Annotated in this window: 308 protein-coding genes, 1 tRNA gene, 1 other RNA gene, 6 pseudogenes and 1 riboswitch (1 of these 317 cut by a window edge); of the genes and pseudogenes, 158 read left to right on the top strand and 158 right to left on the bottom strand. The window is 63.5% G+C overall.

All coding sequences use genetic code 11. The features are described 5' to 3' along the window. On the top strand, window positions 1–505 hold a 505-nt coding region (locus IVB48_RS32365; RefSeq protein ID WP_247396326.1), incomplete at its 5' end, for a transposase. 1,065 nt (window positions 506–1,570) lie between these two features. Here IVB48_RS32365 and IVB48_RS32360 read toward each other — a convergent pair. Next, entirely contained in the window at window positions 1,571–1,912 is a 342-nt protein-coding gene (locus tag IVB48_RS32360) for a DUF6876 family protein (protein WP_247406451.1), read from the bottom strand. A 541-nt stretch (window positions 1,913–2,453) separates the two neighbouring features. Here IVB48_RS32360 and IVB48_RS32355 point away from each other — a divergent pair. Further along, window positions 2,454–4,271, top strand: coding sequence for a hypothetical protein (locus IVB48_RS32355; protein WP_247406449.1), 1,818 nt, complete (start codon window positions 2,454–2,456; stop codon window positions 4,269–4,271). A gap of 187 nt (window positions 4,272–4,458) precedes the next feature. On the opposite strand, the gene IVB48_RS32350 is transcribed toward IVB48_RS32355, so the two are convergent. Beyond that, complete coding sequence (locus IVB48_RS32350) at window positions 4,459–5,193, bottom strand: DUF4238 domain-containing protein (protein ID WP_247406446.1); 735 nt, start codon at window positions 5,191–5,193, stop codon at window positions 4,459–4,461. Window positions 5,194–5,510: 317 nt separating this feature from the next. Between IVB48_RS32350 and IVB48_RS32345 the strand changes: the two genes are divergently transcribed. The 3 genes from IVB48_RS32345 to IVB48_RS32335 all read left to right on the top strand — a co-directional run bounded on the left by IVB48_RS32345 (window position 5,511) and on the right by IVB48_RS32335 (window position 9,189). Continuing rightward, on the top strand, window positions 5,511–7,019 hold the full coding sequence (locus tag IVB48_RS32345; protein ID WP_247406444.1) for a hypothetical protein: 1,509 nt from the start codon (window positions 5,511–5,513) through the stop codon (window positions 7,017–7,019). 103 nt (window positions 7,020–7,122) lie between these two features. Next, entirely contained in the window at window positions 7,123–7,701 is a 579-nt protein-coding gene (locus IVB48_RS32340; RefSeq protein ID WP_247406440.1) for a hypothetical protein, read from the top strand. A 144-nt stretch (window positions 7,702–7,845) separates the two neighbouring features. Next, a complete protein-coding gene (locus IVB48_RS32335) occupies window positions 7,846–9,189 on the top strand; it encodes an IS5 family transposase (protein ID WP_247406438.1) in 1,344 nt (447 codons plus the stop codon). 83 nt (window positions 9,190–9,272) lie between these two features. Here the strand turns inward: IVB48_RS32335 and IVB48_RS32330 are convergent. Continuing rightward, a pseudogene (locus IVB48_RS32330) lies at window positions 9,273–9,458 on the bottom strand (ISL3 family transposase); the annotation flags it as partial. Here IVB48_RS32330 and IVB48_RS32325 point away from each other — a divergent pair. Further along, a pseudogene (locus IVB48_RS32325) lies at window positions 9,453–9,764 on the top strand (zinc-binding dehydrogenase); the annotation flags it as partial. The pseudogenes IVB48_RS32330 and IVB48_RS32325 sit on opposite strands and share 6 nt — an antisense overlap. 267 nt (window positions 9,765–10,031) lie before the next feature. Here IVB48_RS32325 and IVB48_RS32320 read toward each other — a convergent pair. The 6 genes from IVB48_RS32320 to IVB48_RS32295 are packed head-to-tail and all read right to left on the bottom strand — an operon-like array spanning window position 10,032 to window position 13,255. Then, entirely contained in the window at window positions 10,032–10,580 is a 549-nt protein-coding gene (locus IVB48_RS32320) for a hypothetical protein (protein WP_247406435.1), read from the bottom strand. Between the two features lie 3 nt (window positions 10,581–10,583). Then, window positions 10,584–10,940 (bottom strand): DUF6527 family protein, encoded by a 357-nt coding sequence (locus tag IVB48_RS32315; RefSeq protein ID WP_247406433.1) that lies wholly within the window; start codon window positions 10,938–10,940, stop codon window positions 10,584–10,586. Then, a complete protein-coding gene (locus IVB48_RS32310) occupies window positions 10,937–12,316 on the bottom strand; it encodes a ThiF family adenylyltransferase (RefSeq protein WP_247406431.1) in 1,380 nt (459 codons plus the stop codon). The genes IVB48_RS32315 and IVB48_RS32310 overlap by 4 nt, the downstream gene beginning before the upstream one ends. After that, window positions 12,316–12,711 carry an E2/UBC family protein gene (locus IVB48_RS32305; RefSeq protein WP_247406430.1) on the bottom strand — a complete coding sequence of 132 codons (396 nt, stop codon included), beginning with the start codon at window positions 12,709–12,711 and terminating at the stop codon, window positions 12,316–12,318. Before IVB48_RS32305 ends, IVB48_RS32310 begins: the two co-directional genes overlap by 1 nt. Then, window positions 12,698–12,994: a hypothetical protein gene (locus tag IVB48_RS32300; RefSeq protein WP_247406427.1), complete on the bottom strand. Its 297-nt coding sequence runs from the start codon at window positions 12,992–12,994 to the stop codon at window positions 12,698–12,700. The genes IVB48_RS32305 and IVB48_RS32300 overlap by 14 nt, the downstream gene beginning before the upstream one ends. 18 nt (window positions 12,995–13,012) lie before the next feature. Beyond that, window positions 13,013–13,255, bottom strand: a complete 243-nt coding sequence (locus IVB48_RS32295; protein WP_247406424.1) for a DUF2188 domain-containing protein — start codon at window positions 13,253–13,255, stop codon at window positions 13,013–13,015. Between IVB48_RS32295 and IVB48_RS32290 the strand changes: the two genes are divergently transcribed. Both IVB48_RS32290 and IVB48_RS32285 read left to right on the top strand, forming a co-directional pair. Then, complete coding sequence (locus IVB48_RS32290) at window positions 13,248–13,724, top strand: helix-turn-helix transcriptional regulator (protein WP_247406420.1); 477 nt, start codon at window positions 13,248–13,250, stop codon at window positions 13,722–13,724. The genes IVB48_RS32295 and IVB48_RS32290 overlap by 8 nt on opposite strands. After that, on the top strand, window positions 13,721–14,614 hold the full coding sequence (locus tag IVB48_RS32285; protein WP_247406417.1) for an ImmA/IrrE family metallo-endopeptidase: 894 nt from the start codon (window positions 13,721–13,723) through the stop codon (window positions 14,612–14,614). Before IVB48_RS32290 ends, IVB48_RS32285 begins: the two co-directional genes overlap by 4 nt. Window positions 14,615–15,136: 522 nt before the next feature. Here IVB48_RS32285 and IVB48_RS41440 read toward each other — a convergent pair. The 4 genes and pseudogenes from IVB48_RS41440 to IVB48_RS41220 all read right to left on the bottom strand — a co-directional run. Further along, window positions 15,137–16,036, bottom strand: a pseudogene (locus tag IVB48_RS41440) (DUF6538 domain-containing protein); the annotation flags it as partial. 398 nt (window positions 16,037–16,434) lie between these two features. After that, window positions 16,435–16,563, bottom strand: coding sequence for a hypothetical protein (locus IVB48_RS41225; RefSeq protein ID WP_256464700.1), 129 nt, complete (start codon window positions 16,561–16,563; stop codon window positions 16,435–16,437). Between the two features lie 383 nt (window positions 16,564–16,946). Next, the gene (metE, locus tag IVB48_RS32275; protein ID WP_247406413.1) at window positions 16,947–19,262 is read right to left on the bottom strand and encodes a 5-methyltetrahydropteroyltriglutamate--homocysteine S-methyltransferase; all 2,316 of its coding nucleotides are present in this window, start codon (window positions 19,260–19,262) and stop codon (window positions 16,947–16,949) included. Window positions 19,263–19,361: 99 nt separating this feature from the next. Further along, window positions 19,362–19,561: riboswitch (cobalamin riboswitch) on the bottom strand. A gap of 333 nt (window positions 19,562–19,894) precedes the next feature. Then, complete coding sequence (locus IVB48_RS41220; protein WP_256374377.1) at window positions 19,895–20,020, bottom strand: hypothetical protein; 126 nt, start codon at window positions 20,018–20,020, stop codon at window positions 19,895–19,897. Window positions 20,021–20,377: 357 nt separating this feature from the next. Here IVB48_RS41220 and IVB48_RS32270 point away from each other — a divergent pair, with 357 nt between their 5' ends. Continuing rightward, on the top strand, window positions 20,378–20,644 hold the full coding sequence (locus IVB48_RS32270; protein ID WP_247347493.1) for a hypothetical protein: 267 nt from the start codon (window positions 20,378–20,380) through the stop codon (window positions 20,642–20,644). A gap of 21 nt (window positions 20,645–20,665) precedes the next feature. On the opposite strand, the gene IVB48_RS32265 is transcribed toward IVB48_RS32270, so the two are convergent. Both IVB48_RS32265 and IVB48_RS32260 read right to left on the bottom strand, forming a co-directional pair. Then, window positions 20,666–20,869 carry a 4Fe-4S binding protein gene (locus IVB48_RS32265; protein ID WP_083926370.1) on the bottom strand — a complete coding sequence of 68 codons (204 nt, stop codon included), beginning with the start codon at window positions 20,867–20,869 and terminating at the stop codon, window positions 20,666–20,668. Window positions 20,870–21,489: 620 nt separating this feature from the next. After that, window positions 21,490–22,704 carry an EAL domain-containing response regulator gene (locus tag IVB48_RS32260; RefSeq protein WP_247406410.1) on the bottom strand — a complete coding sequence of 405 codons (1,215 nt, stop codon included), beginning with the start codon at window positions 22,702–22,704 and terminating at the stop codon, window positions 21,490–21,492. Window positions 22,705–23,304: 600 nt separating this feature from the next. Between IVB48_RS32260 and IVB48_RS32255 the strand changes: the two genes are divergently transcribed. Continuing rightward, entirely contained in the window at window positions 23,305–23,820 is a 516-nt protein-coding gene (locus tag IVB48_RS32255) for a GNAT family N-acetyltransferase (RefSeq protein ID WP_247347488.1), read from the top strand. Between the two features lie 577 nt (window positions 23,821–24,397). Here IVB48_RS32255 and IVB48_RS32250 read toward each other — a convergent pair. From IVB48_RS32250 to IVB48_RS32225, 6 genes and pseudogenes are all read right to left on the bottom strand, one after another. Then, window positions 24,398–25,278, bottom strand: a pseudogene (locus tag IVB48_RS32250) (SMP-30/gluconolactonase/LRE family protein); the annotation flags it as partial. Further along, entirely contained in the window at window positions 25,275–26,102 is an 828-nt protein-coding gene (locus IVB48_RS32245; RefSeq protein ID WP_018454574.1) for a citryl-CoA lyase, read from the bottom strand. The pseudogene IVB48_RS32250 and the gene IVB48_RS32245, both read right to left, overlap by 4 nt. A 55-nt stretch (window positions 26,103–26,157) precedes the next feature. Continuing rightward, complete coding sequence (locus IVB48_RS32240) at window positions 26,158–27,423, bottom strand: CoA transferase (RefSeq protein WP_018454575.1); 1,266 nt, start codon at window positions 27,421–27,423, stop codon at window positions 26,158–26,160. A 54-nt stretch (window positions 27,424–27,477) separates the two neighbouring features. Then, a complete protein-coding gene (locus IVB48_RS32235; RefSeq protein WP_247406405.1) occupies window positions 27,478–28,500 on the bottom strand; it encodes an ABC transporter substrate-binding protein in 1,023 nt (340 codons plus the stop codon). Window positions 28,501–28,533: 33 nt separating this feature from the next. Next, window positions 28,534–29,307: an ABC transporter permease gene (locus tag IVB48_RS32230; RefSeq protein ID WP_247283999.1), complete on the bottom strand. Its 774-nt coding sequence runs from the start codon at window positions 29,305–29,307 to the stop codon at window positions 28,534–28,536. Beyond that, on the bottom strand, window positions 29,291–30,079 hold the full coding sequence (locus IVB48_RS32225; RefSeq protein ID WP_247299133.1) for an ABC transporter ATP-binding protein: 789 nt from the start codon (window positions 30,077–30,079) through the stop codon (window positions 29,291–29,293). The genes IVB48_RS32230 and IVB48_RS32225 overlap by 17 nt, the downstream gene beginning before the upstream one ends. Window positions 30,080–30,243: 164 nt before the next feature. Here IVB48_RS32225 and IVB48_RS32220 point away from each other — a divergent pair, with 164 nt between their 5' ends. Continuing rightward, window positions 30,244–30,933 carry an IclR family transcriptional regulator gene (locus IVB48_RS32220; protein WP_249804631.1) on the top strand — a complete coding sequence of 230 codons (690 nt, stop codon included), beginning with the start codon at window positions 30,244–30,246 and terminating at the stop codon, window positions 30,931–30,933. A 293-nt stretch (window positions 30,934–31,226) separates the two neighbouring features. Here IVB48_RS32220 and IVB48_RS32215 read toward each other — a convergent pair whose 3' ends face one another. After that, the gene (locus IVB48_RS32215) at window positions 31,227–31,409 is read right to left on the bottom strand and encodes a hypothetical protein (protein ID WP_247406402.1); all 183 of its coding nucleotides are present in this window, start codon (window positions 31,407–31,409) and stop codon (window positions 31,227–31,229) included. Between the two features lie 1,309 nt (window positions 31,410–32,718). On the opposite strand from IVB48_RS32215, the gene IVB48_RS32210 reads away from it, so the two are divergent. Further along, the gene (locus tag IVB48_RS32210; protein ID WP_247347479.1) at window positions 32,719–34,425 is read left to right on the top strand and encodes an outer membrane beta-barrel protein; all 1,707 of its coding nucleotides are present in this window, start codon (window positions 32,719–32,721) and stop codon (window positions 34,423–34,425) included. Window positions 34,426–35,281: 856 nt separating this feature from the next. Here the strand turns inward: IVB48_RS32210 and IVB48_RS32205 are convergent. Both IVB48_RS32205 and IVB48_RS32200 read right to left on the bottom strand, forming a co-directional pair. Beyond that, window positions 35,282–35,533 carry a hypothetical protein gene (locus tag IVB48_RS32205; protein ID WP_245288394.1) on the bottom strand — a complete coding sequence of 84 codons (252 nt, stop codon included), beginning with the start codon at window positions 35,531–35,533 and terminating at the stop codon, window positions 35,282–35,284. A gap of 626 nt (window positions 35,534–36,159) precedes the next feature. Beyond that, complete coding sequence (locus tag IVB48_RS32200) at window positions 36,160–37,587, bottom strand: MATE family efflux transporter (RefSeq protein WP_247341737.1); 1,428 nt, start codon at window positions 37,585–37,587, stop codon at window positions 36,160–36,162. Window positions 37,588–38,371: 784 nt separating this feature from the next. On the opposite strand from IVB48_RS32200, the gene queD reads away from it, so the two are divergent. The 3 genes from queD to IVB48_RS32185 all read left to right on the top strand — a co-directional run bounded on the left by queD (window position 38,372) and on the right by IVB48_RS32185 (window position 42,240). Beyond that, window positions 38,372–38,734 carry a 6-carboxytetrahydropterin synthase QueD gene (queD, locus tag IVB48_RS32195; protein ID WP_018454585.1) on the top strand — a complete coding sequence of 121 codons (363 nt, stop codon included), beginning with the start codon at window positions 38,372–38,374 and terminating at the stop codon, window positions 38,732–38,734. Window positions 38,735–39,219: 485 nt separating this feature from the next. Continuing rightward, the gene (locus tag IVB48_RS32190; protein WP_247406398.1) at window positions 39,220–39,363 is read left to right on the top strand and encodes a hypothetical protein; all 144 of its coding nucleotides are present in this window, start codon (window positions 39,220–39,222) and stop codon (window positions 39,361–39,363) included. A 1,173-nt stretch (window positions 39,364–40,536) separates the two neighbouring features. Next, window positions 40,537–42,240, top strand: coding sequence for a recombinase family protein (locus IVB48_RS32185; protein WP_018454587.1), 1,704 nt, complete (start codon window positions 40,537–40,539; stop codon window positions 42,238–42,240). A 130-nt stretch (window positions 42,241–42,370) separates the two neighbouring features. On the opposite strand, the pseudogene IVB48_RS32180 reads toward IVB48_RS32185, so the two are convergent. The 5 genes and pseudogenes from IVB48_RS32180 to IVB48_RS32160 all read right to left on the bottom strand — a co-directional run bounded on the left by IVB48_RS32180 (window position 42,371) and on the right by IVB48_RS32160 (window position 46,565). Then, window positions 42,371–43,286 (bottom strand): annotated as a pseudogene (locus tag IVB48_RS32180) (metallophosphoesterase). A gap of 129 nt (window positions 43,287–43,415) precedes the next feature. Then, window positions 43,416–44,450, bottom strand: coding sequence for a Holliday junction branch migration DNA helicase RuvB (ruvB, locus tag IVB48_RS32175; RefSeq protein WP_197031222.1), 1,035 nt, complete (start codon window positions 44,448–44,450; stop codon window positions 43,416–43,418). A gap of 155 nt (window positions 44,451–44,605) precedes the next feature. Further along, a complete protein-coding gene (ruvA, locus tag IVB48_RS32170) occupies window positions 44,606–45,223 on the bottom strand; it encodes a Holliday junction branch migration protein RuvA (RefSeq protein ID WP_027570280.1) in 618 nt (205 codons plus the stop codon). Next, on the bottom strand, window positions 45,220–45,747 hold the full coding sequence (ruvC, locus tag IVB48_RS32165; protein ID WP_007599969.1) for a crossover junction endodeoxyribonuclease RuvC: 528 nt from the start codon (window positions 45,745–45,747) through the stop codon (window positions 45,220–45,222). Before ruvC ends, ruvA begins: the two co-directional genes overlap by 4 nt. 71 nt (window positions 45,748–45,818) lie before the next feature. Continuing rightward, window positions 45,819–46,565 carry a YebC/PmpR family DNA-binding transcriptional regulator gene (locus IVB48_RS32160; RefSeq protein ID WP_027570279.1) on the bottom strand — a complete coding sequence of 249 codons (747 nt, stop codon included), beginning with the start codon at window positions 46,563–46,565 and terminating at the stop codon, window positions 45,819–45,821. Window positions 46,566–46,771: 206 nt separating this feature from the next. Here IVB48_RS32160 and IVB48_RS32155 point away from each other — a divergent pair, with 206 nt between their 5' ends. Together IVB48_RS32155 and IVB48_RS32150 are read left to right on the top strand one after the other, a co-directional pair. Beyond that, complete coding sequence (locus tag IVB48_RS32155) at window positions 46,772–48,520, top strand: methyl-accepting chemotaxis protein (RefSeq protein ID WP_247406396.1); 1,749 nt, start codon at window positions 46,772–46,774, stop codon at window positions 48,518–48,520. 109 nt (window positions 48,521–48,629) lie between these two features. Then, a complete protein-coding gene (locus tag IVB48_RS32150; RefSeq protein WP_247406393.1) occupies window positions 48,630–50,054 on the top strand; it encodes a methyl-accepting chemotaxis protein in 1,425 nt (474 codons plus the stop codon). A gap of 278 nt (window positions 50,055–50,332) precedes the next feature. Here the strand turns inward: IVB48_RS32150 and IVB48_RS32145 are convergent, their stop codons facing one another. Beyond that, window positions 50,333–50,596, bottom strand: a complete 264-nt coding sequence (locus IVB48_RS32145; protein WP_007599963.1) for a hypothetical protein — start codon at window positions 50,594–50,596, stop codon at window positions 50,333–50,335. 178 nt (window positions 50,597–50,774) lie between these two features. On the opposite strand from IVB48_RS32145, the gene IVB48_RS32140 reads away from it, so the two are divergent. The 4 genes from IVB48_RS32140 (at window position 50,775) to IVB48_RS32125 (ending at window position 55,752) form a co-directional block, all read left to right on the top strand. After that, window positions 50,775–51,095 (top strand): hypothetical protein, encoded by a 321-nt coding sequence (locus tag IVB48_RS32140; protein WP_247359558.1) that lies wholly within the window; start codon window positions 50,775–50,777, stop codon window positions 51,093–51,095. Window positions 51,096–51,761: 666 nt separating this feature from the next. Beyond that, window positions 51,762–52,226 carry a (2Fe-2S)-binding protein gene (locus tag IVB48_RS32135; protein WP_247406390.1) on the top strand — a complete coding sequence of 155 codons (465 nt, stop codon included), beginning with the start codon at window positions 51,762–51,764 and terminating at the stop codon, window positions 52,224–52,226. Window positions 52,227–52,234: 8 nt separating this feature from the next. After that, a complete protein-coding gene (locus IVB48_RS32130) occupies window positions 52,235–54,412 on the top strand; it encodes a xanthine dehydrogenase family protein molybdopterin-binding subunit (protein WP_247406387.1) in 2,178 nt (725 codons plus the stop codon). After that, on the top strand, window positions 54,409–55,752 hold the full coding sequence (locus tag IVB48_RS32125; protein ID WP_247406384.1) for a cytochrome c: 1,344 nt from the start codon (window positions 54,409–54,411) through the stop codon (window positions 55,750–55,752). Before IVB48_RS32130 ends, IVB48_RS32125 begins: the two co-directional genes overlap by 4 nt. Before the next feature lie 171 nt (window positions 55,753–55,923). Here the strand turns inward: IVB48_RS32125 and IVB48_RS32120 are convergent, their stop codons facing one another. From IVB48_RS32120 to IVB48_RS32100, 5 genes are all read right to left on the bottom strand, one after another. Then, window positions 55,924–56,748 carry a TIGR00282 family metallophosphoesterase gene (locus IVB48_RS32120; RefSeq protein WP_247406381.1) on the bottom strand — a complete coding sequence of 275 codons (825 nt, stop codon included), beginning with the start codon at window positions 56,746–56,748 and terminating at the stop codon, window positions 55,924–55,926. After that, window positions 56,726–57,322 (bottom strand): 5-formyltetrahydrofolate cyclo-ligase, encoded by a 597-nt coding sequence (locus tag IVB48_RS32115; protein WP_247406379.1) that lies wholly within the window; start codon window positions 57,320–57,322, stop codon window positions 56,726–56,728. Before IVB48_RS32115 ends, IVB48_RS32120 begins: the two co-directional genes overlap by 23 nt. 210 nt (window positions 57,323–57,532) lie before the next feature. Beyond that, window positions 57,533–57,692, bottom strand: a non-coding RNA gene (ssrS, locus tag IVB48_RS32110) — 6S RNA. Window positions 57,693–57,740: 48 nt separating this feature from the next. Further along, window positions 57,741–58,124 carry a cell division protein ZapA gene (locus IVB48_RS32105; RefSeq protein WP_007599950.1) on the bottom strand — a complete coding sequence of 128 codons (384 nt, stop codon included), beginning with the start codon at window positions 58,122–58,124 and terminating at the stop codon, window positions 57,741–57,743. Continuing rightward, window positions 58,121–58,411 carry a DUF4164 domain-containing protein gene (locus IVB48_RS32100; RefSeq protein WP_007599949.1) on the bottom strand — a complete coding sequence of 97 codons (291 nt, stop codon included), beginning with the start codon at window positions 58,409–58,411 and terminating at the stop codon, window positions 58,121–58,123. Before IVB48_RS32100 ends, IVB48_RS32105 begins: the two co-directional genes overlap by 4 nt. Before the next feature lie 453 nt (window positions 58,412–58,864). On the opposite strand from IVB48_RS32100, the gene tkt reads away from it, so the two are divergent. The 9 genes from tkt (at window position 58,865) to IVB48_RS32055 (ending at window position 68,410) form a co-directional block, all read left to right on the top strand. Beyond that, window positions 58,865–60,850, top strand: a complete 1,986-nt coding sequence (tkt, locus tag IVB48_RS32095) for a transketolase (protein ID WP_247406376.1) — start codon at window positions 58,865–58,867, stop codon at window positions 60,848–60,850. A gap of 146 nt (window positions 60,851–60,996) precedes the next feature. Further along, entirely contained in the window at window positions 60,997–62,004 is a 1,008-nt protein-coding gene (gene gap, locus IVB48_RS32090) for a type I glyceraldehyde-3-phosphate dehydrogenase (RefSeq protein WP_247283909.1), read from the top strand. Window positions 62,005–62,037: 33 nt separating this feature from the next. Beyond that, window positions 62,038–62,196, top strand: coding sequence for a hypothetical protein (locus IVB48_RS32085; RefSeq protein WP_247406375.1), 159 nt, complete (start codon window positions 62,038–62,040; stop codon window positions 62,194–62,196). After that, window positions 62,193–63,389 carry a phosphoglycerate kinase gene (locus IVB48_RS32080; protein WP_247406372.1) on the top strand — a complete coding sequence of 399 codons (1,197 nt, stop codon included), beginning with the start codon at window positions 62,193–62,195 and terminating at the stop codon, window positions 63,387–63,389. Before IVB48_RS32085 ends, IVB48_RS32080 begins: the two co-directional genes overlap by 4 nt. A 66-nt stretch (window positions 63,390–63,455) precedes the next feature. Continuing rightward, the gene (gene fba, locus IVB48_RS32075; RefSeq protein ID WP_027570269.1) at window positions 63,456–64,523 is read left to right on the top strand and encodes a class II fructose-bisphosphate aldolase; all 1,068 of its coding nucleotides are present in this window, start codon (window positions 63,456–63,458) and stop codon (window positions 64,521–64,523) included. A 167-nt stretch (window positions 64,524–64,690) separates the two neighbouring features. Beyond that, a complete protein-coding gene (locus IVB48_RS32070) occupies window positions 64,691–65,731 on the top strand; it encodes a class I fructose-bisphosphate aldolase (protein ID WP_247406369.1) in 1,041 nt (346 codons plus the stop codon). 3 nt (window positions 65,732–65,734) lie between these two features. Further along, on the top strand, window positions 65,735–66,409 hold the full coding sequence (locus IVB48_RS32065; RefSeq protein ID WP_247406366.1) for a thiamine phosphate synthase: 675 nt from the start codon (window positions 65,735–65,737) through the stop codon (window positions 66,407–66,409). Window positions 66,410–66,417: 8 nt separating this feature from the next. Further along, window positions 66,418–67,512, top strand: a complete 1,095-nt coding sequence (locus IVB48_RS32060; protein WP_247406363.1) for a tetratricopeptide repeat protein — start codon at window positions 66,418–66,420, stop codon at window positions 67,510–67,512. 112 nt (window positions 67,513–67,624) lie between these two features. Then, complete coding sequence (locus tag IVB48_RS32055) at window positions 67,625–68,410, top strand: inositol monophosphatase family protein (RefSeq protein WP_247283884.1); 786 nt, start codon at window positions 67,625–67,627, stop codon at window positions 68,408–68,410. Between the two features lie 33 nt (window positions 68,411–68,443). Here IVB48_RS32055 and IVB48_RS32050 read toward each other — a convergent pair whose 3' ends face one another. The 5 genes from IVB48_RS32050 to IVB48_RS32030 form a co-directional block, all read right to left on the bottom strand. Next, complete coding sequence (locus IVB48_RS32050) at window positions 68,444–69,574, bottom strand: AAA family ATPase (protein WP_247406361.1); 1,131 nt, start codon at window positions 69,572–69,574, stop codon at window positions 68,444–68,446. A gap of 282 nt (window positions 69,575–69,856) precedes the next feature. Next, window positions 69,857–73,009: an efflux RND transporter permease subunit gene (locus IVB48_RS32045; RefSeq protein ID WP_247406357.1), complete on the bottom strand. Its 3,153-nt coding sequence runs from the start codon at window positions 73,007–73,009 to the stop codon at window positions 69,857–69,859. 6 nt (window positions 73,010–73,015) lie between these two features. Then, window positions 73,016–74,209: an efflux RND transporter periplasmic adaptor subunit gene (locus IVB48_RS32040; protein WP_155810045.1), complete on the bottom strand. Its 1,194-nt coding sequence runs from the start codon at window positions 74,207–74,209 to the stop codon at window positions 73,016–73,018. A gap of 265 nt (window positions 74,210–74,474) precedes the next feature. Continuing rightward, window positions 74,475–77,069 carry an autotransporter outer membrane beta-barrel domain-containing protein gene (locus tag IVB48_RS32035; protein WP_247406354.1) on the bottom strand — a complete coding sequence of 865 codons (2,595 nt, stop codon included), beginning with the start codon at window positions 77,067–77,069 and terminating at the stop codon, window positions 74,475–74,477. A gap of 305 nt (window positions 77,070–77,374) precedes the next feature. Continuing rightward, a complete protein-coding gene (locus IVB48_RS32030) occupies window positions 77,375–78,394 on the bottom strand; it encodes a cyclopropane-fatty-acyl-phospholipid synthase family protein (protein ID WP_247406351.1) in 1,020 nt (339 codons plus the stop codon). 202 nt (window positions 78,395–78,596) lie between these two features. On the opposite strand from IVB48_RS32030, the gene IVB48_RS32025 reads away from it, so the two are divergent. The 4 genes from IVB48_RS32025 (at window position 78,597) to IVB48_RS32010 (ending at window position 81,416) form a co-directional block, all read left to right on the top strand. After that, window positions 78,597–79,619, top strand: coding sequence for a flagellar motor protein MotA (locus IVB48_RS32025; RefSeq protein ID WP_247283840.1), 1,023 nt, complete (start codon window positions 78,597–78,599; stop codon window positions 79,617–79,619). 4 nt (window positions 79,620–79,623) lie between these two features. Then, the gene (locus IVB48_RS32020; RefSeq protein WP_247283836.1) at window positions 79,624–80,652 is read left to right on the top strand and encodes a peptidoglycan -binding protein; all 1,029 of its coding nucleotides are present in this window, start codon (window positions 79,624–79,626) and stop codon (window positions 80,650–80,652) included. After that, window positions 80,652–81,098, top strand: a complete 447-nt coding sequence (locus IVB48_RS32015; protein ID WP_247406348.1) for a GNAT family N-acetyltransferase — start codon at window positions 80,652–80,654, stop codon at window positions 81,096–81,098. The genes IVB48_RS32020 and IVB48_RS32015 overlap by 1 nt, the downstream gene beginning before the upstream one ends. 96 nt (window positions 81,099–81,194) lie before the next feature. Continuing rightward, window positions 81,195–81,416, top strand: a complete 222-nt coding sequence (locus IVB48_RS32010; protein WP_247406344.1) for a hypothetical protein — start codon at window positions 81,195–81,197, stop codon at window positions 81,414–81,416. A gap of 500 nt (window positions 81,417–81,916) precedes the next feature. Here IVB48_RS32010 and IVB48_RS32005 read toward each other — a convergent pair whose 3' ends face one another. Next, a complete protein-coding gene (locus IVB48_RS32005) occupies window positions 81,917–83,743 on the bottom strand; it encodes an ABC transporter ATP-binding protein/permease (protein ID WP_247406341.1) in 1,827 nt (608 codons plus the stop codon). Between the two features lie 230 nt (window positions 83,744–83,973). Between IVB48_RS32005 and rpmE the strand changes: the two genes are divergently transcribed. After that, a complete protein-coding gene (gene rpmE / locus IVB48_RS32000; protein WP_007599895.1) occupies window positions 83,974–84,201 on the top strand; it encodes a 50S ribosomal protein L31 in 228 nt (75 codons plus the stop codon). 89 nt (window positions 84,202–84,290) lie between these two features. Here the strand turns inward: rpmE and IVB48_RS31995 are convergent, their stop codons facing one another. Then, the gene (locus tag IVB48_RS31995; RefSeq protein ID WP_007599893.1) at window positions 84,291–84,800 is read right to left on the bottom strand and encodes a DUF1465 family protein; all 510 of its coding nucleotides are present in this window, start codon (window positions 84,798–84,800) and stop codon (window positions 84,291–84,293) included. A gap of 539 nt (window positions 84,801–85,339) precedes the next feature. After that, a complete protein-coding gene (locus IVB48_RS31990) occupies window positions 85,340–85,531 on the bottom strand; it encodes a DUF1192 domain-containing protein (RefSeq protein WP_027570253.1) in 192 nt (63 codons plus the stop codon). Between the two features lie 111 nt (window positions 85,532–85,642). Between IVB48_RS31990 and IVB48_RS31985 the strand changes: the two genes are divergently transcribed. Further along, window positions 85,643–86,641 (top strand): NAD(P)H-quinone oxidoreductase, encoded by a 999-nt coding sequence (locus tag IVB48_RS31985; protein ID WP_007605500.1) that lies wholly within the window; start codon window positions 85,643–85,645, stop codon window positions 86,639–86,641. A 154-nt stretch (window positions 86,642–86,795) separates the two neighbouring features. Then, window positions 86,796–89,672, top strand: a complete 2,877-nt coding sequence (locus tag IVB48_RS31980; protein ID WP_247406338.1) for an EAL domain-containing protein — start codon at window positions 86,796–86,798, stop codon at window positions 89,670–89,672. A gap of 12 nt (window positions 89,673–89,684) precedes the next feature. Here the strand turns inward: IVB48_RS31980 and IVB48_RS31975 are convergent, their stop codons facing one another. After that, window positions 89,685–89,954 carry a hypothetical protein gene (locus IVB48_RS31975; RefSeq protein ID WP_027570252.1) on the bottom strand — a complete coding sequence of 90 codons (270 nt, stop codon included), beginning with the start codon at window positions 89,952–89,954 and terminating at the stop codon, window positions 89,685–89,687. Between the two features lie 144 nt (window positions 89,955–90,098). Between IVB48_RS31975 and IVB48_RS31970 the strand changes: the two genes are divergently transcribed. After that, window positions 90,099–91,595 carry a diguanylate cyclase gene (locus IVB48_RS31970; RefSeq protein ID WP_247406334.1) on the top strand — a complete coding sequence of 499 codons (1,497 nt, stop codon included), beginning with the start codon at window positions 90,099–90,101 and terminating at the stop codon, window positions 91,593–91,595. Between the two features lie 101 nt (window positions 91,596–91,696). Here IVB48_RS31970 and IVB48_RS31965 read toward each other — a convergent pair whose 3' ends face one another. Beyond that, window positions 91,697–92,572, bottom strand: a complete 876-nt coding sequence (locus IVB48_RS31965; RefSeq protein WP_007599884.1) for a UTP--glucose-1-phosphate uridylyltransferase — start codon at window positions 92,570–92,572, stop codon at window positions 91,697–91,699. A 203-nt stretch (window positions 92,573–92,775) separates the two neighbouring features. Here IVB48_RS31965 and IVB48_RS31960 point away from each other — a divergent pair, with 203 nt between their 5' ends. Beyond that, entirely contained in the window at window positions 92,776–94,173 is a 1,398-nt protein-coding gene (locus IVB48_RS31960) for a lytic murein transglycosylase (RefSeq protein WP_247406330.1), read from the top strand. Window positions 94,174–94,361: 188 nt separating this feature from the next. Further along, the gene (locus IVB48_RS31955) at window positions 94,362–96,044 is read left to right on the top strand and encodes an SGNH family hydrolase (RefSeq protein WP_247406327.1); all 1,683 of its coding nucleotides are present in this window, start codon (window positions 94,362–94,364) and stop codon (window positions 96,042–96,044) included. 143 nt (window positions 96,045–96,187) lie between these two features. Here IVB48_RS31955 and IVB48_RS31950 read toward each other — a convergent pair whose 3' ends face one another. Next, the gene (locus IVB48_RS31950) at window positions 96,188–96,562 is read right to left on the bottom strand and encodes a CsbD family protein (protein WP_247406323.1); all 375 of its coding nucleotides are present in this window, start codon (window positions 96,560–96,562) and stop codon (window positions 96,188–96,190) included. 59 nt (window positions 96,563–96,621) lie between these two features. Then, window positions 96,622–97,359: an SDR family oxidoreductase gene (locus tag IVB48_RS31945; RefSeq protein WP_247406320.1), complete on the bottom strand. Its 738-nt coding sequence runs from the start codon at window positions 97,357–97,359 to the stop codon at window positions 96,622–96,624. A gap of 99 nt (window positions 97,360–97,458) precedes the next feature. Here IVB48_RS31945 and IVB48_RS31940 point away from each other — a divergent pair, with 99 nt between their 5' ends. Together IVB48_RS31940 and IVB48_RS31935 are read left to right on the top strand one after the other, a co-directional pair. Further along, on the top strand, window positions 97,459–98,238 hold the full coding sequence (locus IVB48_RS31940; RefSeq protein ID WP_027570246.1) for an SDR family NAD(P)-dependent oxidoreductase: 780 nt from the start codon (window positions 97,459–97,461) through the stop codon (window positions 98,236–98,238). A 200-nt stretch (window positions 98,239–98,438) separates the two neighbouring features. After that, window positions 98,439–99,326 (top strand): TauD/TfdA family dioxygenase, encoded by an 888-nt coding sequence (locus tag IVB48_RS31935; protein WP_247406317.1) that lies wholly within the window; start codon window positions 98,439–98,441, stop codon window positions 99,324–99,326. Window positions 99,327–99,455: 129 nt separating this feature from the next. On the opposite strand, the gene IVB48_RS31930 is transcribed toward IVB48_RS31935, so the two are convergent. Then, complete coding sequence (locus IVB48_RS31930) at window positions 99,456–100,100, bottom strand: YqgE/AlgH family protein (protein ID WP_007605477.1); 645 nt, start codon at window positions 100,098–100,100, stop codon at window positions 99,456–99,458. 142 nt (window positions 100,101–100,242) lie between these two features. Between IVB48_RS31930 and IVB48_RS31925 the strand changes: the two genes are divergently transcribed. From IVB48_RS31925 to IVB48_RS31905, 5 genes are all read left to right on the top strand, one after another. Then, window positions 100,243–101,082, top strand: a complete 840-nt coding sequence (locus IVB48_RS31925) for a protein-disulfide reductase DsbD domain-containing protein (protein WP_247406314.1) — start codon at window positions 100,243–100,245, stop codon at window positions 101,080–101,082. A 230-nt stretch (window positions 101,083–101,312) separates the two neighbouring features. Further along, window positions 101,313–102,680 (top strand): flippase, encoded by a 1,368-nt coding sequence (locus IVB48_RS31920; RefSeq protein ID WP_247406311.1) that lies wholly within the window; start codon window positions 101,313–101,315, stop codon window positions 102,678–102,680. Between the two features lie 53 nt (window positions 102,681–102,733). Beyond that, window positions 102,734–102,970 (top strand): hypothetical protein, encoded by a 237-nt coding sequence (locus IVB48_RS31915; RefSeq protein WP_106941873.1) that lies wholly within the window; start codon window positions 102,734–102,736, stop codon window positions 102,968–102,970. Continuing rightward, window positions 102,967–103,281, top strand: coding sequence for a type II toxin-antitoxin system RelE/ParE family toxin (locus IVB48_RS31910; protein WP_247406308.1), 315 nt, complete (start codon window positions 102,967–102,969; stop codon window positions 103,279–103,281). The genes IVB48_RS31915 and IVB48_RS31910 overlap by 4 nt, the downstream gene beginning before the upstream one ends. A gap of 222 nt (window positions 103,282–103,503) precedes the next feature. Then, the gene (locus IVB48_RS31905; protein ID WP_247283758.1) at window positions 103,504–104,328 is read left to right on the top strand and encodes a sulfite exporter TauE/SafE family protein; all 825 of its coding nucleotides are present in this window, start codon (window positions 103,504–103,506) and stop codon (window positions 104,326–104,328) included. A 46-nt stretch (window positions 104,329–104,374) separates the two neighbouring features. Here IVB48_RS31905 and IVB48_RS31900 read toward each other — a convergent pair whose 3' ends face one another. From IVB48_RS31900 to cysG, 12 genes are all read right to left on the bottom strand, one after another. Next, the gene (locus IVB48_RS31900; RefSeq protein ID WP_247406306.1) at window positions 104,375–105,163 is read right to left on the bottom strand and encodes a 3-hydroxybutyrate dehydrogenase; all 789 of its coding nucleotides are present in this window, start codon (window positions 105,161–105,163) and stop codon (window positions 104,375–104,377) included. Between the two features lies 1 nt (window position 105,164). Then, the gene (locus IVB48_RS31895; RefSeq protein WP_027570240.1) at window positions 105,165–106,340 is read right to left on the bottom strand and encodes a patatin-like phospholipase family protein; all 1,176 of its coding nucleotides are present in this window, start codon (window positions 106,338–106,340) and stop codon (window positions 105,165–105,167) included. A 78-nt stretch (window positions 106,341–106,418) separates the two neighbouring features. Beyond that, complete coding sequence (locus tag IVB48_RS31890; protein ID WP_247283753.1) at window positions 106,419–106,922, bottom strand: CAP domain-containing protein; 504 nt, start codon at window positions 106,920–106,922, stop codon at window positions 106,419–106,421. 92 nt (window positions 106,923–107,014) lie between these two features. Further along, complete coding sequence (locus tag IVB48_RS31885; protein ID WP_247406304.1) at window positions 107,015–108,052, bottom strand: sulfate ABC transporter ATP-binding protein; 1,038 nt, start codon at window positions 108,050–108,052, stop codon at window positions 107,015–107,017. Next, entirely contained in the window at window positions 108,042–108,953 is a 912-nt protein-coding gene (gene cysW, locus IVB48_RS31880) for a sulfate ABC transporter permease subunit CysW (protein WP_247406302.1), read from the bottom strand. The genes IVB48_RS31885 and cysW overlap by 11 nt, the downstream gene beginning before the upstream one ends. A 9-nt stretch (window positions 108,954–108,962) precedes the next feature. Continuing rightward, on the bottom strand, window positions 108,963–109,799 hold the full coding sequence (gene cysT, locus IVB48_RS31875; protein WP_081747971.1) for a sulfate ABC transporter permease subunit CysT: 837 nt from the start codon (window positions 109,797–109,799) through the stop codon (window positions 108,963–108,965). Window positions 109,800–109,835: 36 nt separating this feature from the next. Next, window positions 109,836–110,837 (bottom strand): sulfate ABC transporter substrate-binding protein, encoded by a 1,002-nt coding sequence (locus IVB48_RS31870; RefSeq protein WP_247283740.1) that lies wholly within the window; start codon window positions 110,835–110,837, stop codon window positions 109,836–109,838. 120 nt (window positions 110,838–110,957) lie between these two features. After that, on the bottom strand, window positions 110,958–111,689 hold the full coding sequence (locus IVB48_RS31865) for a phosphoadenylyl-sulfate reductase (protein ID WP_247406300.1): 732 nt from the start codon (window positions 111,687–111,689) through the stop codon (window positions 110,958–110,960). Next, complete coding sequence (locus tag IVB48_RS31860) at window positions 111,686–112,201, bottom strand: DUF934 domain-containing protein (RefSeq protein ID WP_247283721.1); 516 nt, start codon at window positions 112,199–112,201, stop codon at window positions 111,686–111,688. The genes IVB48_RS31865 and IVB48_RS31860 overlap by 4 nt, the downstream gene beginning before the upstream one ends. After that, window positions 112,188–113,843, bottom strand: a complete 1,656-nt coding sequence (locus IVB48_RS31855) for a nitrite/sulfite reductase (protein WP_063994693.1) — start codon at window positions 113,841–113,843, stop codon at window positions 112,188–112,190. Before IVB48_RS31855 ends, IVB48_RS31860 begins: the two co-directional genes overlap by 14 nt. A gap of 11 nt (window positions 113,844–113,854) precedes the next feature. Beyond that, entirely contained in the window at window positions 113,855–114,172 is a 318-nt protein-coding gene (locus IVB48_RS31850; RefSeq protein WP_247283709.1) for a DUF2849 domain-containing protein, read from the bottom strand. Further along, entirely contained in the window at window positions 114,169–115,593 is a 1,425-nt protein-coding gene (gene cysG, locus IVB48_RS31845; RefSeq protein WP_247283707.1) for a siroheme synthase CysG, read from the bottom strand. The genes IVB48_RS31850 and cysG overlap by 4 nt, the downstream gene beginning before the upstream one ends. Before the next feature lie 245 nt (window positions 115,594–115,838). On the opposite strand from cysG, the gene cysD reads away from it, so the two are divergent. The 3 genes from cysD (at window position 115,839) to IVB48_RS31830 (ending at window position 121,024) form a co-directional block, all read left to right on the top strand. Further along, on the top strand, window positions 115,839–116,633 hold the full coding sequence (cysD, locus tag IVB48_RS31840; RefSeq protein WP_027570229.1) for a sulfate adenylyltransferase subunit CysD: 795 nt from the start codon (window positions 115,839–115,841) through the stop codon (window positions 116,631–116,633). A gap of 19 nt (window positions 116,634–116,652) precedes the next feature. Next, entirely contained in the window at window positions 116,653–118,569 is a 1,917-nt protein-coding gene (gene cysC, locus IVB48_RS31835) for an adenylyl-sulfate kinase (protein ID WP_247406298.1), read from the top strand. A gap of 289 nt (window positions 118,570–118,858) precedes the next feature. Then, a complete protein-coding gene (locus tag IVB48_RS31830; protein WP_247406296.1) occupies window positions 118,859–121,024 on the top strand; it encodes a malate synthase G in 2,166 nt (721 codons plus the stop codon). A gap of 151 nt (window positions 121,025–121,175) precedes the next feature. On the opposite strand, the gene IVB48_RS31825 is transcribed toward IVB48_RS31830, so the two are convergent. Further along, entirely contained in the window at window positions 121,176–121,331 is a 156-nt protein-coding gene (locus tag IVB48_RS31825) for a Thivi_2564 family membrane protein (RefSeq protein WP_007599832.1), read from the bottom strand. A gap of 275 nt (window positions 121,332–121,606) precedes the next feature. Between IVB48_RS31825 and IVB48_RS31820 the strand changes: the two genes are divergently transcribed. Beyond that, window positions 121,607–123,700, top strand: coding sequence for a methyl-accepting chemotaxis protein (locus tag IVB48_RS31820; RefSeq protein ID WP_247406293.1), 2,094 nt, complete (start codon window positions 121,607–121,609; stop codon window positions 123,698–123,700). 75 nt (window positions 123,701–123,775) lie between these two features. On the opposite strand, the gene IVB48_RS31815 is transcribed toward IVB48_RS31820, so the two are convergent. Then, window positions 123,776–124,432: a DUF2865 domain-containing protein gene (locus tag IVB48_RS31815; RefSeq protein WP_247406290.1), complete on the bottom strand. Its 657-nt coding sequence runs from the start codon at window positions 124,430–124,432 to the stop codon at window positions 123,776–123,778. A 17-nt stretch (window positions 124,433–124,449) separates the two neighbouring features. Continuing rightward, complete coding sequence (locus IVB48_RS31810; protein ID WP_247406287.1) at window positions 124,450–125,253, bottom strand: L,D-transpeptidase; 804 nt, start codon at window positions 125,251–125,253, stop codon at window positions 124,450–124,452. Between the two features lie 212 nt (window positions 125,254–125,465). Between IVB48_RS31810 and IVB48_RS31805 the strand changes: the two genes are divergently transcribed. The 5 genes from IVB48_RS31805 to IVB48_RS31785 all read left to right on the top strand — a co-directional run bounded on the left by IVB48_RS31805 (window position 125,466) and on the right by IVB48_RS31785 (window position 129,592). After that, window positions 125,466–126,578, top strand: a complete 1,113-nt coding sequence (locus IVB48_RS31805) for an AI-2E family transporter (protein WP_027570223.1) — start codon at window positions 125,466–125,468, stop codon at window positions 126,576–126,578. A gap of 78 nt (window positions 126,579–126,656) precedes the next feature. Continuing rightward, entirely contained in the window at window positions 126,657–127,028 is a 372-nt protein-coding gene (locus tag IVB48_RS31800; RefSeq protein ID WP_027570222.1) for a DUF883 family protein, read from the top strand. A gap of 76 nt (window positions 127,029–127,104) precedes the next feature. Beyond that, window positions 127,105–127,560 carry a hypothetical protein gene (locus IVB48_RS31795; RefSeq protein ID WP_027570221.1) on the top strand — a complete coding sequence of 152 codons (456 nt, stop codon included), beginning with the start codon at window positions 127,105–127,107 and terminating at the stop codon, window positions 127,558–127,560. A 192-nt stretch (window positions 127,561–127,752) separates the two neighbouring features. Next, window positions 127,753–128,895: an OpgC domain-containing protein gene (locus IVB48_RS31790; protein WP_247406284.1), complete on the top strand. Its 1,143-nt coding sequence runs from the start codon at window positions 127,753–127,755 to the stop codon at window positions 128,893–128,895. Between the two features lie 88 nt (window positions 128,896–128,983). Then, the gene (locus IVB48_RS31785; protein ID WP_247406482.1) at window positions 128,984–129,592 is read left to right on the top strand and encodes a TetR/AcrR family transcriptional regulator; all 609 of its coding nucleotides are present in this window, start codon (window positions 128,984–128,986) and stop codon (window positions 129,590–129,592) included. A gap of 7 nt (window positions 129,593–129,599) precedes the next feature. Here IVB48_RS31785 and IVB48_RS31780 read toward each other — a convergent pair whose 3' ends face one another. The 15 genes from IVB48_RS31780 to urtA all read right to left on the bottom strand — a co-directional run bounded on the left by IVB48_RS31780 (window position 129,600) and on the right by urtA (window position 143,511). Further along, window positions 129,600–131,258 (bottom strand): HWE histidine kinase domain-containing protein, encoded by a 1,659-nt coding sequence (locus IVB48_RS31780; RefSeq protein WP_027570218.1) that lies wholly within the window; start codon window positions 131,256–131,258, stop codon window positions 129,600–129,602. Window positions 131,259–131,557: 299 nt separating this feature from the next. After that, the gene (gene ureG / locus IVB48_RS31775; protein WP_027570217.1) at window positions 131,558–132,181 is read right to left on the bottom strand and encodes an urease accessory protein UreG; all 624 of its coding nucleotides are present in this window, start codon (window positions 132,179–132,181) and stop codon (window positions 131,558–131,560) included. A gap of 49 nt (window positions 132,182–132,230) precedes the next feature. Then, complete coding sequence (locus IVB48_RS31770) at window positions 132,231–132,959, bottom strand: urease accessory protein UreF (protein WP_247406480.1); 729 nt, start codon at window positions 132,957–132,959, stop codon at window positions 132,231–132,233. Beyond that, window positions 132,940–133,548, bottom strand: a complete 609-nt coding sequence (locus IVB48_RS31765; protein ID WP_247406281.1) for an urease accessory protein UreE — start codon at window positions 133,546–133,548, stop codon at window positions 132,940–132,942. The genes IVB48_RS31770 and IVB48_RS31765 overlap by 20 nt, the downstream gene beginning before the upstream one ends. Before the next feature lie 13 nt (window positions 133,549–133,561). Next, on the bottom strand, window positions 133,562–133,861 hold the full coding sequence (locus IVB48_RS31760) for a putative quinol monooxygenase (RefSeq protein WP_007599815.1): 300 nt from the start codon (window positions 133,859–133,861) through the stop codon (window positions 133,562–133,564). Window positions 133,862–134,001: 140 nt separating this feature from the next. Further along, window positions 134,002–135,717: an urease subunit alpha gene (gene ureC, locus IVB48_RS31755; RefSeq protein ID WP_247406278.1), complete on the bottom strand. Its 1,716-nt coding sequence runs from the start codon at window positions 135,715–135,717 to the stop codon at window positions 134,002–134,004. 37 nt (window positions 135,718–135,754) lie between these two features. Then, a complete protein-coding gene (locus IVB48_RS31750) occupies window positions 135,755–136,294 on the bottom strand; it encodes an HD domain-containing protein (protein ID WP_247359505.1) in 540 nt (179 codons plus the stop codon). Window positions 136,295–136,351: 57 nt separating this feature from the next. Further along, entirely contained in the window at window positions 136,352–136,657 is a 306-nt protein-coding gene (locus IVB48_RS31745) for an urease subunit beta (protein ID WP_007599812.1), read from the bottom strand. Between the two features lie 9 nt (window positions 136,658–136,666). After that, the gene (locus tag IVB48_RS31740) at window positions 136,667–136,969 is read right to left on the bottom strand and encodes an urease subunit gamma (RefSeq protein ID WP_027570212.1); all 303 of its coding nucleotides are present in this window, start codon (window positions 136,967–136,969) and stop codon (window positions 136,667–136,669) included. Window positions 136,970–137,002: 33 nt separating this feature from the next. Further along, window positions 137,003–137,833, bottom strand: a complete 831-nt coding sequence (locus tag IVB48_RS31735; protein WP_247406275.1) for an urease accessory protein UreD — start codon at window positions 137,831–137,833, stop codon at window positions 137,003–137,005. Window positions 137,834–137,864: 31 nt separating this feature from the next. Next, window positions 137,865–138,560 (bottom strand): urea ABC transporter ATP-binding subunit UrtE, encoded by a 696-nt coding sequence (gene urtE, locus IVB48_RS31730; protein WP_007599806.1) that lies wholly within the window; start codon window positions 138,558–138,560, stop codon window positions 137,865–137,867. A gap of 3 nt (window positions 138,561–138,563) precedes the next feature. After that, entirely contained in the window at window positions 138,564–139,325 is a 762-nt protein-coding gene (gene urtD / locus IVB48_RS31725; RefSeq protein ID WP_247359503.1) for an urea ABC transporter ATP-binding protein UrtD, read from the bottom strand. Then, on the bottom strand, window positions 139,322–140,500 hold the full coding sequence (gene urtC, locus IVB48_RS31720; protein WP_007599799.1) for an urea ABC transporter permease subunit UrtC: 1,179 nt from the start codon (window positions 140,498–140,500) through the stop codon (window positions 139,322–139,324). Before urtC ends, urtD begins: the two co-directional genes overlap by 4 nt. Next, window positions 140,497–142,104: an urea ABC transporter permease subunit UrtB gene (urtB, locus tag IVB48_RS31715; RefSeq protein WP_027570209.1), complete on the bottom strand. Its 1,608-nt coding sequence runs from the start codon at window positions 142,102–142,104 to the stop codon at window positions 140,497–140,499. Before urtB ends, urtC begins: the two co-directional genes overlap by 4 nt. An 84-nt stretch (window positions 142,105–142,188) precedes the next feature. Then, window positions 142,189–143,511 carry an urea ABC transporter substrate-binding protein gene (gene urtA / locus IVB48_RS31710; RefSeq protein WP_027570208.1) on the bottom strand — a complete coding sequence of 441 codons (1,323 nt, stop codon included), beginning with the start codon at window positions 143,509–143,511 and terminating at the stop codon, window positions 142,189–142,191. A gap of 479 nt (window positions 143,512–143,990) precedes the next feature. Here urtA and IVB48_RS31705 point away from each other — a divergent pair, with 479 nt between their 5' ends. The 3 genes from IVB48_RS31705 (at window position 143,991) to IVB48_RS31695 (ending at window position 146,381) form a co-directional block, all read left to right on the top strand. After that, the gene (locus IVB48_RS31705) at window positions 143,991–145,586 is read left to right on the top strand and encodes a DEAD/DEAH box helicase (protein WP_247359498.1); all 1,596 of its coding nucleotides are present in this window, start codon (window positions 143,991–143,993) and stop codon (window positions 145,584–145,586) included. 23 nt (window positions 145,587–145,609) lie between these two features. After that, window positions 145,610–145,897 carry a translation initiation factor IF-1 gene (infA, locus tag IVB48_RS31700; RefSeq protein ID WP_007599789.1) on the top strand — a complete coding sequence of 96 codons (288 nt, stop codon included), beginning with the start codon at window positions 145,610–145,612 and terminating at the stop codon, window positions 145,895–145,897. A 271-nt stretch (window positions 145,898–146,168) separates the two neighbouring features. Further along, the gene (locus IVB48_RS31695; RefSeq protein ID WP_007599788.1) at window positions 146,169–146,381 is read left to right on the top strand and encodes a cold-shock protein; all 213 of its coding nucleotides are present in this window, start codon (window positions 146,169–146,171) and stop codon (window positions 146,379–146,381) included. Window positions 146,382–146,456: 75 nt separating this feature from the next. Here IVB48_RS31695 and IVB48_RS31690 read toward each other — a convergent pair whose 3' ends face one another. From IVB48_RS31690 to IVB48_RS31675, 4 genes are all read right to left on the bottom strand, one after another. Next, complete coding sequence (locus tag IVB48_RS31690) at window positions 146,457–147,107, bottom strand: TadE/TadG family type IV pilus assembly protein (RefSeq protein ID WP_247406272.1); 651 nt, start codon at window positions 147,105–147,107, stop codon at window positions 146,457–146,459. Window positions 147,108–147,112: 5 nt separating this feature from the next. Beyond that, window positions 147,113–147,685, bottom strand: a complete 573-nt coding sequence (locus IVB48_RS31685) for a TadE/TadG family type IV pilus assembly protein (RefSeq protein ID WP_027570205.1) — start codon at window positions 147,683–147,685, stop codon at window positions 147,113–147,115. Between the two features lie 261 nt (window positions 147,686–147,946). Then, the gene (locus IVB48_RS31680; RefSeq protein ID WP_247406270.1) at window positions 147,947–148,444 is read right to left on the bottom strand and encodes a pilus assembly protein N-terminal domain-containing protein; all 498 of its coding nucleotides are present in this window, start codon (window positions 148,442–148,444) and stop codon (window positions 147,947–147,949) included. A gap of 152 nt (window positions 148,445–148,596) precedes the next feature. Beyond that, window positions 148,597–149,424 carry a sterol desaturase family protein gene (locus IVB48_RS31675; protein WP_027570203.1) on the bottom strand — a complete coding sequence of 276 codons (828 nt, stop codon included), beginning with the start codon at window positions 149,422–149,424 and terminating at the stop codon, window positions 148,597–148,599. Between the two features lie 260 nt (window positions 149,425–149,684). Here IVB48_RS31675 and IVB48_RS31670 point away from each other — a divergent pair, with 260 nt between their 5' ends. The 10 genes from IVB48_RS31670 (at window position 149,685) to IVB48_RS31625 (ending at window position 158,605) form a co-directional block, all read left to right on the top strand. Next, a complete protein-coding gene (locus IVB48_RS31670; protein ID WP_007599783.1) occupies window positions 149,685–149,849 on the top strand; it encodes a Flp family type IVb pilin in 165 nt (54 codons plus the stop codon). 73 nt (window positions 149,850–149,922) lie between these two features. After that, window positions 149,923–150,063 carry a hypothetical protein gene (locus IVB48_RS31665; RefSeq protein WP_247406484.1) on the top strand — a complete coding sequence of 47 codons (141 nt, stop codon included), beginning with the start codon at window positions 149,923–149,925 and terminating at the stop codon, window positions 150,061–150,063. A gap of 122 nt (window positions 150,064–150,185) precedes the next feature. Next, the gene (locus IVB48_RS31660) at window positions 150,186–150,710 is read left to right on the top strand and encodes a prepilin peptidase (RefSeq protein ID WP_027570202.1); all 525 of its coding nucleotides are present in this window, start codon (window positions 150,186–150,188) and stop codon (window positions 150,708–150,710) included. Window positions 150,711–150,837: 127 nt separating this feature from the next. Beyond that, window positions 150,838–151,635 carry a Flp pilus assembly protein CpaB gene (cpaB, locus tag IVB48_RS31655; RefSeq protein WP_027570201.1) on the top strand — a complete coding sequence of 266 codons (798 nt, stop codon included), beginning with the start codon at window positions 150,838–150,840 and terminating at the stop codon, window positions 151,633–151,635. A gap of 11 nt (window positions 151,636–151,646) precedes the next feature. Then, complete coding sequence (locus IVB48_RS31650; protein ID WP_027570200.1) at window positions 151,647–153,122, top strand: type II and III secretion system protein family protein; 1,476 nt, start codon at window positions 151,647–151,649, stop codon at window positions 153,120–153,122. Between the two features lie 17 nt (window positions 153,123–153,139). Then, complete coding sequence (locus IVB48_RS31645) at window positions 153,140–153,877, top strand: CpaD family pilus assembly protein (protein ID WP_027570199.1); 738 nt, start codon at window positions 153,140–153,142, stop codon at window positions 153,875–153,877. After that, window positions 153,874–155,142, top strand: coding sequence for an AAA family ATPase (locus IVB48_RS31640; RefSeq protein WP_247283627.1), 1,269 nt, complete (start codon window positions 153,874–153,876; stop codon window positions 155,140–155,142). The genes IVB48_RS31645 and IVB48_RS31640 overlap by 4 nt, the downstream gene beginning before the upstream one ends. A gap of 21 nt (window positions 155,143–155,163) precedes the next feature. Further along, window positions 155,164–156,627, top strand: coding sequence for a CpaF family protein (locus IVB48_RS31635; protein ID WP_247406267.1), 1,464 nt, complete (start codon window positions 155,164–155,166; stop codon window positions 156,625–156,627). A 16-nt stretch (window positions 156,628–156,643) separates the two neighbouring features. Beyond that, on the top strand, window positions 156,644–157,621 hold the full coding sequence (locus IVB48_RS31630; RefSeq protein ID WP_247359494.1) for a type II secretion system F family protein: 978 nt from the start codon (window positions 156,644–156,646) through the stop codon (window positions 157,619–157,621). A 9-nt stretch (window positions 157,622–157,630) separates the two neighbouring features. After that, window positions 157,631–158,605, top strand: a complete 975-nt coding sequence (locus tag IVB48_RS31625; RefSeq protein WP_027570195.1) for a type II secretion system F family protein — start codon at window positions 157,631–157,633, stop codon at window positions 158,603–158,605. Window positions 158,606–158,665: 60 nt separating this feature from the next. Here IVB48_RS31625 and IVB48_RS31620 read toward each other — a convergent pair whose 3' ends face one another. The 3 genes from IVB48_RS31620 to IVB48_RS41435 all read right to left on the bottom strand — a co-directional run bounded on the left by IVB48_RS31620 (window position 158,666) and on the right by IVB48_RS41435 (window position 161,620). Continuing rightward, a complete protein-coding gene (locus tag IVB48_RS31620) occupies window positions 158,666–159,415 on the bottom strand; it encodes a tetratricopeptide repeat protein (RefSeq protein WP_247284104.1) in 750 nt (249 codons plus the stop codon). 214 nt (window positions 159,416–159,629) lie between these two features. Then, complete coding sequence (locus IVB48_RS31615) at window positions 159,630–161,132, bottom strand: metallophosphoesterase (RefSeq protein ID WP_247406264.1); 1,503 nt, start codon at window positions 161,130–161,132, stop codon at window positions 159,630–159,632. A 284-nt stretch (window positions 161,133–161,416) separates the two neighbouring features. After that, the gene (locus IVB48_RS41435) at window positions 161,417–161,620 is read right to left on the bottom strand and encodes a hypothetical protein (protein WP_018454690.1); all 204 of its coding nucleotides are present in this window, start codon (window positions 161,618–161,620) and stop codon (window positions 161,417–161,419) included. Window positions 161,621–161,823: 203 nt separating this feature from the next. On the opposite strand from IVB48_RS41435, the gene IVB48_RS31605 reads away from it, so the two are divergent. Both IVB48_RS31605 and IVB48_RS31600 read left to right on the top strand, forming a co-directional pair. Next, entirely contained in the window at window positions 161,824–163,197 is a 1,374-nt protein-coding gene (locus IVB48_RS31605; RefSeq protein WP_247406261.1) for a leucyl aminopeptidase family protein, read from the top strand. Beyond that, on the top strand, window positions 163,190–164,044 hold the full coding sequence (locus IVB48_RS31600; protein WP_247406258.1) for a C40 family peptidase: 855 nt from the start codon (window positions 163,190–163,192) through the stop codon (window positions 164,042–164,044). Before IVB48_RS31605 ends, IVB48_RS31600 begins: the two co-directional genes overlap by 8 nt. Window positions 164,045–164,050: 6 nt before the next feature. Here the strand turns inward: IVB48_RS31600 and IVB48_RS31595 are convergent, their stop codons facing one another. The 6 genes from IVB48_RS31595 to IVB48_RS31570 all read right to left on the bottom strand — a co-directional run bounded on the left by IVB48_RS31595 (window position 164,051) and on the right by IVB48_RS31570 (window position 172,539). Beyond that, entirely contained in the window at window positions 164,051–165,688 is a 1,638-nt protein-coding gene (locus tag IVB48_RS31595; RefSeq protein ID WP_247406255.1) for an ABC transporter ATP-binding protein, read from the bottom strand. A gap of 4 nt (window positions 165,689–165,692) precedes the next feature. Next, the gene (locus IVB48_RS31590) at window positions 165,693–166,874 is read right to left on the bottom strand and encodes an ABC transporter permease (RefSeq protein WP_247406252.1); all 1,182 of its coding nucleotides are present in this window, start codon (window positions 166,872–166,874) and stop codon (window positions 165,693–165,695) included. Next, window positions 166,874–167,983: a microcin C ABC transporter permease YejB gene (locus IVB48_RS31585; RefSeq protein ID WP_007605353.1), complete on the bottom strand. Its 1,110-nt coding sequence runs from the start codon at window positions 167,981–167,983 to the stop codon at window positions 166,874–166,876. The genes IVB48_RS31590 and IVB48_RS31585 overlap by 1 nt, the downstream gene beginning before the upstream one ends. Next, window positions 167,980–169,860, bottom strand: coding sequence for an extracellular solute-binding protein (locus IVB48_RS31580; RefSeq protein ID WP_247406250.1), 1,881 nt, complete (start codon window positions 169,858–169,860; stop codon window positions 167,980–167,982). The genes IVB48_RS31585 and IVB48_RS31580 overlap by 4 nt, the downstream gene beginning before the upstream one ends. A gap of 14 nt (window positions 169,861–169,874) precedes the next feature. Further along, window positions 169,875–171,776, bottom strand: a complete 1,902-nt coding sequence (locus tag IVB48_RS31575) for an extracellular solute-binding protein (RefSeq protein WP_247406247.1) — start codon at window positions 171,774–171,776, stop codon at window positions 169,875–169,877. Between the two features lie 208 nt (window positions 171,777–171,984). After that, a complete protein-coding gene (locus IVB48_RS31570) occupies window positions 171,985–172,539 on the bottom strand; it encodes a cytochrome c family protein (protein WP_027570186.1) in 555 nt (184 codons plus the stop codon). 219 nt (window positions 172,540–172,758) lie between these two features. Here IVB48_RS31570 and IVB48_RS31565 point away from each other — a divergent pair, with 219 nt between their 5' ends. Beyond that, window positions 172,759–173,499 carry a 3-deoxy-manno-octulosonate cytidylyltransferase gene (locus IVB48_RS31565; protein ID WP_247406244.1) on the top strand — a complete coding sequence of 247 codons (741 nt, stop codon included), beginning with the start codon at window positions 172,759–172,761 and terminating at the stop codon, window positions 173,497–173,499. Between the two features lie 21 nt (window positions 173,500–173,520). Continuing rightward, window positions 173,521–174,366 (top strand): prephenate dehydratase, encoded by an 846-nt coding sequence (locus IVB48_RS31560; RefSeq protein WP_247406242.1) that lies wholly within the window; start codon window positions 173,521–173,523, stop codon window positions 174,364–174,366. A gap of 45 nt (window positions 174,367–174,411) precedes the next feature. Here the strand turns inward: IVB48_RS31560 and IVB48_RS31555 are convergent, their stop codons facing one another. Further along, window positions 174,412–175,425 carry an LLM class flavin-dependent oxidoreductase gene (locus tag IVB48_RS31555; RefSeq protein WP_247283589.1) on the bottom strand — a complete coding sequence of 338 codons (1,014 nt, stop codon included), beginning with the start codon at window positions 175,423–175,425 and terminating at the stop codon, window positions 174,412–174,414. 395 nt (window positions 175,426–175,820) lie between these two features. Between IVB48_RS31555 and metF the strand changes: the two genes are divergently transcribed. From metF to IVB48_RS31535, 4 genes are all read left to right on the top strand, one after another. Beyond that, window positions 175,821–176,741 carry a methylenetetrahydrofolate reductase [NAD(P)H] gene (gene metF, locus IVB48_RS31550; RefSeq protein ID WP_247406476.1) on the top strand — a complete coding sequence of 307 codons (921 nt, stop codon included), beginning with the start codon at window positions 175,821–175,823 and terminating at the stop codon, window positions 176,739–176,741. A 6-nt stretch (window positions 176,742–176,747) separates the two neighbouring features. Further along, window positions 176,748–180,611 (top strand): methionine synthase, encoded by a 3,864-nt coding sequence (metH, locus tag IVB48_RS31545; RefSeq protein WP_247406239.1) that lies wholly within the window; start codon window positions 176,748–176,750, stop codon window positions 180,609–180,611. A gap of 717 nt (window positions 180,612–181,328) precedes the next feature. After that, on the top strand, window positions 181,329–182,021 hold the full coding sequence (locus IVB48_RS31540; RefSeq protein ID WP_247406471.1) for a hypothetical protein: 693 nt from the start codon (window positions 181,329–181,331) through the stop codon (window positions 182,019–182,021). 83 nt (window positions 182,022–182,104) lie between these two features. Continuing rightward, on the top strand, window positions 182,105–183,112 hold the full coding sequence (locus IVB48_RS31535) for a DUF3592 domain-containing protein (RefSeq protein ID WP_247406236.1): 1,008 nt from the start codon (window positions 182,105–182,107) through the stop codon (window positions 183,110–183,112). 52 nt (window positions 183,113–183,164) lie between these two features. Here the strand turns inward: IVB48_RS31535 and IVB48_RS31530 are convergent, their stop codons facing one another. Further along, window positions 183,165–183,794, bottom strand: a complete 630-nt coding sequence (locus IVB48_RS31530) for a glutathione S-transferase family protein (RefSeq protein WP_247406233.1) — start codon at window positions 183,792–183,794, stop codon at window positions 183,165–183,167. 157 nt (window positions 183,795–183,951) lie between these two features. Between IVB48_RS31530 and IVB48_RS31525 the strand changes: the two are divergent. Together IVB48_RS31525 and IVB48_RS31520 are read left to right on the top strand one after the other, a co-directional pair. After that, window positions 183,952–184,885, top strand: a pseudogene (locus IVB48_RS31525) (threonine/serine dehydratase). A gap of 10 nt (window positions 184,886–184,895) precedes the next feature. Then, a complete protein-coding gene (locus IVB48_RS31520) occupies window positions 184,896–185,333 on the top strand; it encodes a DUF6636 domain-containing protein (RefSeq protein ID WP_247406230.1) in 438 nt (145 codons plus the stop codon). Between the two features lie 104 nt (window positions 185,334–185,437). Here IVB48_RS31520 and IVB48_RS31515 read toward each other — a convergent pair whose 3' ends face one another. The 9 genes from IVB48_RS31515 to IVB48_RS31475 form a co-directional block, all read right to left on the bottom strand. Beyond that, window positions 185,438–186,061, bottom strand: a complete 624-nt coding sequence (locus IVB48_RS31515) for a GNAT family N-acetyltransferase (RefSeq protein WP_247406227.1) — start codon at window positions 186,059–186,061, stop codon at window positions 185,438–185,440. 203 nt (window positions 186,062–186,264) lie between these two features. Then, window positions 186,265–188,712: a penicillin acylase family protein gene (locus IVB48_RS31510; RefSeq protein WP_247406221.1), complete on the bottom strand. Its 2,448-nt coding sequence runs from the start codon at window positions 188,710–188,712 to the stop codon at window positions 186,265–186,267. A gap of 119 nt (window positions 188,713–188,831) precedes the next feature. After that, window positions 188,832–190,337, bottom strand: a complete 1,506-nt coding sequence (gene glpK / locus IVB48_RS31505; protein ID WP_247406218.1) for a glycerol kinase GlpK — start codon at window positions 190,335–190,337, stop codon at window positions 188,832–188,834. Between the two features lie 249 nt (window positions 190,338–190,586). After that, the gene (locus IVB48_RS31500) at window positions 190,587–191,360 is read right to left on the bottom strand and encodes a glucose 1-dehydrogenase (protein ID WP_247406215.1); all 774 of its coding nucleotides are present in this window, start codon (window positions 191,358–191,360) and stop codon (window positions 190,587–190,589) included. Window positions 191,361–191,486: 126 nt separating this feature from the next. Continuing rightward, the gene (gene pimD / locus IVB48_RS31495) at window positions 191,487–192,629 is read right to left on the bottom strand and encodes a pimeloyl-CoA dehydrogenase small subunit (protein WP_247406212.1); all 1,143 of its coding nucleotides are present in this window, start codon (window positions 192,627–192,629) and stop codon (window positions 191,487–191,489) included. 132 nt (window positions 192,630–192,761) lie between these two features. Further along, the gene (pimC, locus tag IVB48_RS31490) at window positions 192,762–193,952 is read right to left on the bottom strand and encodes a pimeloyl-CoA dehydrogenase large subunit (RefSeq protein WP_247406209.1); all 1,191 of its coding nucleotides are present in this window, start codon (window positions 193,950–193,952) and stop codon (window positions 192,762–192,764) included. A 155-nt stretch (window positions 193,953–194,107) separates the two neighbouring features. Continuing rightward, window positions 194,108–195,295, bottom strand: coding sequence for an acetyl-CoA C-acyltransferase (locus IVB48_RS31485; protein WP_247406206.1), 1,188 nt, complete (start codon window positions 195,293–195,295; stop codon window positions 194,108–194,110). Next, complete coding sequence (gene pimA / locus IVB48_RS31480) at window positions 195,292–196,986, bottom strand: dicarboxylate--CoA ligase PimA (RefSeq protein WP_247406204.1); 1,695 nt, start codon at window positions 196,984–196,986, stop codon at window positions 195,292–195,294. The genes IVB48_RS31485 and pimA overlap by 4 nt, the downstream gene beginning before the upstream one ends. Window positions 196,987–197,192: 206 nt before the next feature. Then, window positions 197,193–199,289: a 3-hydroxyacyl-CoA dehydrogenase NAD-binding domain-containing protein gene (locus tag IVB48_RS31475; RefSeq protein ID WP_247406202.1), complete on the bottom strand. Its 2,097-nt coding sequence runs from the start codon at window positions 199,287–199,289 to the stop codon at window positions 197,193–197,195. Window positions 199,290–199,417: 128 nt separating this feature from the next. Between IVB48_RS31475 and IVB48_RS31470 the strand changes: the two genes are divergently transcribed. The 10 genes from IVB48_RS31470 (at window position 199,418) to IVB48_RS31425 (ending at window position 211,647) form a co-directional block, all read left to right on the top strand. Continuing rightward, the gene (locus IVB48_RS31470; protein ID WP_007599713.1) at window positions 199,418–200,284 is read left to right on the top strand and encodes an IclR family transcriptional regulator; all 867 of its coding nucleotides are present in this window, start codon (window positions 199,418–199,420) and stop codon (window positions 200,282–200,284) included. Window positions 200,285–200,350: 66 nt separating this feature from the next. Then, window positions 200,351–201,148 (top strand): ABC transporter ATP-binding protein, encoded by a 798-nt coding sequence (locus tag IVB48_RS31465; protein ID WP_007599710.1) that lies wholly within the window; start codon window positions 200,351–200,353, stop codon window positions 201,146–201,148. Further along, window positions 201,145–201,858 carry an ABC transporter ATP-binding protein gene (locus IVB48_RS31460; RefSeq protein ID WP_007599709.1) on the top strand — a complete coding sequence of 238 codons (714 nt, stop codon included), beginning with the start codon at window positions 201,145–201,147 and terminating at the stop codon, window positions 201,856–201,858. Before IVB48_RS31465 ends, IVB48_RS31460 begins: the two co-directional genes overlap by 4 nt. Window positions 201,859–201,870: 12 nt before the next feature. Next, on the top strand, window positions 201,871–202,749 hold the full coding sequence (locus IVB48_RS31455) for a branched-chain amino acid ABC transporter permease (protein WP_007599708.1): 879 nt from the start codon (window positions 201,871–201,873) through the stop codon (window positions 202,747–202,749). 2 nt (window positions 202,750–202,751) lie between these two features. Further along, entirely contained in the window at window positions 202,752–203,768 is a 1,017-nt protein-coding gene (locus IVB48_RS31450; protein WP_026233593.1) for a branched-chain amino acid ABC transporter permease, read from the top strand. A gap of 31 nt (window positions 203,769–203,799) precedes the next feature. Continuing rightward, window positions 203,800–205,035: an ABC transporter substrate-binding protein gene (locus tag IVB48_RS31445; RefSeq protein ID WP_247406200.1), complete on the top strand. Its 1,236-nt coding sequence runs from the start codon at window positions 203,800–203,802 to the stop codon at window positions 205,033–205,035. A 120-nt stretch (window positions 205,036–205,155) separates the two neighbouring features. Then, entirely contained in the window at window positions 205,156–206,382 is a 1,227-nt protein-coding gene (locus IVB48_RS31440) for an ABC transporter substrate-binding protein (protein ID WP_247406198.1), read from the top strand. Window positions 206,383–206,621: 239 nt separating this feature from the next. Further along, entirely contained in the window at window positions 206,622–207,851 is a 1,230-nt protein-coding gene (locus IVB48_RS31435; RefSeq protein ID WP_027570165.1) for an ABC transporter substrate-binding protein, read from the top strand. A gap of 193 nt (window positions 207,852–208,044) precedes the next feature. After that, window positions 208,045–209,328 carry a glycerate kinase gene (locus tag IVB48_RS31430; protein WP_247406196.1) on the top strand — a complete coding sequence of 428 codons (1,284 nt, stop codon included), beginning with the start codon at window positions 208,045–208,047 and terminating at the stop codon, window positions 209,326–209,328. 222 nt (window positions 209,329–209,550) lie between these two features. Next, window positions 209,551–211,647 (top strand): EAL domain-containing protein, encoded by a 2,097-nt coding sequence (locus IVB48_RS31425; RefSeq protein ID WP_247406194.1) that lies wholly within the window; start codon window positions 209,551–209,553, stop codon window positions 211,645–211,647. Window positions 211,648–211,704: 57 nt separating this feature from the next. On the opposite strand, the gene IVB48_RS31420 is transcribed toward IVB48_RS31425, so the two are convergent. Then, window positions 211,705–212,226, bottom strand: coding sequence for a MarR family transcriptional regulator (locus tag IVB48_RS31420; RefSeq protein WP_027570162.1), 522 nt, complete (start codon window positions 212,224–212,226; stop codon window positions 211,705–211,707). 176 nt (window positions 212,227–212,402) lie between these two features. Between IVB48_RS31420 and IVB48_RS31415 the strand changes: the two genes are divergently transcribed. From IVB48_RS31415 to IVB48_RS31405, 3 genes are read left to right on the top strand one after another with little or no spacing between them, the layout of a single operon-like run. Continuing rightward, window positions 212,403–213,443 (top strand): branched-chain amino acid ABC transporter permease, encoded by a 1,041-nt coding sequence (locus IVB48_RS31415; protein WP_027570161.1) that lies wholly within the window; start codon window positions 212,403–212,405, stop codon window positions 213,441–213,443. A gap of 7 nt (window positions 213,444–213,450) precedes the next feature. Further along, window positions 213,451–215,220, top strand: coding sequence for a branched-chain amino acid ABC transporter ATP-binding protein/permease (locus tag IVB48_RS31410; protein ID WP_051462974.1), 1,770 nt, complete (start codon window positions 213,451–213,453; stop codon window positions 215,218–215,220). Continuing rightward, window positions 215,217–215,948, top strand: coding sequence for an ABC transporter ATP-binding protein (locus IVB48_RS31405; protein WP_027570159.1), 732 nt, complete (start codon window positions 215,217–215,219; stop codon window positions 215,946–215,948). Before IVB48_RS31410 ends, IVB48_RS31405 begins: the two co-directional genes overlap by 4 nt. A 131-nt stretch (window positions 215,949–216,079) precedes the next feature. Here the strand turns inward: IVB48_RS31405 and IVB48_RS31400 are convergent, their stop codons facing one another. Beyond that, window positions 216,080–216,715, bottom strand: a complete 636-nt coding sequence (locus tag IVB48_RS31400; protein ID WP_247406192.1) for a pyridoxamine 5'-phosphate oxidase family protein — start codon at window positions 216,713–216,715, stop codon at window positions 216,080–216,082. Window positions 216,716–216,834: 119 nt separating this feature from the next. Here IVB48_RS31400 and IVB48_RS31395 point away from each other — a divergent pair, with 119 nt between their 5' ends. After that, window positions 216,835–217,719, top strand: coding sequence for a LysR family transcriptional regulator (locus tag IVB48_RS31395; RefSeq protein WP_247406190.1), 885 nt, complete (start codon window positions 216,835–216,837; stop codon window positions 217,717–217,719). A 5-nt stretch (window positions 217,720–217,724) separates the two neighbouring features. On the opposite strand, the gene IVB48_RS31390 is transcribed toward IVB48_RS31395, so the two are convergent. Both IVB48_RS31390 and pobA read right to left on the bottom strand, forming a co-directional pair. After that, window positions 217,725–218,144, bottom strand: coding sequence for a PaaI family thioesterase (locus IVB48_RS31390; RefSeq protein ID WP_007599679.1), 420 nt, complete (start codon window positions 218,142–218,144; stop codon window positions 217,725–217,727). A gap of 237 nt (window positions 218,145–218,381) precedes the next feature. After that, a complete protein-coding gene (gene pobA / locus IVB48_RS31385) occupies window positions 218,382–219,551 on the bottom strand; it encodes a 4-hydroxybenzoate 3-monooxygenase (RefSeq protein WP_247406187.1) in 1,170 nt (389 codons plus the stop codon). A gap of 214 nt (window positions 219,552–219,765) precedes the next feature. Between pobA and IVB48_RS31380 the strand changes: the two genes are divergently transcribed. The 11 genes from IVB48_RS31380 to IVB48_RS31330 all read left to right on the top strand — a co-directional run bounded on the left by IVB48_RS31380 (window position 219,766) and on the right by IVB48_RS31330 (window position 229,211). Next, window positions 219,766–220,782, top strand: coding sequence for a TRAP transporter substrate-binding protein (locus tag IVB48_RS31380; protein WP_247406185.1), 1,017 nt, complete (start codon window positions 219,766–219,768; stop codon window positions 220,780–220,782). Between the two features lie 126 nt (window positions 220,783–220,908). Next, window positions 220,909–221,418 carry a TRAP transporter small permease gene (locus IVB48_RS31375; RefSeq protein WP_007599673.1) on the top strand — a complete coding sequence of 170 codons (510 nt, stop codon included), beginning with the start codon at window positions 220,909–220,911 and terminating at the stop codon, window positions 221,416–221,418. Between the two features lie 2 nt (window positions 221,419–221,420). After that, on the top strand, window positions 221,421–222,740 hold the full coding sequence (locus tag IVB48_RS31370) for a TRAP transporter permease (RefSeq protein WP_027515392.1): 1,320 nt from the start codon (window positions 221,421–221,423) through the stop codon (window positions 222,738–222,740). 11 nt (window positions 222,741–222,751) lie between these two features. Beyond that, window positions 222,752–223,213, top strand: coding sequence for a DUF3237 domain-containing protein (locus IVB48_RS31365; RefSeq protein WP_247406182.1), 462 nt, complete (start codon window positions 222,752–222,754; stop codon window positions 223,211–223,213). A gap of 74 nt (window positions 223,214–223,287) precedes the next feature. Next, the gene (locus IVB48_RS31360; protein ID WP_346659020.1) at window positions 223,288–223,575 is read left to right on the top strand and encodes a type II toxin-antitoxin system RelE/ParE family toxin; all 288 of its coding nucleotides are present in this window, start codon (window positions 223,288–223,290) and stop codon (window positions 223,573–223,575) included. Window positions 223,576–223,578: 3 nt separating this feature from the next. After that, window positions 223,579–223,878 carry an addiction module antidote protein gene (locus tag IVB48_RS31355; RefSeq protein ID WP_247406179.1) on the top strand — a complete coding sequence of 100 codons (300 nt, stop codon included), beginning with the start codon at window positions 223,579–223,581 and terminating at the stop codon, window positions 223,876–223,878. Between the two features lie 181 nt (window positions 223,879–224,059). Continuing rightward, window positions 224,060–224,869 carry a crotonase/enoyl-CoA hydratase family protein gene (locus tag IVB48_RS31350; protein WP_247283469.1) on the top strand — a complete coding sequence of 270 codons (810 nt, stop codon included), beginning with the start codon at window positions 224,060–224,062 and terminating at the stop codon, window positions 224,867–224,869. Beyond that, entirely contained in the window at window positions 224,866–226,752 is a 1,887-nt protein-coding gene (locus IVB48_RS31345) for a feruloyl-CoA synthase (RefSeq protein WP_247406176.1), read from the top strand. The genes IVB48_RS31350 and IVB48_RS31345 overlap by 4 nt, the downstream gene beginning before the upstream one ends. Before the next feature lie 25 nt (window positions 226,753–226,777). After that, window positions 226,778–227,539 (top strand): SDR family NAD(P)-dependent oxidoreductase, encoded by a 762-nt coding sequence (locus IVB48_RS31340; protein ID WP_027570150.1) that lies wholly within the window; start codon window positions 226,778–226,780, stop codon window positions 227,537–227,539. 10 nt (window positions 227,540–227,549) lie between these two features. After that, window positions 227,550–227,981, top strand: coding sequence for a thioesterase family protein (locus IVB48_RS31335; RefSeq protein WP_247283456.1), 432 nt, complete (start codon window positions 227,550–227,552; stop codon window positions 227,979–227,981). Window positions 227,982–228,059: 78 nt separating this feature from the next. Beyond that, the gene (locus tag IVB48_RS31330) at window positions 228,060–229,211 is read left to right on the top strand and encodes an ABC transporter substrate-binding protein (RefSeq protein WP_027570148.1); all 1,152 of its coding nucleotides are present in this window, start codon (window positions 228,060–228,062) and stop codon (window positions 229,209–229,211) included. Window positions 229,212–229,427: 216 nt separating this feature from the next. Here the strand turns inward: IVB48_RS31330 and IVB48_RS31325 are convergent, their stop codons facing one another. Further along, window positions 229,428–230,156, bottom strand: a complete 729-nt coding sequence (locus IVB48_RS31325) for a glutathione S-transferase family protein (protein ID WP_027570147.1) — start codon at window positions 230,154–230,156, stop codon at window positions 229,428–229,430. Between the two features lie 38 nt (window positions 230,157–230,194). Further along, complete coding sequence (locus IVB48_RS31320) at window positions 230,195–230,500, bottom strand: hypothetical protein (protein ID WP_247406173.1); 306 nt, start codon at window positions 230,498–230,500, stop codon at window positions 230,195–230,197. A gap of 112 nt (window positions 230,501–230,612) precedes the next feature. Between IVB48_RS31320 and IVB48_RS31315 the strand changes: the two genes are divergently transcribed. Further along, window positions 230,613–231,311, top strand: coding sequence for a YafY family protein (locus IVB48_RS31315; RefSeq protein WP_027570145.1), 699 nt, complete (start codon window positions 230,613–230,615; stop codon window positions 231,309–231,311). Window positions 231,312–231,324: 13 nt separating this feature from the next. After that, the gene (locus tag IVB48_RS31310; protein ID WP_247406170.1) at window positions 231,325–231,648 is read left to right on the top strand and encodes a YkgJ family cysteine cluster protein; all 324 of its coding nucleotides are present in this window, start codon (window positions 231,325–231,327) and stop codon (window positions 231,646–231,648) included. On the opposite strand, the gene IVB48_RS31305 is transcribed toward IVB48_RS31310, so the two are convergent. Together IVB48_RS31305 and IVB48_RS31300 are read right to left on the bottom strand one after the other, a co-directional pair. Next, window positions 231,645–232,043 carry a hypothetical protein gene (locus tag IVB48_RS31305; protein WP_007599645.1) on the bottom strand — a complete coding sequence of 133 codons (399 nt, stop codon included), beginning with the start codon at window positions 232,041–232,043 and terminating at the stop codon, window positions 231,645–231,647. The two genes, IVB48_RS31310 and IVB48_RS31305, sit on opposite strands and share 4 nt — an antisense overlap. 276 nt (window positions 232,044–232,319) lie before the next feature. Continuing rightward, window positions 232,320–232,667: a DUF3307 domain-containing protein gene (locus IVB48_RS31300; RefSeq protein ID WP_018458457.1), complete on the bottom strand. Its 348-nt coding sequence runs from the start codon at window positions 232,665–232,667 to the stop codon at window positions 232,320–232,322. A 401-nt stretch (window positions 232,668–233,068) separates the two neighbouring features. On the opposite strand from IVB48_RS31300, the gene IVB48_RS31295 reads away from it, so the two are divergent. The 4 genes from IVB48_RS31295 (at window position 233,069) to IVB48_RS31280 (ending at window position 236,893) form a co-directional block, all read left to right on the top strand. Beyond that, complete coding sequence (locus IVB48_RS31295; protein WP_247406167.1) at window positions 233,069–234,514, top strand: TAXI family TRAP transporter solute-binding subunit; 1,446 nt, start codon at window positions 233,069–233,071, stop codon at window positions 234,512–234,514. A 122-nt stretch (window positions 234,515–234,636) separates the two neighbouring features. Next, entirely contained in the window at window positions 234,637–234,855 is a 219-nt protein-coding gene (locus IVB48_RS31290) for a hypothetical protein (protein ID WP_007605264.1), read from the top strand. A gap of 112 nt (window positions 234,856–234,967) precedes the next feature. After that, on the top strand, window positions 234,968–236,077 hold the full coding sequence (locus IVB48_RS31285; RefSeq protein ID WP_247406164.1) for a cyclic nucleotide-gated ion channel: 1,110 nt from the start codon (window positions 234,968–234,970) through the stop codon (window positions 236,075–236,077). A gap of 30 nt (window positions 236,078–236,107) precedes the next feature. Beyond that, the gene (locus IVB48_RS31280) at window positions 236,108–236,893 is read left to right on the top strand and encodes an enoyl-CoA hydratase/isomerase family protein (RefSeq protein ID WP_027570140.1); all 786 of its coding nucleotides are present in this window, start codon (window positions 236,108–236,110) and stop codon (window positions 236,891–236,893) included. Here IVB48_RS31280 and IVB48_RS31275 read toward each other — a convergent pair whose 3' ends face one another. Together IVB48_RS31275 and IVB48_RS31270 are read right to left on the bottom strand one after the other, a co-directional pair. Further along, window positions 236,894–237,328: a DUF6157 family protein gene (locus tag IVB48_RS31275; RefSeq protein ID WP_247406161.1), complete on the bottom strand. Its 435-nt coding sequence runs from the start codon at window positions 237,326–237,328 to the stop codon at window positions 236,894–236,896. It abuts the gene before it with no gap. A 15-nt stretch (window positions 237,329–237,343) separates the two neighbouring features. Next, entirely contained in the window at window positions 237,344–237,988 is a 645-nt protein-coding gene (locus tag IVB48_RS31270) for a glutathione S-transferase family protein (protein WP_247406158.1), read from the bottom strand. Between the two features lie 83 nt (window positions 237,989–238,071). On the opposite strand from IVB48_RS31270, the gene IVB48_RS31265 reads away from it, so the two are divergent. Both IVB48_RS31265 and IVB48_RS31260 read left to right on the top strand, forming a co-directional pair. Continuing rightward, window positions 238,072–239,091 (top strand): YafY family protein, encoded by a 1,020-nt coding sequence (locus IVB48_RS31265; RefSeq protein ID WP_247406156.1) that lies wholly within the window; start codon window positions 238,072–238,074, stop codon window positions 239,089–239,091. 99 nt (window positions 239,092–239,190) lie between these two features. Further along, window positions 239,191–239,424, top strand: a complete 234-nt coding sequence (locus IVB48_RS31260) for a hypothetical protein (protein WP_247406153.1) — start codon at window positions 239,191–239,193, stop codon at window positions 239,422–239,424. 67 nt (window positions 239,425–239,491) lie between these two features. On the opposite strand, the gene IVB48_RS31255 is transcribed toward IVB48_RS31260, so the two are convergent. From IVB48_RS31255 to IVB48_RS31245, 3 genes are all read right to left on the bottom strand, one after another. Next, entirely contained in the window at window positions 239,492–240,439 is a 948-nt protein-coding gene (locus tag IVB48_RS31255; RefSeq protein WP_247406150.1) for a fatty acid desaturase, read from the bottom strand. A gap of 15 nt (window positions 240,440–240,454) precedes the next feature. Then, complete coding sequence (locus IVB48_RS31250) at window positions 240,455–241,471, bottom strand: alpha/beta fold hydrolase (protein ID WP_247406147.1); 1,017 nt, start codon at window positions 241,469–241,471, stop codon at window positions 240,455–240,457. Window positions 241,472–241,619: 148 nt separating this feature from the next. Further along, window positions 241,620–242,420, bottom strand: coding sequence for an MBL fold metallo-hydrolase (locus tag IVB48_RS31245; protein ID WP_027570133.1), 801 nt, complete (start codon window positions 242,418–242,420; stop codon window positions 241,620–241,622). A gap of 192 nt (window positions 242,421–242,612) precedes the next feature. Here IVB48_RS31245 and IVB48_RS31240 point away from each other — a divergent pair, with 192 nt between their 5' ends. Next, on the top strand, window positions 242,613–243,815 hold the full coding sequence (locus IVB48_RS31240; protein ID WP_247283394.1) for an MFS transporter: 1,203 nt from the start codon (window positions 242,613–242,615) through the stop codon (window positions 243,813–243,815). Window positions 243,816–243,959: 144 nt separating this feature from the next. Here IVB48_RS31240 and IVB48_RS31235 read toward each other — a convergent pair whose 3' ends face one another. After that, the gene (locus tag IVB48_RS31235; protein ID WP_247406144.1) at window positions 243,960–244,967 is read right to left on the bottom strand and encodes an NAD(P)-dependent alcohol dehydrogenase; all 1,008 of its coding nucleotides are present in this window, start codon (window positions 244,965–244,967) and stop codon (window positions 243,960–243,962) included. 16 nt (window positions 244,968–244,983) lie between these two features. Then, the gene (locus tag IVB48_RS31230) at window positions 244,984–246,597 is read right to left on the bottom strand and encodes an acyl-CoA synthetase (RefSeq protein ID WP_247406140.1); all 1,614 of its coding nucleotides are present in this window, start codon (window positions 246,595–246,597) and stop codon (window positions 244,984–244,986) included. A 212-nt stretch (window positions 246,598–246,809) separates the two neighbouring features. On the opposite strand from IVB48_RS31230, the gene IVB48_RS31225 reads away from it, so the two are divergent. Beyond that, window positions 246,810–248,012, top strand: coding sequence for an ABC transporter substrate-binding protein (locus IVB48_RS31225; protein ID WP_247362875.1), 1,203 nt, complete (start codon window positions 246,810–246,812; stop codon window positions 248,010–248,012). Between the two features lie 49 nt (window positions 248,013–248,061). On the opposite strand, the gene IVB48_RS31220 is transcribed toward IVB48_RS31225, so the two are convergent. From IVB48_RS31220 to IVB48_RS31210, 3 genes are all read right to left on the bottom strand, one after another. Next, window positions 248,062–248,550, bottom strand: coding sequence for a DUF2059 domain-containing protein (locus IVB48_RS31220; protein ID WP_247283386.1), 489 nt, complete (start codon window positions 248,548–248,550; stop codon window positions 248,062–248,064). 46 nt (window positions 248,551–248,596) lie between these two features. Then, window positions 248,597–249,814 (bottom strand): OpgC domain-containing protein, encoded by a 1,218-nt coding sequence (locus IVB48_RS31215; protein WP_247406137.1) that lies wholly within the window; start codon window positions 249,812–249,814, stop codon window positions 248,597–248,599. Window positions 249,815–250,127: 313 nt separating this feature from the next. Continuing rightward, window positions 250,128–253,181, bottom strand: a complete 3,054-nt coding sequence (locus tag IVB48_RS31210) for an adenylate/guanylate cyclase domain-containing protein (RefSeq protein WP_247406466.1) — start codon at window positions 253,179–253,181, stop codon at window positions 250,128–250,130. Window positions 253,182–253,472: 291 nt separating this feature from the next. Here IVB48_RS31210 and IVB48_RS31205 point away from each other — a divergent pair, with 291 nt between their 5' ends. Then, window positions 253,473–253,964, top strand: a complete 492-nt coding sequence (locus tag IVB48_RS31205) for a hypothetical protein (RefSeq protein WP_247406135.1) — start codon at window positions 253,473–253,475, stop codon at window positions 253,962–253,964. Between the two features lie 143 nt (window positions 253,965–254,107). Here IVB48_RS31205 and IVB48_RS31200 read toward each other — a convergent pair whose 3' ends face one another. Continuing rightward, window positions 254,108–255,007 carry an alpha/beta hydrolase gene (locus IVB48_RS31200; RefSeq protein WP_247406133.1) on the bottom strand — a complete coding sequence of 300 codons (900 nt, stop codon included), beginning with the start codon at window positions 255,005–255,007 and terminating at the stop codon, window positions 254,108–254,110. 286 nt (window positions 255,008–255,293) lie between these two features. Further along, a tRNA-Met gene (locus IVB48_RS31195) sits at window positions 255,294–255,370 on the bottom strand. 313 nt (window positions 255,371–255,683) lie between these two features. Between IVB48_RS31195 and IVB48_RS31190 the strand changes: the two genes are divergently transcribed. Together IVB48_RS31190 and IVB48_RS31185 are read left to right on the top strand one after the other, a co-directional pair. Further along, the gene (locus tag IVB48_RS31190; protein ID WP_247406131.1) at window positions 255,684–257,141 is read left to right on the top strand and encodes a coniferyl aldehyde dehydrogenase; all 1,458 of its coding nucleotides are present in this window, start codon (window positions 255,684–255,686) and stop codon (window positions 257,139–257,141) included. 120 nt (window positions 257,142–257,261) lie between these two features. Then, window positions 257,262–258,854 (top strand): choline dehydrogenase, encoded by a 1,593-nt coding sequence (locus tag IVB48_RS31185; protein ID WP_247406129.1) that lies wholly within the window; start codon window positions 257,262–257,264, stop codon window positions 258,852–258,854. A 63-nt stretch (window positions 258,855–258,917) separates the two neighbouring features. Here the strand turns inward: IVB48_RS31185 and IVB48_RS31180 are convergent, their stop codons facing one another. Continuing rightward, complete coding sequence (locus IVB48_RS31180) at window positions 258,918–259,679, bottom strand: SDR family NAD(P)-dependent oxidoreductase (protein WP_247406127.1); 762 nt, start codon at window positions 259,677–259,679, stop codon at window positions 258,918–258,920. A 127-nt stretch (window positions 259,680–259,806) separates the two neighbouring features. Here IVB48_RS31180 and IVB48_RS31175 point away from each other — a divergent pair, with 127 nt between their 5' ends. From IVB48_RS31175 to IVB48_RS31165, 3 genes are all read left to right on the top strand, one after another. After that, entirely contained in the window at window positions 259,807–260,319 is a 513-nt protein-coding gene (locus IVB48_RS31175) for a CvpA family protein (RefSeq protein WP_247406126.1), read from the top strand. A 127-nt stretch (window positions 260,320–260,446) separates the two neighbouring features. After that, window positions 260,447–261,229 carry an SDR family oxidoreductase gene (locus IVB48_RS31170; RefSeq protein WP_247406125.1) on the top strand — a complete coding sequence of 261 codons (783 nt, stop codon included), beginning with the start codon at window positions 260,447–260,449 and terminating at the stop codon, window positions 261,227–261,229. Then, window positions 261,226–262,215: an NADPH:quinone reductase gene (locus tag IVB48_RS31165; RefSeq protein ID WP_247406124.1), complete on the top strand. Its 990-nt coding sequence runs from the start codon at window positions 261,226–261,228 to the stop codon at window positions 262,213–262,215. The genes IVB48_RS31170 and IVB48_RS31165 overlap by 4 nt, the downstream gene beginning before the upstream one ends. Before the next feature lie 12 nt (window positions 262,216–262,227). On the opposite strand, the gene IVB48_RS31160 is transcribed toward IVB48_RS31165, so the two are convergent. Continuing rightward, on the bottom strand, window positions 262,228–262,707 hold the full coding sequence (locus tag IVB48_RS31160) for a DUF3775 domain-containing protein (RefSeq protein ID WP_027515358.1): 480 nt from the start codon (window positions 262,705–262,707) through the stop codon (window positions 262,228–262,230). A gap of 123 nt (window positions 262,708–262,830) precedes the next feature. Between IVB48_RS31160 and IVB48_RS31155 the strand changes: the two genes are divergently transcribed. The 9 genes from IVB48_RS31155 to IVB48_RS31115 all read left to right on the top strand — a co-directional run bounded on the left by IVB48_RS31155 (window position 262,831) and on the right by IVB48_RS31115 (window position 271,899). After that, window positions 262,831–263,679, top strand: a complete 849-nt coding sequence (locus IVB48_RS31155; RefSeq protein WP_247406122.1) for an MBL fold metallo-hydrolase — start codon at window positions 262,831–262,833, stop codon at window positions 263,677–263,679. A 129-nt stretch (window positions 263,680–263,808) separates the two neighbouring features. Continuing rightward, a complete protein-coding gene (locus IVB48_RS31150; protein WP_247406120.1) occupies window positions 263,809–264,651 on the top strand; it encodes a fumarylacetoacetate hydrolase family protein in 843 nt (280 codons plus the stop codon). A 144-nt stretch (window positions 264,652–264,795) separates the two neighbouring features. Then, window positions 264,796–265,407, top strand: a complete 612-nt coding sequence (locus IVB48_RS31145; RefSeq protein ID WP_247406118.1) for a glutathione S-transferase family protein — start codon at window positions 264,796–264,798, stop codon at window positions 265,405–265,407. Window positions 265,408–265,432: 25 nt separating this feature from the next. Then, complete coding sequence (locus tag IVB48_RS31140) at window positions 265,433–266,626, top strand: serine hydrolase (RefSeq protein ID WP_247406116.1); 1,194 nt, start codon at window positions 265,433–265,435, stop codon at window positions 266,624–266,626. A gap of 16 nt (window positions 266,627–266,642) precedes the next feature. Then, complete coding sequence (locus IVB48_RS31135; RefSeq protein ID WP_247406113.1) at window positions 266,643–267,512, top strand: MBL fold metallo-hydrolase; 870 nt, start codon at window positions 266,643–266,645, stop codon at window positions 267,510–267,512. Window positions 267,513–267,645: 133 nt separating this feature from the next. After that, window positions 267,646–268,797: an alpha/beta hydrolase gene (locus tag IVB48_RS31130; protein ID WP_247406110.1), complete on the top strand. Its 1,152-nt coding sequence runs from the start codon at window positions 267,646–267,648 to the stop codon at window positions 268,795–268,797. 62 nt (window positions 268,798–268,859) lie between these two features. Next, the gene (gene mbfA, locus IVB48_RS31125) at window positions 268,860–269,831 is read left to right on the top strand and encodes an iron exporter MbfA (protein ID WP_027570114.1); all 972 of its coding nucleotides are present in this window, start codon (window positions 268,860–268,862) and stop codon (window positions 269,829–269,831) included. A gap of 231 nt (window positions 269,832–270,062) precedes the next feature. Continuing rightward, entirely contained in the window at window positions 270,063–271,535 is a 1,473-nt protein-coding gene (locus tag IVB48_RS31120) for an amidase (protein ID WP_247406107.1), read from the top strand. Between the two features lie 10 nt (window positions 271,536–271,545). Further along, window positions 271,546–271,899, top strand: coding sequence for a nuclear transport factor 2 family protein (locus IVB48_RS31115; protein ID WP_247406104.1), 354 nt, complete (start codon window positions 271,546–271,548; stop codon window positions 271,897–271,899). Between the two features lie 57 nt (window positions 271,900–271,956). Here IVB48_RS31115 and IVB48_RS31110 read toward each other — a convergent pair whose 3' ends face one another. Continuing rightward, a complete protein-coding gene (locus IVB48_RS31110) occupies window positions 271,957–272,439 on the bottom strand; it encodes a CinA family protein (RefSeq protein WP_027570111.1) in 483 nt (160 codons plus the stop codon). Between the two features lie 167 nt (window positions 272,440–272,606). Here IVB48_RS31110 and IVB48_RS31105 point away from each other — a divergent pair, with 167 nt between their 5' ends. The 3 genes from IVB48_RS31105 to IVB48_RS31095 are packed head-to-tail and all read left to right on the top strand — an operon-like array spanning window position 272,607 to window position 275,211. Next, window positions 272,607–273,665 carry an amidohydrolase family protein gene (locus IVB48_RS31105; RefSeq protein WP_247283339.1) on the top strand — a complete coding sequence of 353 codons (1,059 nt, stop codon included), beginning with the start codon at window positions 272,607–272,609 and terminating at the stop codon, window positions 273,663–273,665. Between the two features lie 23 nt (window positions 273,666–273,688). After that, entirely contained in the window at window positions 273,689–274,798 is a 1,110-nt protein-coding gene (locus IVB48_RS31100; RefSeq protein ID WP_247406101.1) for an amidohydrolase family protein, read from the top strand. Next, on the top strand, window positions 274,798–275,211 hold the full coding sequence (locus IVB48_RS31095) for a Rieske (2Fe-2S) protein (protein ID WP_027570108.1): 414 nt from the start codon (window positions 274,798–274,800) through the stop codon (window positions 275,209–275,211). The genes IVB48_RS31100 and IVB48_RS31095 overlap by 1 nt, the downstream gene beginning before the upstream one ends. A gap of 33 nt (window positions 275,212–275,244) precedes the next feature. Here the strand turns inward: IVB48_RS31095 and IVB48_RS31090 are convergent, their stop codons facing one another. Then, the gene (locus tag IVB48_RS31090) at window positions 275,245–276,144 is read right to left on the bottom strand and encodes a transcriptional regulator GcvA (protein ID WP_027515345.1); all 900 of its coding nucleotides are present in this window, start codon (window positions 276,142–276,144) and stop codon (window positions 275,245–275,247) included. 110 nt (window positions 276,145–276,254) lie between these two features. Here IVB48_RS31090 and IVB48_RS31085 point away from each other — a divergent pair, with 110 nt between their 5' ends. Both IVB48_RS31085 and IVB48_RS31080 read left to right on the top strand, forming a co-directional pair. Further along, window positions 276,255–276,458, top strand: coding sequence for a DUF1127 domain-containing protein (locus tag IVB48_RS31085; protein ID WP_027570106.1), 204 nt, complete (start codon window positions 276,255–276,257; stop codon window positions 276,456–276,458). Window positions 276,459–276,538: 80 nt separating this feature from the next. Next, window positions 276,539–277,162, top strand: a complete 624-nt coding sequence (locus IVB48_RS31080) for a GNAT family N-acetyltransferase (protein WP_247406100.1) — start codon at window positions 276,539–276,541, stop codon at window positions 277,160–277,162. Window positions 277,163–277,212: 50 nt separating this feature from the next. Here IVB48_RS31080 and IVB48_RS31075 read toward each other — a convergent pair whose 3' ends face one another. Next, the gene (locus tag IVB48_RS31075) at window positions 277,213–278,043 is read right to left on the bottom strand and encodes an enoyl-CoA hydratase (protein WP_247406095.1); all 831 of its coding nucleotides are present in this window, start codon (window positions 278,041–278,043) and stop codon (window positions 277,213–277,215) included. 113 nt (window positions 278,044–278,156) lie between these two features. Continuing rightward, window positions 278,157–278,858, bottom strand: a complete 702-nt coding sequence (locus IVB48_RS31070; RefSeq protein ID WP_247406091.1) for an SDR family NAD(P)-dependent oxidoreductase — start codon at window positions 278,856–278,858, stop codon at window positions 278,157–278,159. Between the two features lie 231 nt (window positions 278,859–279,089). On the opposite strand from IVB48_RS31070, the gene IVB48_RS31065 reads away from it, so the two are divergent. Both IVB48_RS31065 and IVB48_RS31060 read left to right on the top strand, forming a co-directional pair. Further along, complete coding sequence (locus IVB48_RS31065; RefSeq protein ID WP_247406088.1) at window positions 279,090–280,874, top strand: acyl-CoA dehydrogenase family protein; 1,785 nt, start codon at window positions 279,090–279,092, stop codon at window positions 280,872–280,874. A gap of 44 nt (window positions 280,875–280,918) precedes the next feature. Beyond that, entirely contained in the window at window positions 280,919–282,007 is a 1,089-nt protein-coding gene (locus tag IVB48_RS31060; RefSeq protein ID WP_247406086.1) for a Zn-dependent alcohol dehydrogenase, read from the top strand. 21 nt (window positions 282,008–282,028) lie between these two features. Here the strand turns inward: IVB48_RS31060 and IVB48_RS31055 are convergent, their stop codons facing one another. The 13 genes from IVB48_RS31055 to IVB48_RS30995 form a co-directional block, all read right to left on the bottom strand. Then, the gene (locus IVB48_RS31055) at window positions 282,029–283,405 is read right to left on the bottom strand and encodes a hypothetical protein (RefSeq protein WP_247406083.1); all 1,377 of its coding nucleotides are present in this window, start codon (window positions 283,403–283,405) and stop codon (window positions 282,029–282,031) included. 167 nt (window positions 283,406–283,572) lie between these two features. After that, window positions 283,573–283,848, bottom strand: coding sequence for a DUF1488 family protein (locus tag IVB48_RS31050; RefSeq protein WP_027570099.1), 276 nt, complete (start codon window positions 283,846–283,848; stop codon window positions 283,573–283,575). A 77-nt stretch (window positions 283,849–283,925) separates the two neighbouring features. Further along, window positions 283,926–285,404 carry an AMP nucleosidase gene (locus IVB48_RS31045; RefSeq protein WP_247406080.1) on the bottom strand — a complete coding sequence of 493 codons (1,479 nt, stop codon included), beginning with the start codon at window positions 285,402–285,404 and terminating at the stop codon, window positions 283,926–283,928. A gap of 178 nt (window positions 285,405–285,582) precedes the next feature. Next, window positions 285,583–286,917, bottom strand: a complete 1,335-nt coding sequence (locus IVB48_RS31040) for an HlyD family type I secretion periplasmic adaptor subunit (RefSeq protein WP_247406077.1) — start codon at window positions 286,915–286,917, stop codon at window positions 285,583–285,585. Then, window positions 286,914–288,659: a type I secretion system permease/ATPase gene (locus IVB48_RS31035; RefSeq protein ID WP_247406074.1), complete on the bottom strand. Its 1,746-nt coding sequence runs from the start codon at window positions 288,657–288,659 to the stop codon at window positions 286,914–286,916. The genes IVB48_RS31040 and IVB48_RS31035 overlap by 4 nt, the downstream gene beginning before the upstream one ends. 260 nt (window positions 288,660–288,919) lie before the next feature. Beyond that, a complete protein-coding gene (locus tag IVB48_RS31030; protein ID WP_007605178.1) occupies window positions 288,920–289,189 on the bottom strand; it encodes a GlsB/YeaQ/YmgE family stress response membrane protein in 270 nt (89 codons plus the stop codon). 95 nt (window positions 289,190–289,284) lie between these two features. After that, entirely contained in the window at window positions 289,285–290,262 is a 978-nt protein-coding gene (locus tag IVB48_RS31025; RefSeq protein ID WP_247406071.1) for an ABC transporter ATP-binding protein, read from the bottom strand. Further along, window positions 290,259–291,674 carry an amidase gene (locus IVB48_RS31020; protein WP_247406069.1) on the bottom strand — a complete coding sequence of 472 codons (1,416 nt, stop codon included), beginning with the start codon at window positions 291,672–291,674 and terminating at the stop codon, window positions 290,259–290,261. Before IVB48_RS31020 ends, IVB48_RS31025 begins: the two co-directional genes overlap by 4 nt. Then, on the bottom strand, window positions 291,671–291,868 hold the full coding sequence (locus IVB48_RS31015; RefSeq protein WP_106941722.1) for a hypothetical protein: 198 nt from the start codon (window positions 291,866–291,868) through the stop codon (window positions 291,671–291,673). The genes IVB48_RS31020 and IVB48_RS31015 overlap by 4 nt, the downstream gene beginning before the upstream one ends. After that, window positions 291,865–292,926: an ABC transporter ATP-binding protein gene (locus IVB48_RS31010; protein ID WP_247406066.1), complete on the bottom strand. Its 1,062-nt coding sequence runs from the start codon at window positions 292,924–292,926 to the stop codon at window positions 291,865–291,867. The genes IVB48_RS31015 and IVB48_RS31010 overlap by 4 nt, the downstream gene beginning before the upstream one ends. A gap of 2 nt (window positions 292,927–292,928) precedes the next feature. Then, complete coding sequence (locus IVB48_RS31005) at window positions 292,929–293,831, bottom strand: ABC transporter permease (protein ID WP_027570091.1); 903 nt, start codon at window positions 293,829–293,831, stop codon at window positions 292,929–292,931. 3 nt (window positions 293,832–293,834) lie between these two features. Continuing rightward, a complete protein-coding gene (locus IVB48_RS31000) occupies window positions 293,835–294,788 on the bottom strand; it encodes an ABC transporter permease (RefSeq protein WP_247406062.1) in 954 nt (317 codons plus the stop codon). A 248-nt stretch (window positions 294,789–295,036) separates the two neighbouring features. Continuing rightward, the gene (locus tag IVB48_RS30995; protein WP_247406059.1) at window positions 295,037–296,695 is read right to left on the bottom strand and encodes an ABC transporter substrate-binding protein; all 1,659 of its coding nucleotides are present in this window, start codon (window positions 296,693–296,695) and stop codon (window positions 295,037–295,039) included. Between the two features lie 210 nt (window positions 296,696–296,905). Here IVB48_RS30995 and IVB48_RS30990 point away from each other — a divergent pair, with 210 nt between their 5' ends. Next, the gene (locus IVB48_RS30990; protein ID WP_247406057.1) at window positions 296,906–298,501 is read left to right on the top strand and encodes an ABC transporter substrate-binding protein; all 1,596 of its coding nucleotides are present in this window, start codon (window positions 296,906–296,908) and stop codon (window positions 298,499–298,501) included. A gap of 199 nt (window positions 298,502–298,700) precedes the next feature. On the opposite strand, the gene IVB48_RS30985 is transcribed toward IVB48_RS30990, so the two are convergent. Together IVB48_RS30985 and IVB48_RS30980 are read right to left on the bottom strand one after the other, a co-directional pair. After that, entirely contained in the window at window positions 298,701–300,932 is a 2,232-nt protein-coding gene (locus IVB48_RS30985; protein ID WP_247406055.1) for an adenylate/guanylate cyclase domain-containing protein, read from the bottom strand. 150 nt (window positions 300,933–301,082) lie between these two features. Next, on the bottom strand, window positions 301,083–311,159 hold the full coding sequence (locus IVB48_RS30980) for a cadherin-like domain-containing protein (RefSeq protein WP_247406053.1): 10,077 nt from the start codon (window positions 311,157–311,159) through the stop codon (window positions 301,083–301,085). A 665-nt stretch (window positions 311,160–311,824) separates the two neighbouring features. On the opposite strand from IVB48_RS30980, the gene IVB48_RS30975 reads away from it, so the two are divergent. Together IVB48_RS30975 and IVB48_RS30970 are read left to right on the top strand one after the other, a co-directional pair. Beyond that, window positions 311,825–312,556, top strand: a complete 732-nt coding sequence (locus IVB48_RS30975) for a transglutaminase-like cysteine peptidase (RefSeq protein ID WP_247406051.1) — start codon at window positions 311,825–311,827, stop codon at window positions 312,554–312,556. A 216-nt stretch (window positions 312,557–312,772) separates the two neighbouring features. Beyond that, window positions 312,773–313,897 carry a lysozyme inhibitor LprI family protein gene (locus tag IVB48_RS30970; RefSeq protein WP_247406050.1) on the top strand — a complete coding sequence of 375 codons (1,125 nt, stop codon included), beginning with the start codon at window positions 312,773–312,775 and terminating at the stop codon, window positions 313,895–313,897. A 183-nt stretch (window positions 313,898–314,080) separates the two neighbouring features. On the opposite strand, the gene IVB48_RS30965 is transcribed toward IVB48_RS30970, so the two are convergent. From IVB48_RS30965 to IVB48_RS30940, 6 genes are all read right to left on the bottom strand, one after another. Beyond that, window positions 314,081–315,280 carry an ABC transporter substrate-binding protein gene (locus IVB48_RS30965; protein ID WP_027570084.1) on the bottom strand — a complete coding sequence of 400 codons (1,200 nt, stop codon included), beginning with the start codon at window positions 315,278–315,280 and terminating at the stop codon, window positions 314,081–314,083. Between the two features lie 79 nt (window positions 315,281–315,359). Next, complete coding sequence (locus IVB48_RS30960; protein WP_247406048.1) at window positions 315,360–317,198, bottom strand: AMP-dependent synthetase/ligase; 1,839 nt, start codon at window positions 317,196–317,198, stop codon at window positions 315,360–315,362. A gap of 113 nt (window positions 317,199–317,311) precedes the next feature. Continuing rightward, window positions 317,312–318,100 (bottom strand): ABC transporter ATP-binding protein, encoded by a 789-nt coding sequence (locus tag IVB48_RS30955; RefSeq protein WP_247283233.1) that lies wholly within the window; start codon window positions 318,098–318,100, stop codon window positions 317,312–317,314. Window positions 318,101–318,104: 4 nt separating this feature from the next. After that, window positions 318,105–318,863, bottom strand: coding sequence for an ABC transporter ATP-binding protein (locus IVB48_RS30950; protein WP_247406045.1), 759 nt, complete (start codon window positions 318,861–318,863; stop codon window positions 318,105–318,107). Beyond that, on the bottom strand, window positions 318,860–320,011 hold the full coding sequence (locus tag IVB48_RS30945; protein WP_247283228.1) for a branched-chain amino acid ABC transporter permease: 1,152 nt from the start codon (window positions 320,009–320,011) through the stop codon (window positions 318,860–318,862). The genes IVB48_RS30950 and IVB48_RS30945 overlap by 4 nt, the downstream gene beginning before the upstream one ends. Before the next feature lie 4 nt (window positions 320,012–320,015). Then, window positions 320,016–320,891, bottom strand: a complete 876-nt coding sequence (locus IVB48_RS30940; RefSeq protein ID WP_027570079.1) for a branched-chain amino acid ABC transporter permease — start codon at window positions 320,889–320,891, stop codon at window positions 320,016–320,018. A 263-nt stretch (window positions 320,892–321,154) separates the two neighbouring features. Here IVB48_RS30940 and IVB48_RS30935 point away from each other — a divergent pair, with 263 nt between their 5' ends. The 6 genes from IVB48_RS30935 to IVB48_RS30910 all read left to right on the top strand — a co-directional run bounded on the left by IVB48_RS30935 (window position 321,155) and on the right by IVB48_RS30910 (window position 327,127). Beyond that, a complete protein-coding gene (locus IVB48_RS30935; protein WP_247406042.1) occupies window positions 321,155–321,904 on the top strand; it encodes an ABC transporter ATP-binding protein in 750 nt (249 codons plus the stop codon). After that, the gene (locus IVB48_RS30930) at window positions 321,901–323,427 is read left to right on the top strand and encodes a permease (protein ID WP_247406039.1); all 1,527 of its coding nucleotides are present in this window, start codon (window positions 321,901–321,903) and stop codon (window positions 323,425–323,427) included. Before IVB48_RS30935 ends, IVB48_RS30930 begins: the two co-directional genes overlap by 4 nt. Before the next feature lie 109 nt (window positions 323,428–323,536). Next, window positions 323,537–324,349 carry an MBL fold metallo-hydrolase gene (locus tag IVB48_RS30925; protein WP_027570076.1) on the top strand — a complete coding sequence of 271 codons (813 nt, stop codon included), beginning with the start codon at window positions 323,537–323,539 and terminating at the stop codon, window positions 324,347–324,349. 70 nt (window positions 324,350–324,419) lie between these two features. After that, the gene (locus tag IVB48_RS30920; RefSeq protein ID WP_247406037.1) at window positions 324,420–325,214 is read left to right on the top strand and encodes an EamA family transporter; all 795 of its coding nucleotides are present in this window, start codon (window positions 324,420–324,422) and stop codon (window positions 325,212–325,214) included. A 224-nt stretch (window positions 325,215–325,438) separates the two neighbouring features. After that, complete coding sequence (locus IVB48_RS30915) at window positions 325,439–325,960, top strand: hypothetical protein (protein WP_247406035.1); 522 nt, start codon at window positions 325,439–325,441, stop codon at window positions 325,958–325,960. A gap of 117 nt (window positions 325,961–326,077) precedes the next feature. Continuing rightward, window positions 326,078–327,127, top strand: a complete 1,050-nt coding sequence (locus tag IVB48_RS30910) for an amidohydrolase family protein (protein WP_247406032.1) — start codon at window positions 326,078–326,080, stop codon at window positions 327,125–327,127. A 98-nt stretch (window positions 327,128–327,225) separates the two neighbouring features. On the opposite strand, the gene IVB48_RS30905 is transcribed toward IVB48_RS30910, so the two are convergent. Continuing rightward, window positions 327,226–327,681 carry a cupin domain-containing protein gene (locus tag IVB48_RS30905; protein WP_027570072.1) on the bottom strand — a complete coding sequence of 152 codons (456 nt, stop codon included), beginning with the start codon at window positions 327,679–327,681 and terminating at the stop codon, window positions 327,226–327,228. Between the two features lie 235 nt (window positions 327,682–327,916). On the opposite strand from IVB48_RS30905, the gene IVB48_RS30900 reads away from it, so the two are divergent. Further along, window positions 327,917–328,471, top strand: coding sequence for a hypothetical protein (locus IVB48_RS30900; protein WP_247406030.1), 555 nt, complete (start codon window positions 327,917–327,919; stop codon window positions 328,469–328,471). Window positions 328,472–328,630: 159 nt separating this feature from the next. Here the strand turns inward: IVB48_RS30900 and IVB48_RS30895 are convergent, their stop codons facing one another. Beyond that, window positions 328,631–329,887: an aminopeptidase gene (locus IVB48_RS30895; protein ID WP_027570071.1), complete on the bottom strand. Its 1,257-nt coding sequence runs from the start codon at window positions 329,885–329,887 to the stop codon at window positions 328,631–328,633. Window positions 329,888–330,000: 113 nt separating this feature from the next. Further along, window positions 330,001–331,362 (bottom strand): adenylosuccinate lyase family protein, encoded by a 1,362-nt coding sequence (locus IVB48_RS30890; RefSeq protein WP_247362925.1) that lies wholly within the window; start codon window positions 331,360–331,362, stop codon window positions 330,001–330,003. 420 nt (window positions 331,363–331,782) lie between these two features. On the opposite strand from IVB48_RS30890, the gene IVB48_RS30885 reads away from it, so the two are divergent. Continuing rightward, window positions 331,783–333,342: a winged helix-turn-helix domain-containing protein gene (locus IVB48_RS30885; RefSeq protein WP_247406028.1), complete on the top strand. Its 1,560-nt coding sequence runs from the start codon at window positions 331,783–331,785 to the stop codon at window positions 333,340–333,342. Between the two features lie 44 nt (window positions 333,343–333,386). On the opposite strand, the gene IVB48_RS30880 is transcribed toward IVB48_RS30885, so the two are convergent. Continuing rightward, entirely contained in the window at window positions 333,387–333,809 is a 423-nt protein-coding gene (locus IVB48_RS30880; protein WP_027515305.1) for a GFA family protein, read from the bottom strand. Window positions 333,810–334,039: 230 nt separating this feature from the next. Further along, window positions 334,040–334,825, bottom strand: coding sequence for a methanethiol S-methyltransferase (gene mddA / locus IVB48_RS30875; protein ID WP_027570067.1), 786 nt, complete (start codon window positions 334,823–334,825; stop codon window positions 334,040–334,042). A gap of 134 nt (window positions 334,826–334,959) precedes the next feature. On the opposite strand from mddA, the gene IVB48_RS30870 reads away from it, so the two are divergent. Beyond that, complete coding sequence (locus IVB48_RS30870) at window positions 334,960–336,510, top strand: winged helix-turn-helix domain-containing tetratricopeptide repeat protein (RefSeq protein WP_247362927.1); 1,551 nt, start codon at window positions 334,960–334,962, stop codon at window positions 336,508–336,510. Between the two features lie 7 nt (window positions 336,511–336,517). Here IVB48_RS30870 and irrA read toward each other — a convergent pair whose 3' ends face one another. Next, a complete protein-coding gene (gene irrA / locus IVB48_RS30865; RefSeq protein WP_247283207.1) occupies window positions 336,518–337,000 on the bottom strand; it encodes an iron response transcriptional regulator IrrA in 483 nt (160 codons plus the stop codon). 177 nt (window positions 337,001–337,177) lie between these two features. Here irrA and IVB48_RS30860 point away from each other — a divergent pair, with 177 nt between their 5' ends. The 5 genes from IVB48_RS30860 (at window position 337,178) to IVB48_RS30840 (ending at window position 342,779) form a co-directional block, all read left to right on the top strand. Continuing rightward, window positions 337,178–337,489: a hypothetical protein gene (locus IVB48_RS30860; RefSeq protein ID WP_027570064.1), complete on the top strand. Its 312-nt coding sequence runs from the start codon at window positions 337,178–337,180 to the stop codon at window positions 337,487–337,489. Between the two features lie 218 nt (window positions 337,490–337,707). Next, on the top strand, window positions 337,708–339,258 hold the full coding sequence (locus IVB48_RS30855) for an ABC transporter substrate-binding protein (RefSeq protein WP_027570063.1): 1,551 nt from the start codon (window positions 337,708–337,710) through the stop codon (window positions 339,256–339,258). Between the two features lie 91 nt (window positions 339,259–339,349). Continuing rightward, window positions 339,350–340,321, top strand: coding sequence for an ABC transporter permease (locus IVB48_RS30850; protein WP_247406025.1), 972 nt, complete (start codon window positions 339,350–339,352; stop codon window positions 340,319–340,321). Then, the gene (locus tag IVB48_RS30845; RefSeq protein WP_018458168.1) at window positions 340,318–341,157 is read left to right on the top strand and encodes an ABC transporter permease; all 840 of its coding nucleotides are present in this window, start codon (window positions 340,318–340,320) and stop codon (window positions 341,155–341,157) included. Before IVB48_RS30850 ends, IVB48_RS30845 begins: the two co-directional genes overlap by 4 nt. A gap of 2 nt (window positions 341,158–341,159) precedes the next feature. After that, window positions 341,160–342,779, top strand: a complete 1,620-nt coding sequence (locus tag IVB48_RS30840) for an ABC transporter ATP-binding protein (protein WP_247406022.1) — start codon at window positions 341,160–341,162, stop codon at window positions 342,777–342,779. A gap of 18 nt (window positions 342,780–342,797) precedes the next feature. On the opposite strand, the gene IVB48_RS30835 is transcribed toward IVB48_RS30840, so the two are convergent. Continuing rightward, on the bottom strand, window positions 342,798–343,067 hold the full coding sequence (locus IVB48_RS30835) for a hypothetical protein (protein ID WP_081747969.1): 270 nt from the start codon (window positions 343,065–343,067) through the stop codon (window positions 342,798–342,800). A gap of 343 nt (window positions 343,068–343,410) precedes the next feature. On the opposite strand from IVB48_RS30835, the gene IVB48_RS30830 reads away from it, so the two are divergent. After that, window positions 343,411–343,575, top strand: coding sequence for a hypothetical protein (locus tag IVB48_RS30830; protein WP_197031214.1), 165 nt, complete (start codon window positions 343,411–343,413; stop codon window positions 343,573–343,575). Continuing rightward, window positions 343,572–343,781: a hypothetical protein gene (locus IVB48_RS30825; protein WP_027570060.1), complete on the top strand. Its 210-nt coding sequence runs from the start codon at window positions 343,572–343,574 to the stop codon at window positions 343,779–343,781. The genes IVB48_RS30830 and IVB48_RS30825 overlap by 4 nt, the downstream gene beginning before the upstream one ends. Before the next feature lie 133 nt (window positions 343,782–343,914). Here the strand turns inward: IVB48_RS30825 and IVB48_RS30820 are convergent, their stop codons facing one another. Then, a complete protein-coding gene (locus IVB48_RS30820) occupies window positions 343,915–344,205 on the bottom strand; it encodes a hypothetical protein (protein ID WP_247406019.1) in 291 nt (96 codons plus the stop codon). A gap of 42 nt (window positions 344,206–344,247) precedes the next feature. After that, window positions 344,248–345,015, bottom strand: a complete 768-nt coding sequence (locus IVB48_RS30815; RefSeq protein ID WP_247406016.1) for a helix-turn-helix transcriptional regulator — start codon at window positions 345,013–345,015, stop codon at window positions 344,248–344,250. Window positions 345,016–345,130: 115 nt separating this feature from the next. Here IVB48_RS30815 and IVB48_RS30810 point away from each other — a divergent pair, with 115 nt between their 5' ends. The 3 genes from IVB48_RS30810 to IVB48_RS30800 form a co-directional block, all read left to right on the top strand. After that, window positions 345,131–345,535 (top strand): Rid family hydrolase, encoded by a 405-nt coding sequence (locus IVB48_RS30810; RefSeq protein ID WP_247406013.1) that lies wholly within the window; start codon window positions 345,131–345,133, stop codon window positions 345,533–345,535. 84 nt (window positions 345,536–345,619) lie between these two features. After that, window positions 345,620–345,940: a hypothetical protein gene (locus IVB48_RS30805; RefSeq protein WP_027570057.1), complete on the top strand. Its 321-nt coding sequence runs from the start codon at window positions 345,620–345,622 to the stop codon at window positions 345,938–345,940. A 223-nt stretch (window positions 345,941–346,163) separates the two neighbouring features. After that, window positions 346,164–346,434 carry the 5' end (the start) of an outer membrane beta-barrel protein gene (locus IVB48_RS30800; protein ID WP_247406010.1) on the top strand. The gene runs 455 nt beyond the window's last position, so the window shows 271 of its 726 coding nt (coding positions 1–271); its start codon is at window positions 346,164–346,166; its stop codon lies beyond the right edge, outside the window.

The raw sequence follows: 346,434 nt of genomic DNA, 5'->3' as shown, positions 1-346,434 counted from the left end.
TTATCGCAAGGCGGCCGGACGGGAGGCCAAGCTTTGCTATATGGGCCACGCCACCATGGAGAACCGGCATGGGCTGGCGGTGGCCGGCAGGGTCACGCATGCCAATGGCACCGCCGAACGCCGGGCTGCGGAGGTCATGCTGAAGGCGAGACGCAAAGCCGCAGGTCGCCGCATCACGGCTGGTGAGGACAAGGCGTACGATACGGCCGATCATGTCGCCAATCTTCGCGCCATCGGCGTGACGCCGCATGTGACACAGAACCAGGCCATCACCAAAACCGGCAAGAACCGTAACAGCGCGATCGACGAACGAACCACGCGGCATCCGGGATACGGCATGTCGCAATCACGCCGGGCGATGGTCGAGTGCATTTTCGGATGGGGCAAGCAGCATGGCACCATGCGCAAGACCAAACATCGGGGCATCGCTCGCGTCGCCGCCGACTTCCTGCTTAATCTGATCGCCTATAACCTGATCCGAATTCCAAAACTGCTCGCCGCATAGCCACCCCGCGCCGGGCACACTCAATAACAAGCTAGAAATTACATCCAACTCTACCGCGCCGCTCCAAAAACGACCGGCGGAAAATGAAAATTCTCCATTTCAAGATTTTTCAGCAGACTGCTAGGCTTCGCCCGTACATAGGATTCACATCGTTGGCTTGCCGCCGCACATAGCCAGCCCCCAACGGGCTCCGCCCTTCAAGCTAGCCAAGCAGTGGAGATTAAGCGGACACAGCCGAAAGGCATCGGCAAAAGCTGACAGTGTCAAAGCTGATAGCAGGAGTGGGCTCCGGTGAATCCCGACCCACAGACGCTGCGCAATGACGGATTTGTTGCGCAGTAGTCCCGCCAGATGAAGCGGCGCGTAAAGGTCGACCGGCTGACCCCGGCCTTCCCGTAACAGGGTGCGCTTATCCGAAGACTGACCGACGGCGTGGCTCCGGTTTTCGAGCGCGGCCTTCAATCAGCAGCTTCGCCCTCGCAGGCGAAGCTGTGCCTCTTCGAGGCACAGAAACCTCCCTCCGACGTCCACCAATTTTCGATACTAAAGAGACGAGCAACGCAACCGCTTCGCTTAATCGCTCGATCAATTCCTATCCCAACCGCGAAGAATTCATCCGAGCCGTACGCTCTTATATCTGCATATCGAGAACTTCATCGAGCGCAATGATCCAGGAACACCCACATGATTATCGGAGACGGCGCCCACAAATTAGAGAGGCGCATCAACGCGACCATGAACGGCACCACCCTGACCGCGAAAGAATTGAACTTCCTTGAGGCTATACTACATAGGATCGAACGATATCGGGACCAAGCCTTCATCACCGACGCTCAAGCCAGTTGGCTTTACACGATCCTCACGCGGGACGAGTCAGACGCAAGCCGCTCCAACTTTCGTCCACCAAAACCTGGCCGCTCGTCTTACGCTCAAACCTTTCGCGGTAACCTTCGCCGAGTTTCCAGCGCTGCCTCCGCTTCGTTAGCTCACGTCAAGTGTGAGGAAGACGAGAGACCCCAGGGGTTCGATATCACCGAGGCGCTTGTTCGAGAATAACGACCCACCTCACCAGGAACCCGTCCAAACACCATTTCCTCCGACGCTCCGCAGGCAGATCTGCCTGAATGCGATCTCCTTTGTGAAGACCGCGGCATCATTCCCGTCTTCGCACAACAGGATCGCTCGACTCCCTGACACCTGCAGTTTCCACACCTGAAACGGCTGAGCCTTGACCAACGGGGTCCCGACCTGAGCGATCGCAATCTCGTCAAGCAACCAGTAAGCACCAACTTGATCGGCAACGTATCGCGCCCCTTGCGTGAAGGTGATGCGCCGGTTGAGCGGGCGGCGGTACCATTCCTCCGAACCGTTGAAATCTTTCAAATTGGATAATCGTTGGTCAGTCATGTTGTGCAAACCGCAAGAGAGAATCCGTAAAGGGTGTGCGGGCGCAGGCGAAGCCGAGCCACGGCCCAAGGATTGTCTTTGCGGTGCGCCGAGGGGCAGCGCCCCTAAGCTTCAGCCGCTAGGCTTGGAAAGGAGGCACCCGCAGGAGCGTCAGCATAGCGCCGCCGCAGGCGGGACGCGGGACCGAGTGCAGCCGCGAGACCGGTTAAGAAGGCACCCGTCGTCCGGGGCAGTGATAGCGACGCCCGGACACGGCGGGCCCCTGATGCGAGTGCCTCCGGCGAACGGCTCAATATGCACTTCCGCGAGGGATCGTCACCGAATGGTCGGGACAAACGTTCCGCCTTCCGCGGCAACGGGTTGGCCCGGTGAGCGTCGGCGAATAGAGCCCGGTCCATCGGACGCGCCCAAAGCCCACAACTAAAGCTCCGATTCTGGCTATTATTGAAAGTCGACGATGGCGTAATGATGCGAACTCTACGGAAGACTCGACTTCTTTCAGGCCACTGCGCAATATCCATGCATTGGGTGGGTATTTGAAATGATAGATGATCTATCCGTTCCGACATCTGCGAATTTTTATTCGATCCGAAAGAAATTGTCAGACAAGGCCATCGAGAGCTTGTTCGTGTTGTTGCGCGCTAATCATGGTGTAACGGCACACAATGAATTCAAGCACACTCGACAGCGGCTCGATGGCACTCGATGGTCAGCCGTGTGCTTCAAGTATGATAGTCCACCTTCCTTCTTGGAAGAGCGCACTGCGATCAGAGAGAGCCTTTGCGGTCTTCTGCTGTTGGTCGAGTACCAGGGATACGTAGCGGTCCTCTCCTCTCGGCTGAGTCTCCCGATCTCATTCAAGACGGATCACTTTTCATCCGTCGAGACTACGCGCGTTGAGGGGGCAATTGCCAAGGCAGACGCGATCTTCCAGCGGATGACCATGCGCAACATGTCGATCTCGCCTTACGCAATGCGGACCAAGACTCTCGAAGCTCAGGATCTTGCCAACGTCGTTGGACCGGCAGGTAGTCGCAGATATGCACCGCGAACCTATAGCGTTATCGCAGATGGCAATCAAAGCACCGCGACACCCAGCACAGGACGCATTGGCATTCGTTCTGCACGGGCCGATCTTCCCGGTTTCATCGCGTTCGCCAAGGGCGTAATCGATGAACTTCGGGTGGATAACGCGGACATTTCACCATTCATCCGCTCGTTTGCTCGACCCGTGTCCTTAACGGAGGCCCTGCAACAGTCTGCGCCCATCACGTTGGCCATGGATACGAATAAGCTGACAGGAGCGCTGGCCAGCGAGCAAGCGACCATTCGGCTGGTTCGATTGGAAGAAGAAGATGCAGTCGAGCTAACCGCTGGTGCATTGACCGCCCTGATAGAGCAGCTCGAGCAGGTTTTGAACATAGAGGGCGACGACCGCGTCAGACTCGCCCGGATTCCTGGTATTGGTGATCAGGCGGCGTCGATCAGCTTGAACAAGAACCGCATCGCGCTTCGCTCTTTGTCTTTACCGCCGGCTTCTGACGTTTTTGTAGAGAGCCTGGACGCTCTTTTGGGTGAAGATAGTGAACGTAAGACGCTTCGCGAGTATCTCGACGAGATCGATGCGCTCATCGTTCTTTTTGATGATGTGCGGTTGGCCTATATCGACGGTCAAGTCTTTCGAGATGAGACGCTGCTGGATGGCGGGGAATCGTTCTTAAGATACTTGACCACGGATGCATCTTTGGTGGGCGTTACCAGCGAGAAAGGCATCTTTACAGCAGCTCAGACCGGATTCGAGCCGACATCGAGTTTTGGCGCAATCGTCGATCATATCGCCGCCCGCGACGCGACCTTGCTATGTGATGATCTCGGCGATGAGTGGGCGGACTTCATTGGCATCACTGAAGACGGCGGCCTCACGCAAATATCTTTTTATCACGCAAAGCATGGTGTGTTGTCCCTCGGAGCCAGCCCTTTTCACGTTTCAGTCAGCCAAGCGACCAAAAATTTGGGAAACATGATGTTTCCCGATGAACGGATGCAGGCAAAATTGGAATTGTGGGGTACTCTTTACAACGCGCCTGGTCAGGCGACACAAATACAAAGAACTATCCGGTCGGGCGAGATGGATCTCGCAGCTATACTGCGCCGAGCAAGAACAGCCCCCGACGCGCGCCGACGCGCCGTCATCGTGACGTCCTCATTGAGCAGGCAGGCAGTGGCGGATGCGTTCCTAGCCATTCAGAACGGTCAGAGGCCTGCGCCGTCTTTCGTCCAACTATATTGGTTGCTTCAGTCATTCTTCGGTGCATGCTCCGAAGTCGGCGCAATAGGAATGGTTGTTTGCCAGCCGTAAATGCCGTCTTCAGCGGAGGGCGTTGCCAGAAAAACAGGCCTGCAATGGTCACCGCAAGACCCAAATAGGCGTTGCTGCTACCCCGGTCATAGTGAAGGCGAAGGTCAGTGTGACATCTCACAGTAGAGCCCGGTCAAGGCATGCGGACGCGCCCGACATTCACCAAGCTCCGCGAGGCACTTGTACGTTAAGCTGCGCCCATTCGACGACCGTGCTTGGCATTGGGGTTTTCAAGGCAAAACGTCCTTGCTAACGCGAAGTCTGCCTGTTGGCAGACCACGTAGCGAGAGGCAAACGATGTTTGCAGTGAATTGTAATAGTCCATGTTATCTTGGTTCGACGATACGGGTATGCCTTCTGCCGCGTCACGCAAAAGAGAAGCTGCGGGCTGGTTCGTTGCGTGGAAGCGCTCCATCGATTCCTTCATTTGTCGTGCCGTCATTGTGCCCGCCATCACCCGGCCTAGTGCCTCGGTTTGCCGGAGTCGAGCGGCGCTTTCGTAGTCCGAACGAAGCGCGGAAAGAAGTGAGGGACACCAGGCGCAAAGTAGCAGATCAGAAGCCAAGGGCATGTAGATTTCGATGCCTGTGACGGCAAGGCCAAGGTTTCCATAGGGGCCGAACGTCTGCATATTGTTGAGGCACACTCCCCAAGATAAAAGCTGCGTCCGTCGGCGGGCGCCGCTAGCAGAAAATCCTTTGTGCCGATTATCTGCGCGAATTCGCCGATGCTGTTTCGTATGCTGAGGAGATGAGCGCGTTTGAGTGAGTTTTCCGTGGCGGGTTTCTGGCATGACGTTTCGAATGGAAGTGACGAACGTCTTATCCGTTTGCTTGTCGTAAACAGCTACGCGCTCGCCGTCCGTATCGGCCAGAAACTGTCGCAAGATGAACTTGGGAACGTAGTGCTGATTCTGGGTCATCTCTGATATCTACCAGAGTCGCCGAACCGGAGTGCTGGCGAGTGGAGCCTGGTTGGTAAATGCCGGTGCGTGCCGCAAGTGAGCGCGATGAGCATCCAGCCAGGACGGAATAAGCAGACATCTAATGACGTCTTGGAAGACGGGGTTTTCGTCTGCACCGTCGTGCCGGACGACCGACTGAAAGCATCTCCGTGACATGATCTAAAGCGACCCTCTCACTTTTTGCCTTCTAAGCCATTGATTTTGTTGACTCCGGTATTGTCATTGAAAAGCGAGGCCCGACGAGGTAGTAACATTAATAAATTAAGCAGTGTGACATGGACGATATAGCCAATGTTTTGATGGCTCACGGGCCGAGCCGGTCTTCGCTGATAGCAGAGCTTCTTCAGGAGCAGCACGGTTTAAATCCGGACGCTGCTCGTAAGCGGCTTTCGCGGATCGTGAAGCCGGTTGTCCGCTTTCCTATACCGCTGCTTCCGAAACGAGAAGCCTTCCTTTATCGGCTGGTGGATCGCAACACCGAGCGCTTCTGGACCAATTTTCTCCGCGATCTCCGCGAGACTAACTCAGTGTATGGGGCCGCGATCGACGGTATGCTGGCGCGCGGTGGCATCGTCCTGAAGGAGGATTTCCCTGTAATCAGCGGCGCGCCAGTTGCGCAGAAAGGTCAAGTGTCGGCAGATCGTGTTGCTTCCCAGCTGATAGATGCTGGCTTCATGACGTCCTTTGATCTGCCGGACAGCTGTTACGCTATCACTGGAGCTGGACCAACCGTTGGAACAACTACGCGGAGAGCAAGGGCACTCGCCGAGGGCGTTCTTCTCGATGCGCTTAGGGAATGGACGCGAAAGACCGGCTTCGCAAGTTATAACTCGATCGCCATCAGAGGCGATGCCAGGTCGCGCCAGGTCGGTCCGTTCGTGTGGGATCTGACGGGTCCCAGCTATATACTTCCGTTACGTAATGGGGATGCGCAGCCTGGATTCCTGGTTGCCGACGTTTTCGCGGACGGTACGCTTGACGAATTTCATATCAAATATTTCATCCGGAAAGCCCGTATGTCGAAGGCTTCCCTCAAAGGGATGGGCATATTCCCTATCTTGCTAGCCGATTCGTTTACATCGACGGCACTGACCGAAGGCCACAAAGCCGGGATCGTCATGGTGACGCACGAAACTCTATTCGGTGTCCGGGTAGCAGAATCGATGCGCAATCTGCTCAAAACTTTGAACAATGCAGCTGCAATGGTGTCCGGTTATCCGGAACGTCTCGAAGAGTATATTCGCGAACTGTCCTCGATTGAAGGCAAAGCGGGTAATCTTCGTGGGATATTGTTTCATCTTCTGTCAGCACACTTGCTGCGGAGATCAACAGTCTCGATCGATATCGGCAAGAACGCCTTCGACGAAAAAACGGGTAAGCACGCCGATATCGATATTATTGGCGTGACTGAACAATCGGCCGGTTGCGTGCTTATCGAATGCAAAGGAAAGCAGCCGGGCGGCATCGTAGAGGTCGACGAAGTTCAGGACTGGCTGCGGCGCATCCCAATATTCAATGCGTATATCCAGAGCCAGCCAACGCTTCGCGAGGCGGATAGACGTTTCGAACTCTGGACGTCCGGCATTTTCAGCGCCGACGCTCTGGCGCTTCTTGCCAACGAGAAAATACAGCGCACGCGGCTGCCAATCGATTGGAAAGATGGTCAAGCCGTTCTGGCGCTTGCGCGGGCGGGCAAGCAGAAACTCATCAACGATACGCTGTTCGAGCACTTCTTGCGCCATCCTCTGGCCGAGGCTGCTTCTGTGCTAGAGACAGCCGCCTGAAGCTGCGTTGCGATTTTAAGCTGAGGCGATGGCTCAATCGTGCCGGAAAGTTTAACCTGCCACGTCTGACGGTTTTTCGGTTCGGCCGGCATGGAGCGGACGAGTGTATTTTGCACAAAGCACGATCGACGAGTTTTATGTCGAGCTTGCCGACACGACCGCAAAGCGGATCGCTGTCCTTGAAGCGCTGTTGTCGCAATCCTATCAAGTTCCGCGTGCTCAAGAATTCGCGGCCCATGGTGTCTCGCGTCGCCTCAGAACCATGGAGCTATGCCTAAAGAACGTCTTCGCCATTCTTCCGCCGGAAGTCGAGGATGAGCCGTCGATGGACGAGTTGGTCGATGCAGTCATTCAAATCCAAGCGTTCATTTTCAATGCCTTCGCTTGCGTGGACAACATCGCTTGGATTTGGGTCTGCGAACAAAAATTGACGACCGACAAAGGAGAGGCTATCGCCGCAACGCACATCGGGTTATCGAAAAATTGTCGAATAATCCGGCGTTCCTTGCCGACCAAGTTCCGAGAACATCTCGTGTCGCTCAATCCATGGTTCGCACAACTCGAAGATTTTCGTCACGCGCTCGCACATTGCATTCCGCTTTATATTCCTCCTTCGGCCGTCCTGATAAAGGACGCGGCAAAATACGAACTGTTGGAAAAGAAAATCGCGAGTCGTCCGTGAAGAATTCCCAAGTCGTTGATTTAGAATCTGGAAACGGCGCACTGGGCTAATTGAGCTTGCCGGGAATCGGGTGCAGCGAAGGGGATTCCTTGCAAATTTGATTTGTGATTCACTCGCCATTGAACGATTTGGCGGGGGGACCAGATGCGGCCACCGGAACGGCGGGAGACGGGAGAGCAGGATCTGTTCCGGTCCCGGCTCGATCAGATCTTCGACCTGAAGCATCCGCTGGTGGCGCTGGGGCGCACGGTGGATTGGGAGTTCCTGGAACGGGAGTTTGGCGCGGTCTACACGGATGACCCGGGCCGCCCGCCACTGCCGACGCGATTGATGGCGGGGCTGGCCATCCTCAAGCACACCTATGACCTGTCCGACGAAGTGCTGTGCGAGCGCTGGGTCGAGAATCCCTACTACCAATTCTTCTGCGGCGAGGAGTTCTTCCAGCACCGGCTGGTGTTCGATCGCTCGTCACTGACGCGCTGGCGCAACCGGATGGGCGAGGAACGGCTGCAGGCGCTGCTGCAGGAGAGCCTGTCGGTTGCCACCAGGACCATGGCGATCAAGCCGTCCGAGCTGTCACGGGTGATCATCGACACCACGGTGCAGCCCAAGAACGTGACGTTCCCCACCGATGCCAAGCTTCTGAACCGGGCGCGCGAGAAGCTGGTGCGGCTGGCGCAGTGCCATGGGGTGAATCTGCGCCAGTCCTATGCACGGGTGGGCAAGTTCGCCCTGATCCAGCATCAGCGCTATGCCCATGCCAAACAGTTCAAGCGCGCCAACCGGATGCTCAGGAAGCTGCGCACCTACCTCGGCCGCGTCATCCGCGACATCGGGCGCAAGATCGAGGGCAATGGCGGGCTCGATGCAGCGTTCACCAGGCTGCTGTTGCTGGCTCGCCGCGTGCGCGAGCAGCAGCAACGTCAACGCGGGCCGAAGGTCTATTCCCTGCATGCACCGGAAGTCGAATGCATCGGCAAAGGCAAGGCCCATCGGCCTTACGAGTTCGGCGTCAAGGTCAGCGTTGCCACCACCCTCAAGCACTGCAAGGGCGGCCAGTTCGTTACCCACGTGAAGGCGCTGCCCGGCAATCCATATGACGGCCACACCTTGGAAACCGTGATCCCGGACATGGAGGCGCTGGTCGGCAACACCATCGCGCGCATCCTCGCAGACAAGGGCTACCGCGGCCACAATGCACCACCCCATTACAAGTTCAGGGTCTTCCTCTCCGGCCAGAAGCGAGGGGTAACGCCACAGATCAAGCGTGAACTCCGTCGCAGGTCCGCCGTCGAGCCCGTCATCGGCCATCTCAAAGCTGAGCATCGCATGGGCCGCAACTATCTCTGGTTCCGGCGCGGCGATGCCAACAACGCCGTCCTCGCCGCCGTCGGCTACAACTTCCGCCGCCTGATCCGCTGGCTGAGGATTTTGTTGCGCCAAATCCTCAGCGCTCTCTTCGTGGGGCCGACGATCAATCCGGCCTGAAATTAGCGTTCTTCACGGACGACTCGCGAAGGCGTTGCGGCGCGGAAGGCGTGATAAGGCAGAGCAGCTTGCAGCCGAACAGCCTGTCGTCTGCGGGTCGCCCACTCGCTGACGACGCGGAGCGAGCCGCGGAAGCCGCGCGCTGCTAGGCGGCGCCAGAGTTCAGCCCCGCTTCGAAGTCGGACACCCCATTGGTTATCGAGACATGGCAAATGCAGATCCAACGAACTTTGCCAGGTTCGAAAGACATCGGTACGTTCGCCGCGGATCTGCGAGAACTCGGTGCCGATGAACTCATCGACTACAAGAGGACTAGCCCCGAAGAAGCCATGCGCGATTTCGATCTGGTGCTCGATGCCTTGGGCGGGCCTACCGCAGGCCGGTTCTTTCGTACGCTCAAGCGTGGCGGCGCACTATTCCCAGTTTTTCCATTGGGCTTCTCGGGCCACGGGGAGGCAGAGAAGATCAGCGTGGCGGTATCCGCGACGCAGGTGCGCTCCAATGGCAGGCAACTCGCCGAACTTGGACGCCTGCTCGACAACGGAGCTATCCGTGCCGTCATTGACAGCACGTTTCGACGTCACCATTAGTGACGCGGTTTTTGATTTCGTGGTTTCAGGGACACCGCTGACAATTCCGCGCTTGGTGATTGGCAAGCCAGACGATAGCGGGGCGGCGGTCCCTGCGATGTCAGCGGTGTCTTAAACGAGCGTTCAAGGCGGAGGACAGCAAAACGGAGAGCAGTGGGCGAAGCGAATTAACTCTGAACCATGGCAGCCGGACCTAATGCGAGTGCTTCCGGCGAGCGGGTCGGAAATTTGCCGATGCGCCCGACTATCACTTCAGAAGATCCTAGAATCGCTTTCGAACTGGCGTTTCGATTTCCTGGGGCGCTCTGCAGACGAACTCATGCGCTTGTGCGCGATCGGTTCCTGCAAGTTCAACAGATACCTAGCCGCAGCTTCCACGCTGAAGCTCCCTTCGAACGGCCAGCGTGGTCCGATGGCTGTCCAGATGACGGCGTCTGCGTCCCTCGTCTTGCCCCACTTAGCAATTTCGTGTGCGGTCGCTTTGTGTCGCTCAAGCGCGGTGCCGCTGAAACTTCCATTATTGATATCGACGTAACCAATGCCCTTCGAAGATGGCGCACCTTCACGAACACGGAGGTTCTCGATTGCATCCTCAAGTGTTCCGCAGGCGCTGCGAACAAACCGAGACTTTACCGGGACGCCGTTAGTTTCGTCGATGACGAGTGTCAGGCGCTTGTTGTTTGAGATGCGCGAGAATTCGACTGGCAGTGTCGGGCCATCGAGCGACCAGTCACCGACAGTTTTCAGTTTATCCGGACGCCAGATAAGGGAGCCCCATCCAAGGATCAAGATTTGAGCCATTTGCTACACCCAGATGATCTTTCCGTACCTGATCCAGAAGTGAGCGCCGCATCTTTCTGCAGGCACCCAAAGTGACGGATGGAAACTCGGCTTTCCGTTTACAACAGAGAACTGCCAGACGGGATTGCGTGATCGCATTAGGTTCACGTCGATTGTGTCGCCGCATCCGCATGGACATTGCAGGATCGCCCATTTCGCGGGATCGCCCACGATGTAAAGCGCAAGCCCCAGCCTCTCTGGAAGCTCGGAGCGGCTGCGGACCTGGACAATCGTCGCTATCTCGTGGCGTCGTCGAGACCAGGGCCGCAGGCTCCAGAGATAGAGCCAGAAACTCCACAGCCGGGTAATCAGGTTTTTCATTCGGTGCGCCAGGTCGTGTCCAGGAAGGGACGAACATCGCCCCGGCCCCAATGATAGCTGTCCACGCAAAAGCAATCATGCCGCGATGCAAGGTTGTTTGTGCGTATCCGGGCTTCATCGATGAGGTAGATGACCTCGGTGCTTTCGCGATCCGGGCCCATGAAACCGGTCAAGCGATGCAGAACTTCGGTCACAGCACCGGCAGCGATCGTGGTGGTGAATGCGACGACCGCTGGTGCCGGATCACCCAGTTCGGGCAGGTAACCTTCATCTTCCAGCGCTTTTGCGCCTTCGGGATCCGTCTCGCGCTTCGCCTGCGCCGCCACGCGTTCAGCAGAGATGCGGCCACGGCAATGCAAGCAGGCCGCTCCGTTCATCAGAGTGGTGACACGGCCCTGAATAGAGCGAATGACGCCGTCTTCTGAATCGATCTTCACCCCCATGTCGAAGACCGGAACGTAGTAGTAGATCGCGAAGGAATTCAGCAAAGAGCGCCCGAGCTCGTCGTCGGTGCAGCCCATGACGATGTCGCATTCGCGGAATCTCTTCAGCGCAGACTGGTACGAGACCGGCTTGTCGATCAGCTCGATCTTGGTTCCCAGACCAATATCTGCGGTCAGCCGCTGCGCGATCTTGATCTTAGCGAGGGTGTCGTCAACGACGCGAGACCCGTAAACGCGGTTGACGTTCGATGACTCGAACATCTCGCCATCGGAAATCATGATCGTTCCGACGCCGAGCCGGATGAGCTGTTCGAGGACGCATGAGCCGGTGCCGCCAACTCCAACGATGCCGACGCGCAGGCGCGACAGAAGCCGCTGGATGTCCGGGCCGAATGCCCGGACCTGGCGGTCGAAGAAGGATAGCACTTCCACTGTCCCGGATTTCGGGAACCAAAACCGGGCGCGCCGTCCAATGATGCGGATACGCTCGATAGCTGCGGTCGATCCATCCGGCAGCCACACGCGGGCGCTCGAGAAGCCCTGACGGGTCAGCACCAGTGAGCCGTGAACACCTTGCGTCCGGATGCGGGTGTAAGCGGTCCTGAATAGCTTTTTTTCCTCGATGTCGTCCTGGCCGGAATGGTCGGCATGGCCGTTGGGGTGCGAGTGGACGAAGAGCAGGCAGGACTTCTCGTCGTTCGCGCGCTTCATCGCGCTTGTATAGGCGCGGGGTGCAATCTTCATGTGCACGGGCGACTGCTCGATGATGTCATCGCCGGTCACCAGGATGCACGCGCGCACGAGCAACCTGGTCTCGTTGTCGGTTTGGGAAATCCTGCAAATCAAAAACGCGGCCTGTTCGTCGGTGCTGGCCGCGATATGCGCCTCGAGCGCTTGGCAATCTTTTTCGAGAAAAGTGACCGAGTAGCGCATCAAAGGCCTTTCGCAAGCTCGGACTTGACCGTGGTCATGTAGCTACGGAGGTTGTCTACGCCGGGCCGCCATTTTCCATCGGCGATGTGCCGCGACCAGCGCTGCCAGTTCCGCTCGCCGTGCTGTTCATGCACGTCAGCCTTCAACGGAATGCCGCCGTTCGGTAAGAACACGTCCGGAAAAGTCCAGAACATGTCGAGTTTCGCGTTCGGGTAGCCACTCGGAACGATAATCAGCAGATCGGCGCTCTGCGGCTTGTAACGCGGCAGCGGGAAGTTCCGGATTACGATGTGAACCTGCTGGCCGACGCGTTCGATTGTATGGTCGTAGCCGGCGGCGGACAGAAAATCCCTGTCGGCTTCTGGCAACAACTCTTTGACATCAGTGACCGTCACGGCGCGCCCCCGGATTGAGCGAGGACTGGGCCGTATAGAAGTGATCGCCATTCTTCAGCACGACCTGCGTCGCATTGTTGGCGATCTGCTCGTCGTCACCCTGGCCGTGCGCTTCGCGCCACAGGTCGTAACCGGCAGCGACCTGACTCAGCAGGTACAGCGCCGAACCCGTCGTCGGGCTCGGCGACTTGTACTGCTTTTTGTCGATGTGGATGGTCACCTCGTCGTTGCCGCCACCATGACCCGGGTTGCCAGCGCCGTGTCCTTCATTTCCATTCGCCATTTCACCTTCTCCTGTTTGTTAGTGTTTTTTGTCGCGCGGCGGGAACGGGTCACGGCCCGGAGCAACAGTGTCCGAATCGCGCCACTTGCCGTCGCGACCCTGGATGCGCACTTCGCCGCCGCCGAGGCCACGGACCGTGGACTTGGCCTGCTGCTCGGCGCGGCTCTGCCTGTGGTGCACGCTCTCCGGTGCGGCGACGCCGCCCTTCTTCACGGCCCAATCATCGCCGTGCCGGACGACGAACCGATCGTTCTTGGACATCATCAACTCCATGTTTCAGGGCTTGCGCCTTGCGATTCCGCCATGGCATGATTGCCACGACCGCCATGAGGATGACTGGGATTGGCGGTTTCGTCAAGTTCCACATGTCGAAAATGCCATGCCAACCAACGAACCTATTGATATCTTTAAAGAACGCCTCAAGGCTGCCCGCGCCTTACGGGGGCTAAACCAGGCCGAACTGGCCGCACGAGCTGGCCTGCCGCCTGCCTCTGTGTCCCATTTTGAATCGGGTCCGCGAAAGCCATCCTTCGATAACCTGAAGGCGCTGGCGACCGCACTTGACGTCACGACGGACTACTTGTTGGGACGCGCCGACACGCCCGAAGCATCGGCAGCAACGGTCGGTCGTCTGCATCGCGATCTCGGGAAGCTCACCGAGCAGGACCTGAAGCTTGCGACTGAGTTCGTCGATCTCCTCGTGAGGCGGGGCGTCAAAGAAGGCGAATGACCCGGAAGCCCGGCCCCGCACGTCGCAGTCTGGCCGAAGCAGCGGCAAGTTCGGTGCTGCGGCAGATGACGATCGATGGCCTCTGGGTGGATCCCGAAGCAATCGCCGCCAGCAAGGGCATCGTCGTGAAAGCGAAGCCGGACACGGCCTCCGGCGTATCCGGCATGCTGATTAAAGCTGGCGACAATTTCGGCATCTTGTACGCGACGCACATCCCAAGCCGGGGCTTTCAGAGATTCAGCATCAGCCACGAGCTGGGGCACTACTGCATCGAAGGCCACCCCGAAACGCTGCTCACGACCGGCGTGCATCAATCACACGCAGGATTCGTTTCAGGTGATCCATTCGAGCAGGAAGCGGATTACTTCGCTGCCGCGCTGCTGATGCCGGAACTTCCGTTCAAAAAGGCAATCGCGGATCACGATCCCGGCCTGGCCTGTGTCGAGTCTCTTTGCAAGGCGTGCGAAACATCGCTGACCGCCACAGCGATCCGCTATAGCGCGCTCACGTCGGACGGCATCGCCGTTCTATCCAGCACCGGAGATGCAATCGACTGGTGCTTCATGTCCGATGGGCTCAAACAGGCGAAAGGCCTGAGCTGGATCCGCAAGGATACGCCCGTGCCGGCGGGTACAGTCACGGCGCGATTCAATGCGAACCCCGACAACGTATCGTCAGGCCAGCGTGAATCGGACGAAGGACGTTTGAACGACTGGCTAGGCGGAGATCGCATTTACCGTGTGACAGAAGAAGTGGTCGGCCTCGGCCAGTATGGCCGGACACTCACGATCCTTACCTGCAAAAACCTGAGTTTGCGGGCTGAAGCGGAAGAGCCGGAAGATGACGAAGACGCTCTTATCGAAAGCTGGACACCACGCTTCAGGCGGTGACGAATTGGGTGGATCTACGTTTGGGTCCTTCACAACCTCACGCACGAAAGCATTGACCTTATTTCGCGCGGTCTTCACCGCCTTGCGGACGCCAAGGTCGCCGGCTTTGGGGTCTATGAAGAGATAGCCGCTCTTTGAGTTCTCGTAGAACTCCAGAAAGCCCTCCTCAATGATTTGCCGGTGCAGTACGACGTCTCTGGCTTCGTCCGTCTTCACGGGGCCGGCTTCGGGCGTCACGTGCACGCCCCAGTGCTTTCCCTCGCGTCGAACGTCCTCCTTGCGAAGTTGAAGCATTTCGCCAACCCGCGCCCCAGTGAAGGCGCACAACCATGGCACCCACCGTTTGGCTGCCGCCAGCTTCGGCGCCTCCCTGCCCGCCGCAAAACTCCGGGCGTGTTTGAGAATGGCGGATGCCTCCTGGTCGTAGAAGCCCTTCGACCTGAGCTTGCGTGACTTTCCGATCTTGATGGTGAGCCCTTCGGCAGGATTGCTGGCCATCCGTCGATTCATGACTGCCCAGCCGAAAACCGTCTTTAGCCCCGCGAGGTCACTATCCTTGACCGTCTTCGCGCTGGCGCCGCCTTGAAGCCTGTGATCCTTGTACCGAACAATGTCCTGCGGCGTCACGCGGCTCGCTTGGTCATGCTTCAGGAACCCCACAAGCTTCGCCACAGTGTTGCGGTAGCTCTCGTAGGTGCTCTGCTTGCGACCAGCAGCCTTCGCCTCCTTCCACCAATGCTCGACCAGTGCCGATAGTGAATCTTCTAAGGCGGCGCTGTTGACATCATTCTTCGCCTGCTCCGCCCGTGCCGGCCATTGCGGGAACCGAATCACCTGAGGTCTAGGCGAGTCTTCGCCTTCCCCTCTTGCAAGCTTCGCCAAACTCAGACTTGCACGCTGAATGGCCGCGCCTAGCGCACTCGCCATGGTTCGGCGGTTCTGATCGTCGACGATAATCCCGTTGCTCGTCAGATAGCCGTTTGCAGCGTCCACACACGCTTGCTCCATCCGGAAGATCTTGTCCTCGGGCAGCTCCGGGGCACCGTCTAACGCCCGTTGGCTCGCAGCCAGGAGCTCTTCCCTGGCCTGTGGGGGGCCAAATAGGCGTGCCCCTGCAACGGTATCCCAGTTGGTCTGCTGGCTTGGGTTATCCCTGTACTGCTCCAGCCATCGCTCATAGGCGACCATGGCAAGACGATGCGCTTCCCGCTCGGTCAGAGGCACCGGGCCAGCGCGCAAATTCGCCCAGCGAGCTTCGAGTTCGGCAAGCGCTTTCGCATGCCGCACCTTTGCCTCAGAAGGATCGCGCGTCTGAAGGCTTACCTTTTCCTCGCGCTTGCCAAGAAGCTTACGCAGATCCTCCGGAACGGCTTTCCGGAGCTGATAGATTCCAGTTTTGGGATGCTTCCACGGACGCGACATAGCCAACGGCATTGTACCACCCTTCTGTACCACTGAGGAGCGGGTAAGCCGTTGAATTTGCTAATCTGCTTTGGATTTCACGCTCTTAGGAGAGCGATGGTGCCCAGGAAAGGACTCTGACCTCCAAGTCATCGACCGGACACCACTCCGGTCGAATCGCGCCAGTCACGGCGGTCCGCGCCATGCCTGGCGCACCAAAAAAAGCCCGGCCTCCTCCGGAGGCCAGGCGAAAGTCACGCAGGAACGACGCTGCTTTACGCATCGCACCAGCTTTCGTCGGCAGGGAGGACTTACCGCCGATCGATCTTCGGCGAGGGCATTCGCCGTCAAACAAGGAGAAACGGATATCACTCCGCGCGAAATCTGGAGCCGTTTGCCTTCCGCTCCTGTCGGAAACTTCACGACTTTTCCACCACTCGCCCGCTGTCCGGTTGGGACGGCAGTGCCTTGACCGAGATGGGATCCTGCGCCGGTTTGGCTGCCGTGCCCTGAAACACAAGCGGCAGTTTGCCGTCGCACAGCAGCATTTGGTACGTCCCCAAAAACCAACAACGCTCGATTACCTCTCCCGAAGAGCGTGCCAGGGCCTGAATTTCGTATGACGTTCCGTAAGGACCGTAAAATAGATTGTTGTGATGAGACGCATCCACGCGATGGATAAATGAAAAAGTCGGGCTGTGCTTCGCGTCGAGCGTTAATGACGTCGCAATAGGACCTGATCGGACCTCGCCGGCATGCTGTCGGCCGTCGGGTCGAGAATCGAGCTTGTCGCCGGCTGTATGCGACCGCCTCCGCCGACGCCCGCCCGCATTCCGCGGCGCTGGGAACTTTGAAAGCTCCCAAGGACATCGTAAGCCCCCAAAGCGCGTGCATCTTGTTCACAAACGCGTTGGCGAAACGCTCCGGCCCATCATGGCTCGGCCCGCAACTCGCGTGCGGCGGCCACCATATTGACGAGCGCGGGACGCACCTCCTCCCACCTTCGCGTTTTCAGTCCGCAGTCGGGATTGATCCAGAGCTGCCGATCGGAAACTCGCTGCCGCGCCAACACAATCAGCTGCTTGATTTCCGCCGCTGCGGGAATGCGCGGTGAATGAATGTCATAGACGCCGGGCCCGATCTCATTTGGATATTTGTAGCTCTTGAAGGCCTCGAGCAATTCCATCTTAGAACGCGACGTCTCGATTGAAATGACGTCGGCATCCATTGCTGCGATCGCATCGATGATTTCGTTGAACTCGGAATAACACATGTGAGTATGGATCTGAGTTCCGTCGGCGACCGGGGAGGAGCAAAGGCGGAAGCTGTCCACCGCCCAATCGAGATAGTTCTTCCACTGCGATTTGCGTAGCGGCAATCCCTCCCGCAACGCAGCCTCGTCGATCTGGATCATGGTCGCTCCAGCCGCCTCAAGGTCGATGACCTCATCTCGGATCGCGAGAGCGATCTGTCGGCATGTCTCGCGCCGCGAGATGTCGTCACGGACAAACGACCAGTTCAGGATCGTCACCGGTCCGGTCAGCATAGCCTTGACGGGTTTTTTGGTCAGAGACTGCGCATAGCGCCACCATTCAACGGTCATGGGCTTCGGCCGGGAGACATCTCCGAACAGGATAGGCGGACGAACGTACCGCGAGCCATAAGACTGAACCCAGCCATGCTTGGTGAAAGCGAAGCCGAACAGCTGCTCGGCAAAGTATTGAACCATGTCATTGCGCTCGAACTCACCGTGTACGAGCACGTCCAGGCCGATATCTTCCTGCCACTTCACGGTACGGGCTGTCTCCGCTTTCAGAAGCTGCTCGTACTGCGTGTCATTCAACGTTCCCCGCGCATGAGCCGCGCGCGCATTCCGGACATCGGCCGTTTGCGGGAAGGATCCGATGGTTGTCGTTGGAAACATCGGCAATGCGAACGAGACGCGCTGGACGTCGGCACGCTGGGTGAACGCGCTGCGACGGCGAAGCATGCTATCGTCGATCGCGGCGATTCGTCCGGCGACATTCGCATTGTGGATCTCGGGCGATGTTTCGCGGGTGACGGCTGCCTCCTCCGAAAGCGCAAGTTCATCGGCCACCTCGGCAGCATGGCCGGCCAGCGCTTTGCCCAATATCGAAAGTTCCTTGATCTTCTGAACTGAGAACGCCAGCCATGTCTTCAGATTGGGATCGAGATCGGTCTCTAGCTCAATGTCGATCGGAACATGAAGCAGCGAGCAGGAAGGAGCAATCTGAACACGGTGCCTGCCCAATTTTTGGACCATAGGAGCAAGTTGGTCGAGCAGCGCCGGAAGATTGGAGCGCCACACGTTCCGACCATCAACGACGCCTAGTGAGACCACGAGATCTCTACGGGTTGTGGCGACAATTGCGTCCAACTGGTCAGGTGCCCGAACCAGATCCACATGAAGCCCGGCAACGGGCAAGGCCAAGGTTGTTTCAAGATTGTCGCCGATAGCCCCGAAATATGTGGCCAGCATTATTTTAAGGGCCGGCACAACCTTTGCGAAATGAGCATAGGCCCAGCGGACAGCCGCCCGCGATGCTTCGTCGACGTCCATCACTAGGCATGGCTCGTCCAGCTGAACCCATTCAGCACCGCGCGAGGATAGTTCGCGGAGAACATCGACATAGACTGGGAGGAGCCGATCGAGCAGCGACAGCGGATTGAATGCGGGATTTGCGCTTTTGCCAAGCTTCAGGAAAGTGACTGGGCCAACTAGGACGGGGCGCGTTTGGTAGCCGAGGCTTTTTGCCTCCTCATATTCCTCGATCGGCTTTCGAGAGGAATACTTAAAGATCTGATCCCGGTGAAATTCCGGCACCATGTAGTGGTAGTTGGTATCGAACCACTTCGTCATTTCCTGAGCGGCTACGCCAGGCCCATGCTGAGCGTGACCACCGTCCTGAGCGCCACGCGCCATGGTGAAGTAGGTCTTGAGCGACACAGGACCTTCGGTCCAGCCGTAGACGTCGGGAATGGCGCCAACCATTAGGCTGGTATCGAGCACATGGTCGTAAAACGAGAAGTCATTCGAAGGAATGACGGTCGCACCGCGGGATTTCTGCCGTGCCCAATTAGCGGCACGAAGTCCACTCCCCGCCTCGAGGAGCTCGGCTTCGCTGGAGTTTCCCGCCCAGTAGCTCTCGAGCGCGACTTTGAGTTCGCGTCGTGGGCCGATGCGTGACGTCCCCAGTGTGGCAACGGGAAGCGAAAGAAAAGACATAGCTCAGACCCCATGATTGGGGCAAAGGCCATGGCGGACGCATGCAGCGAATATCGCGTGAGCGACAGCTGCTTGGCGCACACCGGGACACCCCGCCCGTGGACGATATATTGTCGAGGCAGGTCTCCTGGCTCGCGGGTCGTCGCTGCTGTCCGGCCTTCCCGAAGCCGCATGGCTTCAGTGACTTCGTTGGACAGCGGCTCGCCGCTTACAGTTGCGGGGGCAGCGCCGGCATTGCACCGGCTTCCCTCTTAGCTCCGGATCAAACGAATCCGAAGACCACGACGGCTGGGCATTAGGCGCACGAGGATCGATCCGTCAACCTACTAAGTGTCGCCGCGATATTGCCCAAGCGATTGCGAGCTGTACCAGCTAGGGCACAACGGTCTTACTCCCGGCCTGGTAAAAACGCCTAGATCTGTGGAGCCTCCGCTTGTGAATGCGTCCGTCAACACCCGCTTGGCGTACTCGGATGAGCCAACGCGAGCAGAACGAACGCGGTGGGCGCTTCGACATCTGCGTGATCGCGACAAATCCGGTCTTTTCCGTCAGCAGCTTCTCGAACTCGCCCGCGAGGACGTTTGCGATCATCCTCGGCCGGCATCCGCTTGATCACAGCGCCATGAGGCTCCTTAGGAATTGTCAAGGCCGGATTGCTCCAGGATCAAACGGATGATCAGGCCGGACTGCCCGGACTGCCTGTGTTCGGCGGACCCCGCGACGAGCCGTGAGCTCGATCGCTCCGTGGCGTTGGTCAAGATGATCTCCTTCGGTGTGCCAAGCACTTACGTGCTGAGCGACTTTGGCCGCGCATTCGTTGTTTCCGTCGCCGCTGGCGAGTAGTGCAGCCTGGACGTTGGCCTGCGCGGCATCGCAGGAACAGTTCCGGACGTCAGGATGCGCGCTAACTTGCGAAACTGGAGTAAGCAGCGAGAGCGCGGGCGGCGGGGATCCTGTTACGACCCTAGCTCCATGCACTCGTGCATCGTGACCGTGGGCAAGCGGATGCCCAGCTTCTCGTACGTCTTCAGGATCTCCGGACCGATCTCGTCGCGCGTGGAGACCGTCTCTTCGGCTTCGAAGCGACGTAGCTTTAGATATCCTGCAAGCTGATCTTGGGATATTCGACGCCCGTCCACCTCGCCTCGGCTCGTCAGCCAACGACGATAAGCCTCAACGCGACGACCTGGAGCATCGAGGCGGCCTTGTCATTATTCGAGACAAATTTGACGGTCTCCTCTGACAGAGCCCTTCGAGGGTTTCTCGGAGTCGATCAGCGCCTTAAGCTCATAACGATGTTGATCGACCTCGATGCGCCGCACGCGGAAGGCGGCCTCCACAAGCTCGACATCTACTCCTTCGTGCGCGAAATCGAGCGGTGAAGCCTTCTGGACGCGGGCTGCTTATGTTGTCTTAGACGGGACACAGGTGTCAGGCACCGGACAGACCACAGCGCATTGCGGCGTGTCGGAATGGCCCTCGCACTCCGTACACTTTTTTGCATCGATAACGTAAATGTCGCGCTTGAGGCTGATCGCCGCGTTGGGACACTCGAACTCACATGCCCCACAAACGGTACATTGCGAAGCGACGATCTTGTAAGCCATGCCTTCCGACTCCTTAGGCGAGCGATGCCATTGGCGATCCCTTTCAAATGCCGTGCCAAGGACAGGCGCGCTCAATGATGGGCAACTTGCCCAATGGTGCTGTGCGGGGTCTGAGACCATGTTGCATCTGCGACAGCATGGGCCGCTTCAATATCAAGCCGTGCGAGCCCTCGGGCCCCTACTCCGATAGCCAGTCGCGACTCGACTGCTGCGAGCTTCCGTCGGTTTGTCTGGCATGGCAGCGCGGGGCCAAGCGACGATCGACGATTCCCGAAACCGGCGGCGCGAGTAGAAGCCGCGAGCCGACGCACGTCTACGCCGGATGTCGGCAAACCTCCGGTCACACGCCCTGACCGGAGATTTTGTCCAAGCCGCGCTCACGCCTGCAACGTTAACTCCGCGGATTGACTCGCTGGAGGCTTGCCAAAAGGGCTTTGTGCTACAATAACCTTCGGCATCGCTTCGGAGGGAAATGAAGTTCGGCCGGGAGAAGCGATTCTGGGTTTGCAAAGTGGCCGATTTAATTGCTGTCAGCCGCATGCCTGGTGCCGAGTAGGCATGGCCGCGCGGGCCAGCGCTGGTACGCTTTGCCTGGCTGTGCTCAGTCACTCCTCATGCAACTATTTTGGACGAAGTGGAACAGGGCTGAAAGATGACTGTGCAAATTGCTTCAGCGGCATGGCCTTTCCGAACAGATGGCCCTGCGCAAGGTTGAAGCCGAGTTCGGTCACAGCGATCAGGTCGGCGTGGCTCTCCACGCCTGCGGCGACGGTGCGCACACTGTACTCTTTGGCTAGATCGACGATATGGCGGCACACCGTTCGCTTCAGGGGCCCATTTCCGCAACCGGCGACGTACTGCCGGTCCACTTTTAATTTCATGAACGGGAATTTTTCGAGCCCCATCAGCTGCGGCCAATTGGCGCCGATATTGTCGATTGCAAGGCCAATGTTGTGAAAGCGAACCTCACGCGCGACCTCGATCAGGAGATCTAGGTTCTGGATCGCTTCCTCGCTCTCGATTTCGATCGTCAAGCCGCCGAAAGCGGGGTGCGACGGCATGCGCTGACAGAGATCGCGTACCGCCTGCGGGTCAATCAGGAATGCTGCCGGGAGATTGATGGAGAGATCGGTCGAAGTTTGCTGCTCCAGAAGATACTTCCAATCCTTGATCGCGCGGTCGATCACGAACTGCGACAAGTCCCTAAAATGCGGATCGTGAGCCTCCGGGATGAAATACGCTGGTGGAACAACGCCCCAGGTCGGATGCCGCATTCGCACAAGCGCCTCGGCGCCGCGGCGGCTGAGGGTACACGGGTCAAAGTTCGGCTCATACCAGAGCTCAAGCCAGCCAGCGTGTAAGGCTTCTCCGACATGGACTGCGGGACGGGGCGCCGGCTCTCTGGGCAAGAGCATGGCGACCCGATCGCGCAGCGTCTCGGCTGCAAACGGCGTCCTCAGCGGCGGCAGCATATCAAGTCCATATTCGCCCCCGACCTGCTGCACTGCCGTCATGACGATCGACTCGCGGGCGCCGAACGCCAGCACTCTGCCTGCAAATTCTTCGCGTACGAGTATCTCGAGCAATCGTCCAGGCTCGATGCGATCCGAGCCAATGCCGAGCAGGATCAGATCAGGGAAGTCCGTACAGAGTACGCGCGGCAGCTCGTCAGCAGTCCCGCATTCGCTGATCACAAACCCCATATCCTCTAGCACATCGCGTAGAAAGGCGCGCAGATGCCGCTTGCCCACGGCCACGCACGCTCGCGGCCGCACCTTACGCTGGCCGAAGATTACAGGTTTCCCTCCGACCAGTTCGGCCTGCCCATGCTCCATCGCAACCACTCCCCTTCCGTGAAGGTCCCTTAAACGAGGAGCGAAGGTCCAAACAAGCAGTGCTTGCCATTATCTTTCGATTCTTCGAGGTAAGCTTAAGATAGTGCATTAGCGTGCAAAATCTTTTCGCGATGTTGTTCAGACGATTTTGTCGGGCGCACGCGTATGATACCTGTCCCGGCTCGCGCAACTTTGTACGAGTGACGCACACGAGTGTGGGGAATCTCACCTTCGGACGCGCCGAGCTGATGCGCCCTATGCCACGGCGATGATCATGCTGCAAGATGTACTGAATCGACTCTCGTGAGTGATGATCAGCAATCACTCCTACGAAATGTTTGATCGGCATGGCCGGCCTGCCCACGCGCGAATGTGCCGTCTCGTGGATTCCCTATCTAGTCGAAGGAGATCCAACTGAGTTCGCAGCGGGTCAAGCCGCGGTCGATTCTGAGAACGGCAACAGCTTGCACTTACCTCACCTCTGTTGGTTATAGCGAGTGCGGACGTCCTATTCCCTATCGAGCTTGATAGTTTCTCTCAGTTGCGTTCTCTGTATCCTTCTGAACATGGATATCCTCAAGAGGGACTGGAGGGACTAACGTGACGGGTGTTCGTGTTGGCGCTGAAGCGCAAGGCTTGCCCCACGGGGGCACGGCTTTGCGCAAAGGCGTGCCAGGAGATGAGAACGCGATCGTAGAAGCCGTCGGAAAGCTACTTTCTGAATTAGGTGGTCTCGGACCAGAGTTCAGCCTTGAAGGCGCAAAGCAGACTGCTTTGCGCCTGATTCAGGATCCCGAAGAGGGCTTCATTTTTGTCATCGAGGAACAAGCCACCGGGCAGATTGTAGGGATCGCTGCCATCTCCGCCGTACTGGCCGTGAGAGCAGCTGGAGCGTACGGCGTGCTTCAGGAGCTATGGATTTCTCGGGACTTCCGAAGCTCTGACCGCGGTGGGCATCTGCTCGAGGCGGTACGTTCGGAGGCGAAGCGCCGAGGCTGGCAGATGATTGAGGTTGCGTTGCCCCCTGATGGCTATCCGGCCTTAGAACGGGTACGCCGTTTCTACGAGGAGAGGGGATATCGGGTTGGAGGATTGCGCGCGCGCAAGAGGCTATGACAGTACTGCGACCTCTGCTCCACACTTAAAAGCGCTCCTGGTCCTGTCACTAAAGACTTTCAAGGCAGAAAATCCTGCTGCTTGTTGCTCTCAAAACGAACGCTCCAACGCGTGCGTCGCGGCCGAGGACAATCGAGAACCTCGGCGCTGATGCGGTGCTTACTCCCACTGCGAGCGGGTTACCTCTTCGACTTTTTTGGCGGGTATCAACCATCAAATCGTTCTTCATGGTGCGGAGCGATACGATGGTCTTCTCAAGGCTCGTGGACCGCGAGCGGAAACCTGCCCGGCTAGAAGGCGCGGAGCCAGGTCGGCGGCGGCCCGTTGCGGGCGAAGCCCGACCCAGCCTTACAAACGATAGCCGAGTCGTTCTTTCGTGCTTCCCACACAATGCCGCCAGTTTGGGATCACCGCACACAAATGCGATCCATTCGTCGCCAAGTCCAATGCCTCGGCAACTGGCAAGCCAATCATCTATGGGGCTTCTTCCTGCAACTTGATTCGGTGGACCGTCGCGTAAAGGGATTCGGTACCACGCTGTCGCTCCTGCTGGCGAACGTTCAAGGAAGGTGACGAAATCAGCCATCAACACTGATTCGGTAGAGGATTCCGTAATGAGCAATGTGCCGTTTGCCGCCTCCAATACGAGGTTCGTGCAGGTCGCCCCAGCGCAGGACTTGATGCGGGCGATCGTTTCGCCGTTCGGCGCCATGACGAAGACGTGGCCGAGGGAGGCGAGCGCGACAAAGAGCCGCCCGTTTTGATCCATCGTCAGCCCGTCAGGACCGCTGGTCCCGAAGGACAAGCTGAACCGTCCCACCTTCGCAGTCCCGCCGTCACGCATCAGCGGCACGCGCCAGCTGCTGTTGTCGCGCGTCATTGCAACGAACAACACGGCCTCGTCGGCGCTGAGCACCAGCCCGCTCGGGCTTGGCCAGTTCGAAATCAGGCAATCGAGCCGGCCGGCAGGACACAGTCGGACACCCAGCCGGTCGGATCGTGCACTCCAGTTCGCCCCTGATCGGTGAAATAGATGTCGCCGTTAGTCGCGGTATGCAGGTCGTTGCAGCCTCTGAAGGACTCGCAATTGCGGTTGCCCCAGAAGCGGGCTGATAGTATCCCGCTGCGGATCGAGCTCCATGAGGCCGTTCATGTAGTCGGCCACCAGCCCCCGGCCATCAGGTGCGATCTTCAGACCAATCGGCCAGCCGTCATATTCGATTATCAGAGACCAGATCCCGTCGCGCGAAATCCGGAAAATGCGGCCGAAGGGGATATCGACGACGTAGAGATCCCCGGACTTGTCGAACGACGGCCCCTCGATGAAACAATCCACCGATGGCCTCCGCGGTTGGCATCCGGCCCATTTCGAGGAAACACCACGGCGACGAAATTCCGCGGCATCGACGAGAACACGCGGGTCTCAGCCAGCTGAGGCGGCTTGTCGAGATACATCATGACGGGCCTCCCAGCGTGCGGCGCGGCTGTCCCTCATATTTGTAGCCAAACTGCTTGGGCATCGGTCCCTTGTTACGATCCTTGCGCCTGGTCTGTTCCCAGGCGTGGGCCAGGATTCCGACCGCTCGCGACAGGCAGAAGACGCCGCGCGCCAGCGGTGGCGCGAATCCGAGCTCGCCGTAAATGACCGCGGTCGCGCCATCAATGTTCATTGGGATGAGTTTGCCCTTGCGCTGCTGCATCACCCGCTCGATCGCGCGGGCGGCCTTGGCATAGTCGCCGCTGACACTGCCCTCAGCACTTGCGTCATCCACCAGCGCCAATAGCGGTGCGGCGCGGGGGTCGACCGAATGAAACCGGTGGCCGAAGCCGGGCAGATATTTGCCGCACCTTGCAGTGAAATGGTCAATTGCGGCGGCCGCGGCCTCGCCGATCTCTAGGCCATCGCGCCTCCGCAGCACATCTTCGTAGAGTTCGACCGCCTGCTCCCCTGCTCCGCCGTGCACCTCATCGAGTGTATTGATGGCGGACGCCATCGCACCATTCAGGGGCAGCCCACAGCTCACCGCCATCTGCGCAATTGCGATGGAGGGCGCGTGCGGACCGTGGTCAACGGACGCGACCAGCGCAGCTTGCAGCAGCCGCTCCTGCGCTGGCGTCGGCAGATCGCCGCGCAACATCAGCCAGATCATGGCGGGAAAGGAAATCCGGCCGATCAAATCTTCGATTGGATAACCCCGATAGGCGATGCGACCGGGCGCGATGTCGCAGATGGAGGTTCGCCACCAACGGGCCGCTTGCTGCCGCAATTCTTCTTCGCTCATTTGCGGTTCCGCCCCTTCAACCCTGCCATTGCCGATCGCCGCAAGCCGTCGAATATCATGATATTGGTCCGTCCGCGGCTACGCGGACGGGCAGGAAATCAGCCGCCCGTTGCTTTGGCGTCCCGACGGCCCGGGTTGAGACCAGCTGCTCGACCTCCGCATACGAATAGCCGAGCCGCTGCAGCCATCGCTCGGTGTCTGCTCCGAGCGTCGCAGGTGGTGAAGGCACCGAAAACTCCTCATCCAGCCGGAAGCCCGGCCGCATGATTCGTAACGGCTGCGCACCATCTTGTTCTGGGGCCAAAGTCTCGACGAATCCGCGCTCGAGGAGCTGTGGCTGCTGCAAGATTTGGGAGACCGTCAGCACGCAGCCTGCGGGGACTCCAGCCAGATTCATTTGGGCCTCCCATTCTTCAGCGGGCTTGCAACTCAACGCCTGGTTCAACTCCGTGTTCAGCGCTGCGCGATGGACCTTGCGCATCTCGCGCTCAGCAAAGCGTGGATCCGTCTTCAGGTTCGGTCGGCCAATCAGGTCGCATAGGGCTTGGTACTGCTTCTGCTCGTTGGCGGAAATGTTCAGCGGGCCTGTTGCGGTGCGGAACGTGCCGGAGGGAGCCGCGGTGAAGTTCTCGTTGCCGATGGGCTGCGGTTCCACACCAGCGTTCAGGTGGTTGGAGACGACCCATCCCATCGCTGCAACGGTGGCTTCGAGCAGGGACACGTCAATGAACCGACCGCGGCCGCTATGCCGCTGTTCGACCAGAGCCGCGGCGATGGCAAAGGCAGCAGTGAGTCCCGCAATCGTGTCCGAGATTGGAAAGCCGGTGCGCAGGGGAGCCGAGGCCGTATCGCCAGTGACGCTCATGGCACCAGACAGACCCTGAACGATCTGGTCATAGGCCGGACGGGCGGACCATGGCCCGCTCTGCCCAAAGCCGGAGATCGCGCAGTAGACGAGACGCGGGTTGTGCCTGCTGAGCACATTAAAGCCTAGGCTAAGCCGTTCCATCACCTTCGGCCGGAAGCTTTCGAGCACCACATCGGCTTCCTTGACGAGTCGCAAGAATACCTCGCGGCCCGATTCCGACTTCAAGTCCAGCGCCACGGATTGCTTGCCGGCGTTCACCGCGACAAAAGAGAGGCCCTGCAAGCGCTCTGCCCTTTGCGGATCGGCGCCGAGGCGCCGCGCGAGGTCGCCGCCGTTCGGATTTTCGACTTTGATGACCTCCGCGCCAAGACGCGCGAGATGATAACCGCAGAACGGACCGGCCAACACGTTCGACAGGTCCAGGACGCGGATGCCGGTGAGCGGCAGAGACATCTGAAGACGCCTTCCTTTAGGTGATCCGATGGTGAGGGCTTGGCCGGCTGGCAGCTATTTCAGTTGTTGTGCGGCGCGTTCCGCAAAACGATTGGTGAAGGTTTTGTTCAAGTCGATCTTTGCGGCAGCAATTTTTGGATCAAAGTCGCTTAGGACGGCCAGCGGGACCTTGGCCGCCTCGATGTCCATCTGTCCGGTTGGCGAGAAGAGCGCTTTCGATGCGTTCATGATTTCGATATTCACCTCGCGATTGTCAGTCTTGTAACCAGGAGGAATCGTATCGACGAGCTGCTCCGTCGGCGTTGCGTTGATCCAGCGGTGAGTTTTGAGCAAGGCGTTGACCAGGCGCTGGACCGTTTCGGGATTTTTGTCGATGAAAGTCTGCTGAAGGTAGAGACACGCGGTCGGATAGGACCCGCCGAAGGCCTGCTTTGAGCCTTCGATCGTGCGCGCATCGAACAGCGCTGTCGCGTTCTTTTTGCGCGCGAGAAGCGTCGCGATGGGATCGAAATAGACCAGGGCATCGACGTTCATGGCCTCAAGCGCCACCATGCCCGGTGCGCCGCTGCCGACGGCAATGATGTTGACATCGCGTGAACCCAATCCTGACTTCTTGATGTAGTAGCGCGCCATACTCTCCGTCGATGACCCCGGCGCCGTGATCCCGAGCCTGAGCCCCTTCAGGTCGGCGCCGGATCTGACCTTGTCGGCGAGGTCGCTGCGGACACCGAGCAGGACGCCGGGAATGTCATTCAGCAGGAACACGCAGGAAATTTGCTTACCCAGCACCTGCATCTGAATGGTATGATCGTAAAAGCCGATAGTCCCGTCGACAGAGCCGCCGATCAGGGACTGCAGAGCCTTTGAGCCACCGGCCTGGAAGTTCTCGACGGTAACGTCAAGGCCTTCTTCCTTAAAGGAGCCAAGCTTCACTCCAAGTTCGACAGGCATATAGTTGAGGATTTGTGACCCCACCGCGATCTTCAATTTTGTTTTCTCGGGCTCGGTGGCATGCGCCAAAATGACCGAGAATGCGGCCAGCGCCACCACCGGCATCAATCTTATGGAAACGTGCATGCGAACCTCCATAATTGAGGGGAGAGCGTACGATCAGCTTTCGTGCGCAGGCGCCGGCCGCCAGACCAGGAGCCGCTTTTCCGCGCAGTCGACAATGGCATCGAGGACAACGACGAAGGCGGAGAGAACGATAATTCCTGCGAACACTCCGGTCGCATCGAGGACGCCTTCGGCCTGCGCAATTAAGTGCCCCAATCCTGCGGACGAGCCGAGATATTCCGCGACCACGGCTCCCATCACAGCCATGCCGACGGACACCCGCAGGCTCGACAAAATCCAGGTCGTGGCGGACGGCAGGTAGACGTGCCGTAGCAGGGACGACTTCGATGCACGCAGCAGGCGGGCATTCGCCAGCACGACCGGATTGACCTCGCGGACGCCCTGGAACGTATTGAAGAATGCGACGAATAGAACCAGCGTGACGCCGAGCGCAACCTTGGAGGTGAGGCCCAATCCGAACCAGATGACGAAAATGGGTCCAAGCAAGATCCGCGGGATGGCGTTGAACATCTTGATAAAGGGCTGAACGACTTCGGCAGCAAATGGGCTTAAGCCCAGCCAGATCCCAAGCGCTGTGCCGATCCCGATGCCAGCCAGGAACGACAGGACCGTCTCCAGCAATGTTATGCCAATATCGCCCCAAAAGTCCGCCGTCGACATCCACTCCCCGATCCTTACGACAAGTGTCGACGGTGCCGGAAAGAAGAAGGGATCGATCAGTCCGGCCCAGACGCCCAATTCCCAGATCAGGATCATGCCAAGCAGGATGGCGAACTGCGTGAGAGCGACCCTACCCCTGCGTGACATAGCTTTTCTCCACTTCGGCGCCGAGCAGCGACCAAATTTCACGATAGAGCGCGACGAATTCGTCGGTGGTCTGCAGCGCAGAAACATCGCGCGGACGAGGGAGCGTGATCCTGACGTCGGCAACCATGCGGCTGGCGGGACCGGCAGACATCACAACGACGCGGTCCGCCAGCGTGATCGCCTCATCGAGATCATGGGTGATGAAGATGAGCGAGCGCCGGTCCGCCTGCCAGAGGTCGAGCAGGATGCGGTGCATGAGTCGGCGTGTGTGAACGTCCAGCGCGGAGAACGGCTCATCCATGAGAACGATTTTGGGCTCCATGATGAGGGTTTGTGCCATCGCAACGCGCTTGCGTTGGCCGCCGGACAATTGATGCAGATAGCGCTCCTCGAATCCCTTCAATCCGACCTTGGCGAGCCAGGGCCGTGCCTGCTCGCGCGCTTTCGCGACCGACCTGCCCTGAAAGACGAGCCCGAGGCCGACATTGTCCTGGGCGGTCTTCCAGGGCAGCAGCCCTTCCTGTTGAAGCATGTAGCCGGACTGACCGTTCAGGCCCGTAAGAGACTTGCCGAAAATGCGAACGTCGCCGGCGGCGGGCTTCAGCAGTCCGGTGACAGTGTTGAGAATGGTCGATTTTCCGCAGCCGGTCGGCCCCACCACTGCAACGAATTCCGTCTCGGCCACCTGGAGGTTCATGCTTTTGACTGCCGTGAAGTCGCCGAAGCGAATCATGACGTCGTGCAAGTCCACGGCAAGTCCCGGCCGCCCCATTGTTTCGCTCCATAGAACTTGTTCTGAAACCTGGAACCGAGTAGCTCGCGTTCTCACGAGGAGTCAATCGTATTCTGGCGTGCAGGATTGTGCTCGCGCTAACTTGGGTGGACTCCTGGCGTCATTTTGACTATTGGTTCTGCAGAGCAGAACCAGAGGTAGCGATGGTAAGAACAGGGGTTGATGCGGTCGGGCGGGCACTGGCAATCCTTAAGGCATTCGACCCGGAGCGCGCCGCGATGACGCTGACGGAGATTGCGAATGCGACTGACCTCTACAAGAGCACAGTCCTTCGCCTTGCCGCATCTCTGGAGGCGGATGGCTTCCTGGTGCGGGGTACGAACCGGCTATTTCGACCCGGACCGGAGCTATGGCGCCTTGGGGCGCTCTATCAGCGCGGGCTCGACCTTGGTGACCTGATCAGACCCTCGCTCCATCGTCTGGTCGAGGCTACCGGAGAGACCGCATCCTTCTACATCGCGGAGGGCGACGAGCGCATCTGCCTTTATCGCGTCAATTCTCCGCGTTCGGTCCGGCATCACCTCGAAGAGGGTCACCGACTGCCGATTGACCGCGGCGCTGCCGGCCGTGTTCTTACCGCCTACCGCGATTCTGCATCAACTGATGGAAAGAAGGTCAGAGATCGTGGCTTCTACGTCTCGATCGGCGAGCGGGATCGTGAGGTCGCGGCCGCAGCTGTGCCTGTGATCGACGTTCATGGCCAATTGCGCGGCGCTCTCTCGGTCTCCGCCATTCGGAGTCGGTTTGATGCAGATGCTCGGAAGGCTGCGATTCTAGTTCTGAAGTCGGAGGCTAAAGCGCTGATCGGTCTGCTGCCCGCAAGCGAGCGCTGAACTACAATGGCAGCGTTCCGTTCATGACGCACAGCTCAGCGGGTGCCGCCAGGGCCTCTCCTAAGCGCAGCGTGCATTTTTCACATTGTTGAGGAGCATCGGGGCGCGAATCGGCGAGGCGTTCTTTTGCAACAAGAATTTGGTGGTGGAAGGAATGCCCTGACAACGACAGAGCGTCGTGCAGTGGTGACGCCCCTGAAGCCGTTCCTGGAGCCGTCCAAGTGATCCCGCCGCAGATCATCCTCGAGCTCGACGCCACCCACCTGTACACGGGCATCAGGAGGGAGGCTTCTTCAAAGGCTACGCTGCTGGATATATGTGCTGGTGTTCTGGAGCCGGCATCTGCTGAGGGCCAAGCTGCGGCGCGCTGACATCGATGCAAGCGCGGCCAGAACGTTGCGCAGATTGTGCGGCCGTTCGACCCATTTGGCCACCATCTTCGGCGTGGTGTTGAACTGGCGCGCGGCGGCGTGCATTGCTCAGTGCCGTTTCCACACACCGCACCATGGCCTCTCGACCTTTCGGCGCTCCTTGAGAGCTTCTGGCAGGCTCGACATCCGCCTGATACGCCGCCTATCTCAGTCCGTCATCACCCAGCTTATTCAGAGATCGAAGTGATCGATGATGATCTCGGTCGTTCAGCCGCCGGCTGCTTACACACGCCGGCTTCGAGCGAATGGTAGCGGAGGTTTGCCTTGGTAGGGTTGGTGCGGTTTGCGCCCGCGACGTCTCGCGCTTCGCTCGCAACAGTCGGGATTGGCAGCAACTCATCGAGATGTGCCGCGTGGCCGATACCGGTTCTGGTCGATCAGGAGACCATCTAAGCGCTGAGGCATGGCAACGACCGCCTGCTGCTCGGGGTAAGGGGCAGCCTCAACGAGTACGAACCGGATCTGTTGCGCCAGCGCTCGCTCTCGGCACGCTGTGAGAAGGCGCTCCGGGACGAGTTGGTTATGGCAGCGCCCGTCGGCTTCATGAAGCCCGGCGACCGTTATGAGAAAGACCCGGATCGGCGCGTCCAGGATCAAGATGGTGTTCGACCAGGTCGAGGAACTGGGCGGATCGCGACAGGCGCGTTGCTGGCGCCACGGGTCCAATCTCGATCCCGGTGAAGCAGACCAACGGGGACACGGCCCGGCGGCGACCACACTACTCCGCCATCGGCAGGCTTAAACACCGGGATATGGTAGTTCGAGCGCATTGATGTGACGCGCTCGGGGTACGCGATTGCCGTTGCCGGTCTTGAGGCCATTGCGATTGAGGGGGCGGCAATGAGATCGTCGCTGGCGATCAGCACCAGTCGGCGCGCGGTTGGATGGTGTCGGCGGAGAGCATCACGCAACTGATGCCGCCGTTCTTTAGCTCTCTTGCCGGCCGCGGTTGCAGCGGCGATCGCCCCGGGGACCGACGACACCAAGCGGCGCTTCCTCGATCACCGCGCTGAACGATGCGGAGTTGCATGCCCTACACCGGCGTATTGAGGGGCGATGGGACAACTGTTCGAAGCGCGACGCCCTGTCGGACGATAGCAGCGCAGACTGTCAGTCTTGAGACAAATGTCAGCAACTTGACGCTACACACCTCACGGAGTGCCTGCAGAGCTTCGAACTCTCTTCGGCACGAGGTTTGCTTTACTCAGTCATCATCATCACCACGCAGTGCGATGGTCTTCGGGACGGGCTCGGCGCATCGCCGTTAGCGTCTGGTCCGCCCCGACGTTTTGCTGCGGCGATAACTTAAGGGCGCTCGGTTGTCGACCGAGAAAATGCAGGGAAGGAAGTATTGGTGCGATCTGGAGTTTTTCTTTCGGGAGCCACAACAATTGCGCTCATCGCAACCGGTGCAGCCAATGCGGCGGACCTTGAGCCAGAAGTGAAACTGCCACCAGCAGTGTGGAGCTGGTCCGGAGGCTATATTGGCGGGCACGTCGGCGGTGGGTACGGCCGAACCTCCTTCGGTAATCCCTACGGTCCGTCAATCTATGGCGGCGTCGTCGATACCCCAGTGTTCCTCGCAGGAGGCCAGATCGGCTACAATTGGCAGAAGAACGGCTGGGTCTTTGGCGTCGAACTAGATGCCAGCGGCGCTGTCTCCGATGGCACAAATACTTGTCTGGCCGCCTCCGGCTTTGTTGTGAGCGCAAACTGCACGGCTGGTCCAAACCTCTTTACCACCGGGACCGGTCGCGTCGGTTACGTGTTGGACGCTCTCGGCCATACGCTGGCCTATCTCAAGGGAGGCGTGGCTTGGCAATACAATCAGGGCAACGTCCTCAATAACTACGAATTCAATGACCTCGGGCTACAGAAGAAAACTCATTTCGACTATGGTCAGGTCGGTGGCGTCATCGGGCTGGGCGTCGAACAAGCGCTTACGCCTGCATGGTCGGTCAACGTAGAGTATGACTATCTGCATTTCGGTGGGCCAAGCGTCGCAACGCCTCCGACGGTGCAGCTTCCGCCGTTCGCAATTCTTCCGGCGAACACAACGAGCCTGTCCAGCAGCTATCACATCGGAAAGATCGGGTTGAACTACCATTTTGGCGCCGCCCCATGGGCGGCGCAATGGGCCGATGCGCCGCTGTATGCGAAAGCACCTGCCGGCGCGCCGCCGATTGCTTACACGGCCGGTTGGTCGTTCGAAGGCGGATCGCGGCTCTGGCTCAGCCGGGGACGATTCCAATGGGACGCCAGCGCTGTTCCCCATGGGATCGCTACTGGAGATCCTAACATTCTTGTATCAAGGCTCACCTACCATGGCCTCGACGGACTTTCCGGGGAATTATTTGGCCGTCTTGACAGCCCGTGGGGAGTGTTCCTGAAGAGCAACGTCGGCATCGGGCGCTTCGATAAAGGAAAGATGAACGATGAAGATTGGAGCCTCCCGAGCAGGGTCTCTTATAGCAACACGATATCGGGCCAGGCAAACGGAAGGTTCACCTATTATACGGTCGACGCGGGTTACGATTTTTTGCGCGGCGCCAACTACAAGCTAGGCGGATTTATCGGCTGGGCCTATTACGCCCAGAACTCCGACACGATGGGATGCATGCAGATTGCCAACCCCATGACACTATGCCCGGCGTCGGCTGATCAAATCATTGGCAGCCAGGATACGCAGTGGAATGCACCTCGCGTCGGCCTGAGCGCCGAAACCATGCTTACCGAGCGTTGGCGTTTAAGCACGGATGTCGCTTACCTGCCTTGGACCGATTTCGCTGGTCGCGACCACCATCTCTTGCGCCCGGGGACGACCTTCGTTGATCAACGCGGCAACGGAGGCGGGGGTGTACAGGTTGAAGGCGTGTTGTCCTACTTCATTACCGATAATCTCAGCATCGGCGTCGGCGGGCGCTATTGGGCAATGTGGAGCGAAAAGGACAGCGAAACGACGTGCACAGGCTGTTATCGGGGAACCACTGCGACTCAGTTTTCAAAGTTCAGCATGGAGCGCTGGGGTACGTTCTTTCAGGCCTCTTACAAGGTCAATTGAAAAGGCCCCACCTTAGTCAAGCTCCAGACACCAGCCCTGCTGGACGAGCATCCTGAAGCCGTACGCGTTTCCCTGGCAGAAGTACCTTGAACCGTCCTAGGCGTTTTCGAAGCTGGAAGTCATTACCGGCGTGGCCCGCCCGGATTTACGTTGGATTCCGCCGCCAAATAATAGTGAGATACTGTCGAGCAGCTGATGGAAACGTGGAAGCGGCGCCAGGCTGAAATCGGTAACTTCAACAAGCTCCGCATTTGCCTTTGTAGGACGATTCGCGAAGTGTGACGGGTGAAAACAAGGTTCAATTCTGATCGACGGGCGGTTCGTAAGACGCACGCACTCATTCACTAGTAAAGAAGGGGCCGCCGCCGTGAACTTCGGCGGTGACCCACCTAGGCCTACGGTGCAGAAACTCCGGTCCGTCATCGGCCCGGCATATCGAACTGGATAACAAAGACATTCAGCGAGATCACACTAATGGGGAAACCGTCCGCGTGTTTCTTTTGCTCCACGAACGCGCTCGACACCTATCGCGATGGCTGCCGTGCGATTGTTTTCACGTTTGCTTCGCGCCAAGACGCGCTCGAAAGCACGATCCAAAGTTGATACTCCCTACTCGTGACTTCCTCCTCCTCCCAGAATAGTCGTTGGAAGCCCTGCACCCCATTCAAAGTAGCTGACCACGACACCGCCCGAGTTGCGGAGAATATGGGGATGAGAAAGATCTGCTCCTGATGGCCTTGCTACTGGCTATTTCGCGGTCGATGCCCCGTTCCGGGCAGCCGGAACAAGCACGTCACACGGGATCGTCAGCAGCTCGCCTGGGTCTAGAGCAAGCTCGCTGGAGTGGCCATCCAGGCTACCTAGGAGGCAGCATGTCCGACCAGCTGTGGTATATCGAGCGCCGAGGTCGATAAAGCGCGCCCGTGTGATCTCTGACTCCGATCACTTTCGCTCGCATATTGTGTAGCTCGAGTGCGGTGATCGAACCGACATCTCCAAAGCCTTGAACAATACCGTGACAGATTCCTTCGGCATCAGCAGGCGGGTTCTTAGGTCGTCTGGTATCCTCGGGATAATTCGCGATCAGTTCGAATTGCTTTACGGCCATCTCAAACACTTGCCCAGTGCAGACAGTCACGATAGCTCCTGAGCCTGGATATGAAACGTCGGAATGCTTGTGCTTCAGAGCACCGAGCTCCCTGGTGCGTGTTGCGCGTTTCAGACGCGGGTGAGACAACTAGTCCAATCAGCAAGATTGCGTCTCGCGGTCACGCCAGAAATATCACCAATGCGATGAAAGCGAGATTGACCGAGGCGGCCACGACGGCCCAACAGCAAATCGTGGCAGGCGAAAATTCAAGAGCGTCCTGCGAAGTGTCGACCCAAAGCGGCGGCATTCAAGTCAGCTCCAAAGACGCGGGTTAAGAGACAAACCTGCATAAGCGCAGAAACCACCCACTCTGCTAAAGCCGAGCCTTTCGACCGCGCGTAGAGCCCTTGCCACCCCGCCTGGCGAGCGGGAGCACATCGGCTATCGCTCGCCGAACTGCCCGATCCGTCCGCTAGGCGAGCCGGTGCGATCCGCGAGTGCGAGGAGCACGGCTGGAGGAAGGACCGCGCGGATCGCACGCCCGCGAGCCCGCAAAATCCGTGCCCACTGGCAGCCGGTCTTGCCGCGAGCTTCTCGGGAGGCTTGCGCCCAATGCTCTGGGTTCGATGACATCCATTCTAAGGTCAACCCGCTATCCCGATCGCTCTTGAGCCACGGTGCCGGAGCGCTCGTCTGAGCTCACCGAACTGATGGAACATGACGAACAGAGCGATCATTCCGGCGCCCAGCTCAGCGATTGCTTGACTGGCTAACAGCCCATCGAAACCCGCAACCACCGGGAATAACAGTACGGCCGGTATGAAGAGATAGCCCTGCCTCGCCAGGGCCACAATTGCACTGAGGCGTGCTCTCCCAAACGCCTGAAGCATTGCCGTCACGAAACTCTGAACCCCAAAGAGCCCAAAGAAGAGATGGAACACGATGCAGGACGAGACGGCTATTTCCGTGACATTCTCGTTATCGCTAAATAGACTCACCAAAGGCCTTGCAAAAACAACAACGGCCGCAGAATACGCGATGGAGAATGCGACCGTCACGAAGAGCATGAACTTCGCAGCCTTCAGAATACGAACATAGTCGCGTGCGCCCCAACCGAAACCCAGGATAGCTTGAGCGCCTATGCAGAACCCGGTGATAGGCAGTGCGCCGACCATCAAGATTCGCACAGCTATTCCAACTGCAGCGATGGAATCATCGCCGAACGGTGCGGCAGCTCCGTACAAGAGCATAACCGCAAGAGCCGATAAGATACTCGTCATTGTCGCTGGCGCGCCCACCAACGCGAGCTGTCTGATGCGATCTGCTCGCAATGATATGTGAGATATCCTGACGAGAACTGTCCCGCCAAGCTTCGCAAAATACGCAATATAAAGTCCAATAGCGGCGATCTGCGATACCAGCGTTGCGAGGGCTGCGCCACGCACGCCAAGGTCAAACAAGAATATGAAGACAGGGTCAAGCACAGCGTTCAGTAGAAACGCGGTAAGCATCGCCCACATGCTGAATCGCGTATCGCCTTCGGCTCTGACAATGAACCCGCTAACGATGTTTAGAAGCATCAGGGTGTTCCCGAACAAAAGCGTTCCCGCGTAGTCGAGCGCCACGGGCATGATGGTTGGAGTCGCTCCGAGGATTGCGAATATCGCTGGCAGACTAGGAAGCAGAGCGACGGTAACTATGATGCCAATCGGAGCGGTGAGCGCTAGAGCTGTACTTGCGCCTCGACTCGCCTCTAGGTACTCACGAGCGCCCAGATGACGAGATATGAAGGACGCCGTTCCAACACCGATTCCCTGTGCGGCTGCCGCGAGCAGGACCATGATCGGCAAGGTCATGCTCACAGCTGCGGTCGCCTGCGCGCCAAGTGCGCCAACAAAGATCGCATTGACGACCTGCTGTAAAGCATGGATCGATAACCCAACAACAGATGGAATGGCGAGCCGCAGGATAAGGCTCGAGAGATTCGGGTCCGATAGATCGATGTGCTGTTTCTTCTGTGGCATCAAACTTGGCTCGCTCTCGAGCGCGAATTCCGTATCCGGCTCATTCATGCATGAACGTGTCGCTACTTTCCAAATTCGCTGATCGCGCACTCAGCGCAAGCTTTTCCGATCCGCTCTTGCACAGCGGTACATAAGTTTATCTGCGCCGATCGATCGTCGTGATCGGGTGGACCCGTTTGACGTTTCACAAGCTGATTTTTGCCTTGGTCGATTTTCCCTAGGCATACGCCTCCCGCCAATCGCAGGCTTCTGCGGCTCTTAAGTAGAACAACGAGGATCCTGATTGAGGTGTCCGTGCGTAGCCACCTAGGTTCTGCCAGTCATATTGTGCCGTTCTGCCCTTTGTTGACTTCTCATCCGTTGCGTTTTTCCTCGATGATGATCGGCGGGGGAACGCGGCCGGACCCTAGAGCCTCAACTTGGCTTTGGCATCTACCGGATCTTGTAGTAGACGCTCCATCGTCTGCATGGCACACGCAATGAACGTGCCCAGAACCAGTGTTAGGTTCGGCGACGATGTCGTGCAAGCGCTCCATGATCTCGGGTCCTTGTCGCGATCGAGACGAACGGCAGGCTGCTGGTCCCGGCCGGCGTGGTAACTGGGTTTGCGGCAGCAAATCGCGCCGCACTGGCCATCGCTCGCGGACACGAACTCAAAATTCGTGTAGCCGCAGCCGTGTGCCGGCGGTTCGATGAGAGGGCTCGGACGATTTCTGCTTCGGCCCACAGACGGCCCTGGCGCCGTCGACCACATGCGGCAGGCCGTCGCGCAACGCCTGACTCATCGGAAATGGCGAATCAGCGTGCAATGTCACAAACATCCCGGCATCAGATGAAGATATCCCAGGTATTTAAGTTCGAGGCAGCGCACCGACTTCCAACCGTCCCGCAGACACATCGCTGTCATCGGACGCACGGTCATTCCTATCGCGTCGAGGTCGTGCTGAACGGGCCCGTCGATCCGCACACCGGGTTCGTAATGGATTTCTTCAGCATGGAAGAAGCGTTCGGTCTTCTTCTAAAGAAGCTCGATCACCATTGCCTGAACGAAGTCCCGGGACTCGAAAATCCGACGGCGGAAAATATCGCCATCTGGATCTGGCAGCACGCGAAACCGCGCCTTGCGCAACTCTCGAGCGTGAGGGTGTACGAGACGACAGATTGTTGGGCCGAATATGAGGGGCCCGATCGCTGAATTCCGCGCTCATTTTGGGCTGTATTGATGCGGCGCGCCTGTCCTTCTTCGGCTCCGAAACCGACGATCTGCGCTTCGGCTCCTCATCGGCCCGATCCGCGGGCAGATTCCCTCGCTCACGGGAGGCCCTTTGGATCTCGCGGGAGGTCAGACGACGGCGCCCTGCAAGGCTAGGATCTCAAGGAGCGCGAGGCAGCCATCGACAGCGCCATGAGCCGCCGCCTTCATCAGCAAATGCGGCAGCCGTAGGCCTCCGAAGCCCGCCGGACCAATTGCCCGGGTTGAGCCGATTTATGCCTCCCGCGACGACCTGGTGTATGTGCCTGCATGGATGATGATCAGGACCTTTACGCGAGAGGCGGCCTTGAGGGACGACCGGGTTTGACGGGAATCTGAGTCGAGAAGGCCCTCATCATAGGGCACTTTCGGCTTCGGTAGGTTCCCCTTCCACGCCACGCTCGTCGAGCGCTTGACGCGCCGCGCCGGTGAAGCCATCCGGCGTCAGCCTCGAGGGACTGGCACGGCCATGGGGCGTGGCCGAGCCGTACAAGACGGCCCTTGCCCAGAGGGGTGCGAAGCGCGCGCAAGGCCTGATCTTCACCGCCGAGCTTGGTGAACTCACACACTAGGAAGACAGCGTCATCCTTCTTGCGCTCGATCTTTTCAAGCGAGGTCTGATGCTTTGGCATCGTGGTCTCCGTTCCCACAAAACATGGACGCATAAACGCGAAGACGTTCAATAAAATAGGACAAAACATAATTACACCACTCCGACGCACCGAGGCGGCCATCCTAATGCCTCGACGGAGCCGCGATTCCCGTTGCGGGCTGGCTGATTCCTCGTGGAAAACGGCGAAGGTATCCTGTCCAACCCGATCTTGGCCGAGACGGCAGACTCGGCGTGCTCTTCCCACCACAGGCCAGCGGGTCGCGTATATCGCCAGCGCTGGTGAGGCGCCACGGAGCATCATCGACGGTGTCTCGCCAGCCGACAGGGAGGAAATCCGCGGGGATCCAGACGCCGGACGGGAGCTGAAGCGAGTTCAGTTTTGAACTGCTTGGATGCCGGAACGGGAGGACTCTGTCAGAAGTAAGCGTTTTTCTGACAGTGCTTTTTCGACGCGCGCTTGCGGAGCTCACCCACACGCGAGTGCTTGCTCTTGGAGGCTCGACGCAAGGGTCATCGAACCAACGGAATAAGAAAGCCCCAACCAGCGACGGTTCCTTGGGTCGAACCACGGCGTCTGGGCTGTGCGCGACAATCCGTCCGCCAGCGGTTGATGGACGAGCCGGCGCTCCGCGCCGGCCACTACACATCTGTACGACTGTACGAGAAGCCTCATGAACCGAGAACGGGTCCGCTAGGCACAGCTCACGCAGCCACGGACTTCGTCGCCGTCACCCGCAAGTATTTTTACTCCGCTTTGCTTAGCGTATCTGCTCTCGACTACGCGCCTCATCGCTAGGAATGCCCTCACGCGCGCCGCGGCACTTCAACAATTTCATTTTCATTCGACGCTGCCGAAGTCAGCATGCGAGAAGCGTTGCGAGTAATCGCTGCGGCTTGGCTGTAGCGCAGCGCAGAAATTTAGGCTAGCTTCTGCTCGCGAGTTTGCAAATGCGTACCCGCACCCGATCTCTCCGAAGACAACGAGCGATCATTCGACCGCTCGCCCCCTCACATCCTCAGAGCTGGGATAATCCGGACAATGAGGAAATCTGGTTTGAGTTGGCGCGCGCTATCGGACGTCAGGTCGCACGGGATGAAAATCACGGCTCGGGGCAGCCGATAAAGGACCGACATGACGACAGCGTCATCGAAGAAAACGGCCGTACTATACGCCCGTTATTCCAGCGACATGCAAAAGGCGACCTCGATTGATGGTCAGCTATTGCTCTGCCGGAAGGTCGCATTGCGCAACGACCTCGATGTCATCGGCGAGTTTGTCGATGCCGCAAAATCTGGTCTTACCGAAGGTGCGCGGGACGGCTATCAGCGTTTACTCAACGGTGTGAGAAACCGGGACTTTGACGTAGTCGTGGTTGAGCATTTCGACCGCTTGTCGCGCGATCCCGCAACCATCCAGCGTCTCAAGCAGGTTTTCGAGTTCAACGGCGTTGAGCTGATGGATCAGAAGGGGGTCTATGCGACCGCCACTGACATCAGCATCGCAAGTCTCTACAACACGATTTACAAGCCGCAGCTCGCCGAAAAGGTTCGGCGCGGCCATGACAACGCTGTTGCCAACGGAAGAATTCCTGGCTCATGCGCCTATGGTTATCGACCGAGGCCGGGCGCGCCGGGCGAACGCGTGATCGATGACAACGAAGCAAAGATTGTGCTCCGCATCTTCAGCGAATATGCAGCGGGCCGCTCGACCCGAACTATCGCCGCTGATCTCACCCGCGAAGGCGTGCCCTCACCAGGGGCAACTCGTCACAAGAACAAGGCTGATCGTACCACCTGGAATCACCAGTGCATTACAGGCGGCCGGCATGGTCGCGGTATTATCGGCAACGATCTATATATAGGCGAGATACATTGGAACGTTCGCTCGACAATTCTCAACCCGGAGACCCAGAAGAAACAGAAGCGCCGCAATCCAGAAGAGCGCCACATCATAGTTAAGAAGCCGGAGCTACGGATCGTGCCGCAAGCGCTCTGGAATCGAGCGCATGAGGTTCGTAGCGCGCGCGCCGTATCTATGTTCGGACCGACTGGCAAGCCGCGGCGTCGCGCCGTGATCCCGCGCAACAACGAGCACCCGCTTGCCGGTGTGCTCCGGTGCGGCGTCTGCAATGGCCACATGCGAATCGCTCAATCCTCGCGTAACGGTGCACCGCGCGCGGCATGCGCGAGCGCGCATCAGCGGGGCACGTGCGAGCACACCCGTAGCTTCGACATGGACGTTCTGCTCGAGGATGCCTCCGACAAAATCCAACTGAAATTGCTTTCGCCGAAAGCCATTGAAGAGGCGATGTGTGCCTGGAAGGAGGAGCGCAAAAACGATCGGAACAAGGGCAGCGAACACTCTAAGCTAGAGCGGCGACGCCGCGTGTTGACTACCGAGATGGAACGCCTGTCATATGCCATCGCAAATAGCCGCCGGAAGCCGGACGAGTTGCTCAAGCGCATCGATGAGTGCGACCTGGAGCGGGAAAGCGTTGAAGAGCGCTTGCGGCTGCTGGGCGCTGGCGGCGAAAATGTCATTGGCTTCGATCACCCGAAATTCGGTGACCGATACCGTTCGGAGGTTAGAAGACTGGTCACCGCGCTCAAGGCCAATCCGAAGGCGATCGAAACTCGCGTAGCCTTTCGCAACTTGATCGAATGCATAGTAGTGCATCCGGTTCGCAAGCGGATGCCCTACGAATATACGCCCTACCTGAACAGCTCCGCGCTTTACGGCAAGAACCTTTTCCCAGAAAACCGCAGCAAGGCGCGAGAAATCAGCACGTTTGCCTACTACGACAATGGCAAGTCAGGGAAATCCGTGTCCTCGTAGTAGACGCGGACCTGCATGTGGTGGCGGCCGTCGCGGATCTCGCCGTCGAGATGAGCTGTCACGTCACGAGCCTCTTCGCTTTCGGTAACCAGACCGTTTTGCGCAAAAACGGCCGGCTGCGCAAGCGCGGCTAGACGATCAAAGGCCCCCGACCCAGCGTCACCTCGACGATCTCCGGCGGCACGCCGACGCGGAGCGGCATGATGCTGCAACCGAGGCCGCCGGAGATGATGACGTCGCATTTCAGCCGGACATGCCCGTAGGCGAGCCGGAGGCCGTGCTGCGGCGGAACTGCCGGCGACCAGCCGAGCAGGCGGACCTGACCGCCATGGGTGTGGCCGGACAGCTGCAACGCGACGCGGGCGGGCACGCGCGGCGCGATTGGGCTCATGCGCGAGCAGGATGATCGGCGCATCGTCGCTGACCTTGGCAAGCGTCGCGTCGAGATCGTCGGCGCCGAAGCGCCCCGTGCTCCGGAAGCGTCGCGCCGGCAGAAAGGCGAGCTGATCGCCGAGGCCGGCGAGCCAGAACGCGCGACCATCCTTGGTGAGCCGAATGACGTCGTTCTCGTAGACGGGAATACCGGCCGCCTCCAGCGCGCGATGCGCGACCGTCGGCCCGTGGCCGGCCTGCTGCACGGTCCTGTCCGCCCAATAATCATGATTGCCCATGACGGCATGGACGCCGAGCGGCGCTTTCAGGCCGGCCAGCACCTTGGCCCATTCGTTCGCCGGAATGATGCGCGTGACCTGGTGCAGACCGGCGACATAGTCGCCGAGCAGCACGATGATATCCGCGTTGAGCGCATTGGTGCGATCGACGATGGCTTCGATTCGCTCCAGCGACATCCAGGGATCGCAGGCGTGGATGTCGGCGATCACGGCGATCTTCAGCGGAAAATCCGCCGGCCATTGCCGCGGGGTTGGATGATAGCGGGTGACCCGAAGCCGCAGCATCGGCTCGACGCCGACGCCATAGGCCGCGGTCGATACACCGAGGGCGGACAGGCCGCCGATGGAACGGAAGAAATGACGGCGCGTGATCATGGCAGCCCGATCGTGATGCGGCTTCTTGATGCGATCCTATTGGAGCGGAAATGGGGTGCGTTTGTGCAGACCCTCTGCACGAGATGACCGGAAATTCATGACGGCCCGAGTAGGCTGCACTTGCCCAGATCAGTCGTCGCTCTCGTCGGTGCCGAACAGGCCGAACTGTGCCGCCGCATCGCGCGAGGGCTCGGCTATCCCGAGATGGCGGAAGGCGTGCGAGGTGAGCAGGCGGCCGCGCGGGGTCCGCTGCAGATAGCCACACTGGATCAGATAGGGCTCGATGATGTCTTCGATCGCGTCGCGCGGCTCGGACAGTGCGGCGGCCATCGTCTCGACGCCGACCGGGCCGCCGCCATAGTTCTGCGCGATGGTCGTGAGGTAGCGGCGGTCCATCGCATCGAGGCCGGCGGCATCGACCTCGAGCGCGCTCAGCGCGTGATCGGCAATCTTGCGATCGATCCTGTCGGCATCGGCTGCCGAGGCGAAATCGCGCACGCGGCGGAGCAGCCGGCCGGCGATGCGTGGCGTGCCGCGCGCGCGTCGCGCGATCTCGTTGGCGCCATCCGCGCTCATGCCGACGTTGAGCACGCGTGCGCCACGGGTGACGATGCTCTCAAGCTCTTCGATCGTGTAGAAATTCAACCGGATCGGAATGCCGAAGCGGTCGCGCAAGGGATTGGTGAGCAGGCCGGCGCGCGTGGTGGCGCCGACGAGGGTGAATTTCGACAGCTCGATCTTCACCGAGCGCGCCGCCGGGCCCTCGCCGATGATGAGGTCGAGCTGGAAATCCTCCATCGCGGGATAGAGCACTTCTTCCACCGCAGGGCTGAGGCGATGGATCTCGTCGATGAAGAGCACGTCGCGCTCTTCGAGATTGGTGAGGAGTGCTGCGAGATCGCCGGCCTTGGCGATCACCGGGCCCGACGTGGCACGAAAGCCGACGCCGAGCTCCTTGGCCACGATCTGCGCCAGCGTGGTCTTGCCGAGGCCGGGGGGACCGACGAACAACACGTGATCCAGCGCCTCGCCGCGCTTGCGCGCCGCCTCGATGAAGATGGACAGATTCTTGCGCGCCTGCTGCTGGCCGACGAAATCGGACAGCGATTGCGGGCGCAGCGCAGTGTCGCCGACATCGTCACTGCGGCGCTCGGGCGTGACCATGCGGTTGGCCTTGGGATCGCTCACTCAGCGGACTCCCGAAAATCGTAGGGTGGGCAAAGGCGCTCTTCGCGCCGTGCCCCCCATGTCGCTGATCGCTCTATAGATGGTGGGCACGCTTCGCTTTGCCCACCCTACGAGATTGACCATTTCCGCGCTCACTTCGACAGCTCCTTCAGGCCCAGCCGGATCAGCTGCGCGGTCCCGGCGCTCTCGCCTGCACTGCGCGCGGCCGATGCGATCGCGGCCGCCGCCTGCGGCTGGCCGTAGCCGAGATTGACCAGCGCTGAGATCGCGTCCGCCACGGGTCGCGGCGCGCGCTGGTCGTCGACGGCCCCGGCGAGGTGCACGACCGCCGGATCGACATTGGCGAAGGCCGGCGCCTTGTCCTTCAGTTCGGTGACGATGCGCTCCGCGACTTTGGGGCCGACACCGGGCGTGCGCGCCACCGCGGCCTTGTCGCGCAACGCGATCGCGTTGGCGAGGTCGGACGGCTGCAGCGTACCGAGCACGGCGAGCGCGACCTTGGCGCCGACGCCCTGCACGGTCTGAAGCAGGCGAAACCATTCGCGCTCCTGGTCGCTGCGGAAGCCGAACAGTTTGATCTGGTCCTCGCGAACATAGGTTTCGATCGACAGCACGGCGGCCTCGCCCGGCGAGGGCAGATGCTGCAGCGTGCGCGTCGAGCAATGCACCTGATAACCGACACCGCCGACGTCGAGGATGACGAAATCCTCGCCGTAGGAATCGATCAGGCCCTTGAGCTTGCCGATCATAGGCCTGCCACCTTCAGCCGCAGCGCGGTGCTCTGGCGATGATGGGCATGGGTGATGGCGATGGCGAGCGCGTCGGCGGCGTCCGCGGACGGCGGATCGGCCTTGGGCAGCAAGATCTTGAGCATCATCGCGATCTGCTGCTTGTCGGCGTGGCCGGCGCCGACCACCGTCTTTTTCACCTGGTTCGGCGCGTATTCGGCAACGCTGATGCCGAACATCGCGGGCGCGAGCATGGCGACGCCGCGGGCCTGGCCGAGCTTCAGCGTCGCGACGCCGTCCTTGTTGACGAAAGTCTGCTCGACCGCGGCTTCCATCGGCTTGTGACCGGACAGGACGGCGGCGAGCCCCTCATGGATCGCGAGCAGCCGGCTCGCCAGCGGCAAATCGTCCGGCGGCTCCACCGAGCCGCAGGCGACGTAGATCAGGCGATTGCCCTCGGCCTCGATCACGCCCCAGCCGGTGCGGCGCAGGCCAGGGTCGATGCCGATGATGCGAACGGGGCCACGAATCGGAAGCGTCGTCATGGGCCAGTGATAGCGGCTGGCCGCCGTGGGGGAAACAGAAACAGAACGGAAGTAACAGGGGAAGTGGCCCCCTACCCGCCCATCTTCGCCAGCAGCGCGTCCGACACCTCGAAATTGGCGTAGACGTGCTGGACGTCGTCGTGCTCGTTGAGCAGGTCCATCAGCTTGAGCAGCTTCTCGCCGGTCTCGTCGTCGACCGCGACCGTGTTCTGCGGCTTCCAGATCAGCGCGGCCTTGCGCGGCTCGCCGAACTTGGCTTCCAGCGCCTTGGCGACGTCGCGATAGCCTTCGGTCGAGGCGTAGATCTCGTGGCCGGCTTCGCTCGATATCACGTCGTCGGCGCCGGCCTCGATCGCGGCATCCAGCACCGCATCGTCAGAGGCAACGCTGCGGTCGTATTCGACGATGCCGGTGCGGTCGAACATGAAGGACACCGAGCCGGTTTCGCCAAGATTGCCGCCGGACTTGGTGAAGAAGGAGCGGATGTCGGAAGCCGCGCGGTTGCGGTTGTCGGTCAGCGCCTCGACGATGACGGCAACGCCGCCGGGTCCGTAACCCTCGTAGCGGATCTCGTCATAGTTCTCGCCGTCATTACCGAGCGCCTTCTTGACGGCGCGCTCGATATTGTCCTTCGGCATGTTCTCCTGGCGCGCCGCCGTGATGGCCGCACGCAGGCGCGGGTTCATGTTGGGGTCGGGCGTCCCCAGCTTGGCCGCGACGGTGATTTCCCGCGCCAGCTTGCCGAACAGTTTCGACTTCTGGGCATCCTGCCGCCCCTTGCGGTGCATGATGTTCTTGAATTGGGAATGTCCGGCCATGCGTGATCTTCTCTAGGGGAATCGTGCGCCAAGGTGAGCGTGGGAAGCGCGGCCTTATAGGCCGCCACCCCCCTGGAAAGAAAGAGGCTCTACGGCTTTAAGGTAACACCGTATGGGCCCGTGCCTAGATGTCAGGCACCGTTAACCCTGATTTCATTCCAGCCTGCGAAAATAGCGTCCGACCGTCCCCCGACAAGAGAGACCTGATGGCATTCGGACTATTTCGGAAGCGTCTGCCGGACATGACTGCAACTGCGGCTGCCCCGCAGGCTGCACAGCCGGCGGCCCATTCCGAGCCTGCCGCGGCCGTCGAAAGCGATTCGGCCAAGGAAATCCTGGAACTGCTGGAACTCGAGCTGGGCGCCATGATTCGCCAGCTCGAGCGCGCCGCCAATTCGGTGGCCGGCGGCGCCGAGGCGACCGCGACGACGCTTGCCGCCATCCGCGACCGCACCGACGCCCTGACCGGCCGGACCAACGCCGCGCAATCGAACGCCTCCACCTTCGCCCATGCCGCCGACAAGTTCACCCAGTCGGCGCTGGGCATCGGGGCGCAGGTTCGCGAGGCCGGCAAGCTCGCGGACGAGGCCAGCGCCGCGGCGCAGGAAGCCCGCGCCAACGTCGATCGCCTACGCGAATCCTCGGCCGCCATCGGCAACGTCGTCAATCTGATCGCGCAGATCGCGCGGCAGACGACGCTGCTCGCGCTCAACTCGACCATCGAGGCCGCGCGCGCGGGCGCTGCGGGAAGAGGCTTTGCGGTCGTCGCCACCGAGGTCAAGGCACTCGCGGTGCAGACCCAGGGCGCGACGGAGGAGATCACCAAAAAGATCGACGCGCTGCAGCGCGACGCCGCCGGCTCCGCGTATGCGGTGCACCGCATCTCGCAGGCGATCGAGGCCATCCGCCCGGTGTTCGAGACCGTCAACGGCGCGGTCGCCGAACAGAACGCCACCACCAGCGAAGTCTCCGGCAACGCGACCAGCGCGTCGCAGTTCATCATCTCGGTCGGCGAAAGCGCAGCCGAGATCGATGCTGCGACCAAGGCGGCCGAGAGCCACGGCGAGAACGTCGCGAGCGCCGGCAAGGCCGTGACCGCCTTCGCACAGAAACTGAAATCGCGCTGTGCCGTGCTGCTGCGCCAGAGCGAGCACGACGACCGCCGCAAGACCGAACGGCTGCCCTGCCATCTCAAGCTCGAAACCGCCCGCGGCGTGCTGCCGGTCTACGAGATAGCGATGGACGGCGTGCTGATCGGCGGCGCCGACGCGGGCCGCCTTGCATCGCAAGCCATGATCGAAGGCACCCTCGAAGGCGTCGGCGCCTGCCGCCTGCGCGTGGTCGAGCAGTCCAAGACCGGCGCCCGAGCGCAATTCGTCAATCCCGCTGCCGCGCTCCGCGAGAAGCTCGAGGACAGGCTCTGGTCGATCCACGAAGAGAACACGGAGTTCGTGACCCGCGCCATGGAAGCGGGCAACGCGCTGACCGCGATCTTCGAGCAGGCGGTTGCTCGCGGCGAGGTGAAGATCGACGACCTCTTCGACACCGATTATGCCGAAATCGCCGGAACCAATCCGCAGCAGTACCGCACCCGATATCTGGACTGGGCCGACCGCGCGCTGCCGTCGTTCCAGGAAGCGTTTCTGGCAAAGGACCCGCGCTTGGCGTTCTGCGCCATGGTCGATCGCAACGGCTTCCTGCCGGTGCACAACAAGATCTATTCGCATCCGCAGCGGCCGGGCGATGCCGCGTGGAACACAGCCAACAGCCGCAACCGGCGGATGTTCAACGATCCGGCGGGGTTGGCTGCCGCGCGCAACCTGCGCTCGTATCTGGTGCAGAGCTATGCGCGCGACATGGGCAACGGCAATACTGTGATGATGCGCGAGATCGACGTTCCGATCCGCGTGCAGGGCCGGCACTGGGGCGGATTTCGGACGGCCTACAAGCTCTAGTGCGCGCTCAGGCAAGACGCCAACGCGCGAATCACCTCTTAAGACCGGAATTGGAATGGGAATGCCGCGGAGAGCCGGCGAACGGCTCTGACTGGAGGACTCTCAAGACATGTCCGTCGTACAACTTGCAGTACTGGACACCGGCTCCAACCGAACGCTTGCCGAGCGGCTGATCGATCAGCTCGCCGACCGCATCGGCGGCCTCGGCGTGGAACTCGCCGACATCGCCGGCAACGTCCAGGAAGTCGCAAGCCGCGTCGCGAACCAGTCGGAACGGTTTCATCATCTCCAGGAAACCGCCGAGACAATGGTGTCGGCCAACCACGACATCGCCAATGCGTCGCAGGCGGTTCAAACGACCACGTCGGCGGCGGTCGGCGAGATCGCGCAGTCGCGCGGCGCAGTCGATGCCGCGGTGAGCCACATCTCCGAACTCGTCGCAGCCGTCGAACGCATCGAGGCGCGGCTCAGCGCCGTCGGCTCCGCGCTGGCGCAGGTGGCAAAAGTGTCCGGCTCGATCGAGGCGATCGCGAAGCAGACCAACCTGCTCGCGCTCAACGCCACCATCGAGGCAGCACGCGCCGGCAATGCCGGCCGCGGCTTCGCGGTGGTCGCAAGCGAGGTCAAGAACCTCGCGGAAGCCACCCGCCAGGCCACACACCAGATCTCCGACACCGTGCGCGATCTCGACGGCCAGATCGAAGGCCTGATCGGCGAGAGCAGCGATGCTTCGCAGCGCGCGAAGACGGCCGGCGAAGGCGCCCAGCGGATCTCCGGCATCATCTCGCGGGTCCAGCAGGGCTTCGCCTCGGTGGAAGCGGAGATCGGCAGCGTCACGCGCGCGGCGACTTCCAATCTCGGACATTGCGACAGCGTCATCAGCGAGCTCAACGAGCTCGCCAAGGGCGTCGACCTCTCCTCGCGCGATCTCAAAAACGCGGATCAGCGCGTGACCAAACTGCTCGACACGTCCGAAGGCCTGATCGCGCTGATCGCAGACAGCGGCGTCGAGACGTCGGATGCGCCGCTGATCCGAATCGTCGTCGAGACCGCCAAGCGGATCTCGGACGAGTTCGAAGCCGCCATCGGCCGCGGCGAGATCACGCTCGACCAGTTCATGGACGAGAACTATCGGGAAATCCCCGGCACCGATCCCAAGCAGTACAACACTAACTATGTCGACTTCACCGACCGCGTGCTGCCCGCGGTCCAGGATCCGATCCAGAAGTCCGATCCCCGCATCGTGTTCTGCGTCGCCTGGGCCAAGGGCGGCTATCTGCCGACGCACAACCCGAACTACCGCCTGCCGCAGGGCAAGGACCCGGTCTGGAATAACGCCAATTGCCGCAACCGCCGCCTGTTCACCGATCGAGCGGTGCAGAAGGTCGCGGCCAACACCAAGCCGTTCCTGCTCCAGACCTATCGCCGCGACATGGGCGGCGGGCAGTTCGTGCTGATGAAGGACCTGTCCTCGCCGATCATGATCCGCGGCAAGCACTGGGGCGCCTTCCGGATGGGCTTTCGGCAGAGCTGACGGTCACTCCTGCGGACCTTGAATCAAAAAACCTCGAAAACAACCCCATGCACAGTAGCGGGGGCGAGCAGAATCAATGGCTTAAGCGCCCGATGAATCCGTCGATCCAGGCGTCTCTGAAGCGCTTGCGGCGTCGGGCAAAACAGGCGTAGAGTGCTATTATTCCGAAATTTCCATTCCTCCCTTCTCTCCTTGTCGAAGCCATCCCCGCCAGACAAAGAAAAGCCGCCACCGGAACGAAACGATGACGGCTTCCTCCTGGCTTGCGAAACCCGCCTTTACCGCCCGGCTCCAACGCGATTGACGCCACCATTCGCATTGCCACCGGCGTTATGACGGACTGCGGCGCGCGCCACCGGGCGCGGCCTGAGCACGACGCCTGCACGAGCAACGCAACCCGCCGGATATTCTACGTACTGGCAGTAAATCACCGCCTTGGCTGGGGTTGGACTGAGCGACAGGGTTGCAAGCCCAAGCAGGCCGCTGGCGGCGATGCCCGCGACCGTCGCTGACTTGATCGAAAGAAGCTTCCTCGGATGCATGGCGGACCTCCCTCTTCGCACTTGCGTCACCGAAAGGTGACGGAAGCGCCTCAGGTGCGGCTGAACATAGCGTAGGCGTCGCAATGCGCGGGTTCGATTGATCTACATCAAGCTCACGCGCGGAGTGAGCCGCAATCTCGCGAGCGGGGCTTAAGGAATTCATGGAAGGGTTTCTGTCATGCTCCGCTTCATTCTTGCTTCTCTTGCCGCTTTCGTTTTGCTCACCGCCTGCTTGATCCCCGATGATGCCGAGGCCCGGCGCGGCGGAGGTGCCTATCGGGGTGGCGGCGCTTACCGCGGCGGTGCGGTCGCAGTTCGAGGACCGCGGGGCGGCGGCGCTGTTGCAGTGCGCGGCGCAGGCTATCGGGGCGGCTATCGCGGCTACGGCTATCGGCGCTACGGTGTAGGAGCGGCAGCGGTCGGCGCGGCTGCCGTTGGCACTGCTGCGTACCGCCGCAGTTGCTACGATGCTTACGGAAACTACATTTGCGCCTATTGATCCGTGGCGACGCCCGATAGCGCGGCTAGGCCTTCTGTGCGCACAAGCAAGCGCCGGCGGTGACCGTTCGAGCCGTTTACACCAGCAAAGCGGAAGGCATGGGCATGGGCCTGTCCATTGCGCGCACCATTATCGAAGCGCACAACGGGTTCATATAAGCGAGTAATCGGGAGCACGGCGGTGCCTCGTTCACGATCAGGCTTCCCTTTGCCGGTTGATGCACAACGGTGCCCGTACGCGGAGACGGACCCCTCACCCGAGTGAGCCTGCGTCTACGGGCGTCGCTGCCCTCTCCCACAAGGTGAGAGGGCACATCAATGAGTCGCCGCAATTGATCGCGTCAGAAGCCCGCGCCGTCGATCGACTTCCATAATCGCACGAGTTTCGTCATCGCATGATTTTGCGCATTCGCACGATCATCTGCGGCGAGCAACGGCGCATGTGAAGAAAAAGCGTCAGAAAATGACGATTATCATATCAATTAGCCCAAAATCACCGCAGCGATCGCCGCACAAATTCGTGAACGTCATGGCCTGACGCGCTCGCTACGCAAATATGCATTGCCGGAAATGTCGACGCTTCATCGTTTCGCATCGATATGATTATTGTGCGCGCAAATTCGCTGACTAGATCGCCGTAAGCGATCGAGCGAGCAAGGGGATGCATATGGCAACTGTTCTCACCATCAACGGCGAAACGAAATCGTTCGACGCGCCACCTGAAATGCCGCTGCTGTGGGTCCTGCGCGACGTCCTCGGGATGACCGGCACCAAGTTCGGCTGCGGCATCGCGCAGTGCGGCGCCTGCACGGTGCACGTCGATGGCAAGGCAGTCCGATCCTGCGTCTTGCCGGTCAGCGCGGTCGCGAACCGCGCCATCACGACGATCGAGCATGTCGGCAGCACGCCTGCGGGCGCGAAGGTGCAGAAGGCCTGGCTCGATGCCGAAGTGGTCCAGTGCGGCTACTGCCAGTCCGGCCAGATCATGGCGGCCGCGGCACTCCTGGCGGCAACGCCCAGCCCTGACGATTCCGACATCGACGCCGCGATGGCTGGCAACATCTGCCGCTGCGGCACCTATGTGCGCATCCGCGAGGCCATCAAGCAGGCCGCCTCCGGTCGTCAGTCATGAGGTCCGCCATGACCACCGACAAGACTCTTCCTGACGTCTCCCGCCGTGCGCTTCTGACCGGCGGTCTCGCCACCGGCTTCCTGCTCGCCTTCCACCTGCCGCTGCGCGCCGCCGTCAACGAGCCGGAGCAGCCGAAGGACACGACCGACGGCAAGTTCGCGCCCAACGCCTTCATCCGCATCGACGAGACTGGCCGCACCGTCCTGACGATGCCGCAGGTGGAGATGGGCCAGGGGGTCTATACTTCGATTGCGATGATCCTGGCCGAAGAGCTGGACGCCGATTGGGCAAAGGTCGCCGTGCTGCATGCGCCGCCCAACGACAAGCTCTACGCCAATCCCGCCTTCGGCTTGCAGGCCACGGGTGGTTCGACCTCGATCCGTGCCTGGTGGAAACCGTTGCGGGCAGCCGGCGCCAGCGCGCGGGCGATGCTGGTGCAGGCCGCAGCAGTGCAATGGCAGGTCGAGCCTGCAAGCTGCACCGCGTCGAAAGGCGAGGTCGTGCACGCCGCAAGCGGCCGCAGGCTCGGCTATGGCGAACTGGCACTGGCCGCACAGGGCCAGACGCCGCCGAAGGATGTTTCGGTCAAGGACCCCAAGGACTTCGTCATCATCGGCCAGCCGCTGAAGCGGCTCGACACGCCGGACAAGGTCAATGGCAAGGTCGTCTACGGCATCGACGCGATCCTGCCCGGCATGAAGATCGCAGCGATCGCCAATTGCCCGGTCTTTGGCGGCAAGGTCGGCAAGGTCGACGACAGCGCGGCGGTGAAAATCCCGGGCGTGCGCAAAATCGTGGTGCTCGAGGATACAGTCGCCGTGATCGGCGACCACATGTGGGCCGCCAAGAAAGGCCTCGATGCGCTCAAGATCGAGTGGAACGAGGGACCGAACGCCAAGCTCAGCACGGAGGATATCTGGCAGCATCTGCGCGCCGCCAGCGCGAAGGACGGCGTGGTCGCGAAATCGGTCGGCGACATCGCCAAGGGGCTCGCAAGCGGCGACAGGTTCGAGGCGAGCTTCGAACTGCCGTTCCTCGCGCATGCCTCGATGGAGCCGATCAACGCCACCGTTCACGTCAGGCCTGATGCCTGCGAAATCTGGACCGGCACGCAGATCATGACACGCGTGCAGTCGGAGGCGGCGAAGGCCGCGGGCCTCCCGGTCGACAAGGTGATCGTCAACCAGCATCTGCTCGGCGGCGGCTTCGGCCGCAAGCTCGAGCCGGACATGGTGGTGGCCGCCGTGAAGATCGCAAAGCAGGTCGATTATCCCGTCAAGGTGATATGGACCCGCGAGGAGGACATCCAGCACGACGTCTACCGCCCGGTCTATCGCGACCAGGTCACGGCATCGCTGGTCGACGGCAAGGTCGCGGCCTGGAAGTACAAGGTCGCCGGCTCCGCCGTGCTGGCGCGCTGGCTGCCACCGGCGTTCCAGAAGGGTATCGATATCGACGCGGTCGATGCCGCGGTGGATGCGCCCTACGACTTCGCCAATTTCCATGTCGAATACGTCCGCGCCGAACCGCCGGCGGTGCCGACCGGCTTCTGGCGCGGCGTCGGTCCGAACAACAACGTGTTCGCGGTCGAATGCGCGATGGACGAACTGGCGCGCAAGGCCGGCAAGGACCCCGTCGAATTCCGCCGCTCCATGCTGACCAAGAATCCGCGCATGCTCGCGGTGCTCAATCTCGCCGCCGAGAAATCCGGCTGGGGCCAACCGCTGCCACCGCGCGTCGGTCGCGGCATCTGCGTCCAGCCGTCATTTGCAAGCTTCCTCGCCACCGTGGTGGAAGCGGAGATCGACGATATCGGCGAGATCACGCTCCGCCGCATCACATCGGTGGTCGACACCGGCATCGCGGTCAACCCCGATACAGTGAAGGCGCAGATCGAGGGTGGCCTGGTGTTCGGCCTCACCGCCGCGCTCTATGGCGAGATCACCATCGAGAAGGGCCGCGTGCAGCAGTCGAATTTCCACGACTACCGCATGATGCGCATCAACGAGATGCCGAAGGTCGAGGTCGTCGTCGTCAAGAGCGGCGAGGCGCCCGGCGGCATCGGTGAGGCCGGCGTCAATGCTGGACCGCCGGCGCTGCGCAACGCCATTTACGCGGCAACCGGCGTCGCGCTACGGCGCCTGCCGATCGATCGGAAACTGCTGGCTGCGGGGAAAAAGGCATGAGCGGCAAGATGCGTATCTTCACTGGCATCGTCGTGATCGCCATTGTCGTGGTGGCGCTCGGCGTCTGGATCATCCGCGGGCCCGGCCCGCTCGACTTCGCTGGCGGCCCCAAGGTAGCGCTGGCGGATTACCGTGCCGGCAAGCCGACCGGCGTGCCGGCGAAGCTCGAAAAGGCGAGCCTGGTCGAACGCGGCGAATACCTCGCGAAGGCGGCCGACTGCATGGTCTGCCACACCAAGCCGGGCGAGAAGGACTATTCCGGCGGGCTCGGCTTCAAGCTGCCGTTCGGCACGCTCTATTCCACCAACATCACGCCGGACAAGGACACCGGCATCGGCAATTACAGCGACCAGGATTTTCTCAACGCCGTCCAGCGCGGCAAGCGCCATGACGGCGCCCAGCTTTATCCAGCGATGCCGTACACGTCCTATACCTACATGACCGACGAGGACGTGCTGGCGGTCAAGGCCTATCTGTTCAGCCTGCCGGCGGTACGTGCCAAGCCGCCGGAGAACACGCTGTCGTTCCCGTTCAACCAGCGCTGGGCCATGATGTTCTGGTCGGCCGTGTTCAATCCCGACACGCGCTTTGCGCCCGATACGTCGAAGAGCCCGGAATGGAATCGCGGCGCGTATCTTGTTGAAGCGTTGGCGCATTGCGGCGAATGCCACACGCCGCGCAATCTCGGCTTTGCGCTGGACAACCGCAAGAAGTTCGCGGGCGCGATCACGGCGGGGTGGCGCGCCTTCAACATCTCCTCCGACAAGGCCACCGGCCTCGGCAGCTGGCGTGACGAGGACCTGATTTCCTATCTGTCGCTCGGCCACGCGCCGGGCCACGGCTCGGCGTCTGGTCCGATGGGTGAAGCGGTCGACCACAGTTTCAGCCAGTTCGCGCCTGAGGACATCCGAAGCATCGTCGCCTATTTGCGCAGCGTACCGCCGCAGCCCTCGCCCGACCTGCCCGCAACCACCGCGCCCGTTGCGCCCGCCTCGCACAAGGACGGCGTCACTGCGGACGCGCGCGGCAAGAAAATGTTCGCCAGCGCCTGCGCCACCTGCCATGGCTGGAGCGGCGAGAGCCCGGTCTCGCCGATGGCGACGCTGACCGGCACCTGGGCCGTCAACGACCCCGCCGCCACCAACGTCGCGCAGATCGTGATCTCAGGCACCAAGCGGAATACGCCCGACGGGGCGCTGTCGATGCCGGCGTTCGGCAACGCCTATAGCGACGACGAGATCGCGGCGGTCGCGAATTACGTCACGGCAAGGTTCGGTGCGAAGGGATCGAAGCTGACGGCGAAGGATGTGGCGGGGTTGAGGGAGCAGACGGCGGAGTAGGTGCGGTGAGCGCATCACTCTCGGCGTCGTCCCGGCGAAGGCCGGGACCCATAGCCGCCGCGATTTGTTTGGCAAAGATTCGTCGTTCGGTACTCCGGCTGCGTGCAATGGATAGATCACGCGGTATGGGTCCCGGCCTTCGCCGGGACGACACTGAATATGTGGCGCCGTTCAGCTCAACCAGAATTTCGGCGTTGCCGGCTCCAGCCGGCCGCCGGCGCGCACCGGTGCGATGCGCAGTGCGAGTCCGGTCGCGTCATCCGTCTCCACGGCCACACCGCTGAGCGTCGCCACGCCCGCGGCCGGCTCGAACCGCCCCGACGGAATCCCCGACGTGAACCTCCGCAGCGGCTCTTCCTTCTGCATGCCGATGATGGAATCGTAGTCGCCGGTCATGCCGGCATCGGTCATGTAGGCGGTGCCGCCTGACAGGATCTGGTGGTCGGCGGTCGGCACATGGGTGTGGGTGCCGACGACGAGGCTGGCGCGGCCGTCGCAGAAGAAGCCGATGCCCTGCTTCTCGCTGGTCGCCTCGCAATGAAAGTCGACGACGATGGCGTCCGCGGCAACGCCGAGCGGGCAAGCGCCGAGCTCGCGCTCCAGCGCTGCGAAGGGATCGTCGAACGGGGTCATGAAGACGCGGCCCAAAGCGTTGACGACGAGCGCGTGCTTGCCGTTCTTGGTCTCGACCAGCGCGGCGCCGCGGCCGGGCGTACCGCGTGGATAATTCGCGGGCCGCACCAAACGATCCGCGCGCTCGATGAACACGAGAGCTTCGCGCTGGTCCCAGGAGTGATTGCCGAGCGTCACCGCGTCGGCGCCGGCATCGAGAAACTCCTGATAGATCGCTTCCGTGATGCCGAAGCCGCCGGCGGAATTTTCGCCGTTGACGACGACGAAATCGAGCGACCAGTCCTTGACCATGCCGGGCAGATATTCGGCGATGGCATTGCGCCCGGCACGGCCGACGACATCACCCACGAAGAGAATGCGCAACTTCAGAACTCCGGAAATCGAATACGTCGGATTCCGTTAGCACATAATCCAGCGCCACGTCGTGGGCTAGTGCCGGAACCGCCTTGATCTCCTGCGCTGCAAAAGCGAGCCCGATGCCGACGATGGTCTTGGCTTTTCGCAGATGCGCGAAGGTGTTGTCGTAGTGCCCCGCGCCATAGCCGATGCGATGGCCGAGACGATCGAAGGCAGCGAGCGGCGTCAGCATGATGTCGGGAATGACTTCAGCGGCCCCTGGCGACGGCTCGGGAATACCGAGCGGGCCGAGCATCAGACGATCGTTGGGATGGAAGATGCGGAAGATCAGCGCCTGGCCGCGCGCGGTGACGCAAGGCAGCGCGAGCCTGGCGCCCTGCTCGGCCAGCTTCTTCAGCAGCGGCATCGGATCTATCTCGCTGCGGATCGGCGAATAGCCTGACACGATGCTGCCCGGCAGCAGTGAGAATGGCAGCCCGCGCTTGGCGAGCTTGGCGGCGGCGGCGGTGCGTTTCTTGTCGCTCAGCGCATCGCGCGCCGCGAGGGCTTTGGCGCGGAGTTCGGCTTTGGTGTTGGTCATGCGCGCTTGCTCCGAAGGCTGAGCCTTGCTCCGCCGTCATCACCCGCGAAGGCGGGTGATCCAGTATTCCAGAGACGCTAGTGCAAAAACCTCGACATCGCGGCGTACTGGATGCCCCGGTCAAGCCGGGGCATGACACCGAGATTGAACCGCAAGCGTGTCGGGGACGCAATTTCGACAGGCACGAACCAGAAGGAAGAAAAGCAAAAGTGCGAAGCCGCGAACGCCGTTGAAGCACTCGATCCCGGAGTTCCCTACGAAAGTAGGTGGGCACCATATGTCCGAGCCCACGGGCCCGGCCAGGGACAGTTCCCTAAAGGATCGATAAGGCCCCGGGGATAATGGCTCCTGACGCGCGTCGCAGCCCCGCTCGGGCAATGTAACAACGATGCTGACGAATCGCCAGCCCGGTGAACGGTCAGCCGATGGCGATCCCGTTGCCGACGGTGCGGTTCAGGACCTGGGTCGACTTTTCGATGCGCTCCGCCGCAGAGTTCAGTGCGTTCACGACCGCGGTCTGGGTCAGCCGGGCGCGCTCGACGGCGGCGTTGCGGAAATCCCGTAGCTCGGTCAGTTCCTGCTCCATGGTCCGGATGCGGTTGCCGGCGTCGACCAATTCGTCGCAGACGGTCAGCGCCGCCATCACGGTGAGCCTGGCATCACCGATCTCGCCGAACTTTCCGCGCAGCGACTGAATCCGCGTCTCCAGGCTTTCGGCGAGCTTGAGCAGCCGCACCTCCTGGCCTTCCTCGCAGGCCATGCGGTATTGCCGGCCGTTGATGGTGACGTTGATGTGGCTCATCCGTCCTCTCCGGTATCGAGCACCGAGCGAATCGTGACGATCGCGGAATCCAGCCGATCGGAGATCTCGCGGCTGGAGCGCTCGAGCTTGCGCGCCTTCACCAGCGCGCCGTCGAGTTCGTCGGCAAGCCGCGAGCGGTCCGCGCCGAGCGCCTGGATTCGCGCCGCGAGCTCGTTCTCGTCGCGATCGGCATCGCGCCGCCGCTCCACGGCGCTTTCGAGCGAGTCGAGCGCCGCCATGAGCCTGCGGGTCGCGATCTCGATCTCGACGGCCGAGGACTCGGTCATGGCAGAGCTGTTGGATACGCGATCGTTCATGCAGTCAGCGGCGGAACCTGTGGCCTTGCCCTTGGGCTTTTCCTTTGGGCATTTACCTTGGAGCTTGCCGTCCGGCAAAAAACTCGGTTCGGCAAGCGGTTAGAAGCAGAAATTTACGTGGCAAGCTAGCGGAGCGCAACGCCGCCACGAAACTATGCACTGATAGATCGGGATGGGATTCATCCCGATCTATCAGTTCCTGCCGGGCATGACCTGGCCGGAAAACCGCCTCCACTTTGCGCTAACGCGGCCCTGCGGGTCCGGATCATGCCGTAAGCAACTTTTACGGCCAAACCGGCGTTTGATTGCCTTGGCCTGCCGGAACCGAGATGCTATCCCAGCCGCGACCCCAGCGGCCGAAAGGCTCCTTCCGGCGCGGCCAAATCCAGCCACAAGCGCCTCATTTCAGACGGATTTTCAGACATGACGCAGGTCGATCACAACCGTATGGCCAATGCGATCCGCGGCCTTGCCATGGACGGCGTCGAGAAGGCGAAATCGGGTCATCCCGGCCTGCCGATGGGCGCCGCCGACATGGCGACCGTGCTGTTCACGCAATTCCTGAAATTCGACGTCGCCGCGCTGGACTGGCCGGACCGCGACCGCTTCGTGCTCTCGGCCGGGCACGGCTCGATGCTGATCTATTCGCTGCTGTATCTGATCGGCAGTCCCGAGATGACGATCGCCCAGCTCAAGGACTTTCGTCAGTTGGGGTCGCTGACGCCAGGACATCCCGAACACGGCCACACCAAGGGTATCGAGACCACTACCGGTCCGCTCGGCCAGGGCATTTCCACCGCCGTCGGCATGGCGCTCGCCGAGAAGATGCTCGCGGCCGAATTCGGCAAGAAGATCGTCGATCACCACACCTATGTGATCGCTTCCGACGGCGATTTGATGGAAGGCGTGTCGCAGGAAGCGATCGCGATGGCCGGGCACTGGAAGCTCAACAAGCTGATCGTCCTGTATGACGACAACGGCATCTCGATCGACGGCCCGACCTCGATCTCCGATTCAGTGGACCAGGTGAAGCGGTTCAAGTCGGCGGGTTGGGCGGCCGAGAAGATCGACGGCCACGACCAGGCCGCAATCGCCGCCGCGATCACGCGCGCGCAGAAATCAAACAAGCCCACGCTGATCGCGTGCCGCACCACCATCGGCTTCGGCGCGCCGCACAAGGCCGGCACCAACAAGGTCCACGGCGAAGCGCTCGGTGCCGACGAACTCAAGGCCGCCAAGGAAAATCTCGGCATTTCGCTGGAGCCGTTCTCGGTGCCCGACGACGTGCTCAAGGCCTGGCGCGCGGCCGGCAGCCGTGGCGCGGCGGCACGCCAGGAATGGGAAGCAAGGCTCGGTGAACTCGGCAGCCGCAAGCGCGCCGAGTTCGAGCGCCGGCTGCGCCACGAGCGCCCGGCCGCGCTGGCAAAGGCGTTCAAGGGCTACAAGAAGGAGCTCTTGGAAAAGCCGATGAATGCGGCGACCCGCAAATCTTCCGAAGCCGTGATCGAAGTGATTGCCGGCGCGATGCCGATGGAGTTTCTGGCGGGCTCGGCCGATCTCACCGGCTCCAACAACAACAAGGCGAAGTCGGCGACTGCGTTCTCGGCCAAGACGCCGAAGGGCCGCTTCATCCATTACGGCATCCGCGAGCACGGCATGTGCGCGGCGATGAACGGCATCTTCCTGCACGGCGGCTTTGCGCCGAACGGCGCCACCTTCCTGGTGTTCACGGATTATGCCCGGCCCGCGATGCGGCTCGCCGCGTTGATGGGGACCGGCGTCGTTTATGTCATGACGCATGATTCCATTGGTCTCGGCGAAGACGGCCCGACCCACCAGCCGGTCGAGCATCTCTCAGCACTTCGCGCCATTCCCAACATGCGCGTGTTCCGCCCGTGCGATTCCATCGAGGTTGCCGAGTGCTGGGAGCTCGCGCTCAACCGCATCGACGGCCCGACAGTCCTGGCGCTGACCCGGCAGAACCTGCCGCAACTGCGCACCACCGCACCGAACGAGAGCCCGTGCCGGTTCGGTGCCTACGAGCTGGTGGCCGCCCAGGGCGAAGCCAAGGCGACGCTGTTTGCTTCCGGCTCCGAAGTGGAGATGGCCGTGGCCGCCCAGAAGCAGCTCGCCGAGCGCGGCATTCCGACCCGGGTGGTTTCGGTTCCCTCGCTCGAGCTCCTGTTAGCGCAACCAAAGGAGCGCCGCGACGAGATCATCGGCAACGCCCCGGTCAAGGTCGCGATCGAGGCCGCCGTGCGCTGGGGCTGGGACGCCGTGATCGGCCAGGATGGCGAGTTTATCGGCATGCACTCCTTCGGCGCCAGCGCCCCTCTCAACAAGGTATTCCAGCACTTTGGCATTACCGCCGAGGCCGCGGTTAACGCCGTTCTGAAACGCGTTTCCTGAGAGTTGAGATTGCCGAAAAAAAGGACTACCTAACTCTCATATGATCAAGCCCCGCCCGGCCGAACCGGGCGTCCGCCCTAAAAAAACCCTCGCAGGCGCGCTAGCGCGTTGTGCGGGATGACAACGGTCATTGAAGGAGACGAAACATGGCAGTCCGCGTCGGAATCAACGGTTTTGGCCGCATCGGCCGTAACATCCTGCGGGCCATCGCCGAGTCCGGCCGCAAGGACATCGAGGTCGTCGGCATCAACGACCTCGGCCCGGTCGAGACCAACGCGCATCTGCTTCGCTTCGACAGCGTCCATGGCCGTTTCCCCGGCACCGTGACCGTCGATGGCGACACGATCAGCCTCGGCGGCAACAAGATCAAGGTGACCGCCGAGCGCGATCCCTCGAAGCTGCCCTGGAAGGATCTCGGCATCGACATCGCGATGGAATGCACCGGCATCTTCACCTCGAAGGACAAGGCCTCCGCGCATCTGACCGCCGGCGCCAAACGCGTTCTCGTTTCTGCGCCCGCCGACGGCGCCGACGCCACCATCGTCTACGGCGTCAACCACGACACGCTGACCCGGGAACATCTGGTCGTCTCCAACGGCTCCTGCACCACCAACTGTCTCGCGCCGATCGCCAAGGTGCTGAACGACCTCGTCGGCATCGAGACCGGCTTCATGACCACGATCCACGCCTATACCGGCGACCAGCCGACGCTCGACACCATGCACAAGGATCTCTACCGCGGCCGCGCGGCTGCGATGTCGATGATCCCGACCTCGACCGGCGCCGCCAAGGCGATCGGCCTCGTGCTGCCGGAACTGAAGGGCAAGCTCGACGGCGTCGCGATCCGCGTGCCGACCCCGAATGTCTCGGTGGTCGACCTCAAGATCGTCGCCAAGCGCGCCACCGACGTCAAGGAAATCAACGCGGCGATGAAGCGCGCCTCCGAGCAGCAGCTCAAGGGCATCCTCGGCTACACCAGCGCGCCGAACGTCTCGATCGACTTCAACCACGACCCGCACTCCTCGACGTTCCACGAGGACCAGACCAAGGTGCAGAACGGCACGCTGGTGCGCGTGATGTCCTGGTACGACAATGAGTGGGGCTTCTCCAATCGCATGGCGGACACTGCCGTGGCGATGGCGAAGGTGATCTAACCAACACGCGTCACGGCACATCCGGAGAACGCCATGACCTCGCAACTCGTCGCCCTCGCGCTCCTCTTGGCGTTGATGGGCGGCCTGTTGTTCCTGTTCTTGCGATCGGGCTCGAAGATCAAGCCCGATCCGGATCGGAAGATCGAGGACTGGCCCAACATTACCCAAGGCGGTTCAGGGGATCCCTCGTGACCAACAAATTCCGCACCCTCGACGACGTCGACGTGAAGGGCAAGCGCGTGCTGCTGCGCGTCGATCTCAACGTGCCCATGGAGAACGGGCGCGTCAGCGACGCGACTCGGCTCGAGCGCGTCGCGCCGACCATTACCGAAATCTCGGACAAGGGCGGCAAGGTCATCCTGCTCGCGCATTTCGGCCGGCCGAAAGGACGCGATGCCAAGGACTCGCTCAAGCCCGTCGCCGAGGCGCTGTCGAAGGTCGTGAAGAAGCCCGTAGGCTTCGCCGACGACTGTATCGGCGAGCCCGCAGCCAAGGCCGTGGCGGCGCTGAACGACGGCGACATCCTCTGTCTGGAAAACACCCGCTTCCACAAAGAGGAAGAGAAGAACGATCCGGCCTTTGTCGCGGAGCTCGCAAAACTCGGCGACATCTGGGTCAATGACGCGTTCTCGGCCGCGCACCGCGCCCATGCCTCGACCGAAGGCCTCGGCCACAAGCTGCCCGCCTATGCCGGCCGCACCATGCAGGCCGAATTGGTCGCGCTGGAGAAGGCGCTGGGCTCACCGACCAAGCCCGTCATCGCGATCATCGGCGGCGCCAAGGTCTCGACCAAGATCGACCTGCTCGAAAACCTCGTGACCAAGGTCGACGCGCTCGTGATCGGCGGCGGCATGGCCAACACCTTCCTGCACGCCCAGGGCGTCGGCATCGGCAAGTCGCTCGCCGAGAAGGATCTCGCCGCGACCGCGCTGCGCATCATGGAAAAGGCGGAAGCCGCCAACTGCGCCATCATCCTGCCGGTCGACGCCACCGTCGCCTATCATTTCGCGGCCAACGCGCCGTCGCACGCCTATGGCCTCGACGCGATCCCGGCCGACGGCATGATCCTCGACGTCGGTCCGCAGTCGATCGCGCGTGTTCATGCCGCGATCGACGATGCGGCGACGCTGGTCTGGAACGGACCGCTCGGTGCCTTCGAGATGCAGCCGTTCGACCGCGGCACGATGTCCGCCGCCAAGCATGCCGCCGAGCGCACCAAGGCCAAGAAGCTGGTCTCGATCGCGGGCGGCGGCGACACCGTCGCGGCCCTCAACCAGGCCCGTGTGGCCGGTCAGTTCACCTATGTCTCGACCGCCGGTGGCGCATTTCTTGAATGGATGGAAGGCAAGCCCCTGCCCGGCGTCGAAGTTCTGCGCACCAAGTAATCGGTCGGCAAGTCGTAGCCGCCTTCAAGCAGTGGCCTTGCAGGCCCAAACGGGAGAAAAACACAGATGGCTCGGATCACGTTGCGTCAATTGCTCGACCATGCGGCGGAGAACGATTACGGCGTCCCGGCCTTCAACATCAACAACATGGAGCAGGCGCTGGCGATCATGGACGCGGCCAACCAGGTCGACGCGCCCGTCATCATCCAGGCCTCGCGCGGTGCGCGCTCCTACGCCAACGACGTCATGCTCAAGCACATGATGGACGCGGTGACCGAGATCTACCCGCACATTCCGGTCTGCGTGCATCTCGACCACGGCAACGAGCCGGCAACCTGCATGACCGCGATCCAGGCCGGCTTCACCTCGGTCATGATGGACGGCTCGCTCAAGGCGGACGGCAAGACCCCCGGCGACTGGGGCTACAATGTCGGCGTCACCAAGACCGTGACCGAGATGGCCCATCTCGGCGGCATCTCGGTCGAGGGCGAGCTCGGCGTACTCGGCTCGCTCGAGACCGGCATGGGCGACAAGGAAGACGGCCACGGCGCCGAGGGCAAGCTCAGCCACGACCAGCTCCTGACTAATCCGGATGAAGCCGTGAAGTTCGTCCAGGAGACCCAGGTCGACGCGCTCGCGATCGCGATGGGGACGTCTCACGGCGCCTACAAATTCACCCGCAAGCCCGACGGCGACATCCTCGCCATGAACGTGATCGAGGAGATCCACCGCAAGCTGCCGAACATGCATCTCGTCATGCACGGCTCCTCGTCGGTGCCCCAGGACCTCCAGGACATCATCAACGCCTATGGCGGCAAGATGAAGCCGACCTGGGGCGTGCCGGTGGCCGAGATCCAGCGCGGCATTAAGAACGGCGTGCGCAAGATCAACATCGACACCGACAACCGCATGGCGATGACCGGCCAGATCCGGAAAGTGCTCAAGGACAATCCGGAAGAGTTCGACCCGCGCAAATACCTGAAGCCCGCGATGGAAGCGATGACCAAGCTGTGCAAGCAGCGGCTCCAGGAATTCAATACCGCTGGCCAAGCCTCCAAGATCAAGAAGGTGCTGACCACGGCCGAGATGGCCAAGCGCTACGCCAAGGGCGAGCTCGCCCCGAAGGTGGCGTAGGCCAGCCCCACTTTCTCCGTCATTCCGGGCGGTAAGCCCGGGATGACGCCTTGTTGCCGGCGCCAAAGCCCCTCCCCCCTACCCTGCGACGAACGTTAACTCGGCATTTGCCCGAGAACGGTCTATTTTCACCGGCAAGGGCAGAATCGTTTTGGGAGGACATCTCGATGAATCTGACTGAGCTGAACAGGATCGCGACCGCTCTGGTCGCGCCCGGCAAGGGCATCCTCGCCGCCGACGAATCCTCAGGCACCATCAAGAAGCGTTTCGACGCGATCGGCGTGGAATCCACCGAAGAGAACCGCCGCGACTATCGCGAGATGCTGTTCCGCTCGAACGAAGCCATGAGCCGCTATATCTCCGGCGTCATCCTCTATGACGAGACGATCTGGCAGAACGCAAAGGATGGCACGCCGCTGGTCAAGCTGATCGAACAGAGCGGCGCCATTCCCGGCATCAAGGTCGACGAAGGCACGCAACCCCTGCCGATGTGCCCCGGAGAGCTCGTCACCGTCGGGCTCGACAAGCTCGCCGAACGGCTGAAGAAGTATTATGAGCGCGGCGCGCGCTTCGCCAAATGGCGCGCGGTGATCGACATCGGCAGTGGCACTGACGGCCGGGGCATCCCCTCGATGACCGCGATCAGCGTCAACGCCCACGCGCTGGCGCGTTATGCAGCGCTGTGCCAGGCCGCGCAGATCGTGCCGATCGTCGAGCCCGAAGTGCTGATGGACGGCGATCACGACATCGATCGCTGCTATGAGGTGACGAGCCGTGTGCTCAACAAGACGTTTCAGGAATTGCGCGTGCAGCGCGTCGCGCTCGAGGGCATGGTGCTGAAGCCGAATATGGTAGTCCCCGGCAAGAAGTCTGCGAAGCAGGCTGCCGCCGAGGAGGTCGCGGAGAAGACGATACGGCTGCTCAGAGCGTGCGTGCCCGCGGCGGTGCCCGGCATCGCCTTCCTCTCCGGCGGCCAGTCGGACGAAGAGGCAACGGCGCACCTCAACGCCATGCACAAGCTCGGCCCGCTGCCCTGGGGCCTGACCTTCTCCTACGGTCGCGCCCTCCAGGCCGCGCCGCAGAAGGCCTGGTCCGGCAAGGCCGAGAACGTCGCAGCCGGACAAGACGCATTCAGTCATCGCGCGCGCATGAATGGCCTCGCCGCCAAAGGCGAATGGCAAAGCAGCCTGGAACAGAAAGCGGCCTAGATCTTGTCGAACAAATCTCCTCCGCCGCGCCCGGCGCCGCGCCTTTATCTCGCGACGCCCGTCGTCGACGATCCCGCTTCGCTTCTGGCCGAGCTGCGCGGCCTGCTCGCCGCCGCCGACGTCGCGGCCGTGCTGTTGCGTCTGAAGGTGACCGATCAGCGCACCATGATCTCGCGGATCAAGGCCTTCGCGCCGCCGGCTCAGAAAGCGGGCGCCGCGCTGCTCGTCGACGGCCATCCTGAGCTCGTCGCACGCGGCGGCGCCGACGGCGCGCACCTGCCCGGCATCGCCGCGCTGAAGGAGGCGCTGCCATCGCTGAAGCCCGACCGCATCGCCGGCGTCGGCGGGCTGACGACGCGGCACCATTCCATGGATGCGGGCGAGATCGGCGCGGATTACGTGCTGTTCGGCGAGCCCGACGCAAAGGGCCAGCGGCCGTCGTCGCAAGCGATCGCCGAGCGGCTGGACTGGTGGGCCGAGCTGTTCGAGCCGCCCTGCGTCGGCTTTGCCATCTCGCTGGAGGAGGCCCACGAATTCGCCGCCAGCGGTGCCGATTTCGTGCTGGTGGGCGACTCCATCTGGACCGATCCGCGCGGACCCAAGGCGGCGCTGATCGAGGCCGACGCCGCGATCAAGAAGGCTCATGCGACTGCGCTTGCAGAACAGGAGCACGGCTAGCGCCCGTCATGAAGCTCCCGCGCATCACCATCCTGGCCACGCTGCTGCTCACAGTGCCCGCGGCCGCGCAGCTCCAGATCACGCCGCCCGTGGCAACGCCGAACCCTTCAGCCGAGAAAAGCAAGGACAAGCCGAAGGCCACGCCGCACACCATCACCAAGAAGAAGGAAGCAGCGCCGGTACCAAAGCCTTCAGCTTCCCCCAAGCCTTCAGCCTCTCCAAAGCCTGCTCCGGCCGCGACCGTGATCCCGGCGCCTCCGGCCGACAATCCCAACGTCGATCTGGTGTTCGGCGCCTATCAGCGCGGCCAGTACAAGACCGCCTTCGAACTCGCCACCGCTCGTGCCGAGACCGGCGATGCCAAGGCGATGACCATGCTGGGTGAGCTCTATTCCAATGCCATGGGCATCCGGCGCGACTACGCCAAGGCACTGCAATGGTACAAGCGCGCCTCCGACGCCGGCGACCGCGAGGCGATGTTCGCGCTCGCCATGCTCAGGATGTCCGGCCGTGGCGGCCCGATCGACAAAAACGAGGCGGTCAAGCTGATGGCGTCCGCCGCCAAGCTCGGCGAGCCCAAGGCGGCCTATAACCTCGCGCTGCTCTATCTCGACGGACAGACCCTGCCGCAGGACGTCAAGCGCTCCGCCGAGCTGCTGCGCCAGGCGGCCGATGCCGGTCTGCCCGAGGCGCAATACGCGCTCGCGACCTTCTACAAGGAAGGCACTGGCGTGCCGAAGGATTTGGAACGGGCGGTGCGTCTGCTCCAGGTCGCCACGCTGACCGACAATGTCGATGCCGAGGTCGAATACGCCATCGCGCTGTTCAACGGTACCGGCACGCCGAAGAACCAGCCGGCGGCCGTCGCCCTGCTCCGCAAGGCGTCCCGCCAGGGCAGCGCGATCGCGCAGAACCGGCTGGCCTGGGTGCTGATCAACGGCATGGGCACGGCCGTGGACAAGGTCGAGGGCTTCAAATGGCATCTGGTGGCCAAGACCGCCGGCAAGGGCGATCCGGAGCTGGACAAGCAATTGTCCGATTTGCCGGCCGAGGACCGGGCCAAGGCCGAGGCCGCCGCCAGGAAATGGCTCGGGGCCAAATGACTTGGCGCCGAACGAACTGAAGCAATGACTTGACGTTGGCCCCCTCGCAGGGCACCCCATCCTTCAAACAGGTGCGATTTCGCGCCATCTCCCCGATCAAGACCGGAAGCTCATGCTGTATTCCGCAACTATCAACGTCATGGTCAAGGCCGCGCGCCGCGCCGGCCGCAGCCTCAAGCGCGATCTCGGCGAGATCGAGCATCTCCAGGTCTCGCTGAAGGGACCGGCGAATTTCGTCTCGCTGGCCGACAAGCGCGCCGAGGAGATCCTCTACCAGGACCTCGCCAAGGCCCGTCCCGGTTACGGCTTCATCGGCGAGGAAGGCGGCACGCGCGAGGGATCCGACAAGAGCCACACCTGGATCGTCGATCCGCTCGACGGCACCACCAACTTCCTGCACGGCATCCCGCAATTCGCGATCTCGATCGGGCTGTCGCGCGAAGGCACGATCATCGCCGGCGTGATCTACAACCCCGCCAATGACGAGCTCTACATCGCCGAGCGCGGCAAGGGCGCCTTCCTCAACGACCAGCGCTTGCGCGTGGCCGGCCGCCGCCAGCTCAACGAATGCGTGGTGGCCTGCGGCCTGCCCCATATCGGCCGCGGCGACCACGAGGAATTCCGCCGCGAGATGACCGCGATGCAGGAGCGCGTCGCCGGCCTGCGCCGCTTCGGCGCCGCTTCCCTCGACCTCGCCTTCGTCGCCGCCGGCCGCCTCGACGGCTACTGGGAACGCAATTTGCAATCCTGGGACGTCGCGGCGGGCCTGATCATGATCCGCGAAGCCGGTGGGACGGTGACCGACATCGACACGCCGGGCGACCCGTTGGTGACCGGGAATGTCGTGTGCGGGAATGAATTCGTGCACGGGGAATTGGTGAAGATTTTGCGGAAGTAGGCCGCAGTAGCACGACGGCTCGATCTACGACGTTCAAGAATCGTCGTCCTCGTCATCTTCCTCGTCACGATATTCACCGCCAATGGTCAGGCCCTCGATCGCCGTAGCGCCTTTCGACTTGATGACCCGGCGAAGCGGGACCGAGCTCTCGCTTCGCAGTGCGTCCATCAGCTGTTCCGAATGGGTGACGATCCAGATGTCGGCGCGGCGTGACGCCTTGGCGATGAGCCGGGCCAGCGGCGCCAGCAGCGACGGATGCAGGCTGGTCTCGGGTTCGTTCAGCGCGATGAACGGCGGCAGCCGGTAACCCATGAACACCGCGAGCAGGCAGATGTATTTCAGCGTCCCGTCGGACAGTTCATGAGCCCTGAACGGCCGCGGCATATCCGGCAATTGCAGAGCGAATTCGCACCTGCCATTTTCTTCCCATGCGCGGAGTTCGGCGCCCGGGAATGCATCCTGGATTGCGTCCTGCAGGTCGCTGGCGTCTTCCCGAATGACATAGAGGGTCGCCAGGGTGGCAGCTAAATCGATTCCATCGGCGCTGAGCGAGGGCGTTGCGATCGCGAGACACGGCTTTCGTATCGGCGACGCAGGATCGGTGCGAAAGTCATGATAGAATCGCCAGCCCAGCATTGCATTTCTGATCAGGTCGATTTCCGGCCATTGCTTGCCGTCGGAAAAAGCCGCTAGCGCAGTCTCTGACGGCAGCACCGCGTCCTTGTGAGCGTTCCAGGCGCCGCTCTCGCCGCGGACGCTGATGAGCGAATTGATGCGCTCCATCAGCTTGATCCTTCGTTTGCCGTGTGTCGCCTCGATAATTTCGGTCTTGATCATCGGCTCGCCGGAAAACGCGGCCTGAAGCGGGCTGGGAAACCCGAGCTCGATGAAATAGCTCATGCTGTCGAATGTGGCCGACAGCCGCAGCCGGCCATCTTCGCCTCGCCTGCGAATGCCGGACCAGCAGACCGAATTCAATCCGCCTTCATCGGCGATCGTGCGGGTGATCTGACCGGTCGCCGCGTCGCGCAACAGCGACAAGGACTTGTAGAGATTGGATTTGCCGACACCATTTTCGCCGACAAACACCGACAAGGGATGGATGGGTACGGAGAGCCGCCGAATGGAGCGATAATTCGAGATCGCAATGTCGGACGGACGCATCACATGCTCTCGATCGGCGGGTGCCTGTGCATTCGCGGGCACAGTGCGAATAAGTTGTTTCAATCCACGGATGCAGTCTGGATTGAGGCCTCCGAGAAATCAAGCCGACCGATCCGGCGTTCAGTGGCCGACTCTCACCAGCGCAAACCCGAACGGTCATCGTCCGCGAAGGCGGATGATCCAGTATTCCAGAGCGTCTGTTGGGTACGGAAAGGCCGCGGCGTACTGGATGCCCCGCCCCCCGTGCGCAATTGCGCACTAGGCGAGGCATGACACCTCACCTTACGGCTTGGCCGGCGCGGGCGGCCCGTACATCTCGGCCTCCTTCGCCACCTTCTCCCGATCCCCACCCAGCACGCGTTGCACCGAGACGAAGAACACCGGCACCATCAGCAGCGCCAAAATCACCACCGCGATCATGCCGCCCATCACGATGCTGCCGAGCGCCTGCTGGCTGGCGCCGCCGGCGCCATGGGCGATGGCCATCGGCAGCACACCGCAGATGAAGGCGAGGCCCGTCATCAGGATCGGACGGAAGCGCAGGCGGCAGGCCTCGATGGTGGCATCCACCAGCGGCTTGCCTTCTTTCCGCAGATCCTTGGCGAACTCGATGATCAGGATCGCGTCCTTGGCCGCCAACCCGATGATAGTGATCAGGCCGACGGTGAAATAGACGTCATTGGGCAGGCCGCGCAGCATGGCGGCCACCACCGCGCCGACGATGCCGAGCGGCACGGTGAGCAGCACCGCGAGCGGAATGGTCCAGCTCTCGTAAAGCGCGGCCAGGCACAGGAACACCACGAACACCGAGAGTCCGAGCAGGAACGGCGCCTGCGAACCCGACAGTTTCTCCTGGAGCGACTGTCCGGTCCATTCATAGCCGAACCCGCGCGGCAGCTTGCCGGCGAGCCGTTCCATCTCGGCGATGGCATCGCCCGAGGTGAAGCCGGGTTTCGCCTCGCCCGAGATGCGCACCGCCGGATAGTAGTTGAAGCCGGTAATCTGCGTCGGTCCGCGCGCCCATTCCACGGTGGCAAAGGACGAGAACGGCACGAGCTGGCCGCGGCTGTTCCTGACGTTGTAGTTGAGGATGTCCTCGGTCCGCATGCGGTCGCGGGCATCGGCCTGCACCACGACGCGCTGCATGCGGCCGCGGTTCGGGAAGTCGTTGATGTAGTTCGAGCCGAGATTGGTCGAGATCGTATTGTTGATGTCCTCAAAGGTGACGCCGAAGGCGCCGGCCTTTTCGCGGTCGATCACGAGATTGACCACGCCGGCCTCGGGCAGGCCTTCGACATAGACCTTCTGAAGCACAGCGCTTGCATTGGCCTCCGCGATCAACTGATCGGCGGCGCGCATCAAGGCCGGATAACCCTTCTGGCCGCGATCCTGGAGGCGGAACGAGAAGCCCGAGGAGTTGCCGAGATTGTCGATCGGCGGCGGCTGCAGCGCGGAGATCTTGGCGTCGCGGATCGACGACGACAGATCGCGGTTGATGTCGGTGACGATCGCCGCTGCAGAATCCTTCGGCCCGCGCTCCGACCAGTCCTTCAGGGTGATGAAGGCCTGCGCGGTGTTCATGCCCTGGCCGGAGAAGCTGAAGCCGGTGAGGAAGGTGACGTTGTCGACGCCCGGGCGCTGCGCCAGGTATTTTTCCACTTTCTCGATCACCGCCTCGGTCCGGCCATAGGACGAATCCGACGGCGTCTGCACGTCGGTGGTGACGAAGCCCTGGTCGTCGACGGGTAGGAAGCCGCCGGGCAGGTTGACGAAGGCCCAGGACAGACCGGCGAGCAGCGCGACATAGACCAGCATCAAGCGGCCGGTGCGCTTCAGCGAGAAGCCGACGGTGCGGGAATAGCCCTCCTTGCTGCTGTCGAGCATGCGGTTGAACCAGCCGAACACGCCCTTCTTGGCGTGACCGTGGCCGGCCGCGACGGGCTTGAGCAAGGTCGCGCACAGCGCCGGCGTCAGCGACAGTGCGAGGAAGGCGGAGAAGCCGATCGCGGCGACCATGGTCACGGAGAACTGGCGGTAGATGATGCCGACCGAGCCCGGGAAGAACGCCATCGGCACGAACACGGCCATCAAGACCAGCGTGATGCCGATAATGGCGCCGGTGATCTGCGACATCGCTTTCCGCGTCGCTTCCTTCGGCGGCAGCCCCTCCTCGGCCATGATGCGCTCGACGTTCTCGACCACGACGATGGCATCGTCGACGAGGATGCCGACCGCGAGCACCATGCCGAACATCGAGAGCATGTTGATGGAGTAGCCGGCGAGCAGCAGCGTGGTACAGGCGCCCAGCAGCGCCACGGGCACCACGATAGTCGGGATGATGGTGTAGCGGATGTTCTGCAGGAACAGGAACATCACCACGAACACCAGCACGATGGCTTCGACCAGCGTCGACAACACCTTCTTGATCGAGGCCTCGACCACGGGCGTGATGTTGTAGGGAATCTCGTAGCCGATATTGGCCGGGAAGAAGCGAGACAGCTCCTTCATCTTCGCTTCGACGGCGCTCGCGGTCGCCAGTGCGTTGCCGGTCGGCGACATCAGCACGGAGAGGCCGGCGGTCGGCTTGCCGTCGAGACGGGTGTTGAACTGGTAGCTGAGGCCGCCGACCTCGATGCGCGCGACGTCGCGCAGCCGCACGGTCGAGCCGTCGGCATTGGCGCGCAGGATGATGGTGCCGAATTCGTCCGGGGACGAGAGCTGGCCCTTGACCAGCACCAGCGCGGAGGTGCGCTGTGTCGAGGTCGATGGCTCGGCGCCGATGCTGCCCGAAGCGACCTGCGCGTTCTGCGCGGCAATGGCCTTGTTGACGTCGTCGGCGGTCAGGCCATAGCCGACCAGCTTTGCCGGATCGACCCAGACGCGCAGGCTGCGTTCCGTCGAATACAGCGTGGCGCGGCCGACGCCGGGGATGCGGCGGATTTCGCCGAGCACGTTGCGGATCATGAAATCGCCGAGGCCGACCTCGTCGAGGCTGCCGTCGGTCGAATTCAGCGTGATGATCTGGAGCACCGCGCTGGAGGCTTCCTCGATCAGGATGCCCTGCTGGATCACCGCGCGCGGCAGCCGCGCCTCGACGCGCTTGATGCGGTTCTGCACCTCGACCGAGGCGGCGCTGGTGTCGGTGCCCGGCACGAAATTGGCGATGATCTCGACCTGGCCGAGCGAGTCGCTGGTCGATTCGAAATTGAGGATGCCGGAGGCGCCGTTGAGCTCCTCCTCGATCAGCCGCGTGACGCTGTTGTAGAGGTTTTCGGGCGAGGCGCCGGGATAGCTGGTCGAGATCGAGATCGAGGGCGGCGCGATGATCGGATATTGCGCGATTGGCAACAGCGGAATCGAAATTGCGCCGACCAGACAGATGAACAGCGCGACAACCCAGGCGAAGATCGGCCTGTCGATGAAGAAGCTCGCCATGGCGCGTTACCGCGTCAGCTTCTGGGCGTGCCGATTGTCGGCGGTCGCATCCGCTTCCGACCAGGATTGCGGCTTGACCCTGTCGCCGGCGGCGAACTTCTGGAAGCCTTCGACCACGACCTTGTCGCCGGCCTTCAGTCCCTCGGTGACGAACCAGATTCCGTCCTGCACCGAACCGGTGCGCACCGGCTGCACCGCGATGTGGTTGTCGTCCTTGACGACGAACACCTCGCTGCCGCCGCCGCCGTTGCGCTGGATCGCCTGCTGCGGCACCGCGATCGCGTCGCTATCGAGGCCCTGGTCGATGCGGACGCGGACATACATGCCCGGCAGCAGCTCGCGCTTGGGATTGCGGAACTCGCCGCGCAAGGTCACCTGACCGGTATTGGCGTCGACCTTGGCGTCGGAGAACAATAGTTTGCCGTCGAGCGAGTAGAGGGTGTTGTCGTCGAGCACGAGATGCACCTTGGCGGCATCGGGCGCGATGCGCTCGAGGTCGCCGCTCTCGAAGGCGCGACGGAGCTGGTTGAGCTCGTTCACCGACTGGGTGAAGTCCGCATAGATCGGATCGAGCTGCTGAATGGTGGCCAGATTGGTCTCGTTCTGGACCGCGAGCGCGCCCTCGCTGACCAGGGCGGCACCGACGACGCCGTCGATCGGCGCGCGCACGGTGGCATAATCGAGATTGAGCTTGGCGCGTGCGAGGTCGGCCTTGCGGCCCTCGACCTCGGCATGGGCCTGGCGCTCGGCCGCGATCGCCTTCTCGTTCTCGGCTTCGGGCGCGGCGCGCTGGGCGGTGAGCGTGGCGATGCGGCGGGCCTGCTGCTGGGACTGCATCAGCGCGGCCTCGGCCTTGGCGACCGCGGCGTCGTTGGCCATCACCTCGACCTCGAACGGACGCGGATCGATCCGGTACAGCGGATCGCCAGCCTTCACCTCGCTGCCCTGTCGGAACAGGCGCTCGACCACGATGCCGGAGACGCGCGGCCGCACGTCCGAGACGCGCGTCGGCGCGATGCGGCCGGGCAGCTCGCGCACCACGGCGCGCGGTTGCGGCTTGACGATGACGATGCTGACATCGGGGTCGTTGGGCTGGGCGGCTGAAATGGCGGAGCTGGATTCGTCGCAGCCTGCCAACAGCGGCGTAAAGGCCGCGAGCATCATTGCAACGCATGCCGATCGCGCGCGAAGTCCTGACATGAAGTTAAGTGCCCCGATATTGTTGAAACTGATCACGCGCCGCGGGCGCCCGTTCTGGGCCATGGCACGCGGCTGATGCCGTCAAAATAGAGGGGACGTGCTGCGACGCAACGCACCTTGCGGGCGGCCCAATGTCACACGGTCTATGCTGCTGAGTTCAGGGCGCTTTTTACGCCTCACTCGATTGTGAGTCCGGTTCCACCGCCGCGTGCTGCGACAGAAGATCGCAACGAGCGGTGTTCCCACCCTGCTGCGGGCGCGTGACTCACCAGGTGAGACGGAAGCCCCCGGTGCCCTTGTAATTGCGGTTGTCCGCACTGTTGTTGAGGCTCGCATTGTAGGAGACTTCGCCGAAGACAGCGTAGCGCCCGTTGGCCCAGCTATAGGTGCCGCCGCCGCCGATGCTGCCCCACAGTCGGTCTTGCGCATTGGCGAAGCTGGTGCCCGCGACATCGACGGTGGTGCCGTTGAGAAACTCGTAACGCAGATTGGCGATGCCGTAGACGTCGGAGCGCACGATGCCCGTGCCGTCGTTCCAGGTCCTCTGATGGTTGAGTGCAAGCCCGGCGCGGCCGAGCAGGCTGTCGCCATCACGCAACGCGACCGGCGCGCCGAACCGATCGGCAAAGCCGTCGAAAGCGACCTTCGCATAGGAAAGCTGCGCCTGCGGCGTCAGCAGCCAGCCATTGCCCAAACCGATCCGCTTGCCGGTTTCGGCGCTGAAGGCATAGCCGAACCCCTCATTGCCGTGGATCAGGCTGCCGGCCAGCACGGAACTGAGATCGCTGCGATAGAACATCGACTGCGCCTGACCGTCGACATAGAAGCCGTTGTCGCCATACCAGGTCAGCGTGCTGCCGACGCCCGTCCCCTCGACGCGGATGCGCCCGTTGCCGAAGAACGACGCGACATCGGCGGTCGTCAGGCCGTATTGTGCCGTGAGCCCGACGAACAACCGGCCCCGCTCGTTCTCAAACGCAAGGCCATCGAGCCCGGTCTGCACTTTCAGATGGTCGGCCTTGTAGGTCGAACCCGCAGTGTTGGAGGGCTGCAAATCCGAATGCCCGCCTTCGATGCGGCCCCAGAACGCCGTCGGCGCCGATGACGCCGCGCCTGGCACCGTCGCCGCGTCACCGGCGCGCGCCATCGCATCGCTGCCACCCCAATAGCGGTTGCCGACGCGCTGCTGCAGCGTCGGCAGATCGTTCATGCCGAGCAGCACCTGCGCATAGTTTTCGTACAGCGGAACGCCCGGCTGATAGAGTGGACCGGCAGGTGTCGCGGGCGGCGGGTTGAGCAGGCTTGAGCGCAGATACCAATCGCCGTCGCCCGGGCTGGCAATGCCGTTCTTCTGCAACGTATAGGCATAGGCACCGCCGACCACCGCCTGCTCGCCGTGAAAGACATAGCTGCCCAAAAGCGAAAAGCTGCCGTTGGACGCGCCGACCACATCGATCACCTTGATGCCTTCGCCGGTCTGCGCGCCGGTGCCGCCGACATTGGTGACGCGCAACGACGACGAACCGGACGTGCTTCCCTGCACTCGCAACAGATCGGTCTGAGAGCCATCGCCGCCGAGCCGGCTGTTGAGCTGCACGGTGCCGCCACTGCCGACATAATTGCCGGCAACGGTCAGCGTGGTGCCCGGCGCGCCGCCGAGGCTAACCATGCCGGCGTTGGCCAGCGAAGTGAGCCTTTGATTGAAGCCGGCAAGGTCGAGCGTGCCGCCGGAGGCGACCGTAACGGCCGAGGCCGCGCTGAAGGTGTTGGCCGCCCCGGCGCGGAGGGTGCCGCCGTTCACGGTCGTTGCGCCGTTGTAGGTATTGGCGCCCGCGAGCGTCTGGGTGCCGCCGGTGAGCGTCAGGCCGCCGGTGCCACCGATCACGCCGGCGAACTGATCGTTCGCGTTGGTGATGGTGAGGTTCTTCGCGCCGAGCGCGACGGTGCCGGTTCCCGCCAGGCTTTGAATGCTGGTGCCGGCGGCAGTGATGCCCGAGACGTTGAAGATTCCGTTTGCGACGACCCGGCTTGACGCGGCTACCGAGCCAGTAACGGCGAGGGCAAGCGTGCCGGCCTGGATCACCGTCGCACCGGTATAGGTATTGGCTGCGCGGAGATTGAAGGTACCTGTGCCGGTCTTGGTCAATCCGCCGACGCCGGAAAAACCGGAGCTCGCGCTCACGGTGAAAGCCTGGGTGTCGACGGTCAGCCCGCCTGTGGCGATGTTGAGTGTTCCCGCCGAAAATCCACCGATGAAGAAGGCGGTATTTATCCGGGCGCGCAGGATGGCGTTATCGAAATTGACCTGTCCGGTTCCGACAGCGACGCGTGCGAGAGTGTTCGTCTCGAGTGTGCCGCCACTATTGATATTGAGCGTGCCCGCGCCGCCAGCGAAGGTTCCGAGCGCAACCCCTGATTGGGCGACGACTCTGGCGCCGTTCTGGATGTTGAGTGTGCCATTGCCACTGGCGCCGATTTCGATCTGGTCGCCGGATGTAATCCATTGCGATCCGGCGCCGCTGACAGTCACGGTGCCGTTGTTCCCGCCTGCGACTCCAATCGCGAGAGACGCGCCGTTGCTCGTCAGCGTGCTGCCGTTCTGAATCGTCAGACTGCTGGAAGATCCGCCAAGGAAGAGGCTTCCGGTCGCTCCGACTGCCGCGCCGCCGATGCCGAGCACGGTCGGGTTCGGCGAGGTCGTATTGATGTTGACGCCGTTGCCCGCGATTGGGACCACTCCGCCCGACCAGTTGCTGCCGACCGTCCAGTCATTGCTGGTCGTACCGGTCCAGCTTTGGGCGGAGGCGGATGCTGTGGACAGGGCTATCAGTGCCGCTGCCGAGGCGCTTGCCAGAAGCAAGCGAAGCATTCGCGTCCGGGTGTCGCTGGATCGAGAGCGCTGCGTCCGTGTCAGACTCCTCCGCAGCGGATCATCGTGGTGTCGTCGGATCGAGGCAGCACCGATGCATTCGCGCATACGTCATTCCAATTGCGTCCGCACCGTTCGGGGATGCGGATTTATGTCGTCCACGAAGGACAACCACGACGATAGGCGAGCGGAAATGATCAGACAACAATCGCAACATGTTCCTGCAAAGAAAACGCGCAGCGTGTGCCGTTTGCGCAACGAAAGACGCTTAACAAATTCTTTCGAGTGTCCGCGCCTTATCCCGCCGCCTTCATTCGATAGTGGCTGACGCCCCACTCGGTTCCGTCGGCGTAGCCGAACAGGCCCGAGGTCGCAAGAAAGAACCAGCGCCAGCGTCGCATCTGCAGGGCGGTCTCCTCGCCATGGATGTTGCGCAAGGCCGCTTCGATGAAACAGCGATGGGTGTCGAAATTCGCGAGCCAGTCGTTGGCGGTGCGCTGATAATGCGTGCCGCTCCAGCACCATTCCTTCTCGACCGTGAAGATATCGTCGAATTGCCTGACGAGGTGATGGCTCGGCATCAGCCCGCCCGTTGAGACGCGCTGCGCGATCCAGTCGTCGCGATCGGCCCGGTCGAACAGGTGAGAGCCGGAGCGATGGGCGACGATGTGCATGAAGAAGCGCCCCTGGGGCGCCAGCCATGACCGCAGGCGCGTCATCAGCTTGCGCCAGTTCATCACGTGCTCGAACATCTCGACCGAGACGATGCGGTCGAATTGGCCGTCAGGCGCGAACACGTTGATGTCCGCCGTGACCACCCGCAGGTTGAGGAGACCGCGCAGCCGTGCCTCTTCCTCGATATGGGCGCGCTGCGCCTGCGAACTCGACACCGCCGTCACCTTGGCGTGCGGAAACTGCCGCGCCATCCACAGCGACAGCGAGCCCCAGCCGCAGCCGAGCTCGAGGATGGTCTGGCCGTCGGCGAGAGCGGCATGCTCGGCGGTCTGGCGCAACGCCTCCTCCTCGGCCTCTTGCAAGGTGGTCGCGTCCGTCTTGTAGAAGCAGCAGGAGTATTTGCGGTTTGGACCGAGCACCTTCGCAAAGACCGAAGCGGGCACCTTGTCATGCCCGGCATCCGCGTCCTCGGCGATCGGCCGCAGCATCATCCGCCCGGCGAAAGCGGCATCGTCCGCCGCGCCCAGCGCGGACAGGCGCGTCACCGTGCGCGAGCACAGGCGCTGGATCGCCGCGCGGATCACGACATCAGGCAAAGGCACCCGTTCGGCAGTCCCGATGATCGCGGACACGACGCTCATGCGACGACTCCGTCTTGGGCAGGGGGAAAAGTGCGACTTGAACCTGTGGAATGCCGACGATTTGCAAAGTACGTCCTTACCAAAGCCCGGTTTCAGCGTTGGGTTCCCCAGCTGTCCCCGAAATCGGCGCATCCGGCGCTTTTTTTGGGCTGGCGCTGTGCCATAGTGCGCCCCGCAAGCAAGTTAACGGATGATACCGGCCATGCCGCCAGGCGCCTCGCCCCGCTCCTCCATCGACATCGAATATACAAAGCTATCCTCGCCCAGCGTCTTCCTGGTGCGGATGCTGGTCTTCCTGGTGCTCTGCGCCCTGGTGGGGGTGGTGCTCTACAAGCAGATCATCCAGGCCTTCTTTGCCAATCCCGGGCTCAATGCCCTGATCGGCGGCGTGCTGTTCATCGGCATCATCCTGGCCTTCCGCCAGGTGATCCGGCTCTATCCCGAAGTCTCCTGGGTCAACAATTTCCGCATCGCCGATCCCGGCCTTGCGCCCGCCCGCCACCCCAAGCTGCTGGCGCCGATGGCGATGATCCTCGGCGGCGAGCGCACCGGGCGGATGTCGATCACCCAGACCACCATGCGGCACCTGCTCGATTCGATCGCGACCCGCCTCGACGAGGCCCGCGACATCTCCCGCTACATGACCGGGCTGCTGGTCTTCCTCGGCCTGCTCGGCACCTTCTGGGGCCTGATCGAGACGGTCGGCTCGGTCGGCAAGGTGATCGACGGGCTCAAGGTCGGGGGCGATTCCGGCGCCCTGTTCGACACGCTGAAGGAGGGGCTGGCCGCCCCGCTCGGCGGCATGGGCATCTCGTTCTCGAGCTCGCTGTTCGGCCTTGCCGGCTCGCTCATCCTCGGCTTCCTCGATTTGCAATCGAGCCAGGCGCAGAACCGTTTCTACACCGATCTCGAAGACTGGCTTGCCACCACCGTCCGCGAATATGGCAGCGGCGAAGTGGCGGTCGCCTCCGGTGGCGGCGGTGGCATTGCCAGCGGCGAGCTTCAGGCCGTCGTCGAGCGCTTACGTTCGGTGCTCGAGGAAGGCAGCGGCAGCCGCGGCACCACCGCGGCGATGGCGAGCCTCGCCGAAGCCATCCAGGCGCTGGTCTCGCATATGCGGACCGAGCAGCAGATGATCCGCGAATGGGCCGACGGCCAGGGCGAGCAGAACCGCGAGATCCGGCGCCTGCTGGAGCGCATCGCGCGTCAGCCCGAGAAGGGTTAGCGACATGGCACTGGCGCGCGGCCGCCGCGGCGATACCTCCTTCAACTACTGGCCCGGCTTCGTCGACGCGCTGTCGACGCTGGTGCTGTCGATCGTGTTCCTGCTGTCGGTGTTCCTGGTCGTGCAGTTCTTCCTGTCGCAGGAGGTCACCGGCAAGGACAAGGCGCTGGAGCAGCTCAACGCCAAGATCGCGCAGCTCAACGAACTGCTGTCGCTGGAGAAGCTCGGCAAGCTCACGCTCGACGACCAGGTTTCGTCGCTGAAAGCCGGCCTCGCCTCGGCCGAGAGCGAGCGCGATCGCATCAAGGGCCTCTATGACGGGCTCGCCGCCGCCGGCAACGATGCGCAGGGCAAATCCTCCGAGCTCGGCAAGGCGCTGGACTCCGAGAAGGCGGTTTCCGCCCGCGCGCTGGCGCAGATCGAGGTGCTGAACCAGCAGATCAGCGCGCTGCGGCGGCAGCTAGCGGCGCTGGAGGAAGCGCTCGACGTCTCCGAGAAGCGCGACAAGGAATCGCAAAATCGAATCGCCGATCTGGGCTCTCGCCTGAATGTCGCCCTGGCGCAGCGGGTGCAGGAATTGTCGCGCTACCGCTCGGAATTCTTCGGCCGCCTGCGCGCCATCCTCGGTAACCGCCCCGACATTCGCATCGTCGGCGACCGCTTCGTGTTCCAGTCCGAAGTGTTCTTCGACACCGGACAGGCGGTGCTGCTGCCCGAAGGCCGCGCCGAGCTCGACACGCTCGCGACCGCACTGATCGATCTCGACAAGAAGATCCCGAACGAGATCCCCTGGGTGCTGCGCGTCGACGGCCACACCGACGTGCGTCCGGTCAACGGTGCGAATTTCAAGTCGAACTGGGACCTCTCGGCCGCCCGTTCGATCTCGGTGGTGCAGTACCTGATCTCGCTCGGCGTGCCCGCCCAGCGCCTTGTCGCCGCCGGCTTCGGCGAATTCCAGCCGCTCGACACCGCCAACACCGAGGAAGCCTACAAGCGCAACCGCCGCATCGAGCTGAAGCTGACGGAGCGGTAGTGAGCGCCCTCCATCTTCGTCCTTACCTTCCCGCGGACGAGGCCGCCTCGATCGATCTCTGGCATCGCACCTGGCAGCAGGCCTATCCGCAGATCGACTTCGCGGCACGGCTGGACTGGTGGCGCGAACGCTGGCGCAAGGAGCTGGTGCCGAAGGCTTCGATCGTGGTGGCGGAGCAGGACGGCGCACTCACGGGCTTCGTCACCATCGACGGCGACGGCTATCTCGACCAGCTCGTTGTCGATCCCGCGCATTGGGGCTCGGATGCGGCGCGGCTGCTGGTGGACGAGGCCAAGCGTCTGTCAGGGACCGGCGTGACACTGTTCGTCAACAAGGACAACAGCCGCGCCATCCGCTTCTATGAGCGCAACGGCTTCGCGCATGCCGGCGACGAGGTGAACCCGACCTCGGGCCGGCCGGTACTGAAGATGATTTGGCAACCTTAGATTCTGGGGCGCGTGACGGCCGTCACGTCGGGATCCCAGGACGTCAGCTAGTCGTTGTGCCCGGAAGTCGCGCCGGCAAGCGGATGGAGATGACCGATGAAACTGAGCGATCTGGCGAAGGGATCTTCGGTCCTGCTCGGCGTCATCGTCGCCGGATATGTCTCCACGAGCTATGTCGACCAGCGCCTCGCCACGCCGGTCAAGACGACGAGTGCTCCGACGAACGGCCTTGCGCCATCGGCCTGCGTTGATGAGGACGGGAGCTGGAAGAACTGGCCATGGCCGAATGTGCCGGCGCTGTCGCCGAAGTGTCGGTGATCGGCGCTGTCGCGTAACTCGCCGTGACGCGCTCTCGGCTCAGGCGGAGTTCGAGCTCGAACTGCCAGCTCTTGGCTTTGAGGATCGCGTGGCGGCTTTCTTCGCGAAGCTCGATCGACTCGTTGATCGCTCGCTGCGCCCGCTCCAGGAGTTCGCGGGTCTCTTCGCTGTATGGCTGGGCCATGATGCGCACTCCCGTTGAGGCGGGAGCGCAAATCATCTCTCAGGCACCGACGCCTATGGACGAGCCTTTGGCCGGCGATACCTGATTAGGCGCCACATCCGGGGGAACTGCAAGGCAGCATGCAACCATCCGCTCGCTACACGAAGACGATGTGGCGCGACGCGCCTTCCAAAATCTCCGCTGTCATTCCCAGCGAAGGCGGGGAATCCAGTACGCCGCGGCTTCTCGATTGATCACTGTCGTCTCGGAGTACTGGATCGTCCGCCTTCGCGGGCGATGACACTGTGAGTGGGGCAGCAGTCCGAACGCCTCCGCCTCACGCCCCCTCGAACTGCAACCTCGCCAGCCTGGCATAGAGTCCGTTCGCGGCCACGAGCTCCGCATGCGTGCCCTGCTCGACGATCCGGCCCTGGTCCATCACCAGGATGCGGTCGCACGACAAGACGGTGGCGAGGCGGTGCGCGATGACGAGCGTGGTGCGGTGACGCATCAGCTCTTCAAGCGCGGTCTGCACCAGCGTCTCGCTTTCGGCATCGAGCGCGGAGGTGGCCTCATCCAGCAGCAGCAGCGGCGCATCACGCAGGATCGCACGCGCGATCGCGATGCGCTGGCGCTGGCCGCCGGACAGCGTCACGCCGCGCTCGCCGAGCGGGGTGTCAAAACCTTCGGGCAGGCGGCGAATGAACTCGGCGGCGTGCGCGAGCTCGGCGGCACGCTCGACCTCGGCGTCGGTGGCATCGGGCCGGCCGAAGCGGATGTTGTCGCGGGCGCTTGCCGCAAACACATTGGATTCCTGCGGCACCAGCGCGATGCGGGAGCGGAATTCACGCGGATCGGCGGATTTGACCGGCACGCCGTCGAGCGAGATCGCGCCGCTGCGCGGATCGTAGAAGCGCAACAGCAGATGAAAGATCGTGCTCTTGCCGGCGCCGGACGGACCGACGATCGCGACCTTCTCGCCGGGGCGCACGGTGAACGAGACGGCATCGAGCACATTGACGTCGCGCCGCGCCGGATAGGCGAAGCTGACCTGGTCGAAGCCGACTTCGCCGCGCGCGGGCACCGGCAGCGCGCGCGGAGACGCGGGCGCGGTGATGTCGGACTGCACATGCAGGATCTCGAACAGGCGCTCGGCAGCGCCGGATGCCGCCGAGATCTCGCCCCAGACCTCGCTGAGCTGGCCGAGACCGGCTGCGGCAAAGGCCGCATAGAGCACGAACTGGCCAAGCCGGCCCGGCGTGATGGTGCCGGTCAGCACGTCGTGCGAGCCGATCCAGAGGATCGCGACCACGCTTGCGAACACGATGAAGATGATGATGGCGGTGAGCACGGCGCGCGCCTGCGTGGACGTGCGCGCGGCTTCATAGGCCTGCTCGACCTCGCCGCCGAAACGCTTCTCGGCGAGGCTCTCGCTGGTATAGGCCTGCACGGTGCGGATCGCACCGACCAGCTCGCTCGCATAGGCGGAGGCCTCGGCCAGCGTGTCCTGCGCATTGCGCGACAGCCGCCGCACCCAGCGCCCGAAGGCGACCAGGGGCAGCACGATCAGGGGAATGGCCAGCAGCACGAAGCCTGACAGCCGCGGGCTGGTGATCACCATCATCGCCGCGGCACCGAAGAACATCATCAGATTGCGCAGTGCGATCGAGACCGAGGCGCCGACGGAGGATTTGATCTGGGTGGTGTCGGCGGTCAGGCGCGACACCAGCTCGCCGCTGCGCGCGGAATCGAAGAAGGCCGGCGACAGCGACAGCAGATGGGCGAAGACGTCGCGCCTGAGATCGGCGACGATGCGCTCGCCGATCGTCATCACGAGGTAGTAGCGCGCGGCACTCGCCAGCGCGAGCACGGCGACGACCGCGATCATCACCGAGAAGTAGCTGTTGATCAGCTCGATGCCCTCAGGCGTCAGGCCGAAATCGATCATCCTGCGCACCGCGACCGGCACCAGCAGGGTGGTCAGCGCCGCGATCGTCAGCGCGACGAAGGCCAGCGCCGCCCGGCCGCGATAGCGGGCGACATAGGGCGCGAGCGCCAGCAGCGGCCGCAGCTTCGCGCGGCTCTTCGCCGGCGCCTCGATCAGGTCGGCCTCGATCGACGGGGCTTCCGCGGGCCCGGTTTCAAGCCGTTCAACTGCGCTCATGATATCCGACCAAAAGACAAAGAGAGGTAGTCTGCTCCAGATAGGCCGCGCGAGCAGGCGTGGCAAATCCGGGATGTCCCTTAGGGAGCCGCCCGGTCCCCTCTAAGGCCTCAAAGGCCTGCCAGGACGTTGCAACGGCTTGTTTTACAGGGGCCCGTGGGGTATAGACCGCGCCAAATCCGTCATTCGATAGCCACTCAAGTGAGGCGCCGGGGCGCCGAGGAATTGCCATGAAAGCCGAAATTCACCCGAACTATCATACGATTAAGGTCGTGATGACCGACGGAACCGAGTACCTGACCCGCTCCACCTGGGGCAAGGAAGGCGACACGCTGAACCTCGACATCGACCCCAAGTCGCACCCGGCCTGGACCGGCGGCAACGCGCAGCTGATGGATCGCGGCGGCCGCGTCTCGCGCTTCCAGAAGAAGTTTTCGGGCTTTCTCAAAAAGGATTGATCCGGCCTCGCGGCTGGAGACGAAAAACGCCCCCGGAGAGCCGGGGGCGTTTTTTGTTTTGGGGGGACGCTCGTCGCAATGACGGGGGCTTACCGCTCGAACGCGGCCTTCAGCGCGTTGAGATGCGGCACCAGCGGGTTGCCGATCGAGGAATGATCGACCGGCGGGGTGTGGATGGTGGTGTCCAGGCGGCGCACGCGGGTCTGGAGGCTCATCGAACGATGGATCAGATCCTGGAGCTGCGACGGCAGCTTCTCGATGCTGTCGGTGGAGCCGGGATCGGCGGCGGAGAGCTTGACCTTGGTTTTTTCCCGGTTGGCCTGGCCCAACGTCATCTCGCCTTCCTTGACGGCGCGGTGCAGCAGCAGCCATGAGGCGAGCTGCATCAGGCGGGTGGTCAGACGCATGCTCTCGGTCGCGTAGGTGAGGCTGACGGCGCGATCGAGCGCCTTGGCCTCGGTGCGGCCGGCGCCATCGAGATAGGCGGCGGTCTCCTCGACCAGGTCCATGCCCTCGCGGAACAGGACGCCGAACGCCGCAGAATTAGTGAACCGCTCGCTGAGTTGAACGAGAGCGCCTTCGGCTTGCAAACGTTCCATGGTTAACGCCCCTTACGCAACTGTCTGACTGCCCGGCTTTGGCGCCGGCTTATGATGAACAAATCATTGCGCGGGCGGGACGCCGAGTCCAGTGACAAGCATGGATATGGTTTCCGCGGGTCTTTGCTCGGAATTCAACCGGTGCGAGACGCAAAAAGGCGGAGCTGGGCGCAAAAAAAAGAGCCGCCGGAAAACCGGCGGCTTTGAAAGTTGATAACAGGGAGGCGTCAAACAGAGTGGACAGGAGCCACTCGGTGTCCAAACAAGGACAGTTCCCAGTCATAAACTCGAAAGCTTAATGTGGAGTAAACGAGCGAACATTTTGAGGGTTCGTTAGCCATGTCGGTCAGTGGCCGAGTGCGCCCGCGGAACGAATTCTCTCCGTCGCCCCGGCCTAGTGCGCAATTGCGCACGGGGGCCGGGGCCCATAGCCACAGGGAAAAGTCGTCGCGCGAACAGGCAACTCCGAGTCTTCAGAAAACTGCTCGCACGGCGTATGGGTCCCGGCCTCCGCCGGGACGACAGCTATTGTTTCGAGCCTACTTCTTGAAGACGCTGTTCGCCGCGTCGCGCGAGGCGCGCTTCTTCGTTGCGGCTTCTTCCAGCCTTGTGATCTCGCCCTTGAGCAGCGCGATGCGCTCGGTCAGTTCCTCCACCGACAAGAGCGAGAGATCCTGTCCGATGTCATGGCTGATCTTCTTGCGCGGGCGGTCGTCGTCTTCCATCGCCATCGTGGTTCCTCCTGCGTTCGCATCACAAGCAGCTGAGGCGGTTGCCAGCCTGCACCGCGCTGGCTAAGCAATGGCCTCGTTCCATCCCGCACCTTTGCTCAAGGACACATCATGGACAAGCTGCCCGCGCAAATGACCGTGGTCGCCATCTCGAAACCCGGCGGACCGGAAGTGCTGGTGCCGGAACAGCGGGCGCTGCCGCAGCCCGGCCCCGACGAGATCCTGGTCAAGGTGCAGGCCGCCGGCGTCAACCGGCCCGACGTCGCGCAGCGCTCCGGCGCCTATCCGCCGCCGCCCGGCGCCAGCGACCTGCCCGGCCTCGAGATCGCCGGCGAAGTGGTGGCCGTCGGCAGCAACGCCAAGCGGCACAAGATCGGCGACAAGGTGATGTCGCTGGTCGCCGGTGGCGGCTATGCGCAGTACTGCATCGCCCAAGACGGCCAGGCGATGAGCGTGCCGCCGTCGCTGTCGATCAAGGAAGCCGGCGCACTGCCGGAAACGCTGATGACGGTCTGGCACAACGTGTTCGAGCGCGGCGGCCTAAAGGCCGGCGAGACGCTGCTGATCCATGGCGGCTCGTCCGGGATCGGCACCATGGCGATCCAGCTCGCCAAAGCGTTCGGCGCGAAGGTGATCGTCACCGTGGGATCGCAGGACAAGATCGATGCCTGCCTCAAGCTCGGCGCGGATCGTGCCATCAACTACAAGACGGAAGACTTCGTCGCCGTGGTCAAGGCGGAGACGAACAATGCCGGCGCCAATCTGATCCTCGACATGGTCGCCGGCGACTATGTCGACCGCAACTATGACGCCGCCGCGCTCGACGGCCGCATCGTGCAGATCGCGACCCTCAACGGGCCCAAGGTCACCGTCAACATCGCCAAGGTGATGGTGAAGCGCCTGACCCATACCGGTTCGACGCTGCGCCCCCGTAGTAATGCGGACAAGGCGGCGATGGTGGCCGCGATCGAGGCGAAAGTGATGCCGCTATTGCGCGAAGGCCGGGTCAAGCCGCTGATGGACAGCACTTTCCCGCTGGAAAAGGCATCCGACGCGCACCGGCGGATGGAAACCTCGGCACATATTGGCAAAATTGTGTTGGAGGTCTAGGTCAGCGGCCCACAGGGCAGGCCGGAAACCCTTTGATTTTCCTTGCTTTCGTGGCATCTATCGCGACGCACCGAACCACCTTGTTCCGTTCGGAAAACGCCGTGCACCGAAGAGCCTGCACCGAAGAGTTTGCGTCGAACGCGGAGAATTGACCTTGCGTCTGATCAGGTGCCTCGCGCCCATAGCGCTGGGCCTCATGATTCTCGTCTGCGCGTTCCCGGCGCGCGCGCTCGACGCTGTCAGCGTCCGCGGTGACGCGCCCGCAATCGACCTCACCGGCGTGCTCGAGCATCAGCGCAGCGACGCCGACCGGATCCAGGTCTCCACCGCGCCCGGCACCGACGGCATCGTCCGCCGCATCGAGGTGCGCGCCCGCGAGGGTGGCCAGAACTGGGTGGTGTTCGCGCTCGCCAACAACACCGACGACCAGCTCGACCGCCTGATCGTCGCCCCGCATTACCGCATCGTCTCTTCGGGGCTGCTGTGGCCCGATCTCGGGCTGTCGCGCATCGCGACCATCACGCCCTCGACCGGCGACCGGCCGGAGCGGCAGGAGAGTCCGACCGCCGACGTCTTCCGCGTCACCCTCGATCCCGGCGCCGTCGTCACCTTCGTCGCGGAGCTGCGCACCGACAAGCTGCCGCAGCTCTATCTGTGGGAGCCGGAATCCTACAAGGACAAGGTCAACTCGTTCACGCTGTACCAGGGCATCGTGATCGGCATCTCCGGCTTGCTGGCGCTGGTGCTGACCATCCTGTTCGTGGTCAAGGGCAGCATCATGTTCCCGGCCGCCGCGGCGCTGGCCTGGGCGGTGCTGGTCTATATCGGCGTCGATTTCGGCTTCTGGGGCAAGGTGCTCGACATGTCGAACAACGCCGAGCGCATCTGGCGCGCGGCCGGCGAGGCGATCCTGGCGGCGACGCTGCTGGTGTTCCTGTTCGCCTATCTCAATCTCAGTCGATGGCACGTGCGCTATTCCCACATCACGGTGGGCTGGCTCGCGTTCCTGGGCTCGCTGGTGGCGCTGGCCCTGTTCGACCCTGCGGTGGCGTCCGGCATCGCGCGCATATCGCTGGTGTTGATTGCCTTCGCCGGCTTCGCGCTGATCGTCTATCTCTCCACCCACGGCTTCGACCGCGCGGTGCTGCTGATCCCGACCTGGTTCCTGCTGGTGGTCTGGGTGGTCGCGGCCGGCATGACGGTCGCGGGCTCCGTCACCAACGACATCGTCGGCCCTGCGCTGCTCGGCGGCCTCGTGCTGATCGTGATGCTGATCGGCTTCACGGTGATGCAGCATGCATTCGCCGGCGGCGGCGCCACCACCGGCGTCGTCTCCGACATCGAGCGCCGCGCGCTGGCGCTGGCCGGTTCCGGCGATCTGATCTGGGACTGGGACGTTTCCGCCGACAAGGTCTTCACCAGCCCCGAGACCGAGGCCCTGCTCGGCCTCAAGCGCGGCACGCTGGAAGGTCCGGCCGCCTCCTGGCTCGAAGTGTTGCACCCGCTCGACCAGGACCGTTTCCGCGCCGCTCTCGACAGCGTGCTCGACCAGCGCCGCGGCCGCCTGGTGCAGGATTTCCGCCTGCGCACGCCGGACGGTCACTTCATGTGGTTCGCGCTGAAGGCGCGCCCGGTGGTCGGCTCCGACGGCGAGGTCTCGCGCGTGGTCGGCACCCTCACCGACGTCACCGAGCTGCGCAACGCCGAGGAGCGCCTGCTGCACGATTCCGTGCATGACAATCTCACCGGCCTGCCCAACCGCAAGCTGTTCATGGACCGCCTCGGCGCCGTCGCGCATTTCGCCAAGACCATGCCGACGCTGCGGCCGACGCTGATGGTGATCGACCTCGACCGCTTCAAGCAGGTCAACGATTCCGTCGGCATCGCGGTCGGCGATTCCATCCTGCTGACGCTGGCCCGCCGCCTCACCCGCATCCTGAAGCCGCAGGATACGCTGGCGCGGCTTGCCGGCGACCAGTTCGGCCTGATCCTGCTGTCGGAGCAGGACCCCGCCCGCATCACCGCTTTCGCCGAGACCATCCGCAAGACCATCCGCGCGCCGATCGCCTTCAACGAACGCGAGATATTTCTCACGGCCTCGATCGGCCTTGCCTTGTCCGATCCGCAAGTTCAGCTCACGGACGAGATCATCAAGGACGCCGAGCTTGCGATGTATCACTCCAAGCGCATCGGCGGCGACCGCATCGACGTCTACAAGTCCGCGATGCGCGCGCGAAAGACCGACCGGCTGACGCTGGAGAGCGAACTACGCCGCGCCATCGAGCGGCAGGAGCTCACGATCCTGTACCAGCCGATCGTGCGGCTTGAAGACCGCTCCGTCGCCGGCTTCGAGGCGCTGGTGCGCTGGGATCATCCCAAGCTCGGACGCATGGCGCCGTCGGAATTCATCGCCATCGCGGAAGAGACCGGCCTGATCATCGACCTCGGCATGTTCGTGCTCGACCAGACCGCCAAGCAGCTCTCGATCTGGCAGCGCGCGATGCGCTCGCGCGAGCCGATCTTCGCATCGGTCAACGTCTCCTCGCGGCAATTGCTGCGCCACGATCTGATCCACGACATCCGCACCGTGCTGTCGCGCTCCTCGGTCGCGCGCGGCACGCTGAAGCTGGAACTGACGGAATCGCTGGTGATGGAGAACCCGGAGCACGCGGCACAGATGCTGACGCGGATCCGCGAGCTCGGCACCGGGCTGTCGCTCGACGATTTCGGCACCGGGCATTCGTCGCTGGCCTATCTGCAGCGCTTCCCGTTCGACACCATCAAGATCGACCAGTCCTTCGTTCGCACCACCAACCGCGGCACCCGCCCGGTGATCCTGAAGTCCATCATCGCGCTCGCGCACGACCTCGGCATGGACGTGGTCGCCGAAGGTGCCGAGACCGATTCCGACGCGGTCGAGCTCTACCAGATGGGCTGCGAATATGCGCAAGGGTTTGCCTTCGGCGAACCCATGGATGCCGACGCCGCGATGCGCCTGCTCACGGAAGTGCGCCTGGAAGCGGCGAGCTAGCTTCCCCTCGCCTCACCCAGGCCTGCGCCGGTCACTCTTCAGCTTGGTGAACCGCACGCTCTCGCCGTCCGGCATCCGCATCGCCTTGAAACCCGCGGCGAGGCAGGCTTCGCGTTGCGGCATTTGGATATCCGGGCTGCGCAGGCTGTCCCACCATGAGGCACGATTCGCCGCGCGCGGCAGGGCCGCGCCGATGATCTCTTCGATCTGTTCATAGGTCAGCACGAATTCCGTCTGCTTCTGCCGCATCAGATAATCGCGCAACGCGTCGTAGTCGTTCACCGCTGTCCTCTTCGCTGGTCGAAGGCCCGCTTTGCCCAAAAACGTGAGCCGCGGAAACCAATTTTTAACTCATTCCGGCAGCGCCGTCCCGGCTTAAACACTACTCAAGCTTTCGGGCGCATTCACTGGTGCCGGGAGCAAACGATGTTGTCTCGATGGCGCGACGTCACGGCCCGACGGCCATGGCGGCTTTCGGCGAAGCTGCTGATCATCTCGTCCGTGGTGACGGTGATCGGCTTTTCCGCCATTTGCGTCAACGTCATGCTGGACATGCGCCGCGGCGAGGAGGCGCTCGCCCGCCAGACCCTGGAAAACCTGGCGACGACCATCGAGTCCGACGTCAGCCGCAACATCGAGATCTACGATCTGGCCCTCAAGGCGGTCGCCAGCAATATGCTGCTGCCGGAAATCGCCACGGTCTCGAAGCCGATCCGTCACCTGATCCTGTTCGACCATTCGACCACGGCGAGGCATTTCGGCGCGATCCAGGTGTTCGATGCCGACGGCCGGTTGACCATCGACGCCTCGACGCTCGATCCCGTTGTCGTGAACCGGGGCGATGAGGATTACTTCAGGGTCCATCGCGACAGTCCCGAAACGGGCCTCTTCATCAGCCGCCCGATGCTGTTCCGCGGCGCCTATGCAATCGTGCTGAGCCGACGCATCAGCGACACCGACGGAGGCTTCCTCGGGGTCGTCGCCGGCTCGATCCGCTTCAGCTATTTCCACGAGTTGTTCGACCGGCTGAACCTCGATCCCCATGACACCATCACGGTGCTCAAGCGCGACCGCACCATCATGATGCGGCGCCCGTTCGACCTCGACGTGATCGGCACCAACCTGAACGATCGGCGGACATGGAAGGCCGAAAATCTCCGGGTCGGCGCCTCCTATGCGGGCCAGGGCCCGGTCGATCCGACTCCGCGACTTTATGTGCGCAGCAGCGACAGCGGTCCGCTGTTCGTGGTGGCGGGCAAACCGCTGGCCGCGGTGTTCGAGCTCTGGCAGAGGGAAGCCTACCGCATCGGCGCCGTGGTGCTGGCGCTCAGCCTGTTCATGCTCGCATCGACGCTGGTGCTCGCGCGCGAGATCGGCCGGCGCGCCGAGGCCGAGCGCAAGCTCGAGGAGATGGCGACGACCGACGCGCTCACCGGCCTGAAGAACCGCCGCAAGTTCGACCAGGTGATCGACGTCGAATGGCGCCGCGCGATGCGGCAGCAGACGCCGATCGCGCTCTTGATGATCGATGCCGATCACTTCAAGGCCTACAACGACACGTTCGGCCACCAGGCCGGCGACCAGGTGCTGGTCGGCATCGCCATCTGCATTTCCGATTCGGTGAGCCGCGCCGGCGACTGCGCCGCGCGCTATGGCGGCGAGGAATTCGCCGTGCTGCTGCCGGGCACCTCGGTCCCCGACGCCCTCACGGTGGCCGAGAAGATCCGCGCCAAGGTGCAGGGCTGGTCCGACGACCACACGAGCTCGACGGTGTCCTGCGGCATCGCGAGCCTCGTTCCGACCACGGGCATGGACTGGCCGCTGCTGGTCGCCGCCGCCGACAAGGCGCTCTACGCCGCAAAAGCCGGCGGCCGCAACCAGTCGGTGGTCGCGAGCCTGCCGAAGCTGTCGCTGGTGGCGTGAGGAGTTCGTTCCGTCATTGCGAGGGAAGCAATCCAGACTGTCGCCGCGGAGGCAGCCTGGATTGCTTCGTCGCTTCGCTCCTCGCAATGACGAGCGGAGCACTACTGCCCCAGATATTTCTTCATCTCCGCAATGAGCCCGTCACGCAGCTCCGGCCGCTTCAGGCCGTAGGCGATATTGGCGCGGAGGAAGCCGGGTTTGGAGCCGCAATCGTGGCGCTCGCCCTCGAACTCGACGCCGTAGAATTTTTGCGATCTGGCGAGGCCGATCATGGCGTCGGTGAGCTGGATCTCGCCGCCGGCGCCGCGCTCCTGGGTCTCAAGGATCTTGAAGATCTCCGGCTGCAGGATGTAGCGGCCGGTGATCGAGAGGTTGGAGGGCGCGGTGCCCTTGGCCGGCTTCTCGACCATGCCGTCCACCTCGAACATCTTGCCGGTGCGTTTGCCGACGCCGCAGATGCCGTATTGATGGGTCAGATGATCGGGCACCGGCTCGACCGCGATGACGTTGGATTTTTCGCCGAGCTTGCTGGCGGTGTCGATCATCTGCTTCAGGCAGCCGGGCGAATTGAGCACGAGTTCGTCGGGCAGCACGACCGCGAACGGTTCGTTGCCGACGATGTCGCGCGCGCACCAGACCGCGTGACCGAGGCCGAGCGGCGCCTGCTGGCGGGTGAAGCTGACGGCGCCGGCCTCCGGCTGGTTCTGCGCCAGAACGTCCTGCTCGGTCTTCTTGCCGCGCGCGGCCAGCGTCGCATCGAGCTCGAACATCCGGTCGAAATGATCTTCGATGACACTTTTGTTGCGGCCGGTGACAAAGATGAAGTGCTCGATGCCGGCTTCCCGGGCCTCGTCATAGACGTACTGGATCAGCGGCTTGTCGACGATCGTCAGCATTTCCTTCGGCATCGCCTTGGTGGCGGGCAGGACGCGGGTGCCGAGGCCGGCAACGGGAAATACGGCTTTGCGGATTTTCATGGGATTGATCGAATACCTGAGGAACACGTGAAGGGAGCAATGGCATCTTGCTAGCTTGTTTGCAGCCGCCAACAAAGGCGGATGTGGGGCCTCATCCTCACAGAGTTAAGAAAAAGGCCACCATCAAAATTTCACCTTTGTTAAGCTGTTGGCAACCGTAACCAGGCCTCCTGAGGGCGGATTTTGGCCGGACAGGTGTGGACATGATGCAATCAATGGCAGGGCTGGCAAAACGGGGCGGGTCCGTGACCGGTGCGACGATGATTGCGGCCGCCCTGCTGTTCCCGCTTCCCGCCAGCGCGCAGGCTCAGAACGGTCTGTCAAATCTGTTCGGCGGTATTTTCTCCGGCCCGAACCAGGCGCCTTCGCCAGCAGCGCCCGGGCCCAGCGGCGCTCAAACGGGAGTTCAACCCTGGACCGGCGAGGACGGCGCCTCCGGTCATCCGCTGATGACAGCCGCCGCGATCCGCGAGGCCGCGGGCAATTTCAACAATTGCGTCGCGGTCATGTGGCCCGATGCCGCACGGCGCAACATCACGCAGGAAAATTTCCAGCGCTTCACGGCTGGCCTCGCGCCCGATCTGCGCATCATGGACCTGATGGATTCGCAGCCGGAGTTCACCAAGTCGATCTGGGATTATCTCGACATCCTCGTGAACGACAACCGCCTCGCCAAAGGCCGCGAGGTCCTGGCCAAATACAAGGCGCAGTTCGACGCCACCGAAAAAGCCACCGGCGTCGATCGCTACATCATCGCCTCGATCTGGGGCATCGAGTCCAACTACTCGACTCAGATGGGCGACCGCAGCGTGCTGCAATCGACCGCGACGCTCGCCTGCATCGGCCGCCGTCAGGCTTACTTCAAGGACGAATTCCTCTCCGCGCTGGAGATCCTCAACCGCGGCGATCTCAGGCCCGAACAATTGCGCGGGTCCTGGGCCGGCGCCTTCGGCCCGACCCAGTTCATGCCGACCGCGTTCAAGCGCTTTGCCGTGGACGGCGACGGCGACGGCCGGCGTGACGTCGTCGACAATCCCTCCGACCTGATTGCGTCGACCGCCAACAATCTGAAGAAGGACGGCTGGCAGGCCGGCCAGACCTGGGGCTACGAGGTCGTGGTGCCACAGGGCTTCAACTACATGCTGGCCGATCGCGCCAAGGCGATGACGGTGGCGCAATGGGAAAAGCTCGGCCTCAAGCGCCCGGCCAACCAGCCCTTCCCGCATCCGGCCGAGAAGGCCTATCTGCTGGCGCCGGCCGGCGCGCAGGGGCCGGGCTTCCTGATGCTGCAGAACTTCCGGGTCATCATGAAGTACAATCCGGCCGAGGCTTATGCGCTGGCGATCGGCCATTTCGCCGACCGCCTGCGCGGCGGCCAGCCGTTCGTGCAGCCCTGGCCGCGGCAGGAACGGGAGCTGTCCCGGACCGAACGGCTGGAACTCCAGCAGCTGCTAGCCCAGCGCGGCTTCTACAAGGGCACCCCCGACGGTCAGTTCGGCGGCCAGACCCGGGAAGCCCTGCGCAATTTCCAGGCCTCGATCGGGGTCCCCGCGGACGGATTTGCCTCCTCCGACGCGCTGGACCGGCTGCGCGGGCGGTAAAATCGCGCCGAAAGTAACCCTGAACAGGGATTTTGGCCGGCAGTCTTGACCGGGGCGGCGGTTCGCCGTGTATGGGCCAAGGATCTCAAGGATCTGAAGAGAATCTGAAAGAGAATCTGCCCGTTTGGCGCCCGATTCCGTTATTATATCGAGCCTGTCCTGATCCCCATTGCACGTGCCGAGATCGCATGTCGAAGAAGTCCCTGTTCAAGGTGCTGACCGAGACCGGCCCGCTGATCGCGCTGGGGACGGCGCTTGCGATTCTGGTGTCGGTCGCGGGACCCGCCTCGGCGCAGTTCTTCAACTTCCCCGGCTTCGGCGGCCCACCGCAGCGCGCGGCCCCGCCGCCGCCGCGGAACGGTGGAGGTGGCGGTGGCGGATGGTTCGGCGGCGACTTCTTCGCGCCGTTCCAGCAGCAACAGCCGCAAGCACCGCGTCAGGACTTTTCGCGCGCGCCGGCGCCGGCCAAGCGCGAGACCATTCCCGACAGGAACGTGCTGGTGATCGGCGACGCCATGGCCGATTGGCTCGCGTACGGCCTGGAGGATGCCTACACCGAGCAGCCCGACATGGGCGTGATCCGCAAGCACAAGACCACGTCCGGCCTGATCAAGTACCAGCCCAAGGGTGAGCCCTCGGACTGGACGGCTGCTGCGAAGGGCATTCTCGAGACCGAGAAGCCCGACGTGATCGTGGTGATGCTCGGCCTCAACGACCGCATCGCGATCCGCGAGGCGGCAGCACCCGATAAATCGGACAAGGCGACCGACAAGAAGAACGACAAGGGCGCGCGCGGCAAACCACCGGCCAAGCCCGGCGATGCCAAGCCCGGCGACACCGCGGCGAAACCGGACGACAAGCCGGCCGATGCCGACCTGCCGCAGGATGATGCCGACAACGCTGACGCACCGGCGGTCGCAGCGCCCGAGAAGACGGCACGCAACCCGAACGGCCTCTACGAATTCCGCGACGAGCGCTGGGTCGAGCTCTACGGCAAGAAGATCGAGGAGCTCGCCAACGTCCTCAAGTCCAAGGGCGTGCCGGTGCTCTGGGTCGGCCTGCCCGCCATCCGCGGTCCCAAGGGCACCGCGGACATGCTGTTCCTGGATTCGCTCTATCGCGAAGGCGCGGCTAAGGCCGGCATCACTTACGTCGACGTCTGGGACGGCTTTGTCGACGAGGCCGGCCGCTTCCTGCAGAAGGGCCCGGACTTCGAAGGCCAGATCCGTCAGCTCCGCAGCTATGACGGCGTCTATTTCACAAAACCCGGCGCGCGCAAACTCGCCCACTACGTCGAACGCGAGATCACCCGCCTGCTCGCCGGGCGCTCCGGCCCGATCGCGCTGCCGAGCGAGCCGGCGACTCCCGACACCAGTGCCGAACCCGGCAAGCCCGCGCCGCGGCCACTGGCCGGCCCGATCGTGCCGCTGGTTGCGGCCTCGATCTCGACCGATCAATTGCTGGGTGGCCCGGGCTCGCGTCCTGCCGCCGTCGATGCGCTCGCTGCGAAGACCATGGTGAAGGGCGAGCCATTGGCTGCGCCCGCCGGACGCGCCGACGATTATGCCTGGCCGCGCCGCGAAGTCGGCCGGGAGCAGGCCAAGGGCGATACGCCGGTCGCCGCGACGACTCCCGATGGCGGCACGCCGGGTGCGGCCGCAGCGATCGCCCCGCCAAAGCTTGCGCCAAAGAAGCCACCGGTGCCGCAGCAACCGGCACAGGCAGCGCCATCGATGCGAGATTTCTTCGGCTTTGGCTCGCCGCCGCCCCCGCCGCGTCAATTGGCGCCCGCGCCGCGCAATCCGAATCCCAACCCCGCGATCCCGCGGCCGCCTGGCAATGTCGGGCGATCGGCGGAAGTGTTCCGATAGTTGATCTCATGTCCCGGACGCGGCGCAGCCGCAGAGCGGACACAGCCTTGCAACATCCATAAAAAAAGCCAAAGCCCCGGCTCGGCAACGCGGCGTTACACGCCGCGCTGCGTCCGGGGCCTGATGCTTATCGCGCCTTGGCTTCAGCCGTAATAGCGCCAGCGCGGCGGCGGGCGGCGCGCAGGCCGCGCCATCAGCAGTGCAAGGGCAAAGCCGATGCCGCCGGCGACCAGCAGCGCGCCGAGCGGGTTGTCCTGCACCTTCTGGGCAATCGCCTGCGAGCCGTCACGCAAGGTTTCGGCCGGCTTGTCATAGGCGTCCTTGGCATAGCTGGCCGCGGTGTCCGTGGCGTCACGTACGGCATCCTTGGCCTGGCCGTAGAGATTCTGCACGGTGCCTGCGGCTTCCCGCGCCTTGCCCGACGCCTGTGTCTGCGCATCGCCTGCGAGATCACCGACAGCGCCTTCCGCGCGTCCTGCGAATTCCTTGGTCGAGCCGACAATCCGATCTTTATCCATGATGCTCCTCCTCAGGGGTCAGCCCAAGTAACCGATCAGGAGCGGCGCGGTTCCTCACGCTAGAGAATAAGCCCGCCGTCGACGACCAATGTCTGGCCAATGATGTAGGACGACAGCGGCGATGCCAGGAATAGCGCCGCGCCCGCCATGTCAGCCGGCGTGCCCAATCGCCGCAGCGGAATGCGTGAAAGTGCACCTTCGAGCCGCTTTGGATTGTCGGTCGTCACCTTCGTCATCTTGGTGTCGACCAGACCGGGCGCGATGCCGTTGACGCGGATGCCGTCCTCGGCCCAGGCCTCGCCCAGCGTCCGCGTCAATCCGACCGCGCCGGTCTTCGACGCGTTGTAAGCAGGATTGCCCATGGTGGAATGATAGGCCGCGGTCGAGGACACCATGATCAGCGATCCCCGCGAGTCCCGCAGCATGGAATGAAAGCGCGTGGCGCAGGCCATCAGGCTCATCAGGTTGACCTCGACCACCTTGCGAAAGCCCGCCATCTCGAACTCGCCGCGGCGATAGAGCACCGCGCCCTGCGCGAGCACCAGGATATCGAGCCGATCGAACGACGGCTTGAACGCTTCGACCGCTCCGGCATTGCCGACGTCGAGTTGCGCGTAGGAGAGACCGGTGAGATCCGAGCCCTCCTCAGCTGAATATTCCTTCGCGTGAGCACGCGTGCCGCAGACCGCGACTTGCGCGCCCCTGACGCGAAAGGCTTGCGCGATACCGTTGCCGATGCCGCTGGATCCGCCGACAACCAGCACCTGCTTGCCTGAGAAATCGAGCTCGTTCGTCATCGCTGGCCTCCCCGATCGTCTTGCTTGTTTGACCTGTCTGCGGATCGATGACAGCCTTGTCAATCACCAACAAGAACAAGCAGAGCACGAGGAAACACCATGTCCGATTTCAAACAGCTCAGCCGCTCCGTGAAGGGCTTGACCGTTCTCGTCACCGGCGCGGCCAGCGGCATGGGACGCGCAACGGCCCGCGTGTTCGCCACCGAGGGCGCCAACGTCGCCGTCACCGATTATGACGAGCAGGGCGCGCTGGCCGTGGCGAAGGAGATCGCGGCAAGCGGCGGAGCCGCGAAAGCCTGGAAGCTCGACGTGGCCGACGGCGATGAGATCAGGCGCGTGGTCGGCGATGTCGCGACGCATTTCGGCGGGCTCGACATCATCGTCAACAATGCCGGCATCTCCGTGCGCGTCGCGATCGACGACGAGGCCTATGAGGACGCCTGGGCCAGGGGTATCGCGGTGATGCTGACGGCGCATCCGCGCATCATCCGCGCCGCGCTGCCTCACTTGCGCAAGTCGAAGAGCCCGCGCATCGTCAACATCGCCTCGACCGAGGCGCTCGGCGCCACCGCTTTGCACAGCCCCTATTCGGCGGCGAAGGGCGGCGTCGCCAGCCTCACCCGCTCGCTCGCGGTGGAGCTCGGCCGCGAAGGCATCACCGTCAACTGCATCTGCCCGGGGCCGGTCCGCACCGCCATCACCGACAGGATCTCGGAAGAGCACAAGACCATCTACGCCAAGCGCCGCACTGCACTGGGCCGCTACGGCGACCCCGAAGAGGTCGCGCACATGACGCTGAGCCTGTGCCTGCCGGCAGCGTCCTTCCTCACCGGCGCGGTGATCCCCGTCGACGGCGGCCTGATGGCGCGCAACGCGTGAGCGGCACCAAAGGTGCGTAGCCTGGATGGAGCGCAGCGCACTCCGGGGTTCTCACCTCGCGGGAAGACTTCCCGGATTACGCTGCGCTCCATCCGGGCTACGGGCAGCTATGCGCGCCTAGCGTTGACATCGCTTGTTACGGGAGTAACTTTTTCACCGACAGAGCGGACCAACCGCTCGCGGTTCGCGGGAGAAACGTCATGACGATCGCCATCCGGCAGCTTCACAAACATTTTGTCGGCGAGGTTTCCGGCCTCGACCTGCGGCAACCTCTCACCGAGGCCGAGGCGCGCGAGATCGAAGCCGCCATGGACAAATATGCGGTGCTGGTGTTCCACGACCAGGACATCACCGACGAACAGCAGATGGCTTTCGCGTTGAATTTCGGCCAGCGCGAGGACGCGCGCGGCGGCACCGTCACGAAGGAAAAAGACTACCGCCTCCAATCGGGCCTGAACGACGTCTCCAATCTCGGCAAGGACGGCAAGCCGCTGGCAAAGGACAGCCGCGCGCATCTGTTCAACCTCGGCAACTGCCTGTGGCATTCCGACAGCTCGTTCCGCCCCATCCCGGCAAAATTCTCGCTGCTGTCGGCCCGCGTGCTCAACCCGAAGGGCGGCAACACAGAATTCGCCGACATGCGCGCGGCCTATGACGCGCTCGACGACGAGACCAAGGCGGAGATCGAAGATCTCGTCTGCGAGCACTCGCTGATGTATTCGCGGGGATCGCTCGGCTTCACCGAATACACCGATAACGAGAAGCAGATGTTCAAGCCGGTGCTGCAACGTCTCGTGCGCACCCATCCCGTGCATCGCCGCAAGTCGCTCTATCTCTCATCGCATGCCGGCAAGATCGTCGGCATGAGCGTCCCCGAGGGTCGGCTGCTGCTGCGCGATCTCAACGAGCACGCAACCCAGAGCGAGTTCGTCTACGTCCACAAATGGACGCTGCATGACCTCGTGATGTGGGACAACCGCCAGACCATGCACCGCGTCCGCCGCTACGACCAGTCGCAGCCCCGCGACATGCGCCGCGCGACGGTCGCAGGCACGGAGCCGACGGTCCAGCAGCAGGCGGCGGAGTAGGCGTTACTCAGCAATCGGTGTCATCGCCCGGCTTGACCGGGCGATCCAGTACTCCGAGACAGTTGTGATAGAACCGATGCGCCGCGGCGTACTGGATGCCCCGCCTTCGCGGGGCATGACAGCGAGGCGCTAGGCGTGCCCGGCCTCGTTCGAGAGCATGCCGGGATCGATGCCGATCTTGCGCAGTGCGCGCCCGTATTTTTCGTCGACGTCATCGCCGAAGATCAAATCCGAATCCGCGTCGCAATGCAGCCAGCCGTTGCTCTGGATTTCGGTCTCGAGCTGGCCGGGCGCCCAGCCGGCATAACCGAGCGCGAGGATGGCGTGCTTGGGGCCGGAGCCGTTGGCGATGGCGCGCAGGATGTCGACGGTCGCGGTGAGGCAGACGCCGTCGTCGATCCGGAGCGTCGCGTTCTCGATGTAGAAATCGCTGGAATGCAGCACGAAGCCGCGGCCGGTATCGACCGGACCGCCGCGCAGCACCTTCATGCTTTCGGCATTCTCCGGCAGCTTGATGTGCTCGCCCTTGTTGATGATGCCGAGCTGCTGCAACAGCTCGGGGAAGTCGATGCTGCCGGCCGGGTGGTTGACGATGATGCCCATCGCGCCTTCGGCGGAGTGGGCGCAGAGATAAATCACCGAGCGCTCGAAGCGCTCGTCGCCCATCACGGGCATGGCGATCAACAGCTGGCCGTCGAGGTAGCCCGCCGAGCTCGGGAGCGCGGGGGCTGACTTGCGGGTGCTTTCGCCCGTCCTCTTGCCTGTGGGAGCCATCGGTGAAGCACTCCGGTTTCAATTCCTATCCTGATGTCGGGCCGGGCCGCTGTCAAATCAAGGCTTGCAGGGCCTTGATTCAAGTGCATCCATCACAAGCAATTCAATGGTTTGCCGCGGGGTGACCCTGTAAAGACGTACCATGCTGACAAGAGTTCCCCGGCGTGCGGCGATTGGCGTCGCGACAACCCTGCTCGCGTCGTCGCTGGCGCTTGCGGCCCATGCCGACGATGCATCGCCGTGGCAGCGCGATGGACATTCCGCGGTGCGGTTGCTGGCGGGATCGCGCAGCGGCGCCGTCCTGCTCGGCGGTATTGCCTTCCAGATCCAGCCCGGCTGGAAAACCTATTGGCGCATGCCGGGCGATTCCGGCGTTCCGCCGCGCTTCGATTTCTCGAAATCCGACAATGTCGAGGCGGTGACGGTGATGTGGCCGGCCCCGCAGAAATTCGACGACGGCGCGGGCGGCCATTCGATCGGCTATCACGACCAGATCGTGCTGCCCCTGCGCATCATCGCCAAGGCGGCCGACAAGCCGGTGACGTTGCGCGCCGAGATCAATTATGCGGTGTGCGAAAAGCTTTGCATTCCGGTCGAGGCCCGCGCCGAGCTTGGCTTCAACAGCGTCGCCTCGACCGAGGACGCCAATTTGCGTGCAGCGCTCGACACCGTGCCCAAGCCTGCCACGATCGGCGATCCCAACCCGCTCACCATCCGGGACGTCAAGCGCGACGGGCCCAAGAATGTGGTGGTGGACGTCGTCGTGCCGGATGCGCGCAACGTCAATCTCTATGTGGAAGGTCCGACGCCCGATTGGGCGTTGCCGATCCCGGCGCCGGTCGAGCCCAGCCCACCGGGCGTGAAGCGATTTTCTTTCGAACTCGACGGACTGCCGCCGGGCGCCAAGCCCGACGGCGCAGCGCTGAAGTTCACGCTGGTCGGACCGGAGAAGTCGTACGAGTTCAATACCAATTTGGATTAGTTGTCGTCCCGGCGCAGGCGGGGACCCATTACCCCAGGGATTAGTTTGGCGAAGACTCCTTCTTTGGAACTGCTACCCAATTCCTCCTGACAGATCACGCGGTATGGGTCCTGGCATTCGCCAGGACGACATCCTTGATCCAACCGAATCTTAACGAATGGTTGCTAAGCCCCAGGGCTCCTGCGGCAAGTCTGCCGCAGCACTCGTGCGCGCCTCGGGGACCCTTCGATTTGGCCGTGATGGATGCAGAACCCGCAACGACCGGACCTGCCGGCCTCATCGCGCGGCTGCGCGAAAAATTGACGGGCGGGTCGAGCGAGGCATCGCTGACGCGGCGGCTGGCCGGCACCATCTTCGTCATCCGCGTGATCAGCGCGGGCCTTGCATATTTCTCTCAGGTTCTGCTCGCGCGCTGGATGGGGACGTCGGACTACGGCGTCTATGTCTATGTCTGGACCTGGGTGCTGCTGCTCGGCAGCATGATGGACTTCGGCATCTCGGCCTCCGCGCAAAAGATCATTCCGGAATACCGCGCCCGAGGCGAGCATGCGCTGCTGCGCGGCTTTCTCTCGGGCAGCCGCTGGCTCACCTTTGCGGTGTCCGCACTGGTGTCGCTCGGCCTCGCCGGTATCGTCAAATTGCTGTCACCCTGGATCGATCCGGCCGAGGTGCTGCCGCTCTATATCGGCTGCATGACGCTGCCCGCTTTCGTCGTCGCCAACACCCAGGACGGCATCGCGCGCTCGCATGACTGGATGCAGCTTGGCCTGATGCCGCAATTCATCATCCGCCAGGCACTGATCATCGGCATCACGGCCTGCGCTTTCCTGCTCGGCTATCATCTCGGCGCGGTCGCCGCGATGGTCGCGAGTGCCGGCGCGGTGTGGATCGCGATGACCGGGCAGATGGTGGCGCTAAACCGCAAGCTCGCCGATCACATCGAGCCCGGTCCCAAGGCCTACGACGTCGGCGGCTGGCTCGCCGTGTCGCTGCCGATCCTGCTGGTCGAAAGCTTCTATTTGCTGCTGTCCTACACCGACGTGCTGGTGCTTCAGCAGTTCCGTCCCTCCGACGAGGTCGGCGTCTATTTCGCCGTGGTGAAGACGCTCGCGCTGGTCTCCTTCATCCACTACGCGATGTCGGCGACGACCGCGCATCGCTTCGCCGAATACAATGCAAGCGGCGACAAGGCGCGGCTGTCGGCTTACGTGGCGCATGCCATCAACTGGACGTTCTGGCCGTCGCTTGCGGCGACCATCGTGCTGCTCGCGCTCGGCAAGCCGCTGCTCTGGCTGTTCGGGCCGCAATTCGTGGTCGGCTACGACATCATGTTCGTCGCCGCCATCGGGCTCGTGGTCCGATCCGCGATCGGCCCGGTCGAACGGCTGCTCAACATGCTCGGCCAGCAGAAGATCTGCGCGCTGGCCTATGCGCTGGCCTTTGCGATGAACCTGGTGCTCTGCATCGCGCTGGTGCCGCGCTTCGGCGGCCATGGTGCTGCGGCCGCGACCTCGATCTCGCTCAGTTTCGAGACGGTGCTGCTGTTCTGGATCGTGCGACAGCGGCTCGGGCTGCACGTGCTGGCGTTCGGGAAATAGCCGTCGGCTCACGGCGATTGGAAAGCCAACCGCCGCCTGATATAGTCGGATCCATGGCCGCAAGCGATCTACGAAACCTTCTGGAACGTGCCCAGACTTGGCCTGAAGAGGCCCAGAACGAGCTGGTCGCCATTGCCAGCGAAATCGAGAGTGAGCTGCTCGGCGGCGAGTATCTTGCGACGCAAGAGGAATTGCGGAGCATCGATGCGGCCTTGGCGTCCATAGATCGCGGCGAAGTCGCTACGGATGCCGAGGTTGCGGAGGCCTTCGCGAAATTTGCGCGCGGATGAAGGTCGTCTGGACGCGAGAGGCGCTTGCTGATCTCGCGGACATCGCGACCTATTATGCCAGCAACGCCAGCCCTGTGGTCGCCGAAGCTGTCGGCCGGAGATTTGTTGACGTCGTGGAGCGCGTCCTTCGCGCGCCTTTCTCGGCGCCACGCGTTGCGCACCGTTCCGAGGTTCGTGTCGCAGCGGTCGTCCGCTACCCATTCCGGATATTTTACCGTGTCCGTGGCGACGTAATCCATATCGTCCACATCCGCCACACGTCCCGGCGACCGGTCGCGGGGCTGAATGAGCCCGGTAGGCAATATGCCTAGAGCGTTATCGGTTCTGATTGATCAGAACCGAAGCTCTGGATTCTTGTTTGACGTCTAACCGAATGTCCGTTTTGCAAGAGAGCGATGAATTGGAGAAAACACCTCCACTTCGGCCCCCTGCAGGAGTATTTTTCTTATTCGCTCCAATCGGTTGCGCTGCAGGGAAAGTTTATTCTACGTCATATTGCCCAACTGACGAGATAAACCTAAGATTCCCTGGACATGATCGATCCACTCTACGTCGCCTCCGGGTTCGGCGTCGGCCTGCTGGTCGGGATGACCGGCGTCGGCGGCGGTTCGTTGATGACGCCGCTGCTGATCCTGCTGTTCGGGATTCATCCATCGACCGCGGTCGGCACCGACCTGCTCTATGCCGCCGCCACCAAAACCGGCGGCAGCTTGGTGCATGGCTGGTCGCGCAGCGTGCACTGGCCGGCGGTGCTGCGGCTCGCCTGCGGCAGCCTTCCGGCGAGCGCGCTGACGCTGCTCGTGCTGTGGAAGCTCGACCTCAAGAGCGATTCCGAGCGCAATCTCGTCAACCTCGTGCTCTGCTTCGCGCTGCTGCTGACCGCGACCTCGCTGATCTTCCGCAGATCGATCATGGAGCGCTATCGCCGGCGCCTGGAGCAGGTCGATGACCGCACCACCGCGATCGCAACCGTCGTCACCGGAATCGTGCTCGGCGTGCTGGTCTCGATTTCATCGGTCGGCGCCGGCGCGGTCGGCGTCACCGTTCTGCTGCTGCTCTATCCGCGCCTGCCGGTGGCGACCATCGTCGGCTCCGACATCGCCCATGCCGTCCCGCTGACGCTGATCGCCGGAATGGGGCACTGGGCGCTTGGCGACGTGGATTGGGCGCTGATGGGCGTGCTGCTGTTGGGCTCGCTGCCCGGCATCGTCGTCGGCAGCTTTAGCGCGACGCGCGTGCCCGAGACGGTGCTGCGCCTGACACTTGCCAGCGTGCTGTTCGTGGTCGCCGGCAAGATCATGTTCGCGGAGTTGCACCTGTCCTCGGCATTCGAGACGGCGCTGGCCTGGACGCACTGAACGAAAATGGCGGAGCTCGGCTCCGCCATTTGCCAGCCGTCGCGCTCTACTCCGCGGTCCAGCCGCCGTCGATCGACAGGTTGGTGCCGGTGATCTGCGCGGCATCGTCGCCGCACAGGAACAGCGCGAGGGCTGCGACCTGCTCGGAGGTGACGAACTCCTTGGTCGGCTGCGCATCGAGCAGCACGTCGTTGATGACCTGGTCGCGCGTGAGATTGCGGGCCTTCATGGTGTCGGGGATCTGCTTCTCCACCAGCGGCGTCCAGACATAGCCGGGGCTGATGCAGTTGCAGGTGATCTTGCTGGTCGCGACCTCGAGCGCCACGGTCTTGGTCAGGCCGGCGATGCCGTGCTTGGCCGACACATAGGCCGACTTGAAGGGCGAAGCGACCAGCGAGTGCGCGGAAGCGGTATTGATGATGCGGCCCCAGCCCTTCTTCTTCATGCCGGGGACGGCTGCGCGAATGGCATGGAACGCCGAGGACAGGTTGATCGCGATGATCTGATCCCATTTCTCCGGCGGGAATTCCTCGATGGGCGAGACGAACTGGATGCCGGCATTGTTGACGAGGATGTCGACCGAACCAAAGCTCTTCTCGCCGAGCGCGATCATCCCGGCGATCTCGGCCGGCTTGGTCATGTCGGCGGACGAATAGACTGCCTTCACGCCGAAATCGGACTCGATCTTGGCGCGCTCCTTCTCGATGTCCTCCGGCGAGCCGAACCCGTTGATGACGACGTTGGCGCCGGCGGCGGCGAAAGCGCGCGCATAGGCAAGCCCGATGCCGCTGGTCGACCCGGTCACAACGGCGTTCTTGCCTGACAAACTACCCATATTACTCGCTCCTTTTTGGCGGGGGCGCAGTGACGTCCCCCGTGAGATCGTAGGTCACCATGGTCTCGCCGGATTGCGGCCGCTCGAGCCAGTCCTTGTGGCGCATCGACAGATGCACGTCACGCACGCCGGCTTCCCAATGCTCGACCATCGCGACATGCGAGAAATCGTAATCCTTGGACGAGGATTCGTAATTCTTGCTGCGGTAGATCAGGTGCACCACAGTCACAGTGCTTTCGCGCGATACCTTGGCAAGGAATTCCACGGAAGGGTCGTTCTTGAGATAATCGGGCAATTTGGAAATCAGGTCGCGCACGGCCCTGCGGGCGTTGTGCACCTGCTTGTTCTTGTCAGTGTTCATCCGCGTGCGGCTGGAGAAGCGGATGTCCTTCTCGCGCTCGGTCGCCTCGAGCAGCGAGGTCGGCAGATCGCCGCGCGCGCTGAACAGGTCGATCTGGAAGATCAGGAGATCGCGGTCGGTCTCGGCGTCCAGCACGTAGTCGAGCGGCGTATTGGAGGCGATGCCGCCGTCCCAATAATGCTCGCCCTCGATGACGATGGACGGAAACCCGGGCGGTAGCGCGCCGGAGGCCATGATGTGCTCGGGGCCGATTTTCTTGCCGAGCTTCCTGAACTCGAAATTGTCGAAATATTTGAAGTTGCCCGAGGTGACGCCGACCGCGCCGACCGACAGCCGCGTCTTCAGATCGTTGATGCGGTCGAAATCGACCAGTCGCTCCAGCGTCTTCTTCAGCGGTGCGGTGTCGTAATAGCTCTCGGCCTGCGGGCTGCCGGGCGGCCAGAGCGGCGCGGGCGGGATGCGCGGCGTGAAGAAGCCTGGCACGCCGAAGGTCGCGATCAATGCGGCGCTGGTCGAGTTGAACAGTTCGCGGCTGTGATCGCTCTTGCCGATCGGCTTCCACGGCACCGGCGCGGAGACCATCTCCCAGAATTCCTTGAGCCGCTTGACGCGCGTCTGCCCTTCGTTGCCGGCGATGATCGCGGCGTTGACCGCGCCGATCGAGATGCCGGCGACCCAGTCCGGCTCGAAGCCGGCATGGCAGAGCGACTGATAGGCGCCGGCCTGATAGGAGCCGAGCGCGCCGCCGCCCTGGAGGACCAGGACACGTTGCGCGTTCGCGGGGATTGTTGCGACTTCTGGACTATGATCGGTCATGCGGGAACAGTAGCAGATGGCGAGCGACCGTGGCGACAGTCTGCCGCGGCGTCAATGCATCCCGGGATCAAGTCTGGCTTATCGGGAGTCCGTCGAGGCCAGGATCATGGTCCAGAACACCTTGTATTTGGTGCCGGGAGCATAGCCCGCCGCGATGCCTAATTTTGTGACACCGCTCTTGAGCATGTTGGCGCGGTGGGGGGGCGAGTCGCGCCAACCCGAAAACGCTTCCGCCAGCGTGTGATAGCCAGCCGAGACGTTCTCTACTGCAACGGTCGCCGGATAGCCGCCGGCGCTGAGGCGCTTGGCCAGCGGCGCGCGGACGTCATGGTCCATCTTGTTGGCCGCTGCCATGGCCTGAGACTGGGATTCGGCGAGCCGCATCAATTCGGGGTCGATCACGACGGTCCCGAGCCCGTTGTTCTGGCGGTATTGCGAAATCATGATCGCTGCCGCCTGCGCATCGAGCTTTGCGCCCGGGACAGCCATATCGGCATACATCGAGGGTTGCTGGACCGGTGCTTCGTTGCCGGCGCAGCCGGCGAGCAGCAAAGTGATGAGTATTGCGGCCGCGGCGCGCATGAACAGGAGCCCCCAAAATCAGGGGGCCGTTGTTGCATACCAACCGTGGCTGAAAGGTGAATATTGAGGAAAAATTGACCCTTTGATCCCGCTCAGGTGCCCGCAAATATCCGGTAGCGGCGGGGCTCCAGGCCGATCGTGTCGCCGGCGCGCAGTTCCCTGTCGCGGGGAGCGTCGATCTCGATGGTCTCGCCGCCAGCGAGTGCCACCTCGGCCCGCTGTACGGGACCGAAATTCCGGACATGCCGCACGGCGCCCTCGAAGGCCCCGCTGCCGGGCGGGCCGACCAGCATGTCGTGTCGCCGCACGAACAGTATTGACGCGCCAGGCGCAAGCCCATCTGCCGCGAGCTGAAGCGGCCGGTCGCCGAGCGTGATGAGACCGTCGGCGATCAGCACCGGAAGCTCGATGGATTCGCCGATGAAGCTGTGGACGAAGGCGGTCGCGGGGCTCTCATAGACGTCATCGGGCGAGCCGATCTGCTCGATCTTGCCCTTGTCCATCACCACCACGCGGTTGGCGACTTCGAGTGCCTCCTCCTGGTCATGGGTGACGAAGATCGAGGTGACGTTGATCTCATGGTGCAGCGAACGCAACCATTTGCGCAGCTCCTTGCGCACCTTGGCGTCGAGCGCGCCGAAGGGTTCGTCGAGCAGCAGGATGCGCGGCTCGATCGCGAGCGCGCGGGCCAGCGCGATGCGCTGGCGCTGGCCGCCGGAGAGCTGGCTCGGATAACGGTCGGCGAGCCAGTCGAGCTGCACGAGATCGAGCAGCTCCTTGACGCGCGCGCGGATGGTCGCTTCGTCCTTGCGGATCGCGCGCGGCTGCACGCGCAGCCCGAAGGCGACGTTCTCGAACACCGTCATGTGGCGGAACAGCGCGTAGTGCTGGAACACGAATCCGACGTGCCGCTCGCGCGCCCCCTGCGCCAGCGCATCCTCGCCGTTGAAAGACACCTCACCGGAATCGGGCCAGTCGAGGCCGGCGATGATGCGCAGCAGCGTTGTTTTGCCCGAGCCGGAAGGACCGAGCAGCGCCAGCAGCTCGCCGTCATTGACCTTGAGGTCGACGCCGTCGAGGGCTTTGAAGCTGCCGAACTTCTTGACGAGATTCCTGACTTCAATGCTCACTTGCGTCATGTCCTTCGTCGAGATGATTTTCCAGAACGGTCTTGGCGATCAGCGTGATCAGCGCCAGCATCGCCAGCAGCGAGGCGATCGCGAACGCCGCGACGAACTGGTATTCGTTGTAGAGAATCTCGACCAGCAGCGGCATCGTGTTGGTCTCGCCGCGGATATGGCCGGAGACCACAGAGACCGCGCCAAACTCGCCCATCGCGCGCGCGTTGCAGAGCAGGACGCCGTAGAGCACGCCCCATTTGATGTTGGGCAGCGTGACGCGGAAGAAGGTCTGCAGGCCCGAGGCGCCGAGCGAGATCGCGGCCTCCTCCTCTTGCGTGCCCTGCTCCTGCATCAGCGGGATCAACGCACGCGCCACGAAGGGGAAGGTCACGAAGGTGGTCGCAAGCGCGATGCCGGGCACCGCGAACAGGATCTGGATATCATGATCGCGCAGCCAGCCGCCGAAATAGCCCTGCGCGCCGAACAGCAGCACGAAGACGAGGCCCGAGATGACGGGGCTGACCGAGAATGGCAAATCGATCAGCGTGATCAGGAAGGTCTTGCCCGAGAATTCGAATTTTGAAATCGCCCAGGCCGCGACCAGGCCGAAGACAAGATTGAGGCCGACGGAAATTGCCGCAACCAACAGCGTCAACTTGATTGCGGACAGCGCCTCCGGGTCGGCCAGCGCGGCGAAATAGGCGAGGACTCCCTTCGAGAAAGCCTGCGCGAACACCACGACCAGCGGCAGCACGACGAAGACAGAGAGAAAGGTCATCGCCAGCGCGATGATGACGATGCGGACCGCGCGCGGTTCGGTGCGCAGGTTGTTCCGCGCGGCCGCCGCATGCGCGCGTGCCTTGGCGTCGGGAGCCGAGAGCGGAACCGAATCTGCGATCTGCATCGTCATGATCCGCCCTCAGCGTGCCGGGATCCGGCTCTGCGCCCAGCGCTGGAGCCGGTTGACGGCGAAGATGATGACGAAAGACACGACCAGCATGACCACCGCGATGGCGGTCGCGTCGGCATAGCGGAATTCGGAGAGGCGGATCACGATCAGCAGCGGCGCGATCTCGGAGACGTTGGGCAGATTGCCGGCGATGAAGATCACCGAGCCGTATTCGCCGACGGCGCGTGCGAAGGCGAGCGCCAGCCCCGTGAGCAGCGCCGGGCCGAGCGAGGGCAGGATCACGCGGATGATGGTCTGCCAGCGGCTCGCGCCAAGACTTCCGGCGGCCTCCTCGATCTCAGGGTCGAGGTCCTGGAGCACCGGCTGCACGGTGCGCACCACGAAGGGGATACCGATGAAGATCATGGCGACGAAGATGCCGACCGGTGTGAACGCCACCTTGATGCCGGCCGCCGCAAGCGGCGCGCCGAGCCAGCCCTTCTCGGCGAACAACGCGGTCAGCGCGACGCCGGCGACCGCCGTCGGCAGCGCAAAGGGCACGTCGACGATGGCGTCGAACAGCCGCCTTCCCGGGAAGCGGTAACGCACCAGCGCCCAGACGATGATGCTGCCCATCACGAGATTGACGCAGGCGGCCGCAAAGGCGAGTCCAAAGGATACGCGCAACGCATTCAGGGTGCGGCGGCTGGAGAGGATGTTCCAGAACTGCTCGGGGCTCAGCTCAAGCGATTTCAGAAACAGGCCCGCGAGCGGAATCAGGATGATGATCGACAGCCAGGACAGCGTCAGCCCCATGGTGAGACCGAAGCCCGGCAACGTCCGGCGTCGTGCTGCGATTGCGCTCACCAGGCCCCCTGTTTAAGCCCCGCCGACAGCGCCCGATCAGTTCTTGTAGATCTGATCGAAGACGCCGCCGTCGGCAAAATGTTCCTTCTGCGCCTTGGTCCAGCCGCCGAAAAGTTCGTCGATCGTGAACAGCTCGACCTTCGCGAAGGAGTTTTCGTGTTTTTTGGCGATCTCGGGATCGCGCGGACGATAGAAGTTGCGCGCCGCGATTTCCTGACCTTCCTTGGTATACCAATATTGCAGGTAGGCGTCGGCGGCGTTACGGGTGCCTTTTTTATCGGCAACCTTGTCGACGATCGTCACCGGCGGTTCCGCCAGGATCGAGAGCGGCGGCGCCACGATCTCGAATTTTTCCGGACCGAATTCCTTGAGCGCCAGGTACGCCTCGTTCTCCCAGGCGAGCAGCACGTCGCCGACGCCGCGCTCGACGAAGGTCACGGTCGCGCCGCGCGCGCCGGTGTCGAGCACCGGCACCTGCTGATAGAGCTTTCCGATGAAATCCTTGGCTTTGTCCGCCGAGCCGTATTTCTTCTGCGCAAAGCCCCAGGCCGCCAGATAATTCCAGCGCGCGCCGCCTGACGTCTTCGGGTTCGGCGTGATCACGGCGACGCCCGGCTTGAGCAGATCGTCCCAGTCCTTGATGCCCTTCGGATTGCCCTTGCGGACCAGAAACACGATGGTCGAGGTATAGGGCGACGAGTTTTGCGGCAACCGCTTCTGCCAATCAGCCGTCGCGAGGCCTTTGCTGGCGATGGCGTCGATGTCGTAGGCGAGCGCAAGCGTCACCACGTCCGCCTGCAATCCGTCGATCACGGCGCGCGCCTGCGAACCGCTGCCGCCGTGCGACTGCTTGATCTCGACGCTCTTGCCGGTTTCCTTCTGATAGGCTGCCGCGAACGCCTTGTTGAACTCGACATAGAGCTCACGCGTCGGATCGTACGACACATTCAGCAGATTGATGTCAGCGGCCAGAGCCGAGCTTGCCAACAAGCCTGTCACGAGCAGTCCTGCAGCGAGCGGAACGATACGGCGCATCATGTCCATCTCCATTCACATCAATGACGTCGGCGCCATCGATGGCAGGCATAACTCGGGTCGAAACGCGCTTAAGTCAACGGAACCGGATTTTCTTGTTCGTAGCAGGGCAGCGTGACCATGCTACGAAGTCTTCATCGTGTGGATGCCGCATTCCGTCTTGGCCCGGCCGCGCCAGCGACCGGCACGCTCATCCTCGCCTTCGGCCGTTCTGCTCGTGCAAGGCATACACCCAACCGACAGGAATCCGGACGCAACCAGAGGATGACGCGGCAATTTGGCACGGGCGAAGATCGCTTCGAGTTCCTCGCGCGAAACATTGGCGAAGGGATTGAACTTCAACCGTGCACCGTCGTCCTCGACCACTGGAATGCCGGCGCGCGCGCTGCCCTGGAAGCGCTTGCGGCCGTTGAGCCACGCATCGAACGGCTTCAGCGCCCGCGCCAACGGCTCGACCTTGCGAATACGGCAGCAGGCGTCGGGATCGGAGAACCAGAGGTCGCGGTCGGGATCCTCGCGCGACAGCGTCTCCTCGGCGGGCTTGATCGAGCGGACGTCCGTCAGGCCCAGCGTCGCGATCAGCGTGTCGCGATAGGCCAGCGTCTCCTCGAACAGCCAGCCGGTGTCGAGGAAGATCACCGGGATCGCCGGATCGACATCGGCCATGACCTTCAGCAGCGTCGCCGATTCCGTGCCGAAGGACGACACCAGCGCGAGCTTGTCGCGACCGACCGTCTTCAACGCAGCGGCGATGATTTCGGCGGGCGAGGCATCGCGCAAGGCGCGATCGAGCTCCTCCGCCGAGGGCAGCGCCGAGACGGAGATTGACGACACCGGAGAGGCGATTGCGTTCACGTGCCGACACCCTCGGAATGACGCAGTTGCATGCGCCGGTGCAGCGCCGTGATCCGGCCGTCACCGGTGGGCTGGTAGAATACCGAGTAGCGCTTCGCGGTCTGCATGAAGGCTTCCGCGTCGGCCTGCTTCTTGACGTCGAAGGAATCGAAGCCCGCGCGCAGCATGAACACGAACTGGTCCCGCAGGATCTGGCCCGTCGCACGCAATTCGCCGCGGTAATTGTAGCGCTCGCGCAGTAGCCGCGCCTGGCTGTAGGCGCGTCCGTCGCGGAAGGTCGGGAACACCAGCGCGACGACGGCGATCTTGCCGAGATAGGGCACCAGCTCGGCGATGTCGCGATTGTTCGGCCAGATCACGCCGACCTTGCCGTTCCGCTTGAGCAACGTATCCGCCTCGCCCACGAAGCGTTCGGCCGGCACCAGGATGTCGCCGCCCTCGGGCAGCGGCGTGTCGACGGCGAGCTTGACGAAGCTGTCGTCGGCGATCTTTCCGCCGTTAACGAGTGGCATAAACGCGCTCCTTGAAGGGTTCGACGCCGAGGCGCTTTACGGTGTCCATGAACAGCTCTTCGGGCCGCTCTCGCAGCGCTAGATAGGCTTCCACGATGTCCTCGACGACGTCGGCGACCTCGTCGAACTTGACGCCGGGACCGATCAGATTGCCGAGCGCGGCGCTCTCGTCGGCGCGGCCGCCGATGGTGATCTGGTAGACTTCCTCGCCGTTCTTTTCGACGCCGAGGATGCCGATGTGACCGACATGGTGATGGCCGCAGGCGTTGATGCAGCCGGAGATGTTGATGTGCAACCGGCCGATCAAATTGGCCAGCTCGTGATTGGCGAAGCGCCGCGTCAGCTCCTGCGCGATCGGGATTGAGCGCGCATTGGCCAGCGAGCAATAGTCGAGACCCGGGCAGGCGATGATGTCGGTGATCAGGTTGACGTTCGGCGTCGCCAAGCCGAGCTTGTCGAGCGCCTTCCACAGCGCCGGCAGGTCGCGCTTGGCAACGTGCGGCAAAGCGAGGTTCTGCTCGTGGCCGACGCGGATCTCCCCGAAGGAATATCTGTCGGCGAGATCGGCGAGCGCATCCATTTGCTCGGCGGTGGCATCGCCCGGAGGCGCGCCGATCGGCTTCAGCGAGATCGTGACGATGGAATAGCCCTGGACTTTGTGCGGAGCCACCGAGTTCTTGCGCCACGCCTCGAAATCCGGATCGGCCGCGGCCTGGCGCAGCTCATCTGGCATGTGCGGCAGCTTCTCGTAGGCGGGATAAGTAAAGCGCGAGCGGATGTCCTCGACCACCTCGTCGTCGATCTGGAGCGAGGAGTTGCGGATGTGCTGCCACTCCTCCTCGACCTCGCGCGAGAACTTCTCGATGCCGAGCTCGTGCACCAGGATCTTGATGCGCGCCTTGTAGATGTTATCGCGGCGGCCGTACTGGTTGTAAACGCGCAGGATCGCCTCGATATAGCTGAGAATGTCGCGGCCATGCACGAAGTGCTTGATGGTCTTGCCGATGAACGGCGTGCGCCCAAGCCCGCCGCCGACCAGAACCTCGAAGCCGGTCTCGCCCTTCTCGTTCTTGATCAGCTTCAGCCCGATGTCGTGGATCTTGATCGCGGCGCGGTCGTGGTCCGACGCGGTGATCGCGATCTTGAACTTGCGCGGCAGGAACGAGAATTCCGGATGCAGCGTGGTGTGCTGGCGGATCAGCTCCGACCAGATGCGGGGATCCTCGATCTCGCCGGGCGCGACGCCGGCCCACTGGTCCGAGGTGACGTTGCGCATGTTGTTGCCGGAGGTCTGCATCGCATGGATGCCGACCTCGGCGAGATCGGCCAGCGCATCCGGCAGCTCGGCGAGCTTGATCCAGTTGAACTGGATGTTCTGCCGCGTCGTGAAATGGCCGTAGCCGCGGTCGTATTTGCGCGCGACGTGGGCGAGCGCCCGCAACTGGTTGGACGCCAGCGTCCCGTAGGGGATCGCGACGCGGAACATGTAGGCGTGCAGTTGCAGATAGACGCCGTTCTGCAGCCGCAGGATCTTGAACTCGTCCTCGGTGAGCTCGCCGGACAGGCGGCGCTTCACCTGGTCGCGGAATTCCGAGACGCGCTCGTTGACGAGCGTGCGGTCGATTTCGTCGTAAGCGTACATGAGAGAATGCCTTAAACCTGGACCGGCTGTCCGATGGTCACGCCGGTGCGGCGGATCTGTTCGCGCAGATTGCCGGGTTCGACCTTGCCGTCGGCGTCGACCTGTACCGGGGCGATATAGGGACCGATCGCGCCCACGTCATCGGCCACGGACTCCGCAAGCAACGCTTTCGCCTCGTCGGAGTTGCGCACGATCGCAGCTTCCGAGAGGTCGGCAGACCAGCCCTTGGCGGCGGTGCGGTACACCACGATGCCGTCCCAGGTGCGATTGGCGGTCACGACCGAGGGGCCGGCGATTTTGATCTTTTTCTGTTCAAGCGGGGAGGTCATTCGGCTGCATCCAATAGGTCAGAGATGATTTGCTTTGGGGTTTGGCGGCGAAGCGATCCGGCATGCCGGACCACATCGCCGATGATGAGAATGGCAGGCCCGCCATTGGTCCGTCGCACCAGCTCAGGCAGGTCGCGCAGCGTGCCGATCGCGCCTTGCGCATCGGGGCGCGTGACGCGGGCGAACACGCCGACCGGCGTCTCCGGCGAACGGCCGGCGGCAAACAGCCCAGCGCGTATAGCGGGCGCAGCCGTCATGCCCATGTAGACCACGACGGTCATCCTGGCGTCGGTCAGCGTCGACCAGTCCACGACTTCCGCGTCGCGCGCCTTATGCGCGGTGAGGAAGGTGATGCGGGTTGCTTCGTGACGGTAGGTCAGCGGCACCTCGAAATCGGCGGCACCGCCGAGGCCTGCGGTAATGCCGGGAATGATCGAATAGGCAACGCCGGCAGCACGCAGCGCTTCGACTTCTTCGCCGCCACGGCCGAACACGAAGGGATCGCCGCCCTTCAGCCGCACCACACGCTGGCCGGATTGCGCGGCCTCGATCATGCGCTTGTTGATGGCGTCCTGCCCGATGCCGGGCTTGCCGACGCGGCGGCCGACGGGCACACGCGTCGTGTCACGGCGGATGCGATCGAGAATTTCAGGCGAGACCAGCTCGTCGTGGAAGACGATATCGGCATCCTGGAGCGCGCGCAGCGCCTTGATGGTGAGCAAATCCGGATCACCTGGACCGGCGCCGACCAGCGCGACTGATCCTTCCGGCTTGTCGGCCCGCGCGAAAGCGGATGGATCGGAAATCGCCTTGAGCGCTGCGTCCGCGTCGCCTTTGCGGCCGGCCAGAATGGCAGCGCCAATCGGGCCGTCGATGACGCGCTCCCAGAAGCGGCGGCGCAGCGGAAACTCGGCAATACGTTCGTTGATGGATTTACGGAAGCCGCCGATGAACTCGGCGAGTTCGCCGATGCGCGCCGGCAGCAGCGCCTCGATCTTCTCGCGCACGCGCCGCGCCACCACCGGCGACGTGCCGCCGGTGCCGACGGCGACCACGACATCGCCGCGATCGACGATCGCCGGAAAGATGAAGCTAGAATGCTCGAGATCGTCCATGACGTTGACGGGCAGGCCGAGCGCCTTGGCGCGGGCCGACATCGCCACGCCGACATCGCCTGCGCCGGCGCAAACGACGGCGATGATTCCCGAGAGATCGGCGGTCAAAGGATCGGCCGCCGCAATGTCGATACGCGCTGCGTCCTCGGAGCTCAGACCCAGGTCCTGATTGCCGTCGATCGCATGCACGCGAATGCGCGCACCGGCCGCAGTGAGCACGCGCAGCTTGGCGCGCAAAAGCTCACCCGCACCGATGAGGACCACCGGACCGGCGTTGAGATCGAGGAACACGGGCAAGAACCGCATACGATACTCGCTTCCCCCACATGCGGGGTTGACTGGAATTATTTTCTATATATGTGTCGTTTCGAGCGCGCAAAGAGAAAATTTTTTCTTCTCCCTTGCACCGCAACTATAGAATTTTCGCCTCCAAACGCAAAGTGGCAGAGATGCATCTTCTCAAGGACAATTCCACTGCTGGCGGGCTGAGCAGCCCCGCTCTCGCCGAGCGCGTGCCCGCGCAAGAATTTTCTGCCGACCTGGCACCGAGCATGGACCATCTCGACCAGCTCGAGGCCCAGAGCATCTACATCTTCCGCGAGGCTTTTGCCCGTTTGAAGAAGATCGCCCTGCTGTGGTCGCTCGGCAAGGACTCCAACGTCATGATCTGGCTGGCGCGCAAGGCGTTCTTCGGCCGTCTGCCGTTCCCGGCCCTCCATGTCGACACCGGCAAGAAGTTTCCGGAGATGTATCGCTTTCGCGATCACTACGGCAAGGAATGGGATCTCGATCTGCGCGTCGAGCCCTGCCCGCCGATTGATGCCGTCGACCCAACGCTGCCGCCCGCCGCCCGTTCCGCCGCGCGCAAGACCGAGGGCCTCAAGATGGCGCTCGGCAAATACGGTTTCGACGGCCTGATCGCCGGCATTCGCCGCGACGAGGAGGCGACGCGCGCCAAGGAGCGCGTGTTCTCTCCGCGCGGCCTGGAGGGCAATTGGGACGTGCGCGACCAGCCGCCGGAGTTCTGGGATCATTTCAATGCGTCGCCGCCGCAAGGCGCGCATTTGCGCATCCATCCGATCCTGCATTGGACCGAGTCCGATATCTGGGCCTACACCAAGCGCGAGAACATCCCGATCATCCCGCTGTATCTGTCGCAAAACGGCAAGCGCTATCGCTCGCTGGGTGATCAGGACATCACCAATCCGGTCGCCTCAAACGCGTCGAACATCGACGAGATCCTGATCGAGCTCGAGCAGACCAAGGTGCCGGAACGTTCCGGCCGTGCGCTCGACCACGAGACCGAGGATGCTTTCGAGCGCCTGCGCGTCGCCGGCTATCTCTGATCAAGGACGCGAGCGTCGTATGAACATGATCGTCACCCCCGCATCGCCTGCGACCCCGAACGGCACCACGCGTCCGCAGGTCCGCATCGTCATCGTCGGCCATGTTGACCACGGCAAGTCGACGCTGGTCGGCCGCCTCTTGCACGAGACTGGCAGCCTGCCCGACGGCAAGCTCGCCATGCTCAAGGCCGTCAGCGCGCGGCGCGGCATGCCGTTCGAATGGTCGTTCCTGCTCGACGCGCTCCAGACCGAGCGCGACCAGGGCATTACTATCGACACGACGCAGATCCGCTTCCGCACCAATTCGCGCGACATCGTGCTGATCGACGCACCCGGCCACGCCGAATTCCTGCGCAACATGATCACCGGCGCCTCACAGGCCGACGGCGCGGTGCTGATCATCGACGCGCTCGAAGGCGTGCGCGATCAGACAAGGCGGCACGGCTATCTTCTGCATCTGCTCGGCGTGAAGCAGGTCGCGGTCGTCGTCAACAAGATGGACCGCGTCGACTTCTCCGCCGAGCGCTTCAAGGATATCAGCGACGAGATCTCGGCGCATCTGCAAGGCCTCGGTGTGAAGCCCACGGCCGTGATCCCGATTTCCGCCCGCGACGGCGACGGCGTCGCCGAGCGCACCGACCGCATCGGCTGGTACAAGGGTCCGACCGTGGTCGAGGCGCTTGATGGACTCGAGCCGGCGCGGCCGCTCGAAGCGCTGGCGCTGCGCCTGCCGGTGCAGGCGATCTACAAATTCGACGATCGCCGCATCGTTGCGGGCCGGATCGAATCCGGCAACCTGGTCGCCGGCGACGAAATCGTGATCATGCCCGCCGGCAAGATCGCCAGGATCAAGACGGTCGAGAGCTGGCCGGTGACGCCGGTCGCGGGCCGACAGGGTGCGGGCCGCTCGGTCGGCATCACGCTCGACCGCGAGCTGTTCCTCGAACGCGGCGATATCATCGCGCATACGAACAGCGCGCCGCGCGAGACCCGGCGGCTGCGCGCGCGGATCTTCTGGCTGCACGACAAGCCGCTGGCCAAGGGCGACCAGCTCCTGGTTCGCTGCGGACCGAAGGAAAGCCGCGCCACCGTCGTCGCAATCGAGAAGGCGGTCGATCCGGGCGAGCTGTCGGGCGTCGAGAACAAGGCGATCGGGCGCAACCATGTCGGCGAGATCGACATTTCCCTTTCGAATCCGATTGCCACCGATCCCTACACGGAGAATCCGCGCACCGGCCGTCTCGTGATCGAGGTGTCCGGGCGCATCGCCGGCGGCGGTCTCGTGCTGTCGGTCGACGCCGGCCAGCGCGCTGTGCCCGTCGACATCGTGCCGGTGGAATCCGCGCTGCGGCCCGACGAACGCTCCGCGCGCTATCGTCACAACGGCGCCGTGGTCTGGCTCACCGGCTTGCCCGCCTCCGGCAAGTCGACTCTCGCAAAAGCGCTGGAGCGGCGGCTGTTCAGCAATGGCGGCTCGCCGATCCTGCTCGACGGCGATACGCTACGCGCCGGGCTCAACAGCGATCTCGGCTTCTCGACCGCCGATCGCAGCGAGAACATCCGGCGTCTCGCTGAAGTCGCCACGCATCTCGCTCGCAACGGCCACATCGCCATTGTCGCCGCCGTCTCGCCCGCCCGCGAGGACCGCGCCACCGCGCGCCGCATCGCCGACACTTCGTTCCGCGAGATCCACGTCGCGACGCCTGCGGAAATTTGCGAGGAGCGCGACCCCAAGGGCCACTACAAGAAGGCCCGCGCCGGCACGCTCGCGTCGTTCACCGGCATCCTCAACGACTACGAGACGCCGCAAGCCGCTGAGCTCGTGATCGACACGTCGACGCGGACGGTCGCCGAGGCGGCGGACGAGATCGAACAGATGCTCAAGACAACCGGCGTGCTGTTCGACGAACTCGTGGACCTCGCCGCGAATATTTGAAGCCGGGCTGCTGCCCCGCTGTCGTCGCCCGGCTTGACCGGGCGACCCAGTATTCCACCGACTGCAGTGATTCAGCCCAGAGGCCTCGGCGACTGGATTCCCCGCCTTCGCGGGGAATGACACCGTGCGTCCCCCCACCTCGCCTTGACATTTTGACAACTTTTGGGGGCCTTCTCACGGCCCCGATTTTGGGGCTAATAAGACCCCGAAAGCCGCTCCTTGGAGCGCATTTTGCTGCTGTCGGGTCAAAAGCAGCCAAAAACAGCCATTTCCAACGAGAAAGCCCATCATGAAACGCGTCGACGCCCACGGATTGAAGATTGCTCCCGTCCTGTTCGATTTCATCGCCAAGGAAGCGGCCCCGAAGACGGGAATCGCGCCGGATGCGTTCTGGGCCGGGCTTGCCGCCATCATCAAGGAGCTGGGCCCGAAGAACCGCGCGCTGCTGGCGGTGCGCGACACGCTGCAGGCCAAGATCGACGACTGGCACCGCGCCAACAAGGGCAAGGCGTTCGACCTCAATGCCTATACCGCCTTCCTGAAGGAGATCGGCTATCTCGTCCCGGAGCCGGCGACGCAGAAGGTCGAGACCACCAATGTGGACGAGGAGATCGGCAAGATCTGCGGCCCGCAGCTGGTCGTGCCCCTGACCAACGCACGGTACGCGCTGAATGCGGCGAATGCGCGCTGGGGCTCGCTCTATGACGCCTTCTACGGCACCGACGCGATCCCGCACGATCCGTCCGAGAGCGGCAAGGGCTACAACAAGGCGCGCGGCGACAAGGTGATCGCAAAAGCGAAAGCCTTCCTCGATGCCGCCGTGCCGTTGGCGACCGGCAGTCACACCGACGTCACCGCCTATAGCGTGGTCGCAGGCCAGCTCGCGGTGAAGCTGAAGAGCGGCAACGCCACCGCGCTGAAGAACGCCGCGCAATTCGCGGGCTTCCAGGGCGACGCAGCCGCACCGAGCGCGGTGCTGCTCGCCAACAACGGCCTGCATGTCGAGGTGAAGATCGACCGCACCAGCGCGATCGGCAAGGACGATCCGGCCGGCGTTGCGGACATGGTCATGGAGTCCGCGGTCTCCACGATTCTCGACATGGAAGACTCGGTCGCGGCCGTCGATGCCGAGGACAAGGTGCTGGTCTATCGCAACACGCTCGGCCTGATGAACGGCACGCTGTCGGCCGATTTCGAGAAGGGCGGCAAGACGCTGACGCGCTCGCTCAATGCCGACCGCAGCTACAAGACGCCTGACGGCAAGGGCGAGATCAAGCTGCACGGCCGCAGCCTGCTGCTGATGCGCAATTGCGGTCACCACATGTTCACCGACGCGGTGCTGGACGACAAGGGCGAGGAAATTCCGGAAGGCCTGCTCGACGCCGCCGTCTCCGGGCTTCTTGCCGTGCATGATCTGAAAGGCAACTCCAAGGTCAAGAACAGCCGCACGGGATCTGCCTATATCGTCAAGCCGAAGATGCACGGCCCCGACGAGGTGTCGCTGACCTGCGAGATCTTCGACCGCGTCGAGAAGATGCTGTCGCTGCCCGAGAACACGCTCAAGGTCGGCATCATGGACGAGGAGCGGCGCACCACCGTCAACCTCAAGGCCTGCATCCAGCGCGCCTCCAAGCGCATCATGTTCATCAACACCGGCTTCCTCGACCGTACCGGCGACGAGATCCACACCTCGATGGAGGCGGGTCCGATGATCCGCAAGAACGAGATGAAGGCGCAGCCCTGGATCAAGTCCTATGAGGATTGGAACGTCGACATGGGCCTGACCTGTGGCCTGCCCGGCCATGCCCAGATCGGCAAGGGCATGTGGGCCGCGCCCGACAAGATGGCGGACATGCTGGCCCAGAAGCTCGCCCATCCGCAGGCCGGCGCCACCACCGCCTGGGTGCCCTCGCCGACGGCCGCGACGCTGCACGCGCTGCACTACCACCAGGTCAACGTCACCGCGCGCCAGCAGGAGCTCGCCAAGGGCGGCCCACGCGCGAAGCTCGAAGACATCCTCACCATCCCGGTGTCGAAATCGAACTGGGCACCCGACGACGTCAAGCAGGAGATCGACAACAACTGCCAGGGCATTCTGGGCTATGTCGTGCGCTGGATCGACCAGGGCGTCGGCTGCTCCAAGGTGCCTGACATCCACGACGTCGGCCTGATGGAAGACCGTGCCACCTTGCGCATTTCCAGCCAACACCTCGCCAACTGGCTGCACCAGGGCGTCATCACCGAGGCGCAGGTGATGGAATCGCTCAAGCGCATGGCGGTCGTCGTCGACAAGCAGAATGCGGGCGATCCCATCTACAAGCCGATGGCGCCCGCCTTCGACGGCACGGCCTTCAAGGCGGCTAGCGACCTCATCTTCAAGGGGCGCGAGCAGCCGAACGGCTACACCGAATACATCCTCACCGCCCGCCGCCGCGAGGCCAAAGCGGCGGGGTAGGCCCGAATAACCGAGCACCAAAGCCCCGGCTCACGCCGGGGCTTTTTTGTTGGAGCCGTAGCCCGGATGGAGCGAAGTGTAATCCGGGGCCGCTATGGTTTGGGGCAAGACCCGGATTGCGCTGCGATCCGTCCGGGCTACGAAAGCCCGGCTAGAACACGGCCAGATATTTCAGCAGCGACACGATGCCGATGATGATGACGACGACGCGCGCGATCTGCTTGGCGCGGCCGTCCATCGGCAGCATGTTGATGAGGTAAAGTACGAGAATGACGACGAGAAAGGTGACGAGTACGCCGACCAGCATCGCTAGGACCCCCCTTTAGGCAAAATTGCTGACAGTCTCCTAACGCGCAACTCCCGGCTTGGTTCCATCGACGCAACCCTCTGCAACTTCTAGTAAATACGTACTTCTACCGTCAGCCGGCCTGCCTAAAACTTTACCCTTTTCCTTTCAGATGCGGTCACCGTTTGGGCCCTGAGCCACAAACGGCATGCGATTGCCTGGTCTTGCGTGCGCCCACTTTTGCGATGTTGCCGGGGCGACTTCACGCACTTTGTAATGGGAATTGGGGGACTTCGATGCTGAATCGTCTGACCGTATCCGCGCTGCTGAAGGCGGTGATCGCGATCACGTCGGTCTGCGTGGTGATCGCACTCTCGCTCACCGCCTACGAGTCCTGGGATCGCCTGAAGACCGCCAACCGCATCTCGCAGATCGCCGACACGTCCGCCGATCTGTTCAAGGCGATGCACAATCTGCGCACCGACCGCTCGACCACGGTCCGCCTCCTGAACGCGACCGAGCCGATGGACGGCGAGATCGAGAAATATCTGCGCGCCCTGCGCGATGCCCAAATGCCCGCCATGGCGCGCGCGATCGAGCTGCTGCCGACCATCGACTTTCCGCAATCGGGTACGCTGGTACCGGAGCTCGCGCGCCTCTACAAGCTGCTGATCGAGGAGCAGAAGCAGTTCTGGGAGGATGTGGCCAAGCCGAAGGACCAGCGCCGCGCCGGCCTGCCCAAGGAATACATGGAGACGACACAGGGCCTGCTCGACACGCTCGACAAGCTTTCGAACACGTTGGCCGCCACCGTCAATCACCTGGACGCCGCGATCGACCAGCTCCTGTCGATCAAGCAGAACGCCTGGCTGCTCCGCAACACCGCGGGTGAGGCGTCGCTGATCGTCTCGACCGGGCTGGCCGCCGGCAAGATCACCCCGGAAGGCCGCTACGCCTATACCCAACATGTCGGCGGCACGAGCGCGATGTGGAAGGCGCTAGAGTTGTCGACGTCCGGCATGCAGTTGCCGGCGGGGCTCGCCGCCGCGATGGCCTCCGCCAAGACCTCTTATTTCGAGCCGCAATATCTGGCCTTGCGCGACCGTCTCGCGGACGCGCTGGTCAAGGGTGAGAAGCCAGAGATGACGGCGAACCAATGGAGCCCGCTCACGGTCGGTCGCATGGCGAGCGCGGTCGCAGTAGCAGAAGGTGCGCTCGATGCTGCCAAGATCCACACGCAGGAGCAGCGCGGCGCCGCACAGCGCGCACTCATCGTGCAGCTTACGCTGCTGGCGCTCGCCGTGGGGCTTGCCGTCGGCGCGATCATGCTGGTCAGCCGCCGCGTCATCACTCCGCTCAACACCATTCGCGACGCCATGCTCAAGGTCGCCGGCGGCGACCTTGCCGTCGACAGCGGCTATCTCGACCGCAACGACGAGATCGGCGCGCTTGCCGGCGCGCTGGAGACCTTCAAGCAGCAGGCCAACGAGAAGCTCACGATCGAGGCGCAGGAGCGCGAACGCAATGCGGGCGCCTCGGCGCGCCAGCGCGCGGTCGAGACCTATGTCGGCGAGTTCGAGGGCGCGGTGCGCAAAACGCTCGGCGAATTGAGCGAAGCCTCCGGTGAAATGCGCAAGACCTCGGGCGATCTCTCCGCGGTATCGCGGCAGACCAACGACCGCGTGCAGGTCGCGGGCAAGGCCTCCAATGACGCGTCCATGAGCGTCGACAGCGTCGCCGCCGCCGCGGAGGAGCTCAGCGCCTCGATCAACGACATCAGCCAGCAGGCCGCGCATGCCGCAGGCATCGCCAGCCGCGCCGTGACCCAGGCGCGCGACACCGACGGCACGGTCCAGGGACTTCAGAAGTCGGCCGGCCGCATCGGCGAGGTTGTCGGCCTGATCAACACCATTGCGCAACAGACCAATTTGCTCGCGCTCAACGCCACGATCGAGGCGGCCCGGGCAGGCGAAGCGGGGCGCGGCTTTGCCGTGGTCGCCTCCGAGGTGAAGTCGCTGGCGAGCCAGACGGCCAAGGCGACCGAGGAGATCTCCGAGCAGATCGCCGACATCCAGAAGGTCGCGGGCGATGCCATCAGCGCGATCCAGACCATCGGCGGCATCATCGGCGAAGTGAACGAGGTTGCGACCGCGATCGCCGCCGCCGTGCAGGAGCAGGGAGCGGCCACGCAAGAGATCACCCGCAGCACCCAGTTTGCGGCGCAGGGCACCAAGAACGTCTCGGACAACATCACCGGCGTCAAATCCGATGCCGACGCTGCCGCAGCCGCCGCTGACAACGTAAAACACGCCTCCGAGATGCTTGAGAGCCAGAGCCGCCAGCTCGGCCATGAGGTCAGCGACTTCCTCGGCAAGATCCGCGCGGCGTAGCGTAGGCCGTTAAAGAGAGAGCCGCGCCCCACACCCTCAACGTCGTCCTGGCTTTCGCCAGGACGACGTTGAGGGCTACTCCTTCGCCACTACCGGCACTTGGCGGAATCTTGCGCGCACCGAATCCGGCAACGGGGAGAAATTCATCGCGACACCGCGGCGGTCGTTCGCATTGCGGCTGGCGACCACCAGACCGTCGGCGCCCGCGACGATGTCGCCCTTGCGCAAGGTGGGATCGTCGTCGATCTTGACCTGAGCGAGCCCGACCGGATCTTTGCCGTTGCAGGTGCAGCCTGCGACAATCTCATTGCGATAGCGGAACGCGTTGGGCAGGTCGGAATAGGATTTCCCCTTGTCCGTCGTCGCGTCCTCGATGTTGCCGCCATAGACCAGCGAGGTCTCCGAGGCCGGACAGAAGCTCTTGCAGGATTGCGCCTTGCTCTCGGAATCATTTCCCTGCGCCGGGAAATAACGTCCGTCGCAGCCGCGCACGCAATAGGCCGTGCCGCCGCCGTAGGAGGAGGCCCGCTGGCGCGGCGTGTCGTAGCGCGGCATGTCATCGGTCTGGAACGGCATGCGAATCTCTGGCGCCGCCCGCCCGCGGAAGCCGCCGAACAGGGCCGAGAAAAAGTCCTCCGCATGGGCCGATGGGGTCAGCGCGAGGCCGAAGGAGGCAACGGCGACGAATGCCGCCGCGCCACCGGCGAGTTTGCCGATCGAACGTCTCTTCATGTGACCTCACTCGACCCTTAGTTGACGGCCGAATTCGAAATGTTCAGCGCCTGACGGCCCGAGGGCAGCGCCGTCACGGCCGGACGCTTGCGCACGGAATCCCCGGCTTTGGCCATCAGCGGCGCGTTCTTGGGCAGCACAACGACCTTGGCACCGACATTGACGCGGCCGAACAGGTCGGTGACGTCCTCATTGGTCATGCGGATGCAGCCGGACGAGACGAACTTGCCGATCGTGGTGGGATCGTTGGTGCCATGGATGCGGTATTCGCTCGACCCGAGATACATCGCACGCGCGCCGAGCGGATTACCGGGGCCGCCAGCGACGAAGCGGGGCAGATAGGGTTGGCGCGCGATCATCTCAGCCGGCGGATGCCAGTCCGGCCACTCCGCCTTGCGGCTGACGCTCTGCACGCCCGACCAGGTGAAACCCTCGCGCCCGACACCGACGCCATAACGGATGGCGCGGCCCTGGCCGAGCACATAGTAAAGATAGGTATTGTTGGTATCGATGACGATGGTACCGGCCGGCTCGCTGCGGTCGAAGCTGACAATCTGCTTGCGCAGGCGATCGGGCAGCGCGGCATCCTCGTCGGAAGCCTGCACGTTCGGGCTTGCATAGCCTTGGTTCGCATAGCCTTGGTTTGCATAACCCTGCGAATAGCCCTGGTCCTGCGGGTAGGCCTGATCCTGCGGATAGGTGTAGCCCAGCGTCTGTGCGCTTGCGGCGCCGAACGGCACTGCCAGCAAAGCGGTTGCGAACGCGAATGCGGTGATGCGGCGCGGCGATAAGCGGCGTCGGACTGCAGAGAACTTCGTCATGTGCTGCCCCGTTGGATACCTGCATCAGGGTGATGCTGTGGTCCGACCAACGCGGTCGTGCCGATACAAGTTCCCCTGCCGGATGCAGCAGCGACGTCACAGTCAAGCGAGCATTTCTTCACGAAGCCGCGATGGAACTCCCAGGCCGCTTGGACGTTCTCTCCTGGTCGTTGGGCGCGCGGACCGAACAGACTCCGTGCCGGAGAGGTATTGTGCGCGTCCTTCCCAGTGAACGTATGACTTCCGGCAACGGCGAAGGCACCCCGCTTCCCGAGAGCCACGGCGAGCTCCCCCCGGTGATCCGCCGCACTGAGCTCGTCGCCTTCTCCCTCGCCGGACTGCTCCTCATTGCAATCGTCGCGGTGCTCTATGTCGGAAAGGCGTTCTTTCTGCCTGTTGTGATGGCGTTCGTCACCGGCACGATGCTCTCACCGGCAGCGACCTTCCTGGAGAAACGGAAAGTGCCGCGGAGCCTCGCCGCCGCGCTGATCGTGTTCGCGGTGACCGCCGTGGTCGGCTTCATCGTTGCGCTGATCGCCTCGCCAGCGATGGAATGGAGCTCGCGCCTGCCCGAACTCGGCGCGCAGTTGAAAGACAAGGTCCACGTGTTCGACCGGCCACTGGCGCTGTGGCGGGAGCTGCAGATGATGCTCGGCGGCTCGGAGGGATTGCCAAGTTTCCAGATGCCGAAATTCGACTGGGTGCAGCCGACGATCGAATTCCTGTCACCGACCTTTACCGAATTCCTGCTGTTCTTCGTCACCCTGATCCTATTCATCGCTAGCTGGCGGGACCTGCGACGGGCGATGATCATGACCTTCAGCGATCATGAGGCACGGCTGCGCACGCTTCGCATCCTCAACGAGATCGAGGTCCATCTCGGCAACTACCTCTTGACCGTGACCCTCATCAATGTCGGCGTCGGCGTCGCCGCCGGCATTGTCTGCGCGCTCACCGGAATGCCCAATCCGGCTGGCCTCGGCGCGCTCGCGGCCACCCTCAATTTCATTCCGATCATCGGACCGGTGGCCATGTTCGCCATTCTGGTCGTGGTGGGACTGGTCACCTTTCCGACCGTCAGCGGCGGCCTGATGGCGGCGCTCGCCTTTGGCGGCATCACCTTCCTGGAGGGACATTTCGTCACGCCGACCATCATCGGCCGACGGCTGGCGCTCAATGCGCTCGCGGTGCTGCTGGCGCTGGCGTTCTGGACCTGGCTGTGGGGCCCGATGGGCGCGTTCCTGTCGTCGCCGCTGCTGATCGTCGCCCTGATCCTGAAGGAGCATCTGTTGCCGCAGGATTCGCCGCAGCTCCCGCAGGACTAACCGGTTTCCGTGGACGGAACTTACGCGACGACGAAACGTTTCCCGGCTGTCTCAACCGTCAACCGCTCGGAGCCCCCGATGTCCGCCACCAATGCCGAAGCCGGGATGAGAGACTGGACCGACAAAGCCACCCGAGAACGCCTCGAGAAGGATGTAGCAGCCGTGAAAAGCGATATCGCCGCCCTCACCGATCAGATCACCGACGCGCTCAATACTTTTGCCAACTCCTCCAGCAAGCAAGCCCGCCGCGGCTATAGCCAGGCGCGCGAAAACGTGGATTCCGCGATCGACGATATGTCGGAACGCGGCAGCGCGATGATGGGCGCGGCACAGGAGGCCTATGGCTCGATCGAGGAGACGCTGGAGGACGCGATCACGCAGCGGCCGCTCGCGACCGTCGGGCTCGCGCTCGGCATCGGCTTCCTGATCGGCGCGGTCTGGCGTCGCTGAGATCGCGAACGGGTATTGAGACGGTGGCGCAGCGGCGCCGCCGGTGCCGGCTTGTGGGGATCTGAGGAGCAAGGCCATGTTTCAGCGCATCATCGACGGGATCAGCGCATCCACCGGTACTACTGTGCGGCTGACATCGCTGGCAGCAGGCGCGGCGCTCGCACTCTTCATCACCACGTGCTTCCTATGCGCGGCAGCGTTCATTTCTGTGCTCAACAAATATGGACCGGTGCAGGCCTGCCTCGCCGGTGCAGGCATTTTCTTTCTGCTGACCCTGACCGCAGCGGTGAGCTATTGGGTCTACAAACGGCAGCTGCGCAAGCAAGCTCATATCGCAGCCGAGCGCGCCACGAGGTCGGCGGCCTCGAGCATGCTCGCGGACCCCATGCTGCTCGCCACCGGACTCCAGATCGTTCGCGCCATCGGGATCAAGCGGCTGTTGCCGATCCTGGCGATCGGCGGCGTCGCCCTCGGAATCATGGCGAGCCGCGCCGGCGTACCCGACGATGCCTCGGCCGAACCTGCCGAGTAGCGGCTAGCGCGCGCGCGTTAGAAAATTTCGTCATAGGTCCCGCAAGCGCATCTTTCGGAATTCGACACCCGCGGGCGCCCGGCCCAATTTGCGTCGCCCGACGCGAATGTCCCTACTCACGCAAACGCTACTCGGATAGGCAGGCGGTTGCCGCTAAAAGCAGCGCCCCTGATTCCAAAAGTCATTTTTTCGATGAAACCGTCTGTGCAGGCGAACCTCACCGCATTCCATCACGACCCCCGGCTCTATTTGACGCTCGGCATCGCCAACTGGTCGGTTTTCGTCGACCACATCCCGAACAACGTGGTCAATTTGCTGACGCTGCGCAACTTCGGCTTCAGCGGCGCCGCAGACTTGTTCGTGTTCGTGGTGGGCTATGGCGTCGCGATCATTCACGGCAGGATAGCGCTTGAGCGCGGCTACGTTGTCGCGGCGACGCGCATCTTTCGCCGCGTCTGGCGGCTGTATGCCGCCTATGTCGTGCTGTTCGTGATCTATATCGACACCATCGCCTATGTCGCCTCGCAATCGATGGCGCCCGAAATCATCCACGAATACAACATATCGGGAATTCTCGAACACCCGCTGCGAATCCTGGTGCGTGGCCTCGTGCTCCAGGAGGAGCCGCTGAATCTCGATCTGTTACAGCTGATGATCCCGCTGATGGCCTTCTTTCCCCTCGCGCTGTGGGGGCTGTTGCGGCGGCCGAACCTGACGCTTGTGGCATCGGTCGCGCTGTACGTTGCGGCGCGCTGGTTCGACTGGAATTTCCGGGTCTATCCGGACCAGGAGTGGACCTTCAACCCGTTCTGCTGGCAGATGCTGATGGTGCTGGGCGGCTGGTTCGCCGTGACCGGTGCGTCGGGCCGCGCGCTACACGGCCTGTCCTGGCTGCGCGTGCTTGCAGGCGCCTATCTCGTATTCGCAATGGCGATCACGCTGATGCGCCACTCGCCGGCGCTTGCCGCCTACCTGCCGGACATCGTGCTCGACAACATCACGCCGACCGACAAGGAAAACCTCGCACCCTATCGCGTAGTCCACTTCCTCGCACTCGCTTTCATCGCGACACATCTCGTGCCGGCCGATCATCCCGGCCTGCAATGGAGATCGCTGCGGGCAGTCATCCGATGCGGCGAGGAATGGCTCGCGGTGTTCTGCGTCGGCGTATTCCTGTCCTTAGCCGGCCATCTCATCCTGATCACCGGTGCCAATCTGATGGTGATGCAGATCGCCGTGAGTCTGGCCGGCTTCGCGGCGATGGCCGCGGTCGCATACTACATCGCCTGGTCGAAGCGGCAGGACCTGCCGGCGGCCTTGCGGCAACAGGCCTAGCCCGGCACCTTCCGATTCCGCTAGGCCGGCCATCGCGGCTGGGCTAAGCGGAGCGGCAGCGGATTGCGCGAGGAGGCGGGGCGTGGCGATGGCGAATGGCGGGGGTGAGGGAGCCGACAGCGCGCCCCGGCGCGGCCGGCCGAGGTCGATCGAGACCACCAACGCCATTCTCCAAAGCGCCTATGCGCTGATGGCCACCACCGGCCTTGCCGCCACCACCATCGACGCGATCGCGCGCCACTCCAGCGTCTCCAAGATGACGATCTACAAATGGTGGCCCTCCCGCGAAGCCTTGCTGATCGACGCCTTCCTTCATCAAGCCGCGCAGATGCTGCCGCTGCCGCCTGCAAGCTCGGGCAGCCCCGCCGCGCGCGCACGCCGCCATGCGGCCGCCTATGCCGAAGCGCTCCAAGGCGAGTTCGGCAAGGTCCAGCTCGCCGTCATCTCCGAATGCATCTCCAAGACCGGCTCCGCCGAGCTGTTCTACGCCCGCTACCTGCACTTCCGCCGCGACGCGCTGGTCGAGATGATCGCCGCCGGCCAAAACGACGGCAGCATTCTGGCGGAAGCACCGCCGGAGGATCTCTACGACGCGATCTATGGCAGCCTGTTCTACCGTTACGTCTTCGGCATCGCGCCGATCACACCGGCCTACGTGCGCAATCTGGTTGACCTCGTGCTGCGGTCGAAGAGCTAACCTGGAATCACCGCGCGGGCCGGATCGGTGCCGACAGCTTGTCGGTGCGGTCGCGCTCGGTCATGTCCTCGACCGTCTCCATCGGCGCGGTCAGCTCATAGACATAGGAGACGTCGGTGAAATAGCGCTTGGCGGTGCCGCCGAGCGCCTCGGGCGCGACGCGGTCGAGCAGGATCAGGCCGAAATCGGAATCGGGGCGGCGCGTCGCTTCGCTGGTGTTGAACTCCTCCCAGCGGAAATAGAAGACCTCGCCGGCGCCCTCATTCGTCACCGTCCAATTGGCCGTGATGTGCGGATGCTTGCCGACCAGCGACAGGCCTTCGTCGGAGTGTGAGGCGAGCTCGAAGAACAGCAGCGAGAGGCTCTGCGCCGCGCGCGCGCTGACTGCGATATCAGGACCGGTAACGGCGATGCGGTCGGCATGCGGGATCGCGCGCGCCTCGAACAGGCCCTTCAGCTTGACACCCTGCCACTGGCTCTCGCTGAGCAGCGAGACGACATTGGACATGGCGTGGATGCGGCCGATCAGGAGCTCGCGCGCGACATCGATGTCGGAGCCATGGCGCAGCGTGCGGGTCACGATGGACTGGATCACCGCCAGGATGTTTTTGACCCGGTGGTTGAGCTCGTCGATGACAGCGGTCAGCCGGCGTTCGAAGCCGATTCTGACCTGGATTTCCCGGCTGAGCCGCAAATTGTTGTAGGCGACGTAGCCGAACAGGCCGCACACCATCGCGGTGATCGCAAAGCCGATCGCCGCCACGATGATCGCGGTCTGTTCGGCGCGGCGCGCCGAATTGGTCTTGGCGTAATAGCCGAGCTGCCAGTCGCGGCCACCGAAGCTCACCGTGCGCGTCGCCGACGGCGCGGGCCCATCGGCCGCCGTCGTTCGGCCGGAGACGACGCCTTGATCGTTGGCGACCAGCTCGCCACCCTCCAGGCGCGGATCCTTCAGCGCGACCGCGAACAACGACATGTCGTCGTTGGTCAGCATCAGGGAAGAGAGCTCGTAGGAAAATGTGATGAAGCCCGCCGGCTCCGTTGCGCCCTCGGGGATGACGGGAGCGGCCACAATGATGCCGATGGGCCCGTCGCCGCGCAGGAGGGCAACCGGTTCTGAGGCAACCGATCTCTTCTCCACTCTGGCGCGCGTCAGCATGGCGCTGCGCACCTGGTCCTGGTCGTAACTGCGACCAGGCAGCCCCTTGGTCTCGTTGCTGCGCGGCTCGAGATCCAGCAGCACGTCGATCGGCTGGGTGACACCTGCCGGATCGATCGGCTTGTCGTCATAGGTGCGGATTCGCGGATTGGGGAAGCCGGCGCTCGCGATGGCGGCCTGCGCTGCGGCAAGCTCGTTCGGCTTCAGGCGGGCCACCCAGCCCGCCACCACGAAATCGGTCTTGAAGGCGTAGATGGCCGAGCGCAGCGGCTCGAGCATGTTTGGCTTGAGCACCGACGGTGCCCGGAACAGGCCGGAGGCAACCCGAGCGAGCAGTTCGCGCTCGGTGAGCCGGTCCTGGACCAGGCTCGCATGGACGTCGATCGCGCGCGCCAGCGCGATCCGATCCAGCGCCAGCTCCTGGTCGTGGACGCGATAAGCCGCAAGCCCGGAGAGCAGGGCTCCGAGAAGAGCAATGAAGCCGATGATGAAACCCAGCCTGACCACGCGACTACTCAGGCGAAAGCAGGAGGTCGGCAATAAACACGGAGCATATGGACGCCGCTCGAACGGGCACGTGCCGAAACAGGGTGAACCCCAATGGCCGAGATAATGGAGGAGGAGGCATCGATACGCAACTTGGGTCGCCTGAGAAGCTTAAAGCCGCCCGGCCGATGGTCGGGCCGGGATGGATTTGCTCCGGGCACCGGAGGTAATCAATTGCCGTGACCGAAATTTGTTCCGCGGACACGGCTCTGCCCATGCCGTTATCGGGGGAAAACGCCTGCGCCAGGTGGTCGCGCCGGTCAGCTGGCCCGTTTCAAGCCGCCTTTGGCCTCGATGAAGCCGATGATGCGGTCCAGCCCCTGGCTCTTCTTCAGGTTGGTCATGACGAACGGTCGCTCGCCGCGCATGCGCCTGGCGTCCGTCTCCATCTTTTCCAAGGAGGCGCCGACATAGGGCGCCAGGTCGATCTTGTTGATCACAAGGAGGTCGGACCGGGTGATGCCGGGGCCGCCCTTTGACGGGATCTTGTCGCCGGCCGCCACGTCGATGACGTAAATGGTGAGATCGGCGAGCTCCGGGGAAAAAGTGGCAGCGAGGTTATCACCGCCCGATTCGATCAGCACGAGATCGAGCCCGGGAAACTTGGCGCGCATATCCGCTACCGCGGCGAGATTCATTGAGGCGTCCTCGCGGATCGCGGTGTGCGGGCAGCCGCCGGTCTCGACCCCGGCAATGCGATCCGGCGTCAGCGAGCCCGAGCGCACCAGGAATTCCGCATCCCATTTGGTGTAGATGTCGTTGGTGATCGCGGCGATGTCGTAGCGCTCGCGCATGGTCTTGCAGAGCAGGTCCATCAGCGCGGTCTTACCCGATCCGACCGGACCGCCGATGCCGACACGCAAGGGGCCGTGAGATGTAGCCATTGCTTCTTTCCTACGTCGTCCTGGCGGCTGCGGAGTGTACTGGCCGCAATCAAGATCTGAACAGCCGCGTGTATTGTGTCTCGTGCCGCAGGCTGGCGAGGTCGGCGCGAAACGTCGCGCCGCCGACATCGTCCAACGTCGCATTCAGCGCACGATTTGCCGTCGCGGCAGCCGCGGCTTCCAGCCTCACCAGCACGCGCTGGCTGTCGGTCTGGCCGAGCGGAATGAGCCGGCTGGCCGCGGAAATCCAGTTCGAGACCAGCGCATGCAGGAAGGCGTGCAGCGTCGGCGCCAGCGGCACGCCGTGCATCGCGGCGACCACGCCAACGGCAACGGGATAGACCAGTGGCGTCCGGCATGCCGCAACCATGGCATCCAGCCCGTCGGCATCCCACGCGGCGCGGGCGATATCGATGAAGGCACGGCCCTGCGATGTCGTCTCCAGCTGCCGCTCGCGCGAGGACACGAACGCCGCGGCGAGCTCGGCGATATCGCTCAAGGTGTCGCCCTCGCCCGCTTCAGTGGCGCGATAGGCGTGGACCAGAAACGTCGCATCGCAGAAGCCCGAGCCGTCGCGAAGCATCGCATCAAGCCAGTCCGCCAGCGACGCTGTGTCGGTGATGTCGCCGGCCTCGACCGCCCATTCGATGCCGCTGGAGTAGGAAAAGCCCCCGACGGGAAACGCGGGCGACAGCCAGGTCATCAACCGGTACAGCGCCGCCGCCTCGCGCTCCGCGAGGTCGCGGGCCGCGACCGGCTCATTTGTGGTCATGAGCATGCTTGTGGCCGTGGTGATGATCGGGGTGATCGCAATGCTCGTCGTGGTGATGGTGATCGTGACTGTCACCATGTGCGGCATGATCATGGTGGTGGCCATGATGATCATCGTGGCCATGATCGTGATGCGCATGGTCGTCGTGTCCATGCGCATGACCGGCATCGGCATAGGCGCCGCCCTCGGGATCGAACGGCGCCTCGATCTCGATCACGCGCGCACCGAGGCCCTTCACCATGGCTTCGATGACGTGGTCGCGGCGGATGCGCAGGCCCTTGGCCATGATCTGCGTCGGCAGATGGCGATTTCCGAGATGCCAGCCGACGCGAATAAGGTGGTGCGGATCGTGGCCGCGGATCTCGAGCAGCGGCTCGGGCGCGGCGACCACCTCGACCAGCCGGCCGTCCTCCAGCACCAGCGCATCGCCGCCGCGCAGCGCGACGGCATTCTCCAGGTCGAGCAGGAACTCGAGCCCCCGCGTCCCCGTCATCGCCATGCGGCGGCGGTGTCGATCGTCGAAATCGAGCACGACCGTATCCGCCGGCGCTTCCGCGAAGCGGTGTTGTCCCCTGACCTGCGTCGCCCGGATCATGCGCTTTACCCCGTTACCGTGTCTCGACCTTCTCGGGCGTGATCACTTCGATCTTCGGCGGCGCCGTAAAACACTTCACCGCGACGCGGCCGAAGGTCTTCATGTGCTCCATGGCGCGATGCGGCACCAGCGCCTCGGCATTCTCCCACTGCTCGACGAACACCATCTTGGCGGGATCGGTGACGCTCTCATGCAGATCATAGGCGATATTGCCGGGCTCTTTCCGGGTCTCCTTGATGCAGGCGGTGGCGGCTGCAATGAATTCGGCGCGCGTTTCAGGCTTGATGGTCAAGGTGGCGACGACATAGATCACGAGAAATCCTCCCGGCTTTTCTTCTGGGCTTCAGATACCGGGCGGGACCTTAGACCAGGCGGGATCGAACGCAAAACCGGAAAAGCTGTCTCCGATATGCGACCAAGACATATTCCTGGGACATGCGTTGAGGCGCTATTTCAGTACATGAAATATCGTTGCGCCATCGGCAGCACCTCGGCGGGGGCGCAGGTCAAAAGCTCGCCGTCGGCACGGACCTCATAGGTCTCCGGATCGACCTCGATATTGGGCGTGGCGTCGTTGTGAATCATGCTCTTCTTCGAGATCCTGCCGCGGGTGTTCTGGACTGCATAGAGCTTCTTGTCGATGCCGAGCTTGCGCGCGAGGCCACCGGTGATCGCGGCCTTCGAGGTGAACACCACAGAAGACGCAGTGCGCGCCTTGCCGAAGGCGCCGAACATCGGCTGGTAATGCACCGGCTGCGGGGTCGGGATCGAGGCGTTGGGATCGCCCATGGGAGCCGCGACGATCATGCCGCCCTTGACGACGCAATCCGGCTTGACGCCGAAGAAGGCCGGCGACCACAGCACGAGATCGGCGAGCTTGCCCTTCTCCACCGAGCCGATCAGCTTCGAAACGCCGTGGGCGATCGCGGGATTGATCGTGTATTTGGCGATGTAGCGCTTGACCCGGAAATTGTCGTTGTCCTTGCCCTTGTCCTGCGGCAACGAGCCGCGCTGCTTCTTCATCTTGTCGGCGGTCTGCCAAGTCCGGATGATGACCTCGCCGAGGCGGCCCATGGCCTGGGAGTCCGAGGAGATCATGGAGAGCGCGCCGAGATCATGCAGGATGTCCTCGGCCGCGATGGTCTCCTTGCGGATGCGGCTTTCAGCAAACGCCAGATCTTCCGCGATCGAGGGGTCGAGGTGGTGGCACACCATCAGCATGTCCAGATGCTCGTCGATGGTGTTGCGCGTGAAGGGCCGCGTCGGGTTGGTCGAGGACGGTAGCACGTTCTTCAGCCCCGCGACCTTGATGATATCAGGGGCGTGACCGCCGCCGGCGCCCTCGGTGTGGAAGGCGTGGATGGTGCGGCCCTTGAACGCCTTGATGGTATCCTCGACGAAGCCGGATTCGTTCAGCGTGTCGGTGTGGATCATCACCTGGATATCGTAGTCGTCGGCCACCGACAGGCAGGTGTCGATCGCGGCCGGCGTCGTGCCCCAGTCCTCGTGCAGCTTCAGCGCACAGGCGCCGGCCTTGATCATCTCTACCAGCGCGCCGGGCCGCGAGGCGTTGCCCTTGCCGGAGACGCCGAGATTGACCGGGAAGGCGTCGAACGACTGGATCATCCGGCCCATGTGCCACGGCCCCGGCGTGCAGGTGGTGGCGAACGTGCCGTGCGACGGACCGGTGCCGCCCCCTAGCATCGAGGTGACGCCCGACATCAGCGCGTGCTCGATCTGCTGCGGACAGATGAAATGGATGTGGCTGTCGAAGCCGCCGGCGGTGAGGATCTTGCCTTCACCCGCGATCACGTCGGTGCCGGGGCCGATGATGATGGTGACACCGGGCTGGATGTCGGGATTGCCGGCCTTGCCGATGCCAGCGATCATGCCGTCCTTGATCGCGACGTCGGCCTTCACGATGCCCCAGTGATCGACGATCAGCGCATTGGTGATGACGGTGTCCGCCGCGCCCTGCTTGTTGGTGACCTGCGACTGGCCCATGCCGTCGCGGATCACCTTGCCGCCGCCGAACTTCACTTCCTCGCCGTAGGTGGTGAAATCCTTCTCGACCTCGATGATGAGGTCGGTGTCGGCCAGCCGCACCTTGTCGCCGGTGGTCGGGCCGAACATGTCGGCATAGACGGAACGCTTTATTTTGACGGACATCACAAGCCCCGTTTGCGTTTGAATTTTGGATCGGTGCTCACAGAGAGGTCCTCGCTGTGAGCACCGTGTCGTCGAATGTCGTATCGAGCCAGGAGTTACCGCCGCGGCAACCGGCGACAACCTGCTCGGCCCAGTCGGTGTAATCGACGAGGTCGTCACGTTCCGCGGCCGTCGGATCCGAATGCACGCGCGCGCCGATATTGCTGATCTTGTCGGCGATCTTGATCAGCCTGGCGCCAGCCGATTTTTTCGGTGCGTCGAGCACCTGACGCCGCCGCCGCTCCGGCTTCGGCAGACTCATATCGTCGGTGCATTCCTCGACAAGCGACGCGACACGGTCGGAGAATTTTTGCGCGAGCTCCTCGCGCGTGGTGTCGGTGTCCTCGATCGCATCATGCAGCCAGCCGGCGGCAACGAGTTCGGCGTCGGTGCCGTCGGTCGCGGTCGCAAGCAGGTTCGCGACCTCGGCGAGGTGGTTGATGTAAGGCTCATGACCGCGGCCCTTGCGCGCCATGCCGTTGTGGCGGCGCGCGGCGAGTTCGGCGGCTTCGGAGATGAGGCGGACAGGTGACAGCATGGCAAAGTCCTCCGTTTTCGCCTCAACCGTGGCGCGCCACGCTCGTTCCTGTGGATTTCACAGCTTCCCCATCACGTCGCCGCGGAAGCCGTAGATGGTCTTCTTACCGGCCACCGCGACGAGCTGAACGTCGCGGGTCTGGCCCGGCTCGAAGCGAACGGCGGTGCCGGCGGCGATGTCGAGGCGCATGCCGCGGGCTTTCTTGCGATCGAACTTCAGCGCCGGGTTGGTCTCGAAGAAATGATAGTGCGAGCCGACCTGGATCGGGCGGTCGCCGGTGTTGGCGACCGTCAGCGTCACGGTCTTGCGGCCGGCATTGAGCTCGATCTCGCCGTCCTGGATGAAGAGTTCGCCGGGAATCATGCTTCTCTCCTACCTGATCGGCTCGTGCACGGTGACGAGCTTGGTGCCGTCCGGAAAGGTCGCCTCGACCTGGATGTCGTGGATCATCTCAGGGATTCCCGGCATCACCTGCTCGCGGGTGAGGACCTGCGCGCCCGCCTGCATCAGCTCGGCGACGGTGCGGCCATCGCGCGCGCCCTCGAGGATGAAATCGGAGATGAGCGCGATCGCCTCCGGATGGTTGAGCTTGACGCCGCGATCCAGCCGGCGGCGGGCCACGATCGCCGCCATCGAGATCAGAAGCTTGTCCTTTTCGCGGGGAGACAGGTTCATGCGAAATCTCTTCCGTTCAACACTTTCAGCCGATCAATTGAGCCAGAGCCGCGGCAACGCCGCACCGGTGCGCGCCAATACGGCCATCATGTCCGCGCGCAGCCGCGCCGCATCTTGGGCACAGAACCGTGCCATTGCAAAGCCATTCCAGGCGGATATCCCGACCTCGCCGGCGAAGGATTCCGATGCCTCGCGGAGACGCTCGATCAGGGCCTCGTCGCCGGGCACGATCAGCGCCGTGCCGATCGCAGCGCCGCCCTTGGCCACCGCCGATCGCGCAAGCTTTGCGCCGATATTGCCGTCGAGCCTGACGGTCTCGGCGAACACTAGCTTGCCGCCGCGACGCAGCCGCCAGTGGTCGACGAACTCGCCTTGCTTCATTCGTTCGCCCATGGCGGTACGGCCGAACACCACGATCTCGCACAGCAGAAGCGAGGCAGTCGCATCGAGGTCAATGTCGAAGCGGCGCCGAACGCGCGCCCGGTCGAACAGGATCGTCTCCTGCGGCAGCCAGCCGACATGTGCGCCTGCGGCAACCTTCAGCGTTATATTGAGCTCCGCCGCCTGCCCTGGCGCGCGGTAGACCTTTTCCGCGGCTGCCGTCGTCAGCGTCAGCTTCGAGCCATCTGCGGCCGCGATCTCGATGTCGAAGCGATCGCCGCCCGCAACGCCGCCGGCCGTGTTGACGAACACGCCGGAGAGACCCTCGTCCTCCGGCGAAGGGAAGCGCACGCGCAGCGAGCCGGACTCATGCAAGATCCCGCGACGTGTCACACCGTCACGCGCGTGGACGTCGAAGCGCACCGCGCCGCGGGCGCGGTTGGCGTCGAACACCGAAGATGTCGCTGAAACGTCGCTGCGCATCCGCCTCCCCAGCCGGTCGCGGCAGAATGGCTTACAGCGCCATCTGGCGGCTGATTTCGCTCGCGTCGAGATTGGAGCGGTCGCAGGTGAACTTCACCGCGCCGCGATCCATCACCGCAAAACTGTCGCCGAGTTCGCAGGCAAAGTCGAGATATTGTTCGACCAGCACGATGGCGATGTTGCCGAGATTGCGCAGGTACGAGATGGCTCGGCCGATATCCTTGATGATTGAGGGCTGGATGCCCTCGGTCGGCTCGTCGAGCAGCAGCAGCTTTGGCCGCATCACCAGCGCGCGCCCGATCGCGAGCTGTTGCTGCTGCCCGCCGGAGAGATCGCCGCCGCGCCGGCCGAGCATGGATTGCAGCACCGGGAACAGCGAGTACACGTCGTCCGGAATGTGCTTGTCCTCGCGCCTGAGCGGGCCGAAGCCGGTCTTGAGATTTTCCTCGACCGTCAGAAGCGGAAATATCTCGCGCCCCTGCGGCACGAAGCCGATGCCCTTGCGCGCGCGCTCATAGGGCTTCAGACCCGTGATATCGTTGCCGTCGAGCACGATCGCGCCCGAGGAAATCGGGTACTGCCCGACCATCGCGCGCAGGAGCGAGGTCTTGCCGACGCCGTTGCGCCCGAGCACGCAAGTCACCTTGCCGGGTTCGGCCGCGATCGAGACGCCACGCAGCGCCTGCGCCGCGCCGTAGAACAGGTTGATGTCCTTGACCTCAAGCATCGCTCACCGCCCCAGATAGACTTCGATGACCCGCTCGTTGGACGAGACCTGGTCGATGGTGCCTTCCGCGAGCACGGTACCCTCATGCAGGCAGGTGACCTTGACGCCGAGCTCGCGCACGAACGTCATGTCGTGCTCGACCACCATCACGGTGTGAGTCTTGTTGATTTGCTTGAGCAGCTCGGCGGTGAGATGCGTTTCGACGTCGGTCATGCCAGCGACGGGTTCGTCGACGAGAAGCAGTTTCGGATCCTGTGCGAGCAGCATGCCGATCTCGAGCCACTGCTTCTGGCCGTGGCTGAGGCTGCCGGCGAGACGGGCGCGAGCATCGGTGAGGCGGATCGTCTCCAGCACCTTGTCGATCTGCTCGGATTCCGCCCGGCTGCCGCGCCAGAACAGCGTACCCTTGACGCTGTGGTCGACATTGAGCGCGAGCAACAGATTGTCCTGCACGGTCTGGCTCTCGAACACGGTCGGCTTCTGGAATTTGCGGCCGATGCCGAGCTCGGCGATGCGGGTCTCGTCCAGCCGCGTCAGATCGGTGACGCCGTCGAACAGCACGGTGCCTTCGTCAGGCTTGGTCTTGCCGGTGATGATGTCCATCATCGTGGTCTTGCCGGCGCCGTTCGGGCCGATGATGGCGCGCATCTCGCCGGGTTCGAGCGTCAGCGAGAGGTTGTTGATGGCGTGGAAGCCGTCGAACGAAACGTGCACGCCGTCGAGATAAAGCATTGCGGAGGTGGCGCGGGTGTCCATGACGTTCATTGAGCTTCCTCCGCCATTTTAGGTTCGGCAACGCCGTCTTCGGCCGCGGCGCTCGCAATGGTCGCGGCGTCGCGCCTTTCCTTCGACGAGTCCCACCAGGCGTTGAAAGTGCCGACGATGCCCTTGGGCAGCAGCAGCGTCACCAGGATGAACATGGCGCCCAGCATGAACAGCCAGTAAGGCGCGAGCATGCCGGAGGTGAAGAACGTCTTTGCGTAGTTGACGACGACGGCGCCAAGCGCAGCGCCGACCAGCGTACCGCGGCCGCCGACCGCGACCCAGATCACTGCCTCGATCGAATTGCCCGGCGCGAATTCGCTTGGGTTGATGATGCCGACCTGCGGCACATAGAGCGCGCCGGCGACGCCGGCCATGCAGGCCGACACCGTGAACACGAACAGCTTGTAGGATTCGACGCGATAGCCGAGGAAGCGCGTGCGCGATTCCGCATCGCGCACGGCGATCAGTACTTTGCCGAGCTTGGACGAGACGATGGCGCGGCAGATCAGGAAGCCGGCGATCAGCGCCAGGCAGCTCAGCGCGAACAGCGCAGCACGCGTGCCCTCGGCCTGCACGTTGAAGCCCAAAATGTCCTTGAAGTCGGTCATGCCGTTGTTGCCGCCGAAGCCGAAATCGTTGCGGAAGAAGGCGAGCAGCAGTGCATAGGTCATCGCCTGCGTGATGATCGACAGATACACGCCCGTGACGCGGGAGCGGAAGGCGAGCCAGCCGAAGCAAAAGGCGAGCAGCCCCGGTACGATCAGCACCATCAGCGCGGCAAACCAGAACATGTCGAAGCCGTACCAGTACCAGGGCAGCTTCGAATAGTTCAGGAACACCATGAAGTCCGGCAGAATCGGGTTGCCGTAGACGCCGCGGCTGCCGATCTGCCGCATCAGGTACATGCCCATCGCGTAGCCGCCGAGCGCGAAGAAGGCGCCGTGGCCGAGCGAGAGGATGCCGCAATAGCCCCAGATCAGGTCAATCGAGAGCGCCAGGATGGCGTAGCAGACATATTTGCCCCAGAGCGCGACCAGATAGGTCGGCACTTGCAGGAACGAGCCCGCGGGCAGCAGCAGGTTGGAGAGCGGGATGAGGATGCCGCAGGCCACGACGACGGCAAGGAAGATCGTCGCGCCGCGGTCCAGCGATCGCGTCAGCATGTGAGGGGTCATGCTTCCACCGCACGGCCCTTGAGCGCGAACAGACCGCGCGGCCGCTTTTGAATGAACAGGATGATGAGAACGAGGATGGCGATCTTGCCGAGCACGGCGCCGGCGACCGGCTCCAGGAATTTGTTGGCGATGCCGAGCGTGAAGGCGCCGACCAGCGTGCCCCAGAGATTGCCGACGCCGCCGAACACGACGACCATGAAGCTGTCGATGATGTAGCTCTGGCCGAGATTGGGGCTGACATTGTCGATCTGAGACAGCGCCACGCCGGCGATGCCGGCAATGCCCGAGCCGAGGCCGAAGGTCAGCGCATCGACACGCGAGGTCGCGATGCCCATCGAAGCCGCCATGCGGCGGTTCTGCGTGACCGCGCGCATCTCGAGCCCGAGTGCGGTGTAGCGCAGCATCGCGAGCAGAATGACGAACACCGCGAGCGTGAAGACAAGGATCCAGAGCCGGTTATAGGTAATCGTGATCTGGCCGAGCTCGAATGCGCCGCTCATCCAGGAGGGATTGCCGACCTCGCGGTTGGTCGGACCGAACATGGTGCGCACCGCCTGCTGCAGCACCAGCGACAGACCCCATGTTGCCAACAGCGTCTCCAGCGGACGGCCATAGAGAAAGCGGATGATGCTGCGCTCGATCACGACGCCGAGCGCGCCCGCCACCAGGAAGGCGAGCGGCACCGCGATCAGCAGCGAATAGTCGAACAGGCCGGGATAGCGGGTGCGGATCACCTCCTGCACCACGAAGGTGGTGTAGGCTCCGATCATCACCATCTCGCCATGGGCCATGTTGATGACGCCCATCACGCCGAACGTGATGGCAAGCCCGATCGCGGCAAGCAGCAGCACCGAACCGAGCGAGAGGCCGTACCAGGCATTCTGCACCATCGACCAGACCGCGAGCGAACTCTGGATCGAGCCGATTGCGCTCGCGGCAGCCTTGGTCACCGAGGCCGGCTGGTCGCCCATGCCGGTGAGCAGCGCCATCGCCTCCTGGTCGCCGCGCGCCTTGATGGTGGCAACGGCTTCGAGCTTCTCGACCTCGGTGGCATCGGGCTTGAACAACAGGATCGCCGCGCGGGCGTCGCCCAGCGCAGCCTTGACGGATCGGTTGGTTTCCTTGGCGAGCGCGCCGTCGACGGCTTCGAGCGACGTCTCCTCATGCGACTTGAAGACGGATTGCGCCGCCTGGAGCCGCGCTCCGATGTCGGGTGACTGCAGCGTCAGACTGCCGATCGCGGCATCGACGCTGCGGCGCAGGCGGTTGTTGAGGCGGACCGCGCTTGCACTGTCGGGCACGCTGGCCACGGCCTGACCGGTCGCGGCATCGATCGACTTTCCGTCGGCGCCGGTGACGTACACCTTCTTGCTGTCCGGATCGGCCATCAGCCGGCCGTCCTGGAGCGCGCTGATGATCGGAAAGGCCAGCGTATTGCCGCTGCTCGCGACCACGCCGATCGCCTCTTCCGTGTCGGAATAATCGTCGTTGGCGAATTTGGCGACCGCATCCTCGAACGGACCAGCCAAGGCCGGCAGTGCGAACGCGATCAGGAACAACGAGAGCAGGAGCGAACAGAGGCGGGCGGACAAATTGGCTGGCACTGTGAAAGACCCCGGCAGAAAAGGGTGGAGAAGGCGGCGGGATCGCCGCCTTCTCCGATCATGCAATGAAGTGTCAGATTCGGATCAGGAACCCGAACCGAGGCACTTGTTGCTCTTGGTGTTGAAGTTGCCGCACTTCTTGCCGACCCAGTCGCCGACCAGGTCCTTGGAGCCGTCGAGCTCCTTCGACCAGGCGTCGCCCGCGACAAGACCCGGGGTCTTCCACACCACGTCGAACTGGCCGTTGGCTTTGATTTCGCCAATGAACACCGGCTTGGTGATGTGATGGTTCGGAAGCATCTTGGAGGTGCCGCCGGTCAGGTTCTTGGCTTCGATGCCCGGGAGCGCGTCGATCACCTTGTCCGGATCGGTCGACTTCACCTTCTCGACCGCCTTGACCCACATGTCGAAGCCGATCACGTGCGCTTCCATCGGATCGTTGGTCACGCGCTTCGGATTCTTGGTGTAGGTCTGCCACGCCTTGATGAACTTCTCGTTCTCCGGCGACTTGATCGACTGGAAGTAGTTCCAGGCGGCGAGATGGCCGAGCAGCGGCTTGGTGTCGATGCCGGCGAGTTCTTCCTCACCCACCGAGAACGCGACGACCGGGATGTCCTTCGCCTTGATGCCCTGGTTGCCGAGCTCCTTGTAGAAAGGAACGTTGGCGTCGCCGTTGATGGTCGAGACCACGGCGGTCTTCTTGCCGGCCGAGCCGAACTTCTTAATGTCGGCCACGATCGTCTGCCAGTCGGAATGACCGAACGGCGTGTAGTTGATCATGATGTCTTCCTGGGCGACACCCTTGGACTTCAGATAGGCTTCCAGGATCTTGTTGGTGGTGCGTGGATAGACGTAGTCGGTGCCCGCGAGCACCCAGCGCTTCACCTTCTCGTCCTTCATCAGATAGTCGACGGCGGGGATCGCCTGCTGGTTCGGCGCGGCACCGGTGTAGAACACGTTGCGCTCGCTCTCCTCGCCCTCGTACTGCACGGGGTAGAACAGGATGCTGTTCAGCTCCTTGAACACCGGGAGCACCGACTTGCGCGACACCGAGGTCCAGCAGCCGAACACGACCGAGACCTTGTCCTTGGTGATCAACTCGCGCGCCTTCTCGGCGAACAGCGGCCAGTTCGAAGCGGGATCGACGACGACGGCTTCGAGCTTCTTGCCGTTGACGCCGCCCTTCTTGTTCTGCTCGTCGATCAGGAAGAGGATGGTGTCCTTCAGCGTGGTCTCGCTGATGGCCATGGTGCCGGAGAGAGAATGAAGCACGCCGACCTTGATGGTGTCGTCCGCGGCTTTCGCACCGGAAATGGAAGCCAGACCAAGCATCAGTCCGGCGGTCGCGGCGAGAACGCCACGGCGGCTAAATGGCGCCGCTATATCGTGAGTGGATTTGCTATGCATGAGTGTCTCATCTCCCTGACGCAGACGTGAAAAACGCTGCGAAACGGCCCCAACGGCCGCCTGCGATTAACGGATTCGCAAGAACCGTGCCATGGATTAGACACATATTAGGCCATTGATTTCGCTGGGGAAATCGACAGAAAACCAAGCATCGCCATAGCCGCGCCGCCTAAACCTTGAGCAATTCGAATGTATGCGAATGTGGCAGGCAGGCTATTTTCTAAGCAAATTTCCCACCCTGGCTAAATTTCCGGCACAACTATTTCTGCACCGCGATCGCCATTTGTGGTGCGCCTGCCTTGAAAGCGCCGCCTCAATGTTCCATATGGGGGGCGAGGTCTCTTGCGAATCAGAGACCGTTGCGAGCCGCGTGTTCTTAAGCCCTTACGGGCGTCTGGCTTGCCCCATCCCATCAAGCCATCCGACACCCCAAACACGCAGGTGTCCCTCTCGACACCCTTTTGCGCGCGCCGCGCCGAATGCGCCGGGCGCCCGCTTTTGACATGGAAAGAACCCACCTTTTGACTTCGTTTCAGGATTTCGGCCTCGCCGAACCCATCGCTCGTGCTCTCACCGAAGAGAACTACGTCACCCCCACCCCCATCCAGACCCAGACGATTCCGACCGCGCTGACCGGCCGCGACGTCGTCGGCATCGCCCAGACCGGAACCGGCAAGACCGCGTCTTTCGCGCTGCCGATCCTGCACCGCCTGCTCGAGAATCGCATCAAGCCGCAGCCGAAGACGACCCGCGTCCTGGTGCTGTCGCCGACCCGCGAACTGTCCGGCCAAATCCTCGACAGCTTCAACGCCTATGGCCGCCACATCCGCCTGTCCTCGACCCTCGCCATCGGCGGCGTGCCGATGGGCCGTCAGGTCCGCTCGCTGATGCAGGGCGTCGAGGTGCTGGTCGCCACCCCCGGCCGTTTGCTCGACCTCGTGCAGAGCAACGGACTGAAGCTTGGAAGCGTCGAATTCCTCGTGCTCGACGAAGCCGACCGCATGCTCGACATGGGCTTCATCAACGACATCCGCAAAATCGTCGCCAAGCTGCCGATCAAGCGGCAGACGCTGTTCTTCTCGGCCACCATGCCGAAGGACATCGCCGAGCTGGCCGACGCCATGCTGCGCGACCCTGCCCGCGTCGCGGTGACCCCGGTCTCCTCGACCGTGGAGCGCATCCAGCAGCGCATCATCCAGGTCGACTTCTCCGCCAAGCCGGCGTTCCTCGCCCAGCTGTTGAAGCAGGAGCAGGTCAACCGAGCCCTGGTCTTCACGCGCACCAAGCACGGCGCCGACAAGGTCGTTAAGACACTCGAGAAGGCGGGGATCCCCGCCAGCGCCATCCACGGTAACAAGTCGCAGAACCATCGCGAACGGACGCTTGCCCAGTTCCGCACCGGTGAAATCCGCACGCTGGTCGCCACCGATATCGCCGCCCGCGGCATCGATGTCGACGGCATCACCCACGTCATCAATTTCGACCTGCCCAACGTGCCGGAGACCTATGTGCATCGCATCGGTCGCACCGCGCGCGCGGGTGCCGAGGGTACCGCGATCTCACTGGTCGCAGGCGGCGAGGAGCTGAGCTATCTCCGCGATATCGAGCGGCTGATCAAAGTGGCGCTGCCGCGTGAGGATCGCCGCACCGACGCCGGCCGCCGGGATGCGGGCCCTCCCCCGCAGCAGCAACGACAGGGTCGGCCGGGCCGCCCGGGCCAGCGTCCGCAAGGCGCAAGGTCTGGTGAGGGACGCCACGGTGACGGTCGCCGTGCCGACGAAAGGCATGCGGACGGGCGCCACCACAGTGCCGCCAAGCAGGGCGACGGAAGACCCGGCGAGGGACGGCATGGCGACGCCAGGCGTGCTGACGCACGGCCCGGCAGTGGCCCGAAGGCTTCGAAGGCTCCTCGTCGCGACCACACCGGCGGCAAGGCGCATTCTTCGCCAAACGGCCGTCCGGAACAGCGTTCCGCGCATAGCGCCGGGGCGTCTGATGGGATACAAGGCGTTGCCTTTTTGCGCCGCGAGAGTCGGCCGAACGGCCAACCGAACCGCAAACCCCATTCGCACTAGCCGTCCACGACCTGGAGAAATTCATGGCTAAGGAAGAGCTGATCCAGTTCGAAGGACTGGTCACCGAAATCCTCCCCGACGCGCGCTACCGCGTGCAGCTCGACGCCGGACACGAGATCGTCGCCTACACCGCCGGCAAGATGAAGAAGAACCGCATCAAGACTCTGGCGGGCGACCGCGTGACGGTTGAGATGTCGCCCTATGACCTCGAAAAGGGCCGGCTGATTTTCCGCCACAAGGACGAACGTCCGAGCGGGATGGGCGGACCTCCGCGCCCCGGACAGCGCGGCGGCCAGTTCCGCCGCCGCTAGTCGGGAGGCTCAGCGCGCGAGCGCGGACCTGAAGTTCCGACCTGTATGCTGATCCGCCGTGAACATCACGGCGGATCAAAAAATCGTGCACGTCAGCATTGTTTTGGGGTTCTGTTTCCAATAAAATGAATTAATCGATTTTCGGCCGGACGACATTAGCATCCACCGGTACAGCCGGTTCAGACACGCTGACGACCCTTCCAAAAATTCGATCTAACCTGTCCGCGCGAGCGGGCTCTGACATTGTGTTATCTGAGAAGGGACTACCCCCATGAGCATGGGAACCGTGAAGTGGTTTAACGCGACCAAAGGCTTCGGCTTCATCCAGCCCGACGATGGCGGCCAGGACGTGTTCGTCCACATCAGCGCTGTGGAGCGTGCAGGCCTCGGCACGCTGCGCGAAGGTCAGAAGATCTCCTACGAGATCGTGGCCGACCGCCGTTCCGGCAAGTCGGCAGCGGACAACCTCCGTTCCGCCGGTTGAGCCTACCGCTTACGGCCCCGATCGGCTCGAGCGAACAAGTTAAGAAAAGGCCGGGCGCAATGCCCGGCCTTTTTTCTAGTTCAGGGGGCACGGCAGCGACGGTACGCCGTTGTAAGGAACGCAGGTGACTTGGCGCGGCCGCGTGTAGGAGACATCGCTCAGCGTGATGCCCGACTTCAGAACAAATTTGACAGAAGGCGTGTAGAGGTAACTCGCCTCGCTGTAAATGAGGTAGGTCTTCGGGATCAAGAGCGTCGACGGAATCATCGAGGTGACCGTGGTACCAGCAGCCAGAGCCGAGGGCGGTGCCGTCAGCGTGGCCTGCGTCGCACCGTTGGCAATGGTGGCGGACTGGCTCCATTTAATTTTGGCGACGCTGCTCGAGTCGATATAGATCTGAAGAACCGTGCCGTTCACGAGCGTAGCGTCGTAAGGCATGATCATCGAAATGCTTGCCGTGAACGTGTCCTGCAAGTCGCCAGGGTCGAGCGACGTTGACTGCGACGTCAAATCGGACAGTGTCCGTGCAATCATTGTGACTTTGCGATCAATCGCCACGGCCGATGAAAATTCGACGGTACCGAAGAACATCACCAGCATCAGCGGCACGATGACCGCGAATTCGGTCGCCGCGAGCGCGCGCTTGTCGGCGACGAAGTCACGCACGAAGTGACCGGTATTCCTCCAGATATGCGCAATCGGCTGCATCGGCTTGCTCGAATCCATCTGTCTCAAAAAGGTTCGTTCTTGAAGGCCGCGGTCGCGACCAGCAGCCGTTTGTTGCTGCAGCCCATGTTGAAGCCAAGGCCGGTGACGATGAGCGGCCACTGATAGAATAGGCGCACCACGACGACCTGGCCGGCGGCCCCGGCATTGTACTGCACGCCGGCCGGGTTGAAGCTGCAGGAATTGCCGTAGCTGGTGAGGCTTAGTGCTCCGAACGAGTTTGTACTCACAACGTCGATGTAGAGCTTGGTGCAATCAAAGAGCGCTGGGATCTGGCTGCAGACGTAAGCCTTGAACGTCGTTTGCGAGCAGGGCGTGCTCACGCCGGACACCGCGCAGGCCGCCACCGAACCGGATTGCGCCTGCCCCGTCAGCAACACCCGCGCGGAATTCTGGCTGGCGCTCTCGAGCACCTGGGTCGCCAAGAACATCAGCGCCGTCTCGATGATGGCGAACAGCAGCGCGAAGAACATCGGTGCGACCAGCGCGAACTCGACGGCTGCGGAGCCGCGGCGACTGCCGCGAAACCGGCGCAGCATGGCGAGGAGCGTGAACCTCGTAGGTGCAGGCGAAGGCATCAAATTCCCCAGCAGCAGCAGCAATCATCTGCCATGTTCAATAGCGGAAACTGATTGTTTAAGTGTTTCAGGCGATCCGCACCCGGCGACCCGGGCCATTAGGGGCGCGTTAACCGTGAACGACCCAGGCCAAGGAGACGAGAGCATTGAGACGAGCATACGGAGAGAGAAACTCATGCGCCCGCATCGGCCCGGGGCGATCCTTGCCCCGGCAAACCCGCCAATCAAACTCGCTGGTTGGTCTTACTTAGTTGGTCTTACTCAGTTCGTCTTGGCGCCCGCACCAGCATTGCCGCTGGCCGTGCTGCTCAACGAACCGGCCTGACTTATCGTGTTGTTGAAATAGGTGTCGCTGTCGCCGAGCGTCACGCGACGCTGGCAAACCGGCATGCAGCTGTAGGACTCGCGCTCGATCCCGCGATAGACGGTGACGAGCCGATCGCTCGGACCTTCAACCTGGATCTGGCGATCGACCAGGATCTCGCCGCCTCGGTCGAGCGCGATGAAATTGGTGGCGCCATAGCCCTTGCCGGTCACGACGATCATGCCACCAGGCTGGAGCGTGACGTCGGCGATCATGGGATTGCCGACCACGATGGTCGCCACCTTGCCAGGCAACCGCACCAGCTTGGCCTGGTCGACATTCACGGCAATGGCATCTGCGGTCGGCTCGGCAAGGCCAGCAGCCGGCGATGCCAGCACCGCGGCCGCAACCAGAAGACAGACGCGCGCATGACGGCGCAGCAGTTGTTTACGCATACTCTTACCCCCGGGACGTCACAAACCGGCAGAAGCAATCGGATAACAGCCGAGCCGGTGCCCGACCCGGCTAACCTGCCCTCAATTCGTGAACGTTCCGCAAATTCGCCGACTATTGTTTGAACGGACTGGCATTTCGCGGCCCCGAGAACCTAGCGGCGGAACGGATAGGCAAGCTGCCCTCCGATCTCCTTCGGCATGGTGGCTTCATCCTTGCCGTAATCCTGCGGCAATTGCCCCTCGGGCATCCGGAAAGTGCCGAACAGCACATCCCAGATCGGGAACGTGCCGGCAAAATTGGTGTCGCCGCCCTCTGCGAGCGAGGTGTGGTGCCAGCGATGGAACACCGGCGTCGCCAGCACATATTTGAACGGCCCGAAGGTCCAGTTGAGGTTGGCGTGCACGAAGGCCGAATGGAAGGTCGTGAACGGGGCGAGCCAGACCATGGCGTTCGGCGAAATGCCGGCCATCAGCAGCACGACGTCGACCGCGATCGTACCGAGCACGAGATTGACGGGATGGAAGCGGGCCGCGGAAATCCAGCTGATCTCCTCCGAGGAGTGATGGATCGCGTGATACTTCCAGAACCCGCCGCCGTGGAACAGCCGGTGCAGCCAGTACAGCATGAAATCGGACAGGACCAGGAACAGCACGGCCTGGACCCAGAGCGGCAATAGCGACAGCGGGCCGTGGCCATTGTCGTAGAAGGCGATGAGTTCGTCGGCATCATGGATGTTGAAGACGAAGCTCGCACCGACGATCAGAAGGCTGATCCGCATGACACGTGCGAACACCGGAACGACAAACCAGTAGCAGATGTCCGTGACGATCTCCCGCTTGCGCCACCAGGGCACGCCGGGATTGCAGGCCCAGACGTGCTCGAGCACGGTGAAGACCACCGCGAGCGCGAAAGTCGTGGGGATCACCTTCGCGATGGTCTCGCCGAGCATCAGGGCGATTTCCATGGGCAGGCTCGACATTGTCGCCTCTCTTGCGAATTGCTGGTCCCGCCTACGCGTACTCCCTCAAATTTAAGGGACGGTGAAGCCGGAACTGCGCTTGCTGCACATCCGGAACTGGAACGATTGCAGCTGGCTGCCTTAAGGCGAAATTCACTCTGGCCAGCGGCAGGCGGGTTTGCCCGATCGAATTAACTCTCCCGAAAGAGCTCGGATCTCATGGTCATTGGGTCAAGCACAACGCCGAACGAGGCGATCCCACCCCAGATGGAGTTTTGTTCATGAAGAACCTGATTGCGCGTTTCGCGAAAGATGAATCCGGCGCCACCGCCATCGAATACGGCCTGATCGCCGCCGGCATCGCGCTGGCCATCATCACCGTCGTCAACAATCTCGGCACCACGCTGAACGCCAAGTTCACCTCCATCAGCAGCTCGCTGAAGTAAGCGATCGACGAACGACGGCAAAAGCCCCGGGCCTCCGGGGCCTTTGTTTTTCAGACGGCGAGTTCCAGTGGCGTTGAGCAAGTACAGAACCGATGCCGCGGTCGCGGCAAACGTGGCGGAGGCCGCGCAGACCGGCTCGCCGGCTTACTGGGTCTGCCTGGCCCTGCTGCTTGCGACCGTCGCGCTCGCCGCACGCATCGCCTCCCTCTGGTGAGCACGCCTTCGGCTGGTTCCGCCCATCGAAACGGCTGCCGCCGTTTTCGGTTTGTTTAGCACTGCCGGCTAGAATCCGGCGACGCCAGCTCCGCGGCAAACCCAGGCCTCAAGACGCAACCCATGATCCTCGACCTTGCGCGCCTTCTGCTCTTCCCTGCCCTGATGGCGTTTGCCGCCGCGAGCGATCTCTTCACGATGACGATCTCTAACCGCGTATCGCTGGCGCTGGTCGCCGGCTTTTTCGCGCTTGCTCTCGCCGGTGGCATGGCACCTTACGAGATGCTGAGCCATGTCGGCTCAGGTGCGCTCGTCCTGGTCGTGGCTTTCACCTGTTTTGCGATGGGCTGGGTCGGCGGTGGCGATGCCAAGGTCGCGGCCTCCGTCGCACTCTGGTTCGGGTTCGCACAGCTGATGAACTTCCTGCTCTACGCCTCGCTGTTCGGCGGGGCGCTGACGCTGCTCCTGCTTCAGTTCCGGCAGTGGCCGCTGCCTTATGGGCTGGCGGGCCAGGCCTGGCTCGCGCGGCTGCACGCCAAGGAGAGCGGCATTCCCTACGGCATCGCGCTCGCAATGAGTGCGCTGATGGTCTACCCGGAGACCGAATGGGTGAAGGCGATCGACCTCGCTCACCTCGCATTGCGCTGAACGCATCGGGTCAACCCGGCGTTAAGGCGATTTAGATACGCCTCATTAACCATGCTTTGACGAATAGCTGGTCAACTGCCGATTACGGCGGCGTCAGCGTCGCGGCGTTTGTTGGAAAGTGAAGCGTATGAATAGGGCACGCATTGTCGTCCTGACGGTCGCCATCTGCGCCGGCGGTGTCGCCGCGTATCTGGCGAGCGGCTCAGACAATTCTGCGCCGCCTCCGGCTCCGGTCGCGCAGCTTCCCACCGTCGACGTCCTGGTCGCCAAGAACGACATCGGCCTGGGCCAGACCGTCAAGCCGGAAGACGTGCAATGGCAGACCTGGCCGTCCGCGACCGCCAGCACCACCTTCATCCGCCGCAACGAGCGCCCCGAGGGAGTAACCCAGGTCACCGGCTCGATCGCACGATCTCCCTTCATCCAGGGTGAGCCGATCCGCGACCAGAAGCTGGTCAAGGCCGAAGGCTCCGGCTTCATGGCGGCAATCCTGCCCACCGGAATGCGGGCGATTTCGACCGAGATCTCGCCGGAAACCGGCGCAGGCGGCTTCATCCTCCCCAACGACCGCGTCGACGTGCTTCTGACGCGCCGTCTCAAGAATCCGGACCAGAGCAGCGGCGCCCCTGATGTGATCACGTCCGAGATCATCCTGGCCAATATCCGCGTCCTGGCCATCGACCAGGCGCCGAAGGAGAAGGACGGGCAGAACGCGGTGGTCGGCAAGACCGTCACCCTCGAGCTCAATCCTGCGCAGACTGCGACGCTCTCCTCCGCACGCCAGAGCGGCACGCTGTCGCTGGCGTTGCGCAGCATCGTCGACGTCAAGCTCAGCGAGATCACGCTCGATGATTCCGCGCAGAAGCGCGATGGCATTTCGATCATTCGGTACGGTATCCCAAGCTCGACGGCGAAGGCACGATGAGGACTGTCGATATGAAATGCAGGGCGAACTTGGCGACGATGCGAACCTCTGTGGTCCGCGCCCTGTCGTTTTCGGCCACCGTCGCGCTCGCGCTCAACCCGGTGCTGACCCCTGTGGTTGCCGCCGACTATCGCCCTGTGGCGCAGGCTGCGGCCGACGGTCAGATGAACGCGCGATTCCTCTCGCTCGGCATCGGCAAGTCGATCGTGATCGACCTTCCGCGTGACATCAAGGACGTGCTTGTCGCCGATCCCAAGATCGCCAACGCGGTCGTCCGCTCGGCGCAGCGCGCCTACATCATCGGCGCCGCGATCGGCCAGACCAACATCGTGTTCTTCGATTCCGCCGGCCAGCAGATTGCGGCCTATGACATCGCGGTCAAGCGCGACCTCAACGGCGTGCGGGCCGCGCTGAAGCAGGTCCTGCCGAACTCAGACATCCAGATCGACGGGCTAGGCGACGGCATCATCCTGACCGGTTCGGCCGCGAATCCCGCCGAAGCCCAGCAGGCCAACGACCTCGCCGTGCGCCTCGCGGGCGGCCCCGAGAAGGTCGTGAACTCGATCGTGGTCCGCGGCCGCGACCAGGTCATGCTCAAGGTGACCGTTGCCGAAGTGCAGCGCAGCATCATCAAGCAGCTAGGAATCGACCTTACCGCCAATCTCAGCTACGGCACCTCGGTCGTCAGCTTCAGCAACTCCAATCCGTTCACGGCTCTCGGCAAGAACCTCGTCGACGGCAACAATCTGACCACCAAGTTCGGCGGGGCCCCGTCGGTGCAGGCCACCCTGCGTGCGATGGAAACCGCGGGTGTGATCCGGACGCTGGCCGAACCGAATCTGACCGCGATCTCCGGTGAATCGGCAACATTCATCGCCGGCGGTGAATTCCCGGTGCCTGCCGGCTACGCGTGCGACCCTACCACGCACGTTTGTACCACCCAGATCAGCTTCAAGAAGTTCGGCATCTCGCTCAACTTCACCCCCGTCGTTCTCACCGAGGGCAAGATCAGCCTGCGGGTGATGACGGAGGTCTCTGAGCTCTCCAACGAAAACGCGATCACGCTGTCTCAGGCCGTGACCTCGACCTCGGTCAACTCGCTCACGGTGCCCTCGATCAAGACCCGCCGCGCAGAAACCTCCCTGGAAATTCCCTCCGGAGGTGCGATGGCTATGGCCGGCCTGATCCAGCAGCAGACCAAGCAGGCCGTCAGCGGACTGCCGGGCCTGATGCAGCTCCCGGTCCTCGGCACGCTGTTCCGCAGCCGCGACTTCGTCAACAACGCGACCGAGCTGGTCGTGATCGTGACGCCCTATATCGTTCGCGCAGTTGCGCAAAAGGATCTGTCGCGGCCGGATGATGGCTTCTCCGCGCCTGCGGATCCGCAGGCCGAACTGCTCGGCAACATCAACCGCATCTACGGCGTGCCCGGTCGGACCGAACCGGCCAAGAACTACCGCGGCACCTACGGCTTCATCACCGATTGAGGCGGAACGGGGACTTCATGAAGATCACTAGACCACCCCAGATTCGCAGGCGCGCCATCCACCTCGGCGGCGCGCTCGTCGGCATGGCGCTCGCCCTTGGCGGCTGCCAGCATGACGAAGCGGTCACCGCCTCCATTCCCGACAACTACAAGCAGCGCCATCCGATCGCCATCGAGGAGCAGAATCGCTCCATCGTCGTCTTCGTCGGCCATGCCCGCGGCGGCTTGACCGCCGCCCAGCGCGCCGACGTGATGGGCGTCGCGTCGGCCTGGATGCACGAAGGCACCGGCGCGATCCAGATCGACGTGCCGTCCGGCACGCCCAACGCGCGTCCGGTCGCGGACACCATGCGTGAAATCCAGGCGATCCTGTCAGCGGCAGGCGTTCCGCCGCGCGGCGTCAGCGCCCGCTCTTACCAGCCGGAAGACAAGCGCTTCCTGCCGCCGATCCGGCTCACCTATTCCAAGATCGCCGCGGTCGCGGGTCCCTGCGGCCTGTGGCCGGAAGACATCGGCCCTTCGATGAAGAACAAGAGCTGGTTCGAGAACAAGGAATATTACAATTACGGCTGCGCTTATCAGCGCAACCTCGCGGCGATGGTCGACAATCCGTCAGATCTCGAGCAGCCGCGGCCCGAAACGCCGTCCTACACGCCGCGGCGCACCGCCGCGTTCGAGAAGTATCGCAAGGGAATGCCGACGGCGGTCGCCTATCCTGAGGCCGACAAGGCCAAACTCAGCGACACCGGCAAATGATCAGCTACGCTCGCCAGCCCCAAGAAGAGCAGTCCGAGGCATCGTTCCCGCCGGCCGAGGAGCATATTGCGCCTGCCCCCCGCGTTTCCGTCCAGGCTTTCTGCGAGACCGTGGAAACGGCGGCCGCCGTGCAGTCGGCCGGCGAAGATCGCCGTCTCGGCAAGGCCCATCTCAAGATCCAGATGGGCGGTATGGCGGCTGCGGTCGAAGCCTACCGCTCGGCACCCACGCCGAACGTGATCGTGCTCGAAAGCGACGGCCGCAACGACCTCCTGGGCGGGCTCGATCATCTCGCAACCGTCTGCGACGCCGGCACCCGCGTGGTCGTGATCGGCCGCATCAACGACGTCATGCTCTACCGCGAGCTGGTGCGCCGCGGCGTCAGCGACTACGTGCTCGCGCCGGTCGGCGCGATCGACGTCGTCCGCTCGATCTGCAACCTGTTCTCGGCGCCGGAAGCCAAGGCCGTCGGCCGTATCATCGCCGTGGTCGGCGCCAAGGGCGGCGTCGGCGCGTCAACCATCTCCCACAACGTCGCCTGGGCGATCGCCCGCGATCTCGCGATGGACGCGGTCGTTGCCGACCTCGACCTCGCCTTCGGAACTGCCGGGCTCGACTATAACCAGGATCCGCCGCAGGGTATTGCCGACGCCGTGTTCTCGCCCGATCGCGTCGATACCGCCTTCATCGATCGCCTGCTGTCGAAATGCACCGACCACCTCAGCCTGCTGGCGGCGCCGGCGACGCTCGACCGGGTCTATGATTTCGGCGCCGACGCCTTCGATGCCGTGTTCGACACGCTGCGCTCCACCATGCCCTGCATCGTGCTCGACGTTCCGCACCAATGGTCGGGCTGGACAAAACGCGCCCTGATCGGAGCGGACGACATCCTGATCGTGGCGGCACCCGACCTCGCCAATTTGCGCAACACCAAGAACCTGTTCGATCTCCTGAAGGCCGCGCGCCCGAACGACCGTCCGCCGCTCTATTGCCTGAACCAGGTCGGCGTGCCGAAACGGCCCGAAATCGCCGCAGCGGAGTTCGCCAAGGCGATCGAGAGCCAGCCAGTCGTCTCGATCCCGTTCGAGCCGCAGATCTTCGGCTCGGCGGCCAATAACGGCCAGATGATCGCGGAGATCTCGGCCAATCACAAATCAATCGAGATGTTCCTTCAGATCGCCCAGCGCCTGACCGGCCGCAGCGAAACGAAGAAGCAAAAGTCGTCCCTGCTTTCACCCCTGATTGAGAAGTTGCGGGGAAAATAGGTCGCCGCATGGAGTTTTTAAGTGTTCGGTAAGCGTAGCGGAACAGAGACCGACCCGCGGGCCTCGAAGCCCGGTGCCGTGTCGTCAGAGCCTGCCCAGGCTTCGGCGCCCGCTGTGTCGCGCGTGCCGCCGCCGCCGGCCGTCACCTCTCCGCCGCTTGCCCCGGCGAAGCCTGCGCCGACCATGGAAGCCCGCCGCTCGGACAATTATTACGAGGTCAAGGCGACCATCTTCGGCGCGCTGATCGAGGCCATCGACCTCGCCCAGCTCGCCAAGCTCGATTCGGAGTCCGCGCGCGAGGAAATCCGGGACATCGTCAACGAGATCATCGCGATCAAGAACATCGTGATGTCGATCGCCGAGCAGGAAGAGCTGCTCGACGACATCTGCAATGACGTCCTCGGCTACGGTCCGCTGGAGCCGCTGTTGTCGCGCGACGACATTGCCGACATCATGGTCAACGGCGCCGACACTGTCTACATCGAGGTCGCCGGCAAGATCCAACGCACCGGTATCCGCTTCCGCGACAACCAGCAGCTCCTCAACATCTGCCAGCGTATCGTCAGCCAGGTCGGCCGGCGCGTCGATGAATCCTCGCCGATCTGCGACGCGCGCCTGGCCGATGGCTCCCGCGTCAACGCCATCGTGCCCCCGCTGTCGATCGACGGCCCCACGCTCACCATCCGCAAGTTCAAGAAGGACAAGCTGACGCTCGATCAGCTCGTCAAGTTCGGCGCAATCTCGCCGGAGGGCGCGGAAATCCTCCAGATCATCGGCCGCGTCCGCTGCAACGTGCTGATCTCCGGCGGTACCGGCTCGGGCAAAACCACGTTGCTCAACTGCCTGACCAACTACATCGAGCACGACGAGCGTGTCATCACCTGCGAAGACGCCGCCGAACTCCAGCTCCAGCAGCCGCACGTGGTCCGACTGGAAACCCGCCCGCCCAACATCGAGGGCGAGGGCCAGGTCACCATGCGCGAGCTGGTGCGCAACTGCCTGCGTATGCGTCCCGAGCGGATCATCGTCGGCGAAGTCCGCGGACCCGAAGCGTTCGACCTGCTCCAGGCCATGAACACCGGCCATGACGGCTCGATGGGCACGCTGCACGCCAACAATCCCCGCGAGGCGCTATCGCGCTGCGAATCCATGATCACGATGGGCGGCTTCTCCCTGCCTTCACGCACCATCCGCGAGATGATCTGCGCTTCGATCGACGTCATCGTCCAGGCCGCGCGCCTGCGCGACGGTTCGCGCCGCATCACCCACATCACCGAGGTGATGGGCATGGAAGGCGATACCATCATCACCCAGGACGTCTTCCTCTACGACATGGTCGGCGAGGACGCCAACGGCAAAATCATCGGCCGGCATCGGTCGACCGGAATCGGCCGTCCGAAGTTCTGGGAACGCGCCCGCTATTACGGCGAAGAGAAGCGCCTTGCCACGGCGCTCGACGCCGCTGAAGTGGCGCCCACGACGTGAGCAGGTCAGCGCAGCCATGAACATGCAAGTCCTTGCCCTCGCCTTCCTTGCCACCGCCGCCGTCGGCGGCCTCGCCTGGGTCTTCCTTTATCCTATGCTCTCCGGAGAACGGAAGGCCGAGAGCCGCCGCGCCTCGATCTCGCGGGCAGAGGCGCCCACGGCCCGCGCGGCCGAGAAGACGCAGCGCTCGCGCCGCGAGCAGGTCGAAACCTCGCTCAAGGATCTCGAGGCGCGGCGCCAGCAGGAGAAGAGCGTACCGCTCAGTGTTCGCCTGTCGCAGGCGGGCCTCGACTGGGCGCCGCAGAAATTCTGGATCGTGTCCGCCGTCGTGGCGGGCGTGCTGTTCGCAGTCGCCTTGTTCATCGGCGGCGGCCTGCTCGGTGCCGCCGGACTCGCTTTCGCCGGCGGCTTCGGTCTGCCACGCTGGGCGCTGGGCTTCCTGAAGAGGCGCCGCGAAGCCAAATTCCTGAAGGCGCTGCCCGACGCGGTCGACGTGATCGTCCGCGGCATCAAGGCGGGCCTGCCGCTGTTCGAATCGATCAAGGTCGTCGCCGCCGACGCGCCGGAGCCGCTGCGCTCGGAGTTTCTGTCCATCATCGAAACGCAGGCGATCGGCATGCCGCTCGGCGAGGCCTGCACGCGACTCTACGATCGGATGCCGCTGCCCGAGGCCAATTTCTTCGGCATCGTCATCTCGATCCAGCAGAAATCGGGCGGCAACCTCTCCGAAGCACTCGGCAACCTCTCCAAGGTGCTGCGCGACCGCAAGAAGATGAAAGAGAAGATCCAGGCGATGTCGATGGAAGCCAAGGCCTCGGCCGGCATCATCGGCTCGCTGCCGCCGATCGTGATGTTCCTCGTCTACCTCACAACGCCGGGATACATCTCGATGCTTTGGACTCATCCCACCGGCCAGCTCATGCTGGTCGGCTGCGTCGTCTGGATGTCGATTGGCATCATGGTGATGAAGAAGATGATCAATTTCGACTTCTGATGGTGCCTTATGGTAGAGTTCCTCGTTGCGAAACTTCACGACGTCCACTTCATGACGATGCTGCTGGCCGCCGTTGCCGCCAGCGCCACAGTCTATACGCTGGTGATGCCGCTGTTCGCTGGCGAAGGCCTTTCCAAGCGCATGAAGGCGGTAGCGAACGAACGTGAGCGCATCCGGCAGCGCGAGCGCGAGCGCCTCCACAAGAGCGAAAAAGTCTCGCTGCGCCAGACGCCGAAGCAGCTCGTCTCGAAGGTCGTCGACGACTTCAACCTGACCAAATGGCTCGCGCAGGAAGCTGCGCGGGACAAGCTCATCATGGCGGGCTATCGGGGCCAGGCGCCCTACATCACCTTCCTGTTTGCCCGCCTGGTTGCCCCGATCGTGCTGTTCGTCGGTTCGGTCGTCTACGTGTTCCTGATCGCGCATATGCAGCAGTCGATGCCGATCAAGATCGGCATCTGCGTCGGCGCGGCCTATCTCGGACTTCAAGCGCCGATGCTGTTCCTCAGGAACGCGATCTCCAAGCGCCAACTCTCAATCAAGCGCGCCTTTCCCGACGCGCTCGACCTGCTCCTGATCTGCATCGAATCCGGCATGTCGATCGAGATGGCATTCCGGAAGGTCGCGGTCGAAATCGTGGGCCAATCGATCGCGCTGTCGGAGGAGTTCACCCTGACAACGGCCGAGCTGTCCTATTTGCAGGATCGCAAGGTCGCCTACGAGAACCTCGCGCGGCGCACCGGGCTCGAGGGCGTCAAGTCGGTATGTCTCGCGCTCCAGCAGGCGGAGCGTTACGGCACCCCGCTCGGCCAATCCTTGCGGGTGATGGCGCAAGAAAACCGCGACATGCGCATGAACGAGGCCGAGAAAAAGGCCGCAGCATTGCCGCCGAAGCTGACGGTACCGATGATCCTGTTCTTCCTGCCGGTGCTGTTCGTCGTCATCCTCGGACCGACGGGGATCAAGGTCACCGAGATGCAATGACGTTAGATGCGGACCGCGCAAGGTCCGCGGCTGCTTTCAGGATTGGACGATCACGTCTGATCAGTCGGGCTGGCCGAGCGAGGCGACCGGAGTCCGCTTCGGCGCACCCCGCTTGACGTCGCTGCGGGTCAGCATTTCCTTGAGATAGGCGACATTGGCGGCAGCCTGGTCCGGCGGCAGGTCCGCCTTCACGATGGTCTCGGCCTCGGCGAAGCGGCCCTGGAGACCGACGACCAGACCGAGATTTTGCCGCACCCGCGCGTTTGCGCGCGGCGAGGCATAGGCTTGCCGCAGCGCGTCTTCGGCCTTCGGCAGGTCTCTCGACAACATGTAGGACAGGCCGAGATTGGAGAGCACGCCGGGATCGCCAGGCGCAATCTTGAGCGCGCTCGCGTAATAGGAACGCGCTTCCTCGTGACGGCCCATCTGATCGAGCGCGGTCCCCTGCACCGAGAGCAGCCGCCAATCCGGGTTGTCGGGCGAATGCGCCTTCGTCAGCACGTCGAAGGCTTGCTGGAAATTGCCGTTGTCGGAGAGCGCGCGGCCGTATTGGGCCATCAGCGCCTTGTTGCCGGGATTGGCGATGGTCGCCTGCTCGAGCACGGCGGCGGCCTGGGCGTGCTGGCCGTTGGCGCGCAAGGCTTGGCCGTAGGCGAGCGCCGCATCGGCGTCCTTGGGATTGGCACGATAGCGCTCGCCATAGACTTCGGCAGCGCGCGCGGGATCGGTGGGAGCGGCTTCCGCCCGAGGCCCGACCGAGCCCGTGACGTCGGAGAGCTTCGACATCGCCGTGCAGCCGCCGAGGCCCATGGCCACCGCCGCAACCAGCGAGGTGGACGCAAGAAGCCGGGCAAGACTGAGTCGTCCAAGACTGAGCCGTCCAAGACTGAGCCGTCCAAGACTGAACCGTTCAAGACCGAACCGTTGACGCATGACGCTTTGACTCTCGAGCCGATTGATCGAGCCGAACACGCCAGCAATAGACTGTTAACCCTAACGGCCGGTTAATTCCCTGCCGTGTCCCTCACCGCGTCGCCTGCGGCGGCACCTCGCCGCCGAGGCCCAGATCGAGGCCCAGCGCCTTCACCTGCTCGTTCAGGTCTCGCAGCAATTGCAGTCGTTGCCGCGTTTCGATCTCGACATCGATGCCCGGCCGCGCCACCCTCGGCAATTCGCGCAGAAGATCGTCACGATTGACCAGACGCCTCGCGCGGAGCTCGTCGAGCTGAACGACGTCGATGCCGAGCACATTTGCAGATTGCTCGATCAACCGACGCAGCAGCGATGTCACCACGGCTACTGCGTCGAGGTCATGCTTGCGTGCGGATCTCGAGAACTTGCTGTCGAGATCGGCCCAGGCGTGAGAGGTCACGAGATAGATGTGGAGCAAATCGGCCCAATCCACCTCGCCGTCGGCATAGAAGGCGCGGCGTAGCAGGAGCCGGCGGGCGAATGCCGCGACCTGATCCCGTTTCAGCGTCGTGCATGCGTCGATCTCGATGCCCGACTGGACGGCCGGATCTCGGGAAAACTCGCGCCCGGCCGGCAGCCTGACGACGCCGTGCGGCAGGTTGGAATCGAGCGGCCTGAAGACACCATCCTTGCGCGGACGTGAGTAGCGGGCGATCGCGAAGCGATACTCGGTGCGGCCCCCATGGGACATCGGGCCGAAATGGATAACGTTGAAGCCGGCATCGTCACCGGCCTGCCCGGTCGATGATGGACAGGACAGGACGTAGATCGTGCGCCAGAATGCTTCATCGCTCTCACTCGACGTGGCGCGCGGATCGGGAATCGAATAGCGCGTCAAGCCTTCGACATGCCGGTGTCCGTGCAGAACCAGATCGACGTTGAGCGATGTCGCCGCTTCGAGGAAGGTCGCGGGCGCGGCGAGATACATCAGCGGCTCGTCGGGCACGCCGAGAAACCGCTTTCCTTCTCCGGTCGCCTGCGGCAGTGGATGATGGTGCAGCGCCAGCACGCGCACCAGGTTTTCAACCGGCTCGGCATAATCGGCGCGGCCGCCCGACCCGAGGCTGCCCGCGAGTTCGACGCTAAGCCGCGAGGAATCCGAGACCAGGGCGTGATAGGCGCTCTGGTCGACGTTGCCGCTCGCGAGCGTCGTGAGGCTCGCGCGGTTCGAATCCAGCAGCAGCAGATCGAGACCGGCCTGACGGTAGTAGACGCTCTTCGAGGTCCGCGGCAAATGCAGGTAATCATAGACGTCGTGGCGGCCTGCACGCTGGCTCGGGCGCTTGACGTCGTGATTACCGGCAATTGCCTGAATGTCGGTGAACAGCCCGGTCTGCCGGAAGGACGTAATGACGGCGAGCGCTTCGTCGAGCGCAGGCGGCGTCGGGTCGTCGACGATATCGCCGGTGATCAGCAGGATGCGATCGGGAACATCCGCGAAGTCCGCCATCCTCTCGCGAATTGCAGCATTGAGCGTCTCGATCGTCGCAAGCAGCCGACCAGACCCGTCCAGATGCAGGTCGGAAATCTGTACGATGACGAACGATCTATCCATTTTGCGTCGCTTATTTGCGAATGCCGCGCCGCGCAAACGATAAGAGAAATGCCTTCGACGATCAGGTTCCGTTCGGTATCAGCCCGAGCCATGATGAGCCGGGGTAAGAAGCGACCGCATGCCTCGTTGTTGTGCTCGCCACGTGCAGAATTGCACGACACAATCTAAAATATTGGCCAATAATGCCACAACCGCAGCGCTAGTAAAGCCCCGCGGCCGCTCGCGTGAACGGCGGTCCTCGGCATGAGATACGGGGCCCGCCGATGATGGTTTCGTTCACCAGATCAATATTCGATGGCGAGCCGCTTGCGGATTTCGTCAATGCGCTTGTCCAGTGCATCGAACCGCGCGTGAACGGAGCGGTCGTGGAGATAGAAGACGTAACCACCGGCGAGGAACGCGAATATCCAATGATGATGCTCGACATAGCCAAAAATCGCCTCGACCGCCTGGCCGATGAATGTGACCACGCTCCACACAAATTCCATTGCATTTCCTCCCGGCCGGCTTTGTCGTCGGCCGCCGGAGATCTCCGCACCTGACGGCCCGTTGCCGGAACCTAGCATGGCCCCCTTGCTGCGAGTAGCGGATCGCTCAACGATGGCAGCAAAGCTGATTGCAGCGGCGGCGAAACTCTGCGAAATCTCGTCCGTTCGTATGACCCGCTCGATCTGACGATCCGGACCCGCCAATGCCTTCTGTCTTCGAGACGTCGCCTACCGCCATTCCGATCACCTTCGTCACCAAGTCGAGCTGGGATCAGGTCGCTGAGCGGCTACCGGCGGCGCAACGCCAGTTCGCCACTGCGAGCGCCTTTACCGCAAAGCCGGGCGGCTATCTCGCGCTGCCCGCGCCCGATGGCGCGATCGCGCAAGTGCTGTTCGGGATCGAGGACGAAGGTGCAAGATCGCGCGACCTGTTCCGACCGGGCGCCCTGCCCGGCCTGCTGCCGCCGGGCGTCTATCGCTTCGCCAATGCACCGCACGATGCACGGCTCGCCGCACTCGCCTTCGCACTCGGCAGCTACCGCTTTGCCCGGTACCGCAAGGCGGATCGCCCCGAGGTCCGTCTCATGCCCCCCGACGGCGTCGACGCGACCGAGATCAACCGCATGGCTGACGCCGCAATGCTGGCGCGCGACCTCATCAACACGCCGGCCAACGACATGGGGCCGGAGGAGCTTGCCGCAGCCGCGCAGGATCTCGCCGCCGAATTCGGTGCAAGCTTTGCCTGCACCATCGGTGATGAGCTGAAGACGAATTTTCCGCTAATCCACGCCGTCGGCATGGCCTCAGACCGCGCGCCGCGGCTGATCGACATTGGCTGGGGCGACCCGGCGCATCCCAAGGTGACGCTGGTCGGCAAGGGCGTCTGCTTCGACACCGGCGGGCTCGACCTGAAGCCTTCGAGCGGCATGCTGATCATGAAGAAGGACATGGGGGGCGCCGCCAATGTGCTGGCGCTGGCGCGCATGGTGATGGATGCGAAGCTGAAGGTGCGGCTGCGCGTGCTGATTCCGGCCGTGGAGAACGCGGTGGCAGGCAATTCCTTCCGCCCGCTCGACATCTTCACCTCGCGCAAGGGCATCACGGTCGAGATCGGCAATACGGACGCGGAGGGGCGGCTGGTGCTTGCCGACGCGCTGGCGCTGGCGGACGAGGAAAAGCCGGACCTGCTGATCGATCTCGGCACGCTGACGGGAGCGGCACGCGTCGCGCTGGGGCCGGATTTGCCGCCGTTTTACACCAACGATGAGATGCTTGCCGCCGACGTCGCACGATGCGCGGTGAAGGAGAACGATCCGCTGTGGCGCATGCCGCTGTGGCCGCCTTACGATGCGTGGCTGGACTCCAAGACCGCCACCATCACCAACGCACCATCAGGCGGCTTTGCCGGCTCGATCATCTGCGCACTGTTCCTGCAACGCTTCGTCGAGCACGCCAGGAGCTGGCTGCATGTCGACATCTATGGCTGGACACCGTCGGCGAAGCCCGCACGCCCCGAGGGCGGCGAATGCCAGGCCGCGCGCGCGATCTACACATTGCTGAGCGAGCGCTATGCGTGATCCGGGGCGAGATCCAAGGCTGACACCGTCGCGCGGCGATCTCGCCGCAAAATACCTCGAAGGCAAGGTGCAGGCGGATCGTTTCGTCACGGGCGAGGAATTCGAGACAGTCGAGGCGATCGCGCCCGTGCGCGAACAGCCGTCGTCGAACGCGATGCTGATGACGCAAGCGTTGCGCGGCGAGCGCGTCACGGTCTACGACCGCAACGGCGAAGGATGGGCGTGGGGTCAGCTTTCCGGTGACGGCTATGTCGGCTGGCTGCCGGATGCAGCGCTGATGAAGCCCTCGGCCGCCCCGACCCATATGGTCAGCGCGCTACGAACCTTTGCCTTCCCCGGTCCCTCGATCAAGCTGCCGCCCGCAGACACCCTGGTGATGGGATCAAAGATCGTGGTTGTGCGCGAGGACGGCAGCTTCGCCGTGACGCGCGACGGACAATATCTGCCCAAGACCCATCTCGTCCCGCTCGGTCATCGCGAGCCGGATTTCGTCGCCGTCGCCGAGCGTTTCGTCGGCACGCCCTATCTCTGGGGTGGCAAGAGCAGCCTTGGCGTCGATTGCTCCGGCCTCGTTCAGATCTCGCTGACATCGGCGGGCATCGGCTGCCCACGCGACAGCGACATGCAGCAGGCCGGCCTCGGCCGCGCGCTGGAGCCGCATGAGCAGAGCAAGCTACAACGCGGCGATCTCATCTTCTGGAAGGGGCATGTCGCGATCGTCCGCGATGGCGGCACCATGGTTCACGCCAATGCGCATCACATGGCAACGGTGATCGAGCCGATCGAGCCGGCGATTGCACGGATCAAGCAAGCCGGCAGCGAGGTCACCGCGATCAAGCGGCTCTGACGGACCCTACGTCGCCGCCGAACCGTTCTCGGCCGTCTCCAGCCGGAACGCCGCCGCAAACAGCGCGCGCGTGTAATCCGTCTTCGGATTCTTGAAGAGCTCGGCGGCCTGGCCTTCCTCGACCACCTTGCCGCCACGCATCACGATCAGATGGCTCGCGAGCGAGGCGACGACGCGCAGATCGTGCGAGATGAACATGTAGGTGAGATCGCGCCGGCGCTGCAATTCACGTAGCAGATCGACCATCTGCGCCTGAATCAGCATGTCGAGCGCACTGGTCGGCTCGTCCAGCACGACGAAATCCGGCTCCAGCACCACCGCCCGCGCGATGCTGATGCGCTGGCGCTGGCCGCCGGAGAATTCATGCGGATAACGGTTGCGGGTATCCGGCTTCAATCCGACGTCCTCGAGCGCCTTGACGACGCGCTCCTCACGCTCGCCGCGCGAGAGCTGCGGTTGATGCACGGTGAGGCCCTCGGCGACGATGTCGGCGACCGACATGCGCGGGCTGAGCGAGCCGAACGGATCCTGGAACACGATCTGCATGTCGCGCCGGAACGGCCGCATCTCCTTGAAGCGGAGACCCTGGATATCTTTTCCCAGGAACACGATACGTCCGTTCGAGGAGATCAGCCGCAGCAATGCGAGCCCCAGCGTGGTCTTGCCCGAGCCGGATTCGCCAACGACGCCGAGCGTCTCGCCTTTGCGCACGGCGATGCTGACGCCGTCCACCGCCTTGATGTGGCCGACCGTCTTGCGCATCAACCCGCGCTTGATCGGAAACCAGACTTTCAGATCGTCGGCCGACATTACCACCGGCGCATCTGGCTGCGGCGGCGCCGGATCCGGCTTCGGCTCCGCGGCAAGCAGGTCGCGCGTATAGGGATGCTTCGGGGTCTTGAAGACCTGCTCGACCGGCCCCTGCTCGACGATCTCGCCGCCCTTCATGACGCAGACCTGGTCGGCGATGCGGCGCACGATGCCGAGATCGTGGGTGATGAAGAGCAGGCTCATGCCGAGCCGGCCGCGGATCTCTGCGAGGAGCGTCAGGATTTGCGCCTGCACGGTGACGTCGAGCGCCGTGGTCGGCTCGTCCGCGATCAGCAGGTCCGGCTCGTTGGCGAGCGCCATCGCGATCATCACGCGCTGGCGCTGGCCGCCGGAGAGCTGGTGCGGATAGCTCTTCAGCCGCGTTTCTGGCTCGGGAATGCCAACCTGCGTCAGCAATTCCAGCGTCCGCCTGCGCGCCTCGGCATTGCTGGTCGGATTGTGCAGCTGGATGATCTCGCCGATCTGCGCCTCGATCGTGTGGAGTGGGTTGAGCGAGGTCATCGGCTCCTGGAAGATGATCGAGATGTCGCTGCCGCGAATCTCCCGCATCTCCTGCTCCGACCGGTCGATCAGTTCCTGGCCCTTGAAGTGGATGCTGCCCGAAGGATGCGAGGCGTTCGGATAGGGCAACAGCTTGAGAATCGAGAGCGCGCTGACCGACTTGCCGGAGCCGGACTCGCCGACCAGCGCCAGGCACTCGCCGCGCCTGATCTGGAACGAGACCTTGTCGACCGCGAGCGTCGTGACGCCGCCCTGGTGGAAGGCCACCGAGAGGTCGCGCACGCTGAGCAAAGGCTGGTTGATCGCGTCCATTGGCTTACCTGAACGTCTTGCGCGGATCGAACGCATCGCGCACGGCCTCGCCGATGAAGATCAAGAGCGACAGCATGATCGCGACCGAGAAGAAGCCGGAGAAACCGAGCCAGGGCGCCTGCACGTTGGACTTGCCCTGCGACAGCAGCTCGCCGAGCGACGGCGAGCCGGGCGGCAGTCCGAACCCCAGGAAGTCGAGCGCCGTCAGCGTCATCACCGAACTCGACACGATGAACGGCAGGAATGTCATGGTCGCGACCATCGCGTTCGGCAACAGATGCCGGAACATGATGACCTTGTTCGACACGCCGAGCGCCCGCGCCGCCTGGATGTACTCGAAATTGCGCCCGCGCAGGAATTCCGCGCGCACAAGCCCGACCAGCGATACCCAGGAAAACAACAGCAGGATGCCGAGAAGCACGAAGAAACCGGGCACCAGCACCGACGACAGGATCAGCAGCAGATAGAGCGAAGGGATCGCGGTCCATATCTCGATGAAGCGCTGGAACAACAGGTCGATCCAGCCGCCGAAATAGCCCTGCACCGCGCCGGCCGCGATGCCGACGACGGAGGAGACGATGGTCAGGCAGAGGCCGAACAGCACCGAGATGCGGAAGCCGTAGATCAGCCGCGCCACCACGTCGCGGCCCTGGTCGTCGGTGCCGAGCCAGTTGTATTCGAGATCGCGGCAGCTCTTGAGGCCCTTCTTCTCTACGACGGGCTTGCACTGCGCTTCCGTCAACATCCAGGTCGGCCGCGACGGCGCCGGCGTCGGCAGATCGAGATTGTGGGTGTCGTAGGAATAGCGGATCAGCGGCCAGACGATGCTGCCGCCCTTGTCCCTGATCAGCTTCTGCAAATAGGGATCGCGATAGTCGGCCGCCGTTTCGAAGTCGCCGCCGAAAGTCGTTTCCGAATAGGTGACGACGGACGGCCAATAGAGGTGGCCATCATATTTGATCAGGAACGGCCGATCATTGGCGATCAGCTCGGCGAATAGCGACACCACAAACAGGATCAGGAAGATCCAGAAGGACCAATAGCCGCGCCGGTTCGCCTTGAAATTCTGCCACCGGCGCCTGTTGAGCGGCGATGGCACGAACGGTTTGCGCGTGATCGGCACGGCACTGCCGAGCGGCGACTTCGCAGTGGTTTCGATCGGCGTGGTGGGGGCGGCCAGTGTCATCAGACCTCCCGCGCCTCGAAATCGATCCGCGGATCAATCCACATATAGGTCAGGTCAGAGATCAGGTTAATCACGAGGCCGACAAGCGAGAAGATGAAGAGCGTGCCGAACACCACGGGGTAGTCGCGGTTGAGAACGCTTTCGAAACTGAGTAGTCCCAGTCCGTCCAGCGAGAAGATGGTCTCGATCAGAAGCGAGCCCGAGAAGAAGGCGTGGATAAAGGTGCTGGGAAAGCCGGCGATGACGATCAGCATCGCGTTGCGGAAGACGTGACCGTAAAGCACCCGGTTCTCGCTGCAGCCCTTCGCGCGCGCGGTCATCACATACTGCTTGCGGATCTCGTCCAGAAACGAGTTCTTGGTCAGGAACGTCATGGTGGTGAACGCACCGAGCCCCATGGCGATCAGCGGCAGTGTCAAATGCCAGAAGTAGTCGATGATCTTCCAGTACCACGGAAACTGCGACCAACCGTCCGACGTCAGTCCGCGCAGCGGGAACCAGTTGAAGAACGAACCGCCGGCAAACAGGATGATCAGGAGGATCGCAAACAGGAAGCCGGGTATGGCATAGCCGAGCACGAGCACGCTCGATGTCCAGGTGTCGAAGCGCGTCCCATCCCTGACCGCCTTGCGGATGCCGAGCGGAATCGAGATCAGGTAAGTGAGCAACGTCAGCCAAATGCCGAGCGAGATCGAGACCGGCAACTTCTCCTTGACGAGCTGGAGCACGCTGACATCGCGAAAATAGCTCTTGCCGAAATCGAAGCGGGCGAAATTCCAGACCATCAGCGCGAAGCGCTCAGGGGCCGGCTTGTCGAAGCCGAACTGCACTTCCAGCTTTTTGATGAAGTCGGGATCGAGGCCTTGCGCGCCGCGATATTTCGAATTGATGGCGTCGCCGCCGGCCCCCAACTGCCCCGGGGCGCGCTGCGCAAAGTCGCTGCCGCCCGAAATGCGCGAGGTCCCGCCGGTGTCGGCGCCCGAGAGCTGCGCGATCACGCGCTCGACCGGCCCGCCCGGCGCGAACTGTACGACAATGAAGGAGACGAAGAGGATCCCGAGCAAGGTCGGGATCATCAGCAGGATGCGGCGGGCGATATAGGCGCTCATGGCTGTTTCGCCTGCTCGAGCTTGGCAGCCTTGCCGCCGTCGTGCCACCAAATATCGGGGGCGCCAACGCCGTTGGCATAACGCGGCGGCTTCTGCGGATGGCCGAATTGGTCCCAATAAGCAAGCCGGTGCGTCTTGTTATACCATTGCGGCACCCAATAACGGCCGGCGCGAAACAGGCGATCGAAGGCGCGGCAGGCTATGGTCAAGTCCTCGCGGCTGTCGGCCGCCATGATCTTCTCGATCATGGCATCGATGGCCGGGCTGGCGACGCCCGCGAGATTGTACGAGCCCTTCGTTGCCGCGACCTGCGACGAGAAGAACGCGCGCATGGCGTCGCCCGGCGTTGCGGACATGCTGAAGCGTTGGATCGTCATATCGAAGTCGAAATCTTCCTGGCGCGCCTTATGTTGTACGGCATCGACGAGGCGCACGCTCGCTTCGATGCCGAGCGTCGCGAGATTCTTGATGTAGGGCCCATGGTGCGGCTGGAACGAAGCCTCGTCCAACAGGAATTCGATCCTGAAGACCTCACCGTTCGGCAGCATCCGCTTGCCGTCCTTGATCGGCAAGCCGGCATCGCTGAGCAGTTGCTGCGCCTTTCGCAAGAGGCTGCGATCCTGCCCGGAGCCGTCCGAGACTGGCGGCGTGAACGGTGCGGCGAACACCTCGTCGGGAACCTGGCCGCGAAACGGCTCCAGCAGCTTCAGCTCTTCCGGCGGCGGAGGCCCATCGCTCGCCATGAGGTCCGAGTTCTGAAATGGCGATACCGTGCGGGCATAAGCACCGTACATGATGGTCTTGTTGGTCCACTCGAAGTCGAAGGCGTCGATCAGTGCCTCACGCACGCGAGGATCCCTGAATTTTTCGCGCCGCGTGTTGATGAACCATCCTTGCGCGCCGGACGGCGTGTCGTCGGGCACGACCTCCATCTTGACGCGACCGTCCTTGACCGCGGGGAAGTCATAGCGGGTCGCCCAGATACGAGCAGTGAACTCTTCGCGGTAGAGATAGTTCTTGCCGGTGAAACCTTCAAAAGCGACATCGCGGTCGCGGTAGAATTCGTAGCGCACGACGTCAAAATTGTAGCTGCCGCGACAGGGGGGCAGATCGGCAGCCCACCAATCCTTGACGCGCTCGTATTCGATGTAGCGGTTGACCTCGAACTTGCCGACCTTGTACGGCCCCGAACCCAACGGGATCTCCAGAGACGTTTCGTCGAACGGACGGGAGGCATAGTAGGCTTTCGAGAAGATCGGCAGGCTCGCCACATAGAGCGGCACGTCACGCGCGCGTCCCTTGGCGAAGGTCACGACCAGCGTCACCTCGTCGATCGCTTCCGCGCTGACCATGTCGCGCATCTGCACGATGATGAGCGGATGGCCCTTGGCCTTCAGCGACGTCAGCGAAAACGCAGCGTCGTGCGCGGTGAGCTTGGTGCCGTCGTGGAATTTCGCCTCGGGCCGCATGGTGAAGCGATAAACCAGCCTGTCTGCCGATATATTTACGGACTTGGCGGCAAGCCCGTACATCCCGTCCGGTTCGTCATTGGCGCGCAGCATCAGCGGCGCAAAAGTCATGTCCATGCCCTGCGCGCCATCGCCTTTGAGGATAAAGGCATTGAGCGAGTTGAAGGTCTGGTAGGACTGGTTGTAGGCGCGCACCGACGGGATAAGCGAGAAGGTGCCGCCCTTCGGCGCGTCGACATTGACGTAGTCGAAGTGATGGAAATCGGCGGGATATTTGAGGTCGCCGAAGGCCGACATGCCGTGGGCCTCGGCGGGCATCTTGGACGCTGTCGCGCCCCGGAGCCACGCGGCGCTGAACGCGCCACCGGCACCCAGGGCCAGCACATGCCGGCGTGAAAGCTGCGCCATGCGAGAAATGCCCCTCACGACTTCTTTGCGATCCGCGCCGCTTTGTCCGCGTCGTGCCACCAGATGAACGGAAAGCCGGACTGACCGTATTTGGGCAATTCCGCCGGCCGGCCGAAGCGGTCCCAGCGCGCGGTGCGCACCTTCGTATAAGTCCACTGCGGCACGACGTAGTGATTCCACAGCAGCACGCGGTCGAGTGCCTTGGTTGCCGCGACGAGATCGTCGCGACCCTTGGCGTAGATCACCCGCTCGATCAGCTTGTCGACCGCCGGATTCTTGATGCCCGTAATGTTGCGTGAACCGGCGATGTCGGCCGTCTTTGAGGACCAGAATTCGCGCTGCTCGTTACCCGGCGACTGCGACTCGCCCCAGGAGTTGGTGACGATGTCGAAATCCCACTCGCGCGTCCTGTTCTCGTACTGAGTGGGATCCACCGTCCGCACGCTGACAGCAATGCCGAGCCGTTCCAGCGACGGCTTGTAGAACAGCGTGATCCGCTCGAAGCTTGGATCTGAGTTCAGCAGTTCCAGCGAGAACTGGGCGCCGGTCTTGATGTCGATCAGCTTGCGCTCGCGCACCTCGTAGCCGGCTTCCTTGAACAGGCGCAGCGCCTCGCGCAGATTGTCGCGAACGGCTTCCGGACTGCCGCTGACCGGGTTGGTGTAGGCCGTGGTGAAGATTTCGGGCGGGACCTCGGCGCGGACTGTCTCGAGGATCTCGAGCTCCTTGCCCTGCGGCAACCCGGTCGCCATCAGCTCATCAATGCCATCAAAATAACTGCTGATGCGCTTGTACTGGCCGTAGAAGATCTGCTTGTTCATCTCCTCGAAGTCGAAGGCGTAATTGAGCGCGCGTCGCACGCGCGGATCCTTAAACTTGGCGCGGCGCAGGTTCGGCACGAAGGCCTGCATGACGCCCGAGCTGCGATTGGCGAACTCCTCGAGGATCACGCGCTTTTCGGTGACGGCCGGGAAGTCGTAGGCTGTCGCCCAATTCTTTGCGCTGTTCTCGGTGCGCCAATCGACCTGATCGGCCTTGAAAGCCTCGATCGCCACGGTGGCGTCGCGGAAATACTCGTAGCGCAGCTCGTCGAAATTATTTCGGCCCACATTGGCGGCGAGATCGCGCCCCCAATAATCCTTGACGCGCTCCAGCGCGATCGACCGCCCGGCAACGAATTCCTTGACCCGGTAGGGGCCCGAACCCAGCGGCACTTCGAGCGTGGTGGCGGAGACATCGCGCTTGCGGCCCTGCGCGTCGGTGCCCTCCCACCAATGCTTCGGCAGGACCGTGAGTTGCCCGACGATCTGCGGCAATTCGCGGTTGCCCGGCGCGTCGAACACGAACTTTACCTCACGCTCGCCGACCTTCTCGGCTTTCACCACATGGCTGTAATAGGCCGAGTACTGCGGGTGGTGCTTCTTGAAGGAATCGAGCGAGAAGATCACGTCTTCCGCGGTAACCGGCTTGCCGTCGTGCCATTTGGCTTGCGGCCGCAAGCGGTAAGTCACGAAGGAGAAATCATCCGGATGGCTGACGGCCTCGGCCAGCGCGCCGTATTCGGTCGAGACTTCGTCGAGCGAGGCCGTCGTGAGGGATTCGTAGATGAATGCCACGGCACCGGCGACTTGCCCCTTCACACCGGAGACGACAATATTGAAATTGTCGAATGTGCCGACGGCGATCTGGCGCGCGACGCCGCCTTTTGGTGCTTCCGGATTGACGTAGTCGAAGCGCTTGAAGTCCGCAGGGTATTTGACCTGTCCGAACAGCGACAGCGCGTGCCGCCAAGTCGGCTCGCTGGCGGATTGCGCGTGTGCCACGCCGACGCCGGAAAGGCCCCCTACGGAACCAAGGGCGGGGAGCGTTGCGGCAGCGGTGCCAGTGAGCAGGAGATCGCGTCGGGTAAGGGCCAAATCAACATTCCTGTCTTGAAGGAGGCTACTCCTTTAAGGTCCCAATATAGGCGAGGTTTCGACGGAATATGTTGCTTTTTCCTCATCTTGGAAGCCCGGCTGGCCGATCGCTGCGGCCAAACGCCCCGATAACAACGCCGCGAGGCCCGGATAAGCAAACGGCCGGGCTTTGAGCCCGGCCGCGTACCAAGATCGAAATCGACAGGCCTTACTTCGCCGCGGTCGGCAGCGGCTTCGGGCTGTCGGAGAGACTGTTCAGGTAAGCGATCACGTCGGCGCGCTCGCTATCCTTCGGGATGCCGGCAAAGCCCATCGCGGTGCCCGGGACAGCCGCCTTGGGATTGGCGATGAACTTGTTGAGCGCATCGAAGTCCCAGGTGCCGCCCTTGGCCTTCATCGCAGCCGAGAAGTTGAAGCCGCCGCGGCCCTCGCCAACATGGTCGCCGACGACGCCGTAGAGGTTCGGACCGACACGGTTCGGGCCGCCCTTCTCGAAGGTGTGGCAGGCGCCGCACTTCTTGGCGGCGGAGGCGCCCTTCTCGACCGAGGCGGTCTGGAGCAGCTTTTCGATCGGTTCGGCGGCTGCGGGGGCAGCGCCGCCTTCCTTGCCGTGACCGGCGTCTTCCTTCACCGCGATCTCGAAGCCCGGCTTTTCCGGCATCTTGGGCGAGAACAGCGCACTCGCGGTGAAGCTCGTCACCAGCAGAAGGAGACAGGTGCCGAGCACGGCACCGAGAATCTTGTTCAGTTCGAAAGAGTCCATTTCCGGCCAGGCCCCACACCGCAAGAAGGATCGAGCGGCCCAATGCGGCCGCCAGGACGAGCCTCGGAGAATCAACGTTCCTTTATTGTTTCCCCGAGTTTTGCCATTGAGATATCGGTTTGCCCGGGGTCTGGCAACCCGTATAAGCGAGCGGGCTTCACGCCCGTCCCCACCCCATTTCTCGGCGCGGAAAACGCCCCGTTTCCAGGCCCTTGAACCATGATCGATCCCCGCATCCTGGTGCTGATTCCCGCCCGCATGGCCGCCACCCGCCTGCCCGGCAAGCCGCTCGCCGATATCGCGGGGCAGCCGATGATCGTGCACGTGATGCGCCGCGCCGAGGCCGCCGGGATAGGCCGGGTCGCGGTCGCAACCGACACCGCGGAGATCGCGTCCGTCGTGACCGCCCATGGCGGCGAGGCCGTAATGACCCGCCCGGAGCACCCCTCCGGCTCCGACCGCATCCACGAGGCCATGCAGAAGCTCGATCCGGACGGCAAAGCCGAGATCGTGGTCAATCTCCAGGGCGATTTCCCGACCATCACGATCGACAACATCCGCGAGGTGCTGCCGCCGCTGCAAGACCCCGTCGTGGACATCGCAACGCTGGCTTCGCAGATCCACACCGAGGAGGAGGACCTCGCGCCCAGCGTCGTGAAGGCGATCGGGACCTCGCTCGGCGGCAGACGCATGCGTGCACTTTATTTCACCCGCGCAACCGCGCCGACCGGCGACGGGCCGCGTTACCACCATATCGGCCTCTACGCCTATCGCCGCGCCGCGCTGGAGCGCTACGTCCGGCTTCCGCCTTCGCCGCTGGAATTGCAGGAGAAGCTCGAGCAACTCCGGGCGCTCGAGGCCGGAATGCGCATCGACTTCACCATCGTCGATACCGTGCCCCGCGGGGTCGACACCCCGGCGGACCTGGAAACCGCCCGCAGCATCCTTTCCAAATCCTGAGCCGCTGTTACAAGGCCGAGCATGAGCAAGCTGAAAATCGCATTCCAGGGCGAGCCTGGCGCCAATTCCCACATCGCCATCGTCGAGGCCTATCCCGACGCCGAGCCGATGCCCTGCGCCACCTTCGAGGACGCCTTGTCGGCGATCTCGTCGGGCGAAGCCGATCTCGGCATGATTCCGATCGAGAATTCGGTCGCGGGCCGCGTCGCCGACATCCATCATTTGCTGCCGGCCTCCGGCCTCTTCATCATCGGCGAATGGTTTCTGCCGGTCCGGCATCAGCTGATGGCGGTGAAGGGGACCAGGCTCGAGGACATCAAGAGCGTCGAGAGCCACGTGCACGCGCTCGGCCAATGCCGGCGCATCATTCGCAAGCTTGGCATCAAGCCAATCGTGCACGCCGATACCGCCGGCAGCGCCCGCGACATTTCCGAGCGCAACGACAAGACCGTCGCCGCGATCGCCTCGCGCCTGGCCGCAAAGATTTACGGCCTCGACATTTTGGCCGAGGACATCGAGGACGAGGCCCACAACACCACGCGCTTCGTGGTGCTCGCGCGCGAACCGAAATGGGCCGCACAGGGCTCCGGTCCGCTGGTCACGACTTTTGTGTTCCGGGTGCGCAATTTGCCGGCCGCGCTCTACAAGGCGCTCGGTGGCTTTGCCACCAACGGCGTCAACATGACCAAGCTCGAGAGCTACATGGTCGACGGCAATTTCTTCGCCACCCAGTTTTACGCCGACGTCGACGGCCACCCTGATGACAAGGGCCTCGCTTTCGCGATCGAGGAGCTGAAATTCTTCTCGCGCGAATTCCGCATCGTCGGCGTGTATCCAGGCCACCCGTTCCGCGCGACGATGGAATAGTCTCGTGTCCCGGACGCGCGAAGCGCGAGCCGGAGCACGAGAGCCTTATCCGACCGCCTTAAGCCCGAACGCCTCCGCCAGCAGCGAATACGATTTCTTTCGCGCCTCGTGATCATAGACGGCGGTGATCACCATCAACTCGTCCGGCTTGCTTGCATCGATCAGTGGCTGAAGCGTCTTCTGCACCGTCGCCGGGTTACCGACGAACAGGCGCGAGCGGTTGCGCCGGATCGAGGTGCGCTCCGAGTCGGTATAGGGATAGGCCAGCGCCTCTTCGACGCTCGGCAACGGAAGATACTGGCCGCGGTCGCGGCGCAGGCGGTTGAGGTCGAAAGATGCGGCGAGCTTTTCGGCTTCGTCATCCGTGTCGGCCGTGATGACGGCGACCGCGAGGATCGCGCGCGGGCTCGAACTCCAGGCCGAGGGCTGAAAACGATTGCGATAATGCACCATCGCATCGATCGCATCGTGGGACGCAAAATGATGGGCGAATGCGAAACCCATGCCGACCTGCGCAGCGAGCTCGGACGAATAATCGCTGGAGCCGAGCAGCCAGATCGGCGGCAACGGCGTATCGTCGGGCATCGCAACGACGTTGTGGTAGGGATGGCCCGAGGGGAATTCCCGGGTCTGCCATAGGATCAATTCGTGCAGCCGCTCGAGGAAATCGTCGCCTTCGCGGCGATCGAGCCGACTGCGCAGCGCATAGGCTGTGGCACCGTCAGTGCCGGGGGCGCGGCCGAGGCCGAGATCGATGCGACCCGGAAACAGCGCCTCCAGCATCTTGAAGCGCTCGGCCACGACCAGCGGCGCGTGATTGGGCAGCATCACGCCACCGGAACCGACGCGGATGTGCTTCGTCACCGCCGCGATCTGCCCGATCATCACGTCGGGCGCCGGGCTCGCGACGGAGGCAAGGTTGTGATGCTCGGCGAGCCAGTAGCGGACATAGCCGAGCCCGTCGACATGGCGCGCCAGGTCGATGCTGTTGCGCAGTGCCGCGGCCGGCTTTGTGCCTGTTGTGACGACGGAGAGGTCGAGGACTGAGAGCGGGATCATGGCGCGTTAACGTAATGGAGAGCGGCGCAGCGGCAATGGGCAGGGCGCGCAGGTCTGACGTGCAGGCCGCGGGCTCGCGCACCGGACCGCGCCGCGAAGTTGGGACAAAATCGATCTGAAAACAACTCCTTCACATTGCCCACCCCAGAACTTTGCGTCAAATGGCCACGGATTCTGGCTATATGACTGATTTAGCTATCATTATAGCTGAATGCATTTAGCCCACTTCGACTTCGAATGACATCTCATTTGCTACCATAGTAACAAAAGTGGGCTATTTCCCATCTGCGATGGGCTGTCGTGCGCGGCCGCTTTGGCTTATCTTGACCTCTCGCAATCTAGACCTGACCGCCGGCCGCCAACGACCCGGCGCGCCCTTGGAGTGAGTGGTGCCCATGACTGACGCGACGATGCCTGCCCACACCGACGGGCAAGACGGGTACCTGAAGCGGCCTGCGATTTCCTTCGAGTTCTTTCCGCCCAAGACGGAAGATATGGAGCGCAATCTCTGGGACACCATCAACCGGCTGGCCCCGCTCGACCCGAAATTCGTCTCGGTCACCTATGGCGCCGGCGGCTCGACCCGTGAGCGCACCCACGCGACCATCTCGCGTATCCTGAAAGAAACCGCGCTGCTGCCGGCCGCGCATCTGACCTGCGTCGGTGCCACGCGCGGCGAGATCGACGAGATCGTCGATCGCTATCACGAGGTCGGCGTCCGCCACATCGTGGCCTTGCGCGGCGATCCCGCGGGCGGCATCGGCACGGCCTATTCCAGCCATCCCGACGGCTACCAGAGCTCCGCCGACCTCGTCGCCGGCATCAAGAAGCGGCACGGCGATATCGAGGTATCGGTCTCGGCGTACCCTGAGAAGCACCCGGAGGCGCGCGATTTCGACGATGACATCGACACGCTGCAGGCCAAGGTCGATGCGGGTGCGACCCGCGCGATCACGCAGGTGTTCTTCGATAACGAGCTCTATTTCCGCTATCTCGACCGCGTGCAGGCGCGCGGGATCAACATCCCGATCGTGCCGGGCATCATGCCCATGCATAATTTCAAGCAGGCTCGCAATTTCGTCACCCGCAACGGCACCTCCGTGCCGGACTGGATCGCCGCGAAGTTCGAGGGCCTCGATGAAGACGCCGAGACCCGCAAGCTGGTGGCGGCCACCGTCGCCGCCGGCCAGGTGCAGAAGCTGGCGAAGCACGGCGTCGACACCTTCCATTTCTACACCATGAACCGCGCCGATCTCGTGTTCGCGATCAGCCATTTGCTCGGCATCCGCGCCAAGAGCGCGCAGAAGGCGGCTTAAGACAGCATGACCGTATCCACCTCTCCCAAGCGAACCGCCCTGCTCAACGCCGCGCGCGAGCGCATTCTCGTGCTCGATGGCGCCATGGGCACGATGATCCAGAACCTCCAGTTCGACGAAGCCGCCTTTCGCGGCGAGCGCTTCAAGACCTTCCATCGCGATTTGCGCGGGAACAACGATCTCCTGATCCTGACCCAGCCGCAGGCGATCGAGGACATCCACGCCGCCTATTTGCGTGCCGGTGCCGACATCGTCGCCACCAACACCTTCTCCACGACCTCGATCGCGCAGGCCGATTACGATCTCGCCGACATCATCTACGAGATGGCGCGCGAAGGCGCCCGCCTCGCCGGCAACGCCGCACGCCGCGTCGAGGCCGAGGACGGCAAGCCGCGCTTCGTCGCCGGTGCCATCGGACCGACCAACCGCACCGCCTCGATCTCGCCCGACGTTTCCAATCCCGGCTATCGCGCCGTCACGTTCGACGATTTGCGCAAATCTTATGGCGAGCAGATCAACGGCATGCTCGACGGCGGCGTCGATCTGCTGCTGGTCGAGACCATCTTCGACACGCTGAACGCCAAGGCGGCGCTCTACGCGATCGCCGAGATCACCGAGGAGCGCGGCATCGACATGCCGGTGATGGTGTCGGGCACCATCACCGACAAGTCCGGCCGCCTGTTGTCCGGCCAGTTGCCGGAAGCGTTCTGGCATTCGGTGCAGCACGCCAAGCCCGTTACCATCGGCTTCAACTGCGCGCTCGGCGCGGAAGATCTGCGCGCGCATATCGCCGATATCGGCCGCGTCGCCGACACGCTTGTTTGTGCCTATCCCAATGCCGGCCTGCCCAACGAGTTCGGCCAGTATGACGAGACCCCGGAATACATGGCCCGCCTGGTCGGCGAGTTCGCGCGTGATGGCCTCGTCAACATCGTCGGCGGCTGCTGCGGCACCACGCCGGACCATATCGCTGCGATTGCGGCTGCGGTCGCGCCGCACAAGCCGCGCATCGTGCCGGAGATCGAACCTCGCTTGCGGCTCTCCGGCCTCGAGCCGTTCATCCTGACCGACGCCATTCCCTTCGTGAACGTCGGCGAGCGCACCAACGTCACCGGCTCCGCCCGCTTCCGCAAGCTGGTCACCGCCGGCGACTACACCGCCGCGCTGCAGGTGGCGCGCGACCAGGTCGAGAACGGCGCGCAGATCATCGACGTCAACATGGACGAGGGCCTTCTGGACTCGGAAGCCGCGATGGTGACCTTCCTCAACCTCGTCGCCGCCGAGCCCGACATCGCCCGCGTCCCCGTGATGGTCGACAGCTCGAAATTCTCGGTGATCGAGGCCGGCCTGAAATGCGTGCAGGGCAAGCCGGTCGTCAACTCGATCTCGATGAAGGAAGGCGAGGACAAGTTCATTCACGAGGCCAAGATCGCCCGCCGCCACGGCGCGGCCGTCGTGGTGATGGCGTTCGACGAGGTCGGCCAGGCCGATACGTTCGCCCGCAAGACCGAGATCTGCAAGCGCGCCTACGACATCCTCGTGAACCGCGTCGGCTTCCCGCCGGAAGACATCATCTTCGATCCGAATATTTTCGCGATCGCAACCGGTATCGAGGAACACAACAATTACGGCGTCGACTTCATCGAGGCGACGCGCTGGATTCGCAAGAATCTGCCGGGCGCGCACATCTCGGGCGGCGTGTCCAATTTGTCGTTCTCGTTCCGCGGCAACGAGCCGCTGCGCGAGGCGATGCATTCGGTGTTCTTGTATCACGCCATCAAGGCCGGCATGGACATGGGCATCGTCAATGCCGGGCAGATGATCGTCTATGACGACATCGATCCCGAATTGCGCCAGGTGTGCGAGGACGTCATCCTCAACCGCGACCCCGGTGCGTCCGAGCGTCTGCTGGCGCTCGCGGAAAGATTCCGCGGCAACAAGACCCAGACCAAGGAAGCCGATCTCGCCTGGCGCGAATGGCCGGTGGCGAAGCGGCTGTCGCATTCGCTGGTCCACGGGATCACCGAGTTCATCGAGCAGGATACCGAGGAGGCGCGCAAGGCCTCGAAGCGCCCGCTCGACGTGATCGAGGGTCCGCTGATGGCGGGCATGAACGTGGTCGGCGATCTCTTCGGCGACGGCAAGATGTTCCTGCCGCAGGTGGTGAAGTCGGCCCGCGTGATGAAGCAGGCTGTCGCCTGGCTGATGCCGTTCATGGAAGAAGAGAAGGCACGCAATCTCGCCAACGGCATCGGCACGGAAGGCTCATCGTCCGCCGGCAAGATCGTGCTCGCGACCGTCAAGGGCGACGTCCACGATATCGGCAAGAACATCGTCGGCATCGTGCTCCAGTGCAACAATTACGAGGTGATCGATCTCGGCGTGATGGTGCCCGCGGCCAAGATCGTCGAGACGGTGAAGGCGGAGAAGGCCGACATCGTCGGGCTGTCCGGCCTGATCACGCCCTCGCTCGACGAGATGGCGTTCTTCGCCGCAGAATTGCAGCGCGAAGGCCTCAAGCTGCCGCTCTTGATCGGTGGCGCCACCACGAGCCGCGTGCATACGGCGGTGAAGATCGACCCGAGCTATCGCGCCGGCCCCGTGGTGCATGTCAACGACGCCAGCCGCGCGGTTGGTGTTGCGTCTGCTCTGCTGTCGCCCGAGAGGCGCGAGGCCTATGCCGCCGAAGTCCGCGCTGAATACGCAAAGATCTCGGACGCGCATATGCGCGCCCAGGCCGACAAGAAGCGGCTGAAGCTGGCGACCGCCCGCGCCAACCGCGTGCCGGTCGACTTCGCTGCGAACAAGCCGGTGAAGCCGACCTTCCTCGGCACCCGAAGCTTCGACGACTACGATCTCGCCGAGCTGGTGCCCTATATCGACTGGACGCCGTTCTTCCAGACCTGGGAGCTCGCCGGGCGCTTCCCCGCCATCCTCAACGATGCCAAGGTCGGCGAGGTCGCGCGCGCGCTCTACGACGACGCGCGCAAGATGCTCGACCTGATCGTCAAGGAGAAATGGTTCCGCGCGCGCGCCACCGTCGGCTTCTGGCCGGCCAATGCGCAGGGCGACGACATCGTGCTCTACGCCGACGAGAGCCGGACCAGGACGATCGCGACGCTGCACACGCTGCGCCAGCAGCTCGAGAAGCGCGAGGGCCGTTTCAACGCGGCGCTGTCCGACTTCGTCGCGCCCGCCGGCACCGGCGCGCCCGATTATGTCGGCGGCTTCGTCGTCACCGCCGGCATCGGCGAGGATGTGGTCGCGGACCGTTTCAAGATGGCCAATGACGACTACTCGTCGATCCTGTGCAAGGCGCTGGCCGATCGCCTCGCCGAAGCCTTCGCCGAGCGCATGCATGCCCGCGTCCGCCGCGAGTTCTGGGCCTATGCGCCGGACGAGACGCTCTCGACCGACGAGTTGATCCTCGAAAAGTACCAGGGCATCCGTCCCGCTCCCGGCTATCCCGCGCAGCCCGATCACACCGAGAAGGCCACGCTGTTCGAGCTGCTCGACGCCGAAAACACCGCCGGCGTGAAGCTGACCGAGAGCTTTGCGATGTGGCCGGGCTCTTCCGTGTCGGGGCTCTATCTCGCCAATCCCGAGAGCTATTATTTCGGCGTCGGCAAGATCGAGCGCGATCAGGTCGAGGATTATGCTGCGCGCAAGGGCATGAGCGTCGCCGAGACCGAGCGCTGGCTCGCGCCGATCCTGAACTACATCCCGGCGCGAGAGGGTACGAGCGACAAGGCGGCGTTCGCGGCAACACCGGCCAACGACGAGACGTCGAAGGAGCTTGCCTCGCATCCGCCGGGCTGCACCTGCGCGGTGCATCTGGTCTGGCAGAAGAAGCGCGCGGGCGCGGGCTAGGCGCCCTCCAAACAAAAAACGAGAAATCAACCCCATGCACAGTAGGCATGGGGTTGAAAAAGCTCGACAAATTTCGTCCTTACCGAAATGGCTTGCGGCGTCGGGCAAAACACCTGTATGAATGCATGATCGCCGACCGCGCCCATTTGATACTCGCTGCCTCGTCCGCCGCGATCATGAGCGCGCGCCACACGTTCGGTGTCGAACGTTCTGTGTCGAACGTTCTGTGTCGTCCTGGCGAAAGCCAGGACCCATACCGAGCGATCCATCGGTGACGATCGCTGGTAATACCGAACGACCAATCTTCGTCAAATGACCCGCTGGGGTCATAGGTCCTGGCTTTCGCCAGGACGACATGGGTGAAGCAAATGCTCAACCTGTACCGAAACGACGCAGCACATCGAGCTGCTGCGGATGTGCCTCGCGAGAATCGGGCGCTTGTGAACTCGTTCACTTGTCCGCTCAACCTTGATCCACTACTCTCTCGGTCTACTACCTTCAAGCCGACGGTTTAGTTGGGATCGAACATATGAAGCAGTTCATTGCACTGTTCGTCGCCGCGATCGTTCTTGTCGTTCTGCCAACGATTGCCTCGGCGGACTGTCCGAAAGGCTACGTGCCATGCGGCGAGCGAAGTCAGTTGTGCTGCCCAGGCAAGTAGCAAGCCGCAAATGGCTTTGGCTTGGTAGCGGGGTTTTTGTCGCGATAGGCCTCGTGATGGTCTCCGTCTACGCCGGGTTCCCGCGCAAGAAGCAGACGATCACGGCCATCCTCTCCGAGACCGGATATTTCGAGGTGGTGCCGCCAAGCACGTTTGGTGGCCCCGGCACGATCAACACGATCGAATATCTCAGCAACGGCCGGCTGGAGCTGCATCCAACCTGCGACGTCGACCCCACGCTCCTGACCGGCAAGATCCAGAGATCGCGGACCGTTGACCGAGACCTGAAGCAGTCGCTCGAGAAGAAGCTCGACGTGTCGGCCCAGGTCAGGGACAAGCTGTCGGCCGTCGCCGGGATGCAGCAGGTCGAGGCGGTCAACCTCAAGCTCGAGAATGCCAACATTCTGCTGATTTCCGACGAGTCGCTGATATCGACCCGGAACGCATTGCTGAAGGCAGAATGCGCAGACGCGGTCACCCAGAACGTTTCGAACGGCGGCGTCGTGTGCCAGACGCGCTCCGTACTGGAGGCTGACGTCATCTACGAGATCAAATATCACAACGCGATCTCGATGGAGGAGAGGGCCAAGCTGACATCCGAGATCGCGACGAAGCTCGATCTTGACGTCCATGAGGGGGCGAACGACAAGGTCTCCGGCTCTCAATTGTTTTTCGGCATCAGACTGTCGCCAAATCCGATCGTGATGCACTCTGCTTCGGGCGAGATCAAGCCCTGCACGAGGAGATAGGATCGGCGCCGCACCCCTGACGTGAACGCAACGCGCGTTCGCCGCGACCAATGGCGGTCGCCGCCGAAGCGCAGGGGAATCGGATGCTGAACGCCCAACAATTGATGTGGACCCAGATTGCCGCCGGCATCGCGGTGCTGCTGTTTGGATTGACGCTGTTCAACCTGATCCGCATGCGAGGCCGGATGGTCGCGGCGCGGAGCTGGGACAAGGTGGAGGGCATCATCACGGTCTCCCGGGTCGACCAGCCAACGGCGCACACCTCGGATGATCGGAACGACGCCAAGCCCATCATCCGCTACCGCTATCAGGCCGGCGGCCAGGAGCTGGAAGGCGACAAGGTCTTTGTCGGCGGCACCGTCATCACGACGAGGGTCCTGGCCGCAAAACTGACCGGACGTTATCCGGTCGGCGCCCATGTCGACGTCCACGTCGATCCGAAGCAACCGACCGAGGCGCTGCTGGAGCCCGCCGCCGCGCAGAACGTCGCGGCACTGGTGGCGTTCACAATGGCGTTCGGCATCATCGCCGCCACGCTGACCGCGCATTCGTTCGCAGGCCACGTGCTCTACGCCGACAAGGGCGTGCCGCTGTTCGCGTTCGCGGTGCCGATCATCGTGCTCGTGGGCGGGGTGTTCCTCGCCGCCGATTATGTCCGGACGCGCCGGCTGGCGAGCGCCAGCCTGCGCTGGCCGACCGCTGCCGGCAGGGTCACCCATTGCGACGTGATCGAGGAAATCGTCGAGGAGAAGACCGAGCACGACAATCGACCGACGACTTCAAAGCTCGTCCACCGCTATCAGGTCGACCTGCGCTACGCCTACAGGGTCGGCAAGCGCGACTTCATCGGCACCGAAGTCGATTGGAACGGCACCATGATCTCCGGGTTGCGCGAGGTCGCCGAAGAGGGCGCTGCGAAATACAGGCCCGGGAAGAGCGTCCAGGTCTATTACGATCCGGACCAGCCGGGGCAGGCCGTGCTGGAGCCCGCAAGCCGGAAAGGCGCGCTGGGTCCGCTGATCGGCGCCGCGGTCTGCGCGGTCGTCGGCAGCCTTTTCCTGACAATCCTGATCAAGGTCGGGTTCGCGTAGCGGCGCTTCTCCCTTCGCCTCTCCCCCGTAAGCGGGAGGGATTGAAAGAGCCTCACCCCTTCGGCGGTGACAGTGGCTGCACGATCTCCTGGAACGGCACCAGCGCCTCGCACGCGTCGGCATGCGCCGACAACGCCGGATAGCGCGAGGTCTCGAACAGAAGCGTGTGCGCCTCGCGGGTGAAGCGCACGACGCAGGCCACCGCGATGTCGGCATGGCCGATGCGGTCGCCCAGCCAGTATGGCGTGATCACCTTGGCGCGCTCGGCCTCCAGCGCTTTCAGCACGTCCGCGATCTGCGCTTCGCAACGCTGCACCCACAGCGCAAGCTGCTCCTTCCGCAACACGCGCTCGTAGAGCAGGCTGACCGCCTTGTCGCCGAGACCGGAGGCGAGCGCGCAGATGCGCAAATGATGCCGGCGCTCGGCGCCGGAGCGCGGCAGCATCGCCTTCTCCGGCCCTACCAATTCGTCGAGATAATCGAGGATGACCGTGCTCTCGATCAGCGCCTCGCCGTCGTCGAGCACCAGCGTCGGCACGCGCCGCAGCGGGTTATAGGGCGCGATCTTGTCGGCATCGCCGAAGGTCGACCACGGCTTGTGCTCGAAGGCGAGCCCGTAAAGCCGCAGCGCAATCGCGACGCGGCGGACAAAGGGGGAATCGTATTGGCCGATCAGGAACATGGTTTTGCGCTCTTCTCCGGCTTTTAGACGAGGCAGGGCCAACCAGTTTCCACGGCAAGGCCGCAGTAGCGCAAGCAAAATCATGGAAGTGGAGCATTGCGCCGGATGCAACGGCGCCGCGACAGCGTCTGCCGGATGCGCTATCAAGGACGGCATCATGACAGCAACAATGGACATCAATCGGGAGCGGATCGCGGCGACCGAGGCCGTCATCCGTCCGCACATACGGCGCACGCCGCTCGTTGAGGCCGATCTCGCCGATTTTGGCCTGCCGGCTTCGCCCGTCATTTTCAAGCTCGAGCTGTTGCAGCATTCCGGATCGTTCAAGGCGCGGGGTGCCTTTGCCAATTTGCTGTTGCGCCGGCTGCCGGAGGCCGGTGTCGTCGCCGCATCGGGCGGCAATCACGGCGCGGCGGTGGCCTATGCGGCGCAGCGGCTCGGCGTTCCCGCCACGATTTTCGTGCCCGACATCACCTCGCCGGCCAAGGCCGAGCGGATCAGAGGCTATGGCGCGCAGCTCGTGGTCGCAGGCAGCCGCTATGCCGACGCGCTCGCCGCGAGCGAAACCCATGTCGCGCAGACCGGCGCCATGGCCGTGCATGCTTACGACCAGGTCGAGACCTTGCTCGGTCAGGGCAGCGTCGGCATGGAGCTCGGGCATCGACACGGTGCTGCTTGCAGTCGGCGGCGGCGGCCTGATTGGTGGTATGGCGGCCTGGAGTGCCGGCAGGACGCGCATCGTCGCGGTCGAGCCGGAGCAATCGCCAACGCTTCACGCCGCCTTCGCGGCAGGCGCGCCGATCGATGCGCCCGCGGGCGGCATCGCCGCCGATAGTCTCGCCCCGCGACGTGTCGGACAATTGATGTTTCCGATTGCGCGGGCCCATGTCGAGCGAGTCGTCCTCGTCGCCGACGACGCGATCAGGCAGGCGCAGGCGACCTTGTGGTCGAGCCTGCGCCTGGTGGCCGAGCCTGGTGGCGCGGCCGCCTTTGCCGCCTTGCTCTCCGGCCGCTATCGTCCCTCACCTGGCGAGCGGGTCGCGGTCCTGGTTTGCGGCGCCAACACCACGGCAGTCAATTTCAACGGCTAGCGAGCTTCGCATGGTCGCCTATCGCGGACTCATTTTGACGTCGATCCTGCTGACGTCGATCCTGCTTGCCCTGGCCGGCCACGGCGCCCGCGCGCAGGACCGCCCGATCGGCTTCCAGACGCCGTCGAAAAACATCGCCTGCCAATTCTTCACCGACAACGGACAAGGCGTGCTCCGCTGCGACGTCATGAACCTGGAGACGCGGCCGCGCCGTCCGGCCGATTGCGAGCTGGAATGGGGCAACGCCTTCGAGATGAGCGCGAAGGGAGCCGCGGGCCGCATCTGCGCCGGCGATACCATCATGGACCAGTCGCTGCCCGTGCTCGCCTATGGCGAAGTGTGGCAGCGGGCGGGATTCACCTGCCGTTCCGAGCAGACAGGACTGACGTGTTTCAATGCGATGCAGCGCGGGTTTTCGCTGGCGCGGGCGGAGCAGAAGGTGTTTTGAGGAGTAGCCCGCATGGAGCGGAGCGGAATGCGGGGACGCTGTCCCGGATTGCGCTTCCGCCTTCGCGCTTCGAGCTTCGGCGGACAAGGCGCTCCAACCGGGCTTCAGTCCGGGGCGACGTCTGACAGTAGCTTATATTCGATGATCGGCACATGCTTCGCCGCCGTTCGCGGCGCCGTGCCGTCGAGGCGCGGATCGTCGGCCACCTCGATCTGGCGGCGGAACGGGCGGAAGCCGGAGCGCTGGTAGAACGCAACCGCCGACGGATGATCGAAGGTGCAGGTGTGCACCCAGACGCGGGACAGCTCGCGTGACCATGCGATCTCAAGCGCACAGTTCATCATGAAGCGGGCGGCACCGCTGCCGATCAGTTTTGCGGTGACGCCGAAATACACGAGTTCACACTGGCCGGCTTCGCTGAAGTCCAGCTCCAGCAGGCCTTCATCGTGGCCGTCCACGACAAGCGCATAGACCTCGACGCCCGGTGCATGGATGATTGCGGCGAGCTCGGCGTCGTTCATGCGCGCCCGCGAAAACCACAACCACTCCTCGCCGACGCGGCGATGGAGATCGCGATACCAATGAAGCGCGGGGGTATCGACCTTGCGCAGGGTCCATGCGTCAAGGGGATCGCCACGCAGCGGCGGACGCGCGGTCATCTCGAGATGCGTGACGACGGCAGCGATCTTGCCGGCGGGAATGTCGGAATAGCCGTCGGGGAGGATCATGGCGGTTTCCTATAGAGCCGAGCGCGAGCCACATATTCTGCGTCGTCCCGGCGAAGGCCGGGACCCATAACCACGGACGCAGGTTGCTTTGTGACGCTGGAACGACGAGCCCCGTTCGTAACAGCTGCTGCGGAGTATGGGTCCCGGCTTTCGCCGGAACGACGGTGGTGTTTGCGGCCGCGCCCTTGTTTAGATCGCCTCATTCACCGCGGCGTCAGGGTGATCGCTTCCGCCGTCGCCGCCTCGACCGCAGCGCGGCTGTAGAGCAGGGGCACATACTGGCCCGTCGCCCACAGCGGCGCGAGGTCGCGATAATGGCCGCTGAAGGGATCGCCCGACTGGCCCGGCGTGTTGATGGTGCGGCTCGCATCCCAATTGCCGACGTCGAGCACCATGCGGAACGAGGCGCCGGCGAACAGCTGATAATCGGTGCGGCGGTAGGTGGCCGCGCGCGGCACATTGGCGGCGCCGCCGTAGGCCAGCGGACCGACCGAGAGCTGAGCGGCCGTCGCCTTGTCGGCAAGCGGCATCAGCGCGTGGTCGAATTTCGCGACGTGCAGGCGGCCCCAGCGCCAGGCTGATGAATCGGACCCGAGCTTGGCTGTGACATCGGCCACCGCGGCGCCCAGGCTGTCGCGCAGGATCTGGTCGCGCGCGGCGGCGGGATCGGAGCCAAACGACGCATCCGGAGATTCCAAGAAGGCGACAAGCGCCGAAATGCTAGACGCTTCGGGCGCGATCAGGTCGGCGGCCTTGGGCGCCGTGGTCTTCAACAGCACCGGTCCAAGATGATTGGCGATCCAGACCTCGAACAATGCGGCAGCGGCGCTGTCGGCGGCATCACGCGCATCCCACGGCTTGAGCAGTTCGAGGCCCTTTTTCACGTTGGCATCGTCCGAAGTGAGCGGCTGCAGCAGCTTGACGAGCCGCCGCCCCAGCATCGTGGTGTCGTCGTTCTGCAGATCCATGGCGTCGGCCAGCGTCACCTTGCTGTTGGCCTGCAGCACCTCGGTGATGCGCTGCCAGCGCGCACTGTCCGCCCATTCGAAGCCGACCTTGCGCTCGCTGACGGGATAATCCGCCGGCAGGTTCATCTGGTTGGCGGTGGCGAGAAAGCCCTGCTTGGGCTGATAGGCCTTGGGCAGTTCGTCGAGCGAGAGAAACCCCTGCCATTCGTAGCGGCCGTCGCCCGGCACCGGCATCAGGCCATCATAATTGGCGCGCCGCGGCGTCTTGCCGGCGGCAACCCAGCCAATATTGCCCTTGGTGTCTGCATAGACCTGGTTTTCCGACGGCGCGCCCCAGCGCCGCATGGCCCCGAGGAATCCGTTCCAATCCTTCGCGGTCATGTAGTCGGAGGAGCCGAAATAGGCCGAGGTGCCGGGCTCGAACCAGATCGAGCGGACGGCAAAGGCGCGCTTGTTGGCGTCGTCGACATAGATCACCGGACCATGCCGGGTGAATTTCAGCTCGAGGTCGCGATCGCCTTCGCCTTTCACCTGCTCCTTCTCGTGCACGATGCGCATGTCCTCCCAGCCGCTGCCATAGCGGTACTGGTTGGGATTCTGCGGATTGAGCTCGTAGACGTAGAGGTCTTCCTGGTCGACGTTGAAGATGGTGAGGCCGAAGGCGATGGTGCCATTGTGGCCGATCGAGATGCCGGGCAGCGCCGGCTCGCCCGCGCCGATCACGGAAAGGCCGGGCGCATTGAGGCCGACGACGTAACGCAGCGAAGGCACGCTGTGCTCGCGATGCGGATCGTTGGCGAGGATCGGACGTCCCGTCGCGGTCCGCGACGCCGCGATCACCCAATTGTTGGAGCCGATGGTGTCGCGTTGCTGGTCGGCCTCGGTGAGGTACTTGTCCGGATCGTGCGCGAGTGCGGCCTGGCGGTCTTTCGGCGCGGCAAAGGCGACCGGGCGCGTCGCGAGATCGTAAGGCGCCAGCACGGCCTTCGGCACGCTGCAGGGATCGAGACCATCTGGAATTTTCGTCGTCCATGCCGGCTCGAGCTTGACGCGAAACCGATCGGCATCGAGGCCGGCTGCGCAAGCGACCAACGAGCGCTTGACCTCGGAGGCGACATTGCGCGTCAGACCGTGGCTGCGGATGCGGACGATGTCGTCCGCCGTCCACGGATCCGGCATGGTGCCGGCGATCCTGAACTCGATCGGCAGCGGGCGCTTGCCCGCGCGCACATCCGCGACATAGGCGTTGACCCCGGCGACGAACGCCTCGGCATAAGTCTTCGCCTTGGGGCCGTAAGCCGCCCATTCCGCATTCATGTCGCCGCGATAAAGAAAGAGCCGCAGCGCCTTGTCCTGTTCGGCATAGGCCGCGCCGAAATCCTTGGCCAGCAGACCGAGTCCGCGCTTGCGCCAGAGATCGATCTGCCAGAGCCGATCGCGGGCGGCGTTGAAGCCTTGCAGGAAAAACAGGTCGTGCTCATTGGCGGCATAGATGTGGGGGATGCCCCAGACATCGACCAGAATCTGCGCGGGGGCATTGAGACCGGCGACGTCGGTCTTGACCTGACGCGCGCTTCCGAGCGGGTCCGGCTTCTCACGCGCGATAGCGGTCGAGGTGAGCAGCGCGGCGCAGATCGCTGCGCCAAAAAGCTTCTGGATGACCCGGTTGAAATCCGTGTTCATTGTTGGTGCTCCCTTTGTTGCTGCTTCTTGTAGCCTGGATGGAGCGCAGCGTAATCCGGGAATCGTGCCATGGAGAACCCCGGATTTCGCTGCGCTCCAATCCGGGCTACGAGATTCTCCTAGCCCTCGCCCTCGTCGCTCGCGAGCACGCCTTTCACTGCCCTCGCCCAGCCCGCCAGCTTCCGCTCCCTTGTCGCCTGGCTCATGTTGGGCTTGAAGCGGTGCTCGAGGCGCCAGTTGTCGGCGAACTTGGTCGGCTCGGGATAGACGCCCGCCTGCAGGCCCGCGAGATAGGCGGCGCCCAGCGCCGTCGTCTCCTGGATCACGGGGCGATCGACCGGGGCGTCGAGCAGGTCGGCGAGGCGCTGCATGGTCCAGTCGGACGCGGTCATGCCGCCGTCGACGCGGAGCACGACGCTTGCGGTTTCCGAGCTCGGCCAGTCGGCGCGCATGGCGGCCCAGAGATCAAACGTCTGGTAGCAGACGCTTTCGAGCGCGGCGTGGGCAAGCTCGGCCGGGCCGGTGTTGCGGGTGAGGCCGAACAGCGCGCCGCGCACGCGCGGATTCCAGTACGGCGCGCCCATGCCGACGAAGGCCGGCACCAGATAGACGCTCTGCATGGAGTCGGACTGATCGGCGAGCGGTCCGGTCTCGGCGGCGTGCTTGATGATGCCGAGGCCGTCTCGCAGCCACTGTACCGCGCTGCCCGCGACGAAGATCGAGCCTTCGAGCGCGTAGGTGCGTTTGCCACCGAGCTGGTAGGCGATGGTGGTGAGCAGCTTGTTCTTCGAGGCCACGGGCGTCGTGCCGGTGTTGAGCAGGGCGAAGCAGCCGGTGCCGTAGGTGGACTTCATCATGCCCGGGCGGAAGCAGGCCTGGCCGATGGTCGCGGCCTGCTGGTCGCCGGCGATGCCGGAGATCGCAATCGCGCCGCCGAACAGGTCCGGCGTGCTCTCGCCGAAACGGGCGGAGGAATCCTTCACCTCGGGCAGCATCGAGCGCGGCACGCCGACGATCTCCAAGAGCTCGTCGTCCCACTGGCCGGTGTGGATGTTGAACAGCAGCGTGCGCGAGGCGTTGGTGGCATCGGTGGCGTGCACCTTGCCGCCGGTGAGGCGCCACAGCAGATAGCAATCGACGGTGCCGAACATCAATTCGCCGCGCGCGGCGCGCGCCCGCGCGCCGGGGACGTGGTCGAGAATCCAGGCGACCTTGGTGCCGGAGAAATAGGGATCAATGATCAGGCCGGTCTTCTGCGAGATCACGGGCTCGCGGCCGTCGGCTTTCAGTCTCGCGCAGATGTCGGCGGTGCGGCGGTCCTGCCAGACGATGGCGCGGTGCACGGCCTGCCCGGTGGCGCGGTCCCACACCACGGTGGTCTCGCGCTGGTTGGTGATCCCGATCGCGGCGATGTCCTTTGCGCTGATGCCGGCCTGCGCGATCGCGTCGCGGCAGACCGTCACGGTCGAGGTCCAGATGTCCTCGGGCTCGTGCTCGACCCAGCCCGAGGCGGGGAAATGCTGCGGAAACTCGGCCTGCGCCTTCGCCGCAATGGAAATGTCGCCGCGAAACACGATCGCGCGCGAGGAGGTGGTGCCCTGGTCGATGGCAAGGACGAAAGACATGGAAGCACCCTTGGGGTTTGCTGGTCGTTTTCTTGGCGTGTCCCGGGAGGGATCATTGTGTCGCGCCAAAGGGAGCGGATTAGGGCGGGAAGGTCAAGAAGGGCTCAGCTGTCGTCCCGGCGAAGGCCGGGACCCATACCGCGTGATCCATCGATTGCGCACGATGCCGATCCAGCACGACCAGACTTCGTCAAACCACTCCCTGTGGTTACAGGTCCCGGCCTTCGCCGGGACGACGAGCTGAGAGACCTACGGCGCAGCCGTGGTCACGCCGCCGTCGATGACGATGGTCTGTCCGGTCATGAAGCTCGACGCGTCGGAGGCGAGGTAGGCCACCGCGCCTGCGATTTCATCGGGTTCCCCGATGCGGCGCAGCGGCGTGGTGGCGGTGCGGCGTTTTAGATTGGCTTCGTCTTCCCACAGCGCGCGGGCGAAATCGGTTTTCACGAGGCCGGGCGCGATGCAATTGACGCGGACGCCTTTCGGACCCCATTCGCCGGCGAGCGAACGACATAGCGCGAAGTCGGCGGCCTTGGAGATGCCGTAGGCGCCGATCACGGTCGAACCGCGCAGGCCGCCGATCGAGGAGATGATGACGACGGAGCCGCCTCCACGTTCGGCCATCTGCGGGATCGTCAGCGCGGAGAGCCAGATGTTGCTCTTGACGTTGCTGCCCATGATCTTGTCGAAGGCTTCGTCGGTGATGTCGAGCAGCGGGCCGTAATACGGATTCACCGCGGCGTTGCAGACGAGGACGTCGATCTTGCCATAGTGCTTGGTCGCACCCGCGATCAGCGCCTCGACCTCTTGCTTGCGCGCGATGTTGCAGGGGATGACGGTGGCGTCACCACCGGCCGCCTTGATGCCGTCGGCGACCTCCTGGCAGGCATCCGCCTTGCGCGAGGAGACCACCACTTTGGCGCCGAGCTTTGCGAGCAGTTCGGCAGAGGAGCGGCCGATGCCGCGGCTGGAGCCGGTGACCACGGCGACCTTGCCGGTGAGATCGAACGGGGTGTTTTTCATTATTGTTGCCTCGCTGGTTCAACGACCTCCGTCATTGCGAGGAGCGAAGCGACGAAGCAATCCAGAGATGCCGCCGAGGAGATCGTCTGGATTGCTTCGCTTCGCTCGCAATGACGGTGGTGGCGACTAGATCAGCCCGCCACCGTCCGCCACGCGGCGCTGGTGGTAGTCGGTGTCGCCGAACGAGTTCTCGATCATGGTCAGGCGCTTGAAGTAGTGGCCGATCTTCGCCTCCATGGTCATGCCGATGCCGCCGTGGAGCTGGATCGCCTGCTGTCCGACGAACTTCAGCGACTTGCCGATCTGCACCTTGGCCGCGGCGACGGCGTTGCTGCGCTCCTTGGCGTCCTCGAAATCAGCAGCCATGGTCGCGAACATCGACATCGATCGCGCCTGCTCGGCGGCGACGAACATGTCGGAGGCGCGGTGCTGGAGGCTCTGGAACGAACCGATCGCGACACCGAACTGCTTGCGCGTCTTGATGTACTCGACTGTTGTCTTCAGAGACTCGTCCATCAGGCCGACCGCTTCGGCGCAGAGCGCGATGCGGGCTTCGTCGACCACACGCTCGATCAGCGCGAGCGAATCGTCGGGATTGCCGAGCACGGCATCGGCACTGATCTCGACGCCGGTGAAGGTGAGGTCGGCGGCGTGCAGACCGTCCTGGGTCGGGTACGATTTCTTGGCGACACCCTTGGCGTTGGCCGGCACCAGGAACACGCCGATGCCGCTCTTGTCGCGGCGCTCGCCCCTGGTGCGCGCGGTCACGATCAGGGTATCTGCGTTCTCGCCGTTGAGCACGACGAACTTCTCGCCGTCGATGACCCAACCCTCGCCCTTCTTCTTCGCCGTCGTGGAGACGTCGAAGAGATCGTAGCGCGAGTTCTTCTCGAGCTGGGCAAAGGCGAGCGTCTTGCTGCCGTCGACGATGCCGGGCACATGCGCGGCCTTTTGCGCATCGCTGCCCGCATGGCGCAGGAAGCCGCCGCCGATCACGACGGTTGCGAGATAAGGCTCGAGCACCAGCGCCTTGCCGAGCGCTTCCATCACGATCATGGTCTCGACGCCGCCGCCGCCGAAGCCGCCATCGGCCTCCGCGAAGGGCAGACCGAGCAGGCCCTGCTCGGCGAGCTTGCCCCAGACGGTCCGGCTCCAGCCGCCCTTCTCCTTCATGTACTTCTTGCGGCTCTCGAAATCGTAGGAATCGGTCAAGAGGCCGTCGATGCTTTCCTTGAGAAGCCGTTGCTCCTCGTTCAGATCAAAATCCATGTTCTTTGCTCTCCGGTATCGATGTCGTCATGCCCGGCCTTGTGCCGGGCATCCACGTTCTTTCGTGGCGCTAGGCGTGGATGGCCGGGTCAAGCCCGGCCATGACGGTGAGTGCGCGTTAATAGTGTACGATCACAGCCCCAGCACCGCCTTGGCGATGATGTTGCGCTGGATTTCGTTGGAGCCGCCGTAGATCGAGACCTTGCGGTTGTTGAAATAGCTCGGCGCGATCTGGGCGGTCCAGTCCATGGCTTCGTTCGAGCCGTCGTCGCCGTGCACGTCGTAGGGCGCGGCGAACGGGCCGATCACTTCCATCAACAGCTCGGTGGTGGTTTGCTGTATCTCGGAGCCCTTGATCTTCAGCACCGAGGAAGCCGGATTGGGCTTGCCCTTGCCGTGCTTGCCTTCGTCGGCGACGACGCGGAGCTGCGTCAGCTCGAGCGCCTTGAGTTCGATCTCGCAGGCCGCGAGCTTGTCGCGGAAGGCCGCGTCCTGGATGATCGGCTTGCCGCCGGATTCGACCTTACCGGCGAGATCGCGGATGCGGCGGAGCCGCTCCTTGGAGACCCCGACCCGAGCGATGCCGGTGCGCTCATTGCCGAGCAGGAATTTCGCGTAATCCCAGCCCTTGTTCTCCTCACCGATCAGGTTCTCGTAGGGTACTTCGACGTCGTCGAAGAAGACCTCGTTGACCTCGGCGCCGCCGTCGATGGTCTGGATCGGGCGCACGGTGACGCCCTTCGACTTCATCGAGAACACGATGAAGGAGATGCCCATCTGCTTCTTGGCGGTCGCATCGGTGCGGCACAGGCAGAAGATCATGTCGGCGTGCTGGGCGAGCGTGGTCCAGGTCTTCTGGCCGTTGATGATCCACTTGTCGCCCTTGCGCTCGGCCTTGGTCTTCAGCGAGGCGAGGTCGGAGCCGGAGCCGGGCTCGGAGAAGCCCTGGCACCACCAATCGTCGACATTGGCGATGCGGGGCAGATACTGCTTCTTCTGCTCTTCATTGCCGAAGGTGTAGATCACGGGGCCGACCATGCTGACGCCGAAGGCGAGCGGCTGCGGCGCCGGATAGGACTGCAGCTCTTCGTTGAAGATGTAGTGCTGCACGGAGGTCCAGCCGGTGCCGCCATATTGCTTGGGCCAGTGGCTGACGCCCCAGCCCTTCTTGTTGAGGATGCGCCACCACGTCACCATCTCGTCCTTCGAGAGGTGGCGGCCCTCGACCAGCTTGCGCCGCGTGTCCGGCGGCACGTTGTCGCGGAAGAATGACCGCACTTCCTCGCGAAACGCCTGCTCTTCTTTCGTGAATGCGAGATCCATCGGATCCTCCTGTGAATGTGTCGTCCCGGCGAAGGCCGGGACCCATAACCACCGGCCTTCGTTGTCCTGCGAAGGCCATTGTTGTTCGTGCGCCAAACTCCTGCTGCGGAGTATGGGTCCCGACTTTCGCCGGGACGACGGCTACTGGACCAGAACTACTGCAACACCTCAAAAAGCCCCGCCGCGCCCATGCCGCCGCCGACGCACATGGTGACGACCGCATATTTCGCCTTGCGGCGGCGGCCTTCGATCAGAGCGTGGCCGGTGAGGCGCGCGCCCGACATGCCGTAGGGATGCCCCACCGCGATCGCGCCGCCGTCGACGTTGATCTTGTCGGGGTCGATGCCGAGCTTGTCGCGGCAATACAGCACCTGCACCGCGAAGGCTTCGTTGAGCTCCCACAGGCCGATGTCGTCGACGGTGAGGCCATGACGCTTGAGCAGGCGCGGCACCGCGAACACCGGGCCGATGCCCATCTCGTCGGGCTCGCAGCCGGCGGAGACGAAGCCGCGGAAGATGCCGAGCGGGTTCAGCCCGCGCTTCGCCGCTTCCTTGTCGCTCATGATCACGCTCGCGCTGGCGCCGTCAGAGAGCTGGCTGGCATTGCCGGCGGTGACCGAAAAGCCTTCACCGCGCACGGCCTTGAGGCCGGCGAGGCCTTCTGCGGTGGTCTCGGGGCGCGGGCCCTCGTCCTGCGAGAGCGTGATGTCCTTGAACGAGACTGCACCGGTTGCCTTGTCGGTCACCGCCATCTTTGTGGTGATCGGCGCGAGCTCATCCTTGAACTTGCCGCCTTGCTGGGCCGCGGCCGTACGGCGCTGGCTCTCCAGCGAATATTCGTCCTGCTTCTCCCGCGAGATGCCGTAGCGGTTGGCCACGATTTCGGCGGTGTCGATCATGGGCATGTAGACCTCGCCCTTGATCTCGAGCAGCGCCGGGTCCTGCGCATGGAAGCCGTTCATCTTGTCGTTCTGCACCAGCGAGATGGACTCGCCGCCACCGCCGACCGCGATCTCGACGCCGTCGAAAATCACCGAACGTGCGGCGAGCGCGATCGCCTGCAGTCCCGAGGCGCATTGCCGGTCGATGGTGGTGCCGCCGACCGTGACGGGGAGACCAGCACGGAGCAGCGCCTTGCGCGCGATGTTGCCGCCGGTCGCGCCCTGCTGGAGCGCTGCGCCCATCACGACGTCCTCGACCTCCTTGGGGTCGACCTTGGCGCGCGCGACGGCCGCGCCGATCGCGTGGCCAAGCAGGGTTGCGCCCTCGGTAGCGTTGAGCGCGCCGCGATAAGCCTTGCCGATCGGGGTGCGGGCGGTGGAAACGATGACGGCGTCGGTCAAGAGCGATCTCCTGATGCAAGTCGGGTGGCAAGTTGGGCGGATTGTGATGGTTTCTGCTGCTGGCGCAACTCATGGCGCGACAGCTTTCCGACCGGCGTGCGCGGCAGATCGTCGACGAATTCGACCTCCGCCGGCAATTCGTGCCTGCCGAGCTTGCCAGCAAGCTGCGCGCGCAGCTCGTCGAGCGAGAACGGTTTTGCATCCGGCTTCAGCTTGATGAAGGCTTTGGCCGCCTCCCCCCGGTACTGGTCGGGAATGCCGAGCACGATCACCTCGTGCACGCCTGACATGGTATAGATCGCCTGCTCGATCATCTGCGGATAGACGTTGAAGCCGCCGGAGATGATCATGTCCTTCTTGCGGTCGACCAGGAAGAAATAGCCGTCGCTATCGACATAGCCGATGTCGCCGGTGACGAAGCGGCCGTCGACGAAGGCCTCCGCGGATCCCTCGGGCTTGTTCCAGTAGCCCCTGGTGACGTTCGGGCCCTTGATGCGGATCTCGCCGACTTCGCCCGGCGGCAATACGCGTGTCGGATCGTCCAGGGAAACGACGTCGAGCTCGATGCCGGGCAGCATCAGGCCGATCGAGCCGGGCTTATCGGGACCTGTAGGCGGATGGCCGGTGCCGGGCGAGCAGGTCTCGGTCATGCCCCAGCCGCTGCGGAGCTTCTTGCCGACTTTGCGCTCGAAGAAACTCGCGATCTCCACCGGCAGCGGCGCGCCCCCGGAGCCGATCGTCGCCAGCGAGGAAAAATCGCGCTTGTCGAGATCGGGAAGGGCTGCGATCGCGATCCACATCGTCGGCACGCCGGGGAAATAAGTGGCGCGCTTGATTTCGATGTCGCGCATCACCGCTTCGACGTCAAAACGCTGATGCAGCGAGATCAGATTGCCGCGCCTGAGCGAGGACAGCAGCACGACTGTGAGTGCATAGATGTGGAACAGCGGCAGCACGCAGATCACGCGCTCGACGACGTCGCCACGCGTCGCGCGCGACGGCTTGCCCCAGACGTCGTAGATCGACACGGCCGAGGTGAGATTGCCGTGGGTCAGCATCGCGCCTTTGGGCAAGCCGGTGGTGCCACCCGTATATTGCAGCAGCGCGACGTCGTCGGCGCTCACTTGCGGCCACTCTGCCGGCGCGGTGGCGCCCTCGACAAAGGCCTTGAAGGTGACGATGCGGGGATCGCTGGGGATCGCAGCCTGCGGCGTGCCGACCTTACCCCAATTATTGTCCTCGCAGACCACCAGGCGGTCGATCAGGCCCTTCTCCAGGAATTTCAGCGCGGTCGGCAGCAGCGCCGCGAGGTTGGACGTGACGAGCAGGCGCGAACCGGAATCGGAGACCTTGTGCGTCAGCGCGATCTCGCCGTCGAGCGGTGACAGATGCGCGACGCGGGCGCCGGCCTTCAGCGCGCCGAAGAAATTGACGGGATGGTCCGGCGTATTGCCGAGGAACAGCGCGATGGAAGTATTCTTGCCGCAGCCGGCGCGCAGGAACGCGGCAGCCGCACGCTCCGCCATCGCGGCGAGCTCGGTGTAGCTGATCGGACGATCGCGAAACTCGATCGCGGTGCGCGCACCGTAGTCAGCGGCGGCTTTCGACAGCAGGTCAGGGAGCGTGCCCTTGACGATGGCGTCGTCCCAACGCACGCCCTCGGGATAAAACTGTTCGCCGGGATGGGTCATTAACGGTTCTTACTCTGCAAACGTGAGGCCGGCACGGACAGACGGGCTCCCTTCCCCCTTGTCGGGAAGGGTTGGGGAAAGGGGGTGCCACGAACTCGGACGCCGACCGGGGCTACCTCCCTCCCTGACCCTCCCCCACAAGGGGGGAGGGAACGGAGAGAGCCTTGCCCTGGCAAAGGTGTTCGCAGTCACCGAGCCCAATCCAATCACGCCGCTTTCGAGCCCGCCGCGAGCGACGCGAAGGTCTTGCCTTCGGCCGCGAGCTTCTTCAGCAGTGGCGCGGGCTCGAGGCTCGGATCGTTGGTCTCCTTGGCATAGAAGGAGAGACGATCGGCGATGTGCTTGAGGCCGACGGTGTCGGCCCAGAACATCGGGCCGCCGCGGTAGATCGGCCAGCCATAGCCATAGAGCCAGACCACGTCGATGTCGGACGGGCGCGCGGCGATACCTTCCTCCAGGATCTTTGCGCCCTCGTTGATCATCGGATACATCATGCGCTCGAGGATCTCGTCGTCACTGACGACGCGCTTCTTGCGGCCCATGCGCAGCAGCGTCTCATCGATCAGCTTCTCGACTTCGGGATCCGGCAGCGCCGAACGGGAGCCGGCTTCGTATTTGTAATAGCCCTTGCCGGTCTTCTGGCCGAAGCGCCCGGCTTCGCAGAGCGCGTCCGCGATCTCCGACTTGATGCCGCGGTCCTTGCGCGAGCGCCAGCCGATGTCCAGGCCGGCGAGGTCACCCATCGCGAACGGCCCCATCGGCATGCCGAACTTCGTCACGACGGCGTCGACCTGCTGCGGAAGCGCGCCTTCGAACAGCAGCTTCTCGGACTGCTTGCCGCGCTGGGCCAGCATGCGGTTGCCGACAAAGCCGTCGCAGACGCCGACCACGGCCGGCACCTTTGCGATTTTGCGCGCGATCGAGACCGCGGTCACAAGGGCATCCGGCGCGGTCTTGTCCGCGCGCACGATCTCGCACAATTTCATGACGTTGGCGGGCGAGAAGAAGTGCATGCCGAGCACGTCCTGCGGCCGCTTGGTCGACTTCGCGATCTCGTCGATGTTCAGGTACGAGGTGTTGGAGGCGAGCACGGCGCCAGGCTTGACGTACTGGTCGAGCTTGCCGAACACTTCCTTCTTCACCGCCATGGTCTCGAACACGGCTTCGATGATAAGGTCAGCATCACCGACGTTCTCGATGCCGACGACGCCGTTGATCAGCGCCATGCGCTTGGCGGGTGCATCCGCCGGGATGCCGCCGCGCGCCGCGGTCGCTTCCCAGTTCTTCTGCATGATGCCCATGCCGCGCTTGAGCTGCTCCTCGCCGGTCTCGATCAGGGTGACGGGAACGCCGGCATTGGCAAAGGACATCGCGATGCCGCCGCCCATCGTGCCGGCGCCGAGGATGGCGACGCGGTTCACGGGCCGCGGCTTGGTCCCCTCAGGAACGCCGGCGATCTTGCTGGCCTCGCGCTCGGCGAAGAAGGCATAACGCTGCGCCTTGGACTGATCGCTGGCGACGAGCTTCAGGAAACCTTCGCGCTCCTTCTTGAGGCCTTCGTCGAACGGCAGGTCGATGGCGTAGCCGACGGCGTCAGCCGCCGCGAACGGAGCTTCCAGGCCGCGCGACTTCTTGGTCATGGCGGCGACCGCGTTGGTGAAGATCGAGCGATCGACCTTGGCCGCCGCGATCTTGGAGTCGTCGTCACGCAGACGGCGCAGCGGACGCTTTTCAGCCAGCAGCTTTCGTACGAAGGCTTCACCTCCGGCGGCCGGGCCCTCGACGATCTCCTCGATCAGGCCGTTCTTCAGAGCTTCCGCCGCACCGATCGGATCACCGCCGACGATCATCTTGACCGCAAGCTCCGGTCCGACTGCGCGCGGCAGGCGCTGGGTGCCACCGGCGCCCGGCAGCAGGCCGAGCTTCACCTCGGGCAGGCCGAGCTTGGCTTCCTTCACCGCGACACGGAAATGACAGGCGAGCGCGACCTCGAGGCCGCCGCCGAGCGCGGTGCCGTGAATCGCGGCCACGACCGGCTTCGGTGAATTCTCGATCTCGGAAAGCACGTCGTTGAGGGCGGGCGCCTTCGGCGGCTTGCCGAATTCGGTGATGTCGGCGCCTGCGATGAAGGTGCGGCCGGCACAGGTCAGCACGATGCCCTTGATGGCGGGATCGGCGATTGCGGCCTTGATGCATTCCAGAATTCCGCCGCGAACCGCGGCGCTCAGCGCGTTGACCGGAGGGCTGTTGACCGTGACGATCCCGACTTCGTCATGACGCTCAAGCTTGACCACTTCGCTCACGGTGTCCCTCCTTGGTGGGGTAACTTTTGTTCAATTTCGCACTGCGGAATTTAATTCCGCATCTTGACGGCAGGGTTATTTTGAAGCACGTGGCTTGTCAACGACTCCGCGCAAGAAGCAGATCTGGGATGAAGCGTACAGGAAAGAAGACCGCGACCGATCGGAATTTCGTCGTCGCGCTTTCCCGCGGACTAGACGTATTGCGCGCATTCCAGCCCAGCGACGGACTTCTTGGCAATCAGGAAATCGCGGCCCGTACCAATTTGCCGAAGCCGACCGTTTCGCGGCTGACCTATACCTTGACCAAGCTCGGCTATCTGACGCCGGTTCCCCGCTTCGAGAAATATCAGCTTGCGCCGGCCGCGATGGCGCTCGGCTACGCCGCGTTGTCCAATCTCGGCGTTCGGCATTTGTCCGAACCGTTCCGCGAGGAAATGATGCGCGCGACCGGCGGAGCCGTTGCCGTCGGCGGCCGCGACCGTCACAGCATGATCTATTTCGGGCAAAGCCGCGGCAGCGAGACGGTCGGCGTTCAACTTGACGTCGGCTCCCGCGTGCCGATTGCAACCAGCGCGATGGGCCGCGCCTATTTCTGGGCGCTCGAGGAGAACGATCGGGCGGAACTGTCTCGTGTCTTGCGCGAACATTACGGCAGCCGCTGGCCAAAGATGCGCGACGGGCTGGAACGTTCCGGCGAGACGGTCGCGAAATACGGATTTGCGATTTCGGTCGGCGACTGGCACGACGACATCGGCGCCGCCGGCGTCGCACTCAGGCTCAACGACGGAACCGGCCCCTACGCATTCAATTGCGGCGCGCCGGCATTCCGCTTCACGGAAGAGCGTTTGATCAACGACATTGGACCGCGTCTGCTTGCGATGGTAAGGAACATCGAAGCGGCACTTGGGGGTCTGATGCCGCATTCCAAAAAAGACGTCAGCAAAAAGCTGAAATCAGGAGGGAAAGTTGCGCGTGTGGCCGAGGGGATCAGATAGCCTTTGTTGTCATCGAGAGCGGTTCACATCGCTCCTTCGCTCACCGAACAGAGTGGGCGAGACGAGATGACGCAGGCACAGCTCGCGCAGGGGACATCGCCCCTGCTCGCGGTTCGCGACGTCAGCGTCGTGTTCGGCGGCATCGTCGCGCTCAACGGTGTGTCCTTTGACATGCACAAGGGCCAGATCCTCGGTTTGATCGGCCCTAACGGCGCCGGCAAGACCACGCTCTTCAACTGCCTCTCGCGGCTGTACCAGCCGTCGTCCGGCGACATTCTGATGGAGGGCGCGAGCATCCTGACGCGCCCGCCGCACCGGATCGCGGAGATCGGCATCGGCCGCACCTTCCAGAACGTGGCGCTGTTTCCGAATTTGTCGGTGATGGACAATGTCCGCGTCGGCACCCATGCCCGCACCTCCAGCGACATCATCAGCGACTCGCTGCGGCTGGCCTGGGTTCGCCGCAGCGAGAGCGACGTCAACAAGAAGGTGCACGAGATCCTCGCCTATCTCGACCTCGAGGATGTCGCCCACACCGTCGTGTCGGGCCTGCCGTTCGGCACGCAGAAGCGCGTCGAGCTGGCGCGCGCGCTCGCTGCCGATCCGAAGATCCTGCTGCTCGACGAGCCCGCCGGCGGCCTCAACCACGAGGAAGTCTACGTGCTCGGCGACCTCATCCGCCGCATCCGCGACGAACGCCACATGACCGTGCTGCTGGTCGAGCATCACATGGGCCTCGTGATGTCGATCGCCGACCACGTCGTCGCGCTGAATTTCGGCAAGAAGCTCGCGGAAGGCACGCCGGCCCAAGTGCAGGCGGATCCCGACGTCATCAAGGCCTATCTCGGGAGCAAGGACCAATGACGACGCTGCTCAACGTCAAGGACCTGCGCGCCTATTACGGCCAGGTCCAGGCGCTCCACGGCCTCTCCTTCTCGCTCAGCGAGGGATCGCTGACCACGCTGCTCGGGGCCAACGGCGCCGGTAAGACCACCACGCTGCGCGCGATCTGCAACATGGTGCGCTCGACCGGCGGCATCGAGTTCGACGGCAAGCCGCTGAACAACCGCTCCACCGAAAGCATCGTACGGTTCGGCATCGCCCATGTGCCGCAGGGCCGCGGCACCTTCACCACCATGACGGTGGAGGAAAACCTCCAGCTCGGCGCAATCACCCGCAAGGACAGCGCCGGCATCGTCTCCGACATCGAGCGCATGTATGCGCATTTCCCGGTGCTCAAGCAGCGGCATACCCAGCAGGCCGGCACGCTCTCGGGCGGCGAGCAGCAGATGCTCGCGGTCGCCCGCGCGCTGATGCTGCGGCCGCGGCTGATGCTGCTGGACGAGCCTTCGTTCGGCCTGGCGCCGCTGGTGGTGCGCGACCTGTTCGGCATCCTCGGCAAGATCAATCGCGAGGACAAGGTGTCGATCCTGGTGGTCGAGCAGAACGCCCAGCTCGCGCTCGAGCTCGCCGACCAGGCCTATGTGATCGAGACCGGACGCATCGTGATGTCGGGCAACGCCAAGGACATCGCGAACAACGAAGAAATCCGCAAATCCTACCTGGGTTACTGAGGAGCCGGCACGATGGAGCTGTTCACCAACCAAGTGCTGGCCGGCATCGCCACGGGCGCGATCTACGCCTGCATGGCGCTCGCCGTGGTCATGATCTACCAGGCGATCGACCATCTCAACTTCGCGCAGGGCGAGATGGCGATGTTCTCGACCTTCATCTCCTGGCAGCTGATGCAATGGGGCATTCCCTATTGGGCCGCCTTCGTGATCACGCTGGCATTGTCCTTCGTCGGCGGCATCGCGATCGAGCGCATCCTGTTCAAGCCGCTCGCCAAGGCGCCGGTGCTGACCAACGTCGCCGGCTTCATCGCGCTGTTCGCGATCATCAACTCCTCGGCCGGCCTGATCTGGGACTTCACCATCAAGCAGTATCCGACCCCGTTCGGCTCCTCGCCGTTCCTCGGCAGCCAGCTGATTTCGACCCACCAGGCCGGCATGATCGGCGTGACGGTGCTGCTGCTGCTCGGCCTCTACTTCTTCTTCCAGTACACCAAGATCGGCCTCGCCATGCGCGCGGCCGCCTCCGTACCTGAATCGGCCCGGCTGGTCGGCATCAACACGAGCTGGATGATCGCGCTGGGCTGGGGCATGGCGTCCGCGATCGGTGCGATCGCCGGCATGCTGATCGCACCGGTCGTGTTCCTCGAGCCCAACATGATGGGCGGCGTGCTGATCTACGGCTTCGCCGCGGCGGTGCTCGGCGGACTGACGAGCCCGTTCGGCGCCGTGGTCGGCGGCTTCCTGGTCGGTGTCTTCGAAAACCTCGCCGGCACCTACATTCCCGGCGTCGGCAACGAGTTGAAGCTCCCGATCGCGCTCGCGCTGATCATTTCCGTCCTGGTCGTCAAACCCGCTGGCCTGTTCGGCCGGCAAATCGTCAAGCGAGTTTGATCATGAGCGCTGCAGAAGACGTCGTCACGGAAGCCCCGGCCGTCGAGGCGGTTCCGAAACGGGCGATGACGCTGGGCACGGGCACCTCCCTGTTAGTGCTGGCGGTGCTGTTGATCGTGCCGGTGTTCGTCAAGAACTTCATCATCTTCCAGATGACGATGCTCCTGATCTACGGGCTCGCGGTGCTGGCCCTGAACATCCTGACGGGCGGCTCCGGCCAGTTCTCGCTCGGCCAGAGCGCCTTCTACGCCGTGGGCGCTTATACGTCGGCGGTGCTGATGGAGTACTTCAACGTCAACTATGCGCTGACAATTCCGATTTCCGCGGCGGTCTGCTTCGCATTCGGCTACCTGTTCGGCAAGCCGGCGCTGCGGCTATCGGGCGTCTATCTCGCGCTCGCGACCTTTGCGCTTGCCACCGCGATGCCGCAGCTGCTGAAGCTGAACTTCCTCGAGCACTGGACGGGCGGCGTGCAGGGCCTCGTCGTCACTAAGCCCGACGCGCCGTTCGGGCTGCCGATGTCGCAGGACACCTGGCTCTACTACTTCTCGCTCGCCGTCGTGCTCGCGATCTACATCTTCTCGGTAAACCTGCTGCGCTCCCGCTCGGGCCGTGCCTTTATGGCGATCCGCGACAACGAGATCGCGGCCTCCTCGATGGGCGTCAACGTCGCACTGTACAAGACGCTGGCCTTCGGCGTGTCCGCCGGCATCACCGGCGTTGCCGGCTCGCTTGGCGCCATCGCCGTGCAGTTCGTCGCGCCCGACAGCTACACGATCACGCTGGCGATCTCGCTGTTCCTCGGCATGGTCGTCGGTGGCGTCGGCTGGCTGCCCGGCTCGTTCGTCGGCGCAGCTTTCATCATCTTCGTGCCGAACATGGCGGAGGGCATCTCCAAGGGCCTCTCCGGCGCCGTATTCGGCGTACTCCTGTTCGCCGTCATCTACCTCGTCCCGCACGGCGCGAGGCAGATCGCGATCATGGGCCAGCAACTCGTCGGCCGGCTCAGAAAGAACTGACAACCCGTTGATTAAGCTAAGGAGACCCGAATTGTTTTTTGAAAGAACACTGCGAACCGCTGCGCTGGTGACGGCAACGGCGGTCATCACTCTCACCTCCGGCGCCGCATTCGCCCAGAAGAAATACGACACCGGCGCGTCCGATACCGAGATCAAGATCGGCAACATCATGCCGTATAGCGGTCCGGCGTCGGCCTATGGCATCATCGGCAAGACCGAAGAAGCCTATTTCAAGATGATCAACGACAAGGGCGGCATCAACGGCCGCAAGATCAACTTCGTCACCTATGACGACGGCTATTCGCCGCCGAAGGCCGTCGAGCAGGTCCGCAAGCTGGTCGAGAGCGACGAAGTGATCGTCGTGTTCAACCCGCTCGGCACGCCTTCGAACAGCGCGATCCAGAAGTATTTGAACGCCAAGAAGATCCCGCAGCTGTTCGTCGCCACCGGCGCCACCAAGTGGAACGACCCGAAGAACTTCCCCTGGACCATGGGCTGGCAGCCCTCCTACCAGAGCGAAGCGCAGATCTACGCGAAATGGCTGTTGAAGGAGAAGCCGGACGCCAAGATCGCGATCCTTTATCAGAACGACGATTTCGGCAAAGACTACCTCAAGGGCACCAAGGACGGCCTGGGCGCCAAGGGCGCGTCCATGATCATCATGGAAGAGAGCTACGAGGTGTCGGAGCCCTCGATCGACGGTCACATCGTCAAGATCAAGGCGGCCAATCCCGACGTCCTGCTGATCTACGCGACACCGAAGTTCGCCGCCCAGACCATCAAGAAGACCGCCGAGCTGAGCTGGAAGCCGCTGCAGATCCTCACCAACGTGTCGATCTCGGTCGGCAGCGTGATGAAGCCGGCCGGCTTCGAGGCCTCGCAGGGCGTATTGTCGGCAGCCTATGCCAAGGACTCCACGGACCCGCAGTGGGCCAACGACCCCGGCATGAAGAAGTGGAACGAGTTCGTCGACAAGTACATGCCGGGTGCCGACAAGTCCGACACCAGCATGGTCTATGGCTACGGCGCGGCGTCGACGCTGGCCAAGGTCCTGGAAATGTGCGGCGACGATCTGACCCGGGCCAACATCATGAAGGAGGCGGCCTCGTTGAAGGATTTTGCACCGGACACCCTGCTGCCCGGCGTCAAGATCAACACCGGGCCCACCGACTTCGCCCCGATCGCCCAGCTCCAGATGCAGCGCTTCAAGGGCGAGAAGTGGGAACTCTTCGGCGAGATCATCAGCGGCGACATCGCCACCGAGTGACACCCTGACGCTATAGTCCGACACGTCGAGAAGCCCCCGCGAACGATCGCGGGGGCTTTTTGTTGACGTCCCGCATCATTCTTGTTCAATGCGGCGGCGATCCGTTCCGGGTGGAGAAAGATGACTGCCGTTCGATTTCAGGTTGCGGGCGTTCTGGCCGCATTCGCGTTGTGCACTGCGATGGGCAACCCGGCCCTGGCGCAAAAGAAATACGACAGCGGCGCTTCCGATACCGAGATCAAGATCGGCAACATCATGCCCTATAGCGGCCCGGCCTCCGCCTATGCGGCGATCGGCAAGGCCGAGGAAGCCTATTTCAACAAGATCAATGCCGAGGGCGGCATCGGCGGCCGCAAGATCAAGTTTATCTCCTACGACGACGGCTATTCGCCGCCGAAGACGGTGGAGCAGGCCCGCAAGCTGGTCGAGAGCGACGGGGTGCTGCTGACCTTCGGCTCGCTCGGCACCTCCACCAACGGCGCCATCCGCAAATACATGAACGAGAAGAAGGTGCCGCAATTGTTCGTGGCGAGCGGCGCTTCGAAGTGGAACGATCCGAAGCAATATCCCTGGACCATGGGCTGGCAGCCGAGCTACGCCAGCGAGGCGCGCATCTACGCCAAGTACATCATGAAGGAGAAGCCGGACGGCAAGATCGGCGTGCTCTACCAGAACGACGATTTCGGCAAGGACTATCTGAAAGGACTGAAGGACGGCCTTGGGCCCAAGGCCTCGACGATCGTGCTGGAAGACAGCTACGACACGTCGGAGCCGGCAATCGACGAGCACGTCGTGAAATTGAAGGCCTCCGGCGCCGACATCTTCGTCAGCATCACCACGCCGAAATTTGCGGCACAGGCGATCAAGAAGGCGGCCGAGATCAACTGGCATCCGGTCCACATCATCTCCAACGTCTCGGCCTCGGTCGGCGGCGTGCTCGAGCCGGCGGGGCTCGAGATCTCGCAAGGGATCCTGTCGGCGAGCTACACCAAGGACGGGTCCGACCCGCAATGGAATGCCGACGACGGCATGAAGAAGTTCTACAACTTCCTCGCCAAATACGATCCCAAGGCCAACAAGCTGGATGCCGGCGTGGTGTTCGGCTATGCCGCCGCGCAGACGATGGTGAAGGTGCTGCAAATGTGCGGCGACGACCTCACTCGCGACAACGTCATGAAGCAGGCGGCAAGCCTGAAGGATTTCGAGCCCGACACCCTGTTGCCCGGCATCAAGATCAACACCGCGGCCGATAATTTCGCCCCGATCGAGCAGCTCCAGATGATGCGGTTCAAGGGCCGGAAATGGGAGCTGTTCGGGGACGTCATCTCGAGCGAACTCGGCCACTGAAGCCGCGCAACTCAAACTCGCTCCTGATCGGCTCGTCAACTCAGACGGATGCACCTTCTCGCAGTCGCACACGCGCGCGCGCCCGTCCCTGACTACTAAAGAAGCAGCCCCTGCGACCCCGCCGCAGGGGCTTTCTGTTGTAGGCATCAGGTAAATCGTATTGAATTGCGGCTGCGTCACCAAGAACAGGCAACACAAGAAAAGGGACGCACACACACCAAGAAAATAGGGAGATAGGAATGCCCGCTGTCACCGGCAAACTTGCGGCCGCGTCACTGGCGCTCGCGCTCATTGCGGCCTCGGCCTCCACTGCATCGGCCCAGAAGAAATACGATACCGGCGCGACCGATACCGAGATCAAGGTCGGCAACATCATGCCCTACAGCGGACCGGCCTCCGCCTACGGCATCATCGGGCGGACGGAAGCCGCCTATTTCAAGAAGATCAACGACGAAGGCGGCATCAACGGCCGCAAGATCAACTACATCAGCTACGACGACGCCTATTCGCCGCCGAAGACGGTGGAGCAGGCGCGCAAGCTGGTCGAGAGCGACGAGGTGCTGTTCATCTTCAACTCGCTCGGCACGCCGCCGAACTCGGCGATCCACAAATACATGAACTCGAAGAAGGTGCCGCAGCTCCTGGTGGCCACCGGCGCCACCAAGTGGAACGATCCGCAGAACTTCCCCTGGACGATGGGGTGGCAGCCCAACTACCAGAGCGAAACGCAGATCTACGCGAAATGGCTGCTCAAGAACAAGCCGGACGCCAAGATCGCCGTGCTGTTCCAGAACGACGATTACGGCAAGGATTATCTCAAAGGTCTGAAGGACGGCCTCGGCGCCAAGGCCGCGTCGATGATCGTCATGGAGGAGAGCTACGAGACCTCCGAGCCGACCATCGACAACCACATCGTCAAGCTGAAGTCGACCGGCGCCGACGTCTTCATGAACATCACGACGCCGAAATTCGCGGCGCAGGCGATCAAGAAGGTGGCCGAGATCGGCTGGAAGCCGCTGCACTTCCTCAACAACGTCTCGGCCTCCGTCGGCAGCGTGCTCAAGCCCGCCGGGTTCGAGAACTCGCAGGACATCATCTCCGCCGACTATCTGAAGGACATTTCGGATTCGACGTGGAACAGCGACCCCGGCATGAAGGACTTCGTCGCGTTCATGAACAAGTACTTTCCTGACGGCGACAAGCTCGATCACGGCACCATCGTCGGCTACGGCGTGGCGCAGACCCTGGTCCAGATCCTGAAGCAGTGCGGCGACGATCTCACCCGCGCGAACGTCATGAAACAGGCCGCCAGCCTGAAGGACTTCCGCACCGAAGTGCTGCTGCCGGGCGTGCAGATCAACACCTCGCCGACCGATTTCGCGCCGATCAGCCAGCTCCAGCTCGAGAAGTTCAAGGGCGAGAAGTGGGAACTGTTCGGCGACGTGATCAGCGCCGACGTCGGCGGCTAACCGCCTGATACCCACGACGATGAAAACCCCCTGCGAACCATCGCAGGGGGTTTTTGCTTGCGCGTCGATTATGATCACGCGATTGCACAATCGAATGATGGCAAAGCCGGCTTACGCTTTGGCGCATGATGCGGTAGGCAGGTGAGCGGCGCGTTTGCCGCCAGTCTTTCCTGCCCGCTCAAGGCCCTTCGTCATGACCGACCGACGCCCCCTGCTCCGCGCGCTCTACGACGCCGCCGTTGCCGCCGCTCATCCGAGCACGATACTGGCGCCGCACCTGCGGCCCGCGCCAAGGGGACGCGTAATCTGTCTCGCCGCCGGCAAGGGCGCGGCCGCGATGGCCGCCGCCGCCGAGCGGCATTATCTCGACACGCTCGGGCTCGCACCGGAGCGCCTGGTCGGCATCGCCACCACGCGTCACGGCTACGGCGTGCCGACGCGCCACATCCGCGTGGTCGAGGCCGGTCATCCTGTGCCTGACGAAGCCGGCCTGAAGGGCGCGGCCGATACGCTTGCGCTCGCAGCCGAGGCCGGGCCGGACGATTTGCTTCTGGTGCTGCTCACCGGCGGCGGCTCGGCGAACTGGATCGCGCCCGTCAACGGCATCAGCTTCGCGCAGAAGCAGGCGGTCAACAAGGCGCTGCTCCGCTCCGGCGCGCCGATCGGCGAGATGAATGTCGTGCGCAAGCATCTGTCGCGGATCAAGGGCGGCCGGCTGGCGCGCGCGGGCAAAAATGCCGCCGAGATCGTGACGCTTGCGATCTCCGACGTGCCCCATGACGATCCCTCCGCGATCGCCTCGGGTCCGACCGTGCCCGATCCGACCACGCTCAATGATGCGCGCGCCATCGTCGCCCGGTACAAGCTCGACATCGACGATGCCGTTCGCCGCGCGCTGGACGACCCCGCGAACGAAAGCTGCAAGCCGGGAGACGCCGCGTTCGCGCGCGCGCATTTCGAATTGATCGCACGTCCGAAGCAATCGCTCGACGCTGCGGTGAGGCTCGCGCATGAGGCCGGTTACGAGACGATCGATCTCGGTGCCGACCTTGAGGGCGAGGCCCGCGACGTTGCCGCCGATCACGCCAGGCTGGCGCTTCAGGCCCGCGCGCAGGGCAAGCGCGTCGCGATCCTCTCCGGCGGCGAGCTCACGGTCACCGTGCGGGGCAATGGCCGCGGCGGCCCGAACCAGGAATACGCGCTGGCGCTCGCCGCCCTCTTGAAGGACACGCCTGACATCTCCGCGCTCGCCGGCGACACCGACGGCGCCGATGGCGGTGCCGGCAATCCCACCGACCCCGCCGGCGCGCTGATCGATGCGGCGACGTTCGCGAAGATGGCGGCGCAGGGGCTGCAACCCCAGGTCTATCTCGACAACAACGATGCGACGACGTTCTTCGAGGCGACGGGCGACCTGCTGCTGCCGGGTCCCACGCTGACCAATGTCAACGACATCAGGGTAATCCTGGTCGACTGACACGGCGGCATCGCCATCCCGCCGGCGCCGCGCGCGGTTCGGCGGGACGGCATGGTTAACGATCTCTGAATTCTCGTCGGCCTCCTCTTTTCCAGGGGGCGGGCATCGCCGCCTTTAACCTCGCATTCGCCGCAGTTTCAGGAACATGTCCCGAAACTGGGCGTATTGTTGGGCTGATTCACCACCGCCTGCTCTAATCGCGTCGTCCCGGGGGCAACGCACATGGCGCAAAGTGATCAGGAGGTCGCAAGCATTGATCCGCTCGTGCTCGGCGAGCTGCTCAAGTGCGCCGCCAATAATCTGTGGCTTGGGATCATCCTTTTTGGCAGCGACCGCAGGGTCATTTTCTGCAATCCGCGCTACCGCGAGATGTACGCGCTCTCGCCCGAGCAGGTGCGCCCGGGAACGCCGATCAAGGACCTGATCCAGCATCGGCTCAAACTGGGCCTGAACATCGGCGGAGAAGCCGGCGCCTATGTCCGCGCCCGCACGGAAGGCTCGGTCGTCAGCGAGCAGACGGTCCAGCAGTTCGCCGACGGAAGAATCATCGCCTACACCATCCATCCCCTGCCCGACGGCGGCGGCATGGCGACCCACGAGGACATTACCGAGCGCGAAGAGCTCAGTGCGCGGCTGCAGGAGCGCAATTTTCAGTTCGACATTGCGATCAACAACATGTCGCAGGGACTTTGCTTCTTCAGCGCCGACCATCGGCTGCTCGTCTGCAACACGCATTATATCGAAATGTACGGCCTGCCGCCCGACCGCGTTCGTCCGGGCACGCCGCTCCAAGAGATCCTCGACCTGCGCTTCGAAGCCGGCAGCGTGCCGGCAATGACGCGGGAGGAATACGCCACATGGCGGACCGATGTCGCCACGTCGGCCGAGGCCATGGACAGCATCGTCGAGATGCGGAACGGGCGAACCTTCAAGATCAGGCACCGACCGATGCCAGATCTCGGATGGGTCGCGACGCACGAAGATATCACCGAGCAGCGCAAGGCGGAATTGCAGATCGCGCATATGGCGCACCACGACGCGCTGACGGACCTCGCCAATCGCGCCCTACTCGGTCAGCGCCTCAAGCAGGCGCTCGAACAGGGCGGGATGTTCGCGATCCACCACATCGATCTCGACAAGTTCAAGGCCGTCAACGACACCCTGGGCCACCAGGCCGGCGACATCCTGCTGCAGGATGTCAGCCGCCGCCTCAAGCAGCTCGCGCGCGACAGCGATACGATCGCGCGCATGGGTGGCGATGAATTCGTCATCCTCCAGTCGCCGATTTCCGATTCGAGCGAAGCGGACACGCTGGCGCGTGATGTTGTCAGCACCCTGAGTGCTCCGTTCGGGCTCGACGGACATCAGGCTATTGTGGGCGCGAGCATCGGGATCGCCATTGCGCCCGGTGACGGCTCGACGCCCGAGCAACTCCTGCACAATGCCGATCTGGCCCTGTATCGCGCGAAAAGCGACGGCCGCGGCATGCACTGCTTCTTCGAGCCGGCCATGGGCGAAGAGGCGCAAAGCCGTCGCGCGCTGGAGCAGGACCTGCGCAACGGCCTTGCCGCCGGCGAGTTCGAACTGCACTACCAGCCGGTCGTGAAGACCGACGGCGGCGAGATCAGCGGCTTCGAAGCCTTGATCCGTTGGCGACATCCAGGGCGCGGACTGGTCGCGCCGAACAGCTTTATCCCGCTTGCGGAAGAGATCGGCCTGATCGTGCCGATCGGCGAATGGGTGATCCGGCAGGCCTGTGCCACTGCAAGCCGATGGCCGGACCATCTGCACGTCGCCGTCAACATCTCGGCGGTGCAATTCCGCCAGCCGGGCCTGACAGAGGTGATCGTCGGCGCGCTCGCGGCCTCCGGCCTCGATCCGCGGCGGCTGGAAATCGAAATCACGGAAAGCGTTCTGCTGCAGGACAGGCATGGGACGCTTACGACGCTGCACCAGCTCCGGGCGCTGGGCATCAAGGTCGCCATGGACGATTTCGGCACCGGCTATTCGTCACTGACCTATCTGCAATGCTTCCCCTTCGACAAGATCAAGATCGACCGGTCCTTCGTCAGCGGCGTGGAAAACAATGCGGCCTCCCTCAGCATCGTGCGGGCGGTGGCGGCACTGGCGCGCGGGATGGGCATGACGACGACGGCGGAGGGCGTGGAGACCGAGGAGCAACGGGACCGGATCGCAGCGGAAGGCTGCACGGAAATGCAGGGCTATCTGTTCAGCCCGCCCTTGCCCGCCGGGGAAATCGAGCGCCGTTTCCTGTCCGCGGAAGCACCTGCCATGCCCGACCGGTTCGCTGCGGCATAACCGCCGCCCCGCCCGCGTTTCCAGGTTCGATGCTCCGTCTTCGGAGCAATGAAAGCGTCAAAACTCGTTGGCGATCTTCGAGAGCATCCCGAGCAGGGCTTCGCGGTTGGACGGCCCGAGCAGCTCGTTCAGCCGGGCCTCGTGCTTGGTGGCGACGAGCTTCTTGGCGCGGGCCAGCACGGCCTTGCCCTTGTCGGTCAGCACCAGGATGTGCGAGCGGCGGTCGTTGGTGGAGCGGATCCGCGCGCAAAGGTCGCGGCTCTCGAGATTGTCGAGCATGGCCACGAAATTCGGACGCAGGATGCCGAGGGTGGAGGCGATCTCGGTCTGGTTACGGCCGGGGTTTTTCTCGACCAGCAACAGCACGGAAAACTGCGCCGGCGTGAGCTGGAGCGAGGCCATGCAGCGCAGGAAGTTCTCGAACACCTTGAGCTGTGCCCGCTTCAGGACATAGCCGAGCTGCTCCGAGAGCTCGCCGAGCTGGAGGGCTTCGCCAGGCCCGTCGGCCGCATCCTTGCGGCCCTTGGCGGTCTCGGCGGGTTTTTCAGAGGACTTTTCAGCGCTTTTGGAAACGGTCATCGCCTCATGCTCGCAATCCCGTTAAGTTCGGGAGGATCGTTCGCCACCCTTGATGTTATATTTGATAATTGTTATGGACCATATCAAATATCGTCAGCGCTGTTCAATGGCTGTGAGCGGACCGTCCACCACAATCAGGGGACCGGTCCTGAATCTTTGAGGGGGAGCGTCCGGTCTTGAATACCACCATCATGCTGTTCCTGCTGCAGGACGGCATCACCAATGGCGCGATCTATGCGCTGCTCGGCCTGGCGCTGGTGCTGGTGTTCGCCGTCACCCGCGTCATCCTCATTCCCCAAGGCGAATTCGTCACCTATGGCGCGCTGACCTACGCCTCGCTGGCCGCGGGCCAGATGCCGGGCACGGCGAAACTCGCGCTCGCCCTCGGCGTTGGCGCCTTCGCGTTCGACCTGTTCGCCGCGCGCAAGGCGCTGCACGGACGCCTGGTGCTGCGCAGCGCCCTCACCAACATCGTGCTGCCGGCCATCGTGCTGGCGCTGACCGTCTACTACGCCGCCCAGAAGCCGCCGGTTGCGGTCTGCATCGCGCTGTCGCTGGTGATCGTGGCGATGATCGGCCTGTTTCTCTACCGCATCGCATTCCAGCCGCTGGCGCACACCTCGGTGCTGGTGCTGCTGATCGCCTCGGTGGGCGTCCACCTGGCGCTTCAGGGTTTGGGCCTTTTGTTCTTCGGCGCCGAAGGCCAGCGCGGACCTGCCGTGCTGTCCGGATCTTTCACCACCGGCGCGCTGCGCTTCACGGGCCAGAGCATCACGGTCTACGGCATCACTATCGCCTTCATCGTCGGGCTGTGGCTGTTCTTCGGGCTGACACTTTACGGCAAGGCGCTGCGCGCGACCGCCGTGAACCGGCTCGGTGCCCGGCTCGTCGGCATCCGCACCACGCTGTCCGGGCAGATCGCCTTCCTGCTGGCGTCCGTCATCGGCGCACTGTCGGGCATCATGATCGTGCCGATCACGACGCTCTATTACGACTCGGGCTTCCTGATCGGCCTGAAGGGCTTTGTCGCCGCCATCATCGGCGGGCTTGTCAGCTATCCCCTCACCGCGGTCGCGGCGCTGGTCGTCGGCATCGTCGAGGCGTTCTCGTCCTTCTATGCCTCCAACTACAAGGAGGTGATCGTTTTCATGCTCTTGATTCCCGTGCTGCTGCTGCGCTCGCTCGCGGCGCCTGCGGTCGAGGAAGAGAAGGACTGACGCCAAGATGCAGAGCCGGCTCCCCATCCTCATCTTCGCGCTGATCATGGCGGCGATCCCGTTCGTTCCTGGCATGCCCCCGTTCTGGATCGTGCTGCTGGACAATGTCGGCCTCACCGCCCTGGTCGCGATGGGCCTCGTGCTGCTGACCGGCGTCGGCGGCCTGACCTCGTTCGGACAAGCGGCCTTCGTCGGCTTCGGCGCCTACACCACCGCGGTGCTGTCGACGACCTACGGCATGTCGCCCTGGCTGACGCTGCCGCTGTCGCTGGTGGTCAGCGGATTGTTGGCGGTGCTGCTCGGCCTCGTCACGGTCCGTCTGTCCGGCCATTATCTGCCGCTCGGCACGTTGGCCTGGGGACTCGGCTTGTTCTATCTCTTCAGCAAGCTGGAGTTTTTGGGAAGAAACGACGGCATCTCGGCGATCCCACCGCTGTCGATCGGCTCGTTCAAAATGCTCTCGCCCGGTTCGATCTACTACGCGATCTGGGTTGCCGTAATCCTCTCGGCGCTGCTCACGATGAACCTGCTGGACTCCCGTACCGGCCGCGCCATCCGCGCGCTCCGGCGCGGCCATGTCGCGGCCGAGGCGTTCGGCGTGCACACGCCGCGGGCGAAAATGCTGGTGTTCATCCATGCCGCCGTGCTCGCCGGCCTCTCCGGCTGGCTCTACGCCCATCTTCAACGCGCGGTGAATCCGACGCCGTTCGGCGCGCAGGCGGGCATCGAATATCTCTTCATCGCCGTGGTCGGCGGCGCCGGCTATGTCTGGGGCGGCGTCCTCGGTGCGGCGCTCGTCGTGGTCCTGAAGGAAGTGCTGCAGAGTTACCTGCCGCTGATCCTGCCCGGCTCCGGCCAGGTCGAGACCATCGTGTTCGGCATCATGCTGGTGGCGCTGCTCCAGCTCGCACCCGGCGGCGTCTGGCCCTGGCTGATGTCGTTCCTGCCCCAGCGTACCAGTGGCAAGAAGCCGGACACTTCGCTGAAACTGGAGCAGCGCACCCGCTCGCCCGGCCAATCCAGCGTCCTGCTCCAGGTCGAAAAGGCGCGGAAGCAATTCGGCGGCGTGGTCGCGGTGAACAACGTCTCCTTCGACGTTCAGGCCCGCGAGATCGTCGCGCTGATCGGCCCCAACGGCGCAGGCAAGAGCACCACCTTCAACCTGATCACCGGCGTGCTGTCGGCCAGCTCGGGCTCAATCTCCGTGCTCGGCAACAAGGTGGACAGGGCTCCGCCGCAGGAGATCGTCAAGCTCGGCATCTCCCGCACCTTCCAGCACGTCAAGCTGGTGCCTGACATGACCGTGCTGGAAAACGTCGCAATCGGCGCGCATCTGCGCGGCCATTCGGGGCCGATCTCCTCGATGCTGCGGCTCGACCGCACTGATGAGGCAAAGCTGCTCGCCGAGGCCGCCCGCCAGATCGAGCGGGTCGGACTGGGCGAGCAGATGCATCAGCTCGCAGGCTCGCTCTCGCTGGGACAGCAACGGATCGTCGAGATCGCCCGTGCGTTGTGCGTCGATCCGATGCTGCTGCTGCTCGACGAGCCGGCCGCCGGCCTGCGCCACATGGAGAAGCAGCAGCTCGCGACGCTGCTGCGGGAGCTACGCGACGGCGGCATGAGCGTCTTGCTGGTCGAGCACGACATGGGCTTCGTCATGAACCTTGCCGACCGCATCGTGGTGCTCGATTTCGGCACCAAGATCGCGGAAGGAACGCCGGCCACGATCAAGACCAATCCCGAAGTGATCAAGGCCTATCTCGGAGTGGCGGCATGAGCGCGCTGTTGTCCGTCGCCGACGCCCATGTCGCCTATGGCAAGGTCGAGGCCGTGCGTTCGGTCTCGCTCGAAGTCGGCCAGAACCAGATCGTCACCATCGTCGGCGCCAACGGCGCCGGCAAGACCACGCTGCTGTCCGCCATCATCGGCATTTTGCCGCTGAAGGGGCGCGTTTCATTCGCAGGTCAGGATTTGTCGCGGCTCGACATCGAGGACCGCGTCGCCATGGGGCTGGGCCTCGTTCCCGAGCACCGCGAATTGTTCGTGACCATGAATGTCGAGGACAATCTCGAGTTAGGAGCCTTCCGCATCGAGAGAAGCAAGGCGAAAGCCTCGATGGAGCGGGTCTACACGCTGTTTCCGCGGCTCAAGGAGCGGCGCAAGCAGCTCGCCGGCACGCTCTCCGGCGGCGAGCAGCAGATGCTCGCAATGGGCCGCGCGCTGATGGGCGAGCCCAAGCTCCTGATGCTGGACGAGCCGAGCCTCGGCCTCGCCCCGATCATCGTCGCCGACATTTTCCGCATCGTCACCGAGTTGCGTGCCGCCGGCGTCTCCGTGCTGCTGGTCGAGCAGAACGCGCAGGCCGCGCTCAAGATCGCGGATCAAGCCTACGTCATGGAGCTCGGCGAGTTCGTGCTCAGCGGCAAGGCCAGCGACATCGCGGCGAATGAACGCGTCGCCGCCAGCTATCTCGGCTTCCAGCACGAAGGCGCGAGTGTGTTGTAAGTGCGCCGTCAACTCCTCTTCCCTTCTCCCCTTGCGGGAGAAGGTGGCGCGAAGCGCCGGATGAGGGGTATCCATCCAAACGGAAACCGCTTCATACGCGGAGAGGGACCCCTCATCCCGCGCAAGTCGCTCTAGCTTTCATTGGATGGTGAGTTCGCCTCCCCCTTCAGCGCCGCGACCTCCGCCTCCAGCTCCGCTATCTTCGTATCCCTCGCCGCCAGCGCCGCTGCCACATCGCCAGCGTCGAACTTCTGCGGGATGTGCTGCGGGCAGTTCGTATCCCACGCTTCGATCTTGAACAGGATCACCTGCTCCGGGCGCGCCCGATAGCCTTTCGGCATCAGCGATGTCGTCAGCGCCTCGTCGTCCTCGACCACGCGGGCCTCGCCCCAGATCTTCACTCGACGGCGATGGGCGTAGTCCATCACGAAGATGTAGGCCTTGGGATTTTCAGACAGGTTTCCCTGCGTGATGTATTGCCGATTGCCGGCGTAGTCCGCGAACGCGAGCGTCTGCTTGTCCAGCACCTTCAAAAACCCCTTCGGGCCGCCGCGATGCTGAATGTAGGGCTGGCCGTCGGCAGAGGCCGTGGCGAGATAAAAGCTGTTGGCGTCGGCCAGGAACGCCGCGAGGTTCTCATCGACCTCGGTGCGCCAGCCGCGCTGCTCGGCATGCGCATAGCCTTCGCGTGATCCCTTTCGGGTCTGGATCGACTTCACCGCCGGCGTGAATGCCACGTCGCTGGCGTAGGTGTGAGTTGCCGTCATCGACCATCTCCCGAAATCCCGGCGCGTCCTTGCGTCTTCGCCAGCTAAAGTGGACTTTTCGCAGGCTAAAACAATCAGCCGGCTTGACACTTCATCATTGCGTTATATGCAATAATGCCATGGACCGCCTTGAAGCCATGCATGTTTTCGTCACCGTCGCCGATTTGCGCGGCTTCGCGCCAGCGGCACGAAAGCTGCGGCTGTCCCCCTCGGCGGTGACGCGGCTGATCGCGGCTCTGGAGGAGCATCTCGGGGCGCGGCTGTTGCAGCGGACCACCCGTCAGGTGACCCTGACCGACGTCGGCACGCGCTATCTCGAGCGCGCGCGTCGCATCCTCGCCGATGTCGAGGAGGCCGACGGCTCGGCACGGGAGGAGCGCAGCCGGCCGAGCGGGCGGCTGGTAGTGGCGGCGCCGGTCGGCTTCGGCCGGCTCCATGTCGGCCCTGTCATGATCGCCTACCTCAAGCGCTATCCCGAGGTCGCCTGCGAATTGCGGCTGTCGGACAACCTCGTCAATCTCGTGGAAGATGCCGTCGACGTCGCGGTGCGGATCGGCCATCTCGCCGACTCCTCGCTCGTCGCGCGCCAGGTCGGCGAGATGCGGCGGATCGTGGTGGCGACGCCAGGCTATCTCAAGCGCCATGGCGAGCCGAAGACGCCGGAGGTACTGCTTACGCACCAGACCATCGCGTTCGGTCCATCCGCGAACTGGCGCTTCGTACAGAACGGCCACGACATCGAGGTGGCGCCGAATCCACGGTTCGCCAGCAACAGCGCCGACGCCGCCCTGCAATATGCCGAGGCCGGCGGCGGCGTGACCCGAGTGCTGGCCTATCAGGCCGCCGAAGGCTTGCGGCGCGGGCGGCTCAAGATCGTATTGGCGAACTACGAGCAGCCGGCGCTGCCAATCCACATCGTCTACCCGACCTCGCGCCTGCTCTCCGCCAAGGTGCGCGCCTTCGTCGATCTCGTGGTGGAGACCGCGGAGTGGAAATTTGGGTGACGCCCTCACCCCTTCTTCGGCACGACGCGAAAGGTGCCGCTGGCGCGCGCGATCACGGCGCCGTCGGCCTTCGCGAGGCACTGCGCGAAGCAGATCGTGCTGCCGGTCTTGATCGCCTCACCCTCGACTGCCAGCCATTGGCCGATCTCGCCGGCGCCGACATAGTCGACCGACAGCGAGATCGTGACCAACGAGGTGGTCCAGCCCGTCGCCTGCGCGCAGCTGTAGCCCATGGCGGCATCGGCCAGCGCCGCGATCAGGCCGCCATGGATCAGCCCGCGCGCGTTGGTGTGCGGTGTTGCCAGCCGCAATCCCACGGTGACGCCGTTGTCGGTCTTCCTGGAGTAAAGCGGCTCCCAGGGATCGGTGAGCGGGGCTTTGCGAAAGTGCGGCTCGAAGCCGGCGGGGATGTCGGTGCTGGTCATGTCCATCTCGCGTTGGTGGCTGCCGCCATTGAACGCGAGGGACGTGACGGTTGCATCACCTACAAAGTTTTAAACGACATTTGCGCGGGCGTTTGAAATGGACGGCGGCGTCGCCTCACCAGGACTGTCATCACCCGCGAAAGCGGGTGATCCAGTATTCCAGAGACGGCGACGTGATACGGAGAGGCCGCGGCGTACTGGATGCCCCGCCTTCGCGGGGGCATGACAGTGACCGTCCTAAAACGGCAGCCCCACGTAATTCTCCGACAGCGACGTCATCGCGGCCTGCGACTGCGTGACGTAGTCGAGCTCGGCGAGCTGGATGCGCGCGCCGATGGTGCCGGTGTCGGGGAATTTGTGCAGCATCGAGGTCATCCACCAGGAGAAGCGCACGGCCTTCCAGACCCGCGCCAGTGCCTTCGCCGAATAGGCATCAATGCCGGCGCTGGATTTTTCGTCGTAGAACTCGCGAAATGCGCTAGACAGATAATGCGCGTCGCTGGCCGCCAGGTTCAGCCCCTTGGCGCCGGTCGGCGGCACGATATGGGCGGCGTCACCGCACAGGAACATCCTGCCGAAGCGCAGCGGCTCGGCGACGAAGCTGCGCAGCGGCGCAATGCTCTTCTCGATCGAGGGGCCCGTGATCAGGCTGTCGGCGGCGTCCTGGTCGAGCCGGCGCCTGAGCTCGTCCCAGAAACGGTCGTCCGGCCATTGGTCGACATGGTCATCGAGCGCGCACTGCACATAGTAGCGGCTGCGTCTGGTCGAACGCATGGTGCACAGCGCAAAGCCGCGGGCGTGGTTGGAATAGATCAGCTCGTGGCTGACCGGTGGCGTCTCGGAGAGGATGCCGAGCCAGCCGAACGGGTAGATGCGCTCGAACTCCTCGATCGCCGAAGCCGGAACGCTGGCGCGGCTGACGCCATGAAAGCCGTCGCAGCCGGCGATGAAATCACAATCGATCGTGTGGGTGACGCCATCCTTCACGTAGGTTACGCGCGGGTGACTGCCGTCGAAATCATGCGGCTGCACGTCCCTGGCCTCGTAGACTGAGGTGAGACCGGCGGCCGCGCGTGCATTCATCAGGTCGAGCGTGACCTCGGTCTGGCCGTAGATCATGACCGTCTTGCCGGTCGAAGCCTTCATGTCGATGCGGTGCCGGCGTCCCGAGAAGGCGAGTTCGATCCCTTCATGGACCAGACCTTCGGCATGCGCCCGCGCGCCGGCGCCGATCTGGTCGAGCAGCGCGACGGTCCCCTCTTCCAGCAGCCCGGCACGGATGCGGCCGAGCACATAGTCCGGGCTCTGCCGCTCCAGAATGACATTGTCGATGCCGTAACCGTGCAGCAGTTGCCCAAGCAACAATCCAGCCGGCCCTGCCCCGATGATTGCGACTTTTGTCCGCAATACTTGCTCCTCCCGATCCTGTAGGCTTTCGTCGCGGCTCGCTTGTCGCAGCCGTCCGCGCACGATAATTATATCATATAACGGTTGGGCAAAAGGGAGTGCGCGACGGCGCGTCGCGCCAGTTCCGGCTTGAACGCGCCGGCCAATTAGATAACATGTTAATTAACGAGACCGGGCCATCGAAGCCCGCCGTCAAAAGAGGGAGAGACACGTGATGAGGAAAGCCTGTCTGGCGTTGCTGCTGGCAGCAAGCGTGAGCCCTGCGCTCGCGCAGGACAAGACCTTCGATTTGAAGATCTCGCACTGGGTGCCGGCCTCGCATCCGCTGCAGAAATCGCTGGAGGACTGGGCAGCCGCGGTCGAGAAGGATTCCGGCGGCACCATCAAGGGCAAGGTGTTTCCGGCCCAGCAGATGGGCAAGGCCTTCGACCATTACGACATGGCGCGCGACGGCATCGCCGACGTCACCTATGTCAATCCCGGCTATCAACCGGGCCGTTTCCCGATCATCGGCGCCGGCGAATTGCCGTTCCTGATCTCGGATGCCAAGGGCGGCTCGATGGGGTTGGACGCCTGGTACCGCAAATACGCCGAGAAGGAGATGAAGGACGTCAAATACTGCCTCGCCTTCGTCCACTCGCCCTCCTCGTTCCATTCCAAGACCAAGAAGATCGTGATGCCGGAGGACGTGAAGGGCCTGAAGATCCGCCCCGCCCACGCCACCATGGCGAATTTCGTCACCTCGCTCGGCGGCACCAATGTGCAGTCCTCCGCGCCCGAAGTGCGCGACATCATCGAGCGCGGCGTCGCCGACGGCGTCACCTTCCCCTGGGGCTCTCTCGTGCTGTTCGGCATCGACAAGGTGACAAAGTACGACATGGAGGCGCCGCTCTACACCACGACCTTCGTGTTCGTCATGAACAAGGACAAGTACAATGCGATGTCCGACAAGCAGAAGGCCGCGATCGACAAGAATTGCACGGTCGAGATGGCCGGTGTGGTCGGCGAGCACTGGGGCAAGTTCGAGGATGCCGGGATCGACAAGGTCAAGGCGGAGAGCGGTCACGAGGTCTACAAGCTGACGCCCGAGCAGACCGCCGCCTGGAAGAAGGCCGCCGAGCCCCTGGTGAAAACCTGGAGCGACGGCGCCAAGAAGGCCGGCGCGGACCCGGACGCGGCGCTTAGCGAGCTGAAAGCCTCGCTGAAGAAGTACAACGCGCTGGCGGAGTAGCTCTTCGTCGAAACACATGCGGCGGCGGGATGCATCTCGCCGCCGTTGTTCTGCAAGCGGGCCGAGACGCGAGGAGCGCGTCCTCTCCCTCTCCCGCCTGAGGATCATATCTCCTAGGAAGCTCACATGAAGCGCAGCTGGATGGATCGCGTTATCGATTCGATCGAATGGATCGCAGCGGCCTTCGTCGGCATTGTCGCGCTCGACATCTTCCTGTCGGTGTTGCTGCGCAACACGCTGAACTATGCGATCCCCGACAGCTTCGACATCGGTCGCATGCTGCTCGGCATCCTGATCTTCTGGGGTATCGCCGCCACCTCCTATCGCGGCACCCACATCACGGTCGATTTGGTCTGGGGCAATGTCGGGCCGCGCTACCAGCGCTGGATCGACGTGTTCGCGACCCTGGTGCTGCTGTTCGTCGTGACGGTGCAGACCTGGACGCTGTTCGACAAGGTCCGCGGCACCTACAACGACAACGTCCAGACCTTCGACATGCATATGCCGACCTGGCCGTTCTTCGCGATCGCCTGGATCGGCGACGTCTCGGCAGTGCTGTTGATCGCGATCCGCACCTACCGGTTGATCTTCCATCCCGAAGAAATGCACGACCCCAAGCTGAAGGCGACGGAGTAATCATGAGCACCGATGCCGTCGCCGTAATCGGCTTCGTTTCCCTGTTCGCCCTGATGCTGCTGCGCGTGCCGGTCGGCATGGCCATGGGCCTTGTCGGCGTCTCCGGCTTCTCCTATCTCGTCGGCGCCACGCCGGCGCTGAAGCTGGTCGGCCAGACTTCGATGCGCACGGTGACCGACTACACCTTCGGCGTCATTCCGATGTTCTTGCTGATGGGCTCCTTCGTCAGCAATTCCGGCATGAGCCGCGAGCTGTTCCGCGCCGCCAACGGCTTTGTCGGCCATTTGCGCGGCGGACTCGGCATCGCTACCGTCGGCGCCTGCGGCGGCTTTGCCGCGATCTGCGGCTCCTCTGTCGCGACCGCAGCGACTTTCTCCGCGGTCGCTTATCCCGAGATGCGACGTTTCGGCTATCCGCAGTCGTTTGCCACCGGCGTGATCGCGGCCGGCGGCACGCTGGGCGCGATGCTGCCGCCCTCCACCGTGCTCGCCGTCTACGGCATCATCACCGAGCAGGACATCGGCAAGCTCTTCATCGCCGGCATCATTCCGGGCATCCTGGCGATGACAATGTACATGATCACGATCTTCCTGATCGGCTATTTCCGGCCGGACTTTCTGCCCAAGGGCAAGGTGCTGCCGTGGCGCGAGCGCTTCGCCGGCCTGAAGGACATCTGGGCGCCGGTGCTGCTGTTCGTGTTCGTGATCGGCGGCCTCTACGGCCTGCCCTATTTGCCGCGCTTCACGCCGACGGAAGCCGGCGGCGTCGGCGCTGCCGGCGCCTTCATCATCGGCGTGGCGACCGGCCGCCTCGACCGCGAGAAGATTTTGGCCTCGCTGCTGCAGGCGACGCGCACGGCGGCCGCCGTGTTCACCGTGCTGATCGGCGCCTTGATCTTCGGGTACTTCCTCACGGTGACGCAGACCCCCCAGAAGGTGACGGAATTTCTCACGGGCCTCGGCCTCGGCCCCTACGGCGTGCTGGCGCTGATCATGGTGATGTATCTCGTGCTCGGCTGCCTGATGGACGCCATGGCGATGATCATCCTCACCGTGCCGATCATCTTCCCCGTGATCATGCATCTCGGTTTCGACCCGATCTGGTTCGGCGTCATCATCGTCATGACAGTCGAGCTCGGCCTGATCCATCCGCCGGTGGGCATGAACGTCTTTGTCATCAAGAGCGTGGTGAAGGACGTCTCCTTCTCCACGATCTTCAGGGGCGTGATCCCGTTCGTTGCAACAGACCTCGTGCGCCTGGTGATCCTGATCGCCTTCCCGCTGCTGGCGACGTGGCTGCCGACGCGGATGATGGCCCATTGAGGGGTGAATCGATGACCACGCCGACGCTCGAAACCAGATACGTCTTCACCGTTACCGCACGAATCGGCGACGTCGTCACCGCCGGCGAGACCGGCATCGGAATTCGCCGCATCATTCCGATCATCGGCGGCGAGGTGACGGGCGCGATCACCGGCAAGGTGCTGCCGTTCGGCGCGGACTTCCAGACCATCCGCCCGAATGAGCTGATCGATCTCGAGGCCAAGTACGCCTTCGAAACCGACGACGGCGCCATTGTCTATGTCGAGAACAAGGGCATGCGCTTCGGCCCGGTCGAGCTGTTGCAAAAGCTCAAGCGCGGCGAGCCGGTCGACCCGAAGCAGATCTATTTCCGCACCGTGCCGAAGTTCGAGACCGGGCATGAGAAATACCGCTGGCTGATGGAGCACATTTATGTCGGTTCAGCAGCGCGGCATGCGGATCGCGTGGTGATCGACGTGCATCAGGTGATGTGAACGCAGCGCGCCGCAAGCGCCGGCTAGTCCATTGACAATACGGCATCTGTAGCGTATACGCTACATATGCCGACATCAAGAGAACCGACGAATTCTCTGACTGGCTTAGAAACCTGCGAGACCGGAGAGCGAAGGCAAAAATCCTCGCCCGGATCGATCGGCTGGCGCTCGGCAATCCCGAAGACGTTGCTGCGGTCGGAGGCGGCATCAGCGAAATGAGAGTCCATGAGGGCGCCGGATACCGGATCTACTACGTTGCCCGAGGCGAGGAGATCATCGTTCTTCTTTGCGGAGGCGATAAAGGCTCTCAGCCAGGAGACATAGCGTTGGCAAAGAAGATCGCGAGCGAATTGGAGGTCTGAGCAATGGCAAAAGTGAAATCATTTGATGCTGCGGAGTACCTCGACAGCCCCGAGATGATTGCGGCCTATCTCACCGAAGTCTTTGAATCCGACGATCCGTCCGCAATAACGATGGCAATCGGTGCCGTAGCCCGTTCTCAGGGCATGGGCGCCATTGCCGAAAAGGCCGGTCTATCCCGTGAGAACTTGTATCGCTCGCTTGGCGGCGAGGCCAAACCCGAATTCGGCACTGTGATAAAAGTTCTCCACGCCATGGGTATCAATCTTGTGGCGCAACCCCAAAGTGGAACGAAGGCGGCGTAGCGACCGGATCGCATCGGCGTCCGTAATATCGATCCCAATCTTGCGCATCGGGCATTCGGGTACGGGCGCTGCACCCGGACTGTCGTCCCTTTTCCGGACTATGCATCGGCTTCTCCGCTGTCAGCCGTATTGACTCCCCCTGAATTCGTTATACAACATAACTATTCTGACAAGGACGCAAATGACACAGGGAAACGCCGAGACCGCTGACGCGGGCGCCTCCGGGCTTTTGAGGATCGAGCGGGCGGACCGGGTTTTGACGGTCGGTCTGAATCGGCCGGCCAAGCGCAATGCGCTCAACGACGGCATCATCCTGGAAATCGGCGAGTGTTTTGCGTCCCTGCCCGAGGATATCGGCGCGGTCGTCATCCACGGCATCGGCGACCATTTCTCCAGCGGTCTCGACCTCTCCGAACTGACCGACCATGATGCCACCGGCGGCCTTCTTCATTCCCAGATGTGGCACCGGGTGTTCGACCGCATCCAGTACAGCCGGGTGCCCGTGATCGCGGCACTCAGGGGGGCCGTGATCGGCGGCGGGCTGGAGCTCGCATGTGCGGCGCATATCCGTGTCGCCGAACCCTCGACCTATTTCGCGCTGCCGGAGGGGCAGCGCGGCATCTTCGTCGGTGGCGGCGGTTCGGTGCGCCTGCCGCGGCTGATCGGCGTCGCCAGGATGATGGACATGATGCTGACCGGCCGCGTTTATTCCGCGACCGAAGGCACCTCCTACGGCTTTGCGCAATATGTCACGGAAGCCGGCAACGGACTCGGCAAGGCGATGGAGCTTGCGACCAAGGTCGCCTCCAACGCGCCGCTGACCAACTTCGCCGTGCTCCAGGCACTGCCGATGATCGCGGAGGCCAATCCGCAGACCGGCCTGTTGATGGAATCGCTGATGGCGACGGTGGCGCAGAGCGACAAGGAAGCCAAGCGCAGAATCCGCGAGTTCCTCGAACACAAGACCGCAAAGGTGAAGCCGAAATCATGAGCGCGCAGCCGTCGTCCTCTTCCAGCATGGAGCGCGGCGCGAGCACTTCCCCGCTGCGGCCCATTTCGTTCGGCGATCCCGTCGTGAATATCGAGCGGCGCGACGACGGCACGATTTACCTGCGGCCCAAACAGCCGCTCGGAGACTATCCGGCCCGCATCACCGACCGCCTGCATCACTGGGCGAGCGCGACCCCCGATCGCGTGTTCATGGCCGAGCGCGAAGGCGGCCGCGGCTGGCGCAAGATCAGCTACGCCGAGTTGCTCGCCGCGAGCCGGCACATTGCCTCAGGACTCATTGCGCGCGGGTTGTCGGCGGAGCGGCCGGTCGTCATCCTCTCCGGCAATTCGATCGACCATGCATTGCTGGCGTTCGGAGCGTTCTATGCCGGCATTCCGTTCTGCCCGGTGTCGCCGGCCTATTCGCTGGTATCGAAGGATTACGGCAAGCTCTCCTACCTGATGAAGCTGCTGACGCCCGGCCTCGTCTTCGCCGAGGACGCCGACAAGTTCGCCGACGCGCTCGCGGCCAACGTCTCGCTCGGCACCGAGATCGCCGCGTCCTACGGCCATGTGCCGGGCCGCGACGTCACCTTGCTCGCCGACCTCATGGCAACGCCGATCCGCGGCGATCTGGACGAGGTCCACGGCAGGATCGGCCCCGACACCATCGCGAAATTCCTGCTGACGTCGGGCTCGACCGGCAACCCCAAGGCAGTCGTCAACACCCAGCGCATGATCTGCGCCAACCAGGTGATGCTGCGCGAGACGCTCGCCTTCCTCAAGGACGAGCCGCCCGTCATCATCGACTGGCTGCCCTGGAATCACACTTTTGGCGGCAACCACAATATCGGGTTGACGCTCTACAATGGCGGCTCGATGTATCTCGACGCCGGCAAGCCGGTGCCTGGAGGCATCGAGGAGACCGTGCGCAATCTCCAGGAGATATCGCCGACGGTCTATTTCAACGTCCCCAAGGGCTACGAGTCGCTGCTGCCTTATCTGCGCGACGACCAGGGCCTGCGCGCAAAATTCTTCGACCGGCTGCACGCAATGTTCTTCTCGGGCGCGGCCCTGTCGCCGTTCGTCTGGAACAGCCTCGACGAGCTCGCGGTGAAGGAAAAAGGCTACCGCGTGCCGATGCTGACCGGCCTCGGTGCAACCGAGACCGCGCCGTTCTTCATGTCGGTCAACCCGCGCACCAGCCGCTCCGGCCATGTCGGGCTTCCCGTATCCGGCAACGACGCCAAGCTGGTGCCGAACAACGGCAAGATGGAAGTTCGTTGCAAGGGGCCGAACGTGATGCCCGGCTACTGGCGCCAGCCCGACATCACCGCAAGTTCGTTCGACGAAGAAGGCTTCTACAAGCTCGGCGATGCACTCAAGCCCGTCGATCCCGACGATCTCAATGCCGGCTTCGATTTCGACGGCCGCATCGGCGAGGATTTCAAGCTCGGCAGCGGCACCTGGGTCAGTGTCGGCCCGTTGCGCGCGCGCTTCGTTGCGGCCTGCGCACCGCTGGTGCGCGACGTCGTCATCGCCGGCATCAACCGTGACGAGGTCTCCGCGCTCGTCGTGCTCGATCTCGACGGCTGCCGGCTGATCAACCCGACGCTGCCGACCGACGATCTCGTCGTCGCGACCCGCGACCGGCTGGTGCGCGAGGCATTTCGCGAACGGCTGACCCGCTTTCTCGGCGCGGCCACGGGATCCTCGACGCGGATCACGCGCGCGATCCTCATGGACACGCCGCTCTCGATCGACAAGGGCGAGGTCACCGACAAGGGCTCGATCAACCAGCGCGCGGTGCTCGAGCATCGCAGCCTGCTGATCGAGGAGCTCTACGCTGCCAATCCATCGGACCGTGTGATATCGGTCGGCTAAGAAATATCGCACCAGGGAGAACGCCATGTTGTTGAAGGATCAGGCTGTCATCGTCACCGGCGGCGCGTCGGGACTTGGTGCGGCGACCGCGCGAAAGCTGGCTGGCCAGGGCGCCAAGGTCGCGGTGTTTGATCTCAATGCCAAGCTCGCCGAGACTGTCGCCGCCGAGATCAAGGGCGTGGCTGTGGCTTGCGACGTCTCCGATGCCGCGTCCGCGGAAGCTGCGATCGCGCAGGCGACCAAAGCCCATGGACCCGCGCGCGTGCTGGTCAATTGCGCTGGCATCGGCGTTGCCAAGCGCGTCGTCGGCCGCGACGGCCCGATGGCGCTCGCCGATTTCGACAAGGTGATCAAGGTCAACCTGATCGGCACCTTCAACATGCTGCGTCTCGCCGCAAACGAGATGTCCAAGCTCGAGCCGCAGGCCACCGGCGAGCGCGGCGTCATCATCAACACGGCGTCCGTTGCCGCTTATGACGGCCAGATTGGGCAATCGGCCTATTCGGCCTCGAAGGGCGGCATCGTCGGCATGACGCTGCCGATCGCGCGCGAGCTGGCGCAGTTCGGCGTCCGCGTGCTGACGATTGCGCCCGGCCTGTTCCTCACGCCGCTGCTCGCCAACCTGCCGCAGGAAGCCCAGGACTCACTCGCCGCCGCAATCCCGTTCCCGCGCCGGCTCGGCCACGCCGACGAGTTCGCGGCGCTCGCCCTGCACATGGTCGAGAATTCCTACCTCAACGGCGAAGTGGTACGCCTCGACGGCTCGCTGCGCATGGCGCCGAAATAGGGCGCGGCATATGTTCGTGAACCGGCGCGACGTCCAGATCCAGTGGGGTGACTGCGACCCCGCCAACATCGTCTATTACCCGCGCTATTTCGCGATGTTCGACGATTCGACGTCGACCCTGTTCGAAGTTGCCGGCTTCTCCAAGCAGGACCTGGTCAAGAAATACGGTCTGGTCGGCATTCCCATGGTCGATACGCGCGCCAAGTTCTACATCCCCTCGACTTATGGCGACTGGATCACCATCGAAACGAAGGTCGAGAGCATCAAGCGCTCGAGTTTCGAGGTAAAGCACAGCGTCTTCAAGGGCGAGGCGCTTGCGATCGAGGGTTTCGAGACCCGTGTCCTGGTCGGGCGCGACCCCGTTAACCCCGACAAACTGAAATCGGCACCGTTTCCTGCGGAAATGGTAGCCAAATTCACGGGGAGCGAGACCCGGAGCTAAATCGCCACATCACCAAAAGAGGGGGCTGAATTACCCCCCGATTTCTGCTTTCAAAGAAACACATAAAGGGAGGAATAGATGAAACGCTTTTACCTGACCGCCGCCGTCACCGCGGCCGCGCTTGCGCTGCCGGCCGTGCCCGCGCTGGCTCAGACCGCCGAGGTCACCATCGGCATCACCACCACCACGACCGGCCCGGGCGCAGCGCTGGGCATTCCCGAGCGCAATGCGCTGGAGTTCGTGCCGAAGGAGATCGGCGGCGTGCCGCTGAAGGTGATCGTGCTCGACGACGGTGGCGATCCCACCACCGCGACCACCAACGCACGCCGCTTCGTGACCGAATCCAAGGCCGACATCATCATGGGCTCGGCGCTGACGCCGCCGACCATCGCCGTGTCCAACGTCGCCAACGAAGCCGGCATTCCGCATTTCGGCCTGGCGCCCTTCCCGATCACGCCGGAGCGCATGAAGTGGTCGGTGGCGATGCCGCAGCCGATCCCGATCGTGGGCAAGGTGCTGTACGACCACATGAAGGCCAAGGGCGTGAAGACCGTCGGCTATATCGGCTATTCCGACTCCTATGGCGACCTCTGGTTCAACGATTTGAAGGCGCAGGCCGTGCCGATGGGCATAACCATCGCCGACGAGGAGCGCTTCGCTCGCCCCGACACGTCGGTGACCGGACAGGTGCTGAAGCTCGTGGCAGCGAATCCCGATGCCATTCTGGTCGGCGCTTCCGGCACCGCGGCCGCGCTGCCGCAGACCGAGCTGCGCGAGCGTGGCTATCAGGGCCTGATCTACCAGACCCATGGCGCCGCCAGCATGGACTTCATCCGCATCGCCGGCAAAGCGGCGGAAGGCGTGCTGATGGCCTCTGGTCCCGTCATGGATCCCGAGGACCAGCCGGACGAAGCTGCCACCAAGAAGCCGGGCCTCGCGCTCAACTCGGCCTATGAAGCCAAGTACGGCCCGAACAGCCGCAGCCAGTTCGCCGGTCACTCTTACGATGCGTTCGAGATTCTCAAGCGCATCATCCCGGCGGCACTCAAGACGGCGAAGCCCGGCACGCCGGAATTCCGCGAAGCGATCCGCCAGGCGCTGCTGTCGGAGAAGGAGCTTGCGGCGAGCCAGGGTGTCTACAATTTCACCGAGAAGGACCGCTACGGCCTCGACGAGCGCTCGCGCATCCTGCTCACGGTGAAGAACGGCAAGTACTCGCTGGTGAAGTAGACGCGGCGAAAACTAGAGACGACAGAGCCGGCCCGATGGGCCGGCTCTTTTTGTTTTGGCTGTATGAGCGAGCCGCACCTCCGGTGTCGCCCCCTCTCCCGCTTGCGGGAGAGGGTTGGGGTGAGGGTGCCTCCGCATTGGGATTGTCTGACGTCTACCGGCAAAGCCCCCAGAGGAGATAGCCCTCACCCGCCACGCCCTGCGGACGCGCTGTCGTCAAGCTGCCTGCCGCAGCGGGGTCCAGGCGAACTCCGGATAGTAAGTGTCCATCATCCGGTCGACATAAGCGGTGAGGTTCGAAAATCCTTCGGCGCGACGGCGCAGGGCGGATTCGAAGAACGGCGTCAGGATCCCGGCGAGTGCACCGAAGGCGGTGGCATCGACGCCGCAGGGTTTGTTGCCCATCAGATAGGACTTGTCACCGAGCTGCACCGAGAGCGCAAACAGCGAGCGCACGGCGAGATCGACGTCGTCATCGGGCGCGTGCCGTCCGAGCCCGGAGAGCAAATAGTTCTCGGCGACACGGAATTGCGCGTCCTCGCGCAACTTCTCGCGATTGTGCTCCGGCGCGCCGTCGAAGAAATGCGCAGGCCCCTTGGCGAAGTTGACCGGGTCGACCCAGCGCGCCCCGACCAGCGCAAAATAAACGTGATGCTCGATCATGCGCTCGAACGCCCAAGCCTGTGCGCGCTCGGCAAGAGACAGCCCGGCGTCGAAATCGAAGCCGTAGCGGCGCTCGATATGGGCGCGGATGAAGGTGGAATCGGCCACCGCCTCGCCGCCATCGTCGATGAAAGGCAGCTGCCCCTTGGGAGAGGCGGGCGGCATCGCCCGCTCCTTGCGGTAAGGCAATCCCGCCATCTTGAGCTGCACCTCCGTCTTGGTGACGAAGGGGCTGATTTCCGGCAGGCCGAAGCCGGTGCCAAAGCCGTAAAGCGTGATCATGAAGGCTCTCCTGAAACCACCGAAAGAGTTGAGGGAACTTAACCGCGGGCTGCTGCCACCATGGTGGCAGCAGCCGTGATATCTTCTGCGAAACGGGCCCCTCGCCAGGCGCGGGCCATGACATGACGGACCAGCGCGTCCGCGGCCTGGACCAGGAAGCGAGCCACCATGGTCGCGAGCGCAAGGCGGAGGTCGAGGACCATGAGATCAAGGGATACGAGGCGGCCGAACGCCCATGCGTACCAAGCCCGGAGTTGCAAACGCAGGACTTGCAAAGGCTGGACCTGTAGAGGCTGGGTCCGCCACAGCGCAGCGGCCGGGCCGAAATGAGTTGGAATGATCATGGACAAATCCTCTTCAGTCGACGTGTTGACCCGGTATAGAACTCCCCTGCTGCCAACATCCTGTCAGCAGCCGCGCGCCACCATCTGAAAAACCACCGACAAGAGACCCGTCATGAGACGCGCCGACCGGCTGTTTCAAATCATCCAGGTGCTGAGGCGCACGCGTAAGCCGCTGACGGCGGACGCCATCGCGGCCGAGCTCGAGACCTCGAAGCGCACGATCTATCGCGACATCGCCACGCTGATCGGCCAGCGCGTGCCCATCCGCGGTGAAGCCGGCATGGGCTACATCCTGGAAAAGGGTTTTGACCTGCCGCCTTTGATGCTGACACCCGACGAGATCGAGGCGGCGGTGCTGGGCGCGCAATGGGTCGCCGGCCATGCCGATCCCGCGCTGGCGCGCGCGGCTGAAGATCTGATGGCCAAGATCGCCGACACTGTCCCGGAGCGCCTGCGTCCCTTCGTGCTGGAGCCGGCAAGCCGGGCCCGGCCGAGCTGGAACAGGGAGCCCGACCGCCTGGACATGGCGCGCACACGCACCCAGATCCACGAAGGCAAGAAGATCATGCTGCGCTATCGCGACGAGCAGGGCCGCGCCAGCGAGCGCATGATCTGGCCGATTTCGATCGGCTATCTCGAAGCCGTGCGCCTGCTCGCGGCCTGGTGCGAGCTGCGCGGAGACTTCCGCAGCTTCCGCACCGACCGCGTGGTCGACGCGACCTATCCCGATGAGAGATATCCTGAAAGGCGCGACGTGCTGCGCGCAAAATGGCGGCAGAGCCTGGTCTGGGGCCCGCCCAAGGATACGTGAAGGACACGTGACGATGGACGAGAACGCCCCCATCGACCTGTCGAGCTGCTGCCAGAGTTGCGGCGCCTGCTGCGGCTATTCGGCGAACTGGCCGCGCTTCTCGATCGAGAGCGACGAGGAGCTCGCCGCGATTCCCGAAGCGCTCGTCAACGACCGTCAATCCGGCATGCGCTGCGAAGGCGATCGCTGTTCGGCGTTGCAGGGAGAGATCGGACAAGCGACCGCGTGCGGCATCTACGCAGTGCGGCCGGACGTGTGCCGCACGTGCATGCCGGGCGACGCCGAATGCGCGATGGCGCGACGGAAATTCGGGCTGCCAATGATCGCGAGCGTTTAGGCCGGGACGGCTTCGCTGATCTCGTCGTCGATCTCGTCGTCCAGCGGCGCGAGCACCGAGAGCGGCTTGGTCGACAGCGTGATCGGCTTGCGCCCACCGGACAGCGACGGCGAGGATTTCGCCGCGCCTTCGCGCGCAAGCGCGTAGAGCGTCGAACCGACACGGCCGCCGTTCTCGATCAGGTCGCGCTCGTTGCAGCTGCCTGCGATCGCGACCGCCAGCGAATGCAGATGGCTTCGGCGATAGCAGAACAGCGCTAGCCTGGCGCGCGCGTCAGGGGAAACACTTTCAACCAGCCTCGGCAGGCCACTCTCGCTGGCGCGGTACATCTCGCCAAGGAGTTCGTCGCGGACCGGGCACGAATCGCCTTCAAAGGTATCGCGGCTTGAAAACATTGCAGTTCTCCCTCGTCTGGGAAGATGCAGTGCAATTCTCTAATGAAAGGTTAACCACGCTGCCCGGTAGTCACCCGGGGTCCTTGCGCGTGGGCCGCGAATCAATGGGCTGGAAAGGGTTTTCTCTGTGGCCATCCTTCGAGACACCTGCCTTCGGCGGGCCCTCAGGATGAGGTCTGCTTCTGCTGAAAGATTCTCAGCCCTCGTGGCGAGGAGGCGCGAAGCGCCGTCTCGAACCACGCAGGCCCGCCAGCCACTCCAGACGGCCGCCAGCGCTCAGTTCGCCGCCATGAAGATGGAGAGGCCGAAGCCGGTCAGATGGTGCAGGGCTTGGTCGACACCGATCAGGGTCCAGAACCAGGGATGCGCAAGATCGACACCGAAATTGGCCGAGACGAGGCCCTTGGCGCGGTCGATCGTGATGTGGATCACGAAGTCGATCAGTGCCACAAACCAGAATTTCGGCGCCACGATCAGGATGAGCGGCAGCGCAACCGCAAGGTGAACCAGGCAGTGCACCAGGAGCGGCAGGGCCCAGCCGTGCTTCTGGTCCTTGCCATGCGCCATCCAGGCGGTCTGGAGGACGAAATCAGCGATGATGTGCTTGAACGTCAGCAGCAACATCCAACCAATGAGGGCTTCGACCGGAACCGCCGATGACAGGGGTGGAAACGACAAGGCGCCCTCGTTGACGTGACAGGAAGAATTGGAGCGTTCAGCGCAATCTCTTCCTGGGCCGGTCAAATCGCCGGGACCTGCGATTTATGACACCTCCCGCGGCGGAATGCAGCCGGGGGAACCGGAAAATCGCCAACTGTGGCTAACTGGTGATAGGATGACCAATCGCCGCGGCCGGGTTGAGTAAGGTTACCTTCGGCTCGGAATTTGCATTCCGCGGCCTGCGCGCTATCATTGCCGGCAGAGAATATCGTTCTTTTTTCAGACGTTTACGAATTACAGGGCGACCGCAGCGATCGCATCCGCGATGCCGCCCGCCACCGGAAGCATAAGGCCAGAGTGCTGCCATGAGTACTGAGGGCCCGACCTCATCGCCGATCGAGCCACCGCCCCGGCGACCCAAGGTGATCAAGACCAATCAGCAGCAGGTCTTCCTCTACGTCGTGCTGACCCTGCTGTTGTCGCTTGCCACCGTCTGGGGCGGCCGCATGCTGGTGCACAGTTCGGAGACGCTGACCTTTGCCGTCGGCGCCCCTAACAGCGACGAGGCGCTGTTCGCAGCCAAGCTCGCCGCCGTCCTGAAGAACAACGCCTCGCGCTTCCGGATCAAGATCGTCAACAACGTCGACAACGCCAAGGCGATCGCCCAGTTCGATCGCAAGCAGGCTGACCTCGCGGTGCTGCGCACCGACGCCAAGGTGCCGCTGCGGGCACGCACACTCGCGATCCTCGAGCACGATCTCGTGCTGCTGCTCGGGCCCGGAAACAAGAAGATCAGGTCGCTCGCCGAGCTGAAGAAGAAGAAGGTCGCCGTCCTCGCCGACAACGAATCATCGCTCGCCTTTGTCCGCGGCATCCTCGACATTCCCGACGGCGCGGACGCGGCGAGGATCCAGATGGCGCCGCCGGGCGCAACGCTCGACAAGCTGTTCGCGCCGGCAAGCGGCTTTGGCGCGGTCGTCGCCATCGTCCACGCCTCGAGGGCGGTGCGGGACAAGGCGTATGAGCAGGTCGCCCGGCGCGGCGGCTTCACGCTGAACGCCATCGACGAGGCAAAAGCGCTGGCGCGCAGGATCCCCGGCATTTCCAGCGAGACGCTGACGGCGGGCACGCTGTCTGCATCACCGGAAATTCCCGACGACGATCTCGACACGATCGGGCTCGAATGGTTGCTGGTCGCCCAATCCCGGATGTCGCCGACGGCGGCCGGGGAGCTCGCGCGCAGCGTCTACGAGAACAAGTCCGCGCTCGGGCTCGACAACGGCTTTGCCAGCAGAATCGAACCCGCCTCCGTCGAGAAGGACGCCTTCGTGATGGCGCATCAAGGGGCGGCCGACTACATCAACGACGACACCAAGTCGTTCATGGATAAGTACAGCGACCTGATGTATCTGGCCGCTGCCGCGCTCAGCGTCATCGGCTCGATCTTCGCCGCGATCTACGCCAAGATCACCCGGATCGCGCCGGAGAAGGCCAGCGAGCTTTCCACCGCCATCCTCGACATCGGCGAGCGGATTGAACACGCGCATTCGCTCGACCAGCTCGAATGTCTCCAGGACGAGCTGGAAGGCATCTTGCGCGGCGCGGTCATCGGCTTGCGAGACGGCACGATCAGTACCGACGGGCTCGATACCTTCAAGCTCGGCTACGAATTCGTCCGCGACGAGATCGGCATGCGCCGCGACTACCTCAAGCGCCATGCGGGCGAGGGCGAGAAGGCCGCTCAGGATGCGGCCCCTCCCCACCACGACGAGAGCAATGTCGTGGTGGTGAAGACAGCTCAGAGTGCCTGACCTATCGATTTGAAGATCTGCGGTGACGCTTGCCGGCACGTCCGCGAAGGACTGGGGGACCCTCGTCCGGGAACCGTCCCTGTCCACAACCGTTTGTTCTCGGATCAACCGGAGACCGCGCCATGCGTGCACTCCTCATCATCTTCCTGCTGGGAATGTTGGCCGCGGTTGGCTATTTCGCTTACTCCGCGATGGCGGTCGAGGGCGAGCCGATTCCGACGGAAGGCTATGTGGCGCTGGCGCTGGGGGCCGGGTTTTCCGTTCTTGTCGGCATCGGCTTGATGGTGCTGCTGTTCTTCAGCAGCCGTCGCGGCTACGACGAACCGCCGCATTTCAAGTAGCGGCACGTGGCCCGCGGCCGCGCCCGTCGTTGACGGCCTCGACCAGGGCAGGCACTTTGGCACCGAGGTTCCAGTCGGGGACCGCAAAGACAAAACCGAGCCGCCTTCCCGCATGTCCAAGCCGCTGATCTCCGCTCTGGCCCAGTTCGCGGCCGCCACGGCCGGCCGCAACATGACCAGGGCGGCCTATGTGGCCGTCGCCGTCGGCGTGCTCGGCATGGTGCTGCTGACGGTCAGCCCGGCCTATGAGACGGCGCATCGCTGGGTCGATGCCCTGCTTTGGACCTGCCTCGTCTACTTCGTGTTCGAATGGGTGGTCCGGCTGCGCCATATGGCGCGACAGGGGCGCCTTGCACTCTACATGTCCTCCTCCGCCGGGCTGGTCGACGCGGTCGGTGCGTTGGCGGTGCCGGCCGCGCTGATTCTCGGGATCGAGCCCAGGACGGCGTGGCTGCTCAGCGTGCTCTGGGTGCTGAAGGTGGTGCCGGGCATTCCCGGCCTGCGGCAGCTCCGCCGCGTGCTGGTGCTCGAATCGGGGCCGCTGCTCAGCGTGCTCGTGATCTTCCTGATGGTGGTCTTCCTGGCCTCGGTCGCCGAATATTTCCTGGAGCGGGACGTGCAGCCGCAGACCTTCGGCAGCGTCCCCGCCGCGCTGTGGTGGGCCGTCGCAACCCTGACGACGACGGGTTATGGCGACGTCGTGCCGGTGACGCCGCTGGGCCGCATGGTGGCCGCGCTGGTGATGATCTCCGGCCTCGGTGTGTTCGGCCTCTGGACCGGTATTTTGGCGACCGGCTTTGCCGCGGAGACCCGGCGCGACAATTTCCTCAAGACCTGGGAATCCGTCAGCAAAGTGCCGTTCTTCGCGGCGCTCGGACCGGCGGCCATCGCCGACGTCACCCACATGCTGCGAACCATGGAGCTGCCGGCGCGCACCATGATCATCCGCAAGGGTGCACAGGGCGATTGCATGTATTTCATCGCCGCGGGCGAGGTCGAGGTCGACCTGCCCGGCAAGAAGGTGCAGCTCGGCGATGGCGCGTTCTTCGGCGAGATGGCCTTGCTCGGCAACAATTTGCGCGGCGCCAATGTCTCAACCACCAAGGTGTCGCGGCTGCTCGTGCTCGACCTCGTCGACTTCCGCGTGCTGATGGCGCGGCATCCCGATCTCGCCGAGACCATCGATGCCGAGGCGAAGCGGCGCACGCTCGAAAACAAATAAATGGCGACAAGCAAATAAATGGAGACAAGAATGTCGGACATCACCGACGCAGCCACTGGCCCGCTGCTCGACCTCGTTGGTGCACGCGCCACCATCCGCCTCAATCGTCCCAAACACCTCAACCGGCTCCAGGCCGAGGATCTCGGCGAGCTGGTCAAACTGTTCGATCGGGTCGAGGCCGATCCTGCTATCCGCGTGCTGGTGTTGACCGGCACCGGGCGCGCCTTCTCCGCGGGCTATGATCTCAACTCGGTTGCCGAGCGCGCGGTCAGTGCGAACGAGCAGCAGAGCGCGGGCTCCGCCTTTGAGGTAGTCGTCAACCGGCTGGAGGATCTCGGCGTCCCCACGATCTGCCGGCTCAACGGCGGCGTCTATGGCGGCGCGACCGATCTCGCGCTCGCCTGCGACTTCCGCATCGGCGTGGATACCGCCGAGATGTTCATGCCCGCGGCACGCCTCGGGCTGCATTACTACAGCAGCGGCATCAAGCGTTACGTGACACGGCTCGGCGTCGACAATGCAAAAAAGCTGTTCCTGACCGCGCAAAAGATCAGCGCGCCGGAGATGCTGCGGATCGGCTATCTCACCGATATGGTGGCGGTCGAGTTTCTGGATGAGGAGGTCGATAGGCTCGCCAACATCCTCGCCGGCAACGCGCCGCAGGCGATGCGCGGCATGAAGCGCGCGATCAACGAATTCGCCCGCGGCGAACTCGACGAGCAAGGCGCCGACCAGCGCCACCGTGACAGCATGCGCGGCGACGAGATCAAGGAAGGCATCAAGGCCTTCGCGGAGAAGCGGCCGCCAATTTTCTGATCACGCCCGCTTCGACCGCATCGCCCGCACCTGCGTGAGCTTCGGATCGCGGGCAAGCGCCTGGTAGCGTTTGCTCTCGATGGGATAGAGCGCGATCCTGCCCTTGCTATCTGCATGAACGCCGCAGCCGAAGCGCTTGCCCAGGCTCGACGCCCTCATGCACGCCTGCCCTCGGGAGAAGAACGCTTCACGGGCCGCCTGCTTCTCTGTTTCCATCGCCTTCACGGCGAGTTCGCGTCCTGGCGCAGACGTCGCGAAGATCACGTCGTCGGACGTGTATTTGTAAGGCGCCTTCGCGATCATCCCGTATTGCAGGCACGCCACCGTCGGCTTTCCCGCGCGTAGCGGCGGCTCTTCGCCTGTGCGCGCAGGACAATCTTCAGCAACCTGGATGAAGGTGTTGAAGCAGTTGGTCGTGTGCATCAGCTTCGTCATCTTCAACCTTATCACTCAGCCCTGAAGCGCCGCAGCATGCTGCGTAGCCATCTCGGCGTCGGCCGCGTTGATGCGCTGGAACGCCGGCCGCGAGGTCATGCGTTCGGCATAGCGGACGAACACGTCCTTTTTCGGCACAATGCCGAACATCATGGTCCAGCTGAACGCGACGCCCCACAGCACATCCGCGGCCGTCATGCGCTCGCCGAGCAGATACGGTCCCTTCGACAGCTGCGCCTCGAGCGCGCCAAGCATGGTGTCATAGTCGGCATAAGGCGATTGCGTGATCGGTGCCGGCTCGCGCTGCATGAACTTGTCGATCAGGGCCGGCTCGAACGAGGCGCCGTAATAGGCGATCCAGCGCAGATAGGGGCCGCGCAGCGGATCGTTCAGCGCGGGTGTGAGCCCGGCCTGCGGAAACAAATCGGCGAGGTAGATGGTGATCGCGACCTGCTCGGTCACAAGCTGCCCGCTGTGGTGGATCGCTGGCACCTTGCCGAGCGGGTTGATGGCGAGGTAGGCCGGCTGGCGCTGCTCGCCCGCCTTCATGTTGAGGACATGAAGATCATAGGGCGCCCCCAGTTCCTCCAGCAGCACCCGCGTGCCGGTGGCGCGGCTTTGCGGCGAATAATACAGCGTGATGCGGTTCGGATCGGTCATGGCGGTCTCCATCTGGCCGGCTGGCAAATGGCATTGTAGCGGACCATACCTGACATCCTATGTCAGGTATGGTTTAAGGGACCATGCGCGCGAGCCGGATGCTGTCGATCCTCACCACCTTGCAGGCCAAGGGGCACGTCACCGCGCCCGAGCTCGCGGAGGCCTGCGAAGTCTCGGTGCGCACGATCTACCGCGACATCGACGCGCTCGCGGCGTCCGGCGTCCCCGTCTATGCCGACCGCGGTGCGGAGGGCGGCTATCGCCTGCTCGACGGCTATCGCGTGCGGCTGAACGGTCTGTCGCAAAGCGAGGCGGAAGCGCTGTTCCTGGCGGGATTGCCGGGCCCGGCGGCGGCGTTCGGGCTGGATGCGGCGATGATCGCCGCACAGAACAAGCTGATGGCCGCCCTGCCCGCCAATTTGCGCGAAGACGCCGGACGGATGCAGGAGCGTTTTCACCTCGACGCGCCGGGCTGGTTCGGCGAGGCGGAAGAACCCAAGCATCTGCGCACCATCGCCGCCGCGACCCTGCGCGGGACACTGATCAAGATCCGCTACCAGAGCTGGCGCGCCGAGAAGCAGCGTCGCGTCGCGCCGCTCGGTCTCGTGCTGAAAGGTGGCAGCTGGTATCTGGCAGGTCTGGTCGACGGCAGCGTGCGGACCTATCGAGTCGCGCGCGTGCTCGACTGCACGGCGCTCGAAGATCGCTGTGAGCGGCCCGCCGGTTTCGATCTCGCCGCCTATTGGCGGGACGCAACGCTGCGTCTCGAGGCCGAGATGCATCCCAATGTCGCGATCGCTCGGCTGTCGCCCTTCGGCGTGAAACTGCTCGACGCGCTGAGCCAGCCTTACGTCAGGGCGCGTACGCAGCTCGAAGAGACCGCGGATGCGGACGGCTGGCGCATTGCCAGAGTGCCGACCGGCAAGACGTCATGGCATGCCGCCGCCGAATTGTTGCGGCTCGGGCCCGAGGCCGAAGTACTGGAGCCGGCCGATCTGCGCGAGAAGATGGCCGAGCTGACAGAAGCGATGGCTGTGCGCTATCGCGCGGCGCGGAAAGCAGGACGGCGGCGCAACGCACCGCGACCGACGAAACACTCCTGAAACACGATTCTCCCCTGCCTGCATGAACGCATCCGCGTTTCGGCTCGACCGAGATGCAGGGACACAACAACGGCCCCTGCGCCACACTGGAGAATGAAGATGTTTCGTAAGCTTGCACTTGGTCTGATCGTCGCCGGCTCGCTCGGCGTTGCCGCTCTCACCCCCACCGCCGCGTCGGCCCACGGCTTCCACCATCACTGGGGTCCCAGCTGGGGCTTTGGCGGGGTCTACGTCAACAGCGGCGTCAACAATTGCTATCAGGAGCGCGTCGTCCAGACCCGCCACGGCCTGCGCGTCCGCGTCGTGAACGTCTGCGCGTACGGGATCTACTGATATCCCGCATTCACGACAAAGCCCCGATCGCACCGCGATCGGGGCTTTGCACGTCAAATTTCGTCGGCTAGCCGGCCTGTCTATGTCGGCGAAACCAGGCCCAGGTCTCGCGCGTCGTCCTGATGTAGCCGCGGCCGCGGTGGACGATCTCGCCGTCGACGATCCCGTTCAGCTTCGGCAGCGCGTGGAACGGGATCGTGGGATAAGCGTGGTGCTCGACATGGTAAGGCATATTCCACGCAACCCATTTGACGATTGCGCCGGTGTAGGTGGTGCGGGTGTTCTGGAATGCGCTGCGGGTGCGCTCGCAGCCGGTGTGCTCGGCGTAGAGATAGGGCCGCAGGAAGAACTGCCCAATGATCAGCGGCACGATCCAGACCCAGAGCAGCAGCGCCGACGAGAACCACAGCGAGAGCACGAGCAGCAGCGCATAAAGTGCGACGTAAGCGCGCGCCTCGGTGACGATGATGGTGCGTCTGTTCTCGGGGATCCAGGGCACGACGACCTTGCCGGTGACGGCATGGTCGAGCATCAACCGCAAGCGTCCGGCGACCTGAAGCAGGCCGCTATAGGCGATCGCGAGCTGCGTGTCCGATGTGGGCTTCACGCCGACGATCAGTTCGGGGTCCTTGTCAGGATCCTGGGTGTAGCGATGATGGTCCCAGTGAAACAGGCAATAATATTCGTAGGGCAATCCGATGATGAAGCCTGAGAGATAGCCGACCACGAGGTTGAGACCGCGGCTTTTGAACGCGGTCTTGTGTGCGGTCTCGTGCACAGCCATGAACAGGAAGGCGACGAGATAGCCTTGCACCGCCATCAGCGGCAGCGCCCAGAGCACGCCATGGCGTGAGGCGACCATCCAGATCAGCCCGCCGATCAGCAGGATCACGCCGTAATGGCCGAGGCTCTGCACGGCACCCCTGAGGTTGGACCGCACCGACAGTTCACGCAGCATCGCCGGCGCCAGCGGCTTCAGCCGATGGCCGGACTCTGAAACGGTTGCGTCGATCATGATCGGATGCCTGCCCTACTTGCCGAGAAGCTCTGCGATCTCGGCCTTGATGAAGGCCCGATCGCGCGCATTGTTGACGGGGTTGCCGGCGCGATGGCCGTGCAGCGACGGGATCGGATGCAGCACCGCAGAGCGCGCATTGACCAGCTGGCCGAGTTCGTCCTCGTTGTCGCGGAGGTCGAAATAGCGGTCGGTCGCACCGGGCATCAGCAACATGTGCGCGTTGATCGCACCGAGTGCGCGATCGAAATCGCCATCGAAGGTCGTGCAGCGGCTGACATCGCCGTTCTGCCAGATCCCGATCTGCGCCAGGAGATCGTTGGCATCGCGCCGGGCAAACGCCGCATCCCAGGTGCGGACGAGATAGTCGTCCAGCGAGGTGAAGCCTGCTTCGCGCCAGATCTCGTCGCGATAGAAGCCGTGCGACATCGCCCAACCTGCGTAGACGCGCCCCATGGCGCGATAGCCCGCGACAGGCTTCTCGACGAAGCGGCCGTCGCGGAAGGCGGGATCGGCGGTCAGCGCGGCCTTCACGCTTTCCAGGAAGACGTAATTATAGGGCGCGCAACGGGCACTGCCGCAGACGACGGCCGCCCGCTCGACCATATCGGGATGCAGCGCCGCCCAGTGATAGGCCTGCATGCCGCCCATCGACCAGCCATAGACCAGGGCAAGCTTCGAGATGCCGAACCGCTCGGTGAGCAGCCGGTGCTGGACCGCGATGGCATCGTGATAGGTCAGGATCGGGAACGGCGCGGCGGTATTCGACGGCGAGGACGACAGCCCGTTACCGAACAGATTCGGGATGATGATGAAGTAGCGCGTGGCGTCGAGCACCCCGTCGGGGCCAATCAGCCACTCGGTGTCGGTGTGCTGCGCGCTGAACGAGGTCGGATAGAGAATCACGTTGTCCTTGTCCGGACTGAGCGTGCCGTAGGTCTTGTAGGCGAGCTTGAGCGAAGGGACGATGGTCCCGGACCGGAGCGCGACGTCGCCGGCCTCGAAAATCTCGTAGTCCCGCCCTGCCGTCATCGACCGAACTCCCGCTCACGCGGCAGCGCGCCGCGGAAACAGCGATGCATCGATAATGCCGGTCCCGCAGACGCATCGTCGCGTCCAATAACTGTACTTATAGTCCATTTATTATGGACCAGCAAGATAAATCCGGTCGCGCGCCGGGTCAGGCGATGGCGGCGAGATAGCGCGCGACAGAGGCCGCGAATGCGGCCTTGGCGCTTGCGGCGATGTTGCGGCCCCACCAGGCGCCGTAGATGCGATCGAAGGCCAGCGGCTCGACGGCAGCCGCAATCCGTCGCACCGCGGCGGCATTGAGTGGCATGTAGTTCGGATAGGAGTACATGAAGCTGACGAAGCGGCGATCCATCGTGACCTGCGCGATATCGCCGGTGAGTAGCGCGCCCTTGCCGTCCGCACCGCTCGCGTGATGCAGCATGGCGGCGCCGGCGAAATGACCGCCGGTGCGCAGCAGCAGCACATCGTCGGAGATGCGATGGCTGTCGCCGGTCCAGTGCACGATCGCCGCATGCGGACGCGTCACCCATTGGCGATCATCGGCGTGCAAATAGACCGGCACCCCGCCAAACGCCTCGCTCCAATCGGCGAGCGCGCCATAGTAATGCGGATGCGAGATCGCGATCGCCTTCAGGCCGCCGAGTGACCGCACATGCGCGATCGCCTCCGGCGTCGCCAGCGGGACGCAGTCCCACATCAGCCAGCCGTCCGCGAGCGGCACCAGCAGCGCGCGCTGGCCGATGGCAAAGCTTGGCTCGAGCGCGAGGCCGGTCAGGCCGAGATCGTCGCGCCAGACCATGCGGTGACGTTCCGAGAGCGCCTCGCGCGTGAGGAAAGTCTGGCCCTTCCACCCGACGTATTGCCGTTCGTCCTCGCAAATTTCACAGGACGTTGGCGGATTTTCGCCCGGAAATTGCGCGCCGCAGGTTTCGCAGGTCCAGAGGGGCATGCCGTACTCCCGACAGAGACGATCCAACGTCAATAAGGAATTGCTGGCGGTGACCGCAAGCCCCACCGACCGGGCGAGACCTGGAACCAACCCGATCAGCGCTCGTTAAACTCTCGTCCGTGCCAGATCGATTGGCTGAAAGGATCATGTCCCACCCGCCGTATCCCGGCTGAGACCACGTTTTTGGTATCGATGACATCGCGGTCCCCCTCCTCGTCTCGTATCTGGCCCCTGTTCGCTCTCAACTTCTTCATGGCCGACATGCAGTCGGGCATTGGCCCGTTCGTCGGCGTCTTCCTCCAGGAGCGCGGCTGGGCCAGCGGATTGATCGGCACCGCGATGACGATCGGCAATGTCGCGGGCATGCTGATCACGACGCCGATCGGCGGCTTCATCGACGCCAGCCGCAACAAGCGCATGTGGGTTGTGATTCCCGGCATCTGCGTGGTGCTCGCCTCCGCGATCATCCTGATCTCGCAGAATTTCTGGGCGGTGACATTCTCGCAGGTCGCACAATCGCTGGCGAGCGCTGCGATCGTGCCGGCGGTAACCGGCATCACGCTCGGCATCGCCAAGCAGAAGGGCTTCAACGCGCTCAACGGCCGTAACCAGGCGTTCAACCACGCCGGCAACATGGTCGGCGCCGCGCTGTCGGGCTATCTCGGTTACAGGTTCGGCTATGTCTCCGTGTTCGTGCTGGCGGCAATCTTCGGCGCCATCGCGATCGCTTGCGTGATGATGATCCCGGCCAAGGCGATCGACGATCGCGCCGCGCGCGGCAGCAAGGAGGACGATCCCGACAGCGCGCCGGACGCGCTCACGATGCTGCTCAAGCACCGCGCGCTGCTCGTGCTGGCACTGGCGCTCGCGCTATTCCATCTCGGCAACGCCGCCATCGTGCCGCTCTATAGCCTGGCGGCGGTCGCCGAAGGCCAGGCCAACGGCCCGAGCTTCGTCGCGACCACCGTGGTGATCGCACAAGGCGTCATGGTCATCACCTCGCTGATCGCCATGAAGGCGGCGAGCAAGCGCAACTACTGGCCTATCATCCTCGTCTCCTTCATGTTCCTGCCCATCCGCGGCGTGCTCGCCTTCTTCGTCACGGGATGGTGGGGCGTCGTGCCGATGCAGGTGCTCGACGGCATCGGCACCGGGCTCCAGACGGTTGCCGTCCCGGGCATGGTCGCGCGCTCGCTCAACGGCACCGGCCGCATCAATCTCGGCCAGGGCGCCGTCATCACCGTGCAGGGCATCGGCGCGAGCCTCAGCCCCGCGCTGGGCGGCTGGATCGCGCAATGGATCGGCTACGGCCCGACCTTCCTGCTGCTCGGCGGTTTTGGCCTCGCGTCCATGGCACTGTGGTTCGCGTTCGGCGCGGCTGTAAAGAAGTATTGAGGCGAGCCTTCTCAGCCGTCATTGCGAGGAGGGAAGCGACGAAGCAATCCAGGCTGTCTCTGCGGAAAGATTCTGGATTGCTTCGCTGCGCTCGCAATGACGATGTAGGACGAGTTGCGCGCTGCAGCTCTCGCCGAATTCCGCTCAACCAAACTCCACCACGATCTTGCCGAAATGGCTGCCTTGCTGCATCAACCGCAACGCGTCGGGCACGGCATCGAAGGCAAAACTGCGGTCGATCACCGGCTTCATGCCATTGCGGCTAATCGCTGCCGTCATACCCTCGAACATACGGCGGCTGCCGACAGAGAGGCCGATGACGTGCAAATTCTTGGAGAACAGGCTTGGAATCGCGATCTGCTGCGAGAAGCCGGAGAGCACGCCAATCACCAGAATGGTACCGCCGATCCGCGCCGCCTCGAGTGACTGCGAGAACGTATCCTTGCCGCCGACCTCGACGACGTGGTCGACGCCGCCGCCGGTCCACTCTGCCGCGGCCTTGCCCCACTCAGGAACCGAGCGATAGTTGATCGTGTGATCGGCGCCGAGCGCACGAGCGCGTTCGAGCTTCTCGTCACTCGATGACGTTACGATCACGCTCCCGCCTGCAAGTTTGGCAAATTGCAATGCGAAGATCGACACGCCGCCGGTACCCTGCACCAGAACGGTGTCGCCGGGCTTCACCTTGGCTTCCTCGAACAGTGCGCGCCAGGCGGTTAGCCCGGCGCAAGGCAGCGTCGCCGCTTCCTGGAAAGAGAGATGCGACGGAATGCGGCTGACACCCTCCGCGTCCAGCAACATGACTTCCTGCAACACACCCGGACGCGTGCCACCGAGCGCGTAGCGCCGGCTCGCGGCTGAAACCGCTCCGTCGATCCACGATTGGAAGAACATCGGGCAGACGCGGTCCCCGACTGCTACGCGGGAAACGCCGTCGCCGGCGGCGATCACCTCGCCGGCGCCATCGGAGAACGGGATCAGCGGCAATCTGGTGACGCCACCCTTGCCCTGCACCGTGAGCAGATCGCGATAATTCAGCGATGCCGCCCGCATGCGCACCGCGACCTGCCCCGGACCGGGCTTGGGCTCGGGTAGATCGGCGAGCTCCATTCCCTCGATCGACCAGTCCCGCGCGATTTGCCAGACTTTCATGGTCGGGCGCTCCGCGTCAGGTCCCAAAATTCTTCTGGATCGCCTTGTCGAGCGTTTCGCTGCCGACGAAGCGCTGGCGCAGCTCGCGCTTGAGCAGCTTGCCGCTCGGGTTCTTGGGCAGGGCATCGACGAAGATGACGCGCTTGGGCACCTTGAAATGCGCCATCTGGCCGGCGCAATGCCTGATGACGGACTCCTCGTCGAGCTTCTCGCCGCTCTTGACCACGACGATCGCAGTCACCGCCTCGATCCAGCGCGGATCGGGCAGGCCTACCACCGCAACCTCCGACACGGCAGGGATGCGGTAGACCATCTCCTCGACCTCGCGGCTGGCGACGTTTTCGCCGCCCGTCTTGATCATGTCCTTGACTCGATCGACCACGGTGATGTGGCCCTCGTCATCGACGGTGGCGAGATCGCCGGAGTGAAACCAGCCGCCGGAGAACGCCGCCGCCGTCTTGACCGGATCGTTGTAATAGCCGGAGAGCAGATGCGGCGAGCGGTGCACGATCTCGCCGACCTCGCCGACCTTCACATCCTCCATTGAAGTATTGACCACGCGGGTCTCGACATTGAGCACGGGCTTGCCGGCAGAGCCGGCCTTGCGCAGCTGGTCCGCGGGACCCAGCACGGTCGCGAGCGGCGCGATCTCGGTCTGGCCGTAGAAATTCCAGAATTTCACGCTGGGCAGGCGGCGCTGAAGCTCGAGCAACACCTCCACCGGCATGATCGAGGCGCCGTAATAACCCTTCTGCAAGGTCGACAAATCCGTGTTGTCGAAATTGGGCGAGCGCAGCATCGCGATCCAGATCGTCGGCGGCGCAAAGAACGACGTGATCCTGTGCGTCTGGATCAATGACAGAATGTTGTCGGCGGTCGGCTTGCCCGTGATCACGCCGGAGGCGCCGAGATAGATTTGCGGCCCCAGGAACACGTCGAGCTGCGCGCAATGATAGAGCGGAAGCGCGTGCAGGAATTTGTCGTCCACGCTCATGCCGCCGTCGATGATGCAGCTGACATACTGCCACATCACCGCTTCATGGGTCAGCATCGCGCCCTTGGGCAGCGACTCCGTACCGCTGGTGTAGACGATCTGCGCGAGATCGCGACTGTCGACCGACGCCTCGAGGTACGAGCCGTCGGCATCGAGCAGATCGTCGAAGCTGGTGAGGCCCGCGGGCGCCGTGGCAGGATCCTCACCCGGCAGCCAGATCATCTTCTCGACCGCGCAATCCCTGGCGCTGGCCGCGCGCGCGGACTCGACGAAATCAGGGCCGGCCGCGAGCAGCTTTGCGCCGGAGCTCTTCAGGATGAAGTTGATCTCGTCCGGATTGAGCATGAAGTTGATCGGCACCAGCACCGCGCCGATCCGGGCCAATGCGAACCGGAGCGCCGCAAAGGCGTGCGAATTGCGCGAGAGCACGGCGAAGCGGTCACCCTTTTTCACGCCGAGGCCAAGCAGGCCGCGGCCGAGCCGATTGCAGATCGCGTCCATCTCGGCAAAAGTCCAGCTCACATTGCCGCAGCTGACCGCGAGCTTGCCAGGATCGCGACCCGCTGCGCGGCGCAGAAGGTCGCCGATGGAATGCTCGCGGGCCTTCGAGATGGTGGCTGCGATATCGCCGGTCATTTCCGTTCCCCTGGATTTTTTCTCTTCGCGAGGGCCGCCTGAGCACAGGTCAGGCCACCGCATTCACCCGCTTCTTGTTCTCTGCAAAAGCGTAGTCGGGGCAACCGGCCGCGTCAAATCAGCCAGCGAGCGCGGCGCCGTTACGCAAGAGTTGACGCTTCAGGGGGGCAAATCTAGCCTCGTGCACCAACGATAGAGTTTGGGGAAATGCCATGTGCCGAATTATGCGTGCCGCCCTAGCGGCCGGATTGACTGCGTTTCTGATCAGCCCGTCTCTCGCCCAGCAGGCGCCGCTCAAGATCGGCGTGCTCTCCGACTTCTCCTCGGTCTATTCCGACATCGGAGGCCAGGGGAATGTCGAGGCCACCAAAATGGCGATCGAGGATTTCGGCGGGCAGATGTTCGGCAAGCCTATCGACATGGTCAGCGCCGATGTGCTGAACAAGCCCGATGTCGCCTCGACCATCGCGCGAAAGTGGTGGGAGACCGAAGGCGTCGATATGATCATCGACCTGCCGACATCCGCCACCGCGCTCGCGGTGATGGAGCTGTCGAAGCAGTACGAGAAGATCATGATCGTGACGGATGCGGCGAGCTCCGACATTACCGGAAAGTCCTGCTCGCCCTACACCGCGCACTGGACCTACGACACTTATTCCAACGCGCACACGGTTGGCAGCGCCATCGTCAAGAACGGCGGCGACAGCTGGTTTTTCCTCACCGCGGATTATGTGTTCGGCCATTCGATCGAACGCGACACCGGCGACGTCGTGAGGGCCGCGGGCGGCAAGGTGCTCGGCAGCGTCAAGCATCCGCTAAACACCGCGGACTTCTCCTCCTTCCTGCTCCAGGCCCAGGCCTCCAAGGCCAAGATCATCGGGCTTGCGAACGGCGGCGGCGACACCATCAACGCAATCAAGCAGGCCGGTGAGTTCGGCATCGTCGCCGGCGGCCAGAACCTGGCTGCGATCGTGATGTTCATCTCCGACGTGCACAGCTTAGGGCTGAAGCTCGCGCAGGGACTGATCATCACCGAGGCCTATTACTGGGACCTCAACGACAAGACCCGCGCTTTCGGCAAGCGTTTCATGGAGCGCGTCAAGCGCATGCCGACGATGAACCAGGCGGCGACCTACAGCGCGACGCTGCACTACCTGAAGGCGGTGCAGGCCGCCGGCACAAGGGACACCAAAACCGTCATGGCCAAGATGCGCGAGTTGCCGGTGAAGGATGCCTTCACCGACAACGGCAGCTTACGCGAAGACGGCCGCATGGTGCACAGCATGTATCTGTTCCAGGTGAAGAAGCCCGAGGAGTCCAAGGGCCCGTGGGACTACTACAAGCTGCTCGCCGAAGTCGCTGCCGACCAGGCCTTCCGGCCCCTGAAGGACGGCGGCTGCCCTCTTGTGAAGTGAGCCAGCAGGACGGACAAGGTATAGGGTCGCGAGCCCTGTCGGTATAAGCTCAAAGCTTGTGCCCCTTCTGGCGCAGCGCCTCGATCAGGCGCTGCTTCAACTCGTCCGCCGTCTTCTGGCCGACGTCCTGGCCGATCTGCGCGCTTGCCTGCGCCAGCGCATCCGACTTCTCCAGAAGCTTCTTCCCGGCCGGCTGGACATAGAAAGCCTCGATCTGACGCAGCTCGTCGATGCTGAAGCTCTGGGCATAGAGGGCTGAGACCTGATCGACCATCGAGTTGAGGGCCGGGGTGTAGATCTCGGAACCGGGTGCCGTCACCGCGTCATAGTCGCGCTCGATCTCCGGCCTGTCCTGCGCGACCACGGGCCTCAGCTTGAGCAGGAGTTGCGGCAACAGCGCGCGATACTGGTCCGCGATCTTCAAGGTGACCACGAGCTTGCGCGCCGCGCTCATCGCCTCCGGCGACGGTGCTTGCGCCGACGCACCACAAATCAGGAGCAGGAGGGCGCCGGCGATCATCAACACAAGTCTGGACATGAACTTCTCCGTTGGATCTCTCCGCCAAAATACAGGCCGGCGAACCTCAATGACCCGCGGGCGCCACGGCAGACCTGTCCGCGGGCGCGCTTTCCAGGACGGTGTCGGCCTCCTCGATCTCCGTCACCTTCACGAACAGGTTCGGCACCCGTCCGGCCCGGTCGAGCAGCCAGGCGGCTGCGATCATGATGACGATGCCGACGACGGAGACCGCGAGCTGCTCCCAGACCCCCTTGGTGTATTGCGTCAGGATCCAGTGCGCCGAGAACGACAGGAAGACGCCGAGGCAGAAGATCGGCAGCGAATGCTGGCCGCAGAGGATCACGGGGCGCAGCCATGCCCCGTGCAGGGTCCGCCATTTACGCGAGATGAGATGCGTCACCCAGATCGCCAGCGCCAGGAAATGCGTGAAGCGCAGCATGTCGAGGTCGGTCTTGTCGATCGGGTAGATCGCCTTGATCATCCATTTCGGGATCAGGGCTTCGAGCACGGGGACGTGCCAGGTCATCACGATCAGCAGCGCGAAGGCGAGCCAGGCCGCAGCCAGCGCCATCGCCGCCTTGGACCACACCCATGTCGCGATCTTGTCGATCTGGCCGATGCCGCACCAGGCCGCGAACACGAACATCAGCTGCCAGCAGAACGGGTTGAAGTACCAGTGCGTGCCGGGCGGATAGGAGGCGACGTTCCAGTCGAACCAGCGCGCCAGCACGTAGAGCACCACGGACGCGGCGAGCGTCAGGTTCGGCCGCCGCACCAGGCACCACACGATGAAAGGCGAGGCGAACACCAGCGTGATGTAGAGCGGCAGCACGTCGAGATTGACCGGCTTGTACTTCAGGAGGATCGCCTGCCCGATCAGCTCGTCCGGATGCGACAGGAAATTGAACACGTTGAACTCGTGCTCGTACATCGGATTGTCGAAGCGGCGCGCGGTGCGGGCGATCTGCGCCGTGAACAGCAGGAACAGCATGATGTGGGCGACATACATCTCGATCGCGCGCCGCCACAGCCGCTTCAGCGCGGCGGCAAACCAGCCGCCCGCGACGATCGGGCCGTAGATCCAGCCGACCAGATAACCGGAGATGAAGACGAAGAATTCGGCGGCGTCGCTGAAGCCGTAATTGCGCAAGGTCAGCCAGGCCACGACGTCGTGCGGGATGTGGTCGAGGAAGATCATCCACAGACCGATGCCGCGGAAGAGATCGAGCCGCAGGTCGCGCTCGACCGGCGCGAGCAGCGCTGACTGGTCCCGTGTAATCATGGCCCCGCCTCGTTCGGTGGGCGTCGCGCCGTCGCGGCGCCGGAAAATCGAATGCTAAAAAATTGAAATCAAAAGTCGCCTGGCCGTGTGGCCAGGGCCGACGGTAGCCGACCTTGCTGCGCGTGCAAGGGCATAGTCATCGGAGCGGGCCGCGCCAGCGTGCCGTCCTCTGCGCCGCGCCATGAAGGGCCCTTCAAGATAAACGGGCGAAAACAACCCCATGCACAGTAGCTAACTCCTTGCGACGCCTGCTGAATTTATTTGACGCGTCGGGCAGATTTCGGCCGCGATGGCAGCCCGGCCGCCGCTACCGTCAGCTGAGCTCGTCACCCGCCGCCTGCATCTCGTTGAGCATCGCCTCGGCTTTGTGCCGCAGCGGCAGCGCGCCGCTCTCGGCGGCGATCGCGATGGTCGCGCGCAGGGCGCCAAGGATCGCCGCCTTGGCCTCCGCATCCGACGGCGGCGTCACCACGGCCTCGCCGAATAGCGCCTCCGCCTCCAGGCCGGAGAACCCCTGTTGCCGCGCGGTGTTGCGCGCCTCGCGCAGCATGTTCTGCGCGGCCTGGACGTCGCCGAGCCGGTGGGTGGCGAGCGCCAGGTAGATCGAGCTGCGCAGCACCGCCGAGGTATAGCCGACGGCCTTGGCCTCCTCACGCGCCTCCGTCAGCATGCCGCGCGCCCGGTCGAACCGCCCCTGCTCCAGATAGGCCATGCCGAGATGGCAGGCGAGCACCGGCACGAACAGCCGGATGCCGTGCTTCTGCGCCAGGACAAAACCATCCTCGAGAATGGCCGCGGCCGCCGCCGGCTCGCCGCGGCCGAGCTTCAGGCAGCCGCCGCTGTAGGCGGCGGCGACACGGTCATAGGGCCGGCCCGTCTCCTCCGCGATCGCGGCGGCTTGTTGCTGGAGTTGTTCGGCGGCATCGAGCTCGCCCATGACGGTGTGGGTAATGCTGCTCATCATGCAGCAGAGCAACAATGCGTATTTCGGTGTCGAGCCGAAAGGCGCGCTGGGCTCCGGCCCCATCAGCTGAGCGCAGCTCCGGGCGAAGAATCGATCAGCTTCACGGTAGCGCCCGGCAAGAAAATACACCTGTCCGAGCCCGTAGTGCGCGGCATTGAGCCATCCAGGATTACCCCACTCCTCCGCGAGGTGCGCGACTTGCTCACCGAGGGTGATCGCTTCGATGGGCGTGCCGTAGAAATTTTGTGCAGCCGCCATAACCGTCATGGCCGCCACCTTCCGTCCGATGTCGTTGATCGCACCGGCGCGACGCTCAGCCTCCTTGCCGAGGTTGAGCCATTCGGCAATCTGGCCAGACGCAATGAATGCCGCACGCGCCTCGATACGAACATCCACGGCGCTCGCCTCCCTCAAGGGATTCGCCGGCATCATGTCCAAAGACCTCATGGCTACCTCGAAATAGTCAGCCGCATCGGCAAATGCCGACCGCGCCAGACATCTTCTCGCCGAAGCCCTGCCATAGCTGAACGACTTGTCCCAATCCTTCGCCCGCGTGGCGTGGTAGCAGAGCTTGTCGGGATCGTCGGCACTGCCTTCGCTGTCCTCCAGGGCCGAAAGAACGCGCGCATGGATGTCTTCGCGTACCTTTTCGACCATCGAGTCATAGGTGACCTGCCGGACCATCTCATGCCGGAATTCCAGGGAATTCTCCAATTCGCTATCGATCCTGACAAGCAACTCAGCGCGATCGAGCGCCGCGAGGCACCCCTGGAGAACGTCACGAGACAGGGCTGCGATCTTTTCAAGCAAGGCTTCGTTCGATCTCGGCCCCAAAGTGGCGGCGATCTGCAGAATGGACCGTTCTTGCTTCGATACCCGATCGAGGCGCGCTGCAATCACGCCCTGGATGCTGCTGGGAATGCCGAGTTCGTCGATCGGACGCACGAGCGCAAGATCGCCCCATTGGCCACGCAGCGTGCCGCTATCCTTCAACCCGCGGCAGACCTCCTCGATGAACAGGGGAACGTTGGCAGTATGAGAAATGATCCGGCTCTTCAAATCGGCGTTGGTCTCCGAGGAGCCAAGCATGTCTGCCAGCATGGCCAACCCCGAATCGTCGTCGAGGGGCCGCATCGCGACGATCTCGGCGTGACAGCGCGCGATCCAGACCGGCATGCCATTCGGCCGGGAGGTGAACAGCACGAGAAGACCGGGCGCCTGTAGCGACGCAACGGCGGCTACGACGATATCGCTCGCACGGTCAATCCAGTGCAGATCCTCGAGCAAGACTACCGTTGGCTGGCGATGGGCCAGGCTTCCAACGAGGGCACAGCTTGCGTCTGCGATCGCTTGTCCCCGTGCGTGAGGCTCCAGCTCGTCCCAGTACGGATTCGATATCGGTAGGTCGAGCACTGCGTCGAGGGCGCACTGTTGTATCGCCGGCAGATCGTCCCGAGGATCGCTTGGACTGCCGGGGTGTCTTGCTGTCCCCTCCAGGATCGAGAGCAAGAGCCGCTTGAGCGTGCTGAAGGGCGCGCCTTGGAGGTTCGGGCTACATTCCGCATCGATCAACCGCCAGCCATCCGCTCTCAGCTGCTGGGCAAACTCGTGCGCGAGCCGCGATTTTCCGATACCCGCATCGCCCAGCAGCAGGACGCTCTGCCGGGTTGTCCTGGCGTTTCCGGAGGTGCGCTCCAGCAGAGCCCGCTCAATCGTGCGATCGACGAAGCGAGAAACGCTACGCGCCCGCCGTACCCGCCAGCTCGACAGGTCGCTCGCGCCCACGATCCGGTAGACCGGCACGGGCTGATTGAAGCCGCGCAGGGACTTGTCGCCCAATGATTCGAACCGGACATGTCCCTCGGCGAGCTTTTGACAGGCCTCCGAGACGTAGATCTGATTCGCCTCTGCCGCCGCCTCCAACCGCGCGGCCAGATGCTGGGCGGCGCCCCCGATCTCGTAAACCTTGGAGAACTCGCTGGCGACCATGTAGGCCACGACATGGCCAGAGTGGAGACCGACCCGCACCTGAAGTCCGGGGTCACCCAGGCTTGCGACGCGGCGGACGAGCTCGATCGCGGCGTGGCAGGCCATCGGGGCATGATTGTCATCCGCGATCGGGGCGCCGAACACCGCGGCAAGCCCATCGCCCAGCTCCTTGCTGACGATGCCGCCGAACTGCCGAACCGCGCCTCTCATGGACGCCAGGGCCGGCTCCAGGCGCGAGACCGCCTCCTCCGGATCCAGTTCGGCAACAAGCCCGGTGGAATCAATCACATCGGCCCGTAAAATCGTGACGAACCGTCGTTCGCTGTCGGGATCGGAACGTTGCACGCCTGCACCGCAATTGGGACACCGGCTGTCGCCAGGGTCGATCGTCGACTGACATGCCGCGCAATGCATTCCCGTGCTTTCAAGGCCTTGCAGCGGCATCGTCGGTCGGCCTCTGCGAACGAAGCAATAAGATCGCTTATGGAAACCTGGTTAGCAACGGGGCATGCGGCTCATCTTGGGCAAACATCCTCGAGCCGGTTGCTGATCTGGACGATTCACAGTCCCAGGTGGTAGCTTACCGAAAGCTGCGCGAAAAACAGGCTGCGTATGACGAGCCGCCAGGCTCGTGTTGTGGTCGTCAAGCTTCGCGGAGCTGCACATTTCCCGGGAAAGCCAAGTACTCATTGAGGGGCAAAATACATGGGCATGAGAGTATATACGGGTAAGCCATTTAAGGACCTGATGAATGGCAACTACTACCCATTGGAGAACATGAAGAAGAGCGTAAAGAAGCTCAAGGCCTCGGAAAATATCCACCTCCCGACATTGGAATACGGCCAATATCACCTAGTTTTGACGCCGAAGAGCAAGTGGCCGCAGGGAAGCGCGAAGCACTGGCAGAAGGAGAAGGGCCGCGCTCGCGTCGATCTCACGTTCCAACCGAATACCACACCGCTGTCGAAGGACGAGCCGAACGTGATTCCCCTGACGCGATGCGCGTTGCTCGATGCCTGTGTCCGGAAGTGCTTCAACTCGGAGCCTCCGATTCCCATGAAGACCAACATCATCACGCATGCGCCGGCCGATCGCGGCGCTGACCGGCATGAGATTCGGCTGGAGTGGGAGTACGAGGCAGACAGCAAGACGCCCACGCTGCTCAATCTGACGATGGTCTGTCCGCACAGACCCTGAGCTTCGGATAGTACGCAAGAACGCATTACGCCTGCGCATTAGCGCGGGCTTAATGTTTGCTTCCGATCGCCGCCCGCCCCAAGGGGCAGCCCTCGCGCTCGCCAAGAGCTGTCGAAGGAAGCAGCACGGCCAAGCCGCTGGTCCTATCCGCCGCTTCCGAAAAACCGGTTCAGCTCGTACGCAGTCTGCTGCGGAAGCTCCTCCGGGAAGAAGTGCCCGCCATCAAGCGGCTTTCCGTCCAAATCATCGGCCCAGCTCCGCCAGAGCCCCAACGGGCCGCCCTCGCTCGCATACCACGCGTTCAGAGGGCCGCGACCGCTCCAGAGCACGAGCACAGGGCAGTCAATTCGGCGGCCGGAACGACGGTCCGCCAGATCGTGCGCGTGATCGAGTGTCGCGGCCGCACGATATTCCTCGCAGATCGCATGAACATGCGCCTCGTCGCTCAACGCGTCGATATAGGCTGCCCGCACCGCCGGACTGAAGCTGCCAGCTGAAGACCCCCAGCCATGCAGCGCATTGTCGATGATGGCATCGGGGGCTGCCGACAACAGCCGCTCGGGAAGAGGTTCAGGCTGCGCAAGCAACGACCACGGCCAATAGCCGACCGTCAGGTTCTTGTCGGCGCGCTCCCAGGCATCGGCGATCGGAACGATGTCCAGGACGGCAAGCCGCTGCACGCGTTCGCGGTGATCAAGCGCGAGCCGATAGGCGACACGGCCGCCGCGATCATGGCCCGCGACCGAGAAACGGTCGAAGCCGAGTTTCGTCATGACGGACACCATGTCCTTTGCCATTGCTCGTTTTGCATATGGCGTATGGTCCGGACTGGAGGGAGGACAATCGCTTTGGCCATATCCGCGAAGATCGGCGCAGACCACCGTGAAGTTCTGCGCGAGCACCGGCGCAACGTCGCGCCACATCAGATGCGTCTGCGGAAATCCGTGCAACAGGAGAACGGCCGGCCCCGAACCGGCGCGACGGATGAAGATTCGTGTCTCATCCGCCCGAACATCGGCGGCCTCGAAATCTTCGAACTGCATTGGCCCTCTCCTTCCGAACGACGGCAAGCCAACAAGTGAGCACCGGACGCGCCGGTGACTCGTGTTGACGCCCGGCGCCATCCCGGGTTCCTTCCCGGACGGCATGCTCTGGACGGATCGCGCTTGCGCTCGGGACCTCCACCGACGGCGACGGGACGTGCTTCGGCATGGTCCGAACGAACCAAGGCTCAGCCAAAGCAGGACATGCATGCTCGAGGACACCCAAAACAAAAATGGCCCGCGTGATGCGGGCCATTTTCGGATCGGGACCGGTCAGGTCCGAACTTGGTTGCGGGGATAGGATTTGAACCTATGACCTTCAGGTTATGAGCCTGACGAGCTACCGGGCTGCTCCACCCCGCGTTAACCGTTGCTTTGCCTTCGTGAAAGTGCCGGGGACGGTGAATGAAGGGCCGGCGCTGTTCGCGTGGCTTGCTTCGTTCGTCCCGAAGGCTTCCTTGGAAGGCAACCCCGGGCAAAGCCCGTTGGGTGCGGGCGGTATGTACCAACCCGGGGTGCCTTTGGAAAGGGCTGCGGGGACGTTTTTTTTCGACTTTATGACAGCGCGGTGGACGAATTTGCGGCCTATTTCGCCCGCCCTTGCCAGAAGTTCCACAAGGGGCCAGCTTGCGGCCACAAAACCAGGCGGAAACGTCACTTCAAGGGGGGGAATGCCATGGACCACGGCTTGGATCGCCCCTTGGACCGCCCCCCGCCGAGCGCCCCGCTTCGGGCCGTTGAGGAAACCTTCCGTGCCATGGTCGCGCGGTCGCGGGCCGAGCCGGCGCCTGGCCTCGCCGAGCGGCTCGACCGGCTGGCGCGGCTGCGCGCCGTGGTCGCGGACAACGAGGAGCGCTTCCGGCAGGCGATCTCGGCGGATTTCGGCCACCGCTGCGCGGTCGAGACCACCATCGCCGAGACCATGATGGTGTTCTCCGAGATCCGTCATGCCACGAAACACCTCAAAAGCTGGATGGCGCCGCAGCGCGTTTCGACGGCGCTGCAATTCCTGCCCGCGCGCAACCGGCTGATGCCGCAGCCGCTCGGCGTCGTCGGCATCATCGCGCCGTGGAATTATCCGCTGCAGCTGACGCTCGCGCCCGCCATCGGCGCACTCGCCGCCGGCAACCGCGTCATCATCAAGCCGAGCGAGCTCGTGCCGCATTTCTCAGCGCTGCTGAAGGAGACGGTCGCCGCGCGGTTCGACGCTGCGGAGTTGCTCGTCACCGGCATTGAGGACGAAATCGCGAAGGCCTTCGCATCGCTGCCGTTCGATCATCTGGTGTTCACCGGCTCGACCCGGGTCGGGCGGCTGGTGGCGGAGGCCGCGGGGCGCAATCTGACGCCGGTCACGCTCGAGCTCGGCGGCAAGTCGCCTGTTATCATCGACGCCTCGGCCGACCTCGAAGAGGCCGCCGAACGCATCGCCTACGGCAAGCTGCTCAATGCCGGGCAGACCTGCATCGCGCCGGACTATGTGCTGGTGCCCGAGCGCTCGCTGCAGGCCTTCGCCGAAAAAGTGCGCGCGCAGATGCGACGTATGTTCGGCACCGACCCCTCCAACAAGGACTACACCTCCGTGATCTCCGACCGGCATTATGCCCGGCTGGAGACTCTCGTCGCGGATGCGGCACGCCGCGGCGCCAAGATCCTGCAGCCGGCGAAGGCGGACGATCCCAACTGGAAAGCGCACCGCAAATTCCCGCCGACGCTGATCGTGGGCGCAACCGCAGACATGGCGGTCATGCAGGAGGAGATTTTCGGTCCTGTGCTCCCCGTGCTTGGTTATCGCGACCCGGCGGACGCCATCGCCTTCGTTAACGCCCGCGACCGGCCGCTGGCGCTGTACTGGTTCGGCAAGGACAGCAATGCGCGCGACGAGGTGCTGGCGCGCACCGTCTCCGGCGGCGTCACCATCAACGATTGCCTGTTCCACTTCGCGCAAATCAACCAGCCGATGGGCGGCGTCGGCGCATCCGGCACCGGCGCCTATCACGGCGAATGGGGCTTTCGCACGTTCAGCAAGCTGAAGCCGGTGTTCTACCGCTCAAAATTCAACCGCCTCGCCGACCTCTATCCGCCCTACGGCGGCAAGATCGCGCGGCTGGAGAAGATGATGCGGTTCATGTCGTAGGTTTCAACATTCGTCGTTGCGAGCGCAGCGAAGCAATCCAGAATCCCTCCGCGGCGAAAGTCTGGATTGCTTCGCTTGCGCTCGCAAGGACGGAAAGAAGGAATGCAGGGGGAAACATCAGTGACGGACACATTCGATTTCGTCGTTGTGGGCGCGGGCTCCGGCGGCTGCGCGGTGGCGGGGCGGCTGTCGGAGGATGCGGGGACATCCGTGGCGCTGCTCGATGCCGGCGGACGGAACGATAATTGGCGGATCACCACGCCGTTCGGACTCGCTTTGCCATACAAGGTCGCGAACTGGGGCTTCGATACCGTGCCGCAGAAGGGATTGAGCGGCCGTATCGGCTATCAACCGCGCGGCAAGGGGCTCGGCGGGTCCTCGGCGATCAATGCCATGGTCTATATCCGCGGCAACAAATGGGACTACGACCACTGGGCCTCGCTCGGCAATGCCGGCTGGTCGTACGCGGACGTGCTGCCCTATTTCAAGCGCTCGGAGAACAACGCCGATTTCGACGGCGCGTATCATGGCAAGGGCGGCCCGCTGCATGTCAACAGGCTGCGCTCGGACAATCCGATCCACGAAATCTTCCATCAGGCCGCCCGCGAGGCACAGTTCCGCATCCGCGAGGACTTCAATGAAGACGACCACGAAGGCCTCGGCAGCTACCAGGTGACGCAACACAATGGCGAGCGCTGGAGCGCGGCGCGCGCCTATGTGAATCCGCACATGGGCAAGCGCGCGAATCTGCGTGTCGAGACGCAGGCGCATGCCACGCGCATCCTGTTCGAAGGTGGGCGCGCGGTCGGCATCGAATATGTACAGGGCAAGCAGACAAAGCAGCTGCGCGCCCGTCGCGAGGTGATCCTCGCCTCCGGCGCCTTCCAGTCGCCGCAATTGCTGATGCTGTCGGGCATCGGCGATGGCGATGCGCTTGCCGCGCACGGTATCGGCGTCGTGCGTCATTTGCCGGGCGTCGGACGCAATCTGCAGGATCATCCGGATTTCGTGTTCGTCTACGCCTCCGACTACCCGCACTTCGTCCACTCATCGCTCGGCCGGCTGCCATCCCTGCTCCGCGCCATCCAGCGATATCGCCGGGACCGGCGCGGACTGATGACCACCAATTTCGCCGAGTGTGGCGGCTTCCTGAAAACCCGAGCCGATCTCGATGTGCCCGACATCCAGCTGCACTTCATCATCGCGATGCTCGACGACCACGGCCGCAAGAAGCACAAGGAGGCGGGCTTCTCGTGCCATGTCTGCCTGTTGCGACCGAAGAGCCGTGGCAGCGTCTGGCTGAAAAGCGCCGATCCGCTGGCGGCGCCGATGATCGATCCGAACTTCTTGGGCGAGGCGGAGGATCTCGAGACGATGGTCGCCGGCTTCAAGACCACGCGGCGGCTGATGGAGACGCCCGCGATGCGCGCGTTGCAGAAGAAGGACATGTTCACGTCCGATGTGAGAACGGACGACGACATCCGCGCCATCCTGCGCGCGCGTGTCGACACCGTCTATCACCCCGTCGGCACCTGCAAGATGGGCACCGACGCCATGGCCGTGGTCGATCCGGCGCTGAAGGTGCACGGCGTCGAAGGCCTGCGCGTCGTCGATGCCTCGATCATGCCGACATTGATCGGCGGCAACACCAATGCGCCGACCATCATGATCGGGGAGAAGGCAGCGGATATGATCAGGGCGGAGATGCGGTGACTCTACCTCGTCGTCCCGGCCTAGTGCGCAATTGCGCACTAGGCCGGGACGACAGCGGTGCGCTCAATTCAACAAGAACCCGCCGTCCACCGTCACCACGCTGCCCGTCATGTACCGCGAGGCCTTCGACGCGAGCAGCAGGATCGCGCCGTCGAGATCGGACTCGGCGCCGATGCGGCGCTGTGGGATGCGTTTGGTCAGGCGCTCGCCCGGCGGCGTCGACCAGAACGCGTGGTTCATCTCGGTGTCGATGTAGCCGGGCGCCAGCGCGTTGATGCGGATATTCTGCCCCGCAAGCTCCAGCGCCATCGCCTTGGTCGCCTGGATGATGCCGGCCTTGGAGATCGCGTAAGGCGACAGCGCCTTCAGCACGCCGGTGCCGAGCACGGAGGCGATGTTGACGATGTTGCCTGCCTGCTTGCGCGCGATCATGCGGCGCGCGATCTCGGTCGCGAGAAAATAGGCGCCCTTGAGATTGGCGCCGATCACCGCGTCCCAATCGGCCTCGGTCTGCTCGGTCGCGAGCTTTTCGATGGCGATGCCGGCATTGTTGATCAGCACCGTGACCGGGCCGAGCGCGGCTTCCGTGGCATCGACGGCCCTGGCGATCGATGCGGTGTCGGTGACGTCGAGTGCGACGGCGGCGGCACGGCCGCCTTTGCCGCGGATCTCGTCTTCCAGGCTTTTCAGCTTGTCGGTCTGCCGCGCGGCGAGCGCGACGGCCGCGCCATGTGCCCCCAACACCCGGGCAAATTGCCGCCCCAAGCCCTGGCTCGCACCTGTGATGAGGATGGTTTCCTGACTGACGTCGAATAGGTCTGACATGACGCTTTCCTTGACGCTTTCCTTGGGGCGATCCCTGAGCTTTTGGCCATCAATACAGACGATTTTAACGATCTGAAACCGGAATGATCGGTTCTGCGTTCACTCGTTCCATGGCAGGCTCCCGCGCATGAACAGTTTCGATCTCGCCGTCTATGCGGCGTTCGCCATCGCGATCGGTTTCGGTTTCAGGACCGGCCTGCTCGGTAGCGCCATGACGATCCTGGCCTATCTCCTCGCCGCCCCCATCGCCGTCGCGCTGATGCCGCTGATCGTCCCGCAGGTCGCGGGCAATCCGAACGCGCCGCTGCTGCAGAACTGGATCTGGTTCTTCGGCATCTTCGTGGTGGTCGGCATGCTGTTTGGATATCTCGGCCGGCTGGCGCTGAGCGACACGATACGGCAGGCCGGCATCGGCGACCGGCTTGGCGGCGCAGCGCTCGGCGCCATCAGGGTCGGCCTCGTCGCCACGACGCTGGTGCTGGTGTTCGACCAGATCGTGCCGGCCAACCGCCAGCCGCCGTTTCTCGCCGGCTCGCACCTACGGCCGCTGTTCTCGACGGCCGGCCGGATGGGCTTCAAGTCGCTGCCGCCGGAGGCAGCCTCCGCGATCGACCGCCTCAAGCAGGAGCGGCGCATCTGATGAGGCGCATTTGCATCGCCGGGCAAGCGCGCATGCATTTTGATGCGAGCCAATCCCTTATCAGCGGCGCCAAGGTTGGCTAGAATAGCGGCTCTAAAAACCTGCATGACATTACGGGAGTGAAACAGTGGATCTTGGGATCAAAGGTCGCCGCGCCATCGTCTGCGCATCCAGCAAAGGCCTCGGACGCGCCTGCGCCATCTCGCTGGCCGAGGCCGGCGTTCACGTCACGCTGACCGCGCGCGGCGCCGAGGCCCTGAAGAAGACGGCCGACGACATCCGCAAGGCCTATCCTGATGTGACCGTCACCGAGATTGTCGGCGACATCACGACGCCGGCGGGCCGCGAGGCGGTGTTGAAGGCCTGCCCCGAGCCGGATATCCTGATCAACAATGCCGGCGGACCGCCGCCCGGCGATTTCCGCAACTGGACCCGCGACGACTGGATCAAGGCGATCGACGCCAACATGCTGACCCCGATCGAGCTGATCAAATCGACCGTGGACGGCATGATGGCGCGCAAGTTCGGCCGCATTGTCAACGTCACCTCGGCCGCGGTGAAGGCGCCGATCGACATTCTCGGTCTCTCCAACGGCGCACGCGCCGGCCTCACCGGCTTCATCGCCGGCCTGTCGCGCAAGACCGTGATCAACAACGTCACCATCAACGGCCTGCTGCCGGGCCCGTTCGAGACCGATCGGCTGCGCAGCACCGCGAAGGGGGAATCCGAGAAGCGCGGCATCACGCCGGACCAGGTTTTGGCCGAGCGCGCCAAGCTCAATCCCGCGGGCCGCTTCGGCGATCCCGACGAGTTCGGCTACGCCTGCGCCTTCCTGTGCGGCAGCAGGGCCGGCTTCATCACCGGTCAGAACCTTCTGCTCGATGGCGGTGCCTTCCCGGGAACGCTGTGAGGGCGGTCTGGTACGAGGAGACAGGACCGGCGGCGGACGTCCTCACCTATCGTGAGATGGCGACGCCGGTCGCAGGTCCAGGCGAAGTTCGTATTCGCCTGGAAGCCTCCGGCGTCAATCCGGCCGATGTCGGCCGGCGCGGGGGCAGCTATCGCGCGAAGGAATTTTCGCGCGTCATTCCGAACAGCGATGGCGCGGGGTTTATCGACCAGACCGGCGATGGCGCGACGCGGTTCAAGATCGGCGACAGGGTCTGGCTTTTCAACGGCCAGCGCAACGGCCGCGCCTTTGGCACCGCGGCCGAACATATCGCGCTTGCCGAGCATCTGGTGACGCCGCTGCCGGACAACCTCTCTTTTGCGGAAGGCGCGACGCTGGGCATTCCCGCTATGACGGCGTGGTGCTCGCTATTTGCGGACGGACCGATCGTCGGCAAGACCGTGCTGGTCACCGGCGGCGCGGGTGCAGTCGGGCATTACGCCGTGCAACTCGCGAAATGGGGCGGCGCGCAGGTGATCGCGACCGTCAGCTCGGCGATGAAAGGCGAGCAGGCGCGACAGGCTGGTGCCGATCTCGTGGTCAATTACAGGGACGAAGACGTCGTTGCCAAGGCGATGGCCTTCACCGGCGGACGCGGGGTCGACCAATTGGTCGATGTCGATTTCGGCGGCAACATCGCGACGACCCTGAAGTTGATGGCAATGAATTCGACAATCGCGGTCTACGCCACCAACGGCAACCGCACGCCGACCGTGCCGATGCGCGAGCTGATGGAGAAGTGCATCACGCTCCGCTCGCTCGTCTTGTTCGCGCTGCCGCCGGCGCTGCTGGCGGCGGCGCAGGCCGACATCTCGAAATGGCTGGCAGCGGGGCCGCGAATCCACAATGTCGCGGCGCAGTTTGCGCTGTCGGAGACGGCGCAAGCCCATGTCGCCGTCGAGAAAGGCGACAAGCTCGGCACCGTGGTCGTTGACTGCGCGCGCTGATATCGGCCGGAATCACCGCTGTTGCTTGGTGGGCTCGTCTTCGTCCCGCTGGCTCGGACTGGATGAATCGGCGACTGGGTTTCCGTCGGTCCAGTCGACGCCGAATTCGTCGAGCCCGTCGGCGAGCAGATCGCCCAGCATCGGCTCACCGAGGAGATAATGCGCCGTCTCGCGCCGGGGGCTGCGATACTCGGCGCGCGCCTCCACCGCGCGTGCGCGCAGATCGTCCCAGTCGTCGATCGTGCCGTCGCCGCGGCCGAGCCAGGTTAGCGCGACGAGATCGATCTGCTCGTCCTCGTTCATGGCCACGATGAAACTTCCGAGTTCGTTGACCACCGGATCGGAGCCGTCATCCTCGAGGACGTCGACCGCATCGTCATCCGTCGCATTCGAGCCGGAATCCGGATCGGAATCCGCCTGCTTGACGTCGAATTCACGCGCCTTTTCGATGATGAAGGCGACCTTCTCCGCGGAAATCGCAAGCTCTGGCATGGCTGGCCCTTTGTCTTTCCCTGGGTTCCCGCGATAACGCCGCACCGCGTCAGATGATCCATTGCGCCTGCCCGCGAAACTGCGCATGTTCCCCGCCAAAGCAAGAACATGAGGATGCGCCGGATGCAGTGGAAGGTCGGCAGGGTCAAAATCACCAAAGTCGTGGAATTGGAGACGGTCGGCTCGACCCGCTTCATTCTGCCCTTGGCGAGCAATGCAGAAATCCAGAAGCTGCCTTGGCTGATCCCGCATTTCGCCACGGAAGAAGGCCGGCTGAAGATGTCGATCCATTCGCTGGTGGTGGAGACGCCTTCGCGCCGCATCGTGGTCGATACCGGGCTCGGCAATGACAAGCAGGGCCGCAACGTCCCGACCTGGAACAATCGCACCACGCCGTTCCTGGAGACGATGATTGCGGCGGGCTTTCCGCCCGACAGCATCGATACCGTGCTGTGCACGCATCTTCACGTCGACCATGTCGGCTGGAACACGAAATGGGTCGACGGCCAATGGGTGCCGACCTTCCCCAACGCGCGCTATGTCTTCGGCAAGACCGAGTATGAGCATTGGCGCGACCATTCCACCGAGCCGGACAAGCAGGCCGTGTTTGGCGATTCCGTGAAGCCGATCGTCGATGCCGACCGGGCCGAGCTGATCGCGAGCGACCACCGGCTCAGCGACGAGATCAGCATGATCCCGACCCCCGGCCACAGCCCCGGGCATGTGAGCATTCTGATCCGGTCAGACGGCGAGCAGGGACTGCTGACGGGCGACGTCGCCCATCATCCCTGCCAGATGGCGCATCTCGGCTGGTCCTCGACCGCGGATTCCGATCAGAGCCAATCTGCCGCGACGCGGCGCGAATTGTTCGGCCGGTTTGCCGACACCCCGACGCTGGTGATCGGCGGGCATTTTTCGGCCGGGCATATCAGGCGGGACGGGGACGCGTTCAGGTTCGAGGCGCTGGCCTAAGTCTCGTGCCCCGGACGAACCTCCCGAATCGAGAGGGCTGCAATGCGCCCTCTTTGAGCGGTTGAATTTCCCGCCGCCCTGTTCCATGAAGCTGTTCAACCGATCGGTCCAGTCCAGGGAGAAACGAGAATGAAGCTTGTTCGTTATGGCGAGAAGGGTGCGGAAAAGCCCGGCCTGATCGACAAATCCGGCCAGTTGCGCGACCTGTCGGCGCATGTGAAGGACCTGACCGGCGAGGCCTATTCGCCTGACAGCCTGAAGAAGCTGGCGGCGCTCGATCCCGCCTCGCTGCCCGCCGTCTCCGGCAAGCCGCGGTTCGGCGCCCCCGTCACCGGCATGTCGAAATTCGTGGCGATCGGCCTCAACTACAGCGACCACGCCAAGGAGACCGGCGCGGAGATCCCGAGCGAGCCGATCATCTTCATGAAGGCCAACACCTCGCTGTCCGGCCCGAACGACGCCGTCGAGAAGCCGCGCGGCTCGACCAAGCTCGACTGGGAGGTCGAGATCGCCGCGATCATCGGCACGCGCGCAAAATACGTCTCGGAAGCCGACGCGCTCAACCACGTCGCCGGCTACTGCGTCTGCAACGACGTCTCCGAACGCGCTTTCCAGATCGAGCGCCTGGGTCAGTGGACCAAGGGCAAGTCGCACGACACGTTCGGCCCGCTCGGTCCCTGGCTCGCCACCAAGGACGAGATCAAGGACGTGCAGAACCTGCCGATGTGGCTCGACGTCAACGGTCAGCGCCGCCAGACCGGCTCGACCAAGACCATGATCTTCTCGATGGCCAAGTGCATCTCTTATGTCTCGCAGTTCATGACGCTGCTGCCGGGCGACATCATCACGACGGGCACGCCGCCCGGCGTCGGCCTCGGCATGAAGCCTCCGACCTTCCTCAACGTCGGCGACATCATCACGCTCGGCATCGAGGGTCTCGGCGAGCAGCGCCAGGAGATCGTCGCGGCGTAAGCCGCGATCATCACTGCCGCCACACCGTCATTGCGAGCGAAGCGAAGCAATCCAGTAATCCATCCGCGGAGACAGTCTGGATTGCTTCGTCGCAAGTGCTCCTCGCAATGACGAAGCAAAACTTTTATTTTTTGGATACTCGCCATGAAGCTCACCTTCTCCCCCGCCTCGCCCTTTGCCCGCAAGGTGCGCATCGCCGCGATCGAGCTCGGGCTGATCGACAAGATCGAGTTCACGCCGGCAGCCGTCGCGCCGGGCACGGCCAACGAGGACTATTCGAAGATCACGCCGCTGAAGAAGCTGCCGGTGCTGATCACCAATGACGGCGATGTCATCCTGGACTCCTACGTCATCGTCGAATACCTCAACGAGATGGCCGGCGGCAGCCTGATCCCGGACTACGGTCCGCGGCGCTGGAAGGCCAAGACCAATCATGCCCTGATCAACGGCATGCTCGATTCCATGCTGCTGTGCCGCTACGAGAAGATGGTGCGGCCGCAGGGCCTGCAATGGCAGGCGTGGTCGGACGACCATTGGAACCGGGCCTGGACCGGCATGGCGCGCTTCGAGAACATGCCCGATGTCCTCAACGGGCCGTTCGACATCTCGCAGATCGGCCTGGTCTGCGTGCTCGGCTATGCCGACTTCCGCTTCGCCGAATGCGGCTGGCGCAAGGCCTATCCGAAGCTCGACGCCTTCCACCAGAAGATGCTGGAGCGGCCCTCCGTGAAGATCTCGGTGCCGCCCGCGGCGTAGTATTGCGACGGCGGGGAGAAGGATGATGCGCGATCGCTTCCCCCGCCTCAGCATTCTCGGCGCGAGCCTTATGCTCGCGTTGATCGTCTCAACCACTTCCGTGCAAGCCGACGGCATGGTGCCTGGACAGCGAAACCTCGCCTGCGAACCGCCATCGTCAACCGACGACGGCTGGACGGCTGCGTCGCCCGACAGCGTCGGCATGGACGGCGCGCAACTCTGTGGCATCGCTGCACGACTCGGGCAACGCGCGACTTCGGTCCATTCGGTTGTCGTCGCGCGCCACGGCAAGCTCGTCTTCGAGCAATACTTCGCCGGCTACGACCAACCCTGGGGACAACCGGAAGGCCAGCGCGAATTCACCGCGACGACAAAGCACGACATGCGCTCGGCATCGAAGAGCGTCGTTTCGCTGCTCGTCGGCATCGCGATCGATCGCAAGCTGATCGAAGGCGTCGACGAGCCTGTGCTCAAGTTCTTCACCGACCATCAGGCGGTGGAGCAGGCGGGCTGGGAGGCTATTACGCTGCGCCATCTGCTGACGATGTCCTCGGGAATGAAATGGGACGAGGCGCGGGCCTGGACCGATCCGAACAACGACGAGCCGCATCTCGGCTTTGAAGCCGATCCAATCGGCTATGTGCTCGCAAGGCCGGTCGCCGCGCCGCCGGATGTGCTCTGGGCCTATAATGGCGGCGGGACTGAACTGCTCGGCAACATCCTCGAACGCGTCTCCGGCAAGCCGCTGGAGACGTTTGCGCGCGAGGTGCTGTTCCAGCCGCTCGGAATCACCGATTTCGAGTGGAAGGCCTACCCGAAGAACGGCAAGATCGCTGCGGCCGCCGGCCTGCGCTTGCGTCCGCGAGATGCCGCCAAGCTCGGCCAGCTCGTGCTCGATCGCGGCCAGTGGAACGGCCAACAGATCGTCTCGGCCGATTGGATTGCACAATCGATCGCACCGCGCTTCCAGGCGGTCGGCTATTTCGGCGGCACGCTGTTCTACGGCTATCAATGGTGGATGGGCCGCTCGCTGGTCGGCGGGAGGGAAATCAAATGGGTTGGCGCCTTCGGCTGGGGCGGACAACGCATTTTCATCGTGCCCGAGCTTGATCTCGTCATGATGACCACCGCTGCCCAATACGGCCAGCCGAAGGAAGGGCTGGCCGCGATCGACGTCCTCTCCAACATCGTCATTCCGTCCGTGCGCGACGCACGCTGAGTGCAAGGAAGCGAGCATGAGCCTGAAATACGCGATCGGCGATCTCACCATCCATCGCATCATCGAGCAGGAAACCTCGTTCGTTCCGGCACTGGAGATGTTGCCGGGGCTGACACCGGAGCTGCTGGCCGAGAACCGGGCCTGGATGAGGGAGGCGAAAGCCCTGGATGACAGCGACACATTGATGCTGTGCTTCCAGTCCTACGTGATCAAGACGCCGCACCACACCATTCTGGTCGACAGCTGCATCGGCAACGACAAGCCGCGGCCGCAGCGTCCGAAGTGGAACATGAAGACTGATGATGCCTATATGCGCGGTCTCGCCGCCGCAGGTTTCTCGGTCGGCGACATCGACTTCGTGATGTGCACGCATCTGCATGTCGATCACGTCGGCTGGAACACGCGGCTGGAGAACGGCCGCTGGGTGCCGACCTTCCCGAAAGCGCGCTACGTCTTCGCCAAGCAGGAGTTCGATCACTGGAGCGAGCAGAACGCGAAGGCGGAGGTGCCGCCCTTCGCCGACAGCGTGCTGCCGGTGGTCGAGGCCAAACGCCACGAGCTCGTCGGCAACGATCACCAGATCGGCGATCACGTCCGCATCCTGCCGACGCCGGGCCATACGCCGGGCCATATCGCCATCACGATGGGCCGCGGCAAGGACGAGGCCGTGTTCTCCGGCGACCTCATGCACTCGCCGTTGCAGGCGCTCTATCCGGAGCTGTCGGTCAAGTTCGACCTCGATCAGGCCAGGGCGGCAACGACGCGCCGCAGCTTCCTGGAACGCTATTGCGACACCGACACGCTGTGCTGCACCGCGCATTTCCCATCGCCGTCGGTGGGAAAGATCCGGCGCAAGGGCAGCGGGTTCGTCTGCGCGGCGGTGTGATCTAGCCGAGATGCCGTAGGGTGGGCAAAGCGAAGCGTGCCCACCATGCTAAACGCGTTGTAGAATGATGGTGGGCACGGCGCGCGAAGCACGCGTTTGCCCACCCTACGATTCCACCCGTGTGGAGAAAGCAATGACCAACCTCCCCGACATCCCGCTGCCCGCCGGCATCCGCTCACGCTATGTCGACGACATCAACGGCCTGCGCATGCACGTGCTGGAGGCCGGCTTCGAGACCAAGGGCCGGGCCTGCATCCTGCTGCTGCACGGCTTTCCGGAGCTCGCTTTCTCCTGGCGCAAGGTGATGCCGGCGCTTAGCTCGGCCGGCTATCACGTGATCGCGCCGGACCAGCGCGGCTATGGCCGGACGACGGGATGGAGCGCGGAGTACGACGGCGACCTCGCGCCGTTTTCGCTCTTCAACCTGGTGCGGGATGCGCTCGGGCTGGTGTCGGCGTTCGGATACAGGCAGGTCGATTTGGTCGGACATGATTTCGGCAGTCCGGTCGCGGCCTGGTGCGCGCTGATGCGGCCTGACGTATTTCGTTCGGTGGCGATGATGAGCGCGCCGTTCGGCGGAGCGCCGCCGCTGCCGTTCAACACGGTCGACACGCCGGCAAAGCCACCGGCCGAAGACCCCGTGCATCGCGAGCTCGCCGCCTTGCCGCGTCCGCGCAAGCATTATCAGTGGTACTATGCGACACGTCCGGCCAATGCCGACATCCACCGCGCGCCGCAGGGCGTGCATGATTTCCTGCGCGCCTACTATCATCACAAGAGCGCGGACTGGACCGACAACAAGCCGTATCCGCTGAAATCCTGGTCGGCGAACGAGCTTGCGAAGCTGCCGACCTATTATGTGATGGACCTGAACGAGACCATGGCCGAGACGGTCGCGAAGGAGATGCCCTCGCCGGCCGCAATCGCCGCCAATCAATGGCTGCCCGACCGCGAGCTCGCTTACTACAGCACCGAATATGGCCGCACCGGATTCCAGGGCGGCCTGCAATGGTATCGCTGCGGCACATCGGGTGCATTCAACAGCCAGCTCGAATTGTTGGCCGGCCGCAACATCGACGTCCCCTCCTGCTTCATCTCGGGCAAGCAGGATTGGGGCACCTACCAGCGTCCCGGCGTGTTCGAGGCCATGCAGGCGCGTACCTGCACGAAGCTGCTCGGCTGCCACCTCGTCGACGGCGCCGGTCACTGGGTGCAGCAGGAGCAACCGGCCGAGGTGAGCCGTCTGCTGCTCGATTTCCTGGCGAAGAGCCGCGGCGTGGTTTGACCCGGGAACTTCGGCGTCCTATATAGTTTAGAACTATTCTAAACTATATAGGCAGGGTGGCCGTGAAGAATTTTGCCGATCTGACCGAACGCGAAGTGCTTGCTGTCGCGATCTCCTCCGAGGAGGAGGACAGCCGCATCTATATGAGCTTCGCCGAGGACCTGAAGGAGCGCTATCCGGACTCGGCCAAGATCTTCGAGCAGATGGCCGAGGAAGAGCGCGGCCATCGTCACATGCTGCTGGAAATGTACGAGCAGCGTTTCGGTCCGCATTTGCCCCCGATCCGCCGCGAGGACGTCAAAGGCTTCCTGCGCCGTCGTCCGGTCTGGCTCACCAAAAACCTGCCGCTCGACACCGTCCGCAGGGAAGTCGAGACAATGGAATTGCAGGCCGAGCGCTTTTACGTGAAGGCCGCCGAACAGGCGCAGGATGTCGGCGTGCGCCGCCTGCTCGGCGATCTGGCCGAAGCCGAGAAAGGCCACGAAGAGGTGGCCGCCAAGCTGACGGACCAGATCCTGAGCTCAGACGTGCGCGCCGAAGAAGACCGCACCAACCGGCGCATGTTCGTGCTGCAATATGTGCAGCCAGGTCTCGCCGGCCTGATGGACGGCTCCGTCTCGACGCTGGCGCCGCTGTTCGCGGCTGCGTTCGCCACGCATCAGAACTGGCAGACATTTCTGGTCGGCCTCGCCGCCTCGATCGGCGCCGGCATCAGCATGGGTTTTGCGGAAGCGCTGTCCGACGACGGCTCGCTGACGGGTCGAGGTTCACCCTGGCTGCGAGGTCTCACCTGCGGCTTGATGACGACGCTCGGCGGGCTTGGGCACACCTTGCCCTATCTCGTGCCCGATACCTGGTCCAACGCATTCTGGATCGCGACCGGAATTGCCGGAATTGTCGTGTTCTTCGAATTGTGGGCGATCGCCTTCATCCGCGCGCGCTACATGGACACGCCGTTTCTCCAGGCCGTGTTCCAGATCGTGCTCGGCGGCGCGATCGTGCTGGCGGTGGGGATTTTGATCGGAGCGGCGTAGGACGTTGTCATGCCCCGGCTTGACCGGGGCATCCAGTACGCCGCGACCTCTCCGTATCCGATCTGCGCCGGTGGAATACTGTATCGCCCGGTCAAGCGGGGCGATGACTGCGAATGGTTGCTTGGCTCACCGCGTTCCGTCTTGCTCACATGTCAATCGCGATCAAACGGCGGTTGCGGTGCTGGGCCAAACTGCGCATCATCGTTCGACAATAAGAACAGGAGATGCGCCATGGCCAAATCCGAATGGAGCTTCAAGAGCGCGGTCGCGCTGTCGGCCGCGTTGACCGCGAAGAAGGTCTCGTCGGTCGAGCTCACCCGCGATGCGATCGACCGCATCGAACAGCACGACGGCAAGGTCAACGCGATCTGCGTCCGGGATTTCGACCGTGCGTTGGACGCCGCACGCGAGGCGGACGCCGCATTGGCCCGCGGCGAGCGCAAGCCGCTGCTCGGCCTGCCGATGACGATCAAGGAATCCTTCAACATCGCCGGCCTGCCCACGACCTGGGGCTGGACGCCCCAGAAAGATTTCAAGCCGGCGGAGGACGCGCTGTCGATCGCCAGGGTGAAGGGTGCCGGCGGCGTCATCCTCGGCAAGACCAACGTTCCCGTGGGATTGGCGGATTGGCAGAGCTACAACGAGATCTACGGCACGACGAACAATCCATTCGATCTCGGCCGCACGCCGGGTGGCTCGTCGGGCGGCTCGTCTGCGGCGCTGGCGGCAGGCTACGGACCACTCTCGCTCGGGTCCGACATCGGCGGCTCGCTGCGCGTGCCCGCCTTCCATTGCGGGGTTTATGCGCACAAGCCGACCTACAATCTCTGTCCAACGCGTGGCCACACGCCGCCGCCGTTTCCAGCCATCCCGATGGAGCGCGATATGGCGGTGATCGGTCCGATGGCGCGCAGCGCCGTCGACCTGCCCCTGCTCCTGGATGTGATGGCAGGCCCCGATCCGTTGGACCTGGGCATCGGATACAAGCTCGCGCTGCCGGAGGCGCGACACCGTGCGTTGAAGGATTTCCGTGTGCTGGTGATCGACAGCCACCCGCTGCTGCCTGCGAATGCCGACATTCGCACCGCGATCGAGAAGCTGACGAAACAATTGGCGGGCGCAGGTGCGAGCATCACACGTGAAAGCCCGATGTTTCCTGACTTCACGGAAGCCTCCCGCCTCTACATGCGCATGCTGATGGGTTTTCTCGGCGCCTTCTTTCCGCCGGACATTCTCGCCGGCGCGCGTGCCGGGGCAGCGCAGCTCTCACCAGAAGACAAGAGCCTTGCTGCCGAGCGGCTGCGCGGCATGACCAGCACACATCAGGCCTGGGTGTTCGACGAGGGCGCTCGCGCCGGCCTGCGCGCGCAATGGCGGCAATTGTTCAGGACATTCGATGCGGTGATCTGTCCGATCATGCCGACCCCGGCCTATCCGCATGATCATTCGCCGGAGCAGGAAAAGCGCCGGATCAATATCGATGGCAAGGACCACGCCTATCCGGACCAGCTTGCGTGGCCCGGCATCGCCACGCTGACGGGCCTGCCGGCAACGGCCGTTCCGCTCGGTCTGTCGAAGGATGGCCTGCCGGTCGGCGTGCAAATCATCGGGCCCTTCCTCGAGGACCGCACACCGCTGAAGCTCGCCGAGCTGATCGAACGCGAGTTCGGCGGGTTCGTGCCGCCGCCCTTGTTCAATGACTGAGAGAAATCTCATGAACAACGACCTCGAACAGCTCACCGCGCTCAACCGCGACTATGTCGCCTCGGTGCAGAATTGCGACGTCAAGCGCTTCGACGAAATATTGGCGCCGGAGTTCTACTGCTCTAATCCCGACAAGACGCTGGTCGATCGCGAGGCCTTCCTGAAGCAGACGGCGCGGCCGATTGCGATCCGTGACCTCAGGGCACACGAGGTTATCATCCGTATCATGGGCGATTTCGCCATCATCCATGCGGCGACGAGCTACACCAGTGCGGACGGCCAGCAGGCCACCGGCCGCTATACCGATTGCTGGGCGAAAAGAGACGAGACGTGGCTGGCTGTGTCGGCGCACGTGTCGCGGTAGGGAGCGCGTCAGACTGCACATTCTCCGGGACAGCCGGATATCCGGGAGGCCGCGAGGTCACCGCCCCAGATTCTTCAGCAGCAATTTCAGCGCTGTCGCTGCAAATATCTGCATATTGGCGAAGCGGTCATTGTCGCCCGTCTCCAGCGTTGTCACCTCGACTGCGGGCCCGGCGACCGCCATGCAGCTGTGGCCCGCCGCATCGCCGTAGCGATTGCCGGTGGGACCGGACGCGCCGGTTTCGGACAGGCCCCAGTCGCAGTTGAAGCGGATGCGCATCCGCTCGGCCAGCAGTTGCGCGTAGGGCTCCGACGAGGAACGAAAGCCCTTCATTCCTTCGTCCGAAATATCCATCAGCACGCGCCGGGCATCGCGGGTATAGACCACGGCGCCGCCGAGGAAATAGGCGGACGCGCCGGGGACCGCGAGAAGGCTGGCCGAGATCAGTCCGCCGGTCGAGGATTCCGCCACGGCAATGGTCTGTTTGCGCGCGATCAGTTTTGCGGCGACCTGTTCCGCAATGCTAACGAGCTCTTTCATTCCCTGACCCCTTATGCCTTCGCAACCGAGCTCGGCCTTTCTAGCATATGACAGCGCCGTTGGCCGAGTTGCAGCCAACGGGCAGGCCTGCTTGAATGGCGGCCAAAGGCGGAGCGGCCAAGCGCCGCCCGCGAGACGACGCGACGAGGAAACGTGAAGGACACGTCATGGCGTCCCTGATCGCCGGCGGGGTGGATTGCGATGTGCATCCGGCCGTGCCGCATCTGACCAGCCTGCTGCCCTACCTGAACGACTATTGGCGCGATCAGGTGACGACGCGCGGCATGGTCGATCTCATCTCGCAATCCTACCCGCAAAACTCGCCGATCACGGCGCGGCCCGACTGGCGCCCCGAAAGCGGCAAGCCGGGCGAGAGCCTAGCGGACATGCAGCGCCATGTGCTCGATCCCTTCCGGCTCTCGCATGCTATCTGCAATCCGCTTTATGGCGTGCAGATGGTGTTTTCAGAGGATCTGCAGGCCGCCTTCTGCCGCGCACTGAACGACTGGCTCGCGAAGGAATGGCTCGATCGCGATCCGCGGCTGCGCGGCTCGATCGTGATTCCCACCCAAAGCGTCGAAAAGGCTGTCGCCGAGATCGAGCGCTGTGCGACGGATCGCCGCTTCGTGCAGGTGCTGATGCTGGTGATGGGCGACACGCCGCTCGGCAAGCGCGCGCTCTGGCCGATCTACGAGGCGGCAGAACGGCTGGAACTTCCGATCGGCATTCATGCCGGTTCCGCCTATCACAATCCGCCGACGGCCGTGGGCTGGGGGTCCTACCACATCGAGGATTATGCCGGTCAGGCCCAGGCGTTCCAGACCCAGCTCACCAGCCTGATCGTCGAGGGCGTGTTCGCCAAATATCCACGCCTGAAGATGGTGATGCTGGAATCTGGGGTGTCCTGGATCTCCCCATTTCTGTGGCGCCTGCACAAGTTCTGGCGTGGGGTGCGGATGGAGACGCCGTGGGTCGATCGCGCGCCGCTGGACATTGTGCGCAGCAACATCCGCTTCTCGTTACAGCCATTCGATGCACCGCCGGATGAGGCGACATTAATTCGCCTGTTTGATCATATGCAGTCGGACGAATTGGTCGTATTCTCCACCGACTATCCGCACTGGCAGTTCGACGGCCAGGAGGCGCTGCCCGCAGGTCTCACCCCCGATCTCGTGCGCAAGATCATGATCGATAATCCGCATGCGACCTATCCCCGCCTGACTTAGCCGCTGCCAAAGGAGGCAAGGCGATGAATATTCAGTTCCGCGAAAGCTCCGAAGCCGCTTCCCCACTGGCCGTCAAAACCGCGATCGCGGACTGCGACATCCATCCGGCACGCGCGACCCGCGCCGAGCTCTATCCCTATCTGGCCAAACGCTGGCAGCATCATCTCGAAGTCTACGGCGTCCATGCCTATCAGGGCATGATGGAAGGTCCGCCCTATCCGAAGGCCCAGCCCAACGCCTCGCGCCGCGACGCCTATCCGCCGGAAGGCGGGCCGCAGGGCTCCTCGCTGTCCTTCATGCAGAAGCAGTTGCTCGATCCCCACAACGTGCAGCTCGGCGTGCTCAATCCGCTCAACACCGGCCAGGGCATCCGCAATCACGAGCTCTCGGCCGCTTTGTGCTCGGCGATCAACGATTGGCAGATCGACAAATGGACCAGCAAGGACAAGCGGCTGAAGGCCTCCATCGTCGTCGGCAATGAGGACGGGCTGTCGGCCGCAGCCGAAATCCGCGAGCGCGCCGGCGACAAGAACTTCGTGCAGGTGCTGCTGCTCAGCCGCAACGTCGAGCCGCTCGGCCAGCGCCGCTACTGGCCGATCTACCAGGCTGCGGAAGAGGCCGGCCTTCCCGTCGGTGTCCACGCCTTCGGCTTCGGCGGCAACCCGATCACGCCGTCGGGCTGGCCTTCCTATTACATCGAGGAAATGGTCGGCCACTCGCAGTGCCAGCAATCGGCGCTCGCGAGCCTGGTGCTGGAGGGCGTGTTCGAGCGTTTCCCGAAATTGAAGATGGTGATGATCGAGGCCGGCTTCGGCTGGGCACCGTCGCTGGCCTGGCGGCTGGACAAGGTCTGGCAGCGCCTGCGCAGCGAGGTGCCGCATGTCAAACGGCCGCCGTCCGAATATATCCGCGAGCAGGTGTGGTGGACGACGCAGCCGATGGAGGATCCGGAGCGGCGCGAGGATCTGTTCGACGTCATCAAGTGGATCGGCTGGGATCGGCTGCTGTTCGCCACCGACTATCCGCACTGGGATTACGACGAGCCCTCGCGCGTGCTGCCCGCAGGCGTCAACGACGATGATCGCGAGGCCTTCTATCTGGGCAATGCGAAGAAGCTGTACGGGATCGCTTGATGGCGCGGCATGTGATTGCCGCGGCCGATGAGCTTCCGCCCGGCACGCGAAAATTTTTGGAGATCGACGGACGGCCGATCGCAATCTTCAACATCAAGGGTGAATATTTCGGCCTGATGAACCGCTGCCCGCATCAGGGCGCGGCGCTGTGCGAGGGACCCTTGATCGGACTCGCGCAATCGACGGATCCGGGCGAGATCGAATACACCAAGCTCGGCGAGATCCTCCGCTGCCCCTGGCACGGCTGGGAGTTCGATATCCGCACTGGCCAGTCCTATTGCGACCCCCGCCGCTTCCGCGTCAAGGCGTACCCGGCCCATGTCGAGCCGGGTGCGAGCGTGGTGAAGGGGCCGTATGTCGCCGAAACGATACCGGTGAAAGTCGAGAGCGACTACGTCGTGGTGGACCTGTAGCGAAGCAGACGGCGCGGACATGCGCCGGCGATCTCAAGCTTTATTCTGCGTTGCAGCGATCATCCAGTCGCGGAATGCGGCGAGCTTCGGCGCCTCGCGGCGGCCCTCCGGCGCGACCAGGTAGAAGCCGGCATCGGCCGGCAGCGCGATCTTGAACGGGACCACTAGTCGCCCCTTGGCAATGTCGTCCTGAACGTAGGAGGTCCGCCCCATCGCCACGCCGATGCCGTCGATCGCGGCTTGAATGGTCATGAAGATCATGTCGAAGGTGATGCCGGGCTGCCTAGCGATGTCGGCCGGCTGACCCGCCGCCGTCAACCACAGCCGCCAGTCGTCGCTGTTGGCATTGGAGGTGTGCAGCAGCATATGGCTCTTGAGGTCCTCGGGACAGCGCAACGGCTTGTCACCGCGCAGCAGAGACGGGCTGCACACCGGAAACAGCTCGTCCGCCATCAGCCAGTCGGCGCGCAAGCCCGCCCACTGGCCGCGCCCGTAACGGATCGCGGCATCGACATTGTCGCGCTGGAAGTCGACGAGGCTGGTGGAGGTGGTGATGCGGACGTCGATGCCGGGATGGTGCTCCTGGAAATCGGTCAGCCGCGGCAGCAGCCATTTTGCGGCCAGCGAAGCCAGCGTCGAGACCGTCAGCACCTTGTCATCATCCTTGCGCAGCAGCCGGTCGGTGGCGAGACGTAGGTCGTTGAAGGCGGCGCGGACGCCCGGCAGATAGTCGCGCGCCTCCGGCGTCAGCGTCAGCGCGCGGTTCTGCCGGACGAACAGGCGGATGCCGAGCTCCTCCTCGAGCCTGCGGATCTGATGGCTGATCGCGGTCTGGGTCACGTTCAGCTCGGACGCCGCCAGCGTGAAGCTGAGATGGCGCGCGGCGGCCTCAAAGGCCCGCAATCCGTTCAGGGAGGGCAATCTGGCAGTCATATGGCAGCAGGATACATGACGTTATTTCATGCGAAAGAGTACAAATTGTCGTTTGTCGCAGTGCACCCGCAAGCAGATATTAGCGGTCAACTTAGCTCCAGGAGCTGACAATGTCTACTTTGACCCAGAATTCGATGACAAATCATCATGCGCCAGGGCTGATCCACCAGATCGGCGAGACCATTCACATCTGGCACGAGCGCTACCGGACCCGGCGGGAGCTCACCAACTGGTCCGCGCGCGACCTTCAGGACGTCGGGCTGTCCTGGAGCGATGTGGCCTACGAGGCCGACAAACCCTTCTGGCGGGCCTGATTGGCCGCCAGGCCGGCGCCGCCTGACTGTGGGGGCGCCGGCGGTCCCTTTTCCCTTTGGTCCCCTTGGGGGCGCGTGTCATGAGCACCCTTCGCCTGGAAGATCTGAAGCAATATTCGGACACGCTGCGCACGCGACACGGCGAGGCGCTGCGCGTTCGCTTCGTCGAGCCGCGCGACACCGAGGAGCTCCAGCACTATTTTCGCTCGCTCTCGACGCGGTCCCGCTACAACCGCTTCTTCGGCGCGATCAGCGAACTGCCGCAGGGCCTGCTGCACGAATTCCTTCAAATCGGCGAACGCGAACGTTTCACCGTGGTGGCGACCATGATGGTCGACGGCTTCGAGACCATCGTCGCCGAAGCGCGCTATGCGCTGCATGCCGAAACCGCGACGCTTGAATTCGGCCTGTCGGTTGCCGACCGCTGGCAGGGCCACGGTATCGCCACCGTGCTGATGAAGAATCTTGAATGCCGCGCCGCCGCGCTTGGCGCCGACCACATGTTCGGCGACACGCTGCGCTCCAACGCCGCCATGATCTCGCTCGCGCGCAAGTCGAGCTTCGCCTTCGTCAATCATCCTGACGACTGGAAGCTGGTGCGCTTCGACAAGGAGATCTCCGTCGCACCGAAAGACATTCCTTGCGCGAGCTGGCGTCTCGTCGCCCTTTCCCGTCAGGCCGATAGCCCCTCAGCCTCGGCCTGACTCCACTCGTGCCCGGCCTGGCGAAACCAGTGCCGGGCATTTTTTTGCCCCTACTTCCCCGTGAACACCGCCTTGCGTTTCTCGATGAAGGCCTGCACCGCCTCCTTGTGGTCGGCGGTCGTGGTCAGGCGGACCAGACGCTCGGCCTCGTGGTCGCGCGCGGTCTCGAAGTCGAACAGCAGGGCCTCGTCGAGATTGTCCTTCATGTAGCGCAGCGCGAGGCGCGGACCTCCGGCGAGGGATTTTGCCAATGCAAAGGCCTCCGCCTGCAATTTGTCGTCGGGTACCACGCGGTTGACGAGGCCGATGGCCTCGCACCTGACGGCATCGACCCGATCGCCGGTGAACAGCAGCTCGCGCGCCCGCGCGGTGCCGACGAGGCGCGTCAACAGCCACGCGATGCCATAGTCGCCGCTGAGCGCAATGCGCGCATAGCCGGTGGCCACGAAGGCCGATTGCGCGGCAATGCGGATGTCGCAGGCCATGGCGATGGCGAGCCCCGCGCCGACCGCCGGCCCCGGCAGCGCCGCGATCGTCGGCTTGCGCACCGACACCAGCGCGCCGGTGAGCAGGCGCTGCCGCTCCTGGAGATCGGCGACCTTATCGTCAAAGGACATTTCAAGCTTCTTCGGGTCGCGATGCGCGCCCATGCCCTTGACGTTGCCGCCCGCGCAGAACGCTTCGCCCGCGCCGGTGATCAGCAGCGCGCCGACATCGGGGTTCTCGCCGCAGGAGCGGATTATCGTGCGCAGCGCCGGGGTCAGCGCGTCCGACAGCGAGTTTCGCGCCTCGGGCCGGTTCAGCGTGATGACGGCGACGCGATCGCGGATCACGCAGAGGAGTTCATTGGTGCCGGTATCGATGGTGGTTTCCGTGGTCATGATTCCCGCCCTTGTAGGGTGGGCAAAGCGAAGCGTGCCCACCAATTTACTTTTTTGTCGTTGATGGTGGGCACGGCGCTATGCGCCTTTGCCCACCCTACGGCAGCTCGCCTTCAAAACTTCTCCACCCAGGGCCGCAGCTCCAGCTCCCAGCTCCAGGCGCTGCGCGGCTGCTGCAACACGTTCCAGTAGCTCTCCGCGATGGCATCGGGATCGAGCATCGAATCCGGCTTCTCCGGCGCTTCCGCGCGCGCTGCGCTCCTGATGCCGCCATCGATCACGAAATGCGCGACATGGATGCCTTGCGGCGACAATTCGCGCGCCATGCTCTGCGCCAGCCCGCGCAGTGCGAATTTGCCCATCGCGAACGGTGCGGACTGCGCATAGCCCTTGACGCTGGCCGAAGCGCCGGTGAACAGGATCGCGCCGTGCTGGTTCGGCAGCATGCGCCTGGCCGCCTGCTGCGCCACCAGGAAGCCGCCATAGGCACTGACCGCAATGGCGTTCGCCACGTCGGCCGGAACGAGATCGACGAACGGCCCGCGCGCGCGGCCGCTGGCGTTGTAGACGACCAGGTCGGGCGTGCCGATCTCGCGTTCGACCAGGCCGAACAGGCGCTCGACCTCATCAGGGTCTGTGGCGTTGCAGGCATAGGCCTTGGCGCCAGTCTCGCTGCAGAGCGCGCCGAGCTTCTCGATTTTCCGAGCGGCCAGTGCGACGCGGATGCCCTGGGCGGACAGCAGCCGCGCCAGCGATGCGCTCAGACCTTCGCCGGCGCCGACGATGAGGGCGATCTTGTATTTGGGGTGTTCCATGACGTGATCTCTCGAAGACGGGAAGCCGCTGATCTATGCACGGTCCGCGCGGACAACCAGCCAGGACGATCACAATTCCGCAGAGCGAATTGCTCCCACGCGGCGATCATGCCTCCCTGACAATTTGCGGCTTTATCCGCTTTCGCGACTGGAGCATGATCGACATCATCCCAAGCGGCAAGCGCCAAATCAGCGCAAAGTGACCGCAAGGCGGAAACGAAGAGGACGATCATGCACAAGCCGGCTCCCGCGCAGGCAAAACAGGTCGCGGCCGCGCCATCCGGACTGCTGGCTCCCGATACCACCGGCATGAATTTCTACCGCGCCGATCAGGCGCTCACCGATCTCCTGCGCATTCATCTGCCGGACACGCTATTCCGTCACATCGAGCCGCATCTCGATCGCCTGGGTGAACTCGCCGGCGGCGTGCTCGATGAATGCGCGCGGCTCGCCGACCGGCACACGCCGGTGCTGCACCAGCGCGACAAGTTCGGCTGCGACGTGCAGTGGATCGAATACCACCCGGCCTATCGCGAGCTGGAGAAGGCAGCCTTCGGCGAGTTCGGTATCCACGCGCTCTCGATCCGCAAGGGCATCATGGGCTGGCCGGACAAATATCCCGTCGTCGCCAAGCACGCCTTCACCTTCCTGTTCAACCAGACCGAATTCGGCATGGGCTGCCCGATCAACGTCACCGACGGCTGCGCCAAGCTGCTCGCGAACTTCGGCAGCGACGCGCTGAAGGCGAAATATCTCGACGGTCTGACCCAGACCGACATGAGCAAGCTGACCCAGGGCGGCCAGTTCATGACCGAGAAGGAAGGCGGCTCCGACGTCGGGACGCTGACCACGACGGCGGTGCAGGAAGGCGACCATTGGCGCCTCACCGGCGAAAAATGGTTCTGCTCGAACGCCGACGCAAAAGTCGTGATGCTGCTGGCGCGCCCCGAAGGCGCCGGCCCCGGCACGCGCGGAGTCGGCCTGTTCCTGATGCCGCGCTTCCTGGACGACGGTTCGCAGAACCACTACCGGATCGTGCGTCTGAAGGACAAGCTCGGCACGCGCTCGATGGCTTCGGGTGAGATCAAGCTCGAAGGCGCGATCGCCTACGCGGTCGGAAAGCTCGATCGCGGCTTCGTGCAGATGGCCGAGATGGTGAACTCGTCGCGGCTTTCAAACGGCGTCAAATCCACCGCGCTGATGCGGCGGGCCTACCATGACTCGATGACGGTCGCCAAGAACCGAGTGGTGTTCGGCAACCGCATCATCGACCTGCCGCTGGGCCGGCGCCAGATGCTGAAGATCATGCTGCCGGTCGAGCAGGCGTTGTCGATGAGCTTTCTCACCGCGGACGCGCTCGACCGCGCCGAGGCCGGCAGCCAGGATGCAGCCGCACTGCTGCGCATCCTGACGCCGACCTTGAAATTCCGCGCGACCCGCGATGCGCGAAAGGTCTGTGGCGACGCGCTCGAGATGCGCGGCGGCATCGGTTATATCGAGGAATTCGCGACCGCCCGCCTGCTCCGCGACGCGCATCTCGGCTCGGTCTGGGAAGGCACCGGCAACATCGTCGCGATCGATGCGCTCCGGCGTGCGGTCGGTCGCCACGGCGCCGAATCCGCGCTCGCCGCCGACCTGCATGCTCGCCTCGATGACAGCCCCTCGGTGCCACAGGCCTGGCGCGACCAGCTCCGCGGCCTCACCGATCGCGCGGTCGGTTTTGCGCGCGAGGTCGCGGCGAAATCCGACAACGAAGCCGATGCGCGCCGCGCCACCAGCCTGCTCTATCATGTCGCCAGTGCCGTGGCGCTCGCCTGGGAGGCCCATCGTATTCACGCCATGCGGGGCGATGCGCGAAGGCTGTTGTTGTCGCGGCTGGTGATCGATCACCGGGTGTCGCCGAGCGATCCGTTCCGGCTGACGGAAAATGCCGTGCAGCAGAAGATCGCCACGCTGCTGCTCGGCGACCGCGCAGCTGATATGAGCGAGGTTGGCGAACTGGTCTTGGCGGCGTAGGCTGCACCCACGTTCAAAGCAAAAAAAGCGATAGGGAGTGCTCGATGAAGGCCGCCGTCCTCCATGAAGTCAACAAGCCTCTGGTCATCGAGGATGTCAGCCTGCCGAAGCCCGGCCCGCGCGAGGTCCTGATCCGGACGTCGGTCGCAGGTCTCTGCCACTCCGATCTGCACTTCATGGAAGGCCTTTATCCGCATCCGCTGCCCGCGGTGCTCGGGCACGAATCGGCCGGCGTCGTCGAACAGGTCGGCTCCGACGTGACTTATGTGAAGCCCGGTGATCATGTCGTCACCTGCCTTTCGGTGTTCTGCGGCACTTGCGACAATTGCACCACGGGCCGCACGGTGCTCTGCACCGACACCACCGTAAAACTGCTGCCGGGGGTGTCCAATCGGATGCAATGGGCCCGCTCCGAGAAGCTGCATCAGTTCCTCAACCTCTCTTCTTTCGCCGAGCAGATGCTGGTGCACGAGAACGCGATCGTTAAAATCCGCAAGGAGATGCCGCTCGATCTCGCCGCGCTGATCGGCTGCGGCGTCATTACCGGCTACGGCGCGGTCGTGAACACGGCGAAGGTGACGGCCGGCGAGACCGTGGCCGTGATCGGCTGCGGCGGTGTCGGCATGGCTGCAATCAACGGCGCGCAGATCGCAGGCGCCGGCCGCATCATCGCCATCGACACCAATCCGGCCAAGCTCCAGCTCGCGACCAAGCTGGGCGCCACCGACATCATCAACCCGGCAGACGGCGACGTCGTGAAGCAGGTGCGCGATCTCACCGATGGCGGCGTGCATCATTCCTTCGAGGTGCTCGGCCGCAAGGAGACCGCCGAGCAGGCCTTCGGCATGCTCGCCTCGGGCGGCACGGCCACCATCGTCGGCATGATTCCGTTCGGCCAGAAGATCGAGCTGCATGGCTTCGACTTCCTGCGCGAGCGCAGGATCCAGGGCTCCTCGATGGGCTCGAACCATTTTCGCGTCGACATGCCGCGGCTGGTGGATTTCTACCTGCGCGGCCGGCTGCACCTGGAAGACTGGATCTCGGCCAAGCTGAAGCTCTCCGAGATCAACGAAGGCTTTGCAAACATGAAAGCCGGCAAGACGCTGCGTAGCGTGATCATGTTTGACAGCTGATGGCCGGATGAGGCCGGACGCTCAGGATTGAGGCAACTGGCCCGGGCCGGCCAGGTCGCAACGAGACTCTTTCAGGAGCAGCAGCGCCGCAGCTGTGACGAGACCCGTGGTGAGCAGGTACACGGGCGATATGTTCAAACCGGGCCCTTCGAAGACCAGATAAGAGAACAGCCCCGCAGTCGACACGATGAAGCCGAGCCAGGCAAGGCTCGGAGAACGAAATCCACGTTCGCCGCGCCAAAGATCAAGCACGAGGTAGTACACGAGAATGGTGTTGCAGAGTGCCGCCGGCAGCACGCCCAGGACGATTCCACTTTCGAACGCCAGATAGGATAACACGCCGTTGACCTGGGCAATCACCGCGAAGGGCACATAGCGCGGATTGAGGCAGGCCAGGGCGATCGACGCAAGCTCGAACGCGTAGAAATACCGCTCGTGCATCTTCGGGAGCAGATACGGCATGAGCATCAGCGATACACACGCGGCGAGCAGAATAAACTCCGGCCCCGTCCGTCGAGAGCGCGCGATGAAGATCGACAAGGCGAGCCCGCTCGCCGCCGCGAGCACCATGCCGACGGCGACCCCGATCGCGTACGGCATTCCGCCAGCGAGCACCCAGATGTTCGCTGCGTTCATGGTGAGGCGATCGAAGGTGTGAGCCTGGTCCAAATAGACCGCGAACACGGAGGCCAAAGATCTGCCCGCGACCAGAACCGGAATGGCGAGGACAACATAGATCCCGGGAACGGTGGCGAGCCATGCCAGGTGGATCCTGCGGCGCAGAATCATGCCGAGCACGAAGGGTCCCAGGAACACGCCCTGAGCCTTCACCGAAAAGGCCATCGCAAATGACGCAACGCCATTTCGGTCCCGCATGAACAGCGCCACGGAAACCAGCGTGAAGAAGGTCCAGATCGAATCACTCTCCGCCCACACTGCGCCATTGAAGATCATCGTCGGTGCAAGCCAAACCGCGCAGAAGGCCAGGGAAGCGCGTAATGGCAACTTTGTCGCTCGCCAGACGATCTGGGCCACAACGATCGCGCAGCCCAACTCGAATACTGCCGAGATCGCTTTCACATGGGAAAGTGGCTCGCCTAGCCAATCAAATCGGGCGGCAATCAGCAGGAGATAGCTGTAGAACGGCGTATAGTTGGTAAAGGCTTCGGCCAGTCCAGCGACACCGTGATCGCGAGCGAAGACATACCAGGGGATCAGATGCTGAATGGCGTCTTCGGTCGCGTGCTTCCGAGCGAAATAGCGGAGCGCAAGGCCCACGAGTCCGCATCCGATCGTTACGGCAATTGCAAGCGGCCAATTGTTTGGCGGCGTCTTGTCCGACTTGACGTCATGACCGGGCCCGCGGATCGCGTCGCTTCCAACAATGTCTTTTGTCACGCGATCACTCGTGAGGCTCCATTTTCCTGACCTAACCTCTACGGGCCATCAATTCACAGCTGCATAACGTCTGGTTTCGCAGGTCCTAAGATTGCGGCGAACCGGTTGCTTGGTTAGCGAATGCTTTATGACCTGCTCCGGGGCATGATGCGGAGGATGGAGCGGAACTACCGCTGCAAATGTCGCGTAAAGATCCGCACCACATGACCCCTGACCCGCGGCGCCTCGTCGTAGAGGTCTGAGGCGAGCCGCTCGATGGTCTCGCGCAGCGATAGGAACTGGGCCTGCCGCGCGCTGCTTTCGGTGCCCTGCATGCCCGCAAGCTCGTCCATCGCGGCGTCGCTGATCTGGCACTGCACGACCTCGTCGTCGTTCAGCATGGTGAAGCGAAAGGCGAGCCGTTCGAGATCATGGCCAATGATCCTGTCGCGCATGAGTGGCATCAAATCGTCCCGGTCGACCCCCGCGCCGAAAATGCCGAAAATCCCGCTGCTTGTCAGCAGCAAAGGCAATCCATCGCCTACTGGAACGCAACTTCGGCGAAACTGCGGAGCTTTCGCGAATGCAGCCGCTCGGATTCCTGCTGCTTGAGCCGTTCCAGCGCCTTCAGGCCGATCTCGAGATGCTGACCGACGCGGCGGCGGTAGAATTCGCTGGCCATGCCTGCGAGCTTGATCTCGCCGTGCAGAGGCTTGTCGGAGACGCACAGCAGCGTGCCGTAGGGGACGCGAAAGCGGTAGCCGTTGGCCGCAATCGCGGCCGATTCCATGTCGAGCGCAACCGCGCGCGACTGCGACAAGCGGCGAATGACATCGGGCCCGCTGATCTCCCAATTGCGGTTGTCGACGCTCGCGACGGTGCCGGTCCGCATCAGGCGCTTGAGCTCGAACCCTTCGAGCCCGGTGACGTCCTCCACCGCCTCCTCGAGCGCGACCTGCATCTCCGCGAGCGCCGGGATCGGCACCCACAGCGGCAATTCACGATCGAGCACATGGTCCTCGCGAACGTAGCCATGGGCGAGCACGTAGTCGCCGAGCCGCTGCGTGTTGCGCAGGCCTGCGCAATGGCCAAGCATCAGCCAGGCATGGGGCCGCAGCACGGCAACATGGTCGGTGACGTTGCGCGCGTTGGATGGACCGGTGCCGATGTTGATCAGGGTGATGCCGCGATAGCCGGGCGCGACCAGATGGAAGGCTGGCATCTGCGGCCCGCGCGCGGGCGCAACGCCCGTCGTCGCGCCGCGGCTGCGCGTGATCACATTGCCTGGAGCAACGAAGGCATCGAGGCCGGCCTCGCCAGCCTGAAGCCGCTGCTGGCAGAGTTGCGCGAAGGCGTCGACGTAGAACTGATAGTTGGTGAAGATCACGAAGTTCTGGAAATATTCGGGGTCGGTGCCTGTGTAATGGTAGAGCCGGCGTAGCGAGTAGTCGACGCGGGCCGCCCGAAACAGGGACAGCGGCTCGGGCGCGCCAGGCTGGAGCTCGAAAGTGCCGTCGGCGATGGCATCGTCCATGGTCGCAAGATCAGGCACGTCGAACGCATCGCGCAGCGACCGCGTCACGGTCGAATTCTCGCTGGTGGTGATGGCGGCTTCGATGTTGATGTCGCGGCGATAGGCAAAGTGAACGGGGATCGGTTCGTCGGACTCGCCGATTTCGACCGGGACGCCGTGGTTCTGGATCAACAATCCGATCTGCTCTGTCAGATAAGTCCGGAACAGATCCGGACGCGTGACGCTGGTCTCGTGCACGCCGGGCCGGGCGACGAAGCCGTAGGCGAGACGCGAATCCAGCCGCGCATGCGTCGCGGTGGTGACGCGGACGAAGGGATAGAAGGCCCGCACCCGCGCCGTGATTGCCTCGCCGTTGACGTAAGCTTCGAACCGGTCGCGCAGGAACTTCGTGTTGCGCTCGTAGATCTCTTCGAGGCGGGCGACGGCGAGGTCGGCGTCGGAAAAGGATTCGGTGGCGACGGAGGGTGGAGATTGGATGGATTGCATTGTTCGACGCCAGGTTGCTGGGACTGAATCGAACTATAGCAAGAAAACTAAAGCAAGAAAGAAGCCGCCCGTCATTGCGAGCGTAGCGAAGCAATCCAGAAATCTCGCCGCGGAGGCAACCTGGATTGCTTCGCTGCGCTCGCAATGACGAAAGGAGGCGATGACGCGCCTTCGCGCGTCACTTCTCCCGGAACGCGCGCATGAACTGGTCGTGCAGCGGCTTCATCAGATAGGACAGCATGGTGCGGTCGCCGGTCTGGACGAAGGCTTCCGCCGGCATGCCGGGGATCAGCCTGGAGTCACCGAGCTTGGCGACCTCTTCCGCGGACAGCGAGACGCGGATGGTGTAGTAGCTCTGGCCGGTGCGCTGATCGGTGGTGACGTCGGGCGAGACGCGGCTGACGACGCCGTTGAGCTCGGGCGTAGTGCGCTGGTTGAAGGCGGAGAGGCGCAGCAGCGTCTTCTGGCCGATCTGGAGCTTGTCGATATCGACCGGATTGACCTTGGCTTCGACCTGGAGATCGTCGGCCTGCGGCACGATCAGCATGAGGGCGTCGCCGGCGGTGATGACGCCACCAACCGTATGCACGGTCGATTGCAGCACCATGCCGTCCTGCGGCGCGCGGATGTCGACGCGGCGAAGCTGGTCCTCGGCGGCGACCTTGCGCTCGATCATTTCGCCGATCTTGTCGTTGGTCTCGCGCAGATCCTTGGAGACCTCGCTGACCATGTCCTTGTCGACCTGGATGATCTGGAGCTCGGTCTCGGTGATCTTGCCTTTGGCCTGCGCGCGCGAGGCGATGTACTGCGCGCGCTCGCCGTTGAGGCGGGCGCTGTCGCGTTCGAGCGTGGTCAGGCGGGAGATCTGCACCAGGTGCTTGTCATAGAGATCGCGGACACCGACGAGCTCCTGCTGCACCAGCGAGATTTCCCTGTCCTTGGCCCGCTCCTGCGCGGAGAGGCCCTCGATCTCCTCGTTGAGCTGCTGGATGCGCTCGCGCAGCTGCGCCTTCTGGCCGGCGCGTCCGTTGACGCGAACGTCGAACAGCTTGGTTTCGGCGGAGAGCAGCGCCTTGACGTCGGGATCGTTGCCGCGATCGAGCAGCGCTTGCGGGTAGTCGATCCTGTCGATCCCGCGCTGCTCGGCCTGGAGCCGCGCGGCACGCGCCTGCGCCGCGTCGAGATTCTTGGTGACGATGGCGAGGTTGGCCTTGGTGACGGTGTCGTCGAGCCGCACCACGATGTCACCGGCCTTGACCACGTCGCCATCGCGGGCGCGCAGCTCGCCGACCACGCCGCCGGTCGGATGCTGCACCTTCTTGACATTGGATTCGACCACGATCTGGCCGGGCGCGATCAGCGCGCCCGAGATCTGCACGGTCGATCCCCAGCCGCCGAGGCCGACCAGGAGGACCAGCACGATCCCAAGCCCGAGCATCAGGTGAAACCGGATCGACTGCCGTACGGTCCGCTTCGCGGCGGGCTTCGCCCCGCCGAGCGCAATCGTGCTCATGCCTTGGCTCCGCCTTCGCTGACGATCTTGATCGGCGCCAGCGGCGTCACACGCGGCTGGAGCACCTGGGCGAGCACCTGCTCCTTCGGCCCGAAGGCCTGCATGCGGCCGTCGCGCAGCACCAGGATCTGATCGACCGCTTCCACGCCGATCGGGCGATGTGCCACCACGACGACGATGGCGCCGCGCTCGCGCGCCGCGCGGATGGCGCGGGTCAGCGCTTCGTCGCCTTCGGTATCGAGATTGGAATTGGGCTCGTCGAGCACGATCAGGAACGGGTTGCCATAGAGCGCGCGCGCCAGTGCCACGCGCTGCGCCTGGCCCGCGGAGAGCGCCGTGCCCTGCTCGCCGACCTGGGTGTTGTAGCCCTCGCGCATCTTGATGATCATCTCGTGCACGCCGGCTTCCTTGGCGGCGGCGATGATGCCGTCAGACGTGGCCTCGGGATCGAAGCGGCTGATGTTCTGCGCGATGGTGCCGCCGAACAATTCGACGTCCTGCGGCAGATAGCCGATATGGCGGCCAAGCATGTCCGACGACCATTGGTCGAGCGCCGCGCCGTCGAGCCGCACCTTGCCGCGGACCGGTTGCCAGACGCCGACCAGCGCGCGGATCAGCGACGACTTGCCAGAGCCGCTCGGTCCGATCACGCCGAGGCCGTTGCCGGCTTCGAGCGCAAAGGTGACGTCCTGCACGATGAGGCGCTGGTCGCCCGGCGGCACCATGGCGATGCCTTCGACCGAGAGGCGGCTGGTCGGCGCCTGCAGCTGGGTCGGCATCGTCTGCGCCGGCATCTGCTCCAGAAGTCGGGTCAGGCGGTGCCAGCTCTGGCGTGCCGCGACAAAGGATTTCCAGTGCGCGATCGCGAGGTCGACCGGCGCGAGCGCACGGGCCGAGAGGATCGAGCCGGCGATGATGATGCCGGCGGTCGCCTCCTGATGGATGACGAGATAGGCGCCGACGGCGAGCACGGCCGATTGCAGCATCATGCGCAGCACTTTTGCGACCGCGCCGAGACCGCCGGCGACGTCGCTCGCACGCTGGTTGCCGTCGAGATATTTTTCGTTGGCCTCGCTCCAGCGCGCGTTCATCCGGCCGGCCATACCCATCGACACCATGACTTCGGCATTGCGGCGGCTGGCCTGGGCGAGATCGTTGCGCTGGGCGGCAAGGCCCATCGCGTCCTTCGCCGGCTGGCGCGACATGAACTCGGTGACCAGCGTCAACCCGACCAGGATGACGGCGCCGACCAGCGCGGTGACGCCGATCATGACGTGGAAGGCGAAGCAGATGGCGAGATAGAGCGGCAGCCAGGGCAGGTCGAAGAACGCGCTCGGTCCCATGCCCCCGAGGAAGGAGCGGACATTGTCGAGATCGCGCAGCGGCTGAAGCCCCTCGTTGCGGCTGCCGACCAGCAGCGGCAGGCGCACGATGGTGTCGAACACCCGCTTGTTCAGGGCTTCGTCCAGCGCGGTGCCGACCCGGCCCAGGATCCGGTTACGGATCATGTCCAGCACGCCCTGCGCCATGTAGAGGAAACTGGCGAGGACGATCAGGCCGACCAGGGTCGGAATGCTGCGGCTCGGCAGCACCCGGTCGTAGACCTCCAGCATGAAGATCGACCCGGTCAGATAGAGCAGGTTGATCATGCAGCTCATCAAGCCGACGCCGACAAATGCCGTGCGACAGGCGCGCAGCGCATCACCGAGCTCTGAGCGGCGGACGCCGGGAACGGCTGCCATCAATCTGATCTCTTTCGGGTAGGGGCCAAAGTCCCTGATTTCAAAGGCAAATTCAGGAGTAATTGACCCGGATTAACATCGCGTTTGCGCTCATCGCCCAACGCAGTCGAATACCCGGGACCCCTATGGCCCACATCACCCCCGACCGGCCCTGCACGCAAGTCCGGAATCTCACGATCTTGCGGCTTTTTCTTGCAGACATGTCACCTCTCCCCGGGCGGGGAGAGGTCAAAAGTTCGATCAATTGAACTCGGGCGCCATTAGAACCGGCCACCGCCGCGGACCAACCGCACCACCAGCAGCAGGATGACCGCGCCGATCGCGGAATAGATGATCTCCGATATCAGTCCGGTGCCGATGTGAATGCCAAGCTTCGGAAACAGGAAGCTTGCCACCAGCGCGCCGGCGATGCCGACCACGATATCGCCGATAATGCCGAATCCGGTTCCGCGCACCACCTTGCCGGCCAGCCAACCCGCCACCAAGCCGACGAACAGGATGACAAGCAGGCCTTCATTGGAAATGTACATAAGTGAGGTCCCTCTCCGTGAACGGTTCCATGGAAGCGGAACCGGGATGAACGAGGTGTGAATGCTGTTCCCCGCTTCCCGGTCGCGGTCAAATATCAGGACAGTGCGGTGACCGGCTCCGCCAGCACGCACCGTGCCGCCCGGCCCGGGCCGACCTCCACAGTGTCTGGCAGTTGTTCCAGGCAGCGCGGCTGGGCTACGGCGCAGCGGGGCGCAAAGGAGCAGTTGTGCGGCCTCTCGCCGAGCGACGGCGGGGTGCCGGGGATGGTCTCGAGCCGCTGTCCCCGCTTGGCCCCGTGGACGGTCGAGGCGAGCAGGCCCTTGGCGTAGGGATGCACCGGCGAGCGGACGATGTCGCGAAGCGTGCCCTGCTCCACGATCTGGCCGGCATACATCACCGCGACCCGGTCGCAGATCTCGATGGCGACCCCGATGTCATGGGTCACGAAGATGACGGACATGCCGAACTCGCGCTGCAATTCGCGCAACAGCAGCAGGATCTGGATCTGCACGGTGGCATCGAGCGCGGTGGTCGGCTCGTCGGCGAGCAATATCTTGGGACGACACGCGAGCGCCAGCGCGATCATCGCGCGCTGACGCATGCCGCCGGACATCTCGTGCGGATAGGCATCGAGCCGGCGCTTTGCGGAAGGAATGCGCACGACCTCGAGCATTTCGAGCGCCCTCGCCCTACCCTCCGCGTAAGACTTGCCTTCGTGACGCACCACGCTTTCGGCGATCTGCGCGCCGATGGTGTAGACCGGATCGAGCGCGAGCGCCGGCTCCTGAAAGATCATCGACACGGTCTGCCCACGGAACGACGACAGCTGCCCGTCGTTCATGGCGAGCACGTCGCGACCCATCACGTTGACCTTGCCCGTGATCTGGGTGCGCTTCTTCGGCAACAGCCGCATCAGTGCACGCAAGGTCACGCTCTTGCCCGAGCCGGACTCTCCGAGCAGGCCCAGCACCTCGCCGTCGCCGAGCGAGAGGCTGAGATCGTTCACGGCATAGACCGTACGCTCGCCGGTGAAGCGGATGTTGAGGCCTGAGATCTCGACGAGCTTTGTCATGACGGAAGTTTCGGCAGCCTGTCGTGATAGTCGGTGGCGCGCTGGAAGGCGGCGCCGATGGTGAGCAGCGTCGCTTCATCGAACGAGCGGCCGATCAATTGCATGCCGATCGGAAGACCGCTCTTGGTGAAGCCCGAGGGCACCGTGAGCGACGGCAGGCCGAGGTAATTCACCGGACGGGTGAACAGCGTCAGCCGCTGCAACAGCGCCGGCGCGTTCGGCCCGCCGCCGACGTCGCTCTCCTCGATGGTCGGCGCCGGCACCGGGGACGCGGGCGCGATGATCGCATCGACACCTGATGTCGCAGCGTTGTGCGCAGCGAGCGCCGGTCCGCGCCAGCGCATCGCCTCGAGATAGGTGATGGCGGGGACCGCGAGGCCGTTCTGAAGCCGCATCAACACCTGCGGACCATAATCCTGCGGCCGCTCGATCATCCAGCGCTTGTGGAAAGCGGCGGCTTCGGCTGCAAGCACGAGCTGGCTTGCCGAGGACAATTGCCGCTGGTCGGGCAGCTCAACCGTGACGATGTCGGCGCCCTCGCGCTTGAGCACCGCAATGGCCTCGTCCAGCACGCGCGCGACCTCGCCGTCGAGATCGTCGACATAGAAGGACGAGGGGACGCCGACTTTGAGGCCCTTCAGCGAGCCCTTGGTTGCGCCGACATAGTCAGACAGCGGCTCACGGCTCGCGGTCGAATCCTCGGGATCAGGGCCGGCCATCAGCGCCAGCAGCAGCGCGCAATCCTCGGCGGTGCGGGCGAGCGGGCCGACCGTGTCGAGCGACTGCGACAGCGGCATCGCGCCGGCGCGACTGACCCGGCCAACCGTGGTCTTCAATCCCGTGACGCCGCAGAAATGCGCGGGCATGCGGATCGAGCCGCCGGTGTCGGAGCCGAGCGCGGCATAGGTCAATCGCGCCGCGACCGCAGAGCCCGAGCCTGACGACGAGCCGCCGGTGATGTGCGCGACATTCCAGGGATTGCGAACCGGACCATAATGGGCGTTATGACCGGTCGGGCCATAGGCGAACTCCGCCAGATGCAGCGCACCGAGCCGAACCTGGCCGGCGTCCTTCAGCCGCTGCAAGGCAGTGGAGGTGACGGTCGGAACGAAATCGCGGCGGATCAGCGAGCCGCAGGTCGCGACGTGACCTGCGTCGTAGTACATGTCCTTGTGCGCGAGCGGCACGCCATGCAACGGCCCGCGGACTTCGCCCTTGGCGAGTTCGGCGTCGGCGGCATCGGCAGCCTTCAGCGCCGCCTCCGATTCGATCGACATGAAGGCGTTGAGATGCGGCTGCCACTGCGCGATACGATGCAGCAGCGCACGCGTCACCTCATGCGAGGACACTTGCTTCATCGCGATCGCGCGCGCGACCTCGGTGAGCGTCATCAATGCGGGCTCGGTGCTCATTTCGACAGCTTCGCAGTCTGCGCGATCGGATAGAGCGCGGGCTCGAGATCGAACGGCAACGTGCCGGCAATCGCCGCGAAGCCCTCGAAGGCCGGTCCGATGGAATTGGAGATGCGCGTCGCGATCTCGTCGTCGACGGGAACGCCGGCGACCTGTGCCGTCGCCTTGATCTCTTTTGTCGTCGGTCTCGTCATACGGTTTCCTCCTTGGGCGCGCGGCTATGGCCTGAACCCGGGATCGCCATGTAGCACGCGGCCTCGTGGCCCATATTATCCAGCGCGGTGAGTTTTGGTGTCGCATTTGCGCAGAGCGGCTCCGCAAACGGGCAACGGGTGTGGAAGCGGCAGCCCGAGGGCGGATCGATCGGATTGGGCGGATCGCCCGTGATCGGCGGCGTCTCTGTGCGGCGATCCGGATCCGAGGACGGCATCGCGGCAAGAAGTGCGCGCGTATAGGGATGGGCCGGCTGGTCCCAGACCTGGTCGACCGGCCCGAGCTCGACGACCTCGCCGAGATACATCACCAGAACGCGATCGCTGATGTAGCGCACGACGTTGAGATCGTGACTGATGAAGAGATAGGTCAGGCCGAACTCGCTCTTGAGATCGGCAAGCAAATTGAGCACCTGCGCCTCGACTGATTTGTCGAGCGCGGAGACCGCTTCGTCCAGAATCACCAGACGCGGCGACAGCGCCAGCGCACGCGCGATGTTGACGCGCTGGCGCTGGCCGCCGGAGATCTCGTGGGGGTAACGGTTGGCGAAGTTTGCGGGAACCAGGCCCACCTTGCCCAGTAGCTCGCGCGCCAGCGCGCGCGCGGCGCCGTCCGCCATGCCGTGCACCTTTGGGCCAAAGGCGATCGATTCCTCGATGGTCAGGCGCGGATTGAGCGAGGCGTAGGAATCCTGGAACACCATCTGCATGCCGCGGCGCAGCTCTCGCAGGGAGAGCGACTGGCCGACGCTCATGCCATCATAAATGATATCGCCGGTGTCACGCGGCATCAGATGCATCAGTAGCCGCGCGGTGGTCGACTTGCCGCAACCGGACTCCCCGACGATGCCGACGGTCTCGCCCTTGGCGACGGAGAAGGAGACATTGTCGACGGCACGCACGGTGCGCTTTGCGGCGAACAGGCCGCCTCGCACCGGAAAATGCTTGGTCAGGCCCCTGACCTGAAGCAGCGGTTGGGCGACGCCGCCGAGGTCTTCGATCGGCTCCAGCATTACGACTGACGTGCTGACTTCGCTCATGGCTAGTTCCTGATGTCCATGGCGCTGCGCAGGCCGTCCGAGAGCAGGTTGAAGCAGATCGAGACCGCGAAGATCATCGCACCGGGGAGTGCGGCGACCCAGGGGTTGACATAGATCGCGGTCCGCAAGGTATTCAACATCAGGCCCCATTCCGGCTCGGGCGGTTTGGTGCCGAGGCCAAGGAAGGACAGGCCTGCCGCGAGGATCATCGAGACCGAGATCAGGCTGGTCGCGTAGACGAAGATCGAACCGAGCACATTGCCGAGGATATGAACGCGCATGATGGTGAACGGTCCCGCGCCGGAGGCGCGCGCGGCATCGACGAAGTCCATGTTGCGCACGCCCGTCGTGACGCTTTCGGCGACGCGGGTGATCTGCGGCACGAACACGACGGTCAACGACACGATGGAATTGAGGATGCCCGCGCCCAGCGCGCCCGAGATCGCGATCGCCAGCAGCACGGACGGAAACGCGTAGAACACGTCGATCGTGCGCATGATCGCGGTGTTGAGCTTGCCGCCGACATAGCCAGCAACGAGGCCGAGCGACGTGCCGATGCAGAAGGCGAGGATCACCGGCAAAATGCCGATGAGAAGCGACAACCGGCCGCCATAGATCAGCCGCGCCAGCATGTCGCGGCCCAGCTCGTCGGTGCCGAGCGGGTAGCCTGATGTGCCGATGTGGCGCAGGCGGCGGATCATCGAGCCCTTGTACGGATCTTCCAGACCGAGCCACGGCGCAACGATCGCGGACAGGAAGATCAGCAGCAGCACCAGCGCGCAGACCATGCTGACCTTGTCGCGCCGGATACGACGTCCGACGGTCGCCCAATAGCCGCGCGCCTTGGTCGCGGGCGCGGACTGAAGTGCCGCATCGCTGGTGACGGACAACGGAAGCTCGCTCATCGGCTAGCCCCGCTTGATGCGCGGGTCGATCGCGGCTTGCGCGATGTCGACCAGCAGATTGAGGAAGACGAAGAACAGCGCCAGGATCAGGATCGTGCCCTGGAGCAGCGGCAGATCGCGCTGGAAGATCGCCGAGTTGAGCAGGAAGCCCGAGCCCGGCCAGGAGAACACGGTCTCGATCAGGATCGAGCCGCCGAGCATGTAACCGAGCTGAAGTCCCATCACCGCGAGCGCCGTGGGCGCTGCGTTCTTGATGACGTGGCGGAACACGCCGCGCTCATGCAGGCCTTTTGCACGCAGCGCCTCGACAAAGTCCTGGCTGAGAATGTCTCCGGTCAGCGCGCGCACCGTGCGCGTGACGATGCCCATCGGGATCACCGAGGTCGTGATCGCCGGCAGCACGAGATATTGCAAATGCGCCCAGTCCCAGGCCCAGGCGGCGGAGCCGCCGGGCCCGGCACCGACGGCGGGGAGCCAGCTCAGCTGGACCGAGAAGATGATGACGAGCACCATGCCGAGCCAATAATGCGGCACCGAAACGCCGGCGATGGCGAAGGACGTCGCCAGCTTGTCGATCCAGGTCTCGCGGAAATAGCCGGCCACCAGTCCGAGCAGGATGCCCATGGTGAAGCCGATGATCGCCGCCGCGATCGCCAGCGTGACGGTGTTGCTGACCGCGCGCATGACCTCGGCGAGCACCGGGCGGCCCGTGGCGATGGAATTGCCGAGATCGCCATGAAGCGCGCGGAGCAGCCAAAGCCCGAACTGCACCGGCAGCGGGCGGTCGAAACCGTAAGCGGTGCGGAGCTGCGCGGCGAGCTCCTGCGAGGCGTCGGCCGGCAGCACGGCGACGAGCGGATCGCCCGGCGTGATGTGCACGAGCAGAAAACACACCAGCGCGACGCTGATGACGATTGGGACGACGTAGACGATGCGTCTGGCGATATAGGCGAGCACGTTGTTTCTTTTCTTCCCTTCTCCCCTTGTGGGAAAAGGTGGCATAGGCCGCCCCGGGCGGCCGTTCTTTAAGATGACGCCGAAGCTAAGCTTCGGCTACGGCGCCGGATGAGGGGTATCTATCCGCAGGTACAGCATTGTCGAATAAGAGAGAGGGTCGCTCGCGGAAAGAGACCCCTCACCCGGCTTCGCTTCGCGAAGCCACCCTCTCCCGCAAGGGGAGAGGGTGCACTGAGCAAGCGAGCGAACTACTGCAACGACACCAGCGAGAAGTCGATGAACCAGCTCTTCGGCTGCACGACGCCTGTCACCTTCGGGCTGATGGCGCGGGGGCCGACGTCGTGGGCGACGTAGAGGAAGGCTGCGTCGTCGACGGAGGCCGCGTGCAGTTCGGCGAGCGCGGCGTCACGCGCGGCAGGATCGAAGGTCTGCCGCGCCTTCTTCACGAGTTCGTCGAACTTGGGATTGTTGATGAAGCCCCAATTGTTCGAGACCGGCGGCGCCATGCCCGATTGCAGGAAGCGCACCAGTGCGAAGAACGGATCCATCGCCGCGTAGGTGACGTTGGTTGCGTTCGAGCCGTTGGCGCTCGGATCCTTGGCGCCGCGGCGCCAATTGGTGAACAGCGTATTCCACTCGATGACGTCGAGCTGCACGTCAAAATAGCATTCGGCCAGCGCCTGCTGCAGATATTCGTTCATCGGCAGCGGCTGCATCTGGCCCGAACCGGACGCCGAGGTCTGGGTCTTCACCGTCAACTTCTTATTCGGGCCGAATCCGGCCTCCTGCATCAGCTTCTGCGCAGCCACCTTGTCGTACTTGATCTCGAAGGTCGGCTTGCCGCGCCAGGGATGGCCGGCCTCGAAGGTGCCGGTCGCCGGCACCATCAGCCCCGCAAGCAGGCCGTCCTTGAGGCCTTCGCGATCGACGCAGAGGTTCGCGGCCTTGCGCACGCGGATATCGTTCCAAGGCGAGCCCTCGACGCGCGAGAACTGCCACGGCCAGACGTGCGGCTGCTCGTTGGCGTAGAGCTTGAAGCCGCGCTGCTTCAATTCGGGCAACGCGTCCGGCGCCGGCGCCTCGACCCAATCGACCTGCCCGGAAAGCAGCGCTGCAGTGCGCGCATTCGCTTCCGGCATCGGCAACAGCACCATCTTGTCGACCTTGGGCACGCGGTCCTTATTCCAATAGCCCGCATTCTTGACCAGTTCGAGCCGCTCGCGCGGCGTGAACGCGGCCATCTTCCACGGGCCGGTGCCCGCGGCGTCCTTGGCGAACGCGGTCCAAGCCGCCTGCGACTTCGCCTTGGCGTCGGCGCCCTCCGCCTTGTCGTAGAAATGCTGCCACTTCGCCGGGCTCGCCATGAAGAGGTTGGTGACGTTGATCGGCAAAAAGCTGTCGGGCTCCTTGGTGGTGAGCTCGACCGTCATGTCGTCGACCTTCTTCGCGGACGCCAGCGTCGGCATGCGCGAGGCCGTGACGCCGACCTGGCTGGCGTCGAATTGCGGCGCGTCCTGCTTCAGCACCTTCTCGACATTCCACACCACTGCGTCCGCATTGAACGGCGAGCCGTCATGGAAGGTGACGCCCGGCCGCAGCTTGAAAGTCCATTTGGTCTTGTCGGCATCGTCGACCTTCCACTCGGTGGCAAGGCCGGGGATCACCACGCTCGCCTTGTCGGCCGAGGACAGATCCCAGCCGGTGAGCGCGTCATACATGGTGAGGCCGGTGAAGCGGTTGCCTTCAAAACCCTGATCGGGCTGGCCCAGCGTGCGCGGAATATCGGCAGCCGTCATGGCGATGCGCAACACGGTTTCGGCACTTGCGGCGCGCGGCCACGCAGCCGCGCTACTGAGCGCCAGCAACGCGATCAGCGCCGCGCGGGTCTTGTTCTTATTGATAAGCATTGACTCAATCCTTTTCCGGCTTCGATGACTAATTTTGATGCAATCGTATGCAATGCCTATGCCAATGGGGAAACTTATTCTGCAAATTGCCCCTGCGACGACAAGTCCTTGTGATGACGCCTCGGTGAAAGCACCTTGCTGCCTATTCTGGCATCAAGATTGCAGGTTTGGCTCCGATTGTCCTTGAAGCCTTCCCTGGAGCTTTGGCCCATGCGTATCCGACTATCGACCTGTTTCGCCGTGCTTGCACTGGCGTTGTCCGCGATTCCCGCGGGCGCCGAGACGGTGCTGCGCTACGGCATCTCGATGGCGGACATCCCGCTGACGACCGGCCAGCCCGATCGCGGCGCCGGCGCCTATCAGTTCACGGCCTACACCATCTACGATCCGCTCGTGGCGTGGGAGATGGACGTCGCCGACCGCCCGGGAAAGCTGGCGCCGGGACTGGCCACCGAGTGGAAAGTCGATGACGAGAACAAGACCAAATGGCGCTTCACCTTGCGCAAGGGCGTGAAGTTTCACGACGGCAGCGAGTTCAACGCCGATGCCGTGATCTGGAATCTGGACAAGGTGCTCAACGACAAGGCGCCACAATTCGACAAGCGTCAGAGCGCGCAGGTCAAGACTCGCCTGCCTTCGGTCGCGAGCTACGCCAAGATCGACGACTCCACGGTGGAGATCACCACCAAGACGGTCGACTCGTTCTTCCCCTATCAGATGCTGTGGTTCCTGGTCTCGAGCCCAACGCAATATGAAAAGCTCGGCAAGGATTGGGACAAGTTCGCGAGCCAGCCTTCGGGGACCGGCCCGTTCAAATTGACCAAACTGGTGCCGCGCGAGCTCGCCGAGCTCACGAAGAATCCGGATTATTGGAACAAGAAGCGTATTCCCAAGGTCGACAAGCTCGTGCTGGTGCCGATGCCGGAAGCGCTGACGCGGACCAATGCGCTGCTCGCCGGGCAAGTCGATCTGATCGAGACGCCGGCGCCGGATGCCGTGCCGCAGCTCAAGGCTGCCGGCATGAAGCTCGTCGACAACGTCACGCCGCATGTCTGGAATTATCATCTGAGCGTGCTGCCGGGTTCGCCCTGGACCGACATCCGCCTGCGCAAGGCGCTGAACCTCGCGATCGATCGTGAGGCCGTGGTGGGCTTGATGAATGGGCTTGCGAAACCCGCCAAGGGACAGGTCGATCCGTCGAGCCCCTGGTTCGGCAAGCCGAGCTTCGAGCTGAAATACGATGTCGCCGCGGCCAAGAAGCTGGTCGAGGAAGCCGGCTACTCCAAGGCGAAGCCGCTGAAAGCGACCTTCATCATCGCACAGGGCGGCACCGGCCAGATGCTGTCGCTGCCGATGAATGAATTTTTGCAGCAGAGCTTCAAGGAGATCGGCATCGACATCGATTTCAAGGTCGTTGAGCTCGAGACACTCTATACGCACTGGCGCAAGGGCGCGGCCGACGAGATGAACGCCGGCATCACCGCCAACAACATCGCCTACGTCACCTCGGACCCGCTCTACGCCATCGTCCGCTTCTTCCATTCGAGCCAGATCGCGCCGGTCGGCGTCAACTGGGGCGGCTACAAGAACCCGAAGGTCGACGCGTTGATCGACGAGGCCAAGCAGACCTTCGACAGCACCAAGCAGGACGAGCTGCTGGCGCAGGCGCATGCGCTGATCGTCGACGACGCCACGCTGGTGTGGGTAGTGCACGACACCAACCCGCACGCGCTCTCGCCCAAGGTCAAGCAGTTCGTGCAGGCGCAGCACTGGTTCCAGGACCTGACGACGATCGGGGCGGAGTGAGGCCAAAGGCCGGCACTCAGCTTCCGCAAACACCACCGTCGTCCTGGCGAAAGCCAGGACCCATAACCACCGAATTTCGTTTGGCGAAGATTGGTGGTTGGCCGCTCGCCGTTAACAACTTCTCCCTGGGGTAATGGGTCCTGGCTTTCGCCAGGACAACAGCGAGTGTGTGGTTAGCTTCAAACCGCACATCTGCCCCCTACTTCGTCAGCAGCGCATAGGCCCCGGTCCACCCCTCCGGCGGCGGGTTGATCTGGAATTCCTTGATGCGCACTTCGTATAGCTTGAACAACTTTTGCAGCGTGTCGGCATCCTCGCTCCTGCGGCCGCGTTCGATCGCGTCCAGCGCGCCCTGCCAGTCGCGGCTGCGATAGCAGGCGAGCATTTCGATGGTGACGTTGCGCAGGCGCTGGAAGGCGGCCGAATGCATCACGTCCGCGCGGCCGGCGATCGCGTAGATCACTTCCGGCTCGGTCTTGCCCTTGACCATGATGAAGTCGAGCTCGAGAATCGCGAACTTGTCCTTGGCGGCGAGCGCGGTCCTCGAGCCGACGATGATGGGAAAGCCGTACTCCTTCGACTGGCCTTCCAGGCGCGAGGCCAGGTTCACGCTGTCGCCGAGCACCGAATAGTTCTTCTTCAGGTCGGAGCCCATGTTGCCGACGACGCCGATGCCGGTGTTGAGACCGATACCGACGTTGAGCGGGATGTAGACGTGGCCGCCATCGACGGCTTCCTGCTCGCGGTCCTTGTTCACCGCGTCGATCCTCTCCAACATCTGGATCGCGGCCTCACAGGCGTTGACCTCGTGCTCGGCATCGTCGAGCGGCGCGTTCCAGAACGCCATGATGGCGTCGCCCATATATTTGTCGATGTAGCCCTTCTGATCGATGATCACGTCGGTCAGCGGAGTCAGGAAGCGGTTCATCAGCGCGATCAGCCCCTGCGGATCGTGCTTGTAGGTTTCCGAGATGGTGGTGAAGCCGCGCACGTCGGAGAACATGATCGTCATCTCGCGCTCCTCGCCGCCGAGGACGAGCTTTTCCGGTGACTGCGCGAGTTGCTCGACCAGCACCGGCGACATGTATTGCGCGAACATGCCGCGAATCTGCACGCGCTGCCGCTGCTCACGCACGAAGCTCGCGAAGATCAGCGTCAGATAGATCGCGGTGGTCGAGAGCAGCGGATAGGTGAAGTCGATGAGATAGCGGTGTTGCGCATAGAAGAACCAGGACACGCCGATCAGGATCGCGGCGAAGGTGGCGCCGGCAAGCACGAGGCGAACGGGTCCGAGGTTCGGCGTGAAGATGATGACGAGCAAGCCGATGACGAGCGCGGCGAGCAGCTCGACAACGAGCGCATAGCCGGGCTGGGAGATCACCGCGCCGCTCAGCACGCTCTCCAGCACCTGGGCGTGGATCTCGACGCCAGGCATGGTCGAGGACACCGGCGTGGTCTTGAGGTCGTTCAACCCGCCCGCGGAGGTGCCGATCAGGACCAGCTTGCCGGCGATCTTGCCCGGCGCCACGCTATTGTCGAGCACATCGGCCGCGGAGACGTAGATCGAGGGGTCCGGGCGGGCGTAATGCATCCACAGCTGGCCGTTCTTGTCGGTCGGGATCTCCAGGCCCTTGAGGCGGATCGTGCGGATACCGCTCTTGTCGGTCCTGACCAGCAGCGTCGGCGTGCCGGTGGCAACGCGCAGCATCTCCAGGCTCAGCGAGGGCATGATGTTGTCCTGCGCCCGCAGGATCATCGGCACGCGGCGGATCAGGCCATCGCGCTCGGGTCTGATCGAGAACAGGCCGCGTCCGGCCGCGACCTTCTCGATCACAGGCACGTTGCGCAACAAGCCCGGGAAGTCGAACATGAAGCGTTCAGACCCGTCCTCCCCGAGCGTCGCTACGCCGGTGAATGGAAGTGACTTGTCGAGTTCGGACAAGACTGCTGGAAGCCCCGTCTCGCCCAGAACCACGCGCGAGCGCTTGATCGCTTCGGCAAGGATCTGGTCGTTGCTCGGCAGCTCGCGCAGCTTGGCGCGGGTGGCGTCGTCGAGGTAGCGCATGTCGCTCGCGACCAGATCCGGATTGAGCCGATCAGCCTCCGAGAACACCACGTCGAACCCGATCACCACCGCGCCGTTGCTGGTAAGGTTCTGGATCATGTCGGCGATCCGCGTCCGCGGCCACGGCCATTGGCCGAGCTTGGCGAGGCTCTTGTCGTCGATGTCGACGATGGTGACCGGCCGCGTCGTCTTGTGGCGCGGATCGATCAACTGAAACATGTCGAAGGTGCGCAGCCGCAGTTCCTGGATCGGCGGCGGATCCCACAGACGCGCGCCGGCAAATACGACCAGCAGCGCAAGGCACATCAGCCGCGCAAACCCCAACTTGCGCGCAAACCACCGCCGCAGGATCTTGAGACGTTTCATTTCAGTAGGACTTCCTGCAAACCCGCACCGCGCCGTGCGCGCCGATCATGCAGCGTCCGTGCGCGATTGGCTATTCCCCGGCTGCGGAGGAGTATGGATTTTTTGCCGCGGTCAAGCCGGGCGCGGGCCGCAGGCGAGGCCCGGCCGAGATCAGGTGATATGGAAGATGAAATCGCTGCCCTTGAGGTTGGCGGCAATCACGCTCTTCAGCAGCAGCGACTCGTGCTCGGTGATCGGCGCGCCCTCCAGGGGCTGTACCTGCTGCTGCCAGGTGACCAGCGTGTCGTGGGAGTCCTGCTGCTGGACGATGGTGAGATTGTTGATGGAGTTGACACTCGAAAACTGCCGCAGGTCGATCTTGTCGAGGCCCTCGGTGAAGTCCGTGATGGTGTGCGAGAAGTCAGTGACTGGTTGCCCGTTCTCACCGAACAGCACGCCCGGCGCGAACACGAACTGATCCTTGGCGTCGCCGCCGGTCAGCGTGTCGTTCGTATCGGTGGCGAAGATGACGTCTTTGCCGCTGGTGCCTTGCAGGCTGATGCCCTGGCCGTTGTCGCCGGCCTCGTTGAAGATGAAGTGGACGGTGTCGAACAGGCCCGTGGTCTTGTCCGTCACCGTCAGCGTGATCTGGTCGGTTTCGGGCGGGATGGCTCCTGGAATGTAGGTGACGCCATCGGCGAGGGCCGAGTTGATATCGTCTAAGTTGCCGCAAGCCGTCCCCGGATCAACGCTGCTGTCCGGATCATGCCCGGTTACAGCCGTGATCCTGAAATCGTCGGTCGCGGCGCCAGAATCGGTATCGACGACCGAGAGACCGGTGATGGCATCGGTATTACCTTCGTTGTTGTGCCGGACCTGGAAGCTCTCGGTGTTGATGACCGGGCCGCCGTCATGGTCGACGGCGAAGGACACCGTCGCGGTCGAAGTCTTGATACCGTCGGAGATCGTGTAGGCGAAGCTGTCGGAACCGAAATAGTCCGTAGCCGGCGTATAGGTGATGATGTTGCCGTTGAGCGTAACGGTGCCACCATGGGCGCTTTGACCGAAGAGATCGCCGACCGACGTGACGGTGATGGGATTGCCTGCGGAATCGGTATCGTTCGCCAACAGTTGCGCCGTGGTCAGCGTGGTCCCAACATTCTCCTTGAATGCGACCTGACCGCCTTGGCCACCCCATTCCTCTATGAAGTACCGGCCGCCCGCGTCGCCTGGTGCATCATTCCAGCCACCGTTCGCGCCATCGTCGACGCCTTCAATATGGACGTACTGCGTGCTCGACCCCAACCCGCCGTTCGGCTCGTTGCTATCGAGCCGCCAATGCGTGTAGCCGAATGCCGAGCCCGACTCGGGACCGGTCAGCCAGGAGAAATGGGCGCCGGTACCGTCGGTATCGTCAGTGCTTCCGCCGCCGATCCAGGCGCGGTAGCCCACGGAAAGCCCCTGGACGATATCCTGCTCGCCTTGGCTGGTGATGGTAGCCAGATAGGCTCCGTCGGATTCAGCCTGCGTCTTCGCGTCGCCCCAACTCAGCTCGGTGGTCACGAGCCGATAGTAGTGACCATTGTCGGTGTCGAGCATCCAGCCTGCATCGGCCGAAGGCGGCGTCGCGTTGTCCAGCGTGTCGCCGTTCGCAACCAGCACATCCGGCGGAACCGTAACATCGATGCTGACCGAAGCGGCCTGGTCCGACACCGGCGTGGTGCCGCCATGGCCGATGCCGACGCTCGTGATATCGATCGAGACCGGAGAGCCGGCGCTGATCCCACCGGTGTAGGTGTCGTCGAGCGCATGGACGTCGAGCGAGCCGGGCGTGCCGCTGAAGCCGTCGGCCGGCACGAACCGGATCAGCGTATCGGTGCTCAGCACGAGCGCAGTCGTATCGCTGACGCCGGCAATGTCGATCCACTGGTCGGAGCCGGCGATTTCGTACTGCCAGACTCCCTGATCCGAAGTGGTACTATCCGCGCTAACCGCGACGGCCTGGAAGCTCGCGCCGTCGTCGGCGTCGTGGAACTTGCCCGCAAAGAGATCGCTGACTGTGGAGCCAGCCGGATCGCTGTTATCGCCACTGACCGAGGCCAGCGTCGCGTCACCCAGAGTCGGTGCATCGTTGCTGCCGGCGATGTTGAAAGTGAGGACGCCGTTGCCGGTGCCGGCCGGAGTGTGGCTGTCCTCGGGCACGATCGTGTACCGCAGCGACAGCGTGTGGCCGGCGGCGAGAAAGTCGAAGGCCTCGCTGCCTGAATTGAAATCCCACGTAAACGCGGCGTGGGTGGCGGTGCCATCGAGAATGCTCCCGGGCTGCACGGCCAGATAGTTGAGCAGCGTCGCGCTCGAGGGCTCGCCGACATAGCCGGTCTGGAGCACATCGTCCAAATAGATATCGAGATGATCGACCGCGACCGTGACGTGATCGGTGGCATCGGCATCCGAAACCGTCAGCGTACCGTGCTTCACCAGTTCCGTATTCGTCTCGAGCAGATCCGCGCCGGAATGGTCGTTCGTTTCCGCCGTGATCACGGGCGCGTCGTTCTTGCCGGTGATCGTGATCGTGACGTCGGTTGTGCCCGTCTTGCCGTAATCGGCCGTGATCGTGATGGTGGAAATCACCTTCGCGGTCTGGTCCTTGGCGAGGAAGTCCAGCGCGCCGTCGGCGATCGAATAGCTCCAGGTGACGGTGCCATTGTTCAGCCCGGCCTGCGGCAGAAGCGTCAGCCCGCTCTTGAGCGCCGCGATCTCGTCAAGAGAGAGCGACGAGGTGAGGTTAGTGCTGTGATCGGCGCCAAGCGAGGTCACGACCTGGCCGGTGATCTGTGCCGTCGGCAGGTCGGTCAAATCGATGTCGGTGAAGTGGATGGCGCCGGTCGCGGGCGTTGACGTATCGGAGGTGGCGAAGTCGCCGGTGGCGTCCGCCTGCTCGGAGACGCCCCCCGCCAACACGCCGCCGGCGGTGAAGGCCGGCACGTGGTCATCGGTCATCGTGATCAGCGTGTGGCCGGTGCCGTCGTCGCTGCCGGCGAAATGGGCATTGCTGTAGTCGGCGCCGGCCAGGTTCAGGCTGATGTGATTGCCGTCCGCATCCGTCACCGTCAGCACGCCGCCGGTCGCGGGATTGGAGTTTGCAACATAGACCGCGCTGGTGCCGAGCCCGTATTTGATGGTCGACAGGTCTATCGTGTCGTTCGTGGACAGCGCGCCGATAGAGCCGCCAAAGGCTGACGTATCGATCTGAAGATGGGCGCCGTCGCCGTCGAGTGTGATCGTCTGCGTGACCGTGCCGTCGAGCTTCAGCAACGCGCCGGCGTCGACGGTGACCGAGCCCGAGCCCGACAACGAGCCGAACAGCGTCAGCGCCCCGTCATGGACCTCGATGCTGCCGGCATTGGCGATTGTGCCCGTGATGGACGCCGTGCCCCAACTGTCGATGGTCGCGTAATTCTCGACGCTCAGCCCGGTCCCGGAGATCGACGCGCCATGCAGATCGATGGCACCGTGGTTGACGATCGACGACGCGTTGCCGAAGACGCCCGTGCCGGCGACCGTCCAGGTGCCGCCGAGCTCATTGTTGAATGTCGCGGTGGCAACCGAGATATTGCCGTTGATGTGGCCGGCATTGTTGATCGTGATGGCGCCGCCGGTCTCGACGATGGCGTAGGTCGCAGCGGTCACGGTCGAGGCGACGGCCGGTCCGATCGTTCCGGTGGCGGAATTGTCGATCTGCGCGCTGCCGGTCGCGTTCTCCTGGATGAAGATCGCCGCATGGGCGCTCGGGGCCACGATCGATCCCGTATTGGTGATATGGGTCGAGCCGGTCGCGCCCACTTCGTTCTGCGTCACGCTGATGCCGGCGAGGCTCGTGCTGGTGATATTACCGTGATTGACGATGGTGACGTCGCCGCTGCCGTTGGCGATGGCAGACACGCCTACTGCGCCGGTAGCGGCGCCATTATTGGTGACGCTGACGTCGCCGCCACCGTGATCGAAGGCGCCGATCGCGGTACCCGCGGCTGCAATCGAAGATGTCGCACCGGTCGTGACCGTAATGTTGCCGGCACCCCAGGTGAACGCCTCGATGCCGTAGCCCGCATCGGCAATAATCGTTGCATCGCTCGTAACGGTGACGTCGCCCTTGACCGCATTCGAGAACGTGCCGGTCCCGCCGGGCTTATAGCCGGCGATGATCCCGCCGGGAGTGGTGCCGTCGTTATTCGAGGTCGAGCCGGAGTGGATCGTGCCATGGGCCTCGACGGAGATCGTGCTGCCGAGGCCGCCAGCGATCGCAGTGGCGTAGTTGACCGCCACGATGCCGGTGCTGCCGGACGTGATGCTGTCGCCGTTCGCCATGGTAACGCTGACGTCGCCCGCATCAATGCTGTAAGCCCTGATGCCGTAGCTCGTCGCACCCGAGATCGTAACGTTTGCGCCAAGCGTGACCGTCACGTCACCGGTGCCGCCGCTCAATGCCGAGGCGTTGATGCCGACGCTTTGGGTACCGGAGACCGAAATCGTGGTCCCGGCGAAGCTGGTCACCCTGACGTCGCCATTGCCGTAATTGTAGACGTCGATGCCATAGCCCGCCGAGGCGGTGATGTTGGCGTGATTGCTGATGGTGACGGTGCCGTTGACGCTGGTATTGGCGGTCGATCCGGTCGTGGCGCCGGTGTAGCCGGCCTGGATGCCCGCCGGCGTGTTGCCGCTCTGGTTCAGGCCGCTGCCGGAATTGATCGTGCCGTAGGTCGTGACGGTGATGGTGCTGCCGTCCGACGCGTCGATCGAATTTGCCCGATTGACCGCAATGATGGCCGAGCTGCCCGACGTGACGACGCTGGCGGCCTCGGTCGTGACGGTCTCGCTGCCACTGCCGTAGCTGCGCGCACGGATACCGTAGACGGAGCTGCCGGTGATGGTACCGCCGGCGTCAATGGCGATGTCGCCGTTGCCCTGCGTGGTCGCGTCGATGCCATATGCGCCGCCGACAGCGCCGCCGAGCTGGGTGATCGAGATGCCGCCGGCGCTGGCGCTGTTCAAATTCTCGACAAGAACGCCGACCGAATTCGCGCCGGTGCCGGTCGCCTTGCCGGTGAGATTGTTGACGGTGATATCGCCGGCGCCGGTCGCGCTGTCGCGCAGCCAGATGCCGTGGCCGGCGAGGCCCTTGATGTCGCCGGTCGCCGTGAACGAAATATCGCCGGTACCGTTCTGGGTGACCGCGACGCCATTGGCCGCGCCCGTCAGTGCACCGGTGGGCGTGAGAACGATGTTGGCGGGCGCTGCTGATGTGCCGCCCGATGCGGTGAAGTCGAGTGCATCGCCGCTCGATGTCGTGATATCGGCCGCGCCCTTGATCGTGAACGTGCCGGCTTTCGTCGACTGACCGGCAATGGTGCCGGTGAAGCTCTGGCCCGCCACCTTGTCGAGCTGGAGCGTATCGGTGCCGCCGGCAAAGGCAATGGTCTGCGCCGTCGCCCCCGCGAGCTCGAGCGTCGCGCCGTTATCGATGGTCACCGAGCCGACACCGCTGAGGCCACCGGCAAGGTTGAGCGTGCCGGCTTGGACTTCGATGGCGCCGGTGTTCGTGACCATTGCCGAAACGGTATTGGAGCCGGATACGCCGTAGAGATTGCCGGCATTGCTCAGGCTGCCGCCATTGATCGAAACGTCGGTCAGATAGAGTTTCGAGGTGCCGTCGACCGTGATCGTCCCGCCGGAATTGGTGACGATGACGCTCGCAAGCTTCAGCGTTCCGCCGTGCACCGCCTTGATATCGGCGGAGTTGACGATCAGGTCACCGGAAATATCGAGTTCACCACCATTCGCCTGGATCAGATTGTGGTTGGTGATGGTGTGGAGGATGGCGGGATCAATCGTCAGCGTGCCGCTGGTGACGGTGATCGTGCCGGTGTTGGTGATGTCTGCGTTGTTGATCGCGCTCGTACCAGTCGATTCCAGCGTACCGGCGATCGTCACCGTGCCGCCATCAATGGTCGCGCCCTGGAGATCGAGTGTCGAGCCGGACTCGACCGAGACATGACCGCTGCCGGTGTCGGTCACCGTCATCCCGATCAGCTTCAGTATCCCGTGATTGATCGCCGCCAACGTGCCGGTGTTTGCGATGGCTTCGCCGTTGATGTCGAGCTCGGCGCCATTGGCCCGGAGGATGCCGCCATTCGCGATCGAGGTTGCGGAACTCGTCGCGAACAGCGTCAACGCGCCCAGGGTTGCCTCGATCAGATAGTTGTTCGAGATGTTGGCGTTGGTAATCGCAGTTGTGCCAGTCGAATTCAGCGTGCCCGAAACATTGAGCGCGCCGCCGGTCAGGCTTACACCGTTCAACGTCAGCTTGCTGCTCGCATCGACCTTGACCGTGCCATGATTGGCGATTGCGGTGCCAGCAACAGTCACGTCGTCCAGCGTCAGTATGACGCCGCTCTCAACCGTTACGGCGGTGGTGCTCAGCGTCGCCGATTGATCGATCTTACTGCTGCCAATGACATCGATCGTGCCGGTGCCGTTGACGGCGCCGCCCGAAATCTCCGTGCCGGACAGTGTCAGCGTCTGGCCGCCGTCAACCGTCACCGTGCCGGTATTGGTCACGACGTCATTGAGCAGCGTCGCAGCGCCGGCGATCTCCAGCAGGCCGGTATTGGCGACCGCGCCACCCTGGATGCTGGCGCCGTCCTTGAGCTTGACGGTGTTGTCGAGCTCGATGCCGCCATTGCCCGTGATCGCCGAGCCCGACACCGTGATGCCGTCCAGCGTCAGCTGGGCATTGGCGCTAACTGTGGCCGTGCTCAGCGTCGCGCCGCCGTCGATCTTGCTGGCACCCGTGACGTCGATCGTGCCGAGACCGTCGATCGTACCGCCGCTGATCGTGGCGCCATTGGTCGTCAGCTTGCCGTTGGCGTCCACCGTGACGTTGCCGGCATTCGCAATCGTCGAGCCCTGGTCGATCGTCAGTGCGCCGTTCGCCAGCACTTCGATCGTGCCAGTGCTCGCATTCGTGATCGTCTCATGGTGCAGCGCGTTGCCGGTGCCGCTGACCTTAAAGGCCGCATTGTTGTTCAGGATGCCGCCGCTCAGAACGGCGTTGCCGGTGAGATCGATCTCGCCGTTGCCGGTGACCGTGCCGGTGCCGTTGATCGTCGCGCCGTTGACCGTCAGCTTGCCGTTGGCATCGACCGTGATGTTGCCGGTGTTGGCGACAGTTGAACTCTGGTCGATCGTCAGCGCGCCGTTCGCCAGCACTTCGATCGTGCCGGTGGTCGAATTCGTGATCGTCTCGTGGTCGAGCGCATTGCCGGCACCGCTGACCTTGAAGGCCGCGTTGTTGTTCAGGATGCCGCCACTCAGCACCGCAGCGCCGGTCAGATCGATCTCGCCGTTGCCCGTGACAGTCCCGGGGCCGCTGATCGTGGCCCCGCTCACCGTCAGCTTGCCGGTGGCGTCCACGGTGACGTTGCCGGTATTAGTGACCGTCGAACCCTGGTCGATCGTCAGCCAGCCATTCGCCAGCACCGTGATCGTGCCGCCGGACGTGTTTGCGACGGTCTCGTGGGCGAACTCCGCCGTGCCCTTGACGTTGACCGCGCCTGAATTGTTCAGCGTGCCGTCCTTGAGGACGCTGGTGCCGTCGAGTTCCAGCGTGCCGGCGATGGTGACCGTGCCGCCGCTGATGGTGGCGGTGTCGACGATCAGCGTCGTGCCGGCATCGGCCTTCAGTGTGCCGCCGGCATTGTTAATTCCGGCGAGCGTCTTCAGCGTGCCGGCAAACAGCTCAGTCGTGCCGGAATTGGTGATCGTGGTGCCGCCGGCGAAATCGCCACCGCCCTTGAGCGTCAGATAGCCGGCGTTGGTGAGCACGCTACTGTCCAGGAACTCGGCCTTGCCACCAACCGAGATCGTGCTTGCCGTAAAATTGGTGAGCTTCGAATCGGCCTTGAGGCTGATCTCGCCCGCAATCGTCAATGCACTCTTGTTGATGACTTCCGGTGCCCTGTGGCCGACGGTAGTATCATAGTCGTTCATCGTGATCGACTTGGCATAAGCAGCCGCGTCGATCGTCACCGGATAGGATGGCGTCAGCCCGTGCAGCTGATCGGTGATGACGATGACGTCGTCATTGATGGTGGGGACCGTGCCGGTTGCCCAGTTGGCCGCATCCTTCCAGAAGCCGCCCGAGGGAGCGCCGGGCTTGTCGGTCGCGATCCACACCACGGCGGGAGCGTCGGTGCCGGTGATCGTGACGGTGATGGTCTGCTGGGAGGTGGCGCCTTGCGCGTCCTTGAGCGTCACGGTGTAGACCAGCGTCAGCACCTCACCCTTGGGGATGAAGTCGGCGAGGTAGACCGGCAGGTCGGCCAGTGACCAATTGATGGTGCCGGTGCCGTCACCGGTGCTGTCGGCGCCCGCCGCAATCACGACCGACATCGCACTCTGGAACGCCGCGAGTGGGCCCGGCGGAACGGTGCCATCGGGCAGGGTCGCGCTGGTCAACGCCACCGACACCGTATGCTTGTCGGTGAGATCGACGTCGTCGAAGCTCAGCGTGCCCGTCGTCGGCACATCGCTGGTGAGCGGGCCACCGGGCACGCTGGTACCGCCTTCGAAGGTGATGACCGGCACGCTGGTGGTGATTACCGGCTTGTCGTTGGTGCCGGTGATCGTGATGGTGATGTCGATGAACGAGGCTTCGGGATTGACCGAGAAATTATTGTCGACGCGGACCTTGTAGGTCAGCGTCAGCGTTTCTCCAGCCGCGAGGAAGTCGAAGACGTGGTCGGGGATCGTGTAGGTCCAAACGGCCGAGCCGTTGTTGCTGTTGCCAGCGTCGGCCACGACCTGGATCTCGATCTGCGTTGCCGCGATGTCCTGCTTCTGGAGTGCAGAGAGCGTGCCAGTGACGTCCTGCTCGCCGGCGGTCTTGTAGACGTAGTTCGGCGCGCCGCCGAGGCTTATGCTTACCGTCGGTCGATCGCCCAGGTTTTGGTCGACGAAGGTGATCCGGCCGGAGATCGTGTCGGAAGCCACGGTGTCGCCGGTCGTGTCCGCACGGTCCCCGGTCGCGTTCGCGTGCTCGGTCAGCGCGAACGCCGTCTTCACATTGCCGTTGGAGTCGAGGCTTTGACGCAGGGGCGGGCCGGGAATGCGGGTGCTGGTCGCCGGATCATGGCCGGTCCCCGGCGATGTCGGCTCAGGGAGATGCGTGAAGGTCGCGGTCGCGGTGGCACCGGTATCCGTCTTGATGAAGACAACGTTGCCGGTCTGCGTGATCGAGTCGGTGAAGTTCTGGGTCAGCTTGGTGTTGCTGTTGTTGTCCGTGAACTTCAGCGTGAACACGTCTGTGATCAGCTTCTGGATGTCCGGTGACATCAGCGCATTGGAGATCGAGACGTTACCGCCGCTGATCTGGATCATCTGGCCGGCCTGGTTGACCGTCGCGATCGGCAGCAGCGTGACCTTGTCGAACAGGATGTAGGAGCCCGTCGTGCCGTTCGGCTCGACCAGCACCTGGAAGCTCGCCTGCGGCTGCGGATCGCCGCCGCCGGCGGGAACGACGAAATTGATCTGGCTCAGCACCGCCGTGCCACGGATGCCCATCGTGGCGACCGGCGTGTCGACCTTCATGTCGCCGTGCTTGGCGGTCTCGCCGGCAACGAAAGTGATGGTGCCCGCGACCAGACTGAGCAGCGAGGAATTGTTCGACCCGTTGGGGTCGTAGACCATCTCGTTCAGCACCATCCGCGCATTGGAGGACAGGCCGAACACCGTGCCGTCGATGAACGTGATGCCGAGCGTCGAGTCGCCACCGGTCGAGACCACGTCGCCCTTCTCGACGTTGTCGCCGTTGTTCAGGATGACGGAGACGCCGTTACGGACCGCGGTCGCGCTGCCGGAGAGCTTGGTGACGTGGCCGATGACCTGCGCGGCGGCAATGCCGGAGGCGGCCTGCGCGTATTGCACATGGCCGGTGAGTGCGTTGACGACGTCGCCGGTGAGGTGTGCGCCGTCAGGCGAAGCGATCGCCGCGCGCTTGTCGCCCCTGAAATAATCGTGAACGACGAAATCGTGCCCATCATGGGACAGCACGAGGTCGAGACCGGCGCGCTTGAAATCGCCGTTGAAGATCAGGTTCGGGTCGGGAACGACGAACGCGCCATCAGGCACGTGACCGTGCGCCTTGGCGGTAAAGGAATCGACATGGCCATCGGCGGGCGATCGGGAACCCAAGCCGTCCAAGGAAATCGCGGCGTCAAATTTGCCAGCGTAATTCAATCCGGGCACCAAAAAAGGAGTTAAAATCTAAGTAAGTATCGCTCGCCTAAACTTGCATATCATTACCAAGTCCTTAGCGAAACCACCTATTGCTTGTGTGATTTGGCATCACCAAGCGGTCGATGCTCTCAGGCGGCTGGGCGCCTGCAGAGAAGCCAAAGTAATTTTTGGAATACTCATAAGTAAAATAGCGCTTATTTTCGCTCATTTCCAGTAACCCCATGTATTCCGTTGTAGAAATCCTACAATAGATACTTATGTCATCTTTTGTTTGTGGATCCCCGCACCACCCTGCGGCAAATACGGAGCCAAATCTGTGATCCAATTAACAGAAGCCGTGAAATAGCGAGCCGTTAGCCATAAGGCGCAGAATCAGTTCCGCGACAACTTGTGCCTGCAATTGGTCCTTCTTCGCGGCAACTGCCGCCCTCCTAGCCGGCGAAACGTAAAATTTTACGCAATTTGAGCAGGCCCATTTCAGCCTGTTGCCCGGTTTTGGGACCCCAGCCGGGCGCGTTAAGCAGAACAAAACCGGCGGCCTCGCACTATCTCCGCGAAAGCAACAAAGCCCGGCACGTGCAGGTCGAGGGGGACCTGGCGAAGCCGGAAGGGGATGTCAGATGGAGACTGCTGCTCGCTCGCGCGCTTGGCGCGCAATCGTTGTGCTGTGCGGATTGATCCTGCTCGGATCGGCCGCCGAGCTTCGCGCTGGAACACTACTGTCGCCGGGGGCCGGCGTCCTCGTGCGCAAATCCGCCGAGCCGTTCGGCGTGTTCGCCTTCGCTATCTCCGCCGGAAGCCTGCAACAGAAATGGCTCGCGCTGAGGTCCAGGCTCGACGATGACATGGTGCAGCTCGCGCTATGCGACGGCGACCGGGACAATTGCGCGTCGCCTGCTGCGCTGAAACTGCTCGCCATCGTCGACCAGGCCCGCAGCCGTGACGGCCGCGCTCTGCTGGGCGAAACCAATCGCGCGATCAACCTCGCCATCCGTGCCGCCGATGACGGTTCCGAGGACGTCTGGAGCTCGCCGCTCGCGACTTTCGCGCGTGGCGCTGGGGACTGCGAGGACTATGCCATTGCCAAGCTCGCCGCCCTTAAGCTCGCGGGCGTCGCCGCCGAAGATCTCCGCATCGTCGTCGTGCGCGACATCCGCGCCGGCGAACAGCATGCGGTTGCCGCTGCACGGCTCGACGGCCACTGGCTGATGCTCGACAACCGCCGCATGGCAATGGTCGAGGACGACGCTGCGCGGAGCTATCAGCCGTTGTTCGTCCTCTACCAGTCGGCCGTGCTGAAATATGTCGACGAACCCGTGCGGTTCTCGATGGTCGCCGCCGAGGCGCGTTGATTTTCTTATAGGCCGGGGTGGAGCCGCCGGGTCGGCGCACAGCGCCGCCCGACGACGGGCTCCGCGAAATCCGGGGCCGCTGCCGCCTGTCGCACGAATCCCGGATTGCGCTGCGCTCCATCCGGGCTACCAGCACAAAGTACGCTTACCCACAAACCCATTCCACAGCGCGATCCAGGACGCTAGCATGGCCGCGGCTATGCGGGGGCGACTGGAATGCGGTTCATCGTGCTGACTATGCTTGCGCTACTGGCCTTGCCGGCGGCTCCAGGCTTCGCGCAATCCAGCCCGTCCGACCGCTCCGTCGCCGACAGGCTACCGCTGTTCGCCAGGAACAACTGCCAGCAGATCCGCGATCCCGGTAATCAATTGTTCTGCGGTGATGCAGAGCTTGCCGCCGCCGCCGAGAAGCTGAGTACGGGAATCGAGGCGCGGCTTGCCCGCCTGCCCGATCGCCTGCCTGGGATCGAGGAGAACGCGATCTGGGTTCGCCAGCGCAACCTCGGTTGCGGCATCGTCGGCCAGACCGCGATCCGCACTGACGATTTCGACCGGGTGAAGGCATGTCTTCTCAAGGTGACCGATGAGCGCGCCGCGATCGTGCGCGATCAGGATTTCGACTGTCTCGCGGCCAACACCGCCGCGGGCGCGCTGATCTGTGCGGACCCGTCGCTGGCGCTTGCCGAGACCGAGTTGAACAGCCAGGTTCTCGGCCTGATCGGCAAGCTCGATCCGACCGCGGCCCGCTTTGCCTTCGCCGAATATGGCCGGTGGACGCGAGAGCGCGATCGCAAATGCAATCTGGTCGGCAAGGAGAACGTGCCGCTCGGGGAGCTCGAATCCGCGGAGGACTGTCTCGCCGGCTATCTGAAGCACAAGGCCGACGAGATTGGCGCGGCGAAAGGCGATCCGAAGAAGGTGTTCGGCCGGCAGGTCGCAGCCCGCGCGCCCGACACCGATGCCGTCGATTTCTGCGCCGCGCGAATCCACGCGGCCAATTCCTGCGGCAACTTCCTCCGCATCAACCGCGTCTACGCGCTCGACAGCCAGGTGGGCGAGCAGGAAGCGCAAGTCACGGGCGAAATCGAGATGGCCGTGCTGGCGCCCTTCGCCACCTGCAGCAAGATCGCCACGACGTGCACGGGCACCTGCTGGAACGCCACAACGGGTCGTCCGCAGCCTGGCGTCGGCAACAAGGAGCGCTCCGCAGACGCCTTCAACGTCACACGCCGCCTGCGGATCCAGCGCACCTTTGCGTTTGTGAAAGCTGCCGACGGCTGGCGCTGCCGGGAAGACGAACTGGCCCCGGTGAATTCAGGCACCGCCAGTGGGGGATCGTAGGGCTGTGTGCTCTCCCTCTCCCCGTTCTTACGGGGTCGCGACGAGCTTCGCTGGCGCTGAGAGGGTTGGAGTGAGGGGCTGCTTCAGCGAATCCGGTGACGTTAGACTCGCGGAGAGCCCCCTCACCCGGAATTTGCTGCGTAAATTCCGGCCTCTCCCCGCATGCGGGGAGAGGCGAAGAAATCAAAACATCAGATTGTCCTTCACCAGAACCCAGCGGCCGCCCTTGACCTGCTGCACCTGGGTGATGGTGTTGGCGAGGTGGTCGGTCTTGGAGAATTTGGTCGGCGGCGAGTTGAAGATGTCGAGGAATTTGTCGCCCGATTCCAGCGCGTCCAGCATCTTCTGGCCGGTCAGATCCTTGCCCGCCTTGTTGGCGTAGAACGCAAACGTCGTCACCGCATTGTAGCCGATGATCGCCTGGGTGTTGGCATCGGTGTTGAACATCTTCTTGTAGTTGATGAGCCAGTCGTGGACCTTGCCCTTGGCGGTGTCCTCGTAGGGGATCTCGAAGCCGCTCGCCGCATAGAGGCCCTCGACGGCGTCCTTGCCGAGTGCCGGCACTTCCAGCACGTTGGTCGGCGTCGCCCCCAGGAAGGTGACGTCCCAGCCGAGCTTCTTCGCCTCCGTCATCGCGCCGATGGTCTCGCGGATCACGGTGCCGAGCACGACGAGGTCGCAGCCGTCGGACTTCATCTTGGCGATCTGCGCGCTGAAATCGGAGGCGCCGCGCTTGTAGCTCGTCACCGACGCCGGCTGCAGCTTCATGGCCGTCAATTGCTGGGTGAAGCCGTCGAGCACGTTCTTTCCATACTCGTCATCCTGATGCATGATGCAGGGCTTCTGGAAGTTCTTCCACTCCACCATGTATTTCAGCGCGGCGCGTGTGCTCTCGACATAGGGCAAGAGGTTGTTGAACTTCAGCCGCTCCTGCGGCTTGGCCGGGTCGAATTTGAAGGTGAACTCGGCGGCGGTCAGCGGGAAGAGCTGGAGCACGCCGGCATCGAACAGGATGTCCTGCGCGGCGAGCGTCGGCGCCGATCCCATCGAGCCGATCATTGCAAATATCTTGTCGCGCTCGACCATCTTCTGGGACGCCAGCACGCCCTTCTTCGGATCGTAGCCGTTGTCCTCGAGGATCATCCTGATCTTGCGGCCATTGATGCCGCCGGCCGCGTTGATTTCCTCGACCGCCATCTTCATGCCGTTGGAGACCGGCACGCCCCAGACCTTGATCGGCCCCGACAGATCCTGATGGGTGCCGATGACGATCTCGGAGGCCGAGATGCCTTCATTGGTGACCTTGGTCTGCGCCGCGGCAGGCAGACAGGTGAGCACCACCGCGCCTGCCGCAAAGCCGAACGTTCTCAACGATCTCGACATTGACGTCTCCTCTCCTTGGGGCCCTTATGATGCGAAGGGTGGGGCCATCACTCCTTCGCTGTTATTCAAACAGGATTGTTCAAGCCACCGCCCGCGTCGGATACATTGCGTCGATCTCGGCGGCATAGCGCTTGTTCACGAAGCCACGCTTCAGCTTCATGGTCGGCGTCAGCTCCTCGTCCTCCGGAGTGAGTTGCCGTTCGATCAGATAGAATCTCTTGATAGTCTCGACGCGGGCGAAATTGGCATTGACCGCTTCGATCTCGCGCCAGATCAGGTCCTGGATCTCCGCCGCGCGGCACAGGCTGGCATAATTGGTGAAGGGGATGTCGTGGTCCTGCGCGAACTTCTCGACATTCTCCTGGTCGATCATCACGAGGCAGGTGAGGTATGGCCGCTTGTCGCCGATCACCACGGAATCCGAGATGTAGGGCGAGAATTTCAGCTGATTCTCGATCTCAGACGGCGTGATGTTCTTGCCGCCCGAGGTGATGATGATGTCCTTCATCCGGTCGGTGATGCGGACGAAGCCCTCATTGTCGATGGTGCCGACGTCGCCGGTATGCAGCCAGCCGCGATGGTCGATGGTCTCTGCTGTCCTCTCCGGCTGGTTCAGATAGCCCATGAACAGGAAGTCGCCCCTGATCAGGATCTCCCCGTCGGACGACAGCGCCACTTCACCCCACGACACCGCCTTGCCGACCGAGCCGAACTTGATCCGCTCCGCCGGCATCATGGTGGCGACCCCGCAATTCTCGGTCTGGCCGTAGACCTCATGAATGTCGATGCCGAGCGCGAGATACCAGCGGATCAGCTCCGGTGCGATCGGCGCCGCGCCGGTGAAGGCGATGCGGCAACGGTCGAGCCCGATCATGCGGCGAATGTTGCGGAATGCGAGCCGGTAAGCGATGCCGTTCGCGATACGCAACGACAGCGGCGGCGGTTTCGCTTCGATCCTGCAATCGACCATGCGATAACCGATATCGATGGCGCGGCGGTAGACCCATTGCTGCAGCGGCGTCGCGTCCTTTAGGGCGATAGTGATCGCGGAATAGAATTTCTCCCAGATCCGCGGCACCGCGAGGAAGATGGTCGGCTGCACCTCGCGCAGATTGTCCGGCACGGTCTCCGGACTCTCGGCAAAATTCATCACCGAGCCGAGCGCGACCGAGATGTAATAGCCGCCAATCCGTTCGGCGACGTGGCAGAGCGGCAGGAAGATCAGCCGGTCCTCGTTCTCGCGCGCCGGAATGAAATCGTTGGCGTGCCGCATCTGGTGCGTGACGCTGCGGTTGGCGTGCATGGCGCCCTTGGGCGGGCCCGTGGTGCCGGATGTATAGACGAGGACCGCGAGATCGCTCGCACTGCGACTGTCGACCATTTCCTGCCATAGCGCGTCACGGCCGGCCATGTGGTTGCGCCCGAGCGCGCGGAACTCTTCGAGCGACATCACTATGTCGTCGGAGAAGCCGCTGAGGCCCTCCATGTCGAACACGATGATCTTTCGCAGAGAGGGACAGCGTGCGCGACAGGCCAGGACCTTGTCGAGCTGCTCCTCGTCCTCGGCGAAGATCACTTTCGTCCGGGAATCGTTGACGAGATATTCGACCTGGGATGAGGCATCGGTCGGATAGATGCCGGAGGAGACGCCGCCGGCGCACAGAATGCCCATGTCGACATGGACCCATTCCGGCACTGCGTTGGCGATGATGGAAGCAACGTCGCCGGGTCTGAAGTCGATGGCGTGCAGCGCGTAGGCGATCTCCTTCGAGATCTCCAACCATTCGCGCCAGCTGGTCGGCTGCCAAATCCCGAATTTCTTCTCGCGTATAGCCGGCCTGTCGCCCCGCGTTTCCGCGGCGCGCAAAAAGCTCTTCGCGATCGTGTCAGCGACCGTCAGCACCGCCGGTCGGGCCATTCACGTCTCCTCCTTGTCGCATTCCCCTCCGCTGCCTGCCTTGCCGGCGGTCTATTGTTTCGGACGGGTCTCCCGATCTAACGCCAATTCTTCCTTCAACGCCAAGGCTTGCTTCAACGCCAAGTCTTCTTCTTTTTCCAGCGCCGCTCGCCTCGTGCGCCCGCTTCCTTGGCGCCAAGATAGAATTCCTGGATGTCCTTCGAATGCATCAAACGGTCGCAGCTGTCGTTCATCACGATCCGGCCGATTTCCAGCACATAGCCATAATGCGCCGTCTCCAGCGCCACCTTGGCGTTCTGCTCGACCAGCAGGATCGACATGCCCTGCTCCTCGTTGACGCGGCGTATGATAGCGAAGATCTCCTTCACCAGGATCGGCGACAGCCCGAGCGAGGGCTCGTCGAGCAGCAACAGCGTCGGCCGGTTCATCAGCGCGCGGCCGATTGCGAGCATCTGCTGCTCGCCGCCGGAGAGCTGTCCGGCCGGCTGGTTGATGCGCTCCTTCAGCCGCGGGAAATAGCCGTAGACGCGCTCCAGATCCTCGGCAACGCCGTCACGATCCTTGCGCGGATAGGCGCCCATCATCAGGTTCTCGCGCACGGAGAGGAACGGGAACACCTCGCGTCCCTCCGGCACATGGCTGAGACCCAGCCGCACGATCCTGTCCGCCTCCATGCGCTGGATCGACTTGCCCATGAACTCGATGGCGCCCTTCTGCGGATCGAGAATGCCCGAGATCGTCTTGAGCACCGTGGTCTTGCCGGCGCCGTTGGCGCCCAGCAGCGTGACGATGCGGCCGCGCGGCACTTCGAGCGAGATGCCGCGGATCGCCATGATCGGCCCGTAATAGCTCTCGATGTTGGAGAGTTTCAGGATGATGTCTGGTGTCACCACGGCATCCATCGCGTCAGGCTCCCAGATAGGCGGCGACGACATCGGGGTGCTGCTGCACCTCAGTGGGCGAGCCCATCGCCAGCACCCGGCCGTAGTTCAGGGCGATGACGCGGTCGGAGACGCGGTTGACCAGTGACATGTCGTGCTCGACCATGAGCACGGTGACGCCGAGCTCGCTCTTGAGGTCGCGGATCCAGAACGACATGTCGTCGGTCTCCTCCACGTTGAGGCCGGAGGACGGCTCGTCGAGCAGGATCAGCTTCGGCTCCGAGCATAGTGCGCGCGCCAGCTCGATCACCTTGCGCACGCCGTAAGGCAGACCCGAGATCAGCTTGTCGCGGTAGGGTTCGAGATCGAGGAATTCGATGACTTGCTCGACCCTGCGGCGATGCACCTTCTCGTCGGCCCGTACGCCCGGCAGGAACAACAGTTCCTGCCAAAGCTGCGTGGTCGAATGCCGGTGGCGTCCGACCAGCAGGTTCGACAACACCGTCGCGTTCTCGAACAGCTCGATGTTCTGGAACGTGCGGGCGATGCCGAGCCTTGCGATGTCGTGGGGCGGCTGCTCCGTGATGTCCTGATCCTCGAAGAAGATGCGGCCGGAGGTCGGCCGGTAGATCCGCGAAATCAGGTTGAAAATCGAGCTCTTGCCGGCGCCGTTCGGCCCGATGATCGAGAGGATCTCGCCCCTCTCGACCGCGAAAGACACCGCATCGACGGCCTTCAGCCCGCCGAAATGCAGCGACAAGCTCTCGGCGCGAAAATAGCTCATCGGTTGCGCTCCGACTTCACGTAGATCTTCTGCCGCTTGAAAGTGGCGCGTTTGTAGAGCGGGAACAGCTGGAAGAAGAGTTTGATCTTGAGCCAGCGGCCGTAAAGCCCGAGCGGCTCGAACAGCACGAACAATACGATGATGATGCCGTAGATCGCGCCTTTCAGGCCGTTGAGTGAAGCAAAGGCCGCGACCTTCGACTGGACATTGGCGGCGGTCTGCGTGCCCGCTCCGAAGGTCGCGGCAATGCCGGCGATGATGCCGGGCATGTCGTCCTTGAGGTAGGTCAGGAACGGATCGATCATCACGATGAAGATCGCCCCCAGCACCGCGCCGTGCAGGCTGAAGGTGCCGCCGATCAGGATTACGATGATGAACTCGATCGAGAGTTGGAGCGTGAACATCTCCGGCGAGATGAAGGAGAGCTTGTGCGCGAACAACACGCCGGCGAAGCCGGTGATCGCCGCGGAGATCGCAAAGGACTTCACTTTGTACAGCGCGACGTTGACGCCCATGCTGCGCGCCGCGGTCTCGCTGTCGCGGATCGCGACGAAGGCGCGCCCCGTGGGCGACCGCAGCAAATTGAGCGTGCCGACGATGGTCAGCACCAGCACCGCGAGGCAGAGGAAATAGAAGGTGGGGCTGTCGCGCGAGACGGCGACCCCAAACAGCGACACCGCCTTGATCCGCATGCCCTCGTTGCCGTTGGTGACGCTCTCCCAGCGCGCCAGAATCTCCTCGACGATGAAGGCGAAGGAGATGGTGGCGATGACGAGGTAGATGCCTTGCAGCCGCAGCGCGGGGAAGCCGACCAGCGCACCGATCAGCCCGGTCAGGAGCCCGGCGGCGAGAAAGTAGACCGGGAACGGCACACCATATTTTTGCAAATAAGCCGCCGTATACGCACCGATCGCGAGAAACGCCGCATGCCCGAGTGAGGCCTGCCCGGTGAAACCCGTCAAGATCAACAACGCCACTCCGACCGTCGCGTAGATACAGACGAAGACGAGCTGGCTCATCAGATAGCTGGAGAGCACATAAGGCGCGATCAGCAGCACGGCCAGCAGGAGACCGTACGAGACGTAATAGCCCGAATGCGGAAACAGCCTGATGTCGTCCTCGTAGTCGGTCTTGAACAGGAAGCGCATGCGTTCAGACCTTCTTGCGGACGTGAAGGCCGAACAGGCCTTCGGGCTTGAGCAAGAGCACGGCGAGCAGCACGATATAGGGCGCGACGTCCTTCCAGCCCTCGGCCAGATAGAAGCCGGCCATGCTCTCGATGACGCCGATCAGAACGCCGCCGACGACGGCGCCGGGGATCGAGCCGAAGCCGCCGAGCACGGCGGCCGGAAACGCTTTCAGGCCCAGCACCAGACCGACATTGGAATGGATGAAGGTGATCGGCGCCAGCAGCACGCCGGCGCAGGTCGCAACCGCCGCGCTGATCGCCCAGACGATCGACACCACGCGCTTGACCGGGATGCCCATGTAATAGGCCGCCAGCATGTTCTCGGAACTGGCGCGCATCGCGGTGCCGAGCGTGGTCTTGTTGAAGAACAGCCAGAGCAGCGCGCAGAGGATGACCGTCGCCGCGATCACCGAGAGCTTGTCATGGGCGAGCACCAGCGAACCGATCCGCAGCACGCCCTGGCTGAAGGGCGTGTCGATCTTGAAATCGTCGGTGCCCCAGATCATGCCGGAGACCGAGCGCAGGAAATAGCCGAGCCCAATGGTGGCCATGATGATGGAGAATTGCGGATAGCCGAGGATCGGCCGCACCACCACGCGCTCGGCCAGCATGCCGAACAGCGCCATCGCCGCCACCGCGCCGGCAAAGCCGATCCAGTAGTTCAGGCCCATCATACCGATGAAGGTGAAGGCAAAGAAGCCGCCCAGCATCATCAGATCGCCCTGGGCGAAATTGACGACCTCGGTGGCCTTGTAGACGAGCACGAAGCCGAGCGCGATCAGGCCGTAGACGCAGCCGAGCGCAACACCGCTGACCAGCTGCTGAACGAAATCCAGCATCGTCGCGCATCCTCCCGATACAACCGGCGGTTCTTCCTGACCGCCTTGCCGCATCTTGTGTTCAGTCGCTACGCAGTCGTTTCGCTGCGTTCGCGCCATTCGTCCCTTCGCCAATTCAGCCTGAACCGCCAAGCGCTGTCAACAAACGGTGACTTGCTATTAGTCCAATCCGGATGACGGAATTTGCCGCAGCGCGATTCACGGTGCCGAAACATCTTCGGGGCATGGTCGCGAGCGATGCAAAACCGCAAGGTGTGGCCGTGATGAAGCGGGACGACTCGGCGCTCGAAGTCCGGGGGTTAACGAAGCGTTTTGACCGTCTGGCGGTCGATAACCTCGATCTCACCATCCATGCCGGCGAATTCTATGCGCTGGTCGGCCCCAACGGCGCCGGCAAGACCACCACTTTGCGCATGGTTGCAGGCCTTTTGCGGCCCGATGCGGGCGCAGTCTCCATCTTCGGCATCGATGCGCTCCAAAACCCCGTCGCCGCCAAGCAGGTGATGGCGTGGGTCTCCGACGAGCCCATGATCTATGACAAGCTCACGCCGCTCGAATATCTCGAATTCGTGGCCGGTCTGTGGGGCATCGCACCATCGGCCTCGGAACCGGTCGCCGCGGAGCTCCTGAACTCGCTCGGGCTCGAGCCGCACCGGCACGAACGCTGCGAGGGTTTTTCCAAGGGCATGCGCCAGAAGGTCGCCCTCGCCGGCGCCCTGGTGCACGATCCCCGCCTCATCATCCTCGACGAGCCGCTGACGGGACTGGACGCCGTCTCCGCCCGCCATGTCAAGGGACTCCTCAGCGAGCGCGTCCGCGCCGGCTGCACCGTCATCATGACCACGCATATCCTCGAGGTCGCCGAACGCATGGCCGACCGCATCGGCGTGATCGCGGCCGGCCGGCTGGTTGCCGAGGGCACGCTGACCGAGCTGCGCCAGCAAAACGGGCACGCCGATACCAGCCTGGAAGATCTCTTCATCGCACTGGTGACGCTGCAGGAAGCCGCATGAGCTCGGCCACCGCGCTGTCCTGGTTCGCCCGCCACGAGCTCCGGCTCGCCTGGCGCGAATGGCTCGCCATGATGACAGGCGGGCGGCGCAAACGAACGCGTGCCGCGGTGATCGGACTGCTGTTCTTCGCGGCGCTGCTGCACGTGCCGGCCTGGGCGGTGATCGGCCGCTTCGCCGACCTGCAATTGCCGCTCGACAAATCCTCGCTGATCGTGATCTCGGCGACGATTTTTCTCGCCTGGACGCTGATGCTGTCACAGGCGATCGAATCGGTGACCCGGGTGTTTTACGCCCGCGCCGATCTCGACCTCATCATGTCCTCACCCGCGACGCTGGCCAATCTGTTCTCGGTGCGCATCGCCGCGATCGCGCTCACCGTCACGGTGATGGCGCTGCTGTTCTCGACACCCTTTATCGACGTGCTGGTGTTCGGGGGCGGCGCGCGCTGGCTCGCAGCGTTCGGCGTCGTCGTCGCCATGGGCCTGTCGGCCGCAGCGGTCGCGATCGCCGTCACTATCCTGCTGTTCCGCCTGATCGGTCCGGCGCGGACACGGTTCGTCGCCCAGATCCTCGCCGCGATCATCGGCGCCGGCTTCGTGATCGCGCTCCAGGTCGCGGCAATCATGTCCTACGGCACGCTATCGCGCTTCACCATCCTGACCTCGGATAGCCTGGCCGCTTACGCGCCCGATGCCGACAGCATCTGGTGGTGGCCGGCGCGGGCGGCGATGGGGGACGCCGAGGCGCTGCTGCTGCTCCTGGCACTCGGGCTCGTGCTGCTCGGAAGCGTCATGGCGATCTTCTCGAGCCGCTTTGCAGACACGGCGATCGATGCCGCCGCCTATGGCGCGTCCGGCCGTCGCAGCGCGAAGGAGCGCCCGTTTCGCGGCGGATCGCGGCAGCATGCCCTGCGGCGCAAGGAGTTTTCGCTCCTCTGGCGCGATCCCTGGCTGATCTCGCAGACGCTGATGCAGCTGCTCTATCTGGTGCCACCGGCGCTGCTGCTCTGGCGCAACTTTGCCGACAGCTCCGCGGCACTGACGCTGATCACGCCCGTCATCGTCATGGCGGCGGGACAACTCGCCGGCGGGCTTGCCTGGCTGACGATCTCGGGCGAGGACGCGCCCGACCTGGTTGCCACCGCGCCATTGACGCCGTCGAGCGTCGTCCGCGCCAAGATCGAGGTGGTGCTGATCGCGATCGCCGTCATCTTCTGCCCGTTGATCGCGGCGCTCGCTTTCGCCTCGGCGTTCCAGGCCGCGGTCAGCGCCGGTGCGGTCATCGTCAGCGCGGCCTCCGCCACCGCAATCCAGCTCTGGTTCCGGGTGCAGGCCCGGCGCAGCCAATTCCGCCGCCGCCAGACCTCGTCGCGGCTTGCGACCTTCGCCGAGGCGTTCTCCTCGATCGGCTGGGCTGCGAGCGCCGCGCTGGTGCTCACGCTGCCCATCGTCGGTCTCGTCAGCAGCCTGATCACCGCGAGCCTCGTCGCCATCACCTGGAAGTTCAGCCCGCGGCGGGAGTGACAATGGGCCGGCGTGAGGGTGCGACACTGACGCGCTGTTGATCGCGCGCTGTTGGCCACGCGTTGCATTGCACGCTAGACTTTCCCCTGAAGTCATCGGGGATGGATTCATGCGGCGACTGGTTTCGGTGGCTCTGGCGCTGTTCGGCGCAACTCTGTCGCATGCCCTCGCCCAACAGCCACAGCGCAGCGAATGCCTGGCGATGGCCAATGCTGCGCCGCGCCTCATGTCGGTCGCGTTCAAGCAGGCGGCGGCCGCGGCCGAGGTCGAGATCACCTATGCCGGCCATTCCACCTATTTCATCGACACGCCCGGCGGCTTGCGCATCGCCACCGACTATAGCGGGGCCTACCAGGTGGGCCGGCTGCCCGATGTCGTCACCATGAACCGGGCCCACAGCACGCACTACTCTTTATATCCCGACAAGCGCATTCCACGTGTGCTGCATGGCTGGGGCGAGGACGGCAAGCCAGCCATCGTGTCGGAGCGCATCGGCGACACCTTCATTCGCAACGTCACGACCGACATCCGCCGCTATTTCGGCGACGATTCCGGCGCCGACATGATCCGTGACGGCAACTCCATTTTCATCTTCGAGGTCGCGGGCCTCTGCATCGGCCATCTCGGCCATCTTCACCACAAGCTCGACGACAGCCATTTTGCCCAGATCGGGCGGCTCGACATCGTGATGGTGCCGATCGACGGCACCTACACCATGTCGCTCGACGGCGTCTCCGAGATCACCAAGCGGCTGCGCGCCTCGGTCGTGCTGCCGATGCACCGCTTCGCCACCCCGCTCGACGATTTCATGCAACGCATCGGCCAGCAGTTCGAGATCGATCGCCGCATGGAACGAAGTTTCCGGATGTCCCGGGATGCGCTGCCGTCGAAGCCGACGGTGATCATCCTCGACGGGGTGTGAGGCGTGAAGTCGGAACGCATCAGCCTCCTCCGACTTGGTTGCTTCGAGATCAGTTACGATCGGAGCAATCATGAGCAGACGGTTGCTGGTCATAGGCTCATTCGCGGCCATTTACCTGCTGTGGGGTTCCACCTACTTCGCCATCACTTTGGGCCTGAAATCGATTCCGCCATTTCTGCTGATGGCGTTACGTTCGTTCTGTGGCGGCATCTTGTTGCTGGCCATGAGTGCCGGTGAGGTCGCGAACGTATCCGCGCAGGCATGGATAAGGGCGAGCCTGTGCGGGCTCCTGTTCTTTGTCGGTTGCCACGGCGTACTCGCCTTCGCGCAGCAATCGGTTCCGTCGGGCGTCGCGGCCATCGTGCTGGCCACGATCCCGTTCTGGATCCTGCTGATCGATATCTTGTTCCCCGGCGATCAGCGACCCAAGCCCCTTGCCCTGCTCGCTCTCGCGCCGGGCTTCTTCGGCGTCGGACTCGTGGCGTGGCAAAACGTCGAGCAGGCTGGCATCAGCATCTTTCCCGTCGTCTGGCTGCTGGCTGCGGCCTTGTCCTGGTCGGCCGGGACTGTCTTGTCCCGGAGCATGTCGAGCCAGGCATCCGCTATCCTGCTTTCGGGCATCCAGCTTTCGATCGGCGGCACCGTGTTGTTCGCGATCAGTTGGCTGACAGGCGAGATCGGAAACTTCAGGCCAAGCGAGGTTTCGCTGGTCTCGCTCGCAGCGGCGCTTTGGCTGATCATCGCTGGCAGCGTGATCGGATTCGTCGCCTACAACTGGCTTTTGGAAAACGTCTCGACCTCGTTGGTGTCGACCTACACTTTCGTCAACCCGGTATCGCTGTGCTGCTCGGCACTGTCGTGCTGAACGAGCCATTTTCGCGCATGATGCTGCTTGGTGCGGGTCTCGTCATTGTCTCCGTGATCGTCACTTGGCTCGCGGAACGTTCAACGAGCCGACCAACGAACGAAAAGTCTAATCCTGGCATAGGGCATCTGTCGCCCAACAAGACTTGACGGCGGGCGCCGCGCAATTTTCTCCAAGTCGGCTGCCGGCCGGTCGTGCTGATCTCCTCGCAACAGGAGATCGACATGACCGACTTTGCGAGATTATTGCACGCGGACGGACCGAACCCCGAGCACGCGGCGGCGCTGCGGCTTTACGGCCGTTTCGTCGGCGATTGGGACGCCGAGATCACCGCCCATGGACCCGATGGAACGAAACACACCGCGCCCGGCGAAATCCATTTCGGCTGGGTGCTGGAGGGCCGCGCCGTGCAGGACGTCTGGATCATTCCGCGCCCGGCTGGCAGCCCGGCCTTGCCGGTCGCCGGCAATTGGTACGGCACGACGCTGCGGGTCTACGATCCGACCATCGATGCCTGGCGGATTTCCTGGGTCGATCCCGGTCGCTGCATATTCCGCCAGCAGATCGGCCATCCGCGCGATGCCGACATCGTGCAGGAAGGCACGACCGAAGCCGGCGACCTGACGCGCTGGAGTTTTACAGAAATCACAGAGGATTTCTTCCATTGGCTCGGCGAGGTCAAGCCGGCCACCGCAACCGATTGGCGGCTGGTGGTCGATGTGAGGGCGAAGCGGCGCAACGGTTGACGGCGGCGCCGCTGTGCCCGCGATGCCGGGTGCGGTTGCGCAACGCGCGCTGCTCCGTGCGATGACGAGGTGCTAGGCTCCCCGAACAAGAAGCATAGATAAGGGGAGCGCACGCCCATGGCCGCAAGCGGTCTGCCCGCCAACACGAGCGGGTTATTCGTCGAGCCGCGCGAGGACTGGCTCGCGCTGCATCAGGAGGAGATCATCGATCCCTTACGGCCGATCGTCGATCCCCATCACCATCTCTGGAATCGCGGGCACCGCTATCTGATCGAGGAGATGGCGGCCGATATCGCCTCCGGCCACAACGTCATCGCCACCGTCTATGTCGATTGCCGCTCGATGTATCGTGCGCACGGGCAAGAAGCATTCCGGCCGGTGGGCGAGGTCGAGTTCGCCAATGGCGTCGCCGCGATGAGCGCCAGCGGCGGTTACGGCAAGGCCGCGATTTGCGCCGGCATCGTCAGCCACGTCAATCTGCTGCTCGGCGATGCCGCAAAGCCGGTGCTGGAGGCCGAGATCGCGGCAGGCAACGGTCGCTTCCGCGGCATCCGGCATTCCTCGGCCTGGGACCCGGATCCTGCTGTCGCCGGCATGTATGCGAACCGGCCGCAGGGATTGCTGCAGGACCCGACCTTCCGCAGGGGCTTCGCCTGTCTCGCGCCGCTGAATCTGAGCTTCGATGCCTGGCTGTTCCATCCGCAGATCGGCGAGCTGACCGAGCTCGCCCGCGCATTTCCCGACACCAGGATCGTGCTCGACCATTGCGGCGGCCCGGCCGGAATCGGCCGCTTTGTCGGGCGACGCGAGGAGGTGTTTCCGCAATGGCGGGCGTCGATCCAGGAGATCGCCAAATGCGAGAACGTGGTGGTGAAGCTCGGCGGGCTCGCGATGTGCCTGCTCGGCTACGACTTCCATTTGCGCGAGAGGCCGCCGTCATCCGAGGAGCTTGCCGCCGCGTGGCGGCCTTACGTCGAGACCTGCATCGAGGCGTTTGGACCCAAGCGCGCGATGTTCGAGAGCAACTTCCCGCCGGACAAGGGCCAGTGCAGCTACCAGGTGATCTTCAACGCCTTCAAGCGTATCGCGGCGCCCCTGAGCGAGACCGAGAAGACGGCGTTGTTCTCGCAGACCGCGAGCAACTTCTACCGGCTCGATTTGCCTTAAAAAGGATTGCCGTCATGACGAGAACAGGGACCGGGATCTTGATCCCGGCCCCCGTTCCGTCGTGACCGCTGGGAAGCGTCCTTGAAACTGATTGAACTCTAGCCGGCGCCCATCAGCGAGGCCGGACGGCGCTCGCCGGTGGAGACGAAGATCTTCTTGAGCTTGTTGACGACGCGGATCAGGAAGCCGATCATCACGGGATTGGTCTTGCGGCAGAACGCGATCTTCTTGACGTGGCCTTCGACATGCCATTTGGCATGCGCGCCGTTGCGGAAGAAGATGACGTCGCCCGGGCCGTAGCGCTTCGGCGGCATGCCGTCGCTTTCGAGCACGATCGACCCTTCCATGATCATGATCGTTTCGTCGATATCGTAGTACCAGTTGAAGCGCCCTTCGGTGCAGGCCCAGATGATGGTCGAAGCGGTGCCGTCGGCACTGGTGGACAGGATGTGCGAGCGCGACACCGGATTGCCTTCGATGATCCAGGACGGTTCGATCGGCCGCAGCTCGAGGTCTACATTGCAACTGCTGATTTCAATCAATGTACGCGACATCTGTTTCCCCAGGGGATAAAATATGATCCGCCGGGTCTCGGCCCGGATTGTTCAAAGATGGCGGGAACGCTAGTAGCCGGTTTTTAATTCTTTCTTACGCAGGGGCCGACAATCAGCCGCAAGTTGCAGACGCGAAACGGTTAACGTCGCAATTTCCCTGCAATTTCGCGCACATGAACCCTTCTTTTCCGGGGTGCGACAAAGTGCGCGAAGCTATCTGAAAGGAGCCATGCCGATGCCCCTCACCCCGGAGGTTCTCGCAACTCAAGGCGAGGTCGTCGCCTGGCTCGGCAGCCTTGATGTCTCCTTCGCAACCGAAGAGGAGCCCTGGTTCACGGTCGACGGAATCGACAGCCCCCGGCAGATCGGCAGTGACGGCTCCGGCGGCGCGTTCGTGCTGCTGCCGTCTCAGAACGTGCTCTACGTCTCATCGGAAGGCCGCGCGGGAATCATCGCGGAAAGTTTCGAGGCTTTCGTCCAGCTCGTCGTGGCGCGCCCCTATTGGCTCGACATCCTCAAATTTTCCGCCGGCGGTGACCTCCATGAAATGCGGCGGGCGGCCGACGCGCTGGAGGCCACACTCGACGACGAGGACGACGTCAACGAGGCCCGCGAGCAAATCCGCAAGGGCCTCGACTTGCCCGAGGCGAATGATCCGGTCGGTGCGCTCTACGACGCGGTAGCGGCCTCCGACGCCGTCGTGCGGGCCACCGACGGCAGCCCGTTCACGACGCTGCTCAACCGCTTCAGCATCGACAACAGCCCGATGCTGCGCAACGCGGCGGCGTAAGGCGGGCTTTGAGAATAGGAACGTGCTCGGCCTTCATGGTTCGAGACGCGCCGTGAACGGCGCTCCTCACCATGAGAGTCTAATATCTCACCGCAAGAAAAAACCTCATCCTGAGGAGCCCGCGAAGCGGGCGTCTCGAAGGATGGATAGCAAGACGCGTTACTTCGCCCATTCGCCCTTGCGAAACACCGGCACTTTGCTGCCGTCGGCCAGAATGCCGTCGATGTCGGTCTCGGCCGAGCCGATCATCCAGTCGATATGGATCAGGCTCTGGTTGCCGCCTTGCGCCGCGATCTGCTGCGGCGTGAGCTGGGCGCCGTTGACGAAGCACTTCGAATAGCACTGGCCGAGCGCGATGTGCGAGGCCGCGTTCTCGTCGAACAGCGTGTTGTAGAACAATAATCCGCTCTGCGAGATCGGCGAGGAGTGCGGCACCAGGGCCACCTCGCCGAGACGGCGCGCGCCCTCGTCGGTGTCGAGCACCTTGTTCAGTACCTCCTCGCCGCGCGAAGCCTTGGCGTCGACGATCCTGCCGTCCTCGAAGCGCACCGCGATGTTGTCGATCAGCGTGCCCTGGTAGGACAGCGGCTTCGAGCTCACAACATGGCCGTAGACGCGCCGGCAATGCGGCGTGGTGAAGACCTCTTCGGTCGGGATATTGGCGTTGCAGCTGATGCCGTTCTTGGAGAGCGAAGCACCGCCCTCCCATTCATGGCCGTCGGCGAGGCCGATCGTGAGGTCGGTGCCCGGTCCTGAATACTGGAGCGCGCGGAAACGCTGGCCGTTGAGCCAGTTGGTGCGCTCCCGCAGCACCGCGTTGTGGCTCGCCCAATTGGCCGGCGCGTCCTCGCGATCGACGCGGGACGCCGCGAAGATCGCGTCCGCGAGCTTGCCGATCGCGACCTCTTCAGGATCATTCGGAAAGACCTGCTTCGCCCAGGACGGGCTCGGATAGGCGATGATGTTCCAGTTGGTGTCGAAATTGACGATCTTTTCCAGCGCGGGCTGATAGGCCATGGAATTGGCCTTGCTGGCGCGCGCGACCTTGGATGCATCTTCGCCCGAGAGCAGCATCGGATTGTCGCCGACGATGGCGAGACGCGCGGTGTTGTTCGAGAACGCCTTGGCCATGCCCTCGTAGAGCCAGTTGGCGGCGCGATCGAAGCTGTCGTCGTGGCCGTGGCGGTAGCGCGCCAGCGTCATCTCTTCGTCGGAGAGAATGGGCGTCACGATGCCGGCGCCGGCCTTGTACGCATGCACGGCAATCCGCCGCACCAGCGGCAACGCGATCGCAGGCGCCGTCAAGAGCAGATCCTGGCCGGGCCGCAAGCCCAGGCCCACCTTCACCGCAACCTCGGCCAGCCGGTCGAGCTTCACGGGATCGATGGGAGTGGAGGTGATGCGTTGATCAGTCATGCCGAATCCTCTGCCGAACGTCTCTCGCTCAATCTAAGTCTAGCATCGCGAGACACAAGTGCGCGAGTGCCTTGCGACACCCCAAAGATACGCAGTTTCGCGCATTTTGGTTTTCAACGCGTTGCCGATTTCAGCACCCGGTCGACCATGGCGGGAGCAAGGCCGAGGTAATTTTTCGGTGATGTCAGCGCCTCGATCGTGGCACGATCGATTCTGACGGAGACGCGGGAATCGGACGACAGTGCGTCCGCCAATGTCAGACCTTTCTCATTGGCGAGCCGGCAGGCGTCATAGACCACGTCATGGGCCTCCTGCCGCCCGATCTGCGGCGCGAGCCCCATCATGACGGCTTCGGCCACGATCAGACCGCGGCTGACGGCGAGATTCTCGTTCATCTTGCTTTCGTCCACGATGAGGCCGGCGAGCGCGAACTTGGCCTGGTGCAACGCGCCAGCGGTCAGCACGAAGCTCTCGGGGATCGCCATCCATTCGGCGTGCCAGGGCCCGGTGGCGCGCTCGAAATCCTGCACCATGGCATCCAGCATGAGGCCGGCGTGCTGGCGCACCGCCTTGGACGCCGCAAGCATCAGTTCCGAGGAGATCGGGTTGCGCTTCTGAGGCATGGTCGAGGACGCGCCGCGTCCCTTGACGAAGGGCTCGTAGACCTCGGCGAATTCGGTCGAGGCCATGATCATGATGTCGAGCGCGATCTTGCCGAGCGAGCCGGTGACGAGCGCCAGGAAATTCACAGCCTCGGCAAAACCGTCGCGTGCGACGTGCCAGGTCGAGGCGGGAACGCCGAGCCTCAGTTCGGCGCAGAGCGCCTCCTGCACCTCGAACCCCTTGTCGCCGAGCGAGGCCAGCGTGCCGGCGGCACCGGCGAACTGGCCGACCAGAACGCGCGGCTTCAATTCACTGATACGCTCGGCGTGGCGATCGAACATCGCGAGCCAGATCGCGGTCTTGTAGCCGAAGGTGACTGGCAGCGCCTGCTGGAGATGGGTGCGCCCCGCCATCGGCGTGTCGCGGTAGCGCTTCGAGAGGTCGGCGAGGATCTTGCGCAAGCCCGCGATATCCTGTTCGACGATCTCGAGGCCTGCGCGCAGTTGCAGCACCACGGCGGTGTCCATGATGTCCTGCGTGGTCGCTCCCCAATGCACATAGCGGCCGGCATCGCCGCATTGCTTCACCATCTGATGCACCAGCGGCAGGATCGGATAGCCGACGACATCGGTCTCCTGCCGCAACAGGTCGAAATCCAGCGCGGCAACGTCGGTCCGCGCCGCGATCTGATCGGCCGCGTCCTGCGGAATCACCCCGCATCTCGCTTCCGCCTTCGCCAGCGCCACCTCGACCTCGGCATAGCGCGCGACCGTCGCGATATCGGAAAACACCTCCCGCATCTGCGGCGTGCCGAAGGCATCGCGGAACAGCATGGAATCGAGCACGGTGGTTGAGGCATGAAAAGCGGGCATGGGCGTTTCTTCGTGGTTGGTGTTTTGTGTGAGGGCAGCTTACGCACACGGAACTGTTCGGCAATGGACATTCACTATTCGTCAGGTATTCGATGCTGTCGCGAAGGCCAGGACAACATGGGAAGCTGCCGCACACCATTGCCTGAACACCGTCATTGCGAGGAGCCCTTGCGACGAAGCAATCCACGCTAGCTCCGCGGCGGCAGGATGGATTGCTCGCAACGCCGTGACGAAATCGCGACAATCCGGCCGAAACGGCTTTATTCTAATCCAGGTTGCATTCCTCCCCGTAAATCGCATGGCTGCCATCACGCGATCGTGGTGAACCGGACAGGCCCCTTGGCGGACTCACAGACATCAGCCGAAATCCGTTTTGCTTTCATCATTGCCCGATGTTGCCTTGAGGTCTGAGTTTTCGACGTGCAGTTTCTGTTCCGGGATCACCTGCTCGATACCGACTTGCGCGAGCTGAGCCGCGAGCAGGTTCCCGTTGCCGTGGAGCCGCAGGTGTTCGATCTCGTTGTCCACCTCATGGAGAACCGCGATCGGGTGGTCAGCAAGGACGAACTGATCGACAAGATCTGGCACGGGCGCAGCGTCTCCGAATCCACGCTGACCAGCCGGATCAATGCGGCACGCAAGGCGGTCGGAGACAGCGGCGCAAGCCAGGCGCTGATCCGCACCATCTCACGCAAAGGTTTTCGTTTCGTCGGCGACGTCGAAACCAAGCGTGGGGCAACCGCGCCGGAATCCGATTTCGGAGCGAAGCTTCTGCGGGCCCCGCTGCTGCTACCGGACCGGCCGGCGATCGCGGTGCTGCCCTTCACCAACATGAGCGGCGACCGCGAGCAGGATTATTTCTCGGACGGAATCAGCGAGGACATCATCACCGCGCTGTCGAAGCTGCGCTGGTTCTTCGTCATCGCGCGCAACTCCTCCTTCGTCTACAAAGGCCGCGCGGTGCACATGAACGAGGTCGCGCGCGAGCTCGGCGTGCGCTACGTGCTCGAAGGCAGCGTGCGGCGGAGCGGCGATCGCGTGCGTATCTCCGCGCAGCTCAACGACGTCTCGACCGGCAGCCATCTCTGGGCCGAACGTTACGACCGCGAGCTTGCCGACATCTTTGCGGTGCAGGACGAGATCACCGAGGCGATCGTCGCCGCGATCGAGCCGCAGCTCTATACCGCCGAGAGTTTTCGCGCCCAGCAGAAGCCGCCGGGAAGCCTGGATGCATGGGACCTCGTGATGCGCGCATTGTCGCATTACTGGCGCATCACCCGCGAGGACAATGCCGCCGCGCAGGGACTGCTCGAAAAGGCCGTCGCGCTCGATCCCGCCTATGGCAAGGCACTCGGCCTGCTCGCGACCAGCCACATCTTCGGCGCGCATATGGGCTGGTCCGACATGGCCCCGACCGTGCCGGTCGCCGAGCGCGCCGCGCTCGCGGCGGTGGAGGCCGATCGCGAGGATGCCTGGGCTCATCATGGTCTGGCTTATACTTATCTATTCCGTCGCCGCTTCGACGACGCGCTGGCGGAGTTCGAGCTGGCGCTGAACCTCAATCCGAATTTTGCGATGGCACACGCCTTCTACGGCGTGACGCTGTGTTACGCGGGACGATGGCAGAACGGCGATGTCGCCGCGCGCCGCGCGCTGCGGCTGAGCCCGCGCGACCCGCTCGCGGCGATCTATTGCGGCGTCGCGGCCTATGCCCGGTTCATCGGCCGCGATTACGAAGGCGCCGCACAGATGGCGCGCGAGTCGATGCGGCAGCGCGCCGATTTCGTCGGCGCGCATCGCGTGCTGACGGCCGCCGCCGGAATGTCGGGCGATCCCGCGCGCGCGGCTTCCGCCCTGGAAGGCTTGCGCCGCGCCCAACCCGGCATCTCGCTCGCCTGGATCACGCGCGAGCTGCCGATGCTGCGGGACGAGGATCGCGAGCATTATCTCGAGGGATTGCGGCGCGCGGGGATGAGGTAGCGAATCTCTCCTCTCCCCGCTTGCGGGGAGAGGAAGAAAGCGCATCACTCCTGCATCATCTCGCCGCTGCCGCCGAATTCGGCCGGGAAATCCTTGAGCTTGGGCAGGCCGTCGCGCATTGGCAGCACCGTCTCGGCGTAGTTGACGTGGACGCCGGGCGCGAAGGCGAGGGTGGGGATGGTGGCGGTGAAGACGTCGACCAGGCCGAGCGGCGGATGGTTGGTCATGAGATGGCCGCCGCACTTCTTGCAATATTTGCGCTGGCTGAGCGGCGTCTTCGCAAAGGTCTCGACATTCTGAGCACCTTCGGTGATGCGCACGGCTTCGGGCTTCCACAGGCTGAAGGCGTTCACCGGACCGCCCGACCACGAGCGGCACGAGCTGCAATGGCAATAGCCCATCGCCTCCGGCGCGCCCGTGACCTCGATCGTGACTGCGCCACAGAAGCAGTTTCCAACATGTTTCATTAGGTCGTCTCCGTTGATGATTGTTCAGATTCCTCTCCCCGCTCCTGTTTGCCGATAACTCGGCGAGAACGAATGCGGGGGTCGCGACGAGCTTTGCTCGCACTGATAGCGTCGGGATGAGGGGGATTCACCCCGAGAAACGTTGAAGGTTGCGTCCGGCAGGATCCGTTACGCGCCTCTGCGCCGCCGCGCGTCCTCCTTTCGGGGGACGCGACGAGAAGACGCGGAAGCTATACCGACTTGCGCCAGGGAATAAGCATCGACACCCGTTGTTTGTACTGCCGGTACTCGTCGCCGAAGAGATCGATGAGGTCGTGCTCCTCCAGCGCGATGCCGACGAAGATGTAGAGCGTGGTCACGGCGGCGAACAGCAGATGGCCCGCGGTCATGACTGGCGCCGCCCAGAACGCGATGATGAAGCCGAGATAGATCGGATGACGGACGAACTTGTATAGCAACGGCGTCTTGAAGCGCGGCGGCGACGCCTCCTTGCCGACGAGATGATTGGTCACCTGATGCAATCCGAACAACTCGAAGTGATTGATGATGAAGGTCGAGGTGAATACCAGGACCCAGCCCACCAGCGACAGCGTGACGATCGTCACAGCAAGATCCGGGTTCGCGACGTCCCATACGACCGTGGGCAGCGGACGCCACTGCCAGAACAGGAGGAGCAATGACAGGCTCGCAAACAGCACATAGGTGCTGCGCTCGACCGGCTTGGGGACGTACTGCGTCCACCAGGCCTTGAATTGCCGGCGCGCCATCACGCTATGCTGGACCGCAAACAGGGCCATCAGGAGCAGATTGATGATGACGGCCTCGGCCACGGGCGTGTCGGTCCCGGTGTCGATGGTCTTCGGCACCACCAGCCCCATGACGAAGCCGATGGCGTACAGAATGGTGACGAAAAACACGAGATACGCCGCAATTCCGTACAGAAATGCGATGAACTTGAAAATGCGTGAGCCCGCAACCGGGCCGATAGGATGAACCTGATGATCAATTTGGGTCATAAACAGCTCCGTTGTGCCAAAACGCCGACACTTCATTGGTCGCTGCACCATGCCGCACCGGAGGTCTCAAGACTTTCGCGGACGGTTGATTTTCGCCTGAGACGACTTTGATTTTTGCTTGAGACGACAGAAACGTGCGATTTCGCTTTGAAAACAACGTGCTCGACGGCGACCTGCGGGAACTCACCTGCAGCGGCGCCGCCGTGCCGTTGCAGCCGCAGGTGTTCGATCTCCTGCTCTATCTGGTGGCGCAGCGCACCCGTGTGGTCAGCAAGGATGACCTGATCAGCCAGATCTGGAGCGATCGGATCATCTCTGATTCCGCCCTGAACAGCCGGATCAACGCCGCGCGCAAGGCGCTCGGCGACGACGGTGCGAGCCAGCGGCTGATCAAGACCATTCCGCGCAAGGGCTTTCGTTTCGTCGGCGAAGTCCGGGAAGAAGTGGCAGCCGCGACGGCGCCTGCGCAACCCGTCGCTGTTCTGCCGCGCGCCCAGGCGGACCGTCCGGCGGTCGCGGTGCTCGCTTTCGAGAACATGAGCGGCGATCCCGCACAGGACTATTTCGGCGACGGCATCAGCGAGGACATCCTAACCGCGCTGTCGAAGCAGCGCTGGTTCATGGTGATCGCCCGCAACTCGTCCTTCACCTACAAGGGCCGCGCGGTCCACATCCGGCAGATCGCCGAGGAACTGGGCGTCCGCTACGTCGTCGAAGGCAGCGTGCGCAAGTCGGACAACCGGGTGCGCATCACCGCTCAGCTCAACGACGCCACGACCGGCAGCCATCTCTGGGCCGAACGCTACGACCGCGAGCTGGTCGACGTGTTCGCCGTGCAGGACGAAATCACCAACGCGATCGCCGCGGCGATCGAGCCGCAGATTCATGCTGCGGAAAGTTTTCGCGCCCATCGCAAGCCCCCCGCGAGCCTGGATGCCTGGGATCTCCTGATGCGGGCGCTATCGCATTACTGGCGCGTGACGCGGCGGGATCACGAGACCGCACGGGTGCTGCTGGAACGCGCGATCGGGATCGACCCGAACTACGGTCAGGCGCTGTCGGTGCTCGCGGCGAACCACATGTTCGGCGTGCATCTCGGCTGGGCCGAGCTTGCGCTGGTGGCGCCGGTGGCGGAAGTCGCCGCGCTCGCCGCGGTGCGCTGCGACCACGAGGATGCCTGGGCGCACGCCGCGCTCGGCAGCGTCTACTTCTCGACGCGAAGGCTTGCAGACGCACTGTCCGAGTTCGAGCAGGCGCTCGCGCTCAATCCGAACTTCTCGCTGGCGCAGGGCTATTACGCACTGGCGCTGTCCTATGCCGGGCGACCGAAGGATTCATTCGAGGCAGCGCAGAGGGCAATGCGGCTCTCTCCGCGCGATCCATCCCTGGCGATCTATCATGGCATCGCCGGCTATGCCCGCTTCACCGAGCGGCGCTATGGCGAGGCCATCGCGCTCGCGCGCGAGGCGATCCGCCACCGCGGCGACCTCACCGGCGCCTACCGCGTGCTGGCGGTTTCTGCCGGTATGACCGGCGACGGCATGGTTGCGGAGATGGCGCTGGGCGAGCTCCGCCGCACCCAGCCCAACATCTCGTTGCACTGGATCGCGACGCAATTGCCGTGGGCCAACGAGGCCGACCGCGAGCACTATCTGGAAGGATTTCGGCGGGCGGGCTTGCGCTAGACGATCCTCATGCCGGGTCTGCGTCGCGCTTCCGGCGCAGATGGACGACGACGTCGAGCCGCGCGATCTCGTGGCCCGGAAGCGCCCCGGGTATCCTGGTGAAGGTCAGGCGGTCGGTGACGTCGACCAGCACATCCTCGCCTTCGAGGTAGAAATGCGGATGCACGGACGTATCGGTGTCGAAGAACGACTTGATGCCGTCGGCCGCGATCCGGCGCAACAGGCCGGCTTCGGTGAACTGGTTCAGCGTGTTGTAGACGGTCGCAAGCGACAGCCGCAGATTGGCGGCCGTCGCTTCTTCATAAAGCCCCTCCGCTGTCACATGACGATGGGGGCAGAGGAACAGCATTTGACCAAGCGCCAGACGGTGGCGCGTCAGCCTGAGGCCGGCATCGCCGAGCAGTTGCGCGCAACGTGCCGACGCCTCGTCCGCGAAGGAGATGGCGATATCGTCTGAATCCGCTTCGGGTGGGGTGGAATGGACGTTCATCGCCGATGCACTCGCAGTTGACCGGGCACGCGGGGCTTCACGCGTCCTGCCATCAGATCGCAGAAGCGGCAGCCCGGCTTTGATCCCGATCAAATCCGGAACGAGCCCGCCTCTGACCTATCGCAAGGCGGCCGAGTTTATTCCCGGCCAGAATAGCCTGACATCAATGAGGCTCGCATGTCCAAGCCGGTTCCCGACAAGGCAGAGATCGCGCTCGAATATCCCGACAAGTTCTATGTCGGCACCTTCGGGCATTCATCGCGGTTCGAGGCTCGCCTCGACGGCAGCGGCGTTGCGCTGGTGCTGCAGCATCCGGGGACGGCGGAGGAACGCAAATCGGTGCACCTGCACCTCAATTTCGGCCTGCTCGCCGGAATCCTGCGCGAGCTCGCGGGCAGTGTCGCAGCCATCCCCAAGGACGACATCGCGCACCGCGAGCAACTCGCGGATGCGCTTGCCGAGTTGCAACGGGTGCTGCGGCCCTCCTGAAGCCGTGCGGCGCGGCGGCGCCGGCTTGGCCGTCAAATGCCATAACAGGACGCGCTGTACATTTTTTGTGCGAACACTGTCGAGACTTTCATCTTGCGGCGCCGAACGAGACTGTGTGAGCCTCGATCCCGGATGGGGACTGGGATGGGCCGGCCATAGCTTTGCGCGCCATGACGTGCGAAGCGTTTGCGGCTGGTCTCGCTTGAGAAAGATACGACATGTCAAAACGAGTGTTGCTTGGTGTCCTCCTGGCTTGTGGTCTCGCGGCCCCGGCACTGGCGCAAGAGCCGAAAGCGGGTGGAGCGATCAATGCCGTGATTCAGCCCGAGCCGCCCGGCCTGATGCTGGCAATGGTCCAGAACGGCCCGGTGCAGATGGTGTCGGGCAACATTTTCGAAGGCCTGCTTCGCTACAGCCCCAAGCTCGAACCGCAGCCGGAGCTCGCCGAGAGCTGGAGTGTCAGCGAGGACGCAAAAACCTACACATTCAAGCTCAGGAAGGGCGTGACGTGGCATGACGGCAAGCCCTTCACCGCCGCCGACGTGCTGTTCTCGCTCGAGATGCTGAAACAGACCCACGCGCGCGCCCGCAACAATCTGGCGCAGGTCGACAAGGTCGAGGCTCCCGACGACTACACGGTGGTGTTCACGCTGAAGCAGCCGTTCGGCCCGTTCCTCGGCATCTTCGAGGTCGGCTCGATGCCGATGGTGCCGAAGCATCTTTATGAAGGCACCGACTGGAAGACCAATCCCTACAACAACGCCCCCGTCGGCACCGGCCCCTTCATGTTCAAGGAATGGCAAAAGGGCTCATTCATCCGCCTGGTCAAGAACCCGAACTATTACGAGAAGGGCAAGCCCTATCTCGACGAGATCTACTGGCAGATCATTCCCGATGCCGCGGCGCGCTCGGTGGCGTATGAGACCGGCAAGGTCGACGTGCTGCCCGGCGGCTCGGTCGAGAATTTCGACGTGCCGCGGCTGTCCAAGCTGAAGGACACCTGCGTCACCGGCGCCGGCTGGGAGTTCTTCTCGCCGCTGGCCTGGCTGTGGCTCAACAACCGCCAGGGTCCGCTCGCCGACAAGCGGGTGCGCCAGGCGGTGATGTTTGCGATCGACCGCGACTTCGCCAAGGACGTGATCTGGAACGGGCTCGGCAAGGTCGCAACCGGCCCGTCGGCCTCGACCATCAAATACTACACCGACGACGTGCCGAAATACCCATACGATCCGGCCAAGGCCAAGGCGCTGCTGAAGGAAGCCGGCTACAAGGGCGAGAAGATCCGTCTTCTGCCGCTCGCCTATGGCGAGACCTGGCAGCGCTGGGGTGAAGCCGTGAAGCAGAACCTCCAGGACGTCGGCATGAACATCGAGACCATCGCCACTGACGTCGCCGGCGGCAACCAGAAGATCGGCGACTGGGACTACGACATCGCCTTCACCTATCTCTACCAGTACGGCGATCCGGCCCTCGGCGTCGGTCGCAACTACGTCTCCAGCGCCATCGCCAAGGGCCAGGTGTTCAACAATGTCGAGGGTTACTCCAACCCGGAAATCGACAAGCTGTTCGCCGACGGCGCGGTGGCGACGCCCGACTCCAAGCGCAAGGAGATCTACGAGAAGGCGCAGAAGATCCTGGTCGAGGACGTGCCGGTGGCCTGGATGCTCGAGTTGCAATTCCCGACCATCATGCGCTGCAAGGTCAAGAACCTGATTACGACCGGCATCGGCGTCAATGACGGCTTCAAGGACGCATGGCTGGACAAGTGAGGGCTGCCTCCGTCACCTCTCCCCGCTCGCGGGGAGAGGTGATCGCTCCATCTCTGTCGCTCCAGGTCACATCACCGATATGATCCTCTAGATGCTCTCCTTTGTCGCTCAGCGTGTCGCGAAGGGCGTGATCGTCCTGCTTGCGATCGTCGTCCTCAATTTCTTCCTGATCCGGCTCGCGCCCGGCGATCCCGCCGTCGTGATGGCGGGCGAGGCCGGGGCGAGCGACCAGATCTTCGTCCAGCAGCTCAGGGAGAAGTTCGGCCTGGACAAGCCGCTGCCTGAGCAGCTCTTCATCTACGTCAAGGGCATTGCTACCCTCGACCTCGGCTTCTCCTTCCGCCAGCAGGCACCGGTCGCGAAGCTGATCGGTGAGCGGCTGCCCGCGACATTGCTGCTGACGCTGACGGCGTTTGCGATCTCGCTCGTGCTCGGCGTTCTCTTCGGCACCTTCGCCGCGCGCTTTGCCGGAACCTTTCTCGACACCGCGATCACCGTCTTCGCCCTGATATTCTACGCAATGCCGATCTTCTGGGTGGCGCTGATGGGCATCCTGCTGTTTTCGGTCACCATGGATTGGCTGCCGAGCTTCGGCTACGAGACCGTCGGCGCCAACTTCACCGGCTTCGCTCATGCCGTCGATGTGGCAAAGCACCTGATCATGCCGGCGATGACGCTCGGCCTGTTCTTCATGGCGACCTACACCCGCATGACGCGCGCCTCGATGCTGGAGGTGAAGCGTCTCGACTTCGTCAAGACCGCGCGCGCCAAAGGCCTCTCCGATGCCGTGATCCAGCGTCGCCACGTCCTGCGCAACGCGCTGCTCCCCGTCGTGACGCTCGCCGGCGTCCACTCCGGCACCCTGATCGGCGGCGCCGTCATCACCGAGACCGTGTTCGCCTGGCCCGGCATCGGACGCCTGATGTACGACGCCCTGCTCCAGCGCGACTACAATCTGCTGCTCGGCGTCTTCGTGATCTGCTCCGCCATGGTCCTGATCTTCAACCTCATCACCGACCTGGTTTATCGCCTGGTCGACCCGCGCATCGAATTCACCACATGAAACAGTTCTGGAAATCGATGCTGAGGAGCCCGAGCGGCGTGATCGGGCTCATCATCCTGCTCCTTGCGATCTCGGTCGCGTTGTTTGGTCCGATGCTGTTCCCGAACTCACCCTGGCGCATGGTGCAGCGGCCGTTCCTGCCGCCGTTCACGCTCGCGACCGTGCCGCTCGGCACCGACGCACTCGGCCGCGACGTGTTCGCGGGAATGATCTTTGGCGCACGCGTCTCGCTGCTCGTCGGCATGGTCTCCACCCTGGTGGCGCTGGTCGTCGGCGTTCCCATCGGCGCCATGGCCGGCTATTTCGGCGGCAGGGTCGACGACGCCCTGATGCGCTTCACCGAGTTCTTCCAGACCATTCCGAGTTTTGCGCTCGCGATCGTGCTGGTCGCGATCCTGCAGCCCTCGATCTATTCGATCGTCGCCTCGATCGCGCTGGTAAGCTGGCCGCCGGTCGCGCGCCTCGTCCGCGGCGAGGTGCTGTCGTTGCGCACGCGGGAGTACGTCCAGGCCGCGGTGGTCACGGGCCAGAGCAACACCTGGATCATCCTGCGCGAAATCCTGCCGAACACGTTGTCGCCGGTGATCGTGCTGGCCTCGCTGATGGTGGCGACCGCGATCCTGCTGGAATCCTCGCTGGCGTTCCTCGGCCTCGGCGATCCCAATCTGATCTCCTGGGGCTACATGGTCGGTGCGGGCCGTACCGTGATCCGCCAGGCCTGGTGGATCACCGTATTTCCCGGCGTCGCGATCCTGATCTCGGTGCTCGGCCTCAATTTGATCGGCGAAGGCCTCAACGACGCGCTCAATCCGCGGCTGTCACGGGAGGGCCGCTGATCATGACCGCACCGCCCGCCGTCTCCATCAAGAACTTGCGGATCGCATTGCCCAAAGGCGCGGAACGGCCATTCGCGGTCGACGGCGTCTCGCTCGATCTGCGGCCGGGCAAGATCGTCTGCGTCGTCGGCGAATCCGGCTCGGGCAAATCGATGTGCGCGCATGCGCTGATGGGCCTGTTGCCTGACACGGTCACCGTCACCTCCGGCGAGATCGAGTTCGAAGGCCGCGACCTGCTCAAGCTCGACGACGACGGCTGGCGCGATCTGCGCGGCCGCCGGCTCGCGATGATCTTTCAGGAGCCGATGACCGCGCTCAATCCGTTGATGCGGATCGGCGACCAAATGGCGGAGATGTTCGAGGCGCACGGGTTGCTCACGCCGAGGGAACGGCGCGCCAAGGCGCTGTCGCTGGCGCGCGAGGTCGGCCTCCCCGATCCCGAGCGCATCGTGCGCGCCTATCCACACCAGCTCTCCGGCGGCCAGCGCCAGCGCGCCATGATCGCGATGGCGCTCGCGCTCGAACCGGCGGTGCTGGTCGCGGACGAGCCGACAACAGCGCTCGACGTCACCACGCAAGCGCAGATCCTGAAACTGATCCGCAACCTCCAGCGCAATCGCAACATGGCGGTGATGTTCATCACCCATGATTTCGGCGTGGTCGCCGACATCGCCGACCAGGTCGTCGTGTTGCGCCACGGCAAGGTGGTCGAGGAAGGCCCCGCCTCGGCCGTCTTCAACGCGCCGCAGCACGACTACACCAAGGCGCTCCTCGCCGCCGTGCCCTCGATGGACCCGCCCGCCCGCAGCGCCCTCGACGACCAGGCCAAGGCGGTCGAGGTGATCGGACTGGACAAGACCTACGTCACCTCGGGCGGCTGGTTTCGCGAGGACCGCCGCGTCGATGCCGCGCGCCAAGTCAACTTCACGATTCTCAAGGGCGAGACGCTCGGCCTGGTCGGCGAATCCGGTTCCGGAAAATCGTCGGTGGCCCGGCTGGTGATGCGGCTGATCGAGGCTGATCGCGGCACCGTGCGGATCGGCGAGACCGATCTCACAAAGCTCGCGGGCAAGGCGCTACGCGCCGAGCGCCATCGCATCCAGATGATCTTCCAAGATCCGTTCGCTTCGCTCAATCCGCGCCGCAAGGTCGGTCATATCATCGCCGACGGCCCGATCGCGGCCGGTACCGATCCGAAAGTCGCGTTCGACCGCGCCCGCGATCTTCTCAAGATGGTCGGCCTTGATGCCGGCGCCCTCGAGCGCTATCCGCATGAATTCTCCGGCGGCCAGCGCCAGCGCATCGGCATCGCGCGCGCGCTCGCGCTCGAGCCCGAGATCATCGTCGCGGATGAGGCCGTCTCGGCGCTCGACGTCTCCGTGCAGGCGCAGGTCCTGAGGCTGCTCGAAGACCTCAAGGCCCGCCTCGGCCTCTCGATGCTGTTCATCACCCACGATCTACGCGTTGCCGCCCAGATCTGTGACCGCATCGCCGTGATGCAGCGCGGCGTCATCGTCGAGCTGAAGCCGACCGCGCAGCTCTTCGCCGCGCCCGAGCATGTCTATACGCGCGAACTGCTCGCGGCGGTGCCGGGACGGAAGCATCGCGCGCCGGCGGCGTGAGTCAGCTGATCCCGATTTCTACTTCGTTCGAGGATTCGTGTTGTTCCAGGTGGGGACTGAGTTTGTTACGCCGACGGAGGGCTGGTTGGACGTTCCGACCGACGGCGCCGTCACGGTGCCGACGGTCTGCCCGGAACTTCCGATAGTTCCTTGCTGTACCGGCGCTCCGGTGCGTCCGCTCGTGCTGCCTGGTGTACCTGTCGCCGACGTCTGTGCGTTGACAGCGAGTGGCGCTGCGGCCAATCCGAGAGCAATGAGTGCAGCAATGGAGCGTTTCGTTGTTGTCATGGCTGATCCTTTCGGGCGGTCTCTCAATCGCAATGCCGTTCGTCAGGCGCACGTGCACTGAGTGATCTTACAACTCCGCGCGCGAGAAAATGTGCCGCAATGCCCTCACACCGCAGAGCTCAACACGTCATCACGAAGCTGCGAAGCGATCCCGGCCGAACAGATGCGTCGTGAGACCGGCACATCGCTGAAGGTATCCCGTTCCACTTCAGGAACGGAATACTCACGGGCTTTTTATCCCTCGTGACCGCCCGCACGGCTGCAAAGCCGAAGCCGGCACCCCACATCCGCATGAAATGATTTCCATCATGTGATGATGGATTGAGGATCTATTGGAGCCGACATGGGCCAGGTTATTGAGTTTGTCTCGAAATCCGAGCGCGAGCGCATTCGCCTCATCCAGGAAGCGCGCGCGATCTACGACAGCATCTTCCCGCCGGCTGATCCGGTGGGCGAACGATCGAGCGGAGCCTCCGCGCGTCGCAGCGACGGAGGAAACCTCGCGTGATCAAGATCATTGCCGTGCTCTGCAACCTCGCCTCTCCAGCGAACTGTCATGAGCAAACCGTCACCACATCCGACTTCGCCGACGTCTCGATGCAATCGTGCCTGATGGGTGCGCCACAGCTCGCCGAATGGATGAACCAGCATCCAGCCGAGCGCCTCGCCGGATGGCGCTGCGTGATCGGCCAACAGGTCGGTCGGGGAATTTAGGATCGGGCTGCGCTGTCCCTGAACGATCCGAAATGCCTGGTCCACCGCCATGATCATTGCTGGTCGCGCTTGATCTTCTCTGGCCTTGCGACCGGCGCAGGGTGACCGGCATTGGCTCGCCGGACAGGCGCGCCTATCGGATGGGCGGGTTGGTGTTGTTCCAGGTCGGGACTGCGTTGGTCACGCCGACGGACGGCCAATTATACGTGCCGATCGATGGCGCCGTGACCGTCCCGACCGACTGTCCGCTAGACCCGTAGGCTCTGGGCTGTGCTGCCAACGATCCGGCGCTCCCATAATTCGGAGCCACCACGCCGGTGCTGTAAGATCGGCTTGACCGGTGCTTCTTGGCTTCAGCCGCGAACGGCGCGGCAAGCAGCCCGATGGTGACGAGGGCGGCAATGGCGGGTTTGATGCTTGTCATGGCTGATCACTTCATTCTGCGGCCCCCTTGGCATTTGCTCATTCAGCGGCGGATTTCCATGGGCATCCCATTCATAACTTCGTGCGCGGGCGAAGGTGCCGGGGAGCGGTTGCCGTTACCGCTCAGATGGATGCCGAATGTCTTGCGCAAACCGATTTGCCCGGCTGGCGTGACGTGCACGATCCGCGTGTCGCGGTCCCGTCTCAGCCAGCCGCGCTCCAGGCAGCAACGTTGAATCTCTGCGCCGACGTGACCGGCGACGTGAAAGCGACGCTCGCTCCAGTCCAGGCATGGGCGGCAGAAGATTCGCCTGCTTCCGGATTTCGGCTCCAGCACCGCGCCGAACGCGGAGAGGAAATGTGTTCCGGAGGCCGTTACCTCTCCGCCGTCATCGGTGAGCACGACGTGCGCTTTGGCGACGAGGGCGTCGGCGATGGCGACGCCGAGATAGCCGGCCAGATGGTCGTAGCAGGTGCGCGCAAAGCGAAGTTGATCGTCGGCGATCGAGCGTGACTGATGGCGCGGCGGAACCTCGATGGCGGCAACGGCCTTGATGCTCTCCAGCATCCTGGCCACCAAAGGAGACGCGATGCGGTAATAGCGGTTGCGACGTTTCTGCGTCACGATGAGCAGCCGCGCCCCGACCAGCTTGCCGAGATGTCCGCTTGCCGTCGACCTCGATATTCGCGCGCGCGCCGCCAGTTCGCTCGCGGTCAGGGCCTGCCCGCCCATCAGCGCCGCCAGCATCGTGGCCCGCGCGGTATCGCCGACCAGTGCCGCCACCTCGACCATGTTTGCCGCTGCGACCATGGAGAAAGCGTATCGCGACCGTCCCGGCACGACAACAGTGATGGTTTGGCCGCGGCCGAACCATTGGACGCCGAGCGCGCTCTACCGTGGCTCCGACACAATCCGGAGACCCAGCATGAAACGCATCCGCGTGGAGCCGATATCGACCTATCTGGAGCGCCGCCGCAGAGGCCCGATCTATCCGGTCGTCGTCGTCGAAGGCATCGTCTATCTATCCGGCCTGCCGCCATTCGATCCCGAAACGGGCGAGGTCAGAACACTACCGTTCGAGCGGCAGGCCGAGATCGTGCTCGACCAGATGAAATGCTGCCTGGAAGCGGCGGGGTCGTCGCTGGCGGAGGTGATCAAGTGCAATGTCTATTGTACGCCCGATCCCGCGCATTTCGCCACGTTCAACGAGGTCTATGCCCGTTACTTCCAGGACTGTTCACCGGCGCGCATCTTCCTGCACGTTCCGTCGTGGCCTGGGCCATTTGACATCGAGGTCGATTGCGTCGCGCTGGCGAGGCAACATGGATGAGGCCAGGCGCGGATTGCCCGCCTTCGGATGGACCCGAATCAGCGCTAGTGCATTCACCTCATCGACTTCGCGTATTGAGGCGACATGACCGGTCCCGAACTAAAGCAACTCCGCAACGATCTCTCGGAGGTCCTCGAGCGCAAGCTCACCGCGGCCGACATGGCCCGGCTTTGCGGATTGCCGGAGAAGGGCGGCGCCGACACCATCCGGCGCTGGGAGGTGAGCGGCCCGACACCGTCGGCGACCAAGGTGCTGCGCGTGCTCGCGATGGCGAGCGAGCGCTATCCGATCCTGGAGAAGTTCGACGTGTTCGATCGTCATGACGTGCGCGAGGAAGACCGGCCCGCAAAGCGCGCTGCATTCCGCGAACAGATGCGCGATGAGGCGCGGCGCCGCCTTGGTTAACGAGATGCGCGCGCAAGTTACCCTGATAGCGCCGAGTTAAGCCTTCCTTCACCACTTCTTAAGCCGCCATTAAGCACGAAAATCATTTACAGCCCAATAAGTTAGGTTGGCTGCCGCTGTGCCACGGATGTGACAGCATTTTCGTCAAAAGCGAGCTATCTGCAGAACCAACGACGGCGCGGAAAGCGCGCCTGCCGCGGACCTAAGTGTTGGAGTTTGGACGATGAAGAAGATTCTGTTTGCGACCGTTGCGCTGCTCGTGGTGGGCGCTGCCGCGCCGGCGGTCGGTGCCGATCTCGGTAACCGCAATTACTATAAGGCGCCCGCGCCCGCCTATGCCGCGCCGATCTACAACTGGACCGGCTTCTACATCGGCGGCCATGTCGGCGGCGCGTTCTCCAGCGACAACAATTTCAGCGGCCTCTCCACCGGCAACAACGGCAACGGCCGTTTCCTCGGCGGTCTGCAGGCCGGCGCGGACTGGCAGTTCAACC

Origin of the sequence: Bradyrhizobium sp. 76 (assembly GCF_023073025.1) — a bacterium.
Lineage (GTDB): Bacteria > Pseudomonadota > Alphaproteobacteria > Rhizobiales > Xanthobacteraceae > Bradyrhizobium.
This window is presented reverse-complemented; position numbering and strand designations above follow the sequence as displayed.

Excerpts from the sequence above, each read along its gene's own strand:
- IVB48_RS32360 (WP_247406451.1), bottom strand. The coding sequence starts at position 1,912 with ATGACTGACCAACGATTATCCAATTTGAAAGATTTCAACGGTTCGGAG.
- IVB48_RS32355 (WP_247406449.1), top strand. The coding sequence starts at position 2,454 with ATGATAGATGATCTATCCGTTCCGACATCTGCGAATTTTTATTCGATC.
- IVB48_RS32350 (WP_247406446.1), bottom strand. The coding sequence starts at position 5,193 with ATGACCCAGAATCAGCACTACGTTCCCAAGTTCATCTTGCGACAGTTT.
- IVB48_RS32345 (WP_247406444.1), top strand. The coding sequence starts at position 5,511 with ATGGACGATATAGCCAATGTTTTGATGGCTCACGGGCCGAGCCGGTCT.
- IVB48_RS32335 (WP_247406438.1), top strand. The coding sequence starts at position 7,846 with ATGCGGCCACCGGAACGGCGGGAGACGGGAGAGCAGGATCTGTTCCGG.
- IVB48_RS32320 (WP_247406435.1), bottom strand. The coding sequence starts at position 10,580 with ATGGCTCAAATCTTGATCCTTGGATGGGGCTCCCTTATCTGGCGTCCG.
- IVB48_RS32315 (WP_247406433.1), bottom strand. The coding sequence starts at position 10,940 with ATGAAAAACCTGATTACCCGGCTGTGGAGTTTCTGGCTCTATCTCTGG.
- IVB48_RS32310 (WP_247406431.1), bottom strand. The coding sequence starts at position 12,316 with ATGCGCTACTCGGTCACTTTTCTCGAAAAAGATTGCCAAGCGCTCGAG.
- IVB48_RS32300 (WP_247406427.1), bottom strand. The coding sequence starts at position 12,994 with ATGGCGAATGGAAATGAAGGACACGGCGCTGGCAACCCGGGTCATGGT.
- IVB48_RS32295 (WP_247406424.1), bottom strand. The coding sequence starts at position 13,255 with ATGTCCAAGAACGATCGGTTCGTCGTCCGGCACGGCGATGATTGGGCC.
- IVB48_RS32285 (WP_247406417.1), top strand. The coding sequence starts at position 13,721 with ATGACCCGGAAGCCCGGCCCCGCACGTCGCAGTCTGGCCGAAGCAGCG.
- IVB48_RS41225 (WP_256464700.1), bottom strand. The coding sequence starts at position 16,563 with ATGCTGCTGTGCGACGGCAAACTGCCGCTTGTGTTTCAGGGCACGGCA.
- metE (WP_247406413.1), bottom strand. The coding sequence starts at position 19,262 with ATGTCTTTTCTTTCGCTTCCCGTTGCCACACTGGGGACGTCACGCATC.
- IVB48_RS32265 (WP_083926370.1), bottom strand. The coding sequence starts at position 20,869 with ATGGCTTACAAGATCGTCGCTTCGCAATGTACCGTTTGTGGGGCATGT.
- IVB48_RS32260 (WP_247406410.1), bottom strand. The coding sequence starts at position 22,704 with ATGGAGCATGGGCAGGCCGAACTGGTCGGAGGGAAACCTGTAATCTTC.
- IVB48_RS32245 (WP_018454574.1), bottom strand. The coding sequence starts at position 26,102 with ATGAGCGAAGAAGAATTGCGGCAGCAAGCGGCCCGTTGGTGGCGAACC.
- IVB48_RS32240 (WP_018454575.1), bottom strand. The coding sequence starts at position 27,423 with ATGTCTCTGCCGCTCACCGGCATCCGCGTCCTGGACCTGTCGAACGTG.
- IVB48_RS32235 (WP_247406405.1), bottom strand. The coding sequence starts at position 28,500 with ATGCACGTTTCCATAAGATTGATGCCGGTGGTGGCGCTGGCCGCATTC.
- IVB48_RS32230 (WP_247283999.1), bottom strand. The coding sequence starts at position 29,307 with ATGTCACGCAGGGGTAGGGTCGCTCTCACGCAGTTCGCCATCCTGCTT.
- IVB48_RS32225 (WP_247299133.1), bottom strand. The coding sequence starts at position 30,079 with ATGGGGCGGCCGGGACTTGCCGTGGACTTGCACGACGTCATGATTCGC.
- IVB48_RS32220 (WP_249804631.1), top strand. The coding sequence starts at position 30,244 with ATGGTAAGAACAGGGGTTGATGCGGTCGGGCGGGCACTGGCAATCCTT.
- IVB48_RS32215 (WP_247406402.1), bottom strand. The coding sequence starts at position 31,409 with ATGCACGCCGCCGCGCGCCAGTTCAACACCACGCCGAAGATGGTGGCC.
- IVB48_RS32205 (WP_245288394.1), bottom strand. The coding sequence starts at position 35,533 with ATGGCCGTAAAGCAATTCGAACTGATCGCGAATTATCCCGAGGATACC.
- IVB48_RS32200 (WP_247341737.1), bottom strand. The coding sequence starts at position 37,587 with ATGAATGAGCCGGATACGGAATTCGCGCTCGAGAGCGAGCCAAGTTTG.
- queD (WP_018454585.1), top strand. The coding sequence starts at position 38,372 with ATGAAGATATCCCAGGTATTTAAGTTCGAGGCAGCGCACCGACTTCCA.
- IVB48_RS32185 (WP_018454587.1), top strand. The coding sequence starts at position 40,537 with ATGACGACAGCGTCATCGAAGAAAACGGCCGTACTATACGCCCGTTAT.
- ruvB (WP_197031222.1), bottom strand. The coding sequence starts at position 44,450 with ATGGTCACGCCCGAGCGCCGCAGTGACGATGTCGGCGACACTGCGCTG.
- ruvA (WP_027570280.1), bottom strand. The coding sequence starts at position 45,223 with ATGATCGGCAAGCTCAAGGGCCTGATCGATTCCTACGGCGAGGATTTC.
- ruvC (WP_007599969.1), bottom strand. The coding sequence starts at position 45,747 with ATGACGACGCTTCCGATTCGTGGCCCCGTTCGCATCATCGGCATCGAC.
- IVB48_RS32160 (WP_027570279.1), bottom strand. The coding sequence starts at position 46,565 with ATGGCCGGACATTCCCAATTCAAGAACATCATGCACCGCAAGGGGCGG.
- IVB48_RS32155 (WP_247406396.1), top strand. The coding sequence starts at position 46,772 with ATGGCATTCGGACTATTTCGGAAGCGTCTGCCGGACATGACTGCAACT.
- IVB48_RS32150 (WP_247406393.1), top strand. The coding sequence starts at position 48,630 with ATGTCCGTCGTACAACTTGCAGTACTGGACACCGGCTCCAACCGAACG.
- IVB48_RS32145 (WP_007599963.1), bottom strand. The coding sequence starts at position 50,596 with ATGCATCCGAGGAAGCTTCTTTCGATCAAGTCAGCGACGGTCGCGGGC.
- IVB48_RS32140 (WP_247359558.1), top strand. The coding sequence starts at position 50,775 with ATGCTCCGCTTCATTCTTGCTTCTCTTGCCGCTTTCGTTTTGCTCACC.
- IVB48_RS32135 (WP_247406390.1), top strand. The coding sequence starts at position 51,762 with ATGGCAACTGTTCTCACCATCAACGGCGAAACGAAATCGTTCGACGCG.
- IVB48_RS32130 (WP_247406387.1), top strand. The coding sequence starts at position 52,235 with ATGACCACCGACAAGACTCTTCCTGACGTCTCCCGCCGTGCGCTTCTG.
- IVB48_RS32125 (WP_247406384.1), top strand. The coding sequence starts at position 54,409 with ATGAGCGGCAAGATGCGTATCTTCACTGGCATCGTCGTGATCGCCATT.
- IVB48_RS32115 (WP_247406379.1), bottom strand. The coding sequence starts at position 57,322 with ATGACCAACACCAAAGCCGAACTCCGCGCCAAAGCCCTCGCGGCGCGC.
- IVB48_RS32105 (WP_007599950.1), bottom strand. The coding sequence starts at position 58,124 with ATGAGCCACATCAACGTCACCATCAACGGCCGGCAATACCGCATGGCC.
- IVB48_RS32100 (WP_007599949.1), bottom strand. The coding sequence starts at position 58,411 with ATGACCGAGTCCTCGGCCGTCGAGATCGAGATCGCGACCCGCAGGCTC.
- tkt (WP_247406376.1), top strand. The coding sequence starts at position 58,865 with ATGACGCAGGTCGATCACAACCGTATGGCCAATGCGATCCGCGGCCTT.
- gap (WP_247283909.1), top strand. The coding sequence starts at position 60,997 with ATGGCAGTCCGCGTCGGAATCAACGGTTTTGGCCGCATCGGCCGTAAC.
- IVB48_RS32085 (WP_247406375.1), top strand. The coding sequence starts at position 62,038 with ATGACCTCGCAACTCGTCGCCCTCGCGCTCCTCTTGGCGTTGATGGGC.
- fba (WP_027570269.1), top strand. The coding sequence starts at position 63,456 with ATGGCTCGGATCACGTTGCGTCAATTGCTCGACCATGCGGCGGAGAAC.
- IVB48_RS32070 (WP_247406369.1), top strand. The coding sequence starts at position 64,691 with ATGAATCTGACTGAGCTGAACAGGATCGCGACCGCTCTGGTCGCGCCC.
- IVB48_RS32060 (WP_247406363.1), top strand. The coding sequence starts at position 66,418 with ATGAAGCTCCCGCGCATCACCATCCTGGCCACGCTGCTGCTCACAGTG.
- IVB48_RS32055 (WP_247283884.1), top strand. The coding sequence starts at position 67,625 with ATGCTGTATTCCGCAACTATCAACGTCATGGTCAAGGCCGCGCGCCGC.
- IVB48_RS32050 (WP_247406361.1), bottom strand. The coding sequence starts at position 69,574 with ATGCGTCCGTCCGACATTGCGATCTCGAATTATCGCTCCATTCGGCGG.
- IVB48_RS32045 (WP_247406357.1), bottom strand. The coding sequence starts at position 73,009 with ATGGCGAGCTTCTTCATCGACAGGCCGATCTTCGCCTGGGTTGTCGCG.
- IVB48_RS32040 (WP_155810045.1), bottom strand. The coding sequence starts at position 74,209 with ATGTCAGGACTTCGCGCGCGATCGGCATGCGTTGCAATGATGCTCGCG.
- IVB48_RS32030 (WP_247406351.1), bottom strand. The coding sequence starts at position 78,394 with ATGAGCGTCGTGTCCGCGATCATCGGGACTGCCGAACGGGTGCCTTTG.
- IVB48_RS32025 (WP_247283840.1), top strand. The coding sequence starts at position 78,597 with ATGCCGCCAGGCGCCTCGCCCCGCTCCTCCATCGACATCGAATATACA.
- IVB48_RS32020 (WP_247283836.1), top strand. The coding sequence starts at position 79,624 with ATGGCACTGGCGCGCGGCCGCCGCGGCGATACCTCCTTCAACTACTGG.
- IVB48_RS32010 (WP_247406344.1), top strand. The coding sequence starts at position 81,195 with ATGAAACTGAGCGATCTGGCGAAGGGATCTTCGGTCCTGCTCGGCGTC.
- IVB48_RS32005 (WP_247406341.1), bottom strand. The coding sequence starts at position 83,743 with ATGAGCGCAGTTGAACGGCTTGAAACCGGGCCCGCGGAAGCCCCGTCG.
- rpmE (WP_007599895.1), top strand. The coding sequence starts at position 83,974 with ATGAAAGCCGAAATTCACCCGAACTATCATACGATTAAGGTCGTGATG.
- IVB48_RS31995 (WP_007599893.1), bottom strand. The coding sequence starts at position 84,800 with ATGGAACGTTTGCAAGCCGAAGGCGCTCTCGTTCAACTCAGCGAGCGG.
- IVB48_RS31990 (WP_027570253.1), bottom strand. The coding sequence starts at position 85,531 with ATGGCGATGGAAGACGACGACCGCCCGCGCAAGAAGATCAGCCATGAC.
- IVB48_RS31985 (WP_007605500.1), top strand. The coding sequence starts at position 85,643 with ATGGACAAGCTGCCCGCGCAAATGACCGTGGTCGCCATCTCGAAACCC.
- IVB48_RS31970 (WP_247406334.1), top strand. The coding sequence starts at position 90,099 with ATGTTGTCTCGATGGCGCGACGTCACGGCCCGACGGCCATGGCGGCTT.
- IVB48_RS31965 (WP_007599884.1), bottom strand. The coding sequence starts at position 92,572 with ATGAAAATCCGCAAAGCCGTATTTCCCGTTGCCGGCCTCGGCACCCGC.
- IVB48_RS31960 (WP_247406330.1), top strand. The coding sequence starts at position 92,776 with ATGATGCAATCAATGGCAGGGCTGGCAAAACGGGGCGGGTCCGTGACC.
- IVB48_RS31955 (WP_247406327.1), top strand. The coding sequence starts at position 94,362 with ATGTCGAAGAAGTCCCTGTTCAAGGTGCTGACCGAGACCGGCCCGCTG.
- IVB48_RS31950 (WP_247406323.1), bottom strand. The coding sequence starts at position 96,562 with ATGGATAAAGATCGGATTGTCGGCTCGACCAAGGAATTCGCAGGACGC.
- IVB48_RS31945 (WP_247406320.1), bottom strand. The coding sequence starts at position 97,359 with ATGACGAACGAGCTCGATTTCTCAGGCAAGCAGGTGCTGGTTGTCGGC.
- IVB48_RS31940 (WP_027570246.1), top strand. The coding sequence starts at position 97,459 with ATGTCCGATTTCAAACAGCTCAGCCGCTCCGTGAAGGGCTTGACCGTT.
- IVB48_RS31935 (WP_247406317.1), top strand. The coding sequence starts at position 98,439 with ATGACGATCGCCATCCGGCAGCTTCACAAACATTTTGTCGGCGAGGTT.
- IVB48_RS31930 (WP_007605477.1), bottom strand. The coding sequence starts at position 100,100 with ATGGCTCCCACAGGCAAGAGGACGGGCGAAAGCACCCGCAAGTCAGCC.
- IVB48_RS31925 (WP_247406314.1), top strand. The coding sequence starts at position 100,243 with ATGCTGACAAGAGTTCCCCGGCGTGCGGCGATTGGCGTCGCGACAACC.
- IVB48_RS31915 (WP_106941873.1), top strand. The coding sequence starts at position 102,734 with ATGGCCGCAAGCGATCTACGAAACCTTCTGGAACGTGCCCAGACTTGG.
- IVB48_RS31910 (WP_247406308.1), top strand. The coding sequence starts at position 102,967 with ATGAAGGTCGTCTGGACGCGAGAGGCGCTTGCTGATCTCGCGGACATC.
- IVB48_RS31905 (WP_247283758.1), top strand. The coding sequence starts at position 103,504 with ATGATCGATCCACTCTACGTCGCCTCCGGGTTCGGCGTCGGCCTGCTG.
- IVB48_RS31900 (WP_247406306.1), bottom strand. The coding sequence starts at position 105,163 with ATGGGTAGTTTGTCAGGCAAGAACGCCGTTGTGACCGGGTCGACCAGC.
- IVB48_RS31895 (WP_027570240.1), bottom strand. The coding sequence starts at position 106,340 with ATGACCGATCATAGTCCAGAAGTCGCAACAATCCCCGCGAACGCGCAA.
- IVB48_RS31890 (WP_247283753.1), bottom strand. The coding sequence starts at position 106,922 with ATGCGCGCCGCGGCCGCAATACTCATCACTTTGCTGCTCGCCGGCTGC.
- cysW (WP_247406302.1), bottom strand. The coding sequence starts at position 108,953 with ATGACGATGCAGATCGCAGATTCGGTTCCGCTCTCGGCTCCCGACGCC.
- IVB48_RS31870 (WP_247283740.1), bottom strand. The coding sequence starts at position 110,837 with ATGATGCGCCGTATCGTTCCGCTCGCTGCAGGACTGCTCGTGACAGGC.
- IVB48_RS31860 (WP_247283721.1), bottom strand. The coding sequence starts at position 112,201 with ATGCCACTCGTTAACGGCGGAAAGATCGCCGACGACAGCTTCGTCAAG.
- IVB48_RS31855 (WP_063994693.1), bottom strand. The coding sequence starts at position 113,843 with ATGTACGCTTACGACGAAATCGACCGCACGCTCGTCAACGAGCGCGTC.
- IVB48_RS31850 (WP_247283709.1), bottom strand. The coding sequence starts at position 114,172 with ATGACCTCCCCGCTTGAACAGAAAAAGATCAAAATCGCCGGCCCCTCG.
- cysG (WP_247283707.1), bottom strand. The coding sequence starts at position 115,593 with ATGCGGTTCTTGCCCGTGTTCCTCGATCTCAACGCCGGTCCGGTGGTC.
- cysD (WP_027570229.1), top strand. The coding sequence starts at position 115,839 with ATGGACCATCTCGACCAGCTCGAGGCCCAGAGCATCTACATCTTCCGC.
- cysC (WP_247406298.1), top strand. The coding sequence starts at position 116,653 with ATGAACATGATCGTCACCCCCGCATCGCCTGCGACCCCGAACGGCACC.
- IVB48_RS31830 (WP_247406296.1), top strand. The coding sequence starts at position 118,859 with ATGAAACGCGTCGACGCCCACGGATTGAAGATTGCTCCCGTCCTGTTC.
- IVB48_RS31825 (WP_007599832.1), bottom strand. The coding sequence starts at position 121,331 with ATGCTGGTCGGCGTACTCGTCACCTTTCTCGTCGTCATTCTCGTACTT.
- IVB48_RS31820 (WP_247406293.1), top strand. The coding sequence starts at position 121,607 with ATGCTGAATCGTCTGACCGTATCCGCGCTGCTGAAGGCGGTGATCGCG.
- IVB48_RS31815 (WP_247406290.1), bottom strand. The coding sequence starts at position 124,432 with ATGAAGAGACGTTCGATCGGCAAACTCGCCGGTGGCGCGGCGGCATTC.
- IVB48_RS31810 (WP_247406287.1), bottom strand. The coding sequence starts at position 125,253 with ATGACGAAGTTCTCTGCAGTCCGACGCCGCTTATCGCCGCGCCGCATC.
- IVB48_RS31800 (WP_027570222.1), top strand. The coding sequence starts at position 126,657 with ATGTCCGCCACCAATGCCGAAGCCGGGATGAGAGACTGGACCGACAAA.
- IVB48_RS31795 (WP_027570221.1), top strand. The coding sequence starts at position 127,105 with ATGTTTCAGCGCATCATCGACGGGATCAGCGCATCCACCGGTACTACT.
- IVB48_RS31790 (WP_247406284.1), top strand. The coding sequence starts at position 127,753 with ATGAAACCGTCTGTGCAGGCGAACCTCACCGCATTCCATCACGACCCC.
- IVB48_RS31785 (WP_247406482.1), top strand. The coding sequence starts at position 128,984 with ATGGCGAATGGCGGGGGTGAGGGAGCCGACAGCGCGCCCCGGCGCGGC.
- ureG (WP_027570217.1), bottom strand. The coding sequence starts at position 132,181 with ATGGCTACATCTCACGGCCCCTTGCGTGTCGGCATCGGCGGTCCGGTC.
- IVB48_RS31770 (WP_247406480.1), bottom strand. The coding sequence starts at position 132,959 with ATGCTCATGACCACAAATGAGCCGGTCGCGGCCCGCGACCTCGCGGAG.
- IVB48_RS31765 (WP_247406281.1), bottom strand. The coding sequence starts at position 133,548 with ATGATCCGGGCGACGCAGGTCAGGGGACAACACCGCTTCGCGGAAGCG.
- ureC (WP_247406278.1), bottom strand. The coding sequence starts at position 135,717 with ATGTCCGTCAAAATAAAGCGTTCCGTCTATGCCGACATGTTCGGCCCG.
- IVB48_RS31750 (WP_247359505.1), bottom strand. The coding sequence starts at position 136,294 with ATGCTGTCACCTGTCCGCCTCATCTCCGAAGCCGCCGAACTCGCCGCG.
- IVB48_RS31745 (WP_007599812.1), bottom strand. The coding sequence starts at position 136,657 with ATGATTCCCGGCGAACTCTTCATCCAGGACGGCGAGATCGAGCTCAAT.
- IVB48_RS31740 (WP_027570212.1), bottom strand. The coding sequence starts at position 136,969 with ATGAACCTGTCTCCCCGCGAAAAGGACAAGCTTCTGATCTCGATGGCG.
- IVB48_RS31735 (WP_247406275.1), bottom strand. The coding sequence starts at position 137,833 with ATGCGCAGCGACGTTTCAGCGACATCTTCGGTGTTCGACGCCAACCGC.
- urtE (WP_007599806.1), bottom strand. The coding sequence starts at position 138,560 with ATGCTTGAGGTCAAGGACATCAACCTGTTCTACGGCGCGGCGCAGGCG.
- urtD (WP_247359503.1), bottom strand. The coding sequence starts at position 139,325 with ATGAACGTCATGGACACCCGCGCCACCTCCGCAATGCTTTATCTCGAC.
- urtC (WP_007599799.1), bottom strand. The coding sequence starts at position 140,500 with ATGACCCCTCACATGCTGACGCGATCGCTGGACCGCGGCGCGACGATC.
- urtA (WP_027570208.1), bottom strand. The coding sequence starts at position 143,511 with ATGCATAGCAAATCCACTCACGATATAGCGGCGCCATTTAGCCGCCGT.
- IVB48_RS31705 (WP_247359498.1), top strand. The coding sequence starts at position 143,991 with ATGCGCCGGGCGCCCGCTTTTGACATGGAAAGAACCCACCTTTTGACT.
- infA (WP_007599789.1), top strand. The coding sequence starts at position 145,610 with ATGGCTAAGGAAGAGCTGATCCAGTTCGAAGGACTGGTCACCGAAATC.
- IVB48_RS31695 (WP_007599788.1), top strand. The coding sequence starts at position 146,169 with ATGAGCATGGGAACCGTGAAGTGGTTTAACGCGACCAAAGGCTTCGGC.
- IVB48_RS31690 (WP_247406272.1), bottom strand. The coding sequence starts at position 147,107 with ATGGATTCGAGCAAGCCGATGCAGCCGATTGCGCATATCTGGAGGAAT.
- IVB48_RS31685 (WP_027570205.1), bottom strand. The coding sequence starts at position 147,685 with ATGCCTTCGCCTGCACCTACGAGGTTCACGCTCCTCGCCATGCTGCGC.
- IVB48_RS31680 (WP_247406270.1), bottom strand. The coding sequence starts at position 148,444 with ATGCGTAAACAACTGCTGCGCCGTCATGCGCGCGTCTGTCTTCTGGTT.
- IVB48_RS31675 (WP_027570203.1), bottom strand. The coding sequence starts at position 149,424 with ATGTCGAGCCTGCCCATGGAAATCGCCCTGATGCTCGGCGAGACCATC.
- IVB48_RS31670 (WP_007599783.1), top strand. The coding sequence starts at position 149,685 with ATGAAGAACCTGATTGCGCGTTTCGCGAAAGATGAATCCGGCGCCACC.
- IVB48_RS31660 (WP_027570202.1), top strand. The coding sequence starts at position 150,186 with ATGATCCTCGACCTTGCGCGCCTTCTGCTCTTCCCTGCCCTGATGGCG.
- cpaB (WP_027570201.1), top strand. The coding sequence starts at position 150,838 with ATGAATAGGGCACGCATTGTCGTCCTGACGGTCGCCATCTGCGCCGGC.
- IVB48_RS31650 (WP_027570200.1), top strand. The coding sequence starts at position 151,647 with ATGAAATGCAGGGCGAACTTGGCGACGATGCGAACCTCTGTGGTCCGC.
- IVB48_RS31645 (WP_027570199.1), top strand. The coding sequence starts at position 153,140 with ATGAAGATCACTAGACCACCCCAGATTCGCAGGCGCGCCATCCACCTC.
- IVB48_RS31640 (WP_247283627.1), top strand. The coding sequence starts at position 153,874 with ATGATCAGCTACGCTCGCCAGCCCCAAGAAGAGCAGTCCGAGGCATCG.
- IVB48_RS31630 (WP_247359494.1), top strand. The coding sequence starts at position 156,644 with ATGAACATGCAAGTCCTTGCCCTCGCCTTCCTTGCCACCGCCGCCGTC.
- IVB48_RS31625 (WP_027570195.1), top strand. The coding sequence starts at position 157,631 with ATGGTAGAGTTCCTCGTTGCGAAACTTCACGACGTCCACTTCATGACG.
- IVB48_RS31620 (WP_247284104.1), bottom strand. The coding sequence starts at position 159,415 with ATGGGCCTCGGCGGCTGCACGGCGATGTCGAAGCTCTCCGACGTCACG.
- IVB48_RS31615 (WP_247406264.1), bottom strand. The coding sequence starts at position 161,132 with ATGGATAGATCGTTCGTCATCGTACAGATTTCCGACCTGCATCTGGAC.
- IVB48_RS41435 (WP_018454690.1), bottom strand. The coding sequence starts at position 161,620 with ATGGAATTTGTGTGGAGCGTGGTCACATTCATCGGCCAGGCGGTCGAG.
- IVB48_RS31605 (WP_247406261.1), top strand. The coding sequence starts at position 161,824 with ATGCCTTCTGTCTTCGAGACGTCGCCTACCGCCATTCCGATCACCTTC.
- IVB48_RS31600 (WP_247406258.1), top strand. The coding sequence starts at position 163,190 with ATGCGTGATCCGGGGCGAGATCCAAGGCTGACACCGTCGCGCGGCGAT.
- IVB48_RS31595 (WP_247406255.1), bottom strand. The coding sequence starts at position 165,688 with ATGGACGCGATCAACCAGCCTTTGCTCAGCGTGCGCGACCTCTCGGTG.
- IVB48_RS31590 (WP_247406252.1), bottom strand. The coding sequence starts at position 166,874 with ATGACACTGGCCGCCCCCACCACGCCGATCGAAACCACTGCGAAGTCG.
- IVB48_RS31585 (WP_007605353.1), bottom strand. The coding sequence starts at position 167,983 with ATGAGCGCCTATATCGCCCGCCGCATCCTGCTGATGATCCCGACCTTG.
- IVB48_RS31580 (WP_247406250.1), bottom strand. The coding sequence starts at position 169,860 with ATGGCGCAGCTTTCACGCCGGCATGTGCTGGCCCTGGGTGCCGGTGGC.
- IVB48_RS31570 (WP_027570186.1), bottom strand. The coding sequence starts at position 172,539 with ATGGACTCTTTCGAACTGAACAAGATTCTCGGTGCCGTGCTCGGCACC.
- IVB48_RS31565 (WP_247406244.1), top strand. The coding sequence starts at position 172,759 with ATGATCGATCCCCGCATCCTGGTGCTGATTCCCGCCCGCATGGCCGCC.
- IVB48_RS31560 (WP_247406242.1), top strand. The coding sequence starts at position 173,521 with ATGAGCAAGCTGAAAATCGCATTCCAGGGCGAGCCTGGCGCCAATTCC.
- IVB48_RS31555 (WP_247283589.1), bottom strand. The coding sequence starts at position 175,425 with ATGATCCCGCTCTCAGTCCTCGACCTCTCCGTCGTCACAACAGGCACA.
- metF (WP_247406476.1), top strand. The coding sequence starts at position 175,821 with ATGACTGACGCGACGATGCCTGCCCACACCGACGGGCAAGACGGGTAC.
- metH (WP_247406239.1), top strand. The coding sequence starts at position 176,748 with ATGACCGTATCCACCTCTCCCAAGCGAACCGCCCTGCTCAACGCCGCG.
- IVB48_RS31540 (WP_247406471.1), top strand. The coding sequence starts at position 181,329 with ATGGTCTCCGTCTACGCCGGGTTCCCGCGCAAGAAGCAGACGATCACG.
- IVB48_RS31535 (WP_247406236.1), top strand. The coding sequence starts at position 182,105 with ATGCTGAACGCCCAACAATTGATGTGGACCCAGATTGCCGCCGGCATC.
- IVB48_RS31530 (WP_247406233.1), bottom strand. The coding sequence starts at position 183,794 with ATGTTCCTGATCGGCCAATACGATTCCCCCTTTGTCCGCCGCGTCGCG.
- IVB48_RS31520 (WP_247406230.1), top strand. The coding sequence starts at position 184,896 with ATGGTCGCCTATCGCGGACTCATTTTGACGTCGATCCTGCTGACGTCG.
- IVB48_RS31515 (WP_247406227.1), bottom strand. The coding sequence starts at position 186,061 with ATGATCCTCCCCGACGGCTATTCCGACATTCCCGCCGGCAAGATCGCT.
- IVB48_RS31510 (WP_247406221.1), bottom strand. The coding sequence starts at position 188,712 with ATGAACACGGATTTCAACCGGGTCATCCAGAAGCTTTTTGGCGCAGCG.
- glpK (WP_247406218.1), bottom strand. The coding sequence starts at position 190,337 with ATGTCTTTCGTCCTTGCCATCGACCAGGGCACCACCTCCTCGCGCGCG.
- IVB48_RS31500 (WP_247406215.1), bottom strand. The coding sequence starts at position 191,360 with ATGAAAAACACCCCGTTCGATCTCACCGGCAAGGTCGCCGTGGTCACC.
- pimD (WP_247406212.1), bottom strand. The coding sequence starts at position 192,629 with ATGGATTTTGATCTGAACGAGGAGCAACGGCTTCTCAAGGAAAGCATC.
- pimC (WP_247406209.1), bottom strand. The coding sequence starts at position 193,952 with ATGGATCTCGCATTCACGAAAGAAGAGCAGGCGTTTCGCGAGGAAGTG.
- pimA (WP_247406204.1), bottom strand. The coding sequence starts at position 196,986 with ATGACCCATCCCGGCGAACAGTTTTATCCCGAGGGCGTGCGTTGGGAC.
- IVB48_RS31470 (WP_007599713.1), top strand. The coding sequence starts at position 199,418 with ATGAAGCGTACAGGAAAGAAGACCGCGACCGATCGGAATTTCGTCGTC.
- IVB48_RS31465 (WP_007599710.1), top strand. The coding sequence starts at position 200,351 with ATGACGCAGGCACAGCTCGCGCAGGGGACATCGCCCCTGCTCGCGGTT.
- IVB48_RS31460 (WP_007599709.1), top strand. The coding sequence starts at position 201,145 with ATGACGACGCTGCTCAACGTCAAGGACCTGCGCGCCTATTACGGCCAG.
- IVB48_RS31455 (WP_007599708.1), top strand. The coding sequence starts at position 201,871 with ATGGAGCTGTTCACCAACCAAGTGCTGGCCGGCATCGCCACGGGCGCG.
- IVB48_RS31450 (WP_026233593.1), top strand. The coding sequence starts at position 202,752 with ATGAGCGCTGCAGAAGACGTCGTCACGGAAGCCCCGGCCGTCGAGGCG.
- IVB48_RS31440 (WP_247406198.1), top strand. The coding sequence starts at position 205,156 with ATGACTGCCGTTCGATTTCAGGTTGCGGGCGTTCTGGCCGCATTCGCG.
- IVB48_RS31435 (WP_027570165.1), top strand. The coding sequence starts at position 206,622 with ATGCCCGCTGTCACCGGCAAACTTGCGGCCGCGTCACTGGCGCTCGCG.
- IVB48_RS31430 (WP_247406196.1), top strand. The coding sequence starts at position 208,045 with ATGACCGACCGACGCCCCCTGCTCCGCGCGCTCTACGACGCCGCCGTT.
- IVB48_RS31425 (WP_247406194.1), top strand. The coding sequence starts at position 209,551 with ATGGCGCAAAGTGATCAGGAGGTCGCAAGCATTGATCCGCTCGTGCTC.
- IVB48_RS31420 (WP_027570162.1), bottom strand. The coding sequence starts at position 212,226 with ATGACCGTTTCCAAAAGCGCTGAAAAGTCCTCTGAAAAACCCGCCGAG.
- IVB48_RS31410 (WP_051462974.1), top strand. The coding sequence starts at position 213,451 with ATGCAGAGCCGGCTCCCCATCCTCATCTTCGCGCTGATCATGGCGGCG.
- IVB48_RS31405 (WP_027570159.1), top strand. The coding sequence starts at position 215,217 with ATGAGCGCGCTGTTGTCCGTCGCCGACGCCCATGTCGCCTATGGCAAG.
- IVB48_RS31400 (WP_247406192.1), bottom strand. The coding sequence starts at position 216,715 with ATGACGGCAACTCACACCTACGCCAGCGACGTGGCATTCACGCCGGCG.
- IVB48_RS31395 (WP_247406190.1), top strand. The coding sequence starts at position 216,835 with ATGGACCGCCTTGAAGCCATGCATGTTTTCGTCACCGTCGCCGATTTG.
- IVB48_RS31390 (WP_007599679.1), bottom strand. The coding sequence starts at position 218,144 with ATGACCAGCACCGACATCCCCGCCGGCTTCGAGCCGCACTTTCGCAAA.
- IVB48_RS31380 (WP_247406185.1), top strand. The coding sequence starts at position 219,766 with ATGAGGAAAGCCTGTCTGGCGTTGCTGCTGGCAGCAAGCGTGAGCCCT.
- IVB48_RS31375 (WP_007599673.1), top strand. The coding sequence starts at position 220,909 with ATGAAGCGCAGCTGGATGGATCGCGTTATCGATTCGATCGAATGGATC.
- IVB48_RS31370 (WP_027515392.1), top strand. The coding sequence starts at position 221,421 with ATGAGCACCGATGCCGTCGCCGTAATCGGCTTCGTTTCCCTGTTCGCC.
- IVB48_RS31365 (WP_247406182.1), top strand. The coding sequence starts at position 222,752 with ATGACCACGCCGACGCTCGAAACCAGATACGTCTTCACCGTTACCGCA.
- IVB48_RS31355 (WP_247406179.1), top strand. The coding sequence starts at position 223,579 with ATGGCAAAAGTGAAATCATTTGATGCTGCGGAGTACCTCGACAGCCCC.
- IVB48_RS31350 (WP_247283469.1), top strand. The coding sequence starts at position 224,060 with ATGACACAGGGAAACGCCGAGACCGCTGACGCGGGCGCCTCCGGGCTT.
- IVB48_RS31345 (WP_247406176.1), top strand. The coding sequence starts at position 224,866 with ATGAGCGCGCAGCCGTCGTCCTCTTCCAGCATGGAGCGCGGCGCGAGC.
- IVB48_RS31340 (WP_027570150.1), top strand. The coding sequence starts at position 226,778 with ATGTTGTTGAAGGATCAGGCTGTCATCGTCACCGGCGGCGCGTCGGGA.
- IVB48_RS31335 (WP_247283456.1), top strand. The coding sequence starts at position 227,550 with ATGTTCGTGAACCGGCGCGACGTCCAGATCCAGTGGGGTGACTGCGAC.
- IVB48_RS31330 (WP_027570148.1), top strand. The coding sequence starts at position 228,060 with ATGAAACGCTTTTACCTGACCGCCGCCGTCACCGCGGCCGCGCTTGCG.
- IVB48_RS31325 (WP_027570147.1), bottom strand. The coding sequence starts at position 230,156 with ATGATCACGCTTTACGGCTTTGGCACCGGCTTCGGCCTGCCGGAAATC.
- IVB48_RS31320 (WP_247406173.1), bottom strand. The coding sequence starts at position 230,500 with ATGATCATTCCAACTCATTTCGGCCCGGCCGCTGCGCTGTGGCGGACC.
- IVB48_RS31315 (WP_027570145.1), top strand. The coding sequence starts at position 230,613 with ATGAGACGCGCCGACCGGCTGTTTCAAATCATCCAGGTGCTGAGGCGC.
- IVB48_RS31310 (WP_247406170.1), top strand. The coding sequence starts at position 231,325 with ATGGACGAGAACGCCCCCATCGACCTGTCGAGCTGCTGCCAGAGTTGC.
- IVB48_RS31305 (WP_007599645.1), bottom strand. The coding sequence starts at position 232,043 with ATGTTTTCAAGCCGCGATACCTTTGAAGGCGATTCGTGCCCGGTCCGC.
- IVB48_RS31300 (WP_018458457.1), bottom strand. The coding sequence starts at position 232,667 with ATGTTGCTGCTGACGTTCAAGCACATCATCGCTGATTTCGTCCTCCAG.
- IVB48_RS31295 (WP_247406167.1), top strand. The coding sequence starts at position 233,069 with ATGAGTACTGAGGGCCCGACCTCATCGCCGATCGAGCCACCGCCCCGG.
- IVB48_RS31290 (WP_007605264.1), top strand. The coding sequence starts at position 234,637 with ATGCGTGCACTCCTCATCATCTTCCTGCTGGGAATGTTGGCCGCGGTT.
- IVB48_RS31285 (WP_247406164.1), top strand. The coding sequence starts at position 234,968 with ATGTCCAAGCCGCTGATCTCCGCTCTGGCCCAGTTCGCGGCCGCCACG.
- IVB48_RS31280 (WP_027570140.1), top strand. The coding sequence starts at position 236,108 with ATGTCGGACATCACCGACGCAGCCACTGGCCCGCTGCTCGACCTCGTT.
- IVB48_RS31275 (WP_247406161.1), bottom strand. The coding sequence starts at position 237,328 with ATGACGAAGCTGATGCACACGACCAACTGCTTCAACACCTTCATCCAG.
- IVB48_RS31270 (WP_247406158.1), bottom strand. The coding sequence starts at position 237,988 with ATGACCGATCCGAACCGCATCACGCTGTATTATTCGCCGCAAAGCCGC.
- IVB48_RS31265 (WP_247406156.1), top strand. The coding sequence starts at position 238,072 with ATGCGCGCGAGCCGGATGCTGTCGATCCTCACCACCTTGCAGGCCAAG.
- IVB48_RS31260 (WP_247406153.1), top strand. The coding sequence starts at position 239,191 with ATGTTTCGTAAGCTTGCACTTGGTCTGATCGTCGCCGGCTCGCTCGGC.
- IVB48_RS31255 (WP_247406150.1), bottom strand. The coding sequence starts at position 240,439 with ATGATCGACGCAACCGTTTCAGAGTCCGGCCATCGGCTGAAGCCGCTG.
- IVB48_RS31250 (WP_247406147.1), bottom strand. The coding sequence starts at position 241,471 with ATGACGGCAGGGCGGGACTACGAGATTTTCGAGGCCGGCGACGTCGCG.
- IVB48_RS31245 (WP_027570133.1), bottom strand. The coding sequence starts at position 242,420 with ATGCCCCTCTGGACCTGCGAAACCTGCGGCGCGCAATTTCCGGGCGAA.
- IVB48_RS31240 (WP_247283394.1), top strand. The coding sequence starts at position 242,613 with ATGACATCGCGGTCCCCCTCCTCGTCTCGTATCTGGCCCCTGTTCGCT.
- IVB48_RS31235 (WP_247406144.1), bottom strand. The coding sequence starts at position 244,967 with ATGAAAGTCTGGCAAATCGCGCGGGACTGGTCGATCGAGGGAATGGAG.
- IVB48_RS31230 (WP_247406140.1), bottom strand. The coding sequence starts at position 246,597 with ATGACCGGCGATATCGCAGCCACCATCTCGAAGGCCCGCGAGCATTCC.
- IVB48_RS31225 (WP_247362875.1), top strand. The coding sequence starts at position 246,810 with ATGTGCCGAATTATGCGTGCCGCCCTAGCGGCCGGATTGACTGCGTTT.
- IVB48_RS31220 (WP_247283386.1), bottom strand. The coding sequence starts at position 248,550 with ATGTCCAGACTTGTGTTGATGATCGCCGGCGCCCTCCTGCTCCTGATT.
- IVB48_RS31215 (WP_247406137.1), bottom strand. The coding sequence starts at position 249,814 with ATGATTACACGGGACCAGTCAGCGCTGCTCGCGCCGGTCGAGCGCGAC.
- IVB48_RS31210 (WP_247406466.1), bottom strand. The coding sequence starts at position 253,181 with ATGCATTGCGCGGCATGTCAGTCGACGATCGACCCTGGCGACAGCCGG.
- IVB48_RS31205 (WP_247406135.1), top strand. The coding sequence starts at position 253,473 with ATGGGCATGAGAGTATATACGGGTAAGCCATTTAAGGACCTGATGAAT.
- IVB48_RS31200 (WP_247406133.1), bottom strand. The coding sequence starts at position 255,007 with ATGCAGTTCGAAGATTTCGAGGCCGCCGATGTTCGGGCGGATGAGACA.
- IVB48_RS31190 (WP_247406131.1), top strand. The coding sequence starts at position 255,684 with ATGGACCACGGCTTGGATCGCCCCTTGGACCGCCCCCCGCCGAGCGCC.
- IVB48_RS31180 (WP_247406127.1), bottom strand. The coding sequence starts at position 259,679 with ATGTCAGACCTATTCGACGTCAGTCAGGAAACCATCCTCATCACAGGT.
- IVB48_RS31175 (WP_247406126.1), top strand. The coding sequence starts at position 259,807 with ATGAACAGTTTCGATCTCGCCGTCTATGCGGCGTTCGCCATCGCGATC.
- IVB48_RS31160 (WP_027515358.1), bottom strand. The coding sequence starts at position 262,707 with ATGCCAGAGCTTGCGATTTCCGCGGAGAAGGTCGCCTTCATCATCGAA.
- IVB48_RS31155 (WP_247406122.1), top strand. The coding sequence starts at position 262,831 with ATGCAGTGGAAGGTCGGCAGGGTCAAAATCACCAAAGTCGTGGAATTG.
- IVB48_RS31150 (WP_247406120.1), top strand. The coding sequence starts at position 263,809 with ATGAAGCTTGTTCGTTATGGCGAGAAGGGTGCGGAAAAGCCCGGCCTG.
- IVB48_RS31145 (WP_247406118.1), top strand. The coding sequence starts at position 264,796 with ATGAAGCTCACCTTCTCCCCCGCCTCGCCCTTTGCCCGCAAGGTGCGC.
- IVB48_RS31140 (WP_247406116.1), top strand. The coding sequence starts at position 265,433 with ATGCGCGATCGCTTCCCCCGCCTCAGCATTCTCGGCGCGAGCCTTATG.
- IVB48_RS31135 (WP_247406113.1), top strand. The coding sequence starts at position 266,643 with ATGAGCCTGAAATACGCGATCGGCGATCTCACCATCCATCGCATCATC.
- IVB48_RS31130 (WP_247406110.1), top strand. The coding sequence starts at position 267,646 with ATGACCAACCTCCCCGACATCCCGCTGCCCGCCGGCATCCGCTCACGC.
- IVB48_RS31120 (WP_247406107.1), top strand. The coding sequence starts at position 270,063 with ATGGCCAAATCCGAATGGAGCTTCAAGAGCGCGGTCGCGCTGTCGGCC.
- IVB48_RS31115 (WP_247406104.1), top strand. The coding sequence starts at position 271,546 with ATGAACAACGACCTCGAACAGCTCACCGCGCTCAACCGCGACTATGTC.
- IVB48_RS31110 (WP_027570111.1), bottom strand. The coding sequence starts at position 272,439 with ATGAAAGAGCTCGTTAGCATTGCGGAACAGGTCGCCGCAAAACTGATC.
- IVB48_RS31105 (WP_247283339.1), top strand. The coding sequence starts at position 272,607 with ATGGCGTCCCTGATCGCCGGCGGGGTGGATTGCGATGTGCATCCGGCC.
- IVB48_RS31100 (WP_247406101.1), top strand. The coding sequence starts at position 273,689 with ATGAATATTCAGTTCCGCGAAAGCTCCGAAGCCGCTTCCCCACTGGCC.
- IVB48_RS31095 (WP_027570108.1), top strand. The coding sequence starts at position 274,798 with ATGGCGCGGCATGTGATTGCCGCGGCCGATGAGCTTCCGCCCGGCACG.
- IVB48_RS31090 (WP_027515345.1), bottom strand. The coding sequence starts at position 276,144 with ATGACTGCCAGATTGCCCTCCCTGAACGGATTGCGGGCCTTTGAGGCC.
- IVB48_RS31085 (WP_027570106.1), top strand. The coding sequence starts at position 276,255 with ATGTCTACTTTGACCCAGAATTCGATGACAAATCATCATGCGCCAGGG.
- IVB48_RS31080 (WP_247406100.1), top strand. The coding sequence starts at position 276,539 with ATGAGCACCCTTCGCCTGGAAGATCTGAAGCAATATTCGGACACGCTG.
- IVB48_RS31075 (WP_247406095.1), bottom strand. The coding sequence starts at position 278,043 with ATGACCACGGAAACCACCATCGATACCGGCACCAATGAACTCCTCTGC.
- IVB48_RS31070 (WP_247406091.1), bottom strand. The coding sequence starts at position 278,858 with ATGGAACACCCCAAATACAAGATCGCCCTCATCGTCGGCGCCGGCGAA.
- IVB48_RS31065 (WP_247406088.1), top strand. The coding sequence starts at position 279,090 with ATGCACAAGCCGGCTCCCGCGCAGGCAAAACAGGTCGCGGCCGCGCCA.
- IVB48_RS31060 (WP_247406086.1), top strand. The coding sequence starts at position 280,919 with ATGAAGGCCGCCGTCCTCCATGAAGTCAACAAGCCTCTGGTCATCGAG.
- IVB48_RS31050 (WP_027570099.1), bottom strand. The coding sequence starts at position 283,848 with ATGCCACTCATGCGCGACAGGATCATTGGCCATGATCTCGAACGGCTC.
- IVB48_RS31045 (WP_247406080.1), bottom strand. The coding sequence starts at position 285,404 with ATGCAATCCATCCAATCTCCACCCTCCGTCGCCACCGAATCCTTTTCC.
- IVB48_RS31040 (WP_247406077.1), bottom strand. The coding sequence starts at position 286,917 with ATGAGCACGATTGCGCTCGGCGGGGCGAAGCCCGCCGCGAAGCGGACC.
- IVB48_RS31035 (WP_247406074.1), bottom strand. The coding sequence starts at position 288,659 with ATGGCAGCCGTTCCCGGCGTCCGCCGCTCAGAGCTCGGTGATGCGCTG.
- IVB48_RS31030 (WP_007605178.1), bottom strand. The coding sequence starts at position 289,189 with ATGTACATTTCCAATGAAGGCCTGCTTGTCATCCTGTTCGTCGGCTTG.
- IVB48_RS31025 (WP_247406071.1), bottom strand. The coding sequence starts at position 290,262 with ATGACAAAGCTCGTCGAGATCTCAGGCCTCAACATCCGCTTCACCGGC.
- IVB48_RS31020 (WP_247406069.1), bottom strand. The coding sequence starts at position 291,674 with ATGAGCACCGAGCCCGCATTGATGACGCTCACCGAGGTCGCGCGCGCG.
- IVB48_RS31015 (WP_106941722.1), bottom strand. The coding sequence starts at position 291,868 with ATGACGAGACCGACGACAAAAGAGATCAAGGCGACGGCACAGGTCGCC.
- IVB48_RS31010 (WP_247406066.1), bottom strand. The coding sequence starts at position 292,926 with ATGAGCGAAGTCAGCACGTCAGTCGTAATGCTGGAGCCGATCGAAGAC.
- IVB48_RS31005 (WP_027570091.1), bottom strand. The coding sequence starts at position 293,831 with ATGAGCGAGCTTCCGTTGTCCGTCACCAGCGATGCGGCACTTCAGTCC.
- IVB48_RS30995 (WP_247406059.1), bottom strand. The coding sequence starts at position 296,695 with ATGCTTATCAATAAGAACAAGACCCGCGCGGCGCTGATCGCGTTGCTG.
- IVB48_RS30990 (WP_247406057.1), top strand. The coding sequence starts at position 296,906 with ATGCGTATCCGACTATCGACCTGTTTCGCCGTGCTTGCACTGGCGTTG.
- IVB48_RS30985 (WP_247406055.1), bottom strand. The coding sequence starts at position 300,932 with ATGAAACGTCTCAAGATCCTGCGGCGGTGGTTTGCGCGCAAGTTGGGG.
- IVB48_RS30975 (WP_247406051.1), top strand. The coding sequence starts at position 311,825 with ATGGAGACTGCTGCTCGCTCGCGCGCTTGGCGCGCAATCGTTGTGCTG.
- IVB48_RS30970 (WP_247406050.1), top strand. The coding sequence starts at position 312,773 with ATGCGGTTCATCGTGCTGACTATGCTTGCGCTACTGGCCTTGCCGGCG.
- IVB48_RS30965 (WP_027570084.1), bottom strand. The coding sequence starts at position 315,280 with ATGTCGAGATCGTTGAGAACGTTCGGCTTTGCGGCAGGCGCGGTGGTG.
- IVB48_RS30960 (WP_247406048.1), bottom strand. The coding sequence starts at position 317,198 with ATGGCCCGACCGGCGGTGCTGACGGTCGCTGACACGATCGCGAAGAGC.
- IVB48_RS30955 (WP_247283233.1), bottom strand. The coding sequence starts at position 318,100 with ATGGATGCCGTGGTGACACCAGACATCATCCTGAAACTCTCCAACATC.
- IVB48_RS30950 (WP_247406045.1), bottom strand. The coding sequence starts at position 318,863 with ATGAGCTATTTTCGCGCCGAGAGCTTGTCGCTGCATTTCGGCGGGCTG.
- IVB48_RS30945 (WP_247283228.1), bottom strand. The coding sequence starts at position 320,011 with ATGCGCTTCCTGTTCAAGACCGACTACGAGGACGACATCAGGCTGTTT.
- IVB48_RS30940 (WP_027570079.1), bottom strand. The coding sequence starts at position 320,891 with ATGCTGGATTTCGTTCAGCAGCTGGTCAGCGGTGTTGCGCTCGGCTGC.
- IVB48_RS30935 (WP_247406042.1), top strand. The coding sequence starts at position 321,155 with ATGAAGCGGGACGACTCGGCGCTCGAAGTCCGGGGGTTAACGAAGCGT.
- IVB48_RS30930 (WP_247406039.1), top strand. The coding sequence starts at position 321,901 with ATGAGCTCGGCCACCGCGCTGTCCTGGTTCGCCCGCCACGAGCTCCGG.
- IVB48_RS30925 (WP_027570076.1), top strand. The coding sequence starts at position 323,537 with ATGCGGCGACTGGTTTCGGTGGCTCTGGCGCTGTTCGGCGCAACTCTG.
- IVB48_RS30920 (WP_247406037.1), top strand. The coding sequence starts at position 324,420 with ATGAGCAGACGGTTGCTGGTCATAGGCTCATTCGCGGCCATTTACCTG.
- IVB48_RS30915 (WP_247406035.1), top strand. The coding sequence starts at position 325,439 with ATGACCGACTTTGCGAGATTATTGCACGCGGACGGACCGAACCCCGAG.
- IVB48_RS30910 (WP_247406032.1), top strand. The coding sequence starts at position 326,078 with ATGGCCGCAAGCGGTCTGCCCGCCAACACGAGCGGGTTATTCGTCGAG.
- IVB48_RS30905 (WP_027570072.1), bottom strand. The coding sequence starts at position 327,681 with ATGTCGCGTACATTGATTGAAATCAGCAGTTGCAATGTAGACCTCGAG.
- IVB48_RS30900 (WP_247406030.1), top strand. The coding sequence starts at position 327,917 with ATGCCCCTCACCCCGGAGGTTCTCGCAACTCAAGGCGAGGTCGTCGCC.
- IVB48_RS30895 (WP_027570071.1), bottom strand. The coding sequence starts at position 329,887 with ATGACTGATCAACGCATCACCTCCACTCCCATCGATCCCGTGAAGCTC.
- IVB48_RS30890 (WP_247362925.1), bottom strand. The coding sequence starts at position 331,362 with ATGCCCGCTTTTCATGCCTCAACCACCGTGCTCGATTCCATGCTGTTC.
- IVB48_RS30880 (WP_027515305.1), bottom strand. The coding sequence starts at position 333,809 with ATGAAACATGTTGGAAACTGCTTCTGTGGCGCAGTCACGATCGAGGTC.
- mddA (WP_027570067.1), bottom strand. The coding sequence starts at position 334,825 with ATGACCCAAATTGATCATCAGGTTCATCCTATCGGCCCGGTTGCGGGC.
- irrA (WP_247283207.1), bottom strand. The coding sequence starts at position 337,000 with ATGAACGTCCATTCCACCCCACCCGAAGCGGATTCAGACGATATCGCC.
- IVB48_RS30860 (WP_027570064.1), top strand. The coding sequence starts at position 337,178 with ATGTCCAAGCCGGTTCCCGACAAGGCAGAGATCGCGCTCGAATATCCC.
- IVB48_RS30855 (WP_027570063.1), top strand. The coding sequence starts at position 337,708 with ATGTCAAAACGAGTGTTGCTTGGTGTCCTCCTGGCTTGTGGTCTCGCG.
- IVB48_RS30850 (WP_247406025.1), top strand. The coding sequence starts at position 339,350 with ATGCTCTCCTTTGTCGCTCAGCGTGTCGCGAAGGGCGTGATCGTCCTG.
- IVB48_RS30845 (WP_018458168.1), top strand. The coding sequence starts at position 340,318 with ATGAAACAGTTCTGGAAATCGATGCTGAGGAGCCCGAGCGGCGTGATC.
- IVB48_RS30840 (WP_247406022.1), top strand. The coding sequence starts at position 341,160 with ATGACCGCACCGCCCGCCGTCTCCATCAAGAACTTGCGGATCGCATTG.
- IVB48_RS30835 (WP_081747969.1), bottom strand. The coding sequence starts at position 343,067 with ATGACAACAACGAAACGCTCCATTGCTGCACTCATTGCTCTCGGATTG.
- IVB48_RS30830 (WP_197031214.1), top strand. The coding sequence starts at position 343,411 with ATGGGCCAGGTTATTGAGTTTGTCTCGAAATCCGAGCGCGAGCGCATT.
- IVB48_RS30820 (WP_247406019.1), bottom strand. The coding sequence starts at position 344,205 with ATGACAAGCATCAAACCCGCCATTGCCGCCCTCGTCACCATCGGGCTG.
- IVB48_RS30815 (WP_247406016.1), bottom strand. The coding sequence starts at position 345,015 with ATGGTCGCAGCGGCAAACATGGTCGAGGTGGCGGCACTGGTCGGCGAT.
- IVB48_RS30810 (WP_247406013.1), top strand. The coding sequence starts at position 345,131 with ATGAAACGCATCCGCGTGGAGCCGATATCGACCTATCTGGAGCGCCGC.
- IVB48_RS30805 (WP_027570057.1), top strand. The coding sequence starts at position 345,620 with ATGACCGGTCCCGAACTAAAGCAACTCCGCAACGATCTCTCGGAGGTC.